Raw genomic sequence first — 461373 nt, forward strand, 5'->3', positions numbered from 1 at the left:
ACGGCACAAGGGCAGAGCGCAGCCCCATCGGCGTTCTACGTCTCGAAGAACAGCAGCACCGGGCGGTCGATCAACGCGGCCGGCACGATCAACGCCAGCGGCGCTGACTATGCCGAGTATATGCAGAAGGCGGAGGGTTGCGGCCCGATCGCGGCGGGCGACGCCTGCGGCGTTGACGCGAACGGCGAATTGGTGACGAGCTGGTCGCAGGCGCTAAGCTTCGTCGTAAAGTCGGACCAGCCGGGGTTCGTCGGCAACGATAACTATGGCGCGCACCTCGGCGAACGCCCTACCGAGCCGACCGACGAAACCGCACACGACTTCGCGGTCGCGTATGACGCCTATGTCGCGGATCTGGCGGCGTTTGAGGACGCCCTCGAGGCGGCACGCGCGAACGTCGATCGGATCGCGTTTTGCGGGCAGGTGCCGGTGACGGTCAGCAGCCCGTTCGCCGTCGGCGATTACGTCGTCGCGACCGAGGAAAGCGGCGCGATCACCGCCGTCGCCATCCCGTCCGCCAAGATCACCTTCGCCCAGTATCGCAAGCGCCTCGGCAAAGTCTGGGCGGTGCGTGACGGGCGCGCGTGGATCGACGTCCAGCACGGCTGAGCCATTCCCGTACCCTATAGAAAGGATCACCCATGAAGATCACGATCGGCGAGTATGATGCCGCTTCCCGCACCGTCACCGCCACCTTCGCCAGCGGCGACGTCGTCCACGACCGCAGCGTGAACGCCTGCCACGACAAGTCCGGCGCGTATGATCCGGTCGCGACTGCTGCTCGCGTCGATGAGGTCGGCCGGGGCGTGGCGGTAAAGATCGGCCTGGGGGTTATCGCCAATGTCCCCGAGGCCGATCCGGAGCCGACCGCGGCGGAATGACCCTTCGGGTGTGGGATCGCATTCCACACCCGCACGACCGCGCGCAGGCCGGATCGCCGCGCCAATGTCCCGCGTCATGACCGCGCTCACCGATCCCCGCCGTATCATCGGCAACATCGTCCGCATCGGCACGATCGAGTCCGTCGATCTTGCCGATGCAACGTGCCGCGTGCGCGTGGGCGAGATCGTGACCGGCGATGTTTGCTGGATCGTCCAGCGCGCCGGTAACACCCGCATCTGGTCGCCGCCAACGGTCGGCGAACAATGCCTGCTGATCTGCCCCGAGGGCGACACCGATGGCGGCGTCGCGATCCTCGGCCTGTTTTCCGACGCCATGCCTGCCCCGTCGAGCGACGACATCGATCTGATCCGGTTCGGCGACGGCGCGATTCTGTCCTATGACGCGACGGCGCACCTGCTCGTTGCGCAGCTCCCCCCAGGCGGAAAGATGCAGGTCGACGCGCCGGGCGGCGTGACGATCACCGGGCCTGTCCAGATCACCGGTCCCGTCTCGATCACCGGCAACGTCGACATCACCGGCAAGGCCACCGCGAGCGATGACGTGGTCGGCGGTGGCAAGAGCCTCAAGAGCCACAAGCACATCGGCGTCCAGACGGGCGGCGGTGTTTCGGGAACGCCGCAGTGAACGGCATGAGCGCTGCAACCGGCAAGCTGCTCGATGGCGTCGCGCACATCCGCCAGTCGATCGGCGACATCCTTTCGACGCCGATCGGCACGCGCGTCGCCCGGCGCGATTACGGGTCGCTGCTTCCCGAGCTGGTCGACCAGCCGATGAACGCGCTCGGCCGCATGCGTCTGATGGCGGCAACCGCATTGGCGATCCAGCGCTGGGAACCGCGCGTCAAACTGTCAGCCGTCGCGATTCAGCAGACCGGCCCCGCCGCCTTCGCCGCGGTGCTCGACTGCCAGCGCACCGACGTCACCGGTCCGAACGCCCACGCCCGTCTCACCGTCCCGCTGCCGAGCAGCAGCATCACCGTTTACGCCTGAAGGAGCCACCATGCACGGCATCACCATCACCGAACAGACCGAGGGCGCGCGTTCGCTCGTCCTGACCGCAACCGCGGTTATCGGTCTGGTTGCGACCGCGACCGCGCCCGCCGGTGCGGCAACGGAAGCGCTCGACGCGGCCTTCCCGCTCAACCGTCCCGTCCTCGTCGTTGACCTCGAGGCGGCGATCGGCGTCGCCGGCACGACCGGCACGCTGGCATCGACGCTCCGCGCCATTGCCGATCAGGCGAAGGCGCCGGTCGTCGTCGTCCGCGTCTCGGCTGGCGCGGACGCAGCGACGACCAGCGCGAACGTCATCGGCACCACCGTCAACGGTGTGAAGACCGGCATGCAGGCGCTTCTGTCGGCTGAATCGCAGCTCGGCATGAAACCGCGGATCCTTGGCGCGCCAGGTCTCGACACGCAGGCGGTCACCACGGCGCTGGTCGTCATCGCGCAGAAGCTGCGCGGGTTCGTTTACGCCGCGGCGATCGGCGCGGACATCACCGCGGTGGTCGCATACCGGGCCAACTTCGGCGCACGCGAGCTGATGCTCATCCATCCCGACTTCATTGCTTTCGACACGCGGGTCGCCGCCAACGCGACCAGCTATGCCGTCGCCCGCGCGCTCGGCCTTCGTGCCCGCATCGATCAGGAGCAGGGCTTCCACAAGTCGCTGTCCAACGTGACGGTCGAGGGCGTCGTCGGTCTCACCAAGGACATCCAGTTCGACGTTCAGGATGCGAACAGCGACGCCGCGCGCCTGAATGACAAGCAGGTCACCGCGCTGGTCCGTGCCGGCGGTGGCTTCCGCTTCTGGGGCAACCGCAGCTGTATCGATCCGACGTCGCCCTTCAGCTTCGAGACCGCCACGCGCACCGCGCAGGTCCTGCTCGACACGATCGGCGCGGGCATGATGTGGGCGATCGACAAGCCGCTGCGACCGAGCCTCGCCAAAGACATCGTCGAGACCATCAACATCTCGATCGCCGGCATGGTCACCGCCGGGCAGCTCATTGGCGGCAAGGCGTGGTTCGTCGCGGACAAGAACCCGGCGTCCAGCCTCGCCCAGGGCAGGCTGTCGATCGACTATAATTTCACGCCGGTCCCGCCGCTCGAAAACCTGCTTCTCACCCAGCGGATCACCGACACGTATCTCGCCGACTTCACCGTCGCCTGATCGCCCCCGCTTCCCAGATCCGAACTTAGGAGCCGACCATGGCACTACCCCGCAAACTGAAGAACATGAACCTGTTCAACGAAGGCCGTAGCTATCTGGCCGAGGTCCCCTTGGTCACGCTGCCCAAGCTGACCCGCAAGCTCGAGGAGTATCGCGGCGGGGGCATGGACGGCACCGTCAAGCTCGACATGGGCGCAGACGCAATGGAGCTGGAATTCACCGCCGGCGGGCCGCTGCGCGACGTACTGCTGCAGACCACCGCCGCAGCGATCGGCGGGATCTTCCTGCGCTTTGCCGGTCAGTACCAGAACGATTCGGCGGGCACGTCCGACGCCGTCGAGGTGACCGTGCGCGGTCGTCACGAAGAGATCGACATGGGCGAGCAGAAGGTCGGCGAGGGCGGCGAGTTCAAGGTCAAGATGGCGCTCGTCTACTACCGCCTCGAGTGGAACGGCGAGGTGCTGATCGAGATCGACGTCCTCAACATGATCCACATCGTCGGTGGCGTCGATCGTCTCGCGGACATGCGCGACATCATCCTGTGAGGAAGCCCCGGCGCCAGCGCCGGGCTTCATGATCCTCCCCGCTTAATCCACGGAATTTCCCATGACCGACACCCGCCCCGAACTCGCCACCGTCAATCTCGACTTCCCCTTCACCCGCGGCGATCAGACGATCGACAAGGTGCAAGTCCGCCGGCCTCGCTCGGGCGAGCTGCGCGGCCTCAACATCGCCGATCTGGTGCAGATGAATGTGGCTGCGACCGCCAAGCTGCTGCCGCGCATCACCATGCCGCCCCTGACCGACACCGAGATCAACAATCTCGATCCCGCCGACCTGACGCAGTTCGGCATGGAAATTCAGGATTTTTTGTTGCCGAAAGCAGCGAAGGAACAGGGCTCCCAGGACTGATCGACGACGCGATGGCGGATCTCGCGATCGTTTTCCATTGGCCCCCCGCCGCCATGGACGAAATGATGATCGCCGACCTGATGCGCTGGCGCGCGCGCGCGGCCGAGCGGCACAACCCGGAAAGCTGACGCCATGGACCGCAACCTCCGGATCCGCATGCTGCTCGAGGCGAGCGACAAGGTCACCAAGCCCTTGCGCGATATCGTCGGCGGATCCGCGAAGGCGGCAGCGGCCCTGAAGATCACGCGACAGGGGCTGAAGGATCTGAGCGCGCAGGCGCGTGCCATTGGCGAGTTCAAGCTCGGGCAGGTCAAAGGCGGCGAGATGTTCGCGCAGATCGACGATGCCCGCCGCCATATCCGGGGCTTGCGCGACGAGATCGCGCGGACCGAGACGCCGACCAAGCGCATGACGAACGCGCTCGCCGCGGCCGAGGCAAAGGAGCGCAAGCTCGTTGGCGCGAGCGAGGAACACAGCGCCCAGCTCGTAAAGATGCGGGGGGCGCTGACGTCGGCCGGTGTCGATGTGCAGAACCTCGGCGCGCACGAGCAGCGCCTGCGCGACAACATCGCCGCAACGACCGCGACGATGGGCCGGCAGCGCGCTGAGTTCGACCGCCTTGACGAGCGCCAGACTCGCTTTGCGAGGGCGCGCGCGGGGTTCGCGCGGACGCAGAACATGGCGACCGGGATCGCCGCGGGCGGCGCGGCGGGCATTGCCACAGGTCGAACGCTGGCACGACCGATCCTCGGTGCGGTCGAGGACGCGCAGGCATATCAGTCGGTCATGACCGACATCGCCCAGAAGGCGGATCTCGGCCGCGACCGTGCCGACCGCATGGGGCGCAACCTGCTGGCGGCTGCGCGCGCCGCGAACCAGATGCCGGACGAACTTCAAAAGGGCGTCGACACACTGGCGGGGTTCGGCCTCGATCCGACCAAGGCGGTCGCGATGATGAAGCCGATCGGGCGCGCGGCGACCGCGTACAAGGCCGAGATCGCCGATCTGTCCGCCGCGGCGTTTGCCGCCAACGACAATCTGAAGGTGCCGATCGAGCAGACCGGCCGCGTGATCGACATCATGGCGCAGGCGGGCAAAAGCGGTGCGTTCGAGATCAAGGATATGGCGGGTGCGTTCCCGGCGCTGACCGCCGGCTATCAGGCGCTCGGCCAGACCGGTACCGGCGCGGTCGCCGATCTTGCTGCGGCGCTGCAGATCGCGCGCAAGGGTGCGGGCGATTCGTCGACCGCGGCCTCGAACGTCGCCAACATCATCCAGAAAATCGCGTCGCCGGCCACGATCAAAGCCTTTTCCAAGTTCGGTATCGATCTGCCAAATGCGCTGAAGAAGGCGTATGCCGAGGGCAAGACACCGCTCGAGGCGATTGCCGAGTTGACGAAGAAGGCGACGGGCGGCGACGTTGGCAAGATCGGCTTCCTCTTCGAGGACGCCCAGGTGCAGCAGGGTCTCCGTCCGCTGATCCAGAACTTGGAGGAATATCGCCGGATCCGCGCGACCGCGGCCGGCGCGAAGGGCACGACCGACACCGACTTCGCCGAGCGCATGAAGGACTCGGCCGAGCAGACCAAGCAGCTCAAGATCAACGCGCAGGTGCTTTCGGTGTCGCTGGGCTCCATGCTGCTGCCGGCGGTCAATGCGATCACGCAGCGCGCCTCCGTTCTTGCTAGCGGCCTAGCGCGATGGACCGAACGTCATCCTGCGCTGGCCAAGGCTATCGCGATCAGCGCGGCGGTACTCGCCTTGCTTTTCATCGTCCTCGGCGGTGCGGCGATCGTCATCGCGGCAATCATGGGACCGATCGCCATTCTGAACGCTGGGCTAATCGCCATGGGCGTGGCGGGCGGAACCGCATCGATCGGGCTGCTGCCGATCCTTGGCACCGTCCTCGCGATCGTCGCGGTGATCGCGCTGCTCGCAGCGGCGGTATACCTGATCTACGCGAACTGGGGTCCGATCACCGCGTGGTTCAGCTCGTTATGGCAGGGGATCGTCGGCGTCGTCACCGGCGTCCTCGGCTGGTTTAGCGCTCTGCCCGCGCGTTTCGGCGAGTTCGGGCGGAATATGATCGCCGGATTGATCGGCGGGATCGTCGGTATGCTGGGGGCGCTGAAAGCGACGGTCGTCGGAGCCGCGTCGTCGGCCGCGAACTGGTTCAAACGAAAACTCGATATCAATTCGCCATCGCGCGTGTTCACCGGCTTCGGTGGGTTCATGATGCAGGGGCTGAGCAACGGAATTGAGCGAGGATCTGGGGACCCCATTCGTCGAATCGACCGTCTGTCGCGCAACCTTACCGGTGCCATGTCCGCCGCCTCGCTACGCCCGCCCGGTATGATGACTGACGAAGATGCACCGGTACGCCGGGTCGATCGTCTGTCGCGACGTCTCACCGCCGCGCTTGCGATCGGCTCCGCGCTGCCCGCGCTGACCCCCGCGACTGCTACCACGCCCGCCGGATCCGCAGCCTATGGTCGCGCGGCCCCCCCGCCAGCGCCGATCACGATCAACGTCTACGGCGCGCCGGGGCAAAGCGAGCAGGCGCTCGCCGCAGCGGTCGAGCGCGCCCTCGAGCGCTATCAAAGCCGCCAGCGTGCCATGTCGCGATCGTCCTTCTCCGACACACCTGATGGAGCCGACCAGTGAACATGATGGCCCTTGGCATGTTCGTCTTCTCGCTGCCGACGCTGGCCTATCAGGAGATGCAGCGCAAAAGTGCTTGGCGCCACGCGCGCAGCGGCCGGATCGGCGCGATCGACGCGACACAGTTCGTCGGCCGCGAGAACGATACGATCAGCCTGTCGGGCACCGCCTTTGCCGAGCTGATGGCAGGACGCGCATCGCTCGACGATCTGCGGGATATGGCGGCGAAGGGCGAAGCGTGGTCGCTGATCGATGGCACCGGGCGGGTGTACGGTGCCTTCGTCATCACCGGCATCAACGAGGGCATGAAGGAGATTTTCGCGGACGGCACGCCGCGCAAGATCGACTTCACCGTCGACCTGCTCGAGATCGCCGATAGCGCGACTGGTGCGGCGTGACCGCGGTCAACAACGTCCCCGACTTCAAGGTCACACTCGACGGCACCGACCTCACCGATCGTATCCGTCCGCGCCTGATCTCGCTGCGCCTAAGCGAGAAACGGGGTGGCGATGCCGACCAGCTCGAGATCACCGTCGACGATTCCGACGGCAAGCTCGCGGTGCCACGTGCCGGCGCAACGCTGACGGTACAGCTTGGCTGGTCTGCCGGTGCCGACGTGACGGTCGGTCTGGTCGACAAGGGCAAATTCACCGTCGACGAGATCGAGCATAGCGGCCCGCCCGACCAGATCACGATTCGCGCTCGAGCGGCTGACTTCACCAGCGCCATTGCCACCCGGCGCGAGAAGAGCTGGCACGACACGACGCTCGGTGCGATCGTCAAGGAGATCGCCGGTCGTAACAAGCTGACGCCCCGCTGCGCGCCCGCACTGGCGTCGATTGCAGTCAAGGCGATGGCGCAGACCCGGGAAAGCGATATTGCGCTCCTGCGCCGGCTCGGGCGAGAGAATGACGCCGTCGCGACGGTAAAGGGAGGCGCGCTGATACTCGCGCCCACTGGCGCGGCCACGACCGCGACCGGCGCGGCGATCCCGGGTATCACGATCCGCCGCGGCGACGGCGACCGGCACAGCTTCAGGATCAAGAAACGCGACGAGGCTGGCAGCGTCTCGGCCGACTGGCACGACCGTAAGGGCGCGAAGAAGAGGACCGTCACGGTCGGCACCGGCACCGGCGAGACCAAGCAGCTCGCGCGCACCTACTCGTCCGAGGATGCCGCCCGCCGCGCCGCGACTGCCGAGCAGGGCCGCGCCGCGCGCGAGCCGCGCACACTGGACCTCGGGCTCGCCCTCGGCCGTTTGGAGATCTACCCCGACCGACCGGTGACGGTTGCCGGTTTCAAGGCCGAGGTCGATGCAGTGAAATGGCTCGTGTCAGATGTATCGCACGAGCTATTCGCAGACCGCGGGTTCACAACCGCGATCACGCTCGAAAGCGCAGCTTAATTTAGCCAATATCAGAGCATTACCAGCCCGACGATTACGATCACGGATAGTATGCCAACGACAAACAAACAGCCCAAGTAGTTCGCGCATGACCGCCTGACCACTTTCCAATCGGTGGGCGCGTCGTAATCTACCATAAACCCCTTAACCCCCTGCAATGGTCGGCAAATTTACATCCTACGCCCGATGAAGATTACTCGCCCAACTATTCTAATCTCGTCTGGGGCGACTTCGTCAGGCGGCACCATGGGGTTGTCCGAAAGGAGCGCGATGCGGCCAGATGGGCGCATTCTGAGGCGTTTTATCATCGCAGCGTCACCCATGAGAACTGCCCAAAGGACGTCCTGCTCACGAAACCGATTCTGCGTTTTATCGATCAGGACGATGTCGCCATCCAGCATCGTGGGCATCATCGAGTCGCCGCGCCCGCGCGCGAAAAATAGATGAGCCGGCGGTGCATCGGTAAGGGTGGCAAGCCATGCCCGAGGAAACCGTCGCTGTGTGGTCTCAACCGATACCTGGTCTGTGTAGGTCTCGCCAAGCCCGAACGCCAAATCGATCTCGTCGATCGTAACAAGGTCTAAAATATCGGCGATCACGTCTTCGGTCGGAAGTAGCATTGCGCCCTCGTCCGGATCCTCAACCTGTCCTGCCAAGTAGGCTGGTGTCGTACCAAGCTCTTCAGCGATCCGGCCTATATTTGGTGAGCTTCGCGAGCTTCCGTTTACCAGCTTCCCGATAGCCTGCTGCGAGATACCTACCCGACGTGCCAGCTCCGCTTGGCTGATACCCTTTTCGCGCATGCGCAATGCGAGGCGTTCCATCGAAATCATTGCGTAGACCTACAACCAAAGTTTATTTTTAAAACTGAAGGCTAGATGTTGACCTACAAACATCTGTGGTTGTAGGTGGTTGTATGCACACGCAAGCAACCCCGTTCGAAGCGCTTCAAGCTGCCGTGACCCGCGCAGGGTCACAATCCGCACTAGCTCGCGTATGTGGCGTATCGCAGACCGCCGTGTGGAAGTGGATCCAGAGCGGCAAGCGCCTTCCCGCAGAGCTTTGCCTCGTTGTCGAGCGTGAGACGGGGGTGTCCAAGCATCTTCTGCGTCCTGATATCTATCCGGCTGAGCCGACCACCTATGCAGTACCGGAACAGGCGGTTGAGATCGCGTGCGATCGGCCGGCGGTTTCGCACCGGATTGCGCGCGCATGACCAATATCCGCACACCCCACACGTTCGCTGACGCCATGACGCGCGTCGCTGGGGTGCTAACCTTCGCGACATGCCGGAAGATCGTGAAACGGTCGGATCGGTGCGTACGCAACTGGTCGGAAGAAACCACGACCAAGCGGCCGACGATTGAACAGGCCCTCAAGTTCGATGTCGCATATCGGCTCGCAGGCGGGGACGGCTCCCCGTTCCTGGATGCATTCGCGCATCAACTTGACGTTATCATCACCGAAGCAACCGCGTGCCAACGGGAACTGGCAAACGATATCGCCACCTTCGCTCGTGAATCGGGTGAAGCCATCGCGGCCGGGCTGGCCGTTACCAATTCCAATGCCTCGGTGCGCGACATCTACCGCGCTGTCGCAGAGGTCGAGCACGCTGAGAGCGCGATAGCCGCGATCCGGCGTAGGCTCGCGAGTTTCGTAACGTTCGGCGCGGGGTCGAAAGCAGCGAAAATCGGGGGGACCCAATGACTATCTCGAAGCCTACCAAGCACAGAATTCCCGGCCTTTCCTGCCCGCATTGCGACGGTCCGGCTGGCATCCGTAACAGCGCGGCATTGACCACGACGGTTCGTCACATTCGCTATCGCTGCGAGAATGACGAGTGCGGTCACGTCTTCGTCGCCGAGCTGCAGGTCATTCGCACGATCGTGCCGAGCGCTCGCCCGAACCCGGAGATCCGCCTCCCTTTCTCGAACCCGAACGTCTGCCGGACGCGACCACTGCCGGCGAATGACGACACCCGTACACCCGCCAACGACGACGTCGTGACGTTGCCGGCAGCGACCACCCCCGTCCCTAGCTGATCCCCCGCGGCACCCGCCGCGACCGACCCCGCACTGCCTCGATCCACCCGGCGCGACCCTGTCGCCGGGAACGCCCTCCGCTTGTCCGAAAGAATTGCCCCCTCCCATGCGTTCAGATCTGCACAAAGACCTGCTGCTCCGACTGAAGGCCGACTTCGGTCTGCAGGTGAAGGGCACCTACCTGCGCGGCGGTCGATGCCCGTCCGAGCATGGCGGTTGCGGCAAGAAGGACGTACTGTGGTCCAACGCCGAAAAGCCGTGGATCCTGCGCTGCGGACGCGCCGATAAATGCGGCGAGACGTTCGCTGTAAAGTCGCTCTACCCCGAGATTTTCGACGACTGGTCGAAGCGCCACGTCAAGACGCCTGAGGCCCCGAACGCCGCGGCTGACGCCTACCTATCCCACGCCCGCGGTTTCGATCTGCTCGGCCTGCGCGGCCTCTACACGCAGGACGCGTATCATGATCGCAAGCTCGGCATCGGATCGGCGACCGTCCGGTTCCCGCTGCCCGGTGGCACCTACTGGGAGCGCCTGATCGACCAGCCGGGACGGTTCGGTGACAAGAAGGCGAACTTCGCGTTCGGCGGATCCTACAAGGGCGAATGGTGGTCGATGCTGCCGATCGAGCAGCTCGCCGCGGCCGACACGATCTGGTGCGTCGAGGGCATCTTCGACTCGATCGCGATGATTCAAACCGGCGGTCAGCCGGCGGTCAGCCTCATGAGCTGCAACAACTACCCGGAGAACGCGCTCGACGCCCTGCGCCGCGCCGCGGCCGACCTCGGCAAGGCACCGCCCAAGATCATATTCGCCTTCGATGTCGGCAAAGCTGGCGTCGGCTTCACTCGCAAATTCGTCAAGCGGGCGCGCGAGGATGGCTGGGAAGCCGGGGCCGCGCAGGTCCGCCCCGATGGCGAAGGCGAAAAGCGCGACTGGAACGATCTCGCGCTCGCCGACGAGCTGACCGAGGAACATCTCGCCGAGTACCTCTACAACGGTGCCGTCACGATCGCGACGGACGCGTCTGAAAAGGCGCTGCTGATCTACAAGCGCAATCGCTACGCGTCCTTCCCGCTCGTTTTTGGTGGGCGTCAGCTTTGGGCCGTCTTCTCGGTCGAGCGCATCAATCAGGTGCAGCAGCAATGGATGGAGAGTGACGACCCCGAGTTCGCCGCCTTCAAGGATATGCCCCCCCAGGACCGGTGGGATCAGGCAGCAGCCGAAGCCATCGACATCACCGAACTCGCCAACTGCGTGTTCCGTACCCTGTATTTCCAGAAGGACCCCGCGCTCGAGGAAGGCGCATACTTCCTCCGCGTCGATTTCCCCTCCGACCGCGCGACCGTGAAGGCGACGTTCTCGGGTTCGGCCGTCACGACCAGCGGCGAGTTCACCAAGCGGCTCGCATCCGTCGCGCCGGGCGCACTGTGGACCGGCACGCAGCCCCAGATCGCGCGCCTCATGCAAATGCAGTGGGGCAATATCCGGACCGTCGAGGCGATCCAGCACACCGGATACTCGGTCGACCATAGCGCGTGGATCTTCGGCGACATCGCCGTTCACAATGGTCGCGTCTTCAATCCCAACGAGGACGACTATTTCGTTCTCGGCAAGCGGTCGGTGAAGCTGCGCACGACGGATCGGCTGCTGCGGATCTCCTACGACGCCGACAAGCTCGATCTGGCATGGGTGCGCGATCTGGTCATGGCGTACCGCGGCAAGGGCATCGTGGTCCTCGCCTTCTGGGTCCTGTCGCTGTTCGCCGAGCAGATCCGCAACATGCAGGACTCGCTGGCGTTCCTCGAGGCGACCGGCTTGCCGGGCACCGGCAAGTCCACCCTGCTCGAATTCCTGTGGAAGCTGTACGGGCGCGCCAATTACGAGGGGTTCGACCCGACGAAGGCCACCGGCGCGGGCATCGCGCGCAGCATGGGGCAGGTCGGCAACCTCCCGGTCGTCCTGATCGAGGCCGATCGCGGAAAGGACAACCCGCACGCCAAGCGGTTCGAATGGGACGAGCTGAAGACGGCTTACAACGGTCGCGCCGTCCGCACTCGCGCCATCGCCAACGCCGGCATGGAAACCTTCGAACCGCCGTTCCGCGGTGCGATTGTCATCGCCCAGAACGACGTCGTCGAGGGCTCGCCAGCCATCACCGAGCGTATCCTCGGCATCCATTTCGACAAGTCGCACTTCAGCGCAGCCGGCAAGGTCGCGGCCGAGCGCCTGTCAGCGATGCCGATGGACGATATCAGCGGCTTTCCCGTCCATATCGCTCGCCGCGAGAAGGATATCCTTGAGCGGTATCGCGCCGCCTTTGCCCACCACGAAGCGGCGATGCTCGCGCACCCTGGCATTCGCAACGGGCGTCTGGCGAAGAACCACGCGCAGCTCGCCGCCATGCTCGACGCCATGCTGCTGGTCGTGAACATCGAACCGGCCGACGTCGGCGAAGCGCACCGCATGATCGTGAACATGCTCGAGCAGCGGCAGAAGGCCGTCGAGACCGACCATCCGCACGTCGAGTGGTTCTGGGAACGGTTCGATCACTTTCGCAGCCTCGAAGGCCCCTCGCCCGACAAGCCGATCAACCACAGCCGCACGCCGGACAAGATCGCCGTCAGCTTGGTCCATTTCGAGCAGCGCTGCGGCGAACTCAACCAGCGCATGCCGTGTGACGCCAACGAGCTGAAGCGCCTGCTGAAGTCGTCGAAAGCCCGCAAATTCGAGGCCGTGAAGACGGTCAACTCGGTCGCCGACAAGTCGGTGAACTGCTGGGTCTTCCGCAACCCCGACCACGCCCAATCCCCCGCGAACTGAAGGATCGCATGATGTTGCACGTCTCCATACCCGCGCGCCGCACAGGGAAGTCCCTTGCCGCCCGCATCATGACACCGGCCAACTACCTCCGTCTACGCCGCAAGGCGTCCGGCCTGACGCTCGAGCAGGTCGCCGAGCGCCTGATGCCCCGCGCCGGCTTCCGCCCCATGGTGGTCGCGTTCCTGCGGATCCTCGAAACCGATGGCTGCACTGCCAGGCATCGTGATCACATCGAGCGGCTGACGTCCGTCTTTCCGCTCGATCCCGACGTCTACTTCCAGCTCGTCACTGATCCCGCCAACAGCCTGCCGTCTATCTGCTCGGGCTGCGGGTGCTCGGCATACGACCCCTGCACAGCCGCTGGCGGCACCTGCCGCTTCGTCGCACCCGATGCGTGCGATCGGTGCCTGACCAACGCCAATCGGCGGGCAGCATAATGGCGAGCCTCCCGATCCACCCCATGACGTGCGGCTGCGACCGCTGCCCGCGCCCGGCCGACGACGAGGGTTTCCAGACCTTCGTCATGATCGTCAGCGGCCTCGGCACCGGTGCCATCCTGATCGGCCCGATCGAGGCCGTCCGCATCCTTTCCCCCCTCGTAGCGGAGTTGATCCGATGAACATGATGACGATGCGCACCGTGCGCGATGCCGGCGGGATGGTCCGCCACATGCCGACCGCGTTCGTGCCCAACGCGCCCGCCAAGGGCGGCAAGAAGGCGCGGGTCGTCCCCGATCCGATCAAGACGAACGGCGAGGGCACGGCAGAAGAGCTGCGCCTGCTGGTCGAGCGCTCCGAACGGATCGTTGAGGAGATCAAGGGTGCGCAGGACGATCTGAAAGACGTCATGGCCGAGGCAAAGGGTCGCGGGTTCGATCCCAAAGCGCTCCGAAAGATCATGGCGATCCGGCTGAAGAAAAAGGAGGAGTTTCAGGAAGAGGAAGCGATCCTCGAGGTCTACCTCCAAGCGCTGGGGATGATCTGATGATCGCGCAGAAAAACGAGCGCTTGTCTCACCTCGCGCGCGTCAGGGTGATCGTTCTCGCAACGGCAACTCCTTGGATCGCCGCCTTCGCGTGGTACCTTTCGTGACCGCCCCTCGCTGGCAGCACGATTACGAGCTGCTCGCCTGCGTCGCCACGCGACTGCATGTGCAGCGGATCGTCGGATATCCCGAGGTGGTCCATGCCGGGCGCATGACCGCCCGCGCCGCGGCCGATGGCATCCGCGTTATGGGTACGATCGCTTGCACATGGTGGGCGATCGCCGAGGGGCACCCTGAGGCTCACTGGACGCAGGACCCCGATCTAGGCGGCGCATGGCTATATGAGCGCATCGCTGCGCTGACGATCGCCGCACGCCACCCCCGCGCCGAGGCGATCGAGCTGCCGAACGATTACGATTTCGTCGGGTTCGCGGACGCGATCGACACGCTGATCTGGTGGGAAACCGCGCAGCCGAGCGCACGCCTAATCGCCGACTGTAACCGCGAGCTTCGTATGCCGGCGCGTCCCGCCGCGATCAGCCCGATCCCGCCCGTCGCGCCGGCCCCCCGCCCTTCCCCAATCGCGCGGGCCGCGTCGCGCGCCGGTCAACCTTTTCTGTTCGGAGTAGCAGCATGACCATCCAGACCACCCCGCCACGCTGGCGGAAATGCAAAGCGACGCTCGCGATCATAGTCGCAATCATCGGTGCCCCGATCGTCATGATCGCGCTGTTCGCCAGCCTTTCCGGGGGGCGGCGGTGAACCAAGACCCGATCCGGTGCGGGATCGCCGACGCGCGATCCATCACCGGGCTTTCCTACAGGACCATTCAGGATCTAGCGTCACGCGGAGCGATTCCCGGCGCATCTAAGCCGTCCGGCCGCTGGATGTTCGTTGTCGCGGATCTCCGGCGCTGGTCGACCCGCGTTAACCGAGCAACAGCATGTCCAACCTCTACACTCGCAGCGAAATCTACTGGGCGCGTTTCAAGGTCCGGGGGATCGAATACCGGCACAGCCTACGAACGCGTTCTAAATCGGTCGCAGAAAAACGGCTGAAGGCGCTCCGCCAGTCGATCGAAGATCAGGCGCTGTTCGGCGCCACTGGCCCCGTGAGCTGGCAGGATGCGGTCGTTTCATGGAACGAGCACATTGCGCGATCGATATCCGCGTCGACCTGCACCCGCTATATCTCCAGCCTCGGGCAGATCCGCACATGGTTAGATAACAAATCCGTCCAGGAGATAGACGGTGCCGTACTGCGCGATCTGGTAAAGGGTCGCCAGCGCCACGGCGTTACCAACGCGACGATCCGGCGCGATCTGACCGCGATAGCCAGCGTCCTTGCCCATTGCGTCGATGAAGGCTGGGTAGAAGAGAACGCCGCGCAAGCGTTCAATCGCAAGCGCGTGCCCGAGCGTCGGGATCCCATCCTGCTGCCGACCGACGACGATGTTGCCTATACGATCGGCCGCGAAGCGACGCGCTTCGGTGACATGATGCTGCTCGCACGCGAAACCGGCATGCGCCAAGAAGAAATTGCCGGCCTCGAGCACAGCTCGGTCGACATCAAGGCGCAGACGATTACGTTCATTGGCAAGCGCCGCAAGCTCCGCTCGATCCCGCTCTCGCCGGTCGCCGTTGAGCTTATCAGTCGCCAGCCGCGGTTCCTAAAATGCCAGTTCGTGTTCTGGCATATGGACGAGGACGCGGAGGGCAAGCCGATCGCATCGCGCTACCGCAACGTATCATCGAACTTCGGCGACTACACCGAGCGTGCAGCAGCTCGGGCGGCAAAGACGGATGTGCCCTACCGCCGTTTTCGTTTCCACGATCTGCGCCATCTCTTCGCCGTCGACTACCTCCGGACTGGCAAAGGCGGGATCTATGATCTCCAGCGGATCCTCGGGCATACAACGATCACCACGACGGAGGTCTACCTCGACTATCTTACGCCCGAACAGGCACAGGCGGCGCGAACGGGGGTGGCACAAAAAGGGGCACAGAAGCGACGGTCGGGGACCGACGACTAGGCTGTAACCCGCCGAAGTCCTCGCATTTTGGGCCATTTTCACGAAGCACTTGCGGGGTTTCCTAAACCGTAGGCCGCGTGTTCAAATCTCGCCGGGGGCACCAGCCGTAGATCGTCGACGACCCGCTGCATTCGACAGGCCTTTCCCAGCGCTCAAGGCCGGGCGGTGGCCTCATAGGCGAGACCCGCTTCCAGTCCGCGCAACTCCGCCAGGCCGCGCAGTCGTCCGATCAGGGAATAGCCCGGATTGGTGCGCCGGTTGAGATCGTCTGCCATCTGGTGACCGTGATCCGGTCGCATTGGCAGCGATCGCCCCGTGCGCGCCTCCAACGCGATCAGTTCGGTGATGATGGCCGGCATGTTCGCATCACCCTCGAGATGTGCCGCCTCGTGGAAGGCACCATCGGGTTCGCGCTGCACCGATCGCAGATGGACGAAGCCGATGCTGTCACCGAGCCGCCGCACCATGCCCGGCAAATCATTGTCTGCGCGCACGCCGAACGAGCCGCTGCAAAAACACAGGCCGTTCGCGACGGAGGGCACCGCCGCCAACAATGCGCTCACGTCAGCCTCGGTGCTGACCACCCGGGGCAGGCCGAAGATCGGGAATGGCGGGTCGTCGGGATGCACCACGAGCCGGATCCCCTCCGCCTCGGCGACCGGGCAAACGGCCTCCAGGAACGCGACGTGATTGGCACGCAGCCGCGCTGCATCGACCTCGGCATAGGTTTCGATCTGTTCGAGCAACTGCGCCGAGCTGAAGCTCTCTTCGCTCCCCGGCAGGCCAGCGATGATCGTCCGTTCGAGCGTTGCGCGTGCCGCGTCGTCCATCGCCGCGAAACGCTCGCCGGCGATCGCGACGACATCGGGGGCATAATCCGCCTCGGCGCCGGGACGACGCAGGATGTGGATGTCGTAGGTGGCCAGCGCATGGAGTTCGAACCGCAGGGCACGCGCGCCGTCCGGCAGTTCCCAGCTCAGGTCGGTCCGTGTCCAATCGAGCAACGGCATGAAATTATAGGTCACGACCTCGATGCCCTGCCCGGCAAGGTTTCGCAGACTGGCGATATAGGCTTCGATCAAACGGTCCCAGTCACAGGAACGAGTCTTCAACGCTTCCGCAACGGGCAGGCTCTCGACCACTTTCCACGCCAGCCCGGCATCCTCGATGATGCGGCGGCGCGTGGCGATGGCATCCATGGTCCACATCTCGCCATTCGCGACCTGATGCAGCGCCGTGACGATCCCGGTCGCGCCGGCTTGGCGGATGGCATGAAGAGGCACAGGATCACTCGGGCCAAACCAGCGCATGGTCTGGGTCATCGTCATTTGGCAGCTATCCCCGTGCTAAGATCATGGCGAGCGCGACGCATCCCCGTGGTAGTTGATAGCAGCTACGGAATTGGTCTGACAACTTCTTACGGCCAGCTTGCGGGGGCATTACGATGGCGCAATGCCGCCATAGCGTTGGCGGGTCTCGGCAAGTGCGAGCCGTGCCTGCTCCATCGCCATTTCCTCGGTCTGGAACAGCAGATGGTCCATCACCGACGTCAGGTGCGCGCGCATCGCCGCCCTTGCGCCGACTGCGTCGCGGGCGCGCAAGGCATCGACGATCGCAGCATGTTCGGCCACCACCGGCCGGACCTTCGCATTGCGCGCCTTGGCGTGGAGCAGCGCGCATTCGGGAGACGTCGATCGAAGATGCCACAGATCCTCGATCGTCCGGACGACACCGGCGTTCCGGGTCGCCTTTGCGATCGCCATGTGGAAGTCGCGGTCGGCAATTTCTGTCACTTCGGCAAGCAGGTTTTCGGTTGTCATCGCATCGACCAGACCGTCGAGCACGCGCACCTCCGCGTCACTGATCTGGACGGCCGCCAGTGCCGCCGCCTCGCCCTCGAACATGATCCGCGCCTCGGTCAGTTCGAAGGCGGTGATCGCGAAACCGGGCTCTTCCCCCTGCCCCGGCAACCGGCAGACATACGCCCCGGAGCCGACGCGCACTTCTATCAGGCCCTGTACTTCCAATGCGATCAGGGCTTCACGTACCGCCGGGCGGCTTGCGCCGTAATCGATCGCCAGCTCTCGCTCCGCGGGCAGCCTGTCGCCAATGGCATAGGTTCCCATCGTCAACTGCTCGACCAGCTGCCGTGCAATACGCTGATAAAGCCGGTCATTGGCCGGAGGATCATAGGCTCCCACCGTGGACAGTGTCTTGCGTGCTGCAGCTTTCGCCATCGGACTTACCAATCGATCGTATTCAGCCAAACGCTACATCGTAGGCAGCGGCGTGGAAAGGCATCATCGCGCGCGAGCCGCCGTCGTTCCAGGCTGCTCCGCTTCGCGCCCCGCCATCGTCAGGATGTTGGGGCCTCGACCTCGACATGGCCGGCCCTGCGACTTTTGACCGCCACGATTGGGCAGCGTGTGCGAGACTAGACTGTTCATGACGAGGTGTCCCTCGGCGCGCCATCAAGGCGGACGACGCCACTAATCGTACATTTCGTCCCAGACGCGCCAGCAGACTGATGGTGCGGTACGTGCGTTGGGGAATAGGGAAGGCGTCAATCGGGCGGTCACTACGGTTGCCACTTTGCACTTTGGTCGTCTAGCCCCGCCATCGAAGCATTACCCTGTCAGCCTGAACCTAGCTGGATTTCGCTCTACCGAACTGCCACCAGCGACGCGGTGCGCGTAGATCGAGTCCGCGCGATGTCGACGCACGCCCCAGATCGCGTGTCAGCGACCGTAATTGACGATCGTTCAGCGCGACCGAGACTCGCGTGAGGCGCCCCGCTGCATAATCTGCGGCCGTCCCGGCAACCTGAATCGTCAGCATGATGCCGTTGCTCGAGGGAACCCTCTTCCAGCCAACCAGCGCACCCGTCACTTCGACAGACATAACTCTCTCCACGTCCCCCAACCCGACCGGCGATGCCAAGGCCTGCGTTCGGAACGCGGCGATGGCGGATCGAGTAAAGGATTGTCAATGCAGCGCATTCTGGGGTGCATGCAATGGCGAAGTCTCACCGCGGGGCAGATACGCTACACGCCCCGCGGCGCGGTTTGCATACCGCCGCGAAGGTTAACGCATTATAAAATACCCTATGTCGCCGCTCATTGTCGCGTGGCCTGTCAGCGTCAGGCGCGTTCGGCTCCATCCCAGCATGGCGTTCGCGGCGACCGTCGTCACGGCCGCTGGCAAAATCGCCATGCTGGATCGGCCAAGGTTTGCAATCGTTCGTTCGTAAGCCTTTGCGCAATCGCCTTAATCAGGCAAACGGCTCCGATGATACTGGTCTCGCTCATGCTGGCGCTCGCTCTCGCGCCTCCACCGTCAAATGGTACCCCATCGGCCAAGGCTGCCTGGGAAAGCTGCCTTCAGACATTTGCGCAAGTCGAGAGCCTCGGTTCGAAGAGCGACGTCACGATAGCAGTCGGCGCGTTGGCGGCGTGCTCATCCGATCGCGATCGGTACACGAAATCGCTGATCCGTGAGGCTGGCGCATCGCCGCAGACCGGTCAGACGGCCATCGAACGCGCGCAAAAACAGATCGCAGCCGATCAACGCGATCTGACTATCCGGCTTCTGAGCTTTATCCGGCGCGCTCGACGCGTCTAACATTCGCACACCGGAACGATCGCAATCATCCCCGTCATCCGCCTTACCCGCAAAGATCCGCGGCCGACGCTTAGTTGAGCTTTTCGGGCGGCGCGATCGGTAGCGGCAGCGGCGTGATCGCTATCCCATCGTCGACCAGCGCCTTGGCATCTGCGAGACTGGCCTGACCGTGAATGGTCGCCTGTTTCTCCTCGCCCAGATGCATCGCACGGGCGCGTTCGGCAAATGCCGGGCCGACCCATTGCGAGGATTTGAGCGCTTCGGCCTGTCGGGCGGCGATCAGTTTCATCACCGCCTTGGCCGCATCCGGCGTCGGCGAGTCGGGCGTCCTGTTGCCCTTGGCTGCAATCGCGGGTGCCATCAGCGCCTTGGTGATGTCGGCGCTGTCGCAGAGTGGGCACCGGACCTGGCTTGCGGTGCGCTGATCTTCATACGCGCTACTCGACCCGAACCACGCCTCGAAGACGTGGCCGCCGCCGCATTTGAGGTCGAACACGATCATCGGACGATCGTGACGGGGGGTATCGGCCGGCGGTGTTGCAGCACAGGAATACGCGATCGGACCGCGTCAACTTGCGCGGGATCGAGGTCGACGACGGCGAGACCCGTAGCCTCTGCCATGTCCAGGATCACCTCACCCCAGGGGTCGATCACCAGCGAATGTCCATAGGTTGTGCGCCCATCGGCATGGGTCCCGGTCTGCGCGGCGGCGACGACATAGGCTCCGGCCTCGATCGCGCGGGCGCGTAACAGGACGTGCCAATGCGCAGCCCCGGTCGGTTGCGTGAATGCAGCAGGGACCGAGAGGATCGTCGCGCCCACATCGCTGAGCGCGCGATACAGATCGGCAAAGCGAAGGTCGTAGCAGATCGACGCACCGACCCTTCCCGCAGGCGTATCGACCACCACCGCGGTGTCGCCGCCAACATAGGCGGCGGATTCGCGCCAGCTTTCGCCCGACGGCAGGTCGACGTCGAACAGATGCAGCTTGTCATAGCGCGCCCGGATCACCCCCGCCGCATCGATCAGAAAGCCGCGATTGGCGAACTTGCCGTCTGGGCGCCGGACCGCGAGTGACCCGAGATGCACCCAGATGCCCATCTCTGCCGCCGCCCTGCGCACTGCGGCCAGGACGATGTCGGTATCTTCGGCAACGATAGCGGCTCCGGCTCGCGCACGGTCACGATCGATCAGCCCGGACATTTCGGGCGTGAACAGCATGGTGGCGCCCTGTCCCCCCGCGGCGCGGATCGCATCGACCAGCGTAGCGGCGTTGACCGCGGGATCGATCCCGCTGGTCATCTGGAGGACGCCGATCCGTGGCATCAGGCGAGCAGCGGGTCGAGGCCACCCTTTGCGTCGAGCGCGGCCAGGTCGTCCGACCCGCCGATGTGCTTACCATCGATAAAGACCTGCGGCATCGTCATGCGCCCGCCCGATCGCTCGACCATTTCCGCCTTTTTCGGGCCGCCCATCGTGACGTCGAACGTCTCGGGCTCGACACCCTTCGATGCGAGAAGTTTCATCGCCCGCGAGCAATAGGGGCAGAACTGCTTTATGTAGATTTCAACTTTAGCCATTCGTCGGAAATGTGGTTCGATGCCGCTCTTGTCAATCGTCACGGTCCGCCGACAGCACACGCGCCCAGCATAATATCGTGACGGAGCGGGCACCTGCGCGCAGCAGAACGCGGGTGCACGCGTCTGCGGTCGCGCCGCTGGTGTAGACGTCATCGACCAGAACGACGGTCTTGCCGCGTACGCGTTCGGCCGCCTCGATCGCGAACGCACCCGCGACGACCCGAGCGCGTTGTCGCCCTCCCAAGCCGCGTAAGACGACGGTGCGACGCGGCCGGACGAGCACGTCGCGGTCCTCTGGGACGGCACTCAGTTTGGCCAGGGCTTGCGCGATCAATGCCGCCTGGTTGAAGCCGCGCGACCAGATCCGCCGACGATGCAGCGGGACTGGAACGAGCAGGTCGGTCTCGGCCGGGATCAGCCATCGCATCCGCAACGCCATCGTTTCGGCAAAGGCCGTCCGCCCGCCATATTTCAGGCGAAGCGCAAGACTGCGGGCGACCGGCCCATAGGCTACAGCCGCGCGCACGCCCGCATGGCGCGGCGGATCGCGCAGGCAGGCGCCACAGCGCGCATCGGCGCCGCGATCAAACGCGAACGGACGATTGCATCCGGCGCACCAGGGCGGTGCGATGAAGCGCAGGCTGGACCAGCATACCGCGCAGAACCTATGATCCTGCGCGACCGGGTCGCCGCACCCGGCGCAGCGCGGCGGCAACGCGGCGTCGACGATATGGCGTAGCGCGCTCGGCAGTTTGAAAAGCTGGTTCAAGCGCGGTTGCAAAGGCAGGCCTCCTTTTCCGGGGCCGCTGTTTGCGCCGTACCCCTTGTCGGCGATGCCGGTGCGCGGCACAAGCGCCCCGTGTCCGATCAAGCCCCCGAAATCTTCGACCGCGCCGCGCGGCGCCACCGCCGCGATCGCGCTACGCCCGACTATGCCGAGCACGACTTTCTCCGCGCGACGATGCTCGACGGGATCGCGGAGCGGCTGGAGGCCGTGACGCGGTCGTTCGCCGATATCCTCGATCTCGGCTGTTTCGATGCCGCGTTTCCGGCGCCGATCGGTGCGCGGATCGCGCGGTGCGATCCAGGCTATGCCTTTGCCGCCAATGCAAACGGCGTGCAGGCCGATGAAGACCGGCTGCCGTTCGCCGATGCCAGCTTCGACCTTGTCGTGAGCGCGGGCGTCCTCGACCAGGTCGACGACCTGCCCGGCGCGTTGTCGCTGATCCGGCGCGTACTGCGCCCCGACGGTCTCTTCCTTGGCGCGTTCGTCGGCGCCGGCAGCCTGCCTGCCTTGCGCGCCGCACTCCGCGTCGCCGAGGCCGACCGGCCGGCGGCACGCTTACATCCTCAGATCGACGTCCGCTCCGCCGGCGACCTGCTGATGCGCGCGGGCTTTGCGCTGCCGGTCGCGGACGTCGAGACGCTCGATGTCGGCTACCGCGATCTCGGACGATTACTGGGTGATCTGCGCGGGATGGCAGCAAGCAACATGCTCAAACAGCGCCAACCGATGTCGCGTGAAATCTTCGGGCGGACGCTGGCCGCATTCGGCGATGCCGCCGACGACCGCGGCCGGACGCACGAGACGTTCCAGATCGTGTTCCTGACGGGCTGGTCCCCCGACCCGTCGCAGCCAAAGCCGGCACGACGGGGCAGCGCGACCACCTCGATGACGGACGCGCTGAAGCCTCGAGGCTAGCTAGCCGATCATCCCTTCGCCTTCGGCATCGCGCGCCAAGATCCGGCCCATCGCGTCGAACAGCGAATCCATCGCCACCGGTTTGAAGATCACGTCATCCGCGCCGGCGACGAGGCAGCGCTGGCGAAGATCGGGGGCGATATCTGCCGTCACGACGATGATCGGCACGCGGCCCTTGGCATCGTCCCGCGCGCGAATGTGTTTGATCGCGGTCACGCCGTCCATGCCGGGCATCCGCAGATCGACCAAGATCATCGCGAAGTCCTGCTCGTCGATGATTTCCAGGCCCCGTTCGGCGCTTTCCGCCTCTACCATCGTCACGCCGGCGACATCGAGCATGTCCTTCACGACACGTCGGTTCATCCGGTCGTCCTCGATGAAGAGAACGTTCACCATCGCCTCGTCGATAGCAGCACTTGCGAGGGAATTACGGCGGACATAATCGTGCATCTACGCTTTATGCGGCGTTCGACACAAGGACGGGATGTTCGAGGTCCTGCGGGGGCGACTCGCCATAGATCGCGCGCACCAAGGCGGCACCGCTCACCGGCTTTGCGATGACCCTGGTCACCCCGGTCGCAAGCAATTCGTCCTGCTCCCGCGCGGCCGATACAGGCCATAGCAGACTCGTTTCCGCGCCGGCCGACCGTGCCGCCTGGGCGATGATACGCAGATCGGCCAGCGGGTCTTCGCCGAGGCGGACCGTCGCATCGTCGATCAGGACGTGCGCGACCGGACCTTCCGCCAACCGCTCCACGGCGGCGTCGGCCGATCCCGCAAACACGATCGTTCCGGCACGCGGGGCCAGCAGGGTCTTGAACATGCTGCGCGTGATCGGATTGCGATCGACGACCAAGGTAACCGCGGTACCGATCGCGACCGGAACGACGACCGGGGCGACCGTGGCGGCACGGACGAACGGCAGGACCAGCGTGAAGGTCGTGCCCTGCCCCTCGACGCTGGCGACCAGGACATCGCCGCCCATCGCCCGTGCGAGGTTGCGACAGATCGCCAATCCCAGCCCGGTCCCACCAAACTGGCGGGTGGTGCCGGCATCGGCCTGCGCAAAGGACTCGAAAATCTGTTCGAGCTTGTCGGCAGGGATGCCGATCCCGGAGTCGGTGACCGCGATCCTCAACCGACCGTCCTCGGCAACCTCGACGGCGAGCACGACGCGGCCCCGCTTGGTGAATTTCAGCGCATTGGACAGCAGGTTGAAGACGATCTGCCGGATCCGCACCGCGTCGCCGATGATCATCGCGGGGCAGCCGTTGAGCGCGATCTCGAACGTCAGGCCCTTGCTGTGCGCCTGCTCCTCCCACATCCGCGTCGCGTCCATCACCGTCGCACACAGATCGAACGGCGCCGCCTCGATCGTCAGGTTGCCGGCCTCCATCTTCGCGACGTCGAGAATATCGTCGACCAATGCGCGCATGGTCAGGCCGGCATCGTGCACGACACCCAGCCGATCGCGCAGCAACGGCGACAATTTGGCGTCGGCCAGCATGACCTGGGTCATGCCGAGAATACCGTTGAGCGGCGTGCGGATCTCATGGCTGGTGGTTGCGAGGAACTCAGTCTTGGCCGCGAGCGCCTTGCCGAGCGCACCGTTGGTGATCGCCAGGTCCGCATTTGCCGCACGGACCAGATTGCGACTGCGGCGGATCGTGAACAGGCCGATCGCCAGCAGCGCGATCACGATCGCGACCGCCGCCGAGATACCCATGAAGACATAGCGCTGGGTCTGCACCCGTGCGCGTTCGAACGCGATGCCGCGCCGCAGCTCGTCAGCGCGCAACTGGCTGATCTTCAATTCCTGGTTCGCGAAATCGAACCGCGCCGCCATCAGCGCCGACTTGGTACTGGTCGCGACTTTCGTCGCATCGTCGTCGATCCGCTTGAGCGCCTGCAGATGGACAAGCGCCGACTTCGGATCGTTCGCCGCCAGAAATACGTCATACGCAGTCTGATGGATGTCCTTGAGCGAAATGCTCGTGCCCTTGGGGCCCAACTCCGCCAACGCTCTCGTGATCAGCTCGACCGCACGAGGAATCTGCCCGCGCTGCAACGCCAATTTTGCTGCGATCGCGATCATGCCGGCTTTTGATCCCGATGTCTCACGATCGGCAGTCAGCCGCATGCCGTCTCGTATTGCCTGCTCGCCTCCCGAGTAGTTACCCATGGACAACTGAAGCAAGGCGATATTCGCGTATATCTGCGCCATCAACGGCGCACTTTTTAGATTTTTAGCCAGTGATAGCGCAGTGTTAAACTCGACCAGTGCCTGCTTGTAATTTTTGAGATCACCTAAGGCAGTTGCCCTATTGTTATATATCGAGATGGAAAGGCTCGGATCTGTTCTATATGTCTCAATTGCTTGGTCGTAATATTTCAGCGCAGTGGCTTGATCCATTGCTTCTGTATACAGCCAGGCAATAAAGATCAGTGCCATAGCCTGTCCGCGATCATCGCCGAGATGCCGGTACCGCGTAAACGCCGACTGATAATCGGCCAAAGCCGCACCGACACGCCCCTGCCCACTTTCAGCCCCACCACGCGACAACAATATGTCGGCATACAGCTTCGATTGTGGCGCGCTGACAATCACTTTGGCCAATGCATTGCCGATAAGCGCGCTCGCCTTTTCCGGATTGCCGGTTCTCAGATAGGCTTCGCCCTGCAACCATTGCGCCGTTGCAACCGCGATATCACGCGCCTTCGGCTCATTGATCGCCAGCGCCACTTGCTCCGCTGCAGCGGCCTTGGACCGCGCGGATTCCGGATCGATCAACATCGCGGCCTTGGCATCGCCGATCGACTGATCGAACCGCGCTGCCTGTGACACTGCAGCACCTTGGGCCGAGCACAACTGCACACACCCAGGACCGACGAGTAGAACGTTAAAGGCCATTCCGATCCAGAAGGCCGCGCGCCTGCTCAACCGCGCTTCCACACGGTTGCAAGACGGTTGAACGGCGCACGCACATCCGCCGCGATGGCGAGGTGCTTTTCGTCCGCCAGGAAGTGGATCAGCGCGTCGAGATTGATCGGGCGGCTGATCAGGAAACCCTGGATCATGTCACACCCCATGACCGACAGCAGCGCCATCGCCGCCTGCGTCTCGACGCCTTCGGCAACCACTTCCATCTCGAGTGCATGCGCGAGGTCGATCGTCGACCGCACGATCAGCGGGTCGCGGTTCGAACTCGTGAGTTGCGTGACGAACAGCTTGTCGATCTTCAGTTCGCGCGCCGGCAGCTGCTTCAGATAGGCCAACGACGATAGGCCGGCGCCATAATCGTCGATCGCGATCACGATCCCGATGTCGGCAAAGATCTTGAGGTTTGCGATCGCGCTTTCGGGATCGCGAATGACCGACGTTTCGGTGATCTCGAACCCAAGTCGCGCGCCGCTGGCTTCGACCAGCGCGCAGACGGTTCGGACGAACCGCGCGTCGGCCAGCAGGACACCGGCGATATTGATGAATATCCGCAGGTCATGACCATGTGCGACCAGCGTCTTCTGGTCGCGAATGGAACGGCGGATGGTCCACAAGGTCAGCGCGATGATGTCCCGCGATTCCTCCGCGATCGGGATGAAATCGCCCGGTAGGACCAGCCCCCTGGTCGCATGCTTCCAGCGAACTAGCGCCTCGACGCTGGTGATCTCCTGCCGCCGGAGATGAACCTTGGGCTGATACTGGAGAAACAGTTCTTCGGTATCGATCGCGATCGTCAGGTCGCTTGCCAGTTGCGCCCGGTCGATCGACGCCGCGCCGGCGTTCACGTCGCGTGCGACCGCCACCCGCTCGCTGCGCGCATCGGCCAAGGCGCGCTCGGCTTCCTCGATCAGGTGAACCTCGTCGCGATCGCCGATCGTCGCCCCGGCCGCCGCCCCGAACTGGACGTGGATCCTGTGCGACTCGCCATCGATATCGAAGGGCTGATCCAGCGCCGTTTCGAGAGCGGCAATCGCCACGTCGAGCGCCAGGCGCGCCTCGCTCTCGAACGCGATTTCAATCATGTCGCGACCGGCGATGACGATCCGTGCATCCGACAGCACCGTACCGATCCGTGCCGCGACATCGACGATCATCGTATCGGCACGGGGTCGCCCAAGATGTCGACGCAGAACGCCGAAATTCTCGATCTCTGCCAAAATCAGGAACTGCCAGGCGACAGGGCGCGGCAGAATCGTCGAGACGCCGCCCACCCCCGTCATCGTCACCGTCCCGGACAAGGCGGGCGATTCGCTTTGGGATGCGTCGTTTACGAAGTGCGACTGCGGAAACTGCCTCATGCCTAACGGATATCCGACACGCATAAACATAGTCTTAAGTAGAACGCTCCCCACTCGCCGCAAATCATGGTTAACAATTTACAAAAATGATTGTTTAACGTTTTGTTATCCATTATGCAGAAATTGCACCCGGTTGGGTGTCAATAAGGGAGCATAAAACATGCTGAATCTCATCATCTCGCTGATCTATACCGGCATTCGCCCCTGGTGAATGCCGACGTCGGCTCGACCAACGCTGTTCGCCCATATGCGGCGAGCACGTTGATCGGGCCGACACTTCACGGGTGACGACTAGTGCAGAATGTGAAATGACACGTTGCTTGCAGAGGGCATGCGGGATGCTGATCCGGCAGTAACACTGCTGTAACATTGGCATAGCGCCTCGACCGCGGGGCGCGCCGCTCAGGTCTAGCGCTCGACCAAGATCGACGGAGTCAATCCAGCCTGCATAAGACGGACGGAGTGTCTGCTAGAGGCAAAGCGCCGTCGCTAATCGGTCATAGAAAAATGAAACGCGGGCATGATCCGCGCAAATGCGGCGGGAATTACGCCAGCTCCTCGCGACGGCGGGGAAGAGCACCCGGACGGACGCCCTCCCCTTCGCGACTTAGCGCATCAACTCCACCGCCATCGCAGTCGCTTCTCCGCCGCCGATGCAGAGCGACGCCAGCCCACGCTTCTGACCCGTGGTCTCAAGCGCCGACAGCAACGTCGCAAGGATCCGCGCTCCGCTCGCGCCGATCGGATGACCGAGCGCACAGGCGCCGCCGTGGATGTTCACCTTGTCATGCGGCAGGCCGAGGTCGCGCATCGCGATCATCGCGACGACGGCAAACGCCTCGTTGACCTCGAACAGATCGATGTCCGACGCGGACCAGCCAGCCTTCTCCATCGCTTTCCGCATCGCGAACACCGGCGCGGTCGTGAACAACGCCGGTGCGTGGGCATGCGCGGCATGCGCCACGACGCGCGCGATCGGCGTGATGCCGAGCCGTTCCGCGACGCTCGCGCGCGTCATCACTAAAGCGGCGGCACCGTCGGAGATCGACGAGGCATTGGCGGCGGTGATCGTGCCGTCCTTCGAGAAGGCGGGCTTCAACGTCGGGATCTTGGCGACGTCGCCCTTTGTCGGCTGCTCGTCGAGCGAGACCGTTGTCGTGCCCTTGCGACCGGCAATATCGACGGAGACGATCTCGCGGTCGAACGCACCGGACTTCTGCGCGCGCTGCGCCCGGTGCAGCGACTCGATTGCGTAATCGTCCATCTGCTGACGCGTGAACTGGTATTCGTGCGCAGTGTCCTCGGCGAAGTTGCCCATCAGCTTGCCGGGTTCGTACGCATCCTCGAGCCCGTCAAGATACATGTGGTCGTACATCCGGTCATGCCCGATCCGCGCGCCGCCGCGATGGCTCTTCGATAGGTACGGCGCGTTGGTCATGCTCTCCATGCCACCCGCGACGAGCAGGTCGACCGACCCGGCCGCCAGCGCATCCGCCGCCAGGATCGCCGCCTGCATCCCCGACCCGCACATCTTGTTGACCGTCGTCGCCTCGACATGGTCGCCGAGCCCGGCGTTGATCGCAGCCTGTCGCGCCGGCGCCTGGCCGAGCCCTGCGGGGAGCACGCAACCCATGTAGATCCGCTCGATCTCGGCCGCCGACACACCCGACCGCGCGACCGCACCGCGCACGGCGTCTGCGCCAAGCTGCGTCGCGGTCGCGCCGGCGAGCGCGCCCTGAAACGAGCCCATCGGCGTACGTGCGTAGGACAGGATGACGATGGGATCTCGATCGGCGGCCACTTCACTCTCCATGTATTCTTCTGCCCCCGTATCTGGGGTTGATGTGCGGCAATACAAAGCACCGCGGGATGCGCCTAGACCTGACATCATGGAAACACTCATCGCGACGCTCAAATGGTGTGCAGCAGGGTCGGGGGTGATCGCCGCCTTCATGGTGTCGCTGGATTTCGGGCGGCGCGTGACGGGATGGGGGTTCGTGCTGTTCGTCGGCTCGTCGATCGCCTGGCTGAGCGGTGCGGCCTTGACCGGGGACTGGGCGCTGGGCACGCAGAACATCGTGTTGTTCGGGATCAATCTCCTCGGCGTGTATCGCTATCTGGTGCGGAAAACGGGTGTCTGAGGCGGCGTTCTGGGCGGTGTCGCTAGGCGTACTCGGCGCGATCATCGGCAGCTTCGTCGCGGCGCTGGTGACGCGCTGGCCCGACGGGCGATCGGTGATGCAGGGGCGCTCGGCGTGCGATGGCTGTGGGCGAACGTTACGCGCGATCGACCTCGTGCCGCTGCTCAGCGCGCTCGTCCTGCGAGGACGCTGTCGTTCGTGCCGCACACCGATCAGCCCCGTCCACTGGCGGATCGAACTGGCTGGCCTCGCGATCGGTGTCGCGGCGGGGCTCGTCGTACCGGGACCAGTCGGGCTTGCGGGCGCGACCTTCGGATGGCTGCTGCTCGCGCTCGCCAGCCTCGACTTCGTCGCCTTTTGGCTACCCGATCGTCTGACTCTGCTGCTTGCAGCTACCGGACTGGCGAGCGCGGCGCTCGGCAACGATCCGCCAATTTCGGAGCGCCTGATCGGCGGACTAGCCGGGTTCGCCACGCTGTGGCTGGTCGCGTTCGGCTATCGACGCATCCGCGGCCGCGACGGAATGGGCGGCGGCGATCCCAAGCTCTTCGGCGCGATCGGACTGTGGTTGGGGTGGCAGATGTTGCCCGCCGTCCTGCTGATCGCCAGCATGATCGGCCTCGGCGTCGTCCTCGCCGCGCATCTCAAGGGACGCACCATGGCGGCGGACACCGCGCTTCCATTCGGCGCGTTGCTGGCGATCGCGGGTTATCCCGCCTGGCTGTTCATGATAGGCCTGACGCCATGATATCGCTCGCTCTTATGCTCGCGCTGCAAGCCGCGGCCCCGTCAGTAGCGGCAAATCCGGGTCCGGGACCGCTCGGCGCGATCGGCAAGCAGAAGCTCCCCGCCAAAGGATGCGGCGCGTATCTGTGGAGCATGGACGCCGCCCGGCAGCTCGTCGCGATGGCGACCGCCGACCCCGCGCAGATCCGGCTGACGATCGACGGCAAGACGACAGATTACGCGATGGCGACCCAGTCGCCCGCGATCGGCTTCGGCTTCAGCGGCGTCACCCAGTATCGCGGTGGCGACGTCACCGCGACGCTCGACATGGCGGTCGCCGTCCGCGCCGACATCTCGGCTGGCGCGACCGTGACGTCCGCGACGCTACGGATCGACCGCCCCGGCCGCGATACCGTCGTCATGCCGGTCGGTGGCCTTATCGGCTGTGTCTGATCTGAATTCTGGTGAAACCAAGCCGTCCTCCGTGCGTTACGTGGACGAAGATGGGGGTGAATCGTACACGATTGCCGTCCGTAAAGGGAATCGTGTGACAGCTTCGAACAGCCGGCATCATTGGCTCGCTCTCGCGTTGGTAGCGTCGACAACGGGGTTTGCGGGCATCGGTTCCGCCCAATTGGTGAAGCCGGGCACCGCCCCGGCCAAGAGCCCCGATGCGCCCAAACCCAGCGACCAGCCGCGGTCAAACGACCCGCGCTCCGACGCGCCGATCGTCCCCGATGCCGAGTTCGACAGCGCCCTCCCACCGCTAAGTGGCGACCTTAACGCGCCGCTGGAAGCGATGGTGCCGCTGGCCGCTCCGTCGACCCAGACACCCGCGACGCCCGCAACCGCGACGTCTCCAGCAACCACAGTCGCAGGCGACGTGCTGCCGCCGACTGGGCCGAGCGATCCGCAACTCGCGCAACCGCTGACGCCGCTGTCGAGCTTCGACACGACCCCGCTTCAGACCGCGGCGGACATCAAGGACAAGGACGCGCCCGAGATCCGCTACGAGACCGCCACCAAGGGGCTGGACAAGGCGGGCGACGGGCTCGAAGGCGAATACAAGGCGCTGTCCGCGCTCGCCGAGGGCAAGGGCAAGGCGGCGAACGCCACGCAGGTCGCGGCGCGCGCGCGTGAGGACGAGGCGTTGGCGGTCCGGCTGCTGAAGTCGCTCGGCTATTACGATGCGACCGCGATCTCGACGATCGAGACGATCCCCGATGCCGACACGACCAAGCCCGCGCGCCTTAAGGCGACGGTCAGCGCGCAACCCGGCCGGCTGTATTCGCTGTCGTCGATCACCGTGAAGGCGGACGCGACGACCCCGCCCGATCTTGTCCGCAAACAGTTGCCGTTGAAGGTCGGCGACCCGATCGAGGCCGCGCGCATCCAGGGCGCGGAAGCGAACGTCAGCCTGACGCTGCCGCAGCAGGGCTATCCGTTCGTCAAGGTCGGCGAGCGCGACATCCTGCTCGACGATCAGACCCCGACCGGCGCGTACACGCTGCCCGTCGATACCGGCCCGCGCTCGTCGTTCGGCCAGCTTCGCACCGAGGGCGATCCGGTGTTCAATCTCGAGCATCTGAGCCTCTTCCCGCGGTTCAAGGCGGGCGAACTCTACGACAACCGGATGACCGACGATCTGCGCGATGCGCTGGTCGCGACGTCGCTATTCTCGACGGTGTCGGTCGAGCCGGTCCGCACCGGGACGATCAACCCCGACGGCACCGAGCAGGTCGACCTGCTGGTCCGCCAGAGCGAGGGCAAGCCGCGCTCGCTCGGCGGCAATGTCGGGTTCTCGACCGGGCAGGGCTTCCGCGCGGAGGGTACGTGGCAGCACCGCAACCTGTTCCCGTACGAGGGCGCGCTGATCGCTTCGGTGATCGCCGGTACGCAGGAGCAGGGTCTGGCGGGCACGTTCCGCCGCGCCAACGCGGGCAAGCGCGACAAGACGTTTAGCCTGACCGCCGGCGCCAACCATTCGAACTACGACGCCTATGACGCGTTCACGACTAGCGTCGGCGTCCGCTGGAGCTATGACTCCACACCGATCTGGCAGAAGCCGCTGACCTATTATTACGGTGGCGAACTCGTCGGCACGAACGAAAGCGTCTACGACTTCGCACAAGGCAAGGACGTCCGCCGCACCTACGGCATCGTCGCGCTGCCGGGCCAGGTGAAGTTCGATCGCTCGGACAGCCTGCTCAACCCGACCAAGGGCTATCGCCTCACGCTCAACCTCAGCCCCGAGACCTCGGTGCAGGGGTCGGTCAAGCCGTACGTCCGCACGATGATCGAGGGGACGTTCTACTATCCCGTCTCCAGCAGCATCGTCATCGCGGGCCGTGCCAAGGCGGGCTCGATCCAGGGCGTCGACCGCGACGATCTCGCCCCGTCACGACGCTATTACGGCGGCGGCGGCGGCTCGGTGCGCGGCTATGGCTATCAGCGGCTCGGGCCGTTCGATCCCAACGGCAACCCGGTCGGCGGGCGCTCGCTCAACGAATTCGCACTCGAGGCGCGCTACCGGTTCGGCGATTTCGGCATCGTGCCGTTCATCGACGCCGGCAACAGCTATGAGAGCAGCACGCCGAACCTGTCGTCCCTGCGCTACGGCGCGGGTATCGGCGGGCGCTTCTATACCAGCTTCGGCCCGATGCGGTTCGACGTCGCGACTCCGCTGAACCCCCGCAAGGGCGACGGCAAGATCGCCCTCTATATCTCGATCGGGCAGGCATTCTGATGGCCGAAAACGGCATTCCGCACGTCGAGACGACGCCTGAAACGATCGTGGTCGAGCGGCGTCCGCTGTGGCAGCGCATCCTGAAATGGCTCGCGATCCTGGTCGTGAGCCTGATCGCACTCGTGCTGGTCGTGCTGTTCGGGATCAACACCGATCCGGGCCGCCGCCTCGTCGCGGACCAGATCGGCGGCTACACGACCGCATCCGGGCTCAACATTAAGGTCGGCCGGATCGACGGCTCGATCTACGGCGCGATGACGCTCAGCGACGTGCGGGTGTCCGACCCCAAGGGCGTCTTCCTGACCAGCCCGAAGCTCGCCGTCGACTGGCGCCCGTTCGCGTTCGCCAAGAACCATGTCGATGTGCGTTCGCTGACCACGCCGCTGGTCACGCTGCAGCGCCGCCCGGTGCTCAACGCGACGCCGACCGATCCCAACGCGCCGCTGCTCCCCGATCTCGATATCGACGTGAACCGCCTGGTGATCGATCGCTTCCTGATCGCCAAGCCGGTCACCGGCCAGACGCACATCGTCAAGATCGACGGCGCGGTCCACATCGCCGACAAGCGCGCGCAGCTGACCACCAACGCAACCGCGCTGACCGGCCCTGGCATCGCTGGCGGCGACCGCCTCGTGCTCAAGCTCGACGCGGTGCCCGAACAGAACAAGCTCGACGTCAATTTGAAGCTGACCGCACCGGTCGGCGGCGTCGTCTCGACGATGGGCGCGTTCAAGGCGCCGCTGACCGCAAGCGTCGATGGTCGCGGCAGTTGGGCCTCGTGGCAGGGGCGCGCGGTCGCGACGCTCGGCGGCGGACAGCTCGCCAATCTCGGCCTGACCGCGAAGAACGGTCATATCGAAGTGCGCGGTTCGACGCGGCCCGGCCTGTATCTCGAAGGGCCGGTCGAGCGCCTGACGTCGCCACAGCTCGACGTCGCAATCGATACCACGCTCAACGACCGCAAGGCCGACACGCGGATGACGCTGAAGTCGGACGCGCTCGCGGTCGATGCCGGTGGTCTGATCGATCTCGCCAACAGCCGGTTCGGCAATTTCGCGGTCAACGCGAAGCTGCTGACCCCCGGAGCGATTCTGCCGAACCTGCGTGGTCGCGACGTTACCGCGCGCGTCGTGCTCGATGGTGCGTTCGCGACGCCGACGGTCGACTACAAGGTCCGCGCCGCGACGATCGCGTTCGGCGACATGGGCGTCGAGAACCTCTACGCCGAGGGGCTCGCACGCGTGAACTCCGACCGCATCCTGGTGCCGGTCAAGGCGCGCGCACGTCGCGTGACGGGGCTCAATGCCGCGGTCGGCGGGCTCGCCACCAACGTCGCGATCGACGGCGACTTCGCGATCTCGGGCGTCAACGTCCTCTCCGACAACCTCAAGATCCGTTCGGACAAGATCGATGCGACAGCGGTGGTCGTCGCGAACATGGCGACCGGCCGCTACACCGGCGCGCTCAAGGGGCGGGTCAACAATTACCGCGTTGACGGCATCGGCATCGTCAACCTGACGACCGACGCCAAGCTGGTGCCGGGACCCAAGGGCGGATTCGGGATCACCGGCCGCGTTGTCGCGCAGACCTCGCAGATCTTTAACGAAGGCGCGCGCAGCTTCCTCGGCGGCAACGCGATCGTCCGCTCGGACATCGGCTACAGCCCCGAAGGCATCGTCACCTTCCGCAATCTCCGCATGAACGCGCCACAGTTCCGCGTCACGCGCGGCGAAGGCCGGTTCGATCCGGCCACCGGCGCGGTGCTGGTGAATGCCGACGCCTATTCGACCGCCTACGGCCCCTTGTCTGCTCGCGTCACGGGCAGCGCGACCGCACCGGTCGTCGTCCTGCGCGCACCGCGTCCGGGCGTCGGCGTCGGCCTCGTGAACCTCAATGCGCGGATCGTCGGCCGCGGCGGCGCGTATGCCGTCACCGCGAGCGGCGGTACCAACTACGGCCCATTCACCGCCGACGTGCTGGTGAAGCCGGGCGCACAACTCGCAGTCGACGTGCGCCGCGTGGTGTTCGCCGGGATCGTCGGCAGCGGCCGGATCGTCCAGACCGCCGCAGGTCCGTTCGCGGGCGCGCTCCAGTTCGCCGGGCAAGGCCTGTCGGGCAACGTCCGCCTCGCCAACCAGGGCGGCTATCAGCGCGCCGATGTCGCAGCGCGTGCCAACGGCGCGAAGATCCCCGGCATGGTCGACTTCACCATCGGCCGCGCGATCGTCAGCGCGACCGCAGTCCTGACGCCGACACCGCAGATCGTCGCCGACGCGCAGATCGCGGACATGCGCTACGGCGCGATCGTCCTCTCGGCGGCGCGCGCGAAGGTCAATTACGTCGGCGGCAACGGCACTGCGCAGGCGCTGCTGACGGGCTCGAACGGTGTGCCCTTCCGCCTCGCCGTCAACGCCAAGCTCAGCCCGAACAACTACCTCGTCGCAGCACAGGGTCAGGCGAACGGCATCGACTTCCGCACCGTCAACCCGGCACGTATCCAGGCGGTGAAGGGCGAATATCGTCTGTCGCCGACCCGGATCGACTTCGGTGGCGCAGGCGGCGGCTCGGCGCGCCTGGCCGGCAACTATGGCCGCGGCACGAACGCACAAGTCCGGCTCGATCGTCTCGACCTGTCGACGCTCTCCGCTCTGGTCCCGAACCTGGGTATTGGCGGCAAGGCGACCGGCAGCCTCGACTTCTCGCAGGCGAACTCGGCGGCCCTGCCGACCGCGGACGCCCGCGTGACCGTCGCCAACTTCACGCGCTCGGGCCTCGCTGCCGTCTCCGATCCCGTCGACATCGTGTTCGCCGGGACGCTCGGCGGCGACGGTGCGACCGGTCGTGCGCTGGTCCGTCGGGGTACGTCAGTCATCGGCCGCATGGTTGCGAACCTGCGGCCACTCCCGGCCGGTAACGGTTCGTGGAGCACGCGCCTGATGGCCGCGCCGCTGTCGGGCGGGATCCGCTACAACGGTCCGTCCGCGGTGCTCTTCAGCTTTGCCGCGATCCCCAACCAGCAGCTGTCGGGGCCGATTGCGGTCGCCGCCGACTTCTCGGGACGCCTGTCTGCGCCGCAGCTGAACGGCGTCGTCCGCGCCGACAACCTGACCTACGACAACGAGACCTATGGCACGCGTCTGTCGCAGATGCGGATCGCCGGGCGGTTCTCGAACACCGACCTGCAACTGACGCAGCTGACCGCGAAGGCCGGCGACGGCACCGTGCAGGCGCAGGGCACGATCGGGTTCGCTGCGGATAGCGGTTTCCCGATCGACATCCGCGCGACGCTGAACAATGCGCAGCTGGCCAAGAGCGATGCGATCAGCGCTACGACTACGGGTACGGTTCACCTCACCAACGGACGCGATGGCGGCCTGATCCAGGGCGATCTCCAGATCCCCGAGGCGCGCTACCAGATCATCCGCCAGGGTCAGGCCGAGGTGCCCGAACTGACCGGTGTGCGTCGCAAGAGCGACATCCGTACGGCGGTCTCGACCGATCGCTCGGACGTGCCCGCGATCGGCAAGTTCAAGCTCGACCTCCGCGTTCGTGCGCCGAACCAGCTGTTCGTCTCGGGCATGGGCCTCGAATCCGAGTGGGAGATGGACATGCACATCGGCGGCACGTCCGCCGCGCCGATCGTGACGGGCGGGCTGGACATCGTTCGCGGCACCTATTCGTTCTCGGGCAAGCGGTTCGAAGTGAACAAGGGGCAGATCCGCTTCCGTGGCGGCGCGCTGACCGATCCCGACATCAACATTCAGGCGACCACCACCACCAGCGACATCACCGTCGTCATCAACGTGACGGGTACCGGCCAGCGTCCGCAGATCGCGTTCACCTCGACGCCGGCGCTGCCGCAGGACGAGGTGCTCAGCCGCCTGCTGTTCGGGTCGAGCCCAGCCAATCTGTCGGCGACCGAGGCGATCCAGCTAGCCTCCGCGCTGAACTCGTTGCGTGGGTCGGGCGGCGGTGGTCTGAACCCGCTCGGCAAGCTGCGCTCGGCGACCGGGTTCGACCGGTTGCGCGTCCTCGGCGCCGATCAGGCGACCGGGCGTGGCACCAGCCTCGCGGCCGGCAAGTACATTACAAAGAACATTTATGTGGAGATCGTGACCGACGCGAAGGGCTTCACCTCGACGCAGCTCGAGATCGCGCTGACCAAGGCGCTCAGCCTGTTGTCGGCCGCGGGATCGAGCGGCGGGCAGAGCGCGAGCGTCAAATATACGAAGGACTATTGAGTAAAGATCACAACAGGATAGGTTCGGTTATGAAACCTACGGCGTAACGCCGGGGCGCGAGGATGCAGCATGACCGAACATGTCGACGTGATCGTGGTGGGTGCCGGCATTTCCGGGATCGGCACCGGCTACCACCTGCAGACGCGCTGCCCCGACCGGACCTACATGATCCTCGAGGGGCGGCAGTCGATGGGCGGGACGTGGGACCTGTTCCGCTATCCCGGCATCCGCTCCGATTCGGACATGCACACGCTAGGATTCGTCTTCCACCCCTGGACGGCGGCCAAGTCGATCGCCGACGGCCCCTCGATCCGCGCCTATGTCGAGGAAACGGCGCAAGCGTACGGAATCGACCGGAAAATCCGCTACGGCCATCACGTGAAGTCCGCCGCGTGGTCGACCGAGGACGCGCGCTGGACGGTCGAGGCGACCGGACCCGACGGCCCGGTGAAGCTGACCTGCAACTTCCTCTCGATGTGCGCGGGCTATTATAATTACGCCAAGGCCTATTCGCCCGAGTTCGAGGGCGCGGACAGCTTTGCCGGGCAGATCGTCCACCCGCAATTCTGGCCCGAGGACCTCGACTATAGCGGCAAGCGAGTCGTCGTGATCGGCAGCGGCGCGACTGCCGTGACGCTGGTGCCGACGATGGCGAAGACCGCCGAGCATGTGACGATGCTCCAGCGCTCGCCGACGTACATCGTCGCACGCCCCGGCGAGGACGGCGTTGCCAACTGGCTGCGCGGCAAGCTGCCAGCCAAGGCCGCGTACGGCATCACGCGGTGGAAGAACGTGCTGATGGGAATGTTCTTCTACCGGATGGCGCGGAAGAAGCCCGCGGTCGTGAAGGAGCGGATGATCGGCATGGTCCGCGATCAACTCGGCCCCGATTATGACGTCGCCACCCACTTCACGCCGCGCTACAACCCGTGGGACCAACGTGTCTGCCTGGTGCCCGACGGCGACCTGTTCACCGCGATCAATGCCGGCACCGCCTCGATCGTCACCGACACGATCGCGCAGATCACGCCCGACGGCATCCACCTCGATTCGGGAAAGGACCTGCCCGCCGACGTGATCGTCACCGCCACCGGCCTCGAGCTGCAATTGATGAGCGGAGTCGCGTTCAGCCTCGACGGCAAGCCGATCGAGCTCGCCGGGCGGCTCCAGTACAAGGGCATGATGTTCGACGGCGTGCCGAACCTGTCCTCGACCTTCGGCTATACCAACGCGTCGTGGACGCTGAAGGCCGACCTGACCGCGGTGTATGTCTGCCGCCTGCTCAACACGATGACCAAGCGCGGCCTGCGCCAGGCGACCCCGCACAACGACGACCCGACGATGAAGAACGAAGCGTTTCTCGACTTCACCTCAGGCTATGTCCAGCGCGCCGCCGCGGCACTGCCGACGCAGGGCGAACGCAAACCGTGGAAGCTCAACCAGAATTACGCGCTGGATCTGATGGCGTTGAAGTTCGGCTCGGTCGACGACGCGATGGTCTTCTCGAACCCGGCGACGGCAAGAACCAGAGTGCCCGCGTAGCCGGCCGAAGCGGCGTCAGGGCAGCGTTTCGCCCGCCTCGACGCCCCACAGCCCGCCGATCGCGACGAACCCCGCCTGCCCCTTCACGTCGAACCGGCACCAGCCATTGCCGCACTGGCTCAACCGCCCGACCACGCCGGGTGCGGCGCGCCACAGCAATTTGCCGGACGCGGCGGGCTTCTCGCGCAGCTCCACCGGCCCCGCGCCGTGGACGATCGCGGTGCGCGTGCCGCTGAGCAGATTGGCCTGCATCCAGCCTTCGGTACCGTCGGGATCGGCGACCTTGCGCCATTCCTTGAAGATCGCGACCACCTTGATCGGCAGATCCTGGCGCTGATACAGCCAGCTCGCCGGATACGTTCGCGCCGGCCCGGTCCGCATCCGCGCGCGCGACGCCGAGATCGACGCGTAATACGGCACGCTCTTCTTCGCATCGGCGGCGACCGCGGGGTCCGGGATCAGCGCGACGGCAGCGAGAACGGAAAGCGCGGCGGCGAGAATGCGCATGATCGAGTCCTAAATGGCGAGCCCCGTCCTATCCCGACGCCGCCCGTTCCTCAACCGCATTGACGTGCCCAGCGACGGCGGCATGAACGGCGCAAGTTGACGCGCGCGCGCGCCTTCGCCAAGCCGTCGCGATGACCGACACACGCCGCTGTCCAAACCCCAAGGTCGTCGTCACGCGCGAGCTGGCCGATACGCTGATGGACCGGATGGAGGCGCTGTTCGACACGCGCAACAACCGCGCCGACGCCAAGCTCGACCGCGAGCAGCTCGCGGCGGCGATGGCCGACTGCGACGTGCTCGTCCCGACCGTGACCGACGACATCGACGCCGACCTGATCGCGGGCGCAGGCGACCGCCTAAAGCTGATCGCGAACTACGGCGCGGGCGTGAACCATATCGACCTGAAGGCGGCGCGCGCGCGCGGAATCATCGTCACCAACACGCCGGGGGTGCTCACCGAAGACACCGCGGACATGACGATGGCGCTGATCCTGTCGGTACCGCGCCGCTTGGCCGAGGGCGAGAAGCTGGTGCGCTCGGGCCAGTGGAACGGCTGGAGCCCGGGCGGGATGCTCGGCCACCGGATCGGCGGCAAGGCGCTCGGCATCGTCGGGATGGGGCGGATCGGCCAGGCGGTCGCGCTCCGGGCGCGCGCGTTCGGGCTGACGATCCATTATCACAATCGCACCCGCCTGCCCGCGGTCCGCGAGGCGCAACTCGCGGCGACCTTCCACGCCTCGCTCGACGATATGCTCAGCAGCGTCGACATCGTGACGATCCACACCCCGCTCAACCCCGACAGCCGCGACCTGATCGATGCGCGCCGGATCGCGCTGATGCGGCCACACGTGTATCTGATCAACGCGGCACGCGGCGGGATCGTCGACGAGGGCGCGCTGGTCGATGCGCTCGAAGCGGGGCGACTGGCGGGCGCGGGGCTCGACGTCTGGGCGCATGAGCCGGCGATCGATCCGCGGCTGCTCGCGCTGCCCAACGTCGTGATGCTGCCGCATATGGGCTCGGCGACGCTCGAAGGCCGGATGGCATCGGGCGAGCGCGTCATCCAGAATATCCGGATGTGGGCCGACGGCCACCGCCCGCCCGATCAGGTGCTCGACGGCTGGCTGTAACGCCCCAATACAATCTGGATCAGTTTCGGAACTGATCCCGCGGTGCAGCATTTGTTGGATACCCCCGGAGAGACAGGAGTATCCCCATGAAGAAGTTCGCCATTTCCGCCCTGCTGATCGCATCCGCCGTGTCGGTGAGCGCGTGCTCGACGCTCAAGGGCGCGGGCATCGGTGCAGCCGGTGGCGCAGGCGTTGCCGCAGCGACCGGTGGTAGCGTCGAGAAGGGTGCCGCCGTTGGTGGTGCCGGTGGCGCAGTGGTCGGCACCGTCGCCGACTAATCTATCGCCGCCTAAACGCTCGATCCTCCCCCGCCGGGGGGAGGTGTCGCCGAAGGTGACGAAGGGGGAGGACACGGAACAGAGGTTTCGCTTGCCTCCCCCTCCGACTGGCAAATGCCAGCCACCTCCCCCTGGCGGGGGAGGATTGCAATCTTGATCTCAGACTGCACGCATCCAATGCGTTCGCGCGACCGTCCCAGTCAGCACCTTCGACCCGAACGCCTTGATGATCTTGGCGGCGTCGACACTGTTCATCAGCACTACGCGTGTGCCGCCCGACGGCAGCGTCTCGATCGCGCTGATGATCGCGTCGTGCTTCTTGCACATCGCCACGACCTGCGGCTGCTCGACGCTGACATTCACCGCGCGCGAGATCGGCACGACGGTATCCGCACCGGTCGTCATGACCGGATCGCCCGTGGTGCGCTGGTAGAAAAGATCGTCATGCGGCATTCCCGGCTCGGAGCGGGAGCGCAAAGCATCTCTCAGTCGCAGCCTGCCCGTACGAAGCGCCGCGATGCGTGCAGTATGCGCGCAATGACGCCAAACGGCAATGGCATCGCCGTCAATGTTACCCCGTTGCTACGTTCGCACCCGCAGCAACGCGAGCCCGAAGCCGATGAAGATCGCGCCCGTCACGCGGTCGAACGCGCGCCGCAACGCCGGCTGCGTCAGCGACCTCGCAAGCGTCCGTCCGCCCGCTGCATACACGCCGTACCAGAAGCTCTCGACCACCGCGAAGGTCACCACCAGGATCGCGAACTGCGGCGCTTGCGGCGACGCGCGATCGACGAACTGCGGCAGGAACGCCGCCGCGAACAGCAGCAGCTTCGGGTTGCTGATGCCGATCGCGAACCCGCCGCGGAACAGCCGCCGGGCCGACCAGCTTTGGGGCAGCGCATCGCCACCGAGATCGATCGGCGACCCCGCCCCGCGCCATGCCTTGATCCCGAGACATATGAGATACGCGACACCCGCATAGCGCAACGCATCGAACACCCGCGGCCACGCCGCCAGCAACGCCGACACGCCCGCCGCCGACGCCGCCAACACGATCACCAGCGCAGTCAGGCACCCCGCCATCGCCGCGACGCTGCGCCGCGCGCCAAAGGCGATGCTGCGCGTCATGACGTGCAGCATGTTCGGCCCCGGCGTCCCGCACAGGAGGAACACCGCGACCACGAACAGCCACCAAGCGTATAGCGTCATATCTGCCCCCTGCCCTTTCGATAGAGCGTCATGGAACGACTAGCGTCACGCGATACGACACCGTGCGATACACGGCACCTGGCATGTTCCGCCACCCTGAGCCAAACCCGTCACCCCAGCGAAAGCTGGGGTCTCGTCATGACTCCGTTCGCTGTCACGAGGGATACCCCAGCTTTCGCTGGGGTGACGGAGTTTTGAACGGATTGGCGACGCATCCCTGGCACGACGCAGCCCGACACCTCAAGCAAGTGCACGGGAGATGGCCCCGCGAAGCCCGCGCACCTCAATCCCCCGTCAAAATCCGATCGACCAGCTGCCCGACACTCGGCACGAAGCCGTTCGAATAGAACGGATCCTTCTTGAAATTATACGCCGCGTGCCCCGCGAACATCAGATTCTGGTCGATGTCGCCGCCATGCGCGATGTCCTGCAGCGTCTTCTGGATACAGAAGCTACGCGGATCGGCCAGCCGTCCGGTCGAGTTCGTCTCGGTATCCGCCCAGCTCGAGAACGAGCATTGCGACAGGCACCCCATGCAGTCCGCCTGGTCCTTGCGGATCATGCCCTTCTCGGTCGGGCTGACGAACACCAGCGTGTTGTCCGGCGTCTTGAGCGCATCGGTATAGCCCTCGCCGAACCACTGCCGTGCGCGGAGCAAGTCGTTGCGCGTCACCCAGAAGTTCTTGCCCTTCACGCCGACGTCGAGCTGGAACACGTGGTCGCCCGCCTCCTGCGTCGAGAAGGCGATCTGGCGCTCGGACCGTGCCTCGAGCGAGCGCAGGAACGGATTGCGCACCGCCGACGAATAGAACCCTGTCGGCGAGAATTTGTGCAGCAGCACGTCGCCGGGCTCGATCTGAGTCAGCGCGTTCTTCCAGCCCTCGGGGATCGGGCTCTCGCGCGTGAGAAGCGGCCGCGTGCCGAACTGGAACGCGATCGTGCCGAGTTCCGGATTGTCGATCCAGTCGTTCCAGTCGCGCAGATACCAGACGCCGCCCGCCATCACGATCGGCACGTCGTCGCTGATGCCGCCCTCGCGCATCACGTCGCGCAGTTCCTTGACGCGCGGATACGGGTCCTGCGGCTTCAACGGGTCCTCGGCGTTCGACAGGCCGTTGTGGCCGCCGGCAAGCCAGGGATCCTCGTACACCACCGCGGCCAGCCACTCGGCCGCCTTCGAATAGGCCCGCTTCCACAGCGCGCGGAACGCACGCCCGGAGCTGACGATCGGCAGATAGCTGACGCCGTAGGACGCGGTGATCTCGGACAGCTTGTACGGCATGCCCGCACCACAGGTGACGCCGGCGACCTTGCCACGCGTGCGCTCCAGGACGCCGTGAAGGATCCGCTGCGCGCCGCCCATTTCCCACAACACGTTGATATTGATCGCGCCCTTGCCGTCGGCGATCTCGTACGCGCGCTCGACCTGCTGGACGGCGCCTTCGATCGCGTATTCGACGAGTTCTTCGTGGCGCGCACGTCGCGTCAAGGCTTCGTAGACCTGCGGGATGATTTTGCCGTCGGGATCGTAGCTGTCGGCATTCACGGCAGAGACCGTGCCGATGCCCCCGGCCGCAGCCCAGGCGCCGGCCGACGCGTGGTTGGTCGCGGCGACGCCCTTGCCGCCCTCAACCAGAGGCCAGACTTCCCGACCGTTATAGACGATAGGCTTCAGGCCCTTGAACACGACGTCACCTCTCCCGGAAAATACGGCCCCCTATATCGCAAGGACGCAGCGCGCGAGCAATATTAAGACCTAGGTTAGCATATCGCCCAGCGCACCCGGCCGCCCGAGCGCGTCCTCGTACAGCGCGCGATAGCGAGCGATCATAACCGCTTCGTCGAATTCCGCCCGCGCCTTGGCCTGGTTCGCAGCACCCACCGAGGCCCGCAGCGCAGGATCGGCCACCAGCGCCTGCAACGCGTCGCGCAACCGAACCTCGTTGGCGATGTCGGTCACAAACGGCAGGTTCTCAGGCGCGACCATCCGCTTCAGGTCGCCGACCGGATAGCTCGCGATCGGCAGGCCCGCGGCCATCGCCTCGACCACCGAGATCGGAAACTGCTCACTCCGCGACGACACCGCGAGCATGTCGAAATGGCCGATATACCGATACGGCCGATCAAGAAATCCGGGCAGCACCAGCTTGTCCGCCATCCCCATCGCCGCCGCGGCCTGCAGGATGTTCGCGCGCTCCGGCCCCTCGCCGACGATCACCAGCCGCACCCGCCCCGACACGCCGCCGACCGCCCGCACCAGCGCGGTCAGGTCCTTCACCTCGCGCAGGCCCGCGAGCGCACCGATCACGATCTCCTTGGCGTTGGGCACGAACCCCGGGATCGCCTTCGGCTCGGGCTTCTGCGCGTAATAGGCGGTGCCGATCCCGTTGACGATCCGGTGCACGCGCGCGCGCGGCTGCTTCCAGGTATTCAGCGCGATGCCTTCGAGCACCTCGGAGGGCACCGCCAACGCATGCGCCGCGCTCAGCGCCAGCCGCCGGTAGATGTTGCGCTCGATCTTGAGCCCGGACGCCTCGTCGGCGTTGAACCCATCCTCGTGATGGACGAGCGGCGGCGCCCCCTTGCTGAATGCGCGCCGCGCCATCGCCCCGTCGATCGCGCCCCAATTATACGTCAGCACGAGGTCGAACCGCCGCATATACTGCGCGATCGCCTCGTACCGCTTGACCGAAGGCTTGCCGGTCAGCGGCGGCGGATTCTGCGCGATCTCGTAGCGAATGCCCTTCGCTATCGAGTCCCGCGCGCTAAGGGCATCGGGCACCCCCGACACGATGGTATGCCTGGCACGATCCCCAAACGCATTCATCAACCGAACCGCCCGCGCCTCCTTGCCGCCAAGGTCGAACGAGGAGTGAAGGTGGAGGATGTTCACGGAAGCGGCCATGCCCGAGCGATGCCGATTTCTGGACGGGGTTTCAAGGTAGGCAGCAACCATGGAGCCTTAGGAAAGTAGCAGATGAACCCGCGCTATCGCGACCGATGCGCCCTATGGCGGACACTTTCTAGCCCTCTCCCGCCTTCGCGGGAGAGGGTTGGGTGAGGGTCTTCTTCTACTTCGCGGCTCGCGCCAGGAGAGCAACGAGGATCGTTTCCAGAACGCCTTCGCGATTTTCAATGATGTCGCTGTTCCAGAAGCGGAGCACCTGATACCCCTTCGCCTCCAGAAAGGCGGTGCGGGGTGCGTCGATCTTCGGGTCATGCTGACTGCCGTCGAGTTCGACGATCAGCATGGCTTCGAGACAGGTGAAATCGGCCACATAATGGTCACCAATCGTATGCTGCTCGCGGAACTTGAAGCCGCCCAGCCGACGATTGCGCACGGCGAGCCAGATGATCTGCTCAACATCGGTACGTTCGCGCCGCAGGCGGGCGGCATGGCGACTGATCTGGCGGCGTACCGGATACATCCGACGAGCCTAGAAGAAGAAAGACCCTCACCCAACCCTCTCCCGCGAAGGCGGGAGAGGGCTAGAAATTGAATGTCCGCTTTCCTCCCATCTCCGCCATTCACGCCAAGAGCGTTTTACGTCGCAAATACCCCCTTGCGAATATGCGTGATCCGGCAAGCCAGGTCCGCCTCCCCACTCGCCACCACGTAGAAGTCGCCTGCGTCCGCGATCCCCGTCGTGAAGACGACGTTGTCGAGGTACATGCTGTCCTTCAGCGGCTCGGTCAGCACGGGGTTGGGTTCCAGCAACGGCGTGTGCTGCGTCGCGATGGTGATCGACGGGTCGTCCTTGTCGAGGATCGACCAGTACGTCCGATAGATCCCGACCACGCCAGACGGTTCCACCCCGTGCCACAGCGTCAGCCACCCGCGGTCGGTCAGGATCGGCGGGGCACCGCCGCCCATCCGCGCGGTCGCGACGGTGGCGGCATGCGGGCGGATACCGGGCTTGTCGTGCGGCTTCCAATGCAGCGCATCGGGCGAGCGCGACAGGTTGATCGAGGGGCCGCTGCGCCATTCGCTGCCCGGCGGGTAGGCGAAATACAGGTCGCCGAGCGGGCGGGTCTGCGCCCAATACTGCCCGGCGATCAGGCCCTCGAAGATCAGCATGTCCTTGTTCTGGTGATCGAGCACGATCCCCTCGAGCTGCCAGTCGAGCGCATCGGCGGACGAATACAACGTCGTCGAATGCCGCTCCGGGCTGACCGAGCAGGTGGTCATCAGATAGCGGTCGCCGACCTTCGAGATCCGCGCATCCTCGACGCCGTAGCATTGGTACGAGGTGCGCGGCGCGATCGCCTTATCGTAATGCACCGCGACCACCGAGCGGCCCTCGGCATCGAGTTCGACCGGCAGCAGCCACGACAACGACGTCAACGCCATCACCTTCCACCCGCCACCGGGGATCAGGAATTTCCGCGGATCCTTCGTATCGACCATCTGCAACGGCCACGCATCGAGCAGGTATGCGCCGTCCTGCCAGCGGATCGCATGCACGTTGCCGTTCTTGATTGGCTGGCGCAGTGCTTCGGCGACGCGCACCATCAGCAACAGATTGCCGTTCGCCAGCCGCGTCATCCCCGGATTGAACGCGCCGAGCACATAGGTCTCGGCGCCGACCTTGCCCGCCAGTGGCGAGCGCGACAGGTCGATGTCGGCGGGGGTGAAGACGAGCTGGTCGAACATGCTGTACTCCTTTAATTTACGTCCGGCGACGTCGCCCCACCTACTCCGTCATTCTGACGAAAGTCAGGACCCAGGGTCATCAAGGGTAGTTCGCCGTTACTTTGGGTCCTGACTTTCGTCAGGATGACGGAAAGGGCGCCGCGCTTGCTCCCTCAATGCCCTTCAGTCGGCGCGCCTATTCCCCCTCCAGCGCCCGCGGGACTATCACGATCTGCTGGATCACCGTCCGCGTCGGCTGCGTCAGCACGAACTCCACCCCGACCGCGATGTCCTCTGCGCGCAGCATCTGCTCCGCCTCGATCATCTGGCGCTGCTTGTCGTCGGGGACGTCCGGATACTGCATGTTGGACCCGACCTTGCCCGGCTCGACCAGCGAGACCTTGATCCCCTTCGGGCCGACCTCGCGCCGCAGCGCCTCGGCGAACCCGGCGATGCCCGATTTGATGCCGGCATACACGGTCGAGCTGGGCCCGAGGATATGCGCGCTCAGCGAGCCGATGATGACGATGTCGCTGATCGGCGTCATCCGGTGCGCGGCATGATGCGCGCTGAGCAAATACGCGGTGAAGTCGACCGCGATCGCATAGCGGAGCTCGTCCTCGCTCATCTGCATCAGACCGCCCGCCGCAACCGCCGCGTTGACGACAGTGATGTCGAAGCCGCCGAGATACGCCTCGCCCGCATCGAAGAACGCACGAACCTTGTCGGGATCGGCGAGTTCGGTGATCATCCCGTCGCCCTCGCCGACTTCGCGAATGCGCGCGAGCGCGTCCTGCAGATAGCGCTCGTCGCGGCCGCAGATGAACACCTTGGCCCCTTCCGCCGCGAGCAGCACCGCGATCGCCCGGCCGATCCCGGTGGTCCCCCCGGTAATGATCGCACGGCGGCCCTTCAGCGGGCGGACGGTCGTGTGGGCGTCGGAGAGTTCGGTCATCAAGTATCCCGGCTTGTCAGCAGATTGCGGGCAGAACACGCCGCGCCGCCCTCCCCTAAGCGCGGATCGCCGCCCCCTCAAGCGCACGCGCCAGCAACCGGTCGATCGGCTCCTGCAGCATCGTCTCGCTCAATGTCGGCGCATGCCCCACGCCCGGCACCGTCACCAGCTCCGCCCGGTCGAGCGATGCCGCCATCCGCTCCGCCGTCGCCGCCGACAACAGGTCCGATCGCCCGCCGCGGACGATCAGCGTCGGCACGTCGCGGAGCGAGGCGAGCGCCTGCCACATGTCCGGCCCCGCCTCGTTCCCCGGCACGCGAAACGGCTCGGCGATCTTGAGGTCGTAATCGAGCACGATCCGCCCCGAACTGTTGAGCCGGTACAGCCGCTTCGCCATCGCCAGCCAATCCTCGATCTGCCAATCGGGATAGACGTCGGCGTTGTTCTCGGAGACGCAGCGCGCGGCGTGCATCCAGGTCGGGAAGACGCTCGCCTTGCCGACATAGCCACGGATCCGCGACAGCCCCTGCGCATCGATCTCCGGCCCTACATCGTTGAGCAGCGCCGCCATCATCCGCCCTCTGGAAGGTCCAGCCATGAGCATCGTGACGATCCCACCGAGCGACGTGCCGAACGCTATGTACCGATCGATGCCGAGTTCGGTCAGCAACGCCTCGACGTCCTGCACGTAGGTCAGCGGCACGTACGACATCGGATCCTTCGCGTACGCACTTTCGCCGCGTCCGCGGAAATCGATCGCAATCAGGCGCCAGCGCCCCGCCAGCCTGGCCGCCAGCGCGTCGAAATCGCGCGCATTTCGCGTGAGGCCCGGCATGCAGAGGATCGGCGGCTGACCTTCCTTGCCCCCTGGATAGTCTCTCGCGTGCAGTCTCAGCCCGTCGTTGGACCACCAATAGAGGTTTTCGTGAGCGGCCATGGTTGCGTCCTTCGGGTAGCGGCCACCATATCGCCGCATGCCTACCCGCCCGCAAGTGTATCGCCCCGAAGCAAAGCTCCTCGACCTTGGTGACGGCTTCTTCGATCCCGTCGCACCCGCCGACTTCCCCGAGACCCGGCTGCGCTTCCGCAACGACCGCGCCGCCGCGCAGATCGGCGTCGACACGCTGACCGATGACGAATGGACCCGCCATTTCGGCCGGTTCGAGCCTTTGCCCGGCACGCTCGCCCAGCCCTTCGCGCTGCGCTATCACGGCCATCAGTTCCGCAACTACAATCCCGATCTCGGCGACGGCCGGGGCTTCACCTTCGCACAGATGCGCGACGATCGCGGTCGCCTGATGGACCTCGGCACCAAGGGCTCGGGCCAGACCCCATGGAGCCGCGCCGGCGACGGCCGCCTCACGCTCAAGGGCGGTGTCCGCGAGATCCTCGCGACCGAAATGCTGGAGGCACTCAACGTCCCCACCTCGCGCACGCTGTCGCTGATCGAGACCGGCGAGCACCTCCACCGCGGCGACGAACCCAGCCCGACACGCTCCGCCGTCCTCGTCCGTCTCAACCACAGCCACGTCCGCATCGGCAGTTTCCAGCGCCTCGCCTACGAACGCGACGAAGCCGGCCTTCGCAAACTCGTCGGCTACACGCTCCGCAACCTGTACGACGAGGACGGCGACGACCCGGTCCGCCTGCTCGACCTCGTCGTCGGCCGCACCGCGCGCCTCGCCGCACGCTACATGGCGGCCGGCTTCGTCCACGGCGTGCTCAATTCGGACAACATCAACGTCACCGGCGAGAGCTTCGACTACGGCCCGTGGCGCTTCGCCCCGACCTGGGATCCCGCCTTCACCGCCGCCTATTTCGACCACCAAGGGCTCTACGCGTTCGGCCGCCAGCCCGAGGCGATCCACTGGGACGTGATGCAACTGGCCGTCGCACTCCGCCAGATCGCGGAGAGCGAGCCGCTTGTCGCTGCGCTCGACCAGTTCGGCCCGCGCTATCAACCCGAAGTCACGCAGGCGATCCTCTGGCGCCTCGGCGTCCGCTCGCGTGATCCCGACACCGACCGCGACCTCGTCCAGGCCACCGAGCGCGCACTCCGCACCTCGGGTGTCGGCATCGACCGGTTCTTCTTCGACGCGTTCGGTAGGGAATTGCCCGACACCTACGCCGAACCCTGGACCGAAGTCCGCGCCGCACTCGCGTCGTACGAACCCCGCAAAGATCGCTCGCACCCCTATTGGTCGGGCGAACCGTGCAGCATGCTCATCGACGAAGTGGAGGCGATCTGGGCGCCGATCGCCGAGAACGACGACTGGACGCTGTTGAACGCAAAGGTCGCCGCGATCCGCAACATGGGAGACGCGCTCGCCGAATAATTGGAATCATCCCTGATTTGAGGCAAGAGCAGCGCCATGTCCGACGAGATCATCTCCCACGAACCGGCCACCGGCGCGGTCCTCTGGCGCCATCCGGTCGGCGACGTCGATGCCGAAGTCGCCTGCGCCCGCGCCGGCTGGTCGAGTTGGGCATCGAAACCGCTCGCCTTCCGGATCGAGACGATGCGGCGTTTCGCCAACATCGTCCGCCAGCGCAACGACGCGTTCACCGACCTGATCGCGCGCGAAACCGGCAAGCCGATCTGGGAAGCGCGCGGCGAAGTCGAGACGGTCATCGCCAAGGTCGACATCTCGGTCAGCGCCTATGCAGATCGCACCGCGCAGCGCCGGCTGGAGGCGACGATGGGGACACGCATCGCAGTCCGTCACAAGCCGCACGGCGTGCTCGCGGTGCTCGGGCCGTATAACTTCCCGGCGCACCTGCCCAACGGGCACATCGTCCCCGCGCTGATCGCCGGCAATGCGGTGGTCTTCAAGCCGTCGGAAAAGACACCCGCGGTTGGCGCCTTCCTCGTCGAGTGCTTCCGCGCCGCTGGCGTGCCCGCGGAGTGCATCCGCCTCGTCATCGGTGGCCCGAACGAAGGCAAGGCACTTGCCGCGCATCCCGATATCGACGGGCTGCTGTTCACCGGCTCGGCGCGCACCGGTCTCGCACTCAACCGCGCCTTCGCCGACAAGCCCGAGAAGATCCTCGCGCTCGAGATGGGCGGCAACAACCCGATCGTCGTCTGGGACACGCCCGACCTGCACACCGCGGCGGTGCTGATCATCCAGTCCGCCTTCACCACCGCGGGCCAGCGCTGTACCGCCGCGCGCCGGCTGATCGTCGACACCAGGCTCTACGACCCGCTGATCGCCACGCTCGACAAGATGGTCGGCCGGATCATCGTCGGCGAACCGCACGCGACCCCCTCCCCATTCATGGGCCCGGTGATCGACAACGAAGCTGCCGACCAGCTCAGCGAGAGCTTCCTCGAACTGCTTACCCGGGGCGGCCGCGCGATCCGCCATCTCGAACGTCCTGTCGCGGACCTGCCGTTCCTGAAACCTGCGCTGATCGACGTCACCGACATCGCCGACCGCCCCGACATCGAGCTGTTCGGCCCGATCCTGCAAATCGTCCGCGTCGACGATTTCGACGCCGCGATCGCCGAAGCGAACAACACGCGCTACGGCCTGTCCGCCTCGCTCATCAGCCAGACACCCGCGCTCTACGACCGCTTCTGGGCGAACATCCGCGCCGGCATCGTCAACTGGAACAAGCCGACCAATGGCGCTTCCAGCGGGGCTCCGTTCGGCGGGATCGGCTGGTCGGGCAACCACCGCCCAAGTGCTTATTACGCGGCGGATTACTGCGCCTACCCGGTCGTCAGCAGCGAATCCGAAAGCGCGCGTGCGTCGATCGGCATTGGCCTCAGCGACGGCTGACCGACCACGGAAAGCAATCCTACCCCCCGCCAAAGCATCATTCGGTTGCGGGGCAGCGTGTTGCCGCCCATCTCCGGTGACATGGCAAGTCTCCTAGACCCAACCGCGCGCGGGCGCGTCATCCTCGTCGGGGCGGGCCCGGGCGATCCCGGTCTCCTCACCGTCCGCGCGGTCGAGGCGCTCAAGACCGCCGACGTCGTCGTGCATGATGGTCTGATCGATCCGCGCGTGCTCGACATCGCGCCGCCGGGGGCGCAGCGCATCTCGGTCGCCAAGCAGCGCGCGCGCCACACGCTGCCGCAGGAGGCGATCAACGCGCTGATCATCGCGCATGTAAAAACCGGCGCGATCGTGATCCGTCTGAAGGGCGGCGACCCGTTCGTGTTCGGCCGCGGTGGCGAGGAAGTCGAAGCCGTCCGCGCCGCTGGGCTCCCTGTCGAGGTGATCCCCGGCGTCTCGGCCGCACTCGGTTGCGCCGCCGAAGCCATGCTGCCGCTCACCCACCGCGATCACTCGAGCGCGGTCAGCTTCGTCGCGGGCCAGTGCAAGGGCCTCAGCGAGCAGAACTGGGCAGGACTCGCAGGCCAGGGGCGCACGCTGGTCATCTACATGGGCATCGCCACCGCGACCGACATCGCCGACAAGCTGATGGCCGACGGCGTCGCACCCGACATGCCTGTCGCCGTTCTCGAACGCGGCACGCTCAAGGGCTCACGCGCGATCCGCACGCTTCTAGCCGATCTCGGCGCTATGGTGGCGCGTGAAGCGGTGCAGAGCCCCGCGATCATCGTCGTCGGCGAAGTCGTCGAACTATCGGACGCCGAAGACAAACTCGCCCGCTGGGCCCGCGTAGCAGAGGCAGCCGCCGCATGAAGATCCTGACTGGAAACGATCTCCCCACCGGTGACGTGGTATGGTGGACCGGCAACGGCTGGTCGCGTCATATCGAGGACGCGGTCGACGTCGGCGTGTCAGGTGAATCGATCCTCCAGGCCGAGGAAGGCGCCCGCCGCGTTAACGTCCCTTATCTGATCGAGGCGACCCAAACCGACGAAGGCCCCCGCCCCGCCCACATCAAGGACCGCATCCGCGCTTTGGGCCCAACGATGCGGCCCGACCTGACCCTCAAACCCGCCGATCCTAATGCGGGAAGCTGGGTCATATGATTCACGCAAAGCCTGTCCTGAGCGAAGTCGAAGGGGCGCTAAGGCGCGAAGAGGTTAGCAAGAAGGTGTTTCGCGCAGAGGCGCAGAGGCGCGGAGATGTTGCGCCTGCCGCGCAGCGGCCTTCACACTCGCTAGCCGCGACAGATTTGCTGGCCGCTTACGCGGAAGCTCCCTTAGAACACTTCTCCTCCGCGCCTCTGCGCCTCTGCGCGCAAACTCTTCTTTTAAATCTCTTCGCGCCATCGCGCCCCCTCGGCTTCGCTCAGGACAGGCTTCGCGTGAACCAAAACTTCTCCGGAACCCCGCATGTATAAATACGACGAATACGACCAGGCGATCGTCGACCAGCGCGTCGACGAGTTTCGCGATCAGGTCCGCCGCCGCCTCTCGGGCGAGCTCACCGAGGACCAGTTCAAGCCGCTCCGGCTGATGAACGGCCTGTACCTCCAGCTGCACGCGTATATGCTGCGCGTGGCGGTGCCGTACGGAACGCTCGACGGCCGCCAGATGCGGATGCTCGGCCATATCGCGCGGAAATACGATCGCGGCTACGGGCACTTCACCACGCGGCAGAACATCCAGTTCAACTGGATCCAGCTCGATCAGACGCCGGACATCCTCCAGGAGCTGGCGACGGTCGAGATGCACGCCATCCAGACCAGCGGTAACTGCATCCGCAACATCAGCTCCGACCAGTTCGCCGGCGCCGCCGCGGACGAGGTCGCCGACCCGCGCCCCTGGGCCGAGCTGATCCGCCAATGGTCGACGTTCCACCCGGAATTCACCTACCTCCCGCGGAAGTTCAAGATCTGCGTGATCGCGGCGGACGAGGATCGCGCGGCGATGCGCCTCCACGATATCGGCATCGGGCTGCACGTCCGCGACGGGGAACTCGGCGCGAAAATCTATGTCGGCGGCGGCATGGGCCGCACGCCGATGATCAGCCACGAGATTCGCGACTTCGTCCCCGCCGACGACCTGATGAGCTATCTCGAGGCGTGCCTGCGCGTTTACAATCGCTACGGCCGGCGCGACAACATCTACAAGGCGCGGATCAAGATCCTGCTCCACGAGATCGGTCCCGACGAATATCGCCGTCAGGTAGAGGAGGAATTCGCCGCGGTGAAGGGCCTCGGCCTCGATCCGCCACGGGCCGAGCTAGAGCGTATCACGAGCCACTTCGGCGCGCCGGAGTTCGACGCCAATGCCTCGACCGACATCGACCGCAGCGATCCCGACTTCGCGGTCTGGCTCGATCAGAACGTTAAAGCCCACAAGCAGCCCGGCTATGCGATCGTCAACATCAGCCTGAAGCCAATCGGCGGCATCCCCGGCGACGCTTCGGCGGATCAGATCGACGTGATGGCCGATCTCGGCACGCGCTACAGCTTCGACGAACTGCGCGTCACGCATGCGCAGAACATCGTCCTGCCGCACGTCCGGATCGCCGACCTGCATGCGGTGTGGTCAGCGCTGAACGACGCCGGGCTCGCCGAGGCTAATCTCGACCTGATCAGCGACATCATCGCCTGCCCCGGTCTAGATTATTGCAGCCTCGCCAATGCGCGCTCGATCCCGCTCGCGCAGAAGATCGCGACGCGCTTCGGCAGTCTCGATCGCCAGCGTGACCTTGGCGAACTGAAGCTCAAGATCAGCGGCTGCATCAATGCGTGCGGGCATCACCACGCGGGCCACATCGGCATCCTCGGCGTCGACAAGAAAGGCACCGAGAATTACCAGCTCTCGTTAGGCGGCTCGGGCGCTGAGGACGTGAGCCTCGCGAAGATCACCGGCCCCGGTTTCTCCGAGGACGGCGTGGTCGACGCGATCGAACGCGTCACCGACCGGTACCTGCAGGTCCGCGATCCCGGCGAGCGTTTCCTCGACACCTACCGCCGCGTCGGCTTTGAGACGTTCAAGGAGGCGATCTATGGATGACCCGATCGTCACCCCAGCGTCTCTGTCCGTCACCCCAGCCCCCCCATCCGTCACCCCAGCGAAAGCTGGGGTATCCCGGTGGAGCACGCCCGACCCGAACCACGAGATCCCAGCTTTCGCTGGGATGACGAGGATGGTCGCTGGCATGACGGGCGCATTGCGTGGATCGGGAGAGAAAGCATGAGCGACACCCTACTCCGCTTCCGCGACGACGAGCCGCATGACGAGCCCGCGGTGACGCTCGATTCGTTCATCGGCCAGAGCAACGCCGCCGCCGTGCGCCTGGAGGCAGGCGACGACGCGCGCGCGCTGTTGCCGCAGATCGACCAGCTTGCGCTGATCGAGGTGAGCTTCCCCGGCTACCGTGATGGGCGTGGCTATTCGTCCGCGCGAATCCTGCGCGAGGCGGGCTATACCGGCGAACTGCGTGCGCAAGGTGATGTCCTGGTCGACCAGATTCCGCTGATGCGACGCTGCGGGTTCGACAGCTTCGCGCCCCAAGCACCGATCGATATCGACGTGCTGCGTGTGAGCCTGGAACGCTACGATACGCCGTACCAGAAGGCGGCGGACGGCGCGGTGCCGGTGTGGAAGTTGCGCCATGGGTGAGCCCGCGCGCCAACTCGACATGATCGACGTCACGCCGGCGTTCACGCGTGCCGATGCGATGGCGATGCAGGAGCGGTTCGAAGGCGTCTCCGCGCAGGAGATGCTGTTCGAACTGCTGGTCGGCGAGTTGCGCGGGCGGATCGCGGCGGTGTCGTCGTTCGGCGCCGAGTCGGCGGTGCTGCTGCACATGGTCGCGCAGGTCGATGTCGACGTGCCGGTGATCTTCACCAATACGCAGAAGATGTTTGGCGAGACGCTGGCGTACCGCGACGAGCTGGCGGAAAAACTGGGCTTTACCGATCTCCGCGTGTTCCGCCCCGATCCGCGGTTGCTTGCGATCAAGGACAAGACGGGCCTGCGCTGGTCCTACGATCCCGACGGCTGCTGCGATCTGCGCAAAGTCGAACCGTTGCGGCGGGCTCTCGCCCCGTTCGATGCGTGGATATCAGGGCGGAAGGGGTTTCAGTCGGGGACCCGTACTGCCTTGCCGAGGTTCGAGGAGGATGAGGGCCGCCTGAAAATCAACCCGCTGGCGGATTGGGACAAGGCCAAGCTCGACGCCTATTTCGCCGAGCATGAATTACCGCGGCACCCGCTGGAGGCGCAAGGCTATCTCTCGATCGGCTGCGCGCCGTGCACGACCAAGGTAGCCCCCGGCGAAGACCCCCGCGCGGGCCGGTGGCGGAGTTTCGACAAGGTCGAATGCGGCATCCACGCCCCCACCGATTACGACCCGATGATCTGACCGCTTTCCCTCGCCCCTACGGGGAGAGGGAGGGAGGAGCGTAGCGACGGAAGGGAGAGGGGCGTTGGGATAGACCGTCCCGAGCCACACTCCCCTCTCCCTTCCCACGGCAAGAGCCGCGGGCCCCTTCCCTCTCCCCGAAGGGGCGAGGGAGAAGCGGATCAATACTCGGCGAGATCCGAGAACTTGGTGATCGTCGGGTCGAACTTCATCCGGACCTTGCCCGTCGCACCGTGGCGCTGCTTGGCGATGATCAGTTCCGCCAGGCCGTAGACCCGCTCCATCTCCGCCGCCCACGACGCGTGGTCCTCGAAGATCTTCGAGCTGTCCCCTTCCGCCGGGCGCTTGGGCTCCTTCGACGCGACGTAATAATCCTCGCGGTACACGAACCAGACCATGTCCGCGTCCTGCTCGATCGAGCCGGACTCGCGAAGATCCGACAACATCGGCGTCTTGTCCTCGCGTGATTCCACCGCACGCGACAGCTGCGACAGCGCCAATACGGGGACGTTGAGATCCTTCGCCAACGTCTTCAACCCGCGCGAAATCTCGGAGATTTCCTGGACGCGGTTGCCGTCCTTGCTCTTGCCCGAGCCCGACAGCAGCTGGAGGTAATCGACCACCACCAGCCCGATCTCGTTGTTATGCCGACGCTGCAACCGGCGGACACGCGTATGCAGCGCGCCGATCGAGAGGCCGCCGGTGTCGTCGATGAACAGCGGCAGATTCTCCAGCTCGGCGGCGGCGGCGGCGAGCTGGGCGAATTCGGTTCGGCTGATCTTGCCCATGCGGAGCGATTCGGAACTGATCTGCGATTGCTCGGCGAGAATACGCGTCGCGAGCTGATCCGCGGACATCTCCAGCGAGAAGAACGCGACCTTCGCGCCGACCGAATCCTTCGGCGCGATCCCGTCGGCCATGTCGCGCATCCAGCGCCGCGCGGCGTTGAACGCGATGTTGGTGGCGAGCGAGGTCTTGCCCATGCCCGGACGACCGGCGAGGATCATCAGATCGCTGTGATGCATGCCGCCGATCTTGGCGTTGATCGAATCGATGCCGGTCGTGACGCCCGACAGATTGCCGCCGGAGTTCAGCGCGCGCTCGGCCATCTTGACCGCCGCGGTCGTCGCCTGCGCGAACGACTTTACGGTGTTCTCGGAACCACCATCCGCCGCGACCTTGAACAGCTCTTCTTCGGCGAGTTCGATCTGTGCGCGCGGATTGACCTCCTCGGACGTGTCCATCGCGCGATCGACGAGCGTACGGCCGACCGACACGAGCGCGCGCAACATCGCCAGGTCATAGATCTGCTGCGCGAACTGGCGCGCGCCGATCAGTCCCGCGCCGCTACCCGTCAGCCCGGCCAGATACGCCGGTCCGCCAAGCTCGCGCATACCCTCGTCCGCATCGAACATCGGCCGCAGCGTCACTGGCGTCACGAGCATGTCGTTGCCGCGCAGCGTCTTGATCGCCGCGAAGATCCGCCCGTGGACGGGTTCGAAGAAATGCCCCGGTTCGAGCTTGTCCACGAGATCGTCCGCGAGCCGGTTGTCGATCATCATCGCGCCGAGCATCGCGGCCTCGGCCTCGACATTGCGGGGAAGCTGCTGCGGCTCGGCCACGGCGGGAACGGGGAATGCGAGAGTTGCCATCCCCTTCACCTACGCGAAGCATCGGCCCTCGTCCAAGCTGCTCGCGCCGGAATGCTGGGGATAAGTGACAGGCCGAACGCGCCCCGCTATCGAACCGGTATGGCCGACCCGCGGATCATCGACGTGCAACTCGACGAGACTAGTCTCGGCTGGCGCTCGCCCGACGTCGAGCAGGAACGCCGGATCGCGATCTTCGACCTGATCGAGGGCAATCACTTCGCACCCCAGCGCGCCTACCCGGACGGCTATGCCGGCCCTTACAAGATCAAGCTCCAGTCGGAGGAAGGGCGCCTCGGCATCCATATCCACCGCGAGGACGACACGCATCTCGAGACGCTGGTGCTCGCGCTCGGTCGCTTCCGCCGGCCGATCCGCGATTACTTTGCAATCTGCGACAGTTACTATCAGGCGATCCGGCAATCCTCCCCGGCGCAGATCGAGACGGTCGACATGGCCCGCCGGGGCGTCCACAACGAAGCTGCCGAGCTGCTCAAGGAGCGTCTCGACGGCAAGATCGAGGTCGATTTCGACACCGCGCGACGGCTGTTCACGCTGATCTGCGTCCTCCACATTCGCAACTAGAAGACCCATGGCTCACGCACTTCTGAAATTCGCGGCCGCGCTCGCCGCAACAGGCTTCGTCGGCATTTGCGGCTGGACCGCCGCGACCGGCTGGCACCCCGACGTCAAGCACTACCCGCTGCAGGGCATCGACCTCGCCGAAAACCCCGGGCCAGTCGAATGGGGCACGGTGCGCGCGAGCGGTGCCGACTTCGCCTACATCGTCGCGACCTCGGGCACCGACCGCCGCGAGCCGACGTTCGAGGCGAACTGGGCGGCGTTGCCCGACGCCGGCCTGCGCCGCGGTGCGGTCCATGTCTATTCGCTGTGTCAGCGCGCGGACGAGCAGGCGAACGCGTTCAACACCTTCGTGCCGCGGACCTCGGACGCGTTGCCGACCGCGGTCGACATCGCGTTCCACGACGACTGCACCGCGAGGCCGGACCGCGCGACGCTGATCGCCGACATCGCGCAGTTCGTGACGATGGTCGAGACGCACACCAGGCAGCCGGTCATGCTACGGATCAGCAAGGCGGTGGACTCGCAATACACGCTGTCCGACGCCGTCCCGCGGCCGCTATGGGCGGTGGAGAATATCTTCAAGCCCGACTACACCGCGCGACCGTGGCGGATGTGGCGCGCGAGCGATTTTCGTCGCATCGACGGGATCGAGGGACCGGTAAACTGGGACGTGGTAGCATCATGACCGAACACGCAATACAACTCGTCGCCGCAGCACGTGACGCCGCCCGCAACGCCCACGCACCCTATTCGCGGTTCGCGGTCGGTGCGGCGGTATTGCTGAACGATGGCACCGTCATCACCGGCGCGAATTTCGAGAACGCCAGCTACGGCCTGTCGCTGTGTGCGGAAACGGTCGCGATCGCCACCGCCAGCGCTGCAGGTCGGCTCCGCGATATCGTCGCGATCGGCGTGATCGGCGGCGCGATGGACGCCGAGGGTCGCGCCACCGGCACCTCGCCGGTCAGCCCGTGCGGTCGCTGTCGCCAGGTCATCAACGAAGCCGCACAGATGGGCGGGCGCGACCTGCCCGTCCATTGCGGCGCCGCGGCAGGCGAAGCGATTCGCACCTACACCGTGTCGGAATTGCTGCCGGATGCATTCGGGCCGGCGGACCTAGGTATCAGCTGAAGCCTTGTCACCCGGACAGGTTCGGTACCCCTTCAAACACATACAAGTCGGCGATCGTACGGCGCCCTTGTTCTCCTGCGAAGGCGGGAGCCCAGTCTGAATCCCCGCCTTCGCGAGGAAACAAAGCTTCCTTGTTCGAAAGGGATAGCCACCGACTGGTTCCGAGCTCAGCCGCGCCAGCTCGAACCTCGCCTCAATAATTCCACTGCAACTGCGTGCGGATCAAATTGCCGTCCGCCCTCCCTGTGCGCCGCTCGTCCGCCTCGCGTCGCTCCATCCGTGCATAGGCGATCGTCAGCTCGATCGGCGGGGTCGGCTGAAATTCGATCCCGAGCTCGAACTCGTCGGTCTCGAGTCGCGGCGCATTGGCCAGCGCCTTCCACCCGCCGCGGTAATATTGCCAGCGCGCATACGGCATGAACGGGCCGAGCGGCGACGTCTTCACTCGCCCCATCGTCTGGATGTAACCGCCGTTCAGCCGCTTGGTCGCGATCGACTGCGACGTCGCATCATATTCGGGGCCCCGTCCCCAGTTCCATTCCGCCTGGAACCCGATCGGCTGCGGATACAGGATCGCGTGGACGCCGAACCGCTCGTCGGCGAACGCCGTATCGCTGACTCCGCCGCTCCGCAGTTCGGGCTGCACGCGGTTGCGGATCGCCGCTACGCCCGTTTCCAGCACCTGCCCCGCGAACGCGCTGCCGAAGCCGTCGAGCGCGAACGGCCATGTCGCCATCGCCACAGTCATCACGCCGTCGTTGGTTTCCGCGCGGCTGATGCCCTGTCCGTTATAGGCGCCCACCCCGAACGCCCCGTAATTGCCGAACAGCTTCTGGCCGTCGTCCTCGAGCCGGTCCCAGATCCGCTGCACCTGCGGTGGCGTGTAGAAGGCGACGATGCCGAGGTCGCGCTCGCCGGGCACCGCACTGTTGATCCCATCGCTGCGATCGAGCGTCAGGCGGTTCGACGAGGACTGCATGTTTTCCCAGCCGAACGGCACCTTCGACTGGCCGAAGCGAAGCCGCACCGTGCGCCCCGCATCGAGGAAGGTATCGACATACGCATCGCGAAGCTGGGCAAAGCCCTCACGACGCTCGCTCCCCGACTGGTTGCTGACGTTGACCGCGAAATCGGGCTGAAAATAGAACGACACCCGGTCGGTCAGATCGCCTTGCAGGACGAGGCGGACGCGACGCACCGAGAAATTGCTGTTGTCGCCGATCGCGCCGTCATGGACCGATCGCAGCCGCGACTGGCCATCGGGCGCGGTACGATCGCCCGACACTATCTCGTTGAACCGCATCTGCGTGTAGCCGCGCAGCGTGATGCGATCATACCAGGCTTGCTTGCCCGCCGTCGGTGCAGCGGCAAGCTGCGGTGCCGGGCGAGGCTGTGCTTGTGGTACGGCTACAGGTGGCGGCGCGGCGTTAGCCAGGTCGGTCTCGGGCGCGGTGGTCGGCCGCGTCGAACTGGTCGAGCTTGCCGTCGGCACCTGTGCGGCCTTGAGTTCGGCGATCGTCGCCTTCAATTCGTCGATCTGGCGTTGCAGGTCCTGCACCGTCTGCGCGGACGCCGCGACCGGTAGCGTAAGCGTTCCGGCGATCGCGATCAGCAACCGGGACGAAAGCCACAAGGAGCGCCGCGCAGTACCGTTTGCCGCGCCACCGGGCGCGTGCACGACGCTCGCCGATACGCCGGAGGATGGCACACGACGCGCTGCGGTTCGCGATGCCTGATTCATGACATTTCCATGACGCCCCCATGACGATCCGGAAGATCGCGAGCAACGTCATTTTCGCGGCAAAATCGCGCAGGGGTGGCGCACGTGCCCTTGCCGCGGCCCGCTATCCAAGCGAAAGCGCACGGCGAAGAGGAGCTACCATGTCCGTGATGTCCGACCGCTGGATCCGCGAGCGCGCGCTGGGCGACGCGATGATCGAGCCATTCCATGAGGCACAGCGTCGCGATGGCTGCATCTCGTACGGGCTGTCGTCCTATGGCTATGACGCGCGCGTTGCCGACGAATTCAAGATCTTCACCAATGTCGACAGCGCGATCGTCGACCCGAAGGACTTTGCCGCGAACAGCTTCGTCGACCGCAAGACCGATGTCTGCATCATCCCGCCGAACAGCTTCGCGCTTGCCCGCACCGTCGAATATTTTCGCGTGCCGCGCGACGTGCTGGTGATCTGCCTTGGCAAGTCGACCTATGCGCGCTGCGGGATCATCGTCAACGTGACCCCGCTCGAGCCCGAATGGGAGGGTCATGTGACGCTGGAGTTCTCCAACACCACGCCGCTGCCCGCCAAGATCTACGCGAACGAAGGCGCGTGCCAGTTCCTGTTCCTCAAGGGGAACGAGCCGTGCGAGGTGAGCTATGCCGACCGTGCGGGGAAATATATGGGGCAACGCGGGGTAACCCTGCCACGGCTTTAGGGCTTGGTTGAAGATGAGCGAGGCCCCGACGGGTTGAAACGTTGCCGTCGCTCGGGAGCGCGGATTGCTTGAGTCCCCCGACACGCGTCCGCGTTACCTGGCGCGCTGCCTCAAGCACCTTGAGTCGCTGTCGTGAACGCATCCGCCTCACACACGCCCACCCCGGCGAAGACCGGGGCCCAGGTGGAAAGGCCTCAATAACGAAGCGTGCCGATCTTTGGCAACGTTCCCCAACTGGGCCCCGGCCTTCGCCGGGGTGGTGCCGGTAGGATAGTACCCGGCATGACCAGATCGGGCCTCCCCGTCGCCCAGCCGGAACTGACCGCAGACCGCACAGACGTCTTTGCCTCAACGACCTGTCCTGACCAACGACGCGAAAACGTCCTCGAGTCGCCCCATGCATAACAGCGCGTAGTTGCAGGCCGCATCGATGCACGACCCGATGCCGACTCCGCGCCCCTGACGCACCAGCCAACCCTGTGTCCCCGAGAAGGAGGACCAGACTGGGCCTTCACGGAAGAACAAGGAGGGGCCCCCCTCCCCGATCACTACCGAAACCAAAGCGTTAGCGAGTCGCGATCTGCTGCGTCTGATGGCCAAGCGCGCGGCTCGCAATGTCGTGCGACGACAGCACCGCACCCGATGGCAAATCCATCGCGACCGCGGGCCGCGCCAGCACCGCGGCATACAGCGCGCGTGCTTCCGACTCGCGGCCGGTCCGATGATAGACCGAGGCCAGATTCAACATCAGCTCGGGACGCTGCGGGAAAATCTTCCGCTCGGCGACGATGCGCTGTTCCGCCGTCGAGAGATCACCCGCCGCGATCGCCGTGTAGCCGGTGCGATCGACGGTCGCGGACGGCGCCGCCAGCGCCGGCGTCACTGCGCCGAGGGTTGCGAGAACGAACAGGACGGTCTTGCGCATCGCTCATCTCCATGGACCTTCGCCGATCCGAAGGTTTCATTTTTATGACAACGGTGTGTCACTTCGATGACTGTCATACAAGTACATTGATCAAGTCCTGCAAGAGCCCCGCAGATGCCCCCTGCACATCCTCCCGCGCACAACGAAAAAGGGCGGCCCCGGAGGACCGCCCTTTGAAGTTCGATAGGTACGCGAGTCGACTTAGAAGTCGTTGCGATACTGCTCGTTGCCGATGAAGCCGAGCTTGGTGATCGAGGACCGCTTGATAACGGCCAGCGTGCGATCGACCACTTCATACTTCGACTGCGGATCGGGCTGGAAGTGGAGTTCGGGCTCAGGCGTCATGCCAGCGGACTGATCCAGATACTGGCGCAGCGTGACTTCGTCGACCGGCGAACCGTTCCACGCGACGACACCGGCGGGATCGATCGTGATCTTGTTCTTCTGCGGATCGACCGGGTTCTGCGGCTGGTTCTTGCTGTTGACCGGAAGGTCGACCTTCACCGCGTGCGTCTGAATGGGGATCGTGATGATGAACATGATGAGGAGAACGAGCAGGACGTCGATCAACGGCGTCATGTTCATTTCCATCATCGGCGCGCCATCTTCTTTGCCGCCGCTCATTGCCATCTTATACTACTCCTAAATACGTCCGAGCAACCTTCAGCGTTCGGCATCAACGTTCGGTGGTGCCGCCTGGAGGCGGTTCGGAGATGAAGCCGACGCGGGCGAACCCGGCCTGCTGCATCGTGTAGATCGTCGCGCCGATGCAGCGATACGGTGCGTTCACGTCGCCGCGGATGTGCGCCTCGGGCAATTCGAGACCGGCCGCGTTGACACCGCCCTGACGTGCGATCTCCGCTTTCAGCTTGTCGACCGCGCGCTGCAACAGCTCTTCGTGCGTGACCGGCGAAAGACCCCAGTACACCTGGCACTGGTTATTGGCCGACGTCACCGACAGCGAGACGTTCTCGGGCTTGGTCATCGTCGGATCGAACCGAACATCCGGCAGCTTCAGCTGCACTGCCTGGACCGCGACGGTCGTCGTCACCAGGAAGATGATCAGGAGCACGAGCATGACGTCGACCAGCGGCGTCGTATTGATGTCCGATATCGAACTCTCGGTGGAATCGCCACCAACACTCATCGCCATGTGCGAACTATCCTATCCATATAATCGCCACCGGAACCGCCGGCGGCAATGAAGCGGGGCCGCTGCGGACAGCAGGCCCCGCCTTTTGCACGTCTTAGTTGGCGCGCGGTACGCCACCGGTCTGGCCGGCGGTCGTGGTCGTCGTGACAGGCTTCGTGACGGGCTTTGCAGCACCGGCGATCGACGGGCGGACGGCACCGTTCGAAGCAAGGAAGCCCAGCACGTCGTTCGAGAAGGCCGACAGGTCCTCTGCGATCGACTTGTTGCGACGCTGCAGCCAGTTGTACGACAGAACGGCAGGAACCGCGACGACCAGACCGAGGGCGGTCATGATCAGGGCTTCACCGACCGGCCCTGCGACCTTGTCGATCGATGCCTGACCCGATGCGCCGATCTTCACGAGTGCGCGGTAGATGCCGATAACCGTACCAAACAGACCGATGAACGGCGAAACCGAACCGACCGTCGCGAGGAAGGCGAGACCGCCACCCAGCTTCGAGTTGATCGCGGCTTCCGAACGCGCCAGCGAACCGTGCAGCCAGTCATGCGCCTCGACCGGATCGGTCAGCTTCGAATGCTGCTCCTGAGCGGCCAGACCGTCGTCGACGATCTGCTTGTAGGCCGAGTTCTTCTCGAGCTTGGCCGAACCTTCGCGCAAGGAGTTCGACGACCAGAACGCCTGACGGACGCGCTTGCCCTGGCCGATGATCTTCTGCTGCTCAAACAGCTTCGAGAAAAGGATGTAGAACGAGACGACCGACATCAGCACGAGGATGCCGAACACGGTCTGCGAGATCAGACCGCCTTCGCGGAGTGCGGCTTGCAGGCCGTACGGGTTGGCGTCGGCTGCGGCGGGCGCTGCCGCTGCAAGAATGGTGGTGATCATGATCGGTTTAGTCCTCTGACTGAATTTTATCTGGTGCGGTTAGGGTAGGTGGGATCAATCCTCTGGAAGGACCCACCGGACGTTCAACTGGTACGACGAGGCGATCGGATTGCCGTTCTCGTCCTTGGCCGGGGTGAAGCGCACCCTTGCCTTGGAGATGCGGCACGTCGCGTCGTCGAGCGTCGTGTTGCCGCTGCCCGACGACACCGTACAGCCGGTCACGCGACCATCCGTACCGATCGTCAGCTTCGCGGACACGCGACCCTGCGCACCCTCACGCTGTGCCGATGGCGGATAGTTATCCGCACCGAAATACTGCGCCGGATTACCCTTCAGACCGGCAGCCTGCGACACCCTGGGCGCTGGCGGCGCTGCTGGCGGTGCCGGCGGCGCTGGAGGCGCTGGCGGAGCCGTCGGCTGGCTGAGCGGGATGATGTTCGACGTCTGCATGGCAGGCGCGGGCTGAGGCGTGACAACCACCGGCGGCGGCGTGACGACCGTAGTCGGCGGCGGCGGCAGGTTTGGCTGGTCAGGCGGCGGCGGCGGGGGCTCGTCGGGCGGAGGCGGCGGCGGCGGCGGCTCCACGTCGAACGTCGTCATCTTTTCTTGGGCCTTTTTCACGTACTGGTACGCGAGGCCCGTGACGAAAGCGTAGCCCAAGGCCGCATGAATCAGCGCGACGATCACGATCGCGACGATTTTGCCTCCGGACATCTTCTGGTCAGTATAGGCCATTCAGAAACGACACTCCCTTAATCTGCCTGCTCCGTACGCATGGTTCGTACTGAATACGCGACGCATACGTCTGCCGTTGGCCGGAATAACCACGGGGCAGTCGCCAAGTCCTATCGCCACGTCATGCGACACGCAAACGCTTTGTCAGACGCAACAAACGTACAATCGCAAGATGGCAGAATTATTTCTGTATCGTTCAGGCACGGTCGCGTAGCTTGCGGGCATGAATCCACTGTTTCCCGTTACGGCTTCGGCCCTCTCGCTGGCGCTCGTCGCGCTCCCCGTCCGTGCCGCGCAAGCGCCCGTCGCGCCGCAGGTTTCCGCCAGTAACGACGCCGGTTCGGGTGCTGCGATGCAACAGGATCCTGCTGGCCGCATCGGGTATGCCGACATCGCTGACCTCGTTCTGTCCGCGCCGATCATCGCCGATGCAACGGTGCGATCGACAAGTAAGATAAAAGCGGCCGAAGCGCCCAATCTCGCCCCGGGGCTTGTCCGACTATATGTCGAGGTGGACGTTACCGCGCTGGTTCGGGGGGCGGACGGGTTGCCGCCACGAATCGGATATCTGCTTGACGTCATGCCCGATTCGGCGGGCCACGTGCCCAAGTTCAAGAAGGCACGCGTGCTGATCTTCGCCCGACCGGTGGCGGGGGCGGTCAACCAGGTCCAGCTGGTCGCGCCCGACGCGCAACTCGATTGGACGCCCGCATCGGATGCGCGCGCACGACGGATCGCAAAAGACGCGTTGGCGAGCGATGCACCGCCGGTCATCACCGGGGTCGGCAATGCCTTCCACGTCGCCGGCGCGCTGCCCGGCGAGGGCGAGACGCAGATTTTCCTGACAACCGCGGATCAGCGTCCGGTGTCACTCTCGATCCTGCGGCGCCCCGGCGAGCAGCCACGCTGGGCCGTTGCGCTGAGCGAGATCGTCGACGAGTCGGCTGCCCCCCCCGCGCCCGAGACTCTGCTGTGGTACCGGATGGCGTGCGCGTTGCCGCCGACCCTGCCCGAGCGGAGCACCACGTCGCTCGAAGCCGCCGATGCGACGATCGCGCGCGAGGACTATGCGTTCGTGCTGGCCGCGCTCGGCCCATGCGGTCGCACGCGGAAGATCTAGACGCCCCCATGATCTTCCCCGCACCGGGGAGGATCGTTCTGGATCAGCGCTGGCGGATCTCGATCACTTGCCCGGTGGTGGACCGTGCCGCTTCGAGAAAAGCGACCGCGGCATCCACATCGGCGGGCTTGGCCCCCGCGGTCTGCACCACCGCATTGACCCGAGTCGCAGGCGCCAGTTCGATCGCCAGCGGCCCGATCGCCGCCCGCGCCTGCGCCATCGCCAGCACGTCCAGCGTCGCGGCAATCGCCACGACTCGCGAGTCGCCAATCGCCCCCCGCACCAACGCGGCGACATCGTCGCCCGGCTCCAGCGTCAGCCGCATGGCGTCAGCGGCGATGGCGGACGAGCGTCACGCCGATCGCCTCGTCCGCCTCGGCGATCGCCAGCTTGACGATCTTCACCTGGACGCGCAGCACCCGCGCATCCTGCAGGAACAGCGTCTCGCAAATGTGATCCGCAACGCCCTCGATCAGCGTGAAGTGCACGCCGACCGGCAGCGCGGTAGTCGCCGCGTTCTTGAGATCGAGATAATTCTTCGAGGCGGACAACGGCGTGTCCGGGTCGAACCGCTTGGGGCACACCATATCCACGGTGAGCGAAATCCGCAGCGGCTGCGGCAGGTGGGTCTCCTCCGAATAGATGCCGGTCAGGACCTGCACTTCGAGATCGTGGACTTCGAGTTGAAGACTGTCTTCCATCGCCGCGCCTCTAGCAGACGCACGCCGAGATGAAAGTCGGCTCTTCGAAGCGTCGTGCGAAGGCCGATCCACCAATCCTCCCCGCCAGGGGAAGGTGGCGCCGGAGGCGTCGGAGGGCGAGGCGGCGATAACCGGTGGTACCTGCCCTCCCCCTCCGTCCGGCCAGGCGTGTTCGCCGACGGCCGGTTATCCTTGCGTTCAGCCTCGCCAAGGCTAAAGCGCGCTGCCCCACCGACCAGGTGCTGTCCAGGCTCGGACGCACTAGGGGCAGGAGATGCCGGTGATCACTCTCGTCCCCCTCGACAGCATCGACTCGACCGCAGTCGAGTTCCTGCTCGACCGCGCGTTCGGGCCCGATCGGTTCGCGCGCACCGCCTACACGATCCGCGGTGCCGGCAAGGCGATCGCCGCGCTCAGCTTCGCCGCGGTCGAGGACGGCGCGCTCGTCGGCTCGATCCAATGCTGGCCGATCGCGCTGGTCGACGATACCCGCCAGATCCCGCTCGTCATGGTCGGCCCGGTCGCGGTCGAGCCGACGCATCAGGGCGACGGAATCGGCCGGCAGTTGATGGCGCGCGCGCTCGACGCCGCCGCGGCGACCGGCCTCGACGATGCGCTGATGCTGATCGGCGATCCCGACTATTATGGCCGCTTCTTCGGCTTCACCGCCGCGCGTACCGCACGCTGGAACGCACCCGGTCCAGTCGAACGTCACCGCCTGCTCGCGCGCGGCGATGCGGTGCCGGACGGCAGCGGGATGCTTGGTCCCCGCGTGCCGGTCACCGCATCTGCATAAGGCGCCGCTTTACCTCGGCCCCCTGCCCGCCTAGTCCGCCGCCATGCCCATGGATCCCATTCCCGATATCGCCTCGCTCAGCCTCGCCGAGATCGCCAAGCTCGTCGAAGAGGCCAAATTGCCGCCGGTCGAGAAATGGAACCCGACGCACTGCGGCGACAGCGAGATGCGGATCGCGCGTGACGGCACCTGGTATCATCAGGGCTCGCCGATCGGGCGTCCGGCGATGGTCCGGCTGTTCTCGACGATCCTGCGTCGTGAGGCCGATGGCAGCCACGTCCTCGTCACCCCGGTCGAAAAGCTCGATATCGAGGTCGAGGACGCGCCGTTCATCGCGGTCGAAATGAAGGCGGAGGGCAGCGGTCGGGACTCGAAGCTCGCCTTCCGGCTCAACACCGGCGACCTCGTCACCGCAGGTCCCGAGCATCCGTTGCGCTTCGTCGAGGATACAGATGGCCCGCGACCCTACCTCGCCGTCCGCGGTGGGATGGAGGCGCTGGTGGTCCGCTCGGTCTATTACGACCTCGCCGAGCGCGCGATCGCCGATGGGGAGACGCCCGCCGGCCTGTGGAGCGATGGTGCGTTCTTTCCGCTGGAGCCCGCCGCATGAGCCTGACGGAACGGTTGGCGGCAGCACTGGCCAAGGGCGCCGGCTCGCACATGATCCTGCTCACCGGAGACCAGCATGACGGCGACCTCACCGCCGCCGACACGCTGCTCCCCGCGGCGGTGCTGATCGCGGTCACCGATCGCGCCGATCCCGGCGTGATCCTGACGCAGCGGACCGACACGATGAGCCGCCACCCCGGCCAGATCGCATTCCCCGGCGGCCGGATCGATCCCGGCGAGGACGTCGTCACCGCCGCGCTGCGCGAGGCGGAGGAGGAAATAGCGCTCCCCCGCGACCGGGTGCAGGTGATCGGCGAGGCCGACAGCTACCGCACCGTCACCGGCTTCCAGGTAACGCCCGTCATCGGCATCATCCCGCCGGACCTGATCTTCACGCCGAGCGAGGCGGAGGTCGCCAGCGTCTTCGAAGTCCCGCTCGCGTTCCTTCTCGACGAGGCGAACCATGTCGAGGCGACGCTCGAATGGCAGGGCCATGACCGGCATTATTACGAGATCATGTGGAACGAACGCCGCATATGGGGTGCGACCGCGGCGATGATCGTCAACCTCGCCCGCCGCCTGAGGTGGTCTTGATCCTCCCGTCCGCGCCGTGGCGCGACCGTGACGGCCTTGCAGCATTGACCAAGGTTCTGGGTGCGGCAGAGGGCGAGTCGCGCTTCGTCGGCGGCGCGGTGCGCGATACGCTGCTCGGGATCGACGTCGCCGATGTCGACATCGCCACCCGCCTGCCTCCGCAGGAGGTGATCGAGCGTCTCCAGGACGCGCGGATCAAGGCGGTCCCGACCGGACTCGCGCACGGTACGATCACCGCGGTCACCGCCGCCGGGCCGGTCGAGGTGACGACGCTGCGCCGCGACGTCTCGACCGACGGTCGCCACGCGATCATAGCCTATACCGACGACTGGCGCGAAGACGCGGCGCGGCGCGACTTCACGATGAACGCGCTCTACGCCGATCCCGCGACCGGCGAGATCTTCGATTATTTCGGCGGGCTCGACGATCTCGCGGCACGACGCGTGCGCTTCATCGGCGACCCGTTGCAGCGGATCGCCGAGGATCACCTCCGCATCCTCCGCTTCTTCCGGTTCCACGCGCGCTTCGGCACCATCATCGACAAAGCCGGGCTCGACGCCTGCACCGCGCGCGCCAACGACCTGATGGCGCTCTCCCGCGAACGGATTGCGAGCGAAGTGCTCAAACTGCTGGTCGCCGCCAATGCGGTGCCGGTCGTCGCGCTGATGGTAGAGCGCGGCATTTTCCGCGCCGTCCTCCCCGAGATCGACGCCGCCGGAGCCGAACGTCTCGCCCTCCTAGCCGACCGCGAAGCCGCGGCAGGCATCGCGCCCGACCCGATCCGCCGCCTCGCCATGACGATCGCACCCGCCGCGGCCGAAGCCGTCGGCGCGCGGCTGAAGCTATCGAACACCGACCGCAAACGCCTGATCGCCGCCACCGCCGGCCCCGGCGAGGAGGGCCCCCAGGCGCTCGCCTATCGCGCAGGCACGGCCGGCGCGATCGATCGGCTACTGATCGCGGGCGACGACGTGGCCGCGATCAAGGACTGGACACCACCCGCATTCCCGTTCTCGGGCGGTGCCCTGGTCGAACGCGGCCTGCGCAAGGGTCCGGATGTCGCGGCGATGCTGCGCAGGGTCGAGACACAGTGGATCGTCGAAGGCTTCCCCGACGCGGCACGGGTCGCCGTGATCGCCGACGAAATGGTCGCCGAAACGCTGAACTAGCGCGGCAGACCTGCCCGATCTGCAATCCTCCCCCTGCCGGGGGAGGATCGTCGGAATGTGGACCAAGTATTCCGCCCGCTTCACCGCAGCGCCCCGCCCGTCCCCTCAGTTCTGCCCATCCCGCCAGACCCCCGCGCCGCCGGACTCGCCCGCCTCGTCGGACTCGCCCGACCCGTGGGACTCGCCTGCCCCTTCGGACTCGCCCGCCCCTCGACCGTCACCCCAGCGAAAGCTGGGGTATCCCGGTTGGCGCGTGCTGGACGCTCCACGAGGAGATCCCAGCTTTCGCTGGGATGACGGGCGCGGTTGGGATGTCCGGCTGTCGGGACGGTGGACTGTCGGGACGGCAGGTGCTGCTCGGACGGTGAGCTGTCGGGACGACGGTAGCCGTTGAAACGACGGTAGCGGTTGGACTAGAGCGCGCCACGGGCATGACAGTGGCAGCTGCCTTGGCGGCGCTCAGAACAAAGCCGATCGATGCGCACCCCCAACTCTACCGCGCAATCATCGCAAACGCCGCATCCGCCTCGAGCGGCTTCGCATAGAAATATCCCTGCCCAAACGTGCACCCCAGCGCCGCCAGGGTCTGCGCGAGTTCGTTGGTCTCGATCCCCTCGGCGGTCGTCTTCATCCCGAGCGCCTGCGCAAGACTCAGGATCGCGCGGACGATCGATACCTTGTCGCGGTCCGCGAGCATCCCCGTCACGAAGCTCCGGTCGATCTTCAACACGTCGATCGGCAATTTCTGGAGATACGCCAGGTTCGAATAGCCGGTCCCGAAATCGTCCATCGCCAGCGTCGTACCGAGCGCCTTCAGCGCATGCATCGTCCCCGCGATCCGGTCGGGATCGGACACGATCGCGCTTTCCGTCAGTTCCAGCGTGAACCGGTCACCGGTCAGGCCGGTCGAGTCCAACGCAGCGCTCAGGACCGGAGCAATGTCGTCGCGCTGCAGCTGGATTGCGGACAGGTTGACCGCGACCTTGACGCCGCAATGACCCCCGAAGCGTTCGTCCCAGCGCGCCAAGGTCTGCGCCGCCTCGTCGATCGCCCAGCGTCCGAGCGGAACGATCAACCCCGATTCCTCGGCCACCGGGATGAAATCCGTCGGACAATGCACGTGGCCGTCTCGATCGGTCCAGCGCGCCAGCGCCTCGAACGATACGATCCGCCCGGTCGCGAGATCGCAGATCGGTTGATACGCCAGCCGCAACTCGCGGTTCGCGATGGCACGCCGCAGCGCGGTCTCCATGCTGAACTGCGCGCGCGCGATCGCAAGGTCCTGCGGCAGGTAACTTTCGGCGCGACCGCTGGCCTTGGCGCGCTTCACGGCGAACTGCGCGTGACGGATCAGTTCCGCGACGTCCTCGGCTTCGTCGGCGCCATAGGCGATCCCGACCGAGCATTCGACGCTGATCTCGTAATCGGTCAGGCGGAACGGTGCCGTCAGCGTGCGCTGGATCCGCTCGGCCAGCGCATGGGCCTCGCCACGATTGCCGTCGAGCGCCATCAGGATGCCGAACTGGTCGCCGCCGATCCGTGCCAGCGTATCGCCTGCGCGGAGCGCGCCCTTGATCCGACGCGCCACGGTGATCAGCAATTCGTCGCCCGCCAGCGAACCGAGGCACGAGTTCAACCGCCCGAACCGGTCGATATCGATCGCGAGGACGGCGTTGGCGCTACGATCCTCGCCCCCCTCGATCAGGTCCTCGAATCCTTCGCGGTTGGGCAGCCCGGTCAGGCTGTCGGTGGTCATTTCGCGCCGGAGGCTGCGCTCGGTCTGAACCTGCGACGTCTGGTCGACGAAGCTGATCGTGCAGCGGTCGCGGAATGCGGCGAACGAACGGGCGATCGTCACGCGGTAATAGCGACAGTCGATCGCGTCGCCGAGCACCCATTCGAAGTCCGTCCGGATCAGCTGGGATTCGAGAAAGGCGACGATACGCGGCGCAAGGTCGACGATCATCGGCGACCGTTCCGCCACGACACCAAGGCCCGCGAGCCGGTACGCGCGGTTCATCGCGAACAGCTCGAACTGGCCTCCGGTCAGCACGAGATGCGCCGCGGGAATGGGGATGAGTTCAAGCGCCCGTGCGACCAGGTCGGTCGCAACAATGTTCTGCGCTATCGCTTCCGGGGCCATCGATGCCATGCCCCTGCCTAGCCGACCTTCGTTAAGACGTCCTGAAGGAACCGAATAGACCGGTTATCTGTCAGTTTTAGCCAATCGCACGATTTTACAGCGTGCTATCCGCTGGATCAGCCAAAACGATTGTCGCGAGGGAAGCCCGTCGGCGGCATTCTCCCCGCCGCACCGCGCGCCGCACGCCACGGCCCCAAGTCCGATTCGGTTCTTTGCCGCCCGCTACCGCCGCCCATCGCCCAGCTCAAACCCTCGGCGAAGGTGAAGGTGATCGCATCCGCCAGCCCGCCATCGCGGTAGCGCTGCAACTGGAGCCCCTGCCCGCGCGTCATCTCGACCAGTTCGGCGAGCGGGAACACCAGCATCTTGCGATTATCGCCGATCGCCGCGACGTAATCGTCATTGGGACCAATCGGCCGGACGATCTTCAACTGCGCGCCCGGCCGCGGCGTCATCACCGTCTTGCCCTTGCGAGTCTCGGCGATCACGTCAGCGCTGCTCACCGAGAAGCCACGCCCATCGGTCGCGACGATCAGCAGTTTCGGATGCCGGCTCGCGGGCAGCAGCGCGACGATCCCGACGCTGCCGTCGAGGTCGATCATCGCCCGCACCGGCTCGCCAAAGCCACGCCCGCCCGGCAGCTTGTCCGCCGCCAGCGTGTAGAACCGCCCATTCTCCGCCGCGAGCAGCAGCTTGTCCGTCGTCTGCGCGTGGAACGCGAACGCCGGGCCATCGCCCTCCTTGAACTTCAGCGCTTCCGGGCTGGCGAGATCGTTGTGGCCACGCATCGCCCGGATCCAGCCGCGCTGCGACAGGATGACGGTGATCGGCTCGCGCTCGATCATCGCCTCGAGCGGAATGTCGCGCGTCGGTGCGGCCTCCTCGATCGTCGTACGGCGTTTGCCGAGCACCGTCTCCAGCCCATAGCGATCGCGGATCTTCGCCATGTCGCGCTTCATCCGCGCGCGCTGTTTCTTCGGATCCGCGAGCAGCGCTGCCAGCGTCGCCTGCTCCTTGTCGAGCTTATCGCGCTCGGTCTTGATCTCGAACTCTTCGAGCCGCCGCAAGCTGCGCAGCCGCATGTTGAGGATCGCCTCGGCCTGGCGATCGGTCAGCGCGAACTCGGCGATCATCACCTTTTTCGGCTCGTCCTCGGTGCGGATGATCTCGATCACGCGGTCGAGGTTGAGGTACGCGATCAGATACCCGTCGAGCAGTTCGACCCGGTCGGCGATCTTGCTCAGCCGGTGCTCGGTCCGCCGGCGCAATACCACGAACTGGTGATCGACCCACGCCGCCAGCGCCTCGCGCAAGCTCATCACCCGCGGCGTGCGATCCTTGTCGAGCACGTTGAGATTGAGGCTGATTCGCGTCTCGAGGTCGGTCAGCCGGAACAGCCCGTCCATCAGGATCTGCGGATCTACCGTGCGACTACGCGGCTCCAGCACGATGCGGATCTCGGTATCCGATTCGTCACGCACGTCGGCGAGGATCGGCAGACGCTTGGCGTTGATCAGCTCGGCGATCTGCTCGATCAGCTTGCCCTTCTGCACGCCGTACGGGATCTCGGTGACGATCAACTGCCAGCCGCCACCCTTCTCGCGCTCGGTCTCCCAGCGCGCACGGACGCGGAACCCGCCCCGCCCGGTCGCATAGGATTCGCGGATGACGGCGGGCGGATCGACCACCAGCCCGCCGGTCGGGAAATCCGGCCCCTTCACATGCTCGAGGATCGCCGCGTCGTCCGCGTCCGGCGTATCGATCAGCACGATCGCCGCCTCGAGCAGTTCGGCGGCGTTGTGCGGCGGGATGCTCGTCGCCATCCCGACCGCGATCCCGCTCGCGCCGTTCGCCAGCAGGTTCGGGAACAGCCCCGGGAACAGCTCTGGCTCGTGATCCTCGCCATTATAGGTCGGACGATACGCAACCGCGTCCTCGTCCAGCCCATCCATCAGGTCGATCGCGACCTGAGTCAGCCGCGCCTCGGTGTACCGGTAAGCAGCCGCGTTATCGCCGTCGATGTTGCCGAAATTGCCCTGCCCGTCGACCAACGGATAGCGCATCGCGAACGACTGCGCCAAGCGCACCATCGCGTCGTAGACCGACTGGTCGCCATGCGGATGGTATTTGCCGATCACGTCGCCGACGACCCGCGCGCACTTCTTGTAGCCCTGCGCGGGATCGAGTTTCAGCAGCCGCATCGCCCAGAGCAGGCGCCGATGCACCGGCTTCATCCCATCGCGGACGTCGGGTAGCGACCGCGCCGTGATCGTCGACAACGCATAGACCAGATACCGCTCGCTGAGCGCGCTATCGAAGGGGGCGTCGACGATGCTGTCGAAGGGGTCTTTGAAATCACTGCTGGCCATTGCACGCATCGATAGCAGCCGCGCGCGTAACGATCAAAGCATCCCGCGCGTCATCGTCACCTTTTGTTCTCGTGGCGCCTTGGGGACATGCCCGGCGATCGCCGCGGCAAGCAGCGCGCGGTGCTGCCGCCCGGTCTCGCGCCAGTCGTAGCGCTCGCCGTAAGTCCGCGTCGCGCCCCGATCGGGCAGGTCGGCGAGCAACCGCGCGATCCCCTCGGCGATCGCCGCATCCGATCGATCCGCGGTCAGCACGCCAGCCTCTGGCACGCGCACCACCTCGGGTGAACCCCATACCGGCGTCGCCACCAAAGGCGTTCCGCAGGCAAGCGACTCGAGCAGGACGTTGGCGATCCCCTCGCGATCGGAGCAGCTCGCGGTCAGATCCGCCGCGCCGTACAGGTCGGGCAATCGATGCTGGTCGACATGGCCGAGGAAATCCACGCGTCCCGCAACGCCGAGCTTGGCCGCCAGCGCGCGCAACGCCCCCCCGCGCGGCCCGTCGCCGGCGATCATCAACCGCACGTCGGGCAAAGTCGCGATCGCTCTGATCGCGAAGTCATGCCCCTTGCGATCGATCAGATGCCCGACCGACAACACCGTCGGCGCCGTGATCCCCATCCGCCGTCGCAAGGCCATGCGGTCGGCAGGCGGCGAGAACAGCACGAGATCGACCCCGTGCTCGACCACACAGACTTTTCCGGGCGCCGCACCGATCGCGATCAGTTCGTCGCGCAGCGCCGCCGCCACCGCGGTCGTCGCGCTTGCCCGGTCGATCGCCGCCAGGATCATCGCGCGTTCGGCGCGGTAGTGCGGGATCAGGCTGACATCCGTGCCGAGCGCGCTCATCACGAACGGCCGATCGAACTTCCGCGCAAGCAGGCTCGCGGCGACGCCGTCCGGATACAGATAATAGGAATCGATCACGTCGAAATTGAACTCACGCCGGATCCGCGCGATGTGCCGGTACAGCGCCGCCGCCATCAGCCACGGCGCCGCGATCATGCCGATCTTCGGCACCACCGGATAGCGCGGGTAGGTCACGGTTACGCCGCGGCGCACCGCGGCATGCGGCGCGTTCGCGAACTCGGCATAGCGCCCGAACCGGGGATCGGCGCTCGGGAACCACGGCACGGGCGCGACCACGCGAACCTCGTCGCCGGGCCGGGCGACATGACCGACACGGTGCTCGATGAAGATCCCGTGACGCCGCTGCACGGCATTCGGGTACAGGCTCGACAACACCAGGATCTTCAAGGCGCACCCCCGTGCTCGATCCGCGTGGCCGCAGATCACTTCTACATCTTCTCTACGCCGACTTTCGCCGGGTTCGGGGCAAAATTTACGACGCGGCGTCTACGGACGGGACAGGTCGATGACGGTCGGCTAGCGTCGCCGGATGCGCCTATTCCTCGCCACCGCCTTGCTGCTACCATTGGCCACGATGCCGATGCCCGCCGCCGCCGACCTGCTTACCTGGTCCGTGCTCACCGCCCGCCCCAAGCCGACGCCAGACGCGACGATCGCCTATGGAACCGACCAGATGCAGAAGGTCGACGTCTGGCTCCCCAAGGGCAAGACCGGCGGCAAAGGCCGCTTGCCGGTGGTGGTGATGGTCCATGGCGGCTGCTGGACGACCAGCATCGCCGATCGCAGCATGATGAACTGGGTCGCCGACGACCTGCGCAACGCCGGCGTTGCGGTGTGGAACATCGACTATCGCGGCGTCGACCGGAGTGGTGGCGGCTATCCCGGCACGTTCCAGGACGCTGCGAAAGCCGCCGACCAACTCACCGTAAACGCGAAGACGTTCAACCTCGACACACGCCGCGTCGTCGCGATCGGCCATTCCGCCGGCCGTCACCTCGCACTCTGGCTCGCCGCCCGCCCGCGGATTGCGAAGACCAGCGCACTCTACAGCGCGCATCCGCTCCGCATCCATCATGTCATCAGCCTCGGCGGTCTCCCCGATCTCGAAGCCACCGCGGCGAACCCCAAAAACGGCTGCGGTACCGAGGTCGTGACCCAGCTCGTCGGCACGCCGACGTCGCAGCACCCCGACATCTATGCCGACACCTCGGTACCGCGCCTGCTCCCGCTCGGCGTAAAGCAGGACCTGATCAACGGCCGCGAGGACCGGATCATCCCCTTCGTCATGGCCACCGACTATATCGCCAAGGCGACCGCGGCCGGCGACACCGCCACGCTCCACACGATTCCCGCGACCGGCCATGTCGAACTGATCGCCCCCGAAACCGCCGCCTGGGCAGAAGCAAAGCGGCTCATTCTTACCGACCTGGGGATGACCAAGTGACTCTCGAAGACGCCCGCGCGCTCGACGCGACCGACCCGCTCGCCGCCTGCCGCGACAAGTTCGCGCTTCCCGACGGCGTGATCTATCTTGACGGCAATTCGCTCGGCGCGCTGCCCAAGGCGACCCCCGCCGCGCTCGCCGACGTCGCCACCCGCCAATGGGGCGACCGCCTCATCCGCAGCTGGAACGAAGGCTGGATCGACGCCCCGCAACGGATCGGCGCCAAGATCGCCCCGCTGATCGGCGCCGCCACCGACGAGGTGATCATCGGCGACACCACCTCGACGCATCTCTTCAAGGCGTTGGTCGCCGCATTGCGCAGCAACCCGGGGCGCCACACCGTCGTCAGCGAAGCCGGCAACTTCCCGACCGACCTCCACATCGCCGAGGGCGCGGTCGCCTGCGTCCCCGGCGCGCGCCTCAAGGTGGTCGCCCGCGAGGACCTCGCCGCCGCGCTCGACGACGACACCGCGGTGCTGCTGCTCACGCACGTCCACTACAAGACCAGCGACCGCTTCGACATGCGCGAGTGGACCGCCCGCGCGCACGATGCCGGCGCGCTCATGCTCTGGGACCTGAGCCACAGCGTCGGCGCCGTCCCGATCGACCTCAATGGCGCGAACGCCGATCTCGCGGTCGGCTGCACCTACAAATACCTCAACGGCGGCCCCGGTGCGCCGGCGTTCCTCTTCGTCGCCAAGCGCTGGCAGGATTCGCTCGCCAGCCCGCTCTCCGGCTGGATGGGCCATGCCGCACCGTTCGCGTTCGAGGATGCCTACCGCCCCGCGCCCGGCATGAAGCGCTGGCTCGCCGGCACCCCTGCGATGCTCTCGACCGCCGCGCTGGAAACCGCACTCGACCTCTGGGCCGACATCGACCAGCACGCCGTCGCCGCCAAGAGCGCACAGCTCTTCGCCATCCTCGCCGCCGCCGGCGACGCGCTCGGCCTCGACTGCGTCAGCCCCCGAGACCCCGCCAGACGCGGCAGCCACATCAGCTTCCGCCACCCGGAAGCCTATGCACTGACGCAGGCGCTCATCGCGCGCGGGGTGATCGGCGACTTCCGCGATCCCGACATCCTCCGCCTCGGCCTGACGCCCTTGTATCTCAGCCACGAAGACGTCTGGCGCGCGGGCGACATCCTGCGGGACATTCTCGAAACCGAAGCCTGGCGCGATCCGGCCTTTGCCGAACGCCTCGCAGTGACGTGAGCGCCTTGGCAAGCCGGTAGCGCGTGCGGCCGTGCACTTGTATCGGTGTGACATGACGCACCCATTCTACGCGATCCACAGCCATGGCCTGATCCGGGTCGCCGCCGCCACGCCGCGCGCGTCGGTAGGGGATACCGCCGCGAATGCCGAGGCCACGATCGCCTTGGCACGTGAGGCGGACGCGAAGGGCGTCGACCTCGTCGTGTTCCCCGAACTGAACCTCACCTCCTATGCGATCGACGACCTGCATCTCCAGACCGCCCAGCAGCGCGCGACGCTGGCGGCGATCGCGACCGTGGTCGAGGCGAGCGCGACCTTGCGGCCGGTGTTGCTGGTCGGCGCGGCGTTGGTGCGCAACGGGCGGTTGTATAACTGCGCGCTGGCGATCGCGCGCGGGCGCGTGCTGGGCGTGGTGCCGAAGACGTTCCTACCCAACTACCGCGAATTCTATGAGAAGCGCTGGTTCGCGAGCGGCGCCGGCCTGACCGGGCTGACGATCGACCTCGACGGTGAAGAGGTACCGTTCGGCACCGACCTGATCTTCGCCGCGCGCGACCTGCCCGGCTTCGTGGTCCATGCCGAGATCTGCGAGGATTACTGGGCCCCCACCCCGCCCTCGACCGCGGGCGCGCTCGCGGGTGCGCTGATCTGCTGCAACCTGTCGGCGTCGAACATCGTCATCGGCAAGGCACGCGAGCGGGCGATGCTGGCGGCGTCGCAATCCGCGCGCGCGGCGTGTGCCTATATCTATTCCGCCGCGGGACCGGGCGAGAGCACGACCGAAGTCGCATGGGACGGCCAAGGCCTGATCCACGAACTCGGGGAGCAGATCGCCGAGTCTGAGCGGTTTTCGACTGAACCCGAACTGGTGATCGCCGACATCGACTGCGAACGCATCACGCAGGAGCGTCTGCGCAACGGCACGTTCAACGATGCGGCGATATTCGCCGGCAACCCCGAAACGCGCTTCCGACGGATCGCGTTCGATCACGCGCCGGTGCTGACCGACGGCGGTCTCGAGCGCGCAATCCGCCGTTTCCCATTCGTCCCGAACGACCCCGCGCGGCGCGACGACGATTGCTACGAGGCGTTCAACATCCAGGTGGAGGCGCTGTCGAAGCGGCTGGTCTCCGCGCATGCCGAGACGATCGTCATCGGCGTCTCCGGCGGGCTCGACTCGACGCACGCGCTGATCGTCGCGGCCAAGGCGATGGACCGGCTCGGCCGCCCGCGGGCCAACATCCTCGGTTTCACGATGCCCGGTTTTGCGACCGGCGAAGGGACCAAGGCGAACGCCTGGGCTCTGATGCGCGCACTCGGCATCACCGCCGAAGAGATCGACATCAAGCCCGCCGCCCGCCGCATGCTGGAGGATATCGGCCACCCGTTCAGCGAAGGCGAACCCGTCTACGACATCACCTTCGAGAACGTGCAGGCCGGGCTGCGCACCGATTACCTGTTCCGTCTCGCCAACCAGCGCCGCGGGATCGTGCTCGGCACCGGCGACCTCAGCGAGATGGCGCTCGGCTGGTGCACCTACGGCGTCGGCGACCAGATGAGCCATTATGTGGTCAACAGCGGCGTGCCGAAGACGCTGATCCAGTTCCTGATCCGCTGGTGTATCCGCACCGACCAGTATGACGCGGCGACCGATGCGATCCTGTCGACGATCCTCGCTCAGGAGATTTCGCCCGAGCTCGTGCCGGCCGGCGCGGACGGCGCATTGCAGAGCACCGAGTCGATGATTGGGCCGTATGCGCTCAACGACTTCTTCGCGCATTACGTGATCCGTCACGGACTCGCCCCCTCGAAGATCGCGTTTCTCGCCTGGCATGCATGGCGCGATGCGAGCGTCGGCGCGTGGCCGGAGGACCTGCCGGAGGATGCCCGCGTGGCCTACGACCTCCCGACGATCCGGAAATGGCTCGAGAAATTCCTGTTCCGGTTCTTCACGACCAGCCAGTTCAAGCGGTCGGCGATGCCCAATGGACCGAAGGTCTCGGCGGGCGGTGCCTTGTCGCCACGCGGTGATTGGCGGGCGCCGTCGGACGGGATCGCGACGACGTGGATCGAAGAATTGCGGTCAAGCGTTCCATAGGCTTAGCTACGCTACCTTGCATAAACCGCCCGCGCGGCGCATTATGAAAATCCTATGACAGTGGCTCCACCGGATGGATCGCGCGATCGCCGGATCGAGATCCCATCTAACCTTTGGCTGATACACCCGGCAGGCCGTGCGCTTTTGCCGCTCGCGTTGGCGCGTGGAATTTCCGCGAATGCGGTGTCGGTCATGGGGCTCTGTCTCGGCGGAGCTGCCGCGCTCGCCTATACCCAATGGGGCAATTGGGCGCTGGCGCTGGTCGGTCTCGTGCTGTCGATCGGCTGGCTGATCGCCGACGGACTCGACGGCATGGTCGCTCGCGCGACCAAGACCGCCAGCCCGCTCGGCCGGATGCTCGACGGTCTATGCGATCACGGCGTGTTCGCGTTGATCTACGTTTCGCTCGCGCTGACGATCGACACACCCGAAGCTTGGATCCTCGCCTTCGCCGCCGGTGGCGCGCACGCGGTGCAGTCGAACATGTACGAAGGCGAGCGCTCGCGCTTCCATCGCCGGATCAAGGGCGTGGCGCTCGAAGCGCCTCCCGTCCCGACTGGCAACGCTCTCGTCCGCTTCTACGACGGCGTCGCGAGCAGCATCGACCGGATCGCCATGCCGTTCGAGCGGACGCTCGGCCAGGCCAGCGATCCGGTCGCGCTCGGCGCCGTGTACGGGGCCCGCGCCGTCGCCCCGTTGCGCTTCATGGCCTTGCTTACCGCGAATGTCCGGGTATGGGCGATCTTCGTCGCCTGCTTCGCGGGCAACCCACGCATCTTCTGGTGGTTCGAGATCGTCCCTTTGACGCTCGTGGCCATCGTCGGGCTCGTCTGGCACCGTCGTGTCGAGCGGGCTTTCGTTCGTAATACTTCTGCAACGCGACCAAAGACCGCGTCGCGCATGCATCTTTCGTAAGGAACAGGGTCAGTAATGAATAGCATTCGGATCGCCGTGGTCGGCATCGGCAACTGCGCGAGCTCGCTCGTGCAAGGCCTCGAGCATTACCGTGAGGGCGCCAACGACCAGGTCGGCCTGATGCATTTCGACATGGGTGGCTACAAGCCGAGCGACATCAAGGTCGTCGCGGCCTGGGACGTCGATCGCCGCAAGGTGGGCAAGGACGTCGCCGAGGCGATCTTCGCCAAGCCCAACTGCACCGCGGTGTTCGCACCGAACGTGAGCAACACCGGCACGATCGTGAAGATGGGCAAGAAGCTGGACGGCGTTGCCGACCACATGGCCGACTTCAAGGACGACCGCACGTTCCTTGTTTCGGACGCCGCCGAGCCGACCCGTGAAGAGGTCATCGCCGAGCTGAAGGCATCGGGCGCCGACGTGCTCATGAACTACCTGCCGGTCGGTTCGCAGGAAGCCACCGAATTCTACGCCGAGTGCGCGATCGAAGCGGGCGTGGCGTTCGTCAACAACATCCCCGTCTTCATCGCCTCGAACCCCGTCTGGGCGAAGAAGTTCGAGGACGCCGGCGTCGCGATCATCGGCGACGACATCAAGGCGCAGCTCGGCGCGACGATCGTCCACCGCGTGCTGACCGACCTGTTCGCCAAGCGCGGCGTGAAGCTGGATCGCACGTATCAGCTCAACACCGGCGGCAACACCGACTTCCTCAACATGTCGAACCATCGCCGTCTCGAGTCGAAGAAGATCTCGAAGACCGAAGCGGTTCAGTCGGTCGCGGCAGAGCGGATGGACGACGACAACGTCCATATCGGCCCGTCGGACTATGTGCCCTGGCAGAACGACAACAAGGTCTGCTTCCTGCGCATGGAAGGCCAGCTGTTCGGCGGCGTGCCGATGAACATCGAGCTGCGTCTCTCGGTCGAGGACAGCCCCAACTCGGCGGGTGTCGCGATCGACATGATCCGTTGCGCCAAGATCGCCAAGGATCGCGGCATCGCCGGCGTAATCGACCCTGCATCGGCCTATTTCTGCAAGCACCCGCGCACGCAGATGACCGACGATCTCGCGCAGATCGAAGTCGAGCGGTTCATCAAGGCCGCCTGACATGATCGAGACGCCCCGGATTGAAACGGCGATCATCCTCGCCGCCGGGGAAGGCAGCCGCCTTCGCACCTCCGCCCCGTATAAACCGCTCTGCGCGGTGGCGGGGCGGCCGTTGATCGCCCACGCGCTCGAAGGGCTGGCCGAGGCTGGCTTTGCGCGCGCGATCGTGACGGTGAGCTACGGGCGTGAGGCGATCGAAGCGTACCTGGCGAGCCGGCGCTGGCCGCTGGCGGTCGAGACGGTGCTCGCCGATCACCGCGAGCCCAACGGCGTCTCGGTCCTCGCGGCACGCGATGCGCTGGCCGGCAGCGAAGCGATTCTTGCGATGTGCGACCACCTCGTCAGCCCCGAACTCTATGCCCGCATGGCGCGTGGCGGTGCCGGCGGCGGTCTCCGCCTCGGCATCGACCGACGTCTCGGCCACGACTGGGTCGACCCCGAGGACGTCACCTGCGTCGCCACCGAAGGCGACCGCATCGTCGCGATCGGCAAGGGCCTCGAACCCCACGACTGCTACGACACCGGCGTCTTCGCGATCGGCCCTGCGCTGTCGGATGCGCTGGCAACGCTCGCCAGCCCTTCCCTCACCGAAGGCGTCCGCCTGCTGGCCGCGCAAGGACTAGCCCGGATCGTCGATTGCAGCGACATCGACTGGATCGACGTCGACGACGCCCCCGCGCTCGCCAAAGCCGAAGCGTGGATGGCGACCAAGGCGGACGCCGTCGCCGCCTGAGGCTTAGCCGTCTTCTGCTCCCTCACGAATGCGGGGAACAGCAAGCGCTGAAATTTAAACTGCCCCTCCCCAACACCACCCCGGCGGAGGCCGGGGCCCAGTTGGGGGACGGCTATAACGACGCACAGTCCGCCGTTACTGCAAACTTTCCAACTGGGCCCCGGCCTTCGCCGGGGTGGTGGAGTTGATGAGGTGACGTAAAGTCCTGCGCTACTTCGCCCGCCGAACCGTCAGAATCTTAACCGGCGCGGCAATCATCTGCCCCTTCATCACCCCAACCCCAGCGGTCGCCGAAATCGGCGCAGCAAGGATGCGCTTCACGACATCCATCCCCTCGACCACATGCCCGAACGCCGCATACCCAGCGGTATCCCCACTTCCCGTCGGGTTCGCATCCAACGACAACACCGGCCCGACGGTAATGAAGAAATCCGCCGTCGCCGTCCCCGGCGCCAACCGCGCCAGCGAGATCGTCCCATCGACATGCGACAACCCGGTCTTGCTGGTCGGCTCATGCGCGACGGGCTTCAAGATGCGCTTCGGATCGTTCTGCGGCCCGCCCTGGATCAGCCCGGTCCCCTGCCCCAGGTTCATCGCGCGATAGAACGTCACCCCATCAAGCCGCTTCTGGTCGACATAACGTAGGAAGTTCGCGGTCGTCAGCGGCGCGCGCTCCTTTTCCAGTGCCAGCGTGATCGGCCCCTCGCTGGTCGTCATCACGATCGAGACGGTCGCCGCCGGCACCGCCTCGGCCGGAACAGGCGTAGCCGGTGTCGCCGGAGCGACGGTTTGCGCCGAGCCGGAAACGGCACAGAGAAGGACGAGCGAAGCGCCAAGCGTTTTCAAGATCATGACCAAGGCTACCCGGGCAAACGCGCCCTGTCAGCCGAGAACGTCAGCCGGGAACGATGCGAAATTGCGCGTGCCAAACTATTGCTTGGGTTTGCACGCCCGCGCGCAATGCGTATCCGGAGAGCGATGACCGATCTCGCCATTCTCTACGAGCACCCGCTCTGGTTCGAACCGCTGTTCGCCGCCCTCGACCGCCGCGGCGTCGCGTTCACCCGCGCGACGCCCGACGGGTTCTGGAACCCCGCCGACCAGAGCGCCCCCGCCCCCGTCGTCTTCAACCGCATCGCGATGTCGAGCTTCCTGCGCAACGACGAGCATCCGATCTTCGACACGATGGCGATGCTCGATCACTGGCGCCGCACCGGCGCACGCGTGATCAACGGCACCGACGTGCTCGCGATCGACGCCTCCAAGGCCCGCCAACTGTCGCTGATCGCCTCGCTCGGCCTCGCGATCCCCGAGACACGCGTGGTCCACCGCGCCGCCGACGTCGTCCCCGCCGCGCAGACGCTCCGCTTCCCGCTGGTCGTGAAGGCGAACATAGGCGGATCGGGCGCGGGCATCATCCGCTTCGACAGCCTCGACGAACTGCGCACCGCCGTCGCCGACGCAGGCCTCCCAAGCAGCGTCGACGGCGTCCTGCTGGTCCAGGAATACGTCCCCGTCCGCGACGGCGCGATCACCCGGATCGAGACGCTCGCCCGCAAATTCCTCTACGCGATCGAGGTCGCGGGCGGCGGCGCGTTCGATCTCTGCCCCGCGGATGCGTGCGTCGTCCCCGGCTCGGGAATCAAGATGGCCGCGGTCGACCCTTCGCAGACCTTGAAGGACGCCGCCGAAGCGATCGCCAACGCGGTCGATCTCGACGTCGGCGGAGTCGAGGTGATGATCGACGACCGCGACGGCGTCGCGCGCTTCTACGACATCAACGCGCTGTCGAACTTCGTCGCCAAGCCCCTCGATGTGCTCGGCTGGGATCCGCACGACCGCCTCGTCGATTACCTGATCGAACAGATCGAAAAGGCCCGCTGATGCGCTATGGTTACTGGACTCCCGTCTTCGGCGGCTGGCTCCGCAATGTCCCCGACGAGGGGATGGAGGCGAGTTGGGCGTACACCAAGGCGCTGACTCAGAATGCCGAGCGTTGGGGCTATGACCTGACGCTGATCGCTGAGCTCAATCTCAACGATATCAAGGGCATCGAACAGCCCGCGCTCGACGCGTGGTCGACCGCGGCGGCGCTCGCGGCGGTGACCGACAGCATAGAGCTGATGGTCGCGGTCCGCCCGAACTTCCACCACCCCGCACTGTTCGCCAAGGCCGCGGCGAACATCGACCGGATCTCGGGCGGGCGGCTCGCGCTCAACGTCGTCTCGTCCTGGTGGGCGGACGAGGCCAAGCAATACGGCCTCCAGTTCGACCAGCACGACGATCGCTACGCGCGGACGGCGGAGTGGCTGACCGTCGTCGACGGGCTCTGGACTGAAGAGCGGTTCGACTTCGCGGGCCAGTTCTACACCACGCAGCAAGCGATCTGCTCCCCCAAGCCCGCCAAGCGCCCGACCGTCTATGCCGGCGGCGAGAGCGAGAAGGCCAAGGCGATGATCGCTGCGCAGTGCGACGCGTACGTCATGCACGGCGATCCCGCCGACGCGATCGCCCCCAAGATCGCCGACATGGCTGCGCGACGCGAAGCAGCTGGCGGCGCGCCGATGCAATACGGCATGGCCGCCTACGCGATCGTCCGCGACAGCGAGGCGGAGGCGAAGCGCGAGCTCGAACGCATCACCAGCGTCACCGAACTCCCCGCCGGCTATGCCAATTTCGACCAGTGGCTATCGGGCACGCAGCTCGAACGCGAGTTGAAGATCCAGGAATACTCCGTCTCCAACCGCGGCCTGCGCCCCAATCTGGTCGGCACACCCGAACAGTTGAAGGAGCGCGTGGCGGAGTACGAAGCCGCCGGTCTCAACCTGCTGCTGCTCCAGATGAGTCCGCAGGCCGAAGAGATGGAGCGGTTCGCGGCGCAGGTGATGGGCTCCGCATGATCCGCCTAATCGACGTCGTTAAAACCTACCCGGCAAGCGAGGCGGCCGCTCTGGACGGCGTATCGCTCGAAATCCCCGCACGCGGCGTGTTCGGGGTCATCGGCCAGTCCGGCGCGGGCAAGTCGACGCTGATCCGCCTGATCAACGCACTCGAACGCCCGACTTCGGGCCGGGTCGAAGTCGATGGCGTCGACGTGGCGGCGTTGTCCGCAGCGGACCTGCGCGCGCTACGCCGCCGCATCGGTATGATCTTCCAGAACTTTGGCCTGCTGTCGTCGCGCACGGTCGCAGCAAACGTGGCGTTCCCGCTCGTGCTCGCGGGCGTATCCAAAGCCGAACGCGAGACGAAAGTCGCCGCACTGCTCGACCGCGTAGGCCTCGCCGATCATGCCGCCAAATATCCTGCCCAACTCTCCGGCGGGCAGAAACAACGCGTCGGCATCGCCCGCGCGCTCGCCACCGACCCCGACATCCTGCTCTGCGACGAAGCCACCAGCGCGCTCGACCCCGAAACCACCCGCTCGGTCCTCACCCTCCTCCGCGACCTCAACCGAGACCTCGGCCTGACGATCGTTCTCATCACCCACGAAATGGACGTCGTCCGCTACGTCTGCGACCGCGTCGCCGTCCTAGAACGCGGCCGCATCGTCGAGACCGGCGACGTCGCCGACATCTTCGCCAACGCCGCCCACCCGGCAACGCAGCGCATGCTGGCGGCGCTGGCGGCATGAGCTTCTTCGCCAACATCGACTGGTCGGACATCGGCCAGGCGTGCCTCGACACGCTGATCATGCTCGGCGGATCGCTGATCCTGACGATCGCGTTCGGCCTCCCGCTCGGCGTGCTGCTCTACCTCACCGACCGGGGCCGCCTGTCGCAGAACCGCGTCGCCAACGCCGTCCTCGGGATCATCATCAACATCCTCCGCTCGGTGCCGTTCATCATCCTGCTGATCGTGATGATCCCGCTCACCGTGATGCTCGTCGGCACCTCGCTAGGCGTCGCCGGCGCGATCCCGCCGCTCGTCGTCGGCGCGGCGCCCTTCTATGCGCGCCTCGTCGAAGGATCGCTCAAGGAAGTCGACCGCACCACGATCGAGGCGGTGCAGGCGATGGGCGCCACCACGCGCCAGATCGTCACCGGCGCGCTGATCCCCGAGGCGCTGCCCGGACTGATCGCCGGCGCCACCGTGACCGCGGTCGCGCTCGTCTCGTTTACCGCGATGGCGGGCGTGGTCGGCGCAGGGGGCCTCGGCGATCTCGCGATACGCTTCGGCTATCAGCGCTTCCAGACCGACGTCATGGTCGTCACCGTCGTGCTGCTGGTCGTGCTCGTCCAGATCATCCAATATGCCGGCGACGCGCTCGCTCGCCACTTCACCCGCCGCTAGGAACTGCCATGAACCGCCGCACCCTGCTCGCCTCGTTCTCGCTGCTCGCGCTCGCCGCCTGCGGTGGTGCCAAGACCAACGACGGCAAGACGCTGACGATCGCCGCAACCGCGGTGCCGCACGCCGAAATCCTGGAATCGATCAAGCCAACGCTCGCCAAGGAAGGCGTCGACCTCCAGATCCGCGTCTTCAACGACTACGTCCAGCCCAACCTCCAGGTCGAGCAGAAGCAGATCGACGTGAGTTATTTCGAGACCAAGCCGTATCTCGACCAGTTCAACGCCTCGCGCGGCACGCATCTGGTGACCTACGCCGGCGTCCATGTCGAACCGCTCGGTGCCTATTCGCGCAAGTGGAAGTCGATCGCGCAGATCCCCAACGGCGCCACCGTCGCGATCCCGAACGAGCCGAGCAACGGTGGCCGCGCGCTGCTGTTGCTCCAGAAGGCCGGGCTGATCACGCTCCGGAACCCGACCAATCCGCTGTCGAGCCTCAACGACATCGCCACCAACCCGAAGAACCTGAACTTCAAGGAACTGGAGGGCGCCACCCTGCCCCGCACGCTCGGCGAGGTCGATCTCGCGCTGATCAACACCAATTACGCGCTCGACGCGAAGCTCAATCCGGTCCGCGACGCGCTCGTGATCGAGGACAAGAACAGCCCCTATGTCAATTTCGTCGTCGGCCTGCCCGGCGGCGAGAAGGACCCGCGGGTGGTCAAGTTGATCGCGGCGCTGCGCAGCCCGGCGACCAAGACCTTCATCGAGCAGCATTATCGGGGTGCGGTGCAGCCGGCGTTCTGATACCGGCGCGAGCCTCGTTAGCGTAATTCCGAGGTTCCATGACGGTCGTCGCCGCGTATCTCTATCGTCATGGCAAGCGTGTCCGCGCGGTCTCGATCGACGAAAAGGTTGATTGCCCCGCGGATCGCTCCGAGTTCGTCTGGATCGGCATCTGCGACCCGACCGATGCCGAGATGCGGACGCTGAAGGAGCAGTATAACCTCCACCCGCTGGCAGTGGAGGACGCGATCAAGGCGGACCAACTACCCAAGGTCGACGTCTATGGCGACCAGCTGTTCGTCGTCGCCCGCACCGCGCAACTCGAGGACGACAAGATCGCATACGGCGAAACCGCAATCTTCGTCGGCCACAGTCACATCATCAGCGTCCGCCACGGCTCGGCGCGGTCTCATAAAGCTCTACGCGAACAGCTCGAAGCCGCGCCCACCTTGCTCATCAACGGCGTCGACTACGTCCTCCACGCAATTCTGGACTACGTCGTAGACGGCTACCTCCCAATCGTCGAGAGCATCGAGGACGAGGTGCTGGCGATGGAACAGCGCACGATCGACGCCTTCCTCGGCCGCGACGAGATCGTCCGCATCTTCGGGCTTCGACGAGAGATGATCCGCTTCCAGAGAATCCTAGGACCGATGGGCGAGGTCGCAGGCAAGATCGTCCGCCTCGACCTCCCCTGCATCGATACCGAGGCGAAACCGTATTTCAGCGACGTGCTCGACCACGTCCGCCGGGTGCAGACGATGGTCGAGGGGTTGCGCGAAGTGCTGACGTCGGTGTTCGAATTCAGCAACCTGCTCGAACAACAACGTACCGGCGCGATCACCCGCCAGCTCGCCGCCTGGGCCGCGATCCTCGCCGTACCGACCGCGATCGCGGGGATCTACGGCATGAACTTCGAGAACATGCCCGAGTTGAAGACAGAGTACGGATATTTCGTCGTACTGGGTGTGATCGGGGTCGTCTGCGCCGCGCTGTACGTGAAGTTCAAGCAGGCGAAGTGGCTCTAACTAGGACCTAGCTTAGCTTGTTTCCCCGCGAAGGCGGGGACCCAGACTGGGCTCCCGCCTTCGCGGGAGAACAAGAAAGCGGCCGGGACACATGCCAAAGTTCATCCCCCGGCCGGCTCTCGCTCAAACCTTGACGAGCATCTTCCCCGTGTTCCCACCCGAGAACAGCCCCAGAAACGCATCCGGCATCGTCTCGAGACCCTCGTGCACGGTCTCCTGCCGCTTCAGCGTCCCCGCCGCCAGCATCCTGCCCATGTCCTTGTAGAACTCCTCGGCACGATCCATGTAGTCGCTGACGATGAACCCTCGGATCTGCACGCGGTTACCGATCAGCCGCGCAAGATACTTCAGCTGCGTCGCAGCCCCGCTGTTATACACGTCGATCATCCCGCACACCGCGAACCGCGCATGCATGTTCGCATGCGCCAGCGCCGCGTCGAGATGCTCGCCGCCGACGTTGTCGAAATACACGTCGATTCCTTTCGGAGCAGCCTCGCCAAGCGCCTTCACCACCGGCACGTCGCTCTTATAGTCGATCACCGCATCCGCGCCGAGCGACTTCACCCACGCGCACTTCTCCGCGCCGCCGGCCGACCCGATCACCGTCATGCCCTTGGCCTTCGCGACTTGCACCACGGTCGATCCGACCGCACCCGCCGCCGCCGATACGAACACCGTGTCGCCCGCCTTCGCCTCGGCAACCTGAAGCAGCCCGAAATACCCGGTCATCCCCGGCATGCCGAGCTGACCCAGGAACGCCTGCGGAGGCACGTTGAGCGCGGGCAGCTTCTGCACCTGAGAGGCCGGCACCACCGCCTCGTCGCGCCAGCCTGCCATGTGCAGCACCATGTCGCCGACCTTGATGCCGTCGTCGTTGCTCTCGACCACTTCGCCGACCGCGCCGCCCTGCATCGCCTCGCCCAGTGCGAACGGCGGGACATAGCTCTTCACGTCGTTCATCCGCCCGCGCATGTACGGGTCGACCGACAGCCAGCGATTGGCGATGCGCACCTCGCCCGCGCCGAGCGTCGACTGGTCGAGATCGATCATGGCGAAATCGGTATGCTTCGGCATGCCTTGCGGACGTGCCTTGAGGCTCCATGCACGGGCCATAAACTTGCTCCTGTCTTGATTATTCGTGTTGCGGGTATGGCGAAACGCATACTCAACGCAACCTGCAAAAAGGCCCGGACGTTTCCGCCCGGGCCCCTATACGGCTGACATCATGCGACGCCAGCCAACGCTTTCAACCAGTTAGTACGTGGTCGAACCCGACTTGCCGAGCGTGTCCGACGTCGTCCCGGTGGTGGTGCCGCCGGTCGTCGTGCCCGTGGTCGATGCCGTGCCGGTCCCGGTGCTGCCGGACTGTGTGCTGCCCGTCTGCGAGCTCGAAGCATAACCGCTGGTACCGGCATCCTTCTTGTCACCGCCCGTGCGATCGCCGTACTCGAACATCGCCGAGTTGCGCTCTTCTTCCTTCCACGCCGCCTTGGCCTCATCGGCCGACTTCGACAGCGTGACTTTGCCGTCGACGGTCTTGATCCAGCGCGACGGGATCGAGTGGTGCACGCCGCCGGCATCGCGGTCGTTCTTGGTCAACAGGATCCGGTCGCCCTTCACCTTGTCGACCGTGCCGACATGGCTGCCGTCAGACCCGACGACTTCCATATGCTCGGTAACCTGCGACAGCGAACTGCGCTGGCCCTGGCGCTCATTGCGCCACGACGAGAACTCGTTCTCGAACTTCGAGCGGTTCTCGTTGCGATATTCGTCATAGTCGCGGTCGAGCGCCGCGATCTGCGTGCTGCGCCAGCTATGGTAATGGTCGTCGTGAGTGTTCGAGGAGCGATTGCCGAACGCACGGTTGTCCGAATTGCCATAGGACCGCTCGTCGTAGCGTGCATCGGCTTCGCGACGGCGCTCGGCCTCGTCGTCACCGAACCAGGAGCGAACTTCGTCGCCTGCGCGTGCGATGAACCCACGATCGTCATAGTCATAGCCCTGTGGCTGGCGACCATAATCACGCCCCTCGTTTCGGCTGTCGCCGCGCGAAGAGTTGCGGTTGTCGTCATCGGCATCGCGGTTGCGGCCTACGTCCTCGAAGCGACGACCGTCCGATGCATAGCTGCCGTGATATTCGGTATCGCCCGAACCCTGGCTGCGCTGGCCGGTGGACTGCTGGCCATAGCCTTGTCCAGACCGCTGCTGACCGTAACCCTGCTGGCCGTAACCCTGCTGGCCGTAACCCTGACCCGATCCCTGGCCGTAGCGCGACTGGCCGTAGCGATCGCTGCCCGATGGCTGCGAGCGATCATTGTGGCCGCCATAATAGTCACGACCGCCCTGCTCGCGACCATATTGATCGCCGCGTCCCTGGTCGTCACGCCCCTGATATCCCTGGCCGCGGCCGCTGCGGTTATCATCGCGATCATATTCGCCGGCGGCTTCATATTCACGCGCGCTGGAACGACCGTAGCCGCCACCGTCTGCGCGGAAATCGCGACCATAATCGTTCGAGTTCGGCCGACCGTAATAGTCGCCCGACTGGCGATCTCGGGTGTTGCGTTCGTAGACCATAGGAACCTCCTAATTGCTGTCCTGCGGCTGCCGGCCCCGTCGATCGCGGGGTCGTACATTCCGAGGATTACAAGCGCCAAGCTGGCGGAATGTTCCTGTGATTGCGGCAACTTGACGGCGACCCGACGCTCCGTTGCGACGACGCGCCGAAGGTCAGTTGGCGCAGTCGCGCCAACCCGGTTGCAACGCCCAAATCGAGCCGCTAGATCATCGATCCTGGCCTATGGCCAACCGCGCGGGGCCGTAGCTCAGATGGGAGAGCGCTGCAATCGCACTGCAGAGGTCAGGGGTTCGATTCCCCTCGGCTCCACCACGCGCGCTGGAACTCATATCGGTGGCGTAGCGGGATAAACACGCACCCTTCTGCTGGCCGCACATCGGCGTTAGGCGTGGGCATCCTCTGCGAGGTTTTCGATGCCGACCGACCCATTCTTGCTCAACCCCAACCTCGATGTCTCGGACCTGCGCGCGCGGTACGCGCGCGCAGGTCGCGTCAGGATTAAGGACCTGTTGTCGGACGATGGGCCGCAACGCCTGCACGCATATCTTCAGGACCATGCGGATTGGCGGCAGGTGCTGAACAGCAACGACACTTTTTACGAACTCGATCGCTCGGTCCGGGACGCGATGAGCGATGCGCAGCGAAAGGCGCTGTATGCCGCGGTTCACAAGGGCGCCGAGAGCGGTTTCCAATATCGCTACGAGACGATCCGCGTGGCGGACGGCGTGGGTGCACGCGTAGCGAACCCCGATCTGCTCACGCTATTCGCTTCGTGGTTGTCGAGTCCCGCCCCGCTGGCGGTGCTGAAGGCGATCACCGGCGCCGACGATACGCGGTTCGTCGATGCGCAGGCGACCGCCTACGCAGCCTGCGACTTCCTCACCGCGCACGACGACGAGGTTGCCGGCAAGGATCGACGTGCGGCCTATGTGTTCGGCCTCACCCCGCAGTGGCGCGCCGAATGGGGCGGCCTGCTGCTGTTCCATGATCGCGACGGCATGGTCGAGGGACTTGTCCCGGACTTCAACACACTCGACATCCTAGCTGTCCCGCAACTCCACAGCGTGTCCTATGTAACGCCCTCCGCGCCAACGAAGCGGTATTCGATTACGGGATGGTTGCGGGCGCAGCGGCAGCCCGTCTGACATTGTCAGTCGGAGCCGCAACCGCGGGGCGGACCGACGGGTTGCTATCTCATCAAATGAGCGAAGGCTTATCTTAGCGCCTATGCTTTTAGCAGATGCATCCTAAGATCTACCGCAAATTTCATTGAACCACTGCGGATTTGGCCCCGGGCTTGAGCGCTAGCGCCTGACGAAGCGCCGCCACTTCAGCGTTGAGATACGCCAGCCTGTCCGGCGTCATTCCCGATCGTTCCACGATCAACGGCCCCAGACATCCCGTCTCAGCCCAGCGGGCGCGACCCGCGTCGGTCAAACGGACGCGGACCTCACGCTCGTCGGCGGGATTGCGAATCCGCGTAACGAGCCCCGCTGCCTCCAAACGCTTGGCCAGTGGCGTGATCGTGCTCGGTTCCAGCGCGAGCCTCTCGGCGATGGCGCCGATCGAACGGCCATCCTGAACCTCGTTCAAGGTCTGAAGAACGAGAAACTGCGGGTAGGTTATGCCAAGCCGGTCGAGCGCAGGCTTATAGGCACGATTTATCGCGATCGTCGCAGCGTAGAGCGAAAAGCACAGTTGCTCGTCGAGTGGCAGAGGGTCGGACACACATAGCTCTTTCATAACGATCAGTATCACGGAAATGATTATCGCACAAAATAATGCTGGACAACCGCAGCAAGGCTACCTAGATATTTATCGCGATAAGCAATTGGAGACTCAAAATGTCGATCGACGTGAAATACACCACTGAAGCCACAGCAACCGGTGGTCGTGACGGACATGCTCGTTCGCAGGACGGTCGCTTCGACGTCGCGCTCTCGACGCCAAAGGAACTGGGCGGCGCAGGCGGCGACGGCAGCAACCCGGAGCAGCTGTTCGCGGCCGGTTATTCCGCCTGCTTCATCGGCGCGCTGAAGGTCGCCGGCCAGCAGTTGAAGATGAAACTGCCCGAAAACGTCGCGGTCACGGCCAAGGTCGGCATTGGTCCCCGGTCCGCGGGTGGTTTCGGCATCACGACCGACCTGACGGTATCGTTGCCGGGTCTGGAGCGTGACGAAGCGCAGAAACTGGTCGATGCAGCACATCAGATTTGCCCGTATTCCAACGCAACGCGGGGGAATGTGGATGTTGGGTTGACGCTCGCCTGAGGAATTCGCTTAAATACCGGCGTGGCGGTGGGGGGCCTTTCGTGCCGCTGCGCCGGGTGTGGGCTGTTGGCAACTGTTGTCCTTGATGGAGAATTAGCGCGGTTGCCGAGTTTTGGCGGTCGGCTCATGCGTCCTTCAGCTACTGCCCGCCCGTCGACTTCGGCCTTGGCCGCGTCGCCAAAAGATAACCCAGGATACGGTCCGTACGGTTTTCGCCACCCAATTGATCGAGAGCAATACGGTAACCCGATCCGCCCGGACATTTCCTCCGCGACACCGCGTTGACGATCGCCACCACAGGCTTTGCGGAGAGAATGACATGGCCGTTAAATTCGCCGGAACGATGAACGCGATCAACCGCGGACTTGATGCTACCAAGTCCACCAAGGGTGCCGACATGGTCGAGGATTGGGAAGCCGCGCTGGCCGACGTCGATACCGCGGGTGCCAAGGGCATCCTGCGCGACCTCGCCTCGCTGCGCAAGCAACTGGAAAAGGACACGCCCGACGCGGATCGCGTCCATGCGCTGTTGCACCGCCTGGGTACGGCGACCACCAAGATCGCCGACAAGTCCGACAAGTCGCAGGAGAAACTCAAGGCGCTTGGCGAGGCGTTGACCGAAGCCGGTGAGGATTCGCCGGACGAGGAGGAAGACACCAAGGCCGCCGCAAGCCCGAAGCGCGCGCGCAAGAAGGCGTAAGTATAGTGGGCCGGTCCGACGACCGGCCCATCTATCTCGTTTCCCGGTCGTCCACGTCGCGCGATCCCCGGGCTTTTGACCCGCGCGACCTCTTAGCCGGCATCCCCGACCGGCCTGCTCGCGTCACCCTTTGAGCTTGGATACGTGCACCGCGATCAGTTTTATATACGCGGCCGAAGCAACGCCGAGCGAGAAGGCGGGAACGTAGACCATTCCGACGCCAAATAGCGGTGCAGCCGCGTACGCCTTATAGGCTGTCCAGCTGGCGATCACCAGATACAGAAATACTGCACAAAATCCCAAGCTGGCGAGAACAAGGGCGATCTTGGCTGCCCGATCCAAGTCAATAGACTTGCGTTCGTCCACGATATTCGACCTGATCATCACATTGTAATGGACGAATATCGCGATACCCGAAACTATCCCGATTGCGGCTACTGCACTGGTATAGTGGAAAACATACCATCCACTGACAGCCCAGCCCGCCAATAAATATACGGGCGGAAGCCATCCCAAGATGGCCTTGCAGATTGCATTTAGCGTCACTGGCGCATCTTCCCGTTCCAAAAACGTCCGTCCTGCAACGCCTGCAGGATTGCGGGCAAATCAGAGCGCTTAGAGTACAGCCAGACCCGCGGGTGATCCGGCGGGATGGTTTCGCAGCGACTAATTGAGAGTTTGCTAACGGGCTGTGTTCGCAGACGCGGCCAGGCTCATCGCCTTGGCGGAACTTGAGAATTCTATCCGTGCCCCCGATCGCGGGTCGCTGTTATGTACTCAGTGGGTCGGCGCGGTGTCTGGGACGGCTGGTGTCACGATTTCCAGCTTACCCATCTTGACCACGGAGTCCGTGATCCAAACAACGGGAATGCCGACCCACGCATCGTTCAGCGGCTTGCCGTTGCGCCGCGGGGGATGAACCCGGAAGATCCGTGAGGCGGTCAGCGCCGCCTTGCCAAAGCCAAATCCCCCGGCGCTCTCGGCGATGACGCGGCAATCATGGACGCGGGTCGAGAGCAGAACCCGGCAGGCGAGGACCGCCTTTCCGGAAATGCGTTTCTCGACGGCCTGCCGGGGTGCAAACGGCTGCAACGCACTGTCGCCAGGTTTCCATACCCAATCGGCCTTTCGAAGAACGTCGAGCGGGCCTGGGCCGTCGAGTTCACCGCCGGCGACGCCGTTACCAGATCCGGTGCCAGCCCCGATGCGTCGCCACCACCGTTCACCGATCTGTTCCAAAACCGGGGTCGGTGAGTAGCAGGATACCAAGGCTTTACCCTTCAAGTGTCTGGCGGACGCCATGATTATCTAAACCGACCGCCAAGTCTACTCTGTCGGGGGCAAATCGGTTGCGATCGTCCGGCGGCACCGTCCAAGCACATCGGTGTCGGCGGCACGAAGCCTGCGACCAGAAGATTAGACGCCAGTGGACGCTGTCGGAGGCGTGTTCACGCGAGCATCTGGTGGCGGCTTTCCCGTGGTGAGGTTTCGAAAGCGTTCGGATCGCCTTCCCCCCAGTCATCATGGCTGCGTCGATACTATACGCTACGTTCAGCCAGCCGTTGTCTATGCGATTAACTGTGCGCTACCATTGCCAGGCCAATGTGGCGGAATTGTCAGACGTTGCGTTACAGCGATGCAGGAGATGGGTCCGGGTTCGATTTCCCGCCGCGGGCCCCATCACTGATTTCTGTCGCGCGCTTCGGCCGTTATCGCTTCGATCAGAGACGAGGATAGTGCCATGCGTTTGACCTTCACCCTTGCGGCGGCCTTGCTGGCCAGTTCGACATTGGCGCAAGCCGAAGCTGGCGAGACGCGTGCGCGGATCGATACCGGTCGATTGCAGGGTCGCGAGTCCGGTGGAGTCGTGGCGTTCAAGGGTATTCCGTTCGCTGCGCCGCCGGTCGGTCCGCTCCGCTGGCGAGCCCCCCAGCCCGCGGCCGCCTGGCGCGGCGAGCGCGACGCGAGCCGCTATGCCAATGACTGCATGCAGCAACCTTTCCCAAGCGATGCCGCGCCGCTTGGCACGCCGCCGGCCGAGGATTGCCTCTATGCCAATGTGTGGAAGCCCGCCGGTGCGAAGGCGAAATTGCCGGTGATGGTGTGGATCTACGGTGGCGGCTTCGTGAACGGCGGATCGTCGCCACCGACCTATGCCGGCAGCGAATTGGCCAAGTCCGGCATCATGGTCGTCAGCTTCAATTACCGCCTCGGACGGTTCGGCACGTTCGCGCATCCGCAGTTGACGAAGCAGGATCCCGATCACGGGCTGCTTGGCAATTATGGCTATATGGACCAGCTCGCCGCGCTGAAATGGGTCAAGCGCAACATCGCGGCGTTCGGCGGCGACCCCGCCAACGTGACGATCATCGGCGAAAGCGCAGGCGGCATGTCGGTCCACACTTTGCTGACGTCGCCGATGGCGCGCGGGACATTCCAGAAGGCGGTGGTGCAATCGGGCGGCCCCAGCACCGGGCCTGCCGGGACGATCGCCACGGCGGAGACGATCGGCATCGCGTTCGCGCAGTCGAAGGGGATTGCGGCCGGTGATCCGCAGGCCTTGGCCAAGCTGCGTCGACTGTCGGCGGACCAGGTGACCGATGGCTTGAGCTTGGCGGCGATGTTCACGCCGGGATCGGGGCCGCGGACGTTTAGCGGGCCGGTGGTCGATGGCAGGCTCGCGGTCGATCCCGTCGCCGCCTATGCCGCGGGACGGTTCGCCCGGGTGCCGGTGATGATCGGCGCGACCAGTGACGATATCGGCGGGCCGCAAGGGTATATGATCGTCGGCGCGCGCGACACCGCGGCGGTGCTCGCGGCGAAGGGCGTGCCGACCTATCATTACCGGTTCTCGTATGTGGCGACGTCGGTTCGGAACGCTAAAACCGCGGGCGCATCGCATGCGACGGACATCCCGTTCTTCTTCGATACCGCAGCGATAAAATATGGTGCGCAGACCAGCGCGACCGACCGGGCGGCGGCGCACACCGCGAGCGCGTATCTGGTGAACTTCGTGAAGACCGGTAACCCGAACGGTACAGGGCTGCCGAAATGGCCGGCGACGAAGGCGGACGCGCCGGCGATGCTCGATCTGGATGCGCAGGGCGGCGCGGCGCTGATCGAAGGGGACTGAACCGAAAACCCTCCCCCGGTGGGGGGAGGGTTTCGGAGGTCAGTCGTTCATCCGAGCGGTCAGAACCGGACGGTGGCGCCTACCGCCAGGTTACGGCCGAGTGAGTCGTAACGCGCGGGGATGGTGTTGCTGCGCGCGAGGCTGATGTCGTACGAATTCGCCAGGATCGGCGGCGTCTTGTCGAGCAGGTTGTTGGCGACGAACCGGAGCGAGAAGTCCCTCGAGATCGCGAACGTCATCGCCAGATCGAAATAGCTGACCGGCGCGATATGGTAGAAGGTCGTCCGCGCGCGGGCCGCAGTGCCGCCGATCGCCTCGTCACCCGAATTGTCGGCATGCGTCAGCGAACCGACATAGCGCCAGTTGAACGACGTGCTGAAGATCCCGTCGCCCGTCGTGTAGGTCGTCCGCAGACCGTGCGACCATTTCGGCAGCAGCTGGCTGCAACCATTGCCGTAATAGCCCGCGCAGTTGCGCTTGGGCTGAAGCGGTGAATCCTGGCCGCCCGCGAACGTCGTCAGCGATCCGTTGAAGTTCAGATCGAGCTTGCCCGCACCGCCAAGGCCGACCGTGTACTGGCTCTGAAAGTCCCAGCCGCGGGCGATCGAGAAATAGTAATTGGTCGTGCCTGCGCGGATGAAGCCGCTGGTCGGGTTGCTCGCGGCGGCGGCGTAGAGGATGCCGGTGCCGGGCTGGCGGACGATCCCCGAGCAGAAGAACTGGTCGCCGCCCGAGCGCAGGCAGCCATCGGTGTAATAGCTGTCGTCGTTATAGCCGAGCGAGTTGTTGATCTTGATCCGATAGCGATCGACCGAGAAGACCAGCCCCTTGAGGAAGCTCGGCTTCACGACCAAGCCATAGGTCTGCGTGTAGGCGGTCTCGGGATCCGCGGTGAAGCCACCCGAGCGCACCGTGCACTGGTCGTTCGGGCACAGCAGCGTGGCGCTGCCGTACAGTGCGTCCGACAGTCCGGTCGCGGCGCACACCTCGCGCGAGGCGAGCGGCGTGGTGCTGGTGATCGTCCGGCCCGGATTGTTCGGATCCGCCACCTGCCGCGCGACCGGCGCGCAGAAGTCGTTCTGCGATCCACCCTGGCGGCTGTAATCGATGTTCGTCGCCTGGCGGATCTCGAACACCGTCGGTGCGCGCTGCGCCTTGTTGAACGAGGCGCGGAAGGTCAGGTCGCTGATCGGCGCATAGACGCCCTCCAGCTTCCAGGTGTTGAAGACGCTCGGGTTGCTGCTGTATTTCGAGACGCGGAAACCGCCGGTCGCCTGCAACAGATGCGCGAAGCGACGCTCCTGGACCAGCGGCGCCTGAACCTCGATGTTCGATTCCCAGACGTCCTGGCTGAGATTGAAGTCGGTGCCGCCATTCTGCTCGCGGTAGATCGCATCGGCGGACGAAGCATAGCTGTCCTTGCGGTATTCGGCGCCGAGCGCGATCGCTACGCCGTCGTTCGCGAAGGGCGAGGTGACGCCGTATTTGCCGAGATCGCCGGTGACCGACGAGACGACGTCCCATAGCTTGGCGACACCCTTCGACGTGCCGCTGCGGCCGGTGAACAGATACTCGGCAAGTGGTGCGCCGAGCGTTCCGGCGCTGAACGCGTCGAACGGAACGCAGGCGGGATCGACGCCCGATACCTTCGAGGCGCAGGTCGGCGTACCGTTGACGTTGACGACGTTGAGCGAGCGATTGACCCGGTCGTAATCGGCGAAATTGCCGAACGTGATATCCTGCTGATTGCGCGAGAAGACGCCGCCGACATCATAGGTCCACGCCTTGCCGACGGTGCCGCGTACGCCCGCGGTCGCGCGGATCGCAGTGTTCAGATACGTGTCGGGTGCAAACGGCAGGTCGTTGAAGCGATAGCGCACATCGAGCGGCGCCGTCGCGGACGTGCCCGCCTGCGCACCGCAAATCGTATTGGCCTGCGATGCCGACAGATACGGGTTGTCGCAGTTCACCGGATACGGCGCATCGCCATAGGCGGTGTAGCTGTAGATGCGCGTCGGGTAGGGATTGATCGACTTGTCGCGGAACCAGATCCCCGAGCCATACAGCTCGATTTCAGGCGTGATCCGCGCGCTGACGAAGCCGCCGGCGGTATACCGCTCGAACTGGCGCTGATAGGAATAGCCGTCATACGGATTGGCGGCGTTCCCCGCGCCGGCGCCGTAGGGCACGAACGTCTGCGTGCCGGCGGGATCGTTGACATAGCCGACGCCGCTGTTCGCGCCACTGCGCGGCGAGACATAGCCGCTCGGCGAATAGGTCGACAGCGAGCACGACAGTGGGCCGTCCTTGCCGGTCTGGACGAGCTGGCAGGCGGATGTCGATCGCGCGTCATAGGGAACGTCGTTGGCCTGGCGGTAATTGACGAAGCCCGAGAATCGCAGCGCACCGTCGAACAGCTTCGAGCCCGCGGTCAGCGTGACGTCCGAACGGCCGCCGTCGTTGGCGAGTCCGCGCGGGCTGCCGAATGCGTTCGCGCGCGCCAGCGGAGAGACGATCGTGTCCTTGTTGTCGTGATTGTAGAAGCTGTAATTGCCGTCGAGCTGGATGCCCTCGAAATCCTTCTTGAGAATGAAGTTGACGACGCCGGCGACTGCATCCGAGCCATAGACCGACGATGCGCCGCCGGTCAGCACGTCGACGCGTTCGAGCAGCGAGGGCGGGATGATGCCGACGTCCTGACCGTTCTGCGTACCGAGCCGCTTGCCGTCGACCAGCACGAGCGTGCGTTCAAAGCCGAGGCTGCGCAGCTTGATCCGCTGGCGGCCGTCCGAGTCCTGATAGGTCTGCTGGCTGTCGGGCGACACCTGCGGCAGTCGATTGAGCACGTCCTCGACGGTGATCGCGGCCTGCGCGCGGATATCCTGCGCGGTGACCGTGGTGATCGGCGCCGCCGACGTCATGTTGGGACGGCGGATCCGCGACCCGGTGACGACGACGGTGTCGTCCGCCACCGCGGCGGTACGGGCGGTCTCTTGCGTGGCGAGCGCGGTATCGGCGTCGGCCTGGACCTTCGCGTCCGCCGGCGTCGTTGCCGCAGCCTGCGCCGGGCTTACCGCATCGGCGGGACTGACCTGCGCCGCTGCCGGCATCGCCGCGAGAAAGATCGACGCTGCGAGAGCGATCCGCGACACGGACTGATCCAATATCATCATGTTCCCCTTTTAACTCCGGCTGCGTCACGACGCGTTCACCGGCCCCGATGACAGGTTTGGTCAAAAGAGAGTTTTCGTCAATGCCTAAACAATACCGATCTAGGACATCGAAGAAATAATGTTGCAAAGCAGCATGGCGACTGGTCAGCCGATATGGTCTGCGATAGCATCCCGCGATTGGTGCCCGGGGGACGAACGATGAATACGAGACGGTCATTGCTGGCGGCGCTGGGCGGCCTTGGCGCGATCAATCTTGCCGCACCGTTCGCGCGCGCCGCGTCGCGACCGGACACGCGCGCGCAAGGCGGTTCGGCCGGCATCGGCAGCATATCGGGCGCGGTGATACTCTCGACCTGGGACTTCGGCGCCGCCGCCAACGACGCGGCATTCGCCAAGATGCACGCCGGCGGATCGTTGCTTGATGCGGTCGAGGCGGGAGCGATGGTGCCCGAGGCGGACCCGAACAACCACAGCGTCGGCTATTCGGGCTATCCCGACCGCGACGGCCACGTCACGCTCGATGCGGTCATCATGGACGATGCCGGCGGCGTCGGCGCGGTCGCCGCGCTCGAGGACACGGTGCACGCGATCTCGGTCGCGCGTCGCGTCATGGAGCGGACGCCGCACACGTTGCTGGTCGGCGAAGGCGCGACGCGGTTCGCGCGCGATCAGGGCTTTCCGCAACAGTCGCTGCTCACGCCCGAGTCCGAAAAGGCGTGGCGCGAGTGGCTCAAGACCTCGAAATACCAACCTGAGGCCAATAGCGAGAACCGCAGTACCCGTACGCCCGGCGGCGCGCTCGACCATGACACGATCGGTCTGCTTGCACGCAGCGCCGACGGACGGATCGCCGGCGCGTGCACCACGTCGGGCATGGCGTTCAAGATGCGCGGCCGGGTTGGCGATTCTCCGCAGGTCGGCTCGGGATTGTATGTCGAGGCGGGCGTCGGCGGCGCGACCTCGACGGGTCTCGGCGAGGAAGTCACGCGCGTGGCGGGATCGGCGCGGGTCGTGGCCTCGATGCGCGCGGGCGCAACGCCGCAGCAAGCGTGCGAAGAGGTCGTTCGGCATATCGCAACGCTGCGCGGCGCGGCGATCCGCGGCGTCCAGGTCGGCTTCCTGGCACTCGATACGAACGGGAATGTCGGGGCTTACTGTCTGCTGCCGGGCTTCACCTACGCGGTGACCGACGCGAGCGGCGCAACATCGGTGCTGAAGGCCCGCTCGCTGTTCAAGGCGTGACGCCTGTCGCTACGCCAGCGCGGACCCGCCCCTCGCCGCATGGATGAGGTCGACAAGCTGCTTGTTGATCGACGAGCCATGAAGATGGAGATGCACCGCGTCATACCCCTCGCGGCGCAAGCGTTGCCGTAGCGCGTTGACCGACTCGCACTCGCCCGAGCGTGCCAGTTCGAATGCGCGTTCCACCGTGGTCATCTGTCCCGTCATCGCTTTGCCCTACGCCGGATCGCGACCGGCCGCGAGTATTGATTCGCCTGCCGCCGCACTTGGTGAAAAGCGATCAAATTCAGGTAGATGCAAATTAACTCAACCGTTCGAGCATTTTTTAGAACGGAATATTATGTTCTTTGTATGTTCCGTATTCAGGCGTATCATCGCGCGATGAAACAGGTCCGTCCGGTTCGCGGTGCGACGCGCAATGACGAGAGCCGCCGGTTCAACATGCCGCAGACCGAGGCGGACGGCGACTGGCTCGACATGCGCGAGGGGATCGACGGGATCGCGCCGAAACTGCGCACGACGGTGACAGTGGAGACACCGCGGACGATCATCAGCCGCAATGCCTCGCCCGACGTACCGTTCGACCGCTCGATCAATCCGTATCGCGGGTGTGAGCATGGCTGTATCTATTGTTTCGCGCGGCCGAGCCATGCGTTCCATGATCTCTCGCCGGGGCTGGATTTCGAGAGCAAGCTGTTCGCCAAGCCTTCGGCGGCGACGCTGTTGCGCGCCGAACTGTCGAAGCCGGGCTATGTCTGTGCGCCGATGGCATTGGGGACGAACACCGATCCGTACCAGCCGATCGAGACCGACTGGCGGATCACACGGGGAATCATCGAGGTGCTGGCGGAAACCGACCATCCCCTCACGATCACGACCAAGTCCGACCGCGTGCTGCGCGATCTCGACCTGCTCGCGCCGATGGCGGCGAAGGGGTTGGCGGCGGTGGCAATGTCGATCACCTCGCTCGATCCGAAAATCGCGTCGACCGTCGAACCGCGCGCGCCGCATCCCGAGCGACGGCTGGCGGCGGTGCGCAAGCTCGCCGATGCGGGCGTGCCGGTCTACGTGTCGATCGCGCCGGTCATCCCGGCAATCACCGACCATGAGATCGAACACCTCGTCGCGCGGGCGGCGGAAGCAGGAGCAAGCCGAGCGTTCTTCATTCCCGTGCGATTGCCGCATGAAGTCGCACCGCTGTTCCGCGCGTGGCTCGACGAACATTTTCCGGAGCGTGCAGGGAAGGTGATGGCGACGATCGCGTCGCTACGTGGCGGCAAGGACAACGACCCGAATTTCTTTACGCGGATGAAGGGGCAAGGGCCGTGGGCGGACCTGCTGGGAACGCGGTTCCGGATCGCGTGCGCGAAGCACGGGCTGAACCAGGAGCGGATCGCGCTCCGCAACGACCTGTTCCGGGCGCCGCGGGGGCCGCAGGGGGAATTGTTTTGACCACTCGGAGATCGGTGCGCGGGGGCGCGGATAGCTAGGTTTCAGCGTGTGCTGTCTGATCTGTTCTCGTCATGGCGGGCCCTTAGGCTACGCTCGGGCCGGCATCCAGGAGACATAAAGTCGAGACAATCTGGTTTTGCGGAACGGTGGCACTCGGAATTTGTCGGCCATATCGCGATCGGACCTACACGCGCGGCCCCACGCGTTCGTTACGCGCCTCCTCCTTGTTCTCCCGCGAAAGCGGGAGCCCAGTCTGGATCCCCGCCTTCGCGGGGAAACAAGGAGCACCGGTCGGAGCGATGATCGCTAGCACGCTCGCAATGGTAAATGGTCAAATGTTGATCCGTCCCGGCCGCCACAATAACGCAGCGCGTGCAGCAACCATCGTGCAGACCAGACAGCAGATCAACGGCGCACAGGGAGTGGCCCATTCTCGAGCGGGTCGAACTCCGCACAAATGGAGTCGGCACCTTCTCGACCGATCGGCTGGTGGCACTGCCGCTCATCCGACCGAAGCTGGACGCGTTATCCTTATGAAGGATCGTCGGGTTGCCAGAGTTCGATCGGGTTGCCTTCCGGATCATGGATACGGGCGAAGCGGCCGAAGCCGGGCATGTCCCATTCGGGATCGGTGATCACCACGATCCCGGCCGCACGGAGGGTCGCCAACATGCCGTCGAGGTCGTCGACGCGCAGGTTGAGCATCCAGGGGCGATCCGCGGGGAAATAGTCGGCGTCGACCGCGAACGGCGCAAACACGCTGGGTCCGGCCTGCGTCTCCCATGATCCATAGGGTATCGAACCCACGCCGAGATGCTCGACATACCAAGCCCGTATCGCCTCCGGGTCCTTCGCCCGGAAGAAGAAGCCGCCGATCCCCGTCACGCCCATGCCTGCCCCCCAAGGTCGCACCGTCCAAAGACGATGCGACGATACCAGACAGGGAACCGCGACGCAGCCGACAGACCGGTCCGTTTCGGTTGGTCCGCCGCACTGGGTATCCGGGCCGTTTGGCACCCCGCCCCCGACTCCGAGCAAGCCCTCGACGTGACGCCGACCGCAGCCGATCGGCGCGCTTAGTAAGCGCGGCCGATCAGGATGCGCTCCACCGCGGGTTCGCCGGTGAAGATGCACGCGCCGTCGTCGCAGCCGGTCTGCCCCATCGGCGCGTTGCGGATGGTGAGCTTGAGCGCCTTCAACCGCTCGACCACCTTGTCGAGCGAAGGCCCGGTCGGCTTCGACCAGCGAACATCGACCCAGCCGGGGTTCTTCACGCCGTCGGCGAAATGCGCCTCGACCGCGGCGAAGTCCTCGGCGGGGACGATGTTGCCCTTCACGCGGTTCATCGATTCGACGTGGAGCGTCGCCTGGACGTCGTGCAGCATCCCCGAGACCTCGCCGACGAACGTGTCGCGCGCGACCGCATTGCTGTCGAGCTTGCCGTCCTCGCGGTAGAGGCGGTCGCGACGGATCACCGTGACGTTGCCACCGGCGACATCGCGGCCGCCGACCTCGATCACGATCGGTGCGCCCTTCTTGACCCAGCCCCAGCGCTTGGTCGCGGCCTTGGCAGGCTTGAGGTCGAGCAGCGCACGGACCGGTTCGCCGAGCGCGGACTGCTTGGCGATCTCGGCCTGGAGCGACTTGCAATAGTCAACGATCGCCGCGTCCTCAGGGACGTCGCGCAGCATCGGCACGATCACGACCTGCCACGGTGCGATCATCGGCGGCACGCGCAGGCCATCGTCATCGCCATGGACCATGATGACCGCGCCGATCATCCGCGTCGACACGCCCCAACTGGTGGTGTTGCACAGCTCGAACTCGCCGCCCGCATTCTGGAAGCGGATGTTCTGCGCCGACGCGAAGTTGGTGCCGAGGAAGTGCGAGGTGCCGGCTTGCAGCGCCTTGCCGTCCTGCATCATCGCCTCGATCGAATAGGTCGCGACTGCGCCGGGGAAGCGCTCGTTCTCGGGCTTCTCGCCGGCGATGACGTGGACGCCGAGGCATTCCTCCGCGAAATCGCGATAGACTTCGAGCATCTTGAGCGTCTCGTCGCGGGCTTCTTCGGCGGTGGCGTGGGCGGTGTGGCCCTCCTGCCAGAGGAACTCGCTGGTGCGCAGGAACATGCGCGTGCGCATTTCCCAGCGGACGACGTTCGCCCATTGGTTGATCAGCACGGGCAGGTCGCGCCACGATTGGACCCAGCGCGCGAACGCGGCGCCGATGACCATTTCAGAGGTCGGGCGGACGACGAGCGGTTCTTCCAGCTTGGCCTCGGGATCAGGGATCAGGCGACCGTAGCCGTCGGCCTTGAGACGGTGGTGCGTGACGACGGCCATTTCCTTGGCGAAGCCATCGACGTGTTCCGCCTCCTTCTCGAAATACGAGAGCGGGATGAAGAGCGGGAAATAGCAGTTCTCGTGGCCGGTCGCCTTGATCCGGTCGTCGAGCAGGCGCTGGATACGTTCCCAGATGCCATAGCCCCAGGGGCGGATGACCATGCAGCCGCGGACGCCGGATTCCTCGGCGAGATCGGCCTCGGAGATGACGGCCTGGTACCAGGCGGAGAAATCCGCCTCACGGGTGACGGGGAGTGCGCGCTTTATCATGGGGTGCGGATAGCGGGTGCGCGGGGGTTCGTCACGTGTGAGTTGCGACGCTCGATTCCGTCGTCGGTCCGGTTGCGTGACCTTCACTCCCTCCCCACCGTCATCCCAGCGAAAGCTGGGATGACGGTGGGGAATGTCGCTCCCACGCCGCGAAAGATCCCAGCTTTCGCTGGGATGACGGGTGGGGCTCGTGGATGGGTGGGGCTAGCGAACCCGGGCGGTTTCCAGCATCCGCTTGACGCGCAGGTAGATCTCGACGCGCTGGGTCGTGAACAGGCCGAGCGCGAGTGCGACCAGCATGTCGGTGATCGCGAAGGCGTTGAGGTGCAGCGCGTGGCCGTCACCGATAATGGCGCGCGCGCCGGTGCGGACGGCGACGATCGCGATCAGGAAGAAGACCGCGGCGGGCGAGGAGGTCGTGTTGAGCGCGTGGCTTTCGGGGTCGATCGTGATCCGCATGAGCTTGCCGCGCTGCCAGCCGAGTGCGGCGCCCATGATCAAGGCTAGCGCGCAGAACAGCCAGGCGAGGCCCTGCGGCGGGTACATCACGAACATGTAGAGCGCGACGGCGGCGTAGACCGCGGGGAAGACCCAGAGGCGCTCGAGCTTGAGCGGCTTGACCACGCTCATGCGGCGCCAGCGGACCGCGAAGACGATGCCGATGATGACCGCGGTGATCGCGTAGCTGATCCAGCCCTGTGCTTCGTGCGCCTGCATTGATAGCCCCCCGCCCTGCCCGGTGATCCCGGGCCAGACGGGGAGCGTATCGTTACTCGGCGGCTTGCGCCAGCGGGGCCGGGTCCTTCCAGACCAGCACCGGCTTGCGTGCCGCGAGCGTCTCGTCGAGGCGCGCGCGGGGGGCGAAGTGCGGCGCGGTCTTGAGGCTGGGGTCGCCGGCCTTAGCGCGTTCGGCGACCGAGCGGAGCGCGGCGATGAACTGGTCTAGCGCCGCCTTCGATTCGGTCTCGGTCGGTTCGACCAGCATCGCACCGTGGACGACGAGCGGGAAATACATCGTCATCGGGTGGAAGCCCTCGTCGATCAGGCCCTTGGCGATGTCGATCGTCGAGAAGCCGGCGGCGAGACCCGAGTCCGAGAACAACGCCTCGTGCATGCACGGACCCGACGGGCCGAACGGTGCGTCGAGCGTGTCGTCGAGGCTGCGCAGGATGTAGTTCGCGTTGAGCACCGCGTCCTCGGATACCTGGCGCAGGCCGTCCGCGCCGTGGCTGAGGATGTAGGTCAGCGCGCGCGTGAACATGCCCATCTGGCCGTGGAACGCGACCATGCGGCCGAAGCTGCCGGCGTGATGTTCGCCTGCGGTTTCCTCCTCGACGAGGACGAACTGGCCGTCCTGGTTCTCGACGAACGGGAGCGGTGCGTAGGGCGTGAGTGCTTCGGAGAACACCACCGGACCGGAACCCGGACCGCCGCCGCCGTGGGGCGTGGAGAAGGTCTTGTGCAGGTTGATATGCATCGCATCGATGCCGAGATCGCCCGGCCGGACGCGCCCGACGATCGCGTTGAAGTTCGCGCCGTCGCAATAGACGAAGCCGCCCGCCGCATGCACCGCGTCGGAGATCTCGCGCATGTCGCGCTCGAACAGGCCGCACGTGTTGGGGTTGGTGATCATCACGCCAGCGACGTCGGGACCGAGCCGGGCCTTCAACGCGGCGGTGTCGACGCGGCCTTCGGCGGTGGCGGGGATGTCCTCGACGCTATAGCCGGCGAAGGCTGCGGTGGCGGGGTTGGTGCCGTGTGCGCTCTCGGGGACGAGGATGATTTTCCGCGCGCCTTCGCCCTTGGCTTCGAGTGCCGCGCGGATCGCGAGGATGCCGCAGAGTTCGCCGTGCGCGCCCGCCTTGGGGCTCATCGCGACCGAGGTCATGCCGGTGAGCGTGACGAGCCAGTGCGCGAGTTGGTGGATGACTTCGAGCGCGCCCTGCACCGTGTCGACCGGCTGGAGCGGGTGGACGTCGGAGAAGCCGGGCAGCCGCGCCATCTTCTCGTTGAGGCGCGGGTTGTGTTTCATCGTGCACGAGCCGAGCGGGAAGAAGCCAAGGTCGATGCCGTAGTTCTGGCGCGAGAGGCGGGTGTAGTGGCGGACGGTTTCGGGTTCGGAGAGACCTGGGAGGCCGATCGGCGCCTTGCGTGTCAGATCGCCGAGCATGTCGTGCGCGACGTCGCCTTCGGCGAAGTCGACGCCCGTCGTCTTCGCGTCGCCGATCTCGAAGATCAGCGCTTCCTCCAGCATCAGCGCCTTGTTGCCGGTGACCGATGCCGGGACGCTGGTCGTGTTCGCCTCAGGGGAGGTCGGGCGCCAGCCGCTCTGGTTGATGCTCATGCCAGTATCTCCTCGAGTGCGGACGCGAGCGTTTCAACGTCCTCCGCCGTGGTTGTCTCGGTCACCGCAACGACCAGTCCGTTAGCGAGGTCGTCATTGCCGGGATACAATCGGCCCAGCGAGACGCCCGCTAGGATGCCGCGGTCGGCCAGCGTGCGGACGACCGGGCGGGCTTCGACGGGGAGCTTCAGCGTGAATTCGTTGAAGAAGTGCGTGTTAAGCAATTCGACGCCGGGCACCTTCGCCAGTCGACGTGCGGCATGAACCGCACCCGCGTGGTTCAGCCCTGCCAGGCGACGCAGGCCGGCTTCACCGAGCAGCGTCATGTGGATCGAGAAGGCCAGCGCGCAGAGGCCGGAGTTGGTGCAGATGTTCGACGTCGCCTTCTCGCGACGGATATGCTGCTCGCGGGTCGACAGCGTGAGGACGAAACCGCGGCGGCCGTCGGCGTCGACGGTCTCGCCGCAGAGGCGACCGGGCATCTGGCGGACGTATTTGTCCTTGCAGCCGAAGAGCCCGACATAAGGCCCGCCGAACTGCAGGCCGACGCCGAGCGACTGGCCTTCGCCGACGACGATGTCCGCATCCATCTCGCCGGGTGAGGTGATCGCGCCCAAGGCGACCGGCTCGGTGACGACCGCGATCAGCAGCGCCTTCTTCGCGTGGCACGCGTCCGCGAGCGGGCGCAGGTCGGCGATGCGGCCGAGGATGTCGGGATACTGGACGACCACACACGACGTATCGTCGTCGATCTTGGCGATCAGCTGGTCGAGGTCCATGTCGGCGACCAGTTCGGGGGCGGTCGTGTCGAGCACGTCGCCGGTGAACTTCGCCATCGTGTTCGCGACCGAGACGTAATGCGGGTGGAGGCCCGACGACAGGATCGCCTTGCCCCGCTTCGTGATGCGACGCGCCATCACGATCGCTTCCCAGCACGCGGTCGAGCCGTCGTACATCGAGGCGTTGGCGACGTCGGTACCGAGCAGCCGTGCGACCTGAGTCTGGAACTCGAACAGCATCTGCAGCGTGCCCTGCGCGATTTCCGGCTGGTACGGCGTGTAGGCGGTGAGGAACTCGCCGCGCTGGATCAGGTGATCGACCGACGCGGGGACGTGATGCTTGTACGCGCCGCAGCCGAGGAAGAACGGCGCTTCGCCGGCGGTGAGGTTCTTCTTGGCGAGCGCGGACATGTGGCGTTCGACCGCCATTTCGGAGGCGTGCATCGGCAGGTCGCGGACCGGGCCGTCGAGGCGCGCGGCTTCGGGCACGTCGACGAAGAGGTCGTCGATGGTCGAGGCGCCGATGACGGCGAGCATTTCCGCACGGTCGGCCTGGGTCAGGGGAAGGTAGCGCATGACGTTCCTTTAGAACGTCACCCCAGCGAAAGCTGGGGTCTCAATCCGCGGGAGAAACGCTGGTGTCGACCCCGTGGAGGGAGATCCCAGCTTTCGCTGGGATGACGGTTTATTTTGGGATCAGAGCCCTTCGACGAAGGCTGCGTAGGCGGCTTCGTCCATCAGGCTGTCGAGTTCGCTCGGGTCGCTGAGCGTCAGCTTGAAGAACCAGCCCGCCGCTTCGGCGTCCGAGTTCACCAGGCTGGAATCGTCGGTCAGCGCAGCGTTGCCCTCGGTGACGGTGCCCGAGACCGGCGAATAGACGTCCGACGCGGCCTTGACCGACTCTACGACCGCGGCTTCGTCGCCCTTGCTCAACGTCTTGCCGGCTTCGGGGACATCGACGAACACAACGTCGCCGAGCTGGCTCTGCGCGTATTCGGAGATGCCGACGGTGCCGACGTCACCATCGACATCGACCCATTCGTGATCCTGCGTGAAGTAACGGCTCATATCACTTGGCTCCTGCGCGGACGTAGCGGTGGGGAATGAAGGGCATCGCGGTGACGGTGGCGGTGTGGACCTTGCCGCGTTGCGCGATCTCGATGCGGGTGCCGGGCGTCGACAGCGCGAGCGGCACATAGGCCATCGCGATCGGCTTCCCGAGGGTGGGCGCGAAACCACCGCTGGTGAGGCGGCCGATCGTCGCGCCGGTGTCGTCGATCACCTCGGCGCCTTCGCGCGCGGGCTGGCGACCTTCGACGATCAGGCCGACGCGCTTGGTGGCGGGGCCGTGTTCGCGCTGAGTGAGGATACGCTCGGCACCGGGGAAGTCGGCGGCTTCGCGGCGACGCTTCGACAACGCGAACCCGAGGTCGGCCATGACCGGCGTGATCTCGGGATCGAGGTCGTGGCCGTAGAGCGGCAGGCCGGCTTCGAGACGTAGCGAATCGCGCGCGCCGAGGCCGATCGGCTTGATCTCCGGGAGCGCGAGCAAGGCGTCGGCGAAGGCTACGGCGTGGTCTGCGGGAAGCGAAATCTCGACGCCATCCTCGCCAGTGTAGCCCGAACGGCTGATCCAGAGCGGGACGTCGTTCCAGTGGAACGCGCCGGCAGTCATGAACACAAGGCCGTCGATACCGGGGACGATCCGCGCGACTGCTTCGACCGCCTTGGGGCCCTGCACCGCGAGCAGCGCCTGGTCTTCGAGGATGTTGATCGTGACGTCGTCGGGCAGATGCTCGATCAGGTAGCTGATGTCGTCATACTTGGTCGCGCCATTGACGACGACGTAGAAGCTGCCGCTTGCGGTGGGCGACGGGTGGAGCGGGTCGTACGCCTCGGGCTCGACCTCGGCTGCGGAGAAGGGCGACGGCTGGTCGTCGGGGAGGCGCGTGGCCATCAGGTCGTCAAGGATGCCGCCGTCCTGCGCGAGCAGCAGCGAGTAGCGCATCTTGCCCTCGCCGAGCCCGGCGATATCGCCCGGCAGGACGGTTTCGAGCGCGTGCGCGACGCCTTCGCCGGAGAAGACGAGCTGGCCCATGTGGCTGACGTCGAACAGCCCCGCCGAGTCGCGCGTCCAGGTGTGTTCGGCCATGATGCCTTCATACTGGATCGGCATCTCGTAGCCGGCGAACTCGACCATCCGCGCGCCGTGCGCCCGGTGCCACGCGTCGAGCGGCAAAGGCAGAATCTCCGGCTCGACGTAATCGTCGGCCTGGTCGATGATGCTGGCGTAATCGCGCAGTTCTGGGTCGCTCATGGTCGTCTCCGTCGAAGGGGCGCGCGGCACCAATGGGTGCAACGATCCGAACCCCCTCTGTCACGGGACCTGAGAGCTTTCGCGCCGGACTTGTCCAGCGCTTACCCCTTCGGTGGCCCTCGACTCACGTCAGGACGCTTTCCAGAGTGTCGATCAGCCCCGCGCGGTCTCTGGTGCCTGAGAGATTCCGGGGTGGTTGCTCCTTCGGCGGTTCCATCAGCCCTCAAAGGACCGGAAACGCTCTCCCGCGCAGTGCCATGCCGGTTGCCCGACATCGACGCCGCGAGTTGTGACGCGGCGCACAATCTTAGTCAATCGAGGGTTTGGGGGCGGGGGAAGATTTAGCGCGCATCGGCCATCGTTTCGTTGCCTCGGAACTAGCTCGGCATGACGGCGGGGCGGGCGTTTTGAGCCTCACTCCCCTCTCCCTTCCCACCGCAAGGGCGGCGGGCCCCTTCCCTCTCCCCGGCGGGGAGAGGGACAATGGCTTAGCGGGTGGCGTTGTACTTGAGCTGGTCGTCGGTGAGCTGGAAGCCCACCAGCGCCTCGAAGCTGGCGCGGAGGACGGCCTGACGGACTTCCGGCGTGCTCAGCGGATCGACGGCGGCGTCCTGATCGCCGGCCTTGCGCTTGCGGGTCAGCTTTTCGCGGACGTCGTCGGGTAGCGTTGCCGCCGAGCGCGCGACCGTTGCGGAAGCGGTCGCCGAGGCCGAGGCGAGTGCCTGACCGGCGTCGAAATGCAGCGCGACGCGGCCGATGCGCTTGGCGACGACGGCGGTGCCACCGCGGACTACCGTGATGAAGTATGGCAACGTCACGTCCCGCGCGCCTTCGGTGCGGTTGCGACGGGCGCGGATGTCGAAGGTGACGCTGGTGACGACCTGGTCGGTCGCATCGGCGCAGGTGGAGCGGACATTGGTCATCAGCGCGGCGACGTCGATCGCCGACTGGTCACGGCTGGTGGCGGGATTGAACAGCGTAATGTCGCCGGTCGCAGCAGGGATCGCGACAGGCGGGCAGACCGAGCGGACCGCGGAAATGCCGCCGGTCGCATCGACTTCGCCCTTGCCGGCGCACCCGGTCAGGAGGATCGCACACGCCGAAACGGCTAGGATAGGGGCTTTCACGGCGACGCTTACCTTCTCGAACGAGCGAAAGGGCCACCGCATGTCGCAAGCGGCCCCTGTCGTGGCGCACCATAGGAACCGGCTATCGTCCAGGCAAGCAATCGCGTAGAGGCTGACGCATCATGAGCCCAATCGACAAGCCGCCGCTCGAACTGTTGATCGCAGCGCCCCGAGGTTTTTGCGCCGGCGTCGACCGCGCCATCCGGATCGTCGAACTGGCGATCGAGAAGCATGGCGCGCCGGTCTATGTCCGCCACGAGATCGTCCACAACAAGTTCGTCGTCGACACCCTGAAGGCGCAGGGCGCGATCTTCGTCGAAGAGCTCGACGAGGTGCCCGATGGCGCGCCGGTGGTGTTCTCGGCGCATGGCGTGCCGAAATCGGTGCCGCTCGACGCGCAGAATCGCGGGCTCGAATATCTCGATGCGACGTGCCCGCTGGTGTCGAAGGTGCATCGCCAGGCCGAGCGTCTGGTAGCGCAGGGCCGGCATATCGTGTTCATCGGCCATGCCGGGCATCCCGAGGTGATCGGCACATTCGGACAGGTGCCCGCGGGCGCGATGTCGCTGATCGAGACGGTCGAGGACGCCGAGGTATTCGCGCCCGCCGACCCGTCGAACCTCGCCTTCCTGACGCAGACGACGTTGTCGGTGGACGATACTGCTGCGGTGGTGGCGACGTTGCAGCGCCGCTTCCCGCAGATGTTGCCGCCCCGCGGCGAGGACATCTGCTACGCGACGTCGAACCGCCAGACCGCGGTGAAGGCGATCGCGCACAGCGTCGATGCGGTGCTGGTGATCGGCGCGCCGAACTCGTCCAACTCGGTGCGGCTGGTCGAGGTTGCCGAGCGCGAGGGTACGCCGGCGATGCTGATCCAGCGTGCGAGCGAGCTCGATTGGGACTTCCTCGCCGGCGTCGGCACGCTGGGGATCACCGCGGGCGCGTCCGCACCTGAATTGCTGGTGCGCGAACTCGTCGACCGGTTGTCGGAGCGCTACACGGTGTCCGAGCGCGAGGTCGAGACCAACCGCGAGACGATCGCGTTCAAGCTGCCCCGCGGGCTGGAGGCGGCCGCCTAGCATGGCGGTCTACACGCAGGTTTCGGCGGAGGCGCTGGGCGCGTTCCTCGCCAAATTCGATCACGGCGAACTGGTCTCGGCCAAGGGCATCGCCGAGGGGGTCGAGAACAGCAACTACCTGGTCGATACGACAACCGGGCGGTTCATCCTGACGCTGTACGAAAAGCGCGTGTCGGCGGACGATCTGCCGTTCTTCATGGCGATGCTCGACCATCTCGCGGTCGACGGAAATCCGGTGCCGCGTGCGCTGCCCGATCGCAGCGGTGCGCTGATCCACGAGCTTTGCGGGCGGCCGGCGTGCCTGATCGAGTTCCTGACCGGGGTGTCGGTGTCGCATCCGAGCGAAGCACAGGCATATGCAGCGGGCGCCGCGATGGGCGCGATGCACGTCAGCCTCGCCGGGTTCGATGGCGTGCGGCCGAACACGCTGGGGCCCGACGGGTGGCGTGCCTTGCTGGCGAAATGCGGCCGCGATCTGGATGCGATCGAGCCCGGGCTGTTCGATACAATTAGCACGGCAGCGGATGCGGTCGTCGCGGCCTGGCCCGCCGACTTGCCGCGCAGCGTCATCCATGCCGATCTGTTTCCCGACAATGTGCTGATGCTCGGCGACCGGGTGACGGGGCTGATCGACTTTTATTTCGCCTGCACCGATATCCGGGCCTACGATCTCGCGATCCTGCACAGCGCCTGGGCGTTCGATGCGCAGGGCGAAGGCTATGATGCGGGGGTCGGCAAGGCGCTGGTCGCGGGGTATGTCAGTCGGCATCCGCTAACCGATGCCGAACGTGCCGCGCTGCCGGTGCTGGCGCAGGGAGCGTGCCTTCGCTTCCTGGCGACGCGCGCATGGGATTGGCTCAATACGCCGGCGGATGCGCTGGTGACGCGCAAGGATCCGTTGGCGTATTGGCGGCGGTTCGAGGCGTATCGCAAGGACGATCTGTTTGCATGACTGACGACACCGACGTTTCCATCACCAAGGTCGAGATCTTCACCGACGGCGCCTGCAAGGGCAATCCGGGGCCCGGCGGCTGGGGCGCGGTGATCCGGATGGGCGCGCACGAGAAGGAATTGTCGGGCGGCGAGACGCCGACGACCAACAACCGGATGGAAATGACCGCGGCGATCGAGGCGCTCAACGCGCTGACTCGCCCGTGCGCGGTGACGCTGTACACCGACAGCAAATACGTGATGGATGGCCTGACCAAGTGGGTGAAGGGCTGGCAGCGCAATGGCTGGAAGACCGCCGACAAGAAGCCGGTGAAGAACGCCGAGCTGTGGCACGCGCTGCTCGCCGCGGTGGCGCGGCACAAGATCGAATGGCAATGGGTCAAGGGTCACGCGGGCCACCCGGAGAACGAGCGCGCGGACAAGCTGGCCAGCGACGCGGCGGTGGCGGCCGGGCGGCGCTAGGCCGGGCGACGCTAAGACCGGGCGTCTGTTACCCCACCCCGGCGAAGGCCGGGGCCCAAATGGGAAACGGCTCTGATTAAGGACGGCGTGTCGTTACGCCGACCTTTCCAATTGGGCCCCGGCCTTCGCCGGGGTGGTAATTGCACACCTGTCGGCGGCGTTGCGCCAGGGTGACCGGACCATCAAAGCCGCCGCCATCCAGATGCCACCGCATCACGCGCCGATCATGTCGCCGAACTGCGTGTCCGCGCGGACCGCGTCCTGCCAGGACGGGTCTCGGTTCATCGTCAGGTTGATGATGACGATGCCGGCATGCGGCGGCCGGGCCGGGCGCGGCAGGCGGATCACGCGGCGGCCCGAGCGATAGGCGGCCAACGTCGTATCCTTCGCGCGGCGCGCCGCGTCGCTGGCGTGCCAGCCAACCACCGCAAGCGCGACCTGCGCCGCGTCGCTGACGGCGGTGGCGGATTGCTGGCCGCGCTCGCGCATCCGGCGCAAGGACTGGCGTACCCATGACGGCTGATCGAAGGCCGACACATCCGCCGAGCGCCACGCCACGCGCAACCCCTCGGGCACGCCGGTCCAGCTATCGCCCGCCGAACCGACCACCGACGGCGCGGAGCGGATCAGATCGTGCCGGCAGCGCTGGCAGCGACTGAACAGAAACCCCTGATTTTCCAGCACCAGCGGCGCGGCGACGTGCCCCGAGGCGTGACAGAGCAGGTTCATGATGGTCCTCCTTGATGATCGACGTGTTGAGATGCAGCGCGGCGAGGACGATCAGATCCCCCGGCCCCTGTTCGAGTACCTGATCGAGATTCCAGACTTCGAAATGACGGCCCATGCCGACCAGCAACGCGCGCTGTTGCACCCCGCGGCGGGCCCGCATCCACGATGCGATGCGGAGCCGGCCCTTGCCGTCCATCTGCGCGGGCGCGACGAAGCCCAGCCGCCGCCGAAGCACCGTATCGCGCGCACCCCCCTCCCAGTTTCGCGCAACGTCGCCACGATGATCGTCGACGCTCGCGCGATCATAGACCAGCAGGCAAGGATCTTCGGCATGAAGACCGACGAACAAATCGTCCCGTACGCCCCTGGATTGGATCGTGACGCAGAATTGATCGGGAAGAACCAGATCGCCCCGTGCGCTTATCGTAGATACCGCGCTTCCAACGAAGATATTGTCCATCCGCAACTACACCACTGCCAAGTGACCGGACCGGCGAAGCACATCTGTTTAATATCACATCGTGACATCATCGGATGCTTGTTCGTCCCGCCACTCATGGCGCGTTAACCATAGCAGGGAATTAACATTTTTTTAGTTTTACTCAAGAAACCGATTCTGTTGATTTTCGTCCGAAAATTTCGGAATTTTATTCAATAGATCCCCGGATTTGCTTATCACAATGGTAAGCGAATTTTTTCGCGACGGATCGTTTTCACGGCGGTGAAATCAGTTTGCGCCGTCGCGACTCGCGATTTCGAGGCTTAAACTTCGCGACGCGTCGCCTATCAGGCAAACCGATGCGGCGAGTAGCGCTGCGTATCGAGGGTCGCGATCGCGGCGTCGGGGGCAACACCCAGCAACAGGCTGGCAGCGAGCAAAGCCGCAGCAGGTGCCGTCTGGATTCCGAAGCCCCCCTGCCCCGCGCACCAGAAAAAGCCGGGAACATCGCGGTCGAAGCCGTAGACCGGCACGCGATCGGGCGCGAACGTCCGCAGCCCGGCCCAGCGTCGCTCGACCGCAGCGACCCGCCAGTCGACGACGCGCTCGAACCGATCGATCGCAATCGCGACATCGATCTCTTCCGGCGCAGCATCACAAGGATCGGTCGGGGTTTCGTCGTGCGGGCTGAGCCACAACCGCCCGCCGGATTCGGGCTTGAAGTAGAACCGCCCGGCGATGTCCGCGACATGCGGCATGGTATCCGGCGCACCGGGATCGGTCCGCAACTGCGCCATCGTCCGGCGATACGCCTGCAGGCCCAATGGCCTCGCCCCCGCGCCGATCGCGACGCGATCGGCCCACGCCCCGGCGGCGTTCACCAAAATCCGTGCACGCGCGGTTCCCGCGGTTGTGACGATCGTCCAGATACCGTCGGCACGGCGTGCCTCGACGAAGGCAGCATCGGTGACGAACTGCGCGCCGGCACGCCGGCCGGTCGCGATGCTGTCCGCATGCAACGCCGCAACATCGATATAGGCGCAACTCGCTTCCTGCACGCCGAACACCCAATCGGCTCGCAGGCCAGGGACGAACGCAGCGGGGTCGACCGGATCCAAGACCACCGCGCTATCCGCGAACGCCGCAAGGAACGCATCGATCGCCGCCTGATCCCCGGCGCGACCAATATGCACCGATCCGAGCGGTGCGAGATGACCGCCGGCGTGGAGAAGCGGCCCCGAGGCGGTGGTCAGCGGCTGGATATTCGGACCGCCATAGGTCTCCGACCAGAACGCCGCGGATCGTCCGGTGGCATGATAGCCGGGCACCGCCTCCGCCTCGAGAACGAGGACGCGCGCGTCCGATCCGAGGGCGGCGGCGAGGCTGGCGCCGGCCATCCCCGCACCGACGATCGCCACGTCGTAAACCGGTCCGAACACGGGCGTCGCGAACGCGGCCATTACGGACGCGGCGGCACGACGGCATCGAGGAACGAATCGATGGCGCCCAAGGCCCGGTCACGCACGCCGTCCGCCTCGCGGAGGATCTCATGCGCCGATTCGCGGCCGAACCGGACGATCTGCGCATCGGGCAACCGCGCGCCGAGCCGCAAGGCCGCATGGGGATCGACCAGCTTGTCGGCTTCCGCGACAAGCATCAGCACCGGCGTCTCCATCGCCTCGATCCGCGGATCGACCGCGAGCGCCGCGGCGGCGGCAAAGCCTTGCGCCAACCACGACCAGCTCGGCGGCCCAAGGCACAGCGCGGGCCCTTCCGCCTGCCACCAGCGCTCGTCATCATAGCGTGAGGCGTCATGCGTCAGCAGCGATTGCCGCGATGCGATCGAACCGGGCCGCTCGTTGCTGCGCCAAGCACCCCGCGCGGGATTGCCGCGCGACGCCATCCACCGCGCGACACGACCGGCAATCCCGGCGCCGACCGGTGACTTCAGCCCAATCATCGGCGCCACCAGGATTGCGGCATCAGCCTGGATCGACCGTGCCGCGAGCGCGCGCACGACCATCATGCCGCCCATCGAATGTCCCACGATCACGCGAGGTATCACGGGGGGTTGGCTAGCTACCCCCCGCTCCGCCACCCAGTCCGACCAGAACGCCGCCAGGTCGCGGTCATAGATCGCGTAATCGCCGACGTGGCCGACATGGGGGTCCTCGGAAAGCCGCCCCGAGCCCCCCTGCCCGCGCCAGTCGAACGCGGTCACCGACCACCCGTGTGCATGGAGATGCGCAAACGTCTCCAGGTATTTTTCGAAGATATCACCGCGCCCGGTCTGGAACAGCACCGCGCCCCGCGACCGCCGCGATACTGTGTCGGCAGGCCAGTCGAAGCGACGCAGTGCCCAGCCGTCGGGGGCAGTCCAATACCCGATTCGCGCATCGGCCGGGATCGCACGCCGAACCGCCTCGGCGGCATCACGCTCCGCTACGTGCGTGTAACCGAACGAAGAATCGGTCGGGACGGTTACTTTTTCGAAAGCCATCTTCGTTAGGGTCTAGCCGATGGGGTGGAACATTGCTCTTCCAATTTTGATTTTCGCGCTTGGCGGCCTGCTGGTGTCCGCCGGCATCGAAGACGCGCGAACGCGGGAAATCGCCAACTGGAAAAATGCCGCGGTCGCGTTGCTCGCGCCGGTCTGGTGGTACGCCAACGGGCTCGAAATCTGGCCCGACGTCGTATTGCAGCTGGGCGTCGCTCTCGCGGTGTTCGCCGCGTTCCTGGTCGCGTTCCATTTCGGCCTGATGGGCGGCGGCGACGTCAAGCTTATCGTCGCGCTGGCCCTGTGGTTGCCGTTTCCGGCGTTCCTCTCGATGCTGATGGTCATGTCGATCGCAGGCGGCGTCGTCACCCTCGTCATGATAGCCGAGCGGCTTATCAAGAAGACATCGGCGGCGATCGAAGTCCCGTACGGCGTGGCTATAGCATTCGCAGGGCTGCTCGCGCTGCGCGAACCACTCCTTAATCAGTTTCAGTCATGATTAACGCCGAAGCAGAATTCCGGCGCCTGAAAGGCACGAACTAGTCATGGACAGTCGTAAAATCATATTGCTGGCTGGCGCGCTGATTGTCGCGGCCATCACAGCATTCTTTGCCAGAACGCTGATCGCCGGAAGCTCGGCGCCGCAAGCCGGGGCGGTCGCCATGACCGCCCCGGTGGTCGACGGCCCCGAGGTGCTCGTCGCGACCCGCTCGCTGCCGGTCGGCACGATCCTCGACGCGACCGCGCTGAAATTCCAGCCCTGGCCGAAGGAGCTGGTCGACAACGCCTATTATCTCCGGGACAAGACCAATCTCCAGTCGCTGCAGGGCACGGTGGTGCGCAGCATCATCACCGCCGGGCAACCGGTGACTCAAGGGTCGCTGGTAAAGCCCGGTGACCGCGGTTTCCTGGCAGCGGCGCTCGGACCTGGCATGCGCGCGGTCACGGTGCCCGTCTCGGCGCAGGCCGCGGTCGCAGGCTTCGTGTTTCCAGGCGATCGGATCGATCTGGTCCTGACGCAGACGGTCGCGGGCGGCGGCGAAGGCCAGCCGCTCAAGGTGTCCGAGACGATCATGCGCAACATTCGCGTCCTCGCGACCGACCAGCGCACCGATAATCTGGTCGGTGAAGACGGCAAGACGCAGGTCCGCACGTTTTCGAACGTGACGATCGAGGCGACGCCCAAGATGGCCGAACAGGTGGCGGTGGCGCAGACGCTCGGCTCGCTCTCGCTGTCGCTCCGCTCGATCGCCGACAATTCGGCCGAACTCGAGGAGGCGATCGCCTCCGGGGCCGTGAAGGTACCGCAAGGCAATGATCCGAAGGCGGAAAAGGCGATGATGGTACGGCTCGCGAGCCAGCCGTCGGCCGGCGCATCGAGCTATCAGACCGGTGCTGACGTCTCGCGCTATCAGCGCAGCACGGTGCCCGGCAAAGTGATCGAAGGCGGCGGTGCGCCGATGCAGGGCATGCCGATGGCGCAGTCCGGTGGTGGTGGCGGTGGTACGCCGATCGTCCAGGGGCCGGTGGTCCGGATCGCACGCGGCAACGCAATGACCATCGTTCCGGTCGGGGGGAAGAACTGACATGCGTATCCGGATGACCCCGCTGGGCTGGCCGCTGGCCGTCGCCCTGGCCGCTGCGAGTGCCGCACCGTCGGCGCCCGCCCTCGCCCAGCGCCGTGGCGCTGCGATCGCCCCGGCCGGTTCGCCGGTCGTCCAGGTCAACACCGGTCGCGGCCGGCTGGTGACGCTCGCCCGGCCGATGACCGACCTGTTCGTCGCCGACGACTCGATCGCCGATGTCCAGGTCCGCTCGCCGACCCAATTGTATCTGTTCGGCAAGAAGACCGGCGAGACGACGATCTCGGCCACCACCAAGGGTGGCGCGGTCGTCTATGCGGCGACGGTTCGGGTCGGCAACAACCTCGATTCGGTCCAGCAGATGCTCGGCCTGGCGATGCCCGAAGCGCAGGTCGTCGCGACGCCGATGAACGGCCTGATCCTGCTGACCGGCACCGTCCTTGCCCCCGAGGATGCCGCCGAAGCCGAACGCCTGGTGCAGGCGTTCGTGGGTGATACAACCAAAGTCCTCTCGCGGCTGAAGACCGCGACGCCGTTACAGGTCAACCTTCAGGTGCGCGTCGCCGAAGTCAGCCGCAGCTTCGTCAAGAATATCGGCGTCAACCTGTTGACGCAGGACCGCAGCGGATCGGGTATCCTGTTCGGCAGCACGTCGGGCACGCCCGGCACGATCACCTATGATCCCACGACCGGTTTAAAGACATCGACCTATACCAAGGGCGCACAGCGCACGACGCTCGGTATCGCCGGCAAGCTGTTGGGGATGGATTTCCTGACCGCGATCGATCTCGGTGAAGCCACCGGGCAGGTGACAACGCTGGCCAATCCTAATCTCACCGCACTGTCGGGCGAGACCGGGACTTTCCTTGCTGGCGGCGAAGTCCCGATCCCGCTGGCGCAGGCGCTGGGCACGGTCTCGGTCGAGTATAAGCAATATGGCATCAGCCTGGCGTATACGCCGACGGTGCTGTCGGACGGACGGATCTCGCTCCGTGTTCGTCCAGAAGTCTCGCAGCTCGATTATTCGAACGCGGTGACGCTCAGCGGCACGCGCGTACCAGGCCTGACGACCAGGCGCACCGAGACGACCGTCGAGCTCGGCTCGGGCCAAAGCATGATGATCAGCGGCCTGTTGTCGAACAGCCACAACAACTCGTACGACAAGACCCCGGGCCTCTCGAACCTGCCGATCATCGGCGCGTTGTTCCGCTCGAACGCGTTCCAGCGCAACGAGACCGAACTGGTCATCGTCATCACGCCGTACCTGGTGAAACCGGTCAACAATGCCAGCGACATCGCGCTGCCGACCGACGGCGCGCGCGCACCGACCGATCTCGACCGGGTATTGCTCGGGACGCTCAGTGCGAGCGGCGGCGGCAAACGCCCCGTTCCGACGGTTGCCCCTGCCTCCTATGCGCAACCCTCGGTCGGCGCAGCGGCGGTGGTGCGTCCGACACCGCTCGGCGGCGATGTGCGACGCCCCGAAGACGACGTCGTACCACCAACCACGCGCAACACCGGCGGCAAAGCCAAGAACGGCAGCGTGCCGGCGCCCGGCTTCTCGAACTGAGATGACGAACCCGAGCCGACCACGCGCCTCCCGCACCAAGGATTTCCGATGATCAACAAATCGATCCTAGCGTTCCTGATCCCCCCGCTGCTGCTCGGCGGCTGCATGGGAACGGAGAATCGCGGCCTCGAATCGGTTCATCAACCCGTCGTCAGTCGATCGGACTATGCGCTCGATCTGGGCGTCGCCGGCGGCGCGCTGGGCCGCGGGGAACAGCAGCGGCTGGCCAGCTGGCTAGACGCGATGCGACTTAGCTATGGCGACCGGGTCGGGATCGACGATCCGGCGGCGGAGGGGTATGCGGCGCGTACCGATGTCGCTGCCGTGGTTGCCCGATATGGCCTGTTGCTCGGTGCCGATGCGCCGGTAACGCCCGCACCGGTAGCGCCCGGCACGATCCGGATCGTCGTCAGCCGGATGCATGCAGATGTACCGCGCTGCCCCGACTGGTCGCGCGATTCGACCAACGACATCACCTCCAACACGTCGTCCAATTATGGCTGCGCGATCAACCGCAACCTTGCGGCGATGGTCGCCAACCCGGCGGATCTGGTCCGCGGCGCGCCCGGCAACGAGACGACGGATACGGCGGTGTCGTACAAGGCGATCGACACCTATCGCAAAAAGGCGCCGACCGGGGCCGGCGGCCTCGCCGCGTCCAGCACGGGAGGGAAGTGATGAACGCACCCTGGAAGCCGGGCGGCATCGCGCATCGCGAACCGTTTACCGCCTATGTCTGCGACGAGATCACCGCCGAGGCCCTGCGGCCGATCGCGAGCGAACTCGGTTGGGCGATCGAGAAGATCCACAAGGGCGGCCTGCGCAACGCGATCCAGTCGCTGTCGGTGTCCGCATCGCCGCAGATCCTGTTCGTCGATCTCGCCGAATCGGGCGACCCGCTGAACGATATCAATGCACTGGCCGAAGTCTGCGAGCCCGGTACGGTGGTGATCGCCGCCGGGCAGGTCAATGACGTCCGCCTCTACCGCGACCTGGTGTCGAGCGGGATCCAGGACTATCTCCTGAAGCCGCTGCACGCCGATATGTTGCGCGAGGCCTTCGGTCATGCGCAGACGCTGCTGAATACGCCGAAGCATGTCGAGATCTCGACCGATCGACCGCATTGCTCGGTCGCGGTGATCGGCACGCGTGGCGGCGTCGGCGCCTCGACGGTCGCGACGTCGCTTGCCTGGTTGCTCGCGGACAAGGAAAAGCGCGCAACCGCGTTGCTCGATCTCGACGTGCATTTCGGCACGGGTGCACTCAGCCTCGATCTCGAGCCGGGCCGCGGCCTGACCGACGCGATCGACAATCCGAGCCGGATCGACGGGCTGTTCATCGAACGCGCGATGGTCAAGGCGTCGGAGAAACTGTCGGTGCTGTCCGCCGAAGCGCCGATCAATGCGCCGCTCGTCACCGATGGCTCGGCGTTCTACCAGTTGCAGGAAGAAATGCGCGCGGCGTTCGAATGCACCGTCGTCGACCTGCCGCGGGGGATGCTGATCCAGCATCCGCAACTCGTCAGCGATGTTCAGCTCGGCGTGATCGTCACCGAACTGACGCTTGCATCCGCCCGCGACACGATCCGCATCCTGTCGTGGATGAAGACGAACGCGCCGCAGACGCAGTTGTTCGTGCTTGCGAACCGGATGCATGCCGGCGGCCAGCTCGAGATCAGTCGCAAGGATTTCGAGGGCTCGATCGAACGCAAGATCGATTATGTCGTCCCCTTTGACCAGAAGCTCGCGGCGCAGGCGGCCAAGCTCGGCAAGCCGTTCGCCGAGGTCGGGAAGGCATCGAAGACGATCGCACCGATCATGGCACTCGTGACCGCGATCGCGTCCGCCGTCCCGGACAGTGCAGCCGATGGCGCAAAGCCGAAGGGCAAATCGCTGATCGGCAAGTTCGGCGACCTGAAGGGATTGATCCCGAAGCGCACGGTCAAGGCGAAAACCAAATGAGCCGCAGCCGGATCTTCCGGACCGCGACGAGCGGAAGGCGATAGCTGCGATGGAGATGATGCCGCTCCTGTTGGTCATCCTCGGCGCAGCGATCGTGGTGGGGATGATCGCGTTCGCGTTTGCGGGACCGTCCGCCGGACGCGCGCAGTCGCGCCGGATCGCCTCGCTGCGCGAACGTCACGGCGACGCGCTGGTGGTTGCCGAAGCGCAGCTGCGCCGAATCTCGATGAACCGCGATACCAAGATGGATCTCGCCTTCGGGCGCATCCTTCCCAATCCGGTCCAGCTCGCCAAGCGCCTCGCGATGACCGGCAAGACCTGGACGGTCGGCCAATATGGCATGGCGACCGCGGGGATACTGGTGGTCGTCGCGGCACTGATGCTGCTCAAAGGGCTGCCGATCCTGCTCGCTTTGCTGTTCGGTGTGTTCGTCGGCGTCGGCCTGCCGCATTTCATCGTCGGCAAGACGATCCAGCGGCGGATCGGCAAGTTCACCGCGAAGTTTCCCGACGCGATCGACCTGCTGGTCCGCGGCCTGCGCTCGGGCCTGCCGATCAGCGAGACGATCGGCGTCGTCGGCCATGAGGTCGAGGGGCCGGTCGGAGAGGAATTCCGCGCGGTCAGCGACAAGATGAAGATCGGCCGGACGATGGATGCGGCGCTGCAGGAGACTGCAGACCGGCTCGGCACGCCCGAATTCCAGTTCTTCGTGATCACGATCGCGATCCAGCGCGAGACCGGCGGCAATCTGGCGGAGACGCTCGCCAACCTTTCGCACGTGCTGCGCATGCGCGGCCAGATGAAGCTCAAGATCAAGGCGATGTCGTCGGAATCCAAGGCATCGGCGTATATCATCGGCGCCTTGCCGTTCATCGTCTTCGGGCTGATCTGGTTCATCAACGGGACCTACATGCAGAATTTCTTCATCGACGAGCGGCTGATGGCGATCGGCATGGGCGGCATGGTGTGGATGGCGATCGGCGCCTTCATCATGTCCAAGATGATCAGCTTCGAGATTTAGGGGCGCAATGATGGGCACGACGGCCGGACCAACCCTGCTCGGATTCGACGTATTATGGGTCGCGACGATCCTGTCGGGCGTTGCCGCGTTCGCGGTGATGGTCGCGATCTATGCCGCGACCACGGTCAGCGATCCGATGACCAAGCGCGTAAAGGCGCTCAACGATCGCCGCGAACAGTTGAAGGCGGGTATCACCGCCTCGACCAAGCGGCGCGCTAAGCTCGTCCAGCGCAACGACACCGCCGACAAGATGCGCGGCATGCTGTCGTCGATGAAGATGTTGCAGGACAGCCAGGTCAAGGCGGTCCAGCTCAAGCTGATGCAGGCAGGGATCCGGTCGAAGGAATGGGCCCCGGCGGTGATCTTCGGCCGGCTCGTGCTGCCGATCGTGCTGGGCAGCGCCATGTTGTACTGGGTGTACGGCACCGATGGCTTCGCGACCTGGTCGCCGCTGAAGAAATACGGCCTCGTCGCGCTGACCTTTATCCTGAGCTACAAGGCGCCGGATCTGTATCTCGACAACAAGATCAAGAAGCGCTCCGACGCGATCCGTAAGGGGCTTCCCGACGCGCTCGATCTGCTGGTGATCTGCGCGGAGGCCGGGTTGACTGTCGATGCGGCTTTCCACCGGGTCGCGCGCGAACTGGGGCGGGCCTATCCCGAGCTTGGCGAGGAATTTACGCTGACTGCGATCGAGCTCGGATTCCTGACAGATCGACGGTCGGCGTTCGAGAATCTGGCACAGCGGGTGAAGCTGGATGCGGTGAAGGGCGTGGTCACGACGATGATCCAGACCGAGAAATACGGTACGCCACTGGCGTCGGCGTTGCGCGTTCTGTCGGGCGAGTTCCGCAACGAGCGGATGATGCGGGCGGAGGAGAAGGCGGCGCGGTTGCCGGCGATCATGACGATCCCGCTGATCCTGTTCATCCTGCCGGTGCTGTTCGTCGTCATCCTCGGGCCGGCAGCATGTTCGATCTCCGACGCGCTCATCAAGACCTGAAGCAACCGGCGGCGCGGCCGATCGTTGGGCTCCCGTAACAGGAGGGTTTTTACGATGCCGTTGTTTTCCACACCTACGCAGTTCGCGGCGCTTGCGCTGGTCTTCGTTGCCGGCTGGCTGTTCGGATTGGCGAGCCACCCGGGCGGGAAGAAGTGGAAGGCGCGCTATCTGGCGGAGCGCGATGCTCATGCTTCGGTGAAGAAGGATGGCGATGTTCGGGCTGCGGCCGCGGAGAAGCGGGCGGTTGAGGCTGAGCGGGAGAATGCCCGGTTGGTGAAGGACGTCGAGGCGGCGCGGGTTGCGGCTCCGGTTGTCGAACGGGCGCCAGTGGTGGATACGTCGCGGTCTGGGGCGCTGTCTTCGGCGCGGCCGGCTTATGCTCGGCCGGCGTATAATGCCGATGGGACCAAGCGGGGCTGGTTTGATTTCGATCAGCGTCGGTGAGGTTTCGGGGGTGGGTTAGCCCCTGCCCCCTTGTTCCTTTGGGGTTAGGGTACTCCTCCCCCATTTCACCACCCCGGCGGAGGCCGGGGCCCAGTTGGGAAGGCTGAGTAACGGGGGACGGTCCTTCGTTACTTTGGACGTTCCAATTGGGCCCCGGCCTTCGCCGGGGTGGTGCTGTTTCTGAGCGAGCGCTTACTTCTTCGACAGCGCCGCCTGTGCCGCTGCCAGGCGCGCGATTGGGACGCGGTACGGGCTGGCGGAGACGTAATCGAGGCCGACCTTTTCGCAGAACGCGATGCTTGCCGGATCGCCGCCGTGTTCACCGCAGATGCCGAGCTTGATGCCGGCGCGCGTCTTACGCCCACGTTCGGCGGCGATTTCGATCAGTTCACCCACACCTTCGACGTCGATGCTGACGAACGGGTCCTTGGCGTAGATGCCCTGCTCGACATACGCGCCGAGGAAGCGCGAAGCGTCGTCGCGGCTGACGCCCAAGGTGGTCTGCGTCAGGTCGTTGGTGCCGAACGAGAAGAACTCGCCGACTTCCGCGATTTCGCCGGCGCGGAGGGCTGCGCGGGGGAGTTCGATCATCGTGCCGACAAGATACTCGATCGTGCGGCCCTTTTCGGCGAACACCGCCTGCGCGGCCTTGTCGACGACGGCCTTCATCAGTTCCAGCTCGCGGCGGGTTGCCACCAACGGGATCATGACTTCGGGGATCGGGGCCGCGCCGGACTTCTCGGCGACGTCGACCGCGGCCTCGAAGATCGCACGCGCCTGCATCTCGTAGATCTCGGGATAGGTCACGCCGAGACGGCAGCCGCGATGGCCGAGCATCGGGTTGAACTCATGCAACTCGGCTGCGCGGCGCTTGAGGGTGTCGACGTCGACACCCGCCGCGGTCGCGACTTCGGCGAATTCGGATTCTTCGTGGGGGAGGAATTCGTGGAGCGGCGGATCGAGCAGGCGGATCGTCACCGGCAGGCCGGCCATGACCTCGAGGATCTCGGTGAAATCCTTGCGCTGTTCGGGGAGCAGCTTCTCGAGCGCGACGCGGCGGCCCTTCTCGTCCGACGCCAGGATCATCTGGCGGACGTTGGTGATGCGGCCGCTCTCGAAGAACATGTGCTCGGTGCGGCAGAGACCCACGCCCTCGGCGCCGAACTCGCGCGCGACGCGGCAATCCTCGGGGGTCTCGGCGTTGGCGCGGACCTTCAGGCGGCGAACCTCGTCTGCCCACACCATCAACGTCGCGAAATCGCCCGACAGCTCGGGCTGCACGGTCGCGACCGCGCCGATCATCACTTCGCCGGTGGTGCCGTCGATGGTGAGCAGGTCGCCCTCCTTCACTTCACGGCCGCCGCAGCGCATGATCTTCGCCTTGGCGTCGATGGAGAGCGTGCCGGCGCCGGAAACGCAGGGGCGTCCCATGCCACGGGCGACGACGGCCGCGTGACTCGTCATCCCGCCGCGTGCGGTGAGGATGCCCTTGGCCGCATGCATGCCGTGGATGTCGTCGGGCGATGTCTCGGTCCGGACGAGGATCACGGCGACACCGTCGGCGGCCTTCTTCTCCGCTGCATCGGCGTCGAACACGACTGCGCCGGAGGCTGCACCCGGCGATGCGGGGAGGCCCTTGGTCAGCACGTCGCGCGTCGCCTTGGGATCGAGCGTCGGGTGGAGCAGCTGATCAAGCGCCATCGGCTCGATGCGCAGGATCGCTTCCTCGCGCGTGATCAGCCCCTCGTTCGCCATGTCGACGGCGATCTTGAGCGCGGCCTTGGCAGTGCGCTTGCCGGCGCGGGTCTGGAGCATCCAGAGCTTGGTCTTCTCGACCGTGAACTCGATGTCCTGCATGTCGCGGTAGTGGTTTTCGAGCGTGTCGAACACGTCGGCGAGTTGGGTGTAGACCTCGGGCATCGCCTCTTCCATCGAGGCGGGCTTGGCGCCGGCGTCTTCGCGCGCGGTCTTGGTGAGGTATTGCGGGGTGCGGATGCCGGCGACGACGTCTTCGCCCTGCGCATTGATCAGGAATTCGCCGTAATAGGCGCGGTCGCCCTTCGACGGGTCGCGCGTGAACGCGACGCCGGTCGCCGAGGTGTCGCCCATGTTGCCGAACACCATCGCCTGGATGTTGACCGCGGTGCCCCAGCCGCCGGGGATGTCGTTGAGGCGGCGATAGACTTTCGCACGCTCGGACTGCCACGAACCGAACACCGCGCCGACCGCGCCCCAGAGCTGGTCGTGGACGTCCTGCGGGAAGGGCTTGCCCCAGAGCTTCTCGACGAGCCCCTTATATTCGGCGACGAGTTTCCGGAGATCGTCGGCCGAGAGTTCGGTGTCGAGCGTGAAGCCCTGGTCTTCCTTGGCGATCTCCAGCGCTTCCTCGAACGCGCCGTGATCGAGTTCGAGCACCACGTCCGCGTACATCTGGATGAAGCGGCGATAGCTGTCCCAGGCGAACCGCGCGTCCTCGGACTTGGCGGCGAGGCCCTCGACGGTCTGGTCGTTGAGGCCGAGGTTGAGGACGGTGTCCATCATCCCCGGCATCGACGCGCGGGCGCCCGAGCGGACCGAGACGAGCAATGGGTCGGCGGGGTCGCCGAATGTCTTGCCGGTGACGCCTTCGATGTGGGCGAGGCCGGTGGCGACCTCGTCGCGCAGGCCTTGCGGGAACTGGCCGCCCTCGTCGTAATAGACCGCGCAGAAATCGGTCGAGATCGTGAAGCCCGGCGGGACCGGCAGGCCGATCGACGCCATCTCGGCGAGGTTCGCGCCCTTCCCGCCGAGCAGGTTCTTGTCGCCCTTGCCGCCATCCGAAACACCGCCGCCGAAGCGGTACACATATTGGGTCATGGTCGGTCCTCTAAGTGCCTGTTTTTATGGGTGGGGCAAAAGTGAAGTATAGGAAGTACAGACGCTGGGAGCCGTCTGCACTTCCGGTTTCAATCAGCCCTCGATCTTCGAAAAATCTGCGACATTGTGCACTGCGGCGCGGACTCGCTCAAGTAGCGCGAGACGGGCGGAGCGCTTGGCGGGGTCGGAATCGTTGACGATAACGCTATCAAAGAATGCGTCGATCGGCGCACGCAGCGACGCGAGCGCGGCCATCGCGGCGGCGAAATCCTCGCGTTCGATCGCGGCGGTGGCGCGGGGTTCGGCGGAGTCGAGCGCGGTCATCAACGCGGTCTCTGCCGGTTCGGGGGTGTAGGACAGCGTTTGTTGCGCGGGCCCTCCGACCACAACGTCATCCCCCGCCCCATCCGTCACCCCAGCGAAAGCTGGGGTTTCCTGCGGCTCCTGTCCCTCGCTCCCCGCGGATACCCCAGCGTTCGCTGGGGTGACGGGCTTTGGTTGAGCGCCGCCTTCCTTCTTCAGGATATTGGCGGCGCGCTTGTAGCCGGCGAGCAGGTTCGCACCGTCCTCGGTGGTGACGAACGCCTGGAGCGCGTGGACGCGCGCGAGCAGCCGGACGAGATCGTCCTCGCCACCGAGCGCGAACACCGCGTCGATCAGGTCGTGCCGGACGCCGGCTTCGCGTTGCTGAACTTTGAGGCGGTCGGCGAAGAAGTGGAGAAGACGTGGAAGACCACCGAAGAACCGCTCGGTTGCTTCATCTACTGGGGCCTGTGTAAATTGCGCAACATAAGCATCGATATCAAAATCTCGTGGCGAAAGGTTCGTACGCTTCAAACCTTCGAAATCTCGCTTAATTACTATATCCGCATTTTCTACCATCGACTTATATAAAAAGCCGCCAGCTTGCTGCGCATAGGTTTTTATGATCGGCAACCTTATCGAGTTTTTCTCGAGTAAAGTGATGCATCCCAACGCCGCTCTTCGGAGAGCAAATGGATCTTTTGATCCTGTTGGGATCATATCCTGCGAAAAGAATCCGACAAGCGTATCTAGCTTGTCCGCCAAGCTTACAGCAACCGTTACCGGGTCGGTGGGGACGTCGTCGCCTTGGCCGACCGGCTTGTAGTGGTCTCGGATGGCGGTGGCGACGGACGGGTGCTCGCCCTGCGCGGCGGCGTAGTAGCCGCCCATCAGGCCTTGTAGCTCGGGGAACTCGCCGACCATGCCGGTGACGAGGTCTGCCTTTGCGAGGCGGGCTGCGCGTTCTGCGAGTTCTGCCAATTCCTCCCCTGCAAGGGGAGGGGGACCGTCAGCCGCAGGCTGAGGGTGGAGGGGGTTCTCCGCGGACGTGGCGCTTCGTGGCGAGCCCCCTCCACCAGCTTCGCTGGTCCCCCTCCCCGTTCCGGGGAGGATTATGCCCTCTTCTACCAGCCAGCGGGCGAGCTTCGCGACGCGGTCGACCTTGTCGGCTACCGTGCCGAGCTTTTCGTGGAAGACGATCTTCGACAGCTTGGCCGCCTGCTCTGCGAGCGGGACCTTCAGGTCGGTGTCGTAGAAGAACTTTGCGTCCGACAGCCGTGCCGCCAACACCTTGCGATTGCCCTCGACGATCTTCGCGCCGCCGTCGTGCGCCGCGATGTTAGCGGTACAGACGAACGCGTTCGCCAGTTTTCCATCGGCCCCGCGGCAGACGAAATATTTCTGGTTCACGCGCGCCGTGAGCTGGATCACCTCGGGCGGGACGTCGAGAAACGCGGGATCGAACTGGCCGAGCAGGGGAATCGGCCATTCGGTGAGGCCGGCATTCTCCGCGACGAGGCCTTCGTCTTCGATCAGTTCGAGCCCGGCCTGCGCGGCGGCTTCGCGGGCGTGGTCGCGGATCAGCGTGGCGCGTTCGTCGTGATCGACGATGACGTGGCAGGCACGCAGCTTCTCGACATAGTCGTGCGCGCCGCCAATCGTGATCTGGTACGGGTGGTGGAAACGGTGGCCGAGCGTGGCGGCGCCGCTGGCAATGCCGGCGATCTCGAACGGCACGATCTCTTCGCCGAGCAATGCGACGATGCCTTGCAGCGGGCGGACCCAACGGAGCGATTCGGTGCTGGCCGACGCATCCCCCCAGCGCATCGACTTCGGCCACGGGAATGCGCGGACGATCGCGGGGATCGCTTCGGCGAGCACTGCGGCGGAGGCGCGGCCGGGCTTCTCGGTGACTGCGAACAGCGTACCGTTGCGGTCTACGAGTTGCTCGCGGGTGAGGCCGGTTTTGCGGAGGAAGCCTTCGAGCGCCTGCGGGGGTGCGGAGGTCTTGGGGCCTTTCGTCTCCTCGGAGACGGCGGCGGTCTCCAGCGGCAGGTCGCGCGCGATCAGCGTCAGGCGGCGCGGGGTCGCGTAGGTGACGATGGCACTGGTGGCGATGCCGGCCTTGGCGAGCTCGGCGGTAAACAGCCTGGCGAGGTCTTCACGCGCTTTCGCCTGCATCCGGGCGGGAATTTCTTCGGAGCGGAGTTCTAGGAGGAAGTCGGTCATGGGACTCTCAAATCCTCCCCGGCACGGGGAGGGGGACCGTCCAAAGGACGGTGGAGGGGGCGGGCCGCGAACGGAGCGTGTGTGGCACGCCCCCTCCACCATGCTGCGCATGGTCCCCCTCCCCGTTCCGGGGAGGAATGGCGCTGGCGGGCATCATGCTGCCCATCCGTGCTTGTCCATCCAGGCTGCGCAGGCGCCCTTCGCGAGGTCTCGGACGCGGCCCATATAGGCTTGGCGTTCGGCTACGGAGATTACGCCGCGGGCTTGGAGCAGATTGAAGATGTGGCTGGCTTTGATCGCCTGCTCGTAGGCTGGGATCGGGAGCTTGGCGGAGAGGCTGTTCTCGCATTCGGCGACGTGCTTGCGGAACTGGTCGAACAATGAATCCGTGTCGGCGATCTCGAAGTTCCACTTCGACATCTCCTGTTCGTTCTCCAGGAACACGTCGCCGTAGGTCACGCCGGCGTCGTTGAACGCCAGGTCGTAGACCGAGTCCTTGTCCTGGATGTACATCGCGAGGCGCTCGAGCCCGTAGGTGAGTTCGCCGGCGACGGGCTTCATGTCGAAGCCGCCCATCTGCTGGAAATAGGTGAACTGCGTCACCTCCATGCCGTCGCACCAGACTTCCCAGCCGAGACCCCAGGCGCCGAGCGTCGGGCTTTCCCAATCGTCCTCGACGAAGCGGATGTCGTGCTTCAGCATGTCGATGCCGATCGCCGCGAGGCTGCCGAGGTAGAGTTCCTGGAGGTTGGCGGGGCTCGGTTTCAGGATGACCTGGTACTGGTAGTAATGCTGGAGCCGGTTGGGGTTCTCGCCGTAGCGGCCGTCGGTCGGGCGGCGGCAGGGCTGCACGAACGCGGCGTTCCACGGTTTCGGGCCGAGCGCGCGGAGCGTCGTGGCGGTGTGGAAGGTGCCGGCGCCCATTTCCATGTCGTAGGGCTGCAGGATCAGGCACCCGTGTTCGCTCCAGTAATCGTGGAGCGTGAGGAGCATGCGCTGGAAGCTAAGAGGCTTTATCACGGGCTGGGTCACGCGCGGGCTTTGGCGGATGGGGGTGCGGGAGGCAAGTGGTGCGTTGCGGCCGGGCGTCCTACATGGGCTGCATCAACGATAAGGATTCCCTCCCCTTGAAGCTGTTTTCGAAGATCGTTTCGTTCCGATCCGCGCTGTCCGCCATCGCGATGGCGTTCGCCCTGCCCGCCTGTGCGCAGGTCGCGCCGAAGCCTGTGCAAGCCGCGAACGATGCCGATCCGGCGCTTTGGGTGGTGAAGGACAAGGACACGACGATCTACCTGTTCGGGACGATCCACGTGTTGAAGCCCGGCATGACGTGGTTCGACGAGGCGGTGAAGACCGCGTTCGATCGCTCGAACCAGGTGGTGCTGGAGCTGGTGATGCCCGATCCGGCGAAGATGCAGTCGCTGGTGATGGCGACCGGCGTGTCGAAGGATGGCCCGACGCTGACCGAGCAGCTGCCGGCGGACAAGCGTGCGGCGTATGCGAAGGCAGTGACCGACCTGGGCTTGCCGGCGAATGCGTTCGATCGGTTCAAGCCGTGGCTGGCGGCGACCAACCTGTCGATCGCGCCGCTGTCGAAGCTTGGCTATGATGCGGCGAACGGGCCTGAGCAGGTGATTACCGCGGCGGCGAAGGCTGCGGGGAAGCCGGTTATCGGGCTGGAGACGGCGGAGCAGCAGCTCGGGTATTTCGGCGGATTGTCGCAGACCGCGCAGTTGCAGTTCCTCGGCAGCACGATCGACGAGTTGCCGAAGCTGGAGACCACGATGGCGACGATGGTCGACGAATGGGCGAAGGGGGATCCCGAGGCGCTTGCCAAGGAGATGAACGATAGTTTGAAGGACTCGCCAGAGGTGGCGAAGGTGTTGCTGGTGGATCGTAACGCGCGTTGGGCGGAGTGGGTGAAGACTCGGCTCGGGACGCCGGGGACTGTGTTTGTCGCGGTCGGTGCTGGGCACCTCGCGGGCAAGGATAGCGTTCAGGCGCAGTTGGCTAAGCTTGGCGTGAAGGCCGAGCGGGTGAAGTATTAAGCCACTACCGGGTTTAATCTGCCGGGTTTAATCGCGACGCCCCGCCCACCCATTGCGTCACCCCAGCGAAAGCTGGGGTCTCGTGCGGCTGGAGCGCTTCGTTACGGGGACACCCCAGCTTTCGCTGGGGTGACGGCATTTGGCGGGGACGCACTCCCAAGGCGCAGAATTGCTTTTGCCCCCCACTTCCGCTATGCGCCCGCGCTTCCGGTCCATGGTCATCCCTGGAGGCGTGGGCGGGAAGGACAACAAACGAGTTTCGGAGAATACAGATGAGCGACCAGTTGACGCTCGCAGCCGAGACGCGTGACCGGGTTGGCAAGGGAGCCTCCCGGGCGCTGCGTCGTGATGGCCGCGTGCCTGCCGTGATCTACGGCCTGAACCAGGAACCAACCTCGGTTCACCTCGAGGAAAAGGCGCTGATGAAGGCGCTGATGACCGGCCACTTCATGAATTCCGTCGTGATGGTCAATGGCGTGCGCACGCTGCCGAAGGACGTCTCGTTCCACCCGGTTTCGGATCGCCCGATCCACGTCGATTTCCTGCGCATCGGCGAGCATTCGACCGTCACCGTCGCGGTGCCGATCGCGTTCACCGACGAGGACGACGCTCCGGGCATCAAGAAGGGCAAGGGCGTCCTCAACATCACGCGCCACGAGATCGAGCTGGTCGTCGACGCTTCGGACATCCCGAGCGAGATCACAATTTCGCTCGCCGGTCTGGAGATCGGTGATTCGATCCACATCAGCGACGTGAAGCTGCCCAAGGGCGCGACGCCCGCGATCGACGACCGCGACTTCGCGATCGCCACGATCGTGCCGCCGACCGTGCCGACCGTCGAGGACGAAGAGCTCGAGGCTGAAGTCGCCGAAGCTCAGGCTGCCGAGGCTGCTGCCGAGGAAGAGACCCCGGTCGAGCCTAACGACGATAACAACGACGACGACAAGATCACGCCGCAGAAGAAGGACTGAGGGCTCAGCCCTTCGTCTTAGGATGATCTGGCGGGCGGGAAAGCTAGGGCTTTCCCGCCCGTTTCGTTTTATGGGGCTGCTGGCTCGGAACGCACCTCACCGTTCCCCCGCGAACGCGGGGGTCCAGGATCAAGCAGCGGTATCGCCTGTAATCCTGGGCCCCTGCTTTCGCAGGGGAACAACAATGGTTAACGGGCCGGCGAGCCGTTTCGTTTTGGAGAATCACACGTGCAGATCTGGGCGGGACTTGGCAATCCGGGGGCGCAATATGCGATGCACCGGCACAATGTCGGGTTCATGGTCGCCGACGCGATCGCCGAGGTGCACGGCTTCGGCGCGGTCAAGAAGCAGTTCCAGGGCTGGACGCAGGAGGGGCGGATCGGCTCGACCAAGATCCTGCTGCTGAAGCCGGCCACCTTCATGAACGAGAGCGGGCGCGCGATCGGCGAGGCGCTGCGGTTCTACAAGCTCGGCGTCGAGGCGCTGACGGTGTTCCACGACGAACTCGACATCGCGCCGTTCCGCGTGAAGGTGAAGACCGGCGGCGGGACCGCGGGGCATAACGGGCTGCGCTCGACCGACCAGCATCTGGGGCCGGAGTTTCGCCGCGTGCGGCTGGGCATCGGGCATCCGGGGCACAAGGATCGCGTGACCGGCTATGTGCTCGGCAATTATGCGAAGGCCGAGATCGAGCCGTTGAGCGATATGCTCGGCGCGGTGGCGGCGGAGGCCAAGTGGCTGGCGGAAGGCGACGACGTCCGCTTCATGAACGATGTCGCGTTGAGGATGCAGCCATGACCACCCGCTCTTTGTTTGCCACGCGGTTCTACGAGGCCGATCTCGGCGACGATGATCTGGTCGAGGAACTCGAGGATGCCGCGCTCGAACTGGCGAAGGCGGATCGCGCCGGGGTCGCATGGTCGAAGGCGCATGGGTATCGCGGGTACACGTCGTACGCGTCGCTGAACGACCTGCCGTTGCGCGATCCGCGGTTCGGGGATCTGGTGCGGCTGCTGAACAAGCATGTCGCGCAGTTCGCGAAGGACTGCGCGTTCGATCTTGGCGGGCGGAAGTTGAAGCTCGACAGTCTTTGGGTGAACGTCCTGAAGCCTGGGGGCGCGCATTCGGGGCATATTCATCCGCATAGCGTCGTGTCGGGGACGATGTACGTGGCGATCCCCGAGGGGGCTGGGGCGTTGAAGCTGGAGGATCCTCGGTTGCCGATGATGATGGCGGCGCCGACCCGGCTGGAGGATGCGGCGGAGGATTTGCGGACGTTCGTCTACGCGGAGCCCAAGCCGGGGAGTGTGTTTCTTTGGGAGAGCTGGTTGCGGCATGAGGTGGTGCCGAATGCTGCCAAGGGCGAGCGGATTAGTATTAGTTTTAATTATCGGTGGTGATTGGGGCCATCCCTGAACGGTTCTTCATCAAACAAACCACCCCGGCGTAGGCCGGGGCCCAATTGGGAAACGTAGCTAACGAAGGACCGCCCTTCATCAGATCAGCCTTCCCAGTTGGGCCCCGGCCTTCGCCGGGGTGGTGGAGTTAGTTCTTCTTACCCCCTCCCCTTCAGGGGGGGGTTGGGGTGGGGCTTGGCCGCATACGTCGGCCTTCGCGGCACTGCCCCACCCCGACCCTCCCCTGAAGGGGAGGGAGCAGCGGGGGCGGCACCCGACGCGCGCGCCGCCCCTCCCCCAATCAGGCCGTCTTCATCGTCGCCATGTCGATGACGAAGCGGTACTTCACGTCGCTCTTCACCATGCGCTGATACGAGGGTTCGATCTCGTCCATGCGGATCATCTCGATGTCCGACACAAGCCCGTGCTCGTTGCAGAAATCGAGCATCTCCTGCGTCTCGGCGATGCCGCCGATCAGCGAGCCCGCGATCGCGCGGCGCTTGAAGATGAGGTTGCCGACCGAGGGCGACGGATGCGCGTGCTCGGGGACGCCGACCAGAGTCATCGTGCCGTCGCGCTTGAGCAATGCCGTGAACGTGTCGAGGTTGTGGCTCGCCGCGACGGTGTTCAGGATGAAGTCGAAGCTGTTGGCGTGCTCGGCCATCGCGGCCTCGTCCTTCGACACGATCAGGTCCTTCGCGCCGAGACGCTTGGCGTCGTCGCGCTTGTTCGGCGAGGTCGAGAAGACATAGACCTCGGCGCCCATCGCGTTGGCGATCTTGACGCCCATGTGCCCGAGACCGCCGAGACCGACGATGCCGACCTTCTGGCCGGGGCCGACCTTCCAGTGCTTCAGCGGCGAATACGTGGTGATGCCGGCGCACAGCAGCGGCGCGACCGCGGCGAGGTCGGCTTCGGGATGCGAGACCTTCAGCACGAAGCCTTCGTCGACGACGATCTTGTCCGAATAGCCGCCGAAGGTGTGGCCACCGAGCACGGGATCGGGGCCGTTATACGTGCCGACAAAACCGGTGGTCTCGCAATATTGCTCCTCGCCGTCCTTGCACGACGGGCATTCGCCGCAGCTGTCGACCATACAGCCTACGCCGACGACGTCGCCGACCTTGAACTTGGTGACGTCGCTGCCGACGGCGGTGACGTGGCCGACGATCTCGTGGCCGGGGACGCAGGGGTAGAGCGTGCCTTCCCACTCGCCCTTGGCGGTGTGGAGGTCGGAATGGCAAACGCCGCAGAACGCGATGTCGATCGCGACGTCGGTCTTGCCGGGCTCGCGGCGCTCGAAGCTGAACGGGGCGAGTGGCGTTTCGGGGGATTGCGCGGCGTAGCCGTGGGCGGTCGTGGTCATGAGGTTCCTGGAATATCTCAAGCTGGGCTCGGGATATAAGCTTCGACCATATGATAACTACCGACCGGTATGATTATTTTGCTGCACTGCGGCAATCGAGTGGGTCGATCAGGGCAGTCGTCCAACTCAGCAACCACCCCGGCGGAGGCCGGGGCCCAGTTGGAAAGGTGGCAATAACGGCGTGCCGACCTCCCGTTAGCAACGTTGCCCAACTGGGCCCCGGCCTTCGCCGGGGTGGTGGAGATAATTGAGGTGGCGCCGATGATGCGCGCAGGCGTCCTCCGCTGGCCTTCCTCCGCGCCCTGCCCTAAAGCGCCACCACATTCTTATACCAAGGGCATATCATGGGTTTTCGCTGCGGCATCGTGGGGCTGCCGAACGTCGGCAAGTCCACTCTCTTCAACGCGCTGACCGAGACGGCCGCGGCGCAGGCGGCGAACTATCCGTTCTGCACGATCGAGCCGAACGTCGGCAACGTCGGCGTGCCAGACAAGCGGCTCGACGCGCTCGCGAAGATCGCCGGATCGCAGAAGATCATCGAGACTCAGCTCGGCTTCGTCGACATCGCCGGCCTCGTGCGCGGCGCGTCGAAGGGCGAAGGGCTCGGCAATCAGTTCCTCGGCAACATCCGCGAGGTCGACGCGATCGTCCACGTGCTGCGCTGCTTCGAGGACGGCGACGTGACGCATGTCGACAACAAGGTCGATCCGATCGCCGACGCCGAGACGGTCGACACCGAGCTGATGCTGAGCGATCTCGAAAGCCTCGAGAAGCGCGTGCCGAACCTCGCCAAGAAGGGCATGCAGGGCGACAAGGAAGCCAAGATCGGCGCCGCCGTGCTCGGCCAGGCGCTCGAACTGCTCCGCGAAGGCAAGCCCGCGCGGCTGACCGTGCCGAAGGACGAGGACGAGGCGCGCGTGTTCGCGCAGGCGCAGTTGCTGACCGCGAAACCCGTGCTCTACGTGTGCAACGTCGACGAGGGCGATGCGGCGGACGGCAATGCACTGTCGGCACGGGTGTTCGAGAAGGCGAAGGCCGAGGGCGCCGAGGCGGTCGTGGTGTCGGCGGCGATCGAGGCGGAGATCGCGACGATGCCCGCCGAGGATCGCGGCGAGTTTCTTGGTGAACTGGGGCTGGAAGAGACCGGCCTCGCGCGCGTCATCACCGCCGGGTACAAGCTCCTGCATCTGCTGACGTTCTTCACGGTCGGGCCGAAGGAAGCGCGTGCCTGGACCGTCCACGAGGGCGCGACCGCACCGCAGGCGGCGGGCGAGATCCACGGCGATTTCGAAAAGGGCTTCATCCGCGCCGAGACGATCGCGTTCGACGACTTCATCGCGCTGGGTGGGGAATCGAAGGCGCGCGAGGCGGGCAAGCTGCGTGCGGAAGGCAAGGCGTACGTCGTCCATGACGGCGACGTGATGCACTTCCTGCATAGCTGAAACCGGACGGCCGCTGAGATGCGGAACCGGGCAATCGCGCATTTTCAATCTAAGATTTGATGGCTAGCGTAGCCTTCGACATATCGGGGGAATTGCGTTGGCTGTCATGCATCTGTTGGGAATGCTCGTTGCCCTGTCGACGACGGCGTCTGCGGTGACGCCCTTTCAACAGCCCGCGGTGCCGAGCTTTTGCCAGCGCCTGGCACCGCAACTCGGCATGAAGCCGAACGCTAAAAGTGGTGGGAAGACGCGGGCTGGCGGCTGGAAGGTCAACCTTGCGAGCGGTCTGGGTCCGGCCTTGTTTGGTGGGACGTTCGCCGCGTCGTTCTCGTTGCATCCGATCGACGAAGACTCGGTGTCCGAGAGCAAGCGTCTGGAGAATGCCTGCGGCATCACCGCAAAGGGCATGACGTGCAAGATCGAAGGGCCGGCGCGGTTGAACGTCGGTACCAAGAAGGGCAAGATTTCAACCGAGGTGCTGCCGGGTGAACGCGCGGAAGTCGACATGCGCAGCACCGTGATCAGCTGTTACGACACCTGATCGCCTGCAGGCCAGACATGCTCGGCGCGCGTACCGCCTGACGGCGCTTTCGTTCGTCGAGCTTGCCGGGTAGAGGCCGCGACGCCGGGACTTGCTCAGGACGAACACCAATGAAAATTATGTTGAGTGGTTGTGCGCTTGCACTCGCAGGGTGTGCTTATCCGTATACGCCCCCTGCCCTCGCGCCCATCACTGCGCCGGCGCCCGTATCGACGGCGGTGGCTGCGATGCCGGGCGAGGCGCGGGCGCCGGTTACCATCCTGGTGTCGATCGACGGGTTTCGACCGGATTATCTCGATCGTGGCGTGACACCCAACCTCAACCGCCTGCGCGCGGGCGGGGTGTTCGCGAGCATGCGGCCGTCGTTTCCGAGCGTCACCTTTCCCAATCACTGGACGCTCGTGACGGGGCTGCGGCCCGATCGCAGCGGGATCGTCGGCAACAAGATGGAGGATCCGGCGCGGCCGGGCGAGACGTTCACGATGGCGACGGACGATCCGTTCTGGTGGAGCGAGAGTTCGCCGATCTGGGTCGATGCGGAGAAGGCGGGGATCCGCACCGCGACGATGTTCTGGCCGGGCGCGAACGTCGCGGTCGGGGGCACGGTGAAGGCCGACAGCCATGCTGCGATCGAGGGCGGTACGCGACCGGAGGACTGGCAGCAGTTCAACCAGCAGGTTTCGGGGACGCAGCGCGTCAACGCGGTGCTCGACTGGATGCGGCGGCCAGCGGCGATCCGGCCGAAGCTGGTGACGTTGTATTTCGATACAGTCGACAGTGCGGGCCATGCTGGGGGGCCGGACAGCGCTGGCGTAACCCAGGCGGTGGCGGATGTCGATGCGAGCGTTGGCGCGCTGGTCGATGGGCTCGCCGCGCTGGGACAGCGGGCGAACCTGGTTATCGTCGCGGATCACGGCATGGCGGCGACGAGCAGCACGCGGGTCGTGGCGCTGGATACGATCGCGGACAAGGCGGACTATCGCACCGTCGAGATGGGACCGTACGCGACCCTGTTCGCGGTGCCGGGGCATGAGGCGGCGCTGGAGGCGCGGTTGCTGACCCGCCACGATCATCTGCAATGCTGGCGGAAGGGGGAGATTCCGGCGCGGTTCCATTATGGACGCAACCCGCGGGTGCCGAGCTATCTGTGCCTCGCCGATGTCGGCTGGCGGGTCGATCCGAGCGCGCCGACCAAGGCTTCGGTCGGCGGGATGCACGGGTATGACAACATGGCGCCGGAGATGCGTGCGCTGTTCATCGCCAACGGGCCGGCGTTCGCGCGCGGCAAGACGATTGGGAGCTTCGACAACGTCGCGATCGAGCCCTTGCTGCGCGACCTGATCGGGTTGCCTGCCGAGGCGGGGCTGGACGGCACCGACGCACCCTTCCAGAAGGTGCTGCAACGATAAGAGGAGAGGTTGTGCAGTATTTCGAGGATATCGAGGTCGGTCGGACCGCGTCGTTCGGTTCCTACGCGGTCACGCGCGAGGAGGTGATGGACTTCGCCGCCAAATACGATCCGCAGCCGTTTCACCTGTCCGACGAGGCCGCCGCGCAGACGCATTTTGGGCGGTTGTCGGCGAGCGGTTGGCATACGTGTGCGATGGTGATGGCGATGGTGGTCGCCAATTTGAAGGAGAACCGGCAGGCTGGGTTGGGGTCGCCAGGGATCGACGAACTGAAGTGGGTGAAGCCCGTGTATCCGGGGGACACTCTGCGGTGCGAGACCGAGATCCTGGAGAAACGCGTGTCGGCAAGCCGGCCGGAGATGGGAATCTTCAAGAGCCGGATGCGCGTGTTCAATCAGGACGACGTGATGGTGATGACGTTCGTGTCTAACGGCCTCGTCGCGACGCGCCCGACGGATGCCAACGACGGCTGATTACCGAGCTGTTGCCCGGATGGGCGGCTGACGGAATTGCCGATGCAGTAATGATTTACGCGAAAGCGCTACGCCGGTCCTGAGCTTCACCGAACGGCCGCGAAGATAGTGTTTGTTCGCGCAGAGGCGCGGAGGCGCAGAGAGATATTAGATGGCATAGCTTCAGGTGAGCTTCGCTGCCAGGCGAAGGCTCGCCCACTCGTACTTAATTAGTGTCTGCGCCTCTGCGCCTCCGCGCCTCTGCGCGAACAAACCTTCTCTTCGCGCCTTCGCGTGAACCAACCTGCTCTAGTTACTGCGCCGGACGACCGCCGCCGCGGTTGCCGCCGCCCTGACGACCGCCGCCGGGCCGTCCACCGCCGAAGCGCTGGCCGCCGCCGCCGCGATTGCCTCGGAACGCGCCGTCGCCGCGATTACCGCGGAAGCCGCCTTGGACTTGGGGCTGCTGCGGGTTGGCGACTTGGCCGGGCTGCGCGGGCTGGCCTGGTTGACCGAACTGCGCGCGACCGGGACCACGGCCGCGATTGTCGCCGCGGCCGGGACGGCCGTTGCCGAACTGGCCCTGAGCGGGCGTGCCGGGATTATTCTGATAGCCCGGACGGTTGCCGCGCCAGCCGCCGTCCCGGCCGCCATTGCCTCGGTTGCCGAAACCGCCCCAGTTGCCGCGGCCGCCATCGTTGCGGCTACCGCGATACTGCTGGCGGCCCTGCCAATAGCGCTGCTGGTTGCCGTTCCAGCGGTGCGGGCGGCGGTAGCGATCGTAGACGTAGACGCCCGAGCCGGGATAATAATAATCGCCGGCCCAACCGTAATAGGAGTTCAGGCCGCCATAGCCGGCGAACCCGTCATAGCCGCCGCCGTAACCGCCGCCATAACCGCCATAGCCTGCGCCATAATAACCATCGCCGTAGCCGCCGCCGTAATAGGGATCGCTGGCATAGCCGACGCCGGCGCCGCCATAGCCGTAACCGTCGGTACAGCCTGCGACGCCTAATCCGAGGCCCAAGGCTAGGCCGATGATGCCGAAGCGCTTCATAAACATGGGGAGTCTCCCGTACGTGGAGAGCGGACACAACGCGCCGCTATTCGTCGTACAACGGAGTCGGTATGTCGCAGGTTCCATGAATGGGGTCTGACGGGGTTTGTTGGCTGGTGGGGGTGAGCCTGTGCGGACCAGGACGTTGTCCCCTTACCGTTCCCTCACGCACGCGGCGATCAAGTCATGAAGCAAACCGCTACCTCACTACCCCCCCGGCGAAGGGCGGGGTCCAATTGCGATGAAAGAGGTAACGGCGCGCGGTCATTCGTCAGCAATGTTTCCCAATTGGGCCCCGGCCTACGCCGGGGTGGTGCCGTATTAGGGAACGAGTGACCACTATCAGGTGACCTGCATCAGGTAGCGTGCGCAGGCAAGCGCGCGTCAGTGGCCGGGGAAGTGAATCAGGGCGGTTGCTTCGATGCCGTCGGTGCGGAGCGCGTCTGCGCCGCCAAGGTCCGGCAAGTCGACCAGGAACTGCGCTTGCGTAACCACCGCGCCGGCCTTGTGGAGCAGGCGGACCGCGGCGCGGGCGGTGCCGCCGGTGGCGATCAGGTCGTCGACCAGTAGGACGCGCGCGCCGGGCGCGAAGGCGTCGGCGTGGATCGCGATGCGGTCGGTGCCGTATTCGAGTGCGTAGTCCTCGGCGATGGTCGCACCGGGGAGCTGCCGTCCTTGCGGATCAGCAGGACGCCGGCCTTGAGCGGTGCGGCGAGCGCGGCGGCGAAGAGGAAGCCCCGGGCTTCGATACCAGCGACCAGGTCGACCGGGCCGGAGACTGCTTCGACCATCCGCTCGATCGCGGTCGCCCAGCCGTTCGGGTCGAGCAGCAACGTCGTGATGTCGCGGAACTGGATGCCGGGCTTGGGGAAGTCCGGGATGGTGCGGATCAGCGCCTTCAGATCGGCGTTGCGCTCGTTGGTCTCGGACATGGACGTTCCCTTCTCCGCAAGAAGCGGCGGCCGTGTTGCGGCGCTGCGCTACGGCCAAAACGAAAGCGGCGGACAAGGCACCCTGCCCGTCCGCCGCTCCCTTTATCCGTGCGCCCTTACCGCGGGAGCCGGGCCGTCATCAATGCTTAACGTCGCGCCAGACGTTTTGGTACGCGCCCCAGGCTAGGCCGCAGAAGATCAGGATGAAGATGATCGACGCGAACCCGGCGGCATGGCGTGCCTCGAGGTTGGGCTCTGCGGTCCAGGTCAGGAACGCGGAGACGTCGGTCGACATCTGCTCCATCGTCGGCTTGGTGCCGTCGGCGTAGGTCACCTGGCCATCCGACGTCAGCGGCGGCGGCATCGCGATGTTGAGGTTCGCGAAATACGGGTTGTAGTGCAGACCCGCCGGCGTTTTAATGTCCGGGAATTCCTTCAGCAGCGCGGCCGGCTGCGTCGTGTAGCCGGTCAGCAGGGAGTGGACATACGCGGTGCCGTCCTCGCGCGCCTTGGTGATCAGCGAAAGATCAGGCGGCAGCGCGTTGTTGTTCGCGGCGCGCGCGGCGATCTCGTTGGCGAACGGCGACGGGAAACGATCCGACGGGATGTTCTTGCGCGTCGCCGGCTCACCCGTCTCCGGGTTGATCGACGGCTGCTCGATCACCCACTGGTTGGCGATCGCCTTAACCTCGGGGTCGGTATAGCCGATCTTGGTCAGGTCGCGGAACGACACCAGCCGCAGCGAATGGCAGGCCGAGCAGACTTCCTTGTAGACCTGGAACCCGCGCTGGAGCTGGCGACGGTCGAACTTGCCGAACACGCCGTTGGAAGCGAGCTCGAGCTCCTTCGGGTGCTTGTGCGCGACGCTCTCCGCGGTCGGCGCGACGGGGTCGGTGATGACCCCCGCCACGCTGCCGAAGAGCGCGATGCCGAGCACCAGCACGAAGGCCGCGCCGACGATGGAGGCGATGAGACGAACCATGTGTGTGTCCTCTAGTTCGTATCAGTGCGCGAGCGCGGTTTTGGCCGGGCTGGTGCCGCCGTGCTTGCTCAGCACGGCCTCGGTGATCGAGTTGGGCAGCGGCCGTGGACGCTCGGAGCGCGAGATGATCGGCAGGATGATCAGGAAATGCGCGAAATAATACGCCGCGCAGATCTGGCTGAGGATCACGTAGAACGCGTTGGCCGGAGCGCCACCGCAATAGCCGAGCACGAAGATGTCCGCGACCAGCACCCAGAACGCGATCCGCGCCTTGGGACGATAGTTCATCGAGCGGACCGGCGAGCTGTCGAGCCAGGGCAGGAAGAACAGCAGCAGGATCGAGCCGAACATCGCCAGCACGCCCCAGAGCTTGGCCGGCAGGATGAAGTCCGCAGTGAAGGCGCGCAGGATCGCGTAGAACGGCCAGAAATACCATTCGGGCACGATGTGCGCGGGCGTCGAAAGCGGGTTCGCCGGGATGTAGTTGTCCGGGTGGCCAAGATAGTTCGGGAAGAAGAACAGCAGGCTGGCGAAGATCAGCATGAAGATGCCGAGCCCGAAGCCGTCCTTGGCGGTGTAGTACGGATGGAACGGGACGGTGTCCTGCTCGCCCTTCACGTCGACGCCGGTCGGGTTGTTCGACCCCGGGATGTGCAGCGCCCAGATGTGCAGGATGATGACACCCGCGATCACGAACGGCAGTAGGTAATGCAGCGAGAAGAAGCGGTTGAGCGCGGCGTTGTCCGGCGCGAATCCGCCGAGCAGCCATATGCGGATGGTGTCGCCGACGAGCGGGATCGCCGAGAAGAACCCGGTGATGACCTGCGCGCCCCAGAAGCTCATCTGGCCCCAGGGCAGCACGTAGCCCATGAAGGCGGTCGCCATCATCAGCAGGAAGATGACGACGCCGAGCAGCCACACCATCTCGCGCGGCGCCTTGTACGAGCCGTAATAGAGCCCGCGGAAGATGTGCGTGTAGACGACGATGAAGAACATCGAGGCGCCGTTGGCGTGCGCATAGCGCAGGAACCAGCCCGCATTGACGTCGCGCATGATGCTCTCGACCGAGTCGAATGCGACCGCGCCGTTGGCGGCGTAGTGCATCGCCAGCACGATGCCGGTGATGATCTGGATTGCCAGCGCGGCGCCGGCGAGGACGCCGAAGTTCCAGAAGTAATTGAGGTTGCGCGGGACGGGATAGCCGCCGCCGAGTGAATTGTAGACGAGCCGGGGAACGGGAAGCCGCTCATCCAGCCACCGCGTCAGCGGCAGCTTCGGTTCGTATTGCTTGGCCCAGGGAAAGCTCATGGTCGTTCCTCAGCCTACCGTGACGACGGTGTCGGAGTTGAAGGCATAGTCCGGAACGTGGAGGTTCGACGGAGCGGGGCCTTTGCGGATGCGCGCGGCGGTGTCGTAGGCCGAGCCGTGGCACGGGCAGAAATAGCCGCCGAACGGCCCTTTGTTTTCACCCTCGCCGGCGCCGAGCGGGACGCAGCCGAGATGCGTGCAGACGCCCAGCGTGATCAGCCAGTTCTTCTTACCCGCCTTGGTGCGCTGTTCGAGCGTCTGCGGATCGCGCAGCGTCGAGATATCGACCGCGTCGGCTTCCGAAATTTCCTTTGGCGTCAGGTTGCGGACGAACAAAGGCTGTTTGCGGAACGACGTCTTGATCGCCTGGCCGGGCAGAATCTTCGAGAGGTCGATCTCGGTGGTCGACTGCGCGAGCACGTCGGCGCTCGGGTTCATCTGGTTGATCAGCGGCAGGACGATCGCGACCGCGCCGACCCCGGCGAAGGAAACGGCTGCGATATTGATGAAATCACGGCGGCGAGGGTCATGGGCCTCTTCGTGAAACGGCTCTGGCGATTCGCCGGGAGGAACCATGTCGTCGACTGTCGCCATTCATCTCGCCCTTGCACGTTATTTTTTTCGTGACGGACTAGGCTTTCGGTTTCGCGAAACCATATCCCCAATCCATCCGACCGTCCCCACGGAGGCTGCGCTTTGATAGACGGCGGGGCGACGGTTTGCCAACTGCATTTTGCTTTGGGTTACCGTGCGGCGCTCGGCGCGCTAGGGGATCCGGTATGCGTATTGCCCTCTATCAGCCCGACATCGCCGGAAATGTCGGCGCCATTCTCCGCACTGCCGCGTGCATGGGGATCGGCGTCGACCTGATCGAACCGATGGGATTCACTTGGAGCGACAAGGCCGTCGCGCGCTCGGGGATGGATTATGTCGGCGTGGTCGACGTGGTGCGGCATGTCGATTGGGACACGTTCCTGGCGCAGGTACGCGGGCGGATCGTGCTGCTGACCACCAAGGGCGCGGTGCGGCTGGATGTTGCCGAGTTTCGCGAGGATGACGTGTTGTTGATGGGGAGCGAGGGGGCCGGCGTGCCGGAGGAGGTGCATGCGCGGGCCGATGTGCGCGTGCTGATTCCGATGCGGCCTGGGTTGCGGTCGATGAATATTTCCGTGGCGACGGGGATCGTCGCGGCGGAGGCTTTGCGGCAGACGGGCGGCTGGCCGAGCTAATCCTCCCCGGCACGGGGACGGGGACCGTGCGAAGCATGGTGGAGGGGGCTCACCGCAAACGCCCCGCTTCCGTCCGACAACTGTAACGCTCGTGGAAGTCCCCCTCCACCCTTCGGCCAAGTAGCCGAACGGTCCCCCTCCCCGTTCCGGGGAGGATTTGGTAGAGACGCCCGCATGATCGAACTCGACCCCCAGCAAGCCGCCGCCCGAACCTGGTTCGAATCCCTGCGCGATCGCATCTGCGCGGAGTTCGAGACGATCGAGCGCGAGGCAGGCTCCGACGCATCGTTTGAGTACACCCCGTGGAACCGCGTCGATCCCTCGGGCGAGCCGGGCGGCGGTGGCGTGATGGGCGTCATGAAGGGCCGCGTGTTCGAGAAGGTCGGCGTCAACGTCTCGACCGTCGGCGGCACGTTCGAAGGCGAGTTCGCCAAGTCGATCCATGGTGCGGGCGAGGACCCGCGGTTCTTCGCGACCGGGATCAGCCTGGTCGCGCACATGACCAACCCGCACGTCCCCGCGGTGCACATGAACTGTCGCTTCCTCAACACCACCAAGCGCTGGTTCGGCGGCGGCGGCGATCTCAACCCGCCCTTGCCTATCGAGGAGGACACGGCGGACTTCCACGCGACGATGAAGGCGGCGTGCGACGCGCATGATCCGGCGCACTACCCCCGGTTCAAGGAATGGGCGGAGACCTATTTCTACATCCCGCACCGGAAGGTCGGACGTGGTGTCGGTGGGATTTTCTTCGATCATCTCGATGGCGATTTCGAGACCAACTTCGCGTTCACGCGCGATGTCGGCGAGGCGTTTCTGGATGCGTATCCGCGGATCGTGCGGCGGCGGATGGATACGCCGTTCACTGCGGCCGACGAGGCACGGATGCTGGAATGGCGCGGGCGCTATGCCGAGTTCAACCTCGTCTACGACCGTGGGACTTTGTTCGGGCTGAAGACCGGTGGCAACATCGACGCGATCCTGATGAGCCTGCCACCACGCGCGGTGTGGTCTTGAGATGGCGCTGATCCCGGTTGCCGACGACGTCCTCGCGACGATCGTCACGACGCTGGAGATGCGCAAGCGGCCGCCGCTGCGGCCGAGCCCGGGGTCGCGGTTGCGGTTGGTGCGGTGGGAGGGACCGGCGCTGGAGAAATACCGTGCGTTGTTTCGGCGGGTGGGAAGTCCGTGGCTGTGGTTCTCGCGGCTGGTGATGGCGGACGACGTGCTGACCTCTATCGTCCACGACCCCGGCATCGCGGTGTACGCGGTGCTCGATCCAGCGGGCATCGAGGTCGGGATGCTCGAACTCGATTTTCGCGCGACGGGTGCGTGCGAGATTTCGTATTTCGGGTTGATCCCGGAGCTCGCCGGGCAAGGTCACGGGCGGTGGCTGATGGCGGAGGCTTGCGCGCGGGCCTGGGCCAAAGGGGTGGAGCGGGTCTGGCTGCATACCTGCACGCTCGATCACCCGAGTGCGCTGGGCTTTTATCGGGCGCAGGGGTTCGTTGCAGTGAAGCGGACGATCGAGACGTTTCCCGATCCTCGGGCTTCGGGATTGTTGCCGCCGGAGACTGCGCCGCAGATCCCTTATCTGGAGAAGCGCGACTAGACCTCAGCCACCTCCCCGGCAGAGGCCGGGGTCCAGTTGGGGGACGTTGCTAACTGAGCGGTGCGCCCGATCACTGCGACCTTTCCAACTGGGCCCCGGCCTCCGCCGGGGTGGTGCTTTTCTTCCGTTGGTGCGCCCTACCGCGCCAAGCGGCGGTAGGCGGAGATTGCGATCAGAGCCATGGCTATACCCGCCGCCATTGCGGCCACCGCAGCACCCGCATCGACGATCGCGAGCGCGACCGGGTTGGGTTCGCCCGCTTCACGCAGCGCCTTGTCGAGCATCATGAACGGCGCGCCGACGAGCCAGCCGCTGATGTAGCTGAACGCGGCCAGTCCCATCAGCGGCAATCCCGAGCCTCGGCTGAGCGTAAAGCTGCGGCGGATCGCTCCCAATGCGCCGAGCGGGGCTTCGGCGAACAGCGCCGGGCCGGTCAGCATCGTCCGGCCGAGGATGTAGAGACCGGGGACCGCGTACAGCAACAGCCCCGCCCCCGCCGGCAGCGACACGATCACCATCGCCAGCAGGAAGCGCGGGAATATCCGTAGGCAGCGCGTCAGCGCCTGCCGCAGGTCGAGCTGATCGCGGTCGAGATACAGCGCGTAGAACAGCGACGTACCGAAGAAGCTCATGACGTAAGCGAGCAGGTACCAGCCGCCATGTGCCGCCGCCCAGGTCTGCACCGCATCGGCCCAGACCATCGCCTGCGCCTCGTTATCGCCCGCCGCCGCGTTGGGCATCGGCGGATCGGGCACGACCAGCGCCAGCGCGAACGCGGGCAGGAACAGGAACGGCGCGGCGATCCGTAGCAACAGGTCGCGGTCGCGCTTGAACAGGCTCCAGGCATCAGTGAGGACGGTCGCGAAATCGAGCTTCATGGGGTGACGGATTTCTCTCTGACGGCGACATAGAGCTGCGCGGTGAAGACCGCGGCAAGCGCGGTAAAGGCGGTGGTGACGATCGTCGCGGCGATCCCCGACAGGAAGGTCGCGGTGGCGATCCCGTCGGCGCCGAGCGCGAGCCGGAAGATGATCCCGGTCACGGACTGTGCGGCCCAGGTCGAGACGAGCATGACGATCGCGAAAAGGATCAACACGCCGATGATCCGCCACGTCAGCCCCTTGGTCAGCTGGACCGAGCGACGGATCGCACCGATCCCGCGGCGCTCGTTCAGGATCACCGGGTTGAGCAGCACCAGTCGCGCGCCGATCCAGATCGCCAGCAGGAGATAGGCGATGCCGTACAGCGCGGTGAACCCAGCGGCGCCGGCGGTCGGCGGGGTCATCTGTACGCTCGATCCATTGGCAGCGGCGGAGAAATCGAAGCCCGACTGAACCAGAACGATTACCGGCGGCACGGCGAGGAGCGCGGCGATTAGCGTGATCAGCGCGGTGATGCCGAGCGCCGGCAGTACGCGCGCACCGGCCTGGCGGCGCGCGGCCGCAGCATCGGTGCCGGGATCGCTGGCAATCGCGACGATCGCGAGCTGCGCCCATAGCATCGCGACCAGCGTACCGATCGCCAGAACGCTGCCGATCAAGGCGAAGCTCATCGTCCCCGGTGTCGAAAACGCGACATAGCCGTCGCGGATCACGCTGGGCACCAGAATGCTCAGCACCGCGATCGGCGCGATCATGCCGGTACGCCCGTTGAGCACCTCGATCGTGCGATCCCAGACCGTTCCCATCTTCACCATGCGTCACGCTCCCCCGGTTCCTGTATCGCGCGGGTTAGCCCAAGCCCCTGCGCTTGACCACATGGTTGAAACGCACGTCGGAGTTGCAAGTGCGAGCGTCGGTGCGCAATTGGGATCGGTGACGAACCCCCTCCCCTCCGATATCGAATGGCGGACCAGCGCCGGCCTCACCCCTTATGCCGATGCGCTGGCGGAGATGGAGGCGCGCGCGCTTGCGGTCGGCGCGGGCGGGGCGCGCGAGTTGCTGTGGATGCTCGAACATCCGCCGGTCTACACCGCGGGCACCAGCGCGGATCCGGGCGACCTGATCGACGCGCGCTTCCCGGTGATCCCGACGGGACGCGGCGGCAAATACACCTATCATGGGCCGGGCCAGCGGATCGGCTATGTCGTGCTCGACCTGACCAAGCGCGGACGGGATGTCCGCTGTTACGTCCACGCGCTCGAATCCTGGGTGATCGCGGCGCTTGGCGAGCTCGGCGTCGAGGCGTTCGCGGTCGATGGCCGGGTCGGCATCTGGACGCTCGATCGGGGCCGGGAAGCCAAGATCGGTGCAATCGGGGTGCGGGTAAAACGCTGGGTGACGCTCCACGGCTTCTCGGTAAACGTCGATCCGGACTTGTCGCACTTTGGTGGCATCGTGCCCTGCGGCCTGTCCGAGTACGGCGTTACCAGCCTGCAATCGCTGGGCATTTCCGCCGACCTTGCAACCTTCGACGCCGCCCTGGCGTTGACGGCCGATGCTTTCCTTGAAACAGTTTCTTGTCCTCAAGAAAACGAGGCTTGAGGACAGAGCGTTATCGGATTAATGTCCACTACGATTTGGGTATTAAGGGCGAGCAGCCAGCCAAATCCTCTATCTAGGGAGCTTCCACATGCGTGCACTCATTTCCAAGGTCCTGACCGGTTCGCTGATCGCCAGCGCAGCACTCGCCGTTTCGGCTTGCGGTCCGAAGACCGAGACGACCACCGACAACACGATGGTCACCGACATGAACGCCACTGAAGGCATGGACACCATGACCGACAACATGACCGCAGTCGACGGCGCGTCGAACGGTGGCATGATGGCCAACGACACCATGATGGCGAACGACACGATGATGTCGAACGACACCATGATGACCAACAACGCAATGTAATGGTCGCGAAGGTTGACCGTTACGGCGGATGACCTTCAACGGCATTATGCGATGTGAAGGGCCGCCCGGGCAACCGGGCGGCCCTTTATCGTTACGGGATGGGGAACGCCGACCCTGGATGCCGGTCAGCGCGTTTGCGCACGTCGAATGGCGGCAAACCGCGGTCGTTTCGGATGCGACAGTTTGCATACCGGATCGGGGTATTCGGGCCGCAAAATCGATCCCGGCAAAAGGTTAAAATCGCTTGGGGGTTTGGCGGAAACGCTTTAGATTCGTCGACTTGGAATGCCCCTGGGGAGGTTTGAATGAAAGTGTTGCGTACCGCGCTCGCGCTCTGCGTGGCGTCGAGCGGTCTCGCTGTGGCGCAGTCGGCGTCGGCGCAGTTCTTTTTGCAGTCGCGTGACTTTTCCGGCGCCGCGGTGACCGGCGACGAAGCCGATCTCGGCCAGCCCCTGCCGGGTGCGACGCCCGCGGAAACGCGTGCCGCCCTGGTGTGGCATATGCGCGCCGCGCTCAACGTGGCGGCCCTGCAGTGCCAGTTCGAGCCGACGCTGTTGACCGTGCCGAACTATAATTCGATTCTCGCCGATCATGGCGACGAGTTGAAGGGTGCGTTCGATACGCTGACCAAATACTTCATCCGCGTGAACAAGGCGTCGGGCCTCCGCGCCGGGCAGGCCGCGCTCGACCAGTTCGGTACGCGGACCTATTCCAGCTTCGCCACGGTCGCCGCGCAATACGGGTTCTGCCAGACCGCAGCCTCGATCGGACGCGACGCGGTGTTCGCACCGCGCGGGCATTTTGCCGACGTCGCGCTGGCGCGGTCGCGCGAACTGCGCAACAGCCTGATTCCCTGGGGCGAACAGCGCTTCCCGCGCTACATCGGCCGCGATCGCAATGCGGCAATGCCGCGGCTCGATACGATCTGCTGGAACAAGAAGGGCGAGTGGGTCGAAAAGAAGTGCGGCGCCCAGAACTGGCCGCCGGTTGGCGTCGGAATCGCTGGGCGGTAACGTCTCCGCCTTACCCGAATTACCGGATGATCTTATCCTCGCGTTCTGCCGTCACCCCAGCGAAAGCTGGGGTATCTCACGGAGCGCGCGACGAGAGTCTCATGGGGTCATCCCAGCTTCCGCTGGGATGACGGTAGGGAAAGAATGAATTCCCCTACATAGCGCGCTTCAAATTATCAGCGAAGGCCCAGCAGCTTGTGCGTCTGCAGCGACAGCCGCCACTGCGGCCGTTGCATGACCAGATCCACACACGCCTCGCGGTTCGCGTCGGCTTGCGGATCGTCGAGCGGCTGGAGCAGCAGGTTTGCGAACGCCCAGGTCTCGACATCGTCGATATCGGTGCCCGGCTGCGGCCAGACCAGCTTCAGTTCGTCGCCGGTCCGCTGAACGACGATGCTGCCGGCCTTGGGGCTGATGCAGACCCAGTCGATACCCGGATGCGCCCGAATCGTCCCGTTGCTCTCCATCGCGATCCGGAAGCCCTGGCCGTGCAACGCATCGACGATCGCGTCGTCGATCTGTAGCATCGGCTCGCCCCCGGTCAGGACGACGAATCGATCGTTCGTGCCGTCACCCCAGAAGCCGGCGACCGCCGCCGCGAGCGCCTGCGCATCGGCGAACTTGCCACCGCCCAGCCCATCGGTGCCGACGAACTCGGTATCGCAGAACTTGCAGACCGCGGTTGCGCGGTCCTGTTCGCGACCCGACCACAGGTTGCAGCCGGCGAATCGCACGAACACCGCACGACGGCCGGCGTTCACACCCTCACCCTGCAACGTGAGGAACATCTCCTTGACCGCGTAGCTCATCGCTCAGGCCAGCCCGGATCCGGGCCGCACGGCGTAAACGGTGGGATCGGCAATGCCTGCGTCCTCGAACCCCTTGGAGCGCAGACGGCAGCTGTCACACAGGCCGCAATGCTCGCCGGCGGGCGTCGGATCATAGCATGACCAGCTCAGCCCGAGATCCAGGCCAAGACGCGTGCCTTCGCGGACGATATCCGCCTTGGTCATCATCTGAAGCGGCGCCTGGATACGGAACGGCTCGCCCTCGACGCCAGCCTTGGTGGCGAGTTCGGCCAAGCCTTCGAACGCGGCGATGAACTCGGGGCGGCAATCGGGATAGCCCGAATAATCGAGCGCGTTGACGCCGATATAGATGTCGCGCGCGCCCGCCGCCTCGGCCCAGCCCAGCGCAAGGCTGAGGAAGATGGTGTTGCGTGCGGGCACGTAGGTGACGGGAATGCCACCGCCATCCTCAGTGCCCGCGCCATCCTTCGGCACGTCGATATCGGCGGTGAGTGCCGACCCGCCAAACGCGGAGAGATCCATCGGCAACACGATGTGGCGTTCGGCGCCGATCGCGGCGGCGACGCGGCGGGCGGCGTCGAGTTCGATCCGATGGCGCTGATTATAATCGAACGACAGCGCGAGCACGCGCTGGCCGGCTTCGCGCGCCAAAGCGGCGGATACCATCGAGTCGAGCCCGCCCGAAACGAGCGCGACCGCAAAGGGAGCAGGAGATGTCATGATGCGCAATGCGCTAGGCCAGCGGCGCGCAAAAAGAAAGGGGCCGCCCGGTAAGGCAGCCCCCTGAGGTTGGCGCGAACCGCGCCACAAGGGAGAAAAAACGTGCCGAATAAAAAGCACAGTCCCTTCTATACCCAACATAAGTGAATAGGGAGTTAATTTCTTAAGTTATCGTTGCTGGGAAAAATCCGCCAAGTCAGGCGCCGACTGGAACAGGAAATTTCTTCGCGCAGAACGCGCAATCGACGATGATGAAACCGCTCTCGTCGGCCATCGACCGCCGCTCCTCGATGGGAAATTTGGAGATCACCCCCTGAATATAATCAGGGTCGCAGCGGCATCCGCGCGAGATCGGAATATCCGCGAGAATGCGGACGTCGTCTTCTTCATTGAACAAGCGCCAGACCAGCGTCTCCAGCGGCAGGAACGCATTCGTGAGTTCGTCCGCGCCGATCGTGTTGCCGAGCGTAGCGACATGCTCCCATTCCGGGTGGTCGAGCTTGGTGTGGAGCCGCTCGCGACCATCCTCGCCCTCGGGAAGATGCTGGAGGAACAGCCCACCTGCGACGCAGCGCCCGTCCGGGCCCTTCGCCATACCGGTCCGAATCATCGTCGGGATCTGTTCGGACTGCGTGAAATAGCTCTGCGCGGCCTGTGACAGCGTATCCCCATCGAGCGGGACGATGCCCTGATAGCGCTCGTTGCTGGTCGCCATGTCGAACGTGATCGCGAGATAGCCGGCGCCGAACAGCGCGAACAGCGATGGCTCGGCTGGGGCTTCGGCAAGCTTGTCGGCGTCGTATTCGATGTAACCGCGCACTTCGCCGCCGCGGTAGTCGCAGACGAGCAGCTGGACGACGCCGTTGTCGGTGCGGGTCTGCATCGTCAGCTGGCCGCTGGCGTCCTTGAGCGTCGAGCCGATCAGCGCGGCGAGCGTCAGCGCCTCGGCGAGCAGTTTTTCGATCGCAGGCGGATAGGCGTGGGCGGCAAGCACTTCGTCGAGCGCGGTGCCGAGCCGGACGATCCGGCCGCGGGCACTGCGCGCCGGGATCGCGAAGGCCAGCGCGCGGTCGAGATCGGTCATGTTGGGGTCGTTCATCGGAGGGAAGATGGGGAGCGAAGGCGGCGGGTCAACCCGATCCCCCATCCGTCACCCACCCATCTCCGTCACCCCAGCGGAAGCTGGGGTATCTCCGTTGGTGGACGTCGCGACTTGCACCGGGAGATCCCAGCTTTCGCGGGGATGACGGACGAGGGGCGGGGTTGGGGTTTCTTCGCAGTCGAGGTGGCAGCTTTCAACCGCCCCCCCCATATCCGTCACCCTAGCGAAAGCTGGGGTATCCCCGTTGGCGGGTGCCGCGGCTCGAACCGGGAGATCCCAGCTTTCGCTGGGATGACGGATGGGGCGTGGGATAGCGTGAACGGCGTGTTACCGCCGGTTCGTCAACCGATCTGCCCGAAGCACCAGCGCAAGACCGACTTCTGCGCGTGGAGGCGGTTCTCCGCTTCCTGCCAGATCAGCGACTGCGGGCCGTCGATCACCTCCGGCGTCACTTCCTCGCCGCGGTGCGCGGGGAGGCAGTGGAGGAACTTGGCGTCGGGCTTGGCCAGCGCCATCAGCGCGGCGTCGACCTGATACGGAGTCAGCGCCGCCAGCTTGGTCTCGGCATGCGCCTGCCCCATCGAGATCCAGGTGTCGGTGACGACGATGTCCGCCCCCTCGACCGCCTCGCGCGGCGTCGACACGATACGCGCCCGGCCCTTGCCCAGCGCCACGTCGGCTTCGGTCGGCATATACCCTTGCGGGCACGCCGCGACGACGTCGAACTGCATCAGCCCGGCGGCCTCGACGATCGACGCAAGAACGTTGTTGCCATCCCCCAGCCACGCAACCTTGAGACCGGGCAGCGCCTTGCCGCTCTCGATGATCGTCAGCAGGTCGGCCATGATCTGGCACGGGTGCGACGCGTCGGTCAGGCCGTTGATGACCGGGACGGAGGCGTAATGCGCCATCTCCTCGATCTTGGCGTGATCGTCGGTGCGGATCATGATCGCGTCGACATAGCCCGACAGGATGCGCGCGGTGTCGGCAATAGACTCGCCGCGGCCGAGCTGCATCGACCCTGCGTCGGAAACGATCGAGGTGCCGCCGAGCTGGCGGATCGCCATGTCGAACGAGAAGCGCGTGCGCGTGGAATTCTTCTCAAACACCATCGCGAGTGTGTGGCCGGCCAGCGGCGCATCCGAGTCCGCGCGGCCCTTGGGGAAACCGGCGCGCGCCGCCTTGCGATCGAGCGCATCGGCCAGCATCGCGGCGATGCCGTCGGCGCCCGCGTCGGTGAGATTCAGGAAATGGCGGGTCATAATATCCTCCCCGGCACGGGGAGGGGGACCGCGCTCGCAGAGCGGGGTGGAGGGGGACCTCCACGGGCGCTACGCTGCGGGGAAAGCCCCCTCCACCATGCTTCGCATGGTCCCCCTCCCCGTACCGGGGAGGATTTAAGTCAATCGTCGGCAGCCGGAACGTAGACGCGTGCGGCGGTCGACAGTTTGTCGATGCACTCGGCGATGTGGCTTTCGTCGATCACCAGCGGCGGCAAGATGCGGATGACGTTCTCGCCCGCCGATACCAGCAGCAAATTGTGGTGATCGCGCGCGAACGCGACGAACGCGCGGCTGTCGCTCTTGAGCTTCAGCCCGAGCATCAACCCGGTACCGCGGACGCTGTCGAACAGGTGATCGTGGTTGGGGATCATCTGTTCGAGCCCCTGCCGCAACCGGTCGCCCATCGCCGTGACGTTGTCGAGAAAGCCCTCGTCGAGGATCACGTCGAGCACCGCCTCGCCCGCCGCCATGGCCAGCGGGTTGCCGCCATAGGTCGAGCCATGCGTTCCCGCGACCATCCCCTTGGCCGCCTCCTCGGTCGCGAGGCACGCGCCCAGCGGGAACCCGCCGCCGATGCCCTTGGCGACCGACATGATGTCGGGCGTGATCCCGTACAGCTCGTGCGCGAAGAGCTTGCCGGTGCGGCCATAGCCGCACTGGACCTCGTCGAGCACCAGCAGCAGGCCGTGTTCGTCGCAGGCCTTCCGCAGGCCGGTCAGGAATTCAGGCGTCGCCTGGCGGATACCGCCCTCACCCTGGATCGGCTCGACCAGAAAGCCCGCGGTGTTGTCGTCGATCAGCGCCAGCGCGCCTTCGAGATCGTTGAACTTCGCATAAGCGAACCCCGGCAGCAGCGGCTCGAACCCGTCGCGCATCTTCGCCTGGTTGGTCGCCGAGATCGTGCCGAGCGTCCGCCCATGGAACGCCGTGTCGAACGTAATCAGCGTGTGACGCTGCGGATTGCCGTTGGCGAAATGATAGCGCCGCGCGGTCTTGATCGCGCACTCGACCGCTTCCGCACCCGAATTGGTGAAGAACACGGTGTCGGCAAACGTGTTGTCGACGAGCCGCTGTGCGAGATGCTCGCCCTGCGGCGATCCGTACAGGTTCGACACGTGCATCAGCGTCGCAGCCTGTTCGGCGATCGCCTTAGTCAGATGCGGGTGGCCGTGGCCGAGCGCGTTGACCGCGATGCCGCTGGCGAAATCGAGATATTGCTGGCCGTCCTCGCCGAAGAGGTACGCGCCCTCGCCTCGGACCGGACGCACGCCACACCGCGGGTAGACGGGCATGAGCGGGGTGATGGTCACGACGGCAAGCTCCTTCAAACAGCGAGGGCGACCCACACGGCCGCCCGAACCGCCTGATACGAGCGCGCGACGCCGGGGGCAACACCGCGTGGCATCGCGCGGCGAACGCCGACATGGCCGATCCCGATGATTCGCCGCTGCGCTTGCGGCATTCACTGGAATAGGCACGCGAATAGGCGCATGATCGGCAAGACGTGGTGCCAGGATCCTGTGCGCTTTGGTTCGATTCGGATCGCCCCGCCGCACTATAGGGGAGAGAACCATGTCCAGGTTACTACCATGCATCGCACTTATGCTTGCCACGACATCACCGGCCTATGCCAAGGACGTCTTCACCGGAACTTGGAAAGGCGACATCAAGGAGAGCGAACTTTCGACTAAACCTTCGGTCGCATTGATCGAGAACGGGTTTTATACCTGTTCGACCTGCATTCCGGTGGTCAAGATCGCCGCCGATGGTGCGCTTCATCCGGTCACCGGCCACGCCTATTATGACGCGATGTCGGTCACCGTCGTCGATCCGGCGATCGTCAAATATGCGACGAGCAAAGGCGGCAAGCCGATGAGCGACGCCACCGCGACGCTGTCCGCCGACAACAGCTCGATCTCGACGGTGTTCAACGACACCAGCGCACCGAACGGGATCCCGATCACCGGCACGACCATCAGCGAGCGCGTCGCAGCGGGCCCGTCCGGGTCGCACGCGGCATCGGGGTCATGGCTGCAGACGAACCAGACCCAAGTGTCCGACAGCGGCCTCGTCTTCACCTTCGCGAAGACCGGCAAGGTCGTGACCTATTCGACGCCGACCGGGACATCGTACGTGGCGACGACGGGCGGCCCGTCGGTCGCGGTCGTCGGCGATGCCGGCTGGACGACGGTGTCGCTACGGCAATCCGATCTCAACACGCTGCATGAGACCGACTATCTCGACGGCAAGGTGATCGGCAAATACGTCATGACGATCTCGCCCGACGGCAAGAAAATGACGATGGACGTCAACGACATCAAATACGGCAAGACCTCGACGCTGATCGCCTACAGACAGTGACTTTTGCCGTCTGCGGGCTATCGCTGGCTCGCAGACCTCGATTGCGCTTGGGCCGTGACGTTAGGTGCGCGCGAGCCCAACGCACCACGAGCCTTGCCTCAGGCGTCGATTGCTTCCTCGTCCATGCGGCCGGCGTTCTCCTGGATGAAGGCGAAGCGGTGGGCGGGGTTGTTGCCCATCAGGCGGTCGACCAGGTCCTTCACCTGCGCGCGCTCTTCATATTCCTGTGGGAGCGTGATGCGGAGCATGCCGCGGGTGGCGGGATCCATCGTGGTTTCGCGGAGTTGGCTCGGGTTCATCTCGCCGAGGCCCTTGAAGCGGCCGACATCGACCTTCTTGCCCTTGAACACCGTGCGTTCGAGTTCGGCGCGGTGCGCGTCGTCTCTCGCGTAGATGCTCTTGGTGCCGACGGTCAGGCGGTAGAGCGGCGGTTGCGCGAGGTAGAGGTGCCCGCGGCGGACGAGTTCGGGCATCTCCTGGAAGAAGAACGTCATCAGCAGCGTCGCGATGTGGGCCCCATCCACGTCTGCGTCGGTCATGATGACGATGCGTTCGTAGCGGAGCGTATCCGGCGTGCAGTCCTTCCGGGTGCCACAGCCCAGTGCCAACGTCAGGTCGGCGATTTCCTGGTTGGCGAAGATCTTCGCGCTGGTGGCGGATGCGACGTTGAGGATTTTCCCGCGGATCGGGAGGATCGCCTGCGTTTTTCGGTCGCGCGCCTGCTTGGCCGAGCCACCTGCCGAATCGCCCTCGACGATGAAGAGTTCTGTGCCTTCGGGCGAGTTGGCGGAGCAGTCGGTGAGCTTACCCGGCAGGCGCAGCTTCCGCGCGGAAGTGGCGGTCTTACGCTTGACGTCGCGTTCCTGCTTGCGGCGCAGGCGTTCGTCCATCCGCTCCAGCACATAGTTCAGCAGCGCCTTGCCGCGCTCCATGTTGTGGCTGAGGAAATGGTCGAAATGATCGCGCACCGCCTTCTCGACGAGGCCGGCGGCCTCAGGGCTGGTCAGGCGATCCTTGGTCTGACTCTGGAATTGCGGTTCGCGGATGAACACCGACAGCATCAGCTCGCTGCCGACCATGACGTCGTCCGCGCTGATATCCTTGGTCTTCTTGTTGCCGACGAGATCGCCGAACGCGCGCAGGCCGCGGACCAGCGCCTGGCGAAGGCCCTGTTCGTGCGTGCCGCCATCGGGGGTCGGGATGGTGTTGCAATACCAGCTGTACGAACCATCGCTCCATAACGGCCACGCGACCGCCCATTCGACGCGGCCCTGCGTCTCGCCGTTCGCGCTCGGGAAATCCTGCGAGCCCGAGAAGAAGTCCGACGTCGCGCATTCGCGGCCGGCGATCTGGTCGCGGAGATGGTCGGCGAGGCCGCCGGGGAACTGGAACACGGCCTGTGCTGGCGTATCGTCGCCGATCAGGTCGGGCGCGCAGTGCCAGCGGATTTCGACGCCAGCGAAGAGATACGCCTTCGACCGGACGAGCTTGTAGAGGCGCTGTGGCTTGAAGTTCAGTTCGCTGCCGAAGATCTCGGTGTCGGGCGTGAACGCGACGCTGGTACCGCGGCGGTTCGGCGTCGGGCCGAGATGCTCGATCGGGCCTAGCGTCTGGCCCTTGGCGAAGCGCTGGCGGTAGAGCTGCCGATCACGCGCGACCTCGACGACGGTGTCGGACGAGAGCGCGTTGACGACGCTAATGCCGACGCCGTGGAGCCCGCCCGAGGTCGCGTACGCCTTGCCCGCGAACTTTCCGCCCGAGTGGAGCGTCGAGAGGATCACCTCCAGCGCCGACTTGTCGGGGAATTTCGGATGCGGATCGACCGGAATGCCGCGGCCGTTGTCGACGATCGTCAGGCGGTTGTTCGCCTCCAGCGTGACTTCGATCCGGGTCGCGTGGCCGGCGACCGCCTCGTCCATCGCGTTGTCGAGCACTTCGGCGGCGAGGTGGTGCAGTGCGCGCTCGTCGGTGCCGCCGACATACATGCCGGGGCGGCGGCGGACGGGTTCGAGCCCTTCGAGGACCTCGATCGAGGAGGCGTCATAGGTATTGGCGGCGGGTTTGCCGACGCCGGGTGCGCCCGGGGACGCGAACAGATCTTCAGCCATGGCGAGAGCGTAGCCGGACGCGTTGGACAAAGCCACAGGCTCTGTTTGTTCTCCCTGTTACTGGAAAGCCACATTGCCGCAGATTGTTATGCTTGCTGCATAATTTTCCCCGATCAGCCGTTTATGAAAAACCTGTCATGAAGTTTCCGGGAGTGAATATGACTAAGACGATGATGGTGGCGCTTGCAGGCGTTGCCGCTTTGGGTTTCGCAGCACCTGCCGCTGCACAGGACATGACCGACGATGCGCCGTTCAGCGGAGTCTATGTCGGCGGCTCGTTCGGCTATGACGTGCAGCCCAACGACAATGGCGAGACGATCGCATTCGATCGCAATCTGGATGGCGTCTTCGGCGACACCATCTCGACTGCGACCGCCGCCAACGCGTTCTCGCCGGGCTTCTGCAACGGTCGCGCGACCAGCAACACCGCGCCCGCCGCTGGTGGTCGTGGTTGCCGTAGCGACAAAGACGGCATCGGCTATTCGGCACGGGTCGGCGCGGATTACCAGCGCGGCAACATCGTCGTCGGCGTGGTCGGCGAGTTCGGCAAGAACGAGATCAGCGACAGCGTCACCGCCTTCAGCACCACGCCCGCCTTCTACACGATGACGCGCGACCTGAAATGGGAAGCATCGGCACGCGGCCGCCTGGGCTATGCGGCGAACACGACGCTGTTCTACGGCACGTTCGGCGTCGGCTATGCCAACATCGACAACAGCTTCACGACCGGCAACACCGCCAACACCTTCATCACCAACGGTGGCAGCAAGGAATGGGGCATCGTCGGTGGCGGCGGCATCGAGCAGAAGCTGGGTCGCAACTTCTCGGTCGGTCTGGAATATCAGTATCACCAGTATCAGGACAACGACTACCGCGTCCGCGCCTCGGGCGGCCCGACCGGCGGTCCGTTCACGCGTGGCAACGCAGCGGGCACCGACTTCCGTCGCGACTCGCAGGACTTCCGTTGGCACAGCCTGCGCGCCACGGCTGCGTTTAGGTTCTGAGGCGAAGGGCGGCCTGCACCAAGCTGGTGCAGGACACGCCCAAGCCCGGCCGGCGCGGCTCGCCGCGTCCGACGACATGGGCTTTGCCCATGGCTAGCGTGACATGAAAAAGGCCGCTTCCTCACACGGGGAAGCGGCCCATATTGTTTCCCCGCGAAGGCGGGGACCCAGTCTGGGCTCCCGCCATCGCGGGAGAACAAGGAAGGGGCGGAAGACGCGTTGAGCTGCAAGAAGCGCCACCCCGGCGGAGGCCGGGGCCCAGTTGGGCAATGCTGCTAAAAGCGAGCGGCGCTCAGTTACCGAGAGCTTTCCAACTGGGCCCCGGCCTTCGCCGGGGTGGGGTGGCAATTTGGAAAAAGGCCGCTTCCTCGCGCGAGGAAACGGCCTTTTCTGTATCACGCTAGCCATGGGCAAAGCCCATGTCGTCGGACGCGGACAAGCCGCGCCGGCCGGGCTTGGGCGAGTCCTGCGCCAAATTGGCGCAGGCCGCCCTGCGCCTCACCTCGGCCGCGGACCGCCGAATGGCAGCGGCGGAGTCGGACGGCGATCGCGACGCGGCAGCTGCGCCTGGTACGCATGGCCGCAGTGATCGACGCAATACGGGAAGCCCGGGTTCACCGCCTTGCCGCAGAAGTGGAAGTCGGGCTCGCCCGGATGACCAAGCGGCCATTTGCAGATCCGGTCGTTCAGTTCGAGCAGGCTCGTCTTGTTCGCCATTTCGGGCGACGGCTTGGCGGGCACCAGACGACGCGGCGGCGCCGGCGTGCTCGGTGGCTGCTGCTCACCGGGAGCCTGACGAAGGAAGCCACCGGGGCCGACCGAACGCAGGATCGGCTGCGGCGCACGGACGGGGGCGACGACGGCCGGAGCAACCTCCTCCTCGTCTTCGTCCTCATCATCCTCGGGCTCGTCCGCGACGGGCTCGGCCGCTACCGGTGCGGCCGGCTTTGGCGCAGCGACGACCGGCGGCGCGACCGGTGCGGGCTTGGGCGCCTCGACCTCTGGCTCTGCCACCGGTTCGGCCACGTCCGCCACGACCGCTGCCGACGCCTCTGCAGCCGCAGCTGCCGCCTTCGCCTCGGGATCGTTAGGCTTCACCGGCGACGGGCGCGCCTGCAGCTCGAGGCGGTGGGCCTTGCCGATGACGGCGTTGCGGCTGACGCCACCCAGTGCTTCGGCGATCTGGCTGGCGGTCTGCCCCGCCTCCCACATCGTCTTGAGCGTCTCGATGCGCTCGTCGGTCCAGGACATGTTCGTTCCTTAGTCTTGCTCAGCCGGGTTGCGGGCGGCAGCGGCAGCGATTACCCGCAACGCCTATGAGCAGCCAGCCCCCAATCGGTGAAATCCATTCGGCGGTGCATTCCGCCCCCGGCGTTCCCGTCATAAAGAGCGTGAACTGGGAGGGATTGCGAACCCTCTATATCAAGGAGGTGCGCCGGTTCTTCAAGGTGCAGCTTCAGACGGTGTGGGCGCCGGCGATCACCACCCTCCTGTTTCTGATCGTCTTCACCATCGCGACCGGCGCTAAAAGCCCGGTGCCGGTCGACGGCCAGATCGTCGCGTTCGCCGATTTCATCGCGCCGGGGCTGATCATCGCGCAGGGCATGATGGGGCCGGCGTTCGCCAATGCGAGCTTCTCGCTGCTGGTCGGCAAGATGCAGGGCACGATCGTCGACTATCTCCAGCCACCCTTGTCGACGGGTGAACTGCTGGCCGCGCTGGTCGGCGGTGCCGTGACACGCGCAGTGATCGTCGGGATCGTCGTGTGGGCGGCGATGGCGCTGTATCCGGGCGTGCACGTAACGCCGCACGCGCCGCTGGCGATCATTTGGTTCGGGCTGCTGGGCGCGGTGTTCCTCGCGTTGCTCGGCGTGCTGACATCGATTTGGGCGGACAAGTTCGATCATGCCGCCGCGGTCACCAACTTCGTGATCGCGCCGCTGTCGCTGTTGTCGGGGACGTTCTATTCGGTCGACAAGCTCGCGCCCGCGTTCCGCGCATTCAGCCATGCCAACCCGTTCTTCTACATAATCTCGGGGTTCCGATACGGGTTCCTGGGAATTGCCGACTCGCCGGTGATGATCGGCGGGATCGTGATCCTGGTGATCGACGTGGTGCTGGCGACGCTCTGCTACCGGTTGCTGAAGAGCGGTTGGAAGCTGAAGAACTGATGCACAGGCTCGCGCTCTGGCTGATGGCGTTGGCGGTGGCGTTGTTGCCGGTTGGTGCGGTGGCGCAGGGTGCGGTGGCGGATCCGGTGCTGCGGGCGAAGGCGGATGCGCTGGTCGCGATCCTCGACGGGCGTGGCGCGTATGACGCGTATTTCGCCGCGAGCTTCCGCGAGAAGGTGCCGAAGGCGCAGTTCGCGACGATCGTCGAAAAGCTGAAGGTGACACTCGGCGCGCCGGAAAGGATCGAGTCGTTGACGGCGACGTCGGCGTGGAGCGCCAATCTGATCGTCGGCTATGCGCGCGGAACGGCGAGCGTCCGCTTGGCGCTCGATCCGGCAGCGCCGCATGCCGCCACTGGGTTGCTGATCACCGGCACAGGCGCGCGCGACGACAGCCTCGCGAAGGTCGAAGCGGAATTTCGCGCACTACCTGGGGCCATCGGGTTCGGGCTGTATGCGCTTGGCGCGGGCAAGCCTGCGCCGATCCTCGAATACCGAGCTGATATCGCCGCACCGCTCGGGTCGGCGTTCAAGCTGTGGGTACTGGCGGAGCTCGCGCGGCAGGTGGCTGCGGACGAGCGTCACTGGACGGATGTCGTGAAGGTCGGCGCGCCATCGTTGCCGTCGGGCGTGTTGCAGACCTGGCCGGCGGAGTCGCCGGTGACGGTGCAGACGCTGGCGACTCTGATGATCTCGATCAGCGACAACACCGCGACGGATACGCTGCTGACGACGCTCGGGCGCGCGAAGGTCGATGCGATTGCCGCGTCGGCAGGTGGTAGCGTGCCGGTGATGACGACGCGGGAAATGTTCGCGCTCAAGGGCGATCCGGCACTGACCAAGGCGTGGATCGCGGGCTCGGTGGACGAGCGGCGGGCGCTGCTGGTCGACAATGCGGTGAAGATTTCCACCGCCAAGCTGAATCCGACGGTGTTCGCGGGGAAGCCGGTGGCGATCGACAGCGTAGAGTGGTTTGCGAGTCCGGCTGCAATGGCGGGCTTGATGGATCGGCTACGCGGGGCGGATGCTACGACTCGGGCAGTGCTGGCGGTGAATGCGGGGGTCGATCCGGCGATCGCCAAGCGGTTTGGGTATGTCGGGTTCAAGGGTGGCGGCGAGCCTGGGGTCCTGACGCTGAACTATCTGGTGCAGGCGAAGGACGGACGCTGGTATGCGGCGACCGGGAACTGGCATCGGGCGGATGACAGCGTGAACGAGGTGCGGTTCGCGGGGCTGATGGGGCGAGCGCTGGCGTTGCTGGCTGCGCGGTAGGCTTAGCTGCCGTTTCCGAGAGAGCGCCCAACTTTTCTGCTACCACCCCGGCGAAGGCCGGGGCCAAGTTGGTGAACGTTGCTAATTGAGGGCAGCGCGCCGTTACGACCACCTTTCCAACTGGGCCCCGGCCTCCGCCGGGGTGGTGTAATCTGGGGGAAGGGCGGCGGTATTTAAGCCCGCCCGGCCGCCTGCCAGCTATCGGCGCATAGCCCGTAGATCAGGCTGTCACGCAGACCCAAATGCGTCTCCCATTCGTCGCGCAACAGCCGTTCACGGCGAAAGCCCAGCCGCTCCAACAACAAGATCGACGCAGTATTCTCGGTATCCGCGTCGGCGAATACGCGGCTCCGCCCCTCTGCGAACAAACGATCGATCACGGCCGATACGGCCTCCCGCGCGATCCCACGCCCCCACGCTTCGCGTGCCAGGATGAAGCCGATCTCGGTAACCCCCGCGCCATCGGCCTCGCTCCCCGAGACCCAGCCGATCGCGCGGTCGTCGCCGGTGCGGGTGATCGCCCAGGTGCGCTGGTTGCCCGGCGCGGCTTCCTCGGCGAGGTAGGTGCGAACGTCGTCGACCGAACCCAGGGGACCGTCGGCGGAATAGGCCATCAGCTCCGCATCCGCGAGCATCGGGTGCAACGCGGTCGCGTCGCCCTCGACGAGCGGCCGCAGTCGCAGCCGGCGCGTCTTCAGCACCGGCGATACGCCGGCGCGCCGTGGCCTGCGTCCGGGTTGCCTCACGCGGTCAGAGCATCCACGAGCGCGCGGACTTTCTTCTGGCGCCACTGCGGGAGCGGGGCGACGAGCCAGTACCCCCCCTTCGACGGCTGCGACTCGCCGATCAGCTGGACGCGGGCCTGCGCGAGATCGCGGCGAGCGAGCAGTTCGGGCACGGTCGCCCGACCGAGCCCCGCCGCCGCCGCGTCGATCGCGAGTCCGGCATCCGTTACGCGGACCAGCGCTACGCCGTCTTCTCCGGACCAAGCGATCGCCGACTCACTGTCGGTGCCGGGCTTGGCGATCGTAACCATGCCTTCGGATTCGAGCGCTTCGCCCTCATGCTCGCCGGGACCATCGCCCCAGCGGATCGCGAGGTCGAGATTGGCTTCGGTGAAGTCGACATTCTCGTCGGCGGTGATCAGCACGAACCGCAGTTCGGGATCCGCCTCGGCGATCTGCGCGAGCCGCGGCATCAGCCATTTCTCGGTCAGGTCGCGCGGCGCTGCGATCGTCAGCGATTTCGACGACTGCCCCGCCTGCATCGCGCGCACGGCCTCCTCGAACTGGAGGAAGCCGCCACGGAGTGCGCCGAGACCGGCCTCAGCCTCAGGCGTCAGTTCAAGCCCGCGCGTGGTACGGCGGAACAGGACGACGCCAAGCGTATCTTCCAGCGCGCGAATCTGCTGACCCACCGCCGCCGGCGTCACCGCCAGCTCGTCCGCAGCACGCGTAAACGACAGATGTCGCGCCGCCGCGTCGAGTACGCGCAGGCCGTTGAGCGGGAGATGCGTGCGCTTCATTGAACCGGCCCCTTTGCCAGCAGCTTCACCCCAACCGTCATCCCAGCGAAAGCTGGGATATTCATGGGGCGGGCGTGACGACCGCCAACCGGGATACCCCAGCTTTCGCTGGGGTGACGGAATGAGGTCAGGCGACGGAGGTCTTCGAGGCGCGCGCTTCTCATGAGTGCACGGCGCATCAGTTGAGCACCGCAGGCGCGAACAGGGAGAAGCGGGGGATCTCGACGTCGAAGAGCGCGCCGTCCTCGCGGACCATGCGGTAGCTTCCCTGCATCGCGCCCGACGGCGTCGCCAGTGGGCAGCCCGAGACATAGTCGAAGCTCGCGCCGGGCTCGATCACCGGCTGTTCGCCGACCACGCCTTCACCCTCGACCGAATGGCGCGCGCCGCGGCCGTCGGTGATCACCCAGTGGCGGGTCAGCAACTGGACCGTCTCGTCGCCCTCGTTCTCAAGCCGGATGTGATACGCCCAGAACCAGCGGCCGCGCTCTGGCTCGGACTGTTCGGGCAGATAGCTGACCGACACGCGCACCGTCACCCCATCGGTCGTCGCCGCGTTGGGGAACAGCGCCTTCACAATCCTGCCTGCCTCAAGGCCTGATCAAGGTCATCGATCACGTCCTGCGCATCCTCCAGCCCGACGTTGATCCGCAACAACCCCTCCGTCACGCCCATCTCGATCTGCTTGTCGGGCGAGACGCTGGCGTGCGTGGTCGAGGCCGGATGCGTCATCAGCGAGCGCGAGTCGCCGATGTTGTTCGAGATATCGACCAGTTCGAGACCATCGAGCAGTGCGTGTGCCTGCTCGCGTCCCTCGACCTCGAACGCGAAGATCGGTCCGCACGCGTCCATCTGGCGCATCGCGAGCTCATGCTGCGGATGGCTCGGCAAGAAGGGATGCAGCACGCGAGGGACGCGGCCTTCGAGGAATTGCCCGACCTTCATCGCGTTCTCGGACTGGCGGTGGATGCGCAGGTCGAGCGTCTCGAGGCCCTTCAGCACCACCCATGCGTTGAACGGCGACAGCGTCGGGCCGGTGTTGCGCGTGAATGGCAGCAGCGTGTTGGTAATGAAATCCTCGGTGCCACAAACGGCGCCGGCGAGCACGCGGCCCTGCCCGTCCATCATCTTAGTCGCGCTGTAGGCCGTGACGTCGGCGCCGAACTCCATCGGCCGCTGCAAGGCGGGCGTCGCGAACGCGTTGTCGACGACCGTCGTGATGCCGCGCTCGCGCGCGATGTCGCAGATCGCCTTCAAACCGGCGATATCCATCGTCGGGTTGGCGGGCGTCTCGAAGAAGAACACCTTCGTTTCGGGGCGGACCGCGTCGAGAAACGCCTGCGGATCGCGCGCATCGACGATCGTCGTGGCGATCCCGAACTTCGGCAGCAGCGTGTCGGTGAGCCAGCGGCACGAGCCGAACGCCGCACGGCCACCAACGAGGTGATCGCCAGTCTGAAGCTGGCAGAGCAGCGCGGCAGTCATCGCCGCCATGCCCGTCGCCATCGTCCGGCACGCCTCGGCGCCTTCGAGCAGCGCGATCCGCTCCTCGAGCATCTGCACGGTCGGGTTCTGGAGGCGGGAATAGGTCATCCCCTCCTGCTCGCCGGCAAAGCGCGCCGCGGCGTCGCCCGCCTTGTCGTAGCAATAGCCCGAGGTGAGGAACAACGCCTCCGACGTCTCGCCATATTCGCTGCGGGCGGTGCCGCCGCGGATGGCGCGCGTCGCGGGACGCCAATTCTGGGTGATCGAACGATCCTGGCCGGTCTTGCGCTTCATGCGCGCCGCTTTGCCGGGGGGGAGCGGGGATGACAAGCCTTGCGGGTGCGAGAAGAGCGGGCCGGGTGCCTCGCTCAGTACCGCCCCCAGGTAAATTTCGAGGACAGCGCGTAGTTCCACACCGCGCCGACCAGCACGCCGATCAGCGCCGACGCCGCCCACGCGCCATCGCGCATCTCGTACAGGAACGCGGCGATACCAACATTGGCGACCGCACCGACCGAGCAGATCACTGCGAACGACACCCAGCCGTCGACCAATTGCCGCCACCCCTTCAAGCGCCGGTCACGATACGTCAGCGCGTTGTTGAGGAAGAAGTTTAACGTGAGCGCGGCGAGCGTCGCGACGATCTCGCCGACCAGGAAGTGCGTGCCGAACCCTACGAACAACGCGGTCAGCACCGCCATGTGGATGCCGACGCCGAGCACGCCGATCGCCGAGAACATCGCGAACCGCACCGGCACGACCCGCCCGAACATCCGGTCGTAGATCGCGATCAGATATTCCATCGCGACGACGTGATCGAGCTTGCTTTCGCCTTCGGTGCGGCAGCGGAAGGTGTAGGGCACTTCGACGAAGCGCAGCGGCGTGGGCGAGGCGGTGAGCAGGTCGAGCAGGATCTTGAAGCCGATCGCGGACAGCGACGGCGCGAGGCGGCGGACGATGTCGGTGCGGATCATGAAGAAGCCGCTCATCGGATCGTTGAGATCGCATTTCAGCACGCGGCGCGACATCCGGGTGGCGAGCGCCGACTTGGCGACGCGGTCGCTGTCCCACTCGCCCGTGCAGCCGCCGCTGACGAAGCGCGAGCCGATCGCTACGTCGGTCTCGCTGTCCTTCAACAGGTCGAGCATCGCCGGCAGCAACGTCTCGTCGTGCTGGAGGTCTCCGTCGATCACCGCGACGACCGGCGCCGCCGTCGCGCACATCCCCTCGATGCACGCCGACGACAGCCCGCGTCGACCGATCCGCTGGATCACGCGCACCCGCTTGTCGAGGCGGGCGATCTCGCGCGCGGCGTCGGCGGTGCCGTCGGGACTGTCGTCGTCGACGAAGATCGCCTCCCAGTTACGCCCGGCCAGCGCCTGATCGAGCTTGGCGATCAACGTCGGGACGTTGGCCTTCTCGTTGAACGTCGGGATGACGATCGCAAGTTCGAGAAGGTCGGCGATCACAGGCTCAGCCGAGTTCGGCGAGAACGGCGTCGCCCATCGCCGAGGTCGACAGCGTGCCGCCGAGGTCAGGCGTGCGCGCGCCCTTCAGGATCGCCGCGGCGACCGCTGCCTCGATCCGGTCGGCCGCTTCGGGCAGATCGAGCGAGTGGCGCAGCATCATCGCCGCGGACAGGATCGCCGCGCACGGATTGGCCTTGCCCTGCCCGGCGATATCGGGTGCGCTCCCATGAATCGGCTCGTACATGCCCTTGTTAGAGTCGTTCAGCGCGGCGGACGGCAGCATGCCGATCGAGCCTGCGCACATCGACGCCTCGTCGGACAGGATGTCGCCGAACAGATTGCCTGTGACGATCACGTCGAACTGGCCGGGGTTGCGCACCATCTGCATCGCCGCGTTGTCGACGTACATGTGGCTGAGTTCGATATCGGGATAGTCAGCCGAGACCTCGATCACGACGTCGCGCCACAGCTGCGAGGTCTCCAGCACGTTGGCCTTGTCGACCGATAGCAGCTTGCCCTTCCGGGTCCGTGCAGTCTCGAAACCGACGCGGGCGATGCGCGCGATCTCGGCCTCGTCGTAGCGCATCTCGTCATGGCCTTCGCGCAGGCCATCGGCGGTGGTGCGGATGCCCTTGGCGCCGAAATACACGTCGCCGGTCAGTTCGCGGACGATGACCATGTCGATCGACCGGGCGATCTCGGGGCGAAGCGCGGAGGCGTCCTCAAGGCCGGCGAACAGCTTGGCCGGGCGCAAATTGGCGAACAGCCCGAGCTCCTTGCGCAGGCCGAGAATGGCTTGCTCGGGGCGGAACTGGCGTTCGAGCGCATCGCAGTCGGGATCGCCGACCGCCCCGAACAGGATCGCATCGGCACGGCGGGCGAGGTCGAGCGTCTCGGCGGGAAGCGGATGGCCTACGGCCTTGTACGCGGCGCCGCCGACGAGACCCTCTTCGTAGGTGAGGTCGAGGCCGAGCGTATCGAGCACCCGCCGCGCTTCCGCGGTGACTTCGGGTCCGATGCCGTCGCCGGCCAGTATCGCGATCAAGGGCATGTGCGTTCCTCCTGCGCGGCCCTTGCCGGGCGAGGCACGCTCACGCAACCGCCCTTTTGAGACGGTCGACCAGCCGGTCGCGCGCCGCCAACGGATCGGCGCGACGGTCGACGAGGATGTCGCGCGCCAGGAAATGGCCGGTCAACCGCAGGCCGTCGAAGATATCCGGCCAAACCGCTTCGCCACCGGTGAGAAGGAAGGGCGGCAATCTGAGCAGCTTGGCCTCATAGCCGAACGCCGCCCCACGCGAGACGGCCGCGCCGCTCTTTGGACTGACGAAGCCGAGATCCTCTTCGATTCCGCTCGCGACGCAGCGGTCGAGATCAAGGCCGAAGCCGAGTTCGGCGAGCACCAATAATTCGTACCGGACCAGCGCCGCCGCCCAGCCGCGCGCCGATGGTGCTGCCTCGATCGCGCCGAGTACGCCCTCCAGCGCATCGTGGATCTGCGGATAGGGCTGCGCTTCGGGCAGCGCCGCCGCCGTCAGCGCGGTGGTCCATTCGAGCGCGCCGGCGCCGAGCGGTTCGCCATGCATCTGCGCGCGGCTGTGGATCAGTTCAGCCGTTAGCGACGCGAGCTGCTCGCCGGTGCGCGCCCGCCATTCACCCTGGATGACGTTCGCCTGCAACAGCACCGGGCGCATCGCGCGCGATCGCCCGCCGCGGACGTAGCCGGGCTGGATGCCATCGTTCCGGGTGAGCGCGCGCACGATCGCGCCGTGCTCGCCGTGTTGGCGGACGGCGACGACGATGGCGGCTGCGCGGAGGTGCATGCTGGTCCTATACCCCGCTCCGCATGGGAGAGTGTAAAAAGGTCTCCACCCCTCTTTCCCTCAGGATGGGGAGACGATCAGCGGCGGATCTTCTTTGCGAGCGTGGCCAACGCCGGATGCGTTGCGGCGCGTTTGGCCATCGCAATCGCACTATCGAACCCGCGCAACGCCATCACCGTCACGCGGTTCGCCAGCGTTGGCCGCAACAGCAGCACATCGACGCACGCCGTCCCCCCGTTCGAGAATTGCCGCTTGTGCTGCCCTTCCCCCTCGGTGAAGTCGAACCGTGCGAACCGCTTCTCCGCGAACAGCGCGCGCATCGCCTCGACCTGCAAAACCACGCCCGGCGACAGGTCGTTATGCGCCGGATCATGCCCGACATAGGTGTAACACAGCGAGTCGCCGTCGGCGGTGCAGCACAGATACGCGACCGGCACGCCTGCAATGAACGCCAGCCAGGCACGCACCCTGTCCTGCGCCGCGAGCGATTCGAGATGGCGCACCGAAGCCGTATCGTCGGGCAGTCCCGATCCCAGCAGCTTCTCCTGATACGTCGTCGCCGACACCGCGCGGGCGAGCGGGAGGAAGTCGGCGAACGCCGCTACATCGTGATAGCGCCGGATATCGAGCACGCCGCCATTCGCTGCGGCGAGCTTCTTTGCCTTGCGCTTGATCCCCGACCTTGCGCTGCCGGACAATCCCGCGAGCCACGCCGCCTCCCCCGCCGCAAGATCGATATGATACCGCACATAGTGCTGCCGAACGAACGCGAGCAGGCCGTGGCGATCGAGACCGGCGAGCATCAGTTCGGGCAACGACGTCACCAGATATCCATCGGCATCGTCGGGCAGCGGCGGCAGGATCGGTGCTATCGGCGCGAGCACGGCATCGAGCGAAAACGACACGCGCACAAGGCGCCGGGGAATGGTCGCGAGGGTCCGCGCGCCGATCTGGAACTTCAGCGGCAGGCGTCGAACCGCATCGTCCGCCACTACAGCCCGCGCGATCGCGGCCGTTCCTCGACCCAGTTCGACCAGAGCTGTTCGGCCTGCCGCCAGCGGGTCCGCAACTGATCGGGCGCGAGCGGCGTATCCGCGCGGTCGAGCGCGAGCGGCGGGCGATCCGCGAAATGATGCGTCGGCAACACTTCGCGCATCTCCGACAGCATTCCGCACAACGCCGTGAAACGCCGCACATGGACCGCGTTGGGCCGCGTGCCGCTCCGGTTCGCCAGTTCGAAGCCGTGGCTGACGATCGTCACCACCGCATGCCCCGACACCGCGGCATGCTCCAGCGCGTCATAGGTCTCGCCAGCCGACAGCGCGCAGAGCTGGAAGGTGCGGATCTTGTCGCGCCGATCCTCGATCACGGTGACGGGTACTTCGATCACGCCCTTGTCCTGCGAACGGCGGACCGGGGAGATCTGCTGCGCAGGCAGCGAGATGCGGCTCATTCCCGGGGCTTCCGAGCCGTTATGGCTGCTGTCGTAGCTGAACCCGAGTGCCGCGAGCGCGGTCAACGTGTCGTCATTGGCGGCATAGCTGCCGGCGCGGAAGGCGATCGGATGCGGCGCTCCTGCCTCGACCAGCAGTTCGGTGGCGCGCATGAGCAGATCGGTCTGCTCGGCCAGGCTATAGTCGAACAGCGAGAACCGGTCGTGCGCGACACCCCGGTCACCGGCTTTCGCGGTCGTCCAGTTGGGGTGAAGGTGAAGCTGGACCTCCTGCCCCGCGTCTAGGATCGTCTCGATCATGCGACGAATGGGAGCCAGGCCGAAGGTGATGCCGGGCATCGGATCGACAAAGAAACACGCTTTCAGATCGTGCCGCGCGAGTTCGCCCAGTTGATAGGCAAGCCCGACGCCGGCCGGCTCAAGCGACCGCGCGTAAATCGCGTCGCAATCGAGCCCGGCGACGTGATGCCGCCACGCGAACTCCGTATCAATAGTCAGGAAGACGGGCGTGGTCACTGCGCCCTCTCTATCCGAGGATAATGAAGATCGGGTTTCGTTTCCTTACGATCGCAGGCCGCGAGCGTCGCCGATGGCCACCGATCAGCGCGAATGGTAGAAATCATACACCTGTTGCGCGACGCCAGCGGACACGCCGGGCGCCTGTTGCAGATCCTGCAAGCTGGCATTGCGGACCGCGCGGCCGGTGCCGAAGTGCATCAGCAACGCCTTCTTCCGCGCCGGACCGATACCGGGGACCTCGTCGAGCGGGCTGGCGCCGATCGCCTTGCTCCGCTTGTCGCGGTGGACACCGATCGCGAAGCGGTGGACCTCGTCGCGGAGGCGCTGGAGGTAGAACAGGACCGGCGCGTTGACGGGGAGCTGGAACTCGCGGCCGTCGAGCATGTGGAACACCTCGCGGCCGTCGCGGCCGTGCTCGGGCCCCTTGGCGATGCCGACCAGGCACACGTCCTCGACGCCGATCTCCTCGAGCGCGGCCTTGACCGTATTGAGCTGGCCCTTGCCGCCGTCGATGAGCACCAGATCCGGCCAGTCGCCTGAGTCACGATCGGGGTCTTCGGCCTGCGCGCGCGAGAAGCGGCGGGTGAAGACCTCGCGCATCATCGCGAAATCGTCGCCCGGCGCGGTATCCTTGTTCTTGATGTTGAACTTTCGATACTGGCCTTTCCGAAAGCCCTCAGGCCCGGCAACGACCATTGCGCCGGTCGCCGCGGTGCCCTGGATATGGCTGTTGTCGTAGATCTCGATCCGCTGCGGCGGCTCCGGGAGATCGAACAGGTCGGCGACTTCGCGCAAGAGTTTCGCCTGCGTCGTCGATTCGGCCTGGCGGCGCTCGATCGCCTCGACCGCGTTGCGCGTGGCCTGGTCCATCAGGCGGCGGCGATCGCCGCGCTGCGGGACCTGGATCGCGACCTTGTAGCCGGCGCGTTCGCCCAACGCCTCGACCAGCAGCGCGCCCTCCGGCAATTCGCGGTCGAGCAGGATCTGCTTGGGCGGCGGCACGTCCTCGTAGAACTGGCCAAGGAAGCTGGTCAGCACCTCATCCTCGGGGACATCGTTGGTGTGCTGCGGAAAGAAGCTGCGATGCCCCCAGTTCTGGCCGCCGCGGATGAAGAACGCCTGGATGCCGATCAGCCCGTCCTTGCACGCCATCGCGAAGATGTCGGCGTCGCCCACGCCCTCCGCGTTGATCGCCTGCGTGCCCTGGATGAAGGTGAGCGCGCGGAGACGATCGCGGAGCAAAGCCGCGAGTTCGAAGTCCATGTTCTCCGCGGCGGCCTGCATCTGCGCGCCGAGCTTGGCCTGCACGCCGGTCGACTTGCCGCCGAGGAACGCCTTCGCATCCTCGGTCAGTTCCCGGTACGCGGCCTCGTCAATTCGGCCGACGCACGGCGCGGAGCAGCGCTTGATCTGATACAACAGGCACGGCCGGTCGCGGGTCTTGAAGAAGCTGTCGGTGCAACTGCGCAGGAGGAACAGCTTCTGGAGCGCGTTGAGCGTGTTGTTGACCGACCCGGCGCTGGCGAACGGGCCGTAGTAATTGCCCTTCGCGCGCCGCGCGCCGCGGTGTTTCTGGACGCGCGGGAAGGCATGGTCGTCGCGCAGGAGGATGAACGGGAAGCTCTTATCGTCGCGCAGCAACACGTTGTACGCGGGGCGATACCGCTTGATAAGCTGCGATTCGAGCAGCAGCGCTTCGGCCTCGTTGTTGGTCGTGACGATCGTCATCGACCGGGTCTGCGACACCATCCGCTGAAGGCGCTTGGTCAGCCGCTCGACCTGGACGTAGTTGGCGACGCGGTTCCGCAGCGCGCGCGCCTTGCCGACGTACAGCACGTCGCCGCGTGCATCCTGCATGCGGTAGACGCCGGGGCGGATCGGCAGCGTGTCGAGCACGTTGCGGATCGCGGCCACGCCCGCCGCGAGATCGGGCGCCTCCCCGCCGCCGCGGACGGCGAAGGTGGATTTGTCTTCGTTGAAACGGTCGGGGGAATTGGGAGCGGACATCGACTGGAATCTAGGGGCTGAGTGGCGCTTCCGCTACCGCCCGGATGTCCGGGAGCGATGCAGACACGAAAAAGGCCGGTCCGACCCCTGTCGAACCGGCCTCATAGCCTGCGCACCCTGATCGGTGGCGTTGCAGCCTTACTTCGGTGCGAGCACCATCAGCATCTGGCGACCTTCCATGCGCGGGTACGCCTCGATCTTGGCGATCTCCGCGACGTCGTCCTGAACGCGCTTCAACAGGTTCATGCCGAGCTGGCCATGGCTGAGCTCGCGACCGCGGAACCGCAGCGTAATCTTGACCTTGTCGCCCTCGCCTATGAAGTCGTTCACCTTCTTCATCTTCGTGTCGTAGTCGTGGTCGTCGATATTCGGACGCATCTTGATCTCCTTGATCTCCTGCGTCTTCTGCGACTTGCGTGCAAGGTTCGCCTTCTTCTGCGCCTCGTACTTGAACTTGCCGACATCGAGGAACTTGGCGACGGGCGGATCAGCGTTAGGCGACACTTCGACCAGGTCGAGGCCATGCTCGGCTGCCTGCTCGATCGCTTCGCGCGTGTACATCACGCCCAGATTCTCGCCCTCGTGATCGATCACGCGGACCTTCTGGCTCTGGATGAATTCGTTGAATCGCGGGCCGTTCATTGCGGGCGTCTGCATCGGCCGGCGCATCGTGGGAGGACGTATGGGGTTTGCTCCTGAAGTTTCTGACAATATTTGGGCCGGCGTATAGCGCAGAAACCCGCGCTCGGAAAGCCGGCCCCGTTGGATCACATATCGGGTGCGCGGGCCTCGTCCGCAAGACGCGCGATCGCCTCGTCGAGCGTCAGTATGGTCTGAGCCTGGCTGCCGAGCGTGCGCAGCGCGACCTTGCCCTCCTCGGCCTCGCGCTTGCCGACGACCAGCAGGTTCGGCACCTTCGCCAGACTGTGCTCGCGCACCTTGTAGTTGATCTTCTCGTTGCGGAGATCGGTTTCGACGCGGATGCCCGCCGCCTTCAGCTTGGCCGCGACCTCGACCGCATAGTCGTCGGCATCCGACACGATCGTCGCGACGACCGCCTGCACCGGTGCGAGCCAGAGCGGGAAGCGGCCGGCGTGATGCTCGATCAGGATGCCGAGGAAGCGCTCGAACGTGCCGAGGATCGCGCGGTGGAGCATCACCGGACGATGCCGCTCGCCGTCCGCGCCAACGTACGAGGCGTCGAGTCGCTCGGGCAGCACGTAATCGAGCTGCAACGTCCCGCACTGCCACGTCCGGCCGATCGCGTCGGTCAGGTGGAATTCGAGCTTCGGACCGTAGAACGCGCCCTCACCCGGCAGCTCCTCGAACTGGAAGCGGTCTTCCATCAAGCCGGCGAGCCTCAGCGCCTCGCGGAGATCGCCCTCGGCACGGTCCCACAGCGCGTCATCGCCGGCGCGATTGTCGGGGCGCAACGCGAGCTTCACCATGTAATCGGCAAAGCCCAGGTCGCGGTACACCGCGTCAAGCAGTTCACAGAACGCGCGCGTCTCGGCGACGATCTGCTCGGGTGTGCAGAAGATGTGCGCGTCGTCCTGCGTGAACTGGCGAACGCGCATGATGCCGTGCAGCGCGCCGTGCGGCTCGTTGCGGTGGCAGCAGCCGAACTCGGCGAGCCGCAGCGGCAGGTCGCGGTACGACTTGATCCCCTGGCGGAAGACTTGGACGTGCGCCGGGCAATTCATCGGCTTGAGCGCCATCAGGTCGCCCTTGCCGGTCAGCACGGGGGCGTTCGGATCGATCCCGGGCACCTCGTCGGGGACCACGAACATGTTCTCGCGGAACTTGCCCCAATGGCCCGACGCCTCCCACAGCTTGGCATCCATCAGCTGCGGCGTCTTGATCTCGGCATAGCCCGCGGCGTCGAGCTTGCGGCGCATATACGCCTCGAGCTGACGCCACATCACCCAGCCCTTGGGATGCCAGAACACCGAGCCCTGCGCTTCGGACTGGAGATGGAACAGGTCCATTTCCTGCGCGATGCGGCGGTGGTCGCGCTTGGCCGCTTCCTCGATCCGCAGCAGATGCGCGTCGAGCTGCTTCTTGTTGAGCCAGCCGGTACCGTAGATGCGTGACATCATCGCGTTCTTCTGGTCGCCGCGCCAATACGCACCCGACACACGAGTCAGCTTGAACGCGGCGGGGTCGAGCTTGCCGGTCGAGGCCATGTGCGGGCCGCGGCACATGTCGAGCCACTCGCCCTGGCGGTAGATCGTCAGTTCCTCGCCCTCAGGCAGTTCGGCGGCCCATTCGGCCTTGAAGCTCTCACCCTGCTGCGTCCAGCGATCGATCAACTGCTGGCGCGACCAGACCTCGCGCAGGAACGGCTCGTTCCGGGCGATGATCGCGCGCATCTCGGCTTCGATCGCGGGAAGGTCCTCGTCGGTGAAGGGACGATCCTTGGGGGCGAAGTCGTAATAGAAGCCGTCATCGGTTGCGGGACCGAAGGTGATCTGCGTGCCGGGGAACAGGTGCTGGACCGCCTCTGCCATGACGTGCGCGAGATCGTGGCGGACGAGTTCGAGCGCATCCGCCTCGTCGCGCGCGGTCACCAGCGCGAGCGCGGTATCGCCCTCGAACGGCCGGTTGAGATCGCGCACCTGCCCGTCGATGCGTGCGGCGAGCGCGGCCTTGGCGAGGCCAGGGCCGATCGCGGCGGCGACATCCGCGGGGGTAGTCCCGGGCGCAACCTCGCGGACGGAACCGTCGGGGAGCGTGATTCGGAACATTGCGGACATGGGAGACTTTCTCTCGGGATGACGTGCGCGGACCGATCCGCGCACGTCGTGTATATAAGGTGATACGCGCACAGGGCTACTCCAGACGGACATGCGCCGGATTGGGGAGTGCCTGGGCGTTTTGGGAGAGTGCCGATGCTGGGTCTGCTGATGATGCTGTCCGCCGCTGCCGCGCCTGCTGCGGGCCCTGCTGCGACCTGCGCGCCAACGCGGTTGGCGGCGTGCCGCGATACGAACCAGCTGATCACGGCGCCAGCGTTCACGGCGTCAGTCCGGCGGTTCATCGGCAAGCGCAAGGCGTCGTATCTTTATGCGAACGGCGATGTCGCGGATCAGCAGATCGAGGTCCTGCATGGGCCGCCCGACGAACCGACCCGGATCGGGGCGCTGTACCGCTTCACCGCGTGCCGGGCGCATAGTTGTCCTGAGAAGGGCGCAGCGGTGCTCGATCCGGCCGGAAAGATCGTGGCGCTGGCGATCCTGTATTCGCCGTGCGCGACCGCCGACCCGCGCCACTGCAACCGGCGCGAGGATCTGGTGGTGTTCATGGGCGAGCGGGATCGCTTGCAGCGAGTGGAGGTGGCGGCGAATTTGCGCGCCTGGGCTGTGGAGCAGGCGGCGGGGAGCTATACGCTGCCGGGCCAGCCGAAGATGCGGTTCGGGGGGATGCAGGTGATCGATCCGACGGCGAGGTGAAACGCCAGCGCTCGGCGTTCTCGCTCAGCCCCTCCGTCATCCCAGCGAAAGCTGGGATCTCCCGGTTCGAGCCGCGACATACGCCAACGGGGATACCCCAGCTTTCGCTGGGGTGACGGTAGAGGGGGTGGGACGGTCGGGCGGGGTTGACGGTCGGGCGGGGTTGACGGTCGGGGGGATGACGGTCGAAGCCGGGCACGGACGGGACTTCCTCGCTGCCCTCGCAGCCCCCGCTAGCCAGACCCTCTCAAACCACCCCGAACGGCACCACGCGGTTCGCCTGCGTGTGGCCGATCTCCGCCCGCCCGAGATACGGCACGCCCATGTCACGCGACCAGCGGACCATCATGTAATCCAGCGTTTCGCCCCATGGCGGATCGTTCTCCTGCACCGCGGTCACCGCGCCGAGCCGCAACCCCGCGATACCCTTCAACTGCGTGGCGTTTGCGACTTTGAAGAGCATGCGGTCGATCGCGTACATCGGCTCCGACACCTCCTCGACGATCAGGACGTGATCGGTGAGATCGGGCAGCCACGGTGTGCCGATCAGCGAGGTCAGGATGCTGAGGTTGAACGCCGCTGAAGGACGCCCATCCAGCCCAGGCTCAAGTCCCTCGCGATCGCCGCGCACCATCCAGCCGAGCGACCGCGCGACCGTCGCCTCGCCGTCGTGGCGGTTGATGTCGCTGACCATCGGCCCGTGCACCGGTCGGCCAATCCTGCGGGCATAGAGTGCGCCGAGGAGGAAGCCGACATCGGAATAGCCGAGATACGTCTTGTGGCGCGCGGCGCGGCCGAGTTCGGGCATGACCATCGCGAGGATGCGGTTGGCGCCGTAGCCGCCGCGCAGGAACCAGAGCGCGTCGAATGCCGGATCGTTGGCGTATTCGAGAAACGCCGCCGCGCGGCGAAAGTCGGAGCCAGCGAAATGGCCGTCGGTCTCCAGGCATTGCGGGTGGAAGACGAGTTCGACCTCAGGAAACGCAGTCGCCGCGTAAGCGGTCATCTTGGCAATTGCCGCGGGATTGGTCCGGCTCGACGCGGCGAGGACACCGATGCGCATTGTTCGTGTTCCCGACCTTGCCCCGTTACCAAACCGCCCATATCGCGACGTCATGGATATCAGCAAACCCTGTTTCTTCGTCGGCATCGGTGGCTCGGGCATGATGCCGCTCGCGATGATCCTCGCGGGGCGCGGCGCGACCGTCGCCGGTTCGGACCGCAGCCTCGACCAGGGCCGCGTGCCCGCCAAGTTCGACGACCTCGCGGCGAAGGGCGTCGCGCTGTTCCCGCAGGACGGCAGCGGGATCGTCTCGGCAGACCAGCTCGTCATTGCCTCCGCGGCGATCGAGGCGAGCGTGCCTGACATGATCGCGGCGGATGCGCTTGGCTGCACACGCTCGACCCGTGCGGCGATGCTGGCGTCGCTGTTCAACGACAGCCGGTTGCCGATCGGGGTCGCCGGGACGAGCGGGAAGTCGACTGTCACGGGCATGATCGGCTGGATCCTGCACGCCGTAGGACGCGATCCGACCGTAATGAACGGCGCGGTGATGAAGAACTTTGCCACGCCGGACGCGCCGTTCGCCAGCGCGTTGGTCGGAGAGGGCGAGGCGTTCGTCAGCGAGGTCGACGAGAGCGATGGCTCGATTGCAGGCTATGCGCCGAAGATCGCGGTGCTCAACAATGTCAGCCTCGACCACAAGTCGCTGGAGGAACTGCGCGTGCTGTTCGGGGACTTCATCGCGAAGGCCGAGACGGCGGTGGTGAACGCCAACGATCCCGACGCCGCCGCGCTCGCCGCACGGCTGCCGCGCGGTCAGGTCACGACGTTCGCGATCGACGCGTCGGCCGATCTGCGGGCCGAGAACCTCAAGCCCCAACCGTTCGCGATCCGCTTCGATCTCGTCTCGCGCGGGGTGCGGACGCCGGTGAAGCTCGCGGTGCCGGGACGGCATAACGTGTCGAACGCGCTCGCCGCGATCGGCGCGGCGATGGCGGCGGATGTGTCGCTCGCCGATGCGGTGAAGGCGATCGCAGGGTTCACGGGCCTGCGCAGGCGCTTCGATCTGGTCGGCGAGGCGGGCGGGGTCTCGGTGATCGACGATTTCGGGCACAACCCGGACAAGATCGCCGCGACGCTCGACACGCTCCACGCGTTTCCCGGTCGGCTGCTGCTATTCTTCCAGCCGCATGGCTATGGCCCGCTGAAGGTGATGGGCCGCGAACTCGTCGCCACATTCGTCGAGCGGATGGCGGAGGACGACGTGCTCGTGCTTCCCGACCCCGCCTATTATGGTGGCACGGTCGCGCGGGAAGTCACTAGCGCCGACATCGTCGCGCAGATCGTCGAGGGCAGTCGTGACGCGCGGCACGTCGCCGACCGCGCGGAGGCGGCCGCCGCGCTGGTGGCCGAGGCGCGGCCGGGCGACCGGATCGTCGTGATGGGCGCACGCGACGACACGCTGAGCGTGCTGGCGGCGGGCATAGTCGACGCCTTGGCTGCCGCCTGATATAGAGCAAGCAGGAGACTGCCGATGTTCCGCCGCCTGTTCCTCGACCACCCCGCCACCGTCGGCGAGAGCTATGCCGAGCATTTCGGCGTCGCCGGACGCTTCGGGCTAACGATGATCAAGGGCGGGCTCGGCGCGCTGGTCCATGCGGTCGTGCCGGCGCTGTGCAAGACGCGCGGCAGCGACACGGTCGCCGACCTGCACCGCCAGATGGTCGAGAAGCGCGGCGCGGTCGCGGCGGATCAGACGCAGATGAAGACGGTCGAATTCATCATCTGACACGCGGCGCGAGGTCGCCCCAATGATCCACCCCCGCAAGGGGGAGGTGGCTGGCGTTTGACAGACGGATGGGGAGGCCAGCGCCAACCTCGATTCCGTGTCCTCCCCCTCCGTCATCTTCGATGCCACCTCCCCCTGGCGGGGGAGGATCGAGATGGCCTGTAAAGCGTCATTGACTCCTGAAACTACCAGTGACAAGCCTCCTTTACTGATTCGAAAGGACGCTTTCCATGCTCACGAATCCCGCCATCCGCCGTTACAACCGCCGCGTCATGCTGCTCAGTCTCGTCTACGCAGCCTTGTTGTTCGCGACGATCTATCTGTTCGTACATGGCTCGGTGCACGGACCGATCGCCTATGTCGCGGCGCTGCTGCCGGCCCTGCCGCTGATCGGCATCTTCCTCGTGCTCGGCCGCTATATCGTCGAGGAGACCGACGAATATCTGCGTATGCTGATGATCCGCCAGTCGCTGGTCGCGAGCGGGTTCATGCTGAGCGTCATGACCGCATGGGGATTTCTCGAAGGCTTCGGGCTGGTGCCGCACATCCCCGCTTATTACGCGGCGGTGCTGTGGTTCGCCGGGCTGTGGATCGGCTGGGGCTATAATATCGTGACGATGCGCCGCGAAGCATGAAGAACCGCTTGAAAGTTTTGCGTGCCGAGCGCGACTGGAGCCAGGGCGACTTGGCCGAGCGCCTCGAAGTCTCGCGGCAGAGCGTCAATGCGATCGAGACGGGGCGCTATGACCCGTCGCTGCCGCTCGCATTCAAGATCGCCGAACTGTTCGACCTCGCCATCGAGGATATCTTCACCAGCCCGTCGAAGGAGCCTGTGACATGATTTCGCATCTCAAAGCTCGGCTTGCCGCCACCGCCGTCACGCTGATGATCGTTTTGCATCCAGGCGCGAGCCATGCGCAGGCTGCCCCCGGCAAAGCGCAGGCGTCAGTCGAAACGACGATGCCGCACATCTCGGTTCAGACGGTCGGCTCGGTTCAGACGGTCGGCAAGGGCACGCCGGTGATCCTCATTCCCGGCCTCTCCTCGCCGCGCGCGGTGTGGGACGGCGTCGTGCCAACGCTCGCCAAGACGCATCGAGTGTATGTCGTGCAGGTCAACGGCTTCGGCGGCGACGATCCGCGCGCGAACCTGTCGCCCGGTATTCTCGACGGGATCGTCGCCGATCTCCACACCCTGATCACCCAGTCGAAGCTCGACAAGCCCGCCATCGTCGGCCACTCGATGGGCGGCCTGGTCGCGCTGATGCTCGCCAAGACTCACCCGGACGCGGTCGGTAAGCTGATGATCGTCGATTCGCTCCCGTATATCGGCGAAATCTTTGCGCCCGGTGCCACCGTGGCGGCGCTCGAACCGCAGGCCAAGGCGATGCGCGCGGGCATGGCCGCCGCGTACGGCAAGCCGGCAAACGTGGCGGCGAACGAAGCGCTTGCCGCGCGCATGGCGCTGAAGCCCGCGTCGCGGACGACCGTTGCCGAGTGGGCGGCCAAGGCGGATGCGCGCGTCTCGGCGCAGGCGATGTACGAGGATCTGACCACCGACCTTCGCCCGGAAATGGCGTCGATCGCGGCGCCGATCACGCTGGTCTATCCGTGGAACGCGGTGGGGCCGACAAAGCCGGTTGCCGACGCACTCTATCGGAAGGCCTATGCCAGCGCGCCGCACGTCACCTTCGTCGATATCGGCGATGCGGCGCATTTCGTGATGCTCGATCAGCCTGTCGCGTTCCAGGCTGCATTGGACGACTTTCTCCGTCCGTGACGCGCGGCTAAGGATGGCGGCATGACCGATATCGCCCCCGCCGCCGCCACCCCCGCCGAGACGCCTCCCGCCAAGGAGCGCCCTCGCCTCGCCTATCACCACAGCCCCGGTACCGGGCCGACGATCGTGTTCCTGTCGGGCTATGCGTCGGACATGATGGGGACCAAGGCGGTGACGCTGGAGGCCTGGGCGAAGTCCGAGGGCCGCGCCTTCCTGCGGTTCGACTATGGCGGCTGCGGGCACAGCGAGGGCGCGTTCGAGGACCAGACCCTGGTCGACTGGCGCGACGACGTGCTGGCGATGATCGATGCTCTTGTGGAGGAGTCCGCGATCCTCGTCGGATCGTCGATGGGCGGTTGGCTGATGCTGCTCGCGGCGAAGATGCGCCCTGACCTGGTCAAGGGACTGGTCGGCGTTGCGCCCGCGCCCGACTTCACCGACTGGGGCTTCACCACCGACGAGAAGATGGCGTTGCTGAGCAACGGGCGGATCGAGCGGAAGAACCCCTATGGCCCGGCGCCGACTGTCTACACCCGCGCCTTCTGGTCGTCGGGCGAGGCGAACCGGCTGATGTTCGGCGAGATCGCGTTCGATGGTCCGGTCCGACTGGTCCAGGGCCAGCGCGATCCGGACGTGCCGTGGCAGCGGACCGCGCGGCTGGCCGAGCTGTTGCGTTCAGCCGATGTGCAGACATGGCTGGTCAAGGACGGCGACCACCGCCTGTCGCGCGATAGCGACATTACTCTCATCATCCGGGCGGTCGAGGATGTGATCGCCGCGCTATGATCCTTACCCTGCTTCTCGCCGTCGCCCCGATCCAGGGGCCTTCCGCCAAGGCAAGTGTGTCGCAGGCCGGTCCGGCAGACGTCCAGGAGGGTCGCTTCCGTCGGTGCGTCGCGCTGGCGGGCACCGATCCGGCCGCGGCACACGCGGAAGCGGGGCGCTGGCGAATTTCGGGGGGCCGATATTTCGCGCGGGAATGTGCGGGGATCGCGTTTGCGGCCGAGAAGAACTGGCCGTCGGCGGCCGGCGAGTTCGAGGACGCGGCGCGCGAGGCGCAGATCGCCAAGGACGCACGGTCGGGAAATTATTGGGCGCAGGCCGGGAATGCGTGGCTTGCCGCCGCGCAGCCAGCCAAGGCGCGCACAGCGCTGGATTCGGCGCTGACGGCGGGAACGTTGACCGGATTGCCGCTGGGTGAGGCGCAGCTCGATCATGCGCGCGCGCTGGTGGCGACCGGCGATCTGGAATCGGCGCGGACCGATATCGATCTGGCGCTGACCAATGCAGCGGACGATCCGCTGGCGTGGCTGTTGTCCGCGACCTTGGCGCGGCGCGAGGGGAACCCAGTGCGGGCGAAGAAGGACATCGGCGAGGCGCTGAAGCGGTCGGCGGACGATGCTTCGGTGCAGCTGGAGGCGGGGAACATCGCGGCGATGGCCGGCGACGAGACCGCGGCGCGGGAGGCCTGGGGACAGGCGGCGCGGCTGGCGCCGGATACGCCGGTGGGCCGGAGCGCGGTCACGGCGTTGCGGCAGTTCGACGCGCCAGGCAGCGCTCCTCGGCCCAGCGCTCCGAACAGCGGCGCTCCGATCGGCCGCTAGCGCCACCACCCCGGCGGAGGCCGGGGCCCAGTTGGAAAGGTGGTTGTAACGAAGCGCCGTCCTCAATTAGCAACGTCCCCCACCTAGGCCCCGGCCTTCGCCGGGGTGGTGGCTTTATGCCCTCCATCACTTGCGGCCCTTTCCCCCCACGGCCCCCATCCCTATCTGCTGCTCCGAACAACCCTCGGAGCAAGCATGAAATACCTCCACACGATGATCCGCGTGAGCGACCCGGCGAAGACGATCGCGTTCTTCGAACTGCTCGGGCTGAAGGAGGTCCGGCGCATGGAGAACGAGAAAGGTCGGTTCACGCTGATCTTCCTGTCGGTGCCGGGCGACGAGGGCGCCGAGGTCGAGCTGACGCACAATTGGGATCCGGAAGACTATGGCGAGGGGCGTAATTTCGGCCATCTCGCCTACCGCGTCGACAATATCTACGACACGTGTCAGCGGCTCCACGATGCTGGCGTGACGATCAATCGTCCGCCGCGCGATGGCCACATGGCGTTCGTTCGGACCCCCGACAACATCTCGATCGAGCTGTTGCAGGCGGACGGCGCGCTCGATCCCGCCGAGCCTTGGGCGTCGATGCCGAACACCGGCAAGTGGTGACACGCTGATGCTCGATATCGTCCGTGTGCCGGTGCTTTCCGACAATTACGCCTGGTTGATCCACGACACCGTCTCGGGCGAGACGGTAGTGGTCGATCCGGGCGAGGCGGGGCCGGTGATCGCCGCCGCCAAGAAGCGCGATTGGCGGATCGACCGGGTGTGGACGACGCACTGGCATCCCGATCATACCGGCGGCAATGCCGAGATGAAGGCGTATGGCGCGACGATCTTCGGCCCGGCGGCGGAGGCGGACAAGATACCGACGCTCGACGAGCAGGTTGGCGAAGGCGATGTCGTCCGGCTGGGCGCGCATGAGGCGACCGTGATGACGGTGCCCGGGCATACGCAGGGGCATATCGCGTTCCACTTTGCCGACGACGCGGCGATCTTCACCGGGGATACGCTGTTCGCAATGGGGTGTGGGCGGCTGTTCGAGGGGACGCCGGCCGACATGTTCGCGAACATGCAGCGCTACGCGGTGCTGCCGGACGAGACCGAGGTGTTCTGCGGGCATGAATATACGCAGAGCAACGGGCGGTATGCGCTGGTTGCCGAGCCGGACAATGCCGACATCGTCGCGCGTATGGTCGAGGTGGATGCGGCGCGCGCCGAGGGTGAGCCCACGGTACCGACGACGATCGGGCTCGAGCGCGCGACCAATCCGTTCTTGCGGGCGACATCTGTCGAGCAGCTTGCCGCGTATCGTGCGGCGAAGGATGATTTTCGCGGGTAAAAGGCGTATGAGGGCGGCGGGGATTTTGAGGAGCGTTGCGATGCGGATGCGGACCCTGCCACTGTTGATGCTGCCGGCTTTACTGCTTGGCGCGTGTACGCAGACCCAGGCGGATGTCGAGCGCGCGCAGGTGCGCGAGGCGGGTGTGCAGGAGAAGCTGGCGAAGGAACTCGCCGGGCTGGTGCCGGGCAAACCCGAGACGTGCATCAACCAGTTTCCGCAAAAGCAGAGTTCGGGCTACGGCGCGACGATCCTGTACCGGGTCAACCGCGGGCTGGTGTATCGCAGCGATACCGTCGGCGGGTGCGAGGGGATTGCGCGGGGTGATATTCTGGTGACGCGGACGCCGAGCGGGCAGCTATGCCGCGGCGATATCGCGCAGACGTTCGACCAGACGTCGCGCTTTCCGACCGGGAGCTGCAGCTTCGGCGACTTCGTGCCGTATCGGAAGCCATGATGCGCGCGCTGCTTCTCGCGGCCTTGGCGCTGCCTCTTCTTCTTGCCGGCCGATCGGACCCGCTGGAGGGGCGGATCGCGGGTGCGCCGGTGCGGTGCATCGATCTTCAGCAGCTTAACGGGCCGGAGATCGTCGATTCGCAGACGATCCTGTACCGTCAATCGGGGAAGCGGGTCTGGAAGACCGGGCCGGTTGGGGAATGCCCTTCGCTGCGGCCGTTCGATACGCTGATTGTGGACGTTTATGGCGGGCAGTTGTGTCGGAACGATCGGTTTCGGACGGTGTCGGCGGGCATGTCGATTCCGTCGGGCTATTGCCGGTTTCGGGAATTCACGCCGTATGACAAGGTGGCGAAGTAGGGGCGGGATAGCAAAGTTCATCGCCCCGATACCCCCGCACCGCACCTAACCGCACCTAACTGCACCACCCCGGCGAAGGCCGGGGCCCAGTTGGAAAGGTCGTTGTAACGAAGCACCGTCTTACACCATCATCGTCCCCCAACTGGGCCCCGGCCTTCGCCGGGGTGGTTGGAAGATAGGGTGAGTAGCGCGCACTCTCCTCTTCATCCTGCTCCCCTTACATCCGAGCGGAAGGGTTCAGTCGGCAAACACCGCTGCCCGCTTTTCCATGATGGCGCGGACCTGTTCAATCTGGTTGGGCGTGCGGATGACCTTTAGCTGTTCTTCGGTTTCGGCGTGGAGGATCGCGGTCGCGTCGGCGTCGGCGGCGAGGTTGTAGAGGCGCTTCGAGCCCTGGATCGCGTGGGGGTTCCTCGCTGCAATCTCGCGGGCGAGCATCATCGCTTCGCCGAGCGGGTCTTCGGACAGGCGCGTGACGAAGCCATGCCGCAACGCTTCCGCACCGTCGAACTCGCGTGCGGTGTAGGTCAGTTCGCGCAGCACGTCGTCGCGGGCCAGCGTGCGCCAGAGGGCGATTCCGGCCATGTCCGGCACCAGACCCCAATAGGTCTCGCGGATTGCGAAGCGAGCGCCCGGATGCGCGATGCGGATGTCGGCGCCGGACATGATCTGGAACCCGCCGCCGAACGCGACGCCGTGGACTGCAGCGATCACCGGCATCGGTAGCGTGCGCCAGCCCCACGCGACCTGCTGGGGAAGGTTCGCACCCTCCTCGGTGCGGTCGCCCAACGCCAGCCCCGAGCCGCCGCTCGCCATCGAGGCCATGTCGAGTCCGGCGCAGAACGCCTTGCCTTCGCCCGAGAGGACGACGCAGCGGACTTCGGCCATGCCCTTGAGGCGATCGATCGCGGCGGCGATGCCTTCGAACATCGCGGGGTCGATCGCGTTCATCTTGTCGGAGCGGTTGAGGCGGACGTCGGCGATGCCGTCGGCGACGCTTATTGTGACCCGGTCATTCATTCTGGCGATCCTCTCGATCTTTGCGGGAACGCTAACCGGCCCCGCGCGCGCCCGCAATGTTGCGCGCGTTCACACGGCGTGTAGAGGCTCCGCGCATGGCTGGTTTTGATCCACAATGGTTTGCGACGCGCGGGTTCGGCGGGCACGGCGCCGCGCTGGGGATGCGCTATCATGCGCATGGCGACGACTGGGCGGAACTGGCGCTGCCCTATGACGAACGGCTGATCGGCGATCCGGCGAGCGGCGTGATCGCGTCGGGGCCGATCATCACGATGATGGACATGGCGACGAGCCTCGCGATCTGGATCAAGCGCAATGCGTTCGTGCCGCATGCGACGCTCGACCTGCGGGTCGATTATCTGCGGCCGGCGACGCCGGGGAAGACGGTGATCGGGCGCGGCGAATGCTACCGGATCACGCGATCGATCGCGTTCGTGCGGGGCCAAGCGCATGACGGCGATCCGAGCGATCCGCTGGCGCATGTCGCGGGGACGTTCATGGTGGTGGGCGATGTTGCCGGCATGGGTCTCAACAGAAGGATCGAGGCATGACGATCGGCTTGCCGCCTTATGCGGAGATCCTTCGCGTTTCGGTCGAAGCTGAGGATGGGGCGCCACCGGTATTGCTGATGCCGTTTGCGGATGATGTGCTGGGACGGCCAGGGTTTTTGCATGGGGGGGCGATCTCGGGGTTGCTAGAGATGGCGGCGATTGCGGCTTTGCAGCATGCGTTGGAGGCTGAGGGTGGTGCCGACGCGCGGATCAAGCCGGTGAACGTTACGGTCGATTTCATGCGGGGTGGTCGGGATAAGCCTACGCGGGCGGCTGGGGTTGTGACGCGGTTGGGGAACCGGGTGGCTAATGTCGAGGCGACGGCTTGGCAGGACGAGCGGGAGAAGCCGATTGCCGCCGCGCGGATGAATTATCTGATTGTGCGCGACTAGCCGCTTCTGCTCCCCTTCCGCTTGCGGGAGGGGACCGAGGGGTGGGCTCGCGGTTTCGGCGTTGGCTGACGGTGCGATGATGGCGCGGCATACTGAACCGTCAGCAATCGAAGTGAGCGCGTGCCCACCCCTAGCCCCTCCCGCTTGCGGGAGGGGGATGGCGTTGTGGCTTACTTCACAGTCAGTTTGATCAGGCGGCCTTGCGATTCGCCGCCGTCTTCCAGCAGCCAGATCGCGCCGTCGGGGCCTTGTTCTACTTCGCGGATTCTTGCCCCCATGTCCCATTGGTCGCCTTTTGCCGCGTTGGTGCCGTTCAGGTCGACGCGGACCAGCGACTTCGAGGACAGGCCGCCGATGAACGCGTCGCCCTTCCACTGCGGGAACATCGCGCCCGAATAGATCATCAGGCCGCCGGGCGAGATCACCGGGTTCCAGAACACCTTGGGCGGCTCATATCCGTCGCCGGGCTTGTGATCGGGAATATCGGTGCCGTCGTAGTTGCTGCCGTTCGATGCGTTCGGCCAGCCGTAGTTGAGGCCGGGCTTGATGAGGTTAACCTCGTCGCCGCCCTTGGGCCCCATCTCCTGCTCCCAGAGATTGCCCTGCGCGTCGAACGCGATGCCGAGCAGGTTGCGGTGGCCGTAGCTCCAGATTTCGGGTACGAAGCCCTTGGCCGCGAGCGGATTGCCGGGGGCGGGCTTGCCGTCGATGGTCAGGCGGACGACCTTGCCGAGCGTGACCTTGGGGTCCTGCGCCGGGGTGAATTTCTGGCGTTCGCCGTTAGTGAAAAACAGATATTTGCCGTCGGGGGAGAAGGCGATGCGGCCGGAGTAATGGCCGTTGCCCTCCACGAATGGTCGGGCGCTGAACAGCGTTTCGATTTCGCCGAGGCGCTCGCCGCCCCCGCCGTTCGGACGCAGGCGACCGCGGGCGAGGACGACGCCCTTGCCGCCCTCTCCTGCTGCCGAATAGCTGAAATAGACCCGCTGGCTGGCCGCGAAGTCGGGGGCGAGGACGACGTCCATCAGCCCGCCCTGCCCTGCCGAATCGACCGTTATCGTGGCGACCGTCTGGCGTTGCTTTCCGTCGGCGGAGACGAGCAGCATCTGGCCCTTCTTCTCAGTCACCAGCATGCGCTTGTCTGGGAGGACCGTCATCGCCCAGGGCGAGTCGAAGTCGGCGATCACCGTCTCTTTGAACGGCTTGGCCCCGGTGGCGGTCTGCGCGGAGCAGGCGGTCGAGGCGAGCAGCGTGGTGGCCATGAGACCGGTGGCGAACAGCGAACGACGAATCATGATTTTCTCCCGGAAATCACCGTACCAACGAAGCGCCCTCGACGAAGGTTGCTCCGACAGCATGCGCGTCTTGCGGAGCAGCGCCACCCCGCGTATAGAGGCATCACTTCTCTACATCGCCAGATGAAGAGGCTGCGGGGCTTGCTCCGCGGCGGCAATCACCTGTGCTTTGGCCCTGTTTGGAATTTCGATGGCGAATATCGCCCTGCTGACCGACCTGATCGAACCCGAGGCGACGGCGCTCGGCCTCAGCCTCGTGCGCGTGCGCATGCAGGGCGGCAAGTCCGATCCGACCTTGCAGGTGATGGCCGAGCGCCCCGACACCCGCCAGCTGGTGATCGAGGATTGCGCCGAGCTGTCGCGCCGGATCTCGGACAAGTTCGATGCGCTCGAAGCCGAGGGCAAGGACCCGGTCGGCGAGGACGCGTATCGTCTCGAAGTATCGAGCCCCGGTATCGATCGTCCGCTGACCCGGCTCCAGGATTTCGCAGACTGGGAAGGCCAGGAGGCACGCATCCGCCTCGTCGAGCCGTTCGAGGATCGCAAGCAGATCTCGGGTAACCTGATGGGCGTCGAGGGGACCAAGATCACCGTCGACGTCAACAAGCACAAGCTCATGACGATCGACTTTTCGCAGGTCGCCGACGCCAAGCTCGTCATGACCGACCGTCTCATCGCCGCGACCGCGCCGCTTTCGACCGAAGGCGCGGACGAGGTTTTCTATCAAGATACGCCCACCGATGAGCCCGATGCTCACGAGGCCGACACCGAAGAAGGACAGCATTGATGGCCACGGCAGTCACCGCAAACCGCGCGGAACTGATCGCGATCGCGAATTCGGTCGCGTCGGAGAAGATGATCGACAAGGCGATCGTGATCGAGGCGATGGAGGACGCGATCCAGCGCGCCGCCCGCTCGCGCTACGGCGCCGAGAACGACATCCGCGCCAAGCTCGATCCGAACACCGGCGATCTGCGCTTGTGGCGCGTCGTCGAAGTGGTCGAGGCGGTCGACGATTATTTCAAGCAGGTCGACGTCAAGGGCGCGCAGAAGCTCCAGAAGGACGCCGCACTCGGCGACTTCATCGTCGATCCGCTGCCCCCGATCGAGTTCGGCCGTATCGCTGCGCAGGCCGCCAAGCAGGTTATCTTCCAGAAGGTGCGCGACGCCGAGCGCGAGCGCCAGTTCGAAGAGTATAAGGACCGCGCGGGCGAGATCATCACCGGCGTCGTCAAGCGCGTCGAGTTCGGCCATGTCGTCGTCGACCTGGGTCGCGCCGAGGGCGTGATCCGCCGCGACGCGCAGATCCCGCGCGAAGTGGTGCGCGTCAACGACCGTATCCGTTCGCTGATCCTCAACGTCCGCCGCGAGAACCGTGGGCCGCAGATCTTCCTCAGCCGCGCGCATCCCGACTTCATGAAGAAGCTGTTCGCGCAGGAAGTGCCCGAGATCTACGACGGCATCATCGAGATCAAGGCCGCGGCCCGCGATCCCGGTTCGCGCGCGAAGATCGGCGTCATCTCGCATGATTCGAGCATCGATCCGGTCGGCGCATGCGTCGGCATGAAGGGCTCGCGCGTCCAGGCCGTCGTCCAGGAAATGCAGGGCGAGAAGATCGACATCATCCCCTGGTCACCCGACATCGCGACCTTCGTCGTCAACGCGTTGCAGCCGGCCTCGGTCAGCCGCGTCGTGATCGACGAGGAAGAAGAGCGTATCGAAGTGGTCGTTCCCGACGACCAGCTCAGCCTCGCGATCGGCCGTCGTGGCCAGAACGTGCGGCTTGCATCGCAGCTGACCGGCAAGGCGATCGACATTCTCACCGAGGCCGATGCGTCGGAGAAGCGCCAGAAGGACTTCGTCGAGCGCTCGGCGATGTTCGAGAAGGAGCTCGACGTCGACGAGACGCTCGCACAGCTGCTGGTGGCCGAAGGGTTCACCAACCTCGAAGAGGTCGCCTATGTCGAGGTCGAGGAAATCGCCGGCATCGAGGGCTTCGACGAGGACCTCGCGGGCGAGTTGCAGAACCGCGCGACCGAGGCTTTGGAGCGTCGCGACGCCGCGAGCCGCGAAGAGCGTACCGCGCTCGGCGTCGAGGACGCGCTGGCCGGCATGCCGTATCTGAACGAGGCGATGCTGGTCACGCTTGGCAAGGCGGGCATCAAGACGCTCGACGATCTCGCCGATCTCGCGACCGACGAACTGGTCGAGAAGAAGCGCGTCGAGCCGCGTCGTCGCAACGAGGACGCGCCGAAGCGGCCCGAGCCGAAGGGCGGAATTCTCGCGGAGTACGGCCTGAGCGACGAGCAGGGCAACGAGATCATCATGGCCGCTCGCGCGCACTGGTTCGAGGACGAGGCTCCCGAGGCTTCGGCTGACGAAGTCGAGGCGGACGAAACTCCGGTGGAAGAGGCTTCGGCTGATGACGCCGTGGTCGAGGATGCTGCGACTGAAGAGACGACGGCCGACGAAGCCGTTGCTGAGGACGTTTCGGCGGACGACGCTTCGGTTGAAGACGCGGCGGACAAGACCGACACGAAGAGCGAGGGCGACAAGGCCTGATGCCCTTCGTCAGCATCCGCATCTCGGGGTCCGCCACCAAGGACCAGAAGTCCGGCATCGTCGCCGACGTCACCCAGTCGCTCGTGCAGCGGCTGGGAAAGAACCCGGCTGCGGTGCAGATCGTGATCGAAGAGGTCTCGACCGAGAATTACGGCGCGGGCGGGCAGTTACTGGTCGACCGCGACGCAGCGAAGACTCCGGCGCAGGAGGACGCACATGCGGAACCCTCCCGATGAGGCGCTAGGCGCTACCGAAACCCTGCCTCCCTCCCCTCCCGCAAGCGGGAGGGGACCGAGGGGTGGGCGCCCGGCTTCGGCCAAGGGCGACGCTTCGGCCAAGTCTCACGCTTCCAAGGCGAAAGCTAAGGGCAGCCATAATGGTGAGCGCGAGCCCACCCCTAGCCCCTCCCGCTTGCGGGAGGGGGATGACGAATTGCCCGTTCGCAAGTGCATTCTTTCGGGCGAGCGCGACGTCAGGCCGCACCTCGTGCGACTCGCGCTGTCGCCCGATGGCCAGATCCTTCCCGACGTGCGCGCCAAGGCTCCCGGCCGCGGCGCGTGGATCGGGGTGACTCGGGTCGAGCTCGAAGCTGCGATCAAGAAGGGCAAGCTCAAGGGCGCTCTTTCCCGCGCGTTCAAGACCGGCGAGTTCACCATCGATCCTGAGCTTCCCGCCAAGATCGAATCCGCACTGGAGCGTAACGCGCTCGACCGGCTCGGGCTCGAATCGCGCTCGGGCACGGTGCTGATCGGCTCCGACCGGATCGAGCAGAACGCGCGCCAGGGCAAGCTGAAGGCGCTGTATCACGCGTCCGACGCGGCCGAGGATGGCAATCGGAAACTCGATCAGGCGTGGCGCATCGGTAACGATGAAGAAGGCTCGGGTTTGCGGGGGTTGGCACTCCCGGTGTCGCGCACCATATTGGCGTTGGCGCTGGGACGGGAAAATGTGGTACACATTGGCCTGACCGACCGCGCTGCAGCAAAGCGGGTGAGCGAAGCGCTCGACCGTTGGCTGCATTTTATCGGCCCCGAACCTTCTTCCGTGTCTTGCGAAACGGCCTCGCAGGGCGCATCGGCGTCACCACAAAATGGGGCGCCACCGATACAACAGGCGTCCGGATCGACCGGAACACGCCCGGCCGTGGACATGACTGAGGAATTTGAGTGAGCGACACGGACAACGAGAAGCCGAAACTTGGCATGCGCGCACCTTTGGGTGTGAAGCGCACGGTCGAGACCGGCCAGGTGAAGCAGAGCTTCAGCCACGGCCGATCGAATACGGTGATCGTGGAAACCAAGCGCGCGCGCGTCCTGCGCCGTCCGGGCGAGCCCGACGTGCAGGTCGCGGATGCCGCACCGGTTGCCGCGCCCGCCCCGGCGGCTGCCCCCGCAGCCCCGGCACCGCAGGCGCGCGCACCGCAGCCTGCGCCCGCCCCTGTGCGTCAGCAGCAGAGCAATCTGTCGCCGCAGGAGCGCCAGGCCAAGCTGCTCCGCGAGGCTGAAGAGCAGCGCATGAATACGCTGGAAGAAGGGCGTCGTCGTCAGGAGGCCGAGCGGGCCAAGGCGATCGAAGACGAGCGTAACCGCGTCGCCGATCGTGCGCGGGCCGAGGCTGAAGCCAAGGCGCCGAAGCCGGTCGAGGCCCCTGCGCCCGCACCGGCCCCTGTGGTCGAAGCGGCTCCCGCTCCGGTCGCGGCTCCGACGCCAGCGCCTGCACCGGCGCCGGTCGAAGCTCCCGTTGCTACGGCTCCTGCCCCGACTCCGGTTGCCGCCGCACCTGCGCCTGCACCGAAGCCCGCTCCGGTAGCGGCTGCTCTTGCGCCGGCCCCCAAGCCTGCGCCGGCTCCTGTTGCTCCGCCAGCACCGCCGCCCGTCATCGAACTGACCCGCGATCCGGCGTTCCCGGCACCGCGCCGGTTCTCGCCGGTGGCGCGTCCCGAGCGTCCTCCGCCGCCGCCAAAGCCTGTCGCAGCTCCCGCTGCCGCAGCGCCGACCACGGCTGCGAATGCTGGCACGACCGCGGCGCGCCCCGGCGCGACTGGCGTCAATGCTCCGGCCGGTGGCGTCCGTCGCGATGCAGTCCCAGCGCGTCCGCAGCAGCGTGACCGCAAGGGTGACGATCGTCGCACCTCGGGCAAGCTCACCGTCAACCGCGCGCTCGGCGATGGTGATGGTGCACGGGCTCGCTCGCTCGCCGCGCTGAAGCGTGCGCGCGAGAAGGAGCGTCGTGGCACCGGTGGTCCGCGCGAGGCGCAGGCCAAGCAGATCCGCGACGTCGTCGTTCCAGAGGCGATCACGGTGCAGGAACTCGCCAACCGCATGGCCGAGAAGGGCGCCGACCTCGTCAAGGCGCTGTTCAAGATGGGCATGCCCGTCACGATGACGCAGACGATCGATCAGGATACCGCCGAGTTGCTCGTCACCGAGTTCGGCCACAACCTGACGCGCGTCAGCGATGTCGACCAGGATCTGGCCAATGACACGATCGACGATGCCGAGGAGACGCTGAAGCCGCGTGCCCCCGTGGTCACGATCATGGGTCACGTCGATCACGGCAAGACGTCGCTGCTCGATGCCCTGCGCGGCACCGACGTGGTGCGCGGCGAAGCGGGTGGCATCACCCAGCATATCGGCGCCTACCAGGTCACGCTGAAGGACAAGTCGAAGATCACCTTCCTCGACACCCCGGGCCACGAGGCGTTCACGCAGATGCGTGCGCGTGGTGCGGACGTCACCGACATCGTCATCCTGGTGGTGGCGGCGGACGACGGCCTGATGCCGCAGACGGTGGAGGCGATCGCCCACACCAAGGCGGCGGGCGTGCCGATGATCGTCGCGATCAACAAGATCGACAAGGAAGGCGCCAATGCCCAGAAGGTGCGCGAGCGCCTGCTGAGCGAGGAGATCGTGGTCGAGGACATGGGCGGCGACGTCCAGGACGTCGAAGTCTCCGCGACCAAGAAGATCGGTCTCGATGCGTTGATCGAGAAGATTCAGCTCCAGGCCGAACTGCTCGAACTGCGCGCCAATCCGGATCGCGCCGCCGAGGGTACGGTGATCGAGGCCAAGCTCGACAAGGGCCGCGGTCCGGTCGCGACGATCCTCGTCAACCGCGGTACGCTGCGGGTCGGCGACATCTTCGTGGTCGGCGGCGAGAGCGGCAAGGTCCGTGCGCTGGTCGACGACAAGGGCAAGCAGATCAAGGAAGCGGGTCCGGCGATGCCGGTCGAGGTCCTCGGTCTGTCGGGTGTTCCGCAGGCGGGTGATCCGTTCCAGGTGGTCGAGAACGAGGCACGGGCCCGCGAAGTCGCGGAATATCGTCGCAGCGTGAAGACCGACAAGCGGACCGCATCGGTTCCTGCCAGCCTTGAGAGCATGTTCTCGGCGCTGAAGGAAAAGCAGGCGATCGAATATCCGCTGGTCGTGAAGGCGGATACGCAAGGCACGGTCGAGGCGATCGTCGGGGCGATCAACAAGATCTCCACCGATCTGATCAAGGCACGCGTGCTGAGCTCGGGCGTCGGCGGCATCACCGAGTCGGACGTCACCTTGGCGGCGGCTTCGGGTGCTCCGATCATCGGCTTCAACGTCCGCCCGAACGCCAAGGCACGCGAGATCGCCGAGCGCCAGAAGGTCGCGTTCAAGTATTACGACGTGATCTACGACCTGATTGACGAGATCCGGGCGGGGATGGCAGGCGAGCTTGGGCCGGAAGCGTTCGAGACGGTCGTCGGTCGTGCCGATATCCGCGAGGTCTTCTCGGCGGGCAAGCACGGCAAGGCGGCGGGTCTGCTCGTCACCGAGGGCAACATCCGCAAGGCGCTCAAGGCGCGTATCACGCGCAACGACGTCATCATCTACCAGGGCGAAATCGCATCGCTGCGTCGCTTCAAGGATGATGTCGCCGAGGTCCGTGCGGGGCTGGAGTGCGGCGTGACGTTCACGTCGAACTTCGTCGACATCAAGGCCGGCGACGTCCTCGAGACGTTCGAAGTCGAGATGCGCGAACGTACGCTTTGATGAACTGAAGTCCTCTCCCCTGCGGGGAGAGGGTTGGGTGAGGGGCAGTACCGCGCGACAGCGTTCGTGGCAGCCCCTCACCCCCACCCTCTCCCCGGAGGGGAGAGGGAGTTAGAAGAATGAAGACCGATACCCCAGAAGCAAAAGCCGTCCGATCGCTACGAGTCGGCGAGCAAGCGCGTCACGCGCTGTCCGACATCCTCGCGCGCGGCGACGTCCACGATCCGGTGCTCGAAAAGCACCTCGTGACGATCACCGAAGTCCGCATGTCCCCCGACCTCCGCCACGCCACCGTCTTCGTGAAGCCGTTGCTCGGCAAGGACGAGGAAAAGGTACTGAAGGCGCTGCGGACCAACACCGCCTACCTCCAGCGCGAAGTCGCGAATCGGGTGCAGATGCGGTATGCAGCCAAGCTCAAGTTCCTGGCGGACGAGAGCTTCGACGAGGGTACGCATATCGACCAGTTGTTGCGTGATCCCCATGTTGCGCGGGATTTGAGCGAAGATTGACGGTAAGCCGGGTAAGGCGCAAGCGTGAGCCATGGGTAACGAAGTCACCATTTCATCGAAGGGTCAGGTCGTCATTCCCAAGGACGTGCGGGATGCGTTGAACCTGAAGGCTGGTACAAAGCTGATGCTGCGCCAAGTCGGACATCACATCGTCCTCGAAGTACCCGAGCCGCCACGCAAAACGATCAGCTACGAGGAATTCCGACGGCGCGTTCCTCGTTATGACGGTCCAACGATCGCCATCGAGGACATGACAATGGACATCGGCACGCTGTTTCGCGATTGGAAAGTCTGAGCGACGTGATTGCCGTCGACACGAATATCGTCGTCCGCCTGATCGTGGCGGACGATGATGCACAAGTTGCGCTCGCCCTGGACCTGGCAAGTCGCGAGCTCCTCTACGTAGGGATGACGGTTTTGCTCGAGACCGAATGGGTCCTGCGCTCTAAATATCATTTCGATCGTACCAGCCTTTGCTCAGCGCTGCTCGACTTTGGCGATTTGCCGTTCGTCCAGTTCGAAGCCGACCAGGATATCCGCTGGGCTCTGGCCCGCTATGCGGAGGCGGGCGAACTGGCCGACTACATCCATATCGCAGCGGCGCGGGAGGTCGGACGGTTTGCCACGTTCGAACGCCGCCTGGACCGCCGAGCCGGTGACGCCCCGCCTGCCCGCATCGAGACGCTGATCTGATGGCCAAGCTGTATTTCTACTACGCTTCGATGAACGCGGGGAAGTCGACGAACCTGTTGCAGGCGGACTTCAATTACCGTGAGCGGGGGATGCGGACGATGTTGTTCACGGCGGCGATCGACGATCGGTTCGCGGCGGGGACGATCACATCGCGGATCGGGCTGGAGGCGCCGGCGATCGCGTTCGATGCGGGGACGGATATCGGGGCGTGCGTGGTTCGGCAGCACGGTGAGGATGCGATTTCGTGCGTACTGGTGGACGAGGCGCAGTTTTTGACGTCTGCGCAGGTCGACCAACTCGCGCATATCTGTGACGTGGTTGGGATACCGGTGCTGGCATACGGGTTGCGGACCGATTTCCAGGGGGCGCTGTTTCCGGGGTCGGCGCGGTTGCTGGCGCTGGCGGACTCGTTGGTGGAGATCAAGTCGGTTTGCGGGTGTGGGCGCAAGGCTACGATGAACCTGCGGGTCGATGGGAACGGGCGGGCGATTGCCGAGGGGCAGCAGACCGAGATCGGCGGGAACGACCGGTATGTCGCGCTGTGTCGGCGGCATTTTTGCGAGGCTTTGGGGTAGGCTTCACCCCTCCGTCATCCTGACGAAAGTCAGGACCCAGGGTACCGAACACCGTCGCTTGTGGCTCTGGGTCCTGACTTTCGTCAGGATGACGGAGGGGATGGGGCTCGCTTCCGCCTCAATTAGAAACAATGGAACTCTCGCATGCATGGATGGATCATTCTCGACAAGCCGCTGGGACTTGGCTCGACGCAGGGGGTGTCGGCGGTGAAGCGTGCCTTGCGCAGCGGCGGGTATGGGAAGTTCAAGGTGGGGCATGGGGGGACGCTCGATCCGCTGGCCACCGGGGTTCTGCCGATTGCGGTTGGCGAGGCGACGAAGCTGGCTGGGCGGATGCTCGATAGCGACAAGATCTATGATTTTACGGTGATGTTCGGGGTTCAGACGGATACGCTCGATGCTGAAGGCGTGAGTATCGCGACGTCCGATGTGCGGCCGACTTTGGCGGCGGTCGAGGCGGTTCTCGCGCAGTTCACCGGGCCGATTTCTCAGGTCCCGCCCGCCTATTCAGCGCTGAAGGTGGATGGGGAGCGGGCTTATGATCTGGCGCGGGCTGGGCACGAGGTGGTGCTCGCGAGCCGGGATGTGACGATTTATTCGCTATCCTCCCCGGTACGGGGAGGGGGACCAGCGCAGCTGGTGGAGGGGGGCTTCCGCGAGCGGGACGGTCTTGGTGAGCCCCCCTCCACCACCGTCCAAGTGGACGGCGGTCCCCCTCCCCGTGCCGGGGAGGAATTGCAGGATGCGCCCCTACCCCACACTCCCCTTGAGGAGGTCACGCTTACCGCGCATGTGTCGAAGGGCACCTACATCCGCTCGCTCGCGCGCGACATCGCGATCGCCCTCGGCACCGTCGGCCACGTCACCATGCTGCGCCGGACCAAGGCCGGTCCGTTCGACCTCACCGCCGCGATATCGCTGGACAAACTGGACGAACTCGCTAAGGCCTCCGCGCTTGAAGATGTACTTCTGCCCTTGAGGGTGGCGCTGGACGACATCCCGGCTCTCTCCCTCACCCCCGACCAGGCAGGGGCGCTCCGACAGGGGCGTATCTTGGCCGGGATCGCCGCAGACGATGGCCAATACTTCGCCGAACTGGACGCTGTCCCGGTCGCGCTGGTCGAGGTCGAGGACGGAGACGTCCGGGTCGTTCGCGGTTTCAATCTGTGATGTCGAGGACATGAATTCATGACGATTACCGCTGAACGCAAGACCGAGCTCGTCAAGGAGCATTCGCGCGCCGAGGGTGACACCGGTTCGCCGGAAGTCCAGGTTGCGATCCTGACCGAGCGCATCAAGAACCTGACCGAGCATTTCAAGGGCCATAAGAAGGACAACCACTCGCGTCGTGGTCTTCTCATGATGGTCAACAAGCGCCGGACGCTGCTGGATTATCTCCGTCACAAGGACGGCCAGCGCTATCTGGATCTGATCGCGAAGCTCGGTCTCCGCAAGTAACTTAGACGGCTCCCCTCGGGGGGCCGTTTTCGTATATAGGGTTGTTCTCCCGCGAAGGCGGGAGTCCAGACTGGGCCCCCGCCTTCGCGGGGGAACAAGGAACTGGAGCGGCGGCAATTCGGCCACCCCTCCTGGGATGACAATTCATCCCACACCGCCGCGGGCCGGCTAAGCCCGCACATAGGCCCCAAACGCATCTGGCGTTTGGAGTGAAGGAAAAAGAATGTTCGATACCAAGACCGTAAGCGCCCAGTGGGGCGGCAAGACGCTGACGCTCGAGACCGGCCGCGTTGCGCGCCAGGCTAACGGCGCAGTCCTCGCCACCCTCGGCGAGACCGTCGTTCTGTGCGCCGTGACGGCTGCACGGACCGTCAAGGAAGGGCAGGATTTCTTCCCGCTCACCGTCCATTACCAGGAGAAGTTCTCCGCGAGCGGCCGCATCCCCGGCGGCTTCTTCAAGCGTGAGCGCGGCGCGACCGAAAAGGAGACGCTGACCAGCCGTCTCATCGATCGCCCGATCCGTCCCCTCTTCCCCGAGGGTTTCTACAACGAGATCAACGTGATCTGCCAGGTTCTGTCGTATGACGGCGAGAACGAGCCGGACGTCCTCGCGATGGTCGCGGCCTCCGCAGCCCTGACGATCTCGGGCGTACCGTTCATGGGCCCGATCGGCGCGGCACGCGTCGGCTATGTCGATGGCGCGTACATCCTCAACCCGACGCTCGAGGAAGCCAAGGCTGGCGATCTCGACCTCGTCGTCGCCGCCACCGGCCAGGCCGTGATGATGGTCGAATCGGAAGCCAAGGAGCTCTCGGAAGAGATCATGCTCGGCGCCGTGCAGTTCGCCCACAAGGCCTGCCGCGAAGCCGCGAACCTGATCATCGATCTGGCCGAGATGGCTGCCAAGGATCCTTGGGAAATGGCCGAGCAGGCCGACCTCTCGACCGCCAAGGACAAGCTGAAGAAGCTGATCGGCAAGGACATCGCGGCCGCCTACAAGGTGACCGACAAGTCCAAGCGTTCGGACCTGCTGAACGCCGCTCGTGCGAAGGGCAAGACGGCATTCGCCGATGCCTCGCCGCAGGACCAGATGGCAGCCGGCAAGCTGATGAAGAAGCTGGAGGCGGAGATCGTCCGCGGCGCCATCCTCAAGGACGGCACCCGCATCGACGGCCGCACCACCACGCAGATCCGTCCGATCGAGGCGATGGTCCACTTCCTGCCGCGGACGCATGGCTCGGCGCTGTTCACGCGCGGCGAGACGCAGTCGATCTGCACCACCACGCTCGGTACGCGTGACGCGGAGCAGATGATCGACGGCCTCAATGGCCTGTCGTACGAAAACTTCATGCTGCACTACAACTTCCCACCCTATTCGGTTGGTGAAGTCGGTCGCTTCGGTGCGCCGGGTCGTCGCGAAGTCGGTCACGGCAAGCTCGCATGGCGCGCGCTGCACCCGGTGCTGCCGACCAAGGAAGAGTTCCCGTACACGATCCGCGTCCTGTCGGACATCACCGAGAGCAACGGTTCGTCGTCGATGGCGACGGTCTGCGGTGGTTCGCTGAGCATGATGGATGCGGGCGTTCCGTTGAAGCGTCCGGTGTCGGGCATCGCGATGGGCCTGATCCTCGAGGGGAAGAACTTCGCGGTTCTCAGCGACATCCTCGGCGACGAGGATCATCTCGGCGACATGGACTTCAAGGTCGCGGGCACGTCCGAGGGCATCACCACGATGCAGATGGACATCAAGATCGCCGGCATCACCGAAGAGATCATGGGCAAGGCGCTGGCGCAGGCCAAGGAAGGCCGCGCGCACATCCTGGGCGAGATGGCCAAGGCGCTCGACCACACCCGTGAGGAACTGTCGGCCCATGCACCGCGCATCGAGAGCTTCCAGATCGACAAGTCGAAGATCCGTGAAGTCATCGGCACCGGCGGCAAGGTGATCCGCGAGATCGTCGCGCAGACCGGCGCCAAGGTCGACATCGACGACGAGGGCGTGATCAAGGTGTCGTCGTCCGACCCCGCGCAGATCGAAGCCGCGATCAAGTGGATCAAGGGCCTCGTCGAGGAAGCCGAAGTCGGCAAGGTCTATGACGGCAAGGTCGTCAACCTGGTCGATTTCGGGGCGTTCGTGAACTTCATGGGCGGCAAGGACGGTCTCGTCCACGTGTCCGAAATCAAGAATGAGCGCGTCGAGAAGGTGTCTGACGCTCTTACCGAAGGCCAGGAGGTCAAGGTCAAGGTTCTCGAGATCGACCCGCGCGGTAAGGTTCGCCTGTCGATGCGCGTCGTCGACCAGACGACCGGCGAAGAGCTGGAGGACACGCGTCCTGCACGTGAGCCCCGCGAGGGTGGTGACCGTGGTCCGCGCGGTCCGCGTCGTGACGGCGATGGTGGCCGTGACGCTGGCGGCAACGGCGGCGGTCGTGATGGTGGTGGTCGTGGTCCACGCGGCGAAGGCGGCGGCGGTGACCGTGGGTCGCGTGGCCCACGTCGCGACGGCGATGGCGGCCGCGACGCAGGCGGCAACGGCGGTGGCCGTGGTCCGCGTCGCGATGGCGGCGGTGGCGGCGCCCAGACTGAAGGCCGCGCTCCCCGCGCCGAGCGTACCGAGGGCGACAAGGCTCCCGAGTTCGCACCGGCATTCCTGACGGGCGATCGCGACTAAAGCATTGCCGCACTGTGGTAATGTTGAAGGGGCTCGGGAAACCGGGCCCCTTTTTGTATGCGACGAGCGGTCCGTCGCATTGTTTCACAAAGAAGTCGGCCAAGCTCGGAACGGAGCGATCGGCCAGCGGTTCGAACCGATATGAAGAGTATGTCGAAGTCCGTGGTCCTCGTTGTCGATGATGATCCGCTTGTGCGCGTTCACTCCAACCTTGCGCTGGAGGATGCCGGGTTCGAGGTGGTCGAGGCTTGCAACGCCAGCGACGCCTTGGCGCGTCTGGAGGAACGGCCCGACATCGGCGCCTTGTTCACCGATATAAAGATGCCGGGCCAGCTCGATGGCGTCGGCTTGGCCAATGCCGTCTATGATCGTCGTCCGGACATCGCCATCCTCGTCACGTCGGGCGCCGGCGAGATCTGCGAGACCATGTTGCCGGGCGACGCTCGTTTCATTCCCAAACCCTATACCGGCGCACAGTTGAGCCGACTGTTGCACCAGCAACTCGATTGACCATGCCCGCGCCGATCGCTGCGGATTAACGTTTGGCTTACACCGTCCGGCTATGTCGTCTGGCTAGGGCAATTAGGTGAGGCGCAGTGGCGCGAGGCGACGACGATATTCCTGCGGCTCGGCTTCACAGCGATAGCCGCCGTTACACTCGACCGGCTTCGCGGTGGGCCGAGCTGGGCAAGCTGAGCGTCGCCGCATCGGTCTTTGCGGTCGTATTCGGCGGCGGCGTGCTCGTAATGCAATCGCGCGCGGCGATGCGTGCGGCATCCGCCACGCTTCCCGGCGGCGGTCCGGCGAGCGGATGCGCGCTGTGGTTCATCGGCAGTTCGACGATCCACAAATGGAGCACGCTGGCGACCGACATGGCACCGTTGGACGCACGCAACCGCGGCGTCGACGGCGCGACGATGCCCGAATTGCTGCAGATGATCCGCAACGAGCCGCGCGGCACGCCGCCGCGCGCGATCGTCTTCTACGCAGGCGAGAACGATATCGCCAAAGGGGCTAGCGCCGCCGACGATATCGCCAACCTGCGGACGTTCCTGAAGCTGAAGTCAGCTAGATGGGGCAATCTTCCGGTCGTGATCGTGTCGCTGAAGCCGACGCCGACGCGGTGGGGCAACCTTCCCGAACAGACCGCCTTCAACACCGCAGCGCGCGCGATCGCGCTACGCACACCGGGTGCGACGTTCGTCAACATCGTCCCGCTGTTCCTGGTGAACCACCGTCCCGGCGCGTTTTATGTCGATGACGGCATCCATCTCAATGCTGCCGGCTATGGCAGGCTGACCTCTGCGATCCAGCCGACCCTGAAAACCATCATACGGCATGCGCCCGCCCGGGCATGTCCCCAGCCGTCAGAAGCGCAATCTTGACCGGTCGGGCGATCGTCGGGCGATGAGCATCGGCGCGCCCGGCACCAGGATCGAAGGCCTGTCGATGTGGCGGGCGATCCTGATGCTTGGCGGCGTCATATTGCACGGCGCGATCGGCCTCGAGCATATCCCCGTATTTGCCGCGATCCCGCTGATATCGCACGCCTTCCGGATGGGCAGCTTCATGCTGATCTCCGGCCTGTTGTGCGGTTACACCATGGCGCGACGCCGGTCGCCGCTGGCGTGGCTGGGTCGGCGCAGTATCCAGATCGGCGTGCCGCTGCTGGTCGGGCTGCTCGTGATCTGTCCACTGATCGGCTGGATGCTCGACGACCTCCCCGATCGCACGCGCTGGCCCTTCGTGTTGGCGCACGACTGGTATCACCTCTGGTTTCTCGTCGCGCTGCTCGCCTATGCGCCGCTCAGCTACGCGTTTCACCAATGGGATCGTCGCTATGGCGTGATCGTCCGGATCGAGCAGGCGCTCGCCGACCGTTCGATTGGCTCGGGCCGATCGGCACAGACCGTCGTCCTGCTCGCCACCGCACTCGCATGCTGCGCGCTGATGATGCTCACCCGTCAGATCCTGGCGGGCCATATTCCGCCGGGTTATGCCGCGCCCTTGTCGCATATCCAGCTGATGCTCGGCTATGCGCCCTTCTATCTGCTTGGTTTCCTGCTCGCACGGTCGCCGATGCTGTTCCGCGCGGCGACGCACTCGATCCGCATGCCGGTCATCATCCTGGTCTGCGTCGGTATCGTCTATGCAGGCTGGTTCGGCGGCGTGAGACTGGCGCTCGATCCGCTCCGTCGGGCGATCGTCGGCGACCTCGTCGAGCTGATCGGGATGGCGATATGCCCCCCCGCCGCATCGGTCCTGATCCTGCGATCGGCGATCACGATACGGACCATCCCGACGATCGTCCGGCGGTTCGCGGATGCATCGTTCACGATCTACATCCTGCATTTTCCGGTCATCATCGCAGCAAAGCTCGTGCTCATGCACATAGCGTGGAACCCCTATGTCGAATTCTCGATCACGATCGTGGCAGCATCGGCGATCACCTATGCCGCACATTTCCTGGCCGTCGAAAGATTTCCCCTGATGTCGTTCCTGCTCAATGGCCGCTATCCCGACTCTACAAAGCAGACCGAAGCAGTCCTTGTCTGAATCCCCAGGACTTGATCTATCGCAAGAGGCCGCCACCATCCTGTAAACTTGCTTGCCGGATCATCCGATTGCGATCATCGTCTGGTATCTGGATCCGGTATCTGGGCATCGACTCGCGGGGGCGACAGGATGGCAACGGCGATTAGGACAGGGGCGCCACAGCGCGGCGTCCTCGCGAGCGAACGGCGGTTTTTCCTGCTCATGGCACTTGCGATCGCCGCCACGGTTGTCATCGGCTTCACCATGAACGCAGCGCGGATGCACTGGAGTTTTCTGGCGCTGCCGCCGCAGGTGCATCTGCACGCGGCCGCGTTTTCGGCGTGGATCCTGCTGTACGTCGTGCAGAACTGGCTGATCGTACGCGGTTCCCTCAAATGGCATCGTCAGTTGGGCGCACTCGGTGCGGGTATCGCGGTCGTGATGGTCGTGCTGGGCATCGTCACCACCGTCATGGCGATCGAGCAGCACCGCGTGCCGCCGTTCTTTCCGCCCGGCATCTTCCTCGTCCTCGATGTGCTGGGTGTGATCGGCTTCGGTATTCTGACCGCCTGGGCGATCGTGCTGCGCAGGCAGGCGGCGTGGCACAAGAGGCTGATGCTGTGCGGGACGATCCTCGTCATGTCGCCAGCGATCGGGCGCATCCTGCCGATGCCGTTGCTCGGCAAGTTCGCAGGGCTCGCGGTGTTTGCGGTCATGGCGCTTTATGTGATCGCAGGCATGGTGTTCGACGTGCGATCGCGCGGCCGCGTCCATTCCGCCTATTGGTGGGGCGGTGGCGTGCTGGTCGTGACGCAAGTGCTGATCGGGCTGCTTGGAATGAGTCCGCCGGTGCTCCACCTAGTGGAGCGTCTCGCCGCGTGATGTGGGAATAGTGGGGAGCTTCTGTTGCTCGGTGCCCCCCGTACCGCCGGTGTCCACTTCTGTTGCCCGGTGTGGCCCGAACCGCGCTTTCGTCCGTATAACCTAGGTCGTTAGACCGTCAGTTATGCGGCAATTGCGAGTGCTTCGTTATCGTTGGCACTTGTGTATGGGCCGTTGCGGTGGTCCCATTCCGAGCGAAACATAGCGTCGTTGAACACACGTCGATCCTAGTTCGACCCCGTCATCGTCCCCCTCTTGCGAAGAGGGCGGTGGTGGAGTCGCCGGGTACTGCCCCCGGGTCCGCTGTGTCTATGACACGCCACGGTTTATCGCCATAGCCGCCAAGAGAAGATTCCCTCGACGGCATGCCCGATATAGGCGCGCCGCAACGCGATGAAAAGCCCGGTCCGGACTGCTTTTTTATCGAGAAACGCCAATGTCCTAGCACGCGGCGTGCCAAACCGCCTTCCGCTCGCCACAAAGCGCGTGCATAGCAACCTGCATTATGTTGACGCAGCGCTCCCGCTACGCGCTCCGCGCGATGATCTTCCTTGGCGGTGCTCCCGCCGGTGGCCCTCCCATCCCGATGACGCGGATCGCCGCCGAGGCGAACGTGCCGCGGAAATTCCTCGAACTGATCCTCGCCGATCTGCGCGAATCCGGGCTGTTGATCAGCCATCGCGGCAAGATGGGGGGATATTGCCTGTCGCGGCCGAGCCATCTGATTTCGCTCGGCGAGATCATCCGGATCATCGAGGGGCCGCTCGCGCTGGTGCCGTGCGTGAGCCGGACCGCGTACCGGCCGTGCCTCGACTGCAAGAGCGAGGCGGATTGCGCGATCCGCTATGCGATGATGCGCGTTCGGGACGAGACCGCGCGGATCCTCGATGGGACGAGCCTGGCTGACGCCAACGCCGAGGATCTAGTCGCGGCGTAATTCTACCCTTCTCCCCTGCGGGGAGAAGGTGGCGCGGTAGCGTCGGATGAGGGGCGTTGGGATCCCGACCTGAGCCTCAAGCCCCTCACCCTTCCGTCGCCTGACGGCTCCTCCCTCCCTCCCCCCGCGGGGGAGAGGGACAAGCAGGTCACCCCCTAGCCTTCAACTCGTCGCGGATCTCACGCAGCAACGCGATCTCGACCGGCTCGGGCGCAGGCGCAACCGGCGTGGCCTCTTCCTCGCGCTTCAACCGCGCCGTCTCGCGCTCGATCAGCGCCGCGGTCCGGTTCACCACGCGCAGGATCATGAAGATGATACCCGCGACGATCACGAAATTGACCAGCTGCGTCGCGAACGCGCCATAGCCGAGCAGCGGCACGCCGGCCTTCTTCAACGCCGCGTAATCGCTGAGCGAGCCCGCATAGTTTGCCGGCACCGGCCCCATCCGCCAGAAATAGCTCGAGAAATCGAGCCCGCCGAAGATCTTGCCAATCACCGGCATCAGCACGTCGTCGGTCAGCGATGTGACGATCTTCCCGAACGCCGCGCCGATGATCACGGCAATGGCGAGGTCGAGCACGTTGCCGCGCATAATGAACGCCTTGAATTCCTTGAGCAATGCCGCCCCCTTCTGTTGCCGGCCCAAGGCTAACCGCCGATTTCGGTTTCGCCAACCCTGCGGACTGTCCTATGAGGGTGACACAGGTATTCAGGAGAGCCCCGATGTCACGTGCCCCAATCGCCCGCGGTACCGCCGCAATCCTCCTCGCATCGGCCCTCGCCGGGTGCGGGATCAACAGCGTGCCGACCGCCGAGGAAACCGCGAAGGCACGCTGGGCGGACGTCCAGAACAACTATCAGCGTCGCGCCGACCTGATCCCCAATCTCGTCGCGACCGTGAAGGCGGCCGGCGCGCAGGAGAAGGATATCCTGGTCCAGGTGACGCAGGCGCGCTCCGCCGCGAACTCGGTCCAGGTTTCGGCCGCTGATCTGTCCGACCCCGCGAAGATGGAGCAGTATCAGCGCGTCCAGGGTGCAGTCGGCGTATCGCTTCAGCGTTTGCAGGAGGCGTATCCCGAGCTGAAGAGCCAGGCCAATTACACCACGCTGATGAGCCAGCTCGAAGGCACCGAGAACCGCATCACGATCGCGCGGCGCGACTATAACGGCGCAGTGCAGGCGTATAACACCAAGATCCGTACCTTCCCCGACGCGGTCGGCGCGAAGATCTTCTACGGTGCCAAGCCGATGGTGCCGTTCGCAGCGACCACGCCGGGCGCCGAAACCGCGCCGACGGTGAACTTCGGCAACGCGAGCTGATCGGGGCCCGATGCTCCGCCATCTCCTGATGCTGGCGTTCGCGGTGCTGCTGGGAAGCAGCGCCGCGACCGCGCAGACCTTGCCCAAGTTCACCGGCTTCGTCGTCGATGCGGCGAACGTGATCCCGCCCGACCAGGAAGCGGCGCTGACCAAGCGGCTCGACGACCTGCAAAAGTCGACCGGCAACCAGCTGGTCGTCGCGACCGTGCCCGACCTCGAAGGCTATCCGATCGAGGATTACGGCAATGCGCTGATCCGGAGCTGGGGCGTCGGGCTGAAGGATGCGAATAACGGCGCGATCCTGCTGGTCGCGCCGAACGACCGGAAGGTGCGGATCGAGGTCGGCTATGGCCTCGAGCCGGTGCTAACCGATGCGTTCTCCAGCGTCGTGATCAACCAGCAGATCCTGCCGCGCTTCAAGGCGGGCGACATTCCCGGCGGCATCGTCGCGGGGACGAACGCGGTGGCGGACCAGCTTGCGCTCCCCGATGCGGAGGCGCGCGCGAAGGTGACGGCGGCGGCGGCGGAGTATGACAAAACGCATCGCCGGTCGAATTCAGGCGGCGGCGGCGTGCCGATCGGGCTGATCTTCTTTGGGATCGTGCTCGCGGCGATCGTCATTCCGATGATCTCGCGGCGTGCAGGCGGCAAGCATTACGTCGATGGCGGCAGCCGCGGCGGTGGCAGCGGCGCCTTGCCGATCGTGCTGTGGAGCATCGCCGATGCGATGACCCGTGGCGGCGGCGGTGGTGGTGGTGGCTTCGGTGGCGGCGGCGGCGATAGCGGCGGCGGCTGGGGCGGCGGTGGTTTCGGCGGCGGCGGCGGTGGATCCGGCGGCGGCGGCGGCGCTTCGGGGAGTTGGTGAGATGCGGTTGAGCGACACCGATCACGACCGCGTCACTGCGGCGGTAACCGAGGCGGAGACCGCGACGACCGGCGAGATCGTCACGATCGTCGCGCGGCAGTCCGATGCATATCACGACGTATCGATGCACTGGGCGGTGCTGGCGATGCTACTGACGCTGGCGCTGCTAGCGTACCATCCGGTCGCGGCGGATCATATCTATGCGCTGGTCGATCCCTGGCAGGCGGCACCGCAGGGTGCGCTGTACGTGGTGGCGCTGGTGTTGGTGACCTTGGTATTTCTAGCAGTGCGGCTGGTGCTGGCGTGGACGCCGGCGCGGCTCGCGCTGACGCCGGGCGCGACCAAGGCGCGGCGCGTGCGGCGGCGGGCCTTGCTCCTGTTCCGCGCGGGGGCCGAGAAGCGCACCAAGGGTTCGACCGGCGTGCTGTTGTACCTGTCACTGGCCGAGCACCGCGCGGAGATCATCGCCGACGACGCGATCCACTCGCGCGTGCCGAACGAGACTTGGGGCACAGCGATGGCGGCGGTGCTGGCCGGTGTGCGCGACGATCGTCCCGCCGACGGCATGGCAGATGCGGTCGCGCAGATCGGCGCAGTGCTCGCCGAGCATTTCCCGCGCACCGGTGCGCCGGTGAACGAGCTTCCAGATAGGCTGATCGAACTATGAGCAAGACCGTGTGGGCGGGCAAATTCCTGACCGTGCAGACCGAAGGCACGTGGGAATTCGCCGCGCGCCAGGGCGAGATCGCAGCGGCGGTAATCGTCGCGATCGACGACGGCGACGTAATCCTGGTGGAGCAGTTCCGCGTGCCGCTAGGGCGGGCATGCCTGGAGCTACCGGCAGGCTTGGTCGGTGACGAAACCGCGGGCGAGAGCGTCGCAGTCGCGGCCGGCCGCGAGCTGGAGGAAGAGACCGGCTACCGCGCGGACGCGATCGAGAATTTAGGGGTATTCTATTCATCACCAGGAATGACGTCGGAATGCTTCACGCTGGTCCGCGCGTCCGGGCTGACGAAGGTGAGCGACGGCGGCGGCGATGGCGACGAGAACATCACCGTGCACCGGGTTCCGCTGGCGGACGTGCCGGCATTCGTGGCCGAGAAGCGGGCTGCTGGCGTGGCGATCGATACCAAGATGCTGCTGATCCTGGCTGGGTCGATACTTTAGCGGCGACCGACGCGTTCGCTAAACGGAGCACGATTTGTTTCCCCGCGAAGGCGGGGACCCAGACTGGGCTCCCGCCTTCGCGGGAGAACAAGTTAGTGGACGCCCGCGGGCTTACTTGAAATTGTCGGCGTAGCTCTGCAGCTTCAGCGTCTTCTGCGGCGCCGGAACTACCGTGTAACCAAAGCCTTCCCGCTCGCAGTGCGCGATCGCCGCTTCCGCGGTCGGGAACAGCAGCCGCAGCTGGTCGCGGGTGTCGCCGCTGCCGGCCCAGCCGGTGAGCGGGTCGGGGCGCTTGGGCTCCGACGGTTCGAATTCGAGCTGCCAGGCGTCGGTCCGGTGCTTGCCGGACTGCATGGCGTTCTTGGGGCGCTGGAAGATACGGGCGGTTGGCATGAGCCTCCCTTATCGCGAACCGGCGGCCCTTGCATCCGCCTTTTTCGTGCGCAGCGTGGCGGACGCCGCGGCGGGGTCGTCGGGCCACGGATGCTTGGGGTAGCGCCCGCGCATTTCCTTCGCCACCGCGGTCCAGCTGCCGGCCCAGAAACCGGGCAGGTCGCGCGTTGTCTGGATCGGCCGGCCGGCGGGGGACGTGAGGCTCAGCACCAGCGGTACGCGCGCCTCGCCAATCGTCGGATGCACCGCGAGGCCGAACAGGGCTTGCACGCGGAGTTCCACGCGAGGGCCGCCTTCCGCGGCGTAGTCGATCGCATGGGTGCTGCCGGCGGGGCTCGTGAAGTCGGGTGGCGCGAAGCGGTTGATCGTCTGCACCCCGTCCCAGCCGAGGAGGTTGCGCAGCGCTTCGGCAAGCGCGCCGGGGGCGATCGCGTCGAGTCGGCGCTTGCCGGTCAGGAGCGGGGCGAGCCATTCGTCAACGCGGTCAAGCAGGGTCGCTTCGTCGAGCGGCACGCCCGCATAGGCGGCACGGTCGCGCAGGGCTCGGGCGCTATCGCTCCACGGTAGCAGCGCGAGGCCGTGCCCGCGGACGCCGTCGATGAGCGCGGCTAGGATCGCGTCGGGGTCGGCGCCGCTGTCGGGGCCGCTCGACAGGCGGATCGCGCCGAGGCGGCGTTCGCGGAGGGCCTGGATGCCGCCGGTTGCTGCGTCGAACGTGACGGTGCGGCGGGATTCGATGCGGTCGGTGAAGAGGGTTTCGATGGCGGCCTGCTCGATCGCCACCGCGGAGAGAATGCGCGCGCCGGCGGCCGAGCCTTGCGTGTCGGCGACGGCGAGCCATTCGGAGCGGGCGAGTGGCGAGGTCGGGTCGAGCTTGAACCCGCGGCCGCCGACCGAGGCCCAGGTTTCGCCGGACGCATCGCGGCGGCGTGCCACGCGATCGGGAAAGCCGAGCGCAACGCAAACTTCTGCCCCCCCTCCCGCAAGCGGGAGGGGGTTGGGGGGTGGGCGCCCGGCCTCGAAGTCGCGCGACGCGGATGGCGCGAGCCCACCCCCCAGCCCCCTCCCGCTTGCGGGAGGGGGGGCAAGCTTCGCCCAGCGATCGGCCATCGCTCTTGCCGCCTGCGCCTTCGTACCACGTTCGGTTTTCCAGCGGCGGAGGCGGGTTTCAAGATCGACATCCTGTCCGCCGATGCCGCGTTCGCCTAGCAGCACCGCGATTTGCGCCGCTACATTTGCCAACCCCCGCTCCCCCGTTCGAAGGAGCATGTGCGCTAGTCTCGGCGGCACCGGCAGCTTCGCGATCGCTCGGCCATGCAAGGTCGGGCGGCCGTCTTCGATCGCCTCCAGCGTCGTCAGTCGCGCCACCGCCTCGTCGATAGCCGCGGCGGGGGGCGGGTCGATCCATCTGAGGTCTCGCGGATCGCCGACACCCCATAATGCGCACGCCAGCACCAGCGCGGACAGGTCCGCCTCCAGAATTTCTGGCGGGTCGTAGCGCGGAAGGCCGGCGGTGGCCGCTTCCTCCCACAAGCGATACGCTATCCCCGGCCCGAGGCGAGCGGCGCGGCCGGCGCGTTGCGTGACCGCCGCCTGGCTCGCGCGCTCGGTGACCAAGCGCGTCATGCCGGCGGCGCGGTCGTAGCGGGGGCGTCTCGCGAGGCCGGAGTCGACGACGATGCGGATGCCGTCGAGAGTCAGGCTGGTCTCGGCGATGCTGGTGGCGAGCACGACTTTGCGCCGACCATCCGGCTCGGGGAGGATCGCGGCGCGCTGGGCTGCGGGATCGAGGCTGCCGTGGAGTTCGTGCAGGACGATGTCGTCGGGCAAATTGGCAAGGCGGTCGGCGGTCCGTTCGATCTCCGCGACGCCGGGGAGGAAGGCGAGCACGCCGCCCTCCGCTTCGCCGAGCGCGCGGCGGATCGCGGACGCGACCGAGTCCTCGATGCGCAACTCTGCCTGGCGACCGATGTGGCGGAGGGTCAGGGGATAGCTTCGGCCTTCGCTCTCGATCACGGGCGCGTCGTCCATCAAGGCCGCGAACCGTGCGCCGTCGAGCGTTGCGGACATCGCGACGATGCGGAGGTCGGGGCGGAAGCCGGCCTGGACGTCGAGCGCCAGTGCCAGGCCGAAATCACCATCGAGGCTGCGTTCGTGGACTTCGTCGAACAGGACGGCGGACACGCCGGCGAGTTCGGGATCGGCCTGGATCCGCGCGACGAAGATGCCTTCCGTGATCACCGTGACGCGGGTGGCGGCGGAGCGCTTGCTGTCCATGCGGGTGGCGTAGCCGAAGGTCTGGCCCACGGGCTCGCCGGCGGTCGACGCCATGCGTTCGGCGGCGGCGCGGGCGGCTAGGCGACGGGGGGAGAGGAGGAGGATCTCGCCAGTGCACCAGGGTTCGGTAAGGAGCGCGGGGGCGACGGCGGTGGTCTTGCCGGCGCCTGGGGGGGCGACGAGCACCGCGGAGGTTCGGTCGCGTAGGGTGGCGAGGAGGTCGGGGAGTACGGCTAGGATAGGGAGCGGCGGCGGGGTCATGCACAGCCTGCTGCCACAGTGACGGGGTTGGCGACAGGTTTTGTCGATGCGCGGGCATGTCGTTCGGGGGTGAGCGCCAGAACTTTGCGATCCTCCCCCGCCAGGGGAGGTGGCTGGCGCTTGCCAGACGGAGGGGGCGGTAAGCGACGACCTCGGCCCCCTGTCCTCCCCTCCGTCACCTTCGGTGCCACCTCCCCCTGGCGGGGGAGGATCGTTGCATCGGCGGCAGTCGACAGTTCCCCAGTCATCAACCTATTCCAAAGCTGCACCACCTCGCCAAAATCACCGCCCCGGCGAAGGCCGGGGTCCAATTGGGAGACGGCGGTGACGACTGCTGCGCTCCATTACGACCACCTTTCCAATTGGGCCCCGGCCTTCGCCGGGGTGGTGCCCATAGGCGGACGGACGCGTTGCGAAGGCGGGCGCCCGCCCCTTATCGCACCGAAGGCTGGCAAGCGCGCGCTAACCTGCTAGACGCTCCGCCAGTAATCATGGCGTCCGATCCCTCCCCCACCTTGACGACGGCGACAGGCCGCACCTCCGACCGGCTGCGTGGTCGGGTCTCGCGCGCGTGGGCGAGTCGGTTGACAAAGGCCGCACTGGTGCTGGTCGTGCTGGGTCTCGTCGCGATCTTCGCGTTCTGGTTTGCGGTCATGCGCGACCTGCCGTCGGTCGATACGCTGCGCACCTACGAGCCGCCGCTACCTACCAATGTCCGCGGGATCGATGGCGCGCCGATCCATTCCTACGCTCGCGAACGCCGCGTCGAGCTCAGCTACGCCGAATATCCGCCGCTGCTGGTCAAGGCGTTCCTCGCCGCCGAGGACAAGTCGTTCTTCGAGCATCACGGCGTCGATTACCCCGGCCTCGCCGGCGCGGTGTACGACTATGCGACCAAGCTCGGCACCGGCAAGCGCGCCAAGGGCGGCTCGACGATCACGCAGCAGGTCGCGAAGAACCTTTTGATCGGCAACGCCTATTCGCCGTCGCGCAAATTGCGCGAGGCGGTGCTGGCGTACAAGATCGAGGATACGCTGACCAAGGAGCAGATCCTCGAGCTGTACCTCAACCAGATCGCGCTCGGGCGTAACGCGTTCGGGGTCGAGGCGGCGAGCCATGCCTATTTCGACAAGGAGCTTGATCAGCTCGATCTCGCGCAGATGGCGTATCTCGCGATCCTGCCCAAGGGTCCGTCGAACTACGATCCGGTGCGCAACACCGAGAAGGCCATGACGCGGCGCAACTATGTGCTCAACCGGATGCTCGACAACGGCTTCATCACGCGCGCGCAGCATGACAAGGCGAATGCCGAGCCGCTCGGCGCGGTGATGCGCCGCACGCCGAAGTTCGAGAGCGTCGGCGGCTATTTCGTCGAGGAAGTCCGCCGCCAGCTGATGGCGAAGTTCGGCGAGAATGCGAAGGACGGCCCGTACAGCGTGTATTCGGGCGGGCTGTGGGTGCGGACGTCGTTCGATGCGAAGCTGCAGGATCTCGCGCAACAGGCGTTGCGCGACGGGCTGGTCCGGTTCGACAGCGGGCGCGGCTGGAACGGCCCCATTCGCCATGTCGAGATCGAGGACGACAACTGGCTCCAGCCGTTGCTCAACAGCAATATCGCGCTCGATTATCGGGACTGGGTCGCGGCGATCGTGACGGGCAAGGACGGCAATGCCTGGAGCCTGGGCTTCCGCACCGGCAAGACCGGCACGTTGCCGCGCTATGCGGCGCAGATGCCGGTGCGCGGCAAGGGCGGCAACGCGTTCGGTGCGATCGAGGTGGGCGACATTATCGCAGTGGCGCCGGACGGTGGCACGTTCTCGTTGCGGGCGATCCCCAAGGTCTCGGGCGCGTTCGTCGTCGAGGAGCCGGCTAGCGGCCGCGTGCTCGCCATGCAGGGCGGCTTCGACGACCGGTTGCAGGCGTTCAACCGCGCGACTCAGGCGATGCGCCAGCCCGGCTCAACCATCAAGCCGATCGTCTATTCCGCCGCGCTCGACAACGGCATGACGCCCGCGTCGATCATCGTCGACGGGCCGTTCTGCGTCTATCAGGGTGCACGGCTCGGGCAGAAATGCTTCCGCAACTTCGGCAATTCGCGCGGCGCCGGGCCGCATACGATGCGCTGGGGGATCGAGCAGTCGCGCAACCTGATGACCGTGCGGACCGCCGCGCAGACCGGGATGCCGAAGGTCGTCGCGACCATCAAGAAGATGGGCGTCGGCGATTACGCGCCCTATCTTTCCTACGCGCTTGGCGCCGGCGAGACGACCGTCGGACGGATGGTCAACGCGTATTCGATCCTTGCCAACAACGGCAAGGGCGGCCCGCCGTCGCTGATCGATTTCGTCCAGGATCGCCACGGCAAGGTGATCTGGCCCGAGAACTGGCGGCCGTGCGATCGCTGCAACGCGCCCGACTGGGACGGCAAGCCGATGCCGCGGCCGGTCACGCGTCAGCGCCAGGTGCTCGATGCGATGACCGCGTACCAGATGGTCCACATCACCGAAGGCGTCGTCCAGCGCGGTACCGCGGTCACGTTGCGCGATCTCGACCGGCCGATGTTCGGCAAGACCGGCACGAACAATGGCCCGACCGACGTGTGGTTTGTCGGGGGCACGCCGCAGTTCGTCGGCGGACTGTATATCGGATTCGACACGCCACGGAATCTCGGTGGTGCGGCGCAGGGCGGCACGCTCGCCGCGCCGATCTTCAAGCAGTTTGCGGTCAAGGCGTATGAGGACCTGCCCAAGCTGCCGTTCCGCGCGCCTGCCGGGATCCGCATGGTCCGGATCGATCGCGCGAGCGGCCGGCCGGTCTACGGCGCATGGCCCGACACCAACGATCCGAAGCCCGCGGTGATCTGGGAAGCGTTCAAGCCCGAGAGCGAACCGCGGCGTGCGGCGCGACGCTCGGATGTCGCCCCCAGTGCTGCTACGACGACGACCGCGGTGAAGAAGGCCGAAGCGCCGCGCGACAGCGATTTCTTGCAAAGACAAGGCGGAATCTACTAGCGCGCTTATATAGACGTCATCGCACATCAATCCGTCATCCCAGCGAAAGCTGGGATCTCGTGGTAAGGGAGGACACTCCTCGCCGCAGGAGATGCCAGCTTTCGCTGGCATGACGAAGACCGGAGAATACCCATGCGCGCCGAAGCGCAGGCTCACGTAGACACCATCAACGACGCGCTGGCGCTGCTGCGCCGCTTCCTCGACTGGGACCGCGCGCTGCGTCGTCTCGACGAGCTGAACGCGCGCGTCGAGGATCAGGCGCTCTGGTCCGATCCCAAGGCTGCGCAGGAGGTGATGCGCGAGCGTCGTCGTCTCGACGAGGCGATCAGCGCGACGCGCGCGATCCAGAGTGAACTGTCGGACACCGCCGAACTGATCGAGATGGCCGAGGCCGAGGGCGATACCGAGATGGAGGCGGACGGCGTTGCGTCGCTTGCCGAACTCGCCGCGCGTGCCGACAAGGACAAGATCAAGGCGCTGCTGGCCGGCGAGGCCGACGCCAACGACACCTATATCGAGGTCAACGCGGGCGCCGGCGGGACCGAGAGCCAGGACTGGGCGGGCATGCTCAGCCGAATGTATTCGCGCTGGGGCGAGCGCCACGGCCTGAAGGTCGAACTGGTCGACCAGCATTCGGGCGAGCAGGCGGGGATCAAGTCCGCGACGCTGCTGCTGAAAGGCGAGAACGCGTACGGCTATGCCAAGACCGAGAGCGGTGTGCACCGCCTCGTGCGGATCAGCCCGTACGACTCGGCGGCGCGACGGCATACGTCGTTCGCCAGTGTCTGGGTGTATCCGGTCGTCGACGACAATATCGAGGTCGAGTATAACGAGAGCGATCTGCGCATCGACACGTACCGCGCGTCGGGCGCGGGTGGTCAGCACATCAACACGACCGATTCGGCGGTGCGTATCACGCACATTCCGACGGGGATCGTCGTGCAGTGCCAGAACCAGCGCTCGCAGCACAAGAACAAGGCCGAGGCGTATAACCAGCTCCGCGCGCGTCTGTACGAGCGTGAACTGGCGATCCGCGAGACTGCGGCGAACGCCGAGAACGCCGGCAAGACCGACATCGGCTGGGGCCACCAGATCCGTTCGTACGTGCTCCAGCCATACCAGATGGTGAAGGACCTGCGCACCGGCGTCGTCTCGACCAGTCCGTCGGACGTGCTCGACGGCGACCTCGAAATGTTCATGGCGGCGGCGCTGTCGCAGCGCGTGACCGGCGAGGCCGTCGAGGTGGAGGACGTCGATTGAAGCTGAAGGGTGCCCTTGCCCTGATGGTCCTGCCGATGATCGTGCTTGCCGCCTGCGACGGCAGCAAACCGCTGATCAAGCGCGAGCCGAAGGAGCCGGTGTTCCCCGCGGCCGATCGTCCAGTCGCGTCGATCGTGTCGTCGCGCTGGTCGAACGAAGAGGCGCGCGATCGACTGAACGAAGCTGGCGAGGTGATGAACAAGGCCGAGATCCGCAAGGGCATGACGGTCGCGGATATCGGCGCGGGTGAGGGCTATTACACGATCCGCATGGCTGCGCGGGTCGGCAAGGACGGGCGTGTGCTGGCCGAGGACATCGTCGCGAGCGTGCGCGACACGCTGGCGGAGCGTGTCGCGCGCGAGGATCTGGCGAACGTCAGCGTGAAGCTGGGCGAAGCGAACGACCCGAAGCTGCCCGAGGCGAGCTTCGACCGGGTGCTGATGGTGCACATGTATCACGAGATCGAGCAGCCGTACGAGTTCCTGTGGCGGCTGCGGCCTTCGCTGAAGCCCGACGGGCTGGTGGTGGTGGTGGATGCGAACCGCCCGACGCAGAACCACGGCACGCCACCGGCGTTGCTGAAGTGCGAGTTCGCTGCGGTTGGGTATACGCAGGTCGATATGGACGAGATGCCGTCGGCGGGCGGGTATCTCGCGACGTTCCGCGCGACCGGGCCGCGGCCGAAGCCGGAGGCGATTCGGGCTTGCAGGTTGGGGTGAGGAGCCCCGGTCAATCCTCCCCTGCAAGGGGAGGTGTCAGCCCATCGGGCTGATGGAGGGGTATCGCGCTATCGAGAGGGTGTCACCCCTCCGTCTGGCAAGCGCCAGCCACCTCCCCTTGCAGGGGAAGATTGATGTCGAAACGGTCAAATCACCCCCATCGTCCTGAGATTCGTCACCTCGTCGCCCGCGATCACCAGATGATCGAGCAACAACACCTCCAGCGTCCGCAACCCCGCAGCCAGCGCCCGCGTGAACGCCACGTCCTGCGCACTCGGCGTCGCATCGCCGCTCGGATGGTTATGCGCCATCACGATCCCGACCGCGCCGAACGCCAACGCATCCGCTGCAACCGTGCGGATCGAGATCGCCACCTGATCCCGCCCCCCGACGACATGCCGCATCCCGAGAAGCCTCCGATTCGGATCAAGATACGCGACCGCCACCGTCTCGACCGTGGCATGCCCCAACCCTGCGAACAGCGCGCGAGCCGCGGCGAGGTCCGCGATACGAGGAGAAGGCACGGGCGACGGCGGCACATACCCGCCTGCCCCGCGACACCGGCGACCGCACGCGCAACTACATCCGCTTGAGCCCCCGCCCCCGCGCCGCTACGCCCCCAGCATGCGCCAATATCTAGACCTCATGGACCGCGTGCTCTCGACCGGCGTCGAGACGATGGACCGCACCGGCACCGGCACGCTCAGCGTGTTCGGCGCGCAGATGCGCTTCGATCTCGCGCAGGGCTTCCCCGTGCTCACCACCAAGAAGCTTCACCTCCGCTCGATCATCGTCGAACTCCTGTGGTTCCTGCGCGGCGACACCAACGTGCGATGGTTGCAGGACCGGAAAGTCGCGATCTGGGACGAATGGGCGGACGAGAGCGGAGATCTCGGCCCGGTCTACGGCAAGCAATGGCGCGATTGGGCCACTGCAGACGGCCGCCACATCGACCAGATCGCCGAGCTGATCGACCAGATCAAGACGAACCCCGCCTCACGCCGCCAGATCGTCAGCGCATGGAACCCGGGCGACCTCCACGCGATGGCACTCGCGCCGTGCCACTGCCTGTTCCAGACGCATGTCGCGGGCGGCAAGCTGTCGCTCCAGCTCTACCAGCGCTCGGGCGACATCTTCCTCGGCGTGCCCTTCAACATCGCCAGCTACGCGCTGCTGACGCACATCCTCGCGCAGCAATGCGAGCTCGAGGTCGGCGAGTTCATCTGGACCGGCGGCGATTGCCACCTCTATTCGAACCATCTGGAGCAGGCGCAACTGCAACTGACGCGCTCGACGGGGCCTCTCCCCCGCCTCGAAATCGTGCGGAAGCCGGACACGATCGACGCGTACGAGTATGAGGATTTCGTCCTCCACGATTACGTCGCGCAGGCTCACATCAAGGCCCCCGTCGCGGTCTGAACAGAGAGCGACCCAGCGGCCGCGCCGCGCGACCGAATCGCAATAGGAACCCCGGGCAGCGCGCGCGGTTCAGATGCGCATGGATATCACACAGCTCATTCTCGACGAACACGCGCAGCAGCGCGCACTGTTCGCGCAGATCGATTCGATCGACGCCAAGGACACCGAGGCGCTGTCGGCACTCTGGACCCGCCTCAAGAACCTGCTCGATGCGCATGCCGAGGCGGAGGAGCGCTTCTTCTACCCGCGGCTGATGAAGATCGGCACCGGCGGCAACGACGCCGACTCGGCCGCCGAGGAAACCGAAGACGCGATCGAGGACCACAACGACATCCGCGACACCGGCGAGGCGGTCGACAAGCACCCAGTCGGTTCGGACGCGTGGTTCGCAGCGGTCGGCGAGTGCAACAAGGCGAACAGCGATCATCTGGCGGAGGAAGAACGCCAGGGCCTGACCGACTTTCGCAAGCATGCGACGCTGGAAGAGCGGCATGAGCTTGGCGTGCGGTTCGCGGCGTTCGAGGCGAATCATCTCAACGGGGTGAAGGTCGTCGACAAGGATCCCGAGGCGTATGTGAAGGAGCACGCGCCAAGCTGAACCCCAAACTCCACCTCCCCGGCGAAGGCCGGGGCCCAGTTGGAAAGGTGGGAGTGACGGGACGCAGCGCTCCGTTAGCAACGTTTCCCAACTGGACCCCGGCTTCGGCCGGGGAGGTGCTAGGGTAAGGTTCGGGCGTAACCCCGGACTGGAACCCCGCCCTCTGATCCGGCATGACCGCCGCATGATCACCTTCTACCTCGCCCGCGCTAGCAACGGCGTCATCGGCCGCGACGGGCAACTCCCCTGGCGCCTCCCCGCCGACCTGAAGCGCTTCAAGGCGCTCACGATGGGCAAGCCGATGGTGATGGGCCGGAAAACGTTCGAGAGCTTCCCGAGCCCCCTCCCTGGTCGCCGCCACATCGTCCTGACGCGGGGCGACTGGAGTGCTGAGAGCGCGGACGTCGCACACTCGGTCGAGGAAGCGCTCGCAATGGCGGGCGACAACGTGGCGGTGATCGGTGGTGCGCAGATTTACGCGCAGTTCCTTCCCCACGCGGACCGTATCGAACTGACCGAAGTCCACGCCGCCCCCGAAGGCGACGCGACCGTCCCCGCCTTCGACGGCTGGCAAGAGATCGCCCGCGAATACCAACCCGCGGAAAACGACCGCCCGGCCTACAGCTTCGTAACGCTAACTCGCCCCTGAGCTGTTCTCCCGCGAAGGCGGGAGCCCAGACTGGACTCCCGCCTTTGCGGGAGAACAACGAGGCGCAGCAGCCAACCGCACGGAAGGACTATCGCCTTTCGCGACGGCTGGTTACTGACCCGCGCATGCAACGTCTCGACGGCGGTGCGGTGCTCCCGTCGTATCTGGCGAACGGGATCGTCGCGCTGGGGAATTTCGATGGATTTCACCTCGGTCACCAGGCGGTGGTCGCGAGCGCGGTCGCCTGGGCGCGTGCCGAGGGGCGCCCGGCGCTGGTGGCGACGTTCGATCCGCATCCGGTCCGCCATTTCCGCCCCGATACCGCGCCGTTCCGCCTGACCACACTCGATCAGCGCCAGCAGCTTTTCAAGAAGGCCGGCGCCGATGCGATGGTCGTGTTCAATTTCGACGGCGATCTTGCCGCGCTGACCGCCGAGCGCTTCATCACCGAGCGGCTCGAACGCAATCTGCGCGTCGCCGGCGTCGTCACCGGCGAGGACTTCACCTTTGGCAAGGGCAAGGCCGGCACGGTCCGCACGCTTGCCTCGCGTGGGCCCGCGCACGGATTTCGCGCGGAAACGGTGAGCGCGATCGAACTGGAAGGCGAGACCGTCTCCTCTACCCGCATCCGCGAGGCACTGCGCGCTGGCGACATGGCCACCGCCACCCGCCTGTTGACGCGTCCGTTCGCGATCCAGGGTTTCGTCCAGCACGGCGACAAGGTCGGTCGCACGATCGGCTATCCGACCGCCAATCTCGACATGGGCAATTACCTGCGCCCCGCCTACGGGATCTACGCGGTGACCGGGCGGCTGGAGGACGGTCGCGTGCTCAAGGGCGCCGCCAACCTCGGCATCCGCCCGAGCTTCGATCCGCCCAAAGAACTGCTCGAGCCGCATTTCTTCGATTTCGGCGAAGACCTGTACGGCCAGCGGATCGAGGTTTCGCTGATCGAGTATCTCCGCCCCGAGGCCAAGTTCGCCAACCTCAATGCGCTCATCACGCAGATGGACGCCGACTGCGCGCGCGCGCGGACGATCCTGGCATAACCGCGCCCCTCGCCGCGAGGGAGAGGGATGGCAACGTGAGCCGCTACCGGCTACAGCCCGGCCCACTTATGACCGATACTCCTGCGCCCGCCCGCGATTACCGCGATACCGTCTTCCTGCCGAAGACCGACTTCCCGATGAAGGCGGGTCTCGCCGCGAAGGAACCGGCGATCCTCAAGCGCTGGGCCAAGCTCGGCATCTACGACCGGTTGCGTGAACAGCGGCTCGGGCGCGAGCGGTTCATCCTGCACGATGGTCCGCCGTATGCGAACGGCGACATCCACATGGGCCACGCGATGAACAAGGTCCTGAAGGACATCATCGTCCGCTCGCAGTCGCTGATGGGGAAGGACGCGCCGTACGTCCCCGGCTGGGACTGCCACGGCCTGCCGATCGAGTGGAAGGTCGAGGAAGCGTATCGCGCGAAGAAGCTCAACAAGGACGACGTCCCCGTCGACCAGTTCCGCGCCGAATGCCGCGCCTATGCCGAGAAATGGGTCGCCGTGCAGAAGGCCGAGTTCGAGCGGCTCGGCGTGATGGGCGACTGGGCCGACCCGTATCTGACGATGAAGTACGACGCCGAAGCCGCCATCGTCGGCGAGCTGCTCAAGTTCGCCGAGAGCGGCCAGCTGTACCGCGGCGCCAAGCCGGTGATGTGGTCGCCGGTCGAAAAGACCGCGCTCGCCGAGGCCGAGGTCGAGTATGAGGACATCGTCTCCACGCAGATCGACGTCGCGTTCGAGATCGTGGACGCGCCTAATGCGCCCGAATTGGTCGGCGCTTTTGCGGTGATCTGGACGACCACGCCGTGGACGATCCCGGTGAACCAGGCGCTGAGCCATGGGCCTGAGATCGAGTATGCCGTGTGCAAAGTCACCATCAGTGGCTCGTTAGTTGGCAACGTGGACGAGAACCTCGAACCACGGGTGATAGAAGCACAGCGATCACATCCTTGGCGGAACGTTGATCGCGTTATCGTCGCACAACCTCTCGTTCAGATGCTCCAAGAGCGCGCCAGAACAAACGATTTTTCAGTTTCGTTGGACGTTGAATCGATCATCCAGGGTTCGCAACTCGAAGGCGCAACCGCACGCCACCCAATGCACGCACTCGGCGGGTTCTTCGCGAAGCCACGCCCCTTCCTCCCCGGCGAGTTCGTCACGACCGACGCGGGCACCGGGCTCGTCCACATGGCGCCGGACCACGGCGAGGACGATTTCGAACTCTGCAAGCAATACGGCATCGACCCGGTCTTCGCGATCGACGGCGCCGGGATGTACCGCGCCGACTGGGCATGGCTCGGCGGCCAGGGCAGCGTCATCAACAAGAAGTTCGTGAGCGCCGACGGCCCGATCTGCACCGACCTGCGCGAGGCCGGCGCGTTGCTCGCGGCGAGCGACGACTTCAAGCACAGCTACCCGCATTCGTGGCGCTCAAAGGCGAAAGTGATCTTCCGCGCGACTCCGCAATGGTTCATCCCGATGGACTCGTCTTCCGCTCCCTCTCCCCGCAGGGGAGAGGGAGCCAGAAGCTGGCAACGGCGCCACTCTCCGCGAGATCGCCCTCGACGCGATCGCCGCGACCACCTGGATCCCCGCGCGCGCCGAAAACCGGATCACGTCGATGGTCCAGGGCCGCCCCGACTGGGTCATCTCGCGCCAGCGCGCCTGGGGCGTGCCGATCGCGCTGTTCGTGAACCGCGCCACCGGCCAGTACCTCAACGACCCCGCGGTCAACGCGCGCATCGTCCAAGCCTTCCGCGAGAACGGCGCCGACGCGTGGTACGCCGACGGCCACCAAGCGCTGCTCGGCCCCGACTACGACCTCGCCGATTACGAGGTCGTGAAGGATATCCTCGACGTCTGGTTCGATTCCGGCTGCACACACGTCTTCACCGTCGAAGCGCGCTACGGCGAAGGTACGCGGGCCAATCTCTATCTCGAAGGTTCGGACCAGCATCGCGGCTGGTTCCAGTCGTCGCTGCTCGAAAGCTGCGGCACGCGCGGTCGCGCACCCTATGACGCGGTCCTGACGCACGGCTTCGCGCTCGACGGCCAGGGGCGGAAGATGTCGAAGTCGCTCGGCAACGTCGTCGATCCGCTCAAGATCATCGGCGAGTCCGGCGCGGACATTCTCCGCATGTGGGTCGCCTCGACCGACTATTTCGACGACGTGAAGATCGGCAAGGAAGTGCTCGCCACCGCCTCCGACGCGTATCGGAAGCTGCGCAACACGTTCCGCTACATGCTCGGCGCGCTCGAAGACTTCGACGAGTCGGAGCGCGTCGCGGTGTCCGACATGCCCGAGCTGGAGCGCTACGTGCTTCACCGCCTCGGCATGATCGACACCGAACTGCGCCAGGCCGCCGAAGCATACGAGTTCAACCGCTACACGCGCCTGCTGACCGACTTCGCGAACGAGGATCTGTCCGCGTTCTTCTTCGATATCCGCAAGGATTCGCTCTATTGCGACGCGGGCGACGACATCAAGCGCCGGTCGTACCGCACTGTTCTCGACGTGCTGTTCCACGCGCTGGTCCGGTATGCCGCGCCGGTGCTGTGCTTCACCGCCGAGGAAGTGTGGCAATCGCGCTTCCCCAACGACGATAGCTCGGTACACTACCTCGAATGGCCGTCGCTGCCTGAGGTGGAGGATGGCGTTGTTATCGGGAAAAAGTGGACGCAGATCCGTGCGCTGCGCGAAACCGTTACCGAAGCAATCGAACCGATGCGTCGCGAAAAGACTGTTCGCTCAAGCTTAGAGGCAGAAGTGACAATTCGATCGGTCTCGCCTCTTGCGCCGAATGAAGCAGCGGAGTTAGCCGAGGCGTTCATCGTCGCGAAGGTTACGCCGGGCGACGATGTCACCGTGACGCGCACCGACTTCCACAAGTGCGGCCGCTGCTGGCGTCACCTCCCCGAGGTTAAGGTCGATGGCAACCTGTGCGATCGTTGCGAAGAGGTGGTGGCCGATGCGTAACCTCCCCAAGGCTGGGTTCGGGGCGGCGATCGCGCTGTTCCTTGCAGACCAGCTCAGCAAATGGGCGGTGACCAAGCCGCTCGGGATCGACTCGCTCGGCGACTCGCAGACGATCACCTCGTTCTTCGACCTCCGCTTCGTCCCCAATATCGGCATCTCGCTCGGGCTGCTCCCCGCCGACGGCCACCTGACCCGCTGGGCGCTGGTGCTGCTGACCGGTGCGATCGCGGTCGGCGTCGCGGTGTGGATGACGCGCGAGAAGAACCCCGCCGATCAGGTCGCGCTCGGCTTCGTGCTGGGCGGGGCGATCGGCAATATCCTCGACCGGATCCGGCTCGGCTACGTCGTGGATTTCTGCGACTTGCATATCGGCGAGTGGCGTCCGTTTTTGGTCTTCAATGTCGCCGATGCAGCGATTACTGTCGGCGTGCTCGTCCTGCTTGTTCGGGCGCTGCTCGTGCGCGAGAAGCCCCCTGTGGAGAATTCCCATGCGTAAGTTTGTGCCCCTGGCTGCCGGTATGGCGAGCGTCGTTGTCCTCCTGTCCGGCTGTGCGACGAGCAAGAGCCTCGATCGCGCGCGTCCCGACGAGTTCGCGGTGGCCCGCCAGGCGCCGCTCGTGATCCCGCCCGACTTCGCACTCGTCCCGCCGCAGCCCGGCGCCGCCCGCCCGCAGGATACCGCGGCCAACGCACAAACGCTCGACGCGCTGTTCGGCGGGACTGCTGCACGCAGCGCGGCCGAGACTGGCGTGCTGAACGACGCGGGTGCGGACAGCGATGACCCCGGCATCCGTTCCAGCGCTGGCGATCCCGGCACGACGGTGGTCGACAAGGGCTCGACCACGCGCGACATCGTCGCGGCGCCAGAGGGCGATGGCCAGGACGCGCGTACGACCGCGAACTGATCGCGTTTCAGCGGCTGACGAAAAAGGGCGGCCCCTCGCGGGGCCGCCCTTTTTCGTGTCTGGTTGGTGCCGTGGCAAAGTCCGAAGCGGACCATGATTTCATGATCTCACGATCCGTGCCCGCACCCGCCCCTAAATCCGTCATCCCAGCGAAAGCTGGGATCTCACCGTAGGGCGAACGTCGCCCGCCTCGAGGGATACCCCAGCTTTCGCTGGGGTGACGGCTTGGGAATTGGGGAACGAAGTAGCCCCGGCAAGAATAACCTCGGCACGCCCCTCACCCATCACCACCTCCCCTTTCCAGATAGGAAAGGGAAAGCAGGAAGGGCGAGGACGGCGCTAGATCAGAACGCCGCGGTCAGCGAGACCAGGACCTTGCCGTTTGCGATCGAGCCGTTGCCGTCCTGACCCCGACTGAAGCTTGGCTGGAGATACGCCGACTCGCCCTTGCCGATGTCGGTGTCGACATACGCAACACCCAGCGTCAGCGGGGTCGTCGGGATCACATAGTCCGCGCCGAGCAGCCAGTCGAAATACTCGCCGGTCGGCGACACGCTGGTCGCGAACGGCCCGAGGCCCTTGTTGCCGCGCGAATAGCCGATATGGCCCTTCACGGTCAGCCCGGTGTTCGGGATCCCGCTGCTGACGTCGCCCCAGAGATAGAGATTGTCGTCCTTCGCATTGACGCGGTCGTAGACGCCGTTCGCGGCCGATGTGCCGTTGGTATACCAGGGCCCCAGCGCCTGCTGCTTGGGCGCGTAGGCGACGCCGGCGGTGAGGGCGACGGGGCCGGCGGTGCCCGACAGCTTGGCATAGGGCTCGATGAAGTCGGTGTTGTCGAAGCCGCTCGGGTACATGTACCAGGTCGCGCCGACGTCGAGCGTACCGCCGCCACCGACCGGGACCTTGTAGCCCGCGATCAGATCGAGCTCCATGTTGGCGCCGCCGAACGTGCCCCAGCCCGCGAGGTTCGAGCCCCAGGTGCCGATATACAGGCCGCTCTTGTGCGCGATGGTGATGCCACCCTGGACGGCGAGGTTCTCGTCCGACTGCGACACGCCGCGAAAGCGGTAATCGCTGACGAGCCCGACCGAGCCGGAGACCGTGACCTCCTTGGGTGGTGCGGTAGCCTCGTCCTGAGCGAACGCTGGCGTAGCGGCAGCCAATGCGATGCCGCCGAGAAGAATAGTGGTGAAGCGCATCGTTTCCCTTTCGATACTGGAAAGTCGATGTCCCCGCCTGCAACCGCGGACGCCGCATCTATCAAGGCATTAGCCTCCGAGTGCGGTCTTTCCTGCGGTGACGAATGTGTGACAGTCCATGGTGCGACGCACAAGCGAATCTTGCGTACAATCCGGGTTTGACGCCACACATGTTGCGCAACAGACACACCAAATCTATCCGAGGGGCAGCGACAAGACTGAGTTTCAACCGCCGGGAGGGCGCCGGAGACGTCGGGGCGACGCGATCAGGTCAGAATGACGATGGCGACGCCCGCGACCGACAGGATGACGCTCAGTATCACCAGCCACCGGACCTCCGGCGCGTCTCGCGATGAACTGGCGCGGTGCACCGCGGTGAGCAGCAGCCCCGTACTCACCAGAACAATGAGGCTGCCCAACAGATCGCCTTGAGTCTCCGTCATCACTCGTCCCGTCGGCTGGCCTGCGAATAGGGTAGTGACGCGGCCCTATCGGGGTGATGACGCGGCGATGAAAACTGCGGACGGACCGTTAGCCGCGCACTCGCCGAAAGGCGTCTAACCCCGCTTCGAGATCGGCGATCAGGTCGGCGGGGTCCTCCAGGCCAATCTGGAGGCGCACCATCGGGCCGGCGGCGTCGCGCTTGGTGACGCTGCGATGGCGGTGCGGGTCGGCGGGGATGGCGAGGCTTTCGAAACCGCCCCAGCTATAGCCTATGCCGAACAACTGGAGTGTATCGATCAGGGCGGCGCGCGATGCCTCGTCGCCGCCGTTGAGGACGAACGAGAACAGGCCGCTAGAGCCCTTGAAGTCGCGGACGAACAGGTCGTGGCCGGGGCAATCGGGAAGTGCTGGATGGAGGACCTGTGCGACTTCGGGCCGCGATTGCAGCCACTTGGCGATGGTGAGCGCGCTCGACTGGTGCTGCGCGAGGCGGACCGCCATCGTGCGCAAGCCGCGGCTGCCGAGCCAGCAATCGTCGGGGCTAGCGACCTGGCCGAGTTGGAAACTCGTCTCGCGCAGTTTCTTGAAATGGCCAGGCGCCGCGGTGACCGAGCCGAGCATGACGTCCGAATGGCCGACGACGTACTTCGTGCCGGCGAGGATCGTCAGGTCGACGCCGCGCTCGATCGCGGGGAAGAACAGCGGGGTTGCCCAGGTGTTGTCGAGCAGCGTCGTCACCCCCCTCGCCTTCGCGGCGGCGACGATCGCGGGCACGTCCTGCACTTCGAAGCTCAGCGAGCCGGGGCTTTCCATGAAGATCGCCCGCGTGTTCTCGCCGATCAGGTCGGCGATGCCCGCGCCGATCATCGGGTCGTAATAGCGCGTGGTGATCCCGAACCGCTTGAGCAACCCGCCCGCCATGCCGCGCGTCGGGTCGTAGGCGCTGTCGACGAGCAGCAGTTCGTCGCCGGGGGACAGCACCGACAGCAACGCCGCCGCGATCGCCGCGACGCCCGAGCAATAAAGGAACGTCCCCTCAGCGCCGGGCTCGAGCGAGGTCAGTGCATCGGCGAGGCTCCACTGCGTTGGCGTGCCTTTTCGCCCGTAGAACAGACGGTGATGCGTGTCTTTGGTGGCGCTTTCGCGGAGGTGGCCGACGGAATCGTAGAGGATCGTCGAGGCGCGCCAGACCGGCGGGCTTACGATGCCCTGCGTCCATTCCTTGCGACGGCCGGCGAGAACGACCTTGGTCGCGTCGCCGACCGGCTTATTCGTGTCGCTCATGCCGTTCCCGTCGCCTTGGGTGTGTCGGGATCGCCACCCCATTCGGACCAGCTGCCATCGTACAGCGCCGCGTCGTTGCCGAGCAGATGTGCGCCGAACGCGAGCACCGACGCGGTGATGCCCGAGCCGCAGGTCATCACGATCGGCTTCGCCAAGTCGATGCCCGCCTTGTCGAACTCTGCCTTCAGCGCGTCACCGGTCTTCCACGTGCCGTCCGCGTTGAACACCGCCCCCTGCGGCAGGTTCTTCGAGCCCGGAATATGCCCCGGCGCGGTCCCCGGCCGCGGGTCTTCCTCCGCACCGGTGAAGCGCGTCGCGGACCGGGCGTCGAGCACCTGCTCCGCCCCGCTTGCGACGTTCGCCTTCATCTGGTCCAGGTCACGCACGCCCTTCAGATCCGCCCAAGTCGTGAAGTGGCGATCCCGCGGCGCCTCCTTGCCCGATGCGGTTTCGCGCCCCTCGGCCTGCCACTTGGCCAGCCCGCCATCGAGGATCGCCACGTTGTGCGCGCCGAACAGCCTTAGCATCCACCACGCCCGCGCGGCCGTGTGCCAAGGCGAACTGTCGTACAGCACGATCCGGCTGCCATCGCCGAGACCCAGCGTCTGCATCCGGCTCGCGAATTTCTCCGCCGAGGGCAACATGTTGGGCAGGTCGCTGTCGGTATCGCGCAGTTCGGCGAGGTTCATGAACACCGCGCCGGGGATGTGCGCCGCCTCATACTCCGCCGCCGCGTCGCGCCCTTCTGCATAGGTCGCGTCGACGATCCGCAGATCGCTCGCGCCCAGTTCGTTCGCCAGCCATTCGGTGCTTACCAACGCGTCCATATGCGGCTCCTTGTGCTCGTGAGGTCAGTAGCCAGCGGGGCCGCTCGCGTCGAGGGAGGCAAGGAACGTCGCCGCCTGCGCACGCGTCGCCTCGCGGTCCGCCTCGGACTGTTTCGACCAGTTGCGATACGGCATCGCCAGCCGGTTGTTGCGCCCGAGCTTGTCCTCATGCCGCGCGAGAAAATCCCAATACAGCGCATTGAAAGGGCACGCATCGGGTCCGATCCGCTGCTTCACCTTGTAGCGGCACGTCCCGCAATAATCGGACATCCGATCAATATACGCGCCCGACGAGATATATGGCTTAGACCCCAACAAGCCGCCATCGCCGAACTGGCTCATCCCCAGCGTGTTGGGCAGCTCGACCCACTCGTAGGCGTCGACATACACCTCGAGATACCATTGGTGGACCTTGGCCGGGTCCGCGCCGATCAGCAGCGCGAAATTGCCCGTCACCATCAGCCGCTGGATGTGGTGCGCGTGTGCGGTCTCGAGCGTCTGGCCGATCGCCTCGCGCAGGCAGTGCATGTCGGTCTCGCCGGTCCAGTACCAGCCTGGCAGTTCGCGGTGGTGGTCGAGGAAGTTGCGCTCGACATACTGCGGCCCCTCGCGCCAGTAGATCCCGCGCATATATTCGCGCCAGCCGATGATCTGTCGGATATACCCCTCGACCGCGTTCAGCGGGGCACACCCGGCGCGGTATTCCGCCTCCGCGCGCCGGCACAGATCGAGCGGATCGAGCAGGCCTGAATTGATGTAGGGCGACAGGATCGAGTGCCAGAGATGCCGCTCGCCGGTGAGCATCGCGTCCTCGTAGTCGCCGAACTGCGGCAGCGCGTGCTTGAAAAAGTTCGCCGCCTGCCGCTCCGCATCCTTCGCGGTCACGGCGTATTCGAACCCGTCGAGGCTCCCCGGATGATCCGCGAACCGCTCGGCCACCAGCGCCAGTACGTCCTTGGTAATCGCGTCCGGCTTGAACACGATCGGACGCGGCATCAGCAGGTCGTTCTTGGCGGGCTTGCGGTTTTCCTTGTCGAAGTTCCAGCGATCGCCCTCGGGTTTGCCGTCGGCCATCAACAGCCCGGTGCGCGTCCGCATCTGGCGATAGAACCACTCCATCGTCAGCGTTTTCCGCTCGGCGGCCCACGTCTCGAAGTCGGCATGGCTGGCGAGGAAGCGGTCGTCGCTGCGGATCTCGACCGGGATGCCGAACAGCGTCTCCCAGCTTTCGAGCATCGCCATCACGCGCCACTCGCCGCCCTCGGTGACGACGATCCGCTCCGGGTCATGCCGCTCGACCGCGCGCACGATCTCGCCGGTGAAGCTGCCCGCGTTGTCGGGGTCGTCGAGCGCGGTGTATTCGACCGTCCACCCGGCCGCGCGCAGCGCCTCGGCATGATGCCGCATCGCCGCCAGGATATAGGCGATCTTGCGCTTGTGGTGACGGACATAGGTCGTCTCCTCGGCGACCTCCATCATCAGCACGATGGTTGTCGTCGGGTCGCAGTCCCGCAGCGAAGCGAGGTCGATCGTCAGCTGGTCGCCGAGGATCGGCACGAGTGTGGTTTTCTTGCGCGTCATCGCGTCCTACATGGCGCACTATGACCGCACCCGCCAACCCATTGCATCTGGGCCAGAACAGCGCCCTCCCCGCCTCTCCCGAAGAGGCCGTACTCGATTATGTCCCGAACCCGCGACCGGGGCGGACGTATCTGGTGCGGTTCGCGGCGCCCGAGTTCACGTCGCTCTGCCCGGTGACCGGCCAGCCCGACTTCGCGCACCTCGTCATCGACTATGTCCCCGGCGAGACGATCGTCGAGTCGAAGTCGCTGAAGCTGTTCCTGAGCAGCTTCCGCAACCATGCCGGGTTCCACGAGGATTGCACCGTGGGCATTGGCGAGCGCTTGTTCGACGAGATGAAGCCGGTATGGCTGCGGATCGGCGGCTACTGGTATCCGCGCGGCGGAATCCCGATCGACGTGTTCTGGCAATCGAGTGCACCGCCGCACGATCTCTGGCTGCCCGACCAGGGAGTCGCCCCGTATCGTGGCCGCGGTTGAGGGCCCGGGATGAGGACGCGAAATATCGATTTGATTTAAATTGATATTTTTCCCGTGCTGCACTGCAGTATGCGATGAAACTTTATGCTACCTGAACCGTTCAAATGGATGCGCGACCGGGTTTTCCCAGAAGTGCGCGCTCAAACGAGGGACAGGGTATGGTGAAACCGGCGGACGGTGGGAATATCGCGCGACTGGCGCTGATCGGTAATTTCCTGCCGAGACAGTGTGGCATCGCCACCTTCACGACCGACGTTTTCACGGCCATGCGCGCGCGCTTTCCCGAGATCGCCGTCGACGTCTACGCGATGGACGATCACCCCGGCAAATACGACTATCCGCCGGAGGTGACCGGCACGATCCCGCAGCCCGACCTGTCGGCGTATATCGACACCGCGCGGAAGATCGAGGCCGGCGGCGCGCAGGCGATCTGGGTGCAGCATGAATATGGCATCTATGGCGGTCCCGCGGGCGAGCATATCCTCGCATTGCTCGACCGGACGACGTTGCCCGTCATCGTCACGCTCCACACGATCCTCGAAAAGCCCAACGCCGACGAGCGTCGTGTGCTCGAGGGTCTGCTTCGCCGCGCCGCGCGCGTGATCGTGATGGCCGAGCGTGGCCGGGACATCCTCCAGCGCGTCTACGGCGCCAATGCACGCCAGATCGTCATGATCCCGCACGGCGTGCCCGATCGCGCCTTGCTCGACACGGCTGCCGTGAAGGGCAAGTTCGGCTGGGATGGCCACAAGGTCATGCTGACGTTCGGCTTGCTCGCGCCCAACAAGGGCATTGAAACGGTCATCAACGCATTGCCGGCCGTGATCGAGAAGCATCCCGACCTGCTCTACGTCGTGCTCGGCGCGACGCATCCGAACCTCGTCGCGCACGAGGGTGAGAAGTATCGCGACAAGCTGAAGGCGCTCGCCGCCGACAAGGGCGTCGCGGACAACGTCGCCTTCGTCGACGCATTCCTGGAGCATGGCGAACTCATCGATTATCTGCAGGCAGCGGACGTCTATGTGACGCCCTACACCAACCCGGCGCAGATCACGTCGGGCACGCTCAGCTACGCGATCGGCGTCGGCAAGCCCGTCATCTCGACGCCCTACGTCCACGCGACCGAGATCCTCGCGGATGGCCACGGCGTGCTCGTACCGTTCGGCGACGTCGATGCGTTCGCGCGCGAGATCGATACGCTGCTGTCGAGCGATCGCGATCGCCTGCGTCTCGCCGAGCGCGCCTATGCGCGGGGCCGCACGATGATCTGGCCGAAGCTTGCCGAGGCAACGATGGCAGAGATCAACGCAATCGTCGCCGCACGCCCGTTCAGGCTCCCCAAGGTGCAGACGCACCTGAAGCAATTATCGCCTGACTTCGCGGCGGTCGAGCGGATGAGCGATTCGACCGGCATGCTCCAGCATTCGATCTTCTCGATCCCCGATCGCCGCCACGGCTATTGCATCGACGATAATTGCCGCGCGCTGATGCTGATGAGCGCATTGCCCGATCTCGACGATGTCACCCGCGACAAGTGGATGACGATCTATGCGTCGTTCGTGCAATATGCCTGGAACCCGGACACGCGCCGCTTCCGCAACTTCATGAACTTTGATCGCACGTGGTGCGAGGATTCGGGGTCGGAGGATTCGAACGGCCGCACGCTCTGGTCGCTGGGCGTCACCGCGCGCGATGCGCAGGCCGGCAAGCACCGCGACTGGGCGACCGCGATGTTCGATTCGACCGCGACGATGGCGCTCGAACTCGGCAGCCTTCGTGCGCAGTCGTTCGCGATGCTCGGCGCGGCGGCGATGCTCGAGGCCAAGCCCGGCCACCAGCTCTCGCTGTCGATCCTCGAGGCGTTCCCGAAGATCCACCTCGACCTGCTCGCGGCAGCGCGTCGCCCCGAGTGGCAGTGGTTCGAGATCGTGCTGGCGTACGACAATGCGCGGCTTCCCCAGGCGCTGATCCGCGCCGGGCAGGCGCTCGACCGTCAGGACCTGATCGACTGCGGCATCGCCACGCTCGATTGGATCGTCGCCAAGCAGACCTCGCCCGAGGGCCGCTTCCGGGCTGTTGGGTCGGAGAGCTTCAACCGGCCCTATGCCGAGCCGTTGCAGTTCGATCAGCAGCCGCTCGAGGCGCAGGCCACCGTCGATGCGTGCGCTGCGGCGTTCGAAGCGACCGGCGACATGCGCTGGCATGACGAGGCGCAGCGCGCTTATGGCTGGTTCCTCGGCGCGAACGACCTCGATCTGCCGCTCGCGAGTGTGCTCGACGGTGGCTGTTTCGACGGGCTGATGCCGAGCGGGCTCAACCGAAACCAGGGTGCCGAGTCGATTTTGGCGCTGCAACTCGCGAATTGTGCCATTTCTGGGGTATCAAAGGCAGCGCAAAGCGTGGCAGGAGCGACCCGCGTCGTCGCCTAGTTCGCTAGCGACAGCCTTGCAGGCGACGGTGCGCTGAGTGGAACGACGCGGGGCACTGCTACGATGGATCTGTTCAACCACCAGCTGCGGCTGCACGCGGACCCTTCGCGTGTCGTCGTGCGGCCGTTCCATATCGCCTGGGGCGGTCATGGCGGCGCACCGAGCCGCACCGAGCGGCTCGTCGGCGAAGTGTTGGAAATGTCGCCCGCACAGGCGCGCGCGCAGCTTGAGGTCGTGCTGAAGGATTTCGAGGCACGCCACTGGCAGACGCGACGCGTGTTCATGACGCGCTACGACCAGATCGAGGACATGCTCGGGCTGAACGGCGCGGAGATCGGCGACGAGAAGCGCCAGCTGATCGGTGCGTATTTCTGCCACGAATACAGCTATGCCGCCGCCGCGCTGATGAACCCGAGCGCGGTGCCGCATTTCGACCAGTCGGGCATGCCGCCGGGCTCGATGCGCATTCTCATGTCGTTGCGCGCGGTCGGCGAGGGTCACATCTCGTCGGTCGCCTTCCGCGAGGGCATCATCACCTGCGAAAACCAGATGAAGCTCGCGCCCGAGCCGCCGTTCGCGACTGCGACCGACGCGGTCGGCAGCGGCGAGGACGAGATGCCCGAGGGCCCTGTCACCGTCTATCGCCACCGCGACAGCACGCTAAGCGGCACGGTGATCTTCCCGATCACCCAGGCGCAGTCGAAGGGCCTGGAGGATCTGCGGATCGTCCGGTTCCAGCACGAGAACGGCGAGTTCGAGTGGATCGGCACCTACACCGCGTATAACGGCTCGGTGATCCAGTCCGAACTGATGCGCACGCGCGATTTCCGCGCGTTCGACCTGGTGCCGATGACCGGCCCCGCTGCGCGGAACAAGGGCATGGCGCTGTTCCCGCGGAAGGTGAACGGTCAGTACATGATGATCGGCCGGCAGGACGGCGAGAATTTGTTCCTGCTCAAGTCGGACACGCTGACCGACTGGGACGATGGCGAGAAGATCCTGACGCCCGAATATCCGTGGGAGCTGGTGCAGATCGGCAATTGCGGCCCGCCGATCGAGCTCGACGAGGGCTGGCTGCTGCTGACCCACGGCGTCGGCGCGATGCGCAAATACTCGATCGGCGCGGTGCTGCTCGACAAGGACGATCCGTCGAAGGTGATCGGCCGGACGAGCCAGCCGATCCTGGCCGCGAAGGACCAGGACCGCGAGGGGTATGTGCCCAACGTGGTCTATAGCTGCGGCGCGTTGAAGCACGGCGATACGATCTTCATGCCGTACGGGATCGCCGACAGCTCAGTGGGCTTCGCGTTCGTGCCGATCAAGGACATGCTTGCTGCGATGAAGTGAGGGGGTGTCTCCACGGACGCTTTCCTTCTCCCCTGCGTAAACACCACCCACGCGTAAACACCACCCCGGCGAAGGCCGGGGCCCAATTGGGGGGACGCAGATAACGGCGAACTGCGCTCCGTTACTCCCACCTTTCCAATTGGGCCCCGGCCTCCGCCGGGGTGGTGCAGACGACTAAGTCCATCTCTAATTTCTTGTTCTCCCGCGAAGGCGGGAGCCCAGTCTGGATCCCCGCCTTCGCGGGGAAACAAACTTTCTCCCCCTAAACCGCTACCGCGAAGCCGCCATAGTCCGCCGGTACATCACCCAAGTCAGCACCGCGAACAGCAGCGTCCCGCCAACCAGCGCCACGCTAGCAAACCCATCCCCAACCAGCGCCAGCGGCGTTTCCTTGTTGGTCAGATACACGATCCCCGCAAAGCCAACGCCCCACAGCGACTCCCCGACGATCATCCCCGTCGCGGTCAGCACCCCCATCCGCTTCGCCAACTCAGGATCGCGAGCCCGGTCCGCCCAGCGATCATACGCAAACCCCACGACGGCACCGATAGTCACCGGCAACGTCACCGACATCGGCAGATACACGCCGAGCCCAACGCCCAGAGGCGGCAACCGCAGCTTCCCCGCCTTGCCAAGCAACTCATCGACCGCGATCACCAAAACGCCAGTCAGCGCCCCATACCCGATCATAGCCCAGTTGAGGTTCCCCCCCAGCACGCCCTTCGCGAGCGCCGAGATCAACGCCGCCTGAGGCGCAGCCAAAGCATTCGGCCCCGCCCCCGGCGCGCCCGCGAACCCGAGCGTGCTCCCGAGCAAGTTCAACACAGGCGGCACCACGATCGACCCGAACACCACGCCGATCAGCAACGCGACCTGCTGCTTCCACGGCGTCGCACCGACCAGCTGGCCCGTCTTCAGATCCTGCAGATTGTCGTTCGAGATCGTCGCGATCCCGAACACGATCCCTGTCACGATCAGCCCGTACGCGACCAGCGCCTGCGTCGTCCCCGGCTCGACCGCGCGACCGAACCACGACACCAGCAGGATCGACGCCGCGAGAATGGCGAGAATGCCGATCCCCGACACCGGCGAATTTGACGCACCGATCAGCCCCGCCATGTACCCGCAGACCGCCGCGATCACGAGACCGATGACGAGGATGAACACGAGGCTCCCCGCGATCAGTCCGATCGCCGACGCCTCCAGTGGCCCGCCCTGCAACACGGTCCACAGCAGGATGCCGATCGGTGCCAGCATTGCCAGCGAGCCGATCCCGACGATCCCGATCGGAATGTCGCGCTCCTCCAAAGCCAGCACTTCGCCGCCACGCTTGGCCGCCGAGGCCGCCAACGCCGAACGGACGCCACCCACGACCGGCCCCGCGATCTTCAACAACGTCCAGATTGCCGCGACCCCGATCACGCCCGCCCCGAAGAACCGGACGTCCGAGCGGAACACTGTGTTGGCGATTACCTCGGCGGTCCCGGTGACGCTCCCGCCCGAGGTCAGAATCGGCAGCAATATCCACCAGCCGATCACCACGCCCGCGAACATCGCCATGCCGACCGAGATGCCGACCAGATGCCCCGCACCGAGCAACGCGAACGACAGCCCGCCCGAGATGCCGGTCGCGCCCGCACCGACGCGGAACCACGTCGCGGCCTCGGCGGCGACCAGCTTGGTCTGCGTGAGAATCGCGAACCCGGCCGAGACGACCGCATTGGCGACGATGATGCCGAGCCCGCGCGCGCTTTCCTCGCCACCTTCGCGACTGCCCGCGCCGACCTTCAGCACCTCGGCAGCCGCGCGACCTTCCGGATACGGCAGCACCGTGTCGACGACGAGCGCACGACGCAGCGGTACCGAGAACAACACGCCGAGCACGCCGCCGAACATCGTGATTGCCGCAGTCGTGAAGAACGGAAAGCCCTGCCACCAGCCGATCATCACCAGCCCCGGCAGCACGAAGATTATCGCCGCCAGCGTCCCCGCGGCGGACGCGATCGTCTGGACGATGTTGTTCTCGAGGATCGTCGAATCCTTGAACAACCTCAGCACCGCCATCGAGATCACCGCAGCGGGGATCGACGTCGCGAACGTCAGCCCGATCTTGAGCCCGAGATAGACGTTCGCCGCAGTGAACAGCAGCGTGATGATCCCGCCGAGCACGATCCCGCGAAACGTAAGCTCGCGCATGCTGGTCTCGGGGCCCGTGTCGGTTACGCCCCGCGTCGCGTCGGTCATGTCGTCAGCCTCAAAGCAATTTGGGCGACTTGTGGCATGATGTGCGATCAGAGGAAACAGTATCGACCGTAACTAGCCTGTTCTCCCGCGAAGGCGGGAGTCCAGACTGGGCTGCCGCCTGCGCGGGAGAACAAGGAGGAGGGAGCACCCCCTCCCCCAAATCTACCGAGCCGCCATTCGCCGCGCGAAATTCACCTCGACCGCGCGCGTCACGCTCTCCGCGATCCGGTGCCGCCCTTCCTCGCTATCCAAGAACGCAGCGTCCTGCGGGTTCGAGATATACCCCGTCTCGAACAGGATCGACGGCATGTCGGGCGCCTTCAGCACCATCAGCGACGCCATCCGGTGGAAGTTCGCCTTGAGCGGCATCAACGGCCGGGCCTCGCGCCCAAGCAGCCGCGCGAAGGTCGCCGACGCGTTCATCGTCTCGCGCTGCGTCAGGTCGATCAGGATCGACGACACGTCCGCGGGCGCCTCGCCCAGGTTCACCCCCGAGATCACGTCCGCCTTGTTCTCGCGCGCCGCCAATCGAGCGGCCTCCTTGTCGGACGCCACTTCGGACAGCGTGTACGCGGTCGCGCCGGTCGCGGTTTCCGACCCGGTGCTGTCGCAGTGGATCGAGATGAACAGGTCGCCCTTCAGCCGCCGCGCCACGCCGTAGCGTTCGCGCAGCACCAGATACCGGTCGTCACTCCGCGTCAGCGCCACGCGTACGCGGCCAGAGGCGAGCAGCTCGTCGCGGATCGCCTTGGCGACCTTCAACGTCACGTCCTTCTCGCGCAGCCCGTTCGGCCCGATCGCACCCGGATCGACGCCGCCATGGCCCGCATCGATCACCACCAGCGGCCGCGTGTCGTCGCCCTGCACGCGCGGCAGCTTCATCCCCGGCGCCTTGGGCGGCACCGGGACCGACACCTTGTACTTGGGCCGCGAGGCCGCCCCGAAGTTGAACGGGAAGAAGTTCAGCGGCCCGGCGATACCCGCCTGCGCGAACTGGGCGTAATCGACCGTGCGCAACGCCAGCGTCAGTTCGCGGCCGTCGGAGTCGAACCCGCCATCGGTGACGATCGCCGGCTCGGCCAGGTCGAACACCATCCGCATCCCGGACCGCCCGCTGCGCATCTGCGTCACACCGGTCACGAGGCCGCGCGCGGCAACCTCGCGGCCCGGAGACGCGCCCGATACGTCGACCGCGATCTGGCGCGGCCCCGTCAGCACGCGGCTCGCCGCATCGCCGACCGCCTCGTCGAACCGGATGACGATCCGCCCCTCCCTGATCGCGACGCTCTGCACGGTCGCCGCCCAGGCGGGAACGCTCGTCAGCCAGCCGGCCATAAGGGCGATTACCGCGAACACCTCGCGTCCTTGCCGTGCGGATCGACCGCCGGTCCAGCGGAAAGCCATGCTACACCCCTTCGATCGATACATCCGATCACCGCAGCGATAGGTAAGCCCCTACGTCCCAAGAGCGCGTTGCAGGGTGCGGTTAATTTGCCGTTTGCCATGAATTTGCCGGCAAGGCTCTGCCGCCCCGGCAAGTCTGCGCTTTACTGCCCTTAATTCGAGCCGAAACGCGCCGGAAAGCAGCCAATATCGGGCTAGTTGCGGGATCGGGTATGCAGTGCTAGTCCTGTCGTACAGCCGTGTGTCGCCTGGATTTTACCAGCGACGCGCCGGTCTCGACGCCCGCCAGCGGATTCTCGCCGGCGCGGCAATTCAGGTTGACGCTCGAATGACGCATTCCCCCCGCCCCGCACTCCGACCGGCCTTCGCCGACGGACTCGCGGTCGTGCGGTCGCCGCAGGGAGAGTTCCCGCGGCATGCACTTCGCGCAGAGGCAGTTTCGCATACCATCCGCGAGTCCGGGCGTCCGTGCCCGACCGCACCACCATCAAGCGCGCGACGGCTGCCGACAGGCCCGGCGCGCGCGCGGAGAATCTATAATGACAACGCGCATGCTGATCGACGCACGCCACCGGGAAGAGACCCGGATCGCAGTCGTCAAGGGTAACCGGATCGAGGAATTCGATTTCGAGAGTGCCGAACGCAAGCAGCTCAAGGGCAATATCTACCTCGCCAAGGTCACGCGGGTCGAGCCGTCGCTCCAGGCGGCGTTCATCGATTACGGCGGCAATCGCCACGGCTTCCTCGCATTCAGCGAGATCCACCCCGATTACTACCAGATCCCCAAGGAAGATCGCGACGCACTGCTCCGTGAAGAAGCAGAGCATGCCGCCGAGGAAGCCGCCCTGCGCGCCGACTACGACTCGGACGAAGACGAGGGTGACGACGAGGACGACATCGAGCGCTTCGAGGACGATGGCGGGGTAGATCCCGACGTCGCCGAGGAACTCGAAGGCAGCGAGTCTGGCGAAGCCCCGCGACGGAAACGCAAGCCGAGCGCCGACGATGCCGCGGTAGAGGACCTGCGCGAGCGTCGCATGAACCTGCGCCGCCGCTACAAGATTCAGGACGTGATCCATCGCCGCCAGGTGCTGCTCGTCCAGGTCGTCAAGGAGGAGCGCGGCAACAAAGGCGCGGCGCTGACCACGTACCTGTCGCTCGCCGGTCGCTACTGCGTGCTGATGCCGAACACGTCGCACGGCGGCGGCATCTCGCGGAAGATCTCGAACGCGGGCGATCGCAAGCGTCTCAAGACGATCATGGCCGACATGCAGCTGCCGCCGTCGATGGGCTGCATCGTTCGCACCGCGGGCCTCCAACGCTCGAAGGTCGAGATCAAGCGCGACTTCGATTACCTCGCCCGCCTGTGGGACGGCATCCGCGAAGCCACGCTGAAGGCGTCGGCCCCCGCGCTCGTGTACGGCGACAGCGACCTGATCAAGCGCGCGATCCGCGACATCTACAACAAGGAAATCGAAGAGGTCATCGTCGAGGGCGAGGACGGCTATCGCCAGGCGCGCGAGTTCATGCGCCTGCTGATGCCGACGCACGCGCGGCGCATCAAGCACTATGCCGATCCTGTTCCGCTGTTCCAGCGCGCCGGCGTCGAGGATCAGCTGTCGGCGATGTATCACCCCGTCGTCCAGCTGAAGTCGGGCGGCTACCTCGTCATCAACCCGACCGAGGCGCTCGTCTCGATCGACATCAACTCGGGCCGTTCGACGCGCGAGCATTCGATCGAGCAGACCGCGACCGCGACCAACCTCGAGGCCGCCCAGGAAATCGGCCGCCAGCTCCGCCTGCGCGACATGGCCGGGCTCGTCGTCATCGACTTCATCGACATGGATAACAATTCCAACGTCCGTAAGGTCGAGAAGGCGATGAAGGAGGCGCTCAAGAACGATCGCGCGCGTATCCAGATCGGCCGCATCTCGTCGTTCGGCCTCATGGAAATGAGCCGCCAGCGCCTGCGCACCGGCGTGCTCGAAGCGTCGACGCGCGCCTGCCCGCATTGCGAGGGCACCGGGCTGGTCCGTACCGCGTCGTCGTCGGGCATCTCCGCACTCCGCCTGATCGAGGACGAGGCCGCCCGCGGTCGCGGTTCGCTGCTCACCCTGCGGGCGAGCCAGGAAGCCGCGGTCTACATTCTCAACCGCAAGCGCGCCGACATCGCCGAGATCGAGGATCGCTACGGCGTGATCGTCGAGATCATCCCCGGCCAGGACGAGGAAGGCGCGCACATGACGGTCGAGGCCAGCGGCCCGCCGCCCGCGCACGCGCCGAAGTTCGTCCAGATCATCGAGGAAGACGAGGACGACCTCCCCGAGGAGATCGAGGACGAGATCGAGGAGGAAGAGGTCGAGGAGGCCGAGGTCGAGCAGCCGCGCCGTCGTGAAGCTCGCGAAGGCAATGGCGAGCAGCGCGCACCCCGCGAGAACGGTCGCGATGCCGACGGTGAAGCCGGCAAGAAGCGTCGCCGCCGCCGCGGTCGTCGCGGTCGCGCACGTCCCGGTGAGGAAGGTGCAGCAGAGGGCGTCAACGAAGACGGTACGTTCGAGGACGCCGACACCAATGTCGAGGAAATCGAAGAGGTCGAGGGCGACATCGTCGAAGTCGGCGGTGGCGAAATGGTCTCGGCTGGTGCGCCATCCGAGCAGGCCAATGGCGCAGAGGGCGAAGGCCGTCGTCGTCGCGGTCGTCGGGGTCGTCGTGGCGGTCGCCGCAACGAGCAGGGCGCCGAGAACGGCCAGTCGGTCGCCGTCAGCAGCGTCGACGATGCCCAGCTGATCGCCGAGGCTCCCGAGCCGGAAGCGTACGAGCCGGTCGAGTCGACCTACGCCGAGCCGCCTTACGAGCCGGCGTTTGAGCCGGTCGTCGAGGAAGCTCCGGTGGCGGAAGTCGCCGAGGGTCCGAAGATGCGCCGTCGTCCACGTGCCCGTGCAGCCGCCGCTGCGGCGAACATCGCCGAGGCGGTCGCCGATGCAGCACCCAAGGCACGCCGTGGTCGCAAGCCACGCGCGGTCGAAGCGGACGCCGAGACGATTGCACCGGAGCCAATGGTTCCGGCGCCGATCGCTCCGGAGCCCGTCGCGGCCGAGCCGGCTGCTCCGAAGCCCGGCCGTCGCCGTCGCGAGGCGGTTGCGGAGGCGACGATGGACGAGGTGAGCGCAACGCCCGCCGAGACCATCGAAGCGTCGGCGCCAAAGCCCAAGCGTGCGCGTCGCAAGGCGTCGGACGCGGTGGTCGAAGCCCCAGCGGTTGAAGAGGCGGTCGTCGAGGAAGCGCCAGCCAAGGTCGCCAAGCCCCGCGGTCGTCCACGGAAAGCAGCCGTGGTCGATGCCGGCGATGCCGCCCCGACCAGCGACCCCCTCGCCGAGCCGATCGCAACCACCCCGCCCAAGGCCGAAGTCCAACCCCAGGACGTCGCGACGTCGGACACCAACGACGACCCCGACGGCGCCCCCCGCCGCGGCTGGTGGCAGCGCACCTTCGGCTAACCCCGCACGCTGTGACCAAAGAACGGGCGCGACCGAAAGGCCGCGCCCGTTTTCGTTTGTGGAAAAGCGCCGAAGCTACCGGTGAAGCGCTCCATCCGACAAATGTATGTGTCCCCGCGAAGGCGGGGACACAGACTGGGCACCCGCCTTCGCGGGTGAACAAGACAAGAGGACGGCCCTCAGTTTGTGTTCTAGCGCCGTCGTAAGACACGCCGAACTCCCATCACCCACCACCACCCCGGCGAAGGCCGGGGCCCAGTTGGAAAGGTGGCAATAACGGCACGCTACCCTCCGTCAGCAACGTCCCCCAACTGGACCCCGGCCTCCGCCGGGGGGGTGGCTATCCGGCGGCACTGTCTCGAACGCGCGTCGACACCCCAAACCAAAACCCGTCACCCCAGCGAAAGCTGGGGTATCCCACGTGGCACGCGACACCCGCCAAACCATGAGATCCCAGCTTCCGCTGGAATGACGGTCGGAGAGAAACGAGCACCACGCCCCCCAGCGCCCCCCCCCTCAAACCCCTGTCCTACACACCCAAACCCTGCTCCCCTCCCCCAATGCCACCCACACTCCCAACCAACCGCAAAACCGCTCCCAGCGTCTGCACTTCCTATACTTCACTCCACCGCACGCCCGACCGCACGACCATTGCCCCCCCGCCCCCAATCGACGATACCCCGTAATATGAAGCGCCTAGTAGCCGCCGCAGCCACCGCCCTCCTCCTCTGGACGACGCCCCTCCAGGCCCAGTCGATCCTCCGCGACGCCGAGACCGAAACCATGTTCGCGGAGATGTCGAACCCGCTGATCAAAGCGGCCGGGCTCTCGACGCGCGACGTGAAAGTCGTCCTCATCAACGACGAATCGATCAACGCGTTTGTCGCCGGCGGCCAGACCGTCTACGTCCACTCAGGGCTCATCCAGGCCGCCGACAACGCCAACGAAGTCCAGGGCGTCATCGCGCACGAGCTCGGCCACATCGCCGACGGCCATGTCGTCCTCGCCGACCGCGGCACCAAGCCGGCAATGGGCATGTACCTGCTCTCGATGGTCCTCGGCCTCGCGGCTATGGCAGCCGGCAGCGGCGAGGCCGGCGCCGGCATCATGGCGGCAGGTCAGCAGGCGGCGATGGGCAGCTATCTCTCGTTCAGCCGCGTCCAGGAATCGACCGCAGACGCGACCGGCGCGAAATTCCTCCGCGAGGCCAACGTCTCGGGCCGCGGCATGCTCAGCTTCTTCAAGAAATTGCAGCAGCAGGAATACCGCTTCGGCACCGCCAACATCGATCCCTTCATGCAGTCGCATCCGCTCTCCGGCGAGCGTGTCGCCACCCTCACCGCCGACCTCCAAGCCTCGCCCGCCTGGGCCAACAAACCCGACGCCGCGCTGGAGGAACGCTTCCGCCGCGTGAAGGCGAAGCTCGCCGGCTACGTCATGCCCGCCGACCAGACGCTGCAGGCCTACCCGCCCAGCAACCAGTCGATCTACGCACACTACGCCCGCGCCTACGCGTATCACAAAGCGGGCTACCCTGAGAAAGCCGATGCCGAAGCCAACGCACTGGTAAAGGCCGAGCCCACCGATCCGTATTTCCTCGAGATCAAGGGGCAGATCCTGCTCGAAGCGGGCAAACCAACCGAGTCGCTAATTCCCCTGCGCGAAGCCACGGAGGGTTCTCGCAACAACCCGCTGATCGCCACCACCTTCGGCCACGCACTGATCGCGACCGAGAACAAGGCGAACTACCCCGAGGCCACCAGGGTCCTGCGCACCGCGGTCGGTCGCGACGACCAGAACCCGTTCGCCTGGATGCAGCTCGGCACCGTCTACGAACTGACCGGCGATACCGCGCGCGCCGCACTCGCCACCGCCGAGCGCGCCAGCATGGGCGGCGACATGCGGACCGCGTCGGCGAGCGCGCAATATGCGCTGGCGAACATCCCCGCGAACACGACCGACTGGATCCGCGCACAGGATATCGCGATGGCCGCGCAGAACGAGATGGACGACAATCCCAAGCAGTATAAGCGCCGCAAATGAGCAAGTTCACATTTCCGGCAATCGCCGTCGCCAGCGCCGTCATCGGAGGCCTCGCGGTCTGGGGCTATGACCGCCAGGGCGGCGGCGTCGAGCGTGCGCAGGTCGAGTCGATCGTCCACGATTACGTCCTCGCGCACCCCGAAATCCTCCCCGAGGCGATGGAAAAACTCCGCGACCGCGAGTCGGGCAAGACCGTCACCGCCAACCGCGACGCGATCGTCACGCCGTTCGGCAGCGCCTGGGCCGGCAACCCTAAGGGCGACGTCACGCTGGTCGAGTATTTCGACTATAATTGCGGATACTGTCGCGCGAGCCTGCCGATGATCGCCAAGCTGATCGCCGCCGACCCGAAGGTCCGCGTGGTCTTCCGCGAACTCCCGATCCTCAGCGCCGAAAGCCGCATCGCCGCCCGCGCCAGCCTCGCCGCCGCGCAACAGGGCAAGTTCGCCACCTTCCACGACGCACTCTACGCCGGCGGCCCGGTCAGCGACGCCTCGATCGCCGCCGCTGCGAGCAAGGCCGGAGTCGACACGACGCAGGCAAGCTTCACCAAGACCGCCGACGCGGAAATCGCCAAGAACATGGAAACCGCCGCCAAGCTCGGCATGACCGGCACGCCAAGCTGGGTGGTCGGCGACCGAGTCCTGTCCGGCGCCCTGCCGCTGGAAGACCTGCAAAAAGCCGTAGCGGCAGCGCGCGCCGGCTAACCCCACCCACTCCCGTCATCCTGACGAAAGTCAGGACCCAGAGCCACAATCGGAGCGCGCATGGCTCTGGATCCTGGGTCGAGCCCAGGATGACGGGATTTGGGTAGCCCGCCCCCTATCAATAGGCATGTCCCACCCCCATCTTCCCCTCACAAAAAGGGATGCCAATGACCGAACCGATCCTGTCCATCGCGGGCGTCACCAAGACCTACAAGAGCGGCACCACCGCCCTCCACCCCGTCGACCTCGACATCCAGAAGGGCGAGATCTTCGCCCTCCTCGGCCCCAACGGTGCCGGCAAGACGACGCTGATCAGCATCATCTGCGGCATCGTCACGCCGTCCGCCGGCACGATCAAGGTCGCCGGCTACGACGCGATCCGCGACTACAAGCAGGCGCGCAGCCGCATCGGCCTCGTGCCGCAGGAACTTAACGTCGACATGTTCGAGACGGTGCTCGCCACCGTCACCTTCAGCCGTCGCCTGTTCGGCCGCTCGGGCCACAGCGCGTACATCGAACAGGTGCTCCGCGACCTCTCGCTCTGGGATAAGCGCGACGCGAAGATCCGCGAACTCTCCGGCGGGATGAAGCGCCGCGTGCTGATCGCCAAGGCACTCGCGCACGAACCCGAGATTCTGTTCCTCGACGAGCCCACCGCGGGCGTCGACGTGGCGCTCCGCCGCGACATGTGGAAGCTCGTCCACCGCCTGCGCGAAGGCGGCACGACGATCATCCTGACGACGCACTACATCGAGGAAGCCGAGGAAATGGCCGACCGCGTCGGCGTCATCAACAAGGGCAAGCTGCTCCTCGTCGACGACAAGGCGTCGTTGATGAAGAAGCTCGGCAAGCGCGAACTCGACATCGCTCTCCAGGACCCGATGACGGCGCTTCCCGCCGACCTCGCCGACTGGGACCTGTCGCTGGAAGACGACGGCAAGCGCCTCCGCTACGTGTTCGACGCACAGGCGGACCACACCGGCATCCCCTCGCTGCTACGCAAGCTCAGCGAGGTCGGCATCGGCTTCAAGGATCTCGAAACCAGCAAATCGAGCCTCGAAGACATCTTCGTCGATCTCGTCGGAGAACGCGCATGAACACCCACGGCATCTGGGCGATCTACCGCTTCGAAATGGCGCGCGCGCTGCGCACCCTTTGGCAGAGCCTCGTCACCCCCGTCCTGACTACCTCGCTCTATTTCATAGTCTTCGGCGGCGCGATCGGCAGCCGCATGCAGCAGGTCGGCGGCGTCGGTTACGGCAGCTTCATCGTCCCCGGCCTGATCATGCTGTCGCTGCTCACGCAGAGCATCTCGAACGCGTCGATTGGCATCTACTTCCCCAAATTCACCGGCACGATCTACGAGCTGTTGTCGGCCCCCGTCTCGGCGATGGAGATGGTGATCGGCTATGTCGGCGCGGCGACCACCAAGTCGGTGATCCTCGGGCTGATCATCCTCGCCACCGCGTCGTTCTTCGTGCCGCTGCGGATCGAACACCCGTTCGCGATGATCGCGTTCCTGATCCTGACCGCGGTCGCGTTCAGCCTGTTCGGGTTCATCATCGGCGTCTGGGCCAACGGCTTCGAGCAGTTGAACTTCGTCCCCGCGCTGCTGATCACGCCACTGACGTTCCTCGGCGGCGCGTTCTACTCGATCGACATGCTACCCCAGCCCTGGCGGACGTTCAGCCTGTTCAACCCGGTCGTTTATTTGGTGAGCGGCTTCCGCTGGAGCTTCTTCGGCGTCGGCGACGTCGCGGTCGGAGTCAGCCTCGCGGTGACGGCGGGCTTTCTCGCCGTGTGCCTGATCGCGATCGCCTGGATCTTCAAGACCGGCTGGCGGATGAAGAACTGAAGTAAGAACCTTGTTTCCCCGCGAAGGCGGGGACCCAGTCTGGACTCCCGCCTTCGCGGAAGAACAAGTTTCTCAGCGCATCACCGGCAACGTGATTCGCGACCCCGCACAGACCTTCTGCGTTGCCTTCACATAGTCCCCCGGTTTCGCCCGCGGGATGTTCGGCACGAACGACTGCGGGTTGCGGTCGATCATCGGGAACCAGCTCGACTGGATTTGCACCATGATCCGGTGCCCCGCCTTGAACACGTGATCATGGTCGCGCAGCGGCACGTCCCATGCGACGACCTTGCCCGATACCAAGGGCTGCGGCGCGGTATCGCTCGTCAGAAAGCGTCCACGCCGCACCTCCATCGCGATCGGCAACTGATAGCCGTTCAGCGTCTTCGCATAGTCGCCCGGTTGCGCCTGCGACTTGTCGAACGCCTCCGTATCGTCGGGCAGCACGTCGATCAGCTTCACCACAAAATCGCTGTCCGTGCCGCTCGTCGACGCCTGCAACGTTGCCGACAGTGCCCCCGTCACGGTCAGGTCCGCGGCCAGTGGCTCCGACACATACCCCAACACATCCGGCCGGTGATCGACGAAGCGCTGGTCGTCCGCCTCCCACCACGCCCAGTCCGGGCTGGCATACGTCGCCGACATCGGTCGCCGGCGGAACGGCACCGGGTTCGCCGGATCGGACACGTAATCGCGACACGCCTCGCCCGCCGCCGGCGCGGTGAACGACAGGCTGCCGTCCGCATGCAGGTAAAGCTCGGTCGTCTTCGCACCCGTCGGAGGCCAGGCGGCATAGGTCTTCCACACGTTCGACCCCGACTGGAACATCTTCGCCGCAAAGTCCGGCCGCGGCCCCTTGCCGTGCAGCCAGTATGCGAAGAACGGCGCCTGGATCTGCTCCTGGAATTGCGTGCCGCTCGCCGTACCGAGCGGGATCGGCCCAAGATGATCCGCCACGCCCTGCCACCCGCCATGCCGCCACGGCCCCGCCACCATCTGCGCGAGGTGGTTCGGATCGTTGCGCTTTTGGCGCGCGTAGATCTGCCACGAACCCCACGGATCCTCCTGATCCCAGAACCCGGCGACGTTCAGCGTTGGCACCATCGTCTTGCCCAGCGAATCGGTCCAGCGCTGCGCGGTATAGAAGCCGTCGTGATTGGGATGATCGAGCAGCGCCGTGAACATCGGCACCCGCCCCTTGAAGACGTTGCGGTCGATCGCCTCCGCCGAGCCCGCCTTGAGGAAATAATCGTACGTGTCGCTCGGATACGCAAAGTCGGAATTCTTGGTCTTGTCGAGTTGCAGCGACGACACCCAGTCGGTCGCGTAGCTCAGCCGCAGCGCGCCGTTGCGATGCAGGTCGTCCGACTGCCAGTAATCGATCCATGCCGCCTGCGGGGAGACCGCCTTCAACGCCGGATGCGGATTCGCCAGCGCCACCGCAGCGGCGAACCCGGGGTAGGACACGCCCCACATGCCGACCTTGCCGTTATTGGCGGGAACGTTCTTCACCAGCCAGCCGACGGTGTCGTACGCATCCGTCGCCTCATCCACGACTTTCGGATCGCCCAGATGAACCGCGGTCGACAGCGTGAAGACGCCGTCCGACTTGAACCGCCCCCGCATCGATTGGAACACGAACACATAGCCGTCCTTCATCAGCGGACCGAAGCGATCGGCGGTGGGAAACGGCGCATCGGGCACGCCGTAGGGGGTCCGCTGGAGCAGGATCGGCAGCGGCCCCGTCATTCCGCGCGGCCGCATGATCACCGTCTGCAACTTCGCGCCGTCACGCATCGGCACCATCACCTCCTCGAAGGTAAAGGGCGACTGGGTCACGGTTTGCGGCGCTGTCTGCGCGAGCGTGGCGGCCGGGACGGCTGCGGTGACGGCAAGCGCGAGCAGGAGGGCGTGACGCGACATGGAATTTCCCTTCGTGGACCGTGCCACGATTGGACGAACCCACGCGTGCGAAGTCAAGCCGCGCGCCATGCTCCGGTCAGCGCCGGTCGCAATGCCAGCGAATTGAGATCGATCAGCGCGTGCAGGACCATCGCCAGCCACAGCTCCCCGGTCATCAGATAGACCGCCGCCATCAGCGCACCGACCAGCGTGGTCGCGATCACGCCCGCCAGCCCCTGATACAGATGCATCGCGCCGAAAGCCGCCACCGCGACGCCGAACGCGACAAACGCGCTACCGGATACGAGCGCGACCAGCAGCGGCAGGAACAGACGGAAAGCGAGTTCCTCGGAAACGCCCGCCATGATCGACATGGCGGCGGCATGCGCGATCTCCGGCCGGTTGCGCGGGAGCAGCGAACCGACATTGCCGATCGTCTTGAGGATGCGCCAATTGCGCCGCGTCGCGAGCACCGCACCGATGACCAGGCCACCGAGCGCGCTTCCGCCGATCATGGCGAGCAGTTCTACGCGGCTGTCGCCGGCGAGGCTTGGCAAGAGCGTGCGGAGAGCGTCGAACTCGGGCGGCACCGTGACGAGCGCATCGAGGCGGTCGAGGAGCGCGAGGCCAATGATGGCCGGCAGGACGAAGGCGATCGCCGCCTTGGCGATCCACAAGCGGTAGGTCTTCTGGCGCGAAGCGGTGTCGGGGAGGCGTTTGATGCGGCGATAGCCGAGGAGGTCGCCCTTGAGGAACCAGACCAGGCTCATGAGGGTGGCGAGGAGGAGGGCGTTGGGAAGGATCATGTCGACACTTCGCCCTTCATGCGTTCCACCGCTTGGCCTTGTTGTTCTCCCGCGAAGGCGGGAGCCCAGTCTGGGTCCCCGCCTTCGCGGGGAAACAAGGTGGTTAGGTCACCACCCCGACCCAGTACTCCACCCCGGCGGAGGCCGGGGCCCAATTGGAACGTCCAGAGTAACTAAGCGCATCGCTCCGTTAGCGGCGTTCCCCAATTGGGCCCCGGCCTTCGCCGGGGTGGTATTAGTGGCTCAGACTCAGTCCGTACGATGCTCACCCTTGACCCAACGCACCGTCCCCGACGACGCGCGCATCACCACGCTTTCGGTGGTCATCTTGCCCTTCTTCCGCTTCACGCCCGCGAGCAGCGAGCCATCGGTAACCCCGGTCGCGGCGAAGATGCAGTCGCCCTTCGCCAGCTCGGACAGGTCGTACTGCTTGTCGAGATCGGTGATCCCCCACTTCGCCGCACGCCCGCGTTCGTCGTCGTTCCGGAACAGCAACCGCCCCTTGAACTGCCCGCCAACGCAGCGCAGCGCCGCGCAGGCCAGCACGCCCTCGGGCGCACCGCCGGAGCCCATATACACGTCGACCGTGGTCTCCGGATCGGACGTCGCGATCACGCCGGCAACGTCGCCGTCACCGATCAGCATGATGCCGCAACCGACCTTGCGCAGTTCGGCGATCAGCGCCTCGTGCCTCGGACGATCGAGCACGCACACGATCAGGTCGCGCGCCGGCACGCCCTTTGCGGCGGCCACGGCGTTGATGTTCTCGGTCGGCGTCTTGTCGAGATCGATGATGCCCTCGGGATAGCCCGGCCCGACCGCGATCTTGTCCATGTAGACGTCGGGCGCGTTGAGCAGCCCGCCCTCTTCGGCGATCGCCAGCACGGCGAGGCTGTTCGGCCCCGCAGTCGCGCAGATGGTCGTGCCTTCCAAGGGATCGAGCGCGATGTCGATCTTCGGGCCCTTGCCGATCGCGGAACCGACCTTTTCGCCGATGAACAGCATCGGGGCCTCGTCGCGCTCGCCCTCGCCGATCACGACGGTGCCATCCATGTACAGCGAGTTGAGCGCCTCGCGCATCGCCTCGACCGCGGCCGCATCCGCTGCCTTCTCGTCGCCGCGCCCGACGAGCGTGGAGGCGGCAATCGCCGCCGCTTCGGTCACGCGGACCATTTCGAGGACGAGAACGCGGTCGAGAACCTGGCTTGCGGCAGCGGTCAAAATATTTCTCCTCGGAATGTTTCGGCGGGGATAGGCAGCAGTCGCAGCATTGTCGACCCGATCAGTCCCTCAGCAGGTCGTTGATGCTGGTCTTCGAGCGGGTTTGTGCGTCGACCCGTTTGACGATCACGGCGCAATACAAGGACGGCTTGCCATCCCCGCCGCCGATCGAGCCCGGCACGACCACCGCATACGGCGGCACTTCGCCCTTGAACACTTCGCCGGTCGCGCGGTCGATGATCTTGGTCGAAGCGCCCAGATACACGCCCATCGACAGCACCGCGCCGTCGCCGACGCGCACGCCCTCGGCCACTTCCGCGCGCGCACCGATGAACGCGCCATCGCCGATGATGACGGGATCGGCCTGCAACGGCTCGAGCACGCCGCCGATGCCGGCGCCGCCCGATAGATGGACGTTCTTGCCGATCTGTGCGCACGACCCGACCGTCGCCCACGCGTCGACCATCGTGCCCTCACCGACATACGCGCCGATATTGACGAAGCTCGGCATCAGGATCGCGCCCTTGGCGATGAAGCTCCCGCGCCGCGCGACTGCACCGGGAACGGCGCGGATACCGGCAGCGCGGAACTCCGCCTCGCCCCAGCCAGCGAACTTCGACGGCACCTTATCGAACCCCGGAGCACCCGCCGACCCGCCGTCGATCACGACGTTGTCGTTGAGCCGGAACGACAGCAGCACCGCCTTCTTCAACCACTGGTTGACCTGCCAGCCGTCAGCAGTCGGCTCGGCGACACGCGCGGTACCCGCGTCCAGCATCGCCAGCGCGGACTCGACGGCGTCGCGAACCTTGCCCTGCGTATCGAGCCCTAGGTTCGCGCGGTCATCCCAGGCGGCGTCGATGATGGTCTGCAAGGTCATGATGTCTCCAGGATGGTTTCGAGCCACGGCGCAAGCACCGGCACGGTAAAGTCGATGTGGTCGCGCGCCGCGTCGGACGACTGCTCGGAGCCGTTGTCGATCCACACGGTGGTCATCCCGATCGCCTTGGCCGGCGTCAGGTTGCGCGCCATGTCGTCGGCGAACAGCGACGCCCGCGGATCGATGTCGAACGCCGCGCAGAACCCCGCATAGGCCGACGCATGCGGCTTCGGCATCAGGTTCATCGCGTGGATGTCGTGGATCGCCTCGAAGCTCTCGCTCAACCCGAGCCGCTCCAGGATCCGCGTCGCATACGGCGTGTCGCCGTTGGTGAAGACGAGCTTGCGCCCCGGCAGCTTGGCGATCGCGGCCACCAATGGCGCGTCATGCTCGATCACGTCCATCTCAATGTCGTGGACATGCGCCAGGAACGCATGCGGATCGACATGATGCTCGGTCATCAACCCCGACAGCGTCGTGCCGTGGTTGTGGAAATACCCCTTCTGCACGCGCCGCGCCTCGTCATGATCGAGCCCGAGCAGGTCCTGGATGAACCCGGTCATCCGCGCATCGACCTGCGCGAACAGGTCCGCGCTCGCCGGGTACAGCGTGTTGTCGAGATCGAAGATCCAGTTGCGGACATGGGCAAGGCGGGGGTCTAGGCGGGCAAGCATCGCGCGAACCTCTAGGCACCGCGAACCAACCGGGCAAGCCGGCTCCGGGCAGCCCCTTGTTTATCATCGCGTAACACTTTGTATTCCATTAGCTTGTCGGGGCAACAGGGGCGGAATTCATGCGAAGGATTAAGGCCGACCTGCTGCGGTCGGCGACAATGGGGACAGGTCTTCTCCTTGCCGCCTGTGGCGGTGGCGGTGGGGGCGGTATTAACAGCACGCCGACGCCGCCCTCGACATCGTTGCCAACGCCCGCCCCAACGCCAACTCCCGCCCCAACCCCCACGCCGACGCCTGCTCCCACGCCAACCCCGTCCAGCAACGACACCGGCGAATACCGCGCGACCGTTGGTGCGGTTTCGATGAATGCGCTTGCCGCCTATAATGTCGGCGCGACCGGCAAAGGCATCGGCGTCGGCGTAATCGACAGCGGTATCGACCTGCAAAGCCAGGAATTCGGAACCCGCATCTCGTCCGGGTCTCAAGACGTCGCCGGCAATGCTTCGATCGACGACGAAGGGGGCCACGGCACCGCGGTCGCCTTTACGCTCGCAGGCCGTCGAAACGGTGCGGGTTCGCAGGGCGTTGCGTTCGATGCGACGCTGATCGTCCTGCGCGCCGATCGCCCCGGCACCTGCGCGACTGCGAGCAAGGACGATGAGAGCACCGGCTGTAAATTCCCGACCGATGCGATCACCCGCGGGGTCGATGCAGCGCGTGTAGCGGGGGCGAAAGTCGTCAACATCTCGCTCGGCGGGTCGGAGATGCCACAAAGCCTGAAGGACGCGATCGGCCGCGCCACCGCGGCGGGTCTCGTCGTCGTGATCGCGGCGGGCAATGACGGCTCGGTCAACCCCGATCCCTTCACCAACGTCGCCGGTGACGCACAGGCGCGCAATCAGGTGATCATAGCCGGCTCGGTCGGGTCCAGCGACGGCATCTCGAGCTTCAGCGACAGGGCCGGCACCGGCGCCGCGCATTTCCTCACCGCCGTCGGTGAAAACGTCCGCGCGCCGGACCAGAACGACACCGCGTATCTATGGTCGGGCACGTCGTTCGCCGCGCCGCAGATTTCCGGCGCGGTCGCGCTGCTGGCGCAGGCATTCCCCAACCTGACAGGGGCGCAGATCGTCGACATCCTGTTCAAGAGCGCGCGCGATGTCGGCGCGCCCGGAATTGACTCCGTCTACGGCAACGGCGTGCTCGACCTGACCCGGGCTTTCCAACCGCTCGGCGCAACGTCAATGGCTGGCTCCAAGGCCCTCGTATCGACGAGCGGCAATGCGACGCTCTCCGCCGCCATGGGCGACGCGGTGCAGGGTGAACTCGGTGCGGTCATACTCGACGGCTACAGCCGAGCGTTCGCGATCGATCTGGCCAAGACGATCGCGAAACGCAGCCCCGACCGCGCGCTGGGTGGCGCGTTGCAGTCGCACCTCCGCACTGTCGCTCTGGCGCAAGGCAACATGACGGTGTCGATGACGCTGGCCCCCCGTTCGAACGGCGACGTGGCGCTCGACCGAACCTCGTTGTCGCGTGCCGACGCGACCGGCGCGCGCGCGATCGCGGGGATGGTGACGCAGAAGCTCGGCAGCACGCTGTCGTTCGGCTTCGGCTTCGCGCAAGGATCGGGCGCGCTGAGCGCACAGCTCTCCGGCCAGTCCGAACCCGCCTTCCTGATCGCCAATGCCGGCAGCATGGGCTTCGACAGCACCACGCGCGCCTCGAGCGCGATGCGGCAGAGCTTCGGCGGGTTCGGCTTTACCGCGGGAATCGAGAATGGCGACGTCCTGACGCAACGGGGCGACGACCTGCGGCTACGCGACCGCTGGCAACGCTCCGGCTACAACCGCGCATCGTTGGCGATCGATCGACGCTTCGGCGGGCTCGCGACGATGGTCGCCGCGACTCGGATGGACGAGCGCGATACCGTCCTCGGCGCGCGCTTCGATGCGGCGCTCGGCGCAACACGGGCGGCGACGTGGTTCTTGGACACCATGGCGCGCTTCGATGCCGGCGCCGGCTGGAGCATCGGCGGATCGATGCGCCAGGGCTGGACCCGCGCGGCCGTCCGCGGCGGTCTCAGCGGCGATGGCCTCGTCCGCACCAACGCGTTTGCCGCCGATATCGGCAAGGACGGCGTGTTCGGCCACGACAGCATCGGCCTGCGCATCGCGCAACCTCTGCGGGTGGCACGCGGCGGGATCGATCTCGGACTGCCGACCTATTTCGACTATACCAGCGGCAGTGTGACCGACTGGACCACGCAGCGCCTCAACCTCGCCCCGCAAGGTCGCGAAGTGGATGTCGAGGCGCGGTACGGCATGCCGGTGTTCGGCGGAGGCCTCGACACCAACCTCTTCTGGCGCCGCGACCCCGGCAATTTCGCTGCGCTGCCCAATGATTACGGCATGGCGATGCGGTACAGTTTGGGGTTTTGAATACCCACGCCCCCAATTCGTCATCCTGACGAAAGTCAGGATCCAGAGTAACGGGCGCTGCCGTATTTGGCTCTCGATCCCGACTTTCGTCAGGATGACGGACGTGAGAGACGGACGGGGCTGGATAAGCTACCGGTCGGTACCTATCTCTACCGCATGACACGTTATTCCCTGCTCGATCTGGTTCCCGTCATCGAAGGCGGCACCGTCTCTCAATCGCTCGCCAACGCGGCCGACCTCGCGCGGCATGCCGAGAGCGTCGGGTTCCAGCGCTACTGGGTCGCCGAACATCACGGCATGACCGGTATCGCGTCGGCCGCAACCGCGGTCGTGATCGCGCACGTCGCAGCCGCCACGAAGAGCATTCGCGTAGGATCGGGCGGCATCATGCTGCCCAACCATGCGCCGCTGACGATCGCCGAGCAGTTCGGCACGCTCGACGCGCTGTTCCCCGGCCGCATCGATTTGGGCCTCGGCCGCGCACCCGGCTCCGATCAGCGCGTCGCGCGCGCGATGCGCCGCACGTTGGAAACCGACGCAAACGCCTTCCCGCAGGACGTGATTGAGCTTCAGAGCTACTTCTCCAACGACGGCCAGACCGGCATCGTCGCGACCCCGGGCGCAGGCGCGGACGTAGAGATGTGGATCCTCGGTTCCAGCACGTTCGGCGCGCAATTAGCGGCGGCACTCGGGCTCCCCTACGCATTCGCCTCGCACTTCGCACCCGACGCGCTCGATGCCGCGCTCGCGATCTACCGTCGCGACTTCCGCCCCTCGGCGCGGCTTGCCAAGCCGCATGTCATGGCCGGCTTCAACGTGTTTGCGGCCGAGACCGATGCGGAAGCCGAACTGCTCGCCACCTCGCAGCAACAGTCGTTCGTGGCGCTTCGCACCGGCAACCCCGGCCGGATGAAGCCGCCCCTCGCCGGCTATCGCGAGTCGCTCGGCGCACAGGGCAACCAGATCCTCGACCACGTCCTGCAATGCTCGGCGGTCGGCAGCCCTGCCAAGGTCGCGCGCGGCATCACGGCGTTCGTCGAGCGGACCGGCGTCGACGAGGTCATGGTGACCAGCGCGATCTACGATCACGAGGCTCGGAAGCGGAGCCTGTCGATCACGGCGGACGTGATGCAGGAACTGAAGATCGCTGCGTAATTAGGCCGCGAACCGCTCCCGCTTAAGACACCACCCCGGCGAAGGCCGGGGCCCAATTGGGGGACGGTGGTAACGGAGGGCTGCGCATCGTTACTGCGACCTCTCCAATTGGGCCCCGGCCTCCGCCGGGGTGGTGCGTGCAGGGGGCGCGCGACCTACTCCCCCGCCCATTCCTTCAACAAAGTATACGCAATCGCATAAGGCGGCGGCGCCACGAACGGCCCGTCTTCCCCGCGCAGCACCGCGCGCACCATCTCACGCGGCACCCACATCGCATCCTCGAGCTCGTTCACGTCGAGCGTGATCGCATCGTCCTCGGCCTCGGCAACGCACGCCATCATCAACGACGACGGGAATGGCCAAGGCTGGCTCGCGACATACCGCACCTTGCCGACCCGAATGCCCGACTCCTCGAGGATCTCGCGCGCAACCGCCTCCTCGATCGACTCGGCGGGCTCGACGAAACCGGCAAGCGCCGAATACCGCCCCGGCGGCCATCCCTTGCCACGCCCGAGCAATGCACGCCCGTCATGCTCGGCGATCATGATCACCACCGGATCGACCCGCGGGAAATGTTCGGTCCCGCAGTTCGGACACTTCCGCGCCCACCCCGCCCGGAACGGCTCGGTCGGCGAACCGCACTTCGCGCAGAAGCCATGCCGGACATGCCAGTCGATCACACTGCGCGCACCAGCGTACGTCGCTGCCTCACCGGGCGCGAGCGCGGCCAGCACCGTCATCAGCGCGGGCGACCGCATCGCCGGCGCGTTGTCGACACGCATCCCGTTCAGCAGCGCCGCGAAATGCGGCCGCCCGCTCTCGTCGAGCCCAAGCAGGATCGGCTCGGCATCGTCCGGCATATCCGCCATCGAAATCCAAGCGAGATGCCCGTCGTCGGTCGTGCCCGGCAGCAACCCGTCGAGCACCAGCAACCGTGCACGCCAATCGCGCTGCGCCGCCGCCAGCCTTTCCGGATCGTGACGCAATGCATCAGACCGGTCGAGCGTCCCACCGGTAAATCCAGGTGCCTCCGTCACGCTCATCGGCGCAACCTCGCAGCATCCTGCAACAGCGCCGCGACCACCTGTTCCCGCAGCGGAATGCGGTCCGCGGGGAAGTAATTGACCATCACGTTGCCGCGCGACCGCTTGAGCGGATCAACCCAGGCGATCGTCCCCGCCGCGCCGCCCCAGGCATAGGTGCCCTTGCCCGGACCGTTCGGCGTCGTTTCCAACACCACTGATCCGCCCGCGCCAAAGCCCATGTTGCTGCCCTTCGTACCGCCGGTACCACCGCTCACGCCGCCATAGGCCACACCCGCCGGCAACAGGTTCGACGTCGCCAGCGCGATCGTCTCGGGCTTCATCACGCGCACGCCGTCGAGAATGCCGCCGTCCTGGATCATGTGCAGGAACCGGTCGTAATCGCGCGCCGACATCACGAGGCCGGCACCGCCATACGGAAAGCTCGGCTTCTGCAGGAACACCGAGTTCGCCGCGGGATCGAGCGGCGTCCGCGTATCGCCGACGAACGCGTAGTTCGTGGCGAGCCGCCCGACCTCGCTCTGCGGCACCTGCCAGAAGCTCGACTTCATCTTGAGCGGATCGAACAACCGCGTCTGCACGAACCGTTCGAAGCTCATGCCGCTCGCGACCTCGATCACGCGTCCCATCACGTCGAGCCCGATCGAATAGCTCCACTTCGTCCCCGGCTCGGCGATCAGCGGCAGCGTCGCGACGCGGTTGGCGAACTCCTCGAGCGACTTCGGCCGGACGGGCCGCATCTTCTCTTCCATCGCCGCGCTGACCGACAGCGGCAGGATACCGAGCCGCTCATATTCCTTGAGCAGCGGCCCCTTGGTGACGATCGTGTAGCCGAGCCCGGCGGTATGCGTCAGCAGGTTGCGGATCGTGATCGGCCGTACCGCGGGTCGCGTGGCGAGCGACGTGTCGGGGCTGGTCGCCACCTTCATGTCCTTGAACGCCGGGATATATTTGCTGACCGGATCGTCGAGGTTGAGCTTGCCGTCCTCGATCAGCATCATCGCCGACATGGCGGTGATCGGCTTCGACATAGAATAGACGCGCCACAGCGAATCGGGGCCCGCCGCCGGAGCATTCGGATCGTCACTGATCTTGCCCGCCGAAGGGAACAGCGTCGGGCCTTCGCCCACACCGAATGCACCCACAATCCCCGGCATCTTGTTCTGCGCGACATAATTATCGAACAGCGCGGACGTGGCAGGCAGCAGTGCGTTGACCGGGATCGTCATCCGCGGGGTCGGGCGCACCTGCGGCGACGTTCGGGGCGAAGGCTGGGGGCCGACTTGCGGCCGCGGTTGCGCCTGCTGAGCATAGGCCGTGGCGGCGGCCAGCGCGGCGAGTGCGCCCGTCGAAATCCAGTGCACCAGTTTCATGCAGCTCTCCTAAGGCCTAGTTGCGTATGGCCCAGTTTCGAATGGTCTTGCCGGCTTTGGCGAACACGGTCGGCAGCCCGGCGCTATCCAGGTCGTCGATCGGCCACCATTCGCTTGCCGTTGGAACACGCGGTTGATGCGCCTCGACCGTCGCCACCGCAAGCGTCAGTTGCAGATCGAAATGGGTAAATCCGTGCGCGACGGTTGCGTCCAGCATCCGCCAGTCCGCCTGCGCCGGCGCGTCCTCGAAACCGGGTGAAGCCGCGCCCCAAGGCCCGGTCGGAAACGCCCGCATCCCGCCCAGCAACCCCTTGTCCGGCCGCCGCACCAGCAGCACCTGCCCGTCGCGCTCCAGCCAGAAGATCGTCCCGTACCGCTGGGGCTTGGCCGCCTTCTTCGCCTTCACCGGCAACCGCTCGGGCGCCCCCTGAGCAAAGCCCTCGCAAAACTCACGGATCGGACACAACAGGCACTTCGGCGCGCGCGACGTGCAGATCCCCGACCCCAGATCCATCATCGCCTGCGCGAAATCCCCCGCCCGAGCATTCGGCGTGATCGAGTCCGCCGCCACCCGGATCGCCGGTCGCGCAGCCGGCAAGGGCGTCTCGATCGCGAACAGCCTCGCGACCACTCGCTCGACATTCGCATCGACCACCACCGCCCGCTCACCGAACGCGATCGCCGCCACCGCCGCGGCCGTATAAGCGCCGAGCCCCGGCAACGCGCGCAGCTCGACCTCGGTCCGCGGAAACACACCACCGTGATCCGAAACCACAGCTTTCGCGGCCTTCACCAGATTGCGCGCTCGTGCATAATACCCAAGCCCCGCCCAGGCGGCCATCACATCGGCATCGTCCGCCGCAGCCAGACTCGCGAAATCCGGCCACCGCGCGGTCCACGCAAGGAACCGCGGGGTCACCGCCGCCACCGTCGTCTGCTGCAACATCACTTCCGACAGCCACACCCGGTACGGATCGACCGCCTCGCCCGGCTTCGCGCGCCACGGCAGGTCGCGACGATGCGCGTCATACCAATCGAGCAGGGCCCCGGAGACCGAAGAGCGCTTGGCGTTCACGCGTCGCCTATGGCATGGGTTCGCAGATGAGCAAGCCGCCCGTTTCTGTGCCTAAATCTGCGACGCCCAAGCCGGCGACGAAGCGGATGAAAGGCAAGACCGACCCAGACGCCCCGCGCGAGAACCGCTCACGCGCGGTCGCCGAGCTGCTGCCCGCGATCGGCGGCGCAGCATTCCGGCGATTCGGCTTCGTCCAGTCGTCGATCGTCAGCCGCTGGCCCGAGGTCGTCGGCGCGAAACTGGCCGGCGCGAGCATTCCCGAATCGATCCGCTTCCCGGTCGGCAAGAAACAGGACGGCGTCCTGACCCTCACCGTCCGCGGCGCGCACGCACCGATGATGCAGCACATCGCGCCCGAGATCATCGAGCGCGTGAACCGCTTCTTCGGCTATGCCGCGATCGTGAAGGTCGCGATCCGCCAGGGCGAGGTCGCCGCCCCCGTCCCACGCAAGGCGCCGCCTTCGATCCGCCCGGTCCCCGTCGATCTCGGTATGAGCCTGAAGGGCATCGCCGATCCGGAACTGCGCGCCGTCCTCGAATCCCTCGCCGCCGGCGTCGCCTCGACGCACGGCCTTCCCAGGATCAACTGATGCGCGTCTTGCTTGCCGTCTTCGCCCTCTTCCTGCTGACCGGCGCCGCGCCCAAGCGCGACTGGTCGCAGACCGCGCGCATTCTCCCCTCGGGCGCCTACCTGATCGGCAACCCCGCCGCCCGCGTGAAGCTCGTCGAATACGCCAGCTACACCTGCTCGCATTGCGCCGACTTCTCGGTGAAGTCCGAACCCGTGCTCAAGCGCCAGATGATCGCGTCCGGCTCGACCAGCCTCGAAGTCCGCAGCTTCATCCGCGACCGGCTCGACCTTGCAGCAGCGATCCTTGCCCGCTGCACTGGCCCGAAAGGCTTCTCCGCCACCTCGTCCGCGATCTTCGCCGCGCAGCCGCAATGGCTCGAGCGCGGGATCGAATACCAGCAAGGCAACGCCGCGCGCCTGAACATGTACCCGGCCGCCGCCCAGATCCGCGCCAACGCCGACGGCTCCGGCCTGACCGCGTTCGTCAAGGCGCGCGGGCTCTCGGACGCGGCGATCAACGCATGCTTCGCCAACCAGCCCGAGATCGACCGCATCGTCAAACTGACCGCCGACGCGCCCAAGGAGATCGACTCCACGCCGACCTTCTACCTCAACGGCAAGATCGTCCCGCATGTCGGCTGGGAACAGCTCGAACCCGCGCTCCGCAAGGCCGGCGCCCGTTAATTCACGTGATCCACTGGAGTAACCCGATGAAGTTCCTGACCACGCTCGCCGTCCTGCCGCTCGCGCTTGCCGCCTGCTCGAAGAACGATTCGACCGGTAACGTCGACCAGCCCGCCGCCGCGCCAGTAGCAGCCGCCGCAGCCCCCGCCGGCCAGAACTGGACCGAGACGGTCGTGAAGACCCCCGAGGGTTACCTGATGGGCAACCCGAACGCGCCGATCAAGCTCGTCGAATACGGCGCGCGCTCGTGCCCGACCTGCGGCGCGTTCGGCCGCGAGGCGTACAAGCCGCTGACCGAGAAGTACGTCTCGACCGGGAAGGTCAGCTTCGAATTCCGCGACTTCCTCGTCCACGGCGCGCCCGACGTGGCGCTGACGTTGCTCGGCCAGTGCGGCGGCGTCGCGCCGTTCTTCCCGATCCTCGAGCAGATGTACGGCAACCAGATCGCCTTCCTCGACAAGCTCCAGGCGATGACCCCAGACCAGCAGAAGGCGCTCGCCAACCAGCCGCCGACGGTCGTCGCGACCAAGCTCGCCGAACAGATGGGCGCGATCGATTTCGTCAAGCAGCGCGGGATTCCCGAGGCCAAGGCGCGCGCATGCCTCGCGGACCAGAAGCAGCTCGAAGTGATGGCCAAGCCGACCGAGAACGCGATGCAGGCCGGGACGGTCACGGGCACGCCGACGTTCCTGATCAACGACAAGAAGCTCGATCAGGTCGTGAGCTGGGATCAGATGGAGAAGGCGCTGAAGGCGGCTGGGGCATAAGCGCGGCCGCCTCTTAAGAAGGTAGACGGCAACCTAACCCACCGCACCACCCCGGCGGAGGCCGGGGCCCAGTTGGGGGACGTCGCTGATCAGCGCTGCGTTCCGTCACTGCCACCTCTCCAACTGGGCCCCGGCCTTCGCCGGGGGGGGGGGCAGTTTGGGTTGGCGGCAGCTCCTTCTTGTTCTCCCGCGAAGGCGGGAGCCCAGTCTGGGTCCCCGCCTTCGCGGGGACACAAGGTGCAACGGCTCGGTATTAGAACAACATCGCTTACAGCCGGGGGGCGCAAAAATTGCAGATCAAGCGCCTCCGCATCACCGGCTTCAAGAGCTTCGTCGACCCAGCCGACCTCCGCATCGAACCCGGCCTCACCGGCGTCGTCGGCCCCAACGGCTGCGGCAAGTCCAACCTCCTCGAAGCGCTCCGCTGGACGATGGGCGAGGCCAGCGCAAAATCCCTGCGCGGCGCCGGCATGGAAGACGTCATCTTCGCCGGCACCGCAACCCGCCCCCCGCGCGACTTCGCCGAAGTCTCGATCCTCGCAGAAATAGCCGGTGACGAACGCGAGATCGTCCGCCGGATCGAACGCGGCGCAGGCTCCGCCTACCGGATCGACGGCCGCGACGTCCGCGCAAAGGACGTCGGCCTGCTCTTCGCCGACGCCGCCACCGGCGCGCACTCCCCCGCGCTCGTCAGCCAGGGCAAGATCGGCGCGGTCATCGCCGCCAAACCCGCCGACCGCCGCGCGATGCTGGAGGAAGCCGCCGGGATCGCCGGCCTCCACGTCCGCCGCAAGGACGCCGAGGGGAAACTCCGCGCCACCGAAGCCAATCTCGCCAAGCTCGACGAGATCATTGCCGATCAGGACGCGCGCGCCGCCACGCTGAAACGCCAAGCCCGCGCCGCCGAACGCTACCGCCTCATCTCCGCGCAGATCCGCGTCGCCGAAGCGCGCACATTGTTCGCCCGCTGGCGCGAAGCCGCTACCGCCGCTGACGCCGCCAAGGCCGAAGCCACCGCCGCCGAAACCCGCGTCCACGCCACCACCGAAGCCGAACGCGCAGCCGCCGCAGACCAGCACCGCGCGATCGAAGCCGTCGCCACCGCCCGCACCGCAGCACTCGCCGCGCGCGACCTGGTCGGCGATCTCACCCACCGCCTCGCCGCGCTCAAAACCGAGAAGGCCAGCGTCGAGCGCAGGATCGCCGACCTGACCGACGCCCGCGCCCGGATCGCCGACGACCGCACGCGCGAAGGATCGCTCGCCAGCGACGCCGCCGCCGCGCTCGCCCGCCTCGCCGACGAGGCCAAGGCGCTCGACACCGCGATCGCAGACGCCACCGCCGCGATTCCCGATCTCGACGCCGCACTCGCCGAAACCGAACGCAGCGCCCGCGACGCCGAAGTCTCCCTCGCCCAGGCGCTCGCCACGCAAGCCCGAGACGCCGCCGAAGTCCGCGTCGCCAGCGCAGCCCTCGCCGCCGCCCGCACCCGCGCCGACCGCGCCGATCGCGATGCCGCCCAGATCGCCGCCGCTCTCCGCGCGCTCGGCGACCCCGCCCCGCTAGCCACAGAGCGCGAAACCGCCGCCGAAGCCCGACGCACCGCGACTGCAGCAACAGAATCCGCCCGCCACGCCATCACACAAGCAGACACCGACGAAGCCGCCGCGACCAGCGCGCGAGACGCCGCCGAAATCACCCGCGCCACCGCCCGCGCAGACCTCGCCGCGATCGACAGCGAAGTGACGGCGCTCACCAAGGCAACGCAGCGCAGCGGCCGCGACCGGCTGCTCGACCATGTCTCGGCCAGCACCGGCTACGAACGCGCACTCGCCGCAGCACTCGGCGACGATCTGGACACCAGCCTCGACGCATGGGCCGGCGCCGAGCCCCGCGAAGACGACCCCGCCCCGCCCGCCGACGCCGAACCGCTGGCAGAGCATGTCGACGCGCCCCCCGCCCTCACCCGCAGACTCGCGCAGGTCTTCGTCGTCGGCACCGATGGCCAGCAACACCTCGCCGTCGGTCAGCGCATCGTCACCCGAAACGGCCAACTCCGCCGCTGGGACGGCTTGACCGCAACCGGCACCGGCGCAGCCGCCGCCGAACGCCTCGTCCGCCGCAACCGCCTCGCCGCGCTCCAGGCCGCCCGCCCCGTCGCAGCCAAAGCGCTGGACGACGCCGAACGAACCCGCGCCGCGATCGACGAGCGCATCGCCCAGGCTAGAGGCGAGTCGCAAACCGCCCGCGCCGCCCTGCAACGCGCCGAAACCGCCGCGCGCGACGCCCTCCGCCAGGAAGACCGCGCCGCCGCCGCGCTCGAACGCCTCGCCACCCAGCGCGCAGACCTCGACGTCCGCGCGCACCGCATCGCCGACGACGTCGCCGACGCGCACGCCGACCGCACCCGCGCCGAAGCCGCGATGGCCGCCGTCCCCGACGGCACCGCCAACGCGCGCCAGGTCGCCACGCTCCAATACGACGCCGAACGCAGCCGCGCCGCCGTCGCGCAAGCCCGTGCCGATCGCACCACGCTCGACCGCACCATAGCCGCCCACCGCGAACGCCTGTCCGCCGCGCAAGCCGACACCCGAAGCTGGCGCGCACGCGCCGGTGAAGCCGCCAAGCGCATCGCCGCCATGGACTCGCGCGAAACCACGCTCGGCACCGACTTAGCCGCGATCGCCGCTCGCCCCGCCGCCCTCGACGCAGAGATCGCCACGCTGGACGCCGAACACCAAGACGCGCGCACAACCGCCGACGCGCTCCTCGCCACCGAACGCACTGCGGAAACCGCCGCCCGCACCGCCGACGACGCCCACCGCGCCGCTACCGAAGCGCTCGCCGTCGCCCGCGAAGCGCGCGCCGGGGCGATCGCCCGCGTCGAAAACCACGAAGCGCGCCGCCTCGATCTCGGCCGCCTGTCGGGCGAACGCTTCCAATGCCCCGCGCCCGTCCTCCCCGAACGCCTCGGCTTCGCGGTCACCGACGTCCGCATGCCAGCGGAGGAGTCCGCCACCCACGACCGTCTCACTACCGACCGAGAGCGGATCGGCCCGGTCAACCTCGTCGCCGAAACCGAACTTGCCGAACTCGAAGAGTCCGCGCGGGGCAACGCGGTCGAACGCGACGAACTCGGCCAGGCGGTCAACCGATTGCGTGGCTCGATCGGCACGCTCAACCGCGAAGGCCGCCAGCGCCTGCTCGCCGCATTCGAAGCGGTCAACGGCCATTTCCAGCGCCTCTTCACCACCCTCTTCGACGGCGGCGCCGCGCACCTCGAACTGATCGACTCCGACGACCCGCTTGAAGCCGGCCTCGAGATCATGGCGCAACCACCCGGCAAACGCCTCCAGTCGCTCACCCTGCTATCCGGCGGCGAGCAGGCTCTGACCGCAGTCGCGCTGATCTTCGGCCTGTTCCTCACCAACCCCGCGCCGATCTGCGTCCTCGACGAGGTCGATGCGCCGCTCGACGACGCCAATATAGAGCGCTTCTGCGACCTGCTCGACCGCATGTCGCGCGACACCGACACGCGCTACCTCGTCGTCACGCACAACGCCGTCACGATGAGCCGCATGCACCGCCTGTTCGGCGTGACGATGATCGAACGCGGTGTCAGCCGCCTCGTCTCGGTCGACCTGCAAGCGGCAACTGGTCTGCTCGTAGCTGAATGATACAGATCGATTTTTCCGTATTATTTTGCCGGAACGCGGTCACGTTTTGCGGTATGACACCCGCATGTTCCTCGACGAATCCAGCATCTGGCCGCGCAAGGAAGACCTTCCGCCGCGCAAGCCTGTGTTCCGCCACGAGAAGGCGCTGAGCCGCATCCTGCTGTTCTACGCGCTCGTCCTGTTGCTGCTCCCCGTCAGCCTCGGCGGGTTCGTCGATCTGTTCCGCTATATCTTCGACTGACGCCCATCGCGGGAATGGTTGATATCAATCAATCGACACTTGCGATTCCGGAACGTAAGACGAACGGATGGCCCAGCTCGATACCCGTGAAAAGCTCGAGATTCTCGCCGATGCGGCCAAATACGATGCGTCCTGCGCGTCGTCGGGCACCACCAAGCGCAATTCGAAGGATGGCAAGGGGCTCGGCTCGACCGAGGGGATGGGCATCTGCCACGCCTATGCGCCGGACGGTCGGTGTATCTCGCTGTTGAAGATCCTGCTGACCAACAGCTGCATCTTCGACTGCCATTACTGCATCAACCGGAAGAGCTCGAACGTACGGCGGGCGCGGTTCACGGCGAAGGAAGTCGTCGACCTGACGATCGCGTTCTACAAGCGCAATTATATCGAGGGGCTGTTCCTGTCGTCGGGGATCATGGCGTCGTCGAACTACACGATGGAGCAGATGGTCGAGGTCGCGCGGTCGTTGCGCGAGGATCATCATTTCCGGGGATATATCCACCTCAAGACGATCCCCGACGCCGATCCCGAACTCGTCCACCAGGCCGGGCTGTACGCGGACCGCGTCTCGATCAATGTCGAACTCCCGACCGCGAACGGCCTGAAGCGCCTCGCCCCCGAGAAGGACGGCGTCCGTATCGAGACCGCGATGGCGGAGGTGAAAGCCTCGATCATCGACGGCAAGGACGCCAAGGCCAAGTACAAGTCCGCGCCCCGCTACGCTCCCGCCGGCCAGTCGACCCAGATGATCGTCGGCGCAGATGCTGCAACGGACGGCGACATCGTCCGGAAGGCATCGACCTTGTACGACCGCTTCGGCCTTCGCCGCGTGTATTATTCGGCGTTCAGCCCGATCCCGGATGCGAGCGCAGTGTTGCCGCTGCAACGCCCGCCGTTGATGCGCGAGCACCGGTTGTACCAGTCCGACTGGTTGATGCGGTTCTACGAGTTTCAGCCGCATGAGGTGGTGGCGGCTGCCGATGATGCGACGGGGATGTTGCCACTCGACATCGATCCGAAGCTCGCCTGGGCGTTGAAGTTTCGCGGGTCGTTTCCGGTCGATGTGAACCGCGCGCCGCGCGAGATGCTGTTGCGGGTGCCGGGGCTTGGGGTGAAGGCGGTCAACGGAATCCTGACGAGCCGGCGTTGGCGCCGGCTGCATCTGGCGGATGTCGCGCGGCTGACGGTTTCGGTTGCGAAGTTGCGGCCGTTCATCATTGCCGAGGATTGGCGCCCCGTCGTCCTGTCCGACCGCGCCGAACTCCGCCCGATCGTCGCCCCGAAACCCAAGCAAATGGAAATGTTCGCGTGACGCCCCCGCATTCCTCCCCGGAACGGGGAGGGGGACCAGCGCAGCTGGTGGAGGGGGGCTTCCACGAGCGTATCGTTGGTGGTGAGCCCCCTCCACCCCGCCGCTACGCGTCGCGGTCCCCCTCCCCGTGCCGGGGAGGATTATGCGCGTCGTAACCCTATCCGAACCCGACGATTTCGACGGCTGGCGCGACGCCGCGCGTGGCCTGATCGCCGAGGACGTTCCCCCCGACGACGTCGTCTGGCAGGTCGGCGACGAACCCGTCGACCTGTTCGCAACCGTCGCCGAACCCGCCCCTGCCCCGCCCCCCGGCGCGTTCTCCGTCCCCCGCGCTTTCATTGACCTAGCCCGCAGCGCCATCCTCGGCAGCGACCCCGAACGGTTCGCCCTGCTCTACACGCTGCTTTTCCGCCTCCGCCGCGAACCCAAACTGATTGAAGACCGCGCCGATCCACTCGTCCGCAGGCTCGACCGGATCGCCAAGGACGTCCGCCGCGACATCCACAAGATGCGCGCGTTCCTGCGTTTCCGCGAAGTCGAGGAAGACGGCGGAACCCGCTTCGTCGCATGGTTCGAACCCGACCACCACATCGTCCGCGCCAACGCAACCTTCTTCGTCAATCGCTTCGCCAGCATGCGCTGGTCGATCCTGACGCCCGAGGTCTCGATCCACTGGGACGGCAAGGCACTCAGCGAAGGCCCCGGCGCGAGCAAGGCCGACGCGCCCGACGGCGATCCGACCGAGGAAGTCTGGAAGACCTATTACGCCAGCATCTTCAACCCCGCTCGCGTGAAGATCGGCGCGATGCTGAAGGAGATGCCGAAGAAATACTGGAAGAACATGCCCGAAACCGCGCTGGTGCCGGGCCTGCTGGCGGCGGCGCAGGCGCGGGAGAGCGGGATGATTGCGAAGGCGCGCGATACGGTGGGCGGTAACAGTTTGATCGCGTGGGAGGCTTTGCGCGATGAGGCGGCAGGTTGCACGCGGTGTCCGCTGTACAAGCCGGCCACGCAGACCGTGTTCGGCGAGGGGCCGGTCGATGCGCCGCTGATGTTCGTCGGCGAGCAGCCGGGCGACCAGGAGGATCTAGCCGGACGTCCGTTCGTGGGGCCTGCGGGACAGATGTTCGACAAGGCGATGGCGGAGGCGGGTGTCGACCGGTCGCGCGCCTATGTCACCAACGCGGTGAAGCATTTCAAGTTCGAGCAGCGCGGCAAGCGACGGATCCATGCCAAGCCGGGCGCTGGCGAAATAGAGGCGTGCCGCTGGTGGATCGAGCAGGAGCAGATGCTGATCAAGCCGAAGGTGACGGTGGCGCTGGGCGCGACCGCAGCGCGGTCGTTGTTCGGGAAGGTGATGACGATCGGGCGGGAGCGTGGGCGGGCGTTGCAGTTGCCCGATGGTGGCGAGGCCTGGATCACGGTCCATCCGAGCTATCTGCTGCGGCTGCCGGATCCGGCGCAGGCGGCGGAGGAGTACGCGCGGTTCGTCGAGGATTTGAGGGTCGTGGGCGGGCGTATCGGTTGATCCTCCCCGGTACGGGGAGGGGGACCAGCGCAGCTGGTGGAGGGGGTTCACCGCGGGCGTACCGTTCGTGGAGAACCCCCTCCACCCCGCCGCTCCGCGTCGCGGTCCCCCTCCCCGTGCCGGGGAGGATTACATACTGTTCGGTTCCGGTCCCAAGCGGCCCGCCGGATCGTCGAGCGCCTCGATCGCGGCCATGTCTTCGTCATCCAGCGTCAGGTCGAGCGCTGCGAAATTGTCCGCCAGATGCTCGGCGTCCGAGGCTTTCGGGATCACCGAAAAGCCGTTCGCCAGATGCCATGCGAGGATCACCTGCGCGGCGCTGCGGCCGTGCTTGTCGGCGATGCGGACGATCGCTTCGTCCTGCAACAGCGTCTTGCCCTGCCCCAGCGGGCTCCAGCTCTGCGTTACGATGCCGTGCGCCTCGTGATACTTGCGCTGGTCGCGCTGCTGGAAATTGGGGTGGAGTTCGATCTGGTTGACCGCCGGGGTCACACCGGTCGCGGCGACGATCGCATCGATGTGTTCGGGGAGACAGTTCGACACGCCGATCGACTTGGCTTTCCCTGCATCGCGCAGGGCGATCATCGCCTTCCAGGCTTCGACATACTTGTCCTGCTTCGGCACCGGCCAGTGCATCAGGTACAGGTCGACCGACTCGACACCGAGCAGCGCCAGACTCTCGTCCATTGCCGCTTCGGCATCGCCCTGCCGGTCGTTCCAAAGCTTGGTGGTCAGGAACGCATCCGAACCCTTGTAGCCGTCGCCGACACCGCGCTCATTGTCGTAGATCGCGGCGGTGTCGACCAGGCGGAAGCCGACATCGAGCCCGGCGCGGACGATCGCTGCGGCCTGGCTGTCGGGGATCTGCCACGTGCCCATGCCGAGCTGGGGCATCGTGCGGCCGTCGTTGAGTGTGAGATCTGTCATGCGACACCAGCGAACGAACCGCGTACCGGTTCCGATTTTGGGCTTCCCTTCGTCGCCCGGTTCGCGCAATCGACCGAGCCATGTTCGAAAAGATTCTGGCGGTCCTCGCCACCTTCACGATCGGCGTCATCTCGTCGGGTGGCTATGTCGGCATCGCACTGCTCATGGCGATCGAGAGCGCGTGTATCCCGCTGCCGTCCGAGATCATCATGCCGTTCGCCGGCTATCTCGTCTCGACCGGACGATTCGACCTGTACCTCGCTGCGACCGCGGGGGCGATCGGGTGCAATCTGGGCTCGATCGTCGCGTACGAGATCGGCAAGCGCGGCGGGCGGCCGATGGCCGAGCGCTGGGGCCGCTACCTGCTGATCGGGCCGGGCGAGCTCGACGCAGCCGACCGGTTCTTCGCGCGCTGGGGCTCGATGGCGGTATTGATCGGGCGACTGCTGCCGGTGATCCGCTCGTTCATCGCCTTCCCCGCCGGCGTCGCGCGGATGAAGCTGGTGCCGTTCCACGTCTACACCTTCGTCGGATCTTGGCCGTGGTGCTTCGGGCTGGCCTGGGTCGGCATGAAGCTCGGCGACAAATGGGACAGCGATCCGCGCGTGAAGGCGGCGTTCCACAGTGCCGACCTTCTGATCGGCGTAGTCCTGATCGCGCTGGTTGGCTTCTATATCTGGCACCGGGTGCGCGGGCTGAAGCGTCACCCTTAAGTCTCTCGCGGGCAACCCCGGCGCTTCGCCAGAGCGCGCAGATCGTCGTCGCGCGTCGGCACAAGCTGCGCCGTTCTCCGCTTCACCGCTTCGAGGATGTCCGGGTCGGCCTTTTCGGGTGAGCCGCTATCGAACGGTGGTGCCGGATCATATTCGAGGCTGAGCTGGACAGCCTTCGCGTGCGCCTCGCCGCGGATCATCGCGGTCAGCGTCAGCGCGAAATCGATCCCCGCCGTGACGCCGCCGCCGGTGACGCGGTTGCGATCGACCACGGTCCGCGCGTCGACCGGGATCGCACCAAACAGCGGCAACATCTCGCGCTGCGCCCAGTGGCACCCGGCCCGGTAGCCGTCGAGCAAGCCGGCCGCGCCGAGGATCAGCGAGCCGGTGCAGACGCTCGTCACCCAGGTCGCGTCGGCGCCGACCGCCTGCACCCACGCCATCGCTTCGTCGTCGGCAATCACGTCGTTGGTCCCGAAACCGCCGGGGACGCAGAGAATGTCCGCGCGCGGCACGTCGGCGAAGGTCGCGGTCGGCAGGATCGAGAAGCCTGCGTCGGTCGGCACCGGGTCGAGCGTCTTCCACACGAGATCGAGCCGCGAATTGCCGAGCCGCGACAGGACCTGCGCGGGGCCGGTCAGATCGAGCTGCGTCACGTTCGGGAACAGCAGGAAGGCGATGCTCAGCGGTTCGTTCATACTGGCGTTCCTAGCGGGAGGAGCTTTGGTGACGGTCGGCGAGAGTGCGGTTCTCTATTGTTCCAAGTCGTTGCAAAACTGGATTTATCGGACGTCGGCCGGGTTAAGGGTCCGAGTAAAGTATAGGAAGTGTAGACGCTCGCGCGGATTCTTTCCGAAGGGAAACGCGCTTCGGCGGGTGGTTTGGAGGATCGCGCTAGGGAAGGCTGCCAACGTCATCGGCGCATCCTGTCATGTCCTGCCCTTGTAGGACGGCAACGGCTCAAGAGTGTTGTGGGAAGGCGCGAGGCAAAAGGCCGTGTGGCGAGGGGGCGCAAAGGGTCGATGCTTGGGTCTGGGGAATGGCGGCGGGAGTCTACGGGGCGACCGTTCGGGTAATGGGCCGTCGTGCGGGGCTGGTGTCACCCACATCGTGAAATACCCCAGCTTTCGCTGGGGTGACGGGTTGGGTTTGCAGGTCGGGGGTGGGTTGGATTGGATCGGATCGGATCGGATCGGATCGGATCGGATCGGATCGGGCCGGATAGGGTCGGGGCTACGGTGATCAGCCGCGGGAAGCGGATGGGCGTAAAAGGACGAACCGCTCCCCCCCAACCCGTCATCCCAGCGAAAGCTGGGATATCGTCGTATCGGTCCCGACGCGCGCCGAAAGCTCAGGGAAGAACCGGCACCTCCGCCGCCCGCGTCTTGTTTTCCAGGCGGGATTCCCTGACCCGTTGGCCGAAGCATCCCGTCGCGCCACCAGCGCCGACTGCGGAGCAGCTGCCAATCGTGTTGACGCCCGAGCCGGCGTCCATCGTACCCTGGGCCTTGGTTGCCCAGCTGGCGTTTTCGGGGGTGACGACGAACTCGCGGAGCTCCTTCGGAACGCGGTATTGCTCTTGCGCGCTGCGGCGGACACAGACGACGATCTCTTCGCCGTTCTGGTTGGTCGGGCAGCGTTCATTGCCGAACAGCGTCAGGACGCCGTTGATCGGCGCGTTGCGCGAGACCTGTGGGGGCGCGACGACCGGTTTCGGCCTGGCGGTCGCGCCGGGAAGTGCGGGGGCCTTGGCGGGCGGCTGCGCGAGGGTGGGGCCCGTATTGGCACTGCCCGTATTGCCATTGGAGGTCGGCGGCGCGGTCTGTGCGACTGCGGGGCCGGCGACGAGCAAGGCCGCCACAAAAAGCATCTTCATACGCATCACTCCCACGCGTTCGTTCGGCTTGTTATAGTCGCTCGGCCTGAACCGTAGCCGTCCGCCTAGATCCGTTTGGCGGTTGCTATCGCGACCTTGCAGCCGAGCCGGATAGCGGCGCTCAATACCGGATAGCCCGGCGTTTCCTCAGCCCCCGCAGCAATCGCGGTTGCCTTGTGTTCGAGTTCCTCGGCCTGGAAATCCAGGATCGCTGCCGATAGCTCGGGATCGGTGGCGCCAAGCTGAACGAGCTGTTCTTCGTAATGCTTGTCGATCTCGGTCTCGACCGCCGCAGTGCAGGCCATCGCAGCCCGCGGGCTGATTGCGGCAGTCACCGCGCCGAGCGCGAAACCGGCGACCTTCCAGATCGGCTGCAACACGGTTGGCCGCACGCGGCGCTCGACGATCATCTTGTCGAAAAACGCGCGATGGCGTTCCTCCTGCTGCGCCATGTGATGGATCGAGCGCGATGCCGGGTGGCGGTCGCCGAGCACCGCCAACTGCCCTGCATAAATTCGGATCGCGCCGTATTCGCCGGCCTGGTCGACGCGGATCATCGAATCGGTGGCCCGCTTGGCGTCTCCTGGCTTCCAGCCGCTCATCTCGTCTTCCTCATGAGTGCGAATATGGTGAACGCACCGGCGAGGGAAAAGATGGCGTTGAAGCCGGCAAGCGAGATTCCGAACAATTTCCACTGGGGCGAATCACAGCGCACCATCGGCGCGTTCATGATGGCGGCGAGGCGCTCGGCGGCAGTGGTGCCGGCCATCGAGACGGTCGTGGTGCAGGCGGTGAAGCCGTTCCACCAATGATATTCGACGCCGGCATGCGCGACCCCGATCAGCCCACTAAGGCCGATCAACAGCCCGGCGATGATCACCAGCGAGGCGCGCAACGACCGTCCGGGGACGAAGAACGTCGCGCCGGCGATCAGCACCGCGGAATAATGCGGCCAGCGCTGCCAGTGGCACATTTCGCACGGATACAGCCCGCCGAGATATTGCGAGCCGAGCGCGCCGAGCAGCAGGAACGCCGGCAGCAGCAACGCGATGGCGCGTGCGATCTCTTCGTTCTTGGTCATGCCCAACCCGCGACGCACGCTCACTTGGTGGCTGCCTTGGCGGCGTCGGCATCAGGCTTGATCGGGCGCGGCTTGGTCGCGGCGGCAACCTGGGTCGGCCCGCCGAGACGCGCGACGGTCTTCAGCGCGTAATAGAGCTGGAAATCGTCGATGCCCTGCTTCTTCAACTGCTCGGGCGTCTGCGAGAAGCGCGGATCGGTCTTGGTATCCTCCTCGAGCACCGCGTTGTCGGCCTTCACCTCGTTGATCAGGTGTTTCCGGAGGTCGGCCTCGCGGAAGACCGGGCGCGACTTGTAGTCGGGATCGGTAAGCTGCGGCACCTTGATGTCGGGCTCGATCCCGCCTTCCTGCACCGAGCGGCCGGACGGCGTGAAATAGCGTGCGGTGGTCAAACGGAGTGCGGTCTCGGGGCCGAGCTGCAACACCGTCTGGACCGAGCCCTTGCCGAAGCTGCGCTCGCCCATGATCAGCGCGCGGTGGTGATCCTGGAGCGCGCCGGCGACGATCTCGGACGCGGAGGCGGTGCCGGGATCGGTGAGGACGACGACCGGCAGGCCATGCGCGTCGTCGCCGGGCTTGGCGTAATAGCGCTCGATATCGGTCTTCTCGCGGCCGCGCTGCGAGACGATCTCGCCGTGATCGAGGAACGCGTCGCTGACTTCGATCGCCTGGGTCAGGAGACCGCCGCCGTTTTCGCGGAGGTCGACCACGTATCCGAGCGGGCGGTGGCCAAGCGACTTGTCGATCGCCATGATCGCCGCGCGCGTGTCGGCGCCGGTGTTCTCGCTGAAGGTGTTGATGTTGATATAGCCGACGTCGCCGCGGACTTCCCATTTCACCGGCTTCTGGACGATGATCTCGCGCATCATCGTCACGTCGAGCGGCTTGTCGCGGCCGGGGCGCACGAGGCCGAGCGTGATCTTGCTGCCGGGCTTGCCGCGCATCTTGCCGACCGCCTCGTCGAGCGAATCGCCGTAGATCAGCTTGCCGTCGATATGCGTGATGTAGTCGCCGGATTTGACGCCTGCGCGGGCTGCTGGCGAGTCTTCCTGCGGGGCGACGACCTTGATCGCGCCGTCCTCCATCTGCACCGTCAGTCCGAGGCCGCCGTAATTGCCCTCGGTCATGATCCGGAGGTTTTCGTAGTCGAGCGCGTCGACGTACGAGCTGTGCGGATCGAGGCTGGCGAGCATGCCCTGGATCGCGCCTTTGATCAGCGTCTTGTCATCGACCTTGTCGACATATTCCGCCTTCACGCGGTTGAAGACGTCGAGGAACTGGTCGAACTCGCGGTACGTGTCGGTGTCGACCGCCGCCATCGCGGAGGTGGCAAGCGGAATCAGCGTCAGCGCGCCGACGATCGCCGTCGCGGTAAGGATCGGGGTACGCAGTATAGGACGAGGCATCGATAGTCCTGCAACCTGAGAAAAGACGTGTCGTACGGTCGTGACGGCGTAGCGTAGCGGAACGCTGGCGGCAACGCGCGCGCGGAGTGAAGGCGGGTTGGGGTTAATGGGGGCTGACTGGGGGGCTTTTTGACCCTCCCCCGCCAGGGGGAGGTGGCAGGCTCTTGCCTGACGGAGGGGGCGGTAAGAGATTACCGCTGCTCCGTGTCCTCCCCCTCCGTCACCTTCGGCGACACCTCCCCCTTGCGGGGGAGGATCGTCACGCGGCCGCCCGCCCTATCATCCGATCAGCTGGGTCCTATAAACGAAGCGACGTCGACCGGGCGGCCCCGGCGGCGGAGTTCGACGGTGATGCGCGGGTCTTCGCGGGGGGCGGTGCCGAGCGGGGCGCCCATCGTGACACGGTCGCCGTGCTTTGCCGACGTTGCGGCGAGACCGGTAACAAGGCTGGTCCAACCGTCGGCATGGTCGACGATGACGATGACGCCGTAATCGCGGAAGCGGCGGGCGTAGCGGATCGTCCCTGAGGCGGGGGCGACGACGCGCGCGCGGGGCGCGGTGGCGAAGGTCAGGCCGCGCGACCGGACGCCGGAGTCCGAAACCTCGTCGAAGCCGGTGACGAGCCTGCCCGCTACCGGGATGCGGTACACGCCGCGCGGGGGCGGCGGTGGCGTAACGCCGGGCGCGATTGGGCGGGGGATCGGACCGGCAAGCGCGATCAGGCTGGCGGCGGTCGCCTTGGCATTGGTCGTGGCGGCCATCCCGTCGACGAGGTCGCGCGCGCGTTCGCCGAGCGCCAGCGCGCGGTCGGACTCGCTGAGCGCGCCGCGGCCGAGGGCTTGGCTGCGCTGGCGATGACGCGCCTCGAGGGTGGCCAGCGCGACGCGGTCGCTCTCCAGACGCGCGCGGCCGTCGGAAAGCGCCTTGGCAGCGAGTGTCGCGCTCGCCTGCAAACGCCGCGTCTCGGCGAGTTCGGTGCGGACCGCCTCGGTACGCTGGCGGACGACGGGCAGCGCGCTGCCCAGCACCGCACGGACATGGACGAGGTCGTCGACCGATCCCGGCTGCGCGACCGCGACGATGGTCGGGCGACGGGCGAGCGATTCCAGCGCCGCCAGCAGCCGCGCGACGGGGGCCTGCGCGCGGCCTAGCTTGGCACGTTTGTCGGCCAACAGGCGCTCGACCAGTGTCACGCGGGCGCTGGCGGTGGCGAGATTCGCTTCGGCGGCGGTGACGCGGGCGGCGAGCGCCTGCTCTTCGCGGCGCGCCTTGTCTGCAGCGTTGCGTTCCCGGGTGGCAGCGGCGGCGAGCTTGGCGGCGCGCGCGGCGGCGAGCGCGGCGTCACGTTTGGCCGCGACCAGGCGTTGCTGCTCGGTCGCCAGTTCGGGCGCGTCAGTCTGTGCGGTAACGCCCGCCGCCGCGAACAGCGCCGCGATCGCCAAGACGCCCCCTGCCCTCATGCATCACCCTTCGCGGTGATACGGGTGATTGGCAAGGATGCTGGTGGCGCGGAAGAGTTGTTCGGCGAGCATCGCGCGGGCAAGCAGATGCGGCCACGTCGCGCGGCCGAACGAGAAGAGCAGGTCGGCCTCGTCGCGCGCCGCGTCGTCGAAGCCATCCGCGGCGCCGATCATGAACCGCGCCTCCCGCACGCCGTCGTCGCGCCATCGCTCCAATTTATGCGCGAACTGCGTCGACGACAGCGTCTCGCCCTTCTCGTCGAGCAGGATGCGCTTCGTCTGCTCGCCAACGACCGGAATCTTGCCGCCGATGTCGGGCAACTCGCTGACCTTGGTCGGCCAGACGATCCGCTTCAGATAGCGGTCGACGAGGTCGGCCTCGGGCGAACGCCCGATCCGACCACGGGCGACGATGTGGAGCAGCATGATCGGACCTGGGGCCGCCTCTGGGTCGGTTAGTCTTCGTCGGTGAAGGTCGGCACGGGCGGCGGCGTCGGCGCGTCGCCGAACGCCCACATCCGCTCCAGATTGTAGAAGCTGCGGACTTCGGGGCGGAACAGGTGGACGATGACGTCGGTCGCGTCGATCAGCACCCAGTCTGCGGTCGGCAGGCCTTCGATCTTCACCGGACGCTTGAACTCGGCCTTGATCCGCTCGGCCAGCTTCTGCGCCATCGAGGCGACCTGGCGGGTCGAACGACCGCTGGCGATCACCATATAGTCGGCGATGCTGGTCTTGCCCGCGAGCGGGATCGAGATGGTCTCGACCGCCTGGTCGTCGTCGAGCGACGCGAGGATCAGGCGATGCAGCGCCTCAACCTCTTCGGGGTCGGTCGCGCGAGGGGCAGTAGGGGAAGTGGCCAAGTCAGCTCCTGGGTAAGACTACTGAGCCAGCAACGTGCTGAACCCAGTCGGGATTTTTGGCGCGCAGGCCGGTTGCGGAGGTCGGGTCGGGTCGGAAGCGCAACAGCACGAGGGCCGGCAATCTCCACGTCGTCCAGCTCTTCGCATGGTCTGTGCGCCGTTGGAAGCGCCGCAGCCAACCCATCGCGGGGGCCGCGAGGGCGCGCCCGTCATATCCCGGCCGCGCGATTACCGCAATCGGAACCTCGCGCGCGATCTGGCGCCAGTTCTTCCACCGATGGAAGTCGGCGAGATTGTCCGCGCCCATCAGCCAGATGAAGCGGATTTTCGGGTAGCGCCGCTGAAGCTTGCGGATCGTGTCGAGCGTGTAGCGGGTGTGGAGCCTGGCCTCGATATCGGTCGCACGGATCGGCGCGCGGCGGGCCATTCTTCGGGCCGAGGCGAAGCGCGCGGGGAGCGGCGCCATGTCGTTGGCGGCATCCTTGAGCGGATTGCCGGGGGATACCAGCCACCACGCCTCGTCGAGCGCGAGCGCGTCGATCGCGGCCAGCGTGATGCCGCGGTGGCCACGATGCGCAGGATTGAACGACCCGCCGAGGATGCCCACGTGGGTCATGATTCGTGTGGCGTGTCGCGGCGCGAATGCATCACGCGAACGATATCGACGCCGTCCGGCATAGGACGATAGAGGATGAAGTATTCCGTGCCACGAATGGACCATTTCCGGATTTCGCCTACGAACGCCGGCCCAAGATAAGGACTGTCGGCCAACAGCCGGGCAGCGTCGATAGCGCTTGCGCCGACCCTGCGCGCGAAGTCCGGTGAACGGTCCTGAGAATAGCGGTCGATATCACCCAGGTCCGCAAGTGCCGAGGCAGACCAGATACTACGCGTCACTCGGCCGCTATGTCGCGGTGCCGCGCCTCGAACCAGGCTTCGACCTGTTCCTGCGTGTAGACGCGTCCGGCATCGATATCGTCGAGGCCCTCCTGGACGAGGGCCGCGAGTTCGCCGTCCTTCCGCGTTGCAGTCTCTACGACCGACTTCACATAGTCGGTCACCGACATCCCACGCCAAACCGAGGCGGCCTGCAACGATGCAAGTGTCTCCGCATCCAGGTCGATGGTCAGAGGTTCGGACGTCTTCATGCCGGGAGGGTATGCCCCTTGAGCATCACAATCAACCGCGCACCTGGCCGGTGCCGCGGCCGATCCATTTGTAGGTGGTGAGGCCTTCGAGCGCGACCGGGCCGCGGGCGTGGAGGCGGCCGGTGGCGATGCCGATCTCCGCGCCGAGACCGAACTCGCCGCCGTCAGCGAATTGCGTGGAGGCGTTCCAGAGCACGATCGCGCTGTCTACCGCAGTGAGGAAGCGTTCGGCGACGGCGGCGTCTTCGGCGACGATCGCGTCGGTATGGTGCGAGCCGTGGCGAGCAATGTGCGCGACCGCCGCGTCGATGCCGTCGACGATCGCGACCGAGGCGATCGCGTCGAGATATTCGGTGTCCCAGTCGGCTGCGTCGGCGGCGGCGATCTCAGGGACGAGCGCGCGTGCACTTGCGTCGCCGCGGACTTCGCAGCCCGTTGCTATGAGACTTTGGATCAAGGCGGCTGCATCCGTGTAATCACGGTCGATCAGCAGCGTTTCCATCGAGCCGCAGACGCCGGTCCGGCGCATCTTGGCATCGGCCACCACCGCCTCGGCCATGGCCGGGTCCGCGGAGGCATCCACATAGACGTGGTTGATGCCATCGAGATGCGCGAGGACGGGCACGCGCGCCTCGGCCTGGACGCGCGCGACGAGACCCTTGCCGCCGCGGGGGATGATCAGGTCGATCACCCCGTCAGCCTTGAGCATGGCGCCGACCGCCGCGCGATCGGTGGTTGGCACCAGTTGCACCGCGTCGACGGGCACCCCGCCCGCCTTCAGGCCCTCGACAAGCGCCGCATGGATCGCGCGGTTGCTCTTCACCGCCTCGGACCCGCCGCGCAGGATAGCAGCGTTGCCGGCCATTACACATAGCGCCGCGGCGTCCGCGGTGACGTTAGGGCGGCTCTCGTAGATGATGCCGATGACGCCGATCGGCACGCGGACGCGCGAGAGCTTCAAGCCGTTCGGACGCTCGCTTGCGTCGATCACCTGCCCGACGGGATCGGCGAGCGCCGCCACCGCCGCCACGCCGTCCGCCATCGCCGCGACCCGCGCTTCGTCCAGCCGCAGCCGATCCAGCAGCGCGCCCGATAAACCGGCGTCGGCTGAACGCGTCATGTCCTCAGCGTTCGCCGCAACGATCGTCGCCGATGCTGCCCGGATAGACTCCGCCGCCGACGCCAGCGCCGCGGCCTTCCGGGTGGACGGCATCGACGCCAGCACCAGCGCCGCGGAGCGCGCGCGGCGGCCCATTTCGGCGATCAATTCGGTCGGATTTTCTGCGTCGGCCATGGTCTGCGCGGTAGCATGCGAAGCCCCTCGCGCCAACGCCGCGAACTCGTTACGCTACCGATATTACAGGGGGACTCATGACCGGAGATATCGGAGCAGCGGCGGACATCGCCACGGGTGCCCTAGTCGGGCGCGCGTTCGAACCGAAGGCGGGGGACGCCCATGGTGCGCATTCCGGCCACAATCCGGACGACGCACTATGTCTGAATTGCGGGACACGATTGCTGGGCGAGCATTGCCACGCCTGCGGCCAATCGGCACACGTCCACCGCTCGCTCGACGGGATCGGGCATGAGATCGCGCACGGCGTATTCCACTTCGAAGGCAAGATCTGGCGGACCTTGCCGCTGTTAATCCTGCATCCGGGGATGCTGACGCGGCGCTACGTCAATGGCGAGCGGGCGCGGTTCGTGTCGCCGCTCGCGTTATTTCTGTTCACCGTCTTCCTGATGTTCGCGACGATCGGCGCGGTTGGCGGCGAGATGACCAAGGACTTCCTGCAGGACAAACACTCCGAGAAGACGTCTGATTATGCGCACGAGGCGGCGAAGGCTCGCGTCGCGCTCGACAGGATCGAGGCGCAAAAGGCGGCAGGAGTGAAGGCGGGTGCGACCTATTCGGGAGACTCGATTACCGCCCTCGACCAGCAGGCAAGCGCGCTTCATACCACCGTTCGCGCGCTCGGCGTGGCGGCGGATATGCAAAACGGTGTCGCCTACGGCACGGTCGTCGATCTCGGCGACTTCAAGACCGGTTGGGAACGGCTCGATCACGGCATCGCCAAGGCGAACGGCAATCCGGGGCTGATGCTCTACAAACTGCAGACCAGCGCCTACAAATACAGTTGGGGGCTTATTCCGCTCTCCGTGCCGTTCATGGCGTTGCTGTTCCTGTGGCGGCGGCAGCATCACCTGTACGATCACGCGATCTTCGTGACTTATTCGCTCGCGTTCATGATGCTGTTGACGATCGTGCTGATCGTCGCGGGCGTGATCGGGGTGGCGGAGGGCTGGATCGTGATGGCGGCCATGTGGGTGCCACCGGTGCATATGTTCGCGCAGCTTCGGGGCGCATATGCGCTCCGGAAGCGGTCGGCGGCGTGGCGGACGGTGGCGCTGCTGACGTTCGCGTTCACGACGTTGCTGGCGTTTATCGTGCTGTTGTTGCTGCATGGTTTGACAGATTAGGGCGGCCATAACGTTTGCATCTCAGCATCCCCGCCCCTTCCGTCATCCCAGCGAAAGCTGGGATATCACTGTGTCGTCCGCGCACTCTCCAACCGGGAGACCCCAGCTTTCGCTGGGGTGACGACTGTATGTGGGTAGCCAGCAGGCCGCAGGAGCCTCAGCGGCAGGGGTACAGGTTCGCCAGGACGCGCGCGTAGCCATCTTTCAGGGGACGTTTCTGGTAGCTGGCGGGGAGTTCGTTCAAGCCGTCGAGCATGTCCATGATGCCGACCGATTCGCCCTCCGGAACGCAGGCGATCGGCGGTTTGCCCGCCGCGGCGCGGGCCGCGCGGTCTGCTTTGAGCTGATTGGTCGCGGCCTTGGCTTCGGCCTTCAGCGCGGGGAGGTCGGGCGACATCAGCGCCATCGGACCCTGGTCGCGCAGCGCGTTGGCGCGGGCGAGGAAGGTGCCGACGGTCATCGCCGCGCTCGCCGGCATCGCCACGCCGACCATGAACAACGCTGCGACTAAAGCCTTGGAACGCGAATACGACATGGGCGGCCTTTCCGGGAAAAGACCGCCCATAGAGTTACTTAAGTGACTGCGGGGTGAACCGGATCATGCTCCGAGAGGAGTTGGCGTCCCGAACGGCCCCGACGGACGCCGCGTCTTCGGGATCGACGTACCCGCACGCGGGACGGTCGATGCCTTCGCTCCCGGATCCGGACGATCGAGATCCTCACCGGCGATCAGCTTCTTGATCTCGTCACCGGTCAGCGTCTCGAACTCGAGCAGCGCGCCTGCCACGGTGTGGAGTTGGTCGACATGATCGCTCAGCACCTGCTTAGCGCGGTCGAGACCGCCTTCGACGATCCGCTTGATCTCGTCGTCGATCAACTGCGCGGTCTGGTTCGACATGCGCGACGGACGGCTCGACGAATATCCAAGGAACGACTCACCCTCGGGCTCGCCATATTCGAGCGGGCCGACCTTGTCCGACATGCCCCAGCGCGTGACCATATCGCGTGCCAGACCCGTGGCGTACTGGATGTCGCCCGACGCGCCGGACGAGACCTTGTCGTAGCCGAAAATGACTTCCTCGGCGACGCGGCCGCCCATCGAGACCGCGAGGTTCGCGTACATCTTGTCGCGGTGATAGCTGTACGAGTCCCGCTCCGGCAGACGCATGACCATGCCCAGCGCACGACCGCGCGGGATGATCGTCGCCTTGTGGATCGGATCCGAAGCAGCCTCGTGCATCGCGACGACGGCATGGCCAGCTTCGTGATACGCGGTCATCCGCTTCTCGTCGTCGGTCATGACCATGCTGCGACGCTCTGCGCCCATCATGACCTTGTCCTTGGCCTCTTCGAACTCGGCCATCGCCACCAAGCGCTTGCCCTTGCGCGCCGCATGCAGCGCCGCCTCGTTGACGAGGTTGGCGAGATCAGCACCCGAGAAGCCGGGCGTACCGCGTGCGATGACGCGAGCGTCGACGTCGGGTGCAAGCGGCACCTTCTTCATGTGGACTTCGAGGATCTTGATGCGACCTTCGATATCCGGCCGCGGCACGGTGACCTGGCGATCGAAACGGCCCGGACGCAGCAGCGCGGGGTCGAGCACGTCGGGACGGTTGGTCGCGGCGATGATAATGATGCCTTCATTCGCCTCGAAGCCATCCATCTCGACCAGCAGCTGGTTCAGCGTCTGCTCGCGTTCGTCATTGCCGTTGCCAAGACCGGCGCCCCGATGACGACCGACCGCGTCGATCTCGTCGATGAAGACGATGCACGGTGCGGACTTCTTGGCTTGCTCGAACATGTCGCGGACGCGGCTCGCGCCGACGCCGACGAACATCTCGACGAAGTCCGAACCCGAGATCGTGAAGAACGGCACGCCGGCCTCACCCGCGATCGCGCGGGCGAGCAGCGTCTTGCCGGTACCTGGCGAGCCGACCAGCAGCGCACCCTTCGGAATTTTGCCGCCGAGGCGCGCGAACTTGGTCGGGTCCTTGAGGAACTCGACGATCTCCTCCAGCTCTTCGCGAGCCTCGTCGATGCCGGCGACGTCCTGGAAGGTGACCTTACCTTCTTTCTGCGTCAGCATCTTCGCGCGGCTCTTGCCAAAGCCCATCGCGCCCGAGCCCGAGTTCTTCTGCATCTGCTTCAGCACGAAGAACGCGATGCCGAGGAACAGCAGGAACGGCAGCGACTGATACAGTAGCAGCGCCAGCATCGACGGGCCCTCTTCAGGCTTCGCGCTGATCGAGACGCCCTTCTCGCGCAGCTTCGGCACGAGCGTGGAGTCGGGGATCGGGTACGCCTTGAACTTCTCGCCCGACGACAGCGAGCCCGAGATCATGTCGCGCGAGATGTTTACGTCCTTGACGGTGCCCTCGTCGACCTTGTCGAGGAATGCCGAATACGCGATCGTGTTGCCACCCGTCGCAGCCGTGCGGCCGTCGAACATGGTAACGAACAGCGCCAGCGCGAGCAGGATGCCGACCCAGATCAACAGGCTCTTCATCCAAGGATTGCCGCCGCCGTTTTCGGGACCGCCGTTTCCGGGGCCCTGGGGCTTCTGACCGCGGTTGTCGTTGTCGCTCATGAGTGCACGATACCTTTCACCGCACAAGATAAGGGTGCGCAGGTTAATGGCAATGGAACAACGCGTGACTTGCGTTGATCAGTGTGAACGGACGGTCACGTGACCCGGCGCGGCGGTGCCTCGCGGAAGCGCCAGACGTCGCCACGGACGCTGGCGATGATCCCGGCCTGCGTGGTGCGCTTGCCGGCCATCAGCGAGCCGAGCAGGCTTTCGATGTTGGCGGCCTCGGTCCATTCGGGCGCGACGATGCCCGCCTCGGCGCGGACGGTGCCGATCGCGCGACGCGCAAGGCGGCGGAGAATTTCGCGGGGGAGCTTCTCGACCGCGAGCTTCACTTCACCGCCGCCGACCTTGGCGCGTTCGGCCCAGATCCACTCGACCATCGCGCGGACGTCGGTGTCCGTTTCGGCGAGGGCTGCCGCGGCGCGCGCGAGGTTGGGCGTGCCGAGCCATTCGTTCTCGCCGAGCAACCGGCGGAAGCGGGTGCGATCGTGGCGGTCGTCGTGGTTCGAGGGGTCGTCGAAGAACGGCACTTCGGCACGGCGGACGATGGCGCGGAGTTCGGCGCGGCGCCAGTCGAGCAGCGGGCGGACGACCGTGATGCCGTGGACTTCGGTGCGCGCGCGAACTCCGGCGAGGCCGGCGAGGCCTGAGCCGCGCGCGGCGCGCATCAGGAAGGTCTCGGCCTGATCGTCGGCGTGGTGGCCGGTTACCAGCGCCCCTGCGCCGATCGCGCGGGCGTGGTCGGTGAGGAGGGCGTAGCGGGTGGTGCGGGCTTGTGCCTGGATGCTGGCGCCGGTGATCGGTTCGCTTGGGGCGAGCGTGGCGTGGGGAATGCCGAGGGTGGCGCAATGCGCGGCGACCATGGCGGACTCTTCCACCGCTTCAGGGCGGAGGCGGTGATCGATGCTCGTGACCGTGAAGCCGGGGGGGAGCGCTTCGTGTGCGAGCGTGAGCATCGCCATGCTATCGGGGCCGCCGGAGACGGCGAACAGCGGTTTGGTGATGTCGCTTGCGAGCCGCGCGAAGTCGGCGGCGAAGCGACGACCTTCTTCGGTCATGCGGTGGGGGCCGTGACGAGGATGCTGATCCTCCCCTGCAAGGGGAGGTGGCTGGCGTTTGCCAGACGGAGGGGTGATCCGCTGTCGATGGCGCGATACCCCTCCGTCAGTCCTGCGGACTGCCACCTCCCCTTGCAGGAGAGGATTTCAGAGGGACCGGTATTCATCGAGGACCTGCTTACTTGCACTTCGCCGCGCTGCGCCCGGCGGCAACCTGACCCTTCATCGCCGCCGCCATCTTAGCGCCGTAGACGTCGTTCAGCTCGTCATACACCTTGCACGCATCGGCGGGCTTGTTGAGCTTGGTCAACGCCTGGCCGAGATACAGCAGGCTGTCCGGCGCACGCTCGCCCTCGGGCATCTTCTTGTAATTGTCGTAGAATGCCATCGACGCGAGGCTCGGCTTGCCCTCGTCGAGATACGACCGGCCGAGCAAATTCTGCGCATAGCTCGCGCGCTTGCTTTTGGGGTATTCGGCGACGACCTTCTTCAGTTGCGCCTCGGCCTGCGGGTATTGCTTGGCCGCCCAGAGACGGTAGCCATACATATATTCGTCTTCCGCCGGATCGCCGGTCGACGGCTTCTCGACCGAGACCTTCGTCGGCGTGGGAGTGGTCGGCCTGGACGCCGTCTCGGGACGCGTCGTCGGGCGTGAAGGACCGTCGCTCGACTGGTCATCGGATTCGATCGGGCCGCCAGCCCCCGCCCCCGCCGCGATCGGCGCGGGGCCGGTCTCGAGCGTCTTCAGCCGCGCGTCGTTCGAGCGGCGGTAATTGTCGAACGCATCCTGCAACTGGCGGGTGCGGTTCTGGTTCTGCTCGATCTGCTCCGTCAGCGAGGTCATCTGTTGTTCGAGCGACGTGACGCGCTGGTTCACGTCGGCGAGCGCACTGGTCGCGGGCGAACCGGGTCCGGGGCCCTGCTCGCTCTGCGGCGCACGCACTTCGGGCTGGAGCATCTGGCCGGCACCACCGGGGAAGACCTTACGCTGGACTGCGCGCATTTCGCTTTCGAGCTTGCCGACGCGGCCCTCGACGTTTTGCGCCTGGACGGTCGCGGGCATCAGGGCCGCGAGGCAGACGCCGATCAGAATAGACTTACGCATGGGCCACACCCCCCGGTGGATTGGTTAATCGTCCGGGTATAGCTGCACTACCCATCCTGTCGCCAGCCTTAAGGCGCTGGCGATGCCCGCAGGTTTTCACGGATTGGGCGTTGCCGTAGCGGCCGGTGGCGGATTGGCGGCGGCGTCGAGATTGGCGCGCTGCGTCTCGCTGAGTGGACGACGCGGCGTCCGCGGACGGCTGGCGCGCGGCCGCTCGGCGTTCGCAGACGACGGGGACGACGGGGACGACGGGGCAGACGCGGTCGGCGTGCCCTGCGGCTCAGGCGTGCCCGCGATCCGCGCGGCGATCGCCGGTGCACCGATGCGGACGTCCTTGATCGCGCGCTCGCCCGTACCGAGCGCCGGCGCAGCCGCCCCGTTGAGCGTGACCGCCAGCTTGTCCGCACGACCGATGTTGATCATCGGGTCCTTCGCATCCTTGGGCACGTCGAACTTCTCGCCGGGCTTCATCGTGCCGAGGTACAGCGTCTTGTTGTCGGCATCGTAGACGCGCATCCATACCTCGTCGGAGGCGGTCAGCGTGACCTGACCGTTCGCGAGCGTGGCCGGCGCCGGCACCGGTTGCGCGGTCTGGGCGGCGGGGTTCGGTACAACTTCGGCAACCGGCGTCGCGGTCGGCGAAGTGCTCGTTCCGCGGAACATGTCCGTGCCGTACCACAGCCCGACCAGCACCAGCACCGCGATCGCGAGCCCCAGCGCGACGATCGCCAGCCCGCGCGAGGGGACGCGCGACGGATCGGTCATTTCGTACGGTTCGTATTCGGGCTTCTTACTGCCCAGCTTGGCGACCTCGCCGCGGACGACGTTCGCGATATGCACCTCGTCGATGCCCATCGCTCGCGCATAGGCGCGGCTGAAGCCTACCGCGTAGGTCGAGGACGGCAGCGTGGAGTAATCGGACGCCTCGATCGCTTCGAGATGACGCAACGGCACACGGGTACGCGTCGCGATATCCGCGACCGTCAGGCCCTGCGCCTCGCGGGCTTTACGGAGAATGTCGCCAGCACGCTCTGGTTGAGCGGGTGCTGCGTTCTGGCCGGTCTCGACCTCGTCCATTCTTATCTCCGAGCGCGGGCGCGTGGCGTTGCCCGCCATGGCACCCGTCTTTCAGAGGCCCTTAGCCGTGTCAACGCACCGAACGTCTTAACCGCAGCTTTCCGCCGATCAGACGATTTCGACGCCGTTTTCGGTCGCCCAGTTGGTCAGCGCACCGCGCATGTCGCGCGGCGGGTTGGCCAGCAGTCCTGTCATGTATGCGGTCAACGCCCCGCGATCGAGCGAGCGCGTCATCGCCTTGATCGGACCGACCGCGGCGGGGGTGATCGACAGCCGCTCGATCCCGAGCCCAATCAGCGCCATCGCCTCCAGCGGCCGCCCCCCCATCTCGCCGCACACCGCCAGATCGACCTTCGCATCCCGCGTCGGCGGCACCAGTCGCGCGATGAAGCGGAGGATCGACGGGCTGAGCCAGTCGTAGCGCTCGGCGAGCTTGGGATTGGCGCGATCGGCGGCGAACAGGAACTGCGTCAGATCGTTGGTACCGATCGACAGGAACTCGATTCGCGGCAGCAGCACGTCGAGCATCTCGGCCAGCGCCGGCACTTCGAGCATTGCGCCATAGCGGATCGCGAGCGGCAGCTTACGCCCCCTGCCCTCCAGCCAATGACGCTGCGCCTCGAACAGCGCACGCGCCTCGTCGAACTCCCATGGCTCGCTGACCATCGGAAACATCACGTTGAGCGTACGCCCCGCCGCCGCTTCGAGCAGCGCGCGCGCCTGCACCTTCATCAACCCGTCGCGCTCCAGGCCCAGGCGCAGCGCGCGCCAGCCCATCGCCGGGTTCTCCTCGTCGGCGTCTTCCTTGTTGAGATACGGCAGCGCCTTGTCGCCACCGATATCGACGGTGCGGAAGATCACCGGACGATCGCCCGCCGCGTCGAGCACCTCACGGTACAGCCGGTGCTGGCGCTCGCGCTGCGGCAGCGTGGCGGAGACGAGAAACTGGAATTCGGTGCGGAACAGGCCGATGCCGTCCGCGCCGGTGACGTCGAGCGCCGCCACGTCGTCGCGCAGCCCAGCGTTCACCATCAGCGTCAGCCGGTGGCCATCCTTGGTGATCGGCGGCACATCGCGCAGCGCCGCGAACGCCGCCTTGCGCTTCTGCCGCATCGCGAGGCGCGCCTCGAACGCCTCCTCCATCGCCGCGGAGGGGCGTGCGAAGACGTTGCTCTCGGCGCTGTCGAGCAACAGCATATCGCCCTCCGCCACCAGCCGGCGGATGTCGCGGACGCGGCCGAGCACGGGCACGCCCATCGCGCGCGCGACGATCGTGACGTGCGCGGTGAGCGAGCCCTCTTCCAGGATCACGCCCTTCAGCCGCCGCTTATCGTATTCGAGCAACTCCGCCGGGCCGAGGTTGCGCGCGATCAGGATCGTGTCCTGCCGCAAGCCCATCTGCGCGGCGGTGCCCATCTGGCCGGAGACGATCCGGAGCAGCCGGTTCGACAGATCCTCCAGATCGTGCATCCGATCGGCGAGCAGCGGATCATCGATCTGGCGCATGCGCTGGCGGGTGCGTTGCTGGACGCGCTCGATCGCCGCCTCGGCGGTCAGGCCCGAGTCGATCGCCTCGTTGATGCGCCGCGCCCAGCCCTCGTCATAGGCGAACATCTTGTAGGTCTGGAGCACTTCGACATGCTCGCCGCCGACACCGAATTCGGCCTCGCGCGTCATCCGGTCGATGCCTTCACGCATCTTGTCGAACGCCGCGTAGACGCGGTGGCGCTCGGCGTCGGTGTCCTCGGCGACGGTGTGCTCGATATGGATGCGCGGCTGGTGATAGACCGCGAAGCCCGCGCCCATGCCGTCGACGAGCTTCTGGCCGGGGATGCGCATCGCCGCGGTCGACTGCGGCCGATCCGCGCCGCCGCCGGTGGTGTCGATCAGCCCGGCATTGGCGATCAGTTCGGAGAGCACCATCGCGACCGTCTGCAACGCCTCGATCTCGACGTCGGCATATTTGCGACGATCGGTGTGCTGGACGGCCAGGACCCCCACGGAGCGCTCGCGGCGGATGATGGGCACGCCCGCGAAGCTGTGGAAGCGGTCCTCGCCGGTCTCGGGCTTGTAGGCGAAATCGGGGTGGCTCGCGGCTTCGTCGAGGTTCAGCACCTCGACATCCTCGGCGATCGTGCCGACGAGGCCCTCGCCAAGCGCGAGCTTGGTGACGTGGACCGCCGCCTGGTCGAGGCCGCGGGTCGCGAACAGTTCGAGCACGCCTTCGCGCAACAGGTAGATCGAGCAGACTTCGCTGTCGATCGCGGTGGCGATGATACCGACGACGGCGTTGAGCTTGGCCTGCGCGGACGTGCGCGAGGCCATCACGTCGTGAAGGCTGGTGAGGATTTCGCGGGCGGAGGCGGCGGCCGAAAGGGGCATTCGGGTTGGCTATCAGATGAAGCGCTTGGGTGCCACGCAACAAAAGCAGTGTCGCACCCAAGTTCGATCGATCTCCGGGTGTGGTTTCTTACAAGGGAGCCGCGCTGCGGGAATCTGGAGTCCCTACCCCCTACCCCCAATCCGTCATCCCAGCGAAAGCTGGGATATCCCCGTGGGACTCGCCGCCCCCTGGCGCCATCCAATCGGGAGACCCCAGCTTTCGCTGGGGTGACGAGTTTAGGCGGAAGCGATCAAGGGTCCGTCGACGCTCCTACGCGTCGAACAGCCCGTCCTGGCTTCCCGCCGGCGGGTTAAGGCCCAGATGCTTCCACCCCCCCGCATTCAGGAACCGACCGCGCGCGGTCCGCGCGATCAGACCCAACTGAATCAGATATGGCTCGATCACCTCCTCGATCGTATCACGCGGCTCGCTCAGCCCCGCCGCCAGCGTCTCCACCCCGACCGGTCCCCCGCGATAAATATCCGCGATCATCATCAGATAGCGCCGATCCATCGCATCGAGCCCGAGCGAATCGACCTCCAGCCGGTTGAGCGCCGCATCCGCCGCCCGCGCGTCGACCGTCTCGTGCCCGGCGACATTGGCGAAATCGCGCACCCGGCGCAGCAGTCGCCCAGCGATACGCGGCGTCCCGCGGGCTCGGCGCGCGATCTCCATCGCGCCATCCTTTGCGATGCCCAACCCTAGTAAGCCGGCAGCGCGCGTGACGACCCGCTCGAGTTCCTCGACCGTATAGAATTGCAGCCGCACCGGGATGCCGAAGCGGTCCCTCAACGGCGTCGTCAGCAACCCCTGCCGCGTAGTCGCGCCGATCAGCGTGAACCGCGGCAAGTCGATCCGCACCGAACGCGCGGACGGCCCTTCGCCGATCATCAGGTCGAGCGCGCGGTCCTCCATCGCCGGATACAGCACTTCCTCGACCGCAGGCTGCAACCGGTGGATCTCATCGATGAACAGCACGTCGCCGTCCTCGAGATTGGTCAGCAGCGCGGCGAGATCGCCCGACTTGGCGATCACCGGGCCCGACGTGGCGCGGAAGCCCACGCCCATCTCGCGCGCGACGATCTGCGCGAGCGTCGTCTTGCCGAGCCCCGGCGGCCCGAAGAACAGCACGTGATCGAGCGCATCGCCACGCGATTTTGCCGCCTGGATGAAGATGCGCAAATTCTCGCGCGCGGCCTTCTGCCCGACGAATTCGTCGAGGCTCTTCGGGCGTAGCGCGGCGTCGACGTCTTCGGGACGCTTGGCAGCGGTCAGGATGCGGTCTGTATCGGTCACCCACCCGCGATAGCGCGCTCGCGGTGAAGGGGGCAAGGCGGCTATGGGGGGCAATGACCAACCACACCGTACGTCCTGACCTGTATCTGCTGGGTGGAGTCTCGGCCGCGCTGGAGGCGACGCTCGCCGAGCGCTTCACGCTGCACCGCGAGGATCCGCCGGCGACGACGCGCGCGATCGTCGGGGGTGGGAGCAGCGTGGTCGATGCGGCGCTGCTCGATCGCCTGCCCGCGCTGGAGATCATCGCGATCCACGGCGTCGGGTACGACGGGATCGACCTTGCTGCGGCCAAGGCGCGCGGCATCGCGGTGACGACGACGCCGGACGTGCTGACCGACGATGTCGCAGACCTCGCGATCGGACTGATGCTGGCGGTGCAGCGGCGGATCATCGCGAACGACCGCGCGGTGCGCGACGGCGGGTGGCAGGTCGATCTTGCGCGCCGGGCCAGCGAGCGACGGATCGGCACCTTCGGCCTGGGCCGGATCGGCAAGGCGATCGCCGCACGGGCGCGGCCGTTCGCGAGCGAACTCCATTATACAGCACGCTCCGCCAAGCCAGAGTTCGCAGGCGTGTTCCATGCCGACATCGCCTCGCTTGCGGCGGCGTGCGACGTGCTGATCATCGCCGCACCGGGTGGCGATGCGACGTCGCATATCGTGGACGCCGGTGTCCTCGCGGCGCTTGGCGAGGACGGGATCTTCGTCAACATCGCTCGCGGTAGTCTGGTCGACCAACCTGCTTTGGTAGCGGCACTCGAAGACGGAACGATCGCCGGCGCCGGGCTCGACGTGTTCGCCGACGAACCTGCCGTTCCCGATGCGCTCAAGACGATGGATCAGGTCGTCCTGTCACCCCATCAAGGAAGCGCGACCGTCGATGGCAGGGCTGCGATGGCGGCGTTGGTCATCGCGAACCTCGACGCGCATTTTGCCGGACGACCGCTGCCGAGTGCACTCTGAGACTGGGACTTTGGGAAACAAAGCCCCCCTTCCGTTCGCCCTGAGCGAAGTCGAAGGGTGTGCCCCAAGAGAAGGTGCTTCGACTTTGCTCAGCACGAACGGAAGGGGGGGGGGTGAGACCAAGCTTAAGAACCAACCGAACGGGTCCGAAACTACGACTTAGACGCTTTCCGCAGCGCCAGCCGCACGAGCGCATCGAGCGAAGCACCCGGCCCCAGCTCTTCGTCCGCCGCCGCCACCGCGACGCTCGCTTCGTTCGGCCGGAACCCGAGGTTGAGCAGCGCCGACACCGCATCCGCAGACGCCCCCGGCGCGGCATTGACCACCGCCGGTCCAAGCCCGAGCGCGATGCCGCCGACTTTGTCCTTCAATTCCATGACGATCCGCTGCGCGAGCTTGGGCCCTACGCCGTTCGCCCGCGCGACCATCGCCTTGTCGCCACCGGCGATCGCACGTGAGAGATCGACCGGCTCCAGCGCCGACAAGATCGCAAGCGCGACGCGCGCGCCGACCCCCTGCACGCCGGTCAGCAACCGGAACCAGTCGCGCTCGTCCGCGCTCGAAAACCCGACCAGCCGCTGGAAATCCTCGCCGACCAGCAATTCGGTGAACACCGTACACGCCTCGCCGATCGGCCCCAGGGCCGACAGCGTCCGCGCCGAAGCGCCGACCAGATAGCCGACGCCGCCGACGTCGATCACGGCGTGGTCGATGCCGGTCGAGTCCAGCCGTCCTTTGAGATGCACGATCATTGCCGCGATCGGTAGAACATGGCGTGCGTCCCGTCATCCTCTCAAAATTCGCGGTCGCCTACGGGAGCCGCTCGAACCCCGTATAGGCCTTCAGGTCGGCGGCGCTCGCGCCCGTCAGTTCGGCAAGCCCCGGTCCGGCCAGATCGTCGGGCAGATGCCGCCTGCCGTCACCGTCGAGCATGCCGAGGAATCGCTCGATGATCGTGACGATCACCACATCAGGCCGTTCGGAGCGCAGCAGGTCATATTGGAGGCTGTCCGAACTCATCACCACCAGTCGCGAAAAGGTCGGGATCAGATGCGGGATGATGTAGTTCGCGAACGAATCGCGGAACAGCACGCAGCGAGGCAGGCCTTGATCGCTGCTCTCGTAGATCGACACCGCGCCGCGCGCGAAAATCCTGTTCTCGAACACCCGCTGGAATGGTCGCGCGATCCGGTGATCGACGGTGGTGGCGATTTCGTCCTGTTCGGGTTCGAGCCGCACACCGAGATCGCCGATATGCGTCCGGTCGGCGAAGCTCAGATCGGTCACGGCGATCCGGATCGGCAGCGACACCGACTCAACCAGGCTATCCATCAGCAGGTCATACGCCAGGAACCCCGCATAGAAGGTCCAGTGCGTATCGGTCTTCAGATAGGTTGCGCGGACGGCGCGCGCGTCGATCAACGGCTGTAACGGATAGGAGCACAGCGCGCGCGTCTCGGGATCGATACTGTCCAGGATCTGCACTGCAGGGCGGTTGTCGGATAGCGCGAAACCGGGTGGCAGCTTGTCGGCATAGACGACGTGCTTTTCCGGAATGATCATCATCCGGAACGCGATGTCGTTCGCCTTGCACCACGCCGCGCGCGTCTCGATGCTGTCGCGCCACACCGCGATCTCGCGGGGGCCGAGCGGCAGCGCGCCGGTGATCTGGTCGATCGCCTCATGGTCGCGGTGGAACAGATACCCGTCCGCGCCCTGGACGACGTCCACCGCCAGCCGGGCGCGCGTGTCGCCGGCGATGCTCATGAGCCCGACCGGCTTTCGCGCGCTCCGTCATCGCGCCGACGCCGGACCAGGGCGATCAACGCGCCGAGATCCTGCGCGCCGCTGCCGTCCGGTCCGAGATCGATGTTGAAGTGCTTCTCGATCCGGATCAACAGCGTGGCGTGCGCCAGCGAATCCCAGCCATCGACATCGTCGGCGGTGGTCGCCACGTCGACAGCCGCCGCCTCGACGCCGAAGGTCTTGGCGACGATCGCAAATATTCGCGCGCAAACATCGTCCTGATTCATATCTCAGTGTGTCGACCCGCAAGGTATTTTACAATGTTTTCGGTACGACTGATCTTCCCCGACGTCGACTTTATCAGCCAGCCCGGCGCGACTATCGAGATCGTCTTCGGAACCAGGCCCAGCAAATCAAGTAGTTGCCTCTTCACCGCCTGGCGAAGCGCAGAATCTTCGATTGCCCCGCAATCTTCGACGGCGCCGCCGCGCTCGACTACGACATGGCAGGTTTCACTGCCGATCGCGTCCGCGAACAGCCCGAACGCGACCGCGCGCCCCGCCTTTACGCCGACGACGTCGTTCAGCACTTGCTCGATCTCGTGCGCATAGAAATTCTTGCCGAGCAGGATGATCCGATCGGTCTTGCGGCCAAGCACGTACACCTCACCCTCGTGGAGGAATCCGAGATCGCCGGTCCCGAACCAGCCGGCGTTGAAACTCGCCGACGAGTCCTGCCGGTAATAGCCCGTGAAGACAAAATCGCCACGTACCAGGATTTCGCCGATCGCGTCCGCCCCATCGATCCGGACTTCGATGCCGTCGATCGGCGGCCCAGCGCTGCACAGACTGATGCGATCGTCTCCGACGACGTCCAGCCGATGGCGTCGCAAGCCATCGGCCGAGACCGAGCATCGGCGTGCCGGTACGCCCGGTCGCGTCTGCGCGACGGCGAACACCGTTTCCGCCATCGCGTAACACGCTTGCACCTGCACGGCCGATACGCCCCACTGACCGAATGCTGCAATGAATCGGTCAACGCTGGCCGGCTTGCACGGTTCGGAACAATTGATGAAAGCACGGACCCGAGAAAGATCGACCCGCCGGCTGTCGACGGCAGCATTCGCCAGGTGGTCGAACGCAAAATTGGGCAGCCAGACCAGCGTGCCGTCGTGTTTGGCGACCAGATCGAACAGCGAAAGCGGGTTCGACAACCAATCGAACGGATCGACGATCACCGCGCGCACCCCCGTCAGCAGCGGCATCAGCAACGTCGTGACTAAACCCATGTCGTGATACAGCGGCAGCCACGAACAGATCACGTCGTCGCTGGTCAGGCCGATCGCCGCGGCATAGCTCGCGATATGGTGGCTGATGGCGCGAGATGTCAGCGTCACGCCCTTCTTCAGCCCGGTCGTGCCCGAACTATGCTGCAGACAACAGACCGCGTCCGGATGCCAGTCCCACGCGATCGGATCGCCGTCGTCGGGCACTGCGTCCACCGTGGTGACGATCGCCAGCAGGTCTGCTGCTAGCGCGTCGGCGAAGGTCGCGGCGTTGATCGTATCGGCGACCAGAATGCCGCCGCCGATATGCCGGAACAACTGGGTATGGCTGTCCCAGAACCGCGCCGGATCCTGCTTGATCGACGGCAACGGCATCATCGCCGGAACGCAGCCGGCCAGGATCGCACCAATGAACGCATAGAGCAGGTCGGGCGACGATCGAAGTGCGATCAGCACCACGGTGCCGGGCGCCGCGCCGGTGCGGCGATAGAGGTGCGCGTATCGCTGCCCTCCGTCCCACAGCATCGCGTGCGTCACGACCGCGTTGCCGCCGGCGCTCGCGAGGACGAATTGCACCGTCGACGGCGCGGCTTTGCAGCGCGCGATGAAACTCGCGAGCAGCCCGGCGGGTTCGCTGGGCCGCCGCGTCATCCGCACAAGGCCGACAGCCGCGCGCTGACGGCGATGTCATGCGCCTGCAACGCGGTGCGGAACGTCTTCGCGAGCGCGGCGCGGCGCGTGTCGAACGCTGCCCCCGCGTCGGCGGTCCAGGCGGTCGCGACGACCTCGCGCAGGTCGGATACCGGATCGTCATCGAAAGATCGCGACGGTATCGCCATCGTCTCGGCCATTTCGCGCGTGCGACTGTCGACATGCAGGACGACCCCCGGTCGCTCGGCCTGGATGGCGAGCGCCACGCCGTGAAACCGCGGTCCGATCGCATAATCATAGCGCCGCAGAAAGCTCATCCAGGTCTGGCTGTCGGTAAAGACGAAGGCACGCCGACGCCCCCACTCCACAACCTGCGCACCGTCGAGATCGGGCAGCAACCGCTGTGCGAGCAGCGCGAAATCGACGCTTTGGGTATCAGCAAGGTCCGACCGGGCCAGCGCGATCATCGTCTCGGGATGCTGGACGATATAGCAACCATCGTGACGATCCGCCGCGACGATCAGGCGGTGTTCGGGCGCCATGTCGGCATGGTGATGGTGCCCGGCCGCGATCGCCGGTCGCGTCCCGAGCCCGGCGACGACCCGCGCCGCGATCCGCCCGCCCAGGTCTCTCGTCGGCGACAGGAACAGCGACGGACAGCCGATGACCGTCGAGGCATAGCCGTTGCGAGCCAGGATCTCGGCCGTATACGCGCCGCGGACGAGCATGGCGGGTGCCGCGCCGGCGGCGGCCGCGACGACGTCCAGCGCTGCGCGGGTGCCGTCCTTCAACGCGAGAGTCGCGCCAATACCCGGCGCCTGCGCACCGAGACCAACCAACAGGACGGGCAACCCGAACGCCGCGAGACGTGCCGCCCACCCCGACAGGTCGACATGATCGCCAAGCTGATTGGCACACGCCACAACGAGAATATCAGCGTGAGCGCGGACGATTTCGGGGGGCGTACTCCACGTAATCATGTGCGAGGCGGCCAACGACGCGACCAGCCCGTCGACATAGGCGACATTACCCGAATTGCCGCCAAGCGCCTCGGTCAGCGTCGCAGCGTCGGCGGTCGGGATACGGCCCGCGTCGCCCAGTTGCCGGATCGACAGGTTCGGCAAAATCGCGACACGGCGACGGGTCTTCGAGACAGTCATGGTAATCTTTCACAGCGAAGTCGAAGCCTGCGGTCACGCGTACATGCACACGCGCCGGCGCCGGATACGCGACATTGGCGCCAGCGGTCTGCCGCCCTAACTTTATGGGGTCTTCCCGGCGCTCCACAGCAAGGGCGCGGCGGGTGGGTCGCAGGCGACGGGTGCGGTGCTCGAACAGGATCGAGGCTTGTCGCCATGCGCGACCTGGGCAAACCATCTGAGCGTGCCGACCTTCTGGCCATCGACGCCGTTTTCGAGGACGATCACCTGGCGCGTCGAGACGTCCTCCATCCCTTTGGGAAACGCGGGAGAGGCCACGGCGTTCGGCCTCGCACTGCCGGCGTCTCCTGCATCGGGTACCGTCGCGAGCGTCTGCAGGTCGAGCTGCACACGTCGTCGATCCCGACCGGCAAACGCAATGCGGACCCGCGCGGAATTCGGCTGCTGGTCGAGGATCCATACCGCCGGCAGATTGGGCAACGCGCCCTTCCCCGCGACGATCGACGGGGTTCGCGACGTCGCGATCTCGCGGATGCGCCACCCGCCCCGGCCCGGACGTGCCGCCACGATCGCGGGTCCGTTCGCGGCGTCATAGCGGACCTTGCCCTTAGTCGCGGCATAGCGCGGATACAGGATCACGGGCGTACCGTCGGCTGCAAGCGCGAGGTCGAGTCGGTTGACGAGCCCGGCATCCTCACCGACGTTTTCGACCAAATCCATCGTGTCGGGGCTCAGCGGCGCCGCAATCGAACGGCCGTTCGCCGTGAACCATGTTTGGAAATTTTTGGTTCGTGCGTAGGATACCGCAAAATTCGACGCGACGTCGGGCGTTCGCCGCCACACGACCGCGACATGGACATAGCCGTCCGCACCGGTCCTGAAAGTGCTCGGATACGCACTGACCGGACCCTTTCGGTCGCGATCAGCAAAGATCGACCCGATCCGCTGCCATCGCCCGTCCTGCCACCTGTTGAGCAACCAGCTGCCGTTTCCCGAGCCGCCGGTGCGGTACATGAAGACGAGGTTGCCGTTGCCGTCATGCAGGAACCGCGGATAGGTCGCGCGCAGTTCGTCGCGGCCGATCATCGATGCCGGGCGGATGCTGCCGACATCGCCCACGGTGCCGCGCGCGTAGAACAACGGCGACGCATGCATGTTGCCCACGACGTGCACCGTATCGTCGGGAGCGATCGCGACCGCGAGGCTGTTGTGCGCATCCCACCCGGAGAACCGGGGCGGCAGGCGTATCGAACAGGATACGCGCCGCAAGGGATCGAAGCGCGAGACGGTGACCCAGCGGTCGGCGTCGAAATAGGCCGCGAAGATCTGCCCACGCGCAGTGGCTGCCGCGCCGATCGCGGTCCCTACCCCGGTCCATACTCGGTCGAGCTCGATCGCCCCGCCACCGCGCAGCGCGGCGGCACCGAGCTGCGAACAGCGCGGTATGCCCCCTGCGGGTTGCGCAGCGACGTCGGGTGCCTGGCACCCCGCCAGCACGACGATCGCGGACCATAGGCCAAGGCCTATACGGCCACGCCCGATCGCGGATGATCGTGCCGGGCATCCGAGCCACGCCGCTGCGAAGCAGTTCACCCGACGGCTCCGTCGTGGACGCGCACCGGGGCCCGTCTCAAGCAAAGACATAGTCCGCCATCATCTCCCCGTTGAAACTCACATTGGGGAAATCCTTCTGCATGCTGTGCGTGTAGATGCTCGACACCTTGCCGTAGCTGTTGTCGTGCAGTTGCGTCGTCGTTCCCGACAGCGCGGACGCCACGCCGACATGCAGCCGGTTGGTGGTGATCTCGGACGCGAGACGGGTGAATTCGAGCAGCATCCACGCTCCTCGATTGGCTTCGCGCGGTTTCACCCCGATCTGGAACACGATCGAGATATCGAAATTGGGCGCGCGGGGGATAAACGTCTTCTCGACGCCGTGCCGCATGCACGACATCTTCTTGCCGTCGATCGCCTCGGGCGTGAGCTTCGCGCGTTCGAGCAGCATCTCGCGGAACAGGTCATGAATCTCCGCGTCGCTCTCCATGTCGTCGTAAAGCTTGTCGGTATCGAGGAACAGCGCCAGATCATGCGACAATTCCGCCTCGATCGACGGTGCATGCGCAAGGACGTGCTGGTGGGTCGGCAGTTCACGGCAATAGATCGTCGTTGCGGGCGCCAGCGACTGCAACAGATCCTCGTTCCCACGGACCGAGTGCGGCAGCACGATGATGCGGTTATTGCCTGGCTGAAGCGCGCGGATCAGCGCCGACATGCCGTGGTAGAGCGGGACCAGGTTGCCCCCGCCCGCCAACAGGACCGTTTCGTTCCGCAAGGCCTTGGCCTCGGCGACCGACGACAGGATCTCGACGTCGATATTATAATGGTCGAACAGCTGATAGGTCGCCGCAGCGATCAGCGAGTCCCCGGCGTTACCCGGATTCATAAAATACTTGATCGTCTTGTTACGGTGTCGGCGAAATAAATCCGCAAGATGACCGTTTTTTCGTTCGAAATCTCTGGCGCATGAATCGTCCACGGTGAACTCCAATATTCTTGATCAGGATGGGACGGGGCTGTTGGCGACGAGCTGCCATTTCGCGACCATATCCTTGGGCATGTCCGGCCTGGATTTGGTGCCCATCCAGACGTCGGCGACGCTGCCGACATCGATGGCGATCCCGCCGCGACGCTTGATCGCCGTACAATAGGCCTTTGACAGGATGCCTGCCGCGACGATGTATACCGCGCCCTCGAACGGCGGCCGGAGCTGTTCCAGGATGTCCGGATAAGCGTCGGGATAATGCCGGATATCCTTGTGAACCTTGGCGATCGACGCCTGCATCGGCACCAGGATCGTCTCCGTCCGCGCCACTTCGGCCTTCTCGCGAAACACCCGCTCGAGGTCCGGGTAACAAGTGACGAAGCCCAGATACGGCTGTTTATGCAGGATATTGAAATAATGCGGCAGCAACGACCGGCTGAACCAGGTGCTTGCCCAGATCTTCTCCGACAGCTTGGCGAGATCGGTGGCATCCGCCAGATAATTATACACGCCGCGCATGCCGCACATGCCGCGGACGTCGAGATCCGGGAGGTCCGTAGAAAAGCTCTTGTCGATCGTCCCGCGCTCGGGACCACCGATGAGATCGGCTTCCGCGATCCCCTCCATGACCGTGTCGAGGAAGAACTGCTTATGCTCGACCATCAAGGTATTCGAGCCGAAGTAGATCCGCGATATCTTGGTAAGATTATACGTGGTCAAATGCGGGTAGATATCGAGCCCCGAGAACAACACGTTCCCATCGGCGTCGCCGAGCCGGATCAGCGACGCGGGCCTCTTCGCGGCGATCGCCTTGCGTAGGAAAGCGGCGATCGGACCGCCCGCGCTATTGCCGACATAGCTCGCCGCCGCGCTGCCGACGACGTCGTCATACTGGCGCAGACACCGATCGCGATCGAACGCGGTTGCATACTGCATATACTCGTCGGCCGCGTCCTGGCCCGGTGGCCACCACGTATTGCCGGCTAGGTTATAGGAATTCATCGTAGGGGCCGTCCTTTTGTACTGCGCCGAAACATCGTTCAGTCCAGGATTCTTGCATCGATTTCCGCACTGAATGCCCTGCGCATCCAGAACGGACTCTTCGACAACAGGTACAGCCAGTCCGCATCGCCGGTGACCGGGTCCGCTTCCTCGATCCGCAGGACGATCGCGTCCGGAACGAGCTGTGCGAACTCCGCTTCGAAATCGCGCCCCAGGACGCGGTAAGCGCCGCCGCGCGCGGCATCGGCCCTGCCCCAATCCTCGGTCTTTTCGCGCGTCGTCGGGTTCGGATAGGATAACAGCATCAAGCCGTCGGCGGTCATCACGCGGACCAAGTCGGCCAGCGTCTTGCGGTGCGCGGGGACACGGTGGAGCACATTCGCCGCAACGATGAGCCCGAGGCTGTTGCTCTGGCGCGCGGGCAGCCCTGCATCGGCATGCTCGATCCCGAACAGCTCGACGGATTTGAACCAGGGCTTGGGAATGCCGCTCGGCTCGCCCCACAGCAGCAGCGGAAGATGCGTGAACGTCTCGCGCAGCTGCAATTTATCGATGACCGCGCGGGCGATACGGTGCCGTTCGAGCGACCGGCACGTGCCGCATTGCGGCGGTTTGCGCGACCGGCTCAGCCGGTTGTTCTGCGCCGGGACGAACGTCGTCCCGTTGCAGATATTGCAGCTCACGGTCATGATCGATCCCCCGTCACGTCGGCCGCTGTGCCAGGCCCAGGACATCGAGGACGTCGTCGACCCGCGACGTCCAGGACACCGAACTCAATACCTTCTTGCGCTGCACCGTCGTCGGCGCCTTTTGCTTGCCGGCCACCACGCGCGTGATCGCGGCGAGGAACGAGTCGTGATCCGCGGCGATCGTCGCATAGGGGCCGATGTCGCCGATATTGGCGACGTCGGTCGTCACGATCGGGACGTTCAGCGCGAAATAGACGTAGAGCTTCAGCGGGTTCATGCTCTCGCTGAGTTCGTTGCGCAGGTGCGGCACCATCGCGACGTCGAACGCGCGGATATACCGCGTCGCATCCTCATAGGGTTTCACCCCGAGGATATGGATGTTCGGACGCGCGCCGAGTGCGAGCACGTCGGGCCGATCATGCGCCGACCCGATCAGCACCACGCTGCCGCCGGGGAATGCGTCGGCGACCTTGCCGATCAGCTCCAGATCGACCCGGTCGCGCAGATTGCCGACATAGCCGAGGATCGGCCGGGGCAGATGCGCGAGATCCTCCGGCACCGCCCAGCTATGCGACAGATCGAACATTTCCGCGCCGTTCGGGATGACGCGGATATCCTCGCGGATCGCCGCGAACCCTTCGCGTACCGGTTCGCAATTGGCGAGGACGAGATCGGCATCGCGCAGGATCTCGTCATACGCAGCATGGACACGCGTCCGATGCGGTTCGCGGCTGGGGAATCGGCGCTGGTCGTCGATCACGTCGGCGACGATACAGCCCGGCTTCACCACCGATTTGACCATCGTGTAATCGAATACGACCGGGCACACCCACAACACCGGCGAGTCGCCGATATTGGCCGCGCGCAGCTCCGATCGGATGAAATCCTCATACCCATCGCGCGGCGGCAAGTCGGTGCCGAGATAGCGTTGCGGCGCCGTCTCGGCGCGAAACAGGAACGTCCGTCGCAACAGGTTCGTCGTATCCGCCTGACGCAGCACGCGCCGGATGGTGTTGACGTACACCAGGTTTCCCTGGTGCGCGGTCGCCTCCGCGCCGTGCTTGGCCTGTTTGTCGAGATCGGTCGCGCTGATCGGCGAATCGAAATGGAGTACCTGGTTCACCGCGCCCGATTTGAGCAGATACCGCGCCATCATATCCGACCGGCGACCATAGATATCCGAGTCGTTCTGCTTCCACAGGAAGACGACATCGGGTTTGCGATTCTGCCAGATCGCCGGGCCGGCCCACCCCTTGGCAAAGCGCGGCAGCGGCTCGCCCGACACCCGCTCGACCGCCGCGAACAGCGCGTCGAACGCCGGTATCACCGGCCTGGATACCGTCCGTGCAGCCTCGAACGCCAAGTCCAGCCTCGCCGAATTCACACTATAGCTGAGTTCGGTCAGATAATGATCGCGGACGCGCTGCTTGGTCGCCGGCGCAATGCCCTGCGCGCTGATCTTGCGCAGTTCGTCCTTGAGTTGCGCGGCATCGTGGACCGCGATGATCGCCCCCGCCGCAATCAGATCGCGCAGCGGCGGCACCGGCGTCGCGTATACCGGCACGCCGAGCGCCATCGCATCGGTCAGCTTGGCGGGAATCTGGTAGCCCGATATCGCCGATGTCGGATCCTGCAACAGGAACACCGCATCGGCAATCGACACCAGTTCCGCGAGCCGGGCCCAAGGCTGATCGCCGTGCAGCCCGATCCGCGCCTTCTTGTATTTCGCGAACCGGCTCGACGTGCGCTTGTCGGTGACCGTTCCGATCACGCACAGCGCAAGCGTATCGTCGGCGAGCTCTTCGAGTGCGTCGGCGATCTCGAACACGCCCTTGTGCGGTCGCGGCGTCCCGAGGAACAGGATCACCCGATCCGCGTCGGTGTAGCCGAATTCGGCACGGACCTTCTGCCGATCGTACAAGGCGGGATCGAACACGCGTTCGTCGCGGCCATGGCGGACGACGATACCGCCGAACCGCTCCTGCAAGGCGTAGTTGGAGACGGTCACGCCATCGCATTCGGCGATCAGCCCTTCGGCAAATCGCGTGAAGATCTCGCCATAAGGCTTGTCGAGGATCCGCGGGTCTTCGGTGATCGCGGCGATCAGATCGTCGAGGCTGGCGGGGTCGCGATTGGGGAAGAAACCGAGTTCGTGATCGTCGACGTCGACGATCATCGGGCACGCATTGGCCTGCTTGATCATCGCGCCGATGAACAGGCTCGAGAAGCGCGCCTTGCCGACATGGACGACATCGCATTTGACCCGCGCGGCGATCGCGCGCGCACCGGCGACGAACTCGGCGAAGCTGCCCGCGGGATAGGCGTGCATCGTCATCGTCGCGGCGGCGATCGGCGGCCAGATCGTCGCGCCATACATCGGGAACATCGGCCCGACGAGTTCGACGACGCTGTTGCGCGATGCCATGTCCGCCAGCAGGAACGCCCGCCCGACCGGGTTGTGCGCCATATCCCACGACACGACCGCGACGCGGCGCGTGGCGGCGACCGCGGTTGCGATCTTGCCGGGATCACCGCCGACCACCGGTGAGTGCTCCGGCACCGTATCCGACGCGTCGACCACGAGTGCCGATTTCGCCTCGATCGCCGACTTCGCTGCCGTTCCCGTTCCCGTTCCTGTTCCCGTCGCCCGCGCGCCGGCCAGCGTCATGCGCTTGGTCCCCGCACCCAGCCGCTCGCCGGTCGACGCGCGCAGGCTGACTTGGTGATCGGCGCCATCGAGCAGCAACGTCGGCAGGGGTACGGCAAAACCATGCGTGGCGACCTTGGCGACGTCCTCGGCCAGCGCATCGACAGACGCGTCCGGTATCGCCGAACCGACCAATCGGCCATCGACGAACAGCAGGACTTCGGCATCGACCTCGGGCAATTCGGCCCAGCCGACCAGACGGTCGCCGCGCAACCCGACCACCTCTCCGGACGGGCGCTTTGCGCGCGTATGTGCGCCGCTCGCCTTGGCCGGATCGATTGCCGCCGCACCATTGCGCGCCGGACCGGACCGGGGTGCCAAATCGTCCGCGCGGGTCCCGCCCTTACCCGACTGCGCCACAACCGGATGCGCCGGACCAGCCGCGAGCGCGACCTCCGACGGGGCCGCCTGAAGAACGGTGTATCGCTTCGTCGATGCCGCAGAGGCCGAGGCCGAGGCCGTTGCTGCAGAGGCTGAGGCCGTTGCCGCATGACTGGTAAAATCGACCGATTCGAGTTCCACGGTGCCGGGGCCGCTCGAAAACTGCATGGCGAAGAAATACGGGGTGCCGGATACGAGATCGCCCAGCGGCATCTCCAGCTCATAGTCCCGGGCGTCGCCCTCGATCGAACGCTGCTGCGTCGAAAGCTTCTTGGCAAAGATCCGTTTGCCCTGCGCATTGGCCTTGAGCAGCGCGATCCATTCGAGATCGAGCCCGGCTTCGGCGTCACTGGCGGCGCTTGCCCGCAGCCGCACCACGGCGCGGCGCCCCCGTTCGACCCCCGTCAACTCGATCGGCTGCCACAGCCGGACCCAGCTCAGTGCCGAGCGGATGTGCAGCCTCACCCCCTGCGTCCTCGGCGAGGCCTTGGCCGGCCCCGTGTCGCCAGCTGCAGCTGCGCCATATTCGACGAACCAGTTCTGACAGAACTGCCCCATGTTCCGGCGGGCCGATACTGCAGGATCATGATCCGTAAACGTCGGATTCTGCAAAAGATTATACGTCATAGGAAACGGCGCTCTTTCGCGATGAGTATCTACACGACGTAACGTACGTGTTTTGCGAATCAAATGCCCCGCAAATCTTCTCAGATTTATGCCACTTGGTCACGCCTGCCCGGCATTAGCAATACAAACGAATCCGATCTCTTTAATTTTCGGGGAAAGCATTTCTTACAATTGGCTATCTACCGGAACTGGTATTCCGACTTTAGCGATTAAGATCGCTGGATATTGCCAGACAATGCTTGAAGCCATAATTGTATTGGAGATCATCGCGGGAAATAGGATCGAGATCGCTATTTAGCGTGGGGATCGAAGTGACCTCGATACCGCCAGCGATCACCGACGCGCCATGACGCAACGCCGCCCGTCTGGACGGGCGGCGCATCGATGACCTTAACCGGGGAAGCTTGAAGCGGGATTTCTCCCGTCGGGGTCAGGCACCCATGCCTGTTCGTCGCGACAGTGCCGCTGCGCTGGCGACATGATGCGCGTGCGTGATCGCCACGGCGAGCGCATCCGCGGCGTCGGGCCCAGCAAGCTTGGCGCCTGGTAGCAGGACGGCCATCATCGCCTGGATCTGTTTCTTGTCCGCGCCGCCGGTGCCGACGACGCCCTTCTTGACGGTCGAGGGGTGGTATTCGCCGATATGCAGCCCGGCCCCCGCCGCGGCGAGCAATACGACGCCGCGGGCCTGGCCCAGTTTCAGCGTCGACTGCGCGTTGGTGTTGCCGAGCACTTCCTCCACCGCGGCGCCGTCGGGGCGCTCGGTGCGGATGACGTCGATCAGCGCGTTGTACAGCGCGGTCAGGCGGCGGGGGAGCGCCATCGACGGATCGGTCTTGATCTGGCCGTTGGCGATGTGGCTCAGGCGGTTGCCATCGGCGCGGATGACGCCCCAGCCTGTGGTGCCGAGGCCTGGGTCTAGTCCTAGGATGATCATGCGTAGGAAGAAGATTGGTTCGCGCGGAGACGCGGAGACGCGGAGGGGGTGCGTTCCTGTCTAGCGTCTCGCGTTAGCGGGACTTTCACTCCGCTAGGCTGGCCAACAGATTTGAGGCCGCTGGCGCGGAGGACGGATCCACACGGTACAACCCTCCGCGTCTCCGCGTCTCCGCGTGAACCCACTTTCTTCATCTCAACCGCAAGCCGTTCAACCCAGCGACTCCATGATCTCGTCGGAGATTTCGTAATTGCCCCAGACGGTCTGCACGTCGTCGTCGTCATCGAGCGCGTCGATGAGCTTGAACAGCGTTGCCGCATCGTCCGCACCGACCGCAACCATGACCTGCGGGCGCCAGGCGAGCTTTGCGCCTTCGGCCTCGCCGAGCTTGGCTTCCAGCGCCTTGGCCACCTCGTGTAGGTCGCCCTGCGCGGTCCAGACCTCATGGCCGTCCTCGCTCGACGTGACGTCCTCGGCGCCCGCTTCGAGCGCCGCTTCGAACACCGTGTCGGCATCGCCCGCGCTCGCCGGATACGAGATCAGCCCGACGCGGTCGAACGCGTGGCTCACCGAACCGCCTGCGCCGAGGTTGCCGCCGTTCTTGCCGACCGCGACGCGCACGTTGGTCGCGGTGCGGTTGCGGTTGTCGGTCAGCGCCTCGATGATCAGCGACACGCCGCCGGGACCGAAGCCCTCGTAGCGGATTTCCTCGTAATTCTCGGCATCGCCGCGGCTCGCCTTGTCGATCGAGCGCTGGATGTTCTCCTTAGGCAGCGACGCCGCCTTAGCCGCGTTGACCGCCGCGCGCAGGCGCGGGTTCATGTCGACGTCGGGCAGCCCCATCTTGGCCGCGACCGTGATTTCCCGGCTGAGCTTGCTGAACGCCGACGAGCGCTTCTTGTCCTGCGCGCCCTTGCGGTACATGATATTCTTGTATTTGGAATGGCCTGCCATCGGTGCCTCTTTAGCTGATGGCCCCGCTCTTAGGCGTCAGGCGCGGATTTCGCCAGACCGTCGATTTTCCGCTCGATCGCGTCGAGGCGGTCCAGCACCAGATGGTCGATCTTGTGATGCACGCGCAGGATGTCGAGTTCGGCGCGCAGATTGGTCTCGTAGTCGAGGCTCGCGGCCAAGCGATCCTTCGCCGATTGCCGGTTCTGGCTCATCATGATGACGGGCGCCTGGATCGCGGCCACGGTCGACAGCATCAGGTTGAGAAAGATGTAGGGATACGGATCGAACGCCATCCCGAAATGGCCGAGGATGTCCGAATTGAGGATCATCCAGCCGAACAGGATGACGGCAAAAACGATAATGAACCCCCACGACCCGCCAACCGCCGCGACCTTGTCCGCCAGCCGCTCGCCATAGCTCGAGCGTTCGTCGGAGACGTCGCCGGCGTCGCGGCTGACGACCGTGCCCGCCTCGATCCCCGCAAGGACGCGGCGCTCCTCGTCGTCGAGCTCGCCCGGCGCCTTGCCGAGAAGACGTTGCGAGAGATCGGCGAGCGGGGAGTGTGTGGCCATCCTCAAAGGCCTAGCCCGGAATGCGGATTATGCCAGCGCGCAAAGCCCCGCTTGCGAAGCAAGCCGCAAAGACTCCTTGCTCCCATACGCCCGCACCTGCCAAACGCGCGGCATGACGGTTAGCGTGAATATGGGCACCGACGGCAATGGTACTGCCGTCGGCGTCGACCTGGAGGAACTACTCGCCACCCGCCTGTTGGTGCAGGGCAATTCGGGCTCGGGAAAATCGCATCTGCTGCGCCGCCTGCTCGAGCGATCGGCGGGGCATGTCCAGCAGATCGTGATCGATCCAGAGGGTGATTTCGTAACGCTCGCGGGGCCGCACGGTCATGTCGTGATCGAAGCCGGCGACTATAGCGAACGCGAGATCTCACGGATCGCGACGCGGTTGCGCGAACATCGGACGTCCGCGGTGCTCAGCCTGGAGGGGCTGGAAGTCGAGGGCCAGATGCGGTGCGCGGCGTCGTTCCTGTCCGCGCTGTTCGATGCGCCGCGCGAGCATTGGTATCCGGTGCTGGTTGTGGTCGACGAGGCGCAGATGTTCGCGCCGGTGACTGGTGGCGAGGTGTCGGAAGAGGTTCGTCGGGCGTCACTGGCGGCGATGACCAACCTGATGTGTCGCGGCCGGAAGCGCGGGCTCGCTGGCGTAATCGCGACGCAGCGGCTGGCGAAGCTCGCGAAGAACGTCGCGGCGGAAGCGTCGAACTTCCTGATGGGCCGCACCTTCCTCGACATCGACATGGCACGCGCGGCAGATCTGCTCGGGATGGAGCGACGCCAGGCCGAAGCGATTCGCGATCTCCAGCGCGGCACGTTCATGGCGCTCGGACCGGCAGTGTCGCGCCGACCGATCACCGTGAAGATCGGCGACGTCGCGACCTCCGCGCGCAGCGGCAGCCCCAAGCTGACGCCGTTGCCGAGCGCTGCGCCGATGGACTTGCAGGATTTGCTGTCTGAGCCAGTGGTCGACGCCCCCGAACTCGGCCTGATGTTCGATTCGCGCCCGCGTCGCGTGCCGGCGGAGGAACTGCTCGACGGCATCGCCCGCCCGCCCGAGCCGCGCACCGCCGCACCGCCGCCCCCTGAGAAGACCGACGACGAGGTCGAGGCGGTCTACGCCGACGTCTTCCGCGCGATCGTCGAGGATCCGGAGTCGACGTTGCGGCCGCCATCGGTGCTGTTCCAGGATTTCCAGGTGCGGTGTCGGATGGGTGGACTTGCCAAGCCGCCGCTCGATTTGCCGGGTTTCGTGCGGCGTCTGAGTTGCGCGCGTGCGGGGATATTTGACATGACCGATGAAGCGTGGACGGCGGCGCTCGACGTGGCGAGCGGCCTGCCGGACGACATGCTGGGGGCGTTCCTGCTGGTGGCGCGGGCTGCGCGCGAGGGCGAACCCTGCCCGTCGGACGCGCGGATCGCGGCGACGTACGGCACGAGTTCGCTCGGCCGGGTGAAGCGGCTGATCGGGTATATCGAGAGCCGGGAGTTGATCGTGTGCCGGACTGATCTGGCCGGTAAACGCTCGATCACGATACCCGGGCTGGGGTGGACGACGTTGCCGGCGGAAGCGGCATAAGATTTGACTCCTCCGTCATCCCAGCGAAAGCTGGGATCTTCCGCGGCTAGGAGCGCGCCCGTTCCACGAGGTACGGGATATTTGACGGGGCGCGTTCCTCCTCGCCGCAGAAGATCCCAGCTTTCGCTGGGATGACGGTTGGGGGGGCACATGGCGCTGGGCGGCTGGGTCTACATGATGACGAACAAGCCGTACGGCATGCTCTACATCGGCGTAACTGCATATTTGGCTTCGCGCGTGCATCAACATCGGAGCGATCTCGGCTCTGCGTACTGCCGGCGCTATGGGCTGAAGATGCTCGTATTCGCCGAGCAGCATGAGACGATCCAGTATGCGATCGCTCGGGAGAAGATGCTGAAGGCTTGGAAACGGTCGTGGAAGGACGAGCTGATCGCCACAATCAATCCGGGGTGGGTGGATCTATACGACCAGTTGCACTGAGGCCTCCTCGCCAGCCTAAATCGTCATCCCAATTAGCCCATCATCCCAGCGAAAGCTGGGATCTCCTGCGGCGAGGAGGAACGCGGCCGGTCAAACAACCAGCGCTACTTTGTTTGGAAACGCTCCTCGCCGCGGAATATCCCAGCTTTCGCTGGGATGACGGCTCAATCAGACGATCCTCAGATCATCCCCAACGCCTGGAGATACACCTCGAGGATCGCCTCCTCCTCCTGATATTCTTCCTTCTTCTTCTTCCGGATCGACAGGATCTTGCGGATCGCCTTGGGGTCGTAACCGCGGCCCTTGGCTTCGGCCATCACGTCCTTGATGTCGTCCGAGATACCCTTCTTCTCTTCTTCGAGACGCTCGGCGCGCTCGATCAGCAGGCGCAGTTCGTCCGCTGCGACCGCGCCGCCGCCCATGCCGTGTTGCCGTTCGTCAGACATCGAAAATTCCCCACTCGCCGACGCCACGCGCCAGCCTAAAGCCAATCGAGATACAAGCCCGCACCGGTGACCGCCGTCTCACGACGTCGTGAATCATGCCGCTGCTGGTGCGGGACGGCGTCTAGGCGTTTACCGTGCTTGGCTCAATCGCCTGAATCGAACGGCGCGTTCTTCGCAACGCTCGCCTTCATCCGTTCGAGCTGCTCGGGGCTCGCGTCACCCTGATGATGCGCCTTCCACTCCGCATAGGGCATTCCGTACACCGTCTCGCGTGCTTCGTCCTTCGACAGGCCGCCAGCCTCCTCGACCCAGTCCGACAGGCAGTTGCGGCAGAAACCGGCGAGCCCCATCAGGTCGACATTCTGCGCGTCCTCGCGGTGGCGAAGGTGGCGGATCAGGCGGCGAAAGGCTTTCGCCGCTACGGCATCGTCCAAAGTATCGAGGCGATCGGGATTCATTCGTATGCTCCGTGGTTGATCGTACGGAGATAGGGTTTAAGGCCCGTCGCGGCAAAGACCTCCCCCAGGAAACGCCGAGGAAGACGCACCGCATGACCATGGCCATCGCCCCCCGTTCGCGGAAAGTCCGCATTCTCGCGACGCTCGGCCCTGCCAGCAGCACGCCAGAGATGATCGCAACGCTGTTCCGCACCGGCGCCGACGCCTTCCGCATCAACATGAGCCACGGCGACCAGCAGTCGAAGATCGCCGTGATCCAGGCGATTCGCACGCTGGAAAAGGAATATGGTCGCCCTTCGACGATCCTCGCCGATCTCCAGGGGCCAAAGCTGCGCGTCGGCAAGTTCGACGGCGGACGGACCGTGCTCGAAACCGGCGCGACCTTCGTGCTCGATCGCGACCCGACGCCGGGCGATGCGACGCGCGTCGAACTGCCGCACGACGAGATCTTCGCGGCGATCGAGCCGGGCGCGCGCCTGCTGCTCGACGACGGCAAGCTCGTGTTGCGCGTCGTGTCGCACAGCCCGCGTCAGATCACGACCCGCGTCGAAGTCGGCGGTGCACTGTCGAACAGCAAGGGGCTGAACGTCCCCGACGTCGTGCTGCCGATGGCCGCGCTGACCGAAAAGGACCGCAGCGATCTCGACTTCGCGGTCGACCAGGGCGTCGACTGGATTGCGCTGTCGTTCGTCCAGCGCCCGGAGGATCTCTGGGAAGCGCGGAAGTTGATCGGCGGCAAGGCGGCGCTGATGGCAAAGATCGAGAAGCCGGCCGCGATCGAGCGGCTGGAGGAAATCGTCGAAGCGTGCGACGGCGTGATGGTGGCGCGCGGCGATCTCGGCGTCGAACTGCCGCCGCAGCAGGTCCCGCCGCTGCAGAAGCGCATCGTCGAGGTCTCGCGCCGGATGGGCCGCCCCGTCGTGGTCGCGACGCAGATGCTCGAATCGATGATCACCTCGCCGTCGCCGACGCGCGCGGAAGTGTCCGACGTCGCGACCGCGGTGTATGACGGTGCGGACGCGATCATGCTGTCGGCCGAGAGCGCGGCGGGTGCGTGGCCGGTCGAATCGGTGGCGATGATGGATGCGATCGGCGTGTCGGTCGAGGCGGATCCCGAGCACGGCGACCGGATGCACTTCACGGTGATGAAGCCCGATCCGACGACCGCGGATGCGCTGGCCGAAGCGGCGAAGAACATTGCGGCGACGGTGTCGGCGGTGGCGATCATCTGCTTCACGACGTCGGGCTCGACCGCCCGCCGGATCGCGCGCGAGCGGCCTTCGGTGCCGCTGCTGGTGCTGACGCCGAGCCAAGAGACTGCGCGCCGGCTTGGGCTGCTGTGGGGGACGCATGCGGTGCACACGCGCGACGTCGAGTCGTTCGAGGACATGGTGGCCAAGTCCAAGCGGATGGCGTTGCGGCATGGGATGGCCAAGGCTGGTGACCGGGTCATCGTGCTGGCGGGCGTGCCGTTCCGGACGCCTGGGTCGACGAATGTGCTGCATGTGGTGCGGATCGTCGGGGACGAGCTGAAGGGACATCACTCACAGGTTTGAGTTTGGGGGCTTGAACCGGCGGCGGGCGCGGCCTGCCGGTCGCTGCCGTGCAGATGCAGCCCTTTGATCGGGAAAGTGGACCCCGCCCCGATTGGCCCCCCGCGAAGGCGGGGGTCCAGGGTACCGAGCGCTACGGTACTTAGCTGGGCCCCCGCATCCGCGGGGGGACGGCCCTGGTGTCGACCGCATCCCGCCTCGCACCAGCACTACATTCAAGCTGGAGCACCAACGAACGCCACCCCTTCCCGGTCATGCCGGGCTCGCGGTCCGCGGGGTGTGCGGAACGGTGGCCCCGGCCTCCGCCAGGGTCGGGCTGTGAGGCTGGTGTGCGAACTAATCTAGGCTAGCGCTCGCTTCCCGAATACGCGATGTCGCCGGTAAGGACCGCACGGGAGGCGCGCACATGACATTACGCGAGAAGATCGGTTGGGGCGCACTCGCCCTGCTCGGAGCCTGCGCGCTCGCGGTCGTCGCATTCGAGCGCGGCGAGCATGTCAACGCGTTGTGGATCGTCACCGCCGCCGTCTCGGTCCAGTTGATCGCGTACCGGTTCTACGCTCGGTATATCGCGCGGCACGTCATGCAGCTCGATCCGTCGCGGCAAACCCCGGCTCTGCGCCGCGCCGACGGGCTCGACTATGTCGCGACCGATCGCAACGTCCTGTTCGGCCACCATTTCGCCGCGATCGCCGGCGCCGGGCCCCTCGTCGGCCCGGTGCTCGCCGCGCAGATGGGCTATCTTCCCGGCACGCTCTGGATTCTAGCCGGCGTCGTCCTCGCCGGTGCGGTGCAGGATTTCATGATCCTGTTCATCTCGATGCGCCGCGACGGGCGGTCGCTCGGCGAGCTGATCCGCATGGAGATGGGCGCGATCCCCGGCGTGATCGCGCTGATCGGTGCGTTCGCGATCATGGTCATCATCCTCGCGGTGCTCGCGCTGATCGTGGTGCGCGCGCTAGCCGGCAGCCCGTGGGGGCTGTTCACCGTCGCCGCGACGATCCCGCTGGCGTTCCTGATGGGTATCTACACGCGCTGGATCCGCCCCGGAAAGGTCGGCGAAGTCTCCGTGCTCGGCGTCATCGGGCTGCTCGCCGCGATCGTCTATGGCGGCACCGTCGCCGCGTCGCCGACGCTCGCGCCGCTGTTCACGTTGACCCCAGTCCAGCTCTGCGTGCTGATGGTGGGGTATGGCGCGGTCGCCTCCGTACTGCCGGTATGGCTGCTGCTGGCACCGCGCGATTACCTGTCGACCTTCCTCAAAATCGGCGCGATCGTCGCGCTGGCGATCGGTATCGCCGTCGTTGCGCCGCCGCTGCGGATGCCCGCGCTCACGCCGTTCATCGACGGCAGCGGACCGGTCTGGTCGGGTGGGCTGTTCCCGTTCCTGTTCATCACGATCGCGTGCGGCGCGGTGTCGGGCTTCCACGCGCTGATCGCCAGCGGCACCACGCCCAAGCTAATCGCCAGCGAAGGCGACGCGCAGTTCATCGGGTACGGCGCGATGCTGATGGAGAGCTTCGTCGCGATCATGGCGCTGGTCGGCGCGTCGATCCTCGATCCCGGCGTGTATTTCGCGATGAACAGCCCGGCGGCAGTGGTCGGCACCGACTTCGCGTCGGCCGCGACCGCGGTCACCGCGATGGGCTTCCCGATCACGCCGGAACTGCTCGCGCAGACCGCGAAGGACGTCGGCGAGACCACGATCGTCAGCCGCACCGGCGGTGCGCCGACGCTGGCGGTGGCGATGTCGGAGATCTTCAGCCACCTCGTCGGCGGGCAGGCGATGAAGGCATTCTGGTATCACTTCGCGATCCTGTTCGAGGCTCTGTTCATCCTGACCGCGGTCGATGCGGGGACGCGCGCCGGAAGGTTCATGCTGCAGGATTTGATCGGACTTGCGGTGCCGTCGTTCCGCAACGCATCGGCGATCGTGCCGGGGCTGATCGCGACCGCGTTGTGCGTGATCGCGTGGGGCTTCTTCCTGTATCAGGGCGTTACCGATCCGCTTGGCGGGGTGAATACGTTGTGGCCACTGTTCGGGATCTCGAACCAGATGCTTGCGGCGGTTGCGCTGGTGCTGGCGACGGTGGTGCTGTTCCGGATGAAGCGCCAGCGGTACGCGTGGGTGACGATCCTGCCCGCGGCGTGGCTGTGCCTGTGCACGATCACCGCCGGGCTGATGAAGCTGTTCGCGAGCGATCCGAAGGTCGGCTTCCTTGCGCATGCGTCGAAGTTCGCGGATGCGGCGGCGCGGGGTGAGTTGCTCGCGCCGGCCAAGACGATGGCGGAGATGCAGCGGATCGTGCTCAACGACCGGATCGACGCCGGGCTGTGCGCACTGTTCCTCGCAGTGGTGCTGTCGATCGTGTTCTTCGGCGTTCGCACGTGTCTCGCCGCGCTGAAGATCGACCGGCCAACCGTCACCGAAGTCCCGCCGCAACTGGTGGCCGCGGAATGATCCGCGCGCTCTACGCGAAGGTGCGCGAGACCGCCTTGCTGATGGTCGGCGTGCCGTCCTACGCCGCGTATTGCCAGCACATGGCCGAGCGGCATCCCGACCACGCGCCGATGGATGAGCGCACGTTCTTCCGCGATCGGCAGGAGGCACGATATGGCAGCAAGGGCGGGGGACGCTGCTGTTGACCGGCGTGCTTTCTACTGTCGCGCGACTCCGGGCGGCGACGGCGAGCGATCACGATGCGGTCGATGCGGGGTTCGGGCGCTACGATCTGACCGATGCAGACGATTACCGCGCGTTCCTGATTGCGCACGCCAAAGCATTGCCGGCGGTCGAGGCTTGGCTGGCCGCTATTCCGGGACTCGCGACGGTTCGATCGCGGGGGGCGGCGCTGGCCGAGGATCTTGCCGCGCTAGGTGAGGACATGCCCGCGCCGATGACGTTCGACGTTCCGGCGAGCGCTGCCGCCGGGTGGGGCGCGATGTATGTCGTCGAGGGGTCGCGGCTTGGCGGGATCATGTTGTCGCGGTCGGTGCCCGACGGGATGCCCTCGGCCTATCTCGGCGCCAAACATCTGTCGGGCGAGTGGCGCGCGTTGCTCGCTGCAATCGACGGGGAGACCGCCGACGAAGCCTGGGTCGAGCAGGCCATCGTCGGCGCAAAGGCGGCGTTCGAGCTGTATCGACGCGCGCCGGCCTGATCTCCCGGCCTGATCTCAGCGCAGGAGCTTCGGCGCTTCCTTGCGGATCATCTCCTGCACCTTGGCCGCGAACAGCCCGAGGATGCCGGGCAGGTCGACGACCGCATGGACGTTGGTCTCGAACACGGTGACCGCGCTGGCGATCGTCTGGCCCATCGCCTGGACGGTGAAGTGCAACGTGTCGCCGTCCCAGCGATGATCGGTCACCGACCCGCCCGGAATGCTGGCGCTGATCTTGTCGATCCCGCCATCCAGACGCGCGCGGACCGCCGCCTTGCCGAGCTGGTGGGGGACGTCGACGGTGATGGGGTTGGCCATAATATAGTCCTTAGGTCGCGAAAATCATGTCGTCGTTGGCGAACGCCTTGAACTCAAGTGCGTTGCCCGACGGGTCGTAAAAGAACATCGTCGCCTGCTCGCCGGGCTGGCCCTTGAAGCGGATGTAGGGCGCGATCCCGAACTGGACGCCGGCGGCGGTGACGCGTTCAGACAGCGTGGTCCAGTCTTCCATCGTCAGGACTACGCCGAAATGGGGCACCGGGACGGCGTGGCCGTCGACCGCATTGGCGACCGCGACGGGTTTGGCCGAAGGGTCGAGATGCGCGACGATCTGATGGCCGAACAGGTCGAAATCGATCCAGTGATCGCTGGAGCGGCCTTCGGGGCAGCCGAGCGTTGCGCCGTAGAAGGTGCGGGCGGCGGCTAGGTCGTGGACCGGGAAGGCGAGGTGGAACGGGCGTAGGGTCATGAGCTGAGGATAAGCCGTGGCCTGGGGTTCGTCGACCCGGGGATTTCGGTGGGGGATTTCCTCCACCGTGACGTCGGTGGCCATATCTTGTTCTCCCGCGAAGGCGGGAGCTAGGCTGGACTCCCGCCTTCGCGGGAGAACAAGTTTGGTGCAGGTGACCTTCCCCCATGCACCCTCCATCGCGCTCTTGCCGATCGGACGCTCGCCCATCCCCCTGCACCTCCCCGGCGAAGGCCGGGGTCCAGTTGGGGGACGTTGCTAACGGCGGACAGCGCTTCGTTACTACCACCTTTCCAACTGGGCCCCGGCCTCCGCCGGGGTGGTACCTCATGGGGGAGCCACAATGAATGCAACCGAAGGGCTCGATCATCCCAAACCGAAAACATTGCCCCACCCCCTCCGCCACGCCATAGCGCCAGCGTGACCCGCTACCCCGCCCTCGCCTGCCTCGTCCTTGGCGCGCTCGCCGCGACTGGGTTCGCCCCGCTCGATCTCTGGCCGCTGACGCTCGTCGCGTTCGCGCTGTGGATGAAGCTCGTCCACGACGCCCCCACCCTGCGTCGCGCACTCTGGCGCGGATGGGTGTTCGGGGTCGGGCATTTCACCGTGAACAACAACTGGTTCCAGCATGCGTTCGACTTCCAGGACGCGATGCCGCCGGTGCTCGGCTATTTCGCGGCGGTCGGGCTGGCGCTGTATCTGGCGGTGTTCCCGATGCTGGCAGGCGGGATCGCTTGGCGGGCCGCACGGCGCCCCGGCACCCCCGATGCGACGTTCGTGCTGGTCTTCGGCGCAGCGTGGATCGCGACCGAGTGGCTGCGCGCGACACTGTTCACGGGCTATGCCTGGGATCCGCTGAGCGTCGTCTGGTTGCCAGCAATAGGCGTCGCGCGGCTATCGGCCTGGATCGGCACCTACGCCTTGTCAGGAGTCACGATAGTCGCAGCGGGTGCGCTGCTGATGCTGGCCTCACGCCGTTGGACCCTGCCGGCGGTCGCGATCCCCGCGTTGAGTCTTGCCGGATTATCCGCGCTGTGGACCAATGCCCCGCCGCCAGCGCCTGGCACGCCTCTGGTCCGTGTCGTCCAGCCGGATATCGGCCAGGAAGACCGCAGCGAGACCGATGGCGAGCGCGTCCTTACCGCGCTCGAAAAGCTGTCTGGCCAAGGTGGCGCCACCCCACGCCTTGTCGTCTGGCCCGAGGGCGTCGTCCGCGATTACGTCGAGGATGGCTACCCGTTCTACGCCTATGGCTGGTCGAGCCCGCTCTACCTCCGCCGCCGGATGGCGCGGCTCCTGGGGCCCGAGGACATCCTGCTGATCGGCGGCACCGCGCTTGAGTTCAACGCCAAGGACCAGATCTCCGGCGCGGCCAATTCGGTGTTTGCGCTCGACGCGCAGGCGCGGCTGCGGGGGCGGTACGACAAGGCGCACCTCGTGCCCTATGGCGAGTATCTCCCGATGCCATGGCTGCTGAAGCCGCTAGGCCTTGCGCGGCTCGTGCCCGGCGATATCGACTTCACCTCCGGCAAGGGCCCCGCGAACCTGACGCTGCCCGGCTTCGGCTCGATCGGGATGCAGATCTGCTACGAGATCATCTTCTCGGGCGAGGTCGTCGATCGCGCGCACCGCCCCCGTATCCTGTTCAATCCTTCGAACGATGCGTGGTTCGGCAAATGGGGCCCGCCGCAGCACCTCGCCCAGGCCCGGATGCGCGCGATTGAGGAAGGGTTGCCGATCCTCCGCGCCACCCCGACCGGCATCTCCGCGATCATCGCCGCCGATGGCCGCCTCGTCGCGACCGTTCCGCATGAGACCGCCGGCGCGATCGAGCAGCCGATGCCATCCGCACTCCCCCCGACGCTATTCTCACGCATCGGCAATGCGATGGCGGCGATCGTCGCTGCATTGATGCTCGTTGCCGCGGCGATTAGCCGCTCGCGAGCAAGCGCGGTTGCCCTGCGCCGTCGCCAACGCTAGAAGGACATATAAAGCTTTCCTTATATGTCGCTCCCCGGACTGTCCTGGGCGAGCCTTTGCGAAGAGGTTTCATGCGCAAGTCCTTTCTCTTCACCTCCGAATCGGTCTCCGAAGGCCATCCCGACAAGGTCGCCGACCAGATCAGCGACACGATCGTCGACCTGTTCCTCGCCAAGGACCCGCAGGCGCGCATCGCCTGCGAGACGCTGACCACGACGCAGCTCGTCGTCCTCGCCGGTGAAATCCGCGGCAAGGGCATCTACGAGAACGACCAGTGGGCCGACGGCGTGCTCGAAGAGATCGAGGCTGCGGTGCGCAACACGGTCAAGGAAATCGGCTACGCGCAGTCGGGCTTCCACTGGGAAACGTTCCGCTTCGAGAACAACCTCCACGGCCAGTCCGCGCACATCGCGATGGGCGTCGACGAGAGCGGCAACAAGGACGAGGGCGCCGGCGACCAGGGTATCATGTTCGGCTACGCGACCGACGAGACCCCCGGCCTGATGCCCGCGACGCTGTATTACAGCCACAAGATCCTCGCCAAGATGGCCGAAGACCGCCACTCGGGCGCCGCGCCGTTCCTCGAGCCTGACGCCAAGAGCCAGGTGACGCTGTCGTACGAGAACGAAGTGCCGGTCGGCGCGACCGCCCTCGTCGTCTCGACTCAGCACGCACCGGGCTATTGCGAGAAGGGCGACAACGCCGATCCCGCCAAGTACGCTGTGCTGCGCGATTACGTCATGGGCGTGTTCAAGGACGTGCTCCCCGACGGCTTCATCACCGACGAGACCGCGATCTATATCAACCCGACCGGCCAGTTCGAGATCGGTGGCCCCGATGGCGACGCCGGCGTGACCGGGCGCAAGATCATCGTCGACACGTACGGCGGCGCTGCTCCGCATGGTGGTGGTGCGTTCTCGGGCAAGGATCCGACGAAGGTCGATCGTTCGGCGGCGTATGTGGCGCGGTATCTGGCGAAGAACGTCGTTGCTGCGGGGCTTGCGCGTCGCTGCACGATCCAGTTGAGCTACGCGATCGGTATCGCCGAGCCGCTTTCGGTGTATGTGGACACGCATGGCACGGGTACCGTGGAAGAGGCCAAGCTCGAGGCGGTCCTGCCGAAGCTCGTGCGCCTGACGCCGAAGGGCATCCGCGAGCACCTCAAGCTCAACGCGCCGATCTACAAGAAGACCGCGGCGTATGGTCATTTCGGTCGCGAGCCCGAGGGTGACATGTTCACCTGGGAAAAGACCGATTTGGTCGACGCGCTGAAGGCTGCCGTCGCCTGACCATCACGGTCCTTCCCCGCATAGGGAAGGATTACAGGATCCATAAAGCCTCGCCCGAGCGATCGGGCGGGGCTTTTTGCTGTTCAGCGTCATCGACCGCCGGCGCGGCGCTGTCCTCTTCACCGCGCAACGGACGATATTCCCCTACGTAATCAATGCCTTTTATCAAATTATAGCCGTTTCGCGACTATCTTGGATTAACCATTTCCGGCTAACGGAGGCGCCTCGCTTCTTCGGATACTGCTTATGCCCCGCCGCATACGATCATTAGTTGCTTCGCTGGGCGAGGAGGTGTCGGCGCATGCGCGGCAGTCGGAGGCGATCGCAGGGCGGACCAACCTGCTGGCCCTCAATGCGACGATCGAGGCCGCACGGTCGGGCGATGCCGGGCGCGGCTTTGCGGTCGTCGCGCAGGAAGTGAAGGCGCTGGCCGATCAGGCGCGCACCTCGTCCGCCTCATTCCGCGAACAGATCCTCGGGCGACTACAACAGGGCGCGGCGATCGCCGAGCAACTGGTCCGCGACGTCGAGGGCGGGCGGCTGGTCGAACTGGCGCAGTCGATCGCCGACACGCTGTGCCGCACGCTGTACGATCGCTCGATCGACATCCGCATGCTCGCCTCGGATCATTCGATCGGCGAGGCGATCCTGTTCCGCTCCGATTCGCCCAAGGTCGAGGCCAAGGCGCTCGAACGGCTGCGCGCGCTGCTCCGCTGCTCGCCCTATTTCCTCAACGCGTTCGTGGTCGATGCGACCGGCGCGGTGGCGGTCTGCGCGCATGACAATGCATCGGTCCGCGGCGTCAATTTCAGGGGCTATTCGCAGTTCGAACGCGCGCTGGTCGCCGATCTATCGCAGGAATGGTCGACCGACGATGTCTGGGAAAACCCCTGGTCGGATCGCCGCAAGGTGCTGGTCTATGTCGCGCCGGTCCGCTTCGACGACGCGACGATCGGCGTGTGCTATCTGGAATATGATTTCGAGGGGCAGGCCGCGACGATCATGGACGTGATCCGCAAATCGAGCTCGGGCGCGGTGGTCAGCATCGTCGATCCACAGGGCCGCGTCGTCGCCAGCACCGGAGCGTACGCCTATCACGCGCCGCACCCCTATGTGAAAGCCGGCGGCGCACCACGGATCGAGGCACGCGACGGACTGGTCGTCGCGCAGGCCGCAGTACCGTCCGATCACGGGTTTTCGGGACTCGATCTACGCTGCGTGATCGAGGATCACGTCGCCACCGACGACGAGATCGCCGCGATGATGCGCGCCCGTATGCGGGTCGGCTGAAACGCTCAGGCGGGCTCGGCGATGCCGGCGACCTGCCCCTCGACGACGGGCGCGACGCGGTCGAACACCGCGCTGACGAGCGCCTCCGCGATCCAGCCGACCGCAGCACCGACGACGAGGTCGGACAGATAGTGCTTGCCGTTGATCGGTTGCGCGGCGGCGACCATGCCGGTGATGATCGCAGCGGGCGCCCCTGCCCCGTCGATGTCGCGCGATACCGCGCGCGCGACCGCGACCGCACCGGCGGTGTGGCCCGACGGGAACGAGGTCTGGTCGTGATCGTCGCTGTCGCCCGGTTCGAACTTCGCCTTGCCGTCCTCGATCGCCTTTTCGGGGCGGGTGCGATCGACCGAACTCTTGATCGCGGATTTGACGAAGGTCGCCGCCGCATGTGCCGCGAGCATCCGCACGCCGCCACGGATCATGTCAGGGCGGCGCGCGATCAGGCCGATCACCGCGGTACCGATCGAGGTCGCGACAAGCTGTGGCTGGTCGCCGATCTCGGCCAGGAATCCGACCGCCTTGACCGCCGGCCGGTCGCGCTGTTCGGCGGCCTTCAGCGTCACGCCGCGATCCGCCGCCTCGACCGTCTTCGCGGCACGTTCGATCTCACCCATCAGCTCTCGTCCCGCCCGTTCATCTCACCGCGCACCTGCGCATGTGCCAACAGCGCGAACAACCCCGCACCGCCCAACAGGTTGCCGAGGATCGCCGGCAGCATCAGCTCGAACAGCGTCTGCACGACGCCGGTCTTGCCCGCGAACAGCAGCAGCCACGCCTCCACCGAGCCGACGATCGAATGGCTGAACCCGCCGATCGCGACGACATAGGTAACCGCCAGGATCACCAGGAACGACTGTTCGCGCGCATTGGGCAGCGACCAGGCGAGGATCGCGATCATGAACCCGGCGGGGATCGCGTTGACGAACGTCGCCCCGGCCGACAGCTCGGTGATCGCAACCGACACCTCGATCATCGCGGTCCGCAGTTCGCCGCCGCCGAGCAGCCCCGCCGCGATCATTCCGCCCGCCAGCGCCGTACCGAGCAGATTGGCACCGAGCACGATCGTCCACAGCCGCAGCGTGCGTCGCACCGCCCAGCCCGACGGCCGCGTCACCAGCGGCAACATCGCGGTGATCGTGCTCTCGGTGAACAGCTGCATCCGACCGAGGATGACCATGAGGAACCCGATCGGATAGCCGAGCGACACGACGATCGACCGCGACGGCGTATCGGGCAGCGCTGCGTGGAGCGCACCCTCGGCGATCAGCGAGCTCGCGATCGCCATGCCCGCCGCAAGGCCCGAAAAGAACAGCGACGAGACTGGCCGGTCGAGCTCGTCCTGCCCCTCCTCACGGACCGCGCGATGCAGATCCTGCGCATCGGCGGCCTTGAGGTCGTCGACGTCGTCCGGCGGTGGGGAGGAATCCGGTTTGGCCATTACGCCAGTGTAACGGCCCGCCGCGCGTTTCGGTCCCACCGGTCGCGCGGCATCACACGCCCGCCTTCGTCACGCGCCAAGGATCGGCGCGTGCGGACCGATCGATGAACGCGAGGATCTCGCTCAATCCCGGCTCGCGCAAGCCATCGAACGGCGCGCCACCAAGCGCCCATTGCGGGTTGATCCCCGGATCGAGCGTCAGCGCCTCGCCCCAGACGGCATGGAGATCGCCGAGTTCGGCATCGTCCCACGCCACCTCGTCCTCGGTCCGAGTGCGGCCGCGGGTCTTCGATTCGTGATGGATCAGCTCGATCTGCGGGCAATAGCGCACCCGATACCCCGCCGCGCGCGCGCGCAGGCAAACGTCGATGTCGTTATAGGCGATCGGCAACCGCGCGCAGTCGAACCCGCCGATCTCCGTCAGCACGTCGCGCCGCATCGCAAGAAAAGCGCCGGTCACCGCCGCCGCGTCGTGCTGGGTCACATAGCGCCCGCCGGGTCCTGAATCGTCGAACGCGGCATGACGCCCTTCGTGCAGCGGCAGGCCTTCGCCGGCACCGAGCACGATGCCGGCGTGTTGGACGGTCATGTCGGGATACAGAAGACGCGCGCCGACGATGCCCGTTTCCGGATCGGACAACAGCCGGTCGAGTTCGCTGTCCCACCCTTGCGTCAGCATCACGACGTCGTTGTTCGCGAACAGCAAAAGGTCGCAGTCCGCCGCCCGCGCGGTGGCGATCCCGAGCATGTTGGCGCGCGACCAGTTGAACGGCTCGTCCATGACGACGACCGCATGACCGGATCGCGTGGCGTAGTCGTCGAGCAAAGCGTGCGTCGCGGGCTCCCGGCTCCGGTTGTCGACAATGATCACGCTGATCCGGTCGGGCTGGTCTGCCACCGCGAGGAGACTGTCGACCGCCTCGGTCAGCATCGCCGCTTCATCGCGGGTAGGTATGACGATGGCGATGCGCGATCGCCGCGATGCGATCTGAGGTGCCGTGGCATCGATCGGTGATGCCGCCCCGCGTAGCTCCGTCGCGGCCGGTCTCTCCACCCCGTCGTCGTACAGCGATGCGAGGATCCGCGGAACATGCGCGACCGGCGATGCAGCCGCTCGCGCGGCATCGATCATCGCGGCCCGCAAGTCAGCCCCCGATAGCGTGTCGCCGTCGCGGGGCATTCGGAGGAGATCATTCCGCGCCGCGACGAGACGGGGCGGTACCGCTGCGCGCAAAGCCGAATCGTCGACACCGTAGAGTATCGGATCGGCATGACACTGACCGCGCGCCCAATGGCGTCTGACATGGTCGTGATCGCATGTGACCGCGGCCGCGCTCGACCGTGCCGCAGCATAGCGCAGCCAGGCCAGCGCATGGGGATGCAGAATGACGCCCGCATCGATGCTGACCAACAGCCCTGGTCGCAACGCATAACCACCATCGTCGTCGAACCCGATCCGTGGATCGGTGATCGTCATGCTGGCGACCGGATGGTCGGCGATTCCGGACGCATCCACCAGTCGTGCTACCCAGGACGGATCCGACTGGTCGAGCAACGCGGTCAGTGTCACGCGCACCGACGACGCCGTCGCCGCCCGACAATCGATCGCGAGTGTGATCGGCTCGCTCCCGTCGTCGGCCACCGCCGAGAGCGGCGGTGGTGGCCGTATCGCGACGTCGGATCGGAACCGGTCATACGCGGCCATCGGATAGGCCGATGTTCCGATCCAGGCCCGCAACGCCTCGTTCGCGCCCGCCAGCGCCTCCGCCACCGCATCGAGCCGGCGCCACATCGCCTGACGATCGATGGTCGCCGCGGGGATCAGATCGCGAGCGCCGAGATGGACAAGTTCGCCCAGCGCGGAGTCCAGCGTCGGATCGAGGCGCAGTGCCTGCGCATATGCCGCGACCGCCCCGGCACGGTCATCCTGCATCTTGAGCAGATGACCGAGCTGCAGATGCGTGTCGCCGCTGAACCGGTCGATCGACAACGCACGGCGATACGCGTCGCCCGCGGCCTGGATGCCACCCGATTCCTTCAGTGCATGACCCAATTGGACCCATAGTCCGGCGTTGCGCGGCTGGACGCGCACCACGGCGCGATACGCATCCGCCGCAGCCAGCCAGTCGCGGCGATCGCGCGCGGCATCCGCGCGTGCGACCAGCGCAGCGACCGCGTCATCGGATGCGATCACGAAACCCCGACGGCAACAGGCGCGAGTCGGTCCGATAGCCGTTCGGTGAACGCCTCCATCGTGAACATCGCCTCATAGACCGCGCGCGCCGGCCCCCGCACCGATTCGCGCAATGTGCGATCCTCGATCAGCCGGGTCAGCAGCGCGGACAGGTCGGCCGCGCGCGCGGTCGGATAGACGAAGCCCGACACCTCGTGCTCGATATAATCCGACGTCCCGGTACTGTCGCTGCACACGATCGTCTTGCCCAGCGCCAGTGCGTCGGACGCCACCAGCGGTAGCGGATCGTCCCGCGACGGGACCAGCACGATGTCGATGTCGGCCAGGCAATACCAATAGTCCGGATGCCCCTTTTCACCGTGAAAATGGATACCGTCCTGTCGCTGCCACGTGCGCCGGACCTTCTCCTGAAAATCGGGATCGTGATCGCGGCCAAAGAAATCGAGCGTGGCGTTTGCGCGCGTGCCGGGCGGGAGCATCGCAAAGGCCTGCGCGGCGATATCCTGGCCTTTGCGTGGTTCGAACGATCCGAACACGCCGATCCGGACGACGTCCGACCGCGCCGGTACGGGATACAAATCCTTTGGATCCGCTATCCCAGTCTCGAGCAAGCGCGAGGACACGCCATGCCGGCGCAGCGCCGCCGCGGTCCGCGTACTGACCGCGAGGATGTTACGCGCCGATCCCAGCACGGCGCGGAACCCGTCGGTGTCGCGCACCATCTCGTCGATCAGCCCGGATTCGTGAATGTACCAGCGCACTTCGGTCTCCGAATCGAGCTGTTTCACGGCGCGCCAACCGATGACGGTATTGACGATCACGGTATCGAAATTGCGCGCGAAATCACGGAAGCTCGCATGGTCGGTCAGCGCAAGTGCATCGATGATGACGGGAATATCGGCCTCGGCAAGACGGGCGCGCATCGGTCCGTCGGTCGGGCACGTGACGACGACGAATGCGCCCGACTGTTTCAGCGCGATCGCCATGTCCGCCGCGACGCGCGGGGCGCCGCTGTTCGTCAGGTCGTGCGATACGATGAGGATGTCGGGCCCGTCGCCAGCGTAGCGCAGTGTGGCGGGGTGGATCCGATAGGGTTCCTGCGAGTCGATGTAGCTGATCCCGCTCATCGTTGGCGGGAAATACGGATCGTCGGCGATCAGTGACGGAAAGCGCTTGAGCAGGAAGATATCGGCTTTGCTCTTCTTCCAGCGCGACCCCGTGGGCAGATCGGCATCGACGCCGATCGAGGCGCCGATCGAGGCATGGCCGATATGGATCAGTTCGGCATGCGGCGTATAGATTAGCCGGTATCCCGCCTCGCGAAGCCGCAGGCTGAGATCGACGCCGGAATGGGCGATGCCGACGTTCAGCGCATCCCACCCGCCAAGGTCCCGGAATAGCTCGGTCGGCATCGCCAAGCACGCGCCGCACAACAGGCCGACGTCGCGCGTCGATTGCGCCAGGTTGAAATGCGCTGCCGTATCGCGCGGAAAGGCGTGGAACGTCGTTCCCGTCAGTTGCCGCAATCCGACCGCCATGCCGGCATATTGAATGCGGCCATTCTCGTAGAGCAGCTTGGGGCTGACGCCGCCGACGCCGGGGCGGACGAGCTGCTCCAGCAGCGCCTCGATCCAGTCCGGCGTGATGACCAGAACGTCGTCATTGTGAAATACGACATAATCGCCCTGCGCGACCGCGGCACCGGCGTTGCATTTTGCGGAGAAATTATACGGTGCATCGAAGATCGCGAAGCGGATGCGCGGCCCGTCCATCCACTCGCGACACTGCGCCGCCGTCCGCGAATTGGTGACGATCACGATCTCGTATCGGGGATAGGCGGTCCATGCGACGATCGACATGACCGTCCGGACGATATGCGCGGCGTCGTCCGACGGGATGATGATCGAGACGAGCTGATCGAACGTCGCATAGTCCGCACGCGGGCGATTCGATGCCGGCAACGCGACCGCACGACCGGTCCAGCCGCGGCGATCCATTGCCGCCTGGACCGCAGCGATGTTGGTCAGCCGCGCCTCGGGCTTGCCACCACTGGCAGCAGACCCCTCGATCATCCGCCAGCCATACAGGACGTCGCGGATGTGCTGAACGGTCGGCGCGGTCTCCGAAATGCGGAGCGCAAGATCATAGTCCTGCGAGAAATCATACGCGCTGCGAAAACCGCCGACCGATCGGACGAGCGTCGATCGATAGACCGACAGATGCCCGGTATACATCACCGACAGCAGCAGCGCCGGACTCCAGTCGGGCTTGGTCAGCAGTTCGTCGGGCTGATCGTCGATCCCGATCTTGCACTCGTCGCTGTAGAGCCAGTCGGTGTCGGGTGACGCATCGATCCGCGCCGCGACGATTTCGAGCGCATCGACGGTCAGCATGTCGTCATGATCGAACAACGCGACATATGCACCGGTGGCGAGATCGAGCGCGCGGTTGGTCGCCTCCGCGATCCCGCCATTGCGCCGCGATGTGGCAGATTTTATCCGCGCATCGGCCGCGCAGAAGCGCGTGACGATGTCGGTCAACGCAGGTTCGCGCGAACAATCGTCGACGATGCACAATTCCCAATTGGCATAGGTCTGCGCGAGGACGGACAGGATCGCCCGCTCCAGATACACGACCGGCGAGCGGTAGATCGGCAGCAGGATCGAAATCGTGACCCCCTCGGTCACGGTTCCGACGCGGTCGTGATCGAGCCGGAACCGCCGTGCGAGATCGCGCTGACCGGTCCGGTAGCGGTCGAGCACCCCGCCGGCCGGAAAGCCATCGCTAACGCCGCGCGCGACATCGTGCAGCGGCAACACGCCGAACATCGTCACCACCTCGCTTGCGGTCGCGGCGGTCGCGGCGTGCAGATCGCGGACCACCGCATCGAACTGGTCGGGATCGCGACGCAACAGATCGAGCTTGGTCAGCGCGTACCGGTCGGGGGACGGCCTGCCTTCGCCGGTGGCGGTGTCGCCGAGCAGCCGTTGCACCACCTCGCTCGCGGCGGCGATCCGTTCGTCCGCAGGGCGTATCGACGCCAGGGGCAACGGCGGTGGGCGAACGCCGACGTCCGACGGCGCGAGCAGGTCGAAGGTCGCGCAGGCGAGGGCCTGCTTCCGGCCGAGGAAATGCACGTAGAGTTCGAGCGCGCTTTCGCCGCCGACCGGCGATCCGCCAAAGGTTTCGAGGATTCGACCGGTTTGCAGCCCGGCGATCGGCGCCACACCCGCGGCGTCGCCATAGTCCAGATAATGCGCGAACGTCGCGTCGCCCGCGGCCATGTCGGGCGTTGCCTCGCGGTAGCGCAGCGCATCGAACAACGGCGTTGGTCCGGCGCTCTCGTGCGGGGCATGCGTCAGATAGTGGATGATCGGTATGACGCCGGTCCGGGCCGCGGCGGGATGGTGTTCGCGGTACCAGTCACCAGCGAACAACGGATGCGGATCGAGCCCGTTCGGGCCGCCGATCTTGAGAAAATGATCGAGCGGGTTCGCGCCCGGCGGTAGTTCGCCCGTCACCTGCGAGCGATAGAAGCGGCTGTCGAACAGCCGATGCGGTTCATGGCCTTCGGCGGCGCCGACGGTCGTATAATGCCGTGCCGCATCCAGGTCTGCGCCCACCCCATAGCGCTGTCGGTACCAGTGCGCGTCGAACAGCGGCGAGGTCTCGATCGCATCACCGTGCCCGACGATATGGTCCGTCCTCGATGCGGCATCCGACACCTGGACATCAACCGCGAGGACGACCGGGTCGCGGGTCGGATCGGTGGAAAACGCGTCGCGTGCAGCCTCGATGTCGGCGGCGAGTTGCGGATCGCCGAGCTCGGTCGCCGCATCGGCATTGGCGTCGAGCGCATAGCCCGCGACATAGGCGAAACACGCGGCCGCCTGTTGGCCGCGCATCTTGTGCAGATGACCGATGTTGACGAGCAGGTCCGAATCGCGCGAATCAAGCCTGTAGGCGGCGTGATACGCCTCCATCGACGCGCCAAAATCGCGCACTTCCTTGAGCGCGTGCCCGAGTTGGACCTGGATGGCGAAATCGCCGGGAAAGGTCTCGAGATGACGACGATAGGCATCGATCGCCCCCGCCCAGTCGCGGATGTCGCGCGACGCATCGCCTGCGATCCGCGCCGGCGATCGCGCCGCGGATCCGGCCCCGGCTCTGGACGCAGTGCCCATCAACCGGCCGAAGCCCGTCCGAAATAAGTTGTTCATCGGTCTCTCTTATTTCGGGGCCTTAACCGCCCTACTATAAGATCAAGCCGCACGAAGGCCATAACCGATCAAAGTATAGTCGTACAATTTTGGGTCATATCCCCTTATAACGGGTGACGCATACATTCTTCATCGCTACGACCCCATAATGCAAAGTGCGTCATCCTCGCCGGCTAGTGCCACAGCACTTGAAATCGACATGGGTCCATTCGACTTTTGGCCACCCCGATCGAGCCGAATTCAAGGACTTGGCGGTTCCGAACCCTCCGAAGACCCGGCCTATGTCTTTCATACCCGCTATGTGTCGCTGGAGAGCAGCACGGTCCGCTGCTCGCTCGTCTTTACCGGGCTGACTGCAACGCTTGGCTCGATGATCGTTCGGGTCAACGCGTTGCCGCTCGACGGATCGCGCCCAGCGGAGACGATCAAGACCTGGCCGATCGCGGTGAAGGAGATCGTCGCGGCCGGCGGGACCATGCGGCTGACCTTCGATGCGGTCGACGGCATGCAATATGCGGTGCTCGGGCATCTCTATACCGAGACCGACGCCATCGCAGAGTCGTTCACGATCCTGCTCGACGCCGCCGTCCGCCAACCCCATTTCGAGCAACAGGTCGAGGCGGCGCGCAAGTCGATCTTCGGCCAACGCGTGTTCCGTCGCGCCTCGCGGTTGCTGGCACACGGCAAGGCGACGCTTGCCGATCCGGTATCGCAGACCTGCACCGCATCGCAGTTCAACGAGCCCGCCTATGACCAGTGGCTCGAACGTCTCAAGCTGGCGAAGCACCGCCATCGCAAGCAATGGGAATTCGTCTATATCCTGCAGACGCTCGAGCGTTACGGGATGCTCAAGGCGGGGGCGCGCGGTTTGGGCTTCGGTGTGGGCATCGAACCCCTGCCCGCAGCGATGGCGGCGATCGGATGCTCGATCGTCGCGACCGATCTTGCCGCCGACGACGTCCGCAGCCGCGACTGGAGCCTGACCAACCAGCATAGCGAAGGCCTCGACCAGCTTCGCTATCCCGAGATCTGTCCAAACGACGTCTTCGATCGCAACGTCGCGTTCCGCGTTGCCGACATGAACGCGATTCCCGCCGACCTGCGCGGGTTCGACTTCACCTGGTCGTCGTGCGCGTACGAGCATCTCGGGTCGATCGAGGCCGGTCTCGATTTCGTCCGCAACGCGGTCCAGTGCCTCAATCCGGGCGGGCTCGCGGTACACACCACCGAACTCAACCTCACCTCGAACGATGCGACGATCGATAGCGGCGGTACTGTCCTGTTCCGGCGTCGCGATTTCGAACGGCTCGCGGTCGATCTCGTCTCGCGCGGGCATTTCGTCGCGCAGATCAAATATGATCTCGGCGACACGCAGCAGGACGCCTATGTCGACGTGCCCCCCTATTCGGCGGACAACCATCTGAAGCTCGCGCTCGGTCAGTATGTCACGACCTCGTTCGGGATCATCGTCCGCCGCGGCGATCGTTGACGCGCGATGACGCCGGCGGATCAGGCCCGCGTCATCATGCCATCGCGACGACCGCGTCGATCGTCGCTTCGACCACGTCGATGTGCTGGCCCCAACTCACCGGCTGCCACCGCGCCATCCGGTCGAGTTGCGCGGCACGACGCGGCGATTCCGGTCGCGAATAGGCGATGACCGCCTCCAGCCACCCAAGACCATCGAGCGGATCGAGATAGTCGGGCGCCTCGCCGCCAACCTCCCGCAGTGCGGCGATGTCACTGCAGATCACCGGCAGCCCGGCGGCGAGCGCTTCGCTGACCGGCATGCCGAAGCCCTCGGCAAACGAGGGCAACAGCAAGGCCTGCGCGCCGCCGAGCACCGCCTGCATCTCGCGATCGGACATGTTCGACGCCTCGATCACATGGCCCGACACCGCGGCACAGCGCTCGATCATGTCGATCGCATTTTCATTTTCCCACCCGCGCCGGCCGATCAGCACAAGCTTCGGCGCCGCCGTGCCGAGCTTCTCGGCCAGCCTGCGCCAGACGTTGAGCAGCAACAGGTGGTTCTTGCGGGGCTCGATCGTCGCGACGCACACGAAATACGGACCGTCCGGAACCGATGACAGGATTGCCGGGCGAGCGGACGGGAGCAGCTCGACCGGGTCTGTCCCGAGATGCGCGACGCGGACGACACGCTCGCTACGTGCGTCGGTCAGATGCCGGCCGACCGCATCGATCGTCGCCGCCGAATTGCCGATGATCCCGCTGGCATGACGGTCGATCGTCCGCATGACGTCGCGATGCCGCGCGTGACCGTCGATCCGCGCGAACTCCGGGTGAGTCAGCGGGATCACGTCGTGGATCAGCGAGATCAGCCGTGCGCGTTCGCGTTTCAGGATGGCCGCGACCAAATCGATATCCTCGAGATGATGATGCGATGCCTGGAGATAGATGCGGTGCCGGTCATCGGTCGGCACCGGCCGTGGCCGTAGGGCCAGCAGGTGCCGGTTGGCGGCAGCCCGCACCGCATGCGGATCGAGAACGTCCGGGTTCCGCCATCGCGCGTCGGTAAAGCTGAGGAACTGCCGCACCGCCCCGACCGGCAATCGCCCATAATAGCCGCCCGCGGGATGCACCGCCGCAAACGCCAGTCGGTCCGGAATACGGTTGAGCAATTCGCGCGCATAGACGAACTCGACGCGATCGATCCCGGTCGGTGTCACATGATAGGATCGGCTCAGCAGCCGCGACAGATCGAGCACGACTTCCGCGTCCACGCTGGCGCGCCCACCAAGCCAACGCGGCACCAGAGTCCGGGTAAGCAGCATCGGCGCAAACGCGCGAAACGGCTTCAAACACCGTCCCCGTCATGCATGTCGGGCATATAGGGTCCACCGTCCGCGCCCCGGTCGGCGTGCACCGTGTCTACCGGCTCGCGGGTCAGGCGGCGTTCGGCGTGCCGTACGAGCATCGCGATACCTGCGTCGCTCAGATAGCCGCCGGGGATCAGGCAGCGATCGATCAGCACGCGCTTGAACGCATCATACAGCGCCGTGTCGACCGGCGGCGGATCGGCCCAGAAATTGTCCAGCGGTTCGCGCCGGACGATTCCTTCGATATCGTAGATCGCCTCGCCGAGCACTGCCACCGGCACGCCCGAGTTCAGCGCCAGCGTGCCGACCGTGCTGTTGACGGTGACGACCGCACGGGCCTTGGCAACCAGATCGGAGATATCGCCGTCACCGATATAAAAGACCCGATCGGCGACCTTGTACCGCTGTGCCTCGCGGCGGACGAACCGCCGCCAGCTCGACAATCCGCTGTCGAGCGGGTGTCGCTTGACGATCAGGTTGACCCCCGCCGGGGCCGACCGTGCAAAGCTCTTGATGATGAACCGCAGTGCCGCACGCATGTCGCGAAACGGCGAATGGACGCGGATCTGATAGTCCGAATTCAGTTGCAGCGGCAGCGCGAAATACGGGGTGTCGCGGATCGCCGCCATCAACGCGGCGGACCGCCTGCGCTCGCGGCGCTTGGTGACGAAATGCACTGCCCAGCCGAGCGCCTCGCTCAACATCGCGGCGGAGCGGTGCGATCGATAGAATGGATATAATGGCCGGGTCAGCGCGCTGAAAATCGTATAGCGGCTGGTCTCGCGCAACCGACGTGCGAAGCTCGATGGGACGGGTTCCACCGGAGGAAACCCCGACAGCCGGCCAGCCTGTTCGCGATACCAGTCGCCATCACGCGGCAATTTCGAGTTCCCGTTCACGCCGTCTTCTTGCAACGTCATGAAATCGGGGCGGATATAGCCTTCCTCGAAGACGTGGACGCGAATGCCACGCAGCTTGGCCATGCCGTGCGCAGAGGCGTGATGCGGCCTGCAATCGCCAAAGAGAATGACGTCGGTAACGAGATGATCGACGACAAAATCGTCGAAGAACAGCGGCCAGCCCTTTAGCGAGCTTCGATAATCGGTCGAGAATCCGCTCCAGTCGGCGCGATCGCCGCCATTCAGGTTGATCCGGCGTACCGCATGCCCCTGCATGGCCAGCGCGGACGCCAGCTGTTCGAAAAAGCCACCATGGGGTCCCTGCAGGAAGAGAAACGTCTGCTTGGCGTCGGTTGCTGGCGTCATCGAAGGCCTGTCGCGAGTACGATGCCCCGCCGCCGGACTCGTCCGAGTATCTGGCGCATCAGGATGAACGCGGTATCGGAGCGCCCCTGCCCCGCCGCGATGCGGGCAACGAGCGTTTCGACGTCACAGAATAGGCCGGTGACCGGATCGATATACCGCGGGTACAGGATCAGCGTGCCGGCAACGAGCTGATCGATCGTCAGCATCCGACGACGCCGGTCGGGTTGCTCGACAAGGTCTTCGGTAAGCCCCCAGCCGGAGAAAAAGGGGCGGCCATGTACCGTCACGGGGCGTCCACGCATCAGCGCCTCGAACCCGGTCAAGGATGTCAGCACATGGACGGCATCGACCCGTTCGACGAGCGACAGCAATGCACTGTCCTGGTCGATCCGATCGACCCATTCGGCGGCGGCCGACGGCGACACATGACCTTTTCGGTGGCCGGCGACGACATCGGGATGCGGTCGATAGACAATGAACGCATCGGGCTCGCAACGCCGTACGCGGGCCAGGAATTCGACGTTCGAGGTCACCCCGCCGCCGCCGCACAGCACCGAGCGATCGTCCTCGACCTGCCCAATCGCGAGCACGCACCGTCGATCGGGCAGCGGTGCGAACGCCCCCGCATCGATTCCGTATTTGCCGATATGAGAGTCGCAGATCATGCCGCGCAGGCGTCGTGCCCGATCGATCAGCGCATCGGAAAACGCGTGCGTCTGCAACAGGGTCTCCAGATCGCTTGGCTGTGCAGGATCGTAATAGACGCCGCACGTATCGATCGTCACCGAACTTGGCACGCGGCCATCGGCGCCAAGGCCGCTCGATCGCACAAAACCGTCCTCGACGATCTGAAGCGCGAGTCCCGCCGCTTGCACGTCGCGCGCGTAATCGGGCGGCATCCGCGACGCCCAGCCGGCGATTGCCCGCGACGATCGACGCGCCGAGGCTAGCGCCTTTTTCGCGGAGGCGGCATCCGGGCTCCGTCGCCCGTCCCACAGGAACCTGCCGATCGTGGTGCGCTTCCATCGCGCCATGCCGGTCATCACGCCGATTTTGCGGTTGGCGTCGAGCGTCCTGCGCCACCCTGCCAGCCGCGCGATCGTCTCGGCCAGCGTCGCGGGGCGATCCTCGAACGGATCGTGGCAGGCAAACGCGGTCAGCCGCTCCAGACAGGCATGTTCGATCCGCGCGGGATCGACGATCGCCCCGCCCGCGTCATGCACGGCTACATCCGACAGCCAGGCGACGATCGCCAGGTCGTCGTCGGGATCCGCGCACACCAAGCGACCATCCGCAACCTGCGTCCAGGGATCGTTCTCGCCGTCCCAGAACGCGCCGCCGACGCGCGCCATACGCAATGCGTCCAGCGCAAGACGCGCCTCTGCAAGACTGGGTGGAGTGCCGCCCGCCACGGTGATCGCCACCGGCGCCACCCAGGGAAAAGGTGGTGCGCGCAACAGCGGCAGGACGCTGGTCCTACGGTCGCTCGTCATGCTGCGTGACGACATGCCGCCGCGCTTAGCTCGCATGTTCCCGAACACCGGCGGCGACCAACCAGCCAAGGCCATACACCACCATCAACGCGATGAAGAGCGTGAGCAGCGACAGCGCGCGCTTGGGATATTCGGAGCGGACCGGCATGTTCGCGTCGACGATCCGGACGATGTAGAGTTGCTGGCGCACCGCCTGCTGGCGTGCCGCTTCGAAAGCCGCGGAGGCCGCGTCGTAGCGTTTCGACAGGAACCCCTGCTGCATGCGGAGGCGCTCGTAATCGCCCAGCCCGGCAGCGATCGCATTGCCGCCGCCCGCGAGCTTGGCGGATTGTGCCGCGACTTGGGACTGCAACGACCGCACTTGCTGCGACAGGGCCGCGTATTGCGGGTTGCGCGTGCCGATCAGGCTGACCGTCGTCGCCAGCTGCGACCGGGCGGCGGACAGTTCGGCTTGGAGTTTCGATACCAGGCCGATCTGCGCTTCGGCGGTCCCTTGCGGGTTCACGTCCCTGCTGTCCTGCCGAAAATCGGTCATCCGCGCTTGCACCTGGGACAGCGCCGCTTCGGATTCGGCGAGTTGCTGGTGCGACAGTTTGACCGCATCGGCATAGGACCGGACGTTCATCGTGTTGACCTGGCCTTCGCCCAATCCGAGCAGCTTGCGGGCGATGACATAGGCATCGACCGGCCGGAACGCGCGGACCTTCAGCGTCGTGATGCCGGTGTCGGTGTCGAAATGGACGTCGACCTGTTTGCGGTAATATTTGAGCAGCGCTTCGGGGGTCGGATCGGCGGTGGGCAATCGGCTCAGGCCGTCGGCCTCGGGGCGGCGGAACCGGGCGATCAGCGCGCTCTGCTTGCTCAGGGCATCGACCGCGTCGTGCGACAGCAGGAAGTCGGCGACGCTGTTGGCCTCGCCCTGGCCACCGCCGCCGCTACCGCTACCGCTCGCCCCGAGCAGCTTTTCCATGCTGGATCCGCTCGATGCCGGCGCGCCCTGCGCGCGCACCAGATAATGCGCTTCGGACTCATACTGGTCCGCGGCAAAGCCGTACAGATAGAGCGCGGCAGCCAGACACGGCAGCAGCACCACGACGAAGAACCAGCCATATTGCGTGCGGGCCTGACGCCATCGCTCCCCGAGGCTCGGCAGCGCCGCCGGTGCGGCGGTCGCCGGGGACATGAAACCGTGCACCATGATATTCTCCGAGGGTGGACCGCCAGTAAAGGCCGAGTATAGCGCCGTCACGGATCATCACGGCATATGTATCTTGCGCTTGACGGCAGCAATCGCCAGCAGACCGATCAAGGTCGATCCAAATATCCAGCCCGCGAGATACCATGCGTCGATAAAGTACGGCACCGCGCTGATGAACCATCCGTATCGCAACATTTCAAAAATATGCGACATCGGAATGAACGAAAAGAACGGCCTGAACTTTGCCGGCACCCATTGCATCATGATGAAGACACCGGACAATGGCAGCATGATGTACGCAATCGGATGCACCAAGCGTCCCATCGCTCTGTTTTCGAACGTAAAAGCGCAGACGATGAGCGAAAGACCAAAGGCCAGGAAGAACATGCACGCCACGCCCAGGCACACGTAAAGAGGGCGTGCGGGAAGATCTGACAGGCCGGTCGCCACCGCCAGCCCCATCAAGATCATGAACGACAGGATACAGCCCGCGGCTTCGAGCAGCGCGCGTGCGAGCAGGACGTCGAAGATCGTCACCGTCTTGTGATACAGGAGCGGGAGATTGGCCTCCAGCGCGCCCTCGGCGCGGCCGAAGATGCTGCGGAACATGATGAAGATGCAATAGCCGATCAGCGCGAACGGCACTGGCTTGATGTCGCTGCCGAAATGCCCGCCGGTCTGCTGATGCAGCAAGGCGATCATCGTCGCCAACATCATCGGCTCGAGAATGAGCCAGACATAGCCGATATTGTCGCGGCCATAGCGCGTATGCAATTCGCGCATGATCAGCGCACCGATCACGTTTCCCTGGACCTTGAGGCCCCGACGCAGCGTGCCGCGCGGTTGGATACGGGTCGCCATCTACTCCCACCCCTTCGGCATGTGGCGACCGGTCCGTGGGGCCTTCGCCAAGATCGTGTCGTACATCGCCCCGAGTCGCGCGCGGTAGCGATCCTGCGTGAACCGCTGCGCCTGCTCGGTGCCGGCCGCCGCGAGCCGGTCCGCCAGCGCGTCGTCGGTATCGAGCGCGAGGATGGCGGCGGTCAGCGCGCCGACGTCGTACGGGTCCACCATCAGCGCCGCCTGCCCCGCGACCTCCGGCAACGAACTCCGATCCGACGTTATGACCGGGGTGCCAAGCTGCATCGCCTCGAGGACGGGAAGCCCGAACCCCTCGTACAATGACGGGAAGATCACCCCCTTGGCGTTCTCGATCAGCTGCAGCAACAACGCGCGCGGCAGATACTGCAACCGGATGACCTGGCTGGCGACCCGCCTGCCAAAGGCATTGTGCGATCCGGCCGCTCCGGTCGCGAGCAGGCGAAGGTCCTCGTCGGCCTGCCACGCACCCGCGCCGACCAGGACGAGCGGCGTCTTTACCTGGCTGCCGAGATAGGCCTCGATCAGCCGACCGACATTCTTCTTGGGTTCGATCGCGCCATAATACAGGAAATAGCCACGCGGCTTCAGCCCGAACAACGCGGTGACGTCGCCGACATGATCCTGCCGTGTCTGCGCGGTCGAGACGCATTGATAGGTGTTGGTGATGCGGTCCCCGGCGATACCGAACTGCGCGATCACATCGTCACGACTCGACTCCGACACGGTGCAGACATGGTCCGCCTCGCGCACGATCGTCTCGGTCATCCGGTAATAGAGCCGCTTTCGGTCGAGCGTCGCATAGGGCAGCTTGAGCGGCACCAGATCATGCAGCGTATAGACGTTGCTCGTCCCCTGCATCCGGATCGGCACGGGGTAGGTCCAGTGCATGATGTGCGGCGGATCGGAGACCCGGATCGGCAGGAACCGTCCGGTCCGCGCAAAATAACGATCGGCACGCTCGAACAGCCGGGCGGAACTCATGATCCGCTCGAACCGCGGCAGTCGCCGTGCGATCGCGCCCTGGACGATCAATCCCCGCATCGGAACGTCGAACATCTGCGTCCGCCGATACTGGCCGAACCACTCCCGCACCGCCCGCACCGCCGCGAGCCCGGGGCCTTGCGGAATTCCCCGCCCGAGCGCCTCGTAGAACAGGATCTCGCGCAGCTCCGGGTGGATCCCGACCGGTATCCCGAATACGCCGTCCAGGCGCGCGCCCAATGACGTGATCGCGTCGCCAAGAGCCTGGCCATAGGTCGCGACCCCGGTGCCATGCGGCAAGGCGAGGTTGAACCCGTCGATCGCGATCCGCACGTCAGCGTTCACCCGCGGTCTCCAATTCAGGCCACACGCCTTCGGCGATCCGCGCGTCGATCAGCCGGTCGTACAGCGGCGTCAGTCGCCGGCCGAACGCCAGCGGCTTGAAAACCTCCGCTCGCGCCAACCCGCGCCTCGTCAACGCGGCACACAGAACATCGTCGGCGACGATCCGCCGGAGCCCTTCGGCGATCGCCTGTGCATCGACCGGATCGACCAGCAAGCAGGCGCCGCCTGCAATCTCCGCCAGCGCGCCACCGTTGGAGGTGAGGACCGGCGTTCCGAGCGCCATCGCTTCCGCAACCGGCAAGCCGAACCCCTCCTCCAGCGACACGCAGACGAGCGCCCGCGCGTTGCGGATCAGGTCGATCAACACCGACCTGTCCTGGTACGGCAGGACCAGCACGCCGGCGCGTTCGAGCTCGCAGCGCAACGCATCGCCATCAGCGCCATCGCTACCAATGGGCCCCGCCATCACCAGCTTCACGCCGCAGCCGCTGGCCCGCCACGCGACCGCGAGCCGGGCGAGGTTCTTGCGCGGCTCGATCGTTCCGCAAAAGAATAGATAGCCGTCTGGGCGCAGATCGTACGGCAAGACGCCGCCGCTACGCCCGAGACGAGCGCTAGGCGTGTCGCCGGAACCCGGCGTGCCCGCCTCCTGCGTTCCGGCGAGCCCGACCAACCCGCCGCCGCAATCGCTGATCAATTCCGACGGAATCGGCAGCATTTCTAGGAAGGTCTGGCGCGCCCAGGCGGATACCGTAACGATCCGGTCGGTCTGCGCGGCGATCGCCATCAGGCACGCGCGCAATCGCTCCGCAGCGACGGCGGACAGATCGGGCCGGCGCAACGGGATCACGTCGTGCACGGTGTGGACGTTGATCCAGCCCTCGACGAGGGCAGGGATCGGATAGGTCCAATGCATGATGCCGACCGGCTCCGGCGGGGTGAGCCGCAACAGCGTACCGTGCCGCGCGAAATGGACCTGCGCGAGCCTGAAGATGTCGCGCCGCCACAAGCCCGCGGTCTCGCCGTCCGACGTTGCGCGTACCGGTGCCCGCCCGGCCGCAATGGGTCGTGCAGAAACGCTGCGGGGTCGCGAAGACCATGCCGAGAGCCATCGCGATGCCGCCGCCCGCCGCGTGCTCGGCGCACCGAAGCGGCCGATGGAGTCATCGCGCAAGGCCAGCGTGGTACGGCCCGCCGCGGCGAGCGCGGCGAGCACCGCCCGACGATAACTCGCAACCCCCGTACCGCCAGTTCCTGCCAATCGCGCGTCGACGGCGATCTTCACCTTCTTATGGAGGGCTTGGTCGAGTACAGCCCCAGATGTCATCCCTTCCATGCGGAGCATTCGACGCGATGATCGCCTTCGAGAACGTCTACAAGAAATATCATGGTCGCGGCTTTCAGAACCCGGTTCTGAACGACGTCAACATGATCATAAAACGCGGCGATAGTATTGGTGTATGTGGCGCAAATGGCGTCGGAAAGTCGACTCTGATGCGGATGATTTCGGGGGTCGAGCCGCCAACGTCTGGCATCATCAAACGTACCATGACTACATCCTGGCCGATCGGCTATGCCAGTGCGTTCCAACCCGGGCTTACCGGCGCTGACAATGCCCGCTTCATTGCCCGGATCTATGGCCGGGATCCGCAAGAACTGCTCGACTATGTTCAGGATTTTGCGCAACTCGGTTCCTATATTCATGAACCTGTCAATACCTATTCGGCAGGCATGTCCGCACGTCTTGCGTTCGGCGTCTCCCTCGCCATAGACTTTGATTGCTACATCGTCGATGAAATTACGGGCGCTGGAGACGAACGTTTCAGAATCAAGTCGGAAGAGGCACTTACCGCACGCCGTGACCGTGGAACCCTAGTCATGGTCTCACACGATACCCACGCATTATTTCGATATTGCGATCGTGGCGCGGTGGTATTTGGCGGCGTCGTCACGCTCTATGACACGATTCAGGAAGCTGCCGACGTGCACCATAGACTACAAAGCTTTCCACCATCACCCCGTTGATTTGATTGTTTTCATCTTTGGTCTCATTTAACGGTACATCGGTAAACATAGGCCGATAGTTAGATATCTTCGGCCAGTCTATTGAAAGACTTATCGATGACGACATTTGAAAATTACAAAAGGCGTCGACGATACATCATCCAATCGACCAGGATCATCCTTATATCTGTGGGACTTGGCACAATCGGGGGGTGCTCGACCCTACCTGCCGCCGGGCCGACCTCGGCACAAATCCGGCGCGCGGAAACCAAGGACAACCAAACGGGATTCCAGATCGTCGATATCGACGCGGCGACCACCGCGCGTCTTGCCATCCACGGCGCCACCACCACGCCGCTCGCGACGCTGGACGAAGTCGGCCGTACCGACACGCTGGGCCCCGGCGACACGCTGTCGATCGGCATTTTCGAAGTTGGCGTGACTCTGTTCACGCGTGGCAACGGCGCCGCCGCCCAAAGCAGTTTCACACCATCGGCATCGGGGACCGATCTTACCGTTCGCGTGGACTCGTCCGGCAACGTGCAGCTACCGTATGTCGGTCGCGTGTCGGTTGTCGGCAAGACGCCTGGTCAGGTCGAGCGGACGATCGAACAGGGCATGATCGGCTTGTCGCAACGCCCTCAGGTCGTCGTGGCGGTCAAAACCAACGCCTTCAACGTATTCTATGTTTCGGGGGACATACGCACACCCGGCCGGTTCGAACTGGGCTTGCCGCGCGAACGGCTGCTCGATGCGATCGCGCGCGCCGGCGGCACGACCAATCAGCCCAACGACATGATCGTGCGCGTTACCCGCAGCGCGCGCTCTGCCGAAACGCGACTGAGCGAAATCAACGCGTCGGGCGATCAGAATATCGCGTTGTTGCCAGGCGACCGGATCGAATTGTTCAACCGGCCACGGACATTCCTGGTGTTCGGTGCAACCGAGAAAGTCTCGCAGGTCGCGTTCGGCGCAAGTTCGCTTTCGCTGGCCGAAGCGATGGCACGGATCGGAGGCCCGAGCGAGCGCACCGCAGACCCGGCCGCGGTCTATCTGTTCCGGTACGACACCTCGCTCGGTGCCGAGCCCAAGCCGATCGTCTACCGCCTCAACATGATCCGCGCCGACAGCTATTTTCTCTCGCAGCGGGTCGAGATGCAGGACAAGGACGTGATCTACGTCTCCAGCGCCGCAGCCAATGCACCGGGCAAGATGACGCAAATCATCGGTCAGCTTTTCACGCCGCTCGCGCTTGCCCGCAGCCTGACCCAGTAACCGCTGACGCACGGACGAGAACGAGGCCGGAGCGAGCAACGACAGGGACGACCGTGTCCTGTCGGCTCCGGATACCAAGCGAGCGAACGGAGCAGCGAAGACCAATGACCGCGGGCTATATCGAAGCGTTGGAATGCCTGGCGGATCGCGTGGTCGTGCAGGGTTGGGCCAACGACGAGGCGCTGCGATCCGGCCCGTTGACGCTTTCGTTCGACGGCATCGCACAGCGCATCGTCCAGATCACGGAAACAGCGTATCGCGAGGATCTGGCCGCGATCGGTGCGCGTGCATTTCGCGTTTGCCTGCCGGTTCCGATCGCCGACGGGACGCATGTGACGGCGACGATCACAGGCAAGCCGCTCAAAATTGCGGCGGACGCGGTGCGTCCCATGGCGCCGCTCGGTCACATCGAGGTGGCCGGCAGCGACGATGTGGGAGGCTGGATCGTCGCAGTAGGCCTGCCAGTGACGCTCCAGTTCGATGGCAACCTGACCGCGTCTATCGACCCGGCAATCGATCGCCCCGATCTGATGCAGATCGTGCCGGGCAGCGCTCCGAACTACGGGTTCCGCGTGTCGCTGCAGGCGTTGCGCGCGCGCGCGACACCTTCGTCCGCCACGGCCTTGGGCCCGGACATGATCCTGTTGCGGGCCGGCACGCACATCGTCGGCGCGGCGACCCTCGTCCGTACGCAGCTGGTCCACGGCAAACTCGAACGCGTCACGCTGAGCGAGGCACGGGGCTGGGCAGCCGATGCCAACCGCTCGGACGGGACGCTTCGGGTGGAAATGCGGATCGATGGCATCCGCTATGCGACCGGAGTCGCCGACCGGTACCGCGCCGATCTCGTCGCCAAGGGCATCGTCGCGGCGGGAGGCGGGTTTCGCTTCGAGATGCCGTCGATCAGCATGACCGGCGCGACCAGCGCGCATGTTGCCGTCCATGCGCTGGATGAGGTCGTGGCGATCCGCGGCGCGATCGATATGCCCGTTCCGGAGCGGCGTACGCTCCTGCCGTCGGTGATCCTCGACATCCTGCCCGATTTCGACGAGCGCGGCGTGACGATCATCGTCCCGATCTACAATGCTGCCAACGATACCGCCGCATGCATCGCCGCGCTTTGCCGCAGCACCGACATACCCTGCCGGCTGATCCTGATCGACGATTGCAGCACCGATCCGGCGATCGCCGAAATCCTGGAAACCGCGGCCACGCTGCGTAACGTCGAGGTGCACCGCAATCCCGAGAATCTGGGGTTCACGCGTACCGTCAACCGCGCGATCGGGCTTGCCGGCACCGACGACGTGGTCCTGCTCAATTCGGATACGCAGGTGACCGTCGGGTGGCTCCAGGGTCTGCGCCTTGCGGCCTATAGCGGCCGGTCGGTCGCGACCGCGACGGCGGTGTCGGACAATGCAGGCGCCTTCTCGGTGCCGGAGCCCGGCACCGCCAATCCGGTCCCCGCCGGCTTCTCCTTCGACGACATGGCACGGCTGGTCCGGCAATCGGCGATGACGCTGCGACCGGAGGTGCCGACCGGACACGGGTTTTGCCTGTTCATCCGCCGCGACGCGCTCGACCGGATCGGGACGCTCGATGCCACTGCGTTTCCGCGCGGCTATGGCGAGGAGAACGATTTTTCGATGCGCGCCGATCATGCCGGGCTGCGCAACGTCGTCGATGACCGCACCTTCGTCCATCATGAGGGGTCGGCAAGCTTCGGCACGGCCAAGACGGCGCTGTATGCGGCGGGGCGGCTGATGGTCGACGAACGCTATCCCGAATACAAGGCACGGATCGGCGTGTTCTCGCGCGGTCGGGACATGCTGGCGATGCGCTGGCGAATCCGGCGCGCGGTGGCAGACGTCGTGGCCGCGCCGCGACCGCGCATCCTGTATGTGATCGCCACGCAGTCGGGGGGCACGCCACAGACCAACCAGGACCTGATGGCCGCGATCGAGGATCGGTTCGAACCGTGGCTGCTACGCTGCGATACGGTCCAGCTCGAGCTGTCGCGGCTGCACGAGGGCGCGCTGGTGCCGGTCGAGACCGCAGACTTGCACCGCGGCATCGATCCGCTGGTCCACCGCTCGAGCGAATACGACCTGATCGTCGCCGACATGCTCACCCGGCACGCGATCGATCTTGTGCATATTCGACACATGGCGTGGCACAGCACCACCCTCCCCCAAACGTGCCGCCGACTGGGGATCGCGACAGTCTTCTCGTTTCACGATTTTTATACGCTGTGCCCGACGGTGAAACTGCTTGATCAGGACATGGTGTTTTGCGGTGGCCGCTGCACGCCCGGACCAGGTCGGTGTCGTCCCGAATTATGGCCGGCCGATGCGTTTCCGAACCTGAAGCATCAGTTCATCCATCGCTGGCGCGCGATGATGAACGAGGCGCTTCGCCACTGTGATGCGTATGTCACGACAAGCCCGACCGCGCGGGAGATTATTCTCGATGCCTTGCCCGATCTCGCTGATCGACCGTTTGAGGTCATTCCTCATGGCCGGACCTTTACGGATTTCGGCATCGCCGCGCCGTGGCAACCAGGTATGCCGCTCAAGATTCTCGTACCCGGCAACCTTTCCGCCGCGAAAGGGTCCATCCTCATAGAAGCCGTGGCGGAGATCGACGGCGGGCGCACGTTTGAATTTCACGTGCTAGGCGACTCGGGTCACATGACGGCGCGCCCTGGACTGGTCCTGCATGGGCGGTACCAGCGCGATGCGTTCGCCGCCCGGGTGGCCGAGATTGCGCCACACCTCGGGGCCATTTTCTCGATATGGGCAGAGACCTATTGTCACACACTGACCGAGCTCTGGGCAGCAGGACTGCCTGTGGTCGGCTTCGACATCGGCGCGGTGGGCGACCGGATCAAGGAGTCCGGCGCCGGGTGGCTGCACCACGTCGGCATTCCAGCTGCCGATCTGGCACAATGGCTTGCTCATCTGGCGGCGCTTCCCGATGCTATCCATGCGGCCCGGATGGCGACCGTCCATTGGCAGGACACGGTCGGCCGTCACTATGACACCTCGGCGATGGCAGACCGCTATGGGGCATTGTACGCACAAGTAGCGAAGAACCGATGCGTATTCACCGACCTCCAGATCGAGGGAAGCGCAGGATGACGAAACAGTTCGCCGGCTGGGATTGGACGGCGATCATAGACACAGGTACGTCACAACGTTTCCTGCAAGGAACCGACGATCACCGACTCTCAGTTTGTACCTGATACGATGTATCACCTGTTCCACCGCGATGGCATTCCTACAACGGGTGATCTGTCGACTGCCGTAGGTCAAGCCACGCGCGTCACGCTGCCGGGTAGCGCACCGGTGATACGCCAGCCCCCCGTATTCTTCGCGATCGATCCGCGCGTCGCCGACGTAGTGCGCGAACACGACATCCGTTCGGGGCCGAGCGCGACTACGCGATTGGCGCCTTCGTTCGTCGTTGCGCTACCGCATGGTGCGATCCTCACCGAAGGGTTTCTGGTTGCGGATCAGGATCATCGCATCCTCAGCGACAGCTTCCGCGCCTTCGGATCGCTTGCCCGCTACGGATTTCACGAGCACCCGGATCGTCTTTTCTCGATCGACCTTGTCGGCGGGCCCGAGCTACCGGGAACACATCTGGTCGTGGGCATCCAAACCAACCTGAACTACTTTCACTGGTTGCTCGAGGCGATGCCGCGGCTGTGGCTGGCACAGCGCGAGGGGTTGGCGGCGGACACGACGGTCTGGCTGCCACCGTTACGTCCGTGGATGGCCGACATGCTGACGGCGCTGCAACCGATCGACAGGTGCGCGACGCAGGCGGACGGCATCACACGATGCGCCCGGTTGCTGATGCCGGCGCGCGGACTGAGCAACATCCATACGTTTTGCGCGCACGCATTCGCCATGGCGGATGAGATACGCCAGCGGCATGCGCCAGCGGCACCATCGGGACGCCGGTTCTTCATTACCCGCGCCGGTGCGGGGTCGCGCAAACTGATCAACGAGGCCGAGATCATGGAGATCGCTGCCGAGCACGGGTTCGAAACCGTCGAGCCGCAACATCTTGCCTTTCACGATCAGGTTAAGCTTTTTTCCGGCGCGGACGCCATTGCAGGGCCACTGGGCGCCGGGCTCGCCAATGCGGTCTTCATGCGTCCCGGCAGCGTTTTGATCGAACTTGCTCCAGAAGGGCGGGAGGGCAATGCGACCTTGTTCGCCAATCTCGCACACCACCGCCAACTGGATTATCTCGCCGCCGTCGGCCCGACCGTCTCCACCGACGCCCGCCCGGTGGATCGGCGGGATTTTTCGGTTGATACAGGAATCATACGCAAATTGTTCGGGGCGCTTGGCTGAGCCCCGAGGGGACCGTCAGGCGGGAACCATGGCGGCTAGGATGTCGTCGACCTCGGCGACCGCGAAGGCGCTGTATTCGTCGCCGATCGCGTAGGGCAGCAGCACCCGGCGATCCTGGAGCAGCCCGCCGCAGCTGTAGGTGACGTTGGGGACATAGCCGCCGCGCTGTTCGGCCGACGGGAACAGCAGCGGCGACGGCGTCCGCGCGAGCACCTTGGACGGGTCCGCCTTGTCGAGCAGGCACGCGCCGATGCAATAGCCGCGGACCATGCCGACGCCGTGCGTGAAGACCAGCCAGCCCTCGTCGATCTCGATCGGCGACCCGCAATTGCCGAGCTGGACGAATTCCCACGGATATTTCGGCGCCATGATCGGCGTGCCGCTGTCCCAGGTGTAAAGATCGTCCGAGCGGAGCAGCCAGATATTCTCGCTGTCCTGCCGCCCGAGCATCACGAACTGCCCGTCGATCCGCCGCGGGAACAGCGCCATCCCCTTATAGCCGGTCATCGACCCCGCCAGCGGCCGCATCTCGAACGTCCGGATATCGATCCCGCGCAACATCTCCTGCCGCGCGGTCTTGCCGTCGAACGCGGTATAGGTGCCGATGATGCTCTGCACATCGTCATGATCGGTGAAGGTGACCATGCGGAGATCCTCGATCCCCTGATGCTGGCTGGGCAGGATCGGGAAGATCACCGTCTCGGAGACGTCCTGGCTATCCTCGCACAGCAGCCGCACCCAGTCCGCCTCGGTCCGCTCGATCTGCGGCGGCACCCCGTTCGCGCTCGGCGGATCGAGTACGAGACGATCGCCCGGCCCCCATTCGCCGGTCCGGAACGTCACCGACGAGATATGCCCCTCGCCGATCCCGCGCAGCGACAGCAGAAACCGCACCGCGCCCGGTTCGGTCGGACGCCCGTCGAGCGCGTCGTCGGGCAACCGGACCATGCTCGGATTGAACAACGCCGCCGATTCGAACGCGTATTCCTGGCTGAAATAGGCGCCGATCAGCCACTGCTCGTCATCGTCGAAATCGCCCGCGCCGATCTCGTCACGGATCTCCGCAAAGCGGCGCAGGAAGACGCGATCGGCATTGCGGTGCCGCTCGCGCATCGGTGCCGCGAGCAGCGCGCGCATCCGCGTCCGCATCGCCGGATCGAGCGCACGGACACGATCGATGACGGCATGGACGCGCGACGGCCGCCCATCGTCGAACGCGGCGGGATAGGCGAAGCTGAACGGACGGATCACGGTCCGCGACGGATCGGGCATGAGTTCGACATCGAGCTTGGTGAAAACGACGGCCGCTGCCTTGAAGTCGATCCCATGCGAGTCGGCGCCAGTCGTTGCCGGGGTCGTTGCCGAAGCCGCCGTATTGGGACTTTTCGTCGCAGGAAGACTGGTGGGAGCAGCGTCGGGTGTCGTCATCATCGGCCCTTCGGAAGGAGTCTCAGGAGGAGCGCTGCACGCGCCAATTCGATCCCTGCGCCGTTTGCCAAATCCGGTCGCCGCACGTCATGGCTGATACGGGAACGGCATTTTTCACGGATGCGTTCGGGCCGTCGCGCTTGTAGCAGGTCGCGATGGCCAAGCGTAAATTCTACCTCACGGCAGTCCTGCCCGACGGCTATGTCAAGACGATCGGGCCCACCGCGCTCGACCTGACGCATTACTGGCGGATCGTCGCGGTGCTCGCCAACGGCAAGACCGAGGTGTTCTGGGGACACAGCAAGTCGCTTGGCGAAGCGAAGAAGACCAAGAATCTCGCGGTCGAGGCCGCGGCGACGCGGGGGTGGAAGAGCTATCACGTCGATATCGTTGCGGTGGAGCGGAGCGACACGCCGGTCGCGGGATAGCGCGCGTGGGGGGTATCGAGTCGGTATGCTCCTCCCCGGCTAAGGAGGGGCTGGCGCTTTCCAGATGAGGAGGGGTCGGCGCCAACCTGTGTTCCGTGTCCTCCCCCTCCGTCAGGCTTTGCCTGCCACCTCCCCCTGGCGGGGGAGGATTGTGAAGTGGTGCGATCGATTATGGCGCGGTGCAACATTAACCAGTAGGCGCGGGGATATGACGCAGCCGCTTACCCATTTTACCTTTGGTCGTCGCGAATTCGTCGCGTTCATCGCCGCAATGATGGCGGTGAACGCGCTCGGGGTCGACCTGATGCTGCCCGCGCTGCCGGCGATCGGGGCCGAGCTTCATGCCGCGACCGCCAATTCGCGGCAGTGGATCATCACCGCATACATGTTCGGCTTCGGGATCGGCCAGTTGGTCTACGGGCCGCTCGCCGATCGCTATGGCCGCCGCCCGATCCTGCTCGCGACGCTGATCGGATTCGTCGGCGCGAGCATCTTCGCGGCGAGTTCGGCGACCTTCACCGCGCTGATCTGTGCGCGGATCCTGCAAGGACTGATGTCGGCCTCGACTCGCGTGCTCGCCGTCGCCATCGTCCGCGATCGCTTTTCCGGGCGGCAGATGGCCAAGACGCTGTCGATCGCGCAGATGATCTTCTTCCTGGTGCCGATCCTCGCACCCAGCCTGGGACAAATCCTGCTCGCGTTCGGACCGTGGCGGTTCATCTTCTACGCACTGGCAGCGTTCGCCGCATTCGTCCTGGCATGGGCGGCGATGCGGTTGTCCGAGACGCTGGCGATCGAGCGACGGACGGCAATCTCGCTGACGTCGTTACGCAACGCCTATCGCCTGACGCTCACCAATCGCTATTCGATCGGCTATGCGACCGCCGCGTCGCTGACGTTCGGCGGGATCATCGCCTTCGTGTCGCTGGCACAGCAGATCTTCGGTGAGCAGTTCGGTGCGGGCGATCGGTTCACGATGCTGTTCGCGGTCTGCGCGTTCGCAATGGGTTGTGCGTCGTTCGCCAATAGTCGGCTGGTCGAGCGACTGGGCACGCGACTGATCTCGCAGGCCGGGGTGTTCGCGCTGATCGCGTTGTCGCTGGTCCATCTCGCGGTGATCGCCAGTGGCCTGGAGACGCTGTGGAGTTTCATCGCGATCCAGGCGCTGAGCATGACGTGCATCGGCCTGTGCGGATCGAACTTCGGCGCGATGGCGATGGAGCCGGTCGGGCATATCGCCGGGACCGCATCGTCGGTGCAGGGATTCATCACCAGCGTCGGCGCGGTGGTGGTCGGATCGTTGATCGGCCAGGCCTATGACGGATCCACCTTCCCGCTCGCGATCGGCTATCTCGGGATCGGCCTCGGTGCGCTGGTGATCGTGTATCTGGTCGAGGGGCGCTTCTGGTTCCAGCGGGAGGCCGCGCTGCGCTGAGGCGTAGTGCAAAAAGATCACACTGTTTCAGAAGGATCGCTGCGTTGGGAACCGTTACGTCACCGTGACGGTTTGCGTCGACACAACACCAACAGGATATCCGATCATGAAGAAACTGACCGTAGCGCTTATGATGGCTGCTCTCACCGTTCCGCTCGCAGCCTGCGGCGGCAAGGGCGACGACAAGCTGGGCAGCCAGGTCGAAGGCGCAGCGGACAACCGTGCCGACGCGCTGGAAGCCAAGGCGGACAACCTCGAGGACCAGGCCAAGGCCGTGCGCGAGAGCGGCGACCAGCAGGCCGACGCGATCGACGACGCCGACGTGAACGCGCAGGCGATGCCGGCCAGCGAGAAGGCGGCCCTCGTCAACGGCAGCGAGAAGCTCCGCTGATACTGATCCCCCCGGCACGACCGGGGGGATTTTTCTATACGTGATGCGAGACGGCGGCCGGGACATGTCGACCGGACTGGCGAAACAGGGTGGGCGACATGACGAACAGGGGCCGGATCGAGAACGGGGGATTCCTCCTCTTCTTGACGATCATCACCATAGCCTTGGGCGTGGTGGTATCCGCCTTCGCGGCCGCGCTGCTATGGAGCGCGCTGGCGGCGATCCTGTTCCAGCCGCTGTATCAAAAGCTGCTCAAGCGCTGGCCCGAGCGGCGCAACCTCGCCGCCTCGCTGGCGATGTTGATCATCTTCGTCGCGGTGGTCGTCCCGACGCTGATCATCGCGAGCCTGATGATCGACCAGGCGTCCTCGGTCTATACGAGCATGCAGAGCGGCCAGATCAATTTTGCCGCCTATTTCCAGCAGATCCACGATGCCTTGCCGCAGCGGCTCCAGCAGCTCGTCGACAAGTCCGGGATCGACAGCTTCGAACGGCTGCAATCGCGTATTTCCGGCGCGCTGGGCAACAGCGTCCGGACGATCGCCGGACAGGCGCTGTCGATCGGCCGCAATGCGTTCGCATTCCTGCTGGCGTTCGGCATCGCGCTGTACGTGACGTTCTTCCTGCTGCGCGACGGCGACCGCGTCGGGCCGGCGATCTGTCGCGCGTTGCCACTGGAGCGGTCGGTGACGGAGCGGCTGGTCGGCAAGTTCGTCGCGGTGGTGCGCGCCACGATCAAGGGATCGGTCATCGTCGGGCTCGTCCAGGGTGGCCTGGGCGCCTTGACCTTCTGGCTGGTCGGCGTGCCGGCGGCGCTGTTGTGGGGCCTGCTGATGGCGCTCACCTCGTTGCTGCCCGCCTTGGGGCCGGCGATCGTGTGGGTGCCGGTCGCGGTGTATCTGCTGGCGACGGGTGCGATCTGGCAGGGTGTCGCGGTGATCGTGTCGGGGGTCGTGGTGATCGGGCTTGCGGACAATATCCTGCGGCCGATCCTGGTCGGTCGCGACACCGGAATTCCGGATTATGTCGTGCTGGTCACGACGCTGGGCGGAATCGAGATCTGCGGATTGAGCGGGATCGTCGTCGGCCCCGTGGTCGCGGCGCTGTTCCTGGCGGGATGGCAGATCCTGACCGAACAGCGGCTTGGACAGCCGGAGCCCGACGCCTGAGCCACTGCCTCGGCTTGCCTTGGTTGTCCCGCGACACAGCGCAGTTTTCAAGTCCTCCCCCGCTAGGGGGAGGATCGGTTTTGAGCGCGGCTGTACTCGTTAACGCCGGAGTGTCGGCTGGAACGCAGCCGCAGTCCCTACCCCGCATCCGCAGGCCAAAAAAAACCACCCCGTGCATGACGCACGGAGTGGCCTAGGTTCAGGGAGGAGGTACGCTAGAAGCGTACCGTACGGCGCCGCGAAAGGGGGGGACACGATGCCGTACACGATCTAAATGGGTGAGCCCCGATTTGGTTCAACCCTTGTTGCGGCGCACACCGAATTTTTTTCAGATCGCGTTTTTCTTGCGGGCGAACGCCGGTGCCATTCGCGCCAGGATCTCGTCGCGGAGCAGCAGGTGATGGCGCAGTGCAGCCGCGCTATGCGCGACGACCAGCGCGAGCATCATCCAGCCGAGAATCTCATGCGCCTCGTGGCCGAAATGCCCGGTTGCCGTCGACACCGGCAGATACGGAATGTCGAACAGGCCGAACCAGTTGAACGGACCGCGCTTCGCCGAGCCCGACACCATCAGCCACCCGGTCAGCGGCATGCCGATCATCATGACGTAGAGGACCGCGTGCGCAGCGTGCGCGAGGCCCTTCTCCCAGGCCGGCATCAGCGCGGGCAGCGGCGGCGGGCGGTTGGCAAGACGCCATGCGAGCCGCGCGACGCTCAGGACAAGGACGGTCATCCCGAGCGCCTTGTGCGCGCCCATCCACGCGCGGAGGGCCGGCACCGAATCGTGCAACAAGCCGACCGCGAGGTTGAGGATGACGAGCAGCGCGATCGTCCAGTGAAGCCAGATCGCCACCCTCGAATAGCGTTCCGAGGATTGCCGCTCCGGCGAGTAGCGCTCCGAACTATCCCGCGCTGCCGTCATGTACGTGTCCTTCAGACGTTGAACTGCGGCGCGGCCATCTGCGGCTGCGGGGTCTGGCCGAGCTGTGCCTGGCGCGCGAAGATATCACGCATCAGCGACAGCGAGAACAGGTGCGCATACAGCAGCGGGAGCATGCCCGACTTGCTCATCTTGCGCAGTGCATCGCCGCGCAGGTCGATCAGCTTTTCCTCGTTGATCATCTGGAAGCCGCGATAGACGAACGGCTGCTCGGCGCCGTCGGGCTGGATCGTGACTTCGCCGTCCATCAGCAGCTCGAGCTCGCGCAGCTCGTTCATGAAGTTCTGCGTGCGTGCGCCGGCCTGTTCGAACGACTCGTTGAAGCCGAGGATGTTCTTGGTCAGCTCGGTCGGCTGGCCGTTCTCGAACAGCGCATCGCCGTCCTCGAACTCGCCGAGCGTCGGCGAGGTCGGATCGAAGCAGAGCGACAGCTCCTGCGCATCGGGGTGCAGACGCGCGAGCATGTACGGGTAGCGACGGACATAGGCGGGCACGTAGAACGTGGTCTCGGTCAGCTTGCCGTCGTCGCCGACGAACACGTTGACGCCCTCGTTCAGGCCCATCAGCGCGAGCGGGATGGCGTCGTCACCGGTCGAGAAGACGATCGGCATGTGACGCTGGACCAGCGGAAACTCGTCGACGGTGATCGGGATCGCGTGCTGGCCGACCAGGAACGGCGCGCTGTCCTGCGGGCGGACCTTGAAATTCGCGTGCGTGTCGCTCGAAAGCGGCTCGAGGCCATTATAGAAAAGCGGAAGCTGGGCGGTGCTGGCCATGTTACTCTCCGGATCGGTCGGTCGAAATGCCGGTGGCTCATGCCACCGATTGGGGCGAGGCTCTATGGTGCGCCGGGCGGGCGTGCAAGTGTGACGAGCTTGCCGGGGTTGAGGATGCCGAGCGGATCGAGCGCGGCCTTGATCGCCCGCAAGGCGGTCATCCGCGCGGGCGACGAGAGGCGTTCGAGTTCGTCGCGCTTCATCTGGCCGATGCCGTGCTCCGCCGAGATCGAGCCGCCGGCCGCCGTCACGAGATCGCCGACGAAGCGGGTGACGACCGGCGCGTCCTCGGCGTACCAGTGCGCGGGATCGGTGCCGGGCGCGGCGCGGACGTGGAAGTGGACGTTGCCGTCGCCGAGATGGCCGAACCCGCTCGCGTGCGTGCCGGGGAAGCGCGCGTCGCACGCCGCCGCCGCCTCGATCATGAAGCGGGGCATCGTCTCGACCGGAATCGAGATGTCGTGCTGCGTCGCGGGGCCGAGCGCGCGTTCGGCGGCGGAGAGCGAGTCGCGGAGGAGCCAGAAGGCGGTGGACTGGGCTTCGCTGGGGGCGATCGTCGCGTCTTCGATGGCGCCGTCTTCGAGGGCTTTGCCGAGCAGGCGTTCGAGGAGTGCGCTGGGGGACTCGCCATCGGTGGTGGCGGAGGTTGCCTCGATCAGGAGGTGCCAGGGGTGGCGGCCGGCAAGCGGCGCGCGGGCGTTCGGGAGGTGCGCGACCGCGGCGTCGAGCGACTCGGCGGGGAGGATCTCGAAGCTTTCGATCGCGTCGGTCCTCGCTTGCATCGTCCGCAGGAGTTTCAGCGCGGCGTGGGGTGACGCGATGCCGACCCACGCCGTGCCGCGGGCTGCAATTGCGGGGGCGAGGCGGAGCGTGGCGGCGGTGACGATCGCCAGCGTCCCCTCCGCGCCGATGAAGAGTTGGTCGAGGTCGTAGCCGCGATTGTCTTTCTTCAGCGCGGACAGGCCGTCGTGGATCGTCCCGTCGGCGAGCACCGCTTCGACGCCTGCGACGAGGCCGCGCATGGTGCCGAACTTGAGCACCTGCGTACCGCCGGCGTTGGTCGAGACGAGCCCGCCGATCGTCGCGGTGCCGCGCGCGCCAAGCGTCAGCGGGAAGCGCCAGCCCTTCCCTTGCGCGGGGCCATCGAGGTCGGCGAGGATCACGCCTGCCTCGGCGATGGCGAGCCCGGCGTCGGTGTCGAGGCTGCGGATGCGGTTCATGCGGCGGAGCGACAGAATCAGCGCGCTGCCGTCGGGGGGGGCGGTCGCGCCGCCGACCATCGAGGTGTTGCCGCCTTGGGCGACGAGCGGGACGCGGTGCTCGGCGGCGGCCTTGACGATCAGCGCGACCTCCGCGGTCGAGGTCGGCGCGAGCAGCGCGGGCGCAGCGCCATGGAACCGACCGCGCCAGTCGTGCAGCCAAGGATCGATATCGGCGGGGTCGGTGACGATCGCCTTGGCGTCGAGCTGCCAGGCGAGCGATTTAAGCATTGCCGCCTGCGAAGGCGTCAGGATTGCTGACTGAATTTCGGCCATGTACGCGGCGCTAGACAAAATTCATCGCGCGTTCAACGATAGGCCCTAACGATTACGTCAGCATGATCCAGACACCATGATTCACCCCGCGATACCCGCCACCCTGCTCGCGCTCGCGGGCCCCTTTGCTGTGGCATTGCGCGATGTACCGTCGTCCGGCCTGTCTTCGGGATTCGAACTGGACGGCACGCAGGTCGCGCAGGTCTCGATTCACGAACGCATCATCATCCGTGTGCCCCGGATGAGCCGAGCCCCCGTCCGTACCTACGCGCCGCCGACCGAATGGAAGGAGCATAAGGGTCCAAAATGCATCGCGGTCGATGAAATTGCTGGTGCGATGCTCAACAAGGACGGCGCGGTCGACCTGGTGATGGACGATACGACGCGGCTGCGCGCGCGGCTCGATGGCGACTGCAAGCCGCTCGATTATTATTCAGGGTTCTATCTGCGGCCGGGCGCGGACGGGATGATCTGCAAGGGCCGTGACGCGATCCGCATGCGATCGGGTTCACGCTGCGAGATCGAAGGGTTCAAGAGCTTGCGGGCGAAGAAGAAGTAGGTCGGTCGCTTCGGAACGCGTACACTGCCTGTTCGAAAATCCTGTTTCGGTTCGACGAGCGCCCGCACCCTACAACCACCTCCCCGGCGAAGGCCGGGGTCCAGTTGGGTGACGTTGCCAACTCTGCGCTACCGTTCGTTACTGCGACCTTTCCAACTGGACCCCGGCCTTCGCCGGGGAGGTGCGTCTGGTGAATTCACGCATACGCACCGCGTTCAAGCTATGTGAATGCAGCAGGTAATTGACGTTTACCCGCCCGCCGCCCCTTCCCACCCTCCATTCACCGCGTTTCCTTGACATTTGTCGCCAAATCGGCGAGCGCCGGAACGCTTGAGGGCAGTGCATTTCACCCTCTATTTACCGGACATTTGCATGAGTTTTGCCGATCTCGGCCTCTCCGACGAACTGCTGAAGGCAGTCACCGACTCCGGCTATACCGAGCCGACCCCGATCCAGGCCGGCGCGATCCCGTCCGTGCTGATGATGCGCGACATCATCGGTATCGCCCAGACGGGCACCGGCAAGACCGCGTCGTTCGTGCTGCCGATGATCGACATTCTCGCGCATGGCCGTAGCCGCGCGCGGATGCCGCGCTCGCTGATCCTCGAACCGACGCGCGAACTCGCCGCGCAGGTGGCGGAGAATTTCGAGAAATACGGCGTCAATTCGAACCTCTCGATGGCGCTGCTGATCGGTGGCGTCTCGATGGGCGACCAGCTCGCCGCGCTCGAGAAGGGCGTGGACGTGCTGATCGCGACGCCAGGCCGGCTGATGGACCTGTTCGGGCGCGGCAAGATCATGCTCAACGGCTGTTCGATGCTGGTGATCGACGAGGCGGACCGGATGCTCGACATGGGCTTCATCCCCGACATCGAGGAAATCTGCACCAAGCTGCCGAAGCAGCGCCAGACGCTGTTGTTTTCGGCGACGATGCCTCCGCCGATCAAGAAGCTGGCGGACAAGTTCCTGACCAATCCCAAGACGATCGAGGTGTCGCGCCCGGCGTCGACCAACCTCAACATCAAGCAGTATCTGGTGCCGGTGCCGAGCCAGACCGCCAAGCGCGATACGCTGCGCCGCATTCTCGCGCAGGAAGAGGTGACCAACGCGATCATCTTCTGCAACCGCAAGACGACGGTGCGCGACCTGAACAAGGTGCTGAAGCAGGCGGGCTACAAGTCGGGCGAGATCCATGGCGACATGGAACAGCCGCAGCGGCTGGCCGAACTCGAGCTGTTCAAGACCGGCGCGGTGACGATCCTCGTTGCGTCGGACGTCGCGGCGCGCGGGCTCGACATCAAGGGCGTGTCGACGGTGTTCAACTATGACGCGCCGTGGCATCCGGACGACTATGTCCACCGGATCGGCCGCACCGGTCGCGCTGGAGCGACGGGGACGGCGTACACATTCGTCGCGCCGGACGATGCCGAGAATATCGTCAATATCGAGAAACTTACCGGGCAGACGATCGAACGGCTGAAAGTTGCCGAGCCGAAGACGGCGCCGGTTGCTGCTGCGACCGAAGACGATGGCACGGCGCGGCGCGCACGGCCGCGTCGCGGCGCGCGGTCCGAGACGTTTACGCCGGTGCCGGTTGCGGCGGCTGCCGAGGAGTCGGATCGGCCCCGTACGCGGCGGGTGCCACGGGCGGATACGGTGGCCCCTGCGATCGTCGCCGAGGTGCTGGCTGCGGCCGAGCCGGTTGCGGCGGCCAAGCGTCCTCGCTGGGAGCGTACGCCGATCGACGAGCCCGTGCCCGCGGTGAAGCCGCGCGTTGCGGAGCCGGCACGGGTCGACCCGGTGCAGGTCGAACCGGCGTATGTTGAACCGGTTCGCGCGGCACCTGCGCGGACGGAGACGATGCGGACGGAGCCGGTGCGGACGGAGCCGGTGCGGTCGGAACCTCCTCGCTCGCAACCTGTTCGTTCGGAAGCGGCAAAGGTCGAGCCGCCACGGACGGAGCGCATTCCTGCGGATCCAACCGGTGGTCGCCGCCAACCGGTCGCCGATACGCCGGCGGATGGCTGGAACGGACCGTTCCCGAGCTTCCTGAATGCCGTGATCGGAGGATATGAATGATGTCGATGCGCCGTCTTGCCGCGCTTGCCTTGCTCGCGACTGCCGTGGCCGCCCCCGCTGCGCCCCGCGCCAAAGTCGTCGCGCCGCACGTCAACACCACGAGCTTCGACAAGCTGCCACAGCCCTTGCCGCTGCCGTATGACGAGGCGGCCAATGCCAATGCGCAGGTTGCGGCGGCGCGGGCGCGCGCGCTGAAGACGCACAAGCGGTTGCTGATCGATCTCGGCGGCAACTGGTGCCTCGACTGCCGTCTGCTCGCGGGGACGATCGACCTGCCGGAGATGAAGCGCTTCGTCGACAGCAAGTTCGTGGTGGTGACGGTCGATATCGGCCGCTTCGACAAGAACGGGCAGATCGCGGCGGGTTACGGCATCAAGGGGCGGCTCAAGGGCGTGCCGGCGGTGCTGGTGGTCGATCCGCGGAGCAACCGGTTGCTGAACGCAGGGCATGAGACCGAGCTGGCGGATGCGCGGTCGATGGGGCCGCAGGCGCTCGCCGACTGGCTGGCGAAGTGGGCGGCCTGATCGTGAGTTTTTGAGGGCGTTTCGGTATTGGGCATTTCGCTAGTCTGAGGCGGGCGATGGGGCTCGTCCGCTCCGCTACTCGCCCTGTTTGGCTTGCCCTCACCTATCGCCGCCTTCGGCGTCTCTCCCTCTCCCCGATGGGAGAGGGAACCGGTCCGAGGCGGCTTTACCGTGCGAGCTTTCGCTGGCGGTCGATGCTCGTTCGACACTCTCCTCGCCCTTGCGAAGCGGTCCAGCGCGCGTCTCTTGCTTGTAAAGTCTGAGATCCGTCGTCCGCCATTTGGTCGCGGCATGAACCGGCTCTCTATGAAACCGATTCATGCCGCTCCGTTCGCTCCAACCCTCGCCGTCATCCTGACGAAAGTCAGGACCCAGAGCCATGGAGGTTAACCCCTGGTATCCTGGGTCCTGACTTTCGTCAGGATGACGGCCGGCGCGTGCCCTCACCTATCGCCGCATTCGCGTCTCTCCCTCTCCCGATGGGAGAGGGAAGGGGATCGCGGCCACTTGGCCGTGGGAAGGGTGAGGGCAAGGTTTGTGGGGCCATTGTGCCAGTCGTGTTCGTGATCCGACCCTCTTTCTAGCCAGTGCGAGTCCGACGCCCCCTGCCCGTGTAATGTCGATCCGGTGCGCACCATTGGGCTGCGACCGTAAACGGTCCTGCCAGGAAGCCGATCTCGACACGCTGTGCGGGCCCAACCCCCACCGTCATCCTGACGAAAGTCAGGACCCAGAGCCACGGGCGTTAACTCCTGGTATCCTGGGTCCTGACTTTCGTCAGGATGACGGGTTGGGTTGGCTGGTCACGCCCTCGCTCCTACGCGGCGACCGCGATCAGGGCGTCGTCCAGTGCTGCGGCGCGCAGGTATGCCGGGCGTTCGATCAGGCGCGCGGCATAGTCCGCGAACGCTTCGCGCTTCGGCAGCCAGCCGAACTGCATGCCCCAGATGACCTGCGATCCGACATAGACGTCGGCGGCGGTGAAGCGGTCGCCGGCGATGTACGAGTGCGCTGCCACGGCCTGTTCAAGCACGTCGATCACGCGGTCGAAGCTGCCATAGCCGATCATCCGTTGCTGCGCGGCATCGGGCACGACGCCGAGCGCGCGGTTGCCGGTGGCGGCTTCGACCGGGCCGGCGGCGTAGAAGAGCCAGCGATAGTAATCGGCGCGCTCCTCGTCGCGGGGGGCGAGGTCGGCGTCGGGGAACGCGTCGGCGAGGTACGCGCAGATCGCGGCGCATTCGGTGACGGTCTTGTGGTTGTGGACGATCGCCGGGACCTTGGCCATCGGGTTGATCGACAGATACGGCTCGGCCTTCATCGCCGTGTCGTAGTCGAGGACGACGGTCTCATACTCGGCGTCGACCTCTTCGAGCATCCACCGCGCGATCCGGCCTCGCGACATCGGGTTGGTGTACAGGGTCAACGTCATGCGACTCTCCTTGAGAACGGATCGTGAACGATGGTCTCATGGGGAGTGGGTGCGGTCAAGGGTTACGCTGCGGACGTAGCAACGCCGCACCCTACGCCTGTCATCCTGGGCTCGACCCAGGATCCAGAGCCGCGACGCTCACCCGTCTTGGCTCTGGATCCTGACTTTCGTCAGGATGACGGCGGAGATGTTACACCAGCGCCTTGTCGAACAGCGCGAGCATGCGGGCCCAGGCCTTGTCCGCCTGGGCTGCGTTGTAGACCTTCGAGTCGGGCGGGCACCAGCCGTGCATCGTGCCGGCGTAGACCTCGATCTCGGCGGGGAGCTTTGCGGCGGCAAACGCCTCGCGGATCGTGTCCTTTTCGGTGGGCGAGCGGGCCTCGTCGTTGGCGGCGATCGCGATCAGGTATCGGCCCTTCATCTGCGGGATCAGGAGATGCGGGCTGTCGGGCTTGTCGGTGACGAAGCCGCCGCCGTGGAACGTTGCGCCTGCTCGGATGCGGTTCGCGACGGCTGCGGCGGTGCGCATCACCATCGGACCGCCCATGCAATAGCCGGTGGTGGCCATGCCGCGTTTGCGATCGACCTGCGATTGCGCGTCGATAAAGGCGGTGAAGGCCTTCGCGTCGCGAACCGTGCTTTCCGAACTGAGCGCATCGCGGAACGGCGCGATACGGGCGCGGACGTCGGGCTGGTCGTAGGATTCGCCCGGCTTCAGGAACGGTGCCTTAGTCGAGCGGTAGAACTGGTTGACGACGAGCACCGCATACCCCGATTGCGCGAGCCGATCGGCCATCTGGCGGAAGGCGGGGCGCAGGCCCATGATGTCGGGCCAGACCAGCACGCCGGGATGCTTGCCGGTGGCGGGCGCGACGAAATAGGCGTCGGCCTTGCCGTCGGGCGTGGTGATCGTGACGTCGCGGCCCTTGATGACGGCGGCGTTCGCGGGGGCGGGCAGCAGCATCGTCAGGCCCATCGCGCCGGTCATGACGCCGAACTGGCGGCGCGAGACGCCGGCCAGATACGCTTCGTTATCGTCTGCGGTATGCTCGTCGCACATGGGGCTATCCTCTTGAATTTGGCCGCATGCTAACTCAGGCCGCGCGCCACCACCATACGCCATCTTCCGTGTCGCGGGTCGCTCGGCCTTCGACTTCGAGGCGGCGGAGATGCGCGAGTGCCTCGCCGGTCGCCATGCCAAGGACGTCGGGACCGATCGCGCGCCGGAACAGCCGGCCGAAACAGTCGACCGCGCGGCGGGGCTCGGCGAGGAAGACGGCGAGTTCGTCGAGCCGTTCGCGGTGTTCGCGGTCCATGGCGTCGAGGCGGGTGTGGAGGCCGGTGAACGGGTCACCGTGGCCGGGCAGGACGAGCAGGTCCTTCGGCAGCGTCTTCAGCTTGGCGATCGAGGCGAACCATTCGCCCAGCGGATCGGCGCCCGGTTCGGTGACGCTGAGCGAGACGTTGGGGCTGATGCGCGGGAGGACTTGGTCGCCGGCGATGAGGATGTCGCCGGCTTCGTCGTACAGGCACGCGTGCTCGGGGGAGTGGCCGGAGCCGGTTACCACGCGCCAGTCGCGCTCGCCGATCGTGAGAGTGTCGCCGTCTTCGATGCGCGTGTAGCTGAGCGGGAGCGGCGTGATGATCTTTCGGAAGCCGGCCCAGCCCTTGGCGGTGGCGTGGTCGATCTGTGCGGCGTCCCAGCCTGCGCCGCGCCAGAAGGCGAGCATTTCTTGGGGGACGGAGTCGCGGGCGTCGGCGGCTAGCATGCGCGCGGTCAGCCACTCGGCGCGGGTCATGATGAGGGGGGCGGCATGGTGGTCGCACATCCAGCCGGCGAGGCCGATATGGTCTGGGTGGAAGTGTGTGCCGATCATTTTCGTGATGCGGGTGTTGGCTTTGGGGCCTTTGAAGATGGCCTTCCAGGCGTCGCGGGCCTCGGCGGTGTTCATGCCGGTGTCGATCAGCGCTTCGCCGTCGGTGTCGGCGAGGAGCCAGCAGTTTACATGGCGCAAGGGGCCGGGGATGTGGAGGCATACCCAGTCTATGCCGGGGGCGACCTGCATCGTGCCGCCTACTTCAGGCTCTGCGCCACCAAACGGGTAGGTCAGGCCCTTGTAGCTGGTCGGCGCGAAATCGGTGTCGGGTGCGGTTGCCATCCGTTGCGGTTAGCAACTGGATGTGGCGGGAGATAGTGCTGGCGGGCGTGACGAACTACACCCCGTCATCCTGACGAAATTCAGGATCCAGGATAATGTAGGGTGACGTTTTTGGCTCTGGGTCCTGACTTTCGTCAGGATGACGATCGGGGGGAGCGTGCGCCCCACCCCTGCCCCCTCCCGCTTGCGGGAGGGAAAGTGAGGTCAGCGCTTGAAGGGGTCGTCGAAGAGCGGCTTGACGGGGAGGACGCCGCCGTCTGCCACGAACTGGGCGTCCGCGGCCGCCTGGGTGCGCTCTGCGCGGAGCTGCTGGAGGAGCACTTCGCGGTCGCCTTCGAGGCGCGTGTCGGTCGGCGCTTCCATGCCGGCTGCCTTCGCCGCCTTCGCCACCGCGGCGTCGAGTTCGCGCTGCGAGGTCAGGCCGAGCGTGACCGGGTCCTTCGGCGTGATGTTGGCGATGTTCCAGTGGCTGCGGTCGCGGATCGCGGCGATCGTCGTGCGCGTGGTGCCGATCAGCAGCGAGATCGCGCCGTCGGTGATCTCCGGGTGGTTGCGGATGATCCACGAGATGCCGTCGGGCTTGTCCTGGCGCTTCGAGACCGGCGTATAGCGCGGGCCCTTGGTGCGGCGGACCTGCTCGGGGCCCTTGATCATCTTGAGCTGGTAATCGGGATCGGCGGCACCCTTGTCGATCTCTTCCTGCGTCACTTCATGGGCGCGCACGGGATCGCGACCGGTGAGCTTGGTCGAGGTCGTGTCGTCGGCGATCGCCTGGATCTCGAGGATGTGCAGGCCGCAGAAGTCCGCGATCTGCTCGAAGCTGAGCGCGGTATTGTCGACCATCCAGGCGGCGGTCGCGTGGGGCATGAGCGGCTGGGCCACGGCGGAAACTCCGTAAAAATAGAAAGGGCCGCCCCTTTCGGAGCGGCCTGACATGAGAGAGACTTAGTGCGCGTGGGGGCAACAGGCAAGCACGCAAGATTCTGGCAAGCTCAGGCCGCCATGAGCTTTCCTTCGAGGGGGACGAGCGCGTGGAGGAACTGGCGGGCGCTGGCCGGCCAGCTGTAGCGTGCGGCATAGGCGGCGCAGGTGACGCGCTCGCGGGTGAGCGCGGTGGCGATCGCGGTATCCAGGTCTTCGTGCATCGCGCCGACGCGGTCGTCGAGCACGTCGATCGGCCCGGTGACCGGGTACGCCGCGACGGGGGTTCCGCAAGCCAGCGCCTCGATCATGACCAGACCAAACGTGTCGGTGCGGCTCGGGAAGACGAGCACGTCGGCGGTGCGGTAGGCGGCGGCTAGGTCGAGGCCCGAGCGTTGGCCGAGAAAGACCGCGTCCGGGAAGCGGCGTGCGAGCGTGGCGCGGGCGGGGCCGTCGCCGACCACGACCTTCGTACCGGGATGCGCGGAGGACAGGAATGCCTCGATGTTCTTCTCGACCGCGACCCTGCCGACATAAAGCTGGATCGGCCCGGGCAGCGCTGTCAGCTCGGGGTCGCGGGCGCCGTCGAGGCCGAACTGCGCGAAGTCTACGCCCCTGCCCCATTCGCGGACCTGGTGCAGGCCCTGGTCCGACAGCGTCCTGGCGACCGAAGGCGTCGAGACGAGGATCGATTGCGCGGGGCGGTGGAACCAGCGGATATAGCGCCAGATCCAGTCGGGGTTCGCGCCGGTGCGCGCGGCGATATAGTCGGGAAACTGAGTGTGGTAGGCGGTGGTGAACGGGAGCGCGCGAGCCATGCACCAGGTGCGGGCGGCGAGGCAGACCGGGCCTTCGGTGGCGAGGTGGATCGCGTCGGCGCCGAAGCTTGCCAGCAGGCGACCGACTGCGCCGGACCGCGCAAAGGCCAGGCGGATCTCGGGATAGGTCGGGCATGGCATCGAGGCGAACTGTTCGGGGGAGACGATCAGGACCTGGTGGCCGATCGATTCGAGTTCCTTGCGGACCGCCTGGAGGGTGCGGACGACGCCGTTGATTTGTGGGCTCCAGGCGTCCGTGACGATCGCGATACGCATCGGCTTATCCTTTCTTACCCCTCTCCCCGTCGGGGAGAGGGAGGGGCCCGGCCGGCGCAGCCGGGTGGGAGGGTGAGGGCACGCTTTCACTTGCGTTGTGGACTTGCCCTCACCCGCGCCGCTGACGCGGCTTGCCCTCTCCCCGTCGGGGAGAGGGTCAGTTAGGCGGCCATGGATATGACCTTGTCTTTCTCGCGGGCGGCGATTTCGTCGCCCCAGTGGAGGAGTTCCATGTGGCCGTCGAAATGCTCGACCAGCGCGGTGCAGCCTTCGACCCAGTCGCCGTCGTTGTAATAGGCGATGCCGGCGATCTCGCGCATTTCGGCGGTGTGGATGTGGCCGCAGACGACGCCCTCGACGCCGCGGACGCCGGCCGCGTGCGCGACGACTTCCTCGAAGTGCGAGATGAAGGCGACCGCGTTCTTGACCTTGGCTTTGGCGTGCTTCGACAGCGACCAATAGGGCATGCCCATCCGGCGGCGCGCGCCGTTGACCCAGCGGTTGAGCCCCATCAGCATCGTGTAGGCGGCGTCGCCGATATGCGCGACCCAGCGGTGCGCGAGCGTGATCGCGTCGAACTCGTCGCCGTGGAGCACGAGCAGGCGGCGACCATCGGCGGTCTCGTGGATCGCGTTGCGACGGATCGAGATGCCGCCCAGGTCGAGCCCCGAATATTGGCGGAACACCTCGTCATGGTTGCCGGGGATGTAGACCACCCGCGTACCGCGCTTGGCGCGCTTGAGCAGGCGCCAGAGCACGTCGTTGTGCGCGGCGGGCCAGTAGAATTTCTTCTTGAGCCGCCAGCCGTCGATCATGTCGCCGACAAGGTACATCGTCTCGCTGTCGACATGATCGAGGAAGTCGTTGAGCATCCCGGCATTGCAGCCGCGCGTGCCGAGGTGGACGTCGGAGATCCAGATCGTGCGGTATTGGCGACGCTCGACGATCGGCTCGGGGACGGCAGGGCGTGAGTGGATGAAATCGGCGATATCGGTGATGTCGGCGCCGATGATGCTAGATGGCGAAAACGTCGTCACGGCGTTCATGGCCTTACCCCCGCAAGTCTATCCCTTGGCGATGATCTAGCCGAGTATTGTGACAGGGCAGTCGCACTCTGGTGACTGTTAGAAGTCAGCGTGAAAACGTTGCTGCAACTGCGCGCAAACGCGTTGACGAATCGGGGCGAAGCTGAACCTATGGCAAGGTCTTACAGGGAGAAAATATCATGAAGTTTCGTTTCAAGAATGTCGCGGTGACGGCTGCGGGCGCGGCGATGATGGTTGCGCCGACGATGGCGTCGGCGGCCAATCCGGCGAGGTCGCTGTCGGTCGCGCGTACGGGGACGGCGACGTCGGGCAAGGGCAAACTCGCCGAGGGGCCGACTGCGACGTACGTCAGCATCGGTATCCTGGCGGCGCTGGTGGTCGGCGTTTTGCTCGCGACGAGCGGTGGGGATGACAGTTCGGATAGCAACTGAGAATTGATCGACGCTGAGCATCGTGGCTGGCGTCGGTTCTTTTGATCCTCCCCCCGCCGGGGGAGGATCGATGTCTAGCGTTGCCCTAAAGCAGCATGCTTCCCCGCGAAGGCGAGGATCCAGACTGGGCTCCCGCCTTCGCGGGAGAACAAAATTGGCTGGGTCGGCGCTTTCCTCCCCCCCATCCCACCCCGGCGAAGGCCGGGGCCCAATTGGAAAGGTCGCGGTAACGGAGGACTGTGGGTCGTTACTCGGCGCTCCCAATTGGGCCCCGGCCTTCGCCGGGGTGGTGGTGTGCTTGGGGTGACCGTTAGCCGTCAAACTGGGATACCCCAGCTTTCGCTGGGGGGACGGGTTTGGGGCGGGTGTCCTCCTCATCACCACCGCGACGGGATTGGGGCGGGTGTACTGCTCCATCACCGATACGACGGGATTGGGGCGGGTGTCCTGCTCGATCACCGACGCGGCTGGTGGCTACACCCCTCGCCGCTGCGACTGACTGATGCGACTGGCTATCGTGTTCCAACCGGTGGCGGGGGGCTAGTGGCCCCCCTTACCCCATCGTCAGGACGATCTTCCCGACATGGTCGCCCGCTTCCATCCGGGTATGCGCGGCCGGCGCGTCGGCGAAGGCGAAGGTGCGGTCGATGACTGGTTTCAGTTTGCCCGCCTCGACGTGCGGCCACACCGTGCGCGCGAGTTCGTCCGCGACCAGCGACTTGAACGCCGTATCCCGCGGGCGGAGCGTCGAGCCGGTCAGTGTGAGGCGGCGGCGCATGATCTCGAATAGGGGGACGGTGGCCGTCGCGCCGCCCATGACCGCGATCGAGACGTGGCGGCCGTCTTCGGCGAGGCATTTCAGGTTGCGGGGGACGTAGTCGCCACCGACCATGTCGAGCACCGCGGCAACGCCCTTGCCGCCGGTGATCTGCTTCACGCGGTCGACGAAATCTTCCGTCTTGTAGTCGATCGCGTGGGTCGCGCCGAGGCTGAGCGCGGCTTCGCACTTGGCCTTGGAACCGGCGGTGACGATGATGTCGATGCCGAACACGTTGCACAGCGCGATCGCCATCGTGCCGATACCGCTGGTGCCGCCGTGGACGAGGACGGTGTCGCCTTCGGTGGCATAGGCGCGCTCGAACAAATTGGTCCAGACGGTGAAGAGCGTCTCCGGCATCGCCGCGGCCTCGATCATCGTGAGCGCTTCGGGGACGGGCAGGCACTGGCCGAACGGCGCGACCGCATATTCCGCATAGGCACCGCCGGAGATCAGCGCGCAGACCGACTGGCCGATCTGTTCGTCGCCGACGTCTTCGCCGACCGCGACGATCGTGCCGGAGATTTCCATGCCGAGGATCGACGGCGCACCAGGCGGGGGCGGGTATTTGCCCTGGCGCTGCATGACTTCGGGGCGATTGACCCCCGCCGCGGCGACCTTGACCAGGACTTCGCCCGGCCCCGGCTGCGGCACGGGACGGTCGACGAGCACCAGCACCTCGGGACCGCCCGGCTGTTCGGGATCGATCGCCTTCATGACGTCAGGTAAACCTAAGTTACTCGAAATGGTGTCGGGTGTCGCGGTCATCTGCTCGTCACGTCCCTTTTGATGTGCCGGCCTTATTGACATCACTCTGGTGCGGGTCAACGTTGCATCCACGATGGACCTGGAAGACGCCCCCTCCCGTCCCGACGATCTGCTTGACGCACTGGTGCGGCAGGACCTCGATCCGTTGTCGGTCGCCGAACTCGATGCGCGGATCACCGTGCTGCAGGGCGAGATCGCCAGATGCCAGGTCAAGAAGGACCGCGCGGTCAGCCACCGGGCCAGTGCCGACGACCTTTTCAGGCGGTGATCGCCCTCCCCGCCTCTCCGCTGGATGTTTTCGGACAGTGCAGGAACGGACGGGGCCGGGTTCAAGTGCTTGATGCGACCAATATCAATTCCGACATAGTGGCAAAGGGCCCGCGGACTCGCGGCCCGACAGGAGTATTGTAAATGCCATCATTTGCACCCGCCCTCGAGACCACGCTGCACAAGGCGCTCGAGGCGGCATCGTCCCGGCGCCACGAATATGCGACGCTGGAGCATCTGCTGCTCGCGCTGATCGACGACGAACATGCGTCGAAGGTTATGACCGCGTGCAACGTCGAGATCGGCGAACTGAAGAACACCGTTGCGCATTACCTCGATAGCGAGCTCGATGCGCTGAAGGTCGATGCGGCGACCGACCCTTCGCCGACCAGCGGCTTCCAGCGTGTCGTCCAGCGCGCGATCCTGCACGTCCAGTCGTCGGGCCGCGACGAAGTGACCGGCGCCAACGTGCTCGTCGCCTTGTTCAGCGAGCGCGAGAGCTATGCCGTCTATTTCCTGCAGCAGCAGGACATGAGCCGCCTCGATGCGGTCAGCTTCATCAGCCACGGTGTCGGCAAGGGCGGACAGCAGGCGACCGAAGCATCCACGCCAAAGGGTGCGGACGACGAGAAGCCGGCCAAGGGACAGGAGAAGGGCAAGACGGAAAGCGCGCTCAAGCAATTCACGGTCGACCTCAACGAGAAGGCCAAGAACGGCAAGGTCGATCCCCTGATCGGGCGGGGGCCGGAGGTGGATCGCACGATCCAGATCCTGTGCCGCCGGTCGAAGAACAACCCGCTTTATGTCGGTGATCCCGGCGTCGGCAAGACCGCGATCGCGGAAGGCCTGGCGCGCAAGATCGTCGAGGGCGATGTGCCCGACGTACTGCTGCCGGCCGTCATCTATTCGCTCGACATGGGCGCGTTGCTGGCGGGGACGCGGTATCGTGGCGACTTCGAGGAGCGGCTGAAGGCGGTCGTCAACGAGCTCGAGAAGCTGCCCGACGCGGTGCTGTTCATCGACGAGATCCACACCGTGATCGGTGCGGGTGCGACCAGTGGTGGGGCGATGGACGCGTCGAACCTGCTCAAGCCGGCGCTTAGTGGCGGCACGATCCGTTGCATCGGTTCGACGACGTACAAGGAGTTCCGCAATCACTTCGAGAAGGACCGCGCGTTGCTGCGGCGCTTCCAGAAGATCGACGTGAACGAGCCGACGATCGAGGATACCATCAAGATTCTCGCCGGCCTGCGCTCCGCGTTCGAGGATCACCACAACGTCAAGTACACGCCCGATGCGATCAAGTCGGCGGTCGAGCTGTCGGCGCGGTACATCAACGATCGGAAGCTGCCGGACAAGGCGATCGACGTGATCGACGAGGTCGGCGCGATGCAGATGCTGGTGCCGCCGAACAAGCGCAAGAAGACGATCACCCCCAAGGAGATCGAGCAGGTCATCGCGACGATGGCACGCATCCCGCCGAAGTCGGTTTCGACCGACGACAAGCTTGCGTTGGCTACGCTCGAGACGGATCTGAAGCGCGTGGTGTTCGGGCAGAACGCGGCGATCGAGAAGCTGTCGTCGGCGATCAAGCTGGCTCGCGCTGGCTTGCGTGAGCCGGAGAAGCCGATCGGCAACTATCTGTTCACCGGACCTACGGGTGTCGGCAAGACCGAAGTCGCCAAGCAGCTGTCGACGATCCTCGGCATTCCGCTCCAGCGGTTCGACATGTCCGAATATATGGAGCGGCATTCGGTCAGTCGTCTGATCGGTGCGCCTCCGGGCTATGTCGGGTTCGACCAGGGTGGTTTGCTGACCGATGCGATCGATCAGAACCCGCACTGCGTGCTTTTGCTCGACGAGATAGAGAAGGCGCATCCGGACCTGTTCAATATCCTGTTGCAGGTGATGGATAACGGGCGGCTGACCGACCAGCACGGCAAGTCGGTCGATTTCCGCAACGTCATCCTCATCATGACGACCAACGCGGGTGCCAGCGACATGGCGCGCGAGACGGTCGGCTTCGGCAATCTGTCGCGTGAGGGCGAGGACGAGGTGGCCGTGACGAAGATGTTCACGCCGGAATTCCGCAACCGTCTCGATGCGGTGGTGCCGTTCGGCTACCTCCCGACCGAAGTGGTTGCGCGGGTGGTGGACAAGTTCATCCTCCAGCTCGAGCTCCAGCTGGCGGACCGCGGCGTGCACATCATGCTCGACGACGAGTCGAAGGCGTGGCTCACGACCAAGGGCTATGACAAGCTGTACGGCGCACGGCCGATGGGTCGCCTGATCCAGGAGAAGATCAAGCAGCCGCTTGCCGAGGAACTGCTGTTCGGCAAGCTGGTACACGGCGGCGAGGTGACGGTGAAGATGAAGGACGGCGCGCTGTCGTTCGCGATCGAGCCTGCGGCGCCGAAGAAGCCGAAGAAGAAGGGCAAGGTGGAGACCGTCGAGACCGAGTGAGCTCGGGTTTTGATGTGGTGTGAAGGGCCTGCCGTCGGAGCGATCCGGCGGCGGGCTTTTTTTTGTTCGGTCCCTTTGTGGGTCGATCGGGTTGAACGTCGGAATTTTGGTTCGGAACGCTCACAACGAAAGAAGTTGGTTTCCCCGCGAAGGCGGGGACCCAGACTGGGCTCCCGCCTTCGCGGGAGAACAAGGGGCAGGTGCTGCGCCTGAATGCTTCGATCCATTTACCCGAACCCCAAGCTTCTCCCAGCAAACACCCGCCCTTCCCCGGCAGACATCAACGCCTCCCCGGCGGAGGCCGGGGCCCAGGTCGGAAACGGTGCTGACGACGGTTGCGCGTCGTTACTGCGTCCTTTCCAACTGGGCCCCGGCCTTCGCCGGGGTGGGGCTTATGGGCGGATGGGATCCACGTCCACGGTTACGCGGTGGCGGGGAGGGCAAGGACGGGGAGGACTTCGCGACGGACGTCGTCTTTCCCTCCCCCTCCGTCTGGCAAGTGCCAGCCACCTCCCCCTGGCGGGGGAGGATCGATGCGCCGCGAGGAATCTGCGTGCGTTTACCGATAATTGGGGAAGCGGCGCTAGCGTCGTGGGATGGAACGCTTGGCATGGTTGCGATGGATGATCGGCGCGCTCGCGCTGGGCTTCGGTCTCGCCCTTGCCGCGCCCGCGATCGCGATCACCGGCACGCCGCTTTCGGTCTGCGTCCGCCCTGCCCTTACCGGCCAGACGCCTGCCGCGCTGTTCGCCAAGCCGGCCGGTTTCGACTGCACCACCTCGCAGACGCGGTTCGGCGGCGGCGACTTCTGGATCCTGTCGCAGCGCCTGCCCGCGATCAACGGCGACGATCATACCGTGCGGATCGGCAGCACCTGGGTGAACCGGGTCACGCTGTACGTCCAGTACGCCGATGGCGCGATCCGCCAGACCGGCTTCACCTCGCGCACCGCGGGGCGGTTGCTCGGGCTTGGCGCGGTGATCGTCCAGCCGATCCCGCATCACGATGCCGCGCCGGTCCGGCTGCTGTGGCATGTCGAGGGGGCGGCGAACCTGCGCGGGCTGATCCTCGGCCCGGCGATCGCCGATCACGCGCAGCGCGACACCACCGAGATCCTGCTCGCCGCACTGTACGGCGCGTTCGGCGGGATGGCGATCGCGCTGATCGTCTACAATCTCGCTTTGTGGGGCGCGCTGCGGCAGGCGTTCCAGCCCGCCTATTGCCTGCTCGTGCTGTGCCTGCTCGCCTATGCGCTGACCTCGTCGGGCGCGCTGGGCCAGCTGTTCCAGGGCCTCGACAACAATGATCGCCAGCGGCTGAACGCGCTGTTCCTGGCCGGGTCGGCGGCGTCGGCGCTGCTGTTCGCGCGCACCTTCTTCGAGCGCGCGGTGTTCGCCGGCTGGCTGCGGCCCGCGAGCAACTGGGTGATCGCCGGGCTGCTGGCTGCCGGCGCCCTGTGGGCGACGTGCGCACCGTGGCATTTCCATATGCTCGATACGATCCTGGCCTGTGCGTATCTCGCGCTGCTGGTGCTGATCCCCGCCGTCCTGTTCCGTGCGTGGCGCGTGCGGAGCAGTTTCCTGTGGCTGTTCGCGCTGGCGTGGAGCGTGCCGATCGCAGTGGCCGGGCTGCGCGTCGCCAACGCCTTCGCACTGCTCGACTGGAGCCTGTGGCTCGACAATTCGACGATCCTGTCGATGGCGCTCGAATCAATGCTGTCGAGCCTCGCGATCGCCTACCGGATCCGGCTGCTCAGCGTCGAACGCGATACCGCGCGCGAACAGGAGATCGCCGCGCGGCTGCTGGCGGATACCGAGCCGTTGACCGGGCTGCTCAACCGGCGCGCGTTCCTGACGCGTGCGATCGGCCGAACGGGCGACCAGATGCTGCTGATCGCCGATGTCGATCATTTCAAACGCGTCAACGAGATGATCGGTCACGACGGCGGCGACGAGGTGCTGCGCGTGGTTGCGCGCGCGCTGCGCAACGCGGTGCCGGCCGACGCGCTGGTCGCGCGGATCGGCGGCGAGGAATTCGCGATCCTGGTCGACGCGGCGAATGCCGTCGCGCCCGATTCCGTGCTCGACCGGTTGCGCGGCCAGCGCATGCCGTTCGATATCGCCGTGACCGCTAGCATTGGCGCGTGCACCGGACCGTTGCTCGACGAGACCGACTGGAAGCTGCTGTACAATTGCGCCGACCGCGCGCTGTTCGCGGCGAAGGCAGCGGGCCGCGACCGCGCGCGCGAGGCGCCGTCATTGTGCATCGCCGCCTGATTGCCGCTCGGCTTGCCGGCGCCCGATCGCGGGCGACTTGTCGGCGATGACGAAGTGCGACATGATCGTAACCATGGCCGGGGGGACACAGGATGCGAAATCGTAAGGCGACGCTGGCGATAGCGGGGCTGATCGCGCTCACCGCGATCGCCGTGCGGCACCCGACCGTCGATGTGCAGCTGGTCACGCATGACGCACGCGATCCCGCGCCGCACCGGATGCAGGCGGCGGTCGATTTCGGGCTGGTCGGCGTCTCGGTACTTTATACCTGGACCGTCGGCCGGCTGCGCTGAACCCGTCCGAACCCGGCCGCCACGTCCTTGACCCCCATCGCGTGCCTGCGCCATAGCGACGGACATGGACACGCCGATCGAAGACCTCGCGTTCGAGGATGCACTGAAGGAACTCGAGCTTATCGTCGGGAAGCTGGAGAGTGGCGATACGCCGCTCCAGCAGGCGATCGAGCTGTACGAGCGCGGCAACAAGCTGCGCCAGCGTTGCGCCGACCGGCTCGATGCGGCGCAGGCGCGGATCGAGGCGATCCGGCTCGATGGCGATGGCAAGCCCGCGGGCGTCCGCCCGTTCGCGGCGGGCTGACGCGGTGAGCCAGATGCCCGTCACGCTGGATGCCGCCCTCGCCGACGTCGCGGCCGAGATCGACCGGCAGTTCGACCAGTTGCTGGCGATCCCCGACGATCCGCGCGGCGACCTGTACCGGGCGATGCGGCACGCCGCGATCGGTGGCGGCAAGCGGTTGCGCCCGCTGCTCGTGTTCGCGACCGCCAATCTGTTCGACGTCGCGCACGAATGTTCGGCGCGGGCAGCGACCGCGCTGGAGGCGATCCACGTCTATTCGCTGATCCATGACGACCTGCCGTCGATGGACAATGACGACATGCGCCGCGGCAAGCCGACCGTCCACAAGGTGTTCGACGAGGCGACCGCGATCCTGGCGGGTGACTGCCTGCATGCGCTGGCGTTCGAGATCCTCGCCGATCCGGCGACGCATCCCGATCCGTTCGTGCGCATCGAGCTGGTGACGGACCTGGCGCGCGCCGCCGGGCCGAACGGCATGGCGGGCGGGCAGAAGATGGATATCGAGGCGGAAAGCACGCGCTTCGACCTGAACACCGTCACGCGGTTGCAGCAGATGAAGACGGGGGCGCTGATCTCGGCGTCGGTCGAGGCCGGGGCGATCCTCGGGCGGTTGCCGCCGGAAGGCCGGGTCGGCCTGCGCGGCTATGCGCATGACCTTGGCCTCGCGTTCCAGATCGCCGACGATCTGCTCGATGCCGAGGGCGACGAGGCCGTCGTCGGCAAATCGCTGCGCAAGGACGAGGTCGCGGGCAAGGAGACGTTCCTGTCGCTGCTCGGGCCCGAGCGCGCGCGCGAACAGGCGCGGATGCTGGTCGATCAGGCGATCGCGCACCTGCATAGCTATGGCAAGGAAGCCGATCTGTTGCGCGACATCGCGCGCTTCGTGCTCGAACGCGACCGCTAAGCGTACAACCGGGAGTTCAATATGACCGCACGCATTGGTGTCTATCCAGGCACGTTCGATCCGGTCACGTTGGGCCATATGGACATCATCCGACGCGGCGCGAAGCTGGTCGACCGGCTGGTGATCGGGGTGACGACCAATCCGTCGAAGTCGCCGATGTTCACGATCGAGGAGCGGATGGCGACGGTGCGGCGCGAGGTCGCGGGGATCGGCGGCGACATCGAGGTGGTCGAATTCGATTCGCTGCTGATGGACTTTGCCGAGCGGCAGGGGGCGAAGGTGATCGTCCGTGGCCTGCGCGCGGTCGCCGATTTCGAATACGAGTATCAGATGGCGGGGATGAACCAGCAGATCAATCCGCGCGTCGAGACGGTGTTCCTGATGGCCGACGTCGCGTTGCAGCCGATCGCGAGCCGGCTGGTCAAGGAAATCGCGTTGTACGGCGGCAACATCGCCAAGTTCGTGCCCGAGGCCGTGCGCGAAGAGGTCGTCGCGCGGGTCGAGAAGATCGGCCGCAAGGGGAGCTGATCAGGACGGCGGACCGACGGTCAGATCCGCGCCACCGAATTGGCTACGATCGCCACCATGTTCTCCCGCGAAGGCGGGAGCCCAGACTGGGTCCCCGCCTTCGCGGGGAAACACGCTTTGCCTGGCCGGTCGGGAGAACTGCCGCCCCAGTCCGGGCTGACGGCGCCGATCCTGGGATTGCTGCTGCCTCAAAACCCGCAGCTTATTTCCCGAAGCCGGTCGGAGCGGGCGACACCACCGTCGTCGTGCCGCCGCGGATTTCCTTCACTTCCAGCGCGCGCTCGGCGACGTTGTCGCGGCCGAAGCGGAACGCGCCGTCGATGCCGGCAAAGCCATCGCCGTCGCGCAGGCGATTGACCGGGAACGGCGTGCCGGGCTTCCAGTCGCGCGCGATGCGGACCGTCAGCAGGACCGAATCATAGCCGAGGCTCGACAGGCGGTATGGCCCGGCGCCGAAGCGTGCGCGGTATTTGGCGGCGTATTGGCGGTACAGCGTGTCGGAGACGCTGGCGTACCAGGCGCCGGACAGCGCAGGCTTGGCGGCGATGCTGGTGTCGGAATTCCAGAGTTCGGTGCCGAGGATGCGCGTCGACGCTCCGCCGCCGCGCTTGACCATCGCGGCCGCCGAGGCTGCGGTGGCGCCACCATCGGCGATCAGGACCGCGTCATAGGGGGCCTTTGCGGCCAACCGCGTGACCGCGCCCGAAATGCCACCGGGACCGCGCGCGTAGGTCTGGAGCGAGACGACCTGGCCACCGGCGCCTTCGACGGCGCGGAGGAACGCGGTCGACGCGCGCTCACCATACAGGCCGTTGGGGACGAGGCCGGCGAAGTTGCTGACGCCGCGCTCCTTGGCGAAATCGACGACGCGCGCAATCGACTGGGTCGGGACATAGCCCATCAGGTAGGCGCCGTTGCCCGCCACGCCGAGATCGTTGGAGAAGCTGAGCACCGGGATGTTCGCGGCGCGCGCGATCGGCGCGACCGCGCGGACGTCGTCGGCGAGCAACGGGCCGAGGATCAGCTGCGCGCCTTCCGCGATCGCGCGCTGCGCGGCGGCGGCGGCACCGGTCGCGGTGTCGTAGTTGGTGATCCGGACGCGCTGGTTCTGCGTATCGAGCAACGCGAGCATCGTCGCGTTGGCGATCGAGGTGCCGACGCCGGCGTTGCTGCCCGACAGCGGTACGAGCAGCGCGACGCGGTTACGCTCGGCATCGCGCGGGATACCGGTCTCGACGCCGATGTCGGGACGATCGACGGGGCGCGTGGTCGGGCGCTGCTGCGACGGCTCGACCGGTCCGCGCGGGACGATCGTCTGACATGCGCCAAGCAAGCACGCTGCACCGAGTGCCACCCACCGGCCGAATGCGCGGTGCCGTCCCGGTTGCCCTATCGTCGTCGCGTCTGCCATGACCATCCCCATGAACCCTGAATCTCTTCTCGATCCCGGCCTCTACATCGTCGCGACCCCGATCGGCAATCTTGGCGATCTGTCGCCGCGCGCCGCCGACATCCTCCGCCGCGCCGACGTGATCGCGGTCGAAGACAGCCGCGTCACCGCCGGGTTGCTCCGCCACATCGGCACGAAGACGCCGATGGTGCCGTATCACGATCACAGCGCGGAAGGGGTCCGGCCCGCACTGATCGCGCGGATGGCGACGCAGGCGGTGGCTTTGGTGTCCGACGCCGGGACGCCGTTGATTTCGGATCCAGGCTTCAAGCTGGTGCGCGACGCGCGGGCCGCGGGGCATCTGGTGGTGACGATTCCGGGGCCGTGCGCGGCGGTGGCGGCGCTGACGCTGGCGGGGCTGCCGACCGACCGGTTCCTGTTCGTGGGGTTCCTGCCGTCGAAGCTGCACGCGCGGGCGGAGGCTATCGCGGAGGTGGCCACCATTCGCGCGACTCTGGTGATGTACGAGTCGGGGCCGCGGTTGGGGGCGTGTCTGGCGGCGCTGCTCGAAGGGCTCGGCGACCGCGAGGCGGCGGTGACGCGCGAGATCAGCAAGAAGTTCGAGGAGGCGGTGACGGGGACGCTGTCGACGCTCGCCACGCGTTATGCGGATGCGCCGCCAAGGGGCGAGATCGTGATCGTCGTTGCACCGCCGGGTGAAGCTCCGCCTGCGAGCGCGGAGGACGGGGACGCAGCGCTGGTCGAGGCGCTGACGCGGTTGTCGACCGGGCAGGCGGCGAGTGAGGTGGCGAAGAAGCTCGGGCTCGACCGGAAGGCGCTCTATGCGCGGGCGCTGGAATTGAAGGCAGAGGGCTGATCTCCCCTCCCGCTTGCGGGAGGGGTCGGGGGAGGGCATGCCACGGACGTGCCGCTCCCCCCCTTCCCTAACCTCTCCCGCAAGCGGAAGGGGAACATGCAGGACCGACAGGTTGCGGAAGCCGTCGGGCGTCGCGGCGAGCGGTTGGCGGGGTGGTGGCTGCGGCTGAAAGGCTGGAGCATCCTCGATCGCCGCGTGCGGACTCCGGCTGGCGAGGTCGATCTCGTCGCGCGCAAAGGCAACCTGATCGCGTTCGTCGAGGTCAAGACCCGCGCGACCGCTGCCGAACTCGACTTCGCGATCGACGAACGCCGGCTAGCTCGGGTGGCGGCGGCGGCGGAGTATCTGATGCCGCGCTATGCCGGGCCGGGCGACGACATCCGCGTCGACGTGATCCTGCTCGCACCGGGTACGCGGCCGCGGCACATCGAGAACGCGTGGATTGGGTGATGAGATCGGGCGGGGATCAGGCGAGCGTAGGTGACAAATCCCGCCCGCCTTCCTAAGTCCCGATTCGAACCATCCCAACCCGTCACCCCAGCGGACGCTGGGGTCTTTCCATTACGACGAGACCCCAGCTTTCGCTGGGGTGACGGATCGGGCGGGGTGCGGTGACGGAATGAAAAAGGACTAGCCGAATATGACTCTCACCGTCGCCGTCCAGATGGACCCGCTCGACAGCATCAACATCGCCGGCGATTCGACGTTCGCGCTGATGCTGTCGGCGCAGGATCGTGGCCATACGCTCTTCCATTATTCGGCCGAGGATTTGAATTACCGCGACGGCCGGGTCTGGGCGAAGGCGCATCCGGTCACCGTGCAGCGTGTCGTCGGCGATCACTTCGCGGTTGGCGAACCCGTGAACCTTGACCTCGGCGACGAGGCCGATGTCGTGCTCATGCGACAGGATCCGCCGTTCGATCTCGGCTACATCACCGCGACGCACCTGCTCGAGCGGATCGCCGACGAGACGCTCGTCGTGAACGACCCGGCGCAGGTGCGGAATGCGCCCGAGAAGGTGTTCGTGCTCGATTACCCCCAGTTCATGCCGCCGACGCTCGTCACGCGCTCACTCGACGAGGCGCGGAAATTCCTCGCCGAGCACGGCGCGATCGTCATCAAGCCGCTCCACGGCAATGGCGGCAAGGCGATCTTCAAGGTCGAGTCGGACGGCGCGAACCTGTCGGCGCTGATGGAGGTCTTCAACATGACCTGGCGCGAACCGCACATGGTCCAGGCCTTCCTCCCCGACGTAGCCAAGGGTGACAAGCGGATCGTGCTGATCGACGGCAAAGTCGCGGGCGCGATCAACCGGCTGCCGGGCGAAGGCGAGATCCGCTCGAACCTCGCGGTCGGCGGGTCGGCGGAGAAGTCGGAGCTGACCGACAAGGAGCGCGAGATCTGCGCGGTGCTCGGGCCGGAACTGAAGAAGCGCGGGCTGTTGTTCGTCGGAATCGATGTGATAGGGGGAACTTGGCTGACCGAGATCAACGTGACCTCGCCGACCGGAATCGTCGCGATCTCGAACTTCGATGGGACCGATGTTGCGGGCATGATCTGGGATGCGATCGAGGCGAAGGTCGCGGCGCGATAGTCGCCGAACACCACCCCGGCGAAGGCCGGGGCCCAATTGGAAAGGTCGCAGTAACGGAGCGCCGCCCTCCGTCGTAACCGTCCCCCAATTGGGCCCCGGCCTTCGCCGGGGTGGTGCAATGGTGGAACGCCTCGCGGAACCCATCCAGCGTCCCGGCAGTATCTCATACCCATGACCGCATTCATCCTCGATCTGATCGCCTGGGGCGGATATTTCGGTATCTTCCTGCTGATGGCGCTCGAGAATATCGTGCCGCCCGTGCCGTCCGAAGTCATCATGGGGCTCGGCGGCATGGCGGTCGCGCGCGGCGACATGACCGTCGTTCCGCTGATCGCCTGGGGCACTGCGGGGTCGGTCGTCGGCAATTACTTCTGGTATTATATCGGCCGCAACATCGGCTACGAACGCTTTCGCCCGTTCATCGAGCGCAACGGGCGCTGGCTGACGATGGAATGGTCCGACGTCGAGAAGATCCACCGCTTCTTCATGAAGCGCGGCGGGTGGGTTATCTTCGTTTTCCGGTTCATGCCAACCTTCCGCACCGTCATCTCGCTGCCCGCGGGCATGACGCGGATGCCGATCTGGCAGTTCGTGATCTGGACCGCGGCTGGCAGTGCGATCTGGAACACCGTGCTCGCCTATGCCGGCATCCTGCTCGGCTCGCATTTCGAGGAGCTCGACCGCTATGTCGGGCCGGTCGCGGTGGCGACGTTCGTCGTGATCATCCTCGGCTATGGCTGGCGCGTCGTGACGTGGAAGCCGAAGGGGTAATCAGGCCCTGGGGTGCGCGTTGCGGTAGACGTCCATCAGGTGTGCGGCATCGACCTGCGTATAGACCTGCGTCGAACTGAGGCTCGCATGCCCCAGCAACTCCTGGAGCGCGCGCAGGTCCGCCCCGCGCCCCAATAGGTGAGTCGCGAAACTGTGGCGCAACGCGTGCGGCGTCGTCCGGTCGCCCAGCCCCAGACGGGTCCGCGCGGCTTGCACGGCACGACGGATCATGACCGGGGACAGCGGACCCCCTTTCGCGCCGCGGAACAGCGGTTCGTCGCGCGAGACTGGCCACGGCGTCTGCGCGATATAGGCTTCGATGGCCGCGCGGACCTGCGGCAACAGCGGTACGATGCGGGTCTTGGCGCGCTTACCCGTCACCCGGATCGTCTCGCCGAGCGGGAGGATATCGCCGCGCAATGTCAGCGCCTCGCCGATTCGCAGCCCTGCCCCGTACAGCAGCAGCAGCACCGCCCAGTCCCGTGCGCCGATCCACGGCTCGGTCGCATCGTCCGCCACCTCCTCGGCCAGCGCGACGGCTTCGGCCGGTGAGATCGGCCGCGGCACGCCGGTCTTGACGCGCGGCCCGCGCATCCGCGGTTGCTCGGCGCGGTCGTTGGCCCAGGCCAGGAACCCGCGCACCGCCGACAATTCGCGCGCGGCGGACGCGTTGCCGAGTCCGTGTTCGCGGCGATCGGCGAGATAGGCGCGGAGATCGGACGCGGTGACCCGAGCGAGGTCGGCGCGGTCGATGCGCTCGCCCCAATGCGCCTGCAGGAACGCGGTCAAGCGCTCGGCGGTCGCCTGGTAGGCGCGCACCGTATGGACCGATCGACGCCGATCGCGGGCCAAATGGTCGCTCCAGAGCATCGATGGGGGCTTATTGTAAGAATCAACATCATCGGATGTCGACCCATCGCGCGGTAGCAAGACTGTAGACGGGGGGATGGCGATGGTCATGCGGTGGACAGTATCCGCTGGAACCGGCAAAGAAAATTAACGCCCTCGCTTTATTAGAAACATCATGTCCTCAGCACTGCCCCCGGCCGACATGTTCGCGGACGAGACACGGCGGTTAGCCGCGCTGCACGCGCTCGCGCTGCTGGATAGCGAACCCGAGCGCGATTTCGATGCGCTGGTGGCGCTGGCCGCAGAGATGCTCAATTGCCCGACCGCGATGTTGACGCTGGTCGACTCCGATCGGCTCTGGATCAAGGCATCGAACACCGGCGCGCGGGGCGAGATCGCGCGCGACGTCGGCATGTGCGCGCACACGATCCGGGGCAGCGGTCCGCTGGTCATCGACGACATGACGCTAGACCCGCGATTCGAATCGAACCCGATGGTCGTTCCCGACAACGGCCTGCGCTTTTATGCGGGCGCGCCGATCCACGCGATCGACGATACCGGCGAGCGTCACGCAATCGGCGCGCTGTGCATCATCGACACCGCCCCGCGCAGCCTCAGCGACGCCGGACGGCGCGCGTTGCAGCATCTGGCGACGCTGGCCGAGACGACGATCGCGGCGCGCGCCGCCGCGCATCAGGCGATAACGATCGCGACCATCGCCGATCGGCAGGCCGCCGCGCTGGCTCGGCAGGACCGGATCTTTCGCCAGGCGGAGCGGATGGCGGCGTTCGGATCGTGGCGCGTCAATTTCGCCAACGACGATATCGAATGGTCGGACGGCGTCTATCACATCTACGGCCTGCCGATGTCCGAGCGGCCGACGATGGCGACGGCAATGGACTTCTATCCCCCGCATGCGCGCGCGGAGATTAGTGCCGGGCTGGCGCGCGCGGTCGAGACCGGGGCACCGCTCGATATCGAGGTCGATTTCACCACCGCGCAGGGTGAACTGCGCCGGGTCCGCGTGATGGGCGAATGCGAGGGCGGCGGTGACACGCCCGCCGCGCTGGTCGGCGTGTTCCAGGACGTGACCGAACGCCACGCGCTCGAAGTGACGCTGCGCCGCACCGCGGACACCGATTCGCTGACGGGAATCGCCAACCGGGCTGCGTTCGATCGTGCGCTGGACAGCGCGATGCTCCGCGCGCACGAACAGGGCACGCCGCTGTTGCTGGCGCTGGTCGATCTCGATGGGTTCAAGGCGATCAACGATACGCTCGGCCATACCGCGGGTGACGACGTGTTGCGCGGAGTCGGACGCGTGCTCGAAGCGTCATGGCTCAACGGCAGCTTTGCCGCGCGGCTCGGCGGCGACGAGTTTGCGGTGATCGTCGACGATCCGGTGCTGGCCACCTCGATGAGCCATGTCCGCCGGCGACTCGAGGAGGCGCTGCGCTTTCCGATCGCGATGGGCGGGCTGGCGATGGTCAGTGCCGGCACAGTCGGGATCGCGATGCTCGATCACGACTGTCACACGATCCGCGATTTCGTCCACCGCGCCGATACGATCCTGTATCAGGCGAAACGCGAGCGGGTCGGAGAGCGCCGACGCTCCGATCGAAAGACGGCGGCCTAGCTCTCGGCGCCACCGTCCAGGCCGGGTCTGACGCACAGGTTGCGTAGGCGGTTCACGCGGAGTCGATCTGCCCCCATATACCGAGACGATGTCGTCCCGCGCTCGTGTCCTGATCCTCAACGCCGCCCTCGGGCCGCTCGACTACCGCGTGCCTGCCGGCATGGACGTAGGGCCGGGCTCGATCGTCGTCGCGCCGCTCGGGCCGCGACAGTTGCTCGGCGTGGTGTGGGAGGCGGAGCGGATGCCGTCGGATGCGGAGGTCGGCGACAACCGGTTGCGCAACCTGCTCGCGGTCGCCGACGTGCCGCCTTTGGGCGCGCCGCTGCGGCGGCTGGTCGAGTGGACGGCGGACTATTACCTCGCGCCGGCGGCGTCGGTGTTGCGGATGACGCTGGCCTCAACGTCTGCGCTGGAGGGGGCGCGGACGGCTATCGAGTATCGTTCGACGGGAATCGTGCCGCCTCGTCTGACGCCGCAGCGGGAACAGGCATTGGAGCGGATCGGTGATCGCCAGGGGCTGATCCGTGAGCTCGCCACACTGGCGGAGGTCAGTGACGCCGTCATTCGCGGACTGGTGAAGGTCGGTGCGATCGAGGCGATCGAGGTGAGTATCGACGCCCCCTACCCCGCGCCCGATCCGTCGCATCACGAGCCGGTCCTGTCCGACGACCAGCGCGCGGCGGCGGATGCCTTGGTTGCGGGGGTGGCGGAGCACGCGTTTCACCCGACGCTGCTCGACGGCGTTACGGGATCGGGCAAGACCGAGGTGTATTTCGAAGCGGTGGCGCAGGCGATCCGCGATGGGCGGCAGACCTTGGTTTTGCTGCCGGAGATCGCGCTGACCGAGCCGTTCCTCAAGCGCTTCCACGACCGGTTCGGGTGCGAGCCGATCGCTTGGCACTCGGGGCTGCGCTCGACCCAACGCCGCCGCGCGTGGCGGGCGATCGCGAGTGGCGAGGCGCTGGTGACGGTCGGTGCGCGCTCGGCGCTGTTCCTGCCGTACCGCGATCTTGGACTGATCGTCGTCGACGAGGCGCACGAGACCAGCTTCAAGCAGGAGGAGGGCGTGCATTATCACGCGCGCGACGTTGCGGTGATGCGAGGCAAGTTCGAGGGGTGCCCGGTCATCCTCGCCTCCGCGACGCCGGCAATCGAGACGCGGCAACAGGTCGTGACCGGGCGATATGCGGAGCTGAAGCTGCCGGGACGGTTCGGCGCGGCGGAGATGCCGACGATCGAGCCTATCGACCTGATCAAGGAACCGCCCGAGCGTGGCCGCTGGCTCGCGCCGCGGCTCGTGAAGGCGATGCAGGCGACGTTGGAGCGGGGCGAGCAGTCGTTGCTGTTCTTGAACCGGCGAGGGTATGCGCCGCTGACGTTGTGCCGGACATGTGGGCATCGGTTCCAGTGTCCGAACTGTACCGCGTGGATGGTCGAGCATCGGCTGACGCGGCGGCTGGCGTGCCATCACTGCGGGCATGCGGAGCCGACGCCGCGCGTGTGTCCGGAGTGCAAGGGCGAGGATACGCTGGTCGCGTGCGGGCCAGGGGTAGAGCGGATCGCGGACGAGGTGACGGCGCTGTTTCCGGAGGCGAAAACCGCGGTGGTCACGTCGGACACGATCTGGTCGCCGGCCAAGGCGGCGGAGTTCGTCGGGCGGATGGAGGCGGGCGATATCGACATCGTCGTGGGCACGCAGCTGGTGACGAAGGGGTATCATTTTCCAAACCTCACCTTGGTCGGCGTGGTCGATGCGGATCTCGGGCTAGACGGCGGCGACCTGCGTGCAGCGGAACGCACGTTCCAGCAGATCCGGCAGGTGTCGGGACGCGCGGGGCGTGGCGAGAAGCCCGGGCACGTGTTCATCCAGACGCATAGTCCGGGCGCGCAGGTGATGCAGGCGCTGATTACCGGTGATGCGGATGCGTTCTATGCCGCGGAGACCGACGCGCGGAAGGATGCGGGGGCGCCGCCGTTCGGGCGTTACGCCGCGATCGTGGTGTCGTCGGAGGACCAGGGTTGTGCGCACGATACGGCCAAGCTGGTGGGGCGGAGTGCGCCTGAGGTCGAGGGCATGCACGTGTATGGCCCTGCGCCGGCGCCGTTGGCGATGCTGCGAGGGCGGCACCGGTACCGGCTATTAGTCCATGCGCGGCGGGCGCTGGATGTGCAGGATGTGATCCGGGAGTGGCTGGGGAAGCTGGACTGGCCGTCGAAGGTGCGGGTGACGGTGGACGTCGACCCTTATAATTTCCTGTAGCGGCGCCCCACCCGTCATCCCGAACGCTGGGATATCATCGGGGCGGGCGCTGCGCCCCGGAACGGGGAGATCCCAGCTTTCGCTGGGATGACGGACTGGCGGGGCGCGGCTGGCCGGCGCAAGCTCGCACGCCGGTAGACGTCTGCCCGCATTTTTCTTCGGAGCGTGCCCCCTCTCACGACCGTCATCCCAGCGGAAGCTGGGATATCATCGGGGCGGGCGCTGCGCCCCGGAACGGGGAGATCCCAGCTTTCGCTGGGATGACGGTTTGAGGGGCGCGGCTGGCCGACGCAAGCTCGCACGCCGGTAGACGTCTGCCTGCATATTTTCTTTGGAGCGCGTCCCCTCTCACGACCGTCATCCCGGCGAACGCTGGGATATCATCGGGGCGGGTGCTGCGACCCGGAACGGGGAGATCCCAGCTTTCGCTGGGATGACGGTTTGAGGGGCGCGGCTGGCCGACGCAAGCTCGCACGCCGGTAGACGTCTGCCTGCATATTTTCTTTGGAGCGCGTCCCCTTTCACGACCGTCTTCCCAGCGGAAGCTGGGATATCATCGGGGCGGGCGCTGCGACCCGGAACGGGGAGATCCCAGCTTTCGCTGGGATGACGGTTTGAGGGAGCGTTCGCCGGCTCAAATCGAGGCAGTTTGTTCACCCGCGAAGGCGGGTGCCCAGTCTGGGTCCCCGCCGTCGCGGGGAAACAAGCTTAGGTCAGTTAGAGAGCTTACTCGGCGTGTTCGGCGAGGACGGTCAGGCCCTTGGCGTTGACCTCGGCGAAGCCGCCCTTGATCGCGATGATCTCGGGGGTGCCGTTCTGCGTGCGGTAAACCTGCACGCCGCCGTCGCGGACCGTCGACATGAAGGGCGCATGGCCTTCGAGGACGCCGAAGTCGCCTTCGGTGCCGGGGACGACGACCATGTAGACCTCCTCCGAGCGGACGAGCTGTTCTGGCGTGACGAGTTCGAAATGCAGCATGTTTATCTTCTCACTCCCTCCCCTTCAGGGGAGGGTCGGGGTGGGGGAGTGCGGCCAAGCGCGACGCTCGCGGTCAGGCCCCACCCCAACCCTCCCCTGAAAGGGGAGGGAGCAGTTTGGATTAAGCCTCGGAAGCCATCTTCTCGGCCTTGGCGACGGCTTCGTCGATGCCGCCAACCATGTAGAACGCCGCCTCTGGCAAGTGATCATACTCGCCCTCGACCACCGCCTTGAACGACCGGACCGTATCCTCGAGCTGGACGAACTTGCCGCTGATGCCGGTAAAGACCTCGGCGACGTGGAACGGCTGGCTCAGGAACTTCTGGATCTTACGCGCACGCTGGACGGTGAGCTTATCCTCTTCGCTGAGCTCGTCCATGCCGAGAATCGCGATGATGTCCTGCAGCGACTTGTACTTCTGCAGCGTCGACTGAACGGCGCGCGCGGTGTCGTAATGCTCCTGGCCGACGACGCGTGGCTCGAGCAGACGCGAGGTCGAGTCGAGCGGATCGACTGCCGGGTAGATGCCCAGCTCCGAGATCGCGCGGTTGAGGTTGGTCGTGGCGTCCAAGTGAGCGAACGACGTTGCCGGCGCCGGATCGGTGAGATCGTCTGCGGGAACGTACACGGCCTGCACCGAGGTGATCGACCCCTTGTTGGTCGACGTAATGCGCTCCTGCAGCGCTCCCATGTCGGTCGACAGCGTCGGCTGATAGCCCACCGCCGACGGGATGCGACCGAGCAGCGCCGAAACCTCTGCGCCCGCCTGCGTGAAGCGGAAGATGTTGTCGACGAAGAACAGCACGTCCTGGCCTTCGACGTCGCGGAAATACTCGGCGATCGTCAGACCCGACAGCGCGACGCGAGCGCGTGCGCCTGGCGGCTCGTTCATCTGGCCGAACACGAGCGCGACCTTCGAGCCCTCCGACTGCGGATTACCGTCGGCATCCTTGGCGATGACGCCTGCGTCGAGGAACTCGTGGTACAGATCGTTACCCTCGCGAGTACGCTCGCCGACGCCCGCGAACACCGAGGTGCCGCCATGGCCCTTGGCGATGTTGTTGATCAGTTCCTGGATCAGCACGGTCTTGCCGACGCCGGCGCCGCCGAACAGGCCGATCTTGCCGCCCTTCGCATAGGGTGCGAGCAGGTCGATGACCTTGATGCCGGTGACCAGGATCGCGCTCTCGGTCGACTGGTCGACGAACAGCGGTGCCGAGGCATGGATCGGGGCGGTCGTCTCTGCGCCGACCGGACCGCGCTCGTCGATCGGCTCGCCGATGACGTTGAGGATGCGGCCGAGCGTCTTCGGGCCGACCGGAACGCGGATCTGCGAGCCGGTGTCGGTGACGGTCTGGCCGCGGGTCAGACCCTCGGTGGCGTCCATCGCGATCGTGCGAACGGTGTTCTCGCCGAGATGCTGCGCGACTTCTAGGACGAGCCGGTTGCCGTTATTGTCGGTTTCGAGCGCCGACAGAATGGCGGGCAAATTGTCGGGGAAATGCACGTCGACGACCGCACCGATGACCTGCGAGATGCGGCCGGTGTTGTTGGTGGCCTTGGGGGCGAGCGTGGTTCCGAGGGTCTCTGGGGCGGTTGCCATTGTCTGCTTCCTTGGACTTACTTGAGCGCTTCGGCGCCCGAGATGATTTCGACCAGCTCGGTCGTGATCGCGGCTTGGCGGGTACGGTTATACTGGATCGAGAGGCGCGTGATCATGTCGCCGGCATTGCGCGTGGCGTTGTCCATCGCGTTCATGCGTGAGCCCTGCTCCGACGCCGCGTTTTCGAGCAGCGCACGGAAAATCTGGATCGCGACGTTGCGCGGCAGAAGGTCGGCGAGGATCGCTTCCTCGTCGGGTTCATACTCGACCACGGCTCCGGCGGGCGCACCCGGCTTGGCTTCCGCGCCAGGGATCGCCGACAGCGGGATCGGGATGATCTGGATACCGGTCGGGACCTGCACCAGCGCCGACACGAACTTCGCGTAGAACAGGTGCGCAACGTCGAACTGGCCTTCGCCGAAGCGCTTGATCAGGTCTTCGGAGATCTCCTGCGCATCGCTGAACGCGAGCCGCTTGATCTGGCCCATCTCGTGATCGGCGAGGATGTCGTTCGGGAAGAAGCGCTTGATCACGCGCCCCTTCTTGCCGGCGACGTAGAACTTCACGGTCTTGCCCGCCGCGATCAGCTCCTCGGCCTTGCGGCGAGCGGCGCGGACGATGTTGGTGTTGAACGCACCCGCCAGGCCACGCTCCGACGTCGCGATGACGATCAGGTGGACCTGGTCCTTGCCCGTGCCCGCGAGCAGCGGCGAGGCGCCCGGCGCGATGCCGACGCGCCCCGCGAGGCTCGCCATCACCGCTTCGAGACGCTCGGCATACGGACGCCCGGCAACCGCCGCGTCCTGCGCACGGCGCAGTTTCGCAGCGGCGACCATCTTCATCGCCTTGGTGATCTTCTGCGTCGACTTCACCGAGCCGATGCGGATCTTGAGGGCTTTCAACGACGCCATTTAGTTTCCTACCTCGTCATCCCAGCGAACGCTGGGACCTCGTGCCGCAGACCGCTCGCTAGCGGCCTGAGACCCCAGCTTTCGCTGGGGTGACGGTCAATTATGCAAACGTCTTTGCGAACGCTTCGAGCGCTGCCTTCAGCTTGTCCTTCGCCTCGTTACCCAGGTCGCGGGTATCGCGGATCAGCTTCAGCACGTCGGCGTGGTTCGCGCGCATGTCCGCCAGCAGCGCCTGCTCGTAGCGGGTCACGTCGGCGACCGGCACCTTGTCGAGATAGCCGCTGGTGCCAGCGAAGATCGACACCGTCTGCTCTTCGAATGGCAGCGGCGAGAACTGGGCCTGCTTCAGCAACTCGGTCAGACGCGCGCCGCGGTTGAGCAGCTTCTGCGTCGACGCATCGAGGTCCGACCCGAACTGCGCGAACGCCGCCATCTCGCGGTACTGCGCCAGCTCGAGCTTGATCGAGCCCGACACCTTCTTCATCGCCTTGGTCTGTGCGGCCGAGCCGACGCGGCTCACCGACAGGCCGACGTTGATCGCCGGACGCACGCCCGAGAAGAACAGGTCGGTCTCGAGGAAGATCTGGCCGTCGGTGATCGAGATCACGTTGGTAGGGATGTACGCCGAAACGTCGCCCGCCTGCGTCTCGATGATCGGCAGCGCGGTCAGCGAGCCGCCGCCGTTCGCGTCCGACATCTTCGCCGCACGCTCGAGCAGACGGCTGTGGAGATAGAACACGTCGCCCGGATACGCTTCACGGCCCGGCGGACGACGCAGCAGCAGCGACATCTGGCGATAGGCGACCGCCTGCTTCGACAGATCGTCGTAGCAGATCAGCGCGTGCATGCCGCGATCGCGGAAATACTCGCCCATCGCGACGCCGGTGTACGGTGCGAGATACTGGAGCGGTGCGGGGTCCGACGCGGTCGCGGCGATGACGATGGTGTATTCCATCGCGCCGTTTTCTTCGAGCGTCTTGACCAGCTGTGCGACGGTCGAGCGCTTCTGGCCGATCGCGACATACACGCAATACAGCTTCTTCGACTCGTCGTCGCCGGCGTTGGCGATCTTCTGGTTGATGAACGCGTCGATCGCGACGGCCGACTTGCCGGTCTGGCGATCGCCGATGATCAGCTCGCGCTGGCCACGGCCGACGGGGACGAGGGCGTCGATCGCCTTGAGCCCGGTCTGGACCGGCTCGCTGACCGACTGGCGCGGGATGATGCCCGGTGCCTTCACTTCGACGCGGCTGCGCTCGGTCGTGTGGATCGGGCCCTTGCCGTCGATCGGGTTGCCGAGGCCATCGACCACGCGGCCGAGTAGCTCCTTGCCGATCGGCACGTCGACGATCGTGCCGGTGCGCTTGACGATGTCGCCTTCCTTGATCTCGGAATCGCTCCCGAAGATCACGACGCCGACATTATCGGCCTCGAGGTTGAGCGCCATGCCCTGCACGCCGTTCGAGAATTCGACCATCTCGCCGGCCTGGACGTTGTCGAGGCCGAAGATGCGCGCGATGCCGTCGCCGACGCTCAGCACCTGGCCGGTCTCGCTGACCTGGGCCTCGGTGCCGAAATTGGCGATCTGATCCTTGATGATCTTCGAGATTTCTGCGGCGCGGATATCCATTAGCTTAGCCCTTCATCGCGTGCGCGAGAGTGTTGAGACGCGTCTTGATCGACGAATCGATCATCTGGCTGCCGACGCGGACGACGAGTCCACCCAGCAACGATGGGTCGACGCTGAGGTCGACGGAAACTTCACGACCGACCCGCTGGCGGAGCTGATGCTTCAGCTCGATCACCTGCTCGTCGGTCAGCGGATGCGCGGACGTCACCTCGGCCGCGATCTCGCCGCGATGCTGCGCGGCAAGTGTGCGGAACGCCTTGATGATCTTCGGCAGCGCGCCCAGCCGGTGGTTCTCGGCGAGCACGCCGAGGAAGCTCTTGGTCGTCGCATCGACGCCGAGTTCGTCGGCGACCGCGGAGACCGCCTTCACGGCGGCGCCACGCGAGACCATCGGGCTGGACGTCAGCGTGCGAAAGTCCTCCGACTGCGCGAGTGCGTCACGCACGTTCGCCAGGCTCGACTCGACCGCATCGATCGTCTTCGCGTCACGCGCGAGTTCGAACAGGGCCAGCGCATAACGCCCGCCTAAGCTCGCCTGAATACCGCCGGATGTCTCCACGGAACCTCTATCCTCGCCTGCAACGAATAACCGACCCAAAGGAAGAGAGGGCGCGAAAGCACCTCTCCTGGGACGCGGCGCGGTTAGCATCGGGTTGTCGGATTGGCAACCCGGCGGGAGGGTCAGGGGGACGGGTTTGTGACTGTTTTGTCATTGATCGAAGGTTGGACGGCCCCGATTCCTCTCCTCTACCCCGCGCAGGCGGGGATCCATATGCTCCGGACCGGCGCTTTCACCGCCCGGCCTGCCACTATGGGTTCCCGCCTCCGCGGGAATGACGATAATGGGGACGAATTGGATCACACGACAAGGACGAGAGAATGACCGGCACGATGGAAACGATGACGATGTCCGACGGCGCGACTGTCGCGGTCTATCACGCGCAGCCGACCGGCGAGCGCCGCGGTGGTGTCGTGCTGGTGCAGGAGATCTTCGGCGTGACCGACCACATCCGCGACCTCTGCGACGAGTACGCAGCCGACGGCTATGAAGTGCTGGCCCCCGCGCTGTTCGACCGCGAGCATCCCGGCTTCGAGGCGGACTATTCGGGCGAAGGCCTCGCGCGCGGGGTCGAACTCGCACGGCAGCTTCACCCGTTCGATCTGTCGCTGAAGGACGTCCAGACCTGCATCGACACGCTCGCCCCCGCCGGGCCGGTGTTCGTGGTCGGCTATTGCTATGGCGGCTCGGTCGCGTGGTTCGCCTCAACGAAGCTCACCGGCGTGGCAGCGGCCAGCGGCTATTACGGCAGCATGATCCCCGCCGCGGCGGACGAGGAGCCGAAGGTGCCGGTGATCCTCCACTTCGGTCGCCACGATCACGGGATTCCAATGGAGGGCGTCGAGCAGGTGATCGCGAAGGATTGGCCGAATGCGACGGTGTATGTCTACGAAGCGGGTCACGGGTTCAATTCGGACCGGCGGAAGGATTATCACGAGCCGAGCGCGGATCTGGCGAAGGCGCGGACGCTGGAGCTGTTCCGCGCGAATGGGGGCTGATCACCGCCCCTTCCCCAACACTAACGCCACCCCGGCGAAGGCCGGGGCCCAGTTGGGGGACATAGCTAACGGAGGACACCTCTTCGTTATTGCCACCTTTCCAACTGGGCCCCGGCCTTCGCCGGGGTGGTGGCTATGGTAGAGGGCCTCGGCGCAGGCTGGCGCTACAGATGTGACGGCAGCCCCGCCGCCTTGTTCTCCCGCGAAGGCGGGAGCCCAGTCTGGATCCCCGCCTTCGCGGGGAAACAACTCTCTGTCGCTCTCCCGAGATTACTCCCCCGGAAAATCTGCCCCAAGACTCTCAGCCTTGTGCGCCTCGATCTCCTTCAACCGTTCGGCCAGCTTCTTCGTCACCGCATCATACCCCCAGGCGCCCAGTACCATATGCCGCGGCGGGTTGGCATTCTCGGTCAGCGCGATCATCGCCTCGCCTGCGCGCACCGGATCGCCAGCCTGAGTCCCGCTCACCTCGCGCGTACCATCGAGCCGCTTACCCGCCGTGTCCGCATAGTCGGCGATCTTCACAGGCGTCTGCTTCAGCGAACGCCCAGCCCAATCCGTCCGGAACGGCCCCGGCTCGACGCACGTCACGGCGATCCCGAGCGGCTTCACCTCGGCGAGCAACGCATCCGACCAGCCCTCGACCGCATGCTTCGACGCGGCATAATAGCCCGACCCCGGGAACCCGACCTGACCCGCGACCGAGGTGATGTTGATTACATGCCCGCTCTTCTGCGCGCGCATGATCGGCAACACGGCGCGGGTCAGCGCGAACAACCCGAACACGTTCGCATCGAACTGCGCACGGATTTCGGACTCCTCGCCCTCCTCGACCGACGCCTGATAGCCGTATCCCGCATTGTTCACGAGCACGTCGATCCGCCCGAACTTGGCCTTGGCCTGCGCGACCGCATCGTCGATCTGCGCCTGCTCCGTCACGTCGAGCGACACCGCCAGCGCACGATCCTCGACGCCCTCGGCCAGATCAGCGACGCGGTCCGCATCCCGCGCGGTAACGACGGCACGCCAACCTCGCGCGAGCACGAGCTTGGCAAGTTCGCGACCGAAACCGGTCGAGCAGCCGGAAATGAACCAGACGGGCGTGTCGGAGGCCATGAGACATCTTTCGTTATGGGGTATGCGTGGAGGAACGGCTGGCCCGGCGATTGGCTCCGCTTTGACCGCAAGCCACGGGATGCGCGCGGGCAACCAGCGCCTATAACGACGCGATGAGCACCGCCCCTCGCCTCGACGACGACACCGCCTGGACCGCGTTCGAGGCCCGCGAACGCGCATGGGACGGCCGGTTCGTCGTCGGCGTCAAAACCACCGGCATCTACTGCAAGCCAAGCTGCCCCGCGCGCCACCCTAAGCGCGAGAACGTCACCTTCCACCCCGACGCAGCCAGCGCCCGCGCCGCCGGTTTCCGCGCCTGCCTGCGCTGCACTCCGGACGAAGTCGGCCGCGACCGGATCGCCGTCGCCGCCGCCATCGCCCTGCTGGAAGCCGCCGAAGACCGACTCTCGCTGGACCAAGTCGCCGCAAAAGTCGGCTACGCGCCGCACCATTTCCACCGCCTGTTCAAGCGCGCCACCGGCGTCACCCCGGCCGCCTACGCCCGCGCCCTACGCACCGGCCGCGCGGCAGACGCCTTATCGGAGGACTCGACCGTGACCGAAGCGATCTACGACGCTGGCTATTCCGCCCCGAGCCGCTTCTACGAGGGCGACGCGAAACGGCTCGGCATGGCCCCCAGCGCCTGGGCGCGCGGCGGCGAAGGCGTCACGATCCGCTGGACCACCGCCGACACGAGCCTGGGCGCCCTGTTCGTCGCCGCCACCGACAAGGGCCTCTGCCGCGTATCCTTCGACGAAGATGCCGAAGACCTCCGCCGCCGCTTCCCCAACGCCACGATCGAACCGGGCGACGCGGCGCTGGCCAACCTAGCAGCGCAGATCGTGGTCGCCGTCGAATCCCCCGAGCGCGACCAAGACCTTCCGCTGGACGTCCGCGGCACCGCCTTCCAGGAAGCGATCTGGCAAGCCTTGCGCACCATTCCGATCGGCGAAACCCGCACCTACAGCGAACTCGCCGCGCTCGCCGGCCGCCCCGCAGCAATTCGCGCCGCCGGCACCGCCTGCGGGCAGAACCCGGTGTCGATCGTCATCCCCTGCCACCGCGCGCAGCGGATCGGTGGCGCGCTCGGCGGCTACGCCTACGGCCTCGACCGCAAACGCGCGCTGCTGGCCTCCGAAGCTCAGCGCGCCGACTTGCAGGAATAGACGAGCTTCTCGTTCGGCAACGGCGGCAAGACCGCACGGACCGCCGCCTGCTGCCCGGCGAGTCGACCAAGCGCCGCATCGTCCATGTTGCAGACGTTGGGCACGACACCGCGCGCAGTCCGTGCCGCGGTCATCCCCGCCGCCGACAGCAGATAGCGCGTGTTGGAATACACCCGCGTCGCCGGATCGAACGACAGGACGGACACGGTCTGCTCGGCGTCGGGCACCAGCACGCGGTCCCATCGACCGTTCGCCTCGACATATTGCGTCTTGCGGTTGACGCAGCCCTTCGCGCCCCAGTCGATCGGCACGTCGTCGCTGGAGGAGATCGTGATCCGGCTGCGCTCGGGGATCAGCGTGCACATCAGCTTGCCGAGCGCCGCATCGGGCGTCGAGATCCGTGTCTTGGGCAATGCGGACAGCGGTACGTCGACCTCACCCGAGGGCCGCAACACGAACACGATGATCGCGACCAGCACGCTCAGACCGCCGACGCCGAGCGCCCACACCGCCTGCCGCCGCTGACCACGCGATTCGAGCAGCCCCGCGCTCCCGATCACCAGCGCGCCTGCCACCAGCAACAGCCCCGCAATCGCCATCACGTTCTCGCGGCTACGCGACGCCTCGGTCCGCGCCTTCTCCAGCGCAACCTCGCGTGCCATCGCGTCCTGCGTCGCCGCGTCGCGCTTCGCCGACGCCGCATCGGCGGTGGCACGCGCGTCCGCGTCGCTATCCTGCCGCAAGCGATCCTCGATCGAGGTGCAGCCCGTGCCGATCGACGCGTAGGGCTGTTTCGCATCGTGCAGGAAGCCCGCCAGCTCGGTATCCGCAATCGCGAAGCCGAATGTCGAATCGCCCTCTTCGCCGCGCGTGATCGCCGAGTTCACGCCGATTATTCGGCCGCAGCGATCGAGCAAAGGCCCGCCCGAATTGCCCCGTGCGATGCTGGCGGTATGGAGCAAGACCTCGACGCTGCTCAGCACGCGCCGCCCGGAGAGCACACCCTCCGACCGCACCGGTGTCATTGGCCGAATGTAATCCGCCGCCGACCGCGCGGTTGCCAGGTCGACGTTCCCCGGGAAGCCGAGCGACACCACCGCGTCCCCCTCGCTCATCGGCCCGGTATAGAGCGCACTTGGCGGCAGGCGCGCGCCGGTGAACTCGATCAACGCCAGATCGCGCTGCGAATCATACGCGATCACCTTGCCCTGGTACGACTTGGTCCCCTCCGTGGGGACGATCCCGACGACGACATTGTCGGGATAGCGCTCGGCGAGATCGACCACGTGCGCGTTGGTGACGATGCGGTTGGGCGCGATCGCGAAGCCGCTGCCGTGCCCGAACCCGACCACCTGATCGTCGACCACCGCGATCGTCACGACGCGCACCACGCCGCGCCCGGTGGCGGCGATGTCGTCGGCAGACGCGGAGCTCGCCAACCCGAAAGTCAGCGCGAGAAGGAGCAGCAGGCGGATCATTCTCCAGCCTTCGGGGAGTTCTCGACCGCGATCAACCCTGCAGCCGATCCGACGACACCCACCACTTCGGCACCATTCCGGTTTGGTTAGCGAATTATCAAGCCTTCGCGCTTAACCCTGTCTGCACTTATCCGGGGATTTGGGCATGAGTGCATTCGGGCGTCGTAATGGCATGAGCGGGGGGCAAGCGGCCCGGCCCGCATTCGGCGTCGCCCGTCCCATGCAGGGCGGGTCTATGCAAGGCGGCGGCCCCGCGCCGCGATCCGATCCCGAGGGCGGGTCGCAATTCCCGCCGATCGAATCGCTGCCGATGCCCGGCGAATCCGACGGCTTCGGCCCTGGCACGATGCCCGGCACGCAGATGGACGCGATGCAGCGCCTGTCGGACCGCCAGAACGCGAGCGGCGAAGCGGGCAACAGCCGCGTCGAGGGTTTCGAGCAGTCGATCCACAAGATCAAGGAACAGGTGCTCCCGCGCCTGCTCGAACGCGTCGATCCTGAGGCGGCGGCGACGCTCGGCAAGGACGAACTCGCCGAGGAATTTCGCCCGATCATCGGCGAAGTGCTTGCCGAACTGAAGCTGACGCTCAACCGCCGCGAGCAGTTCGCGTTGGAAAAGGTGCTGGTCGACGAACTGCTCGGGCTCGGGCCGCTCGAGGAGTTGCTGGCGGATCCGAACATCACCGACATCATGGTGAACGGGCCGGAGCAGACCTATGTCGAGCGCAAGGGCAAGCTCGAACTCGCGCCGATCCAGTTCCGCGACGAGGAGCATCTGTTCCAGATCGCGCAGCGGATCGTGAACTCAGTCGGGCGTCGCGTCGACCAGACTTCGCCGCTCGCCGATGCCCGCCTCAAGGATGGCTCGCGCGTCAACGTGATTGTCCCGCCGCTGTCTTTGCGTGGGACGGCGATCTCGATTCGTAAATTCTCGGCTAAGCCGATCACGCTCGACATGATGGCGGGGTTCGGATCGATGTCGCCGAAGATGGCGACCGCGCTGAAGATCGCAGGGGCCTCGCGGTTCAACGTGGTGATTTCGGGCGGTACGGGTTCGGGCAAGACGACAATGCTCAATGCCTTGTCGAAGATGATCGACCCCGGCGAGCGCGTGCTGACGATCGAGGACGCCGCCGAGCTTCGCCTGCAACAGCCGCACTGGCTGCCGCTCGAGACGCGGCCGGCCAATCTGGAGGGCCAGGGCGAGATCTCGATCCGCGATCTCGTCAAGAACGCGCTGCGTATGCGGCCGGACCGCATCATCCTGGGCGAAATTCGTGGCTCCGAGTGTTTCGACATGCTCGCGGCGATGAACACCGGTCACGACGGCTCGATGTGCACGCTCCACGCCAACTCCCCGCGCGAGGCGCTCGCGCGTATGGAGAACATGGTGATGATGTCGGACATCAAGGTGCCGAAGGAAGCCATCTCGCGGCAGATCGCCGACTCGGTCGAGCTGATCATCCAGGTGAAGCGCCTGCGCGACGGTTCGCGACGGGTGACCAACATCACCGAGGTGATCGGCATGGAGGGCCCGGTGATCGTCACGCAGGAGCTGTTCAAGTTCGAATATATGGACGAGTCGGCGGACGGGAAGATCCTGGGGGAATACCGGTCGATGGGGTTGCGGCCGTATACGCTGGAGAAGGCCAAGCAGTTCGGGTTCGATCAGGCGTATCTCGAGGCGTGCCTGTAAGGCGTTTTTTTGGCGCCCTTAGCCTCCCAATACCACCCCGGCGAAGGCCGGGGCCCAGTCGGCAAGGTGGTAATAACGAAGCGCAGTCCGCAGTTGGCGACGTCTCCCAACTGGGCCCCGGCCTCCGCCGGGGTGGTGTGTTTTCTATGCGCTGCGCACCTTCGCGGGCGGGATAGTTGTCTGAGTTTGCCGGTCGGTTTCGACAGCCTCGACCCACCTTCTGCCGTCCTCACATAACGGTACAACCCCAACGATCCTCCCCCGCCAGGGGGAGGATCATCGATCAGCTTTTGCGCTCAAACCGAGAAAAGATTGTTTCCCCGCGAAGGCGGGGACCCAGACTGGACTCCCGCCTTCGCGGGAGAACATGGAAGCGCGGACCATCCCTCGTCACTAGCCATGAGCCACGTCCTTGCAGCGAGGGGATAGGCACCTTCTTCGAGGGGCACGCCCCGCCTACGCTTGTACCCGCGCCCTGACCCGCTAGGGACACCCCTACATGCGTCGCGCCCTGCTAGCCCTCGTCCCGCTGATCGCGGTCCTCTTCGTCTCGGCGCGCGAGCCCTCGAAATCGGCGACGGCGCCTGCCATCTCCCCGGCCGCGCGAGATCGCGGCGTCTATCGGCTCGCGACCGATGCCGAGGCGCGCTGGATTCCGTTCGACCTTACCCCGGGCAACCAGATCCGCTTCACGATGCAGCTTGACGGACGCGACGTCACCGCGATCCTCGACACCGGCGTCAGCTACAGCTTGCTCGCCAAGGCCTCCCCCGCGCTCGACACCGCCAAGCTGGTGGCCGGCGGCAGCGCGACCGCGATCGGCGGATCGGTTGCGCTCGGCTGGATGCCGACGCGTACGATCGCGCTCGGCGGTCTTGCGCGTATCGGCGGCGGCGTGACGGTCGCCGACCTGCCCGCGATCGCCACCGGCAGCATGTCAGCCGTCGACCTGCTGGTCGGCGCAGACATGCTCGCCGGCCACGCGCTCGACATCGATTATACCGCCAAGCGCTTTCGCCTGCTCCGCTCAGGGCGCCTGCCGTTCAAGGGCGAAACCGCGCCGCTCCGCGTTTCGACCGAGCGCAGCGTCTACGAAAGCACGATCACGCTGGGGGGCAGACGCCTCGCGCCGATCGTGGTCGACACTGGCGACGGCTCGTCGGTCACCGTTACGGCCGCGGGATGGCAGGCGGCGAACCTGAAGGCGTTGCGCACGACCAGCGCGATCTCGTTCGGGCTTGCCGGCCCGGCGGTCAGCGGCCTCGCGATCGTCCCCGAGATTAGCGTCGGCGAGATGGTTGCGCGCGAGGCCGAAGTCCGGATCGAGCCCGCGGGCGGCTTCTCGCAGGCGATCGGCACCGCAGGCCGGATCGGCTCGGGATTTCTCCAGAACTACCGCGTGCTGCTCGACCCCGGCGCACGGCGGATGGTATTCAGCCGCGGTCCCAAAGCCGACCTGCCACCGCCGCGATCGACCAGCGGCTTGCTCATCGGCATCGAGAAGGACCGGCTGAAAGTTCTCCATGTCATGCGCGGCGGCCCCGCGGCCGCGGCGGGCTGGAAGGACGGCGACCTGATCTGCAGCATCGACGGCGTGCCGATCGCCGCGGACTATGCGACCAGCCCGATCGCGGCATGGTCGGCGGGCGCGCCGGGTCGGATCGTCACGCTCGGCTTGTGCGACGGCACCATACGCAAGCTCGAATTGACGCATTTTTATTAGGACTGCCCATGTTTAGCCTGCGTCACCGATCGGGGCAGGCTTTTGTCCTGCTCCTCATCGCCTTCGCCCTCCGCAGCCCGTTATTCGGCAATCCGGTGATCCACAGCGACGAGCAATTCTACCTGCTGGTCGGCGATCGCCTGCTCCACGGGGCGTGGCCGTTCGTTGATATCTTCGATCGCAAGCCGGTCGGCCTGTTCCTGATCTTCGCCGGCATTCGCAGCGCCGGCGGTAACGGCATCGTGATGTATCAGCTTGCCGCGACGCTCGTGGCGGCGGGGACGGCGTTCCTCGTCGGTCGCATCGTGCACCGGCTTACCGCTCCCGGATCGCCCGCACGCCCCGGATCGCCCGCGCGCCCCGGTTCGCCCGCGCGATCCTCTGCGACGGCATTCACGGCAGAGCTCGGCGCCAGCCTGATCTACCTCGTCTGGGTGATGATCTTCGACGGCGCAGGGGGGCAATCCGCGATCTGGGGCAACGCGCTCATGGCCAGCGCCGCGTTGCTGGTGCTCGGCCGCGATGCCGTTGATCGTTGCGTCGGTTCGCGCGGGGTCGGCGCGATGCTGCTCATCGGCCTGGCGATGCAGATCAAATATACCGCGATGTTCGAGGGGATATTCTTTGGTCTGGTCCTGCTCAAACAATCCCATGAAACCGACCGCTCGATCGCGCGCCTGATCCGAAACGCCGCGTTCTGGGTCGCCGCGGCGCTGTTACCAACCGCGCTCGCCTGGGTGGTCTATGCGCTGGCGGGTCACAACGACGCGTTCGTGTTCGCGAACTTCCTGTCGATCTTCGGCCAGCAGAACGATGACGGTTTCGGCTCCAGCCTGCTCAAACTGGCAGGCGCGCTTGCGTTGAGCTGTCCACTGGTCGTCCTGGCGTGGCACGGTCGGCGATCGGCACCGTTCGCGATGGGCTGGCTCGTGGCGGCGGGTCTTGCCGTCATCATCATGCGCAACTTCGAGCTGCTGTACCTGCTACCCGTCGCGCTTCCGCTCGCCGTCGCTGCGGGCACCGGCCTGGCTCGCGTTTCGACACGTGCCCACCGCAGATCGCTGATCGCGGTGCTGCTGTTCGGCGTGGTCGCGGCGGCGGTCCTCGGCGGGATACGCGTCGCCCGTCGCGGTACGGCCCGACAGGTCGCGGCACTCGTCCACATGGTCGGGCAGCATCCCCCAGGCTGCCTGTTCACGTTCGGCAGCGAACCGATCCTGTATTATCTGACACAGTCGTGCCTGCCGACGCCGTACATTTTCCGCAGCCATCTCAGCCGGATGACCGAGGCGCATGGCCTGGGCATCGATCCGGCCACCGAGACCGCGCGTCTGCTCGCCGCCAATCCCGGCGTGATCGTCGTCCGTGCGGACAAAGCCGATACCAACCCCGCAACCCGGGCACGCGTGGCGGCGGCCATCGCCGACCGCTATCGGTTGGTGGGCGTCGTGAAGGTCGGCGCCTTGCCGCACACGGTGTATCGCCTGAACCGCTAAGCCGTCAGGACTTGAACGCGAGCCCGATCGTGACCGCGAGGGCGATCAGCGCGAGCATCTGGACGGTCGGCCAGTCGACCCAGCCGACCGAGTCCGGATCGTGCCGCCGTCGCCGGCGTCGTTCGCCGAACCCGGCGGCGATGGCTAATGCGGCGAGCCCGCCACTCGCGCTCCACAACACCGCGCTCATCGTTCAGCCGAGCTTCTCGACCTTTTCCTGCAACTTGGCGAGTTCGCTGCGCAATGCTGCAATCTCGTCGTCCTTGCTGGCGGCTGGGGCCGGCGTCGTCGCGGCCGGCGTCATTGCCTGCGCGGCGACGTCGAACATCGCGAGGTTGCGCTTGGCGATATCGGCGAACGGCGAGTTCGCGAACGCGCCTTCGACCGCGGATTTGAACTGGTCGTGGTTGCGGCGGAAGCTGTCCATCGACGCCTCCAGATACCCCGGCACCATCGTCTGCATCGAATCGCCGTACATCGAAATCAGCTGGCGGAGGAAGTTCACCGGCATCATCGTCTCGCCACGGCTCTCCTCTTCCATGATGATCTGTGTTAAGACGTTGTGCGTGATGTCCTCGTCGGTCTTCGCATCGACTACCTTGAAGTCGCGCCCCTCGCGGGTCATCGTCGCGAGATGATCCAGCGTGATGTAGGATGACGACTCGGTGTTATAGAGCCGCCGGTTGGCGTATTTCTTGATGATGACGATTCCGTCGGCAGCCGGTTGCTTCTTCATGGATCCCCCGTCTTATGTTTGAAACGGAGGCTACAGTCTTTGATGACGCACCGCAACAAGGTCCGAGGCCCTTACCCTTGTTCCTCAATGTGCTGCGCAGCGAGACCGCAGCATCGCCCGAACGGATGGCGCGCGCGCTAGCCGGATTGCGCGCCTACCAGGCCGCACCACGAGAGAAGCGGGCCGATCCGATGCCCGCAATTCACCGCGCAGGTCGAGTTTCGCTGCGCGATTACGGTGGCAGCGGGCGCCCCGTCGTGTTCGTCCCGTCGCTGATAAATCCACCCGACATACTTGACCATTCGCCCGCGACTTCGCTGGTGCGATGGATCGCCGCGCAGGGATTTCGTGTCTGGCTGGTCGACTGGGGATCGCCCGGCAGCGACGACCGCGACCTCGATCTGGCGGCGCATGTCGAGCGCTTGCTGGTCCCGTTGCTCCAGGCATTGCCCGAACCGCCGGTACTGGTCGGCTATTGCCTCGGCGGCACGCTGGCGCTGGGGGCCGCGGCGATCACGCCAGTAGCCGGGGTCGCGACGATCGCCGCACCATGGCATTTCGCGGGTTATGGCGAAGGCCGCCCTACACTCGCCGCAACCTGGGCTGCGGTCAAACCCGCCGCCGCGATGCTCGGCCTGCTACCGATGGAAGTCCTGCAAGCCGGCTTCTGGCAACTCGACCCCGCGCGCACGATCGCCAAATACGAAGCGTTCGCCGACCTCGCCCCCGACAGCGACGCGGCGCGCGCGTTCGTCCGACTCGAGGATTGGGCGAACGCAGGTGCCCCCCTCCCCTACGCCGCCGCCGCGTCGCTGTTCGAGGACTGCATCGCCGACGACCTTCCCGGCAAAGGCGGCTGGGTCATCGCAGGCACCTCGGTCGATCCGCTCACACTCGCCTGCCCGACCGTCGAGTTCGTCTCGCTGAGCGATCGTATCGTCCCCGCCGCCACCGCGATCGGGCTCGCCGACCGCCGCGATCTCGGCGCAGGGCATGTCGGCATGATCGTCGGCCGCAGCGCGCGCGCACGCCTCTGGGAGCCGCTCGCCAACTGGATCGCCGCGCTCGGGTGACCTACATGGGGTCCAACCATAGAGGATCCTGACATGACCGATCTCCCCACCGACGTCGTCATCACTGCAGCCAAGCGCACGCCCGTCGGCAGCTTCCTGGGGGCCTTCGCCGCCACGCCCGCGCACGAACTCGGCCGCATCGCGATCGAGGCCGCGCTTGAACAGGCGGGCGTTGCGGGCGAGGACGTCTCCGAAGTGATCCTCGGCCAGGTCCTCACCGCGGCCCAAGGCCAGAACCCCGCGCGCCAGGCGTCGATGGCGGCGGGCGTGCCGAAGGAAATCCCCGCCTGGGGGGTCAACCAGGTGTGCGGCTCGGGACTCCGGGCGGTTGCACTCGCAGCACAGGCGATCCAGACCGGCGACGCGACCATCGTCGTCGCGGGCGGCCAGGAATCGATGTCGCTCTCCGCGCACGCACAGTCGATCCGTGGCGGCCAGAAGATGGGCAGCCTTGCCCTCGTCGACACGATGGTCAGCGACGGCCTGACCGACGTCTTCAACGGCTATCACATGGGCATCACCGCCGAGAACCTCGCCGAGCAATACCAAGTCACGCGCGGTGAACAGGACGCCTTCTCGGTCGCCTCGCAGAACAAGGCCGAGGCGGCGCGCGGATCGGGCCGTTTCAAGGACGAGATCGCACCCGTCACGATCAAGGGCCGCAAGGGCGACACGGTCGTTGCAGACGACGAATACATCCGCGCCGGCGCTACGATCGAGAGCGTCTCGGGCGTGAAACCCGCGTTCAAGAAGGACGGCACCGTGACGGCGGCGAACGCGAGCGGCCTCAACGATGGCGCCGCCGCGCTCGTCATGATGCGCCGCGACGAAGCCGAACGCCGCGGTTCGACCATCCTCGCGACGATCAAGAGCTGGGCCTCGGCCGGCGTCGACCCGTCGGTGATGGGGATCGGCCCCGTCCCCGCCACCCGGCGCGCGCTAGAGAAGGCCGGCTGGACGCTCGCCGACCTCGACCTGATCGAAGCCAACGAAGCCTTTGCCGCACAGGCCTTGTCGGTCGGCAAAGAACTCGGCTGGGACGCATCGAAGGTCAACGTCAACGGCGGCGCGATCGCGATCGGCCACCCGATCGGCGCGAGCGGCGCGCGCGTCCTCACGACGCTGATCTACGAGATGCAGAAGCGCGACGCGAAGAAGGGCCTCGCGACGCTGTGCATCGGCGGCGGCATGGGGATCGCAATGTGTATCGAGCGGTAAGGGCTTCTCCTCTACCGGCCGCTCTTCGCGGGGCGGCCGTTCAGGACCAAGATCGGCAATAGCGCGCGCCCATCCCGGTCAGCAGCTCATATTGCGACATGCCCGACAGCGCTGCGGCGTCGGGCAGCGCAAAGTCGAGCGCGATCCATGCGCCTTCCCGAATATCCGCGACCCCCGTCACGTCGATCGCGAGAAGGTCCATCGACACCCGGCCGATCACGGGTACGCCGCTGCCGCCAACCGACCCGCTGCCGCGATCCGAAAACCCGCGGAAATAGCCGTCAGCATAGCCCAGATTGATGATCGCCACCTCGGTGTCGCGGGAGGCGGTCCAGGTCGCGTTGTAGCCGACGGTATCACCTGCCGCGACGCGACGGCGTTGGAGGATCTGCGCTTCGGGGGTCACTACCGGCCGGACCACGCCGGCCAGCTCGCTGCGGGGGATGCCGCCGTACAGCGCCAATCCCGGCCGGGTCAGGTCGAATGCATAGCCTTCGAGCGCGATACCGGCGGAGTTGGCGAGGCTCATCCGACGCGCCGATGTTCGTCCGGCCAGCCCGGCGAACGCCGCACGCTGGACCGCGTTCATCGGTGAGTCTTCGTCGGCGCAGGCGAGGTGGCTCATCAGCGTTTCGATTTCGACACCGTCGAGCAAGCCGCTGGCGATGTCGTCTGTCGAGATCCCGAGGCGGTTCATGCCGGTGTCGACCATGACGTCGCACGGGCCTGCCCCCGCGGCTTTCCAGCGGGCGACCTGGGTGGGGGTGTTGAGGACCGGGCGGGCGAAGCCGGCTGCGGCGGCGGGCATGTCCTCGTCGCGGACGCCGTGGAGGACAGATATCGTCAGGCCCAGCGGCGCGAGTTCGGCGGCTTCCTGCCAGTTGGAGACGAAGAAGTCGCGGCAGCCGGCGCCTGCGAGGCGGCGAGCGACCTCGATCGCGCCCAGGCCGTAGCCGTTCGCCTTGACCGCCGCGCCGCATGCCGCGGTGCCGCTCATGCGGTCGAGCGTGCGCCAGTTCTGGACGAGGGCGTCGCCGTCGAGGCGCAGGCGAAGGGGGGCGGGAATGTCGATCACCCGGCGCGGGATAGTGAACCGGGCTCCGCGCGTCGATGACCTTTCACCCCGCCGGCCCCGACTTGGCCCCGATCCACCGGGCGTGTCGCTTGGCTAGCCGACCTCGACACGCCCGACCGGGACCAGCAGGCGGCGGCCACCATCGTCGAGCGGCGCAACGCGGACACCGAACACGCGGGCAAGTGTCTCCGCGGTCATCACCTCGGCGACCGGACCGAACGCGACGATGCGACCATCGGCGATCAGCAGCGCGTCGTCCGCAGCGCGCTGCGCCTGGACGAGGTCGTGGAGGACGATCGCCACCCCTGCCCCGCCGCCCGCGTAGGCGCGCAGGCGGGCGAGCAGGTCGATCTGGTGCGAGGGGTCGAGGCTGGCGAGCGGTTCGTCGGCGAGCAGCCAGCGGGGTTCGCCTGCCAGGACGCGCGCGAGCAGGACGCGGGCGCGCTCGCCGCCGGAGAGTTCGCCGACCGGGCGATCGGCGAGGTGCGTGGTCTCGGTATCGTGCATCGCGCGCTCGACGGCGGCGTGGTCTTCGGGCGATGGAGCGGCATGCGCGCCGAGGTGCGGAAGGCGGCCGAGCGCGACGATGTCACGCGCGACGATGTTCCAGTGGACCGTCGCATCCTGCGGGAGGTAGCCGATCGCGCGGGCGCGGGCGCGCGGGTCCATCGTCGCGACGTCCTGCGTGTCGAGTCGGACGCTGCCCGCGCTGCCGCCGACGAGCGCGGCGGCTGCCTTGACCAGCGTACTCTTGCCAGCGCCGTTGGGGCCGAGGATCGCGGTGACTCGGCCAGGGCGGAGGTGCGCGGACACGTCGTGGAGGACGGTGCGCTTGCCGAGCTTCACGCGCAGCGCGTCGACGATCAGATCCATGCCCGGCCCCGTTCCTTGACCAGCAACCCGAGGAAGAATGGCGCGCCGATCAGCGCCATCGCGACGCCGAGCCGGACTTCGCCGGCGCCGGGGGCGAGGCGGACGAGGCTGTCGGCGGCGAGCACGAGCGCGGCTCCACCGAGCGCTGAGGGGAGCAGTAGCGCGCTCGGGCGGTGGCCGAAGATCGGGCGCAGCAGATGCGGCACGACGAGGCCGACGAAGCCGATCACGCCGGTCACGGCGACGCCTGCGCCGACGACGAGCCCGGTGCCGAGCACGACCAGCCACCGGACACGGCCCATCCTTATGCCAAGAGATCGCGCCGCCGCCTCGCCGAGCGACAGCGCATCGAGCGAGCGGCCGGTGAGCATCAACAGGACGCCGCCGAGCAGCATCGGCGGCAGGGCGAGCGCGATGTCGTCCCAGCCGCGATCGGTCAGTGCGCCCATGATCCAGTCGATCACCTCGGCGACCGCATAGGGATTCGGCGCGATCGAGATCAGGAAAGCGGTCAGCGCGCCGGCTAGGCTGGCGAGCACGGTGCCGGCGAGGATGAAGGTGATCGCGCTCGGCGATCGCCATGTCAGCGCGGCGAGGAGCGCGACCGCACCGCCCGCGCCGAGCATTGCAGCGGCGAAGATGGCAGGTCCCGAACCGGCCCCGAAGATGATCGCGGCGACTGCGCCGAGTGCTGCAACCGACGATATACCGACGACGGCGGGGTCGGCGAGCGGGTTGCGGAGATAGCCTTGCAGGACCGCGCCCGACAGCCCGAGCGTCGCGCCGAGCACGAGGCCGAGCACCGCGCGCGGCAGGCGGAGTTCGAGGATGATCCACCAGCGCGGGTCGCTCGAGAACCACGCGTCGAGCGGCACCCAGACTTTCCCGCAGCCGAGCGACAGGCCGAACAGGAGGATGACAAGGACGCCGAGGGTGATGAGTTTGGGCGTGCGGGTCATCCCGACATCTCCTCATCTACGCGCGCTCTACATATAGCCACTTCCCCGGCGGAGGCCGGGGCCCAGTTGGGGGACGTTCTTGACTGCGGGCAGCGCTGCATTACTCCAGCCTTGCCAACTGGGCCCCGGCCTCCGCCGGGGAGGAACACGGACGGTAAGCCGTTCGCAATTCCAAACGCTCGCGTCACAGCGCCGCCCGTATCGCGGCGAGGCGTTCGAGCGCGGGTGGAATGGTCGGGCCGCCGCAGTTGATCAGGACGCGGGGGAAGACGGCTTGCGGTGTACGCGGCAGCAGGCGGTGACGCAGTGCGGTGCCGCGGCTGGCGCGTTCGGGGGCGATCACGATCGCGGGCGGCTGAGTCACGATCGTCTCGGCGGACAGCGTGCCGGTATGCGTCAGGCCGTAGCTCGCAGCGGCGTTGCGGAAGCCGACGCGGGTCATCATCTCGTTCAGCAACGTGCTCCCCCCGGTTGCGAGATCGCCGCTTATATAGAGCAACGCGCTCGGCGGCATGTCATCCTTGGGCCCATCCTTGCGACCCCAGCGCGCCACCGCGCGATCGATATCGGCATTGATCCGAGCGCCACCCGCGGGCGCACCGACCGCGTCGGCGATCTGCTTCACCTGTGCCTGGCTCTCCGCGATCGAGTCCGGGATGCCGAGCAGCAGCGTCTTCAGTCCCGCCCGCGCGTAGGCCGCCTGGGTCGCGGGCGGGGTGTAGGTGCTGGCGATGACGAGATCGGGGTGGAGCGCGATCACCTCCTCGGCGGTCCCGGCGATGCCGCGAAACCGGCGCGCGACGGCGAGCGGGATCGATGTCGCGGACGGATCTTGCGAATAATGGCTGATCCCCGCGATCCGCGATGCTGGCAGGATCCGGACCAGCACCGAATCCACGCACGGATTGGTCGAGACGATCCCCCCGCCCCCGCTCGGCGGCGATGCGCAGCCCCCGAGCAGGAGCGCGAGGAGGATCGCCCCGCGCCTCACTTCAGCCGCAACCGCACGCCGCCATACGCCGCGCGACCGTAATTGCCGTAGCCCGCGATCGTCTCGTACCGCGAGTCGGTGAGGTTATCGACGCGGCCGTACAGTGCAATCTGGTCGGTGATCGGCATTTCCACGCGGACGCCCGCCAGCGCATAGCCGTCGAGTCGCACGGTGTTGGCGGCGTCGTCGAAGCTGTCGCCGACCATCGTCACGGTGCCGCCGACCGACAGCCCGAACGCGAACCGGTAATCGGCGTCGACGCTTGCGGTTTGCCTGGGACGGCGCGCGAGATCGTTGCCGAAATCGCTGCCGATCGAGCGGTTCTCGGTGTCGATATAGCTGTAGTTCGCGGTCAGCGTCAGCGCGTCGACCGGGCGCAGCGCCAAGGTAAACTCGACGCCGTCCGCCTCGGCGCGGGCGATGTTGTCGTAAACGCCGAACGGGCGGTCGATGCAGATCGAACCGGCGGTCGTCTGCTCCGCCGGGCTGCAATCGCGGAAGTCGATCTGGTTGCGCGTACGGCGGTTGAAATAGGTCACGCCTGCGCGGACCCGGTTGTCGAGGAACGCCTGCTCGACCCCGACGTCGAAGTTGCGCGCGGTCTCCGGATCGAGGCCGCGATTCCCGTAGTCGGAGAAGAGCTGGTACAGGGTCGGTGCCTTGAAACCTTCGCCATAACTCGCGCGGATCGTCGTGCCGGTGCGCAATGCCAGCGCCGCGTTCGCGCCAAATGTCGTGTGGCTGCCGAAATCGTCGTGATCGTCGTTGCGGACGCCGCCGGTGATCGTGAGGATATCGAGCGGCTTGACGATCAACTGGCCGTAGACGCTGGTGATGCCGGTATTCGCAAAGGTGAAGCCGTCGTTGAAGCGGCTGTTCTCGCGCTCGACTCCGGCGACCACGCGGACCTGGTCGAGCGGGCGGAAGTCGCCTTGGTATTCGTAGCGTTCGCTGCGGCCGCGACCGATGAAGGTCGGATCACTGCCGAAGCTCGGGTCGTAATTGTCGCGGTTGATGTCGGCGATCGTGAACGCGACGCGGTTGTTGAACCGCCCGTCAGCGAAGTTCGCGTGCAGCCCGGCATAGCCGTAAGCCTCGCGCGTCTTCGAATATTCGGGCGTGTCGGCGAGCACGTAATCGGGGGCCGGGAAGCCGTCGATCTCGACGCGGCTGTCGGCAAAATAGCCGCGCAGGTCGAGGCCGATGCCCGGCGCGAACTCGACGCCCACGCGCCCGGTCGCGCCATATTGGCGATAGCCGTCGCGCTCGGTGCCGCTGGCCGCCGACGAGATTCCGTCGGTGCGCAGATAGCCGCCGGTCAGCGAGCCCGACACCGGCCCGGACTTGCCCGAGACGCCCGCGCTCGCGAACGCGCTGTCGGCATAGCCATATTCGGCGTTGGCACGCGCTTGAATGCCTTCGGTCGGCGCGGCGGTGATGATGTTGACGACGCCGCCGATCGCCTGGCTGCCCCATGGCACGGAGTTCGGGCCGCGGAGCACCTCGATCCGCTCGACCGAGCTCGACAGGAGATTGCCGAAGTTGAAGCCGCCGCCGGTCGACGACGGATCGTTGACGCGGACGCCGTCGATCACGACGAGCGTCTGGTCCGCCTCGGCGCCGCGGATACGGACGCTGGTCAGCGCGCCGACCGTGCCGTTGCGCGTGACGGTGACACCGGGCGTGGTCGCGAGCAGGTCGGAGACGACAACGGTCTGGCGGCGCTCGATCTCGGCGCGGTCGATGACGGTGACTGCCTGGCCGATCTCGCTCAGCGGTTGCGCGGCACGGGTTGCGGTGACGACGACTTCGGAAGCGTCGGGATCGGGGATGGTCTGGGCATAAGCGGGCGCTGCGATCGCCGCGGCGCCGAGCAGAAGGAAGAATTTCGTCATGGGTACGTCCTAAGCAGAACCGCCTGCGACCATTCGCGGGGCGGCCAGACGTCTCTCGCTCGAGGAAACCCGGCTGGACCGGAGCACTCGTCCGCGCCGGACACCCGCCCGCGCAGTGGATCGACCGTGAGAGGCAGGTCTCCTGGCTTCCGGGTCATCGCGCCCACCCCGCCTTCCCAGGTCGAAACCCAGTGGCATATTCGGGGTGGCCGCTATCCGGTCACAGTTGCGGGTACAGCGCCGGTCTTGCGGATTCCCGCGCACCGACTTCCCTTTTGATCCCGTCGCCGGGAACCCTTCACGGGAGTGGCATTAGTCGCACGCCAGACACGGGTCAACGCGGGGGATAAGGAGCATCGACCCGCGATAGCACGCGCTGGCGGTAAAGCTGGCTCACCGTCTATCGCACCACCCCGGCGGAGGCCGGGGCCCAGTTGGGGAACGTCGCTGACGGAGCGCGGTCCTTCGTTACCGCGACCTTGCCAACTGGGCCCCGGCCTCCGCCGGGGTGGTGGCGTGTTGGTCAGGACGTCGCTTTCCCTTGTTCTCCTGCGAAGGCGGGAGCCCAGACTGGGTCCCCGCCTTCGCGGGGAAACATGCTGTCTTCGTTTCTCTTGGCAAGCGACGGATCGAATATCAGCGCCCCCCGTAGCGCAGCCCCACCCAGATCGTCCGCGGCGTTGCGCGTTCGACGATGTTCGCGCCGCTAATCCCTGCCTCGACGCGCTCGTTGAATAGATTTTCCCCGCTTAGTTCGGCGACAAGCGAGCGCAGGATCGGCAGCGCGGCATAGGCATCCAGCGTCGTCGCGGCCCCAAGCACCCGCGTATTCTGGTCGTCGTCATACTGCCGGCCGACATGACGCACGGTCAGCGACAGCGCCGCCGCATCGCGCCGCCAGTCGACCGTTCCCGACACCTGGTCGCGTGGGGTCTGCGCCGGTCGCAATCCGTCCAGAGCGGCGGTGATCCCCGAACCCTCGACCTTCGAGTTCGTGTGCGACCAAGACGCCTGCACGCCCAGCGGACCCGATCGATACGCCGCATCCAGCTCGAACCCGTGCGCGCGAATGGCGTCGAGGTTCTGGCGAACGCGGTAGGTCGTCACCCCCGGCAATACCTGCGTCGGCGTGGTCGTCGTGACGTTCGCCACGGCGTCCTTCAACCGGTTGTAGAAATAGGTCGCGGCGATGCTCACACCCGGTGCCGGCGTCAGCGTGACGCCACCCTCGACCCCGGTCAGTCGCTCCGGCGACAGCAACGCGTTCGCCGCGGTCGCATCATTGCCGACCCGGAACGGCCGGTACAGTTCGTTGAGCGTCGGCAATCGCCATCCGCGATAGCCGGCGGCCCGCAGCGTGATCGCCTCGACCGGCTGGTACGCGACGCCCGCGCGCCCAGTCGTCTCGCTGCCGTCGCGGTTCGCATAGCGCAGGTTGGTCAGCGCCGCGCCGGTCGCCAGCGGCCGTTCCGTCAGATAGCCGCCATCGATCGACCACCAATCGACCCGCCCGCCTAGACTGAACGTAAAGTCGCCCGCGACGAGGCTCCCATCGGCGAAGACGCCGGTCGTCGTCGTACTCCCGCCCGCCTCGCGCCGCCGCGTCGGCGCCGCGTTGACGAACGTGTAGAGCTCCTGCGTCTTGCCGCTCACGTCGCGGATATCCGCGCCCAGCCTGAGCGTGATGCTCTCGCCCAGCGGTGGCGCGATCTCGATCCGCCCGCCAAGCCCGGTGGCCGGCGTATTATATTGGTTCAGCGACTGGATCGCGGTCGTGCGCGCGGCATTGATACTGTTGAAGCTGCTCGCGAACGCGCGCGTCTGCAGATACGCCAGCGCCGAATAGCCCCAACGCCCGCGCCCGATCAGCCGGACGCTAGCATCGGCGCCCTCGCTCTTGTTGTCGGTAAAGTCGCTCCCCCGGTCGCGCCGATCGGTGAACGCGCTCGCATTCATCTGCAATTCGGTCTTCGCGCCGATCCCGACGACGGTCCGCAGCGCGCCCGACGCCTGCTCGTACGGCGCGGCACGATCGACGATCCCGCGGCTCTCCGCGACGGTCGGCGTAAAGCCGTCACCGCGCGCGTACGCGCCCGACACGGTCGCAAACCCCGACCCGCGCACCAGCGCCGCCGACCCTTGCGCATCGACCGAATCGCGGCTGCCATAGGCGACGCTGCCCTGGAACGGTGTCAGGTCGTCAGGCGTCGCGCTCTCCAGTTCGACCGTTCCGGCCAGTGCGCCCGGTCCCTGATAGCCGCTGCCACCGCCGCGCGTCACGCGGATGCGCCCTAGCCGCCCCGTCGCATAGGCCGGGAATGCGACCCAGCCGCCGAACGGATCCGCCTGCGGCACGCCGTCGAAGATCAGCAGCGCGCGACTGGAGGCGTTGCCGCCGATCCCGCGTAGCGAAATCCCCTGGCTGGTCGGGTTGGCACTGCGTGAGTCCGAGCGGCGAAACTGCTGCAACCCGGCGACGTCGGCCAGCACGCTCTCCAGCCGATTGCTCGCATTCGCCTGGATCCGGTCGCGCCCGATCGTGACGATCGAATAGGCGCGGTCGCCGGGTGCGTCGGCCAATCCGCGCCCGGTCACGACGATCTCGGCCGGACTGTCGGCGGCGGGCGGCGGCACGTCGGACTGCGCAAGCACGGCGCCAGGCGACAGCAGGGCGCTGGATGACAGGATAGCGGTGGCGGAAATCGAGAAGCGGATCATCCGTGCCGCATGACAGCTTTTCACGATACCGGAAGGTCGGAAACGCCCAGACAGCAAAAAGCCCCGCTAACCCAAGGGTTAGCGGGGCTTTCTATGGTGGGCGTGGCAAGGATTGAACTTGCGACCCCTGCGATGTCAACACAGTGCTCTACCACTGAGCTACACGCCCGCCGGAGCGCTCCACTAGCCGCGCTTATCGCGGGGTGCAAGCGCTCAATGCATGCCGGTGACATTATCCATCTCGAACAGCCGATCGACCTCGGCGACCAGGTCGCGCAGGTGGAACGGCTTCGACAGGACGCGGGCCTGCGGCATCGCCCGCCCGGCCTTCAGGGTGACTGCCGCAAAGCCGGTGATGAACATCACGCGCAGGTCCTTGCACATCTCGCCGGCCTTCTGCGCCAGTTCGATCCCGTCCATCTCGGGCATCACAATATCGGTGAGCAGCAGGTCGAACGTCTCGGTCTCGAGCAGCGGAATCGCCGCGGTCCCGCGGTCCACGGCGGTGACGGCATACCCAGAGCGCTCGAGCGCCCGCGTCAGATATTCGCGCATGACCTGATCGTCCTCGGCCAGCAGAATTCGCAACATCGATCTAAAGTCCTGTTTTCACGCGTACATTGACGCGCTTTCCCTACGCGCAAAGTGGTTAACATTTCCAGATCGATTGCCCGTTCCGACGCGTCGCCCTAGCGTGCTTGCCATGTCATCGCCCCCCTTCGAGCGCTTGCCCCCTTTCGAACACCAAGATACCGCGCCGCCGACCAGCCCGGTCGTGATCTCCGTACCCCATGCCGGACGCGACTATCCGCTCTCGCTCAAGACCGCGTTGCGCGTGCCGTTGGCGGCGCTGCTGCCGCTCGAGGACCGGCTGGTCGATGCGGTGGCACGGAGCGCGCGGACGGATCAGGCGATGATCATCCAGCGGCGTGCGCGCGCCTGGATCGATCTCAACCGCGGTGAAGACGAACGCGACGCCCAACTCGACGAAGGCGCGCGATCGATCCCGCCCGCGCAGCAGTCAGCCAAATTGCGCAGCGGCCTTGGCCTGGTGCCGCGCCGCGTCTCGGGCGCCGGCGACCTGTGGGCACGCCGCTTCACCGATGCCGAAGTGACCGCGCGGATCGTCGACGACCACCGGCCCTATCACGCAGCGGTCGCGGCCGCGTTGCAGGCGGCGTATGCGCGGTTCGGGGTGGCGGTGCTGCTCGACGTGCATTCGATGCCCCCGCTCGGCCCTGGTGGGACGCGGATCGTGCTCGGCGATCGGTTCGGCCATGCCGCCGCGCCACGCTTCGTCGACCGCGCCGAAACGGTCTGCGCCGCGCATGGCTTTTCGGTCGCGCGCAACACGCCCTATGCGGGTGGGCATATCCTCGAACGCCATGCCCGCCCCGACCTGGGCATCCATGCGATCCAGCTCGAGCTCGACCGCACCATCTATCTCGATCGCAAACTGCACGCACCGGGTGCCGGTTTCGCGCGGGTGGTGGATATGGTGGGCGCGATGCTTGCCGCGCTTGCCGACGAGGCCCTTTCGACACCGCTTGCCGCGGCGGCCGAATAGGCCTCGCCTGATCCCAACTGGCAGGCCGATCAGTCGGTCAACGCATCGAGCAACGCCTCGACCTGCGCGGCACGCTCGACCGGATCCGCCACCGCCCGTTGCGCGATCCAGCGACCGTTCTTCTCGACCAGATCCGCAAGCGGCGCGTCGGCGCGACGGTCGTTCGGGGTGAACGCGATCGCGGCAGGACCGGCGTCGATCCGCCGGATACCCGCAGCACACGCGCGCAACCGTATCCGCGCCAGCAACAGCAGCCGACGCGCCGAATCGGGTACCACACCGAAGCGATCCTCCAGCTCCGCTTCGAACTGGTCGAGCGCCGCGACGTCCTCCAGCCGTGCCAACCGCCCGTAGAGCGACAGACGCACCTCCTCCTCGGGTATCCAGGTGTCGGGCAGGCTGCCGCCGACCCCGAGGTGCAGGTCGGGCACCCAGTCGTCGACCGCCTCCCCCCGCGCCAGCCGCAACGCACGGCCAAACAGATGCTGGTACAGGTCGATCCCGATCAGCTTCATATGCCCCGCCTGTGCCTCGCCGACGAGGTCGCCCGCACCGCGCAGATCGAGATCGCGTGCGCTGATCGCGAAGCCTGCGCCGAGCCGGTCGAACGCCTGCAACGTCCGCAGCCGCTTCAGCGTCGCCTCGGCGATCGTCGCATCGCCGTCGGTCAACAGCATCACCTGCCCCCGTCGCCCGCCGCGCCCGACCCGGCCACGCAACTGATGGAGCTGTGACAGGCCGAACCGGTCGGCGTGATGGACGATCATCGTGTTGGCGCGCGGCACGTCGAGCCCCGCCTCGATGATGTTGGTGGCGAGCAGCACATCGCCGTCGCCGGCCGCAAAGCCGACCATTGCCTCATCGATCTCGGCCGCAGGCATCTTGCCATGCGCCTGGACGAGCCCGAGTTCGGGCACCAGCTTGGCCAGCTTTGCGGCGAGCGGCGCCATGTCGTCGATCCGCGGCACCACGACGAAGCTCTGCCCGCCGCGCGCGCGTTCGCGCCGAAGCGCAGCGCGGACGGTGGCATCGTCGAAGCTGGCGACCGCGGTGCGGATCGGCTGGCGGCGCGCGGGCGGGGTGGCGATCACCGACATGCCCTGAAGCCCGATCATCGCCGATTGCAGCGTCCGCGGGATCGGCGTCGCGCTGAGCGTCAGCACGTGACCGGCCCCGAGCGTATGCAGCTTGGCTTTGTCGGCCGCCCCGAACCGCTGCTCCTCGTCGATCACGACCAGCGCGAGATCCTTATAGGCGACTCCCTTGCCGGCGATCGCCCCGGTGCCGATGACGACGCCGATCGAGCCATCCGCGAGCCCCGCCTTCACACGCGCCTTTTCCGCCGTGCTCGACAGGCGGGACAGCCCGGCGACGACTACGCCGGTCCCTTCGAAGCGCCGCGCGAAGGTCTCGATATGCTGCCGGACGAGGACGGTCGTCGGCGCGGCGATCGCGACCTGTCGGCCCGACAAGGCAACCGCCGCCGCCGCGCGCAAGGCGATCTCGGTCTTGCCGTAGCCGACATCGCCAATCACCAGCCGGTCCATCGGCTTGCCGCTGGCCAGGTCCGCCAGCGTGGTCGTGATCGCGCGTGCCTGATCCGGGGTCTCGGTGAACGCGAAGCCGGCGGCGAAGCGTTCATAGGCCGCGCGGTCGGGGACGATCGGGTCAGTGGTGCGCGCCGCGCGCTCCGCCGCGATCGCCGCAAGATCACGCGCGCTTTCGGCGATCGCCGCATCGATCGCGCCACGTCGCTTCTGCCACGACGAACCGTCCAGCGCGTCGAGAGTCACGGCGTCGGCATCCGCGCCATAGCGCCAGATCCGATCGGCTTCCGCCACCGGCACGAGGCGGCGGCCGTCCTTGGCATAGCCCAGCACGATCGCGTCACCGCCCGCGTCGGGCAGCGCCTCAAGCCCGCGGACGATGCCAATACCGAACTCCTCGTGGACCACGACGTCGCCGCAGCGCAGTTCGCTCGACAGGCCGGCCAGCGCGCCAAGGCCGCTTGCACCGATCTCGTCGCCGCGGGCGCGGCCGCCAAGCAGGTCGGCGCCCGCGATGACGGTGGCGCCGGGCGCCACGAAGCCGCGGTCGATCGGCGCGACCAACAGCATCGCGCTGCCGGGCTTGGCCGCGGCGACGTCCGACCATCGCTCGATCGCCGTGAACGCGATCTTGGTGCGATGCTCGAGCCGCGGCTGGAGGAACCGCAGGTCGCGCGGCGAGCCGACCAGGACGAGACGCGAATCGGCAAGCACGTCGCGCGCGAGCTTGGCAAACGCGCGGGCGGGATCGCGGTGCTCGACGAAACGGGGCGACGGCGTGTCGCCCGGATCGATCGCGACCATGTCACGCTTGGCGACCGCCGCATCCCAAGACCGGGTCGCGACCAGATCGGCACTGGCCTTGCGACGCGGCAGGCCATCGGCGGCAAGATCCATGAACCGCGCGCGCCGGCGATCGACGCCGGGGTCGCACGCGATTGCAGCGTCAGGCAGATGCGCGAGGAGGGCCACCCCCTTCTCGACCACGGGCTCGGTCGCGCGGCCAACCTCGATACAGGCGATATCGGCTGATCCCAATTGCGAGACGGGATCATATTCGCGCAACGCGGTAATCCGGCCTTCGGCGAATTCGATGCGGACGGGGGTCGCACGATCGGCGGGAAAAATGTCGATGACGTTGCCGCGCACCGCGATCTCGCCCGGCTCGTCGATCCGATCGTCGACGATGTAACCGATCTCCGCTGCGGTCGCCGCGAACGCCTCGACGTCGATCGTATCGCCTACCGTGAGCCGGGGCGGGGCGGCGTCGAACATCGCCGGCTCAGGGTAGCGTACGGCGGTCGCCTCGGCGGTGGTCACCAGCAGGACCGGCCCGGTATCGCCCAAGGTCGCCGCGCGCACGCGACGCAGGGCCGCCACGCGCAATCCGACATTGGCCGGCGACGCGGGCGCGTCGTCACCGGGTAAGGCATCGCTCGACGGCAACTGGACGACCGCCGCGTCGGGCACCAGCGCCGTGGCGATCGCCGCAATATCGGTCGCGCGCTGATCATCCAGCGCGACGTAGACGAGATCACCCTGTGCGAGCCGATCGGCGATTGCCGCCGCGATCGCCGCAGGGGGCGCTGCAAGGAGCGCGGCCGGTATGATGCCGGTTTCGGTCTCGGCCTGACGGCTGGTTTGAAGCACACGCATTCCTCTCGCTGGTCCGAACTGAACGAGACGCATCGACGCGTGTTCCTGCGACGCTATCCTCGATCAGTGCGTTTGCCGGTGGATGCTGCCGATGCGTGTCGCCGTCGAGGGGCTCGACGCGGTCGGTGCTGGACATCGAAGATTTGTCGTATAATTCCGGCGATCAATACCGTTGCATCGCGACGGGAGTGAGGTGGCGAACATGACGTCTTTCATCGCGGTCGACTGGGGCACCTCGAACCGCCGCGCGTTCCGGATCGAGGCGGGGCTCGTCATTGCCTCGGAACGCGACGATCGCGGCGCAGCGACGGTCGCGCCTGCGGACTATGCGGCCGAGGTCATGGGCATCCGTGACCGGCTTGGCGACCTGCCGATGCTCCTCGCGGGGATGGTCGGCTCGACCATTGGCTGGCGTAGCGTGCCGTATGTCGCAGCACCCGCCGGGCTCGCCGAGATCGCCGCCGCGGTCCACCGGATCGACGACCGGACCGCGATCGTGCCGGGGCTGTCGTACCGCGACGGGCTGCATGCCGACGTGATGCGCGGCGAAGAGGTGCAGTTGCTCGGTGCGGTCGCCGCCGGGCTGGTGCCGGCCGACGCGATGCTCTGCCAGCCCGGCACGCACTGCAAATGGGCGACGATCGAAGCGGGCGCGATCACCCGCTTCACCACCGCGATAACCGGCGAACTCTTCGCGCTGTTGCGGACGCACGGCATCCTCGCCAGCCAGCTCGGCCATCCGGTCGAACCCGGTGCAGCGTTCCGCGACGGCGTCGCCGAGGGCGCGAAACGCGATCTGGCCGCCAGCCTGTTCGCGATCCGCGCGCGCGGGGTGCTCGGGATCGCCGACGACACGCACGCCGCGTCGTTCGCGAGCGGTCTGCTGATTGGGGCGGATACCGCGGCACGGATCGAGCGCGGCACGACGGTGCACATCCTCGCCGACCCGGCCCTCGGCGCACTCTATGCAGATGCGATCGATGCGCTCGGCGGCACCTCGCACCATATCGACAGTCAGGCCGCGTTCGTCGCCGGCATCACCCGCATTCAGGATCTTGCAGCATGACCACGCACCGCCAAGCTTTCGACGACGCCTTTGCGAAGTGCCCGCTGATCGCGATTCTGCGCGGGGTCAAACCGGAGGAGGTCGAGGCGATCGGCGAGGCGCTGGTCGAGGCCGGCTTCACGATCCTCGAAGTGCCGATGAACTCGCCCGAGCCGCTCGACAGCATCGCTCGCCTCGCGCGCACGCTGAAGGGTCGCGCGGTCGTCGGCGCGGGCACGGTGTTGCGTGTCGAGGATGTGGAGGCGGTCGGCGCGGCCGGCGGCACGCTGATCATCGCGCCCAACGCGAATGTGCGGGTGATCGCGGCGGCCGCGGAGAAGGGCTATGTCGCGCTCCCCGGCATCGCCACGCCGACCGAGGCGTTCGCGGCGCTGGAGGCAGGTGCTGCGGCACTGAAACTCTTCCCCGCCGAGGCCGCCAGCCCCGCCGTGCTGAAGGCGATGCGCGCCGTCCTCCCCAAGGATACGCGCGTTCTGCCGGTCGGCGGAGTCGTGCCGGAGATCATGGCGGAATGGCGCAAGGCGGGGGCCGCGGGGTTCGGTCTGGGCTCGGCGCTGTATGCGCCGGGGATGACCGCGGCGGATGTCGGCGCGCGGGCGCGCGGGTTTATCGAAGCGCTGAAGGCGGAGTAGCGCCGTACCGGTTGGCGTCGCTGAAGCTGGGCGTAGCGTACGCTAGGCCGCGCACACCCGTTCGTCACCCCAGCGAAAGCTGGGGTCTCCCGGTTCGGGTCTTCTGCGCGACAACATGGATACCCCAGCTTTCGCTGGGGTGACGGAGGGAGCGACCGATTGGGGCTCACGATCGACCCGCTATCGTCTTTGCAGCGCGTTGGGTTTGGGGCGGCGCAGCGCCGCACCGGTCGAGCTGGGCACAGCGTACGCTAGGCCGCGCACCCCGTTCGTCACCCCAGCGAAAGCTGGGGTCTCCTGGTTCGGGTCTCCCGCGCGACAACAGGGATACCCCAGCTTTCGCTGGGGTGACGGAGGGGGCAACCGATCGACCCGCTATCGTCTTCGCAGCGCGTTGGGTTTAGGGCGGCGCGATGATGTTCGCCGACCAGGACCGAGACCTCGCCAATCTGGCCGCCGCCGACCGCTATCGATCGCTCCGCCCGCGCACCGGCATCGACTTCGCCTCGAACGACTATCTCGGGCTCGCCGGGTCGGACCGGCTGCGCGCCGCGATGATCGACGCCTTGTCGAGGGGCGTACCGGTCGGCTCGGGCGGCTCGCGGCTTTTACGCGGCAATGCGCCCGAGCATGAAACGCTGGAAGCGGAGGCCGCGCGGTTCTTCGGGACCGAGGCGGCATTGTTCTTTGCCAGCGGCTACATCGCCAACACGATCCTGTTCGCGACATTGCCCCAGCGCGGCGACCTGATCGTCCACGACGCACTGATCCACGCCAGCGCGCACGAGGGTATGCGCCTCACGCGAGCGAGTTGCGTTAGCGCGGCGCACAATGATGCCGATGCGTTCGCAGATGCGATTACCGCATGGCGCGCGACGGGTGGCACGGGCCGCGTATGGATCGCGGTCGAGAGCCTCTACAGCATGGACGGCGACCGCGCGCCGCTCGCCGATCTCGCGCACGTCGCGGACCGCCACGACGCGATCCTGCTGATCGACGAAGCGCATGCGACCGGGGTATTCGGCACCGACGGCCGTGGCCTGGCCGAAGGACTCGACGGACGCGCGAACGTCATCACCCTGCGGACCTGCGGCAAGGCGCTCGGCTGCGAGGGCGCGCTGTTGTGCGGGCCGGCGGTGATGCGCGAATTCATCGTCAATCGCGGCCGCGGGTTCATCTTCTCGACCGCATCGTCACCACTGATGGCGCTGGCAGTCGGTGAGGCGTTGCGGATCATGGCCGACGAACCCGCGCGGCGGGACCAGTTGTGGGGCCTGATCGCGACGGCGGAGCGCGTGCTGGTGCCGCACGGTGTCGTGGCGACCGGGTCGCAGATCCTGCCACTGGTACTCGGCGATGCGGCACGGACGATGCGTGTCGCGAGCGCGATCCAGGCGGCGGGGTTCGACGTGCGCGGCATACGGCCGCCGACCGTGCCCGAGGGGACGTCGCGATTGCGGATATCGTTGACGCTGAACGCCACCGCGGCAGATATCGCGGCTTTGGGAACAATATTGGGAGAGGCGCTGCAATGACGATCGTGGTCACCGGAACGGACACCGATATCGGCAAGACCGTGTTCGCCGCGGGCCTGACCGCAGCGCGCGGCGCGCGCTATTGGAAGCCGGTGCAGGCCGGGCTCGCGGATGGCAGCGATGCGGCTTCGGTCGTTACCTTGGGCGTTCCCGCAGACCACGTCCTGCCCGAAGCCTACCGGCTGACCACGCCGTGCTCGCCGCATCTCGCCGCCGAGATCGATGATGTGACGATCGATCCCGAGCGGCTAACGCTTCCCGAAGTCGATGGCCCGCTGGTGGTCGAGGGCGCGGGCGGCGTGATGGTCCCGGTGACGCGCGACCTGATCTTCGCCGACCTGTTCGCGCGATGGGGCAAGCCGGTCGTGCTCGTTGCGCGCACCGGGCTCGGCACAATCAACCACAGCCTGCTCTCGATCGAGGCGTTGCGGAGCCGCGGCGTACCGATCCTCGGCATTGCTTTCATCGGCGACGCGGTCGAGGACAGCGAGGCGACGATCGCCGCACTCGGCAAGATCCGGAGGCTAGGCCGCTTGCCCCGCCTCGATCCGTTGAACGCCGCGACGCTGGCCGCGGCGTTCGCCGCGAATTTCGACCTGGAGGCGTTCCGGTGAGCGACTCCCCCGTCTGGCATCCGTTCACGCAGCACGGCCTGCGCGAGCCGATCCCGCTCGTCACGCATGCCGAGGGCGCCGCACTCTACACCTCGGATGGCCGGCGGATCGTCGATGCGATCTCGTCCTGGTGGGTGACCACGCATGGCCATGCCAACCCGAAGATCATGGCGGCGATCGCGGAGCAGGCGGGCAAGCTCGACCAGATCATCTTCGCCGGCTGGACGCACCAGCCTGCCGAGGACCTCGCGCGCGGACTGACCGCGATCATGCCGCCCGAATTGACCCGCGTGTTCTTCTCGGACTCCGGCTCGACCAGCGTCGAGTGCGCGCTGAAGATGGCGCTCGGCTATTGGCTCGATCGCGGCGAGGATCGCCACCGTATCCTGGTGATGGAGCACGGCTATCACGGCGACACGATCGGCGCGATGTCGGTCGGCGCGCGCGGCGTGTTCAACCGGGCGTACGAACCGCTGCTGTTCGATGTCGGCACTATCCCCTTCCCCGCCGCGGGGCTCGAGCAGGCGACGCTCGACGCGCTCGAGAAGGCTTGCGCCGCGCACCCGGCCGCGTTCATCGTCGAACCGCTGCTGCTCGGCGCGGGCGGGATGCACATCTATCCCGCGCACATTCTCGCCGAGATGCGGCGGATCTGCGCGCGCCACGACGTGCTGTTCATCGCCGACGAGGTGATGACCGGCTGGGGCCGCACGGGCAGTTTGCTCGCCTGCGAACAGGCGGGCGTGGTGCCCGATATCCTGTGCCTGTCGAAGGGGCTGACCGGCGGCGCGATCCCGCTCGCGGTGACGATGGCGACCGAGGCGATCTACCAGGCGCATTACGGGACCGACCGGTCGCGGATGTTCTTCCACTCGTCGAGCTACACCGCCAACCCGATCGCCTGCGCCGCCGCCAACGCGAATCTGGCGATCTGGCGCGACGAACCCGTGCGCGAGCGGATCGCAGATCTCGCCGCCCGCCAGGCGTCAAGGCTGGAGACGCTCGCCCGGAACCCCCGCATCGCCAACGCGCGCCAGATCGGCACCATCACTGCGGTCGAGTTGCGCGGCGAAGACGGCTATCTGTCGCAGATCGGGCCGCGTCTGCTCGCCTTCTTCGGCGCGCGCGACCTGCTGCTCCGGCCGCTCGGCAACACCGTCTACGTCATGCCACCCTATTGCATCGACGACGCCGATCTCGACCGGATCTATGCAGCGATCGGCGAGGCGTGCGACGTGCTGGGGCAAGACTCCTGACGTTTTTGCTGCGGTGCAGCAACAAATGATGTACGTCCCACGTTGAGATAAGATCGCGGCCTAGTACGCCTTGCGACGAAAGGCTCGATTCACGTGAGAAACATCGCCGACACCATCGCCCGCATGGCCCGCGCCGGGGCCCCCACGCCGCGCACCACCGCGCCTAGCCGCCTGACGCCGTTGGTCGAGTTCGGGACCAATCCGGGGGCCTTGCTCGGGTACGCCTATGTGCCCGCCGACCTTCCCGCGAACGCGCCGTTGGTCGTCGTCCTGCACGGCTGCACGCAGACCGCGGCGGGCTATGATCACGGGTCGGGTTGGTCGCAGCTTGCCGATCGCGCCGGCTTCGCGCTGCTGTTTCCCGAGCAGACGCGCGCGAACAATCCCAATCTCTGCTTCAACTGGTTCGCGTCCGAAGATACCGCACAAGCCGGCGGTGAAGCCGAATCGATCGCGCAGATGACCGAGACGATGATCGCACGCCACGGCCTCGATCGCAGCCGCGTGTACGTTACCGGGCTGTCGGCGGGCGGAGCTATGACGGTTGCGATGCTCGCCACGCGACCCGACCTGTTCGCGGGCGGGGCGGCGATCGGCGGGCTTGCGTACGGCACCGCGACCGGCGTGTCGCAGGCGCTCGACCGGATGCGCGGGCATGGCGATACGAGCGATACGGCTTTGATCGACAAGGTTCGCAGCGGCGCGCGCGGCCATGACGGGGCGTGGCCGACGCTGGCGATTTGGCACGGCGGCGCGGACGCGACGGTCAGCGTCGCGAATGCGGACACGATCGCGCGGCAATGGCGCGGTATCCACGGCGTCGATGCGAACGCGGTACGCACGGAACGCGTCGGCACCGCCGTCCACCGGATCTGGTCGGACGCGCAAGGGCGCGACGTGGTCGAGGACTGGACCGTGCCGGGCATGGGTCACGGCACGCCGATCGATCCGTTGCGCGGCGAGCGTCTGGGGGCCGCGGGCCCGTTCATGCTCGATGTCGGGATTTCGAGCACGGCGGTGATTGCGAAATCTTGGGGGCTGGTTGCGGCGGCGAAGGCGGAGACTGCGGCAAAGTCGGTGCCGATCGAACGGGCCGCGAAGATCGCGATCCCGGTCTCGTCGAAGCCCGCGGCGAAGCCTCTGCCGGAGCCCCCTGGCGGTATCCAAGCTACGATCGAGAACGCCCTCCGCGCCGCCGGGTTGATGCGGTAGCGTTCCGGCTGAGAGCACCGATACGGTCGACAACGCCGTTTCTTCGAGGCCAGGATTTGCCACCGGTCACCCCCCTGCAAAGCCTTAACCGCTGCATAGCCGTCGCCTCAAAATATCCGTCACCCCAGCGGAAGCTGGGGTATCCTGCGGGGCAGATGACAATCGCCACGACGATGATATCCCAGCTTTCGCTGGGATGACGGAATTGGCGTAACACGCATCTTTTTAAGTCACGCGGTTACTCGATCGTCCCCGTCACCCGTCACAAGCCGGATCGCCGCATCAATCCTCCCCCGCCAGGGGGAGGTGGCTGGCGCTTGCCAGACGGAGGGGGAGGAAAGGGAAACAACTGTTTCGTGTCCTCCCCCTCCGTCGCCTTCGGCGCCACCTCCCCCTTGCGGGGGAGGATTGGTTGCTCCGGCAGCGACGCAGCGTCCCCATACGATGATCGACTTGCCGCCCAACCCGGGTAAAGCCGCTACATGACCTCGCCCCCGCCGCGCCCCTGGCGCACCGAATTCGCGGCCACGCTGAAGCTCGCCTGGCCGCTGGTCGCGACCAATCTCGCGCAGGCGCTGGTCGGTGCGACCGACGTGGCGATGCTGGGGCGGCTCGGGCCCGACACGCTGGCGGCGGCGACGCTTGGGCTGAACCTCTACCTCGTCTTCCTCGTCTTCGGCATGGGCCTGACGACCGCCGCGGTGCCGATGATCGCGCGCGAGCGGGGTGCGCGGCCGCATGCGGTGCGCGATATCCGGCGGACCGTACGCCAGACCATATGGGTCGCCGCCACGCTCTGTATCCCGTCGTGGATCGTGCTGTGGAATGCCGAAACGATCCTCGTCCACCTGCTCGACCAGGATCCGAAGCTTGCACACGAGGCGGCGAGGTTCGTCCGCGCAGTGATGTGGGGGATGCTGCCGAGCCTCGCCTTCCTCGTGCTGCGCGCGTTCGTCGCCGCGCTCGAGAAACCGGCATGGTCGCTGGTGGTGATGGTCGGGCTGCTAATCGTCAACGCCGGGCTCAACTGGCTGCTGATCTTCGGTCATGCCGGCCTGCCCGCGCTCGGCCTGCTTGGATCCGGCACCGCGAGCAGCATCGCCAACGGCCTCAGCTTCGTCGCGATGGCCGCCGTGATCGTCTACGCAAAGCCGTTCCGCCGCTATCGCCTGCTCGGCCGGTTCTGGCGCGCCGACTGGCCGCGATACCGTGCGGTGTGGACGCTCGGCCTGCCGATCGCGATCACGCTCGGGTTCGAATCGACCGTGTTCATCGCCGCGGTCTTCCTGATGGGCCTGCTCGGGACCGTGCCGCTCGCCGCGCACGCGATCGCGATCCAGATCGCCAGCGTCACTTTCATGGTCCCGCTCGGCATCGCGCAAGCCGCCACGATCCGCGTCGGTCTCGCGACCGGACGCGGCGACCGCGCGGGGATCGGCCGTGCCGGCTGGGCGGCGTTCGCGATCGGCGAAGGCTTCATGGTGCTCACCGCCGCGTTGCTGATCCTCGCGCCGCAACTCCTGATCGGCATCATCCTCGACGTCGATGCGCCTGCGAACGCGCCGGTCGTCGCGCTGGCGATCTCGCTGCTCGCGGTGGCCGCGGTGTTCCAGGTGGTCGACGGCGCGCAGGTGATCGGCGCGGGGATGTTGCGCGGGCTCGGCGATACGACGGTGCCAATGATCTTCGCGGCGATCGGCTATTGGGGGATCGGCATCGGTGTAGGCGCGTGGCTCGCATTCGGGCGCGGCTGGGGCGGGGTGGGGATATGGACCGGACTTGCGACCGGTCTGGCCGTGGTTTCGGTGCTGATGATGGCGCGATGGCACGCCCGCGAGCGGCTCGGCCTCGGTTGAGGCTCCACTGGCCCCGTTTCGCACTTATGACGGTACCGTTAACTCGTTGAGGGCGTTAACATACATTGCATCACGGGAGTCTAACATGTCCGACCAAGACCGTATCGTCGCGATCGGGCTCCTCACGCAGCGCGACGTCTTCGCGCTCGGCCACGATCTGTCACGCGTCTATCCGATCGACGAAGTGCCGTGCTTCGGCGCGCTGCTCGGGGCGATCGACGATGCCGACCGCGCGTTCCACCGCGCGCACGACGCCCGCCAATCGCTTGCCAATCCGCCGATCACGGTCGCAACATCGGCGCGATAGCGGCGTTCGACACCCGCTACCTTAGCGGAGATCGATCATGACGCATTTGCCTACCGAATTACTGCTGCTCGGCTGGTCGACGGTCTTGTTGTTCGCGTACGTCATGATCCAGGGCCAAACCGCCACGCGCGACCGCGGGCTCGACTGGAACGCGGGGCCGCGCGATGGCGAGCAGAAGCCGCTCGGCGAGATGGCGGGCCGCGCGGAACGCGCGCTCAAGAACTTCCAGGAAACCTACCCCGTGTTCGTCGCGCTCGCGCTGGGACTGGCCGTGTCTGATCGTACCGGCGGTATCGGTACGATTGGCGCATGGCTCTGGTTCGGCGCACGGATCGCCTATATCCCGCTGTATCTGTTCGGCATCAAATATGTCCGCAGCCTGTGCTGGATGGTATCGATCCTTGGCCTGCTGCTGATGCTGATCCGCTTTCTCTGAGGCTCAGTCTCGTAACGTGCGAATGATCGCCGAGAAATCGAGGCCACCCTGCCCCGCCTCGGCGAACGCCTCGTAGCGCTCGGCAGCCTTCGCGCCCATTGGCGTATCCGCGCCAACGTCCTTTGCCGCGGCCATCGCGAGCCGCAGGTCCTTGAGCATCAGCGCCGTCGCGAAACCGCCCTGATAGTCGTGATCGGCGGGGGTATCGGGGCCGATCCCGGGCAATGGCGCATAGGTGGTCATCGACCAGCTCTGGCCCGAGGACACGCTGGCGATATCGTAGAAGGCCTGTGCGTCGAGCCCGAGCTTCTCCGCCAGCACGAACGCCTCGCAGGTCGCGATCATCGTCGCGCCGAGGATCATGTTGTTGCAGATCTTCGCCGCCTGCCCCGCGCCGTTCGCGCCGGCGTGAATGACCGCCTTGCCCATGTCGGCGAGGATAGCCTGCGCGCGGTCGAAGGCCTCCGCCGAGCCACCGACCATGAACGTCAGCGTGCCCGCATTGGCCGCGCCGATCCCGCCAGAGACGGGCGCGTCGACCGCGACGAGGCCCTTGGCCTGCGCGGCGGCGGCGACCTGCTTGGCGGTGGCGACGTCGATCGTCGAACAGTCGATCAGGATCGCGGACGGCGATGCGACCGCGAACAGCGCGTCGTACACCTCGGCGACATGCTTGCCGGCGGGGAGCATCGTCACGATCGCCTCGGCACCGTCGGCGGCTTCGGCAGCGGACGCCAGCGGCAGGCATCCGGCGGCCTTCGCCTTGTCCAACGCGTCCGTGCTCAGATCGAACGCGCGAACATCGTGGCCCTTCTTGGCGAGGTTCGCCGCCATGCCACCGCCCATGTTGCCGAGCCCGATGAAACCGATCCGTGCCATTGCTTATCCTCTTTAACGATCGTCATCCCAGCGAAAGCTGGGATCTTTGTGGGGCTAGCGTTTCGACCGCCAACGGGGAGACCCCAGCCTTCGCTGGGGTGACGGGGTTGATACGGACGTTTGTCGGATCACCTCCCCGTCCAGGTCCCGGCGCGCTTCTCGACGAATGCGGCCATGCCTTCGCTCTGGTCCGCGGTGCCGAACAGCCCGTGGAACAGCCGCCGCTCGAACTGGACGCCCATCGCCAGCCCCGTCTCGAACGCCGCGTTGACCATTTCCTTGTTCGCCAGCACCGCCAGCGGCGCCATCGCTGCGATCGTGGCCGCCGTCTTCACCGCCTCCTCGACCAGCTCGTCCGCCGGCACGATCCGCGAGACAAGGCCCGCGCGCTCCGCTTCCTCGGCATCCATCATCCGCCCGGTCAGGCACATCTCCATCGCCTTGGCCTTGCCGACCGCGCGCGTAAGCCGCTGCGATCCGCCCATCCCCGGCGACACCGCGAGCTTGATCTCGGGCTGGCCGAACTTGGCGGTATCGGCAGCGAGGATGAAGTCGCACATCATCGCCAGCTCGCACCCGCCACCGAGCGCATAGCCCGCCACCGCCGCGATCACGGGTTTGCGCGTCCGCGTGAAATTCTCCCAGCCGGCGAAGAAGTTGCTCGCGTACATCTCGGCAAAGCCCTGCGACTGCATCTCCTTGATGTCCGCCCCGGCCGCGAACGCCTTGGCCGAGCCGGTCAGCACCGCGCATCCCTGCGACGCATCGGCATCGAACGCGGCAAACGCGGCGATCAGGTCGGCGAGCACCTGCGAGTTAAGCGCGTTGAGCGCCTGAGGCCGGTTCAACGTGACAAGCGTAACGCCACCGCGCTGCTCGACGAGGATCGTTTCGTAGTCGGCCATTCCAAACCCTTCCAATTTCGTCACCCCAGCGAAAGCTGGGGTCTCATCTTTACCGGGAGACCCCAGCTTCCGCTGGGGCAACGTGTTTTCTGTTCAGCCCGGCGTCCACGCCTCATGCTCCGGCAACGGCGCGAAGATCTGGTCGATCACGTGATCGGTCACAGCCTCGGGCGTCGCCGGATCCCAGCGCGGCGCGTTATCCTTGTCGACGATCACCGCGCGCACGCCCTCAATAAAGTCATGCCGCTGCACGACATGCGCGCCAACCGCATATTCCTGCCGCATCTCGTCCGCGAAACTCGCCATCCCCGCGCCCTCGTGGAGCAGCCGGAGCGACACCTTCATCGTCTGCGGCGACTTGGTCTTCAGCGTCGCGAGAGTCTGAGTCGCCCACTCCCCACCATCGGCGTCGAGCGCGGCATAGATCTCCTCCAGCACGTCTGACGCGAACAGCCGGTCGATGTCATCCTTGCGCGCCAAGATCTTCGCGTCGGGTGCCGACGTGGCCAATGCGTCCAACACGCCCGCGATATCCTGCGGCGTCTCCGCGATCCGTGCCTTAGCGGTATCGAGCGTATCGCTCGCGAGAAAATGCGTCGCCAACCCGAGCGCGAGACACTCTGCACCATCGAGCCGGTGCCCGGTCAGCGCGAGATACTGCCCGATCCGCCCCGGCAGCCGCGACAGATACCAGCCGCCGCCAACGTCCGGGAACAGCCCGATCCCCGTTTCCGGCATCGCAAACTTGGTGTTATCGGTCGCAACCCGGAACCGGCACGGCAGCGCTAGCCCGACGCCGCCGCCCATGGTGATCCCGTCCATGAACGCGACGATTGGCTTGGCATAGGTGAACAGCCGGTGGTTCATCCGATACTCGGCGTGAAAAAACGCCCGCGCCTCGACGCCATCGGTCGCGCCCGACGCGGCGAGCATGCGGATATCCCCGCCAGCACAGAACCCGCGCCCCTCGGCATGATCGACGACGATCGCCTCGACCGCCGCGTCGCCACGCCACGCTTCCAGCGCCTCCAGCACGCCTTCGCACATCGCTAGGTTCAACGCGTGCAGCGCTTTCGGGCGGTTCAACCGAATCCGGCCGACAGGCCCTTTACTCTCGACGATCAGATCATCGGTCACGAGTTCACCTCCCGAACATCATCTCCGCGCCTCTGCGCCTCTGCGCCTCTGCGCCTCTGCGCGAACAAAAGACTTTTTCGCGCAGGGGCGCAGAGGCGCGGAGCAGAAGAAAGACTTGAACCTGCGCGGACTCACTGCCGCGTCAGTTCGCGACCGACGATCATCCGCATCACCTGGTTCGTCCCCTCGAGGATCGAATGCACGCGCAGGTCGCGCCAGAAGCGTTCGATCGGGTAGTCCTGCAGATACCCGTAGCCGCCATGCAGCTGTAGCGCGCGGTCGACCACCGACGAGCCCGTATCCGTCGCCAGCCGCTTCGCCATCGCCGCGAACTTGGTCTTGTCGGGCGCATTCGCCGTCACCTTGGCCGCCGCCATGTAGAGCAGCGCGCGCGCCGCTTCGAGTTCGGTCGCCATGTCCGCCAGCATGAACTGCGTGTTCTGGAAATCGGCGATCGGCTTGCCGAACTGCTTCCGGTCCCTGGTATACGCGATCGCCTCGTCGAGACACCGCTGTGCCCCCCCGAGCGAGCACGCGCCGATGTTCAACCGCCCGCCGTCGAGTCCCATCATCGCGATCCGAAAGCCCTCGCCCTCGCCGCCGACCATGTTCGCGGCCGGTAGGCGGACACCGTCGAAGATCACCTGACGCGTCGGTTGCGAATGCCAGCCCAGCTTCTTCTCGTTCGCGCCGAACGACACGCCCGGCATGTCCTTCTCGATCACGAGGCACGAGATACCCTTCGGACCGTCCTCACCGGTGCGGACCATCGTCACGTACACCTCGTTCTCGCCCGCACCCGAGATGAACTGCTTCGAGCCGGTCACGATCCAGTCGTCGCCATCGCGCACCGCGCGGGTCTTCAAAGCGGCGGCGTCGGAGCCGGAGCCCGGCTCGGTCAGGCAATAGCTCGCCAGCCGGTCCATCGTCACCAGGTCGGGGAGATACTTGTCCTTCACGCCCTGCGAGCCAAACCGGTCGATCATCCACGCCGCCATGTTGTGGATGCTGATGAAAGCGGACGTCGAAGGGCACCCGTAGGACATCGCCTCCATGATCAGCGCGGCTTCCAATCGCCCGAGCGCGATCCCCCCGCTTTCCTCGCTGACATAGATCGCCGCAAACCCGAGCTCGGCCGCAGCCTTGATCGTCTCGCGCGGAAAGATGTGCTTCTCGTCCCACTCGGCCGCATGCGGCGTGATCCGGTCGGCGGTGAACCGGCGTGCCAGCTCCTGGATTTCGCGCTGGTCGTCGGTGAGGTCGAACTGGTTGGAGGTGAACTGGTTCATCGTGGTCCTATCTCCGTCATGCCGGGCTTGACCCGGCACCCAGAGCCACGGACGCCGGTGTTCGTGGTTCTGGGTCCTGACGTGCGTCAGGATGACGATTGGGGTAAATGACGTGGATCGGCAACCGGCTGTCTACATCCTCGCAAGCTGGCGCAACGGAACGCTTTACATCGGCGTGACGTCCGATCTGATGGTGCGGGTCGCTCAGCACCGGGCAGGGTCTTTTGGTGGGTTTACCCGAATGTACGGCGTCAAACGGCTTGTCTGGTTCGAGATTGCCGACACGATGGAGGGCGCTATCGGACGCGAGAAGCAATTGAAGAACTGGCATCGCGCCTGGAAGATCGAATTGATCGAAGCTGACAATCCGACGTGGCGCGATCTGGCCGAGGACTTGGGATTCGGACCACTCCTCCAGCCGTCATCCCGGGCTTGACCCGGGACCCAGAGCCGCAAGCACCTACGCTTTTGGCTCTGGGTCCTGACGTTCGTCAGGATGACGGAGGAGGCAGACCGCAATCCAATCACCCCATCGTCGGGATAACGAACGCGTCGTTGTTGCGCGCCGGCCCGCCATCCTCGGCCATCGCCGGCAGCGCAGACCCATCCGGCCAGCGCTGCGTGATCGTCTTGACCTTGGTCCAGAACTTCACGCCTTCCATGCCGTGCTGGTTGGTGTCGCCGAACGCGCTGCGCTTCCAGCCACCAAACGTGTGATACGCCACCGGCACGGGAATCGGCACGTTGATGCCGACCATCCCGACGTTCACCCGCGCCGCAAATTCGCGCGCGGCGTGGCCGTTGCGCGTGAAGATCGCGACGCCGTTGCCGTATTGATGCTCGCTCGGCAGGCGTACCGCCTCCTCGAAGTCGGCGGCGCGGACGATCTGAAGGACGGGCCCGAAGATCTCCTCCTTGTACGCCGACATCTCAGTCGTCACGTGATCGAACAGCGACGGGCCGATGAAGAAGCCCTTCTCGTGCCCCTGCAACGCAAACCCGCGCCCGTCGACGACCAGTTCCGCGCCCTCGTCGACGCCGGTCTGGATCCAGTTCTCGATCCGGGTGCGGTGCGCCGCGTTCACCACCGGGCCGTAATGCGCGTCGTTGTCGGTCGACACGCCCACGCGCAACGCCGCGATCGCCGGGATCAACTTCTCGCGCAACGCAATCGCGGTCTTCTCGCCGACCGGCACCACCACCGGCAACGCCATGCAACGCTCGCCCGCGCTCCCGAACGCCGCGCCCGACAGGTCGGCGACGACCTGGTCGAGGTCCGCGTCAGGCATGACGATGCCGTGGTTCTTGGCGCCGCCCATCGCCTGGACGCGCTTGCCCGCCTCGACGCCGCGGCGGTATACGTAATGCGCGATATCGGACGATCCGACGAAGCTCACCGCGCTGATCGCCGGATGATCGAGGATCGCGTCGACCATCTCCTTGTCGCCGTGAACGACCTGGAAGATCCCCTCGGGCAGCCCCGCCTCGACGAACAATTCGCCGAGCCGCACCGGCACCGACGGATCGCGCTCGCTGGGCTTGAGGATGAACGCATTGCCCGTCGCGATCGCGACGCCCGACATCCACAACGGGATCATCGCCGGGAAGTTGAACGGCGTGATGCCGGCACCGATGCCGAGCGGCTGGCGCATCGAATAGACATCGATCCCCGGCCCGGCGCCCTGGGTATATTCGCCCTTGAGAATGTGCGGGATGCCGCAGCAGAACTCGATCACCTCGAGCCCGCGCTGGATATCGCCCTTCGAATCCGCGATCACCTTGCCGTGCTCGGACGAGAGCAGCCGCGCGAGCTCGTCCATGTTCGCCTCGACGAGCCGCTTGAACTCGAACATGACGCGGGCGCGGCGCTGCGGGTTGGTCGCCGCCCAAGCCGGTTGCGCCTTCTGCGCGGCGGCGACGACGCGGTCCAGATCGGTCGCGCCCGACAGCCGCACGCGCGCCTGCACCTCGCCCGAATTCGGGTCGAACACGTCGCCGAAGCGCTCGGCCGTGCTGGCCGCACCGCTCACGAAATTCTCGATCGTCCGCATGAGCATCCTCTTCTAGTTATCCGCACCGTCGGCCATAAGGCTTTCGCAGCCAAGTGGGGCTGTTTGCAGAATCGCTCTGCGAATATGCAGCATAGGGTGAGGCGTTCATGGATTGGGACGACGTCCGATATTTCCTCGCTCTGGCGCGCGCGCACCGGCTCGGACCGGCCGCAAAACTGCTCGGGCAGGACGCGACGACGGTGTCGCGGCGGCTGCAACGCCTCGAGCGGCGACTCCAGACGACGTTGTTCGAACAGACCGTCGCCGGCTACGCGCTGACCGAACGCGGCGCGGCGCTATTGGAACACGCCGAGACGATGGAGGCGTCCGCGCTCGGCATCCAGGAAGTCGTCGGCAATGATGCAGGGGTACTCGCCGGCCCGATCCGGTTGAGCGTCTCGGAAGGGTTCGGCAGCCGCATCCTCGCGCCGCGCCTCGCGTCGTTCACCAACCAGCATCCGCGGATCGCCGTCGACCTGATCGCATCGACCGGCTTCCTCAATCCGTCGCGGCGCGAGGCGGATATCGCGGTCATGCTCGCGCGACCAAAAAGCGGACCGCTGGTCGCGCGCAAACTGACGGACTATCACCTCGGACTGTATGCGCACCCGGATCATCTTGCGCGGACGGGGCCGATCGCGACAACCGCGGATCTGATGCGGCACCGACTGATCGGCTATGTCCCCGACATGATCTACGCCCCCGAACTTCGTTATCTTGCCGAGATCGACGGCCGCCTCGACGCCTCGATCCGCAGTTCGAGTATCGTCGCGCAGGCCGAGCTGATCGCCGCGGGAGCGGGATGCGGGATTCTGCCCTGCTTCATCGGCGACCGGATGCCGGGGCTGGTCCGCGTGCTGCCCGACGCGGTGGACATCGTGCGCTCGTTCTGGCTCGTCGTCCACCGCGACGTCCGCCGGATCGCGCGGATCGACCGGTTCATCGCCTGGCTGGACGCGACCATCGGCGAGTTGAAGCCGCTGATGTTGGGCACGATGCCTGTGATTGCCGCTCGGTATTGAGCGCCGTATAGCCCCCGCGGCAGTTCGCCCGGAGTAACAGCGTGATCCCGACCCTCTACCACAAGATGATCGACTGGATCGGCGATGGCACCGGGCTGCCCGATACGATCCTGCACATCCATGCCGGGATGGCGCTGCTGATGATCGCGCGGCTGATCACGCGGCGGTCGTTCGGTACGTTCATTCCGTGGTGGGTGGTGGTCGCGGGCGAGGCGTTCAACGAGATCATGGACCGCATGACCTTCGGGTCGTGGCGGTGGGAGGATACCTCGCTGGATATCCTCAACACGCTGCTGTGGCCGACGGTGATCTGCCTCGGCGTGCGGCTGCGGCCGATGATCGGGAAGCGCGGGCGGTAATTCGCGTCATTTCTCCACCGTCATCCTGATGCGCTCCGTCACCCTGACGAAAGTCAGGGCCCAGGGTTACGGGCGTCGTCGTTTGGAACTCTGGGTCCTGACTTTCGTTAGGATGACGGTGGGGAGATGGCAGGCGCTTAGCCCAAAGCGATATACCGTTGCAGGTGATAGTCCTCGTCACCGAGCTGGTGGTCGATCATCACCAAGCGCTTGGCGTAATGCGACACCGCGTATTCCCACGTCATGCCGATGCCGCCGTGGAGCTGGATCGACTCCTCCGCGACCAGCGCACCGGTCCGACCGATCGTATATTTTGCCGCCGACAGAGCACGTTGGCGCGCCTTGGCATCGTCGCCGTCGAATGCCGACGCAGCGTTGATGACCGCAGACTGCGCCTGTTCGATCTCTAACAATACCGTCGCCATGCGGTGCTGGAGCGCCTGGAACTTGCCGATCGGCACGCCGAACTGTTTCCGGTCGCGGAGGTATCCGAGCGTGGCTTCCTTGACGAACTCCATCGCCCCGACCGCTTCGGCCGATAGCGCGAGCAGGCCTGCACCGACCGCGGCATCGACGATCGCCTGCCCCTGCCCGTCACCACCGATGCGCGCTTCTGCACCCAGCGTGACGTTCTCGAACGTCACGTCACCACCGCCACCGCCTTCGACGACATTGTAGCTCCGCACCGAAACGCCCGTCGTGTCGGCGGGCACGAGGAACACCAGCGGATCACCGTCCTGCTCGACCGTCACCACGAACACCGACGCCGCGCCCGCCTGCAGCACGACCGCCTTGGTGCCGCTCAGCGTCCAGCCGTCGCCGCTCTTCGTCGCGGTCACCGGCGTCGCGCCATCCTCCTGCGCAAACGCAGCGATCGTCTCGCCGGACACGATCCCGGCCAGCGTTTCATCATGCCCGCCGCCAGCCGCCAGCGCACGTCCCGCCATCAGCGCGCCCAGGAACGGCTCGACCACCAACGCGCGGCCGAGCGCCTCGAACACCACCATGATGTCGAACCCGCTGCCGCCAAAGCCGCCTGCTGCCTCGTCGAACAACGCCGAGACGATGCCGAGTTCGTTCAACTGCTTCCAGACCGCAGGATCGTACCCCGCATCGCTGTACGCGCCCGCGTTACGCGTATCGATCGGATAGCCGTCCCGCAGTGCGCGGACGAGCGTGTCGGCCAGCATGCGGCGGTCGTCGGTGTGTTCGAAGTTCATGGTATCACAGACCCAGGATGGCTTTGGAGATGATGTTCTTCTGGATCTCGTTCGACCCGCCGAAGATCGACAGCTTCCGATTGTTGAAATAGCTCGGCGCCGCCATCGCCGCGTCCTCCGGGCCGACATCCTCGCCGTTCCATCCGGCTTCCAGAGCCTCGGGTATGTAGGGCGCCGCGTACGATCCATACGCACGACGCGTCAGCGAGGTGATCTCCTGACGGATTTCGGTGCCCTTGATCTTGAGCATCGAACTCTCCGCGCCCGGCGCGCCGCCGCCCGCGACCGCCGCCAGCACGCGCAGATTGGTCGTCTGCATGTTGGCCAGATCGATCTCGACCCGCGCCATCCGCGCCGCGAACAACGGATCGTCGGCGAGCGCTCGCCCGCCCTTCTTCTGCATCTGCGCGACCTCCTTCAGCCGCTCGAACGAGGCGATCGAGAAGCCGACGCCGGCGATGTTGGTGCGCTCATAGGTCAGCAAATACTTGGCGTAGGTCCAGCCCATATTCTCTTCGCCGACGAGGTTGGCGACGGGCACCTCGACATCGGTAAAGAACACCTCGTTCACCTCTTGCTCGCCGTCGATCAGCGTGATCGGGCGGACCTCGATGCCCGGCGACTTCATGTCGATCAGGAGGAACGAGATACCCTCCTGCTTCTTCGCGGCCGGGTCCGTGCGGACGAGGCAGAAGATCATGTCGGCATGCTGGCCGAGCGTCGTCCAGGTCTTTTGGCCGTTGACGACATAGACGTCGCCCTTCCGCACCGCGGTCGTCTTGAGACCCGCGAGATCGGACCCCGCGCCCGGCTCCGAATACCCCTGGCACCACCAGTCGGAGCCATCGAGGATCCGCGGCAGCCACTGCTTCTTCTGCTCTTCGGAACCGTATTTGATCAGCACGGGACCGAGCATGTTGACGCCGAACGGGACCACGCGGGGCGCGTGTGCGAGCGCGGACTCGTTATCGAAGATGAAGCGCTGGATCACGCTCCAGCCAGGGCCGCCCCATTCCTCGGGCCAATGGTTCGCCAGCCAGCCGCGTTCGTTGAGAATGGCGTGCCATTCCTCCATGTCCGATTTGCGGAGGCGCTTGCCTTCGCGGACCAGTGTCGAGAGCCGCGCGGGGAGTTTGTCGCGGAAGAATGCGCGGACTTCGTCGCGGAACGATTCTTCCTCGGGCGTGAAGCTGAGATCCATGGCCATGTGCTCCTGATGTTGGAGCCCATGTGCCACAGTCGATCAAGGAATTGAAGGACCGGTATGGTCTGGATAACCGAATTTGTTGCGCGGAGCGACGCAGGTTAATCCGGGCGGTATCGCCGCACCTTGGCCCCCCCCCTGGCAGGGGAGGTGACTGGCTCTTGCCAGACGGAGGGGTGTCGCGCTCTCGATGGCGCGCTACCCCTCCGTCAGCCCTGCGGGCTGCCACCTCCCCTCAGAGGGGAGGATCGATAGGGCGTCAGAACCGGTAGCTGATCCAGCCCGCCAGGAAGTCGGAGTTCTTGTACCCGGCATTGGTCAGCGCAGGCCCCGCAATCAGATGCTCGTATCGCCCGGTGAACGACAGCCGCGAGGTGAACGGGTACACCGCCTGGAACCGGATCGTGTCGGCGATCTTCTTGCCCCCGAAATTCTGCGTTCCCGCAAACGCCGAGCCATTCGCGCGGTACACCGCATCGCTCGTCGTATCGCGCCACGACAGCTGATATTCCGCGGTCATGCGCAGCTTGCCGAACGGCGTGAAGGTCACGTTCGGTGCCAGCGCAATCAGGTTGGTCGGCGTCGCGAACAGCTGATAGCTGTAATAGATGTTGTTGCCGAACGGCGCGAGCGAGTTGCGCAGCGTGCCCTTGCCATACGCGCCACCACCGCTGGCATAGTCCGCATGGAAACCGACCCGCGGCGCGGACTTGCCGTCGCCGATCTTGTAAGTCTGCGCCAACAGGATCAGCCACGCCTTGATCGAGCGGTTATCGTACGAACCGCCCTGATAGTTGATCGTCCAGTCGAGATTGACCGGCCCCGCGTCACCCCAGACGTGCAGGCCATAGAAATTGCGGACTTCGCGTGCGGTGTCGGTGCCCCATACCGCCGTGCGATTGCGCAGCCGCCAGAGGAACGGGTCGACGTACAGCTTCGACCCGCCGAACAGCGTTTCCGGCACGACGATCCCGGTCGAGATACCCGAGAAGCGCCGCGCGCTCTCGGCGTTGTCGTCCTGGGTACCGCCATTGCCGTAGGCGGTCGGCTTGAAGTCGAACACGTCGGCGCGGACGCCGGCGGCACGCGCCCAGGCGCGGAAGCCGTTGAAACCGAAGAACAGCGTGTTGTTGTCGCGCGGCACGACCAGCAGGTTAGGACCGTCCGCAAACGTCTGGCGGCCATAGCGCACGCCGACATCGACATCGGCGACGGTCCCGGTCAGGTCGACGAACCCCTGCTGCACCGCCAGCTTGTTGCGCAGGTTCGGCAGTGCCGTGCCGAGGTTACGGCCCTCCAGCGTGCCATGCGCGAGTTCGCCGTAGAACCGGAGATGCTGGCCGACATGCAAATCGGCGCCCCCGAACAGGCGAAGGATATCCTGCCGCTGTGCCTCGGCATCGCGCAGATTGGGGTTGGTGGTCTCGTTGACGCGGAACCGCGCCTCGCCCGACAGCGTCAGATAGACGTCGCCATCACCCGCGATCGAGATGAACTTCAGCTGGTCGACGATGTCCTTGCGCTTCTTCGGATCGCGCAGCTTCGACCAGTCCTCTGCCCAGCGTGACTGGTTGTAACCACCCGCCGTCACGCCATCGCCGATCGCGGCATTGGGATAGCTCTCGGCGATCGGCGAGGCTTCGGCGGTGCTCGACACGTCCTTGGCGCCGACATTGGCCTGGCGCGAAGGCGGCGCCTCGGCCTGTGCGGTTGCGACATTCGCGAACGCGAAGATCGAGAGCGCGGACGTGGCAAGGCCAGCCGCGTGCCGCAAGCGGCGCATCGTCATCGAGGTCATAAGCAAGTTCCGGTACTGGCTGGCGGGAACGGGCGGGCGGGGACGGGCTGGCCGTCCCCGCCGGCATCAATGGGCGGTGGCAGCGGCGGGGATTGCCGCCGGCACGAACTCGGGGAGCTTGCCCGACAGCGCAGCATCGAGCTTGTCGCGGTCGAGTGCGCCCTCCCAGCGGGCGACGACGATCGTCGCGACTGCGTTGCCGATGAAGTTGGTGAGGCTGCGGCACTCGCTCATGAACCGGTCGACGCCGAGGATCAGCGCCATGCCGGCGATCGGCACGGTCGGCACGATCGACAACGTCGCGGCCAGCGTGATGAAGCCCGCGCCGGTAACACCCGCCGCACCCTTCGACGAGATCATCGCGACGACCAGCAGCAGCAATTCCTGACCGAGCGTCAGATGCGTGTTGGTCGCCTGCGCGATGAACAGCGCCGCCAGCGTCATGTAGATGTTGGTGCCGTCGAGATTGAACGAATAGCCGGTCGGCACGACTAGCCCGACGACCGACTTCTCGCAGCCTGCCGCTTCCATCTTCTGGATCAGGTTCGGCAGCGCCGCTTCCGACGACGACGTCCCGAGCACCAGCAGCAGCTCGGCCTTCAGATACTTGATCAGCTTGAAGATCGAGAAGCCCGTCAGCCGCGCGACGGTGCCGAGGATGACGACCACGAACAGCGCCGCGGTCAGGTAGAAGGTCGCGACCAGCGCGCCGAGATTGGCGAGGCTGCCGATCCCGTATTTGCCGATCGTGAAGGCGATCGCGCCGAACGCGCCGAGCGGCGCCGCGCGCATCAGGATGCCGACCAGCTTGAAGACGATCAGGCTGAGGCGCTCGAGGAAGTTGAGCACCGGCTTGGCAGGCTCGCCGACCAGGCTCAGCGAGATGCCGAACAGGATCGCGACGAGCAGGATCTGGAGGATGTTGCCTTCGGTGAACGCGCTGACCATCGTGTCCGGGATGATGCTCATCAGGAACCCGGTAATCGTCGTCTCGTGCGCCTTCACCGTGTAGTCGGCGATGCCCTTGGTATCGAGCGTGGCGGCGTCGATGTTCATCCCCGCGCCCGGCTGGACGACGTTGGCGACGATCAGCCCGACGATCAGCGCCAGCGTCGAGAAGAACAGGAAATACGCGAACGCCTTGCCCGCGACGCGGCCGACCGAGCCGAGCTCCTTCATGCCGGCGATGCCGGTGACGAGCGTCAGGAAGATCACCGGTGCGATGATCATCTTCACCAACTTGATGAACGCATCGCCGAGCGGCTTCAGCGCCGCGCCATAGGTCGGATAGAAATGCCCGAGCGCCGCGCCGAGCGCGATCGCGATCAGGACCTGGATATAGAGCTGGCCGCTCCAGCGCTTCCGCGCGGGCGTTTCCGCGACGCCATATGTCTGGGTGGGTAGGGTCAACATCGCCTCCTGAAACTCTCGTCCACTGCCACGGGACGTTATCGCGACGGTAATGCCGGGCCGAACCAAGGACTACAAGACTATGTGGTCATGCGCTTAAAACGTTGGTTTTACGTGGTTTGAAGACATACCCAGTCTTCAGATGTGCGAGAAATGCCGATTTTACGGAGTGGCGCGACCTATTGGTGTGTGATAATCCGCACAAATGGCGCGGCTCCGTTCCCCTCTTTTCATGACTGCGCTGGCGGTGCTGCTCGCGTTTGCCGCACTCGGTGTGATCGTCGCCGGAGTCGCCTCGGTCTACGGCCCGCGTGCGGTGGCGGACGCGACCGCGAGCGTGCGGATGCACGCGGTCCAGCAGACCCGCAGCAACCTCCGCCTGCTCGAAGCCGAGTTGCAGACCTATCGCCTGCTCCCGGTCATGCTCGGCGAATATCCCGACGTCCGCGCGGCACTGGCGTCGGGTACCGTCGACCCGGCACTCAACGCCAAGCTCGCAATGCTGGCGGAGCGAACCGGCGCCCCGGTGATCTACGCGCTCGATACGCAGGGCATGACGATCGCGGCGTCGAACGCCGGCCGCCCCGACAGCTTTCTCGGCCACGACTATCGCTACCGCGACTATTTCACCAAGGCGATGGCATCGGGCGCGACCGAGTTCTTCGCGCTGGGCAGCGTCAGCGGGCGCCCCGGCCTGTATCTGTCGCGCCGCATCGACCGCGCCGGACGACCGCTCGGCGTGGTCGTGGTCAAGGTAGAGTTCGGCAAGATCGCCCGCGCGTGGATCCAGGACCGGATGGCGACCTTCGTCACCGATCCCGACGGAATCATCCTGATCTCGAGCGATCCCCGCCTGCAATTCCACACGACACGCCCGCTTTCACGGATGCGCCGCAGCGAACTGATCGCGACCCGACAGTTCGGCGCCTCTCCGCTCGCGGCAGCACCACTGATGCTCGACGGTGATCGCGCGCGCCTTGCGGATGGAACGCCGGCGGTAGAGGTCTCTCTGCCGGTGCCGATCGCGAAGTGGCGGCTGGTCCATATGGAACCGCTCGACGCCGCGCTGCGCACCGCCGCGGCTCGCACCCGCTGGGCGACCGCGATCGCGGCGCTGGCGACGATCGCGGCGATGCTCAGCGCGTGGTGGCTCCAGGAGCGGCGGAAGCGGAACGCGGGCGCCCGCGCCGAACTCGAAGCCGAAGTCGCGCGCCGTACCGCCGAGCTCCGCGCCACAGCCGACCGCCTTCAGATCGAGGTCGAACAGCGCGAGGCGTCCGACCAGCGCTTCCGCCAGGCCCGCGAGGAACTCGCGCACGCCAACCGCGTCGGCTCGATCGGCACGATCACCGCCAGCGTCGCGCACGAAATCAACCAGCCCGTCGCCGCGATCCGCACCTTCGCCGACAACGCCGCCGCCTTCCTGGACCGCGGCGAACCGGCGCGCGCGGCAACCAATCTCCAGTCGATCGTCGACCTCACCAGCCGGATCGGCACGATCACCGCTGGGCTCAGGCGCTATGCTAGGCGCGGCGCAGGCTCGATCGGGCCCGTGGCACTCGACGAAGCGATAGACGGCGTCCGCCTGCTGATCGGCGACCGCTTCCGCGCAAAAGGCGTGAGGCTCGACCTCCCGACCGGCCCCGAGGCGCGACTGACCGTGATCGCCGGTCGCGTCCGTTTGGAGCAGGTGCTGGTCAACCTTCTCCAGAACGCTCTCGACGCGGTCGCCGACCGCCGCGACGCCCGCGTCAGTGTCACCGTCGGCAGGAAAGGCCGCGACGTCGTGCTGACCGTCGCCGACAACGGTCCCGGCATCGACGCCGCGATCGCCGACCACCTCTTCACCCCGTTCGCGACCAGCAAGAAGGACGGCCTCGGGCTCGGCCTCGGCATCGCGCGCGACATCATGACCGAGTTCGGCGGCACGCTCGACCTCGTTCCCGCTCCAGAAGGCGCCATCTTCCGTATGATCCTGGTGAAGGCATGAGCGAGCAAGCGGTATTGCTCGTCGACGACGACGACGTGTTGCGCGGTGCACTGGAGCAATCGTTCGAACTTGCCGGCATCGCAGTGATCGCCGAGCGCGACCCGACCGTCGCGCTTGCCCGCGTAACCGCCGGGTTCGATGGCGCGGTGGTGTCCGACATCCGCATGCCAAAGATGGACGGGCTCGAGCTCTTCCGCCGGATCGCCGCGATCGACCATGAGATCCCGGTGCTGCTGATGACCGGCCACGGTGACGTCGCGATGGCGGTCGCCGCGCTCAAGAACGGTGCATTCGACTTCATCCCGAAGCCCTTCGCGACCGACCACCTGATCGCGGGCGCTAGGCGGGCTCTCGAAATGCGCCGCCTGGTCCTCGACAACCGCCGCCTCCGCGCCGCCGCCGAGGAAACGGTCGGCGCCGAACCCCTGATCGGCGAGACCCCGGTGATGGTCCGCCTCCGCGAAACGATGCGCCAAATTGCTCAGGCCGACATCGACGTTCTGATCGAGGGGGAGACCGGCACCGGCAAGGAACTCGTCGCGGTCCTGCTCCACCGCTGGAGCAACCGACGGTCACGGCCCTTCGTGGCGGTCAACTGCGCCGCGCTGCCCGAGGCGGTCGCGGAGATCGAGCTGTTCGGCCATGACGGCGACTCCCGCCTGCCGCGGACCGGCCGGATCGAGGCGTCGAACCGCGGCACGCTGTTCCTCGACGAGATCGAGAGCACCCTCCCTGCGTTCCAGGCGAAACTACTTCGCGTACTCGAGGAGCGCGAGGTGATGCCGGTCGGTGGCGACCTTCCCCGCGCGCTCGACCTGCGCGTGATCGCTGCCGCCAAACCTGGCCTCGAACAGGCGGTCGAAGAAGGCCGATTCCGCGCTGACCTCCTGTTCCGCCTCGACGCGGTCCGCCTGCGCATCCCGCCGCTCAGAGAACGCCGCGACGACATCCCGTTGCTGTTCGGCCACCTCCTTCACCAAGCGGCGGAACGGTTCGGCCGCGAGGTGCCGACGATCGACACCGCGACGCTAGCCTATCTCGGTCAGCACGACTGGCCCGGCAACGTCCGCGAACTCGACAACCTCGCCAAGCGCCTCGTCCTCCGCGTCGAGGCCGAAGACCCTGTCGACGAGGACAGCGAAATCCCCCTCCCCGCCCGCGTCGACAAGTTCGAGGAAGCCACGATCCGCGCGACCCTGCAACAGGTCAGCGGCGACGTGCGGTCTGCGCTGGCCGCGCTCGGCATCCCGCGAAAGACGTTCTACGACAAGCTCAAGCGCCACGACATCGACGTCGAAGCCTACCGCCCCACGAAGGAGTAACCGCAGATTCTCCCCTGCAAGGGGAGGTGGCAGCGCGAAGCGCTGACGGAGGGGTGATCCGCTCCCGATAGCGCGATACCCCTCCGTCGCTTCGCGCCACCTCCCCTTGCAGGGGAGGATCAATCTAAGTCGGGATGACCGGCGGCGGCACACCGCCCTGCCGCGTCGCCACGAACTTCGCGAGCGGCGGCCCGATCAGCAACACCCCCAGAAACCGCAACACCTGAAGCGCCATTACGAACGGCACATCGACCGGACTCGACGCCGCAATGATTGCGACCGAGTCCATCCCGCCAGGACTCGTCGCCAGATATGCGGTAACCGGATCGATCCCCCACCACCGTGTCAAAACCGCCGCAATCCCGCCGCAGAACGCGATCAGCAGCGCCACCGACAACAGGATTCGCGGCATCGCCTTCCCCGCCACCCGCAGCGTGTCGCGCGTGAACGATAGCCCGATCCTCCACCCGACCACCGCATAGCTGATCGCCAGCAACCACTGCGGCAACACTGGCTGCGCGACCCCAGTAACATTAAGCGCCGCCCCCGCGACCAGCGACCCGAGCAGTGCGCCGGCGGGGAGCTTCAACATCACACCGACACCCGCGCCGATCCCGGCAATCGCGATCGTCCGCAGCACGGCAACCGGATCGACGGATGCGAACCACGTCGCGGCAACATGATGCCCACTCCCGCCGCCGACCATCACCGCCGCCAGCACCGACGCGACCACCGCCACGCTCACAACGCGCGTGTACGTCATCACCGCGACCAGCCGCGAATCCGCCCCGTAGGCCTGCGCCATCAGCACCATCGCGCTCGCCGCGCCGGGCGTCGATCCCCATACCGCGACGGTTCCCGGCAACACCTGCCACCGGCTGAGCAGATACCCGAGCACGCTGCTCGCCGCGAGCGTGACGAAATTGACCATCAGGAACACCGGCCAGTGATCCGCCACCGTCGCGACGATCCCGGTCTTGATCGAGCCCGCGATCAGCGTCCCCACCGCCGCCTGCGCGCCGCGAAAAGCCGAAGTCGGCACGGTCAACGACCAACCCCTCACCGCAAGCACCACCGCCGCGACCATCGGCCCGAGCAACAACCCCGCAGGCAGCCCAACGACCTCCAGCACCCCCGCGATCACCGCCGACAGCGCGATCAATACGGCCCAGCGCCCGATCATGCCTTGGTAGCGAACCAGATCGTGTGCCGCGCGCCGCCCTTCCGCGTCGCCCGAGCGATCACCTCGTCGACCGCGAACCCCGCTTCGGCAAGTCGGGTCGCGAACGGCTTGCTCGGTGCCGACGACCACACGGCAAATATGCCACCGGGTCGCAACGCCGCCCGCGCCAACGACAATCCGCGTGCGCCATAAAGCCGATCGTTACCCGGCCGTGAAATCCCGTCGGGCCCGTTATCGACGTCGAGCAGGATCGCGTCCCACTCCCCCTCGGCAATCGCCGCGGCGACGTCGCCCTCGAAGATCCGTGTCCGCGGATCGGTCAAGCTGTCGCCGTGCAACGCCGCCATCGGCCCCTGCGCCCACTCGATCACCGCCGGTACGATCTCCGCGACCGCCACCTGCGCATCAGCGCCAAGCCGCGCCAGTGCTGCCCGCAATGTGAACCCCATCCCGAGCCCGCCGATCAGCATCCGCACGCCTGGCCGGTCGCCGATCCGATCACACGCCTGCTCCGCCAGCGCCTCTTCCGATCCGCTAAGCCGACTGTTCATCAACTCGTTAGCGCCGAGCATGATCGAGAACTCGGTGCCCCGCTGGAGCAACCGAAGCTCACCCCCACCCGGCACCTGCGCCGTCCCGAGAAGCACGCGAGGGATCATGCCGACCACGCCGCGATATCGTCCTGCTCGCCGATCAGCGCGAGGCCGTGCGCGATCGACGTCAGCTCGCCACCACTCATGATCGCCGCCTCGCCGAACCGCTCGACGAAAATTTGCCGGATGCGCGGGATCAGCGACGATCCACCTGTCAGGAACACCCGGTCGATCTCGCCGCCACCGACGTTCGCGACCTCCAAGGCCCGGTCGACCGCCGCCTCGATCCGCACCACGTCGTCGGCGATCCACCCCTCGAACTGCGCGCGCGTCACGTCTGCCTCGATCTCCAGCCCCGCGCCCGCAAAATGGAAATGCGCGTCCTCGCCGCTCGACAGCGCACGCTTCAGCGACCCGACCGCATCGTACAGCGGATAGCCGAGTTCGTTCTCGATCACCGCGATCATCCGCCCGATCGCATCCGGATCGATCGCGGTCTTCTGCAACCGCTCCAACTCGGTCATCGTCTTGCGATTGCGCATCAGCGCCAGCCTGGACCAGTCCGCGAAGTCGGCGAAATACGCGCGCGGAATCTCCAGTTCCTTGCCGAACGACTTGTACGCGCCGCCCTTGCCCAGCATCGGCAGCACCAGCCGGTCGAGGATCCGGTAATCGAACCGATCACCCGCAATCCCGACACCCGCATGCCCAAGCGGCGTACACCGACGCGTCGCGCCCGGCTCGGCAACGCGCACCACCGAAAAGTCGCTCGTACCGCCGCCGAAATCCGCCACCAGAATGGTCGCCGGCTCGGTCAGCCGCGTCGCGTAGCTATAGGCCGCGCCGAGCGGTTCGTAGACGTAATGAATCTCCGCGCCGAAGCCCTTGAACATCGCGTCATACCGCATGCGCGCCAGCGCCTCGTCGGGCCGCGCGCCGGCATATTCGACCGGCCGCCCGACGACGATCCGGTGTGGCCGCGTGTCGAGCTTGCCGCCTGCATGCGAAATCAGCTTTTCGAGGAACAGCTGCCCCAGTTCCTCGAACCGATAGCGCTTGTCGAACACCGACGCCTGTTCGAACGTCTTCATCGCCGCAACCGACTTGAACGATTGGATGAACCGGCTGTCGAGCGGATACTCCATATATTCCGCGATCGCCCACGGCCCCGCATCCGACGCGAGCCCCTTGCCGCTATCGTCCTGCCAGAAACACAACGCCGAACGGAACACCGGGCTCGTCTCGGCTGGCGCCGCGAAGGTCACCAGTTCGGGCGTGCCGTCTTTGGTCCCCAGCGCCACGACGCTGTTGGTCGTGCCGAAATCCAGCCCCAGCGCGGGGCCGCCAGCGTCCATCTGCATGCGTCGTCCTTGTATGAACGCGCGCCTATGGCGATGCGGGGCACAGGATGGCAACCCCGCGCGTGCTTCGGCGGGCGGTAAAACCATATCTACATCCTCCCCTGCAAGGGGAGGTGGCTGGCACCTGCCAGACGGAGAGGTATCGCGTTCTCGATGGCGGGCTACCCCTCCGTCAGGCCTGCGGCCTGCCACCTCCCCTCATAGGGGAGGATCGGCACGCGACCTTAGAGGCGCTTCAACCGCACAAGTGCCGCGTCGAGTGCGGACAGAAAGCTCGACCGGTCGGTCTTGGAGAACGGCGCAGGGCCGCCGATAATGTCGCCACCCGCGCGCAGGTCGGCCATGATCGCGCGCGTCGCGATCGCGCCGCCGATCGAACTGGTGGTGAACGGCTTGCCGGTGTTGGCCAGCACGGTCGCGCCAGCCTTCACGCAGCGATCGGCGAGCAGGATGTCGGCAGTGATCACGACCGACTTCGCGTCGGCCTGTTCGGCGATCCAGTCGTCGGCGGCGTCGAATCCGTCGCTGACGACCACGCGCGAGATCAGCGGGTGGACGGGGATGCGGAAATGGCTGTTGGCGACGATCGTCACGGGGACTTCGTGGCGCCACGCGACCTTGTAGATCTCGTCTTTGACGGGGCACGCGTCGGCGTCGACGAGGATGCGCAGTGTGGTGGGGGTGTCGGCAGTCACCTGAACCCTCGCGATCGAATGCCGGCCATCCCCGTATCCTTATTCAGCGCGCTAAATCCGTCGTCCCAGGCCCGTTGCCCGCCGCCGCACATCCAAAGAGTACCGCCACCCCAATTCCGTCATCCCAGCATAAGCTGGGATCTCCCTGTTTGGCGCGTGTCGCGAGCCACGTGGGATACCCCAGCTTTCGCTGGGGTGACGGGTTTGGGTTTGGGTTTGGGTTTGGGTTTGGGGTTGGACGGCGGGAGGGGAATTCGAGACTTAGTAAGCTCGGTTCGCCAACCCGATCCCTCAGGTCCGGTCGCGGTTACCACGGTACGGAGGCTTCCGCGTCGGAGCCGGACCGCCACGCGGTGCCGCACGGTGCAGCGTCGAGCGTGGACCACTCGCATTGCTGCGACCACCGCCGCCGCCGTCATGCCGAGCGCCGCTCTCGGGCGCACCCTGCATCGCCTCGATCGCCACGCCGCTCTCTTCCTCACCAGCCTGTGCCGTACGCTGGATCGCCGCCGAGAACCGCGACGCAACCGCCCGCGGAATCTCGAAAGCCGTTTCGTTCGGGCCGATGCGGATCGCACCGATCTCCGACTTGGTGATGTGCCCGCGACGGCAGATCAGCGGCAGGATCCAGCGCGGATCGGCGTTCTGGCGACGACCGATGTCCATCCGGAACCACACCGTGTCCTCAAAGCCCGCGCGCGGCCCCTGCGAACGCTCGTCCTGAGTCGGCTGCTTGCTCTGGTCGATCAGATCCTCGGCCTGCGGCATCGTCGCGCGGTGCATGTGCACCAGTGCCGCGGCGATATCCTCCGGCGTCTTCTCGGCCATCAGGCGGACGGCGAGTGCGCGATCCTCCTCCTCGACCTCGACCGGCTGCAACAGCATGCCGATCAGCCGCTCGTGATCGTTCTTGCGGATGTCCTCCGCGGTCGGGGCGTTGACCCACTCCGCGTTGATCTTCGCACCACGGAGCATCATCTCGACGCGACGGCGACGCGGGAACGGCACGATCAGGACGGCGGTGCCCTTCTTGCCCGCACGACCGGTACGACCCGAGCGATGCTGGAGCGTCTCGGCATCGCGCGGCAGCTCGACGTGAACGACCAGCGAAAGCGTCGGCAGATCGATACCGCGCGCCGCAACATCGGTCGCAACGCAGACGCGCGCACGGCGGTCACGCAACGCCTGAAGCGCAGCGTTACGCTCGTTCTGCGAATGCTCGCCCGACAGCGCGACGGCGGCAAAGCCACGCTCGACCAGGCTCGCATGCAGATGGCGCACATTGTCGCGAGTCGCGCAGAACAGCATCGCCGTCTCCGCCTCGTGGAAGCGCAGCAGGTTGATCACCGCATGCTCGATCTCGGACGGCGAGACCGTGACGGCCTGGTACGAGATATCGCCATGACCGCGATCCTCGCCGACGGTCGAGATCCGCAGCGCGTCCTTCTGGTAACGCTTGGCGAGCGCGACGATCGGCCGCGGCATCGTCGCCGAGAACAGCAGCGTACGACGCGCTTCGGGCGACGCATCGAGGATCTGCTCGAGGTCCTCGCGGAAGCCCATGTCGAGCATCTCGTCGGCTTCGTCGAGCACCGCGACCTTGAGGGCCGACAGGTCGAGCGCGCCACGCTCGAGGTGATCGCGCAGACGACCCGGCGTGCCGACGACGATATGCGCGCCGTGAGCGAGCGAACGACGCTCCTTCGAGGCGTCCATGCCGCCGACGCAGGTCGAGATGCGCGCACCGGCCTTGGCATAGAGCCACATCAGCTCGCGGCTGACCTGGAGCGCGAGCTCGCGAGTCGGTGCGATGCACAGGACGAGCGGCTTGTGCGGCGCGGGCAGGCGCTGGACGCCGTCCTCGCCGGCTTCACCGAGCAGTTCGCCGGCCATCGCCAGGCCGAACGCCACGGTCTTGCCCGAGCCGGTCTGCGCCGACACGACGAGATCGCGACCGATCGCATTGTCCTCGATCACATGAGCCTGGACGGGGGTGAGCGCGGTATAGCCGCGCGCTTCGAGCGCCTCGGAAAGAAGCGACGGAATATTTGTAAAAGGCATGTACGTCCTAATTGGTGGCCGGCTTACGCAACGGCAAGGCACTGGCGTGGTGGTCCCTACAGGACTTGACCCGCGGCCCACCCGCTCGCCCATGCCCATTGGAAGTTGTAGCCGCCGAGCCACCCTGTGACATCGACCGCTTCGCCGACTGCATACAGCATTGGTACGCGTTTGGCTTGCATTGTTTGCGATGAGAGTTCCGCAGTGCTGATTCCGCCTGCGGTGACCTCGGCCTTGGCATAGCCTTCCGAGCCGTTTGGCGTGAATTGCCAATGGCTTAGCGCGCGTTCGGCGTCCTGGAGCTTGCGGTCGGTGAGCGTGGAAATCTCGCTCGTCATCCCCAATCGCTCGCTCAAAGTCTCCGCGAGTCGGTCCGGGAGCGTGCTGCCGAGCAGTTTCCGGAGAGTCGCGCGCGGCGTGGTACGCTTGGCGGCGGGGAGCCAGCCGGACTCGCGATCGGGGAGAAAATCGATCCCGACGGGCTGGCCGTTGCGCCAATAGGACGACACTTGGAGGATCGCAGGCCCCGATAAGCCGCGGTGGGTGAACAGCGCGGCCTCGCGGAAGGCGGTCTTGCCGGCGGTGGCGACAACGTCTGCGGCGACCCCGGAGAGTTCGCGAAACAGGATTTCGTCCCCGCCGAGCGTCAGTGGCACGAGTGCCGGGCGAGGCTCGACTACCTTCAGCCCGAACTGCCGCGCGAGGTCATAGGCGAACCCGGTCGCGCCCATCTTTGGGATCGACGGCCCACCGGTCGCGATCACCAGCGCGGGGGCAGTGACCGTGCGACCGTCGAGCGACACGCGGTACTGCCCGTCTGCATGTTCAACGCCGGTGACCGCGCGACCGAGCGACAGGTCGACTCGCCCCTTGTCGCATTCGTCGAGTAGCATTTCGACGATCTGCTTCGCGGAGCCGTTGCAGAAGAGTTGCCCCAGCGTCTTCTCGTGCCAGGTGATGCCGTAGGATTCGACGAGCGCGATGAAATCCTGCGCGGTGTAGCGGCCGAGCGCGGACTTGGCGAAATGCGGGTTGGCGGAGATGTAGCGGTCGGCGGCGGTGTGGACGTTGGTGAAATTGCACCGCCCGCCGCCCGAGATCAGGATCTTCTTGCCCGCTTGGTCGGCGTGGTCGACGAGCAGGATTTTCCGGCCACGCTGGCCTGCGACGGCGGCGCACATGAGGCCGGCGGCACCGGCTCCGAGGATGATCGCGTCGTATTCGGACAAGTGTCGCTCCGTGCGGCTTCAGTCAGCAGCCGCCAATTAGAATGTTTCCCCGCGAAGGCGGGGACCCAGACTGGGCTCCCGCCTTCGCGGGAGAACAAGAAGGGGTGGCCGCTGTAGCGTGTTCGGGCGGGGCCACATAGGTGGTGAGGCGTTCGTAAGTCTACGAAACCAATATGCCAGATAGCACCACCCCGGCGAAGGCCGGGGCCCAGTTGGTGGACGGCAGTGGCGCAAGTTGCGCCTCGTTACTGCAACCTTTCCAACTGGGCCCCGGCCTTCGCCGGGGTGGCGGCACCTGAGATGGTGGCTTGTGAAAGAGCGACAATCCGATGGCACCGTGCAACATAGCGGACTGAACGCCCGCCCCCATCTGCTCCCTCTCCCCTCCGGGGAGAGGGTCGGGGTGAGGGGCAGCCAAGCAATGCACCGCCAAGAACAGCCCCTCACCCAACCCTCTCCCCGGAAGGGAGAGGGCTAAGCACTCATAAACTACCGCAGCTTGGCGATATTCAGCGAATCTTCCTTCGCCCGCACCTTCACCGACTCCTCGCTCCGAGTCAGCGCCTTGGCGATCGCCTTCAGCGCCATGCCCTTCTTGGCGAGCGTATGCAGCTTCTGGATCTCGTCCTGCGTCCAAGCCTGACGATGCCGTTCGAATTTCGCCTCAGCCATCAGCCCTCATCCTTATCGATCGCCAGAACCTCGATCGCGTCCGACTTGTCCGCAAACGCAACCGTCTCGCCAACCGCCGCGCCCATCAGCGCCCGCGCCAACGGCGCCGAGAACGCCAGCCGGTCCTCGCCGGGCTCGGCCTCGTCACCACCGACGATCGCGATAACCCGCTCCGCCCCGTTCATCCGAACCCGAACTCGCGAGCCGATACCTACCTCGTCGTCTTCAGGCGACGGTGCGATCTCGGCGGTCGTCTGCCGCGTATGCCAATACCGCAAATCCCGCAGCAAAACCTTCCGAGCCTCCTCGTCCGTCTCAGCCGTAACCGCCGCCTCGATCGCGACCACCCGCTCGCCAAGCAACCGCAGCCCACGCGCCGTGACCAGATTAGGCCCCGGCGCGATCGGCTGTTCGAACTTGGGTTCGAGATGTTCCTCGTCACTCTCGCGACGAAACGCGACGCTCATGCCATCACTTCAGGCACGCGACGATCCCGGCGATCGCCGCCAGCGTGCCGTCAACGTTCTTCACCTTCACCACGTCCAGCCCAAGCTGTTCCGCCGGATAATCATTCCCGCCCGGGAAGATCGCGTCGCCGATGAACATCATCTTGTCGAGCGCGATGCCGCTCGCCTCGTTGAGCTTCTTCAGCCCGTACGCCTTGTCGACACCCTCACGCGTGATGTCGATCGAGGTCGCGCCACCCATGTTGATCGACAGCCCCGGCAGGCGCTTCTGCAGATCCGCCTGGATCACCTTCCGCTTGGCGAAGTCCGGATCCCAGCTGTGCTTGGCATCGATCGGTGCTTCCTGACCGAGTGCCGAGAACGTGATCTGGCTGCCCCGATCCTCGATCCGCTCACCCCAGGTCTTCTCCGGCACGAAACCGGTAGCCTCGAGCGATTCGTCGAACGCCTTGAGGATCTTCTGCTTCTCGTCGTCCTCGAACAGCTCGGCATACACCGCGCGCCATTCGCCGTCGAACCGGTACAGCTTGGTCCCCGTCGTCGGCATCAGCCACAGCTTGGTGCGATCCGCCCGCTCGGGCAGGCGCGACGCGACCTGCTTTTCGAACTGCGGCCAGTCGCCGCCCGAGATCACCGCGACATGCGCGACGTCGAGCAGGTTCGCCAACGCCTCGCCCATCGGCTCCTGCAAGGGCTGCTTGCTCTCGGCCAGCGTTCCATCGAGGTCGAAGGCAACCAACTCTTTCATGCGGAAACTCCAGTAAGGATAAACGTGTCGATCGCGTGCGCGACGCCGTCGGCATCGTTCGCGCTGGTAATCTCGTGCGCGACGTCGCGGACGTTCTGCGGCGCATTGCCCATCGCGATCGCCAGCTTGGCGCGCTTGAGCATCGCGATGTCATTCGCCTGATCGCCGATAGCCGCGGTCTGCGTCAAGCTGATGCCGAACGCGTCCGCCAGTTCCTCGATCCCGCTGCCCTTGTTGCCAGCCACTGGCGTGATGTCGAGATAATAGGTCTGCGACTGGACGATCGTCGCCTGCGAATCGAACTTCGCGGCGACCTTAGCGTGCAGGTCGCGCAACAAATCCTCGTCGTCGCTGACGAACGTCACCTTGTCCGCCTTGGCGAGCAGGTCGGTGAAGTCGGAGACGATCACCGGGTCCTGCGCGGACGCCTTCTTCTCGCTGCCGACATGGCCACCCTGGTCGGTGCTGGCGTACCAGACATCGTCCGCGAAGAACCACGTGTCGACCGGCGCGTCACCGATGATCTCCATCGCGCCGCGGACGACATCGACGTCGATCATGTGGTGCTCGATCACGGTGCCGTCGCGCTTGAACACGATCCCGCCGTTGAACGCACCCATCGGCTCGTCGATGCCGAGCAGGTCCGCGATCGGCATCATCCCCGAACGCGGCCGCGCGCTGATGATCGTGAAGCCAAGGCCGGCCGCCTTCAGTCGCTTGACCGCGTCGACGGTGGCGGGCGTGACCTTCTTCTCCTTGTCGACGAGCGTCCCGTCGACATCGGAAACGAGGAGCTTGATATCGCTCATGCCACCGCTCACTGGGGCATCTCGACATGCCCGCCAAAGCCATAGCGCATCGCCGACAACAGCTTGTCGCCGAACGTATGGTCCACCCGGCTGCGATAGCGCGCATACAGCGCGGCGCTCAGCACGTTGGCGGGCACCTTCTCCTCCATCGCCGCGTCGATCGTCCACTGACCCTCGCCCGAGTCCGCGACGCTGCCGCTGAACCCTTCGAGCGTGCCGTCCTTCGCCAGCGCGATCGCCGACAGGTCGAGCAGCCACGACGAGATCACGCTGCCGCGACGCCAGACTTCGGCGACGTCGGTCAGGTTGATATCGAAGCGCTCTTCCTCGACGACGTGCTCGCCGGACTTGCCCTTGAGGATGTCGAAGCCCTCGGCATAGGCCTGCATCAGGCCGTATTCGATGCCGTTATGGACCATCTTGACGAAGTGGCCAGCGCCCGAGGGGCCTGCGTGGATGTAGCCCTTCTCGGCGCGCGGATCGGCCTGGCCCTCGATGCGACCCGGCGTGCGGACGATCGTTCCCATGCCCGGCGCCAGCGTCTCGAAGATCGGATCGAGCAGATCGACCGTTTCCTTGTCGCCGCCGATCATCATGCAATAGCCGCGCTCGAGGCCCCAAACGCCGCCTGACGTGCCGACGTCGACATAGTGGATGCCCTTCTCGGCCAGTTCCTTCGCGCGGCGGACGTCGTCCTTGTAGAAGCTGTTGCCGCCGTCGATGATGATATCGCCGTCGTTGGCCTTCGCGGCGATCGCCTGGACGGTGCTCTCGGTTGGCTCGCCCGCGGGGACCATGACCCACCAGATCGCCGGGGTGTCGAGCTTCTCTCGCATGTCGTCGAGCGAGTCCGCGCCGATCGCGCCGTCGGCGGCGAGCTTCTTCACGGCTTCGGCATCGCGGTCGAACGCGACGACCTCGTGGCCGTTCTTCATCAACCGGCGCGCGATATTGCCGCCCATCCGGCCGAGGCCGATCAGTCCGATCTTCATGGTAAAATCCTTGTCTTCTCCCTCTCCCCTCCGGGGAGAGGGTCGGGGTGAGGGGCAGTTCCAGGCGGAGGCGCTCGCGGCGCCCCTCACCCCGGCCATCTCCCCAACGGGGAGAGGGAGCAGAAGTTTACGCCGTGGCGGGCTGCTTCTTGGCGATCGAGCCGAGCAGGTCGTCGAACGCCTTCACGAACGAGGCGACGCCCTCCTCGACCAGCTTGCCGGTCACGCCGTTGAGGTCGAGGCCCAAGCGCTCAGCTTCCGCCAGCGTGTGCTTGGCGCCCTCGACGTCCTGCGTGATCGTCTCCGCCGCAGTGCCGTGGTCGCGGAACGCGTCCATCGTCTTCGGCGGCATCGTGTTGACCGTGTCCTTGCCGATCAGCGTGTCGATGTAGAGCGTATCGGGATAGCTCGGATCCTTCACGCCGGTCGACGCCCACAGCAGCCGCTGCGGCTGCGCGCCCTTGGCGGCGAGCGCCTGCCAGCGATCCGACTTCAGGAAGTCGAGATACCATTGATACGCCATCTTCGCGTTGGCGATCGCAACCTTGCCGCGGACCGCCTTCAGCGCATCGGCCTCGGCATCGCCCTTCTCCAGACGCGCATCGATCTCCTTGTCGATCGACGAGTCGATCCGGCTGACGAAGAAGCTCGCGACGCTGGCGATCTTGTCGATCGGCTGCCCCTGCTTGACGCGCTCCTCGAGCCCCGCCGTGTACGCCTCGGCAACGCGAATATAGGCGTCGAGCGCGAACAGCAGCGTGACGTTGACGTTGATCCCGCTCGCGATCGTCGACGAGATCGCCGGACCGCCCGCGAGCGTCCCCGGAATCTTGATCATCAGGTTCGGCCGATCCACCATCTCCCACAGCTTCTTAGCCTCGGCGATCGTCGCGTCGGTATCGTCCGAGATGTACGGCGACACCTCCAGGCTGACATAGCCATCCTTCGCGTCGAGCTTGTCGTAAACCGGCTTCAACGTCTCCGCCGCCGCCTTGATATCCTGGATCGCGAGATGCTCGTAGCGATCGATCGTCGCTGCGCCGGCATGCTGCTTGTCGTATTCGGCCAGCGTCGAATCATAGGCGTCGCCATGCCCCATCGCCTTCTCGAAGATCGACGGGTTCGACGTGACGCCGGTCAGGCCGTCCTCGTCGACCAGCTTCTGGAGACCACCGGCCTCCAGGAACTTCCGGTCGACGAAATCGAGCCATACCGCCTGGCCGAAGCCTTCGAGATCGTTGAGCGCACCCATCACTTGGTCTCCATCACTTGGCGGGCGACCTTGACGACATTGTCGACGGTGAACCCGAACTTGTCCTGCAGCTTGGCGAGCGGTGCCGAAGCCCCGAAGGTCGACATCGTCACGGTCGCGCCGTCGAGCCCGACATAGCGGTCCCAACCGATCGCCCCGGCCATCTCGACCGCAACGCGCGCCCGCACTTCGCGTGGCAGCACGCTTTCCTTGTATGCGGCGTCCTGCAGTTCGTAGCGATACCAGCTCGGCATCGACACGACCCGGCTCTTCACGCCGTCCGCGGTCAGCTTCTCATGCGCCTCGACGACCAGCGACACTTCGCTGCCGGTCGCGATCAGGATCACGTCGGGCGTGCCGTCGCTGTCGGCCAGCACATAGCCACCCTTCTCGAGCCCGTCGGCACTTGCATACTTGGTCCGGTCGAGCGTCGGCAAAGCCTGGCGCGACATGATCAGCGCGGCCGGCGTGCTGGCGTCCTTGAGAACCGCCTTCCATGCCGCAACGACTTCGTTCGCGTCGCTCGGACGGATCGTGTCGAGACCGGGGATCGCACGCAGCGTGGCGAGATGCTCGATCGGCTGGTGCGTCGGGCCGTCCTCGCCGACACCGATCGAGTCGTGCGTGAACACCCAGATCGCGCCGACCTCCATGATCGCGGACAGGCGCACCGGCGCGCGCATGTAATCGGCGAACACCAGGAAGGTCGAACCGTACGAACGCAGATGCGACAGCGCCATGCCGTTGACGATCGCGCCCATGCCGTGTTCGCGGATGCCGAAATGGAAGTTCCGGCCGGCGTAGTTCTCCGCCTCGAACGAGGGCTGGCCCTTGATGTCAGTCTTGGTCGATGGCGCGAGATCGGCCGAACCACCGATCAGCCACGGCACCTTGGCCGCGATCGCGTTGAGCACCTTGCCGCCCGAGTCACGGCTGGCGACGCCCTTGGCATCCGCCTCGAAGGTCGGGATGTCGGCATCCCAGCCCTCGGGCAGCTCGTCCTTGAGCAGCAGGTCGAGCTCGGCGGACAGCTCGGGATAGGCACCGCGATACTTGTCGGTCAGCGCGACCCACTCGTCACGCAGCTTGGCGCCACGCTCGGCGATCGCACCGTTGAAATGCTCGATCACGCCGTCGGGCACGTAGAACGACTTGTCCTCGGGCCAGCCATACGCCTGCTTGGTGAGGCGGATATTCTCCTCGCCGAGCGGCTCGCCGTGCGCCTTCTCGCTGCCCGCCTTGGGGCTGCCGTAACCGATCACCGAATGCACGACGATGAAGGTCGGCTTGTCGGTGGTCGCCTTGAACGTCTCGATCGCGCGGCTCAGCGCAGCGGTGTCGTTCGCGTCGTCGATGTGGATGACGTTCCAGCCATAGGCGTCGAAGCGCAGGCCGACGTCCTCGTCGAACGCGAGATCGGTCGCGCCCTCGATCGAGATGTGGTTGCTGTCGTAGATCCAGCACAGGTTGCTGAGCTTGAGGTGGCCGGCGAGGCTCGCGGCCTCGGCCGAGACGCCCTCCATCATGTCGCCGTCGCCGCAGATCGTGTAGACGTCATGGTCGAACAGCGTGAAGCCATCCTTGTTGTAGCGCGCCGCGAGCCAGCGCTCGGCGATCGCCATGCCGACCGAATTGCCGCAACCCTGGCCGAGCGGACCCGTCGTGGTCTCGACGCCGGTGGTATGGCGATATTCGGGGTGACCCGGGGTCTTCGACGACAGCTGGCGGAACTGTTCGATGTCGGCGAGGCTGACGGCCTCCTTGCCGGTCTTGTTACCGTCCGCGTCGATCTCTTCGATCTTGGCGAGGTGGATCAGCGAATAGAGCAGCATCGACGCATGGCCGACCGACAGCACGAAGCGGTCGCGGTTGGGCCAGTCGGCGTGCTTGGGATCGTAGCGCAGGAACTTCGACCAGAGCGTGTAGCCGACCGGCGCCAGCGCCATCGGCGTGCCGGGATGGCCCGAATTGGCCTTCTGCACCGCGTCCATAGACAGCGTGCGGATAGTATCGATCGCGAGGCGTTCGGGCGAACCATCCTCGTGCAGCTTGGGGTCCGCCTTGGTGGGGGCGGTTGCGGTATCGGTCATGGAAGAAGCCTCGCTCTAGACGGTGACCGAACGCCGCGCATCCGATCTGGTTGCCAACATAGGATGCCTTTAGTCGGATGCACCTGTCCGTTCCAGTCGCGTAACGACGCCGTTCGTTGCAATATACGCGGCATCGACCTCGTCGAGGAACAGCCCGTGGCCGAGAATGCCCGGGATTGCGGAGAGGGTGGCGGCGGTTGCGTGGGGATCTTCGAGCGTGGCGAAGTGGCAATCGATGACGAGATTGCCTTGGTCCGTCCGGTAGTTGTCGCGGATCGTTGGGGCGGCACCCATGTCGGTCAGCACGCGCATCACATAGGTTATCGCGAAGGGCAGCACCTCGACGGGCTGCTTCGCCGCGCCGATGCGGTCGACCCGCTTGGAGCCGTCCGCGATCACGACCATCCGTGCCGAGCTTGCGGCGACGATCTTCTCCCGCAACATCGCCCCGCCTGCGCCCTTGATGGCGAAGCAGCGCGAGTCGATCTCGTCCGCGCCGTCGATCGTGAGATCGACCTGGGCGATGTCGGCGAAGTCGAGCACGTCGATTCCGACGTCGCGCGCGAGTTTGCCGGAGGCTTCGGAGGTGACGACCGCGCGGATGGTGAGTCCCTCGGCGACTCGATCGCCAAGTGCTTTAATCGCAAACGCCGCAGTCGAACCGGTACCGAGCCCGACGAGCATCCCGTCCCGAACTTCGGCTACGGCCGCAACAGCGGCGGCCTTCTTGTCATCGTCGATCAAAGCCATCAGCCCACCCCCTCCGTCATGCCGGGCACGTTCCGGCATCCACCGCTCAACGCCCTCGCGACAATTTGGTTTGGAGGACTCCCACACAAAGCACCACCCCGGCGGAGGCCGGGGCCCAGTTGGAAAGGTCGCAGTAACGACGGACCGCGCTCCGTTAGCAACGTCCCCCAACTGGGCCCCGGCCTCCGCCGGGGTGGTGCGATGTTCATCCTGGGTGATGCATGGGATTGCAGGAGCGCACTCCTCCTTGTTCTCCATCGAAGCGCAACGAACGCGAAAAACACCCCCACACAATCAAACAGGTTACTCTTTCTTCCCTATTTCTCGCCCCCGCTTTTCAACTGACATACTTCTGGTACATCCTCGTGGTTTAGCCCGACCAACACATGATCGCGGATTACCAAACTTGATAGCCACACGAATTTCTGCGCGGCGGTGCGCCATTCTGCTGGTGCCGGCACTGGCGCTCGCGGCCTGCTCCGGCGGGGACGACAAGGCCCAGGGCAAGGCAGGCCGCGGTGGCCAGCCCGGCCAGGGCACGCCGACCGTCGGCTATGTCGTCGTCCAGCCGACCAGCGTCGCGATGACCACCGAACTCAGCGGCCGCACCACCGCGTTCGAAAGCTCGGACGTCCGTCCGCAGGTCACCGGCATCATCCGCCGGCGGTTCTTCACCGAGGGTACGCTCGTCAAGAAGGGCCAGCCGCTCTACGAAATCGACCCCCGCCTCTATCGCGCGGCCGCCAACGAGGCGCAGGCCAACCTCCAGAGCGCGCGCGCCAACCAGCAGGCGCAAAACATTCTCGCCCAGCGCTACAAGCCGCTCGCCGAGATGGAGGCGATCAGCAAGCAGGACTATACCAACGCGGTCGCCACCTCGCGCCAGGCCACCGCCTCGGTCGCGCAGACGCGCGCCGCGCTCGAGACCGCGCAGATCAACCTCAAGTTCACGACCGTCCCCGCACCGATTACCGGGCGCATCGGCCGTTCGCTGTTCACCGTCGGCGCGCTCGTCTCCGCCACGCAGACCGATCCGCTGGCGCAGATTCAGCGGCTCGACCCGATGTTCGTCGACATCCAGCAATCCTCGGGCGACCTGCTCGCGCTGCGCCGCTCGCTCGGCCAGAACGGCATCGTCGCGACCCGCGCCGAAGTCCGCCTGACGCTCGAGGACGGCAGCGAATATGGCGCTACGGGCACCGTCGAGTTCGCCGAAGCGCTGGTCAACACCGAGACCGGCACCGTGACGCTGCGCGCACGCTTCCCCAATCCGCAAGGGCTGCTGTTGCCCGGCATGTTCGTCCAGGCGAAGTTCGCACAGGCGATCAACCAGCGTGCGTTCCTCGTGCCGCAGGCGGGCGTGTCGCGCGACGCGAAGGGCAATGCCACGGTCTACGTCGTCGATGCGAACAACAAGGCGGTGCAGAAGAAGATCAAGGCGGACCGGACGCAGGGCGCGTTCTGGGTGGTTACCAGCGGGCTCAACCCCGGCGACCGGATCATCACGCAGGGCCTGTCGAAGATCGCGCCGAACCAGGGCGTGAAGCCGGTGCCGGAAAACACCGCGCAAAAGATCGAAGCGCCCAAGGGTGACTCCTCGGGTGGCGACTCCAGCCAGAAAAAGGCCGGCTAAGCCCTTATGTTGTCCCGTGTCTTCATCGATCGCCCGATCTTCGCCTGGGTGCTCGCGATCATCGTGATGCTTGGCGGCATCGGCGCGATCATGAGCCTGCCGATCGCGCAGTACCCCGACGTCGCACCGCCTCAGGTGACCGTCCGCGCGACCTTCCCGGGTGCCAACGCGCAGACCATCCAGAACAGCGTCACGCAGGTCGTCGAGCAATCGCTGACCGGCATCGACGGGCTGATCTATTTCAGCTCGTCCTCGTCGTCGCGCGGCTCGGTGACGATCACCGTGACGTTCGAGAAGGGCACCGATCCCGACATCGCGCAGGTCCAGGTCCAGAACCAGGTCCAGCAGACGCTGTCCCGCCTCCCCACGCAGGTCCAGCAGCAGGGCCTCGTGGTGCGCAAGTCGAACCCGGACAACCTCCTGATCGTCGGCGTCTATGACGAGACCGACAAGCTGACCAACCAGGACGTCTCGGACTATCTCGTCTCGAACCTGCAGGACCCGCTCGGCCGTATTCCCGGCATCGGCGACAGCAACGTGTTCGGCGCGCAATACGCGATGCGGATCTGGCTGAACCCGAACAAGCTCGCCAGCTACCAGCTGATCCCGAGCGACGTGACCACCGCGATCCAGGCGCAAAACACCGAAGTCGCCGCCGGCGAACTCGGCGGCCAGCCCCAGCCCGATACGCAGATGCTCAACGCGACCGTCACCGCACAGTCGCGTCTCCAGACGCCCGAGCAGTTCGCCAACATCATCCTGAAGACCACCAACGACAGCGCGGTGGTCAAGCTGCGCGATGTCGCCCGGATCGAGCTGGGCGCGGAGAACTACAACGCGCGCAGTCGCGTCAACGCGCATCCCGGCGCCGGTATCGCGGTGCTGCTCGCGCCGGGCGCCGACGCGCTCAAGACCGCCGAACTGGTCAAGGCGTTCGTCGCCAAGTCCGCCAAGAGCTTCCCGCCAGGCCTCAAATTCGCCTACGCCAACGACACCACCGACTTCATCAAGCTGTCGATCGACGAGGTCGTCAAGACGCTGATCGAGGCGGTCATCCTCGTCGTCATCGTCATGTTCGTGTTCCTGCAAAGCTGGCGCGCGACGCTGATCCCGACGATCGCGGTCCCGGTCGTGCTGCTCGGCACGTTCGGCGTGTTCTATCTCGCGGGCTTCTCGATCAACACGTTGACGCTGTTCGGGCTCGTGCTCGCGATCGGCCTGCTGGTCGACGATGCGATCGTCGTGGTCGAGAACGTCGAGCGCCTGATGGAGGAAAATCCCGAGATGACGCCTCGGGAGGCGACGATCGAATCGATGAACGAGATCACCGTCGCGCTGGTCGCGATCGCGCTGGTGCTGTCGGCGGTGTTCCTGCCGATGGCGTTCTTCGGCGGATCGACCGGCGTGATCTATCGCCAGTTCTCGCTGACGATGGTGTCGGCGATGGTGCTGTCGGTGCTCGTCGCGCTGATCCTCTCCCCCGCCCTCACCGCGACGCTGCTCAAGCAGAAGAAGAAGGACGCCGACGGCAACACCGAGAAGAGCTGGGGCGAACGCAAATTCCCCAAGGTCGCGCACTTTTTCACGCGCGCTGGCGACAAGTTCAACAGCGGGTTCGAGAAGGGCACGCAGAAATACACCGGTGCCGTGCAATCGGTGATCGACCGCAAGTGGCTGTTCCTGCTGATCTACGCGGTGATCGTCGCGGTGCTGGCGGTGCTGTTCCTGCGGCTGCCGACGGGCTTCCTGCCGACCGAGGATCAGGGCTCGGGCATCGTCCAGTTCCAGCTTCCCGCGGGCGCCACGCAAGGCCGCACCTTCGCGCTGCAGAAGCAGATCGAGCAATATTACTTCACCAACGAGAAGGCCAACGTCCGCACGATGTTCACCGTCAGCGGTGGCGGCGGCGGCGGCGCGAGTGGCCAGAACACCGGGCAAGGCTTCATAGCGTTCGCACCGTGGGACGATCGCAAGGGCAAGGAAAACACCGCGGAGGCGATCACCGGTCGCGCGTCGAAGGCGTTCGCCGGCTTCCGCGATGCGCAGGTCTATTCGCTGGTGCCACCGGCGGTCCGTGGTCTCGGTTCGTCGAACGGCTTCACGATGGAATTGCAGAACGCCGGCGGGCTCAGCCAGGTCGAGTTCAACGCCGCGCGCGACAAGCTGCTCGCGCTCGCTCGCGCCGACTCGTCGCTGACCGCGATCCGCCTGACCGAACTGCCCGACGTCGCCACGTTGCGCGTCGATGCCGACCAGCAGAAGCTGTCCACGCTCGGCCTCACCCAGGCGAACGTGAACTCGACGCTGTCGACCGCCTGGGGTGGCCAGTACGTCAACGACTTCATCGACCGCGGCCGCGTCAAGCGCGTCTATGTTCAAGGCGACGCGCAGTTCCGCGCGCAGCCGTCCGACCTCAGCCAGTGGTTCGTGCGCGGATCGAATGGCCAGATGGCGCCGTTCTCGTCGTTCGCGAAGACGAGCTGGGGCCAGGCGCCGACGACGCTGTCGCGCTTCAACGGCATCGCCTCGTACGAGATCCAGGGGTCGGGCGCGCCCGGCGTCAGCTCGGGCGACGCGATGAACCGGATCGCCGAGCTTGCTGGTCAGATCCCCGGCACGTCGGTCGCATGGTCGGGCCTGTCGTATCAGGAACGCCTGTCCTCGGGTCAGGCGCCGATCCTCTACGGGCTGTCGCTGCTGGTCGTGTTCCTGTGCCTCGCCGCGCTATACGAGAGCTGGTCGATCCCGATCGCGGTGCTGCTCGTGATCCCGCTCGGGCTAGTCGGCGCGATCCTCGCGGTGACGCTGCGCGGGCTGATCAACGACGTCTATCTCCAGATCGGCCTGCTCACGACGATGGGGCTGGCCGCAAAGAACGCGATCCTGATGATCGAGTTCGCCGAGCAGGAGGAGAAGAAGGGCAAGCGCGTCATCGAGGCGGCATTGTCCGCGGCGAAGATCCGGTTGCGCCCGATCCTGATGACGTCGTTCGCGTTCATCCTCGGCGTGTTGCCGCTCGCGCTCTCGACCGGTGCCGGTGCGAACAGCCGCATCGCGATCGGGACGGCAGTGGTCGGTGGCATGCTGACCGCGACGATCCTCGCGATCTTCTACATTCCGCTGTTCTTCGTCCTCGTCCGCCGCGGTGCACGTGACGGCATCGCCAAGTTGCGCGGCAAGCCGACCGGCTTCCAGGGCCATGACGACCATGACGGCGATCATAACGAACCGCTCGGACCACCCGAACCACAGGGCCCTCACCGGCCGGAGCCCGCATGATGCGCTCGCTAGTCCTGATCCTCGCCGCCTCGACCGCGCTGGCCGGTTGCTCGCTCGCGCCCAAATACGCGCGGACCGAACTCCCGGTGCCACCGTCGCTTCCGGTCGGCGACGCGTATCTGCGGCAATCCGAGGCAGCGCTGCCCGCGATCACCTACCGCGACGTCTTCAAGGACCCACGCCTCCAGCAGATCATCGTCCAGGCGCTCGCCAACAACCGCGATCTCCGCGTCGCCGCCGCCAACATCGCGTCGACCCGCGCGCAGTACCGCATCCAGCGCGCCGACCTGTTGCCGCAGGTCGATGCCAGCGGCCGCTACACCTATTCGGGCGGTGGCAACGGCACGCGCAACACCGTCACGAGCGGCACGGGTAGTGGGACAGGCACCGGTACCGGCGGAACGGGTACTGGGACCGGCGGCACGGGCACGGGCACTGGCGGAACCGGAACGGGTACCGGTTCGACTGGATCGGTGGTCAGTTCCTCCAGCTCGAACAGTTCCTTCTCGGTCGACCTCGGCACGACCGCGTTCGAGCTCGACCTGTTCGGCCGCATCCGTTCGCTCACCAGCGCCGCGCTCGATCGTTATTTCGCGACCGAAGCCGCCGCGCGCGCCACCCGCCTGACGCTGGTCGGCGACATCGCCGACGCGTGGCTCACCTACGCGTCCGACCAGAGCCTGCTCAAGATCGCGCGGGACACCGTCACGAGTTCGCAGCGTAGCGTCACGCTGACCAACGCGCGGCTGCGCGGCGGCGTCGCGCCGCGCACCGATCTGCGCCAGGCGCAGCAGATTTTGTTCACCGCGCAGTCCGACCTCGCGCAGCAACGCACCGCGCTCGCGCAGGACGTCAACGCGCTGCAACTGCTCGTCGGTGCCCCCGTCGATGCCAGCCTGTTGCCCGCCTCGATCGAACAGGCGCTGCCGACCGTCGCCGCGCTGCCCGCGGGCCTCGACAGCAGCATTCTCCTGCGCCGCCCCGACGTCGTCGAATCCGAATACGAACTCCGCGCCACCAACGCAGAGATCGGTGCGGCGCGCGCGGAACTGTTCCCGAAGATCTCGCTGACCGGCATCCTCGGGTTCGCCAGCACGTCGCTCACCTCGCTGTTCAGCGGCGGCGCGTTCAACTATTCGGTCGCGCCCTCGGTCAGCTACCCGATCTTCCGTGCGGGTGCCGGGATCGCCGGGGTCGCCTATTCGAAGGCACAACGCGACGCCGCGCTCGCCACCTACGAAAAGACGATCCAGACCGCGTTCCAGGAGACCGCGGACACGCTGGCGCGCCAAGGCACGATCGCCGACCAGCTGAAGGCAAACCAGAACTTCTCGGAGGCGGCGCTGGACACGTATCGCCTTTCGGATGCCCGCTATCGCGGCGGGATCGACACCTTCCTCAACTCGCTCGACGCGCAACGCTCGCTCTACACCGCGCAGCGCAACCTCGTCGCGACCCAACTCGTAGGCGCCAGCAACCGCGTGACGCTCTACCGCGTGCTCGGCGGAGATTCGACGCTGGAAGCGACGGCAGGCGGACCACAACCGGTGACGATGAGCGGCGCGCCGAGGGCGGAGACGAACTGAGGCCGCCCAACCCGTCATCCCAGCGAAAGCTGGGATCTCCCGGTCAGGCGGGCGCCGCAACCCAAGCGGGATACCCCAGCTTTCGCTGGGGTGACGGACAAGAGTAGGTCGGCGCCGCAACTTCAAACACGCCGGTACCCGTCCACGACATCCGCTACCCGTCCACAACATCCGTCATCCCAGCGGAAGCTGGGATCTCCCTCTCAGGCGGGTGTCGCGACACAAGCGGGATACCCCAGCTTTCGCTGGGGTGACGTTGGAGGACAGGCGTCGATTCAACGCCGAGGAACACTTGCTCCATTGTTCTCCCGCGAGGGCGGGAGCCCAGTCTGGGTGCCCGCCTTCGCGGGGAAACATGGTTTGAACGTGCCGCTTGCTTGGTGTCGCTGAAACACCACCCCGGCGAAGGCCGGGGCCCAATTGGCACGGTCGTCGTAACGACACGCCGCCCGCACTTATTAACCGCTCCCAATTGGGCCCCGGCCTGCGCCGGGGTGGTGCCTCAGACGGGCCCGTGCTCGGTATTGCCAGTCAGCGCCCCATAGTCCCTCGCCCGCTTCTGCGCCTCGACCCGCACCTCCAGCCACTGCGCCAATTCCGCCTTCGCATCGGCCAGCGCCCGGTGCGCCACCACCCGCCCATTCCGCCGCTGCGACACCTCGCCGACCACCTCCCGCGCGAGAGCCTCGCGCGCCGCCGCCGGCTCGACATCCGCGAGGCACGCCCGCGCCGCCTCCAGTTGCACCTCATCGCTATCGCGCAACCGCAGCACGCGACGCGGCTGGCCACCAGCCCGCAACAGCGTGCTCAGCCATTTCCCATCCCAGGACGGCGCGCTCGCGAGTAGATCGTGGCCGGCCAGCACCTCCACCATCCGCGTCGCAACCGCCCGGTGGTCCTCGCCCTCCTCCTCCAAAACCCGCCGCTCGATCCCATGGATCGCCTGCGCCGCCGGGTCCCAGTCGGTCCACTCGGGCGCAGGCTTGATCAGATGGCTCTCAGACGTACCGTCCTCGAACACCCACGCCACCTCGATCGGGTAGCTCTTCTTCCCCAGCGACGACGCTTCGAAATCGAGGAAGGCGAGCATCGCCTCAGCCGGTCGGGCTGGCGGCGTGGACGAGCTTGGGCTCCTTGATCGGCGACAGCGTCTGCTCCTGATCCGCCGAGATCCGGCGCGAGCGCACGAACGGCGGCAGCGTCACCGGCCCACGTGTCTTCAGCGCCTCCAGCACGCCCTCGATCACGCGCAGATCGGCAAGCCCCTCCTCGGCATCGGGCTCTGGATCGCGGTCTTCAAGGATGCAGTCGGAGAAATAGCGCATCTCGCCGCCGAACTGATCGGTCGGCTTGAAGCTCTCGTGGCTCTTCTTCTCGCCGATCGTCACGCGCTGCTCCATGGCGTCGCCGAAGCCGTACGCCGGGTCCATATGGATGCTGCCCTCGGTGCCCGAAATCGTCAGGCTGTCGACGTTGTTCGCCGCATAGGAGACCGTGAACTGCGCGAGCCGATCACCGGGAAAGCGCAACGTCACCGCGAACGTGTCGTCGAGATCGCCCAGCCCCAGTTCGGGATGCCGCGTGGCGACCGCCGAGACCACTTCAGTCGGCTCCGCCCCGAACAGATAGCGCGTCGCGTTGATAGGGTACGGCGCCATGTCGAACAGCGGCCCGGCGGTGATGCCGTTCTTGACGCGGTGGTTGGCCGGATCGACCTTCTGCGTGAAGCACGAGGTGAACGCGATCAGCTCACCCAGCTCGCCGCTGCGAATCCGCCGGATCGCATCGAGCGTCGACGGCTCGAAATGCAACCGGTACGCGGTCATCAGCTTGGCCGACGAGGCGCGCTCGGCATCGCGGATCGCCTCGGCCTTCTCGACCGAAATCTCGAGCGGCTTCTCCGACAGCACATGGATGCCGGCCTTCAGCGCGGGGATCGCGAACTCGGCATGGCGCCAGTTCGGCGTCCCGATATAAATCGCATCGATCAGCCCCGAGGCTAGAAGCTCGTCGAACTGGTCATAGCGATAGGTCGCCTCGACGCCGTATTTCTTGCCCAGTTCGCGCGCCTTGACCGGATCGTCGGTGACCAGCGCGGTGATCTCCGAATTGCCGGTATGCGCGACGCCGGGCATCATCGACGCCTGCGAGATGTCGCCGAGCCCGACGATCGCATAACGGACCTTCTTCTTGCCCAGCCCGAGGGCGGACGTGATCGTGGAAACTGCGCTCATGGGGAATGCCTCGGTGGATAAGGGGTTACGCGCTCAACGCGACAGCGGGCATAGCTATCCCGGATTATTCGACGGACGACATTACGTCCCTGCTGGGCTGGTCCCACCGCAGCATATCGAACGCCTTGTTTCCGTG

The 461373-nt window shown here is 65.9% G+C and carries 424 protein-coding genes, 2 tRNA genes, 1 other RNA gene, 3 pseudogenes and 2 riboswitches; of the genes and pseudogenes, 221 read left to right on the forward strand and 209 right to left on the reverse strand.

Going from position 1 to position 461373, the window contains the following annotated elements:
- From C8J46_RS20705 to C8J46_RS04190, 11 genes and pseudogenes are all read left to right on the forward strand, one after another.
- A pseudogene (locus C8J46_RS20705) lies at positions 1–609 on the forward strand (hypothetical protein); the annotation flags it as partial.
- A gap of 32 nt (positions 610–641) precedes the next feature.
- Positions 642–881 carry a hypothetical protein gene (locus C8J46_RS04145; RefSeq protein ID WP_132735401.1) on the forward strand — a complete coding sequence of 80 codons (240 nt, stop codon included), beginning with the start codon at positions 642–644 and terminating at the stop codon, positions 879–881.
- A 76-nt stretch (positions 882–957) separates the two neighbouring features.
- Positions 958–1527, forward strand: coding sequence for a phage baseplate assembly protein V (locus tag C8J46_RS04150; RefSeq protein ID WP_132736800.1), 570 nt, complete (start codon positions 958–960; stop codon positions 1525–1527).
- 5 nt (positions 1528–1532) lie between these two features.
- On the forward strand, positions 1533–1892 hold the full coding sequence (locus C8J46_RS04155; RefSeq protein WP_347812371.1) for a GPW/gp25 family protein: 360 nt from the start codon (positions 1533–1535) through the stop codon (positions 1890–1892).
- 10 nt (positions 1893–1902) lie between these two features.
- Positions 1903–3072 carry a phage tail sheath subtilisin-like domain-containing protein gene (locus C8J46_RS04160; protein WP_132735405.1) on the forward strand — a complete coding sequence of 390 codons (1170 nt, stop codon included), beginning with the start codon at positions 1903–1905 and terminating at the stop codon, positions 3070–3072.
- Positions 3073–3110: 38 nt separating this feature from the next.
- Complete coding sequence (locus C8J46_RS04165; protein WP_132735407.1) at positions 3111–3617, forward strand: phage major tail tube protein; 507 nt, start codon at positions 3111–3113, stop codon at positions 3615–3617.
- A 61-nt stretch (positions 3618–3678) separates the two neighbouring features.
- Positions 3679–3984, forward strand: coding sequence for a phage tail assembly protein (locus tag C8J46_RS04170; protein ID WP_132735409.1), 306 nt, complete (start codon positions 3679–3681; stop codon positions 3982–3984).
- Positions 3985–3995: 11 nt separating this feature from the next.
- Entirely contained in the window at positions 3996–4112 is a 117-nt protein-coding gene (locus tag C8J46_RS04175) for a GpE family phage tail protein (RefSeq protein WP_132735411.1), read from the forward strand.
- 4 nt (positions 4113–4116) lie between these two features.
- A complete protein-coding gene (locus C8J46_RS04180; protein WP_132735413.1) occupies positions 4117–6648 on the forward strand; it encodes a phage tail tape measure protein in 2532 nt (843 codons plus the stop codon).
- 2 nt (positions 6649–6650) lie between these two features.
- Positions 6651–7043, forward strand: a complete 393-nt coding sequence (locus tag C8J46_RS04185; RefSeq protein ID WP_243643254.1) for a phage tail protein — start codon at positions 6651–6653, stop codon at positions 7041–7043.
- A complete protein-coding gene (locus C8J46_RS04190) occupies positions 7040–8050 on the forward strand; it encodes a contractile injection system protein, VgrG/Pvc8 family (RefSeq protein WP_132735415.1) in 1011 nt (336 codons plus the stop codon). The genes C8J46_RS04185 and C8J46_RS04190 overlap by 4 nt, the downstream gene beginning before the upstream one ends.
- A gap of 170 nt (positions 8051–8220) precedes the next feature.
- Here the strand turns inward: C8J46_RS04190 and C8J46_RS04195 are convergent, their stop codons facing one another.
- Positions 8221–8883, reverse strand: coding sequence for a S24 family peptidase (locus tag C8J46_RS04195; protein ID WP_132735417.1), 663 nt, complete (start codon positions 8881–8883; stop codon positions 8221–8223).
- Positions 8884–8966: 83 nt separating this feature from the next.
- Between C8J46_RS04195 and C8J46_RS04200 the strand changes: the two genes are divergently transcribed.
- The 10 genes from C8J46_RS04200 (at position 8967) to C8J46_RS04245 (ending at position 15929) form a co-directional block, all read left to right on the forward strand.
- Complete coding sequence (locus C8J46_RS04200; protein WP_132735419.1) at positions 8967–9266, forward strand: YdaS family helix-turn-helix protein; 300 nt, start codon at positions 8967–8969, stop codon at positions 9264–9266.
- The gene (locus C8J46_RS04205; protein ID WP_132735420.1) at positions 9263–9757 is read left to right on the forward strand and encodes a hypothetical protein; all 495 of its coding nucleotides are present in this window, start codon (positions 9263–9265) and stop codon (positions 9755–9757) included. The genes C8J46_RS04200 and C8J46_RS04205 overlap by 4 nt, the downstream gene beginning before the upstream one ends.
- On the forward strand, positions 9754–10092 hold the full coding sequence (locus C8J46_RS04210; RefSeq protein ID WP_132735421.1) for an ogr/Delta-like zinc finger family protein: 339 nt from the start codon (positions 9754–9756) through the stop codon (positions 10090–10092). Before C8J46_RS04205 ends, C8J46_RS04210 begins: the two co-directional genes overlap by 4 nt.
- Positions 10093–10198: 106 nt before the next feature.
- Positions 10199–12913: a toprim domain-containing protein gene (locus C8J46_RS04215; RefSeq protein ID WP_132735422.1), complete on the forward strand. Its 2715-nt coding sequence runs from the start codon at positions 10199–10201 to the stop codon at positions 12911–12913.
- A 68-nt stretch (positions 12914–12981) separates the two neighbouring features.
- Positions 12982–13350: a helix-turn-helix domain-containing protein gene (locus C8J46_RS04220; protein ID WP_165886449.1), complete on the forward strand. Its 369-nt coding sequence runs from the start codon at positions 12982–12984 to the stop codon at positions 13348–13350.
- Positions 13350–13532, forward strand: a complete 183-nt coding sequence (locus C8J46_RS04225) for a hypothetical protein (protein WP_132735425.1) — start codon at positions 13350–13352, stop codon at positions 13530–13532. Before C8J46_RS04220 ends, C8J46_RS04225 begins: the two co-directional genes overlap by 1 nt.
- A 119-nt stretch (positions 13533–13651) precedes the next feature.
- Positions 13652–13897, forward strand: a complete 246-nt coding sequence (locus tag C8J46_RS04230; RefSeq protein WP_243643255.1) for a DUF2312 domain-containing protein — start codon at positions 13652–13654, stop codon at positions 13895–13897.
- Between the two features lie 103 nt (positions 13898–14000).
- Positions 14001–14534 carry a hypothetical protein gene (locus C8J46_RS04235; protein ID WP_132735427.1) on the forward strand — a complete coding sequence of 178 codons (534 nt, stop codon included), beginning with the start codon at positions 14001–14003 and terminating at the stop codon, positions 14532–14534.
- Complete coding sequence (locus C8J46_RS21385; protein WP_279388889.1) at positions 14531–14659, forward strand: hypothetical protein; 129 nt, start codon at positions 14531–14533, stop codon at positions 14657–14659. The genes C8J46_RS04235 and C8J46_RS21385 overlap by 4 nt, the downstream gene beginning before the upstream one ends.
- 181 nt (positions 14660–14840) lie before the next feature.
- On the forward strand, positions 14841–15929 hold the full coding sequence (locus C8J46_RS04245) for a tyrosine-type recombinase/integrase (protein ID WP_132735431.1): 1089 nt from the start codon (positions 14841–14843) through the stop codon (positions 15927–15929).
- Positions 15930–16081: 152 nt separating this feature from the next.
- On the opposite strand, the gene uxuA is transcribed toward C8J46_RS04245, so the two are convergent.
- The 3 genes from uxuA to C8J46_RS04260 all read right to left on the reverse strand — a co-directional run bounded on the left by uxuA (position 16082) and on the right by C8J46_RS04260 (position 18830).
- Positions 16082–17251 carry a mannonate dehydratase gene (gene uxuA / locus C8J46_RS04250; RefSeq protein ID WP_243643215.1) on the reverse strand — a complete coding sequence of 390 codons (1170 nt, stop codon included), beginning with the start codon at positions 17249–17251 and terminating at the stop codon, positions 16082–16084.
- A 117-nt stretch (positions 17252–17368) separates the two neighbouring features.
- Positions 17369–18166 (reverse strand): FadR/GntR family transcriptional regulator, encoded by a 798-nt coding sequence (locus tag C8J46_RS04255; protein ID WP_132735436.1) that lies wholly within the window; start codon positions 18164–18166, stop codon positions 17369–17371.
- Between the two features lie 409 nt (positions 18167–18575).
- Positions 18576–18830, reverse strand: a complete 255-nt coding sequence (locus C8J46_RS04260) for a hypothetical protein (RefSeq protein WP_132735439.1) — start codon at positions 18828–18830, stop codon at positions 18576–18578.
- A 405-nt stretch (positions 18831–19235) separates the two neighbouring features.
- Between C8J46_RS04260 and C8J46_RS20710 the strand changes: the two genes are divergently transcribed.
- Positions 19236–19550: a hypothetical protein gene (locus C8J46_RS20710; RefSeq protein ID WP_165886451.1), complete on the forward strand. Its 315-nt coding sequence runs from the start codon at positions 19236–19238 to the stop codon at positions 19548–19550.
- 70 nt (positions 19551–19620) lie between these two features.
- Here the strand turns inward: C8J46_RS20710 and C8J46_RS04270 are convergent, their stop codons facing one another.
- Genes C8J46_RS04270 through C8J46_RS04285 form a run of 4 tightly spaced genes read right to left on the reverse strand, consistent with a single transcriptional unit; the run spans position 19621 to position 21899 of the window.
- Positions 19621–20052: a DUF1178 family protein gene (locus C8J46_RS04270; RefSeq protein WP_132735445.1), complete on the reverse strand. Its 432-nt coding sequence runs from the start codon at positions 20050–20052 to the stop codon at positions 19621–19623.
- Positions 20049–20876, reverse strand: coding sequence for a carbon-nitrogen hydrolase family protein (locus C8J46_RS04275; RefSeq protein ID WP_132735448.1), 828 nt, complete (start codon positions 20874–20876; stop codon positions 20049–20051). Before C8J46_RS04275 ends, C8J46_RS04270 begins: the two co-directional genes overlap by 4 nt.
- The gene (gene grxC / locus C8J46_RS04280) at positions 20876–21130 is read right to left on the reverse strand and encodes a glutaredoxin 3 (RefSeq protein WP_132735451.1); all 255 of its coding nucleotides are present in this window, start codon (positions 21128–21130) and stop codon (positions 20876–20878) included. Before grxC ends, C8J46_RS04275 begins: the two co-directional genes overlap by 1 nt.
- Positions 21131–21161: 31 nt before the next feature.
- Complete coding sequence (locus tag C8J46_RS04285; RefSeq protein WP_207894107.1) at positions 21162–21899, reverse strand: ComF family protein; 738 nt, start codon at positions 21897–21899, stop codon at positions 21162–21164.
- 90 nt (positions 21900–21989) lie between these two features.
- On the opposite strand from C8J46_RS04285, the gene C8J46_RS04290 reads away from it, so the two are divergent.
- On the forward strand, positions 21990–22832 hold the full coding sequence (locus C8J46_RS04290; RefSeq protein WP_132735454.1) for a class I SAM-dependent methyltransferase: 843 nt from the start codon (positions 21990–21992) through the stop codon (positions 22830–22832).
- Here C8J46_RS04290 and C8J46_RS04295 read toward each other — a convergent pair whose 3' ends face one another.
- The 4 genes from C8J46_RS04295 to C8J46_RS04310 form a co-directional block, all read right to left on the reverse strand.
- Positions 22833–23225 (reverse strand): response regulator, encoded by a 393-nt coding sequence (locus C8J46_RS04295; protein WP_132735457.1) that lies wholly within the window; start codon positions 23223–23225, stop codon positions 22833–22835.
- A gap of 64 nt (positions 23226–23289) precedes the next feature.
- Positions 23290–25677, reverse strand: a complete 2388-nt coding sequence (locus tag C8J46_RS04300) for an ATP-binding protein (protein ID WP_165886452.1) — start codon at positions 25675–25677, stop codon at positions 23290–23292.
- Positions 25678–25769: 92 nt separating this feature from the next.
- Positions 25770–27131 (reverse strand): GGDEF domain-containing phosphodiesterase, encoded by a 1362-nt coding sequence (locus C8J46_RS04305; protein WP_243643216.1) that lies wholly within the window; start codon positions 27129–27131, stop codon positions 25770–25772.
- A gap of 607 nt (positions 27132–27738) precedes the next feature.
- Positions 27739–28944, reverse strand: coding sequence for an acetyl-CoA C-acyltransferase (locus C8J46_RS04310; protein WP_132735463.1), 1206 nt, complete (start codon positions 28942–28944; stop codon positions 27739–27741).
- A 76-nt stretch (positions 28945–29020) separates the two neighbouring features.
- Here C8J46_RS04310 and C8J46_RS04315 point away from each other — a divergent pair, with 76 nt between their 5' ends.
- From C8J46_RS04315 to C8J46_RS04340, 6 genes are all read left to right on the forward strand, one after another.
- The gene (locus C8J46_RS04315; protein ID WP_165886453.1) at positions 29021–29272 is read left to right on the forward strand and encodes a hypothetical protein; all 252 of its coding nucleotides are present in this window, start codon (positions 29021–29023) and stop codon (positions 29270–29272) included.
- On the forward strand, positions 29265–30020 hold the full coding sequence (locus tag C8J46_RS04320) for an A24 family peptidase (RefSeq protein ID WP_132735466.1): 756 nt from the start codon (positions 29265–29267) through the stop codon (positions 30018–30020). The genes C8J46_RS04315 and C8J46_RS04320 overlap by 8 nt, the downstream gene beginning before the upstream one ends.
- Positions 30017–30451: a hypothetical protein gene (locus tag C8J46_RS04325; RefSeq protein ID WP_132735468.1), complete on the forward strand. Its 435-nt coding sequence runs from the start codon at positions 30017–30019 to the stop codon at positions 30449–30451. The genes C8J46_RS04320 and C8J46_RS04325 overlap by 4 nt, the downstream gene beginning before the upstream one ends.
- Before the next feature lie 94 nt (positions 30452–30545).
- A complete protein-coding gene (locus C8J46_RS04330; RefSeq protein WP_243643217.1) occupies positions 30546–32744 on the forward strand; it encodes a BamA/TamA family outer membrane protein in 2199 nt (732 codons plus the stop codon).
- Positions 32744–36985 (forward strand): translocation/assembly module TamB domain-containing protein, encoded by a 4242-nt coding sequence (locus C8J46_RS04335; protein ID WP_132735471.1) that lies wholly within the window; start codon positions 32744–32746, stop codon positions 36983–36985. Before C8J46_RS04330 ends, C8J46_RS04335 begins: the two co-directional genes overlap by 1 nt.
- Positions 36986–37054: 69 nt before the next feature.
- Entirely contained in the window at positions 37055–38527 is a 1473-nt protein-coding gene (locus C8J46_RS04340) for an NAD(P)/FAD-dependent oxidoreductase (protein WP_132735474.1), read from the forward strand.
- 15 nt (positions 38528–38542) lie between these two features.
- Here the strand turns inward: C8J46_RS04340 and C8J46_RS04345 are convergent, their stop codons facing one another.
- Positions 38543–39034, reverse strand: coding sequence for an SH3 domain-containing protein (locus C8J46_RS04345; protein WP_132735477.1), 492 nt, complete (start codon positions 39032–39034; stop codon positions 38543–38545).
- A 131-nt stretch (positions 39035–39165) separates the two neighbouring features.
- On the opposite strand from C8J46_RS04345, the gene C8J46_RS04350 reads away from it, so the two are divergent.
- Both C8J46_RS04350 and C8J46_RS04355 read left to right on the forward strand, forming a co-directional pair.
- Positions 39166–40164 carry a D-glycerate dehydrogenase gene (locus C8J46_RS04350; protein WP_132735480.1) on the forward strand — a complete coding sequence of 333 codons (999 nt, stop codon included), beginning with the start codon at positions 39166–39168 and terminating at the stop codon, positions 40162–40164.
- An 86-nt stretch (positions 40165–40250) separates the two neighbouring features.
- Entirely contained in the window at positions 40251–40442 is a 192-nt protein-coding gene (locus C8J46_RS04355) for a hypothetical protein (RefSeq protein WP_207894108.1), read from the forward strand.
- Positions 40443–40601: 159 nt separating this feature from the next.
- Here the strand turns inward: C8J46_RS04355 and C8J46_RS04360 are convergent, their stop codons facing one another.
- The 8 genes from C8J46_RS04360 to C8J46_RS04395 form a co-directional block, all read right to left on the reverse strand.
- Positions 40602–40895 carry a hypothetical protein gene (locus C8J46_RS04360; RefSeq protein WP_165886448.1) on the reverse strand — a complete coding sequence of 98 codons (294 nt, stop codon included), beginning with the start codon at positions 40893–40895 and terminating at the stop codon, positions 40602–40604.
- Between the two features lie 129 nt (positions 40896–41024).
- Positions 41025–41651 carry a LysE family translocator gene (locus C8J46_RS04365; RefSeq protein WP_132735488.1) on the reverse strand — a complete coding sequence of 209 codons (627 nt, stop codon included), beginning with the start codon at positions 41649–41651 and terminating at the stop codon, positions 41025–41027.
- 283 nt (positions 41652–41934) lie between these two features.
- Positions 41935–43338 carry a nitronate monooxygenase gene (locus C8J46_RS04370; protein ID WP_132735491.1) on the reverse strand — a complete coding sequence of 468 codons (1404 nt, stop codon included), beginning with the start codon at positions 43336–43338 and terminating at the stop codon, positions 41935–41937.
- 69 nt (positions 43339–43407) lie between these two features.
- Entirely contained in the window at positions 43408–44556 is a 1149-nt protein-coding gene (locus C8J46_RS04375) for a glycosyltransferase (protein WP_132735494.1), read from the reverse strand.
- A gap of 166 nt (positions 44557–44722) precedes the next feature.
- Positions 44723–45079, reverse strand: a complete 357-nt coding sequence (locus C8J46_RS04380) for a DUF559 domain-containing protein (RefSeq protein WP_165886454.1) — start codon at positions 45077–45079, stop codon at positions 44723–44725.
- 116 nt (positions 45080–45195) lie between these two features.
- Complete coding sequence (locus C8J46_RS04385; RefSeq protein ID WP_132735497.1) at positions 45196–46305, reverse strand: glycosidase; 1110 nt, start codon at positions 46303–46305, stop codon at positions 45196–45198.
- 175 nt (positions 46306–46480) lie between these two features.
- Positions 46481–47239: an SDR family oxidoreductase gene (locus C8J46_RS04390; RefSeq protein WP_132735500.1), complete on the reverse strand. Its 759-nt coding sequence runs from the start codon at positions 47237–47239 to the stop codon at positions 46481–46483.
- Positions 47240–47294: 55 nt separating this feature from the next.
- Positions 47295–48176 (reverse strand): alpha/beta hydrolase, encoded by an 882-nt coding sequence (locus tag C8J46_RS04395; protein ID WP_132735503.1) that lies wholly within the window; start codon positions 48174–48176, stop codon positions 47295–47297.
- Positions 48177–48213: 37 nt separating this feature from the next.
- Here C8J46_RS04395 and C8J46_RS04400 point away from each other — a divergent pair, with 37 nt between their 5' ends.
- From C8J46_RS04400 to C8J46_RS04430, 7 genes are all read left to right on the forward strand, one after another.
- Positions 48214–49575 (forward strand): protein adenylyltransferase SelO, encoded by a 1362-nt coding sequence (locus tag C8J46_RS04400; RefSeq protein ID WP_132735505.1) that lies wholly within the window; start codon positions 48214–48216, stop codon positions 49573–49575.
- A gap of 36 nt (positions 49576–49611) precedes the next feature.
- Positions 49612–51024, forward strand: coding sequence for a succinylglutamate-semialdehyde dehydrogenase (astD, locus tag C8J46_RS04405; RefSeq protein ID WP_132735508.1), 1413 nt, complete (start codon positions 49612–49614; stop codon positions 51022–51024).
- Between the two features lie 81 nt (positions 51025–51105).
- Positions 51106–51897: a uroporphyrinogen-III C-methyltransferase gene (cobA, locus tag C8J46_RS04410; RefSeq protein WP_132735511.1), complete on the forward strand. Its 792-nt coding sequence runs from the start codon at positions 51106–51108 to the stop codon at positions 51895–51897.
- Positions 51894–52190 (forward strand): DUF2849 domain-containing protein, encoded by a 297-nt coding sequence (locus C8J46_RS04415; protein ID WP_132735514.1) that lies wholly within the window; start codon positions 51894–51896, stop codon positions 52188–52190. Before cobA ends, C8J46_RS04415 begins: the two co-directional genes overlap by 4 nt.
- A gap of 306 nt (positions 52191–52496) precedes the next feature.
- Positions 52497–54128, forward strand: coding sequence for a nitrite/sulfite reductase (locus C8J46_RS04420; RefSeq protein ID WP_132735516.1), 1632 nt, complete (start codon positions 52497–52499; stop codon positions 54126–54128).
- A 180-nt stretch (positions 54129–54308) separates the two neighbouring features.
- Entirely contained in the window at positions 54309–54737 is a 429-nt protein-coding gene (locus C8J46_RS04425; RefSeq protein ID WP_132735519.1) for a DUF934 domain-containing protein, read from the forward strand.
- On the forward strand, positions 54730–55482 hold the full coding sequence (locus C8J46_RS04430; protein WP_132735522.1) for a phosphoadenylyl-sulfate reductase: 753 nt from the start codon (positions 54730–54732) through the stop codon (positions 55480–55482). The genes C8J46_RS04425 and C8J46_RS04430 overlap by 8 nt, the downstream gene beginning before the upstream one ends.
- 161 nt (positions 55483–55643) lie before the next feature.
- On the opposite strand, the gene C8J46_RS04435 is transcribed toward C8J46_RS04430, so the two are convergent.
- On the reverse strand, positions 55644–57134 hold the full coding sequence (locus tag C8J46_RS04435) for a replicative DNA helicase (RefSeq protein WP_056063049.1): 1491 nt from the start codon (positions 57132–57134) through the stop codon (positions 55644–55646).
- A 99-nt stretch (positions 57135–57233) separates the two neighbouring features.
- On the opposite strand from C8J46_RS04435, the gene C8J46_RS04440 reads away from it, so the two are divergent.
- Genes C8J46_RS04440 through cdd form a run of 3 tightly spaced genes read left to right on the forward strand, consistent with a single transcriptional unit; the run spans position 57234 to position 58847 of the window.
- Positions 57234–57716: a UPF0262 family protein gene (locus C8J46_RS04440; RefSeq protein ID WP_132735525.1), complete on the forward strand. Its 483-nt coding sequence runs from the start codon at positions 57234–57236 to the stop codon at positions 57714–57716.
- A gap of 7 nt (positions 57717–57723) precedes the next feature.
- Positions 57724–58401 carry a GH25 family lysozyme gene (locus C8J46_RS04445; protein WP_132735528.1) on the forward strand — a complete coding sequence of 226 codons (678 nt, stop codon included), beginning with the start codon at positions 57724–57726 and terminating at the stop codon, positions 58399–58401.
- On the forward strand, positions 58398–58847 hold the full coding sequence (gene cdd, locus C8J46_RS04450) for a cytidine deaminase (RefSeq protein ID WP_132735531.1): 450 nt from the start codon (positions 58398–58400) through the stop codon (positions 58845–58847). Before C8J46_RS04445 ends, cdd begins: the two co-directional genes overlap by 4 nt.
- A gap of 193 nt (positions 58848–59040) precedes the next feature.
- Here the strand turns inward: cdd and C8J46_RS04455 are convergent, their stop codons facing one another.
- Positions 59041–60588, reverse strand: coding sequence for a porin (locus C8J46_RS04455; RefSeq protein WP_132735534.1), 1548 nt, complete (start codon positions 60586–60588; stop codon positions 59041–59043).
- 140 nt (positions 60589–60728) lie between these two features.
- On the opposite strand from C8J46_RS04455, the gene dcd reads away from it, so the two are divergent.
- Entirely contained in the window at positions 60729–61283 is a 555-nt protein-coding gene (dcd, locus tag C8J46_RS04460; protein WP_055878967.1) for a dCTP deaminase, read from the forward strand.
- 565 nt (positions 61284–61848) lie between these two features.
- On the opposite strand, the gene C8J46_RS04465 is transcribed toward dcd, so the two are convergent.
- The 5 genes from C8J46_RS04465 to C8J46_RS04485 form a co-directional block, all read right to left on the reverse strand.
- On the reverse strand, positions 61849–62208 hold the full coding sequence (locus tag C8J46_RS04465) for a tetratricopeptide repeat protein (protein ID WP_132735537.1): 360 nt from the start codon (positions 62206–62208) through the stop codon (positions 61849–61851).
- A gap of 201 nt (positions 62209–62409) precedes the next feature.
- Entirely contained in the window at positions 62410–62838 is a 429-nt protein-coding gene (locus tag C8J46_RS04470) for a biopolymer transporter ExbD (protein WP_165886455.1), read from the reverse strand.
- A gap of 46 nt (positions 62839–62884) precedes the next feature.
- Positions 62885–63361, reverse strand: coding sequence for a biopolymer transporter ExbD (locus C8J46_RS04475; RefSeq protein WP_132735542.1), 477 nt, complete (start codon positions 63359–63361; stop codon positions 62885–62887).
- A gap of 94 nt (positions 63362–63455) precedes the next feature.
- Positions 63456–64247 carry a MotA/TolQ/ExbB proton channel family protein gene (locus C8J46_RS04480; RefSeq protein WP_132735545.1) on the reverse strand — a complete coding sequence of 264 codons (792 nt, stop codon included), beginning with the start codon at positions 64245–64247 and terminating at the stop codon, positions 63456–63458.
- Between the two features lie 54 nt (positions 64248–64301).
- Entirely contained in the window at positions 64302–64982 is a 681-nt protein-coding gene (locus tag C8J46_RS04485; RefSeq protein WP_132735548.1) for an energy transducer TonB, read from the reverse strand.
- A gap of 223 nt (positions 64983–65205) precedes the next feature.
- On the opposite strand from C8J46_RS04485, the gene C8J46_RS04490 reads away from it, so the two are divergent.
- Complete coding sequence (locus C8J46_RS04490; RefSeq protein WP_132735551.1) at positions 65206–66102, forward strand: hypothetical protein; 897 nt, start codon at positions 65206–65208, stop codon at positions 66100–66102.
- A gap of 43 nt (positions 66103–66145) precedes the next feature.
- On the opposite strand, the gene C8J46_RS04495 is transcribed toward C8J46_RS04490, so the two are convergent.
- Both C8J46_RS04495 and C8J46_RS04500 read right to left on the reverse strand, forming a co-directional pair.
- Positions 66146–66427, reverse strand: coding sequence for a Rossmann fold domain-containing protein (locus C8J46_RS04495; RefSeq protein ID WP_132735554.1), 282 nt, complete (start codon positions 66425–66427; stop codon positions 66146–66148).
- Between the two features lie 4 nt (positions 66428–66431).
- A complete protein-coding gene (locus tag C8J46_RS04500; protein WP_132735556.1) occupies positions 66432–66803 on the reverse strand; it encodes a dihydroneopterin aldolase in 372 nt (123 codons plus the stop codon).
- A gap of 280 nt (positions 66804–67083) precedes the next feature.
- On the opposite strand from C8J46_RS04500, the gene C8J46_RS04505 reads away from it, so the two are divergent.
- The 4 genes from C8J46_RS04505 to C8J46_RS04520 are packed head-to-tail and all read left to right on the forward strand — an operon-like array spanning position 67084 to position 69971.
- Positions 67084–67599: an N-acetyltransferase gene (locus tag C8J46_RS04505; RefSeq protein ID WP_132735559.1), complete on the forward strand. Its 516-nt coding sequence runs from the start codon at positions 67084–67086 to the stop codon at positions 67597–67599.
- Positions 67600–67642: 43 nt separating this feature from the next.
- Positions 67643–68209: a DUF1285 domain-containing protein gene (locus C8J46_RS04510; RefSeq protein ID WP_132735562.1), complete on the forward strand. Its 567-nt coding sequence runs from the start codon at positions 67643–67645 to the stop codon at positions 68207–68209.
- Entirely contained in the window at positions 68206–68802 is a 597-nt protein-coding gene (locus C8J46_RS04515; RefSeq protein ID WP_132735565.1) for a CoA pyrophosphatase, read from the forward strand. The genes C8J46_RS04510 and C8J46_RS04515 overlap by 4 nt, the downstream gene beginning before the upstream one ends.
- Entirely contained in the window at positions 68745–69971 is a 1227-nt protein-coding gene (locus tag C8J46_RS04520) for a CCA tRNA nucleotidyltransferase (protein WP_132736815.1), read from the forward strand. Before C8J46_RS04515 ends, C8J46_RS04520 begins: the two co-directional genes overlap by 58 nt.
- Before the next feature lie 493 nt (positions 69972–70464).
- Here the strand turns inward: C8J46_RS04520 and C8J46_RS04525 are convergent, their stop codons facing one another.
- The 3 genes from C8J46_RS04525 to C8J46_RS04535 form a co-directional block, all read right to left on the reverse strand.
- On the reverse strand, positions 70465–72123 hold the full coding sequence (locus C8J46_RS04525; protein WP_132735568.1) for a bifunctional diguanylate cyclase/phosphodiesterase: 1659 nt from the start codon (positions 72121–72123) through the stop codon (positions 70465–70467).
- Between the two features lie 107 nt (positions 72124–72230).
- Entirely contained in the window at positions 72231–74483 is a 2253-nt protein-coding gene (gene parC, locus C8J46_RS04530) for a DNA topoisomerase IV subunit A (RefSeq protein ID WP_132735571.1), read from the reverse strand.
- A 33-nt stretch (positions 74484–74516) separates the two neighbouring features.
- A complete protein-coding gene (locus C8J46_RS04535) occupies positions 74517–75737 on the reverse strand; it encodes a glycosyltransferase (protein WP_132735574.1) in 1221 nt (406 codons plus the stop codon).
- A 166-nt stretch (positions 75738–75903) separates the two neighbouring features.
- Between C8J46_RS04535 and C8J46_RS04540 the strand changes: the two genes are divergently transcribed.
- The 6 genes from C8J46_RS04540 to C8J46_RS04565 all read left to right on the forward strand — a co-directional run bounded on the left by C8J46_RS04540 (position 75904) and on the right by C8J46_RS04565 (position 82858).
- Positions 75904–76794, forward strand: a complete 891-nt coding sequence (locus tag C8J46_RS04540; RefSeq protein ID WP_243643218.1) for an alpha/beta hydrolase — start codon at positions 75904–75906, stop codon at positions 76792–76794.
- Complete coding sequence (gene kynU, locus C8J46_RS04545) at positions 76791–78005, forward strand: kynureninase (RefSeq protein WP_132735577.1); 1215 nt, start codon at positions 76791–76793, stop codon at positions 78003–78005. Before C8J46_RS04540 ends, kynU begins: the two co-directional genes overlap by 4 nt.
- Positions 78006–78057: 52 nt before the next feature.
- Positions 78058–80103, forward strand: coding sequence for an NAD(+) synthase (locus tag C8J46_RS04550; RefSeq protein WP_132735580.1), 2046 nt, complete (start codon positions 78058–78060; stop codon positions 80101–80103).
- 156 nt (positions 80104–80259) lie between these two features.
- Positions 80260–81018 (forward strand): CDP-alcohol phosphatidyltransferase family protein, encoded by a 759-nt coding sequence (locus tag C8J46_RS04555; protein ID WP_243643219.1) that lies wholly within the window; start codon positions 80260–80262, stop codon positions 81016–81018.
- A gap of 15 nt (positions 81019–81033) precedes the next feature.
- Positions 81034–82125 carry an inositol-3-phosphate synthase gene (locus tag C8J46_RS04560; RefSeq protein ID WP_132735585.1) on the forward strand — a complete coding sequence of 364 codons (1092 nt, stop codon included), beginning with the start codon at positions 81034–81036 and terminating at the stop codon, positions 82123–82125.
- Between the two features lies 1 nt (position 82126).
- On the forward strand, positions 82127–82858 hold the full coding sequence (locus C8J46_RS04565; RefSeq protein ID WP_132735588.1) for an NTP transferase domain-containing protein: 732 nt from the start codon (positions 82127–82129) through the stop codon (positions 82856–82858).
- A 210-nt stretch (positions 82859–83068) separates the two neighbouring features.
- Here C8J46_RS04565 and C8J46_RS04570 read toward each other — a convergent pair whose 3' ends face one another.
- The gene (locus tag C8J46_RS04570) at positions 83069–83710 is read right to left on the reverse strand and encodes a peptidylprolyl isomerase (protein ID WP_132735591.1); all 642 of its coding nucleotides are present in this window, start codon (positions 83708–83710) and stop codon (positions 83069–83071) included.
- A 126-nt stretch (positions 83711–83836) separates the two neighbouring features.
- Between C8J46_RS04570 and C8J46_RS04575 the strand changes: the two genes are divergently transcribed.
- The 6 genes from C8J46_RS04575 to C8J46_RS04600 are packed head-to-tail and all read left to right on the forward strand — an operon-like array spanning position 83837 to position 88958.
- Positions 83837–84742 carry an alpha-L-glutamate ligase gene (locus tag C8J46_RS04575; protein ID WP_132735594.1) on the forward strand — a complete coding sequence of 302 codons (906 nt, stop codon included), beginning with the start codon at positions 83837–83839 and terminating at the stop codon, positions 84740–84742.
- Positions 84742–85758: an LLM class flavin-dependent oxidoreductase gene (locus C8J46_RS04580; RefSeq protein ID WP_132735596.1), complete on the forward strand. Its 1017-nt coding sequence runs from the start codon at positions 84742–84744 to the stop codon at positions 85756–85758. Before C8J46_RS04575 ends, C8J46_RS04580 begins: the two co-directional genes overlap by 1 nt.
- The gene (locus tag C8J46_RS04585; protein ID WP_132735599.1) at positions 85755–86489 is read left to right on the forward strand and encodes an ATP-binding cassette domain-containing protein; all 735 of its coding nucleotides are present in this window, start codon (positions 85755–85757) and stop codon (positions 86487–86489) included. The genes C8J46_RS04580 and C8J46_RS04585 overlap by 4 nt, the downstream gene beginning before the upstream one ends.
- Positions 86486–87148: a methionine ABC transporter permease gene (locus C8J46_RS04590; protein ID WP_132735602.1), complete on the forward strand. Its 663-nt coding sequence runs from the start codon at positions 86486–86488 to the stop codon at positions 87146–87148. The genes C8J46_RS04585 and C8J46_RS04590 overlap by 4 nt, the downstream gene beginning before the upstream one ends.
- Before the next feature lie 8 nt (positions 87149–87156).
- On the forward strand, positions 87157–87951 hold the full coding sequence (locus tag C8J46_RS04595; protein ID WP_132735605.1) for a MetQ/NlpA family ABC transporter substrate-binding protein: 795 nt from the start codon (positions 87157–87159) through the stop codon (positions 87949–87951).
- A gap of 38 nt (positions 87952–87989) precedes the next feature.
- Positions 87990–88958 (forward strand): magnesium and cobalt transport protein CorA, encoded by a 969-nt coding sequence (locus tag C8J46_RS04600; RefSeq protein WP_132735608.1) that lies wholly within the window; start codon positions 87990–87992, stop codon positions 88956–88958.
- Between the two features lie 123 nt (positions 88959–89081).
- Here the strand turns inward: C8J46_RS04600 and C8J46_RS04605 are convergent, their stop codons facing one another.
- Positions 89082–90071 (reverse strand): NADP-dependent oxidoreductase, encoded by a 990-nt coding sequence (locus C8J46_RS04605; RefSeq protein ID WP_132735611.1) that lies wholly within the window; start codon positions 90069–90071, stop codon positions 89082–89084.
- 141 nt (positions 90072–90212) lie between these two features.
- Complete coding sequence (locus tag C8J46_RS04610) at positions 90213–91535, reverse strand: DUF2171 domain-containing protein (RefSeq protein WP_132735614.1); 1323 nt, start codon at positions 91533–91535, stop codon at positions 90213–90215.
- Between the two features lie 237 nt (positions 91536–91772).
- Between C8J46_RS04610 and C8J46_RS04615 the strand changes: the two genes are divergently transcribed.
- Positions 91773–91848 (forward strand) — tRNA-Ala (locus C8J46_RS04615).
- Between the two features lie 101 nt (positions 91849–91949).
- Positions 91950–92681, forward strand: a complete 732-nt coding sequence (locus C8J46_RS04620; RefSeq protein ID WP_132735617.1) for a 2OG-Fe(II) oxygenase family protein — start codon at positions 91950–91952, stop codon at positions 92679–92681.
- A gap of 121 nt (positions 92682–92802) precedes the next feature.
- On the opposite strand, the gene C8J46_RS04625 is transcribed toward C8J46_RS04620, so the two are convergent.
- The gene (locus C8J46_RS04625) at positions 92803–93264 is read right to left on the reverse strand and encodes a MarR family transcriptional regulator (RefSeq protein WP_132735620.1); all 462 of its coding nucleotides are present in this window, start codon (positions 93262–93264) and stop codon (positions 92803–92805) included.
- Between the two features lie 116 nt (positions 93265–93380).
- Between C8J46_RS04625 and C8J46_RS04630 the strand changes: the two genes are divergently transcribed.
- Positions 93381–93806 (forward strand): organic hydroperoxide resistance protein, encoded by a 426-nt coding sequence (locus tag C8J46_RS04630; protein ID WP_132735622.1) that lies wholly within the window; start codon positions 93381–93383, stop codon positions 93804–93806.
- A 319-nt stretch (positions 93807–94125) separates the two neighbouring features.
- Positions 94126–94506 carry a hypothetical protein gene (locus C8J46_RS04635; RefSeq protein ID WP_243643220.1) on the forward strand — a complete coding sequence of 127 codons (381 nt, stop codon included), beginning with the start codon at positions 94126–94128 and terminating at the stop codon, positions 94504–94506.
- Positions 94507–94629: 123 nt separating this feature from the next.
- On the opposite strand, the gene C8J46_RS20715 is transcribed toward C8J46_RS04635, so the two are convergent.
- Positions 94630–94872, reverse strand: coding sequence for a hypothetical protein (locus C8J46_RS20715; protein ID WP_165886456.1), 243 nt, complete (start codon positions 94870–94872; stop codon positions 94630–94632).
- 411 nt (positions 94873–95283) lie between these two features.
- Positions 95284–95790 carry a TonB family protein gene (locus tag C8J46_RS04645; RefSeq protein WP_165886457.1) on the reverse strand — a complete coding sequence of 169 codons (507 nt, stop codon included), beginning with the start codon at positions 95788–95790 and terminating at the stop codon, positions 95284–95286.
- A gap of 457 nt (positions 95791–96247) precedes the next feature.
- On the opposite strand from C8J46_RS04645, the gene C8J46_RS04650 reads away from it, so the two are divergent.
- Complete coding sequence (locus C8J46_RS04650; protein WP_132735630.1) at positions 96248–97639, forward strand: carboxylesterase family protein; 1392 nt, start codon at positions 96248–96250, stop codon at positions 97637–97639.
- Positions 97640–97698: 59 nt separating this feature from the next.
- Here the strand turns inward: C8J46_RS04650 and C8J46_RS04655 are convergent, their stop codons facing one another.
- A complete protein-coding gene (locus C8J46_RS04655) occupies positions 97699–100791 on the reverse strand; it encodes a TonB-dependent receptor (RefSeq protein WP_243643221.1) in 3093 nt (1030 codons plus the stop codon).
- Between the two features lie 219 nt (positions 100792–101010).
- On the opposite strand from C8J46_RS04655, the gene C8J46_RS04660 reads away from it, so the two are divergent.
- The gene (locus C8J46_RS04660) at positions 101011–102054 is read left to right on the forward strand and encodes a N(4)-(beta-N-acetylglucosaminyl)-L-asparaginase (protein ID WP_132735636.1); all 1044 of its coding nucleotides are present in this window, start codon (positions 101011–101013) and stop codon (positions 102052–102054) included.
- A 9-nt stretch (positions 102055–102063) separates the two neighbouring features.
- Here the strand turns inward: C8J46_RS04660 and C8J46_RS04665 are convergent, their stop codons facing one another.
- Positions 102064–102249 (reverse strand): hypothetical protein, encoded by a 186-nt coding sequence (locus tag C8J46_RS04665; RefSeq protein ID WP_207894109.1) that lies wholly within the window; start codon positions 102247–102249, stop codon positions 102064–102066.
- A gap of 186 nt (positions 102250–102435) precedes the next feature.
- Between C8J46_RS04665 and C8J46_RS04670 the strand changes: the two genes are divergently transcribed.
- A complete protein-coding gene (locus tag C8J46_RS04670; protein ID WP_132736822.1) occupies positions 102436–103506 on the forward strand; it encodes a PA0069 family radical SAM protein in 1071 nt (356 codons plus the stop codon).
- A gap of 531 nt (positions 103507–104037) precedes the next feature.
- On the opposite strand, the gene C8J46_RS04675 is transcribed toward C8J46_RS04670, so the two are convergent.
- The 8 genes from C8J46_RS04675 to C8J46_RS04710 all read right to left on the reverse strand — a co-directional run bounded on the left by C8J46_RS04675 (position 104038) and on the right by C8J46_RS04710 (position 112685).
- Positions 104038–104397: a VOC family protein gene (locus C8J46_RS04675; RefSeq protein ID WP_132735642.1), complete on the reverse strand. Its 360-nt coding sequence runs from the start codon at positions 104395–104397 to the stop codon at positions 104038–104040.
- Between the two features lie 185 nt (positions 104398–104582).
- Positions 104583–106118 carry an aminoacyl--tRNA ligase-related protein gene (locus C8J46_RS04680; RefSeq protein WP_132735645.1) on the reverse strand — a complete coding sequence of 512 codons (1536 nt, stop codon included), beginning with the start codon at positions 106116–106118 and terminating at the stop codon, positions 104583–104585.
- A gap of 204 nt (positions 106119–106322) precedes the next feature.
- Positions 106323–106835 carry a CcdC protein domain-containing protein gene (locus tag C8J46_RS04685; RefSeq protein ID WP_132735648.1) on the reverse strand — a complete coding sequence of 171 codons (513 nt, stop codon included), beginning with the start codon at positions 106833–106835 and terminating at the stop codon, positions 106323–106325.
- A gap of 52 nt (positions 106836–106887) precedes the next feature.
- Positions 106888–108462: an aminomethyl-transferring glycine dehydrogenase subunit GcvPB gene (gene gcvPB, locus C8J46_RS04690; RefSeq protein ID WP_132735651.1), complete on the reverse strand. Its 1575-nt coding sequence runs from the start codon at positions 108460–108462 to the stop codon at positions 106888–106890.
- Positions 108459–109817: an aminomethyl-transferring glycine dehydrogenase subunit GcvPA gene (gene gcvPA / locus C8J46_RS04695; protein WP_132735654.1), complete on the reverse strand. Its 1359-nt coding sequence runs from the start codon at positions 109815–109817 to the stop codon at positions 108459–108461. Before gcvPA ends, gcvPB begins: the two co-directional genes overlap by 4 nt.
- 120 nt (positions 109818–109937) lie before the next feature.
- Positions 109938–110309 carry a glycine cleavage system protein GcvH gene (gcvH, locus tag C8J46_RS04700; RefSeq protein ID WP_132735659.1) on the reverse strand — a complete coding sequence of 124 codons (372 nt, stop codon included), beginning with the start codon at positions 110307–110309 and terminating at the stop codon, positions 109938–109940.
- A 1-nt stretch (position 110310) separates the two neighbouring features.
- Positions 110311–111558 carry a glycine cleavage system aminomethyltransferase GcvT gene (gene gcvT / locus C8J46_RS04705; RefSeq protein ID WP_132735662.1) on the reverse strand — a complete coding sequence of 416 codons (1248 nt, stop codon included), beginning with the start codon at positions 111556–111558 and terminating at the stop codon, positions 110311–110313.
- Between the two features lie 154 nt (positions 111559–111712).
- Positions 111713–111816, reverse strand: a riboswitch (glycine riboswitch).
- A gap of 230 nt (positions 111817–112046) precedes the next feature.
- On the reverse strand, positions 112047–112685 hold the full coding sequence (locus tag C8J46_RS04710) for a hypothetical protein (protein ID WP_243643222.1): 639 nt from the start codon (positions 112683–112685) through the stop codon (positions 112047–112049).
- Between the two features lie 122 nt (positions 112686–112807).
- Here C8J46_RS04710 and ispH point away from each other — a divergent pair, with 122 nt between their 5' ends.
- From ispH to rnhA, 3 genes are read left to right on the forward strand one after another with little or no spacing between them, the layout of a single operon-like run.
- A complete protein-coding gene (gene ispH / locus C8J46_RS04715; protein ID WP_132735665.1) occupies positions 112808–113764 on the forward strand; it encodes a 4-hydroxy-3-methylbut-2-enyl diphosphate reductase in 957 nt (318 codons plus the stop codon).
- 1 nt (position 113765) lies between these two features.
- On the forward strand, positions 113766–114716 hold the full coding sequence (gene thrB, locus C8J46_RS04720) for a homoserine kinase (RefSeq protein ID WP_132735667.1): 951 nt from the start codon (positions 113766–113768) through the stop codon (positions 114714–114716).
- Positions 114713–115177, forward strand: a complete 465-nt coding sequence (gene rnhA / locus C8J46_RS04725) for a ribonuclease HI (RefSeq protein ID WP_132735670.1) — start codon at positions 114713–114715, stop codon at positions 115175–115177. Before thrB ends, rnhA begins: the two co-directional genes overlap by 4 nt.
- A gap of 213 nt (positions 115178–115390) precedes the next feature.
- On the opposite strand, the gene C8J46_RS04730 is transcribed toward rnhA, so the two are convergent.
- Positions 115391–115906 carry a hypothetical protein gene (locus tag C8J46_RS04730; protein WP_132735672.1) on the reverse strand — a complete coding sequence of 172 codons (516 nt, stop codon included), beginning with the start codon at positions 115904–115906 and terminating at the stop codon, positions 115391–115393.
- Between C8J46_RS04730 and C8J46_RS04735 the strand changes: the two genes are divergently transcribed.
- On the forward strand, positions 115905–116474 hold the full coding sequence (locus tag C8J46_RS04735) for a hypothetical protein (RefSeq protein WP_132735675.1): 570 nt from the start codon (positions 115905–115907) through the stop codon (positions 116472–116474). The two genes, C8J46_RS04730 and C8J46_RS04735, sit on opposite strands and share 2 nt — an antisense overlap.
- A 218-nt stretch (positions 116475–116692) precedes the next feature.
- Here C8J46_RS04735 and C8J46_RS04740 read toward each other — a convergent pair whose 3' ends face one another.
- Together C8J46_RS04740 and C8J46_RS04745 are read right to left on the reverse strand one after the other, a co-directional pair.
- Positions 116693–117805, reverse strand: coding sequence for an FAD-binding oxidoreductase (locus C8J46_RS04740; RefSeq protein WP_132735677.1), 1113 nt, complete (start codon positions 117803–117805; stop codon positions 116693–116695).
- Positions 117805–118845 (reverse strand): alpha/beta hydrolase, encoded by a 1041-nt coding sequence (locus C8J46_RS04745; protein WP_132735680.1) that lies wholly within the window; start codon positions 118843–118845, stop codon positions 117805–117807. Before C8J46_RS04745 ends, C8J46_RS04740 begins: the two co-directional genes overlap by 1 nt.
- Positions 118846–118864: 19 nt before the next feature.
- On the opposite strand from C8J46_RS04745, the gene C8J46_RS04750 reads away from it, so the two are divergent.
- From C8J46_RS04750 to C8J46_RS04785, 8 genes are read left to right on the forward strand one after another with little or no spacing between them, the layout of a single operon-like run.
- Positions 118865–119341 (forward strand): prepilin peptidase, encoded by a 477-nt coding sequence (locus C8J46_RS04750; protein WP_132735682.1) that lies wholly within the window; start codon positions 118865–118867, stop codon positions 119339–119341.
- A 46-nt stretch (positions 119342–119387) separates the two neighbouring features.
- A complete protein-coding gene (cpaB, locus tag C8J46_RS04755; protein ID WP_132735685.1) occupies positions 119388–120428 on the forward strand; it encodes a Flp pilus assembly protein CpaB in 1041 nt (346 codons plus the stop codon).
- Between the two features lies 1 nt (position 120429).
- Positions 120430–121995, forward strand: a complete 1566-nt coding sequence (locus C8J46_RS04760) for a type II and III secretion system protein family protein (RefSeq protein WP_132735687.1) — start codon at positions 120430–120432, stop codon at positions 121993–121995.
- A 48-nt stretch (positions 121996–122043) separates the two neighbouring features.
- Positions 122044–122673, forward strand: a complete 630-nt coding sequence (locus tag C8J46_RS04765) for a CpaD family pilus assembly protein (protein WP_132735690.1) — start codon at positions 122044–122046, stop codon at positions 122671–122673.
- Positions 122673–123956, forward strand: a complete 1284-nt coding sequence (locus tag C8J46_RS04770; RefSeq protein WP_132735692.1) for a pilus assembly protein CpaE — start codon at positions 122673–122675, stop codon at positions 123954–123956. The genes C8J46_RS04765 and C8J46_RS04770 overlap by 1 nt, the downstream gene beginning before the upstream one ends.
- A 49-nt stretch (positions 123957–124005) precedes the next feature.
- Entirely contained in the window at positions 124006–124977 is a 972-nt protein-coding gene (locus C8J46_RS04775) for a type II secretion system F family protein (RefSeq protein ID WP_132735695.1), read from the forward strand.
- 10 nt (positions 124978–124987) lie between these two features.
- Positions 124988–125980 carry a type II secretion system F family protein gene (locus C8J46_RS04780; protein ID WP_132736827.1) on the forward strand — a complete coding sequence of 331 codons (993 nt, stop codon included), beginning with the start codon at positions 124988–124990 and terminating at the stop codon, positions 125978–125980.
- Positions 125981–126034: 54 nt separating this feature from the next.
- Positions 126035–126424 carry a hypothetical protein gene (locus tag C8J46_RS04785; RefSeq protein WP_132735697.1) on the forward strand — a complete coding sequence of 130 codons (390 nt, stop codon included), beginning with the start codon at positions 126035–126037 and terminating at the stop codon, positions 126422–126424.
- 192 nt (positions 126425–126616) lie between these two features.
- Here the strand turns inward: C8J46_RS04785 and ppdK are convergent, their stop codons facing one another.
- The 3 genes from ppdK to C8J46_RS04800 form a co-directional block, all read right to left on the reverse strand.
- Complete coding sequence (ppdK, locus tag C8J46_RS04790; RefSeq protein ID WP_132735700.1) at positions 126617–129280, reverse strand: pyruvate, phosphate dikinase; 2664 nt, start codon at positions 129278–129280, stop codon at positions 126617–126619.
- Positions 129281–129373: 93 nt separating this feature from the next.
- Complete coding sequence (glyS, locus tag C8J46_RS04795; protein ID WP_132735703.1) at positions 129374–131812, reverse strand: glycine--tRNA ligase subunit beta; 2439 nt, start codon at positions 131810–131812, stop codon at positions 129374–129376.
- Between the two features lie 153 nt (positions 131813–131965).
- Complete coding sequence (locus C8J46_RS04800; protein WP_132736830.1) at positions 131966–132805, reverse strand: glycine--tRNA ligase subunit alpha; 840 nt, start codon at positions 132803–132805, stop codon at positions 131966–131968.
- 188 nt (positions 132806–132993) lie between these two features.
- Between C8J46_RS04800 and C8J46_RS04805 the strand changes: the two genes are divergently transcribed.
- The 4 genes from C8J46_RS04805 to C8J46_RS04820 all read left to right on the forward strand — a co-directional run bounded on the left by C8J46_RS04805 (position 132994) and on the right by C8J46_RS04820 (position 136231).
- Positions 132994–133860 carry a TraB/GumN family protein gene (locus C8J46_RS04805; protein ID WP_132736832.1) on the forward strand — a complete coding sequence of 289 codons (867 nt, stop codon included), beginning with the start codon at positions 132994–132996 and terminating at the stop codon, positions 133858–133860.
- Between the two features lie 272 nt (positions 133861–134132).
- On the forward strand, positions 134133–134831 hold the full coding sequence (locus tag C8J46_RS04810; protein WP_132735705.1) for a 50S ribosomal protein L25/general stress protein Ctc: 699 nt from the start codon (positions 134133–134135) through the stop codon (positions 134829–134831).
- 228 nt (positions 134832–135059) lie between these two features.
- Positions 135060–135629, forward strand: a complete 570-nt coding sequence (gene pth, locus C8J46_RS04815; protein WP_056488650.1) for an aminoacyl-tRNA hydrolase — start codon at positions 135060–135062, stop codon at positions 135627–135629.
- Positions 135626–136231, forward strand: coding sequence for a TIGR02466 family protein (locus C8J46_RS04820; protein WP_056047257.1), 606 nt, complete (start codon positions 135626–135628; stop codon positions 136229–136231). The genes pth and C8J46_RS04820 overlap by 4 nt, the downstream gene beginning before the upstream one ends.
- 298 nt (positions 136232–136529) lie before the next feature.
- On the opposite strand, the gene C8J46_RS04825 is transcribed toward C8J46_RS04820, so the two are convergent.
- Positions 136530–137594 carry an NAD(P)-dependent alcohol dehydrogenase gene (locus C8J46_RS04825; protein ID WP_056065036.1) on the reverse strand — a complete coding sequence of 355 codons (1065 nt, stop codon included), beginning with the start codon at positions 137592–137594 and terminating at the stop codon, positions 136530–136532.
- 344 nt (positions 137595–137938) lie between these two features.
- On the opposite strand from C8J46_RS04825, the gene ychF reads away from it, so the two are divergent.
- The 4 genes from ychF (at position 137939) to C8J46_RS04845 (ending at position 141459) form a co-directional block, all read left to right on the forward strand.
- Positions 137939–139036, forward strand: coding sequence for a redox-regulated ATPase YchF (ychF, locus tag C8J46_RS04830; RefSeq protein WP_132735708.1), 1098 nt, complete (start codon positions 137939–137941; stop codon positions 139034–139036).
- 106 nt (positions 139037–139142) lie between these two features.
- A complete protein-coding gene (locus C8J46_RS04835; RefSeq protein WP_165886458.1) occupies positions 139143–139577 on the forward strand; it encodes a hypothetical protein in 435 nt (144 codons plus the stop codon).
- 227 nt (positions 139578–139804) lie between these two features.
- On the forward strand, positions 139805–140986 hold the full coding sequence (locus C8J46_RS04840; RefSeq protein ID WP_243643257.1) for an ectonucleotide pyrophosphatase/phosphodiesterase: 1182 nt from the start codon (positions 139805–139807) through the stop codon (positions 140984–140986).
- Between the two features lie 11 nt (positions 140987–140997).
- On the forward strand, positions 140998–141459 hold the full coding sequence (locus C8J46_RS04845) for a MaoC family dehydratase (RefSeq protein ID WP_132735713.1): 462 nt from the start codon (positions 140998–141000) through the stop codon (positions 141457–141459).
- A gap of 292 nt (positions 141460–141751) precedes the next feature.
- Here the strand turns inward: C8J46_RS04845 and C8J46_RS04850 are convergent, their stop codons facing one another.
- The 5 genes and pseudogenes from C8J46_RS04850 to petA form a co-directional block, all read right to left on the reverse strand.
- On the reverse strand, positions 141752–142501 hold the full coding sequence (locus C8J46_RS04850; RefSeq protein WP_207894110.1) for a hypothetical protein: 750 nt from the start codon (positions 142499–142501) through the stop codon (positions 141752–141754).
- A 378-nt stretch (positions 142502–142879) separates the two neighbouring features.
- Positions 142880–143427: pseudogene (locus tag C8J46_RS04855) on the reverse strand (adenine phosphoribosyltransferase).
- Between the two features lie 139 nt (positions 143428–143566).
- On the reverse strand, positions 143567–144409 hold the full coding sequence (locus tag C8J46_RS04860) for a cytochrome c1 (protein ID WP_132735715.1): 843 nt from the start codon (positions 144407–144409) through the stop codon (positions 143567–143569).
- A 21-nt stretch (positions 144410–144430) separates the two neighbouring features.
- The gene (locus C8J46_RS04865; RefSeq protein WP_132735718.1) at positions 144431–145717 is read right to left on the reverse strand and encodes a cytochrome b N-terminal domain-containing protein; all 1287 of its coding nucleotides are present in this window, start codon (positions 145715–145717) and stop codon (positions 144431–144433) included.
- Between the two features lie 9 nt (positions 145718–145726).
- On the reverse strand, positions 145727–146293 hold the full coding sequence (petA, locus tag C8J46_RS04870) for a ubiquinol-cytochrome c reductase iron-sulfur subunit (RefSeq protein WP_056489394.1): 567 nt from the start codon (positions 146291–146293) through the stop codon (positions 145727–145729).
- Between the two features lie 203 nt (positions 146294–146496).
- On the opposite strand from petA, the gene C8J46_RS04875 reads away from it, so the two are divergent.
- The 3 genes from C8J46_RS04875 (at position 146497) to C8J46_RS04885 (ending at position 148558) form a co-directional block, all read left to right on the forward strand.
- On the forward strand, positions 146497–146946 hold the full coding sequence (locus C8J46_RS04875; protein ID WP_132735720.1) for a tRNA (cytidine(34)-2'-O)-methyltransferase: 450 nt from the start codon (positions 146497–146499) through the stop codon (positions 146944–146946).
- Positions 146947–147120: 174 nt separating this feature from the next.
- On the forward strand, positions 147121–147963 hold the full coding sequence (gene hemF / locus C8J46_RS04880) for an oxygen-dependent coproporphyrinogen oxidase (protein WP_132735723.1): 843 nt from the start codon (positions 147121–147123) through the stop codon (positions 147961–147963).
- Between the two features lies 1 nt (position 147964).
- A complete protein-coding gene (locus C8J46_RS04885; protein WP_132735726.1) occupies positions 147965–148558 on the forward strand; it encodes a GNAT family N-acetyltransferase in 594 nt (197 codons plus the stop codon).
- Between the two features lie 137 nt (positions 148559–148695).
- Here the strand turns inward: C8J46_RS04885 and C8J46_RS04890 are convergent, their stop codons facing one another.
- Positions 148696–149436 carry a hypothetical protein gene (locus C8J46_RS04890; RefSeq protein ID WP_132735728.1) on the reverse strand — a complete coding sequence of 247 codons (741 nt, stop codon included), beginning with the start codon at positions 149434–149436 and terminating at the stop codon, positions 148696–148698.
- Positions 149433–150254, reverse strand: coding sequence for a glycerophosphoryl diester phosphodiesterase membrane domain-containing protein (locus C8J46_RS04895; RefSeq protein WP_132735731.1), 822 nt, complete (start codon positions 150252–150254; stop codon positions 149433–149435). The genes C8J46_RS04890 and C8J46_RS04895 overlap by 4 nt, the downstream gene beginning before the upstream one ends.
- A gap of 118 nt (positions 150255–150372) precedes the next feature.
- Here C8J46_RS04895 and lipB point away from each other — a divergent pair, with 118 nt between their 5' ends.
- From lipB to C8J46_RS04910, 3 genes are all read left to right on the forward strand, one after another.
- A complete protein-coding gene (gene lipB / locus C8J46_RS04900; RefSeq protein ID WP_279388890.1) occupies positions 150373–151041 on the forward strand; it encodes a lipoyl(octanoyl) transferase LipB in 669 nt (222 codons plus the stop codon).
- A gap of 88 nt (positions 151042–151129) precedes the next feature.
- Positions 151130–151396, forward strand: coding sequence for a hypothetical protein (locus C8J46_RS04905; RefSeq protein WP_055881015.1), 267 nt, complete (start codon positions 151130–151132; stop codon positions 151394–151396).
- Positions 151397–151701: 305 nt separating this feature from the next.
- Positions 151702–152409, forward strand: coding sequence for a hypothetical protein (locus C8J46_RS04910; RefSeq protein ID WP_132735736.1), 708 nt, complete (start codon positions 151702–151704; stop codon positions 152407–152409).
- A 176-nt stretch (positions 152410–152585) separates the two neighbouring features.
- Here the strand turns inward: C8J46_RS04910 and queE are convergent, their stop codons facing one another.
- The 5 genes from queE to C8J46_RS04935 all read right to left on the reverse strand — a co-directional run bounded on the left by queE (position 152586) and on the right by C8J46_RS04935 (position 157633).
- Positions 152586–153218, reverse strand: a complete 633-nt coding sequence (gene queE / locus C8J46_RS04915; RefSeq protein ID WP_132735738.1) for a 7-carboxy-7-deazaguanine synthase — start codon at positions 153216–153218, stop codon at positions 152586–152588.
- Between the two features lie 3 nt (positions 153219–153221).
- The gene (queC, locus tag C8J46_RS04920) at positions 153222–153938 is read right to left on the reverse strand and encodes a 7-cyano-7-deazaguanine synthase QueC (RefSeq protein ID WP_132735741.1); all 717 of its coding nucleotides are present in this window, start codon (positions 153936–153938) and stop codon (positions 153222–153224) included.
- A 196-nt stretch (positions 153939–154134) separates the two neighbouring features.
- Complete coding sequence (locus C8J46_RS04925) at positions 154135–155037, reverse strand: Hsp33 family molecular chaperone HslO (RefSeq protein ID WP_132735744.1); 903 nt, start codon at positions 155035–155037, stop codon at positions 154135–154137.
- 344 nt (positions 155038–155381) lie between these two features.
- Positions 155382–156302 (reverse strand): ornithine carbamoyltransferase, encoded by a 921-nt coding sequence (gene argF / locus C8J46_RS04930; protein WP_132735747.1) that lies wholly within the window; start codon positions 156300–156302, stop codon positions 155382–155384.
- Positions 156303–156442: 140 nt separating this feature from the next.
- Entirely contained in the window at positions 156443–157633 is a 1191-nt protein-coding gene (locus tag C8J46_RS04935) for an aspartate aminotransferase family protein (protein WP_132735749.1), read from the reverse strand.
- 262 nt (positions 157634–157895) lie between these two features.
- Here C8J46_RS04935 and C8J46_RS04940 point away from each other — a divergent pair, with 262 nt between their 5' ends.
- Entirely contained in the window at positions 157896–158684 is a 789-nt protein-coding gene (locus C8J46_RS04940; protein WP_132735752.1) for a hypothetical protein, read from the forward strand.
- 98 nt (positions 158685–158782) lie between these two features.
- Here C8J46_RS04940 and parE read toward each other — a convergent pair whose 3' ends face one another.
- A complete protein-coding gene (parE, locus tag C8J46_RS04945; protein ID WP_132735754.1) occupies positions 158783–160792 on the reverse strand; it encodes a DNA topoisomerase IV subunit B in 2010 nt (669 codons plus the stop codon).
- 158 nt (positions 160793–160950) lie between these two features.
- Between parE and C8J46_RS04950 the strand changes: the two genes are divergently transcribed.
- Positions 160951–161796 (forward strand): outer membrane beta-barrel protein, encoded by an 846-nt coding sequence (locus tag C8J46_RS04950; protein WP_132735757.1) that lies wholly within the window; start codon positions 160951–160953, stop codon positions 161794–161796.
- Between the two features lie 498 nt (positions 161797–162294).
- On the opposite strand, the gene C8J46_RS04955 is transcribed toward C8J46_RS04950, so the two are convergent.
- Positions 162295–163047: a GcrA family cell cycle regulator gene (locus C8J46_RS04955; protein WP_132735759.1), complete on the reverse strand. Its 753-nt coding sequence runs from the start codon at positions 163045–163047 to the stop codon at positions 162295–162297.
- A 65-nt stretch (positions 163048–163112) separates the two neighbouring features.
- Here C8J46_RS04955 and C8J46_RS04960 point away from each other — a divergent pair, with 65 nt between their 5' ends.
- Complete coding sequence (locus C8J46_RS04960) at positions 163113–163967, forward strand: ABC transporter permease (RefSeq protein ID WP_132735762.1); 855 nt, start codon at positions 163113–163115, stop codon at positions 163965–163967.
- Positions 163967–165238 (forward strand): serine hydrolase, encoded by a 1272-nt coding sequence (locus tag C8J46_RS04965; RefSeq protein WP_132735764.1) that lies wholly within the window; start codon positions 163967–163969, stop codon positions 165236–165238. The genes C8J46_RS04960 and C8J46_RS04965 overlap by 1 nt, the downstream gene beginning before the upstream one ends.
- 173 nt (positions 165239–165411) lie before the next feature.
- Here the strand turns inward: C8J46_RS04965 and C8J46_RS04970 are convergent, their stop codons facing one another.
- The 12 genes from C8J46_RS04970 to thrS form a co-directional block, all read right to left on the reverse strand.
- Positions 165412–165939 (reverse strand): GNAT family N-acetyltransferase, encoded by a 528-nt coding sequence (locus C8J46_RS04970; RefSeq protein WP_243643223.1) that lies wholly within the window; start codon positions 165937–165939, stop codon positions 165412–165414.
- A gap of 41 nt (positions 165940–165980) precedes the next feature.
- Positions 165981–166763: a LysR family transcriptional regulator gene (locus C8J46_RS04975; protein WP_132735770.1), complete on the reverse strand. Its 783-nt coding sequence runs from the start codon at positions 166761–166763 to the stop codon at positions 165981–165983.
- Positions 166764–166941: 178 nt separating this feature from the next.
- Positions 166942–167340: a Co2+/Mg2+ efflux protein ApaG gene (gene apaG / locus C8J46_RS04980; RefSeq protein ID WP_132735772.1), complete on the reverse strand. Its 399-nt coding sequence runs from the start codon at positions 167338–167340 to the stop codon at positions 166942–166944.
- The gene (locus C8J46_RS04985) at positions 167337–168542 is read right to left on the reverse strand and encodes an aminotransferase class I/II-fold pyridoxal phosphate-dependent enzyme (protein ID WP_132735775.1); all 1206 of its coding nucleotides are present in this window, start codon (positions 168540–168542) and stop codon (positions 167337–167339) included. The genes apaG and C8J46_RS04985 overlap by 4 nt, the downstream gene beginning before the upstream one ends.
- A gap of 74 nt (positions 168543–168616) precedes the next feature.
- Entirely contained in the window at positions 168617–169714 is a 1098-nt protein-coding gene (locus tag C8J46_RS04990; protein WP_132736837.1) for a glycosyltransferase family 2 protein, read from the reverse strand.
- Between the two features lie 7 nt (positions 169715–169721).
- Positions 169722–170768, reverse strand: coding sequence for a 3-isopropylmalate dehydrogenase (leuB, locus tag C8J46_RS04995; RefSeq protein ID WP_132735778.1), 1047 nt, complete (start codon positions 170766–170768; stop codon positions 169722–169724).
- Between the two features lie 40 nt (positions 170769–170808).
- Complete coding sequence (gene recO / locus C8J46_RS05000) at positions 170809–171540, reverse strand: DNA repair protein RecO (RefSeq protein ID WP_132735780.1); 732 nt, start codon at positions 171538–171540, stop codon at positions 170809–170811.
- 77 nt (positions 171541–171617) lie between these two features.
- A complete protein-coding gene (locus C8J46_RS05005) occupies positions 171618–172532 on the reverse strand; it encodes a GNAT family N-acetyltransferase (protein ID WP_243643224.1) in 915 nt (304 codons plus the stop codon).
- The gene (locus C8J46_RS05010) at positions 172532–173509 is read right to left on the reverse strand and encodes a polysaccharide deacetylase (RefSeq protein WP_132735783.1); all 978 of its coding nucleotides are present in this window, start codon (positions 173507–173509) and stop codon (positions 172532–172534) included. The genes C8J46_RS05005 and C8J46_RS05010 overlap by 1 nt, the downstream gene beginning before the upstream one ends.
- Positions 173510–173593: 84 nt before the next feature.
- Positions 173594–175519: an excinuclease ABC subunit UvrC gene (gene uvrC / locus C8J46_RS05015; RefSeq protein ID WP_132735786.1), complete on the reverse strand. Its 1926-nt coding sequence runs from the start codon at positions 175517–175519 to the stop codon at positions 173594–173596.
- A 138-nt stretch (positions 175520–175657) separates the two neighbouring features.
- The gene (gene infC, locus C8J46_RS05020; RefSeq protein WP_031396176.1) at positions 175658–176188 is read right to left on the reverse strand and encodes a translation initiation factor IF-3; all 531 of its coding nucleotides are present in this window, start codon (positions 176186–176188) and stop codon (positions 175658–175660) included.
- A gap of 98 nt (positions 176189–176286) precedes the next feature.
- Positions 176287–178275, reverse strand: coding sequence for a threonine--tRNA ligase (gene thrS, locus C8J46_RS05025; RefSeq protein WP_132735788.1), 1989 nt, complete (start codon positions 178273–178275; stop codon positions 176287–176289).
- Positions 178276–178410: 135 nt separating this feature from the next.
- Here thrS and C8J46_RS05030 point away from each other — a divergent pair, with 135 nt between their 5' ends.
- Positions 178411–178971, forward strand: a complete 561-nt coding sequence (locus C8J46_RS05030) for a hypothetical protein (protein ID WP_132735791.1) — start codon at positions 178411–178413, stop codon at positions 178969–178971.
- Positions 178972–179218: 247 nt separating this feature from the next.
- On the opposite strand, the gene C8J46_RS05035 is transcribed toward C8J46_RS05030, so the two are convergent.
- Positions 179219–180034 (reverse strand): LD-carboxypeptidase, encoded by an 816-nt coding sequence (locus C8J46_RS05035; RefSeq protein ID WP_132735794.1) that lies wholly within the window; start codon positions 180032–180034, stop codon positions 179219–179221.
- Positions 180035–180086: 52 nt separating this feature from the next.
- On the opposite strand from C8J46_RS05035, the gene C8J46_RS05040 reads away from it, so the two are divergent.
- The 11 genes from C8J46_RS05040 to C8J46_RS05090 all read left to right on the forward strand — a co-directional run bounded on the left by C8J46_RS05040 (position 180087) and on the right by C8J46_RS05090 (position 187307).
- Entirely contained in the window at positions 180087–181484 is a 1398-nt protein-coding gene (locus C8J46_RS05040) for a Mur ligase family protein (protein WP_132735797.1), read from the forward strand.
- Positions 181485–181508: 24 nt separating this feature from the next.
- Positions 181509–181763 (forward strand): DUF6356 family protein, encoded by a 255-nt coding sequence (locus tag C8J46_RS05045; protein WP_132735800.1) that lies wholly within the window; start codon positions 181509–181511, stop codon positions 181761–181763.
- 230 nt (positions 181764–181993) lie between these two features.
- On the forward strand, positions 181994–182398 hold the full coding sequence (locus C8J46_RS05050) for a hypothetical protein (protein WP_132735803.1): 405 nt from the start codon (positions 181994–181996) through the stop codon (positions 182396–182398).
- The gene (locus C8J46_RS05055; protein WP_132735806.1) at positions 182395–182604 is read left to right on the forward strand and encodes a helix-turn-helix transcriptional regulator; all 210 of its coding nucleotides are present in this window, start codon (positions 182395–182397) and stop codon (positions 182602–182604) included. The genes C8J46_RS05050 and C8J46_RS05055 overlap by 4 nt, the downstream gene beginning before the upstream one ends.
- Positions 182601–183542 (forward strand): alpha/beta hydrolase, encoded by a 942-nt coding sequence (locus C8J46_RS05060; RefSeq protein ID WP_132735809.1) that lies wholly within the window; start codon positions 182601–182603, stop codon positions 183540–183542. The genes C8J46_RS05055 and C8J46_RS05060 overlap by 4 nt, the downstream gene beginning before the upstream one ends.
- Before the next feature lie 21 nt (positions 183543–183563).
- Positions 183564–184328 (forward strand): alpha/beta hydrolase, encoded by a 765-nt coding sequence (locus C8J46_RS05065; protein ID WP_132735811.1) that lies wholly within the window; start codon positions 183564–183566, stop codon positions 184326–184328.
- Positions 184325–185146 carry a hypothetical protein gene (locus C8J46_RS05070; protein WP_132735814.1) on the forward strand — a complete coding sequence of 274 codons (822 nt, stop codon included), beginning with the start codon at positions 184325–184327 and terminating at the stop codon, positions 185144–185146. The genes C8J46_RS05065 and C8J46_RS05070 overlap by 4 nt, the downstream gene beginning before the upstream one ends.
- A 195-nt stretch (positions 185147–185341) precedes the next feature.
- On the forward strand, positions 185342–185758 hold the full coding sequence (locus C8J46_RS05075; protein ID WP_132735817.1) for a VOC family protein: 417 nt from the start codon (positions 185342–185344) through the stop codon (positions 185756–185758).
- A gap of 7 nt (positions 185759–185765) precedes the next feature.
- The gene (gene gloB, locus C8J46_RS05080) at positions 185766–186491 is read left to right on the forward strand and encodes a hydroxyacylglutathione hydrolase (protein ID WP_132735820.1); all 726 of its coding nucleotides are present in this window, start codon (positions 185766–185768) and stop codon (positions 186489–186491) included.
- A gap of 40 nt (positions 186492–186531) precedes the next feature.
- Positions 186532–186948 carry a hypothetical protein gene (locus C8J46_RS05085; RefSeq protein ID WP_243643225.1) on the forward strand — a complete coding sequence of 139 codons (417 nt, stop codon included), beginning with the start codon at positions 186532–186534 and terminating at the stop codon, positions 186946–186948.
- A complete protein-coding gene (locus tag C8J46_RS05090) occupies positions 186948–187307 on the forward strand; it encodes a hypothetical protein (RefSeq protein WP_132735823.1) in 360 nt (119 codons plus the stop codon). The genes C8J46_RS05085 and C8J46_RS05090 overlap by 1 nt, the downstream gene beginning before the upstream one ends.
- A 237-nt stretch (positions 187308–187544) precedes the next feature.
- Here the strand turns inward: C8J46_RS05090 and C8J46_RS05095 are convergent, their stop codons facing one another.
- Positions 187545–188327: a crotonase/enoyl-CoA hydratase family protein gene (locus C8J46_RS05095; protein ID WP_132735826.1), complete on the reverse strand. Its 783-nt coding sequence runs from the start codon at positions 188325–188327 to the stop codon at positions 187545–187547.
- Positions 188328–188422: 95 nt separating this feature from the next.
- On the opposite strand from C8J46_RS05095, the gene C8J46_RS05100 reads away from it, so the two are divergent.
- The gene (locus C8J46_RS05100; protein ID WP_132735829.1) at positions 188423–188878 is read left to right on the forward strand and encodes a PaaI family thioesterase; all 456 of its coding nucleotides are present in this window, start codon (positions 188423–188425) and stop codon (positions 188876–188878) included.
- Positions 188875–189270 carry a PaaI family thioesterase gene (locus C8J46_RS05105; protein WP_056065922.1) on the forward strand — a complete coding sequence of 132 codons (396 nt, stop codon included), beginning with the start codon at positions 188875–188877 and terminating at the stop codon, positions 189268–189270. Before C8J46_RS05100 ends, C8J46_RS05105 begins: the two co-directional genes overlap by 4 nt.
- 170 nt (positions 189271–189440) lie before the next feature.
- Here the strand turns inward: C8J46_RS05105 and C8J46_RS05110 are convergent, their stop codons facing one another.
- Positions 189441–190532 (reverse strand): PQQ-dependent sugar dehydrogenase, encoded by a 1092-nt coding sequence (locus C8J46_RS05110; RefSeq protein ID WP_243643259.1) that lies wholly within the window; start codon positions 190530–190532, stop codon positions 189441–189443.
- 223 nt (positions 190533–190755) lie between these two features.
- Between C8J46_RS05110 and rimP the strand changes: the two genes are divergently transcribed.
- The 16 genes from rimP to C8J46_RS05190 all read left to right on the forward strand — a co-directional run bounded on the left by rimP (position 190756) and on the right by C8J46_RS05190 (position 206472).
- Positions 190756–191352, forward strand: a complete 597-nt coding sequence (rimP, locus tag C8J46_RS05115; RefSeq protein WP_056065919.1) for a ribosome maturation protein RimP — start codon at positions 190756–190758, stop codon at positions 191350–191352.
- Positions 191352–193127 (forward strand): transcription termination factor NusA, encoded by a 1776-nt coding sequence (gene nusA / locus C8J46_RS05120; RefSeq protein WP_132735835.1) that lies wholly within the window; start codon positions 191352–191354, stop codon positions 193125–193127. Before rimP ends, nusA begins: the two co-directional genes overlap by 1 nt.
- On the forward strand, positions 193127–193363 hold the full coding sequence (locus C8J46_RS05125) for a 4-oxalocrotonate tautomerase family protein (RefSeq protein WP_132735838.1): 237 nt from the start codon (positions 193127–193129) through the stop codon (positions 193361–193363). The genes nusA and C8J46_RS05125 overlap by 1 nt, the downstream gene beginning before the upstream one ends.
- 196 nt (positions 193364–193559) lie before the next feature.
- Positions 193560–194297 carry a DUF448 domain-containing protein gene (locus C8J46_RS05130; protein ID WP_243643226.1) on the forward strand — a complete coding sequence of 246 codons (738 nt, stop codon included), beginning with the start codon at positions 193560–193562 and terminating at the stop codon, positions 194295–194297.
- Positions 194294–197149, forward strand: coding sequence for a translation initiation factor IF-2 (gene infB, locus C8J46_RS05135; protein ID WP_132735844.1), 2856 nt, complete (start codon positions 194294–194296; stop codon positions 197147–197149). The genes C8J46_RS05130 and infB overlap by 4 nt, the downstream gene beginning before the upstream one ends.
- A 119-nt stretch (positions 197150–197268) precedes the next feature.
- Positions 197269–197658 (forward strand): 30S ribosome-binding factor RbfA, encoded by a 390-nt coding sequence (gene rbfA / locus C8J46_RS05140; protein ID WP_132735847.1) that lies wholly within the window; start codon positions 197269–197271, stop codon positions 197656–197658.
- 31 nt (positions 197659–197689) lie between these two features.
- The gene (locus tag C8J46_RS05145; RefSeq protein ID WP_132735850.1) at positions 197690–197953 is read left to right on the forward strand and encodes an AbrB/MazE/SpoVT family DNA-binding domain-containing protein; all 264 of its coding nucleotides are present in this window, start codon (positions 197690–197692) and stop codon (positions 197951–197953) included.
- Positions 197954–197958: 5 nt separating this feature from the next.
- A complete protein-coding gene (locus C8J46_RS05150) occupies positions 197959–198351 on the forward strand; it encodes a type II toxin-antitoxin system VapC family toxin (RefSeq protein ID WP_165886459.1) in 393 nt (130 codons plus the stop codon).
- Complete coding sequence (locus C8J46_RS05155; RefSeq protein ID WP_056065907.1) at positions 198351–198926, forward strand: thymidine kinase; 576 nt, start codon at positions 198351–198353, stop codon at positions 198924–198926. The genes C8J46_RS05150 and C8J46_RS05155 overlap by 1 nt, the downstream gene beginning before the upstream one ends.
- Before the next feature lie 144 nt (positions 198927–199070).
- On the forward strand, positions 199071–200096 hold the full coding sequence (gene truB / locus C8J46_RS05160) for a tRNA pseudouridine(55) synthase TruB (protein WP_132735856.1): 1026 nt from the start codon (positions 199071–199073) through the stop codon (positions 200094–200096).
- An 18-nt stretch (positions 200097–200114) separates the two neighbouring features.
- The gene (gene rpsO, locus C8J46_RS05165) at positions 200115–200384 is read left to right on the forward strand and encodes a 30S ribosomal protein S15 (RefSeq protein WP_055881152.1); all 270 of its coding nucleotides are present in this window, start codon (positions 200115–200117) and stop codon (positions 200382–200384) included.
- A 223-nt stretch (positions 200385–200607) separates the two neighbouring features.
- On the forward strand, positions 200608–203055 hold the full coding sequence (pnp, locus tag C8J46_RS05170; RefSeq protein WP_132735859.1) for a polyribonucleotide nucleotidyltransferase: 2448 nt from the start codon (positions 200608–200610) through the stop codon (positions 203053–203055).
- A 141-nt stretch (positions 203056–203196) separates the two neighbouring features.
- Positions 203197–203565 (forward strand): response regulator, encoded by a 369-nt coding sequence (locus tag C8J46_RS05175; RefSeq protein WP_207894111.1) that lies wholly within the window; start codon positions 203197–203199, stop codon positions 203563–203565.
- 86 nt (positions 203566–203651) lie between these two features.
- Positions 203652–204440, forward strand: coding sequence for a GDSL-type esterase/lipase family protein (locus C8J46_RS05180; protein WP_132735865.1), 789 nt, complete (start codon positions 203652–203654; stop codon positions 204438–204440).
- Positions 204441–204462: 22 nt separating this feature from the next.
- Complete coding sequence (locus C8J46_RS05185) at positions 204463–205611, forward strand: acyltransferase family protein (RefSeq protein WP_165886460.1); 1149 nt, start codon at positions 204463–204465, stop codon at positions 205609–205611.
- A gap of 129 nt (positions 205612–205740) precedes the next feature.
- Complete coding sequence (locus tag C8J46_RS05190) at positions 205741–206472, forward strand: hypothetical protein (RefSeq protein ID WP_132735871.1); 732 nt, start codon at positions 205741–205743, stop codon at positions 206470–206472.
- 48 nt (positions 206473–206520) lie between these two features.
- Here the strand turns inward: C8J46_RS05190 and ssrA are convergent.
- Positions 206521–206876: a transfer-messenger RNA gene (ssrA, locus tag C8J46_RS05195) on the reverse strand.
- Between the two features lie 101 nt (positions 206877–206977).
- Here ssrA and C8J46_RS05200 point away from each other — a divergent pair.
- On the forward strand, positions 206978–207409 hold the full coding sequence (locus C8J46_RS05200) for an Rrf2 family transcriptional regulator (protein WP_132735874.1): 432 nt from the start codon (positions 206978–206980) through the stop codon (positions 207407–207409).
- Positions 207410–207557: 148 nt separating this feature from the next.
- On the opposite strand, the gene mscL is transcribed toward C8J46_RS05200, so the two are convergent.
- Complete coding sequence (gene mscL / locus C8J46_RS05205; protein ID WP_056411685.1) at positions 207558–208028, reverse strand: large conductance mechanosensitive channel protein MscL; 471 nt, start codon at positions 208026–208028, stop codon at positions 207558–207560.
- Positions 208029–208132: 104 nt separating this feature from the next.
- Between mscL and C8J46_RS05210 the strand changes: the two genes are divergently transcribed.
- From C8J46_RS05210 to C8J46_RS05225, 4 genes are read left to right on the forward strand one after another with little or no spacing between them, the layout of a single operon-like run.
- The gene (locus tag C8J46_RS05210) at positions 208133–208729 is read left to right on the forward strand and encodes a LemA family protein (RefSeq protein ID WP_132735877.1); all 597 of its coding nucleotides are present in this window, start codon (positions 208133–208135) and stop codon (positions 208727–208729) included.
- 10 nt (positions 208730–208739) lie between these two features.
- Entirely contained in the window at positions 208740–209594 is an 855-nt protein-coding gene (locus tag C8J46_RS05215) for a TPM domain-containing protein (RefSeq protein WP_132735880.1), read from the forward strand.
- A 1-nt stretch (position 209595) separates the two neighbouring features.
- Positions 209596–210261 carry a hypothetical protein gene (locus C8J46_RS05220; protein WP_132735883.1) on the forward strand — a complete coding sequence of 222 codons (666 nt, stop codon included), beginning with the start codon at positions 209596–209598 and terminating at the stop codon, positions 210259–210261.
- Positions 210258–210761 (forward strand): NUDIX hydrolase, encoded by a 504-nt coding sequence (locus C8J46_RS05225; protein WP_132735886.1) that lies wholly within the window; start codon positions 210258–210260, stop codon positions 210759–210761. The genes C8J46_RS05220 and C8J46_RS05225 overlap by 4 nt, the downstream gene beginning before the upstream one ends.
- A gap of 111 nt (positions 210762–210872) precedes the next feature.
- Here C8J46_RS05225 and C8J46_RS05230 read toward each other — a convergent pair whose 3' ends face one another.
- Together C8J46_RS05230 and hrpB are read right to left on the reverse strand one after the other, a co-directional pair.
- The gene (locus C8J46_RS05230) at positions 210873–211154 is read right to left on the reverse strand and encodes an ETC complex I subunit (RefSeq protein ID WP_056051595.1); all 282 of its coding nucleotides are present in this window, start codon (positions 211152–211154) and stop codon (positions 210873–210875) included.
- A gap of 9 nt (positions 211155–211163) precedes the next feature.
- Positions 211164–213692 carry an ATP-dependent helicase HrpB gene (gene hrpB / locus C8J46_RS05235; RefSeq protein WP_132735889.1) on the reverse strand — a complete coding sequence of 843 codons (2529 nt, stop codon included), beginning with the start codon at positions 213690–213692 and terminating at the stop codon, positions 211164–211166.
- Positions 213693–214321: 629 nt separating this feature from the next.
- On the opposite strand from hrpB, the gene C8J46_RS05240 reads away from it, so the two are divergent.
- From C8J46_RS05240 to C8J46_RS05250, 3 genes are all read left to right on the forward strand, one after another.
- The gene (locus C8J46_RS05240; RefSeq protein WP_243643260.1) at positions 214322–216703 is read left to right on the forward strand and encodes a transglycosylase domain-containing protein; all 2382 of its coding nucleotides are present in this window, start codon (positions 214322–214324) and stop codon (positions 216701–216703) included.
- A 132-nt stretch (positions 216704–216835) separates the two neighbouring features.
- Positions 216836–217963 (forward strand): peptide chain release factor 2, encoded by a 1128-nt coding sequence (gene prfB / locus C8J46_RS05245; RefSeq protein WP_056051599.1) that lies wholly within the window; start codon positions 216836–216838, stop codon positions 217961–217963.
- 23 nt (positions 217964–217986) lie between these two features.
- Complete coding sequence (locus C8J46_RS05250) at positions 217987–218682, forward strand: class I SAM-dependent methyltransferase (RefSeq protein ID WP_132736844.1); 696 nt, start codon at positions 217987–217989, stop codon at positions 218680–218682.
- A gap of 146 nt (positions 218683–218828) precedes the next feature.
- Here C8J46_RS05250 and C8J46_RS05255 read toward each other — a convergent pair whose 3' ends face one another.
- Positions 218829–219206 carry a JAB domain-containing protein gene (locus C8J46_RS05255; RefSeq protein ID WP_243643227.1) on the reverse strand — a complete coding sequence of 126 codons (378 nt, stop codon included), beginning with the start codon at positions 219204–219206 and terminating at the stop codon, positions 218829–218831.
- Between the two features lie 100 nt (positions 219207–219306).
- Between C8J46_RS05255 and C8J46_RS05260 the strand changes: the two genes are divergently transcribed.
- The 7 genes and pseudogenes from C8J46_RS05260 to C8J46_RS05290 all read left to right on the forward strand — a co-directional run bounded on the left by C8J46_RS05260 (position 219307) and on the right by C8J46_RS05290 (position 226281).
- The gene (locus C8J46_RS05260) at positions 219307–220101 is read left to right on the forward strand and encodes a thymidylate synthase (RefSeq protein ID WP_132735897.1); all 795 of its coding nucleotides are present in this window, start codon (positions 219307–219309) and stop codon (positions 220099–220101) included.
- A gap of 79 nt (positions 220102–220180) precedes the next feature.
- Positions 220181–220699: a hemerythrin domain-containing protein gene (locus C8J46_RS05265; RefSeq protein ID WP_107963303.1), complete on the forward strand. Its 519-nt coding sequence runs from the start codon at positions 220181–220183 to the stop codon at positions 220697–220699.
- A 184-nt stretch (positions 220700–220883) separates the two neighbouring features.
- Positions 220884–221348 (forward strand): dihydrofolate reductase, encoded by a 465-nt coding sequence (locus C8J46_RS05270; protein WP_132735900.1) that lies wholly within the window; start codon positions 220884–220886, stop codon positions 221346–221348.
- A gap of 125 nt (positions 221349–221473) precedes the next feature.
- Positions 221474–222397: a bifunctional riboflavin kinase/FAD synthetase gene (locus tag C8J46_RS05275; RefSeq protein WP_132735903.1), complete on the forward strand. Its 924-nt coding sequence runs from the start codon at positions 221474–221476 to the stop codon at positions 222395–222397.
- Between the two features lie 68 nt (positions 222398–222465).
- Positions 222466–225376, forward strand: a pseudogene (gene ileS, locus C8J46_RS05280) (isoleucine--tRNA ligase).
- The gene (lspA, locus tag C8J46_RS05285; protein WP_056065859.1) at positions 225369–225872 is read left to right on the forward strand and encodes a signal peptidase II; all 504 of its coding nucleotides are present in this window, start codon (positions 225369–225371) and stop codon (positions 225870–225872) included. Before ileS ends, lspA begins: the two are co-directional and overlap by 8 nt.
- A complete protein-coding gene (locus C8J46_RS05290) occupies positions 225865–226281 on the forward strand; it encodes a DUF3035 domain-containing protein (protein ID WP_132735906.1) in 417 nt (138 codons plus the stop codon). Before lspA ends, C8J46_RS05290 begins: the two co-directional genes overlap by 8 nt.
- A 344-nt stretch (positions 226282–226625) precedes the next feature.
- On the opposite strand, the gene C8J46_RS05295 is transcribed toward C8J46_RS05290, so the two are convergent.
- From C8J46_RS05295 to C8J46_RS05310, 5 genes are all read right to left on the reverse strand, one after another.
- Positions 226626–227483: a TorF family putative porin gene (locus tag C8J46_RS05295; protein WP_132735909.1), complete on the reverse strand. Its 858-nt coding sequence runs from the start codon at positions 227481–227483 to the stop codon at positions 226626–226628.
- A 266-nt stretch (positions 227484–227749) separates the two neighbouring features.
- Positions 227750–227926 (reverse strand): hypothetical protein, encoded by a 177-nt coding sequence (locus C8J46_RS20720; RefSeq protein ID WP_165886461.1) that lies wholly within the window; start codon positions 227924–227926, stop codon positions 227750–227752.
- 88 nt (positions 227927–228014) lie between these two features.
- On the reverse strand, positions 228015–229211 hold the full coding sequence (gene metC, locus C8J46_RS05300) for a cystathionine beta-lyase (RefSeq protein WP_132735912.1): 1197 nt from the start codon (positions 229209–229211) through the stop codon (positions 228015–228017).
- A complete protein-coding gene (sseA, locus tag C8J46_RS05305) occupies positions 229208–230038 on the reverse strand; it encodes a 3-mercaptopyruvate sulfurtransferase (protein ID WP_132735915.1) in 831 nt (276 codons plus the stop codon). The genes metC and sseA overlap by 4 nt, the downstream gene beginning before the upstream one ends.
- Before the next feature lie 24 nt (positions 230039–230062).
- Positions 230063–231619, reverse strand: a complete 1557-nt coding sequence (locus C8J46_RS05310; protein WP_132735918.1) for a cryptochrome/photolyase family protein — start codon at positions 231617–231619, stop codon at positions 230063–230065.
- 20 nt (positions 231620–231639) lie between these two features.
- Between C8J46_RS05310 and queF the strand changes: the two genes are divergently transcribed.
- From queF to C8J46_RS05325, 3 genes are all read left to right on the forward strand, one after another.
- Positions 231640–232098: a preQ(1) synthase gene (gene queF / locus C8J46_RS05315; RefSeq protein ID WP_132735921.1), complete on the forward strand. Its 459-nt coding sequence runs from the start codon at positions 231640–231642 to the stop codon at positions 232096–232098.
- 158 nt (positions 232099–232256) lie between these two features.
- A complete protein-coding gene (locus C8J46_RS05320) occupies positions 232257–234527 on the forward strand; it encodes a glycosyltransferase family 4 protein (protein ID WP_132735923.1) in 2271 nt (756 codons plus the stop codon).
- A 63-nt stretch (positions 234528–234590) separates the two neighbouring features.
- Positions 234591–235874, forward strand: coding sequence for a glycoside hydrolase family 130 protein (locus tag C8J46_RS05325; RefSeq protein WP_132735926.1), 1284 nt, complete (start codon positions 234591–234593; stop codon positions 235872–235874).
- 270 nt (positions 235875–236144) lie between these two features.
- Here the strand turns inward: C8J46_RS05325 and C8J46_RS05330 are convergent, their stop codons facing one another.
- Together C8J46_RS05330 and C8J46_RS05335 are read right to left on the reverse strand one after the other, a co-directional pair.
- Entirely contained in the window at positions 236145–238118 is a 1974-nt protein-coding gene (locus C8J46_RS05330) for an oligopeptide transporter, OPT family (protein ID WP_243643228.1), read from the reverse strand.
- A 162-nt stretch (positions 238119–238280) separates the two neighbouring features.
- Positions 238281–239522: an N-acetylmuramoyl-L-alanine amidase gene (locus tag C8J46_RS05335; protein WP_132735929.1), complete on the reverse strand. Its 1242-nt coding sequence runs from the start codon at positions 239520–239522 to the stop codon at positions 238281–238283.
- A 539-nt stretch (positions 239523–240061) separates the two neighbouring features.
- Here C8J46_RS05335 and C8J46_RS05340 point away from each other — a divergent pair.
- The 5 genes from C8J46_RS05340 (at position 240062) to C8J46_RS05360 (ending at position 247624) form a co-directional block, all read left to right on the forward strand.
- Positions 240062–243019 carry an Rne/Rng family ribonuclease gene (locus C8J46_RS05340; protein ID WP_243643229.1) on the forward strand — a complete coding sequence of 986 codons (2958 nt, stop codon included), beginning with the start codon at positions 240062–240064 and terminating at the stop codon, positions 243017–243019.
- Positions 243020–243706: 687 nt separating this feature from the next.
- Positions 243707–245062 (forward strand): M48 family metalloprotease, encoded by a 1356-nt coding sequence (locus tag C8J46_RS05345; protein WP_132735932.1) that lies wholly within the window; start codon positions 243707–243709, stop codon positions 245060–245062.
- Positions 245059–245769, forward strand: a complete 711-nt coding sequence (locus C8J46_RS05350) for a DsbA family protein (protein ID WP_132735935.1) — start codon at positions 245059–245061, stop codon at positions 245767–245769. The genes C8J46_RS05345 and C8J46_RS05350 overlap by 4 nt, the downstream gene beginning before the upstream one ends.
- Before the next feature lie 167 nt (positions 245770–245936).
- The gene (locus tag C8J46_RS05355) at positions 245937–246866 is read left to right on the forward strand and encodes an ABC transporter ATP-binding protein (protein WP_132735938.1); all 930 of its coding nucleotides are present in this window, start codon (positions 245937–245939) and stop codon (positions 246864–246866) included.
- Positions 246863–247624 (forward strand): ABC transporter permease, encoded by a 762-nt coding sequence (locus C8J46_RS05360; protein ID WP_056065813.1) that lies wholly within the window; start codon positions 246863–246865, stop codon positions 247622–247624. Before C8J46_RS05355 ends, C8J46_RS05360 begins: the two co-directional genes overlap by 4 nt.
- 72 nt (positions 247625–247696) lie before the next feature.
- Here C8J46_RS05360 and C8J46_RS05365 read toward each other — a convergent pair whose 3' ends face one another.
- The 5 genes from C8J46_RS05365 to C8J46_RS05385 all read right to left on the reverse strand — a co-directional run bounded on the left by C8J46_RS05365 (position 247697) and on the right by C8J46_RS05385 (position 253107).
- Positions 247697–249547: a CocE/NonD family hydrolase gene (locus tag C8J46_RS05365; RefSeq protein ID WP_132735940.1), complete on the reverse strand. Its 1851-nt coding sequence runs from the start codon at positions 249545–249547 to the stop codon at positions 247697–247699.
- 53 nt (positions 249548–249600) lie between these two features.
- Complete coding sequence (locus C8J46_RS05370; RefSeq protein WP_132735943.1) at positions 249601–250332, reverse strand: CPBP family intramembrane glutamic endopeptidase; 732 nt, start codon at positions 250330–250332, stop codon at positions 249601–249603.
- 249 nt (positions 250333–250581) lie between these two features.
- Positions 250582–251553 (reverse strand): class II fructose-bisphosphatase, encoded by a 972-nt coding sequence (gene glpX / locus C8J46_RS05375; RefSeq protein WP_107963207.1) that lies wholly within the window; start codon positions 251551–251553, stop codon positions 250582–250584.
- A gap of 61 nt (positions 251554–251614) precedes the next feature.
- A complete protein-coding gene (gene dapD, locus C8J46_RS05380) occupies positions 251615–252433 on the reverse strand; it encodes a 2,3,4,5-tetrahydropyridine-2,6-dicarboxylate N-succinyltransferase (protein ID WP_132735946.1) in 819 nt (272 codons plus the stop codon).
- Positions 252430–253107, reverse strand: coding sequence for a pyrimidine 5'-nucleotidase (locus C8J46_RS05385; protein ID WP_132735949.1), 678 nt, complete (start codon positions 253105–253107; stop codon positions 252430–252432). The genes dapD and C8J46_RS05385 overlap by 4 nt, the downstream gene beginning before the upstream one ends.
- A gap of 119 nt (positions 253108–253226) precedes the next feature.
- On the opposite strand from C8J46_RS05385, the gene C8J46_RS05390 reads away from it, so the two are divergent.
- Together C8J46_RS05390 and C8J46_RS05395 are read left to right on the forward strand one after the other, a co-directional pair.
- Positions 253227–255548, forward strand: coding sequence for a S8 family peptidase (locus C8J46_RS05390; protein ID WP_132735952.1), 2322 nt, complete (start codon positions 253227–253229; stop codon positions 255546–255548).
- 156 nt (positions 255549–255704) lie between these two features.
- Positions 255705–256703, forward strand: a complete 999-nt coding sequence (locus C8J46_RS05395) for an LLM class flavin-dependent oxidoreductase (protein ID WP_132735955.1) — start codon at positions 255705–255707, stop codon at positions 256701–256703.
- 155 nt (positions 256704–256858) lie between these two features.
- Here the strand turns inward: C8J46_RS05395 and nudC are convergent, their stop codons facing one another.
- From nudC to C8J46_RS05410, 3 genes are read right to left on the reverse strand one after another with little or no spacing between them, the layout of a single operon-like run.
- Positions 256859–257746, reverse strand: coding sequence for an NAD(+) diphosphatase (gene nudC / locus C8J46_RS05400; protein WP_132735958.1), 888 nt, complete (start codon positions 257744–257746; stop codon positions 256859–256861).
- The gene (locus C8J46_RS05405; protein WP_132735961.1) at positions 257743–259119 is read right to left on the reverse strand and encodes a serine hydrolase domain-containing protein; all 1377 of its coding nucleotides are present in this window, start codon (positions 259117–259119) and stop codon (positions 257743–257745) included. Before C8J46_RS05405 ends, nudC begins: the two co-directional genes overlap by 4 nt.
- 16 nt (positions 259120–259135) lie before the next feature.
- Positions 259136–260194, reverse strand: coding sequence for an A/G-specific adenine glycosylase (locus C8J46_RS05410; RefSeq protein ID WP_243643230.1), 1059 nt, complete (start codon positions 260192–260194; stop codon positions 259136–259138).
- Positions 260195–260280: 86 nt separating this feature from the next.
- Here C8J46_RS05410 and C8J46_RS05415 point away from each other — a divergent pair, with 86 nt between their 5' ends.
- From C8J46_RS05415 to C8J46_RS05440, 7 genes are all read left to right on the forward strand, one after another.
- Positions 260281–260784, forward strand: coding sequence for a DciA family protein (locus C8J46_RS05415; protein ID WP_243643261.1), 504 nt, complete (start codon positions 260281–260283; stop codon positions 260782–260784).
- Entirely contained in the window at positions 260784–261449 is a 666-nt protein-coding gene (locus C8J46_RS05420) for a thioredoxin domain-containing protein (protein WP_132735967.1), read from the forward strand. Before C8J46_RS05415 ends, C8J46_RS05420 begins: the two co-directional genes overlap by 1 nt.
- A 26-nt stretch (positions 261450–261475) precedes the next feature.
- The gene (locus C8J46_RS05425) at positions 261476–262216 is read left to right on the forward strand and encodes a thioredoxin domain-containing protein (RefSeq protein WP_056051660.1); all 741 of its coding nucleotides are present in this window, start codon (positions 261476–261478) and stop codon (positions 262214–262216) included.
- Positions 262217–262506: 290 nt separating this feature from the next.
- Entirely contained in the window at positions 262507–265893 is a 3387-nt protein-coding gene (locus C8J46_RS05430; RefSeq protein ID WP_132735971.1) for an AAA family ATPase, read from the forward strand.
- A 64-nt stretch (positions 265894–265957) separates the two neighbouring features.
- Positions 265958–266134 (forward strand): hypothetical protein, encoded by a 177-nt coding sequence (locus tag C8J46_RS20725; RefSeq protein WP_165886462.1) that lies wholly within the window; start codon positions 265958–265960, stop codon positions 266132–266134.
- Between the two features lie 67 nt (positions 266135–266201).
- On the forward strand, positions 266202–267446 hold the full coding sequence (locus C8J46_RS05435) for a putative DNA modification/repair radical SAM protein (RefSeq protein ID WP_132735974.1): 1245 nt from the start codon (positions 266202–266204) through the stop codon (positions 267444–267446).
- A 142-nt stretch (positions 267447–267588) separates the two neighbouring features.
- The gene (locus C8J46_RS05440; protein WP_132735977.1) at positions 267589–268974 is read left to right on the forward strand and encodes a UdgX family uracil-DNA binding protein; all 1386 of its coding nucleotides are present in this window, start codon (positions 267589–267591) and stop codon (positions 268972–268974) included.
- A gap of 129 nt (positions 268975–269103) precedes the next feature.
- Here the strand turns inward: C8J46_RS05440 and C8J46_RS05445 are convergent, their stop codons facing one another.
- A complete protein-coding gene (locus tag C8J46_RS05445) occupies positions 269104–269901 on the reverse strand; it encodes an aldo/keto reductase (RefSeq protein WP_132735980.1) in 798 nt (265 codons plus the stop codon).
- Positions 269902–269981: 80 nt separating this feature from the next.
- Between C8J46_RS05445 and C8J46_RS05450 the strand changes: the two genes are divergently transcribed.
- Positions 269982–270614: a DedA family protein gene (locus C8J46_RS05450; RefSeq protein ID WP_132735983.1), complete on the forward strand. Its 633-nt coding sequence runs from the start codon at positions 269982–269984 to the stop codon at positions 270612–270614.
- Here the strand turns inward: C8J46_RS05450 and C8J46_RS05455 are convergent.
- The 12 genes from C8J46_RS05455 to C8J46_RS05505 all read right to left on the reverse strand — a co-directional run bounded on the left by C8J46_RS05455 (position 270611) and on the right by C8J46_RS05505 (position 279742).
- Entirely contained in the window at positions 270611–271312 is a 702-nt protein-coding gene (locus C8J46_RS05455) for a DJ-1/PfpI family protein (RefSeq protein WP_132735986.1), read from the reverse strand. The two genes, C8J46_RS05450 and C8J46_RS05455, sit on opposite strands and share 4 nt — an antisense overlap.
- A 653-nt stretch (positions 271313–271965) precedes the next feature.
- Positions 271966–272490, reverse strand: coding sequence for a hypothetical protein (locus C8J46_RS05460; RefSeq protein WP_243643231.1), 525 nt, complete (start codon positions 272488–272490; stop codon positions 271966–271968).
- A 65-nt stretch (positions 272491–272555) separates the two neighbouring features.
- Positions 272556–273092 (reverse strand): demethoxyubiquinone hydroxylase family protein, encoded by a 537-nt coding sequence (locus tag C8J46_RS05465; RefSeq protein WP_132735992.1) that lies wholly within the window; start codon positions 273090–273092, stop codon positions 272556–272558.
- Complete coding sequence (locus tag C8J46_RS05470) at positions 273089–273571, reverse strand: disulfide bond formation protein B (protein WP_132735995.1); 483 nt, start codon at positions 273569–273571, stop codon at positions 273089–273091. Before C8J46_RS05470 ends, C8J46_RS05465 begins: the two co-directional genes overlap by 4 nt.
- Before the next feature lie 20 nt (positions 273572–273591).
- Positions 273592–274977: a S41 family peptidase gene (locus tag C8J46_RS05475; RefSeq protein WP_132735998.1), complete on the reverse strand. Its 1386-nt coding sequence runs from the start codon at positions 274975–274977 to the stop codon at positions 273592–273594.
- Between the two features lie 287 nt (positions 274978–275264).
- Complete coding sequence (locus C8J46_RS05480; protein WP_132736001.1) at positions 275265–276437, reverse strand: peptidoglycan DD-metalloendopeptidase family protein; 1173 nt, start codon at positions 276435–276437, stop codon at positions 275265–275267.
- A 3-nt stretch (positions 276438–276440) separates the two neighbouring features.
- Positions 276441–276863, reverse strand: coding sequence for a 23S rRNA (pseudouridine(1915)-N(3))-methyltransferase RlmH (locus tag C8J46_RS05485; RefSeq protein ID WP_132736004.1), 423 nt, complete (start codon positions 276861–276863; stop codon positions 276441–276443).
- 29 nt (positions 276864–276892) lie between these two features.
- Positions 276893–277300: a ribosome silencing factor gene (gene rsfS, locus C8J46_RS05490; protein WP_131583613.1), complete on the reverse strand. Its 408-nt coding sequence runs from the start codon at positions 277298–277300 to the stop codon at positions 276893–276895.
- Position 277301: 1 nt separating this feature from the next.
- Positions 277302–277916 carry a nicotinate-nucleotide adenylyltransferase gene (locus C8J46_RS05495; RefSeq protein WP_132736007.1) on the reverse strand — a complete coding sequence of 205 codons (615 nt, stop codon included), beginning with the start codon at positions 277914–277916 and terminating at the stop codon, positions 277302–277304.
- Positions 277913–278197 carry a type II toxin-antitoxin system RelE/ParE family toxin gene (locus tag C8J46_RS20730; RefSeq protein ID WP_165886463.1) on the reverse strand — a complete coding sequence of 95 codons (285 nt, stop codon included), beginning with the start codon at positions 278195–278197 and terminating at the stop codon, positions 277913–277915. The genes C8J46_RS05495 and C8J46_RS20730 overlap by 4 nt, the downstream gene beginning before the upstream one ends.
- A complete protein-coding gene (locus C8J46_RS20735) occupies positions 278194–278448 on the reverse strand; it encodes a hypothetical protein (RefSeq protein ID WP_165886464.1) in 255 nt (84 codons plus the stop codon). Before C8J46_RS20735 ends, C8J46_RS20730 begins: the two co-directional genes overlap by 4 nt.
- Positions 278449–278479: 31 nt before the next feature.
- Positions 278480–279742 carry a glutamate-5-semialdehyde dehydrogenase gene (locus C8J46_RS05505; protein WP_132736013.1) on the reverse strand — a complete coding sequence of 421 codons (1263 nt, stop codon included), beginning with the start codon at positions 279740–279742 and terminating at the stop codon, positions 278480–278482.
- Positions 279743–279819: 77 nt separating this feature from the next.
- Here C8J46_RS05505 and C8J46_RS05510 point away from each other — a divergent pair, with 77 nt between their 5' ends.
- Positions 279820–280929 carry a DUF3667 domain-containing protein gene (locus tag C8J46_RS05510; protein ID WP_132736016.1) on the forward strand — a complete coding sequence of 370 codons (1110 nt, stop codon included), beginning with the start codon at positions 279820–279822 and terminating at the stop codon, positions 280927–280929.
- 157 nt (positions 280930–281086) lie between these two features.
- Here the strand turns inward: C8J46_RS05510 and C8J46_RS05515 are convergent, their stop codons facing one another.
- The 7 genes from C8J46_RS05515 to ruvB all read right to left on the reverse strand — a co-directional run bounded on the left by C8J46_RS05515 (position 281087) and on the right by ruvB (position 290438).
- Positions 281087–281464 carry a hypothetical protein gene (locus tag C8J46_RS05515; protein WP_243643232.1) on the reverse strand — a complete coding sequence of 126 codons (378 nt, stop codon included), beginning with the start codon at positions 281462–281464 and terminating at the stop codon, positions 281087–281089.
- A 63-nt stretch (positions 281465–281527) separates the two neighbouring features.
- Positions 281528–283516, reverse strand: a complete 1989-nt coding sequence (ftsH, locus tag C8J46_RS05520; protein WP_132736019.1) for an ATP-dependent zinc metalloprotease FtsH — start codon at positions 283514–283516, stop codon at positions 281528–281530.
- Between the two features lie 95 nt (positions 283517–283611).
- Positions 283612–284577: a tRNA lysidine(34) synthetase TilS gene (gene tilS / locus C8J46_RS05525; RefSeq protein WP_132736022.1), complete on the reverse strand. Its 966-nt coding sequence runs from the start codon at positions 284575–284577 to the stop codon at positions 283612–283614.
- A gap of 178 nt (positions 284578–284755) precedes the next feature.
- On the reverse strand, positions 284756–285682 hold the full coding sequence (locus tag C8J46_RS05530) for a tetratricopeptide repeat protein (protein WP_132736025.1): 927 nt from the start codon (positions 285680–285682) through the stop codon (positions 284756–284758).
- Between the two features lie 96 nt (positions 285683–285778).
- The gene (locus C8J46_RS05535) at positions 285779–286798 is read right to left on the reverse strand and encodes a helix-turn-helix domain-containing protein (RefSeq protein WP_243643233.1); all 1020 of its coding nucleotides are present in this window, start codon (positions 286796–286798) and stop codon (positions 285779–285781) included.
- A gap of 69 nt (positions 286799–286867) precedes the next feature.
- Positions 286868–289141 carry a phosphoenolpyruvate--protein phosphotransferase gene (gene ptsP / locus C8J46_RS05540; RefSeq protein ID WP_132736031.1) on the reverse strand — a complete coding sequence of 758 codons (2274 nt, stop codon included), beginning with the start codon at positions 289139–289141 and terminating at the stop codon, positions 286868–286870.
- A 271-nt stretch (positions 289142–289412) separates the two neighbouring features.
- Entirely contained in the window at positions 289413–290438 is a 1026-nt protein-coding gene (gene ruvB / locus C8J46_RS05545) for a Holliday junction branch migration DNA helicase RuvB (protein WP_132736034.1), read from the reverse strand.
- Between the two features lie 53 nt (positions 290439–290491).
- Between ruvB and C8J46_RS05550 the strand changes: the two genes are divergently transcribed.
- A complete protein-coding gene (locus tag C8J46_RS05550; protein WP_132736037.1) occupies positions 290492–291400 on the forward strand; it encodes a 2-hydroxyacid dehydrogenase in 909 nt (302 codons plus the stop codon).
- Between the two features lie 152 nt (positions 291401–291552).
- Here C8J46_RS05550 and ruvA read toward each other — a convergent pair whose 3' ends face one another.
- The 13 genes from ruvA to C8J46_RS05620 all read right to left on the reverse strand — a co-directional run bounded on the left by ruvA (position 291553) and on the right by C8J46_RS05620 (position 306653).
- Entirely contained in the window at positions 291553–292152 is a 600-nt protein-coding gene (gene ruvA, locus C8J46_RS05555) for a Holliday junction branch migration protein RuvA (protein WP_132736040.1), read from the reverse strand.
- A gap of 58 nt (positions 292153–292210) precedes the next feature.
- The gene (locus tag C8J46_RS05560; protein WP_132736042.1) at positions 292211–293167 is read right to left on the reverse strand and encodes a hypothetical protein; all 957 of its coding nucleotides are present in this window, start codon (positions 293165–293167) and stop codon (positions 292211–292213) included.
- Positions 293164–293433, reverse strand: a complete 270-nt coding sequence (locus C8J46_RS05565) for an acyl carrier protein (RefSeq protein WP_132736045.1) — start codon at positions 293431–293433, stop codon at positions 293164–293166. Before C8J46_RS05565 ends, C8J46_RS05560 begins: the two co-directional genes overlap by 4 nt.
- A complete protein-coding gene (locus C8J46_RS05570; protein WP_132736048.1) occupies positions 293430–295082 on the reverse strand; it encodes an AMP-binding protein in 1653 nt (550 codons plus the stop codon). The genes C8J46_RS05565 and C8J46_RS05570 overlap by 4 nt, the downstream gene beginning before the upstream one ends.
- Positions 295079–296242, reverse strand: a complete 1164-nt coding sequence (locus tag C8J46_RS05575) for a polysaccharide pyruvyl transferase family protein (protein WP_132736051.1) — start codon at positions 296240–296242, stop codon at positions 295079–295081. The genes C8J46_RS05570 and C8J46_RS05575 overlap by 4 nt, the downstream gene beginning before the upstream one ends.
- Before the next feature lie 102 nt (positions 296243–296344).
- Positions 296345–297835 carry a BNR repeat-containing protein gene (locus C8J46_RS05580; protein ID WP_165886465.1) on the reverse strand — a complete coding sequence of 497 codons (1491 nt, stop codon included), beginning with the start codon at positions 297833–297835 and terminating at the stop codon, positions 296345–296347.
- 37 nt (positions 297836–297872) lie between these two features.
- Entirely contained in the window at positions 297873–298685 is an 813-nt protein-coding gene (locus C8J46_RS05585) for a polysaccharide pyruvyl transferase family protein (protein ID WP_132736057.1), read from the reverse strand.
- A 114-nt stretch (positions 298686–298799) separates the two neighbouring features.
- Positions 298800–299786, reverse strand: coding sequence for a hypothetical protein (locus tag C8J46_RS05590; RefSeq protein WP_132736060.1), 987 nt, complete (start codon positions 299784–299786; stop codon positions 298800–298802).
- A 38-nt stretch (positions 299787–299824) separates the two neighbouring features.
- Positions 299825–300475, reverse strand: a complete 651-nt coding sequence (locus tag C8J46_RS05595; RefSeq protein ID WP_132736063.1) for a hypothetical protein — start codon at positions 300473–300475, stop codon at positions 299825–299827.
- A 13-nt stretch (positions 300476–300488) separates the two neighbouring features.
- Positions 300489–304121 (reverse strand): glycosyltransferase, encoded by a 3633-nt coding sequence (locus C8J46_RS05600; RefSeq protein ID WP_165886466.1) that lies wholly within the window; start codon positions 304119–304121, stop codon positions 300489–300491.
- Between the two features lie 499 nt (positions 304122–304620).
- Positions 304621–305127: a crossover junction endodeoxyribonuclease RuvC gene (gene ruvC / locus C8J46_RS05610; protein ID WP_132736071.1), complete on the reverse strand. Its 507-nt coding sequence runs from the start codon at positions 305125–305127 to the stop codon at positions 304621–304623.
- A 210-nt stretch (positions 305128–305337) separates the two neighbouring features.
- A complete protein-coding gene (locus C8J46_RS05615) occupies positions 305338–306081 on the reverse strand; it encodes a YebC/PmpR family DNA-binding transcriptional regulator (RefSeq protein WP_056477859.1) in 744 nt (247 codons plus the stop codon).
- 29 nt (positions 306082–306110) lie between these two features.
- Positions 306111–306653, reverse strand: a complete 543-nt coding sequence (locus C8J46_RS05620) for a DUF1003 domain-containing protein (RefSeq protein ID WP_132736074.1) — start codon at positions 306651–306653, stop codon at positions 306111–306113.
- 112 nt (positions 306654–306765) lie between these two features.
- Between C8J46_RS05620 and C8J46_RS05625 the strand changes: the two genes are divergently transcribed.
- Both C8J46_RS05625 and C8J46_RS05630 read left to right on the forward strand, forming a co-directional pair.
- A complete protein-coding gene (locus C8J46_RS05625; RefSeq protein ID WP_056051716.1) occupies positions 306766–308229 on the forward strand; it encodes an ATP-binding protein in 1464 nt (487 codons plus the stop codon).
- Between the two features lie 150 nt (positions 308230–308379).
- Positions 308380–308670, forward strand: coding sequence for a GIY-YIG nuclease family protein (locus C8J46_RS05630; RefSeq protein ID WP_132736077.1), 291 nt, complete (start codon positions 308380–308382; stop codon positions 308668–308670).
- Positions 308671–308849: 179 nt separating this feature from the next.
- Here C8J46_RS05630 and C8J46_RS05635 read toward each other — a convergent pair whose 3' ends face one another.
- Positions 308850–309092, reverse strand: coding sequence for a DUF2312 domain-containing protein (locus C8J46_RS05635; protein ID WP_197942503.1), 243 nt, complete (start codon positions 309090–309092; stop codon positions 308850–308852).
- Between the two features lie 167 nt (positions 309093–309259).
- Positions 309260–309574, reverse strand: a complete 315-nt coding sequence (locus C8J46_RS05640) for a DUF1244 domain-containing protein (protein ID WP_132736079.1) — start codon at positions 309572–309574, stop codon at positions 309260–309262.
- A 92-nt stretch (positions 309575–309666) separates the two neighbouring features.
- On the opposite strand from C8J46_RS05640, the gene pyk reads away from it, so the two are divergent.
- The 4 genes from pyk (at position 309667) to C8J46_RS05660 (ending at position 314288) form a co-directional block, all read left to right on the forward strand.
- Positions 309667–311130 carry a pyruvate kinase gene (pyk, locus tag C8J46_RS05645; RefSeq protein ID WP_132736082.1) on the forward strand — a complete coding sequence of 488 codons (1464 nt, stop codon included), beginning with the start codon at positions 309667–309669 and terminating at the stop codon, positions 311128–311130.
- Between the two features lie 403 nt (positions 311131–311533).
- Entirely contained in the window at positions 311534–313588 is a 2055-nt protein-coding gene (locus tag C8J46_RS05650) for a carbon starvation CstA family protein (protein ID WP_132736084.1), read from the forward strand.
- Positions 313585–313773 (forward strand): YbdD/YjiX family protein, encoded by a 189-nt coding sequence (locus C8J46_RS05655; protein ID WP_107963169.1) that lies wholly within the window; start codon positions 313585–313587, stop codon positions 313771–313773. The genes C8J46_RS05650 and C8J46_RS05655 overlap by 4 nt, the downstream gene beginning before the upstream one ends.
- Entirely contained in the window at positions 313770–314288 is a 519-nt protein-coding gene (locus tag C8J46_RS05660; RefSeq protein WP_132736087.1) for a biliverdin-producing heme oxygenase, read from the forward strand. The genes C8J46_RS05655 and C8J46_RS05660 overlap by 4 nt, the downstream gene beginning before the upstream one ends.
- Before the next feature lie 15 nt (positions 314289–314303).
- On the opposite strand, the gene C8J46_RS05665 is transcribed toward C8J46_RS05660, so the two are convergent.
- Positions 314304–314606 (reverse strand): polyhydroxyalkanoic acid system family protein, encoded by a 303-nt coding sequence (locus C8J46_RS05665; protein WP_132736089.1) that lies wholly within the window; start codon positions 314604–314606, stop codon positions 314304–314306.
- A gap of 10 nt (positions 314607–314616) precedes the next feature.
- Entirely contained in the window at positions 314617–315036 is a 420-nt protein-coding gene (locus C8J46_RS05670; RefSeq protein ID WP_132736092.1) for a VOC family protein, read from the reverse strand.
- A gap of 420 nt (positions 315037–315456) precedes the next feature.
- Here C8J46_RS05670 and lnt point away from each other — a divergent pair, with 420 nt between their 5' ends.
- The 3 genes from lnt (at position 315457) to C8J46_RS21390 (ending at position 319595) form a co-directional block, all read left to right on the forward strand.
- On the forward strand, positions 315457–317016 hold the full coding sequence (lnt, locus tag C8J46_RS05675; RefSeq protein WP_132736094.1) for an apolipoprotein N-acyltransferase: 1560 nt from the start codon (positions 315457–315459) through the stop codon (positions 317014–317016).
- Positions 317017–317087: 71 nt separating this feature from the next.
- Positions 317088–318305, forward strand: a complete 1218-nt coding sequence (gene metK, locus C8J46_RS05680; RefSeq protein ID WP_056484924.1) for a methionine adenosyltransferase — start codon at positions 317088–317090, stop codon at positions 318303–318305.
- A gap of 246 nt (positions 318306–318551) precedes the next feature.
- A complete protein-coding gene (locus tag C8J46_RS21390) occupies positions 318552–319595 on the forward strand; it encodes a methyl-accepting chemotaxis protein (protein ID WP_132736097.1) in 1044 nt (347 codons plus the stop codon).
- Between the two features lie 5 nt (positions 319596–319600).
- On the opposite strand, the gene C8J46_RS05690 is transcribed toward C8J46_RS21390, so the two are convergent.
- Genes C8J46_RS05690 through C8J46_RS05705 form a run of 4 tightly spaced genes read right to left on the reverse strand, consistent with a single transcriptional unit; the run spans position 319601 to position 327450 of the window.
- Positions 319601–320212: a phosphatase PAP2 family protein gene (locus C8J46_RS05690; protein WP_132736099.1), complete on the reverse strand. Its 612-nt coding sequence runs from the start codon at positions 320210–320212 to the stop codon at positions 319601–319603.
- A complete protein-coding gene (locus tag C8J46_RS05695; RefSeq protein WP_132736102.1) occupies positions 320212–321036 on the reverse strand; it encodes a formate/nitrite transporter family protein in 825 nt (274 codons plus the stop codon). Before C8J46_RS05695 ends, C8J46_RS05690 begins: the two co-directional genes overlap by 1 nt.
- Before the next feature lie 52 nt (positions 321037–321088).
- On the reverse strand, positions 321089–323230 hold the full coding sequence (locus tag C8J46_RS05700; protein ID WP_132736104.1) for a glycosyltransferase: 2142 nt from the start codon (positions 323228–323230) through the stop codon (positions 321089–321091).
- Positions 323227–327450 (reverse strand): glycosyltransferase, encoded by a 4224-nt coding sequence (locus tag C8J46_RS05705; protein ID WP_132736107.1) that lies wholly within the window; start codon positions 327448–327450, stop codon positions 323227–323229. Before C8J46_RS05705 ends, C8J46_RS05700 begins: the two co-directional genes overlap by 4 nt.
- A gap of 199 nt (positions 327451–327649) precedes the next feature.
- Here C8J46_RS05705 and C8J46_RS05710 point away from each other — a divergent pair, with 199 nt between their 5' ends.
- Positions 327650–328939 (forward strand): class I SAM-dependent methyltransferase, encoded by a 1290-nt coding sequence (locus tag C8J46_RS05710; protein WP_165886467.1) that lies wholly within the window; start codon positions 327650–327652, stop codon positions 328937–328939.
- A 34-nt stretch (positions 328940–328973) separates the two neighbouring features.
- Here C8J46_RS05710 and C8J46_RS05715 read toward each other — a convergent pair whose 3' ends face one another.
- Genes C8J46_RS05715 through C8J46_RS05745 form a run of 7 tightly spaced genes read right to left on the reverse strand, consistent with a single transcriptional unit; the run spans position 328974 to position 337739 of the window.
- Complete coding sequence (locus C8J46_RS05715; protein ID WP_132736858.1) at positions 328974–330245, reverse strand: glycosyltransferase family 1 protein; 1272 nt, start codon at positions 330243–330245, stop codon at positions 328974–328976.
- A 23-nt stretch (positions 330246–330268) separates the two neighbouring features.
- Complete coding sequence (locus tag C8J46_RS05720) at positions 330269–331555, reverse strand: capsular biosynthesis protein (protein WP_132736112.1); 1287 nt, start codon at positions 331553–331555, stop codon at positions 330269–330271.
- Positions 331552–333048, reverse strand: coding sequence for a beta-3-deoxy-D-manno-oct-2-ulosonic acid transferase (locus tag C8J46_RS05725; protein WP_132736861.1), 1497 nt, complete (start codon positions 333046–333048; stop codon positions 331552–331554). Before C8J46_RS05725 ends, C8J46_RS05720 begins: the two co-directional genes overlap by 4 nt.
- A 25-nt stretch (positions 333049–333073) precedes the next feature.
- Positions 333074–334246 (reverse strand): lipopolysaccharide biosynthesis protein, encoded by a 1173-nt coding sequence (locus tag C8J46_RS05730; protein ID WP_207894112.1) that lies wholly within the window; start codon positions 334244–334246, stop codon positions 333074–333076.
- A gap of 57 nt (positions 334247–334303) precedes the next feature.
- Positions 334304–335107, reverse strand: coding sequence for an ABC transporter permease (locus C8J46_RS05735; protein ID WP_207894113.1), 804 nt, complete (start codon positions 335105–335107; stop codon positions 334304–334306).
- Positions 335108–336454 carry a glycosyltransferase family 1 protein gene (locus C8J46_RS05740; RefSeq protein ID WP_243643234.1) on the reverse strand — a complete coding sequence of 449 codons (1347 nt, stop codon included), beginning with the start codon at positions 336452–336454 and terminating at the stop codon, positions 335108–335110. It abuts the gene before it with no gap.
- Positions 336444–337739 carry a glycosyltransferase family 1 protein gene (locus C8J46_RS05745; protein ID WP_165886468.1) on the reverse strand — a complete coding sequence of 432 codons (1296 nt, stop codon included), beginning with the start codon at positions 337737–337739 and terminating at the stop codon, positions 336444–336446. Before C8J46_RS05745 ends, C8J46_RS05740 begins: the two co-directional genes overlap by 11 nt.
- Before the next feature lie 68 nt (positions 337740–337807).
- Here C8J46_RS05745 and C8J46_RS05750 point away from each other — a divergent pair, with 68 nt between their 5' ends.
- From C8J46_RS05750 to C8J46_RS05765, 4 genes are all read left to right on the forward strand, one after another.
- Entirely contained in the window at positions 337808–338479 is a 672-nt protein-coding gene (locus C8J46_RS05750; protein WP_132736117.1) for an ABC transporter ATP-binding protein, read from the forward strand.
- A 168-nt stretch (positions 338480–338647) separates the two neighbouring features.
- On the forward strand, positions 338648–339733 hold the full coding sequence (locus tag C8J46_RS05755; protein ID WP_243643235.1) for a polysaccharide biosynthesis/export family protein: 1086 nt from the start codon (positions 338648–338650) through the stop codon (positions 339731–339733).
- Between the two features lie 104 nt (positions 339734–339837).
- Complete coding sequence (locus C8J46_RS05760) at positions 339838–342870, forward strand: glycosyltransferase (protein ID WP_132736123.1); 3033 nt, start codon at positions 339838–339840, stop codon at positions 342868–342870.
- A 108-nt stretch (positions 342871–342978) separates the two neighbouring features.
- The gene (locus C8J46_RS05765) at positions 342979–344097 is read left to right on the forward strand and encodes a glycosyltransferase 61 family protein (RefSeq protein ID WP_132736125.1); all 1119 of its coding nucleotides are present in this window, start codon (positions 342979–342981) and stop codon (positions 344095–344097) included.
- 15 nt (positions 344098–344112) lie between these two features.
- Here C8J46_RS05765 and C8J46_RS05770 read toward each other — a convergent pair whose 3' ends face one another.
- Complete coding sequence (locus C8J46_RS05770; protein WP_243643263.1) at positions 344113–345369, reverse strand: glycoside hydrolase family 130 protein; 1257 nt, start codon at positions 345367–345369, stop codon at positions 344113–344115.
- Between the two features lie 311 nt (positions 345370–345680).
- Between C8J46_RS05770 and C8J46_RS05775 the strand changes: the two genes are divergently transcribed.
- The 4 genes from C8J46_RS05775 (at position 345681) to C8J46_RS05790 (ending at position 348948) form a co-directional block, all read left to right on the forward strand.
- Positions 345681–345953: a hypothetical protein gene (locus tag C8J46_RS05775; RefSeq protein WP_132736131.1), complete on the forward strand. Its 273-nt coding sequence runs from the start codon at positions 345681–345683 to the stop codon at positions 345951–345953.
- A 208-nt stretch (positions 345954–346161) separates the two neighbouring features.
- On the forward strand, positions 346162–347388 hold the full coding sequence (locus tag C8J46_RS05780) for a multidrug effflux MFS transporter (protein WP_132736134.1): 1227 nt from the start codon (positions 346162–346164) through the stop codon (positions 347386–347388).
- A gap of 106 nt (positions 347389–347494) precedes the next feature.
- A complete protein-coding gene (locus tag C8J46_RS05785; RefSeq protein WP_132736137.1) occupies positions 347495–347779 on the forward strand; it encodes a hypothetical protein in 285 nt (94 codons plus the stop codon).
- 98 nt (positions 347780–347877) lie between these two features.
- Positions 347878–348948 (forward strand): AI-2E family transporter, encoded by a 1071-nt coding sequence (locus C8J46_RS05790; RefSeq protein WP_132736140.1) that lies wholly within the window; start codon positions 347878–347880, stop codon positions 348946–348948.
- A gap of 328 nt (positions 348949–349276) precedes the next feature.
- On the opposite strand, the gene C8J46_RS05795 is transcribed toward C8J46_RS05790, so the two are convergent.
- The 3 genes from C8J46_RS05795 to C8J46_RS05805 form a co-directional block, all read right to left on the reverse strand.
- Positions 349277–349870 (reverse strand): cytochrome b, encoded by a 594-nt coding sequence (locus C8J46_RS05795; RefSeq protein WP_132736143.1) that lies wholly within the window; start codon positions 349868–349870, stop codon positions 349277–349279.
- Positions 349871–349881: 11 nt separating this feature from the next.
- The gene (locus tag C8J46_RS05800; protein WP_132736146.1) at positions 349882–350664 is read right to left on the reverse strand and encodes a SapC family protein; all 783 of its coding nucleotides are present in this window, start codon (positions 350662–350664) and stop codon (positions 349882–349884) included.
- A 62-nt stretch (positions 350665–350726) separates the two neighbouring features.
- A complete protein-coding gene (locus C8J46_RS05805) occupies positions 350727–352199 on the reverse strand; it encodes an FAD-binding oxidoreductase (RefSeq protein ID WP_243643236.1) in 1473 nt (490 codons plus the stop codon).
- 76 nt (positions 352200–352275) lie between these two features.
- Here C8J46_RS05805 and C8J46_RS05810 point away from each other — a divergent pair, with 76 nt between their 5' ends.
- The 3 genes from C8J46_RS05810 to C8J46_RS05820 all read left to right on the forward strand — a co-directional run bounded on the left by C8J46_RS05810 (position 352276) and on the right by C8J46_RS05820 (position 355361).
- Positions 352276–352758, forward strand: coding sequence for a hypothetical protein (locus tag C8J46_RS05810; protein ID WP_132736149.1), 483 nt, complete (start codon positions 352276–352278; stop codon positions 352756–352758).
- A 372-nt stretch (positions 352759–353130) separates the two neighbouring features.
- Positions 353131–354837: a DEAD/DEAH box helicase gene (locus tag C8J46_RS05815; protein WP_132736151.1), complete on the forward strand. Its 1707-nt coding sequence runs from the start codon at positions 353131–353133 to the stop codon at positions 354835–354837.
- 5 nt (positions 354838–354842) lie between these two features.
- The gene (locus C8J46_RS05820; RefSeq protein WP_132736875.1) at positions 354843–355361 is read left to right on the forward strand and encodes a thioredoxin family protein; all 519 of its coding nucleotides are present in this window, start codon (positions 354843–354845) and stop codon (positions 355359–355361) included.
- Positions 355362–356178: 817 nt separating this feature from the next.
- Here C8J46_RS05820 and C8J46_RS05825 read toward each other — a convergent pair.
- The 6 genes from C8J46_RS05825 to C8J46_RS05850 form a co-directional block, all read right to left on the reverse strand.
- On the reverse strand, positions 356179–356793 hold the full coding sequence (locus C8J46_RS05825; RefSeq protein ID WP_132736154.1) for a glutathione S-transferase family protein: 615 nt from the start codon (positions 356791–356793) through the stop codon (positions 356179–356181).
- Between the two features lie 190 nt (positions 356794–356983).
- Positions 356984–357853, reverse strand: coding sequence for a dienelactone hydrolase family protein (locus tag C8J46_RS05830; RefSeq protein WP_132736157.1), 870 nt, complete (start codon positions 357851–357853; stop codon positions 356984–356986).
- Positions 357854–357887: 34 nt separating this feature from the next.
- Entirely contained in the window at positions 357888–358952 is a 1065-nt protein-coding gene (locus C8J46_RS05835) for an MBL fold metallo-hydrolase (RefSeq protein ID WP_132736160.1), read from the reverse strand.
- Positions 358953–359156: 204 nt separating this feature from the next.
- Positions 359157–359834 (reverse strand): DUF1013 domain-containing protein, encoded by a 678-nt coding sequence (locus C8J46_RS05840; RefSeq protein ID WP_056484483.1) that lies wholly within the window; start codon positions 359832–359834, stop codon positions 359157–359159.
- Positions 359835–359944: 110 nt separating this feature from the next.
- Positions 359945–360967: a glycosyltransferase family 1 protein gene (locus C8J46_RS05845; protein WP_132736163.1), complete on the reverse strand. Its 1023-nt coding sequence runs from the start codon at positions 360965–360967 to the stop codon at positions 359945–359947.
- Positions 360968–361128: 161 nt separating this feature from the next.
- A complete protein-coding gene (locus tag C8J46_RS05850; RefSeq protein ID WP_132736166.1) occupies positions 361129–362013 on the reverse strand; it encodes a UDP-2,3-diacylglucosamine diphosphatase in 885 nt (294 codons plus the stop codon).
- Between the two features lie 179 nt (positions 362014–362192).
- Here C8J46_RS05850 and C8J46_RS05855 point away from each other — a divergent pair, with 179 nt between their 5' ends.
- Complete coding sequence (locus C8J46_RS05855) at positions 362193–362444, forward strand: hypothetical protein (protein ID WP_132736168.1); 252 nt, start codon at positions 362193–362195, stop codon at positions 362442–362444.
- A gap of 553 nt (positions 362445–362997) precedes the next feature.
- On the opposite strand, the gene C8J46_RS05860 is transcribed toward C8J46_RS05855, so the two are convergent.
- Positions 362998–363978 carry an NAD(P)H-quinone oxidoreductase gene (locus C8J46_RS05860; protein ID WP_132736878.1) on the reverse strand — a complete coding sequence of 327 codons (981 nt, stop codon included), beginning with the start codon at positions 363976–363978 and terminating at the stop codon, positions 362998–363000.
- A gap of 124 nt (positions 363979–364102) precedes the next feature.
- Here C8J46_RS05860 and C8J46_RS05865 point away from each other — a divergent pair, with 124 nt between their 5' ends.
- From C8J46_RS05865 to coaD, 7 genes are all read left to right on the forward strand, one after another.
- The gene (locus C8J46_RS05865; RefSeq protein WP_132736170.1) at positions 364103–364297 is read left to right on the forward strand and encodes a DUF1192 domain-containing protein; all 195 of its coding nucleotides are present in this window, start codon (positions 364103–364105) and stop codon (positions 364295–364297) included.
- Positions 364298–364440: 143 nt separating this feature from the next.
- On the forward strand, positions 364441–366759 hold the full coding sequence (clpA, locus tag C8J46_RS05870) for an ATP-dependent Clp protease ATP-binding subunit ClpA (RefSeq protein ID WP_132736173.1): 2319 nt from the start codon (positions 364441–364443) through the stop codon (positions 366757–366759).
- Positions 366760–367364: 605 nt separating this feature from the next.
- Positions 367365–369035, forward strand: a complete 1671-nt coding sequence (locus C8J46_RS05875; protein ID WP_243643237.1) for a diguanylate cyclase — start codon at positions 367365–367367, stop codon at positions 369033–369035.
- Positions 369036–369127: 92 nt separating this feature from the next.
- Positions 369128–369328 (forward strand): hypothetical protein, encoded by a 201-nt coding sequence (locus C8J46_RS05880; protein WP_132736176.1) that lies wholly within the window; start codon positions 369128–369130, stop codon positions 369326–369328.
- Between the two features lie 64 nt (positions 369329–369392).
- Positions 369393–369632: an exodeoxyribonuclease VII small subunit gene (locus C8J46_RS05885; protein ID WP_056060585.1), complete on the forward strand. Its 240-nt coding sequence runs from the start codon at positions 369393–369395 to the stop codon at positions 369630–369632.
- A 13-nt stretch (positions 369633–369645) separates the two neighbouring features.
- The gene (locus tag C8J46_RS05890) at positions 369646–370536 is read left to right on the forward strand and encodes a polyprenyl synthetase family protein (RefSeq protein ID WP_132736883.1); all 891 of its coding nucleotides are present in this window, start codon (positions 369646–369648) and stop codon (positions 370534–370536) included.
- Positions 370537–370557: 21 nt separating this feature from the next.
- Positions 370558–371064, forward strand: coding sequence for a pantetheine-phosphate adenylyltransferase (coaD, locus tag C8J46_RS05895; RefSeq protein ID WP_132736179.1), 507 nt, complete (start codon positions 370558–370560; stop codon positions 371062–371064).
- A gap of 202 nt (positions 371065–371266) precedes the next feature.
- On the opposite strand, the gene C8J46_RS05900 is transcribed toward coaD, so the two are convergent.
- Entirely contained in the window at positions 371267–372475 is a 1209-nt protein-coding gene (locus C8J46_RS05900; RefSeq protein WP_132736182.1) for a penicillin-binding protein activator, read from the reverse strand.
- Positions 372476–372485: 10 nt separating this feature from the next.
- Here C8J46_RS05900 and rsmI point away from each other — a divergent pair, with 10 nt between their 5' ends.
- The 4 genes from rsmI to C8J46_RS05920 all read left to right on the forward strand — a co-directional run bounded on the left by rsmI (position 372486) and on the right by C8J46_RS05920 (position 375696).
- Entirely contained in the window at positions 372486–373331 is an 846-nt protein-coding gene (gene rsmI / locus C8J46_RS05905; protein WP_243643238.1) for a 16S rRNA (cytidine(1402)-2'-O)-methyltransferase, read from the forward strand.
- Between the two features lie 96 nt (positions 373332–373427).
- A complete protein-coding gene (locus tag C8J46_RS05910; RefSeq protein ID WP_132736187.1) occupies positions 373428–373781 on the forward strand; it encodes a YraN family protein in 354 nt (117 codons plus the stop codon).
- A 190-nt stretch (positions 373782–373971) separates the two neighbouring features.
- Positions 373972–374925: a glutathione synthase gene (gene gshB / locus C8J46_RS05915; protein ID WP_132736190.1), complete on the forward strand. Its 954-nt coding sequence runs from the start codon at positions 373972–373974 to the stop codon at positions 374923–374925.
- Between the two features lie 171 nt (positions 374926–375096).
- Positions 375097–375696 carry a DedA family protein gene (locus C8J46_RS05920; protein WP_132736193.1) on the forward strand — a complete coding sequence of 200 codons (600 nt, stop codon included), beginning with the start codon at positions 375097–375099 and terminating at the stop codon, positions 375694–375696.
- Here C8J46_RS05920 and C8J46_RS05925 read toward each other — a convergent pair whose 3' ends face one another.
- The gene (locus tag C8J46_RS05925; protein ID WP_132736195.1) at positions 375697–376566 is read right to left on the reverse strand and encodes a tyrosine recombinase XerC; all 870 of its coding nucleotides are present in this window, start codon (positions 376564–376566) and stop codon (positions 375697–375699) included.
- 154 nt (positions 376567–376720) lie between these two features.
- Between C8J46_RS05925 and C8J46_RS05930 the strand changes: the two genes are divergently transcribed.
- Positions 376721–378181: a diguanylate cyclase gene (locus C8J46_RS05930; protein ID WP_132736198.1), complete on the forward strand. Its 1461-nt coding sequence runs from the start codon at positions 376721–376723 to the stop codon at positions 378179–378181.
- 88 nt (positions 378182–378269) lie between these two features.
- Positions 378270–380441 carry a primosomal protein N' gene (locus C8J46_RS05935; protein WP_132736201.1) on the forward strand — a complete coding sequence of 724 codons (2172 nt, stop codon included), beginning with the start codon at positions 378270–378272 and terminating at the stop codon, positions 380439–380441.
- Between the two features lie 726 nt (positions 380442–381167).
- Here the strand turns inward: C8J46_RS05935 and C8J46_RS05940 are convergent.
- The 5 genes from C8J46_RS05940 to C8J46_RS05960 form a co-directional block, all read right to left on the reverse strand.
- The gene (locus tag C8J46_RS05940) at positions 381168–381419 is read right to left on the reverse strand and encodes an ATP synthase F1 subunit epsilon (protein WP_132736204.1); all 252 of its coding nucleotides are present in this window, start codon (positions 381417–381419) and stop codon (positions 381168–381170) included.
- A 121-nt stretch (positions 381420–381540) separates the two neighbouring features.
- Positions 381541–383022 carry a F0F1 ATP synthase subunit beta gene (gene atpD / locus C8J46_RS05945; RefSeq protein ID WP_056488474.1) on the reverse strand — a complete coding sequence of 494 codons (1482 nt, stop codon included), beginning with the start codon at positions 383020–383022 and terminating at the stop codon, positions 381541–381543.
- 17 nt (positions 383023–383039) lie between these two features.
- Positions 383040–383933 (reverse strand): F0F1 ATP synthase subunit gamma, encoded by an 894-nt coding sequence (locus C8J46_RS05950; RefSeq protein ID WP_132736207.1) that lies wholly within the window; start codon positions 383931–383933, stop codon positions 383040–383042.
- Positions 383934–384033: 100 nt separating this feature from the next.
- The gene (atpA, locus tag C8J46_RS05955; protein WP_055873607.1) at positions 384034–385563 is read right to left on the reverse strand and encodes a F0F1 ATP synthase subunit alpha; all 1530 of its coding nucleotides are present in this window, start codon (positions 385561–385563) and stop codon (positions 384034–384036) included.
- 4 nt (positions 385564–385567) lie between these two features.
- Positions 385568–386122, reverse strand: coding sequence for a F0F1 ATP synthase subunit delta (locus C8J46_RS05960; protein WP_121905252.1), 555 nt, complete (start codon positions 386120–386122; stop codon positions 385568–385570).
- Positions 386123–386442: 320 nt separating this feature from the next.
- Here C8J46_RS05960 and C8J46_RS05965 point away from each other — a divergent pair, with 320 nt between their 5' ends.
- Complete coding sequence (locus C8J46_RS05965) at positions 386443–387120, forward strand: dienelactone hydrolase family protein (protein WP_132736209.1); 678 nt, start codon at positions 386443–386445, stop codon at positions 387118–387120.
- A 270-nt stretch (positions 387121–387390) separates the two neighbouring features.
- Here C8J46_RS05965 and C8J46_RS05970 read toward each other — a convergent pair whose 3' ends face one another.
- Positions 387391–388236, reverse strand: a complete 846-nt coding sequence (locus C8J46_RS05970; RefSeq protein ID WP_132736212.1) for an oxidoreductase — start codon at positions 388234–388236, stop codon at positions 387391–387393.
- A 113-nt stretch (positions 388237–388349) separates the two neighbouring features.
- Here C8J46_RS05970 and ada point away from each other — a divergent pair, with 113 nt between their 5' ends.
- Complete coding sequence (gene ada / locus C8J46_RS05975) at positions 388350–389402, forward strand: bifunctional DNA-binding transcriptional regulator/O6-methylguanine-DNA methyltransferase Ada (RefSeq protein ID WP_132736215.1); 1053 nt, start codon at positions 388350–388352, stop codon at positions 389400–389402.
- Here ada and C8J46_RS05980 read toward each other — a convergent pair.
- The gene (locus C8J46_RS05980; RefSeq protein ID WP_132736217.1) at positions 389378–390880 is read right to left on the reverse strand and encodes a trypsin-like peptidase domain-containing protein; all 1503 of its coding nucleotides are present in this window, start codon (positions 390878–390880) and stop codon (positions 389378–389380) included. The genes ada and C8J46_RS05980 overlap by 25 nt on opposite strands.
- A gap of 145 nt (positions 390881–391025) precedes the next feature.
- Here C8J46_RS05980 and C8J46_RS05985 point away from each other — a divergent pair, with 145 nt between their 5' ends.
- The 3 genes from C8J46_RS05985 (at position 391026) to C8J46_RS05995 (ending at position 395795) form a co-directional block, all read left to right on the forward strand.
- Positions 391026–392576, forward strand: a complete 1551-nt coding sequence (locus C8J46_RS05985; RefSeq protein ID WP_132736220.1) for a CpaF family protein — start codon at positions 391026–391028, stop codon at positions 392574–392576.
- A 499-nt stretch (positions 392577–393075) separates the two neighbouring features.
- Entirely contained in the window at positions 393076–394299 is a 1224-nt protein-coding gene (locus C8J46_RS05990) for a PDZ domain-containing protein (RefSeq protein ID WP_165886469.1), read from the forward strand.
- 8 nt (positions 394300–394307) lie between these two features.
- Positions 394308–395795, forward strand: coding sequence for a hypothetical protein (locus tag C8J46_RS05995; protein WP_132736222.1), 1488 nt, complete (start codon positions 394308–394310; stop codon positions 395793–395795).
- 4 nt (positions 395796–395799) lie between these two features.
- On the opposite strand, the gene C8J46_RS06000 is transcribed toward C8J46_RS05995, so the two are convergent.
- Complete coding sequence (locus C8J46_RS06000) at positions 395800–395985, reverse strand: hypothetical protein (RefSeq protein WP_132736225.1); 186 nt, start codon at positions 395983–395985, stop codon at positions 395800–395802.
- A 3-nt stretch (positions 395986–395988) separates the two neighbouring features.
- Positions 395989–396531 (reverse strand): polyhydroxyalkanoate synthesis repressor PhaR, encoded by a 543-nt coding sequence (phaR, locus tag C8J46_RS06005; RefSeq protein ID WP_107961437.1) that lies wholly within the window; start codon positions 396529–396531, stop codon positions 395989–395991.
- Positions 396532–396608: 77 nt separating this feature from the next.
- Between phaR and C8J46_RS06010 the strand changes: the two genes are divergently transcribed.
- Positions 396609–397604 (forward strand): alpha/beta fold hydrolase, encoded by a 996-nt coding sequence (locus C8J46_RS06010; RefSeq protein ID WP_243643239.1) that lies wholly within the window; start codon positions 396609–396611, stop codon positions 397602–397604.
- A 33-nt stretch (positions 397605–397637) separates the two neighbouring features.
- The gene (locus tag C8J46_RS06015) at positions 397638–398822 is read left to right on the forward strand and encodes an acetyl-CoA C-acetyltransferase (RefSeq protein ID WP_132736230.1); all 1185 of its coding nucleotides are present in this window, start codon (positions 397638–397640) and stop codon (positions 398820–398822) included.
- Between the two features lie 40 nt (positions 398823–398862).
- Here C8J46_RS06015 and alr read toward each other — a convergent pair whose 3' ends face one another.
- The 8 genes from alr to C8J46_RS06055 form a co-directional block, all read right to left on the reverse strand.
- Positions 398863–399888 (reverse strand): alanine racemase, encoded by a 1026-nt coding sequence (gene alr, locus C8J46_RS06020; RefSeq protein ID WP_207894125.1) that lies wholly within the window; start codon positions 399886–399888, stop codon positions 398863–398865.
- 102 nt (positions 399889–399990) lie between these two features.
- Entirely contained in the window at positions 399991–400770 is a 780-nt protein-coding gene (locus C8J46_RS06025; RefSeq protein WP_132736235.1) for an ABC transporter ATP-binding protein, read from the reverse strand.
- Positions 400761–401729 (reverse strand): iron ABC transporter permease, encoded by a 969-nt coding sequence (locus C8J46_RS06030; RefSeq protein WP_132736238.1) that lies wholly within the window; start codon positions 401727–401729, stop codon positions 400761–400763. Before C8J46_RS06030 ends, C8J46_RS06025 begins: the two co-directional genes overlap by 10 nt.
- A gap of 184 nt (positions 401730–401913) precedes the next feature.
- The gene (locus C8J46_RS06035) at positions 401914–402720 is read right to left on the reverse strand and encodes an ABC transporter substrate-binding protein (RefSeq protein ID WP_132736241.1); all 807 of its coding nucleotides are present in this window, start codon (positions 402718–402720) and stop codon (positions 401914–401916) included.
- Positions 402717–404615: a TonB-dependent receptor gene (locus tag C8J46_RS06040; RefSeq protein ID WP_132736243.1), complete on the reverse strand. Its 1899-nt coding sequence runs from the start codon at positions 404613–404615 to the stop codon at positions 402717–402719. The genes C8J46_RS06035 and C8J46_RS06040 overlap by 4 nt, the downstream gene beginning before the upstream one ends.
- Before the next feature lie 114 nt (positions 404616–404729).
- Positions 404730–404929, reverse strand: a riboswitch (cobalamin riboswitch).
- Positions 404930–405251: 322 nt separating this feature from the next.
- Entirely contained in the window at positions 405252–407333 is a 2082-nt protein-coding gene (locus C8J46_RS06045; RefSeq protein ID WP_132736246.1) for a TonB-dependent receptor, read from the reverse strand.
- 94 nt (positions 407334–407427) lie between these two features.
- A tRNA-Val gene (locus C8J46_RS06050) sits at positions 407428–407502 on the reverse strand.
- Between the two features lie 44 nt (positions 407503–407546).
- Positions 407547–407924: a response regulator gene (locus tag C8J46_RS06055; RefSeq protein ID WP_055881295.1), complete on the reverse strand. Its 378-nt coding sequence runs from the start codon at positions 407922–407924 to the stop codon at positions 407547–407549.
- A gap of 112 nt (positions 407925–408036) precedes the next feature.
- Here C8J46_RS06055 and C8J46_RS06060 point away from each other — a divergent pair, with 112 nt between their 5' ends.
- Positions 408037–408900: an N-formylglutamate amidohydrolase gene (locus C8J46_RS06060; RefSeq protein WP_132736248.1), complete on the forward strand. Its 864-nt coding sequence runs from the start codon at positions 408037–408039 to the stop codon at positions 408898–408900.
- A 29-nt stretch (positions 408901–408929) separates the two neighbouring features.
- On the opposite strand, the gene C8J46_RS06065 is transcribed toward C8J46_RS06060, so the two are convergent.
- Positions 408930–412103: a TRCF domain-containing protein gene (locus C8J46_RS06065; protein ID WP_132736251.1), complete on the reverse strand. Its 3174-nt coding sequence runs from the start codon at positions 412101–412103 to the stop codon at positions 408930–408932.
- Positions 412104–412305: 202 nt separating this feature from the next.
- On the opposite strand from C8J46_RS06065, the gene C8J46_RS06070 reads away from it, so the two are divergent.
- From C8J46_RS06070 to C8J46_RS06110, 9 genes are all read left to right on the forward strand, one after another.
- Positions 412306–413169, forward strand: coding sequence for a 2-dehydro-3-deoxygalactonokinase (locus tag C8J46_RS06070; RefSeq protein WP_132736253.1), 864 nt, complete (start codon positions 412306–412308; stop codon positions 413167–413169).
- Entirely contained in the window at positions 413166–413801 is a 636-nt protein-coding gene (locus C8J46_RS06075; protein WP_132736256.1) for a 2-dehydro-3-deoxy-6-phosphogalactonate aldolase, read from the forward strand. Before C8J46_RS06070 ends, C8J46_RS06075 begins: the two co-directional genes overlap by 4 nt.
- Positions 413802–414214: 413 nt before the next feature.
- Positions 414215–415336, forward strand: a complete 1122-nt coding sequence (locus C8J46_RS06080) for an 8-amino-7-oxononanoate synthase (protein ID WP_132736258.1) — start codon at positions 414215–414217, stop codon at positions 415334–415336.
- Complete coding sequence (gene bioD / locus C8J46_RS06085; protein ID WP_132736261.1) at positions 415333–415950, forward strand: dethiobiotin synthase; 618 nt, start codon at positions 415333–415335, stop codon at positions 415948–415950. The genes C8J46_RS06080 and bioD overlap by 4 nt, the downstream gene beginning before the upstream one ends.
- Positions 415947–417206, forward strand: a complete 1260-nt coding sequence (locus tag C8J46_RS06090; RefSeq protein WP_132736264.1) for an adenosylmethionine--8-amino-7-oxononanoate transaminase — start codon at positions 415947–415949, stop codon at positions 417204–417206. The genes bioD and C8J46_RS06090 overlap by 4 nt, the downstream gene beginning before the upstream one ends.
- A gap of 93 nt (positions 417207–417299) precedes the next feature.
- The gene (locus C8J46_RS06095; RefSeq protein WP_207894114.1) at positions 417300–418418 is read left to right on the forward strand and encodes a PHB depolymerase family esterase; all 1119 of its coding nucleotides are present in this window, start codon (positions 417300–417302) and stop codon (positions 418416–418418) included.
- A gap of 482 nt (positions 418419–418900) precedes the next feature.
- Positions 418901–420274: an MATE family efflux transporter gene (locus C8J46_RS06100; RefSeq protein ID WP_132736267.1), complete on the forward strand. Its 1374-nt coding sequence runs from the start codon at positions 418901–418903 to the stop codon at positions 420272–420274.
- Between the two features lie 85 nt (positions 420275–420359).
- On the forward strand, positions 420360–420581 hold the full coding sequence (locus C8J46_RS06105; protein WP_132736270.1) for a hypothetical protein: 222 nt from the start codon (positions 420360–420362) through the stop codon (positions 420579–420581).
- A 37-nt stretch (positions 420582–420618) separates the two neighbouring features.
- A complete protein-coding gene (locus C8J46_RS06110) occupies positions 420619–421017 on the forward strand; it encodes an MAPEG family protein (RefSeq protein ID WP_132736273.1) in 399 nt (132 codons plus the stop codon).
- 3 nt (positions 421018–421020) lie between these two features.
- Here the strand turns inward: C8J46_RS06110 and mmsB are convergent, their stop codons facing one another.
- The 4 genes from mmsB to C8J46_RS06130 all read right to left on the reverse strand — a co-directional run bounded on the left by mmsB (position 421021) and on the right by C8J46_RS06130 (position 425227).
- A complete protein-coding gene (mmsB, locus tag C8J46_RS06115) occupies positions 421021–421896 on the reverse strand; it encodes a 3-hydroxyisobutyrate dehydrogenase (protein WP_132736276.1) in 876 nt (291 codons plus the stop codon).
- 128 nt (positions 421897–422024) lie between these two features.
- Positions 422025–422801: an enoyl-CoA hydratase gene (locus C8J46_RS06120; RefSeq protein ID WP_132736279.1), complete on the reverse strand. Its 777-nt coding sequence runs from the start codon at positions 422799–422801 to the stop codon at positions 422025–422027.
- A 93-nt stretch (positions 422802–422894) separates the two neighbouring features.
- On the reverse strand, positions 422895–423938 hold the full coding sequence (locus C8J46_RS06125) for an enoyl-CoA hydratase/isomerase family protein (RefSeq protein WP_132736282.1): 1044 nt from the start codon (positions 423936–423938) through the stop codon (positions 422895–422897).
- 131 nt (positions 423939–424069) lie between these two features.
- A complete protein-coding gene (locus C8J46_RS06130; RefSeq protein WP_132736285.1) occupies positions 424070–425227 on the reverse strand; it encodes an acyl-CoA dehydrogenase family protein in 1158 nt (385 codons plus the stop codon).
- Between the two features lie 112 nt (positions 425228–425339).
- On the opposite strand from C8J46_RS06130, the gene C8J46_RS06135 reads away from it, so the two are divergent.
- On the forward strand, positions 425340–425663 hold the full coding sequence (locus C8J46_RS06135; RefSeq protein ID WP_132736892.1) for a GIY-YIG nuclease family protein: 324 nt from the start codon (positions 425340–425342) through the stop codon (positions 425661–425663).
- Positions 425664–425751: 88 nt separating this feature from the next.
- Here C8J46_RS06135 and C8J46_RS06140 read toward each other — a convergent pair whose 3' ends face one another.
- The gene (locus C8J46_RS06140; protein ID WP_132736288.1) at positions 425752–427278 is read right to left on the reverse strand and encodes a CoA-acylating methylmalonate-semialdehyde dehydrogenase; all 1527 of its coding nucleotides are present in this window, start codon (positions 427276–427278) and stop codon (positions 425752–425754) included.
- Positions 427279–427385: 107 nt separating this feature from the next.
- On the opposite strand from C8J46_RS06140, the gene C8J46_RS06145 reads away from it, so the two are divergent.
- A complete protein-coding gene (locus tag C8J46_RS06145; RefSeq protein ID WP_132736291.1) occupies positions 427386–428300 on the forward strand; it encodes a LysR family transcriptional regulator in 915 nt (304 codons plus the stop codon).
- A 41-nt stretch (positions 428301–428341) separates the two neighbouring features.
- Entirely contained in the window at positions 428342–428659 is a 318-nt protein-coding gene (locus C8J46_RS06150) for a hypothetical protein (protein ID WP_132736294.1), read from the forward strand.
- Positions 428660–428796: 137 nt separating this feature from the next.
- Here the strand turns inward: C8J46_RS06150 and C8J46_RS06155 are convergent, their stop codons facing one another.
- The 4 genes from C8J46_RS06155 to C8J46_RS06170 all read right to left on the reverse strand — a co-directional run bounded on the left by C8J46_RS06155 (position 428797) and on the right by C8J46_RS06170 (position 434219).
- A complete protein-coding gene (locus C8J46_RS06155) occupies positions 428797–429879 on the reverse strand; it encodes an acyl-CoA dehydrogenase (protein WP_132736297.1) in 1083 nt (360 codons plus the stop codon).
- A 4-nt stretch (positions 429880–429883) separates the two neighbouring features.
- A complete protein-coding gene (locus tag C8J46_RS06160; protein WP_132736895.1) occupies positions 429884–431080 on the reverse strand; it encodes an acyl-CoA dehydrogenase family protein in 1197 nt (398 codons plus the stop codon).
- Positions 431081–431342: 262 nt separating this feature from the next.
- Positions 431343–432881 carry an alginate export family protein gene (locus tag C8J46_RS06165; protein ID WP_243643240.1) on the reverse strand — a complete coding sequence of 513 codons (1539 nt, stop codon included), beginning with the start codon at positions 432879–432881 and terminating at the stop codon, positions 431343–431345.
- Between the two features lie 66 nt (positions 432882–432947).
- Positions 432948–434219 (reverse strand): dicarboxylate/amino acid:cation symporter, encoded by a 1272-nt coding sequence (locus tag C8J46_RS06170; protein WP_243643264.1) that lies wholly within the window; start codon positions 434217–434219, stop codon positions 432948–432950.
- 304 nt (positions 434220–434523) lie between these two features.
- On the opposite strand from C8J46_RS06170, the gene C8J46_RS06175 reads away from it, so the two are divergent.
- Positions 434524–436281: an ATP-binding protein gene (locus C8J46_RS06175; RefSeq protein WP_207894115.1), complete on the forward strand. Its 1758-nt coding sequence runs from the start codon at positions 434524–434526 to the stop codon at positions 436279–436281.
- On the forward strand, positions 436278–437603 hold the full coding sequence (locus tag C8J46_RS06180) for a sigma-54 dependent transcriptional regulator (protein WP_132736303.1): 1326 nt from the start codon (positions 436278–436280) through the stop codon (positions 437601–437603). Before C8J46_RS06175 ends, C8J46_RS06180 begins: the two co-directional genes overlap by 4 nt.
- 124 nt (positions 437604–437727) lie before the next feature.
- Here the strand turns inward: C8J46_RS06180 and C8J46_RS06185 are convergent, their stop codons facing one another.
- From C8J46_RS06185 to rpiA, 14 genes are all read right to left on the reverse strand, one after another.
- Positions 437728–438786, reverse strand: coding sequence for an AbrB family transcriptional regulator (locus tag C8J46_RS06185; RefSeq protein ID WP_132736306.1), 1059 nt, complete (start codon positions 438784–438786; stop codon positions 437728–437730).
- On the reverse strand, positions 438783–439445 hold the full coding sequence (locus C8J46_RS06190; RefSeq protein ID WP_132736905.1) for a hypothetical protein: 663 nt from the start codon (positions 439443–439445) through the stop codon (positions 438783–438785). The genes C8J46_RS06185 and C8J46_RS06190 overlap by 4 nt, the downstream gene beginning before the upstream one ends.
- A complete protein-coding gene (locus C8J46_RS06195) occupies positions 439442–440734 on the reverse strand; it encodes an Hsp70 family protein (RefSeq protein ID WP_132736908.1) in 1293 nt (430 codons plus the stop codon). The genes C8J46_RS06190 and C8J46_RS06195 overlap by 4 nt, the downstream gene beginning before the upstream one ends.
- Before the next feature lie 230 nt (positions 440735–440964).
- The gene (locus C8J46_RS06200; protein WP_132736911.1) at positions 440965–441411 is read right to left on the reverse strand and encodes a YaiI/YqxD family protein; all 447 of its coding nucleotides are present in this window, start codon (positions 441409–441411) and stop codon (positions 440965–440967) included.
- 315 nt (positions 441412–441726) lie between these two features.
- Complete coding sequence (locus tag C8J46_RS06205) at positions 441727–443496, reverse strand: DEAD/DEAH box helicase (protein ID WP_132736309.1); 1770 nt, start codon at positions 443494–443496, stop codon at positions 441727–441729.
- 56 nt (positions 443497–443552) lie between these two features.
- Positions 443553–444725 carry an NAD(P)/FAD-dependent oxidoreductase gene (locus tag C8J46_RS06210; RefSeq protein ID WP_279388891.1) on the reverse strand — a complete coding sequence of 391 codons (1173 nt, stop codon included), beginning with the start codon at positions 444723–444725 and terminating at the stop codon, positions 443553–443555.
- 489 nt (positions 444726–445214) lie between these two features.
- Positions 445215–445397 (reverse strand): hypothetical protein, encoded by a 183-nt coding sequence (locus tag C8J46_RS06215; RefSeq protein WP_055881387.1) that lies wholly within the window; start codon positions 445395–445397, stop codon positions 445215–445217.
- Positions 445397–445864 carry a GreA/GreB family elongation factor gene (locus tag C8J46_RS06220; RefSeq protein WP_132736312.1) on the reverse strand — a complete coding sequence of 156 codons (468 nt, stop codon included), beginning with the start codon at positions 445862–445864 and terminating at the stop codon, positions 445397–445399. The genes C8J46_RS06215 and C8J46_RS06220 overlap by 1 nt, the downstream gene beginning before the upstream one ends.
- Positions 445865–445868: 4 nt before the next feature.
- Positions 445869–446612, reverse strand: a complete 744-nt coding sequence (locus tag C8J46_RS06225) for an HAD-IIB family hydrolase (protein WP_060527242.1) — start codon at positions 446610–446612, stop codon at positions 445869–445871.
- Positions 446609–447421 (reverse strand): HAD family hydrolase, encoded by an 813-nt coding sequence (locus C8J46_RS06230; protein ID WP_207894116.1) that lies wholly within the window; start codon positions 447419–447421, stop codon positions 446609–446611. Before C8J46_RS06230 ends, C8J46_RS06225 begins: the two co-directional genes overlap by 4 nt.
- An 8-nt stretch (positions 447422–447429) precedes the next feature.
- Positions 447430–448413, reverse strand: coding sequence for a phosphogluconate dehydrogenase (NAD(+)-dependent, decarboxylating) (gene gnd / locus C8J46_RS06235; protein ID WP_132736318.1), 984 nt, complete (start codon positions 448411–448413; stop codon positions 447430–447432).
- A gap of 127 nt (positions 448414–448540) precedes the next feature.
- Positions 448541–449665, reverse strand: a complete 1125-nt coding sequence (gene tal / locus C8J46_RS06240; protein ID WP_132736321.1) for a transaldolase — start codon at positions 449663–449665, stop codon at positions 448541–448543.
- A complete protein-coding gene (tkt, locus tag C8J46_RS06245; protein ID WP_132736324.1) occupies positions 449665–451755 on the reverse strand; it encodes a transketolase in 2091 nt (696 codons plus the stop codon). Before tkt ends, tal begins: the two co-directional genes overlap by 1 nt.
- Positions 451756–451824: 69 nt before the next feature.
- Complete coding sequence (gene rpiA / locus C8J46_RS06250) at positions 451825–452505, reverse strand: ribose-5-phosphate isomerase RpiA (protein ID WP_132736327.1); 681 nt, start codon at positions 452503–452505, stop codon at positions 451825–451827.
- Positions 452506–452911: 406 nt separating this feature from the next.
- Here rpiA and C8J46_RS06255 point away from each other — a divergent pair, with 406 nt between their 5' ends.
- From C8J46_RS06255 to C8J46_RS06265, 3 genes are read left to right on the forward strand one after another with little or no spacing between them, the layout of a single operon-like run.
- A complete protein-coding gene (locus C8J46_RS06255) occupies positions 452912–454138 on the forward strand; it encodes an efflux RND transporter periplasmic adaptor subunit (RefSeq protein WP_243643241.1) in 1227 nt (408 codons plus the stop codon).
- A gap of 6 nt (positions 454139–454144) precedes the next feature.
- Positions 454145–457417 (forward strand): efflux RND transporter permease subunit, encoded by a 3273-nt coding sequence (locus tag C8J46_RS06260; RefSeq protein WP_132736330.1) that lies wholly within the window; start codon positions 454145–454147, stop codon positions 457415–457417.
- Entirely contained in the window at positions 457414–459003 is a 1590-nt protein-coding gene (locus C8J46_RS06265) for an efflux transporter outer membrane subunit (protein WP_132736333.1), read from the forward strand. The genes C8J46_RS06260 and C8J46_RS06265 overlap by 4 nt, the downstream gene beginning before the upstream one ends.
- Before the next feature lie 502 nt (positions 459004–459505).
- Here C8J46_RS06265 and C8J46_RS06270 read toward each other — a convergent pair.
- Positions 459506–460093, reverse strand: a complete 588-nt coding sequence (locus tag C8J46_RS06270; protein ID WP_132736336.1) for a transcriptional regulator — start codon at positions 460091–460093, stop codon at positions 459506–459508.
- Positions 460094–460097: 4 nt separating this feature from the next.
- Positions 460098–461237, reverse strand: coding sequence for a Gfo/Idh/MocA family oxidoreductase (locus C8J46_RS06275; RefSeq protein WP_132736339.1), 1140 nt, complete (start codon positions 461235–461237; stop codon positions 460098–460100).
- Positions 461238–461373: the final 136 nt, after the last annotated feature.

Source organism: Sphingomonas sp. PP-F2F-A104-K0414 (genome assembly GCF_004340945.1).
GTDB lineage: Bacteria > Pseudomonadota > Alphaproteobacteria > Sphingomonadales > Sphingomonadaceae > Sphingomonas.

Excerpts from the sequence above, each read along its gene's own strand:
- C8J46_RS04145 (WP_132735401.1), top strand. The coding sequence starts at position 642 with ATGAAGATCACGATCGGCGAGTATGATGCCGCTTCCCGCACCGTCACC.
- C8J46_RS04150 (WP_132736800.1), top strand. The coding sequence starts at position 958 with ATGACCGCGCTCACCGATCCCCGCCGTATCATCGGCAACATCGTCCGC.
- C8J46_RS04155 (WP_347812371.1), top strand. The coding sequence starts at position 1,533 with ATGAGCGCTGCAACCGGCAAGCTGCTCGATGGCGTCGCGCACATCCGC.
- C8J46_RS04160 (WP_132735405.1), top strand. The coding sequence starts at position 1,903 with ATGCACGGCATCACCATCACCGAACAGACCGAGGGCGCGCGTTCGCTC.
- C8J46_RS04165 (WP_132735407.1), top strand. The coding sequence starts at position 3,111 with ATGGCACTACCCCGCAAACTGAAGAACATGAACCTGTTCAACGAAGGC.
- C8J46_RS04170 (WP_132735409.1), top strand. The coding sequence starts at position 3,679 with ATGACCGACACCCGCCCCGAACTCGCCACCGTCAATCTCGACTTCCCC.
- C8J46_RS04175 (WP_132735411.1), top strand. The coding sequence starts at position 3,996 with ATGGCGGATCTCGCGATCGTTTTCCATTGGCCCCCCGCCGCCATGGAC.
- C8J46_RS04180 (WP_132735413.1), top strand. The coding sequence starts at position 4,117 with ATGGACCGCAACCTCCGGATCCGCATGCTGCTCGAGGCGAGCGACAAG.
- C8J46_RS04185 (WP_243643254.1), top strand. The coding sequence starts at position 6,651 with ATGATGGCCCTTGGCATGTTCGTCTTCTCGCTGCCGACGCTGGCCTAT.
- C8J46_RS04195 (WP_132735417.1), bottom strand. The coding sequence starts at position 8,883 with ATGATTTCGATGGAACGCCTCGCATTGCGCATGCGCGAAAAGGGTATC.
- C8J46_RS04200 (WP_132735419.1), top strand. The coding sequence starts at position 8,967 with ATGCACACGCAAGCAACCCCGTTCGAAGCGCTTCAAGCTGCCGTGACC.
- C8J46_RS04205 (WP_132735420.1), top strand. The coding sequence starts at position 9,263 with ATGACCAATATCCGCACACCCCACACGTTCGCTGACGCCATGACGCGC.
- C8J46_RS04210 (WP_132735421.1), top strand. The coding sequence starts at position 9,754 with ATGACTATCTCGAAGCCTACCAAGCACAGAATTCCCGGCCTTTCCTGC.
- C8J46_RS04215 (WP_132735422.1), top strand. The coding sequence starts at position 10,199 with ATGCGTTCAGATCTGCACAAAGACCTGCTGCTCCGACTGAAGGCCGAC.
- C8J46_RS04220 (WP_165886449.1), top strand. The coding sequence starts at position 12,982 with ATGACACCGGCCAACTACCTCCGTCTACGCCGCAAGGCGTCCGGCCTG.
- C8J46_RS04225 (WP_132735425.1), top strand. The coding sequence starts at position 13,350 with ATGGCGAGCCTCCCGATCCACCCCATGACGTGCGGCTGCGACCGCTGC.
- C8J46_RS21385 (WP_279388889.1), top strand. The coding sequence starts at position 14,531 with ATGACCATCCAGACCACCCCGCCACGCTGGCGGAAATGCAAAGCGACG.
- C8J46_RS04245 (WP_132735431.1), top strand. The coding sequence starts at position 14,841 with ATGTCCAACCTCTACACTCGCAGCGAAATCTACTGGGCGCGTTTCAAG.
- uxuA (WP_243643215.1), bottom strand. The coding sequence starts at position 17,251 with ATGACCCAGACCATGCGCTGGTTTGGCCCGAGTGATCCTGTGCCTCTT.
- C8J46_RS04255 (WP_132735436.1), bottom strand. The coding sequence starts at position 18,166 with ATGGCGAAAGCTGCAGCACGCAAGACACTGTCCACGGTGGGAGCCTAT.
- C8J46_RS04260 (WP_132735439.1), bottom strand. The coding sequence starts at position 18,830 with ATGTCTGTCGAAGTGACGGGTGCGCTGGTTGGCTGGAAGAGGGTTCCC.
- C8J46_RS20710 (WP_165886451.1), top strand. The coding sequence starts at position 19,236 with ATGCTGGCGCTCGCTCTCGCGCCTCCACCGTCAAATGGTACCCCATCG.
- C8J46_RS04270 (WP_132735445.1), bottom strand. The coding sequence starts at position 20,052 with ATGATCGTGTTCGACCTCAAATGCGGCGGCGGCCACGTCTTCGAGGCG.
- C8J46_RS04275 (WP_132735448.1), bottom strand. The coding sequence starts at position 20,876 with ATGCCACGGATCGGCGTCCTCCAGATGACCAGCGGGATCGATCCCGCG.
- grxC (WP_132735451.1), bottom strand. The coding sequence starts at position 21,130 with ATGGCTAAAGTTGAAATCTACATAAAGCAGTTCTGCCCCTATTGCTCG.
- C8J46_RS04305 (WP_243643216.1), bottom strand. The coding sequence starts at position 27,131 with ATGAGGCAGTTTCCGCAGTCGCACTTCGTAAACGACGCATCCCAAAGC.
- C8J46_RS04310 (WP_132735463.1), bottom strand. The coding sequence starts at position 28,944 with ATGGAGAGTGAAGTGGCCGCCGATCGAGATCCCATCGTCATCCTGTCC.
- C8J46_RS04315 (WP_165886453.1), top strand. The coding sequence starts at position 29,021 with ATGGAAACACTCATCGCGACGCTCAAATGGTGTGCAGCAGGGTCGGGG.
- C8J46_RS04325 (WP_132735468.1), top strand. The coding sequence starts at position 30,017 with ATGATATCGCTCGCTCTTATGCTCGCGCTGCAAGCCGCGGCCCCGTCA.
- C8J46_RS04335 (WP_132735471.1), top strand. The coding sequence starts at position 32,744 with ATGGCCGAAAACGGCATTCCGCACGTCGAGACGACGCCTGAAACGATC.
- C8J46_RS04340 (WP_132735474.1), top strand. The coding sequence starts at position 37,055 with ATGACCGAACATGTCGACGTGATCGTGGTGGGTGCCGGCATTTCCGGG.
- C8J46_RS04345 (WP_132735477.1), bottom strand. The coding sequence starts at position 39,034 with ATGCGCATTCTCGCCGCCGCGCTTTCCGTTCTCGCTGCCGTCGCGCTG.
- C8J46_RS04350 (WP_132735480.1), top strand. The coding sequence starts at position 39,166 with ATGACCGACACACGCCGCTGTCCAAACCCCAAGGTCGTCGTCACGCGC.
- C8J46_RS04355 (WP_207894108.1), top strand. The coding sequence starts at position 40,251 with ATGAAGAAGTTCGCCATTTCCGCCCTGCTGATCGCATCCGCCGTGTCG.
- C8J46_RS04360 (WP_165886448.1), bottom strand. The coding sequence starts at position 40,895 with ATGCCGCATGACGATCTTTTCTACCAGCGCACCACGGGCGATCCGGTC.
- C8J46_RS04365 (WP_132735488.1), bottom strand. The coding sequence starts at position 41,651 with ATGACGCTATACGCTTGGTGGCTGTTCGTGGTCGCGGTGTTCCTCCTG.
- C8J46_RS04375 (WP_132735494.1), bottom strand. The coding sequence starts at position 44,556 with ATGGCCGCTTCCGTGAACATCCTCCACCTTCACTCCTCGTTCGACCTT.
- C8J46_RS04380 (WP_165886454.1), bottom strand. The coding sequence starts at position 45,079 with ATGTATCCGGTACGCCGCCAGATCAGTCGCCATGCCGCCCGCCTGCGG.
- C8J46_RS04385 (WP_132735497.1), bottom strand. The coding sequence starts at position 46,305 with ATGTTCGACCAGCTCGTCTTCACCCCCGCCGACATCGACCTGTCGCGC.
- C8J46_RS04390 (WP_132735500.1), bottom strand. The coding sequence starts at position 47,239 with ATGACCGAACTCTCCGACGCCCACACGACCGTCCGCCCGCTGAAGGGC.
- C8J46_RS04395 (WP_132735503.1), bottom strand. The coding sequence starts at position 48,176 with ATGGCCGCTCACGAAAACCTCTATTGGTGGTCCAACGACGGGCTGAGA.
- C8J46_RS04400 (WP_132735505.1), top strand. The coding sequence starts at position 48,214 with ATGCCTACCCGCCCGCAAGTGTATCGCCCCGAAGCAAAGCTCCTCGAC.
- astD (WP_132735508.1), top strand. The coding sequence starts at position 49,612 with ATGTCCGACGAGATCATCTCCCACGAACCGGCCACCGGCGCGGTCCTC.
- cobA (WP_132735511.1), top strand. The coding sequence starts at position 51,106 with ATGGCAAGTCTCCTAGACCCAACCGCGCGCGGGCGCGTCATCCTCGTC.
- C8J46_RS04415 (WP_132735514.1), top strand. The coding sequence starts at position 51,894 with ATGAAGATCCTGACTGGAAACGATCTCCCCACCGGTGACGTGGTATGG.
- C8J46_RS04420 (WP_132735516.1), top strand. The coding sequence starts at position 52,497 with ATGTATAAATACGACGAATACGACCAGGCGATCGTCGACCAGCGCGTC.
- C8J46_RS04425 (WP_132735519.1), top strand. The coding sequence starts at position 54,309 with ATGAGCGACACCCTACTCCGCTTCCGCGACGACGAGCCGCATGACGAG.
- C8J46_RS04430 (WP_132735522.1), top strand. The coding sequence starts at position 54,730 with ATGGGTGAGCCCGCGCGCCAACTCGACATGATCGACGTCACGCCGGCG.
- C8J46_RS04435 (WP_056063049.1), bottom strand. The coding sequence starts at position 57,134 with ATGGCAACTCTCGCATTCCCCGTTCCCGCCGTGGCCGAGCCGCAGCAG.
- C8J46_RS04440 (WP_132735525.1), top strand. The coding sequence starts at position 57,234 with ATGGCCGACCCGCGGATCATCGACGTGCAACTCGACGAGACTAGTCTC.
- C8J46_RS04445 (WP_132735528.1), top strand. The coding sequence starts at position 57,724 with ATGGCTCACGCACTTCTGAAATTCGCGGCCGCGCTCGCCGCAACAGGC.
- cdd (WP_132735531.1), top strand. The coding sequence starts at position 58,398 with ATGACCGAACACGCAATACAACTCGTCGCCGCAGCACGTGACGCCGCC.
- C8J46_RS04455 (WP_132735534.1), bottom strand. The coding sequence starts at position 60,588 with ATGAATCAGGCATCGCGAACCGCAGCGCGTCGTGTGCCATCCTCCGGC.
- dcd (WP_055878967.1), top strand. The coding sequence starts at position 60,729 with ATGTCCGTGATGTCCGACCGCTGGATCCGCGAGCGCGCGCTGGGCGAC.
- C8J46_RS04465 (WP_132735537.1), bottom strand. The coding sequence starts at position 62,208 with ATGCGCAAGACCGTCCTGTTCGTTCTCGCAACCCTCGGCGCAGTGACG.
- C8J46_RS04470 (WP_165886455.1), bottom strand. The coding sequence starts at position 62,838 with ATGGCAATGAGCGGCGGCAAAGAAGATGGCGCGCCGATGATGGAAATG.
- C8J46_RS04475 (WP_132735542.1), bottom strand. The coding sequence starts at position 63,361 with ATGGCGATGAGTGTTGGTGGCGATTCCACCGAGAGTTCGATATCGGAC.
- C8J46_RS04480 (WP_132735545.1), bottom strand. The coding sequence starts at position 64,247 with ATGATCACCACCATTCTTGCAGCGGCAGCGCCCGCCGCAGCCGACGCC.
- C8J46_RS04485 (WP_132735548.1), bottom strand. The coding sequence starts at position 64,982 with ATGGCCTATACTGACCAGAAGATGTCCGGAGGCAAAATCGTCGCGATC.
- C8J46_RS04490 (WP_132735551.1), top strand. The coding sequence starts at position 65,206 with ATGAATCCACTGTTTCCCGTTACGGCTTCGGCCCTCTCGCTGGCGCTC.
- C8J46_RS04495 (WP_132735554.1), bottom strand. The coding sequence starts at position 66,427 with ATGCGGCTGACGCTGGAGCCGGGCGACGATGTCGCCGCGTTGGTGCGG.
- C8J46_RS04500 (WP_132735556.1), bottom strand. The coding sequence starts at position 66,803 with ATGGAAGACAGTCTTCAACTCGAAGTCCACGATCTCGAAGTGCAGGTC.
- C8J46_RS04510 (WP_132735562.1), top strand. The coding sequence starts at position 67,643 with ATGCCCATGGATCCCATTCCCGATATCGCCTCGCTCAGCCTCGCCGAG.
- C8J46_RS04515 (WP_132735565.1), top strand. The coding sequence starts at position 68,206 with ATGAGCCTGACGGAACGGTTGGCGGCAGCACTGGCCAAGGGCGCCGGC.
- C8J46_RS04520 (WP_132736815.1), top strand. The coding sequence starts at position 68,745 with ATGGGGTGCGACCGCGGCGATGATCGTCAACCTCGCCCGCCGCCTGAG.
- C8J46_RS04525 (WP_132735568.1), bottom strand. The coding sequence starts at position 72,123 with ATGGCATCGATGGCCCCGGAAGCGATAGCGCAGAACATTGTTGCGACC.
- parC (WP_132735571.1), bottom strand. The coding sequence starts at position 74,483 with ATGGCCAGCAGTGATTTCAAAGACCCCTTCGACAGCATCGTCGACGCC.
- C8J46_RS04550 (WP_132735580.1), top strand. The coding sequence starts at position 78,058 with ATGACGCACCCATTCTACGCGATCCACAGCCATGGCCTGATCCGGGTC.
- C8J46_RS04560 (WP_132735585.1), top strand. The coding sequence starts at position 81,034 with ATGAATAGCATTCGGATCGCCGTGGTCGGCATCGGCAACTGCGCGAGC.
- C8J46_RS04565 (WP_132735588.1), top strand. The coding sequence starts at position 82,127 with ATGATCGAGACGCCCCGGATTGAAACGGCGATCATCCTCGCCGCCGGG.
- C8J46_RS04570 (WP_132735591.1), bottom strand. The coding sequence starts at position 83,710 with ATGATCTTGAAAACGCTTGGCGCTTCGCTCGTCCTTCTCTGTGCCGTT.
- C8J46_RS04575 (WP_132735594.1), top strand. The coding sequence starts at position 83,837 with ATGACCGATCTCGCCATTCTCTACGAGCACCCGCTCTGGTTCGAACCG.
- C8J46_RS04580 (WP_132735596.1), top strand. The coding sequence starts at position 84,742 with ATGCGCTATGGTTACTGGACTCCCGTCTTCGGCGGCTGGCTCCGCAAT.
- C8J46_RS04585 (WP_132735599.1), top strand. The coding sequence starts at position 85,755 with ATGATCCGCCTAATCGACGTCGTTAAAACCTACCCGGCAAGCGAGGCG.
- C8J46_RS04590 (WP_132735602.1), top strand. The coding sequence starts at position 86,486 with ATGAGCTTCTTCGCCAACATCGACTGGTCGGACATCGGCCAGGCGTGC.
- C8J46_RS04595 (WP_132735605.1), top strand. The coding sequence starts at position 87,157 with ATGAACCGCCGCACCCTGCTCGCCTCGTTCTCGCTGCTCGCGCTCGCC.
- C8J46_RS04600 (WP_132735608.1), top strand. The coding sequence starts at position 87,990 with ATGACGGTCGTCGCCGCGTATCTCTATCGTCATGGCAAGCGTGTCCGC.
- C8J46_RS04605 (WP_132735611.1), bottom strand. The coding sequence starts at position 90,071 with ATGGCCCGTGCATGGAGCCTCAAGGCACGTCCGCAAGGCATGCCGAAG.
- C8J46_RS04610 (WP_132735614.1), bottom strand. The coding sequence starts at position 91,535 with ATGGTCTACGAACGCAACACCCGAGATCGCCAGTCGGGCGACTATTAC.
- C8J46_RS04620 (WP_132735617.1), top strand. The coding sequence starts at position 91,950 with ATGCCGACCGACCCATTCTTGCTCAACCCCAACCTCGATGTCTCGGAC.
- C8J46_RS04630 (WP_132735622.1), top strand. The coding sequence starts at position 93,381 with ATGTCGATCGACGTGAAATACACCACTGAAGCCACAGCAACCGGTGGT.
- C8J46_RS04635 (WP_243643220.1), top strand. The coding sequence starts at position 94,126 with ATGGCCGTTAAATTCGCCGGAACGATGAACGCGATCAACCGCGGACTT.
- C8J46_RS04650 (WP_132735630.1), top strand. The coding sequence starts at position 96,248 with ATGCGTTTGACCTTCACCCTTGCGGCGGCCTTGCTGGCCAGTTCGACA.
- C8J46_RS04660 (WP_132735636.1), top strand. The coding sequence starts at position 101,011 with ATGAATACGAGACGGTCATTGCTGGCGGCGCTGGGCGGCCTTGGCGCG.
- C8J46_RS04665 (WP_207894109.1), bottom strand. The coding sequence starts at position 102,249 with ATGACCACGGTGGAACGCGCATTCGAACTGGCACGCTCGGGCGAGTGC.
- C8J46_RS04670 (WP_132736822.1), top strand. The coding sequence starts at position 102,436 with ATGAAACAGGTCCGTCCGGTTCGCGGTGCGACGCGCAATGACGAGAGC.
- C8J46_RS04675 (WP_132735642.1), bottom strand. The coding sequence starts at position 104,397 with ATGGGCGTGACGGGGATCGGCGGCTTCTTCTTCCGGGCGAAGGACCCG.
- C8J46_RS04680 (WP_132735645.1), bottom strand. The coding sequence starts at position 106,118 with ATGATAAAGCGCGCACTCCCCGTCACCCGTGAGGCGGATTTCTCCGCC.
- C8J46_RS04685 (WP_132735648.1), bottom strand. The coding sequence starts at position 106,835 with ATGCAGGCGCACGAAGCACAGGGCTGGATCAGCTACGCGATCACCGCG.
- gcvPB (WP_132735651.1), bottom strand. The coding sequence starts at position 108,462 with ATGAGCATCAACCAGAGCGGCTGGCGCCCGACCTCCCCTGAGGCGAAC.
- gcvPA (WP_132735654.1), bottom strand. The coding sequence starts at position 109,817 with ATGCGCTACCTTCCCCTGACCCAGGCCGACCGTGCGGAAATGCTCGCC.
- gcvH (WP_132735659.1), bottom strand. The coding sequence starts at position 110,309 with ATGAGCCGTTACTTCACGCAGGATCACGAATGGGTCGATGTCGATGGT.
- gcvT (WP_132735662.1), bottom strand. The coding sequence starts at position 111,558 with ATGAGCGACCCAGAACTGCGCGATTACGCCAGCATCATCGACCAGGCC.
- ispH (WP_132735665.1), top strand. The coding sequence starts at position 112,808 with ATGAGCCCAATCGACAAGCCGCCGCTCGAACTGTTGATCGCAGCGCCC.
- thrB (WP_132735667.1), top strand. The coding sequence starts at position 113,766 with ATGGCGGTCTACACGCAGGTTTCGGCGGAGGCGCTGGGCGCGTTCCTC.
- rnhA (WP_132735670.1), top strand. The coding sequence starts at position 114,713 with ATGACTGACGACACCGACGTTTCCATCACCAAGGTCGAGATCTTCACC.
- C8J46_RS04735 (WP_132735675.1), top strand. The coding sequence starts at position 115,905 with ATGATGGTCCTCCTTGATGATCGACGTGTTGAGATGCAGCGCGGCGAG.
- C8J46_RS04730 (WP_132735672.1), bottom strand. The coding sequence starts at position 115,906 with ATGAACCTGCTCTGTCACGCCTCGGGGCACGTCGCCGCGCCGCTGGTG.
- C8J46_RS04740 (WP_132735677.1), bottom strand. The coding sequence starts at position 117,805 with ATGGCCGCGTTCGCGACGCCCGTGTTCGGACCGGTTTACGACGTGGCG.
- C8J46_RS04745 (WP_132735680.1), bottom strand. The coding sequence starts at position 118,845 with ATGGCTTTCGAAAAAGTAACCGTCCCGACCGATTCTTCGTTCGGTTAC.
- C8J46_RS04750 (WP_132735682.1), top strand. The coding sequence starts at position 118,865 with ATGGGGTGGAACATTGCTCTTCCAATTTTGATTTTCGCGCTTGGCGGC.
- cpaB (WP_132735685.1), top strand. The coding sequence starts at position 119,388 with ATGGACAGTCGTAAAATCATATTGCTGGCTGGCGCGCTGATTGTCGCG.
- C8J46_RS04760 (WP_132735687.1), top strand. The coding sequence starts at position 120,430 with ATGCGTATCCGGATGACCCCGCTGGGCTGGCCGCTGGCCGTCGCCCTG.
- C8J46_RS04765 (WP_132735690.1), top strand. The coding sequence starts at position 122,044 with ATGATCAACAAATCGATCCTAGCGTTCCTGATCCCCCCGCTGCTGCTC.
- C8J46_RS04770 (WP_132735692.1), top strand. The coding sequence starts at position 122,673 with ATGAACGCACCCTGGAAGCCGGGCGGCATCGCGCATCGCGAACCGTTT.
- C8J46_RS04775 (WP_132735695.1), top strand. The coding sequence starts at position 124,006 with ATGGAGATGATGCCGCTCCTGTTGGTCATCCTCGGCGCAGCGATCGTG.
- C8J46_RS04780 (WP_132736827.1), top strand. The coding sequence starts at position 124,988 with ATGGGCACGACGGCCGGACCAACCCTGCTCGGATTCGACGTATTATGG.
- C8J46_RS04785 (WP_132735697.1), top strand. The coding sequence starts at position 126,035 with ATGCCGTTGTTTTCCACACCTACGCAGTTCGCGGCGCTTGCGCTGGTC.
- ppdK (WP_132735700.1), bottom strand. The coding sequence starts at position 129,280 with ATGACCCAATATGTGTACCGCTTCGGCGGCGGTGTTTCGGATGGCGGC.
- glyS (WP_132735703.1), bottom strand. The coding sequence starts at position 131,812 with ATGACCGACTTCCTCCTAGAACTCCGCTCCGAAGAAATTCCCGCCCGG.
- C8J46_RS04800 (WP_132736830.1), bottom strand. The coding sequence starts at position 132,805 with ATGCTCCTCACGCTCCACGATTACTGGAGCGAACACGGGTGCCTGATC.
- C8J46_RS04805 (WP_132736832.1), top strand. The coding sequence starts at position 132,994 with ATGGCGTTCGCCCTGCCCGCCTGTGCGCAGGTCGCGCCGAAGCCTGTG.
- C8J46_RS04810 (WP_132735705.1), top strand. The coding sequence starts at position 134,133 with ATGAGCGACCAGTTGACGCTCGCAGCCGAGACGCGTGACCGGGTTGGC.
- C8J46_RS04820 (WP_056047257.1), top strand. The coding sequence starts at position 135,626 with ATGACCACCCGCTCTTTGTTTGCCACGCGGTTCTACGAGGCCGATCTC.
- C8J46_RS04825 (WP_056065036.1), bottom strand. The coding sequence starts at position 137,594 with ATGACCACGACCGCCCACGGCTACGCCGCGCAATCCCCCGAAACGCCA.
- ychF (WP_132735708.1), top strand. The coding sequence starts at position 137,939 with ATGGGTTTTCGCTGCGGCATCGTGGGGCTGCCGAACGTCGGCAAGTCC.
- C8J46_RS04835 (WP_165886458.1), top strand. The coding sequence starts at position 139,143 with ATGCATCTGTTGGGAATGCTCGTTGCCCTGTCGACGACGGCGTCTGCG.
- C8J46_RS04840 (WP_243643257.1), top strand. The coding sequence starts at position 139,805 with ATGCCGGGCGAGGCGCGGGCGCCGGTTACCATCCTGGTGTCGATCGAC.
- C8J46_RS04850 (WP_207894110.1), bottom strand. The coding sequence starts at position 142,501 with ATGTTTATGAAGCGCTTCGGCATCATCGGCCTAGCCTTGGGCCTCGGA.
- C8J46_RS04860 (WP_132735715.1), bottom strand. The coding sequence starts at position 144,409 with ATGGTTCGTCTCATCGCCTCCATCGTCGGCGCGGCCTTCGTGCTGGTG.
- C8J46_RS04865 (WP_132735718.1), bottom strand. The coding sequence starts at position 145,717 with ATGAGCTTTCCCTGGGCCAAGCAATACGAACCGAAGCTGCCGCTGACG.
- petA (WP_056489394.1), bottom strand. The coding sequence starts at position 146,293 with ATGGTTCCTCCCGGCGAATCGCCAGAGCCGTTTCACGAAGAGGCCCAT.
- C8J46_RS04875 (WP_132735720.1), top strand. The coding sequence starts at position 146,497 with ATGCGTATTGCCCTCTATCAGCCCGACATCGCCGGAAATGTCGGCGCC.
- hemF (WP_132735723.1), top strand. The coding sequence starts at position 147,121 with ATGATCGAACTCGACCCCCAGCAAGCCGCCGCCCGAACCTGGTTCGAA.
- C8J46_RS04885 (WP_132735726.1), top strand. The coding sequence starts at position 147,965 with ATGGCGCTGATCCCGGTTGCCGACGACGTCCTCGCGACGATCGTCACG.
- C8J46_RS04890 (WP_132735728.1), bottom strand. The coding sequence starts at position 149,436 with ATGAAGCTCGATTTCGCGACCGTCCTCACTGATGCCTGGAGCCTGTTC.
- C8J46_RS04895 (WP_132735731.1), bottom strand. The coding sequence starts at position 150,254 with ATGGTGAAGATGGGAACGGTCTGGGATCGCACGATCGAGGTGCTCAAC.
- C8J46_RS04905 (WP_055881015.1), top strand. The coding sequence starts at position 151,130 with ATGCGTGCACTCATTTCCAAGGTCCTGACCGGTTCGCTGATCGCCAGC.
- C8J46_RS04910 (WP_132735736.1), top strand. The coding sequence starts at position 151,702 with ATGAAAGTGTTGCGTACCGCGCTCGCGCTCTGCGTGGCGTCGAGCGGT.
- queE (WP_132735738.1), bottom strand. The coding sequence starts at position 153,218 with ATGAGCTACGCGGTCAAGGAGATGTTCCTCACGTTGCAGGGTGAGGGT.
- queC (WP_132735741.1), bottom strand. The coding sequence starts at position 153,938 with ATGACATCTCCTGCTCCCTTTGCGGTCGCGCTCGTTTCGGGCGGGCTC.
- C8J46_RS04925 (WP_132735744.1), bottom strand. The coding sequence starts at position 155,037 with ATGAACGACCCCAACATGACCGATCTCGACCGCGCGCTGGCCTTCGCG.
- argF (WP_132735747.1), bottom strand. The coding sequence starts at position 156,302 with ATGACCCGCCATTTCCTGAATCTCACCGACGCGGGCGCCGACGGCATC.
- C8J46_RS04940 (WP_132735752.1), top strand. The coding sequence starts at position 157,896 with ATGTCCAGGTTACTACCATGCATCGCACTTATGCTTGCCACGACATCA.
- parE (WP_132735754.1), bottom strand. The coding sequence starts at position 160,792 with ATGGCTGAAGATCTGTTCGCGTCCCCGGGCGCACCCGGCGTCGGCAAA.
- C8J46_RS04950 (WP_132735757.1), top strand. The coding sequence starts at position 160,951 with ATGACTAAGACGATGATGGTGGCGCTTGCAGGCGTTGCCGCTTTGGGT.
- C8J46_RS04955 (WP_132735759.1), bottom strand. The coding sequence starts at position 163,047 with ATGTCCTGGACCGACGAGCGCATCGAGACGCTCAAGACGATGTGGGAG.
- C8J46_RS04960 (WP_132735762.1), top strand. The coding sequence starts at position 163,113 with ATGAGCAGCCAGCCCCCAATCGGTGAAATCCATTCGGCGGTGCATTCC.
- C8J46_RS04965 (WP_132735764.1), top strand. The coding sequence starts at position 163,967 with ATGCACAGGCTCGCGCTCTGGCTGATGGCGTTGGCGGTGGCGTTGTTG.
- C8J46_RS04975 (WP_132735770.1), bottom strand. The coding sequence starts at position 166,763 with ATGAAGCGCACGCATCTCCCGCTCAACGGCCTGCGCGTACTCGACGCG.
- C8J46_RS04985 (WP_132735775.1), bottom strand. The coding sequence starts at position 168,542 with ATGAAGCGCAAGACCGGCCAGGATCGTTCGATCACCCAGAATTGGCGT.
- leuB (WP_132735778.1), bottom strand. The coding sequence starts at position 170,768 with ATGCCCTTGATCGCGATACTGGCCGGCGACGGCATCGGACCCGAAGTC.
- recO (WP_132735780.1), bottom strand. The coding sequence starts at position 171,540 with ATGCACCTCCGCGCAGCCGCCATCGTCGTCGCCGTCCGCCAACACGGC.
- uvrC (WP_132735786.1), bottom strand. The coding sequence starts at position 175,519 with ATGTCCGCTCCCAATTCCCCCGACCGTTTCAACGAAGACAAATCCACC.
- infC (WP_031396176.1), bottom strand. The coding sequence starts at position 176,188 with ATGCGCCGGCCGATGCAGACGCCCGCAATGAACGGCCCGCGATTCAAC.
- thrS (WP_132735788.1), bottom strand. The coding sequence starts at position 178,275 with ATGTCCGCAATGTTCCGAATCACGCTCCCCGACGGTTCCGTCCGCGAG.
- C8J46_RS05030 (WP_132735791.1), top strand. The coding sequence starts at position 178,411 with ATGCTGGGTCTGCTGATGATGCTGTCCGCCGCTGCCGCGCCTGCTGCG.
- C8J46_RS05035 (WP_132735794.1), bottom strand. The coding sequence starts at position 180,034 with ATGCGCATCGGTGTCCTCGCCGCGTCGAGCCGGACCAATCCCGCGGCA.
- C8J46_RS05040 (WP_132735797.1), top strand. The coding sequence starts at position 180,087 with ATGGATATCAGCAAACCCTGTTTCTTCGTCGGCATCGGTGGCTCGGGC.
- C8J46_RS05045 (WP_132735800.1), top strand. The coding sequence starts at position 181,509 with ATGTTCCGCCGCCTGTTCCTCGACCACCCCGCCACCGTCGGCGAGAGC.
- C8J46_RS05050 (WP_132735803.1), top strand. The coding sequence starts at position 181,994 with ATGCTCACGAATCCCGCCATCCGCCGTTACAACCGCCGCGTCATGCTG.
- C8J46_RS05055 (WP_132735806.1), top strand. The coding sequence starts at position 182,395 with ATGAAGAACCGCTTGAAAGTTTTGCGTGCCGAGCGCGACTGGAGCCAG.
- C8J46_RS05060 (WP_132735809.1), top strand. The coding sequence starts at position 182,601 with ATGATTTCGCATCTCAAAGCTCGGCTTGCCGCCACCGCCGTCACGCTG.
- C8J46_RS05065 (WP_132735811.1), top strand. The coding sequence starts at position 183,564 with ATGACCGATATCGCCCCCGCCGCCGCCACCCCCGCCGAGACGCCTCCC.
- C8J46_RS05070 (WP_132735814.1), top strand. The coding sequence starts at position 184,325 with ATGATCCTTACCCTGCTTCTCGCCGTCGCCCCGATCCAGGGGCCTTCC.
- C8J46_RS05075 (WP_132735817.1), top strand. The coding sequence starts at position 185,342 with ATGAAATACCTCCACACGATGATCCGCGTGAGCGACCCGGCGAAGACG.
- gloB (WP_132735820.1), top strand. The coding sequence starts at position 185,766 with ATGCTCGATATCGTCCGTGTGCCGGTGCTTTCCGACAATTACGCCTGG.
- C8J46_RS05085 (WP_243643225.1), top strand. The coding sequence starts at position 186,532 with ATGCGGATGCGGACCCTGCCACTGTTGATGCTGCCGGCTTTACTGCTT.
- C8J46_RS05090 (WP_132735823.1), top strand. The coding sequence starts at position 186,948 with ATGCGCGCGCTGCTTCTCGCGGCCTTGGCGCTGCCTCTTCTTCTTGCC.
- C8J46_RS05095 (WP_132735826.1), bottom strand. The coding sequence starts at position 188,327 with ATGAATGACCGGGTCACAATAAGCGTCGCCGACGGCATCGCCGACGTC.
- C8J46_RS05100 (WP_132735829.1), top strand. The coding sequence starts at position 188,423 with ATGGCTGGTTTTGATCCACAATGGTTTGCGACGCGCGGGTTCGGCGGG.
- C8J46_RS05105 (WP_056065922.1), top strand. The coding sequence starts at position 188,875 with ATGACGATCGGCTTGCCGCCTTATGCGGAGATCCTTCGCGTTTCGGTC.
- C8J46_RS05110 (WP_243643259.1), bottom strand. The coding sequence starts at position 190,532 with ATGGCCACCACGCTGCTCGCCTCGACCGCCTGCTCCGCGCAGACCGCC.
- rimP (WP_056065919.1), top strand. The coding sequence starts at position 190,756 with ATGGCGAATATCGCCCTGCTGACCGACCTGATCGAACCCGAGGCGACG.
- nusA (WP_132735835.1), top strand. The coding sequence starts at position 191,352 with ATGGCCACGGCAGTCACCGCAAACCGCGCGGAACTGATCGCGATCGCG.
- C8J46_RS05125 (WP_132735838.1), top strand. The coding sequence starts at position 193,127 with ATGCCCTTCGTCAGCATCCGCATCTCGGGGTCCGCCACCAAGGACCAG.
- rbfA (WP_132735847.1), top strand. The coding sequence starts at position 197,269 with ATGAAGACCGATACCCCAGAAGCAAAAGCCGTCCGATCGCTACGAGTC.
- C8J46_RS05145 (WP_132735850.1), top strand. The coding sequence starts at position 197,690 with ATGGGTAACGAAGTCACCATTTCATCGAAGGGTCAGGTCGTCATTCCC.
- C8J46_RS05155 (WP_056065907.1), top strand. The coding sequence starts at position 198,351 with ATGGCCAAGCTGTATTTCTACTACGCTTCGATGAACGCGGGGAAGTCG.
- truB (WP_132735856.1), top strand. The coding sequence starts at position 199,071 with ATGCATGGATGGATCATTCTCGACAAGCCGCTGGGACTTGGCTCGACG.
- rpsO (WP_055881152.1), top strand. The coding sequence starts at position 200,115 with ATGACGATTACCGCTGAACGCAAGACCGAGCTCGTCAAGGAGCATTCG.
- pnp (WP_132735859.1), top strand. The coding sequence starts at position 200,608 with ATGTTCGATACCAAGACCGTAAGCGCCCAGTGGGGCGGCAAGACGCTG.
- C8J46_RS05175 (WP_207894111.1), top strand. The coding sequence starts at position 203,197 with ATGAAGAGTATGTCGAAGTCCGTGGTCCTCGTTGTCGATGATGATCCG.
- C8J46_RS05185 (WP_165886460.1), top strand. The coding sequence starts at position 204,463 with ATGAGCATCGGCGCGCCCGGCACCAGGATCGAAGGCCTGTCGATGTGG.
- C8J46_RS05190 (WP_132735871.1), top strand. The coding sequence starts at position 205,741 with ATGGCAACGGCGATTAGGACAGGGGCGCCACAGCGCGGCGTCCTCGCG.
- C8J46_RS05200 (WP_132735874.1), top strand. The coding sequence starts at position 206,978 with ATGTTGACGCAGCGCTCCCGCTACGCGCTCCGCGCGATGATCTTCCTT.
- C8J46_RS05210 (WP_132735877.1), top strand. The coding sequence starts at position 208,133 with ATGTCACGTGCCCCAATCGCCCGCGGTACCGCCGCAATCCTCCTCGCA.
- C8J46_RS05215 (WP_132735880.1), top strand. The coding sequence starts at position 208,740 with ATGCTCCGCCATCTCCTGATGCTGGCGTTCGCGGTGCTGCTGGGAAGC.
- C8J46_RS05220 (WP_132735883.1), top strand. The coding sequence starts at position 209,596 with ATGCGGTTGAGCGACACCGATCACGACCGCGTCACTGCGGCGGTAACC.
- C8J46_RS05225 (WP_132735886.1), top strand. The coding sequence starts at position 210,258 with ATGAGCAAGACCGTGTGGGCGGGCAAATTCCTGACCGTGCAGACCGAA.
- C8J46_RS05230 (WP_056051595.1), bottom strand. The coding sequence starts at position 211,154 with ATGCCAACCGCCCGTATCTTCCAGCGCCCCAAGAACGCCATGCAGTCC.
- hrpB (WP_132735889.1), bottom strand. The coding sequence starts at position 213,692 with ATGACCCCGCCGCCGCTCCCTATCCTAGCCGTACTCCCCGACCTCCTC.
- prfB (WP_056051599.1), top strand. The coding sequence starts at position 216,836 with ATGCGCGCCGAAGCGCAGGCTCACGTAGACACCATCAACGACGCGCTG.
- C8J46_RS05250 (WP_132736844.1), top strand. The coding sequence starts at position 217,987 with ATGGTCCTGCCGATGATCGTGCTTGCCGCCTGCGACGGCAGCAAACCG.
- C8J46_RS05260 (WP_132735897.1), top strand. The coding sequence starts at position 219,307 with ATGCGCCAATATCTAGACCTCATGGACCGCGTGCTCTCGACCGGCGTC.
- C8J46_RS05265 (WP_107963303.1), top strand. The coding sequence starts at position 220,181 with ATGGATATCACACAGCTCATTCTCGACGAACACGCGCAGCAGCGCGCA.
- C8J46_RS05270 (WP_132735900.1), top strand. The coding sequence starts at position 220,884 with ATGATCACCTTCTACCTCGCCCGCGCTAGCAACGGCGTCATCGGCCGC.
- C8J46_RS05275 (WP_132735903.1), top strand. The coding sequence starts at position 221,474 with ATGCAACGTCTCGACGGCGGTGCGGTGCTCCCGTCGTATCTGGCGAAC.
- lspA (WP_056065859.1), top strand. The coding sequence starts at position 225,369 with ATGCGTAACCTCCCCAAGGCTGGGTTCGGGGCGGCGATCGCGCTGTTC.
- C8J46_RS05290 (WP_132735906.1), top strand. The coding sequence starts at position 225,865 with ATGCGTAAGTTTGTGCCCCTGGCTGCCGGTATGGCGAGCGTCGTTGTC.
- C8J46_RS05295 (WP_132735909.1), bottom strand. The coding sequence starts at position 227,483 with ATGCGCTTCACCACTATTCTTCTCGGCGGCATCGCATTGGCTGCCGCT.
- C8J46_RS20720 (WP_165886461.1), bottom strand. The coding sequence starts at position 227,926 with ATGACGGAGACTCAAGGCGATCTGTTGGGCAGCCTCATTGTTCTGGTG.
- metC (WP_132735912.1), bottom strand. The coding sequence starts at position 229,211 with ATGAGCGACACGAATAAGCCGGTCGGCGACGCGACCAAGGTCGTTCTC.
- sseA (WP_132735915.1), bottom strand. The coding sequence starts at position 230,038 with ATGGACGCGTTGGTAAGCACCGAATGGCTGGCGAACGAACTGGGCGCG.
- C8J46_RS05310 (WP_132735918.1), bottom strand. The coding sequence starts at position 231,619 with ATGACGCGCAAGAAAACCACACTCGTGCCGATCCTCGGCGACCAGCTG.
- queF (WP_132735921.1), top strand. The coding sequence starts at position 231,640 with ATGACCGCACCCGCCAACCCATTGCATCTGGGCCAGAACAGCGCCCTC.
- C8J46_RS05320 (WP_132735923.1), top strand. The coding sequence starts at position 232,257 with ATGGTGAAACCGGCGGACGGTGGGAATATCGCGCGACTGGCGCTGATC.
- C8J46_RS05325 (WP_132735926.1), top strand. The coding sequence starts at position 234,591 with ATGGATCTGTTCAACCACCAGCTGCGGCTGCACGCGGACCCTTCGCGT.
- C8J46_RS05330 (WP_243643228.1), bottom strand. The coding sequence starts at position 238,118 with ATGACCGACGCGACGCGGGGCGTAACCGACACGGGCCCCGAGACCAGC.
- C8J46_RS05335 (WP_132735929.1), bottom strand. The coding sequence starts at position 239,522 with ATGGCTTTCCGCTGGACCGGCGGTCGATCCGCACGGCAAGGACGCGAG.
- C8J46_RS05340 (WP_243643229.1), top strand. The coding sequence starts at position 240,062 with ATGACAACGCGCATGCTGATCGACGCACGCCACCGGGAAGAGACCCGG.
- C8J46_RS05345 (WP_132735932.1), top strand. The coding sequence starts at position 243,707 with ATGAAGCGCCTAGTAGCCGCCGCAGCCACCGCCCTCCTCCTCTGGACG.
- C8J46_RS05350 (WP_132735935.1), top strand. The coding sequence starts at position 245,059 with ATGAGCAAGTTCACATTTCCGGCAATCGCCGTCGCCAGCGCCGTCATC.
- C8J46_RS05355 (WP_132735938.1), top strand. The coding sequence starts at position 245,937 with ATGACCGAACCGATCCTGTCCATCGCGGGCGTCACCAAGACCTACAAG.
- C8J46_RS05360 (WP_056065813.1), top strand. The coding sequence starts at position 246,863 with ATGAACACCCACGGCATCTGGGCGATCTACCGCTTCGAAATGGCGCGC.
- C8J46_RS05365 (WP_132735940.1), bottom strand. The coding sequence starts at position 249,547 with ATGTCGCGTCACGCCCTCCTGCTCGCGCTTGCCGTCACCGCAGCCGTC.
- C8J46_RS05370 (WP_132735943.1), bottom strand. The coding sequence starts at position 250,332 with ATGATCCTTCCCAACGCCCTCCTCCTCGCCACCCTCATGAGCCTGGTC.
- dapD (WP_132735946.1), bottom strand. The coding sequence starts at position 252,433 with ATGACCTTGCAGACCATCATCGACGCCGCCTGGGATGACCGCGCGAAC.
- C8J46_RS05385 (WP_132735949.1), bottom strand. The coding sequence starts at position 253,107 with ATGCTTGCCCGCCTAGACCCCCGCCTTGCCCATGTCCGCAACTGGATC.
- C8J46_RS05390 (WP_132735952.1), top strand. The coding sequence starts at position 253,227 with ATGCGAAGGATTAAGGCCGACCTGCTGCGGTCGGCGACAATGGGGACA.
- C8J46_RS05395 (WP_132735955.1), top strand. The coding sequence starts at position 255,705 with ATGACACGTTATTCCCTGCTCGATCTGGTTCCCGTCATCGAAGGCGGC.
- nudC (WP_132735958.1), bottom strand. The coding sequence starts at position 257,746 with ATGAGCGTGACGGAGGCACCTGGATTTACCGGTGGGACGCTCGACCGG.
- C8J46_RS05405 (WP_132735961.1), bottom strand. The coding sequence starts at position 259,119 with ATGAAACTGGTGCACTGGATTTCGACGGGCGCACTCGCCGCGCTGGCC.
- C8J46_RS05415 (WP_243643261.1), top strand. The coding sequence starts at position 260,281 with ATGAAAGGCAAGACCGACCCAGACGCCCCGCGCGAGAACCGCTCACGC.
- C8J46_RS05420 (WP_132735967.1), top strand. The coding sequence starts at position 260,784 with ATGCGCGTCTTGCTTGCCGTCTTCGCCCTCTTCCTGCTGACCGGCGCC.
- C8J46_RS05425 (WP_056051660.1), top strand. The coding sequence starts at position 261,476 with ATGAAGTTCCTGACCACGCTCGCCGTCCTGCCGCTCGCGCTTGCCGCC.
- C8J46_RS20725 (WP_165886462.1), top strand. The coding sequence starts at position 265,958 with ATGTTCCTCGACGAATCCAGCATCTGGCCGCGCAAGGAAGACCTTCCG.
- C8J46_RS05435 (WP_132735974.1), top strand. The coding sequence starts at position 266,202 with ATGGCCCAGCTCGATACCCGTGAAAAGCTCGAGATTCTCGCCGATGCG.
- C8J46_RS05440 (WP_132735977.1), top strand. The coding sequence starts at position 267,589 with ATGCGCGTCGTAACCCTATCCGAACCCGACGATTTCGACGGCTGGCGC.
- C8J46_RS05445 (WP_132735980.1), bottom strand. The coding sequence starts at position 269,901 with ATGACAGATCTCACACTCAACGACGGCCGCACGATGCCCCAGCTCGGC.
- C8J46_RS05450 (WP_132735983.1), top strand. The coding sequence starts at position 269,982 with ATGTTCGAAAAGATTCTGGCGGTCCTCGCCACCTTCACGATCGGCGTC.
- C8J46_RS05455 (WP_132735986.1), bottom strand. The coding sequence starts at position 271,312 with ATGAACGAACCGCTGAGCATCGCCTTCCTGCTGTTCCCGAACGTGACG.
- C8J46_RS05460 (WP_243643231.1), bottom strand. The coding sequence starts at position 272,490 with ATGAAGATGCTTTTTGTGGCGGCCTTGCTCGTCGCCGGCCCCGCAGTC.
- C8J46_RS05465 (WP_132735992.1), bottom strand. The coding sequence starts at position 273,092 with ATGAGCGGCTGGAAGCCAGGAGACGCCAAGCGGGCCACCGATTCGATG.
- C8J46_RS05470 (WP_132735995.1), bottom strand. The coding sequence starts at position 273,571 with ATGACCAAGAACGAAGAGATCGCACGCGCCATCGCGTTGCTGCTGCCG.
- C8J46_RS05475 (WP_132735998.1), bottom strand. The coding sequence starts at position 274,977 with ATGCCTCGTCCTATACTGCGTACCCCGATCCTTACCGCGACGGCGATC.
- C8J46_RS05480 (WP_132736001.1), bottom strand. The coding sequence starts at position 276,437 with ATGAGGGCAGGGGGCGTCTTGGCGATCGCGGCGCTGTTCGCGGCGGCG.
- C8J46_RS05485 (WP_132736004.1), bottom strand. The coding sequence starts at position 276,863 with ATGCTGCTCCACATCGTCGCCCGTGGTCGGATCGGGCGTTCGCCCGAG.
- C8J46_RS05495 (WP_132736007.1), bottom strand. The coding sequence starts at position 277,916 with ATGACCCACGTGGGCATCCTCGGCGGGTCGTTCAATCCTGCGCATCGT.
- C8J46_RS20735 (WP_165886464.1), bottom strand. The coding sequence starts at position 278,448 with ATGAAGACGTCCGAACCTCTGACCATCGACCTGGATGCGGAGACACTT.
- C8J46_RS05505 (WP_132736013.1), bottom strand. The coding sequence starts at position 279,742 with ATGGCCGACGCAGAAAATCCGACCGAATTGATCGCCGAAATGGGCCGC.
- C8J46_RS05510 (WP_132736016.1), top strand. The coding sequence starts at position 279,820 with ATGACCGGAGATATCGGAGCAGCGGCGGACATCGCCACGGGTGCCCTA.
- C8J46_RS05515 (WP_243643232.1), bottom strand. The coding sequence starts at position 281,464 with ATGTCGTATTCGCGTTCCAAGGCTTTAGTCGCAGCGTTGTTCATGGTC.
- ftsH (WP_132736019.1), bottom strand. The coding sequence starts at position 283,516 with ATGAGCGACAACGACAACCGCGGTCAGAAGCCCCAGGGCCCCGGAAAC.
- tilS (WP_132736022.1), bottom strand. The coding sequence starts at position 284,577 with ATGACCGAAGAAGGTCGTCGCTTCGCCGCCGACTTCGCGCGGCTCGCA.
- C8J46_RS05530 (WP_132736025.1), bottom strand. The coding sequence starts at position 285,682 with ATGCGTAAGTCTATTCTGATCGGCGTCTGCCTCGCGGCCCTGATGCCC.
- C8J46_RS05535 (WP_243643233.1), bottom strand. The coding sequence starts at position 286,798 with ATGGCGGGCAACGCCACGCGCCCGCGCTCGGAGATAAGAATGGACGAG.
- ptsP (WP_132736031.1), bottom strand. The coding sequence starts at position 289,141 with ATGCCCCTTTCGGCCGCCGCCTCCGCCCGCGAAATCCTCACCAGCCTT.
- C8J46_RS05550 (WP_132736037.1), top strand. The coding sequence starts at position 290,492 with ATGACCAACCACACCGTACGTCCTGACCTGTATCTGCTGGGTGGAGTC.
- ruvA (WP_132736040.1), bottom strand. The coding sequence starts at position 292,152 with ATGATCGTGCATCTCAAAGGACGGCTGGACTCGACCGGCATCGACCAC.
- C8J46_RS05560 (WP_132736042.1), bottom strand. The coding sequence starts at position 293,167 with ATGAGCATCGCCGGCGACACGCGCGCCCGGCTGGCGGTGGACGTCGTC.
- C8J46_RS05565 (WP_132736045.1), bottom strand. The coding sequence starts at position 293,433 with ATGAATCAGGACGATGTTTGCGCGCGAATATTTGCGATCGTCGCCAAG.
- C8J46_RS05570 (WP_132736048.1), bottom strand. The coding sequence starts at position 295,082 with ATGACGCGGCGGCCCAGCGAACCCGCCGGGCTGCTCGCGAGTTTCATC.
- C8J46_RS05575 (WP_132736051.1), bottom strand. The coding sequence starts at position 296,242 with ATGACTGTCTCGAAGACCCGTCGCCGTGTCGCGATTTTGCCGAACCTG.
- C8J46_RS05585 (WP_132736057.1), bottom strand. The coding sequence starts at position 298,685 with ATGAATCCGGGTAACGCCGGGGACTCGCTGATCGCTGCGGCGACCTAT.
- C8J46_RS05590 (WP_132736060.1), bottom strand. The coding sequence starts at position 299,786 with ATGAATTCCTATAACCTAGCCGGCAATACGTGGTGGCCACCGGGCCAG.
- C8J46_RS05595 (WP_132736063.1), bottom strand. The coding sequence starts at position 300,475 with ATGACCGTGAGCTGCAATATCTGCAACGGGACGACGTTCGTCCCGGCG.
- C8J46_RS05600 (WP_165886466.1), bottom strand. The coding sequence starts at position 304,121 with ATGGGGCAGTTCTGTCAGAACTGGTTCGTCGAATATGGCGCAGCTGCA.
- ruvC (WP_132736071.1), bottom strand. The coding sequence starts at position 305,127 with ATGATCATCCTAGGACTAGACCCAGGCCTCGGCACCACAGGCTGGGGC.
- C8J46_RS05615 (WP_056477859.1), bottom strand. The coding sequence starts at position 306,081 with ATGGCAGGCCATTCCAAATACAAGAATATCATGTACCGCAAGGGCGCG.
- C8J46_RS05620 (WP_132736074.1), bottom strand. The coding sequence starts at position 306,653 with ATGGCCACACACTCCCCGCTCGCCGATCTCTCGCAACGTCTTCTCGGC.
- C8J46_RS05625 (WP_056051716.1), top strand. The coding sequence starts at position 306,766 with ATGACGGTTAGCGTGAATATGGGCACCGACGGCAATGGTACTGCCGTC.
- C8J46_RS05630 (WP_132736077.1), top strand. The coding sequence starts at position 308,380 with ATGGCGCTGGGCGGCTGGGTCTACATGATGACGAACAAGCCGTACGGC.
- C8J46_RS05635 (WP_197942503.1), bottom strand. The coding sequence starts at position 309,092 with ATGGGCGGCGGCGCGGTCGCAGCGGACGAACTGCGCCTGCTGATCGAG.
- C8J46_RS05640 (WP_132736079.1), bottom strand. The coding sequence starts at position 309,574 with ATGAATCCCGATCGCCTCGATACTTTGGACGATGCCGTAGCGGCGAAA.
- pyk (WP_132736082.1), top strand. The coding sequence starts at position 309,667 with ATGACCATGGCCATCGCCCCCCGTTCGCGGAAAGTCCGCATTCTCGCG.
- C8J46_RS05650 (WP_132736084.1), top strand. The coding sequence starts at position 311,534 with ATGACATTACGCGAGAAGATCGGTTGGGGCGCACTCGCCCTGCTCGGA.
- C8J46_RS05655 (WP_107963169.1), top strand. The coding sequence starts at position 313,585 with ATGATCCGCGCGCTCTACGCGAAGGTGCGCGAGACCGCCTTGCTGATG.
- C8J46_RS05665 (WP_132736089.1), bottom strand. The coding sequence starts at position 314,606 with ATGGCCAACCCCATCACCGTCGACGTCCCCCACCAGCTCGGCAAGGCG.
- C8J46_RS05670 (WP_132736092.1), bottom strand. The coding sequence starts at position 315,036 with ATGACCCTACGCCCGTTCCACCTCGCCTTCCCGGTCCACGACCTAGCC.
- metK (WP_056484924.1), top strand. The coding sequence starts at position 317,088 with ATGCGCAAGTCCTTTCTCTTCACCTCCGAATCGGTCTCCGAAGGCCAT.
- C8J46_RS21390 (WP_132736097.1), top strand. The coding sequence starts at position 318,552 with ATGCCCCGCCGCATACGATCATTAGTTGCTTCGCTGGGCGAGGAGGTG.
- C8J46_RS05690 (WP_132736099.1), bottom strand. The coding sequence starts at position 320,212 with ATGGGTGAGATCGAACGTGCCGCGAAGACGGTCGAGGCGGCGGATCGC.
- C8J46_RS05695 (WP_132736102.1), bottom strand. The coding sequence starts at position 321,036 with ATGGCCAAACCGGATTCCTCCCCACCGCCGGACGACGTCGACGACCTC.
- C8J46_RS05705 (WP_132736107.1), bottom strand. The coding sequence starts at position 327,450 with ATGAACAACTTATTTCGGACGGGCTTCGGCCGGTTGATGGGCACTGCG.
- C8J46_RS05710 (WP_165886467.1), top strand. The coding sequence starts at position 327,650 with ATGGGTCCATTCGACTTTTGGCCACCCCGATCGAGCCGAATTCAAGGA.
- C8J46_RS05715 (WP_132736858.1), bottom strand. The coding sequence starts at position 330,245 with ATGCTGCTTACCCGGACTCTGGTGCCGCGTTGGCTTGGTGGGCGCGCC.
- C8J46_RS05720 (WP_132736112.1), bottom strand. The coding sequence starts at position 331,555 with ATGACGCCAGCAACCGACGCCAAGCAGACGTTTCTCTTCCTGCAGGGA.
- C8J46_RS05725 (WP_132736861.1), bottom strand. The coding sequence starts at position 333,048 with ATGACGAGCGACCGTAGGACCAGCGTCCTGCCGCTGTTGCGCGCACCA.
- C8J46_RS05730 (WP_207894112.1), bottom strand. The coding sequence starts at position 334,246 with ATGGTGCACGGTTTCATGTCCCCGGCGACCGCCGCACCGGCGGCGCTG.
- C8J46_RS05735 (WP_207894113.1), bottom strand. The coding sequence starts at position 335,107 with ATGGCGACCCGTATCCAACCGCGCGGCACGCTGCGTCGGGGCCTCAAG.
- C8J46_RS05750 (WP_132736117.1), top strand. The coding sequence starts at position 337,808 with ATGATCGCCTTCGAGAACGTCTACAAGAAATATCATGGTCGCGGCTTT.
- C8J46_RS05760 (WP_132736123.1), top strand. The coding sequence starts at position 339,838 with ATGACCGCGGGCTATATCGAAGCGTTGGAATGCCTGGCGGATCGCGTG.
- C8J46_RS05765 (WP_132736125.1), top strand. The coding sequence starts at position 342,979 with ATGTATCACCTGTTCCACCGCGATGGCATTCCTACAACGGGTGATCTG.
- C8J46_RS05770 (WP_243643263.1), bottom strand. The coding sequence starts at position 345,369 with ATGCCCGATCCGTCGCGGACCGTGATCCGTCCGTTCAGCTTCGCCTAT.
- C8J46_RS05775 (WP_132736131.1), top strand. The coding sequence starts at position 345,681 with ATGGCCAAGCGTAAATTCTACCTCACGGCAGTCCTGCCCGACGGCTAT.
- C8J46_RS05780 (WP_132736134.1), top strand. The coding sequence starts at position 346,162 with ATGACGCAGCCGCTTACCCATTTTACCTTTGGTCGTCGCGAATTCGTC.
- C8J46_RS05785 (WP_132736137.1), top strand. The coding sequence starts at position 347,495 with ATGAAGAAACTGACCGTAGCGCTTATGATGGCTGCTCTCACCGTTCCG.
- C8J46_RS05790 (WP_132736140.1), top strand. The coding sequence starts at position 347,878 with ATGACGAACAGGGGCCGGATCGAGAACGGGGGATTCCTCCTCTTCTTG.
- C8J46_RS05795 (WP_132736143.1), bottom strand. The coding sequence starts at position 349,870 with ATGACGGCAGCGCGGGATAGTTCGGAGCGCTACTCGCCGGAGCGGCAA.
- C8J46_RS05800 (WP_132736146.1), bottom strand. The coding sequence starts at position 350,664 with ATGGCCAGCACCGCCCAGCTTCCGCTTTTCTATAATGGCCTCGAGCCG.
- C8J46_RS05805 (WP_243643236.1), bottom strand. The coding sequence starts at position 352,199 with ATGGCCGAAATTCAGTCAGCAATCCTGACGCCTTCGCAGGCGGCAATG.
- C8J46_RS05810 (WP_132736149.1), top strand. The coding sequence starts at position 352,276 with ATGATTCACCCCGCGATACCCGCCACCCTGCTCGCGCTCGCGGGCCCC.
- C8J46_RS05815 (WP_132736151.1), top strand. The coding sequence starts at position 353,131 with ATGAGTTTTGCCGATCTCGGCCTCTCCGACGAACTGCTGAAGGCAGTC.
- C8J46_RS05820 (WP_132736875.1), top strand. The coding sequence starts at position 354,843 with ATGCGCCGTCTTGCCGCGCTTGCCTTGCTCGCGACTGCCGTGGCCGCC.
- C8J46_RS05825 (WP_132736154.1), bottom strand. The coding sequence starts at position 356,793 with ATGACGTTGACCCTGTACACCAACCCGATGTCGCGAGGCCGGATCGCG.
- C8J46_RS05830 (WP_132736157.1), bottom strand. The coding sequence starts at position 357,853 with ATGTGCGACGAGCATACCGCAGACGATAACGAAGCGTATCTGGCCGGC.
- C8J46_RS05835 (WP_132736160.1), bottom strand. The coding sequence starts at position 358,952 with ATGGCAACCGCACCCGACACCGATTTCGCGCCGACCAGCTACAAGGGC.
- C8J46_RS05845 (WP_132736163.1), bottom strand. The coding sequence starts at position 360,967 with ATGCGTATCGCGATCGTCACGGACGCCTGGAGCCCACAAATCAACGGC.
- C8J46_RS05850 (WP_132736166.1), bottom strand. The coding sequence starts at position 362,013 with ATGAACGCCGTGACGACGTTTTCGCCATCTAGCATCATCGGCGCCGAC.
- C8J46_RS05855 (WP_132736168.1), top strand. The coding sequence starts at position 362,193 with ATGAAGTTTCGTTTCAAGAATGTCGCGGTGACGGCTGCGGGCGCGGCG.
- C8J46_RS05860 (WP_132736878.1), bottom strand. The coding sequence starts at position 363,978 with ATGAAGGCGATCGATCCCGAACAGCCGGGCGGTCCCGAGGTGCTGGTG.
- C8J46_RS05865 (WP_132736170.1), top strand. The coding sequence starts at position 364,103 with ATGGACCTGGAAGACGCCCCCTCCCGTCCCGACGATCTGCTTGACGCA.
- clpA (WP_132736173.1), top strand. The coding sequence starts at position 364,441 with ATGCCATCATTTGCACCCGCCCTCGAGACCACGCTGCACAAGGCGCTC.
- C8J46_RS05880 (WP_132736176.1), top strand. The coding sequence starts at position 369,128 with ATGCGAAATCGTAAGGCGACGCTGGCGATAGCGGGGCTGATCGCGCTC.
- C8J46_RS05885 (WP_056060585.1), top strand. The coding sequence starts at position 369,393 with ATGGACACGCCGATCGAAGACCTCGCGTTCGAGGATGCACTGAAGGAA.
- C8J46_RS05890 (WP_132736883.1), top strand. The coding sequence starts at position 369,646 with ATGCCCGTCACGCTGGATGCCGCCCTCGCCGACGTCGCGGCCGAGATC.
- coaD (WP_132736179.1), top strand. The coding sequence starts at position 370,558 with ATGACCGCACGCATTGGTGTCTATCCAGGCACGTTCGATCCGGTCACG.
- C8J46_RS05900 (WP_132736182.1), bottom strand. The coding sequence starts at position 372,475 with ATGGCAGACGCGACGACGATAGGGCAACCGGGACGGCACCGCGCATTC.
- rsmI (WP_243643238.1), top strand. The coding sequence starts at position 372,486 with ATGAACCCTGAATCTCTTCTCGATCCCGGCCTCTACATCGTCGCGACC.
- C8J46_RS05910 (WP_132736187.1), top strand. The coding sequence starts at position 373,428 with ATGCAGGACCGACAGGTTGCGGAAGCCGTCGGGCGTCGCGGCGAGCGG.
- gshB (WP_132736190.1), top strand. The coding sequence starts at position 373,972 with ATGACTCTCACCGTCGCCGTCCAGATGGACCCGCTCGACAGCATCAAC.
- C8J46_RS05920 (WP_132736193.1), top strand. The coding sequence starts at position 375,097 with ATGACCGCATTCATCCTCGATCTGATCGCCTGGGGCGGATATTTCGGT.
- C8J46_RS05925 (WP_132736195.1), bottom strand. The coding sequence starts at position 376,566 with ATGCTCTGGAGCGACCATTTGGCCCGCGATCGGCGTCGATCGGTCCAT.
- C8J46_RS05930 (WP_132736198.1), top strand. The coding sequence starts at position 376,721 with ATGTCCTCAGCACTGCCCCCGGCCGACATGTTCGCGGACGAGACACGG.
- C8J46_RS05935 (WP_132736201.1), top strand. The coding sequence starts at position 378,270 with ATGTCGTCCCGCGCTCGTGTCCTGATCCTCAACGCCGCCCTCGGGCCG.
- C8J46_RS05940 (WP_132736204.1), bottom strand. The coding sequence starts at position 381,419 with ATGCTGCATTTCGAACTCGTCACGCCAGAACAGCTCGTCCGCTCGGAG.
- atpD (WP_056488474.1), bottom strand. The coding sequence starts at position 383,022 with ATGGCAACCGCCCCAGAGACCCTCGGAACCACGCTCGCCCCCAAGGCC.
- C8J46_RS05950 (WP_132736207.1), bottom strand. The coding sequence starts at position 383,933 with ATGGCGTCGTTGAAAGCCCTCAAGATCCGCATCGGCTCGGTGAAGTCG.
- atpA (WP_055873607.1), bottom strand. The coding sequence starts at position 385,563 with ATGGATATCCGCGCCGCAGAAATCTCGAAGATCATCAAGGATCAGATC.
- C8J46_RS05965 (WP_132736209.1), top strand. The coding sequence starts at position 386,443 with ATGACCGGCACGATGGAAACGATGACGATGTCCGACGGCGCGACTGTC.
- C8J46_RS05970 (WP_132736212.1), bottom strand. The coding sequence starts at position 388,236 with ATGGCCTCCGACACGCCCGTCTGGTTCATTTCCGGCTGCTCGACCGGT.
- ada (WP_132736215.1), top strand. The coding sequence starts at position 388,350 with ATGAGCACCGCCCCTCGCCTCGACGACGACACCGCCTGGACCGCGTTC.
- C8J46_RS05980 (WP_132736217.1), bottom strand. The coding sequence starts at position 390,880 with ATGATCCGCCTGCTGCTCCTTCTCGCGCTGACTTTCGGGTTGGCGAGC.
- C8J46_RS05985 (WP_132736220.1), top strand. The coding sequence starts at position 391,026 with ATGAGTGCATTCGGGCGTCGTAATGGCATGAGCGGGGGGCAAGCGGCC.
- C8J46_RS05990 (WP_165886469.1), top strand. The coding sequence starts at position 393,076 with ATGCGTCGCGCCCTGCTAGCCCTCGTCCCGCTGATCGCGGTCCTCTTC.
- C8J46_RS05995 (WP_132736222.1), top strand. The coding sequence starts at position 394,308 with ATGTTTAGCCTGCGTCACCGATCGGGGCAGGCTTTTGTCCTGCTCCTC.
- C8J46_RS06000 (WP_132736225.1), bottom strand. The coding sequence starts at position 395,985 with ATGAGCGCGGTGTTGTGGAGCGCGAGTGGCGGGCTCGCCGCATTAGCC.
- phaR (WP_107961437.1), bottom strand. The coding sequence starts at position 396,531 with ATGAAGAAGCAACCGGCTGCCGACGGAATCGTCATCATCAAGAAATAC.
- C8J46_RS06015 (WP_132736230.1), top strand. The coding sequence starts at position 397,638 with ATGACCGATCTCCCCACCGACGTCGTCATCACTGCAGCCAAGCGCACG.
- C8J46_RS06025 (WP_132736235.1), bottom strand. The coding sequence starts at position 400,770 with ATGGATCTGATCGTCGACGCGCTGCGCGTGAAGCTCGGCAAGCGCACC.
- C8J46_RS06030 (WP_132736238.1), bottom strand. The coding sequence starts at position 401,729 with ATGACCCGCACGCCCAAACTCATCACCCTCGGCGTCCTTGTCATCCTC.
- C8J46_RS06040 (WP_132736243.1), bottom strand. The coding sequence starts at position 404,615 with ATGACGAAATTCTTCCTTCTGCTCGGCGCCGCGGCGATCGCAGCGCCC.
- C8J46_RS06045 (WP_132736246.1), bottom strand. The coding sequence starts at position 407,333 with ATGATCCGCTTCTCGATTTCCGCCACCGCTATCCTGTCATCCAGCGCC.
- C8J46_RS06055 (WP_055881295.1), bottom strand. The coding sequence starts at position 407,924 with ATGTTGCGAATTCTGCTGGCCGAGGACGATCAGGTCATGCGCGAATAT.
- C8J46_RS06060 (WP_132736248.1), top strand. The coding sequence starts at position 408,037 with ATGTCATCGCCCCCCTTCGAGCGCTTGCCCCCTTTCGAACACCAAGAT.
- C8J46_RS06065 (WP_132736251.1), bottom strand. The coding sequence starts at position 412,103 with ATGCGTGTGCTTCAAACCAGCCGTCAGGCCGAGACCGAAACCGGCATC.
- C8J46_RS06070 (WP_132736253.1), top strand. The coding sequence starts at position 412,306 with ATGACGTCTTTCATCGCGGTCGACTGGGGCACCTCGAACCGCCGCGCG.
- C8J46_RS06075 (WP_132736256.1), top strand. The coding sequence starts at position 413,166 with ATGACCACGCACCGCCAAGCTTTCGACGACGCCTTTGCGAAGTGCCCG.
- C8J46_RS06080 (WP_132736258.1), top strand. The coding sequence starts at position 414,215 with ATGATGTTCGCCGACCAGGACCGAGACCTCGCCAATCTGGCCGCCGCC.
- bioD (WP_132736261.1), top strand. The coding sequence starts at position 415,333 with ATGACGATCGTGGTCACCGGAACGGACACCGATATCGGCAAGACCGTG.
- C8J46_RS06100 (WP_132736267.1), top strand. The coding sequence starts at position 418,901 with ATGACCTCGCCCCCGCCGCGCCCCTGGCGCACCGAATTCGCGGCCACG.
- C8J46_RS06105 (WP_132736270.1), top strand. The coding sequence starts at position 420,360 with ATGTCCGACCAAGACCGTATCGTCGCGATCGGGCTCCTCACGCAGCGC.
- C8J46_RS06110 (WP_132736273.1), top strand. The coding sequence starts at position 420,619 with ATGACGCATTTGCCTACCGAATTACTGCTGCTCGGCTGGTCGACGGTC.
- mmsB (WP_132736276.1), bottom strand. The coding sequence starts at position 421,896 with ATGGCACGGATCGGTTTCATCGGGCTCGGCAACATGGGCGGTGGCATG.
- C8J46_RS06120 (WP_132736279.1), bottom strand. The coding sequence starts at position 422,801 with ATGGCCGACTACGAAACGATCCTCGTCGAGCAGCGCGGTGGCGTTACG.
- C8J46_RS06130 (WP_132736285.1), bottom strand. The coding sequence starts at position 425,227 with ATGAACCAGTTCACCTCCAACCAGTTCGACCTCACCGACGACCAGCGC.
- C8J46_RS06140 (WP_132736288.1), bottom strand. The coding sequence starts at position 427,278 with ATGCGGACGATCGAGAATTTCGTGAGCGGTGCGGCCAGCACGGCCGAG.
- C8J46_RS06145 (WP_132736291.1), top strand. The coding sequence starts at position 427,386 with ATGGATTGGGACGACGTCCGATATTTCCTCGCTCTGGCGCGCGCGCAC.
- C8J46_RS06155 (WP_132736297.1), bottom strand. The coding sequence starts at position 429,879 with ATGAACTTCGAACACACCGACGACCGCCGCATGCTGGCCGACACGCTC.
- C8J46_RS06160 (WP_132736895.1), bottom strand. The coding sequence starts at position 431,080 with ATGGATCTCAGCTTCACGCCCGAGGAAGAATCGTTCCGCGACGAAGTC.
- C8J46_RS06165 (WP_243643240.1), bottom strand. The coding sequence starts at position 432,881 with ATGACCTCGATGACGATGCGCCGCTTGCGGCACGCGGCTGGCCTTGCC.
- C8J46_RS06175 (WP_207894115.1), top strand. The coding sequence starts at position 434,524 with ATGACTGCGCTGGCGGTGCTGCTCGCGTTTGCCGCACTCGGTGTGATC.
- C8J46_RS06180 (WP_132736303.1), top strand. The coding sequence starts at position 436,278 with ATGAGCGAGCAAGCGGTATTGCTCGTCGACGACGACGACGTGTTGCGC.
- C8J46_RS06185 (WP_132736306.1), bottom strand. The coding sequence starts at position 438,786 with ATGATCGGGCGCTGGGCCGTATTGATCGCGCTGTCGGCGGTGATCGCG.
- C8J46_RS06190 (WP_132736905.1), bottom strand. The coding sequence starts at position 439,445 with ATGATCCCTCGCGTGCTTCTCGGGACGGCGCAGGTGCCGGGTGGGGGT.
- C8J46_RS06195 (WP_132736908.1), bottom strand. The coding sequence starts at position 440,734 with ATGGACGCTGGCGGCCCCGCGCTGGGGCTGGATTTCGGCACGACCAAC.
- C8J46_RS06205 (WP_132736309.1), bottom strand. The coding sequence starts at position 443,496 with ATGCCTTTTACAAATATTCCGTCGCTTCTTTCCGAGGCGCTCGAAGCG.
- C8J46_RS06215 (WP_055881387.1), bottom strand. The coding sequence starts at position 445,397 with ATGGCTGAGGCGAAATTCGAACGGCATCGTCAGGCTTGGACGCAGGAC.
- C8J46_RS06220 (WP_132736312.1), bottom strand. The coding sequence starts at position 445,864 with ATGAGCGTCGCGTTTCGTCGCGAGAGTGACGAGGAACATCTCGAACCC.
- C8J46_RS06225 (WP_060527242.1), bottom strand. The coding sequence starts at position 446,612 with ATGAAAGAGTTGGTTGCCTTCGACCTCGATGGAACGCTGGCCGAGAGC.
- C8J46_RS06230 (WP_207894116.1), bottom strand. The coding sequence starts at position 447,421 with ATGAGCGATATCAAGCTCCTCGTTTCCGATGTCGACGGGACGCTCGTC.
- gnd (WP_132736318.1), bottom strand. The coding sequence starts at position 448,413 with ATGAAGATCGGACTGATCGGCCTCGGCCGGATGGGCGGCAATATCGCG.
- tal (WP_132736321.1), bottom strand. The coding sequence starts at position 449,665 with ATGGGTGCGCTCAACGATCTCGAAGGCTTCGGCCAGGCGGTATGGCTC.
- tkt (WP_132736324.1), bottom strand. The coding sequence starts at position 451,755 with ATGACCGATACCGCAACCGCCCCCACCAAGGCGGACCCCAAGCTGCAC.
- rpiA (WP_132736327.1), bottom strand. The coding sequence starts at position 452,505 with ATGGCTTTGATCGACGATGACAAGAAGGCCGCCGCTGTTGCGGCCGTA.
- C8J46_RS06260 (WP_132736330.1), top strand. The coding sequence starts at position 454,145 with ATGTTGTCCCGTGTCTTCATCGATCGCCCGATCTTCGCCTGGGTGCTC.
- C8J46_RS06265 (WP_132736333.1), top strand. The coding sequence starts at position 457,414 with ATGATGCGCTCGCTAGTCCTGATCCTCGCCGCCTCGACCGCGCTGGCC.
- C8J46_RS06270 (WP_132736336.1), bottom strand. The coding sequence starts at position 460,093 with ATGCTCGCCTTCCTCGATTTCGAAGCGTCGTCGCTGGGGAAGAAGAGC.
- C8J46_RS06275 (WP_132736339.1), bottom strand. The coding sequence starts at position 461,237 with ATGAGCGCAGTTTCCACGATCACGTCCGCCCTCGGGCTGGGCAAGAAG.